The sequence below is a fragment of the Avibacterium sp. 20-129 genome, from assembly GCF_026226845.1.
In the GTDB taxonomy this organism is placed as follows: Bacteria; Pseudomonadota; Gammaproteobacteria; order Enterobacterales; family Pasteurellaceae; genus Avibacterium.
The window spans coordinates 1-461,373 of the sequence record NZ_JAKKOE010000001.1; the positions used below are offsets into that span (position 1 = coordinate 1).

A 461,373-nucleotide genomic window follows, 5' to 3' on the forward strand; every position below is an offset into this window, starting at 1 on the left:
TTGTGAATGGTGTAGAGGTGACCTTTAAGCCACAACCAAGTGTAGAGAATGTAGTGAAAGCACAGGTGACAGATGCGGCGGGTAATAAGTCAGCAGAAGGTTCAGACAGCACGTTAGGTAACTTTAGTGATAGCCCAACCTTTACGATTACGGACAGCATTACGAAGACCCCAGATGTGGCGAACATTGAAGATGGTAACATCACTTTCACGGTGAAGGCGAGTGAAGCAGTTGAGGGCTTAGAAGAGAGTGACTTTGCGGTTGAAAACGGCACTATCGTAAGCTTTAGCGGCAGTGGCACGGATTACACCTTAGTAGTGAAACCGAATGAAGGGTTGAACTCTAGAGATGTGAAAGTGTCCTTACCGGCGGGTGCGGCACAAAGTGTAGCAACACACGCAGACAGTGCATCGGCTGAGCGTACACAAGAAGTGGATAACGTGAAACCAGTAGCACCGACAGCAACTTTAGATGACACAGGCGCAGATGCGACAGATGGCATTACGAGCGACAACACCGTTGCGGTGAGTGGCATTGAGCCAGATGCGAGCTGGGAATACAGTGTTGACGGCGGTCAAAACTGGACACAAGGCACAGGCACAGAATTCTCGTTAGAAAACAACCGCACTTATCCAAAAGGGGATATTCAAGTCCGTCAAACAGATAAAGCAGGTAACGTATCGGATGTTACAACGGTAAATCCAGATAAAGCGATCACGATAGATGATGTGAAGCCACAGGCACCAAGCATTGCGATTCCAGAGAATGCAGATGGCGGTGTAAATGCAAAAGAAGCGGCAGATGGTGTACAGGTTGAAGTGACTTTACCAGATGGCGCGAAAGCAGGTGATGTGATTACCTTAACGGTGAAAGATGCCGAGAATAATCCGCAGACGGTTACTTATACGTTACCGAATGATGTGAATGCCAAGGATAAAGTAACGGTAACGATTGAGAAAGATGATCTACCGAAAGATGGCACTTACACCGTTGATGCGAAAGTGACAGATAAAGCGGGTAACGAAGGACCAGCGAGTGCGCCAGCATCCTTTGACTTAGATACAACAGCACCAAATGATACTACAACTCAAATTACGAATATTACTGTAGCAGGTGATAATGAAGTTGATGGTACAGAAGCACATCAAGCGACGGTGACAGTATCAGGTCAAGTAACCGGCGAGTTTAAAGTTGGTGACAAAGTGGTTATTACTGTTGATGGAAAAACGCACGAAGGAAAAATTAGCGATGCTGACGGTCACTTTAGTGTTAAAGTGCCATCATCAGAAATTAAAGCGGATGCGGACAAACAAGTTGATGTAACAGTAACAGCAACAGATGCAGCGGATAATCAAGGTGAAGTAAGTGCTTCACAATCTTACAGCGTGTTAGCTGTATCGAACCCAACGATTGCGATTACCGATGATAAAGCGGCAGAAGTCATTAATGGTCAAGAGGGCAATATCACCTTTACCTTAACACCAAGTGAAGCGGTAACAGGCTTGGCTAATGATGACCTAAGTGTGACGAATGGTGAGATTGTAGGGTCATTAAAAGATAACCAAGATGGCACTTACAGTGTTGTGGTGAAACCATCGGCAGGCTTGAATCCAGGTGATGTCACCTTAACGGTTAAAGCGGGCGCTGCGACCAGTGTAGCGACAGGTGCGGAAACCTTGGTTGCGAGTGGTTCACAAAAAGTGGATAACCAAGCACCAAATGCACCAACTGTTGCGCTTGAGAATGACACAGGAACGAACGCTACAGATAACATCACCAGCGATGGAACGGTTGTAGTAAGTGGTATTGAGGCTGGTGCGACGGTGAAATACAGCACCGATGGTGGTAAGACTTGGAAAGATGTAACAAATGGTCAGTTTGACTTACCAGAAGGTGTTTATACTGAAGATCAAGTTCAAGTGAAACAAGTGGATGGAGCAGGTAATGAATCAGCGGTTGCGAAATTGCCAGCGACGACGGTAGATACAACTGTACCTAAAGCACCAACGCTAGCGTTAGCGAATGATACAGGTAGTGATACGGCAGACAACATCACAAAAGATGGAACCGTGATCGTTTCAGGTGTTGAATCAGATACGAAAGTAGAATACAGCACAGATGGTGGTAAGACTTGGAATGATGTAACAGAGGGTAAATTTGTTTTACCGGAAGGCTCGTATGAGGCTGGAAAAGTGCAAGTACGCCAAACTGATGCAGCGGGTAATGTTTCTGAGGTAGGAAAATTATCGGCAACGACGGTGGATAGTACAGCACCAGCAACTCCGAAATTAACCCTTGAACAAGATACAGGATCATCTTCTAGTGATTACATTACTAGTGATGGCGTTGTAAATATTGGAGAGGTTGAGCCAGGTGCTAAGTTAGAGTACAGCTCGGATAATGGTCAGTCTTGGACGACAATTACAGATCCGCATTTCACACTTCCGGCGGGAACTTATGAAGCGGGAGCTGTTCAAGTGCGTCAAACCGATGCTGCAGGTAATGTCTCTGATAAAGGTTCTTTACCTAAGACTATTGTTGATAACAATATTAATGCTTCCATTACGAATATTAATGTTGCGGAAGATAATAATGTGTCATTAACTGAGGCAGCTACTAGCGTTACGGTAACAGGTAAAGTAACTGGAGAATTTTCAGTAGATGATGTTGTTACGGTATCTTTTGGTGGTTCAAGCTATACAGGAAAAATTATCAATGCGGATGGCGATTTCAGTGTAACCGTACCGGGAGATGGATTGGCTGCGAATAATACTAAGTCGCTCACTGTTTCTGTTCACGCAACAGATAAAGCGGGCAATTCTGGTGATTTCAGTGCAACACAATCTTATACTGTTGAAGATGCATCAGTGGTTATTGAACCAGGTCAATCGGCAACCAACGATAATGAGGTGACAGAAGCAAGTGGCGTGAATAACAATATCCCAGGCGATCCAAATGCAGGTGGCAAATTAATTGCAACTCAAGGTTCTGAGAGTGTGAATTTTGTTCCACAATCTTCTGTAACTGGTACTTACGGTACGTTCACATTAAATGCGGATGGTACTTGGAGTTATACCTTAGATAATAATCGTCCAGCAACACAGGCGCTGAATACGAATGATACTGTTCAAGATAAACTCACTGTAACAACAGTAAAAGGTGGCTCTTATGACATTGTTGTGAATGTTCAAGGTGCAGATGATAAAGCGGTTATCAGTGGTGATACGACAGGCGTCGCTAAAGATGGCTCAGGGGCGAGCAATACCATTGAAGCAACACCAGCAACAGGTAAACTTACTGTTACTGATGTGGATAATGCGGATACGTGGAATGCAGAAAATGGTAATGGTGCTAATGGTTATGGTTCATTTACGATTGATGCACAAGGCAACTGGTCATATACCGCAGATCAAAGCAATGCAAAAGTAAATCAATTAAAACAAGGTGAAACCTTGACAGATACTTTCACTGTCACAACTGCAGGTGGCGATCAACAAGTTGTAACGGTTACGATCCAAGGACAAAGTGCAACAGCTGTGCAACAAATTGGATTAGTAGATGACTTTACTGATGACTTCGGTAATGAAACAAATCCACATAATCCTCAACAAGAGGCAAGTAATGTTGCGGATCTTTATCCAAATAGAGATGCAACGCCATATGAGGGTACGGTATCTTCTGGCTTGGGCGATACAGCGTTAAGCAAAGAAACGGGTTTAACCAATGATGCAACACCAACATTGACCTTTACGTTAGATCATCCGTTAGATAGCAATCAAACTATCGTGGTGAAACGCTATAAAGTAGGTAGTGAATTATCAGGTGGACAAGAATACGATGAAACAGAGATCCCATTCTCTGAATTACAAACCACTGATGGTCAAACTTACACCTTCACCGATAATTTAGCGGAAACTTATGGTCAGGATTACCGTTATAAAGTTGAAGTGCTTGAAACAATTGATGGTGTACAAACTGAAGCTGCGAAGCAAGAATTTAATTTCCGCTTGGATACGCTTGTGGAGTCTATGGTTGTAGAACGTTTTAATACGGATACAACTCAAATGGTGTTAAAAGCCACAGGTAACTCTGAAAAAGCAGCAACAATTACATTTGAATATGTAACAGGTACGGGAGCGAAAGCAACGGGAACTGCGGTTTATAACGAACAAGATGGTACTTATACCTTCAATATGCCAAACTGGAATCGTTACACCAACGATGGTATTACATTAACAGTAGTTGATGCTGCGGGTAACGTAAATACTCAGAAAGTGATGGCAATTCGTAACTTGTTTACGGAGTTTTCAACGGAAGCAGGACCGAATACTAATCATCATGGTTCATTTGATGATGGCATTATTACAAATAGTTTTGGTGATGAACAATCTACACATGTTGTTAGTCATGCAGAAGGAGGGCTAACAGCAAGTGAAGGTAATGATGCTCTTGTGATTGGTTTAGAGCAATTCGGTGGATTTGGTCTTTATAATGGTTCGATTGGTAATACTCCGATGCTTTTAAAACACACTGATTTTAAAGTGGATACTGGAACAGGTGATGACCATATCCAAGTTCGTGGTGATACGCAAAGTTTTTATAACAAGCAGTTCACTATGGGTGAAGGCAATGACAAATTCTCAGTAGATAAAAATATCCTAGCTGGAGATTACACCATTGATATGGGTAATGGGCATAATATTGTTGCTATTGCTGGAGCGCAAGTTAAAGCCTCAACATTATCAGTAGAATTTGGTGATGGTAATGACTTAATGAGCATCGGTACAGAATTAGATGGAAATACAACTATCAATTTTGGTGATGGCGATAATAGCCTTTCAGTTGGAAACTATTTTGCTAAAAATACAACGATTACCGCAGGTAGTGGTAATGACCGTATTGAAGTAGGCACTAATATTGATACCTATGATCTCGGTGGGCTTGGTAGAGTTGCAAATATTAATCTGGGTGATGGTAACAACTCCATTTATACAGGTGGATATATACAAGGTAATACAACAATTGTGACTGGACAAGGTGAAGATATGGTTTTCACTAATAACTATATTGGTGGTAAAACATCAATCAATCTTGGAGCTGGTGATGATATTGTGTATGCGAATACCTATATTGATACAAGTGGAGAAATTAACCTTGGTGAGGGTAATGATGGTTTAGTTGCCAACAAAGACATCAATGGTACTCATATTATAATGGGGGCAGGTGATGACACTCTCCGCGTTGGTGAGGTTAAAGGAAGCACAGTTCTTGATATGGGGGACGGCAATGACACCGTTGATGTTGAAAAAGCCTTTGGTTCTGGATTAAATTCCCCAACTCTAAATCTAGGGTCTGGTGATGATATTGCAACCATCGGTGGAGATATTGCTAGTAACGCCAAGATCGATGGTGGTGAAGGCAATGATATTGTGAAAATTAACAGCTCAAATCAAACAGATGATATGTCTGCATTTGCGAATGTAGAAATATTAGATTTTAGTGGCGCAACAAATCATAAGCTAACATTATCACTATCTGATCTGACTTCAGATAACATTACCAAAGTCTATATTAAAGGTGGTAATGAGAATGTTACTATTGACTTTGGCGATAATAATGATACGAAGTATGATGCTGGTAACAATAATGTTCGCTATAAAGACAGTGGTGGGTTAATCCAGCAGAACTGGAACTTCTGGGAAAGAACCGGTGCAGAAAATGTCGATGGGCATCAATATGATGTTTATACCTATCGTTCTTCTACTGGCGAAACTAGCCCTGAACAAGTGTTGATTGAATCAGGAATTAATATTATTTAATTCTGGTTTCAATAAAATAATATAAAATTAAACCGCACTTTATGAAGTGCGGTTTTTTTTATATGTATATATTTAAATGAGATCTTTTATAAAGATAGCGAAAAAATCATTCAAATTTGATACATTCTTCTTCATCGGGATAGAAGTTATATTCAGTAACGTTCTCAAGTGTCCACTCTTCCTTGTTTATATCCTTATCCCACATTCTCTCAACATAAATTACTTTATTATGAGAAATAAACTTAAACCGATATTGATTTGTTTGACTTAGCTCAATTAATTTGGGGTTGTTACATTTTTCACCGAGTGAATAGTATTCATATTTAACAATTAAATAGCTAATATTTTGGTTTGTTAATACTTTTTTCAGTGTATGTATTAAATAAGGAATATGTGTTGCAGAAAAAAAGAAGATGATGAGTAGGCTGAAAAGTGGGAAGTGAAAGGTTTTTTTTGTATTATTTTCTTTATTATAGGGTATAGATGAGATCAGAAAAGTAGTAATTTCAAAGGCAACAGTTATGGCACTGACGAAATAGACTGTCTCTATCGTTATTGAGAGAAATAATTCACGAAATATTGGGTATTGCTGTGTTGAATTAAGTGTTAATTCTGATGTTGCTTGTTCTATCGCAGAATAATACGTGGACATTAATGTTGGCTTTATTATATAGAATAGCGTAGTAAATAGTGCAGTGATCGCAGAAACGATAAGCTTATTCTTACGAATAAATAGAGTAATACTTTTATTTTCTCGTATAATCCAAAGTGCCACTAGTACATTAATGATGCTTAACGACAGTATTCCAGTTATTGGATTTAAAAAACGGGTGAGTTGTTCTATGTTAAAGTAGAATGCGAAATATCGCATTACCACAATATTAAGAATTATTGTAAAAATTATAATCCAATAGTTTATTGAACAGACAATAGATTCTTTATTATCATCTTTATCATTGCTGTAAATGTATAATGTGAATAATAAGAGTAGTGATATACTAGAAGTGGCGATCCAATCAGATAATATTTCCATAATAATTTCCTTTTTTATTGATGAGGGAGTAAATTATGAATAACGCGGTAAAAATAATCAATATATAAAAATTTGAATGATATTTATTAGATAAAATTTAAGATTTATATAAAGTGATATTGAATAGATAGAAATATGAGAGAAGATATTAGTTTATTAAGTGCGGTACAAAATTTTAAAATTTTCCGAAAATTTATACCGCACTTTTTATTTTACTCAAACACTGCCCAAATCGGTGCGTGATCAGACGGTTTTTCCATTGCACGAATATCTAAAGCGATGCCTGTATCGGTACAGCGGTCGATCAAATTATTACTTGCTAAAATGTGATCGATACGTAAGCCACGGTTATCATCAAAGCCTTTGGAACGATAATCAAACCACGAGAATTTATCATTTGTCGTTGGGTTTAGGTGGCGGAAAGTGTCTGTTAAGCCATAGGCGTATAAGCGGTTATACCATTCTCTTTCTTCTGGTAAGAATGAACATTTTCCTGTGCGTAACCAGCGTTTACGGTTTTCTTCACCAATACCAATATCTAAATCACTTGGGCTGATATTCATATCTCCCATAATAATAATTGGATTTTCTTTATTATGATCTTGTTCTAAATAACGTTGTAAATCCGCATAGAATTTTTCTTTCGCGGGGAATTTTGTTTCGTGATTACGGCTTTCCCCTTGTGGAAAATAGCCATTGATCACGGTGAGCAAGCCAAATTTTGTTTCCATTTCCGCCATAATAATACGTTTTTGGGCATCTGCTTCATCGGTAGGGAAGCCTTTGTGAATGGCTTTCGGTGCTTGTTTTAATAAAAAAGCCACACCATAATGTCCTTTTTGTCCGTGATGGTAAACGTGATAACCAAGGTGTTCGACTAAGGCATAAGGGAAATCTTCATCCGCCACTTTAATTTCCTGCAGGCCTAAAATATCAGGTTGATACTGTGCTATGATGGCTTCTAATTGATGTGGTCTTGCTCGTAGCCCATTGATATTAAAAGACATTACTTTCATTTCATTTATTCCTAGTTGTACATTTAAAAAATTAAGCTGGCATTATACTAAGGTTTAGCTCATTTAAAAAATGATAATATTTTTTACCGCACTTTACTTTGTTCAGCAATCTGTTGATTTATATCATTAAATATGGCGCGAAATTTCTTTATGATAGACACGTTTATTCGTCAATAACAGGGAAGCAAATGACAGTAGTATGGTCTTGTTTAGTCAATGAGCAGAAAGAATTAATTGAATGGGAAAATCATCAAGGAAAGGCATATCTTGAAAATTACCCCCAACTTATTGATTATGCACAGGCGTTGCTGGCTTCCAAACGCGATAACGTGCATTTCTATTATCAAGCCGATCAGCAATGGTTTAATGTCAGTTTACAACGTTATAAGCAAAAGTTTACCTTACTTACTGCGCAACAAATGCCGTTGCCTTTTGAGCTGAGTAAACGAGAACTTGAAATTTTAACCTTGCTCAGTAGTGGGCTAAGCAATGCGGAAATTTCTCAACAGCTTTTTATTAGTGAGCGTACTGTTGCCAAACACGTTGAACATCTTTTTCAAAAAACGCAGATTGACAATCGGACGAGTTTAGCGGTGTTTGCTATCACAGAAAATCTGTGCTGTTTGCCAACCCCGGGGGATTTGCCCCAATCTCTTTTAGCAACCTATGAAATTGAAGAACTCGCTAAGGGTAAAAAACTGTCGAAAAAAACACCACACTTTATTCATTCCGCCATTTCTCGTCCTATCACCATTGGCGTGCCTTATGTGGAGCAAGGTATTGGGCAATGGGATACGCAGGAATTATGCAACGGTTCACAGTTAGCGGTCGAAATGATCAACCAACAAGGGGGAATTCATGGGCGACAAGTGCGGTTAGAAACTGTCGGATTTCGTGTTGATGATCCCAAAAGTATCCAACAAGCTTACCAAACATTGTTTGATAAAGAAGTGGATGCGATTTCGGCAAGCTATGCTTGCTATTCCCCTGATTTACACGAATGGATTGCAAGCAAGGGAATTCCGTATATTCATCTTGCTACCCATAGTGATTTAGGAAAGTCGCAACATAGGCAAATTAAAAATATTTTTCAAGCCTGTGCAAGTGATATTAATTATGGCGCAGGTGTCGCGCGTTTTATTCAGGCTTATCAATATCATTATCCGCAAGTTGTGAAAAATAAAAGGATTTTAGTGGTTACAGTAACGTGGCAAAAAATTGATATTGGTATTGAAAATCTGATTATTCAACTGCGTAACGCACATTGGTATGTGGAAGTGCTAGCATTAGAAAAATCATCTGATGTTTTCAATGTGTTAATGAAACAGGTTCATCATATTGATCCCACTTTAATTGTGTTCGCCTCTTATTTTGCTGAAGATATTCTCGCTTTTTATCAATGTTTTATACAGAATCCAATTAATGCGATTATTTATAGTATTTATGCCCCCTCTGTATTTTTACCACAAGAAAAGCAATGTGAAGATGTGTTATGGGCAAGTACAACGGGATTAAGTATGAATTATGCGGGACAAAAATTCCGCCAACACTATCAGCAATTATTTCACCACCAACCGAGTTATTCACAAGCCAGCGTGGCTTATGATCAAATTCAAATTCTCGCGAATGTTTGGCGACATAGCACCTCGCCAAGAGCCTTTAGAGAAGTTATTAATGGCATTCGCTCCTTAGCTTATACTGGGGTAAACGGTACTTATTATTTTGGTGGTGAAGTTCAAGCTGGGCTTACCTATCCTGATAATACAAAAGATCTTTCAATTAGCCAGCCTCATTTATTATTCCAAATTCAGCAAGGAAAAAGTACCGTAATTGCGCCCGATGTTTTTGCTGAATCGGTATTTAGATTGCCTCATTGGTTCCGTATTTAACGGTTCTTTTTTGCGTTATATCAAATTTTACTAATCCTTAAGAGGTAAATACGTAACTTTACGTATTGAGTACTTTGATGCCCACCTTATAATTTCTTTTATTATTCTACCTATTTTGATGTATCAATTTTATGTGGGGATGCTATGGCAAAATTAAATAAAAAATTTGTATTAGGCGGTTTATTTGGCATATTGCTTGGTATTGGCGTGTTTGCTGGATCGCAATATGCAATGAAAGCAACCAGTAGCACAGAATTTTGTGTGAGTTGCCATTCAATGGAAATTCCCAAACAAGAATGGGAAGGAAGTGTGCATTTTTCAAACCGCAAAGGCGTGAGAGCGGAATGTGCCAATTGTCATATTCCACAGGATTCCGCATTCCATTATGTAAAAACGAAAGTGATGGCATTAAAAGATGTGTGGAATACCTTTGTGGTGGATAAATTACCTGATCAAGACGCTTATGAAACCCATCGTTTAGCGATGGCAAAAGCGGTTTGGGCAGAGATGAAAGCAAGCGATTCAGTTACGTGCAAAAGCTGCCATAATCAAGAGGCGATGGTGTTATCCGAACAATCTGAGGCAGCTCAGAAAATGCATAAAATTGCACAGGAAACCAATCAAACCTGTATTGATTGCCATAAAGGAATCGTCCATTTTATGCCTGAAATGGAAGTGGATAACAATGAAGCAAACAGTGAATTGGCAAAACACAATGGGCAATTTTCGACAGAAGATAAAACCCTATATAGCTTAGCGATGGCAAATGCAACATTGCAAGAAGGGGGAACGATTCGTTTAATGCCTTATGCTGAATTAACTGATTGGAATACGGCTGATGAACAAGTTAAAGCCACATTAAGCGGTTGGCAACAAGAAGGGGCTGAAAGTGTCGTATATATGGATTTGGGCAAACGTATTATGGTGGCATTATTAGAAAATGTTGCTCAAGAAAAGGTTCAAGTGATTCGTTCTGTTTATGATGAAGTAACAGCCGCTAATTGGAAAGAAATTCGTTTACCTATTGTTGTACCAAAATCAAATTTAACCGCAGATTTAACCGCACTGAATCAGTTTGGTAAGAACTTAAATGAAACCTATTGTAGTGGTTGTCATGCGCCTATTTCTGCCGATCATTACACAGCAAATCAATGGATTGGGGTGGTCAATTCAATGAAAGATCGCACCTCGTTATCTGATGACGATGTACGCACATTAACAATTTATTTGCAGCGTAATGGTAAAGATATGGCTAACTTATCTCATTAGTATCGTAATAGTGGATTAAAATCAGGCAAGCGAATACCCATTATTGTCATTTTAATCCACCATAAATAGTTTCCTAATAGGAATAAATACTAACCACTTTCGTTAGTATTAGGCTGACTCCGAGCTTGTGAACCTAAGTCGAAAGATATGGAAGCAATGCCTGCAACCTGTTTGCACAATGGTATAGTTAGAAATGATTATGCCACTCGTTTTAGAAAGGTGTCGTAATTTTAATACCCACTATCTAATTACAAGTGCGGTAGAAATTGAAGTAATTTTTCTGAGTAAATAGATTTGTGGATCGTCATTACTAGGGTTAAAAAATGAAAAAACAATACAATATTAATGCAAGTCGTCGCGATTTCATTAAACATTCTTCGCTTGGCCTTGCGGGAACATCTTTAACGGGCGGTGTCGTTGGCTCTTTAGTTACCTCTCAGCCAGCCCTTGCAGCCGAACAAACAACGGTTGTTACAGCCGCTCACTGGGGGCCATTAGGCGTTGTGTTAGAAGACGGTAAAGTGGTTAAATCTGGGCCAGCCATTCCTTCTCCACTTGTTAATGAATTACAAACTGTTGTTGCGGATCAACTGTATAGTGAAACACGCGTAAAATATCCTATGGTGCGCAAAGGATACCTAGAAGGAAATAAAGATACGACATTACGTGGTAGAGATGAATGGGTACGAATTTCTTGGGATAAGGCATTTGAACTTGTCGCAAATGAAATGAAACGCGTGCGAGATAGTTATGGCCCAACTGGCATTTATGCGGGGTCTTATGGGTGGTATAGCTCTGGTGCGTTGCATGCGGCAAGAACATTATTACACCGTTATTTAAATGTAACGGGTGGCTTTGTTGGTTCAAAAGGGGATTATTCTACTGGTGCAGCACAAGTGATTATGCCACACGTTTTAGGCACGATAGAAGTTTATGAACAGCAAACAAGTTGGGATGTCATTTTAGAAAGTTCTGAAATTGTCGTATTATGGTCGGCAAACCCACTCACCACATTGCGTATTGCTTGGACCTCCACCGATCAGCAAGGTATTGAATACTTTAAGAAATTAAAAGAAAGCGGGAAACGTATTATTTGTATTGATCCTGTAAGAAGTGAAAGTTGTGAATTCTTAGGTGCGGAATGGATCCCAATTAATACCGCAACAGATGTGCCATTAATGTTAGGTATCGCCCATACATTGGTTAGCGAAAATAAACACGATAAAGCCTTTTTACAAAAATATACGGCAGGCTATGATAAATTTGAGGAATATTTGTTAGGCAAAGCCGATGGACAGCCAAAAGATGCCGCTTGGGCAAGCAAATTAACGGGTGTTCCTGTTGAAGTCATTAAGCAATTAGCCACTGATTTCTCCACTAAGAGAACAATGCTTATGGGCGGATGGGGAATGCAACGCCAACGTCATGGTGAACAGAGCCATTGGATGATGGTTACCCTTGCGTCTATGCTCGGACAAATTGGCTTACCGGGTGGTGGCTTTGGTTTCAGTTACCATTATGCAAATGGCGGCGCGCCAACGGCAACAGGCGGTATTATTGGTTCGATTACCGCAAATCCATCTGCACAAGCTGGAGAAAAAACGTGGTTAGATGAAACATCAAAAATGTCTTTCCCAGTAGCGCGTGTCGCTGATGCCTTATTAAATCCCGGAAAAACAATCCAATATAATGGTACAGAAATTACCTATCCTGATATTAAATTGGTTTATTGGGCGGGCGGAAACCCATTCGTACACCACCAAGATACCAATACATTGGTTAAGGCGTTTTATGAACCGGAAACCTTCATTGTTAATGAAGTCAATTGGACACCAACAGCACGTATGGCGGATATTGTATTGCCTGTTACCACAAGCTATGAGCGTAACGACTTAACAATGTCAGGCGACTATTCAATGATGAATATTTATCCAATGAAACAAGTTGTCTCTCCGCAATTTGAAGCGAAAAATGATTATGATATTTTTACGGAATTAGCGAAACGTGCAGGAGTAGAAGCACAATTTACCGAAAATAAATCGGAAATGGATTGGTTAAAAGGCTTCTACCAAACCGCATTTGATGCGGCACGAAAAAATCGTGTATTAATGCCTAAATTTGAAAAATTCTGGGAAGAAAATAAACCGATTACCTTTAAAGCAAGTGAAAAAGCGAAAAAATGGGTTCGTTATGAAAATTTCCGCAATGATCCCTTACTTAATCCACTTGGCACACCATCAGGTAAAATTGAAATTTATTCTGATGTGATCGCCAAAATGAATTATGATGATTGTAAAGGCTACCCAAGTTGGATGGAGCCAGCCGAATTTGCGGGCAACACAACACCAGAAGCGCCCCTTGCTTTGGTTACACCACATCCATACTACCGTTTGCATAGCCAGCTTGCTCACACATCATTACGCCAAAAATATGCGGTAAATGATCGCGAACCCGTGCTAATTCATAAAGATGATGCGGCAGTGCGCGGTATTGTTGATGGCGATATCGTTCGTATTTATAATCAACGCGGACAAGTGCTTGCTGGTGCTGTTGTTACTGATGGTATCATCAAAGGAACAGTCGCCTTACACGAAGGGGCTTGGTACGATCCAGCGGATCTTGGACAATCGGATAAACCATTATGTAAAAATGGTTGTCCAAATGTACTGACCCGAGATGAAGGCACATCAAAACTGGCACAGGGTAATTCACCAAATACCTGTATTGTACAAGTGGAAAAATTCACTGGTGAAGCCCCTGCGGTTACAGTCTTTAAACAACCAAAACAATCAGCTTAATCACTGAGTAAAAATGAAAATCAGCCTCTAGGGGCTGATTTTTTTCGTCATAATTAATTGCTGTTTAGCGTTGAAATAAGCCCACATTGGTTTGGCTTACTGTATTCTCTGTGTCAAGCCAGCCTATATTATTGGAAGTAAGTAGCTATCAAGTGCGGTTGTTTTTTTGCGAGTTTTACATAAATAGGTTTTAAGTTATGGGAGAAAATTTCTCGTGGTTATAAGCTAAAAGCGTATTATTGCTTTTTCTACCCCAAAGTTTCGCAAAACAAAACCCAGCGATAGGCTGAGTTTTATGGTGATTAATGAAGTGCGGTACTTTTTTTATGAATTTCCAACAAATTTTCTTCTTGCTTAGGCATTTGTAGATAAAAGCCTTGTTGTTGGATTTTTTCGAGAACTTCTTGATTATCTGCGTTGATTAAAGACTTGTCTCCTTTAAGATTAAATAACATCACAAAAATAGGTGTGCCGAAATTATTGCGTAGCGTTTCGGGAATGGCGGAAAACTCATCGCGTTTCGCGATGTATAAATACATTCCTGCTTTTTTCTTACTTTTGTAAATCGCACAAATCATAAGCGTTTCCTAGTCTTCGGCTTGTTGTTTGTTTTGGCGGGATTGTTTCCATTTCCAAAAGACAATCAGCGCAACGACGGCAATAATCACATAAATAACAAATTGTCCTTTCTTGATTTGCTCATTGAGCCAATCTAAATTACTTGCCCCAAAATGACCTAAATAGACCCAAATTGGCACAGAAATAATCGCAGCAAAAAAATCAATCAGGACAAAGCGGATAAAACTAACGCGGCGGGTAATACCTGAAACCATATAAATTGGCGCTCTTAATCCGGGCAGAAAACGGGCGGTAAAGAGAACACGGTTGCCGTATTTATCAAATTGGGCGCGCACCATTTGTAAGCGTTTTAAGGTGAGTATTTTGCGAATTGGGCGGAAACGTAGGATTTTTACGCCATAAAGGCGTCCTAGCCAATACATTGTGCTGTCGCCAAGTAGCACACCCAATATACTGACTACCAGCATAATATGTGGATTGGTATAGCCTAAGCCAGAAATCACCCCGCCTGAAACAAGGGTGATGTCTTCAGGAATTGGCACACCAAAACCACAGATAATTAAAACAAACAGCACCGCGAAATAGCCATAGTCAGTAAAGAAGTTGATTAAAAATTCCATATCAAACCCGCATTTAATTTGCCACAATGGTGAAATTCAAGATGCTGATTATTGTAACTTTTTTTGTGAAAATAGCCATTAAAAATGTGGAAATAAGTGGATTTCTATTTGCCTTAAGGGCGGGCATTGATTATAATTTGCGACCTCAAAGATTCCTTTGAGCTTGATTTTATGAAATCGCTGGGTCGCCTGCGATTTTTTCGATTAACTTTTTATTAAAGAGAATACAATTATGTCATTCAAATTTAACGCTGAAGTGCGTACAGCGCAAGGTAAGGGTGCGAGCCGCCGCCTGCGTCATAATGGTCAAATTCCTGCAATCGTTTATGGTGGGAATGCAGAACCTGTTTCAATCATTTTAAGCCACGATGAATTAAACAATGCTCAAGTACACGATACTTTCTATTCAGACGTGATCACCTTAGTGATTGATGGTAAAGAAGTGGCAGTAAAAGTGCAAGCAATGCAACGCCACCCATTCAAACCGAAATTAGTTCATATCGACTTTAAACGCGTTTAATTCCGTATTGAATGAAAAAGCACCTTTTTTAAGGTGCTTTTTTGTTATCCCCGTTTTAGAATGTATATTCAATTTTTGCCCAATAAGTACGAGGCATTCCAAGCACGGCAAAACTGCGGTCATATTTTCCGCGCTGTACTTGCCAATAATGCTTATTGAACAGATTTTCTACTCCAGCTCGAAGGATAACCTCTTGGTTTTGGGACATTTTGAAACGATATTTTGCCCCAAGATCTATGGTGGCATAAGACGGAAATTTATAGGTTTTTGCGTAATCTTGGTAAGATTTTCCATAATATTGCACTGCACTACTTAATAACAGATTTGGTGCGAAACTTGGTTCCCATTCTATGGCTGATTTGGCAATAATGCGTGGGCTTGCCACTTGAACGCCGCTGATGATTTCCCCCGCATAGCTTGAGAAGTCAATGAGATCGCCTTTGTTGTAAGTGATGCCGAAACTTGGTCGTAAGCGACCTTTAAGTAAATTTGCGTAAAGGTTAAATTCAATTCCACGATTACGTTCTTTGCCCTGCTCCTCTCCGGAAGTGCGGTGATATTTTGTGGCAGATTTTGCACTGATGATACCAGGGCGTGTGATTTGGTAAAGGCTAAGGGTGGTGGTGAAGGTGTCCCCCCAGTTTTTTCTTGCTCCCAGCTCAATTTGACGGCTTACGCGTGGATTAGTCATTGTGCCATCTTCATCTACATAACCAGGTTCAAGATCTTCTAAATAATTTCCATAAAGGACAAAATTGGAATTAGGCACCCAAGCAAGGGTAAGCATTGGGCTAAAGCGGTGCGATTTGCCGTCTGTTTTTATGGATTTTTCTCCTGTTATTGTGTTGGTTTGATAGTTGGTTTGTTTAATCCATTGTAAGCGACCGCCTAAGGTTAAACGAATTTGATCGTCAAATAGCCCGAGCGTATCCGCTAAAGCAAGACTGTAAGATTTTAATTTTTGATCCGTATTGCCTTGGGCTAGAGGTTTGAAGTTATCCACTTGAGCAAAGTGAGGGGCGTAGAGATTGCCACCAGAAAATGCTTTAAGCACAGGGCTTTGATCAAAATCTCGTTCGCGTAGTACCGCATCAAAAGCTACATTCCAATTATGGCTTAATGTGCCAGTAAAATGATTCCCTTGTAATTTTAAATTTCCGCTGGTAGTGCGAGTGATAAAATCCATCGCACGCATTTGGCTGATTTTATAATCACCGTTAGGTTGAATATGGGTGGCAAGAATTTGTCCAAAATTGCCGTAATAATTTGATGTCATATGTCCAATGCCGCCAGATAAAGTCATCTCATAAGGTAAGTCATAAGAAGCAGTAAGCATAATGGTTTGATCCCGCGTGGTTTGTCCTGACCAAGTAGGGATTAAATTGATCTGACCATTTGGTGCGGTTGGTAAGGCATAAGTGAGATTTTGAATATCTTGCACCCTTGCGCGCCCACCCTGTGTGGCACGTTTGGCATAGAGATAATCCAAATCAACGCGTAATTTTTCACCACGATAATCGGCGGAAATGGCGAATTCTTTATTGCGTTCATAATAATGATCGCGCGCTGTATCGCCATCACGATAGAGTCCATTAATGCGAATGCCCCATTCTTTATTTGCCCCAAAACGGCGACCAAAATCAAAAGATTCTTGTAAACGGGAATTGCTAAACCAAGTAAAGCCAAGACGATTGATGTTTTTATCAGTAGCGTGTTTGGTTTCAATATTAATTGACGCGCCTGATGAACCTTCAGGATCCATTCCCACAGTGGCAGTAGAGGCACCTTTAATTAGCTGGGCTGAGCTGACAGCAGCGGTTGGGGAATTGTAAGTGGAATATAATCCTGCTAAGCCGTTTAAACTAAATTGACGGGCATCTAATTGTAAACCACGCACATAAACGCCTTGCAAGGTGTTAGTTTCACCACCAAAATTCATTACAGAAGCATCGGTTTTTGCGATTGCATCAACAATATTGCGAGGCTGGCTATCAGCTAGTGCCTGTTCATCATAATTTGCTACGGTGATAGGCGAGGTAAAGGCAAGTTGTTCGCCTAAAAGGCTTAAATTGACTTCTGATTTGAGCTTATTGGTGGCTTTGAATTTTTCTAATTCAGTAACCACATTGATTTCATCTAACGATTGGCTCGTTTCAGCTGAAGCGGAAAAAGAAACCCCAAAGAAAAGTGCGGTGTAAATTGTGCTTAATTTTACAGGAATGGAATATTGCATAAATTTCTCATTGATAATATGTTGGACTTGTAAATGAAAGAAAAAAGTTATTTCTTTGCATTTGCCTATAAAAACAGGGGGGATTATAGAGTAACTATATTGCTCTTATCAATGAGAATTATTCTTGTTTATAGGTGGATAGCCATTCGCATTCCTTTATCCGCACTTTCATAGACCAATGCAATCAATTTCAGTACGTCAATGGCTTGTTGCGCCGTAACCTGCAATGGGGCTTGTTCGGTGAGAACGGCGTAAATGTTGTCGTAATAGGCTTGGTAGTTGCCACGTTCGCTCTCTATTGGGCTACGAATAACAATGCCGTTGATTTCGGTATGGAGTAATCCCCAGTTTGTTTCTGGTTCAGCATTCCAATCGCCTTGCGGTTTTATGCCTTTGAGTAATAGGGCTTCTTGGTTATCCATTGTGGCTTTGATGTAACTGCCTTTGGTGCCTTGCAACATAATATAAGGTGCGGGTTCGCGTGCGCACTTGGTGGAAGAAAGCACCACTTTTTTATCAGCATAGTAGAAAATAATTTCAAAATTATCTTCAGATTTTGCTCCTGCGCGTTGTGCTTTCATATCCGCATAAAGTGCGGTGGGAATTCCGAATAAATCCACACAATGATCGATTAAATGAACGCCTAAATCATAAACTAATCCAGCGCCAAATTCGCCCGTTTCTTTCCACGCTTTACTATTTGGTTTTTGGCTAAAACGTTCGTAACGCATTTCATAATGCACAATGTCACCCAATATTTTCCGGTCGAGTAGTTTTTTCACCGTTAAAGCACCGTTATCCCAACGGCGATTTTGGTAAACGGAAAGCATTACATTATGCTGTTTGGCAAGTTTATCTAGTTCTTCTGCTTGCACAGGGTAAACCGCAAGGGGCTTTTCTACGATGACATTTTTTCCCGCTAAAATAGCTTGTTTAGCCATTTCATAATGCGTGAGATTAGGCGTGGTGATAATCACCAAGTCAATTTCAGGGCTGAGTAATTGTTCAAATTGATGTACCACTTGAATATAAGGATACGCGTGTTTTGCATTTTCACTGTTACGCTCAAACACTTTACGCACTTGAAAACGTGGATCGAGATCTAAAAAAGGCAGATGAAAGGTTTTGGCAGACATTCCAAAGCCTGCAATGGCTACATTAATGATTTTTTCCATTTGATTTTCCTATTGAATTGCTTTTAATTTTTGCAAAATTGCCTGTTCGGGTAAGGCTTGAATTTTACGAATACGTTGAATAAGTAAGAATGCTGCCACGGTTAGGCTTACCACAAAACCTACCCAAAATCCTGCAGCACCGATGCTTGGCATTAGCCAATCGGTTCGCGATAACAGATAGCCCAGCGGCATTCCGATGCCCCAATAACAAAACATTGTGATGTATAAAATAGATTTGGTGTCTTTGTAGCCACGCAATGCCCCTGCGGTGATTACCTGAATGCTGTCGGAAAACTGGTATAACGCAGAAATCAACAATAAATGGCTAGCGATTAAAATCACGTCTTGATCTGAAACGTAAATTTTAGGAATTTGTTGATTAAATAAAACCATAATGAGTGCAGTAAAACAGGCGAGGCTCAGCCCCACAGCAAGCGCTGAATAGAATACTGCTTTTGCTTGTTGCAATAATCCTTCGCCCAAACGTTGCCCCACTAAAATGGTGGTTGCCATACCTAAGGACATTGGCAACATAAAAATAAAGGAACTGGTTGTCAGGGCAATTTGATGGCTAGCCACCACATCTGTTCCAAGGGGGGAGAGCAAAAGGGAAGAAAGGGCAAATAATGCCACTTCACAGAATAACGCAATACCAATAGGGAAGCCTAAGCCTAGCACTTTTTTTAATGTCGTCAGATTGGGTTTTTCGATCAATCCGTTAAACACGTTCAAATCACGCTGGCTTCTTGCGTGGCGAGAATAAGCAATCATCATTATACACATTGCCCAATTGACTATTGTCGTCGCGATCCCACAGCCTACCGCACCGAAAGCAGGCACGCCAAATTTACCATAAATAAATAGGTAATTGAGCGGAATATTGAGCAACAAACCGGCAAAAGTAATCACCATTGCTGGTTTTGTTTTTGCAATGCCATCATTCAGGCAGCGGAAATTTATCATCAGTAAATAGCCGGGTAAGCCCCATAGCATAATATGCAAGTAATCAATCGTGATATGGGCAAGTTTAGGATCCATTCCCATATGGCTGACAACATAATCGCTAAAATAAATGATAAGACCAATAGGAATGCAACTTAATGCCACCACCCATAAGCCTTGATGCACATAATGCGCAATACGATGACGTTGCCCAGAACCATTAAGATAAGAAATAATTGGCGGTAAAGCGAGCAGTAAACCGTGTCCGAGCAAGACAGGTGGAAACCAAATTGAACCGGCGACAGAAATTGCTGCCATATCTGTGGCACTTACTCGCCCAGCCATAATGGTATCGACAATGCCCATTGAGTTTTGGGCAAATTGCGCCAGTAAAATAGGAAAAGCGATGGCAATTAACTTTTCCATTTCTTGGCGATGACGTTGAATGAACTTAAATAACATAAAAATACCCGAATTTGTTATATACTATTGCAAGTTTTACCGAATTAGCGGTGATGATTATTAAGATAAGAGAGTTAATTATGTTTACAGGAATCGTGCAGGGTGTTGCCCAAATTCATTCTATTGATGAAAAACCACATTTTAGAACACAGGTGGTGAAAATGCCACAGGAATTAACGGAAAATCTGGAAATTGGTGCATCTGTGGCAAATAATGGCGTATGCTTAACGGTCACCAAAATCGAAGGCGATTTAGTCAGCTTTGATTTGATGACTGAAACCCTACGCATTACCAATTTAGGCGAATTGCAACAAGGCGATTGGGTGAATATTGAGCGTGCGATGAAAATGGGGGACGAAATTGGCGGTCATATTTTATCTGGCCACGTTTACACCACAGCAAAGGTATCGCAACGCATTGTGTCAGAAAATAATTTACAAATTTGGTTTGCGTTGCCTGATCCTAGCTTGATGAAATATATTCTCACCAAAGGATTTATCGCCATAGACGGGATAAGCCTGACGATTGGTGAAGTAAAAGGTGATGAATTTTGTGTGAATCTTATCCCTGAAACGCTTCATCGCACCTTGATTGGCAAACGTGAAGTGGGGGATTTCGTGAATATTGAAATTGATCCGCAAACCCAAGCCATTGTAGATACCGTGGAACGCTATTTAGCCAGCCGAGGTGAATAAAACATAACAAACCTAAAGTGCGGTGGAAAATCGTGAAATTTTTCACCGCACTTTGATCGGCGGCATTATATGCTAGGATATGAGCGGTTTGCAGCGGCAATAGAGGGGGGCAATATGCAAAACGATTTTTGGCATTCCGCGCTTTTTTCCATAAGCGTGACTTTACCGACGTTATTATTGTTAATACTTGGTATCGGATTACGAAAACGCAAAGTCATTGACGATAAATTTAGCCAGCAAGCCACTAGCGTGGTATTCAAAATCACCTTGCCCGCCTTACTTTTTCTTAATGTATTTAAAAATCCCATTGCGCAGTTGAATGAACAACTCGTTATGATTTTGGCGTGTGTGTTCGGAACCTTATTGCTATTCCTTTGTGCGGAAATTTTTGCTGCCAAATATGTGCCAGAAAAACGCGAACGTGGCACTTTCGTGCAAGGGGTCTATCGTGGAAATTGTAGCATTTTAGGGCTGGCGTTTTGCCTAAATGCTTATGGTGATGCAGCATTAGTGCCTGCCACCATTTATGCAGCGACTACCGCGATTATTTACAATGTGTTAGGTGTGATTACTTTAAGCCGCTCCCTTTCAGATGGGAAAGTGCATATTCCACGAATGATCTTAAACGTGGTAAAAAATCCCTTAATTATTAGCATATTATTAGGCTTTTTAGCCAGTTATTTAAAATTGACTATTCCTAAATTTATGCTCACCACAATTCAATACCTCGCCACGATGACGTTACCGCTCGCGTTAATTTGTGCGGGGGGCAATATTGAATTAAAGGCCTTGTATAAAATTTCTGGGATTTCTTTATGGGCAAGCGTTGGGCGTGTGATTATTGCACCGATCTTTATGGTGTTACTGGGCAAATTATTTGGTTTTAGCGGGGTAAATTTAGGGGTGATTTTTTTGATGAATGCGACACCAATGGCGGCTGCGGCTTATGCAATGGTGCGTGGAATGGGCGGCAATGCTAACACGGCAGCCAATATTATTGGCATTACAACCTTTGCATCAATGTTTATTTCCGCCTTGGGCTTAACCATTCTGCACCAAATGGGCTGGGTGTAAGAATAAAGCGAGATAAAAAGCAAAATGAAAGCAAAAAGGGCGAAAATCTTCGCCCTAAAATTTATTAAAAAATCACCGCACTTTATGGATTAAGCGAAATCTTCACCGAACAACATTCCCCTTGTTGGAGCGGTTGGGCAATTCTTGCGGTTTCCAAGCAAACCATTGTTTTATAACCTATTTCACTAATGCCACTGGTGGATTTATGCCAAGGATTCCATAGCACGACATTACTTGCATTATGATGTGCAACATTAATGGTGCGTGCGTCCCCTTTATCTATAATTTGATGAGAAACAGGGGATTGCACTTTATAAATGCAATCAATGTGCTGATTAATTAAACGTGGAGAAGGCACGTTTTCTTGTTGTTGGGTTAAGGTATTGAAACATTCGGTAGGCAAGTTTTGCACTTCCACATTAGCTACATCGCTCAAATTAAAATAACTGTGTAAGGCTAATTGAGCAGGCTGTTGAGCATAATGTTGGAAAATAATTTCACAATCTTGGCTGAAGATCATTGTGGTTTTTGCTTCGATCAAATGATCAGATGAAAATAAGCAAAATTCCAACCGCACTTTATTTTCCTCAATTTTATAATCGCTGACTTGCCACAAACTGATACGGGCGTAACCGTGTGCAGGGGATTTTGCTCCGCCGAACCAAGGGTAGCAAATTGGCACGCCACCGCGAATCGCATTGCCTAAGGTAAAGGGTTCAATTTCACTGAGCCAAAGCACCTCTTTTGACGTTCCTTTCGGCTGCCAGCTAAATAAATGTGCGCCTTGCAAGGCAATTAACGCTTTTCCTACGCGGTGTTCTAAAGCGATCACAGGGATTTCATTATATTGCTGTAAACGTAATTCTGGGGTCAGTTGTTTAATAGTGGTTATTGTTGTCATTCAATGCTTCTCCTTTAATCAGTTTAATGGTTTACTTCTTCCCGCAAAAATTTTCCGTGTTGTAGGAAAAGGGTGCGGTGGGTGAGTTTACCCAGTTCAGGATTATGCGTAACCATAACGATAGTTCTACCTTGCTGATTGAGTTCTGTGAGCAAATTCAGCACCAGTTTTTCATTTTTCTCATCAAGGTTTCCTGTAGGTTCATCGGCAAAAATAACGGGGGGCTGATTCACCAATGCTCTAGCAATACACACCCGTTGTTGTTCACCGCCAGAAAGTTGGCTTGGGCGGTGATTTATACGGTGTGCTAAGCCCACTTGTGTTAAAACCGCTTTTGCTGCCTCTTCATCAATTACACTGTGATAATGTTGTGCGAGCATCACATTTTCTAAGGCGGTGAGATAGGGAATAAGGTGAAATTGTTGGAATACTAAACCTATCTTTTCCGCACGGAAGCGTTGACGCCCTATTTCGTCTAGTTCTGCGGCGTCTATACCATCAAGAATCACCTTGCCTTCTGTTGCTGTATCTAGCCCAGTGAGAATGTTCATTAACGTTGTTTTACCTGAGCCTGATGCGCCCATTATGGCGACAAATTCCCCTTGAGCAATATGAATATTAATGTCTTCAAGGGCAGTAACTTGTCCAAAGCGTTTATATAAATGTTGGGTTTCTATCACATATTTTTCCATTTTATTCGCCTTTTAAAACGTTGGCTGTTTGAATTTCTAAAGCTCGGCGTGTTGGCACAATCACGGCAATAAACGCCACCGTGAGCGAGAGCAAAATCGTGATCGGAATCACAGGCAAGCGTAAATCAATATAAGCTTTAAATACGGTGATACCAAGAATTTGGGCAAGCAAATAACCTAAGATTAGCCCTACCACGATGGCACAAAATGCAATGAGCAAAATTTCTGTGCCAATTTGTTTAATAATATCTTGCTGTCTTGCGCCTAAGGCTTTTTGTAGTGCAAATTCTTTTGCTCGTTCACCTACAATCGCGATTAAGGTAGTGTTCACGCAAAGGGTGGCGAGAATGAGAATGACCACAGAAATCAAGCCCATTAATCCTTTGATTTTATCTAAAATCTGTCCTTCTGAAGCGGATACTTTAAGAATAGGGCGAATGGCAAGATCGGGATAGCGTTGTTGTAATTGGTGAGCAAATTGACTGACTTGTCCTTGATCGTTTTTCACATTTAGCAAGGCATTGGTGATCAAGCCTGTTTTATCCAGCCATTGTTGTGCAAATTCCAAGTTTACAATCAACATATTATCTGTGGCATCACCAGTTTCTACAATGGCTTTAATGGTGAACTGATGCTTTTCCGCCCCTTTATTTAAGGTAATTTTATCGCCAAGATTAAGATTTAACCGTTGTGCAAGCGATTTACCGATCATCGCATTGCGATCATCAAAATTGACGCCAATGGCTGATCCTGTGATTTGCCAATAAGGCGAAAGCGTGTGCATTGCATCAAACCATACGCCCATTATTACCACTTTTTCTAAATCAGCCCGTGCCACGCCATAAAGATACGGGCTTGCAGCGGTAATTAATCCTTGTGGAGCTTGACGAAGAATTTGATCAAGGTCTTTTTCGTTCATTAAGCCACTGCTGTTTGAACCAATGTAAAAATTTGCACCAAAGGTGCGTAATTCTTGGCTCATTTTGGTGTTGATGTCAAAATACACCGCTGCCATTGCCGTAACAATACTTGCGCCTACGGTGAGTGCCGCAAAAATGATCATCACCCGTTGTAAACGTAACCGCAGTGCATTGATGATTAAACGCCAAAACATGGTACGTTTATGGATTAAATGGGCATTATTGGCGACCATATAGCACCTCCACTGGATAGAGTTGCGCAATACGATGTGCGGGGAACCACGTACCAATTAGGGCAATAATAACGGACAGGACTAACACGCAAGGCACCACAATCCAAGCAAAGTCTAATGGTGCGCCAAATAGGGTAATACCGATAAATTTGGCTAACCCCCAACCTGCCACGCAACCTAATGCACCACCAAGCAGGGCGCTGATAATGGCTTCACAGTAAAACAGTAAGACAATTTGCCACTGGTAAGCCCCGAGTGCTTTCATTAAACCAATTTCTTTGCTACGTTCGATAATGGTGGTGGTCATTAGTGAAGCTATCCCCATTGCAGCGGCAACGAGTGCGGCGACTGTAACCACTGCAAGTAAGAGCTGGATTTTTTCAATGACCACGCCTTCTGAGGCGGCAACTTGCCAGATTGGGCGAACTACTGCGCCAGAAATGGCTTCTTCTAATTGATGCGAAATAGAAGAAACATAAGCGGTACAATACCAACGATCATATTCTTCCGCCGCTAACGCATCAGGGTTATCGCGTGCTTTACGTGAAAGTTTATTTTCAGGTACGGTCAGGGCGGAAACCTTAATGCCTTGTACCTTGCCAGATAAATTTAATAAATTTTGCACCGCACTTAGGGGTAACACGATTTGTTGTTCTTCCGCGCCACCTGTGGTTAAAATGCCGATAATATGAATGCTAAGGGTACGTTGGGTTTCACCTTCGTGATAACTTAGCTGAATTTGATCACCGATTTTCCATTTTGTGCTGTGCGCTAATTGATTTCCCAAAAGTGCGGGAATATTTTCAGCAAAATTATTCTGACTATCGTCCACCCATTGTCCTTCAACTTTCCAATAAGGGCTAATAATGCGTTGTCCTGTGTGGTAATCTTCTTCATCAGGAATGGCGATTTGGTGGTCAAAAAAAGTGCCTAAAATGCCTATATTATGGGTATTGTTTTGCGTTAAATTGTTACCCTCAACTTCCGCACTGAGCAGAGGGGCAAAGCCCACAATATTATTACGCCAGAAAATATCTTTAACATTGGGCAATTCTTTCTCATCTAAAAAATCCTGTGTGGAAAGGCTATTGCCCCCATTAATTTCAGCCGAAAGCACCGCACTGCTGGCGGGTTCAATCAAAATATTTGCACCATAAGATTTTAGCTCACGCGCCATCTTATCGCCAATATCAATAGATACCGCAAGTAGTGCAGAAACAAGACCTGCGGCGAGAAAAATAGTCATAATAGCGAGCAGTTTACGTTTTAACCCGTGTCGCCAAGATTGTAATAACATTCGACTGAGCATTATGGATTTTCCTCTTTTGCCACATAATTTTCAGGGTGATCACGGAACGCATTGAGATTTTGCTCGTTAGCAAAGAAGTAAGTTTTGCCTGCGTAATTATACTTATGTTCCGCCGTGGTATTTTTCAATGTTGTGCCATCCACAGGATCTTTTACGTCTAATTCCACAATGGTAGAAAAATAGTTCAAGCCATCTTCAAGACTTTTTTTGCTGATGATGATGTCCGTATCCGTTTGTTGCCAATCTTCAATTGGCACAGGATTACACCCACCGGGCTTACCGATGGAAGGAATAAACATTCGTACGCCACAACCAACACAAACCACTTGATCGCCTTCCATTACATAGCCTTGATCGCCACACAAAATACAAGCATCAAACACTGCCGCCAAGCTGAGTGTTTTCGTTGAGCGATTGATAATGAAAAAACGTACCGCTTTACCATCGCTTGCAATCCACACGAAACGGTGCAGTTTTCCGTCTTTCACTTGTTCGATAGGAATGTGGATCCTGTTTTGTTTATCCAGTGTTACCACTTTAGCTTTAGAAAGTTGCGGTGGGCGAGAAGCAATTTGATCCCAATAAAGTTGCGCAGATAACATCGTACATAAGGCAATGCCTCCCCATAACAAAGTGCGTTGGCTCGTTTGCAATATCGCCAATTTTTTACGTTTTTCAATAGGCTGATGTGTCTGTTTTACCGCAGCTTTATTGGCAAAATGTATTTTAATGGTAAAGAAAATCAGGCTTAATGCGGTAAGTGCTGCGATAAAATAATTGGTATAGCTGATTAAATTGCTGGATTTTGCTACAAAACTTAACCGCGCTTTGGTCAGATCAATCACTTGCAATTTCATTAAGCCAAGTAACACTTCGCCTGTTAAAGGCAAGAGTAAAAATAGGGTAGTGAGAGAAATCAGCAAAAAGGGAAGTGCGGTACATTTTTTCGCTATTTTCGTTTGTTTTAATAAAAGGTAGAGCCAAAATGCAAATAAAAAGCAAAAAATAAGGGCAAAAATCACCGCACTTAGATGTAGGATAAAATCCGTATTAATCACGTCTGTATTGGTAATCGCAGAAATATTGGGATCTCTTGCCCACAGCATTCCAGCGGCAAGACAAAGCATAAATTGGCAAAAATAAGCGAATTTAATTGAATGGAAAAAATGGACAAGATAGAACAGTACAAAGAGGGCCATTAAGAAAAGGTTTAGTCCTAGCTTAATTTGTTGGTTAGTTGGTAATTGTAAATATCCCATTACACCACAAATTAATCCTAAAAGAGAAAGTCCTATGATGGATTTGAGTTTAATATTTTGATAGTTAAGCCAGTTTATCCCTAATAATAATGAAATTGGTAAAATGGCTTGTAGTAGAAAGACAATGTAATAGTTCATAGCTTTTTAGATTTATATTGTATTTTAGTTATTTTAGGTGAATACATAGGTTCACCTCTACTTTTTTTGGATGTTTATTTATATCGTTGCATTGTTTTTGGACGGACATACAAGTCCGCCCTTACGGTTATGGAACTCTATTAATATTATTCCGTTGTTTTGGGCGGACACATAGGTTCGCCACTACGATTATGGCTCTCTATTAATATTATTCCGTTGTTTTGGGGCGGACACATAGGTCCGCCACTACGGTTATGGCTCTCTATTAATATCATTCTGTTGTTTTTGGGCGGACACATTGGTTCGCCACTACGGTTATGGAACTCTATTAATATTATTCCGTTGTTTTGGGCGGACGCATAGGTCTGCCCCTACGGTTTTGGGAGCTTCGTTAGAAATATTGTGTGATATTTTGTATTTACTATATTATTTTGTAAATTATTGTAGGGGTGGACCTATGTGTCCACCCATTACCTTACCATCAATTCTGAAATAAGCTATCATTATTCCAATTATATGGATTACATTCTATATATTCAGCAATTTCGAGATAGGATTTTTCATTCCTTATAATATGCTCATAATAGCTTCTTTGCCAAAGTTTTCCCTCAAATGGTTTCCAATGATTGTTTTTGACATTTTTTATATAATTGTTTGTTGTCATTGTTTTAAACCATTGCACAATGGTTGGAATACTGTATTTTTGTTGTTCTTTAATGTATAAAATAAAGTGAATATGATTTGGCATCACGATATATTCTAAACATTCTACATTAGGAAATTTCTTTCCAAGTTCTAAGTACCAATATTGGATCATTTTTCCAACATCATTCATTAGCATTTTATGATTTTCGATATTACCAAATAGGCATTCTTTATTGTGAGTACAGACCGTAATAAAGTAGAGTCCTATTTGTGAATAGTCATAATGTTGTAGCCGAATTACTTTTCGTTTTGTTTTTTCCGTTACATTAGTCATTTTTATTTTGAGATATGGGCGGACACATCGGTCCGCCCCTACGGGTTATGTAACTCAATTTGTATCATTCTGTTTTCATTTGTATCATTCTGTTTTCCGGGAGGACATATAGGATCGCCCTTACGGTTATGGAACTCTATTAATATTGTTTTGTTGTTTTTGGGTGGACGTATAGGTCAGTCCCTACGGTTATGGAACTTTATTAATATTATTCCGTTGTTTTGGCGGACACATAGATCCGCCTCTACGCGTTATGTAATATTCAAATATTCTAGGGAATGTTAATAAGATATTTCTAGCATTGTAGGGGCGGACCGATGTGTCCGCCCAAAGACTAGATATATTATTTTCTAATTTATCCGAGTGCTATGATATAAACTACTTCAATCCAGTAAATTTAAACTCATAGCTTACATCAAAAGGTTTCCACCAGCGACCTACTCCTGTTTCGCTGTCAGTATGGCGGTGCATACCTGCTTTTGATGGCGGATCGATATGATAGGTTACTTTGTAGTTACCCACGCCCATCATTTTTACGTTTGCGCCATAATGCGGGCCATCGCCGGCTACCATTGGCATAAATGTACCTTCTTGTTTTTCACCCGTATCGGTGTTTACAAGGGTATATGCAATGGTTAAATATGGCATCCATTCACCTTCACCAAAGCCATTGTCGTTGCCTTTAGTGGCGTGAATATCCGCTTCAAGGTGAATATCTGAATCTTTAGCAGATAATCCCATTCCACGTGGTTCCATATCAATAGGTTGTAAATAAACGGCAACAATTTCCATACCGTTCATTGTTACCGCTTCACCAATTGGGTATTCTTTGAAGGCAAGGGCGGAAGGTGCGGTTAAAATTCCCGCTAATAAAGTGGCTGCAACAAATGTTTTTTTCATAGGGACTCCTATCTGTTAAGGGGTTAAAATCAACATTAAGCCTGTTTTTTGCTTTGATATTTCATATAGAATAAAGCAAAAACGGCGGCGATAAGTAAAATAGCCTGAGGCGTTAGGGTTTCAACATAAGGATAAATGCCGAGCCACGAAATTTCTGGCACATTGGCAACCAGCGTTGGCTCAAACAGTTTTCCTTCAATCAGTTCTAGTACCGATTTTCCTGCGAAAATAAATGCCATTAAATACATAAAAGATCCCGTAAACATAAAGAACGGTTTAAGCGGTAATTTAACGACAGAATAACGCATAATGACATAGCAAATAGCAAGCACCACAATGCCTGCGACAATGCCCGCAAATAAATAGACATAGCTCATTGCGTTAGTGGCATCTCCCGCCAACGCATAATAAAACAATACGGTCTCCGCACCTTCGCGATAAACCGCAAGAAAACTGGTGATCCATAAACCGATAAGTGATCCTGTGGTGAGAGCGGCGGAGAGTTTCCCTTCTAAATAGCGTTTCCAATTTTGCGCTTCAACTTTGGAAAGTAGCCAATAACTCATCATAAATAGCATTATTACTGCAATCATCATCGTAAAGCCTTCGAGTAATTCTCGACTTGCACCCGAATTAGAAAAGACCAATTGGAAAATCGCAGCGGTGATGACACTTGCAGTTAAGGCAACATAAACGGATTGTTTAATCACAGGCAATTTATCTTGATGATTATTTTTCACTAAATAAGCCACAATGGCCGCGACAATCAATAAGGCTTCTAAGCCCTCGCGCAGCATAATCAAGAAACTGTAAAGAAACATTGTCCAATCGCTTTGCTGATTACCTTGCAACATTTCCACAGCTTTAGTTAAGTTTTGCGCTAAACCTTCTGCTTGTTGATGAAGCTGTTGTGCAGGCTGGTTGGCTTTCATCAAGCTGACTAAACGGGTAAAATAGCCCTCAATTTCGGTTTTGAAATGGCTATCACGAGAGCCTATTTTATTTTCCATTCCACTGTTTTCAAAAATATCAAAATAAGTGTCTTGCACAGCAAGAATGGCTTTTTTACTTTCTCCCTTTTCAAATAAGGCAATGGCATTAGTAATACCTTGATTAACTTGGCTTGCCACGTCCGCCCAATTTTGATTATCAGAAAGAGCTTGCGAATTTTGCACCGCACTTTGATTTGTAGCTTGCGCTGTTTTCGTGGTTGGAAGTTGAGGAAGTTGTTCTTCGATATCTTGTAATAAGGCGGTGATTTGGTAACCCAAGGCATTAATTTGTTCAGGCTGTTCACTTAATTTGATGAGATCGTAAAATTGCTGATTAATACTCGCAGAAATAGCAGCAGAACGATTTTTACGAATGGACATTTCCATTTCGCTGTTTTTATAGCCATCGTATTGGGCTTGCTGAATAAGTTTTTTCGCTTGGGTAAGATCACCTTTTTGGTACGTGCTGATGGCTTGTGCGAGTAGATCATCAATGGTCCTAAAACTTTCCTGCCAATAAGGATCAATCTCATTATGCTGATAAACATCGTGCTGATTAGAGGCGTTGAGCTGATGACCTTGTTCTAAAACAGGCAAGACGAATTGCAGATCTTGTTTTAGTTGGCTGATTTTATTCTGCACTTCAGACAAGGGTTTACCTTCACCGATCATTTTACGGATTTCACCAAAAGTGGCTTCCATTTGGTAACTTTTTTGCGCAGAAAAGTTAATGCGAATTGGCCCTTCTAAATTTTCAAACACTTCAAAATAAGCCATTTGCACTTCACTACGTGCATCATCAATTTGCTTTTCTTGGTAAAGCTGAGCGGTTTTATCAAGACGATTTTCGATGTCTTGAATCCATTGTTGATAGTTTTCAGATGCCGAGGAGAAAGAAGTGAAAAAGATCAAAGCTAAACATAATAGATAACGATAGTAACGCAAAAGCCCCATTTTTATTCTCTAATCTAAATAAAAGTTATTCTTATTTCCATAATATTATGCCTCTATTGAAATATTTATCAAGTAGAAAAAAAGAGCATTTTGTCTTTCTTGATAAAGATCAAGTAATTCTTGCGGATTAATCCTTTGATTTTTAATTGAACTTCCGTTAGACTGTTTTCCATTAGTCGGGGTGCTTATTTAAGCTGAGATGATACCCGTGAACCTGATACAGCTAACACTGACGTAGGAAACTAATTATGAACGCTCTTCTTTTTTTATTAAATTCTTACCGCTCTTCTATTATTGCTTTTTTCAATCACGTTGATTTGTGAGTGAACGATGAAAGCGATCGACATTTCCGATCTTCAACTTAACTTTGCTGAGCAACCTTTATTTTCGCATTTTCATTTTACGGTATCGCAAGGGGAATGGGTGGCATTGCTTGGTGCATCAGGCGTGGGAAAATCCACTTTATTGCGTGCTATTGCAGGGTTAGAACATCAGGCGATTACACAGGGTAACATTAAATGTTCAGGGAAAATTGCTTGGCTTGCACAACAGGATAGTTTGTATCCTTGGCTTTCGATTTTAGATAATGTTCAGCTTTATCAACATCTTACTCATAGCAAAACGAAAAAAACGGAAGAAAAAGCGCGGGCATTATTAAGTGCGGTGAAAATGGAACAACATTTGCACAAACCTTGCTATCAACTTTCTGGTGGACAACGTCAGCGCGTTGCCCTGGCTCGCACATTAATGCAGGAGGCGGAGATTATTTTAATGGATGAGCCATTTTCTGCTTTAGATGCGGTAACCCGTTTGCAATTACAGCAACTTTCACATCGTTTATTAAAGGATAAAACCGTACTGCTAATCACCCACGATCCGCAAGAAGCCTTATTGTTAGCAGATAAAATTTATATTTTACGCCAGCAACCTGTTCAGCTTTCTGAACCTATTTGCCCACAAGGTAATGCACCACGAGATTTTTCACAAGAAAAATTATGGCAATTGCAGCAATATTTGTTTGCGCAATTAATGGAGGAACAATAATGTTGGCGTGGCAAAGTTTATTCCGAGCATTAATGATGACGTTATTTTTTGCCTTATGTTGGCAAGGGGCAATTTTCGTCTTTTCGATCCCTCACTATTTATTGCCTGAACCCGTTTCCGTACTTAATGAAATCTCTTCACAATGGGGATTATTGTTTATGCACGGCAAAATTACCTTATGGGAAATTTTGTTAGGATTGGTGCTAGGTTTTTTATTTGGTTTGCTTTCTGCCTTATTGCTTGCTTCTTCACAAACACTTTCTGCTTTTTTATTACCCATTTTAATTGCTTCGCAGGCGATTCCTGTTTTTGCGATTGCCCCTTTATTGGTTCTTTGGTTTGGTTACGGTATTGCATCAAAAATCGCAATGACGATTTTGATTATTTATTTTCCTGTTACTGCTGCCTGTTATGACGGCTTGCGTAACACCCCAAAGCAATGGTTGGAGCTGGCTCGAACAATGGGGATCTCATCGCAGCAATTATTATTTAAAGTCCGTTTGCCCGCTGCCTTACCCGCGTTAGCTTCAGGGTTACGAATTGCCGTATCGGTTGCCCCCATTGGTGCGATTGTGGGCGAATGGGTGGGTTCATCGCAAGGACTTGGTTATTTGATGTTGCAAGCCAATGCACGAATCCAAATTAGTTTAATGTTTGCGGCGTTGTTTATTTTGGTTGTTATCGCACTCTTGTTGTATTTTGTGATAGATAGATTGCTTCACCGCATTATTCCTTGGGTCTGTCATTTACGTTAGGAGAAAAAATGAAAAAACAATGGTATTTATGCAGTTTAATTTTAACTTTAGGGGTGAGCGTTAGCGTGCAAGCCAAAGAAAAATTAACCTTATTATTAGATTGGTTTGTGAACCCTGATCACGCCGCCATTATTGTGGCGCAACAAAAAGGCTTTTTTGCAGAAAATGGCTTGCAGGTTGAGATTGTGGAGCCAGCCGACCCTTCAATGCCCCCTAAATTAGTGGCAGCAGGGCAGGCGGATTTGGCCGTGGATTACCAACCTCAGTTGCAAATGCAAGTGGCGGAAGGCTTGCCACTGGTGCGTGTCGGCACATTAATTTCAACCCCCTTGAATAGCCTTGTAGTATTAAAAGACAGTGGTATTGAACAAATTGCCGATTTAAAAGGGAAAAAGATCGGCTATTCAGTCAGTGGTTTTGAAGATGCCTTGCTTGGTGAAATGCTGAAATCTGCAAGTCTTTCTTTAAATGATGTGGAATTGGTGAACGTGAACTGGTCGCTTTCCCCTGCGTTATTCAGTGGACAAGTGGATGCCGTTATTGGCGCATTTCGCAATTTTGAGCTAAATCAGATGGATATAGAAAAGAAACCCGGTAAGGCGTTTTATCCAGAAGAACAAGGCGTACCCATGTACGATGAATTGATTTTAGTCGCCAATAGAAATCAGCTTTCTAGGCAAAAAATCCGTGCATTTTTGACCGCACTTGAACAAGCAAGTGTTTATATCTTAAATCACCCACAACAAAGTTGGCAGTCATTTGTCAGTTATAAACCACAAGATTTAGACAATGAACTTAATCGTTTGGCTTGGCGTGATACTTTACCACGCTTGAGCTTACGCCCGAGCGCATTAGATAATGCACGTTACGAAAAAATGGCAAAATTTATGCAGCAACAAGGGTTGATTAAGCAGGTGCCTAAATTGTCTGATTATGCTATTCAAGTTGAATAACATCGAATAGAAAGGGCGGTAATTTTCCGCCCGTTTTTTATGCAAAAAGTTCAGGGATTTGGGTTAGTTGTTCGAGTTTATAATCGGCTAATGACCAACGAGGATCATTGCGTTCCATTCTGGCTGGGATAACGGCACAGTGCATTGAGGCAGCTTTCACCGCCGTCATTCCTAGCACGGAATCTTCAATGCCTAAACAGGCTTGAGGGTTGATCTCTAATTGATGTGCAGCGTGTAAATACACCTGTGGATGGGGTTTGTTATAATCCAATTCTGTGGCTGAGGAAAGATATTGGAAATAGCGCGCAATCCCACAGCGTTCAGTGATTTGTTCTAATAAATAACGGGGTGAAGCAGAGGCAACCGCCAGTTTACAACCAAGTGCGGTGAGTTTTTCAAGGGTTTCTGGCACATTTGGCATTAACGGTTTATTTTCCAAAATCATTGAAATGGCGCAGTCATTCATTCGCTTTACCATTTCTTCAACAGGAACAGGCATTTTTTGATAGCGTTGATAAACAGTTTTGATAATGCCCGCCGCAGGCATTCCTGTTAGCGCTTGCATTTCTTGTTGGCTGACAGCAATGCCAATTTGATCAAATACGTCTATGCCAGCTTGTTTCCAAAAGGGTTCTGAATCAATTAATACACCATCCATATCGAAGATAACTGCTTGAAATTTCATAGATTCTCCTTGAATAATTTGTCAATAACGGTATTCGTGAGTGCCACATAGTGGGCTGAAAAACGATGGCTAAAATTTAATAAATAATAAAGCTGATAAAGCGGTTTACGTTGTGCATAGCCCTCATCAATAGGTAAAGTGCGGTGATAATTTTGGTAGAATTTTTCTGGGAATGGTTGAAACAATTCGCTAAATGCGAGATCGCATTCGTGATCGCCCCAGTAGCAGGCTGGATCGTAAGTAAAAGGCTTGCCAGTTACTGTTGCACAATTTTCAATCCAAAGATTACCGTGTAATAGCGCAGGCTTTGGTTGATGTTTGGCTAAACGTTTGGCAACAAGGGCAACCAACTTATCAATATCCGCAAAGTCTAAACCTTTTTCTTTACAGATCTGTAATTGCCAGCCAATACGCTGTTCGCTAAAAAAGGTTGCCCAATTATCTGACCACCCATTTGGTTGATACACAGGTCCAAGCCAAGTATCGAAATCAAATCCGTAATGCTCAACGTTTCCCCATTGATGAAGTTGAGCTAATTGGGGCGCGAATTGCGCCATACTTTGTTCAGTAGGGGAGGTGAAAGGAAGGGCTTCTAACAGTAAAAAACTGTGGTTTGACGAACAGCCTACACCGTAAACTTGCGGTACTTGAATACAGCCCGTTTTGGCTAGCAACGCCAATTGATCCGCTTCGGCGCGAAACATAGAGCGGTAGGATTTTGTATTGATTTTGACAAAAACAGGCTGGATTCCATCATCAATAATCCAAGCTTCGTGCATTTCGCCCGTATGCACTTTACGTTTTTGCTTGATAAAATAATACGCACCAAGATGTTCGGCTAAAACTTGAGAAATTGATTTCCACATAAGTCCCCCTATATTCAACTTGTACCACTGCTTGATCGTAAAGAAAATTGGCAAAATAATCTGTGATGAACATCAAGTTTTTTATTTGCGGATCAAAAAATTTGCGGTAAGGTAGCCCAGATTTACATAAATAATTTATTAAGGAGCAAAAATGAAGTTATACGTTTATGATCATTGTCCATTCTGCGTGCGTGCCAGAATGATTTTTGGCTTAAAGAATTTGCCCGTGGTAGAGCTAATGCTATTAAGTGATGATGAAGCAACGCCAGTTTCCTTGATTGGAAAGAAAATGGCGCCAATCTTGATTAAAGAAGATGGCACAGCAATGCCAGAAAGTTTAGATATTGTGCATTATGTGGATCAAAACTATGGCAATCGCTTGTTACCAGATGATGAGGTGCGTAGCGATCTGCAAGCGTGGATGAAAGCAGTCGGTAGTTATTATAATCATCTGTTATTGCCACGTTTTGTGCAGTTAGGCTTGCCTGAATTTGCTACCCAAAGTGCGGTGGATTATTTCGTGAAAAAGAAAACAGAAAGTATTGGTGATTTTGCTGAAAATCTTGCGAATTCTGCGCAATATATTGAAAAACTGCAACAAGATTTTACCGCTCTTGAACCATTGATTTTGTCAGAAAATGGGGTAAATAATCAGCTTTCGATGGAAGATATTTTGCTTTTCCCAATGTTACGCAACCTCACTTGTGTGAAAGGGCTTGTTTTCCCGCAAAAAGTGAAAGCCTATGTGGAAACGATGGCGAGCTTATCGCAAGTTGAATTATATTTCGATAAAGCCGTTTAGCGTTGTAAAACGCCGAGGAAAATCGGCGAGAAAGTTGGTTTTCAATGCAAAATAGCGTATGATCACTCGCTTAAATCGAAAGCCCTACCAAAAGCGATTCGATAATAGAGAAAGCACAGTGCGGAAAATACATTGTAGGTATAACAAAGTGCGGTGCTTTTTTAGTTTATTTTTAATTTAATCAACAAGTTACCTCTCGTATGGGTAACCACTGTATAAGGATTTAATATGCCAATTATTACTTTACCCGATGGCTCACAACGCCAATTTGATAAACCCGTTACAGTGCTTGACGTTGCACAAGATATTGGTGCAGGTCTAGCCAAAGCGACTATCGCAGGGCGTGTGAACGGTGAACGCCGTGATGCGTGTGATCTGATTGATCAAGATGCCAAGCTAGAAATTATTACCGCCAAAGATGAAGACGGACTAGAAATTATTCGCCACTCTTGCGCGCATTTATTAGGACACGCGATTAAACAGCTTTTCCCTGATGTAAAAATGGCTATCGGGCCAACCATTGAAAACGGTTTTTATTATGATGTGGATTTAGACCGCTCTTTAACGCAAGAAGATCTTGACGCCATTGAAAAAAGAATGCTTGAACTAGCAAAAACCAATTATGATGTGGTGAAAAAACGCGTAACTTGGCAAGAAGCAAGAGATACTTTTGAACAACGTGGTGAGCCATATAAAATGGCGATTTTAGATGAAAATATCGAAAAAACAGCCACCCCAGCGCTGTATCACCACGAAGAATATATTGATATGTGTCGTGGCCCACACGTACCAAATATGCGTTTCTGTCATCATTTCAAATTACAAAAAGTGGCTGGTGCATATTGGCGTGGTGATAGCAAAAACAAGATGTTACAGCGTATTTACGGCACAGCGTGGGCGGATAAAAAACAACTTGCCGCCTATTTGCAACGTTTAGAAGAAGCAGCAAAACGCGATCATCGTAAAATTGGTAAAGCGCTTGATCTTTATCATATGCAAGAAGAAGCACCGGGTATGGTGTTCTGGCACAATGACGGTTGGACGATTTTCCGTGAGCTTGAAACTTTCGTGCGTACTAAATTAAAAGAGTACGATTATCAAGAAGTGAAAGGGCCATTTATGATGGATCGTGTTTTATGGGAAAAAACAGGGCATTGGCAAAACTATGGTGATTTAATGTTCACCACCTCATCAGAAAACCGTGAATATGCCATTAAACCAATGAACTGTCCCGGACACGTGCAAATCTTCAATCAAGGCTTAAAATCTTACCGTGATCTGCCAATTCGTATGGCAGAATTTGGTTCTTGTCATCGTAACGAACCGTCAGGTTCATTGCACGGATTAATGCGTGTGCGTGGTTTTACCCAAGATGATGCACATATTTTCTGTACGGAAGATCAAATTGAAAGCGAAGTAACCAGTTGTATCCGTATGGTTTATGATATTTACAGTACGTTTGGTTTCAATAATATTCAAGTGAAACTTTCTACGCGTCCAGAGAAACGCATTGGTTCTGATGAAATGTGGGATCAAGCAGAGCAAGGTCTAGCAAATGCCTTAAAACACAATGGCTTAGAATACGAAATTCAAGAAGGTGAGGGCGCATTTTACGGGCCTAAAATTGAATTTGCTCTGCGTGATAGCCTTGATCGTGAATGGCAATGTGGCACAATCCAGCTTGATTTTGCTTTACCGGGTCGTTTAAATGCGTCTTATGTTGCGGAAGACAATGATCGCCGAACTCCAGTAATGATTCACCGTGCGATTTTAGGTTCATTAGAGCGTTTTATCGGCATTATCACCGAAGATTACGCGGGTTTCTTCCCACCTTGGCTTGCTCCAACTCAGGCTGTGGTGATGAATATTACCGATAGCCAAGCGGATTATGTAAAAGAGGTGGTGAAAGCCCTTTCTGATGCAGGTTTGCGTGCTAAAGCAGATTTACGCAACGAGAAAATTGGCTTTAAAATCCGTGAACATACCTTAAAACGCGTACCTTATATGTTAGTTTGTGGCGATAAAGAAATTGCCGAAGGCAAAATCGCCGTGCGTACTCGTAAAGGGGCTGATTTAGGTACATTCACCATCGCAGAATTTACTGAAATGCTGAAACATCAAGTGAAAAACCGAGAATTGAAATTGCTTGGTGAGCAAGAGTAGAAAACCGCACTAAACATTACAGCAAAAATCACCGCACCTTTAAGCATTTTACTTAGTGCGGTGGTTTTTTTTTGAGATTTTATCTATTTTTATATTTTTGCCGATAACTCTCTCCCCACATAGCCATTGCATCAAGCACGCTTTTTAGGCTTATTCCGTCTTCTGTAAGAGTATATTCCACCCGTGGTGGCACTTCCGCATAGACTTTTCGCGTTAATAACCCTTGGCTTTCCATTGCCCTTAAATTAGCCGTTAGCACTTTTTGTGAGATGCCGTTTAAGGTTTTTTTCAATTCACCAAAACGCTTTGTGCCAGATAATAATTCGCGAATAATCAATACACGCCAACGTTCACTCATCATCATTAATGTGATTTCAACTTCACAATCGGGTAATTTTTTATCTGTTTCTTTCAACATTTTTCCTTATTTTTCAATATGAGTTTCCTTTAAGTAACTACCGCACTTTTGGGTGCTTACTTTCTTTTTATTTGCTAAAGAGATATTATCACGCTCAACAAAAACGTAACAGAACTATTTTTAGTTATCATTAAACAAGGAGAAAGAAAAATGAAACTAGCAGTAATTGGCGCAAATGGTAAAGCAGGGCGTTTGATTGTCGCAGAAGCGGTAGCACGCGGTTTTGATGTAACTGCGGTGGTTCGCAATGAAAATCACAGCAGCGCACAAAATATACTGAAAAAAGATTTGTTTGATTTAACCAACGCAGATCTTGCAGGATTTGATGTGGTTATTGATGCCTTTGCCGCGTGGACACCTGAAACATTGCCACAGCATAGCAGCTCTTTAGCCCATTTATGTGATATTTTGGCAGGAACAAATGTTCGCTTGCTCGTTGTGGGTGGCGCAGGTAGCCTTTATATTGATGATAGCTTAACGGTGCAACTTGTGGATACGCCAGATTTCCCCGTTGAATATAAATCGTTAGCCCAAGCAATGGCAAAAGCGTTAATGGAATTGCGTAAACGTGATGATGTGAAATGGACATACATTAGCCCAGCGGCGGTTTTCGATCCTGAAGGCAAGAAAACGGGTCATTATCGTTTAGCGGGTGAAATTTTTACGCTAAATGAACAAGGTGAAAGCTATGTGAGCTATGCTGATTATGCCATTGCGATGATTGATGAAGCAGTAAAAGGTGAGCATATCCGTCAGCGTATTTCTGTTTTTTCATAATTTATAAGTCAATCATCTTGTCATTTGAGTTTAGAATAAGATAACAGCGCCGTTATAAAAAGCAGTGCAGGAGATAGCCTTTTAGCATCAGACGATGGCATATAATGAAAGTGCGGTCAAAAAAATGAAAATTTTTGACCGCACTTGGTTTTTGATGAAGTCTCATCATTCCTCTTTATGAGCAGAGGAATTGCAAGAGGTTAGCGACTTATTTTTGTTTTGCAAACACCATTTTCACCATTTGCCAGAAGAAAGCTAATGCCCCTAAGCCGAAGATAACATCGCCTACCATACGTACCCAGCGTAAGGTAACAAAAAGTTCTTGTTGCATAAAGGCTTCGCCACGCGCATACCATAACCCGTGTACCATATTAGCGTGAGCTTGAATAACACCAATTGGTAGTAGGCTTGAGATAATCATTACAACTAAACCCAGATTTAAACTCCAGAAACCAAATTTCATCAATTTATCATCAAATTGGTGGGTTGGGCGTAAGTAACGTACGATTAAGAATACAAATCCTAAGGCAAGGAAACCATAAACGCCAAATAACGCGGCGTGTGCGTGTACTGCTGTGGTGTTTAACCCTTGAACATAGTAAAGCGAGATAGGTGGATTGATTAAGAAGCCAAACACACCCGCTCCTAACATATTCCAGAATGCAACAGCCACGAAGCAATAGATTGGCCATTTTAAACGTTCCATCCAAGGAGCTTTTTGTTGCATAGACCAATGTTCCCAAGCCTCATAACCGAGCAAAACTAAGGGAACAACTTCTAATGCAGAGAATGAAGCGCCTACCGCAATAATAGGGGTGGTTGCTCCAGCAAAGTAAAGATGATGGAAAGTGCCGGGGATACCACCAATAAGGAAAATCGAGGCAGAAGCAATTGTGGAAACGGTTGCTGTGCGGCGTGAAACAAGCCCTAAACTGACAAAAATAAAGGATAGTGCGGCAACTGAGAATACTTCAAAGAAGCCTTCCACCCAAAGATGCACAACCCACCAACGCCAATATTCCATTACAGATAAGTGAGTATGTTCTCCGTAAAAGAGGGCTGGCCCATAGAATAAACCGATTGCAATGACAGAAGCAAAGAACAACGCGAGTAAATTTTTATCTCCCGGCTGTTTAAACGCATTGATTGTGCCACGTAGCATTAGCACTAACCAGAACAAAATACCGGCATATTTTACCGCTTGCCAGAAACGTCCTAGGTCAATAAATTCATACCCTTGATGACCGAACATAAAGCTTAATTCTTTTGGAATTTGATGTGCAATGGCTAAATAACTTCCGGTAAAGGAGCCAACAACCAACACCACTAATGCCCAAAAGAGGATATCTACGCCTAATTTTTGATATTTTGGATCTTTACCGCCATTGATAATTGGGGCTAGGAATAATCCGCCCGCTAAAAATGCCATAGCAATCCAGAACAACGCACTTTGTACGTGCCAAGTACGAATGAGGGAATAAGGAAGGTAATCTGATAATGGAATACCATAAAAATCCTGACCTTCAACCGTATAGTGTGCGACGATAGTCCCAAACGTAACCTGTGCAATAAATAACGCCACAACCGTAAATAAATATTTACCAAGCGCTTTTTGTGAAGGGGTGAGTTGAATTTTAGTTAGCGGATCAACGGCATCAGGAATAGGATCTTTCTCATCTTCTTTTTTCTTAAATGCCCACACCCAAACCATCATACCAATGCCTAAAATTAGGAAGACAATACTGGCAATAGACCACATAATATTTTCTGCGGTTGGCACATTATTAATGAGTGGTTCGTGTGGCCAGTTATTGGTATAAGTTGCCTCTGTATTTGGACGATTCGCCGAGGCAGTCCAAGCTGTCCAGAAGAAAAATTTTGTTAAATCTTGACGATCTGCTAATGCGGGCAAGGTGTTATCTTTCATCGCAAAATGATCGCGAGTGAGTTTGAACTGCGGATCATCACCATATAGCGAAATATAATATTGTGCTGTTTTTTCAATGGCTTGCTGACGTGTATCAGATAATTGTACAACACCATTTTCGACTTTGCTGCCTCGATATTCACGAGTAAGACGCGCTTGTAAAATGGCTTTTTGATCGTCATTTAATTGATCAAAATTTTTACCAAATTCTTTTTGTGCTGTAATATCTAACCAGTTGGTCAATTCACGGTGTAACCAGTCAGCCGTCCAATCAGGCGCTTGATATGCACCGTGTCCCCAGATTGAGCCAAGTTGCATTCCCCCAGTCGTTTGCCAAGCGGTTTGACCTTGCAAAATATCATTTTTGGTAATCAGGGTCTCACCATTTTCATTGATGTATTTTTCAGGAATAGGCGGTGCTTCCCGATAAATATCTACCCCAAAATAACCCAGAATAGAAAATGCCCCGATAAGCACAACGATCAACGTGTACCAGAGCTTTTTATATTGCCCCATAATCAATTCTCCATACATAAAAATAGAATAAACCATAGCAATCGCATTGCTATTGTGTGCTAAGGATAAATGGTTATTTCTTTACAAAAAATAACACTCAACCTTAAATATCGTATTAATACCCGACTAATTTTATCAACTATTTTATGTGTGCGTGATCTAAATGCGATTTTCTTGTCTTAGATCAAAATTTATTAGCCACTTTTTGACAGCAGGCTTCCATTATGGCAAGTTTGACATTTATTGAGATAAGAAAGATTTTGCATCGCATTTTTTCAGAATAGTGCTAAAATTTTCTGCGTTACAGCAATCTTTAGGCTAGTACACCATTATTTTGATATTGATTTATAGAAGGAAAAGTTTATGAGTACATTAACGATTACATTTACAACAACCCGCATTTTCGCTCACGATTTAGTTTCTGAACTATTAAATATCGGTGCGGTATCGGCAGAAGAAACGAAACAAAAAGGCGAAGATGTAGCAGAAGTTGTTGCTGTTTTCGGTGAGAATGTTGAGGCACAAGATGTTATTGCGGCTTTAGCAGAATCAGGCATCACCAATATCCCTTATGTGGTGAGCTAAGAATAAAAAACCTGTTTATGCAAGTAAGCAGGTTTTTTTAGTTTTGTTATAGAATCTAATGAAGCGTGAATTTACTCTCCACTAATTTGGTTTATGGTGGAAGCCTCCTAGAAGATTGTCGGCTTGCGTTTCCTGTATTTATATAACGTTTAACCTCTTCGTTTTTACCCTTTAAAAAATATTATATGTCAATAAATTTTAATTTATTGTAAAGCCCTTTTTTACATAAGTTTACGCAACCTTTTATTTTTCTTTATGACTAATCCAATGTTAGGCGATATGCCTACTTATTTTATTATTTAATTTAACTTATAGGACTCAAAAAATGAAAAAACTGTTTGCTGAATTTTTCGGAACATTTTGGCTTGTGTTAGGAGGCTGTGGCTCAGCTGTGTTGGCGGCGGCATTTCCTGAACTTGGGATTGGTTTTGCAGGTGTTGCATTGGCATTTGGTCTCACCGTTTTAACAATGGCATTTGCGGTGGGGCATATTTCAGGTGGACATTTTAATCCAGCTGTTACATTAGGCTTAGTGGCGGGTGGACGTTTCCACGCTAAAGAGGCATTTGGCTATATTATTGCTCAAGTTATCGGCGGGCTTTGTGCTGGTGCGGTACTTTATGGGATAGCTTCAGGTAAAGCTGGGTTTGATGTCACAGCAAGTGGCTTTGCTTCAAATGGTTTTGGAGAACATTCACCCGGTGGTTATTCTTTAACGGCAGTTATTCTTGCGGAAATCGTTTTAACCGCATTTTTCTTAATTGTGATTCACGGCGCAACAGATAAACGTGCTTCAGCGGGGTTTGCACCTATTGCAATTGGCTTAACCCTCACAATTATCCACTTAGTTTGTATTCCTGTGTCCAATACATCGGTAAATCCTGCGCGTTCTACTGCAGTAGCGTTATTCCAAGGCACTTGGGCTATTGAGCAACTATGGGTATTCTGGCTTGCGCCTATCGTAGGTGGAATTATTGGTGGTGTAATTTATCGTACATTATTAGAACAAGAGTAACTCATAAACTTAGGCGGCTAGAATTAGCCGCCTTTTATTTTTACTCAAAAGTTGGAAAATTTTAACCGCACTTTATATTTTGTATTTTAGTCTAATCCAATAATTTTCCAACGATTGTGGCTTTTTCCTTCAATTTTTCCTTGTTTCACTTCGCGGATATAATTCATCATCATATTTTGAATTGTGCCATTTTCCTGTCCTAATGCCACTTTAGATTCCCATAATAATGGAATTTGTTGTCCTTCAAAAATTCCGCCTTTTTTGATTAATTGTCCAAAACGATAAGAATTCATTCCTACTTTAAGTTTCATTTCATCAGTTACTGGACGACCATCAGCCAAACGAAGGTTTACAATTTTATGACCTTGCTGGTTACGTAAATCAATTTGATAATTTACGCCACCAAATAAATCAAAAGTAACGTATTTAGATTTAGCTCGTTTGGTATTATAGCGATAGATTTTATCACCCGGTTCAAGGGTATCAAAATAATCCGCAGACCATTCCATATATTGTTTGAGTTGTTTTCCTGTCATCTCATAAACGCTAACATCACCACCAGCGTAGCGATAATTGTAAATAATGTCTTTTTTCTTAATATCTCCTTTTTCTAGGCGAACTTTCTGATGATCAAAAGCAAAGGAAACAACATCCGCTTGGCTATAATATTGTTCTACATCGTGGATAAAAGAAGATAACCCCGTATCTTGAGAAAAAGCAAAAGAGACGCCATAATTTTCACCTTGAGGTACCATGGTATTTTCTGTTTGACCAATAATCACATTATTTAAACGGCGTAATTCATCGTGGTAAGGTTGATAAATTTTAATAATATTTTCATCAGCTTGGAAATCTTTTACTGGCACTGTTTTTGCTGTTTTATTTATCAGTTTTACGTGAGCGTTCTTAATGTCAAAGGTAAGATCTACTTCTGAAACAACAGTGCCATAACGATGAGGTTCTGTAATCAATGTATCCTTAATAGTTACGCGAGGAATATTTTTATGCATATGTCCTGCAATAATCACATCAATGTCATCTACTGCATTGACAAGATCAGCAACCCCCGTATCTGGAATGTTATTTTCATTGTCAATGCCCATATGAGCTAAAACCACAATCGCATCAACCCCTTTCTGTTTTAATTGGGTAATTTGTTTTTTGGTTTCTTCAATTGGGGAAGTAAAAATCATTTGATCGAGATAGCCTGTGTCTAGCTCAAAAGTGGCAGACATTGGCGTAGTCAATCCAATTACACCTATTTTTACCCCATCTTTTTCAATTATCGTCGTTGGTGTAAGATAACGGCGACCATTTTTATAGTAAAAATTTGCCGTTAGCTTTTGCGCCCTTATATCTTTTAGGATTTCATCTAATGCGGTCATACCAAAATTGAATTCGTGATTGCCTAGAATGAAAATATCATATTTCATTTGATTAAGTATTTTAGGAATAGGATGATTTTTATAATATTCAGGTGTTTTTGCGAATACTTCTACTTGATTATCTTGAATCGCATCACCAATATCTACCAGAATAACATTAGGATTTTTTTTGCGGACTTCATTTACATAAGTGGAAATTTGAGCATAAGAACCTGAATAGTCGGCAATATCTGCGCCATAACTCCAAGGTACAACTCTACCATGTACGTCTGAAGTACCTAAAATTTTGATATTTACCTCTTTCGCAACAGCAATACTTATAGAAGAAAGAGTAAGAATAGTGGTGAGAAGTTTTTTCATCGTGTCTCCTAGTACTATGAATCAAAGCTGACTAAATTTTGGCAAAAACATAGAAGATTATCAATAGGTTAAATATTTTATTAGTTGGTAAGCGCAAAGTTTGGAAGGGATTGCTCGTGTGAAAGTCAGTCGCTACTTTTAAGGAAAAGCCGATCTTATGATCGGCTTAGATAAAATTTTCGGTTAAATTAACCAATCACTTTCGGTAAATAACCCGCTTGGATTAAGAATGGTACATTCATAATTAATAATCCTAATAACAAGGCAATAAATAAGCTTATATTTCCACCTAGTACACGGTATGGCATATCAGGATAGCGTTTCCGTGCTTGCCAAGCCATTCCAACGGGTAACACTAAACCATAGAAAGTAAACATTTGCCCTGCATAACCTAAGGCGGCAATAAAGCCATCTGGATAGAATAAAGCAAAAGCAAGTGGTGGAATAAAAGTCAGTAAACCGAGTTGGATGCGATTTGCTTTAATGCTTACACGTTTTAATAAATCGTCTAAGCAGTCAAACAGTGATAATGCCACGCCAAGGAAAGAGGTAACTAATGCAAGGGTTGAGAATGTTCTTACCGCACCGCTAATTAATGAACTCCCCGTCGCTTGGAAGGTGGCATTGATTAAACCATTTAGTGTGGGATCATTATTTACAATTTGCACAAATTCAGATTGAGGAAAAACGCCGTGCGTTGCCATTTGCCACAAAATATAAGCCACTAATGGGATTGCTGTCCCTCCAATAATGGCAATACGTAAACGGCGAATATCACCATCTAAGTATTTGTTTATGCTTGGAATAATCACGTGGAAACCAAATGAGGTGAAAAATACAGGGCTTGCAGAAATGATTAAGAAATCTTTTAATGGCATTGCAAGCAAGTTATCCGTTGTAACTAGCGGTAACATCATACCTAATACAAGTAAAAATGCCGCAAGTTTAATTAAGAAGAGTAAGCGTGTTAGCGCATCAACTGCGCCTGTACTAATCACGATAAAGACACCTAATACCAGCGTAAATAAAACGATGGATACAGAAGTGGCGTTATCCCCTAAAAATGGCATTAGCCCAGCAAGTAATGAACCACCGCCTGTAACATAAGCGGAAAGAATAGCATACATAAAAATAACAAGGGAAAGGGTAGCAAGTACACGCCCAGTGATACCGAAATATTGTTCAGCCAATGTGGCGATCCCTGCATCTTTGCGTTCCGCTTTTTGATACACTTCAACAAATAATAATGCGCTGTAAGAAAGTAAAATCCAAAGTGCGAATAATAATGCAAGGGTATAACTAAAGCCCATCTCCGCCGAGGTGAGAGGCATTGCTAGCATTCCTGCACCTATTGTCGTTCCTGCGACAAGTAAGGCACTGCCAAATGTCTTATTTTTCATAATATTTTCCTGATTAAGTTTAGTAAAAGTGCGGTAGATTTTATCGTATTTTTATTGAAATGTAATTATATTTTTACATAGTGTTTTTATTTCTTTACAATGTGGAGGATTGCTAATGTAATGTATTGAGAAGAAAGAAGAGGGAGAAAAATATCTTTCCGTGTCAAATTGTTTTTTCTTTGTATTTAACAATGGGGGCTTACTGAATGCGTTATTCTCTTTTGTTACATTATAAAATGTAGAAGATCACTTCCGATCTTCTACATTCAACCAAAACTAAGCAGCAAGTTTTACGGCTGTTTACCAATATATGCCAAGATACCTCCATCAACGTATAAAATATGACCATTGATGAAGTTTGAGGCATCAGAAGACAAGAATACTGCCGCACCTGCGAGATCTTCTGGCGTTCCCCAACGCGCAGCAGGTGTTTTAGCGATGATGAATTGATCGAATGGATGGCGAGAGCCGTCAGGTTGTCTTTCGCGTAATGGTGCTGTTTGTGGTGTGGCGATATAACCCGGGCCGATCCCGTTACATTGAATATTTGCTTCACCAAATTCTGAACAGATGTTTTTGGTGAGCATTTTTAATCCACCTTTAGCGGAGGCATAACCCACCACAGTTTCACGGCCTAATTCACTCATCATTGAGCAGATGTTGATGATTTTACCGTGTCCTTTTTTGATCATAGAAGGCAATACGGCTTTCGACATAATGAATGGGCCAGTCAAATCGATGTCGATAATTTTACGGTAGTCTGCTGCGGTGGTTTCTAGCATTGGGATACGTTGGATAATCCCCGCATTGTTTACTAAAATATCAATCACGCCCACTTCGTTTTCAATTTTAGCGACGTGTTCTTTTACCGCATTTTCGTCTGTTACATCAAATAAATAACCCTGTGCATCAATGCCTGCTTCTTTATAGGCAGCGAGACCTTTTTTGAGGTTTTCTTCATTTACATCATTGAATACAATTTTTGCGCCTGCCTGACTGAGTGCTGACGCGATAGCAAAGCCGATACCGTATGATGCCCCTGTAACTAAGGCGATTTTACCTTTTAATGAGAATTGCTCTAAAATATTTGACATAGTTGCTCCTTAAACTCCTTAAAATGAGGTTGTCATTGAAACTTAATTGTTGGGTTTTTGATTTTAAAATTATTAAACCATTATTTCAATTTTATTATAGCGAATTATGAGAAATAGAATGTGATGTAGTTCACATTTTTGTGAATTGTGCCGAATTTTTATGCCTTATGAGGTTTTTGATGAAAAAATTGAGTGAATAATCAGCGATTTTATTTTTGAACTCTGTTTTTTGTTTAATCTCTCCTCACTCTTTTTAGTCAGTGAATTAAATGTTGAATAATAAAGTGCGGTAATTTTTTTAAAAGTTTTTAAAAATAGAGGTTTTTTTAATTTTTTATTCTCTTTTTTATCCTAATTGTTCTCTCTTTATATAAAATCTATTAGAATGCAGTCTTTCATTATGAGGAGAAATTATGATTGAGCAAATTATCAGCAACGTGGAACACGCTTTAACGTGGTTTGTCGAAACATTTGATGGCCCTCTTTGGGATATTACCGTAATTACCCTTTTAGGTGTCGGCATTTTCTTTACCGTGACGACGGGGTTAGTGCAGTTACGTTTATTTCCACAAAGTTTACGTGAAATGTGGTTTGGGCGCGCTTCTACGGGGGATTCTTTAACCCCCTTTCAAGCCTTTGCAACAGGGCTAGCGAGCCGTGTGGGCGTAGGGAATATTGGCGGTGTTGCCACAGCAATTGCGATTGGTGGTGAAGGTGCGGTGTTCTGGATGTGGGTAACGGCGTTGATTGGTATGTCCAGTGCAGTGGCAGAGTCGTCTCTTGCTCAATTATATAAATTAAAAGATAAAGATGGGGTGAGCCGCGGTGGACCTGCTTATTATATTGTGCAAGGCTTAAAATCTCGCTGGCTGGCAGCGTGTTTTGCTATTGCGTTAATCTTTACCTTTGGTTTTGCCTTTAATGCGGTGCAATCTAATGCCATTGTTGAAGCAACAGGTAATGCGTGGAAATGGAATCCAAATTACGTAGGAATTGGCTTGGTGATTTTAACCGCCTTAATTATTTTTGGTGGGGTGAAACGTATTGGTAAAGTATCGGCTCGTATTGTACCGATAATGGCACTGTTCTATTTAATTATGGCGGTAATCATTATGGGAATGCATATTGAAATGATCCCAACTGTGATTGCTAACATTGTGCATAGTGCCTTCTCTTTTGATGCAATGGCTGGCGGTATGTTTGGGGCGATTTTCTCTAAAGCAATGCTAATGGGAATTAAACGTGGTTTATTTTCTAACGAAGCAGGTATGGGATCGGCGCCAAATGCGGCGGCCACTGCGGATGTTAAACACCCGGTAAGCCAAGGGTTAATCCAAATGCTTGGCGTGTTTGTTGATACCATTATTGTGTGTTCTTGTACGGCTATCATCATTTTGCTATCAGACAATTACGGTGGTGAAACGCTGAAAAGTATTTCCCTTACGCAAAATGCTTTACAATATCACGTGGGTGAATTTGGTTTGCATTTCCTTGCTTTTATCTTATTGCTATTTGCATTTTCTTCTATTATTGGTAACTATGCCTATGCAGAAAGTAATATCCGTTTCCTCAAAAATCGCCCTGTAGTGGTGTTTCTTTTCCGCTTAGTGGTGTTATTTTTCGTGTACTTTGGTGCAGTGAATTCAGGGAATGTGGTATGGAGCTTCGCCGATACGGTAATGGCCGTGATGGCATTAATTAACTTGGTGTCTATCGTGTTGCTTTCCCCGATTGTTTGGACATTATTAAAAGATTATCAACGCCAAATTAAAGCAGGCATTCGTGAGCCAGAATTTAAAATTGAAGAACATCCCGCGCTTCTTAAACGTGGCGTAAATCCGGATGTTTGGAAATAATTATTGATGTAAGTATGAGGTTGTTTGATGTCAGCACAACACATTGAATTTCAAGAAAAGGTGCAAGCCTTGCTAAAACAGCATAAAGGTGAGCGAATTATTAGCTTTGAATATGAAAATCAGCGCTATTGGCTCAAACAACCTGAACAACTTAAAGGTGTCTGGCGTTTACTTAAACCGCAACCAAAAAAAGCTTTTCAAAACGAATTGAACACCTTGCAGTTTTTAGCCGAAAAAAAAGCACCCGTGCCACAATTAATGGCATTTGGCGAAGATTTTTTAGTACTAAAAGATGCGGGTAAAACCATCAGTTATTGGGTGGATAAACCCGATCTCAGTTCAATGCAGAAGCTGGCTATTTTGGAAGATGGGGTAAAAGCCTTAACAGATTTGCATAAGAAAGGTTTGGTTCACGGTCGCCCAGCGCTACGTGATATGGCGTGGCACGAAGGCAAGGTACAGTTTATTGATTTTGAATCCCGTTCTAATCAGACGAATTTAAATTGGCAAAAAGTACGAGATAGCCTTATTTTTATTCACAGTCTTGGGCGTTCAGATAGCATTTCTGATGAGCAAATGCGTTTAGTCATCGAGAAATATCAACAATACTGTGAACCTGATAGTTGGCAACGAACGGTTTCTTTTTTGCGAAAAAACCGTTGGCTGTATTATTTATTGTTACCTTTTAAGCCTATTGCAAGAATGGATCTTATTGCGATTTATCGTTTATTTGAAAACACCTTAAACAACTAAGTGCGGTGCTTTTTTACAAGTTTTTTTGATAAAGCCTTGCTATTTGTTTTTCTATAGGTATAATACGCCACATATTTCGGACGCGGGGTGGAGCAGCTTGGTAGCTCGTCGGGCTCATAACCCGAAGGTCGTTGGTTCAAATCCAGCCCCCGCAACCAATTCATAGAAAGTTCAGTAAAAAGAACCCCAATTTTGGGGTTTTTTTGTACGAGCAATTTAGATGTAGAACTGGGCTGATAGCCCTTTTTTTACGTCCTAATTTTGTGTAGGAGGCGTTAATTGGCAACATTAGAAGAAAAATTATCTGATTTACTCAAGGATTCTGTACAGGATTTAGGCTGTGAACTTTGGGGAATTGAGTGCCAGCGTATGGGAAGATTTTTAACCGTGCGTTTATATATTGATAAAGAAGGTGGCGTAACCGTTGATGATTGTGCTGATGTGAGCCGTCAGGTCAGCGCGATTTTAGATGTGGAAGATCCGATTGCGGATAAATATAACCTTGAAGTCTCTTCACCGGGGCTTGATCGTCCATTATTTACCTTAGCGCAATATGCTCGCTTTATTGATCAAGAGATTATCGTGCATTTACGTATTCCTGTATTAGAACGCCGTAAGTGGCAAGGAAAATTAGCGCATATTGAAAATGATATGCTGACGTTAATGGTTGATGGACAGCCTCAAGTATTGGTATTTGGTAACATTCAAAAAGCCAATGTGGTACCTAAATTTTAAGTTTATATAGGAAGAAAAGAAAAAATGAGTAAAGAGATTTTATTAGCTGCGGAAGCAGTATCAAATGAAAAATTGTTACCTCGTGAGAAAATTTTTGAGGCTTTAGAAAGTGCGATTGCTCTCTCTACGAGAAAAAAATATGAACAAGAAATTGATGTGCGTGTAGTGATCGATCCAAAAACGGGTGAATTTGATACATTCCGCCGTTGGTTAGTGGTGGATGAAGTAACCAATCCAACAAAAGAAATCACCCTTGAAGCGGCACAATTTGATGATCCTAATGTACAGGTTGGGGATTATGTGGAAGATCAAATTGAATCTGTGGCGTTTGACCGTATTACAATGCAAACCGCACGCCAAGTGATTAGTAGCAAAATCCGTGAAGCGGAGCGTAACAAAATCGTTGAGCAATTCCGTTCTAATGAGGGCGAAATTGTGACGGGAACGGTGAAAAAAGTAAACCGTGAAAATATTATTTTAGATTTAGGTCAGCAAGCGGAAGCGGTGATTTTGCGTGAAGATATGTTACCGCGCGAGAATTTCCGCCCGGGTGATCGTGTGCGTGGTGTGTTATACCGTGTTAGCCCAGAAAGCAAAGGCGCACAGCTTTTTGTTACCCGTGCAAAACCTGAAATGATTATTGAATTATTCCGCATTGAAGTGCCTGAAATCGGTGAAGAGCTGATTGAAATCAAAGGTGCAGCACGTGATCCGGGTTCGCGCGCTAAAATTGCTGTAAAAAGCAATGATAAACGTATTGATCCTGTTGGGGCTTGTGTCGGAATGCGCGGTTCACGCGTGCAGGCAATTACCAATGAATTAGGCGGAGAGCGTGTTGATATTGTGTTATGGGATGACAATCCAGCTCAGTTTGTGATTAATGCAATGGCACCGGCGGATGTGACGTCTATTGTTGTTGATGAAGATAATCATTCTATGGATATTGCGGTTGAAGCGGAAAACTTGCCACAAGCCATCGGACGTAATGGACAAAATGTACGTCTAGCCAAACAACTGACAGGTTGGACATTAAATGTAATGACCACAGAAGAGCTTAATGAAAAACATCAAGCTGAAGATAATAAAGTGCTTAAACGCTTTATTGAGGCATTAGAAATTGATGAAGAATTTGCTCAAATCCTTGTAGAAGAAGGGTTCACTAGCTTAGAAGAACTTGCTTATGTTCCAGTTAATGAATTAACAGCAATTGATGGGTTAGAAGATGAAGATCTTGTTGAGGAATTACAAACTCGAGCTAAAAACGCCTTGACTGCTGCGGCATTAGCGGAAGAAGAAGCGTTAAAACAAGCGCATATTGAAGATAAATTATTAAATCTTGAAGGAATGAACCGCCATCTTGCGTTCAAATTAGCAGAAAAACAAATCACGACCTTAGAAGAATTAGCGGAACAAGGTGTGGATGATTTAGCCGATATTGAAGAATTAAGTGCCGAACAGGCCGCAGATTTAATTATGGCGGCACGTAATATTTGTTGGTTCAGTGAAGAATAAAGAAGGGTGTAAAAACTATGGTAGATGAAGTCAAAAAATCGGATGCACCGAAAAAATTAAGCATACAACGCCGTACTAAAACCACGGCAAATACCACCACAAGTACTGGTAAAAATAAAACAGTACAAGTAGAGGTACGCAAAAAACGCACTGTTCCAACAGAAGCTGCAATTCGTGCGGAAGAAGAGGCTCGCTTAAAAGCAAAACAAGAAGCTGAGAAGAAAGCGGCTGAAGAGAAAGCAGCCGCAGAAAAAGCACAGAAAGAAGCTGAAAAAGCGAAAAAAGAAGCGGAAAAAGCAGAGCAGGAAAAACGTCAGGCTGAACAAAAAGCAAAAGAAAATGCGGATAAAACCGCAAAAGACAGCGCGAATAAAGCAATTAATGAAGAAAAAGAACGTCTTAAAGCCGAAGAAGCAGAGCTTCGCCGTAAAGCGGATGAATTAGCACGTCAAAAAGCAGAAGAGCAAGCCCGTAAAGCGGCAGAAGAAGCGAAACGCTATGCGGATTTAGCAAGTGCGGATGAAAAAAATGAAATTTCTGAAGATTATTCAGATTATCATCTGACTTCAAGCTATGCGCGCGAAGCAGAAGACGAAGAAGAGCGCCGCAATGAAAATCGTGGTCGTGGTAAAAATAAAGTTGTCAAAGCGAAAAAAGGCGGACGTGAAGACGACAACAACAAAAATGAGCGTGAATCAAATCGTCGTAATCAAAAAGACATTAAAGGTGGCAAAGGCGCGAAAGGTAAGCAAGGCAAAAAAGGTAGTAGCTTACAACAAGGCTTCACCAAGCCCGCAGCACCAGTAAACCGTGATGTGGTGATTGGGGAAACCATTACCGTCGCGGAACTTGCGAACAAAATGGCAGTGAAAGCCACTGAAATCATCAAAACAATGATGAAAATGGGCGAAATGGTTACCATTAACCAAGTGATCGATCAAGAAACAGCACAGCTTGTAGCCGAAGAAATGGGACACAAAGTGATCCTACGCAAAGAAAATGAGCTAGAAGAATCTGTATTAGGCGATCGTGATGTGAATGCTGAAAAAGTAAATCGTGCGCCAGTGGTAACTATTATGGGACACGTTGATCACGGTAAAACTTCCTTACTTGACTACATTCGTAAAGCCAAAGTGGCAGCTGGCGAGGCGGGTGGGATTACCCAACACATTGGTGCTTACCACGTTGAAACAGATGATGGCAAAATGATCACTTTCCTTGATACCCCGGGACACGCCGCCTTTACCTCAATGCGTGCGCGTGGTGCAAAAGCAACGGATATCGTCGTGCTTGTAGTTGCCGCAGATGATGGCGTGATGCCACAAACCATTGAAGCAATCCAACATGCAAAAGCAGCCGGTGTGCCAATCGTTGTGGCGGTGAACAAAATTGATAAGCCTGAAGCAAACCCAGATCGCGTGGAACAAGAGTTATTGCAACACGAAGTAATTGCAGAAAAATTTGGTGGCGATACCCAGTTTGTTTATGTTTCTGCGAAAAAAGGAACAGGGGTGGATGAATTACTTGAAGCCATCTTATTACAATCTGAAGTGTTAGAACTCAGTGCCGTGAAAGATGGAATGGCAACTGGGGTGGTGATTGAATCATATCTTGATAAAGGTCGTGGTCCAGTCGCAACCATCTTAGTTCAATCAGGAACATTACGCCGTGGTGATATTGTGCTTTGTGGTTTTGAATATGGCCGTGTACGTGCAATGCGAGATGAAAATGGTAAAGACATTTCAGAAGCAGGCCCATCAATTCCAGTAGAAGTATTAGGCTTATCTGGTGTGCCATCTGCGGGTGATGAAGCCACTGTGGTACGTGATGAGAAAAAAGCCCGTGAGGTGGCATTATATCGTCAAGGTAAATTCCGCGAAGTGAAATTAGCCCGTCAGCAAAAAGCGAAGTTGGAAAATATGTTCAGCAATATGGCAGAAGGCGATGTGGCAGAATTGAACGTTATTGTCAAAGCAGACGTTCAAGGTTCGGTAGAAGCGATCGTTCAAGCCTTGCAAGAGCTTTCAACCGCAGAAGTGAAAGTGAATGTCGTTGGCTCTGGCGTGGGCGGAATTACCGAAACCGATGCAACTTTAGCTGCGGCATCTAATGCGATTATTGTTGGTTTTAACGTTCGTGCCGATGCGTCAGCACGCCGTATCATTGAAAATGAAAATATTGATTTGCGTTATTATTCAATCATTTATGAACTACTTAACGAAATCAAAGCAGCAATGAGCGGTATGTTACAGCCTGAATTTAAGCAAGAAATTATCGGTCTTGCAGAAGTGCGTGATGTATTCCGCCATCCGAAATTTGGTGCAATCGCAGGTTGTATGGTTACCGAAGGTGTGGTGAAACGTAATAATCCAATCCGTGTATTACGTGATAACGTGGTGATCTTTGAAGGGGAATTGGAATCTCTCCGCCGTTTCAAAGATGACGTCGCAGAAGTGCGTAATGGAATGGAATGTGGTATTGGCGTGAAAAACTACAACGATGTGAAAGTTGGCGACCAAATTGAAGTCTTTGAAGTGGTTGAAATTAAACGCTCAATTTAATGAATGAGAAAGTGCGGGTGTTTTTATCCGCACTTTTACTTAACACAATAAATGGGATAGGCTTTTCGTCATAGGTTACACCTTAAGCGAGGCAAGCATTATCCTCTTTTTATTTATAGGAAAAGGAAATGACAAGAGAATTTAAACGCTCAGATCGCGTAGCACAGGAATTACAAAAAGAAATTGCAGTCATTTTACAGCGTGAAGTCAAAGATCCTCGTATTGGAATGGTTACCGTTTCTGATGTAGAAGTATCGCGCGATTTGGCTTATGCAAAAGTTTTTGTAACCTTTTTATTTGATCAAGATGAAAGTATTATTGAAAGTGGAATGAAAGGGTTAGAAAAAGCTGCACCTTATATCCGTTCATTATTGGCGAAAGCGATGCGTTTACGGATCGTTCCTGAGTTACGTTTTATTTATGATCAATCTTTGGTCGAAGGAATGAGAATGTCTAACTTGGTGAGTGAAGTGATTCGTGATGATCAAAAACGCCACCAGCCAGAACCGCATAACCAAGAAGATGCCGACAAAAATAATGAGTAGAGCAAAAAATAAAGGTCGCCACATTCACGGAATTTTTTTGTTAGATAAGCCACAAGGGGCAAGTTCTAACCAAATTATGCAACAAGTGAAATGGCTTTTTCAGGCAAATAAGGCAGGGCATACAGGGGCGTTAGATCCCCTCGCTACGGGGATGTTGCCCATTTGTTTAGGTGAGGCGACCAAGTTTTCGCAATATTTGCTTGATTCTGATAAGCGTTATTTGGTCACGGCGAAATTGGGGGAACGTACAGATACCTCTGATGCAGATGGACAAGTGGTGCAACATCGAGAAGTGCGGGTGGAAATCTCAGAAATTTTGACCGCACTTGATCAATTTCGTGGCGAGATTATGCAAGTGCCGACAATGTTTTCAGCCTTGAAACATCAAGGGAAACCGCTATATGAATATGCGCGTGCAGGCATTACCGTGGAACGTGAACCACGTCTTATCACCATTTTTGAACTGAAATTTATTGATTACCAAGCTCCTTATTTAACGCTGGAAGTACATTGTTCTAAAGGCACTTATATTCGCACTTTAGTTGATGATTTAGGTGAAGTGTTAGGTTGTGGCGCACACGTAACGATGCTTCGCCGCCTTGCGGTGGCGGATTATCCTCAGCAAGCGATGATGCGCTTAGAAGATCTTAACGCCTTAAGCGAACAGCAGGATTTAAGTTTGCTAGATCAGCATTTATTACCTATCGACAGTGCGGTGAAATCCTTACCCGCTTTGCTTTTAACTGCTGAGCAAAGCCGAGCCGTAGGCTTTGGGCAACGTGTGAAGTTTGATAATCCACAACAGATTTACGGACAGGTGCGGTTATTTTCTGATAAACATCAGTTTTTAGGTGTGGCAGAAGTGGATAAAAATAACGTTATCCGACCAAGCCGAATGGTCGCATTAGATTTATTATAAAGATTAAAGGGGCAAACGCCCCTTTTTTATTCGTTTTGATTTTATTTGGAAAATTATTCCACTTTAACAATCCAACCTTCAGGCGCTTCAATATCACCAAATTGAATACCGGTCAGTTCGTTATAAAGACGTTGGGTGATTTCGCCAACTTCTGTTTCTGAATAGAAAACGTGGAAGTTATCGCCATATTGAATACCGCCAATTGGCGTAATCACTGCCGCAGTTCCGCAAGCCCCAGCTTCTTTGAATTGGTCTAATTCATTAATATAAATATCCCCTTCAAGGGTGTCTAAACCAAGACGTTCTTTTGCCAAATAGAGCAGAGAATATTTCGTGATACTTGGTAAAATTGATGGGGAAAGCGGGGTAATAAACTTATTATCTTTCGTGATAGCAAAGAAATTTGCTGAACCCACTTCTTCAATTTTAGTGTGAGTGGCAGGATCAAGATAAATACAGTCGCTAAAATTGCGTTGTTTCGCTAATTTACTTGGATAAAGACTGGCCGCATAGTTTCCGCCCACTTTAGCCGCGCCAGTACCTTGTGGGGCTGCACGATCGTAGTCAGAAACGATAAAATTAGTTGGTTTCATCCCCCCTTTAAAGTATGCCCCTACTGGGCTACAGAAAATAGAAAAGATGTATTCTTTTGCAGGGGTTACGCCTACATTATCTCCCACGCCAATCACAAATGGACGTAAGTAAAGTGTTGCTCCTGTGCCGTAAGGGGCAATCCAAGATTGATTCGCTTTGACAACTTGTTTACAAGCATCAATAAACATTTCAACAGGGACTTCAGGCATTAATAAACGCTGACAGCTTTTTTGTAAACGCTCAGCATTTTGATCTGGACGGAATAGATTTATTGAGCCATCTTTACAGCGATATGCTTTTAACCCCTCAAAGCATTGTTGTCCATAATGTAATGCGGTTGATCCCTCGCTAATATGAAGCACATTATCTTGGGTGAGTTCCCCTTTAGACCATTCTCCGTCTTTCCAGTGAGCAATATAACGATAATCCGTTTTGATATAGCCAAAACCAAGATTTTGCCAGTCAATGTTTTTTAGTGTCATTTTATTTCCTTATTAATGATGTTGTTACAACAGAATGGTTTTAATCTACACCATTATTTAAAACTTGCAACAATAAAAGTGCGGTTATTTTTGAATTTATTTTTTCTTAGAAAAAATACGATGTCTTCTTTATGGCTAACAAGGAAATCTATTTCGAGGAAAAGTGAAACTGTGGTAGGATCTCGCACATAAAAAAACACCGCTCAATCGAGCGGTGTCTAACCTAATTAGGTCAAAAAATATACAGGAAGTGAAATGAGTAACTAATCAGTTACTCTGTTCGGTTTCCCGAACTATGCAAACACAACATCATACTTAAGTCGAAACTCTTAACCAATAAGGAATTACCAATCATTAAGTATGTGCGTATTGTAGTGAGATGTACGGACGAGAACAAAGGATATTTTTTTATCCCTTGCATTAAAAAAACTAATAGATAAATCAGTCAGTTAGTATAACTGATTATTTTTCATTTGAGAAGAATTTATGTATAAACGTTTGCCTCCCTTGAATTCACTGAAAGCTTTTGAATGTGCGGCTCGCCATTTGAGTTTCACAAAAGCAGCGGATGAACTCTTTGTGACCCAAGCAGCAGTGAGTCATCAAATTAAATTATTAGAAGATTTTTTAGGCATTGAATTATTTAAACGTCAGCACCGAGCGTTAGTGCTAACTGAGTTAGGACAGATTTATTTCAAAGAAGTGACAGAGATTTTACGCCGTTTGTCTGAGGTTACGCAAAAACTAATGACGCAGAAAAATGAAAAACATATTGCGATTAGTGTACCCCAAACCTTTGGCATTCAGTGGCTTGTGCCTCGTTTAAGTGGGTTTAATGCCCTTTATCCAGATATTGAAGTTCGCTTGACAGGCGTGGATCAAGATGAAGGATTGCTGAACCGCGAAATTGATATTGCGATTTATTATGGACGTGGCGCGTGGGAAAATCTGCAAGTGGAAAAATTAGCAGAGGAAAATTTGCTCTTGCTTGCCTCACCAAAATTATTGGCTAAACAGCCGGTATATTCAGCAGATGATCTTAAAAAACATACGCTGATTCATATTCATACCCGTGATAACTGGCAAAATATGGCGAATCATTTACAATTAAAAGCGTTGGACATTCAGCACGGCCCTATTTTCAGCCATACTTTTATGGCCTTGCAAGCTGCCGTACACGGACAAGGCATTGTACTCGCTAACCGTGTGCTAGCTCAGCAAGAAATTGATCGTGGTACACTGCAAGTGGTGTTACCAATCCAACTCAAAGATCCAAAATCTTTTTATGTAGTTAATCAATTAGATAAAGCGAATGATGAGCAAATTCTCGCATTTCGCCAATGGATAATTAAAGAAATAAGAAACAATAATGAATAAACTTGCCTTATATTGCCGTATTGGCTTTGAAAAAGAACTTGCCGCCGAAATTACTGATAAAGCAGCCGAACGTGGTATTTTTGGCTTCGCCCGTGTTGAGCCAAATTCAGGTTATGTGATTTTTGAATGTTATCAGGCTGGTGAGGCGGATCGATTGGCACAAGAACTGCCTTTTGACCAACTGATTTTTGCTCGCCAAATGATTGTTGTATCAGATTTATTACAAGACCTCTCACCTGAAGATCGTATTAGCCCTATTTTATTGCAATATCAGCAAGATGAATTGGCGAAAAAACTCAAAAATAGCACCGAATTATTTGTTGAAACTGCCGACACCAATGAAGCAAAAGAATTGTCTGGATTTTGCCGTAAATTTACCGTACCTTTGCGTAATATTTTGAAAAAAGAAGGCTTTTTACAGGGCAAAGGCAATCATCAACATACCCTAACGTTGCACGTTTTTTTCTTGCAATCAACAGCGTGCTATGTAGGGTATTCTTACAACCATAATCATTCGCCATATTTTATGGGCATTCAACGGCTTAAATTCCCCGCAGAGGCACCAAGTCGCTCGACCTTAAAATTAGAAGAAGCCATTTTAACCTTTATTCCTAAACAAAAAGAAAGCCAATACTTAAATGAAAATCAGTATGCGGTTGATCTCGGTGCTTGCCCGGGAGGATGGACGTATCAATTGGTTAAACGTGGTTTATTTGTTTATGCGGTAGATCACGGCAAAATGGCAGCGAGCCTACACGAAACGGGTCGCATTGAACATTGTGCTGAAGACGGTTTTAAATTTCAACCACCGAAACGTCGCCGTATTGATTGGCTAGTATGTGATATGGTCGAACAGCCAAGTCGTATTGCGCAATTAATTACAAAATGGTTCATTAATGGGTGGTGCCAAGCCAGCATTTTTAATTTAAAATTGCCAATGAAAAAACGTTATGTAGAAGTGAAAGAATGCCTAGCAATGATTGAACAAGCCTTAGATCAACAAGGAATGAAATTCAAACTTAAAGCAAAGCATCTGTATCACGATAGGGAAGAGATCACCGTTTATCTCTATTTACTGCCTTAATTAAAGTGCGGTGGAAAATTTGCTAATTTTATCTTACTGAATAGCTTTAATGTTGTCTTAATTCAGTTTATAAACTCCCCCAAAGAAAATAAGCGTTTCTCTTAGTGGTAAAGAGGAACGCTTATTTGTTATTAATGGCTTTTTTAGTATTTAGAGCCTAAAGCCTTACCAACAGCTTCTGACGCTTTACTACTTGCTTCAATTTGCGCTCTTTGTACCGCACTATCTTTCGCTGAGTTTGCAATATTGCCTAATTCCTTTTGTAATTCTGCACAGCCTACAAGTGAGGTTGATACGATAGCCATTGCAGCAAAAAATAATTTGTTCAATTTCATATTAATATCCTTCTAAATAAAAAATAGTGATGAACGTTTAAGATAACACTTAAACCAATATAGTTTAATATTAAACTATATTGGTTTACAAGAGGTTTTTTCAATCGGTCATAATTCACCAAATGAAAATACCGAATGAAAAAGAAAAATTTAGTGAGAGATTGAAGCTAGCACTTGCAACAAAATATCCTAACACATTGAAAAATAGTGAAATTGCAACGAAATTTAATCTCCAGCACCCAAATGAGCCAGTGACACAGCAAGCGGTTTACAAGTGGTTAAACGGCTTAGCAATTCCTTCACTGGATAAAATTGATACCTTAGCAAATTGGTTAAAGGTAAAACCAATTTGGTTAAGGTATGGCGTGTCTGAACATACACAAATAGATACAATGAATGAAACTCTAGTTGAATTGATTTCTTCCTTATCTGAAAAGCAAAAACGAGCAATCTTACAGCTTATTTTGGCATTTCAAACGGGAGAGGAATAAGTAAACTTTTGCCCGTTTTTTGAACTAGAAATAACGTACGGTTTATTGTGTTCTTACACCAAAGTGCGGTGGAAAATTCATAAAAATTTCACCGCACTTCTTGCCTTTTAGCAAAATCCCCCTATAATTTAAAACTGTATAAAAAAACAGTGGTGATGTGATGGATATTTCAGAATTACTTGATGGATTAAATGATAAACAACGTGAGGCAGTCGCCGCCCCCTTGGGCAACTACTTAGTGTTAGCTGGCGCGGGTAGTGGTAAAACGCGAGTGCTAACTTATCGTATTGCTTGGTTGATTGCGGTAGAGCAAATTTCTGAAGGCAGTATAATGGCAGTCACCTTTACCAATAAAGCCGCTGCAGAAATGCGTCATCGAATTGAGCAAACATTGGCGAAATATTCATCACAACGCATAATGGGAATGTGGACTGGCACATTTCATAGTATTGCACACCGTCTATTACGCGCCCATTATGCGGATGCTGGGCTACCACAGGATTTTCAAATTTTAGATAGTGATGATCAGCAACGTTTGATTAAACGCTTGATTAAACTACATAATATTGACGAAAAAGCGTATCCGCCGAAACAGGCTTGCTGGTATATTAATAACAAAAAAGAAGAAGGTTTGCGTCCGCATCAACTTGATGATGAGGGTGATATTCAAGAACGCACTTGGATTAAAATTTATCAAATTTATCAAGATGCTTGTGATAGAGCGGGCTTGTTAGATTTTTCTGAATTATTGTTGCGAGCGTATGAATTGTGGCTGAAAAAACCATTAATTTTGCAACGTTATCAGCAGCGTTTTTCGCATATTTTGGTGGACGAGTTCCAAGATACCAACAAAATCCAATATGCGTGGATCAAATTATTGGTGGGAGAAACGGGTAAAATAATGATCGTAGGCGATGACGATCAGTCTATTTATGGCTGGCGTGGCGCACAAGTTGAAAATATTCACCGTTTCTTAGAAGATTTTCATAATGCACAAACCATTCGCCTTGAGCAAAATTATCGTTCTACGGGCAATATTCTCAACAGTGCCAACCATTTAATTGCGAATAATAGTAACCGTCTTGGTAAGGATTTATGGACGGAGGGGGAGCAAGGCGATCCTGTTGGGATTTATGCCGCCTTTAATGAAATTGACGAAGCTCAGTTTGTGGCAAGCCAAATCAAAATCTGGCTCGATGATGGTGGAAAATTAGATGATTGTGCGATTTTATATCGTAGTAATAGCCAATCTCGTGTTATTGAAGAAGCCTTAATTCGCGCCCAAATTCCTTATCGAATTTATGGTGGATTGCGTTTCTTTGAACGGCAAGAAATTAAAGATGCCTTAGCGTATTTACGTTTGATCTCCAATCGCTTTGATGATGCCGCCTTTGAGCGAGTGATCAACACACCAGCTCGAGGGATTGGCGATCGAACCTTAGATGTGTTACGTCAATTAACCCGTGAGCGACAAATTACCCTATGGCAAGCCATTCAAGTTGCCATTCAGGAAAATATGTTAGCAGGACGGGCAGCAACCGCTTTATTGCGTTTTACGGAATTAATTAATTCCTTACAACAAGATAGTGCAGAAATGCCACTATTTGCACAAACTGATTTTGTCATTAAACACTCAGGCTTGTATGAAATGTATAAGCAGGAGAAAGGTGAAAAAGGTGAAGTGCGGATCGAAAATTTGGAAGAACTGGTGAGTGCAACTCGAGAATTTATTAAACCAGATGAAGCGGAAGAAATGACAGATTTAATGGCATTTCTCACCCACGCCTCTTTAGAGGCTGGGGAAGAACAGGCCTCAGCCCATGAATCAAGTGTACAAATGATGACATTACATTCCGCCAAAGGGTTAGAATTTTCACGCGTCTTTATGGTTGGGGTGGAAGAAGGTTTATTTCCAAGCTTCCGTTCTTTTGAAGAACCAGGGCGTTTAGAAGAGGAACGCCGTCTGGCTTATGTTGGCATCACCCGAGCCAAGCAAAAACTCACCATTAGTTATGCGGAAAGCCGCCGATTATATGGCAAAGAAGAACGCCATATTCCCTCTCGTTTTATTGAAGAATTACCAAAGGATTGTATTCAAGAAGTGCGTTTACGAGGCACGGTGACGCGTGCGTATAACCGTGCTGCCGTCGGTTCGTTAAATAGCCATAAAGCCAAAAATGATAGCGAATGGCGAATGGGACAAAAAGTTAGACACGCTAAATTTGGTAATGGCACAATTATTAATGTGGAAGGTGAAGACAATAACACCCGACTACAAATCGCTTTTCAAGGAGAGGGGATTAAATGGCTGATTGCGGCATTGGCGAAGCTAGAGAAGTTATCCTAAACACAAATTAAAAATTCACTAAAAAGACACCGCACTTTGTTTTTTATGAGTTTATATCATTCTCTAACATCAAAGTGCGGTATTTTTTATGCAATTTTGAGCTGGAATATAATCAGTAAAGGATTGATGAATTGTTACCTTTTTGTTAAAAATAGATGGGTTCAAGAAGCGTAGGTAAATTTTTCTATATGATAAAAATTTATCTGTTTTTTGGATTTGGGATTATGAACAGAGAATAGTTCATTAATCAAATATTGCTATAAATTAGAACTATTAGGAAGGTAACAACATTATGCATTTTCGTAAATCTCTTATCGCTGCATTGTTAGCGGTACCTTTTTCTTTATCTGTGGTTTCTTTGCCAGCTTATTCTACAGAGACAACACAACAATCGATTTTAGCCGCACAGCGCTATGATCAGAGTAAGGATATTTTCCACCCTGTATATGCCAAAAATGGAATGGTGGTCACAGAGCAACATTTAGCAACCCAAGTTGGTTTGGATATTTTACGTCAAGGAGGTAACGCTATTGATGCGGCAGTTGCCGTAGGATTTGCATTAGCCGTCGTATTACCTAATGCTGGTAATATTGGTGGCGGTGGTTTTATGGTGCTACACGATGCAAAAAGTGGTGAAAATATTACCATTGATTTTAGAGAAATAGCTCCACAAAAAGCATATCGGGATATGTATTTAGATGAAAAAGGGGAATTAGTGGATGGTAAATCTTTATTTACTCATTCCGCTGTAGGTGTTCCAGGAACGGTTGCGGGATTATTGTTAGCATTAGAAAAATGGGGAACGTTATCCCGTGAGCAAGTTATCGCTCCAGCAATTAAATTGGCTGAACAAGGCTTTGTTATTAGTCCAACGTTAGCGGCAACATTAGAAATTGAGAAAGAGAACCTAGGAAAGTGGCAAAGTACAAAAGCAATCTTTTTTAATCAGGAGCAGCCACTTACCTTTGGTGATAATTTAGTTCAACAAGATTTAGCAAATTCTTTACGCCTTATTGCTAAAGAAGGAAAATCTGCTTTTTATGAGGGAGAAATTGCTCAAAAAATTGTACAAGAAATGGAAAAACACGGAGGCTTAATTAGCCTTGATGATCTGAAAAATTACAAAGCAGTAATTCGTAAGCCAATTGAGGGTGAGTATCGGGGGTATAAAGTTGTAACGATGCCACCGCCAAGTTCGGGAGGTGTGCATTTAGTTCAGTTGCTGAATATTTTATCCCATTATCCAATGAAAGAATTTGGTTTTAATAGTGCTAAATCTATTCATCATTACGCTGAGGCTATGAAATTAGCTTATGCAGATCGTGCAACTTATCTAGGTGATCCTGATTTTGTTAAGGTGCCTATAACAGGAATTACCTCAAAAGCTTATGCAAATGAGTTGGTGAAGAAGATTAATCCAGAAAAATCAACACCAGCTACTCAGATTAAAGAAGGAAACCCAATCCCTTATGAAAGTGATCAAACAACCCATTATTCAATTATGGATAAGCAGGGAAATGCAGTAGCTGTAACTTATACACTTAATCTTAATTTTGGGTCAGGTATTGTGGCAGAAGGAACAGGGATTTTATTAAATAATGAAATGGATGATTTTTCGGCGAAACCCGGTGTTCCTAATGCTTTTGGTTTGATTGGTGGTGATGCAAATGCTATTCAGGCGGGAAAACGTCCATTGTCTTCAATGACGCCAACAATCCTATTAAAAGAAGGTAAACCTTGGTTGGTTACAGGAACGCCCGGTGGAGCGAGAATCATTACAACGGTATTACAAAGTATTACTAACGTGATTGATTATGGAATGAATCCTGCCGAGGCGATTACTGTTCCTCGTGTTCACCACCAATGGCAACCAGATCAACTGCGTATTGAAGAAGGCATTAGCCCTGATACTATTAAGCTGCTTAAACAAAAAGGTTACGATGTGGTCACAAAAGCGACAATGGGGCGTGAGCAAGTTGTTCAAGTAACTGAAGGGGGATTCTATGGTGCTTCGGATCCTCGTAATCCAGATGGCGCGGCAATGGGATATTAACGTTTTTATTGTGTAACTTGTGAAGCTGACCTCATTACGAAGTCAGCTTTTTTTATGCAATATGTAATTGCTTAGAGCGAATGTTTGTAAGGCAGTAGGAGCAATATTTCCCCTCAATTAAAAAAAAGTGAGGGGCTTTTTGATTTGTCTTAAAAGCTGGAGTAAGCCACTAACTCATCAAGGTGCAAATTTTTATGACTAAATATAATCAACAAGTTAAATAATAAATCGTTATCTTAAGCATAACTAACATTTATTGCCGACTTGTCAGTATTTAGCCAAAATAACCTATAGAGGAGCATTAATTTTGTTATCTAATTTAAAGTTTGATTGGCAAAATTTCTTTTGCATAACAATGAAAGTTATGCTTTAATTTTTGAATAAAATTTCACTATATGTGATTAAATATTTATTTAGTGGTAATTATGGAAGGTCAATATGCCAATGATGTTTAAAAAATCAGTACTTGCTGTAATGTTAGGGGCTTTAGCTGCTGGTCAGCTTTATGCTGCCGAAGTGCCAGAAGGAACGCTTTTAGCGGAAAAACAAGAATTAGTATGGAATGTGGGGGCTAATCCAGCAACTTTAGATCCACAAAAAATAGAGGGCGTTGTTGAAACAAATTATGCTCAGCAATTATTTGAAACTTTAGTTATTTCTGATGAAAAAGGAAGGATAAAACCCGGTGCGGCAATTTCTTGGGAACATAGCAATGATTTTAAAACGTGGACCTTTCATTTACGTCCAAATGCAAAATGGTCTAATGGTGATCCTGTTGTTGCAGGGGATTTTGTGTATGCTTGGCAACGTTTAGCTGATCCAAATACCGCTGCACCTTATGCAACCTTTTTAGAATTTGTGCAATTAAAAAATGCTGCTCAAGTTGTATCAGGTAAGCTACCTGTAAGTGAATTGGGCGTTGAAGCAAAAGATGAGCATACTTTAGTCCTTCATTTGATAGAACCTGTTCCCTATGTTGATAAATTAGTTGAGTATATCGTACTTGCACCAGTAAATAAAAAAGTGATAGAGCAGTTTGGCAGTGAATGGACTAAACCGGGTAATTTAGTTGGAAACGGAGCATTTATTTTAAAATCAGCTGTGGTGAATGAAAAAACGGAATTAGAACGTAATCCATATTATTGGGATAATAAACATACTCGATTAGACAGGGTAACTTTATTACCTATTGTGTCTTCTTCAACTGATGTGGCTCGTTATCGTGCTGGTGATGAAGATGTGACTCATGGTGAAATGCCAATTGAATCTTATATAAAAATTAAAAATGATTTGCCTGATGAACTTTATCATACACCATTACTTTGTACTTATATGTATGAAGTCAATATGCAAAAATCACCATTTAATGATGTTAAGGTACGTAAGGCATTATCTTTGGCGTTAGAACGTAGCCTCTTAACGGATAAAGTATTACAACAAGGGCAGAATGTTACTTATAGCTTTACTCCAACGTTTATTAATGGAGGGGAAAAGATTACAAAACCAGAATGGGCTAATTGGTCACAAACACAGCGTAATCAAGAGGCAATGAAATTATTAAAAGAAGCTGGATTTGATAGCAACCATCCTCTGAATTTTAAGTTGTTGTACAACACTTCAGATAACTACAAAAAATTAGCCAGTGCAACACAAGCCATTTGGAAGAAAAATTTACAAGGTGTCGTAAATGTTACCTTAGAGAATCAGGAGTGGAAAACTTATCTCGATTCTTTACATCAAGGTGATTTTGAGGTTGCGCGAGTTAGATGGTGTGCAGATTATAATGAAGCGACGACGTTTCTGAATTACTATCTATCCAATAGCACAAATAATATCTCTTCTTATAAAAGTGCAGAATATGATAGATTGGTTTCTTCATCATTTAATGAGCCTATGGAAGAAAAAAGAGCAGAAATTTATGCGCAGGCAGAAAAAGTGTTAGAAAAAGATACCGCACTTATTCCTGTATATAATTATGTGTCTCCTCGTCTGATCAAACCTTGGGTAAAAGGTTTTGCGGTACAACATCCGGGGCAAAATTATTATCTAAAAGATGTTTATATTATTAAACATTAAGCGGTAGCCCAGAACCTATTACAGCAGCATTTTAAACTAATACAGCGAGACATTGTCTCGTTGTATTGTTTACATTATTTTCAGCATACGTTTTTTTGAAGCATTAAACCTACATCACTTTAGATAATACACATTTTTTTCGTTATTTTCATAAATGAAATGTGTCAATGAATCTCAAATAAGACAATTCCCAATGATTTCGCAATTTCTTATTTACAAGTTTAAAAAATTCCTTTATTAATTAAGACCATTTTATAAAAAAATCAGGAGTAAATATGCACACTTTATTTAAAAAATCATTACTGTCGGCATTATTAGGATTGTCTTTATCAGTAGGGACTGTAATGGCGGCGAATGTGCCAGAAGGCACGCAATTAGCGGATAAGCAAGAATTAATCTGGAATGTGAGTTCAAACCCTGCCACCCTTGATCCTCAGAAAATGGAAGGCGATGTTGAGGGGAATTATGCACGTCAACTATATGAAACATTAGTGATTTCTGATGCGAAAGGGCATATTATACCCGGTGCTGCGAGTTCTTGGGAACACAGTGACGACTTTAAAACGTGGACATTCCATTTACGCCCTGAAGCGAAATGGTCTAATGGCGAGCCGGTGATGGCTGGTGATTTTGTTTATGCTTGGCAACGTTTAGCTGATCCTAAAACTGCCTCACCTTATTCAAGTTTCCTTGAGTTCGTCAAATTAAAAAATGCCGATCAAGTGATTGCTGGCAAACTTTCACCCGCTGAGTTAGGTGTGGAGGCGAAAGACGATCATACGTTAGTGTTGCATTTAACGGAATCCGTTCCTTATGTGGATAAATTGGTTGAACATTATGTATTAGCGCCAGTGAATAAACACGTCGTAGAACAGTTTGGTGATAATTGGACAAAACCCGGGAATTTAGTTGGTAATGGGGCGTTTGTATTAAAATCCGCGGTGGTTAATGAAAAAGCGGAATTAGAACGTAATCCATATTATTGGGATAATGCACATACTGTATTAGAAAAAATCGTATTATTGCCGATTGAATCCGCTTCAATAGATGTCTCTCGTTACCGTGCTGGTGATGAAGATATGACAGGAAAAGAAATTCCAATTGAGCTTTATGCCAAAGTCAAAAAAGAGTTGGGCGATCAATTAACACACGCCCCGCAACTTTGTACTTATCTTTATGAAATTAACACCGCCAAAGCGCCATTTGATAACCCTAAAGTGCGTAAAGCTTTGTCTTTAGCGTTAGAGCGTGAAATTTTAACGGATAAAATCTTACAACAAGGTCAAAAACCTGCTTATATTTTTACCCCACCATTTATCAATGGCGCGGAAAAAATGGCAAATCCTGAATGGGCGAATTGGACACAAGATCAGCGTAATCAAGCTGCGCTTAACCTATTGAAAGAAGCGGGATTTGATAAATCACACCCATTAAATTTTAACTTATTGTATAACACCTCAGACAACCATAAGAAATTGGCGAGTGCAGCACAATCTATTTGGAAGAAAAATTTACAAGGGGTTGTGAATGTAACCCTAGAAAATCAGGAATGGAAAACCTATCTAGATACGCGTCATCAAGGCAATTTTGATGTAGCGCGTGCGGGTTGGTGTGCCGATTATAATGAAGCGAGTACGTTCTTAAATTATTATTTATCCAACAGTGCAAATAATACAGCATTCTATAAAAACGCTGCTTATGATGCCTTGATTGCTTCTGCATTTAACGCACAAAATGATGAACAACGTGCTGAAATTTATGCACAAGCAGAACAAACATTAGACAATGATACTGCACTGATCCCCGTTTATCATTATGTGCAGCCTCGCCTGATTAAGCCTTGGGTAAAAGGTTTTGCTTATGCACATCCTGCACAAAACTATTATTTAAAAGACGTTTATATTATTAAACATTAATCTTTTTACACCCGCACATTGTTTACATTATTAAGTGCGGGTGTTTTTTTCGTTATTTTTATCTTTGTGGGATAACATTATGCTTAAATTAATTTTTCGCCGTATCTTAGAGGCGATCCCAACCCTATTTATTTTAATCACGGTTTCTTTTTTTATGATGCGACTTGCCCCCGGTAGTCCATTTTCCAGTGAAAAAAATTACCCCCCAGAAGTGATCGCAAATATTGAAGCAAAATATCACTTAAATGAGCCACTTATGGTGCAATATGGGATTTATTTGAAAGATTTAGCACACGGTGATTTTGGCCCTTCCTTTAAATATAAGGATTACACGGTTAATCAGCTTGTTGCACAATCTTTCCCTGTTTCCTTAAAGTTAGGTTTTTCTGCCTTTTTAATCGCACTGATATGCGGCATTTCTGCTGGCGTGATTGCGGCATTAAAGCAAAACAAGTGGCTAGATTATTTAATAATGACCTTTGCAATGACGGGCGTTGTTGTACCGAGTTTTGTCGTTGCGCCGTTGTTAATATTAATTTTTTCGATTACGCTGAAATGGCTTCCCTCTGGCGGCTGGGAAGGGGGACAGCTAAGTAATATTATCTTACCAATGATCGCGCTTTCTTTATCCTATATTGCCAGCATTGCTCGAATTATGCGTAGTTCAATGATTGAAGTATTGCATTCAAATTTTATCCGTACGGCAAAAGCGAAAGGATTACCGATGTCGCGTATTATCTTAAAACACGCGTTACGTCCCGCGTTATTACCTGTGATCTCTTATATGGGGCCGGCATTCGTTGGGATTATTACTGGATCAATGGTGATTGAAAGCATTTTTGTTTTGCCCGGAATTGGTCAGCTTTTTGTTAATGGCGCGTTAAACCGAGATTATTCTTTAGTACTCAGTTTAACCATTTTAGTGGGAACATTAACCATTGTTTTTAATGCCATCGTCGATATTTTATATGCGGTGATTGATCCGAAAATTCGTTATTAATGGAGTGCCAAAAAAATGATAAAAACAAAAGAAAATCAAGCACTGATGGAAAAATTGGGCGAGCAATTAGAACAGGTTGAAGGACGCAGTTTATGGCAAGATGCAAGACGTCGTTTTTTCCGTAATAAAGCGGCGGTGATGAGCTTGTTTGTGCTGTTTTTAATTTTACTTTTTGTCACCTTTGCGCCAATGTTAATGCCTTTTAGCTATGATGACACGGATTGGGCAATGATGGCTTCACCGCCAGATGTTGAATCAATGCATTATTTAGGCACAGACGGATTAGGGCGAGATCTTCTGGTTCGCCTTGCCATTGGTGGACGAATTTCCTTATTAGTAGGGATTGCCGGCGCATTTATCGCCGTTTTAGTTGGTACGCTTTATGGGGCAACAGCGGGTTATGTGGGCGGCAAAACCGATGCCATTTTAATGCGTATTTTAGAGATTTTATATTCTTTCCCTTTTATGTTCTTTGTGATCCTATTGGTGACCTTCTTTGGGCAAAATATTTTGCTTATTTTCGTGGCAATAGGAATGGTCTCTTGGTTGGATATGGCGCGTATCGTGCGTGGACAAACGCTCAGCCTCAAACGTAAAGAATTTATCGAAGCGGCGATTGTATGTGGCGTTTCGCCTCGGCAAATTGTATGGAGACACATCGTTCCAAATGTGTTAGGTGTTGTCGTGGTTTATGCCTCTTTACTCGTGCCGGGAATGATCTTATTTGAATCCTTTTTAAGCTTCTTAGGGCTAGGTACGCAAGAACCACTTAGTAGCTGGGGCGCATTATTAAATGATGGCGCAAAATCAATGGAAGCCACCCCTTGGCTATTGATTTTTCCAGCGGTTTTTTTAGTAATTACATTATTTTGTTTTAATTTTATTGGTGATGGCTTGCGTGATGCGCTTGATCCAAAAGATCGATAAGGTGAGAAAATGAAAAACGAAAAACACCCTCTCCTTGATGTACAAGATTTAAGAGTCACCTTCAAAACACCAGATGGTGAGGTTACCGCCGTGAATAATTTAACCTTTACCCTCAACGCTGGGGAAACTCTCGGTATTGTCGGGGAGTCAGGCTCGGGCAAATCACAAACTGCCTTTGCGTTAATGGGATTATTGGCGGATAACGGTAAAACCTCTGGTTCTGCTCGTTTTAATGGAGAAGAAATTTTAGGTTTATCCTCATCACAATTAAATCGCTTAAGAGCGGAGCAAATTGCGATGATTTTCCAAGATCCAATGACCTCGTTAAATCCTTATATGAAAATTGGCGAGCAGCTAACAGAAGTGCTGGTTTTACATAAAGGGTACAGCTATAAGCAAGCCTTTGAAGAATCCGTAAAAATGTTAGATGCGGTGAAAATGCCAGAAGCACGTAAACGAATGGCAATGTATCCGCACGAATTTTCTGGTGGTATGCGTCAGCGTGTTATGATCGCAATGGCATTATTATGCCGTCCAAAATTATTGATTGCCGATGAACCAACCACCGCCTTAGATGTAACAGTACAAGCACAGATTATGACCTTATTAAATGAGTTAAAACACGAGTTTAATACAGCAATTATTATGATTACTCACGATCTTGGTGTGGTGGCAGGGAGCTGTGATCAAGTGCTGGTGATGTATGCGGGAAGAACAATGGAATATGGCTCAGCGAAAGAAATTTTCTATCAGCCAACGCATCCTTACTCCATTGGTTTAATCAATGCAGTGCCACGCTTAGATTCTGAAGAAGATAAACTCTTAACGATTCCGGGCAATCCGCCGAATTTATTACATTTGCCAACGGGCTGCCCGTTTAGCCCACGTTGCCAATTTGCCACGGAACAATGTAAAGATAGCCCATTATTAGAGGAATTTGCACCAAATCGTTTACGCGCGTGTTTTATTGCCCCTACTCAGCTGCTAAGAGGAAATTAAGATGAAAAAATTATTACTTGAAGTCGAAGATCTTAGCGTACATTTCAACGTGCAAAGCAACGAAGGCTTTTTATTTAAGAAAAAGCAAACCTTGCACGCGGTAAACCACGTCTCGTTTAAATTATATGAAGGAGAAACCTTAGGCGTGGTAGGTGAGTCTGGTTGTGGAAAATCCACCCTTGCTCGTTCGATTATTGGTTTGGTGAAATCCGCAGGTGGCAATATTTTGTGGCTAGGTAACGATCTCAGCCAACAAAGCGAAAAACAGTGGCACAGCACGCGTAAAGATATTCAAATGATTTTCCAAGATCCCTTGGCATCACTCAATCCAAGAATGACGATTGGAAATATTATTGCTGAGCCACTGAAGATTTACTTCCCGCATTTATCTGCACAAGAAGTCAAAGAGCGTGTGCAAGCAATGATGTTAAAAGTAGGCTTATTGCCAAATTTAATTAACCGCTATCCACACGAATTTTCGGGCGGTCAGTGTCAGCGTATTGGCATTGCTCGTGCATTGATTATTGAGCCTAAACTGATTATCTGTGATGAACCTGTTTCTGCTCTTGATGTTTCCATTCAAGCACAGGTGGTCAATTTACTTAAATCGTTGCAAAAAGAAATGGGGTTATCACTGATTTTTATTGCACACGATTTAGCGGTGGTAAAACATATTTCTGATCGCGTTCTGGTGATGTATTTAGGTAATGCAGTGGAGTTGGGGACTTATGACAAGGTCTATCACGAAACCAAGCATCCTTACACCAAAGCGTTGATGTCTGCTGTGCCAATCCCAGATCCAGATTTGGAACGAGGTAAAAAAATTCAGCTACTCGAAGGTGATCTCCCTTCCCCGATCAATCCCCCTTCTGGTTGCGTGTTTCGTACTCGTTGCCCATTAGCGGATACAGAATGTACATTAAGCAAACCGCGTTTAACGGGGAATAATCAGCATTTGGTTGCTTGCTTTAAAGTATAACTGTAGCAGTTGAAATTAAAGTGCGGTATTTTTTTAATAGATTTTTTATTGTAAAAATCAAAGAAAAAGCACCGCACTTAATGATCGGATTAGTTTAAATATTTAAATACCTTGATAACCTTTACAACTCCAGCCACATTGCGAGCAATCTCTGTTGCGGCATCGGCTTGTTGTTGAGTGAGGTTTCCCATTAAGAACACTTCACCGTTTTCAGTGATGACTTTGACATCGGTGGCTTTTACCCCTGAATTGACAAAGAGTTTGGATTTAATTTGGGTGGTGATCCAGCTATCTTGACTGATTTGTCCAAGAGAGATAGGGGAACCTACTCGCAGTTCATTATAAACTTCAGAAACATTATCAACACCTTTGGCAAGCCCTGTGGCAATTTCTTTTAGATTTTCATTTGGCACTTGCCCGATAAGTAGAATCCTTCCGCCATATGAAACCACATTGATTCGAGCTTCGCTATCAAGTTGTTGATCTTTATTAATGGCGTGTAGAACTTTTTCTTCAAGGGTTTCATCATCAACCTGTGTTCCCACTGTTCTTGGATCGGTGGCGACTTTTGTTGCTACGGCTGTTGCTCCAACAATACCGGCAACTGTGGCGCTAACGCAGCCTTGTAGTAAGAATGCACTGCCGAGAATTAGGGCTAGTTTTTTTAAATTCCTTGTTTTCATTGTTGTACTCCTTTTGGGTTGTAAGCGGTTGAGTGCTAGGAATGAGAAAAAAGCGTGTGGTCAATTAACTCACAAATCGTATTAATAATAAAGAGATGATGCTCCAAAATACGGCTTTCTTTTACTGTTGGTGCGGTGATTTCCAAATCCTGTTCTGTCAGAAAGCCTTGAATATGATCGTTATTCGCGCCCGTTAATGCGATGACACTGATTTCTTTGTTTAGTGCGGAATTAATGGTATCTAGCACCATTTCTTCATTACCAAAAGGGGAAAATACCACCAACAGATCCCCTTGTTGTGCGACGGCATTAAATTGGCGTTGATAAAATTGCTGTTTAGGGCGATCGGCGATAATGGCGGAGCCAATCGCATTATCTAAACTCAATAGTACAGAGGGAAAGCTCGGGCGTTCTAATTCATAGCGATTGAGTAAATTCGCCACCAGAAATTGTGCATTGGCGTAAGATCGCCCTTGCCCGCAGACAATAATTTTATTGCCACGCAATAAGCAGGCGACGATGTTTTGCACGGCTTGAAAAATTGCATTGGGCAATAAGCTTGAGGCTGAAATCTGGGTTTGTATGCTTTCGCTATAAAGATCTTTTATTTTATCTAACATTGTGATTTATCAGGCTTATTCATCAAGAAAATTGGGAATCCATTGTAGGTCTTGTATTGTATTACCAAATGCCACTAAATCAAAACGACAATCGGTATCTTCGAGGCTACAATCTTGTTTAGCCAGCCACATATTGGCGGCATCTAACCATTTTTGCTGTTTTTGCCAATCTACGCTTTCCACCGCAGAGCCAAAAAAATCATTTTTTCTTTGCCGCACTTCGACAAACACAATGGTATCGCCATCTTGCATAATCAAATCAAGTTCACCACATTTAAAGTGTTGGTTGGCGGCAATAAATTTTAGCCCTTTGGATTGTAAAAAAAGGCGAGCTTGTTGCTCAAAGCTCGCCCCTTGATGACGTTTAGATTTAAACATAATTAATTGCTTAATACCACCACGGAGGCATTTTGGTATTGATACCACGTCATTTCTCGTTCGATATTACAGTTCGGACCCGCACTTAATTTACCGGTTAAACCGTTGATATTGAATCCCGGAACTTGACGTAATTCATTAAATTGATTGATTAACAACCACGCATCAGCACCCATAGCATATAAACGCATTAAGGAGTAATCACCATTGGTAACGCTTGCTACTTTTTTATATTGTGCAGAATCCACATCTTTAAAGAAAGGAATATCACTAAATTCTAACCCATCCATTAATAAGCGATATTCAGGCGTATTGTTTGAGGAATTACTGCGTGAACTTGCGAATAACTTCAGGTTAATATTGCTGTTATCAATTGCCAGTTTAATATCACTAAGCTGATTGTTCGTTGCCACAATATATAACGCTTGAATAGGTTGGCTTAAGCCTGATTGGAGCGTATAAGTGATGTCATCGGCATTATTATAAAATTTGATATTGGCATCTGTACCTGAAAGTTGTTGCCAGCGGGTGTTAAAGGCAGAGGCCGTACGGCGACCAAGATCGCTTTGTGGCACAATGATAAATGGGTTTTGAATACCTTGATCCCAAATGCGATTTGCGGCAGATTCAGCTTCGTCTTCAGGCGCTAAGCCATAATAGCAGAGCTGACCAATTGCTCGAGAATTTTCAGTAGAATTTAAGGTAAGCACATTTAGCCCTTGCAATAAGTCAGGGCGGTTGGTTAATTTATCTACATTTTGTTTTAACAACGGACCGACAATGGTATTAATTCCCTCTAGTTTGGCTTGTTCAATGATATTTTCCACTGGTGTAGCAAGGGTATCAAAAACTTTAACCTGAATATCCGAATTCCCTCTTGCATCATCAAATCCGCGTTTAATGGTGCTGCCAATGATCTGTGCATCGCCACTTAATGGAAGCAGTAGGGCAACTTGGTTTAATTGTGTTTGTTGGAAATTAAATAACCCTTGCAGTTCTGTTGGGAAGAGATAACTTGCGCTATGTCTTGGATAAGCCGCTTTCCAGCTTTGTAAGGCTTGGCTTAATTGTGCTGGGTGATTTAAGTTATCATTATATGCCTTAGCTAATGCTAACCAGCCACCTAATGCGGCACTGCCTTCTGCCGATGTGTTGTTAATTAAGCCACGGTTTGCATTGCGTAATAATGCCCAAGTGCGGTCATTATTTTCTTGTTTTCTTTGGCTGTCCGTTAATAGGGAATCAATTTGAATACGCGCTTTCACGGCATTCATAATTTGATTACGATTTTTTGCCACGCGTGCAACCACTTCATAGTAACGTGCTTTTTGCGAAGGGCTTAATAAAGCAAGATCAATCGCCTTTAAACGGGTATCCGCCGCTTTATTATTTCCTTTCACCGCCGCAATATGTGCTTCAATGATCGCTTTATCAAGTAGCTGTTCTTCATTGAGATCGTTTAATTCTGCTAACATCGCTTGAGCTTGAGGAATTTTATTCTCACGCACTAAAACACGCGCGGCAAGTAATTTATAGGTTTGTTGATCTTCAAGATTTTGCGTGCGTTGAATTTGATTGATGTAATATTCAGAACTGGCATTTGCATCGTTTTTCAGCATATTTGTGAAACTGTTTCCGAATAAATTGGTACAGCCTGCTAAGAGCAATGCAAATAAAAAAGGCATTAATTGATTTTTTAAATTAATGCGTTGTAATAGAATAGTCATAATTACTCCGTTGTTGAAAACAATCTCGGGGATCTTACTTATCTCAATAATTAAAATCAAATAAAAGAAGTAAAAATGGACAATTTAACTGGAATTTTATATATCGTGGCAACACCCATTGGCAATTTGCAGGATATTACGCAACGTGCCTTACAAGTGTTGGAACAAGTGGATTTAGTTGCCGCTGAAGACACCCGCCATAGTGGTTTATTGCTTAGCCATTACGGCATTAAAAAGCCTTTTTTTGCACTGCACGATCATAATGAACAACAAAAAGCCGATATTTTATGCGAAAAACTGTTGCAAGGGACAAGCATTGCATTAATTTCTGATGCAGGTACGCCACTGATTAGCGATCCGGGCTTTCATTTAGTGAGAAAGTGTCGCCAAGCGGGGATTAAAATCGTCCCAATTCCGGGTGCGTGTGCGGCGATTGCAGGGCTTTGTGCCTCAGGCATTGCGTCAGATCGTTTTTGCTTTGAAGGCTTTCTGCCTGCCAAATCCAAAGCGCGTTGCGATAAATTAGAAAATCTTGCAAAAGAAGACCGCACTTTGATTTTCTATGAATCCACTCACCGTATTTTAGATTGTCTTGCGGATATAGAAAAGGTGTTCGGTGCAGAACGTTATGTAGTGCTAGCACGAGAGCTGACTAAAACGTGGGAAACGATTTATGGTGATGAGATAGGGGCATTACGTCAATGGGTCAGTGACGATCCAAATCGCAGCAAAGGCGAAATGGTGCTGATTGTAGAAGGCAATGTGAAGTGCGAGGAGGAAAGTTTTTCACCACAAGCCATCAAAGCCTTAGCACTTATCGCAAAAGAACTTCCACTCAAAAAAGCCGCGGCTATTGTCGCCGAGCTTTATGGTTATAAGAAAAATGCGTTGTATCAGTTTGGGTTGGAGAATTTGTAACGTGATTTTCGTACAAATTTATTTTCCCTCAACCCTATAATCAACGGGGAATTTCGGTATAATGCCCAAGTTTATTATTACAGGATAAAGGTTATGAGCCAGTTTTTTTATATACACCCAGAAAATCCGCAGCCGCGTTTAATTAATCAAGCGGTGGATATGTTGAAACAAGGCGGGGTGATTGTTTACCCGACGGATTCAGGCTATGCCTTAGGTTGTATGCTCGGTGATAAGCACGCAATGGATCGCATTGTGCAAATTCGCCAGCTGCCAGAAAATCATAATTTCACTTTGGTGTGTAGCGATTTATCAGAGCTTTCAACTTATGCCACGGTGAACAATGTGGCGTATCGGCTGATTAAAAATAACACACCGGGGCGTTATACCTTTATTCTCACCGCCACGAAAGAAGTGCCACGCCGCTTAATGACATCAAAACGCAAAACCATTGGCTTACGCGTGCCAGATAATCAAATCGCGTTAGCCTTATTGAATGCCTTGGGCGAGCCGATTTTATCTTGTTCTTTAATGTTGCCCGGGGAAGAAGGTATTACCCAATCTGATCCTGAAGAAATTCGCGATCGTTTAGAACATCAAGTGGATTTAATTATTAACGGTGGCTATTTAGGACAAGCGCCGACAACCGTGGTGGATTTAACTGACAACACGCCAGTAATCTTGCGTGAAGGTAGTGGTTCAATTACGCCATTTATTTAATCTTTTCAAATTGTTAGACGCTTGGGAAAGCGACAAGAGGAAATATGAAATCAACATCTTATTCGCAACGCAATGCCACCAAAGGAATGCGTTTTGCTGAAAAAAATAACACTGAAAGAAAACGTACAGCCAAGCCTTTCGTATCAAACGTAGAAAGCAAAGAAAAAAGTGCGGTAAAAAAGACCGCACTTTCTGCGGCGCATAAAGTCGAAGGGGAAAAATTACAAAAAGTATTGGCACGTGCAGGACAAGGTTCTCGCCGTGAAATTGAAGCGATGATCGCCGCCAATCGGGTCAGCGTAAACGGCAAAATGGCAACACTCGGTGATCGCGTTGTGGTAAATGCGAATTTAAAAATTCGTATTGATGGATATCTGGTGAATTTACAACAAGCACAAAAAGAAGTGTGTCGTGTGTTGATGTATTACAAACCCGAAGGCGAACTCTGCACACGCCACGATCCTGAAGGCCGTGCCACCGTGTTTGATCGCTTACCACGTTTGACAGGTTCGCGTTGGATTGCTGTTGGGCGTTTAGATATTAATACCTCAGGTTTATTATTATTTACTACGGATGGCGAATTGGCGAATCGCTTAATGCACCCAAGTCGAGAAGTGGAACGTGAATATTCCGTGCGCGTATTTGGGCAGGTCGATGAAGCAATGATCGCCCGTTTACGCAAAGGGGTTCAGTTAGAAGATGGGCCAGCCAATTTCAAAGCCATTAAGCCAATGGGCGGGCAGGGGATGAATCAATGGTTTGATGTTACCCTAATGGAAGGGCGTAATCGTGAGGTTCGCCGTTTATGGGAATCGCAAGGCATTCAAGTGAGCCGTTTGATCCGTATTCGTTACGGCAATATTAAATTAATGAAAACCTTACCGCGTGGCGGGTGGGAAGAAATGGATCTCACCAATGTCAATTATTTGCGTGAATTAGTTGGGCTTGAACCAGAGACGCAAAGCAAATTAGATGTGACTAAACAACGCAGACGTGCCAAAACGGGGCAAATCCGCCGTGCTGTGAAACGTTATGCAGACATCAATAAACGTTATAAAAAAGCCTAAAAATGTAACAAAAAAGCACCGCACTTTAATCAAGGAGTGATGATGAAAATTCAGCAATTACGCTATATCGTTGAAATCGTAAATCAAAATTTGAATGTAACGGAAGCAGCAAATACCTTGTTTACCTCGCAACCGGGGATTAGCAAACAAGTGCGGTTGTTGGAAGATGAATTAGGCTTAGAGATTTTTGAGCGTAACGGCAAACATATCAAAGCACTTACCCCAGCGGGCAAAAAAATTGTCGCGATTGCGCGAGAATTATTGGTGAAAACCCAAAGCATTAAAGCCGTCGCAGATGAATATACGCAGCCTAATCACGGCGTGTTACGCATCGCCACCACCAACACGCAAGCGCGTTATATGTTGCCTTCTGTGGTAGAGCGGTTTTCCAAGAAATATCCTGATGTGAGCCTGCATATTCATCAAGGTTCACCCACGCAAATTTACGATGCCTTGCTTTCGGGAGAAGTGGATTTAGCGATCACCACGGAAGCGCAATATTTATTTGATGATTTGGTTCTATTGCCGTGTTATTTATGGAATCGTTCGGTGGTTGTAAAACCGGATCACCCTTTGGCAAAATGTAAACATCTCACTATTGAAGAATTAGGCAACTATCCACTGGTAACCTATACCTTTGGTTTTACGGGCGTTTCTGATTTAGATTATGCTTTTAACAGCGCAGGATTGTTGCCGAATATTGTGTTTACCGCGACCGATGCAGATGTGATTAAAACTTATGTCCGATTAGGCTTAGGGGTTGGCATTATGGCTTCAATGGCACACACGCCAGAAGATAACGATCTGGTTGCCATTGATGCCAGCCATATTTTCCGTTCGAGTATGACGCAGATTGCGTTCAAACATAGCATTTTCTTACGTAATTATATGTACGATTTTATCAATATGTTTTCACCGCACTTAACCCGCCCAATGGTGGAGCAAGCGGAGCGTTTACACGATAACAATGCGGTAAAAAAATTATTTGATGACGTGATGCTAGAAGTTCGCTAGTTTGTTACCGCCACTATTTAGCAATACGATGCAGGTGAATTTTGAAGGTAAAGGATATCCCTAAATAGAGATAAGGAGCATTTTATGAAAATTGTTTTTCTTGATAGCACAGCCATTCCAAAACACATTCCCATTCCACGCCCAAATTTTGAACATCAATGGGTGGAATATGCGCATACTTCACCAGAGCAAACCATTGAACGGGCGAAAGAGGCTGATATTGTCATTACTAGTAAGGTCGTGTTTGATCGCGAAACAATGAAACAGCTCCCTAAATTGAAATTAATTGCGATCACAGCTACGGGTACAAATAATGTGGACTTAGAGGCAGCCAAAGCACTTGGGATTGTCGTGAAAAATGTTACAGGTTATTCTTCTGTTACCGTGCCTGAACACGTTTTGGGTTTAATTTTTGCCTTAAAACACAGTTTAATGAATTGGTATAAGGATCAACTCAGTGCAAAATGGGCAAATAGCAAACAGTTTTGTTATTTTGATTACCCCATCACCGATGTAAAAGGCTCTACCTTAGGCGTTGTAGGCAAAGGCAATCTGGGGAAAGAAATCGGCCGTTTAGCTGAAGCCTTAGGAATGAAAGTGATTTATGCGGAACGCAAAGGGGCTACAACAGTGCGTGAGGGATATTTACCTTTTGAGCAAGTGTTACAAGAGGCGGATATTGTTACCTTACATTGCCCTTTAACGCCAGACACCACAAATTTGATCAATGCGGAAACCTTAAAATTAATGAAGCCGACGGCGTATTTAATCAATACAGGGCGTGGGCCTTTAGTGGATGAAAAAGCCTTAGTGGAAGCATTGGAAAATGGCACAATTGCCGCCGCAGCGTTAGATGTATTAGTGAAAGAGCCACCTGAGAAAGATAACCCACTTATTCAAGCGGCAACGCGTTTACCAAATTTAATTATTACCCCGCACATTGCTTGGGCATCGGATGGTGCGGTGGAAATTTTGGTGAAAAAAGTGACACAAAATATGGAAGAATTTGTCGCAACAGGCAAATAATTTTATTGCAGGACGACATTTCCCCTGTTCAGCAGGGGAAATTTTGATAAATATTTATGATGAATTTACCGATTTCTTTATTTATTGCCCTACGCTATTGGCGTGCGAAAAGTGCAGATCGCTTTGGGCGATTAGTCACCAATCTTGCGATGATGGGCATTGTGCTAGGCATTATGGCATTAATCATCGTGCTTTCGGTAATGAATGGCTTGGAAAATCAGCAAAAAAAACAAGTGCTTTCCACGATTCCCCACGCCATAATGACGCCAAAATCGGGGAATTTATCCCTTGCTGCGCCCATTCCCACAATGCCAGCTTTCGTACAGCGAGCGATTCCTATTAATACCACGAATGTCATTTTGCAAGCGCCACAGGGCGTGAGTGCAGGACAAGTGATCGGTATTCAACACTTTTCTGATGATCCCTTATTAGCACATTTTCAGGCGCAGACTTTTGAACAATTATTGCCAGCAGGTGAATTTAAATTGCTGATTGGTGCGCAATTAGCACAAAAATTGCATTTACAGATTGGTGATAAAGTGCGTTTAATGATCACCGAAAATAGCCAATACACGCCCTTTGGGCGCGTGCCAGTACAGCGTTTATTTACCATTAGCGATATTTATTTTGCTTCAGGGCAAAATGACACAAACGCCGTGTTTGCCAATCTTTCAGATATTGGTCGATTGATGCGTATTCCGCCACAGCAAATGCAAGGTTATCGCTTATTTTTGGCTGATCCTTTTGATATTACCAAACTTTCTCAATATTTCAGCCCAGAGAAATGGCAGATAGTCGATTGGCGTAGCCAGAAAGGGGAATTTTTCCAAGCAGTCAAAATGGAAAAAAATATGATGGGCTTGCTGATTAGCCTGATTATTGTGGTTGCCATCTCAAATATTGTTACTTCGCTTAGCTTAATGGTAGTGGATAAACAAGGGGAAATCGCGATTTTGCAAACGCAAGGGTTAAATAAATCTCAAGTACGCAGTCTGTTTATTTGGCAAGGGTTATTGGTTGGGATTACTGGAACGCTGATTGGAACGCTGCTTGGTGTGCTAACCACGTTAAATTTAGATTTCCTTATGGCGTGGTTTAATCCAGAAAATATTCGTTTGCCAACAGAACTCAATTATTCACAGATTGTGATTATTGTTGCGCTATCCTTATTATTTTCTTTATGTTCAACCATTTATCCAGCTTACCGCGCAGCACGAATTGAGCCAGCAGAAGCATTGCGCTATGAATAATGTGATCCTATAGTGCGGTGCTTTTTTACGCGATTTTAATGATAAAACAGAAAAAACGAGAAAAGAATGACAGAGAAGCAAATTTTACTCAGCTGCCAACAGTTAAGCAAGGTTTACCAAGAAGGGGAAAACCGAACGTCAGTGCTAAAAGAGGTTACTTTTTCAATGGAAGAAGGCGAGTTAGTGGCGATTGTGGGCAGTTCAGGTTCAGGCAAAAGTACGTTATTACATACGCTAGGTGGCTTAGATCAGCCAACCAGTGGGGAAGTGTTCATTAAAGGGCAATCTTTGCAGCAAACCAGCGCCGACGAATTAGCAAAATTACGCAATCACTATATGGGCTTTGTTTATCAATTTCATCATTTAATGGCGGATTTTAGTGCGTTAGAAAACGTGATGATGCCAATGCTAATTGGTAAACAATCGCGTAGTGAGGCACAAGATCGTGCAGAACAAATGCTACAAGCGGTTGGCTTATCTCATCGCATTAAACATCGTCCTTCTGCCTTATCTGGTGGTGAGCGTCAGCGGGTTGCCATTGCCCGTGCTTTAGTGAATCAGCCCGCTTTAGTGTTAGCCGATGAACCCACAGGGAATTTGGATCGTAAAACCACGGAAAGCATTTTTGAACTTATTTTGAAATTAAACCAAGAGCAAAAAATTGCCTTTTTATTGGTGACTCACGATTTGCAGTTGGCGGCGAAATTGTCTCGCCGAATGGTGATGCAAGACGGCGTATTGCGTGGAGAAAGCTAGATGAACGCACCTTTTTTTATTAGCTGGCGTTATCAGCGAGGGAAGCAAAAAAACCGTTTGGTTTCGCTGATTTCAATGTTTTCTACCCTTGGTATTGCACTGGGCGTAATGGTATTGATTGTGGGGTTAAGTGCAATGAACGGCTTTGAACGTGAGCTGAATAAGCGAATTTTAGCTGTTGTGCCACATGTTGAGATTTCAGCCTATTCTGAACAGGGCGATAGCACAGCAATAAAAAATTGGCAAAATTTAACCGCACTTTTAAAACAGGATCCTAACGTGGTGGCAAGTTCCCCTTTTGTGAGCTTTACCGCATTAGTAGAAAATGGCACCAAGCTAAAAGTGGTGCAAGTCAAAGGGGTTGAAGCCGAAAAGCAAGATCAGGTGAGCGCCTTAGGGCAATTTGTATTAGGCGATGGCTGGCAGCGTTTTTCCCGTGAAGGGGGATTGGTATTAGGATCTGGCATTGCGCGTGAATTAGCGGTGAAAGAAGGGGATTGGGTAACGTTGTTAATTTCCCAATCAGACGGCACCAATAATTTTACCCAGCCAATGCGTGAGCGTATTCAGATTACAGGAATTTTACGCCTTGATGGACAGCTCGATCACCGCTATGCGTTAATTCCCCTTGCCACCGCACAGCAATTTTTGGATTATTCGGCGGATGAAGTCAGCGGGATAGAACTTAAGGTGCAACACCCTTTTGCCGTGCAACAGTTGAATTATCCTACCTTGCAACAGTATCCACAGTTTTTATCCGCGCAAAATTGGATTAGCCAATTTGGCTATATGTATCGCGACATTCAGCTTATTCGCACCGTAATGTATTTAGCGATGGTGCTAGTGATTGGCGTGGCTTGTTTTAATATTATCTCAACCTTGATTATGGCGGTGAAAGATAAGCAGGGCGATATTGCGATTATGCGCACGCTCGGCGCAAATGATCGCTTTATTAAACGAATTTTTATCTGGTATGGCTTACTGGCTGGAATGAAAGGCTGTGTAATTGGGTTAGTGCTAGGTTGCATAACGGCATTAAATCTCACGCAATTAATTAAAGGCATTGAATTTTTAATTGGCAGAAAGCTACTTTCTGATGGTGTGTATTTCGTGGATTTTTTACCGAGCGAACTACATTGGCAAGATATTGCCGTGGTTTTTTTGGTGGCATTAGTGTTAAGTTTAATCGCCAGTTTGTATCCAGCAAGTCGGGCAGCGAAATTACAACCTGCACAAGTTTTAAGCAGTCATTAAAAATTTATTAATAATATCTTTAAACTAGTTTACTAGTACAAAAATGCGTGTTACATTGACACGCAATTCAGTATTCGCAATACGAATAAGCAAGTGATGATCAAAGACAAATCAAGATGTAAGAGAGTGATGTATGACAAAAAGCAAAAATGATATTTATATTGCTAACGACGATACCCGAATTGGCAACGTAGAGCAGGTGTTACCACCTATTGCGTTAATTGAAAAATATCCAGCAAGCGACGTGGCAATTAACACCGTAAAAAAAGCTCGCCAACAAGCACACAATATTATTCATCGCAAAGATGATCGTTTGCTTGTGGTTATTGGGCCTTGTTCTATTCACGATCCGAAATCTGCATTGGAATATGCACAACGAATCAAAGCAATGCGTGAGAAATATCAAGATAGTTTAGAAATTATTATGCGTGTCTATTTTGAAAAACCGCGTACAACCGTAGGTTGGAAAGGATTGATTAACGATCCTTATCTCAACAACAGTTATGCGTTAAATGATGGTTTACGTATTGCGCGCAAATTATTGTTGGATATTAATAATTTAGAAGTGCCAGCAGCAGGCGAATTTTTGGATATGATCACACCGCAATATGTTGCTGATTTTATGAGCTGGGGGGCAATCGGGGCAAGAACGACGGAATCGCAAGTTCATCGTGAATTAGCTTCGGGCTTATCTTGTGCAGTGGGTTTTAAAAATGCAACCAATGGTGGTGTACGCATTGCCCTTGATGCAATTGGTGCAGCAGAAGCCCCGCATTATTTCCTTTCGGTAACAAAATTTGGTCATTCTGCCATTGTTTCCACTAAAGGAAATGCAGATTGCCATATTATTTTACGTGGTGGCGATAAAGGGCCAAATTACAGTGCAAAAGATGTCAATGAGGTCTGTGAAAGTATTGAGAAGAGCGGTCGTATTCCACACGTTATGGTGGATTTCAGTCACGCAAACAGCAGTAAGCAATTTAAAAAACAATTAGAGGTTTGCGCTGATGTGTGTCAGCAAATTGCACTGGGTTCAAATCAAATTTTTGGTGTGATGATTGAAAGCAATTTGGTAGAAGGCAGACAAGATCTTGTGGATGGTAAAGAATTGGTTTACGGACAAAGTATCACCGATGCTTGCATTGGCTGGGAAGATTCAGAATTGGTATTGGAGCAACTTTCAAACGCTGTAATCGCTCGTCGTCGTGTAAATCGCTAATTGGATTTTTGTAGAGAGAAAGGCTGAATTGAGAAAATTCAGTCTTTTTTATATTTTTCAAGTAAGGTTATTTTTTGCGAGGCAGATCAAATTTCGAGAATTTTCGCATAAAAATGACTAAAAATTTGGTGCTATAATTCACCGCACTTTGAAATTGAAAGGACATATTAAAAGGAGTTAATGTGAAATTAGATGAGTTAGCTAAACTTGCTGGGGTTTCCAGAACAACGGTAAGTTATGTTGTCAATGGTAAAGCAAAGCAATATAGAGTGAGTGATAAAACCATTGAAAAAGTGCAATCCTTAATCAAGGAATATGATTTTAAACCTAATGCAATGGCAGCAGGGTTGCGAGCAGGGAAAACCAATACCATAGGCTTGATTATTCCTGATTTTGAAAATATGAGCTATGCCAGAATTGCTCATCAGCTTGAGCAAAAATTTCGTGAAAAAGGTTATCAACTCTTGATCGCTTGTTCTAATGATAATCCAAATAATGAAATGGCTTGTGCCAAACACCTTTTTCAGCGCAAAATTGATGCGTTAATTGTTTCAACCTCATTACCTACAGAGAATGGGTTTTATCAGCAAAGTAAGGTGCCTGTATTTGGTTTTGACCGAAAAATCAGCGCGGATAATGTGGTTAATGTGCTATCTGATGATAGGAATGATGCTTATCGTCTAGCGCAAGATTTATTTAAACAGCAGTCTTTTAAAAATATTCTCTTTTTTGGGGCGTTGCCTGAACTTCCAACCAGCAAGGAACGTGAAGTGGGATTTTGTCAGGCATTAAAAGAGCGGTCGGAAAATTCAGCAGAATTTCTTTATAGCGAGCAATTCCACCGAGATTCTGCGGCACAAACCTTTGAGCAATGGCTTGTCACAAATCCCTTGCCAGATGCCTTATTTGTTACCTCTTTAACCTTGTTACAGGGGATATTCCAAGTGCTATTAAGGCAGAATAAAGGCATTCCACAACAATTAGCCATTGCTACTTTTGGCGATCACGAAATGTTAGAACTATTAGCCAATAAAACCCTCTGTGCAGTGCAGGATCATAAGAAAATTGCGGATAAATTGTTAGATTTAGTGTTAGAACGCCTTAAGCATAAATCAGCCCAAGAAAGCTTACCTGCACCGAGTAAGATCTTGCGAGATTTAGTTTATCATTGCTAATCAGAGAAAGGCGGTGGAGGGAGCGGTTCTGGCTTGCCTAAAAAGTGCGGTTCTTTTTCAACAAGAAGATCTAATACGGCTTGCAAACGAGCAAAAAACTCACGGAAGCGGACAAACATATAGCCGCTCGGATAGTCTGCCGCAAAACAGATCGCATCAATATTATGGTATTTGGCAATAAACAAAGCCCGCTCACAATGAAAGCGCTGTGTAATGATGGTGATCGAATGGGCTTTAAAAACCTGATCAGCACGGATTACGGAATCTAAGGTACGAAATCCCGCATAATCTAAATACATAAATTCCTCTGGTATCCCCATTTTTATGAGGTCTTTAAACATTGTTCGTGGCTCATTATATTCCATTGTGCGGTTATCCCCACTTAGTAGCAAATAATCTACTTTCCGTTCTTTAAACAGGTTATTCGCCGCTAATAACCGATAGGAATAGAATAAATTTGGCGTATTTTTACTGAAATATTTTGATGTACCTAACACCAATCCATAAGGGCGATAGGGCAGTTTTGCTATATCGGTATAAATACCTTGACGAACATAAAAGCCAATGGCTTGATCGACAAGCACAAGCAATAAGCCGCAGAGAAAAATGAGGAACAGGCTATACCGTAGAACTTTTCTAGGCAGGTAGCTAACCCATCGAAAAGAAAAAAGGTAACGGAAAAAGGATTTCAGCATAAAATTCGTATTTTTTTATCTTTTGCGTATCAAAATAATAAAAAAGACTAGTAAATTCAAGCAAATTTATTCTAAAATACGTCTAGAGGTTTAGACGTCTAAAAATCTTGGCGAGGTATAAGGCTAACGGTAGTCTATGTTGCCTAACCTTTGCAAGATGGCATCAATGGAATAATGGACTAGGTAATGGCAGTACAAACAGCAACACTTTTTACTCAAACACCACTCAAACTCACTTTAGCTGGACAGCTTGAGCATATTGATGTTGCTTACCAAACCTATGGCAAGTTAAATGAGGATAAAAGTAATGCCGTGTTGATTTGCCACGCATTAACCGGAGATGCAGAACCCTATCACCCTGATCCCAACCAAACAGGTTGGTGGCAGAATTTTATGGGCGAAGGTTTGGCACTAGATACATCAAAATATTTTTTCATTTGTTCTAACGTGCTAGGTGGTTGCAAAGGGACAACAGGGCCTTCTTCGGTAAATCCAAAAACACAAAAGCCTTATGGCAGCCAGTTTCCGCATATTCTTGTGCAAGATATTGTAAAAGTACAAAGGGCGCTGCTTGATTATCTTCAAATCCCACACTTAAAAGGCATTGTTGGGGGGTCTTTTGGTGGAATGCAAGCCACTCAGTGGGCAATAGATTATCCGGATTTTATGGATAACATCGTAAATCTTTGCTCTTCCCTGTATTTTAGTGCAGAAGCTATCGGCTTTAATCACGTTATGCGTCAAGCCATTATAACTGATCCTAATTTTAATAATGGCGATTATTATGAAGGTGAGCCACCTATGCAAGGGTTATCTATTGCGCGAATGTTAGGAATGCTTACCTATCGTACTGATATTCAGCTTGCCAAAGCCTTTGGGCGTGCGACGAAAGTAGAAGGGCAGTACTGGGGAGACTATTTCCAAGTAGAATCTTATCTCAGTTATCAAGGGCAGAAATTTCTCGATCGTTTTGATGCGAATAGCTATTTGCATTTGTTGCGTGCCTTGGATTTATATGATCCCGCCTTAGGTTATGAAAACACATATCAAGCGTTATCACGCATTACCGCACGTTATAGCCTAATTGCGGTGAGCAATGATCAGCTTTTTAAAGCGGTGGACGTGAGAAAAAGTAGAGCAATGCTTGAAGACGCAGGGGTAAATTTAACTTATCACGAGTTTCCTTCTGATTATGGACACGATGCGTTTTTAGTGGCTTACGATGCTTTTGAAGGACTTATTCGTCAGGGATTAGAAAGCGAGTAATGCTTAAAATCGCGAAAAAATTAAGGGCTGAGAAATATCAGCCCTGATTTTTATCTGAACAGAGATTAAATTAAATTACTCACAAAAATAACTAAAATAATCAATGGAACGACATATTTTACATAGTTGAACCAAATGTTGGTGAAAGTAGAATTTGGTTTATCAGAAAGCTCTTTTTTTGCTTCCTCTTTCAACACAAAGCCGACGAAAATCGCACAGCCAAGTGCGGTGAGTAAAAAGAGAATATTTCCACTCACATAATCAAAAGCATCAAAAATACTTTTTCCAAAGAAGGTGACGTCTTTCAGTAAGTTATCGCTCAAAATAGATGGAATATTACCAAGTAAGAAAATTCCTCCAAGGGTGAGCATAATTGCTTTGCCTCGGCGCATTCTGAGTTTTTCTTGTAGTGCGGTGATAATCACTTCATAAATCGTGATAGAAGTGGTTAGTGCCGCAATGAGCAATAAACTAAAGAAGATAATGGCAAAAATGCGTCCAGCCCACATATGTGAGAACACAATAGGTAAACTTTGGAAGACAAGCGTTGGACCAGCATTGGGTTCAATACCAAAGCTGAATAACGATGGAAAAATCATAAATCCTGCTAAGACCGCAATAATGGTATTGGTAAAGCCAGTGATCACGGCAGTTTGTACTAAATTTTCTTCTTTACTGAGATAGCTTGAAAGGGTAATCAGCACGCCAAAACCTAAGCTAAGTGCAAAGAAAACTTGACCTAACACCATAATAAATAACTGCGGTGTAATTTTAGAAAAATCAGGTTTGAGATAATAAATAATGCCTTCTGCTGCGCCGGGTAAGGTGATGTTGCGGATAACCATTCCAATAAGGAAGATAAACAATAATGGCATTAAATATTTTACCGAACGTTCAATCCCACCGATAATCCCTTTCGCTAAAATAACATAGTTAATGGCGACAAAAATAAAGGTATAAAGGGCAATTTGTAGCGGGCTATTGCTAATGCTCTGTTCATAGAAGGTTTTGGCATACTCTTTGCTAATGGTGCTAGAAATATCAAGGCTACCAGAAATCAAGCTAATGATATAATTCATCACCCAACCGCCGAGTACCATATAATAAGCCATAATGCCGAATGCTCCGAGCAAGCCCATATAGCCAATAATTTTCCAATATTTTGAATGGGGTTTTGCGGTCAGTTTATCTTCAAAGGCATCAATGGAATTGACACGCAAACGGCGACCAATGACGTTTTCCACTAAGATCATCGGGATACCAATCACGATCATTGCTACGCAGAATAATAAAACGTATGCACCGCCGCCGTTTTCACCAACTAAATAAGGGAAACGCCAAGTCGCGCCAAATCCTACGGTTGCACCAGCCACAGTCATAATATAGGTTAAGCGGCTTGACCAAGTTTGTCGTTCAGATTTTTTTGTTGTCATAAATTACCTTAATTTTCAGTTTTGTCTTTGTATTCACAAAGATCTTCAATAATACAAGAACCGCAGCGAGGCTTGCGTGCAATGCAGGTATAACGCCCGTGCAAAATAAGCCAATGATGCACATCAACTTTAAATTCAGCTGGAACAACCTTGAGTAATTTTTCTTCTACCTGTAATACGGTTTTGCCGGGGGCAAAGTTTGTCCGATTACAGACACGGAAAATATGGGTATCTACCGCAATGGTAGGCTGACCAAATGCCGTATTTAACACCACATTCGCGGTTTTTCGCCCAACACCTGCTAAGGCTTCAAGTTCCTCACGCGTTTGCGGAATTTCACCATTGTGTTTTTCGATCAGATCACGACAGGTTTTAATAATATTCTCAGCTTTACTATTAAATAGACCAATGGTTTTAATATAGCTTTTTAAGCCATCTAATCCAAGATCTAAAATCGCTTGTGGTGTATTTGCCACAGGGAAGAGTTTTGCGGTGGCTTTATTCACCCCTTTATCTGTTGCCTGTGCAGACAAAATTACCGCGATCAATAACTCAAAAGGTGAATGATAATTCAATTCCGTCGTTGGATGAGGATTTTGATCCCGCAATCGCGTTAAAATTTCAATACGTTTTTGTTTATTCATTGTATTTATTGTTTTTTATCATCAATCAAGTTTTTCATCGCCAAAATTAACCCCAAACCAAGGAATGCCCCGGGAGGTAAAATAGCGAGTAAAAAGCTACTGTTTAGCTCAAAAAGATTTAAATGTAATGTGGTAGCCCAGTTGCCAAGCAGATTTTCCATTCCCATAAACAGTTTGCCTGTGCCTAACACTTCACGAATTGCCCCCAGTATTAACAAGCTAAACGCCATTCCTACGCCCATTGCAAAGCCATCAAAAAGTGAAAGCCATACACCATTTTTTGACGCAAAGGCTTCTGCACGACCAATGACAATACAGTTGGTGACAATTAAAGGAATAAAAATCCCTAAAGATTGATAAAGCGTGTACGTGTAAGCATTCATCATTAACTGCACAATGGTTACCGTAGTAGCAATAATCATCACATAAATAGGAATACGAATGGCGTGTGGAATATGCTTGCGGAATAGCGAAACCACTACATTGGTACACATTAGCACTACAATGGTCGCAATGCCTAAACCAAGGGCATTTGTCGCCGAGCTAGATACCGCAAGCAATGGGCAAAGCCCTAAAAGTTGCACAAGTGCGGGGTTATTATGCCAAAAGCCTTGCTTAAATAATTCACCCCATTGGCTTTTTACTTCGCTTATTGGCAGTTGAGATGGTGGTGTTTCCGCAGTGAAATCCATCTCATTTCCTAAAGTGCGGTGGGTTTTTTCACGATTTTCATTCATCAGTTTTGCTCCTCTTTCACCGCATTCACCTTCATTTGTTGTAACAAAGGTAAGGCAGAACGCTTGATTTGATTGACAATCGCGCGTGGCGTAATGGTTGCCCCAGTAAATTGATCAAATTGCCCACCGTCTTTTTTTACCGCCCAATCATTGAGATTATCGGTGCTAATTTTTTTGTGATTAAAGCTCAGCACCCAATCAGAAATACGTAATTCAATTTTATCGCCTAAGCCCGGTGTTTCTTTATGTTCAAGTACACGCAAGCCTAATACTTCACCTTGTGGCGTAATGCCAACAAGAAAACGAATATTGCCTGAATAGCCGTCTGGCGCAATGGTTTCATAGGCATAAGCCACTGGCTGATGATTTTTCTCCACGACACAGATTTTCTCAATACGCAAGGTTTTTGCTTGAGCAAAATGAGGCTCATCGCAACTGGTGAGTAAATCGTTATCATAGCTTTGCGGAGGAATAATTTGTGCGAGCAATTCTGCTTGTTGGTTGGCGATTGCTTGCGTAATAGGGGCTTTTGTTAAGAAATACACCGCAGCAGAAAGTGCGGTACAAATTAACGCAATAACACCTAAGATCACGCCATAGCGGAGGCTAATTTTTACCGTTTGCATTGCTTATTTCCTTCTATGTCCAGCCACGCGCGGGCGCGTGTAGTGATCAATGAGTGGCACACAAATATTTGCCAATAACACCGCAAATGCCACACCATCAGGGTAGTTACCATTGAAGCGGATCAGGCACACCAGTAAGCCAATAATCGTACCAAAAACCAGTTTACCTTTTGGGGTAATGGAAGAGGTAACAGGATCGGTTGCAATGAAAAATGCCCCGAACATCGTTGCACCACTAAACCACTGCCATAAAGGGCTTGGCCCATAAGAAGAAAGCAGCCAATGTAGTCCACTTACTAGTAACATTGTGGATAAAAAAGCCGTTGGAATTTGCCAATGAATAATTTTTTTCCAAATTAAAAAGAGCCCACCGAGTAAGAAGAAAAAATTCACTTGCGCCCAACCTAAACCAAGGTTGAGTTCCCCTTTTAATGGCAATACTTGTGCAAAAATCGGTGATTGATTGACTTCACTTATCGCCATATTGATTTTGCTTGCCGTTTTGACGGAATCTAACGGCGTGGCTTGAGTAATACCATCAATGGAATTGGTTAATTGATGTAGGTTGAAACCATCTGTGGTGATGCCGTGGAAAATCAACTGATAAGCATCTTGCAGGCTAGGCGGTTCATTTAATAGGGTTACAGGGGGAAGCCAAGCAGTCATTTGCACAGGAAAGGAAATGAGCAATACCACATAACCGACCATTGCAGGGTTAAACAAATTTTGCCCCAAGCCGCCATAAACGTGTTTGCCGAGTATTACGGCGCAGAATGTGCCAATTAAAATCACCCAATAAGGCGCATAAGGTGGAATTGCCATCGCGAGCATTAATGCCGTTAGCACGACGCTGAAATCACTAATATAAAACAGGGTTGGTTTTTTGCGTAAGCGAGTAACGATAAATTCCAACACTAACGCAAAGGAAATAGCGAGTAGGCTTTGAATCAACACACCAAAACCAAAATAATAAACTTGTGCCGCGAAAGCAGGCAACATAGCCAGTGCAACCCACAGCATAATGCGAGCAGTTAATTTGCCCGAGTGGGTATGTGGCGAACTCATCATTTTAAACATTGATAAACCTTATTCTTTTTCCTTGGATTGATTTTCTTTTGCTTGTTTCTTCGATTTTACCCGTGCAATAGCCGCCGCAATAGCGGCTTTTTTCGGATCAAGTGCGGTGGGATTTTCTTGCGTTTTTTCAACCGCACTTTGTATTACTGTTGAGCTTTCGCGGTTTTCAACCGCATTCTGTGTTGCCGTTGAACTTTCGTGGTTTTCTAACGCACTTTCGCGGTGTTCGCTTTCCATAGTCCCTTGTTTTTCAACAAGTGGCTGCGTCGCGTGGGAAGATTGTGCCGTGCCATTCTGTGCTTGTTTCTTCGCTTTTGCCCGTGCAATTGCCGCCGCAATAGCGGCTTTTTTCGGATCAAGTGCGGTGGGATTTTCTTGCGTTTTTTCAACCGCACTTTGTGTTGCCGTTGCGTTTTCGCGGTTTTCTATCGCACTTTCGCGGTGTTCACTTTTCACAGCCTCTTGTTCTTCAATAAGTGGCTGCGTCGCGTGGGCAGATTGTGCCGTGCCATTCTGTGCCTGTTTCTTCGCTTTTGCCCGCGCAATAGCGGCTTTTTTCGGAGCAAGTGCGGTGGGATTTTCTTGCGTTTTTTCAACTACACTTTGTGTTGTCGTTGCGTTTTCGCGATTTTCAATCACACCTTGTGCTGCCGTTGCACTTTCGCAGTTTTCTATCGCACTTTCGCGGTGTTCGCTTTTCACAGCCTCTTGTTCTTCAACAAGTTGCGACGTTGTGTGGGCAGATTGTGGCGTGCCATTCTGTGCCTGTTTCTTCGCTTTTGCCCGCGCAATAGCTGCCGCAATAGCGGCTTTTTTCGGATCAAGTGCGGTAGGATTTTCTTGCGTTTTTTCAACCGCACTTTGTGTTGCCGTTGCGTTTTCGCGATTTTCAATCGCATTCTGTGTTGCTGTTGAGCTTTCGCGGTGTTCGCTTTTCACAGCCTCTTGTTCTTCAACAAGTTGCGACGTTGTGTGGGCAGATTGTGGCGTGCCATTCTGTGCCTGTTTCTTCGCTTTTGCTCGTGCAATTGCCGCCGCAATAGCGGCTTTTTTCGGATCAAGTGCGGTGGGATTTTCTTGCGTTTTTTCAACCGCACTTTGTATTACTGTTGAGCTTTCGCGGTTTTCAACCGCATTCTGTGTTGCCGTTGAGCTTTCGTGGTTTTCTAACACACTTTCGCGGTGTTCGCTTTCCACAGTCCCTTGTTCTTCAACAAGTGGTTGTGTTGAGTGGGAAGATTGTGGCGTGCCATTCTGTGCCTGTTTCTTCGCTTTTGCTCGTGCAATAGCCGCCGCAATAGCCGCTTTTTTCGGATCAAGTGCGGTGGGATTTTCTTGCGTTTTTTCAACCGCACTTTGTATTGTCGTTGAATTTTCGCGGTTTTCTATCGCACTTTCACTATTTGTTTGAGTTGAATTTTCTGTGGTGTTGGCTTTTGCGTTTTCAGGTTGTGCATTATGGCTTGAGGCTTGTTTTCTTGCTTTGGCTCGCGCGAGTGCGGCAGCAATAGCGGCTTTTTTTGGATCAACTGTGAGATTTTCCGCAGAATTTGTGTTATGTGGATTTTCTTGCATTTGATTTTCTGATGCAGCACGTTCTTGTTCTGCTTGTTGGCGAGCTAAGCGACGAGCTTTGCGTTGCGCCATAATATCGGAATTATCTGGTTGAAGCTGACCTTTTTCATCTACAAAGGTTTTTACATTTGGAGTTTCGTTGTCCGTTTGTTTTTTGGCTTTTAGGCGCGCTAATGCCGCTTGAACAGGATCTATGCCGTTTTGTTTTGCGATTTCTTCACGACGTGCTTCGGCAGCACGTTGGGTACGCGCTTTGCGGGCTTGTTCTTCTTTCTCTAAACGTGCTTGGCGTGCTTCAAAGCGTAGTTTGGCTTCGTGGGATTTTTGTGCTTGTTCTTTGATTTCCCAAATTTTTGCTTTTTCTTGACGGAAATATTGGATAAGCGGAATGTGGCTTGGGCAAACATAGGCACACAAGCCACATTCGATACAATCTTGCAGGGCATATTGTTCTGATTTTTGATGATCTTCACTGCGTGCAAACCAATAGAGTTGCTGTGGCATTAAATGCACAGGACAAGCATCAGAGCAGGCAGAACAGCGAATACAAGCTTGTTCAGGTTCGGGTTCGGCATACTCAAAATGATCAGGCGCAAGCAAGCAGTTGGTGATTTTTGTAACTGGCGCGCTGAGATTTGGCAAAATAAAGCCCATCATAGGTCCGCCCATAAACACGGGAAAACGCCCATCATATTGGTAGCCGACTTGTTGCAATAGTGCAGAAATAGGTGTTCCCAAGCGTACCCATAAATTACCTTTGTGGGGGATTTTATCACCTGTCAGCGTTACCACTCGTTCAATTAAAGGTTCGTCATTTATCACCGCTCTTTTGATCGCAAAAGCGGTACCAACATTGTGCATTAGTACGCCAATGCTGGAAGAACGCTGTCCGCTTGGTACTTCAATGCCGGTTAGCACTTGAATAAGCTGTTTTGCTGCACCAGAAGGATATTTTGTGGGAATAACACGAATTTCAATATCATTTGCCCCTTTTAAGGCGTGTTTAAGGGCTTTAACGGCGTTGGGTTTATTGTCCTCAATGGCGATGACCACTTTTTCGGGGCTTAAAATATAGCGTAAGATCCGTATTCCTTCGATGATCTCGTTAGGATAATCTTGCATTAGCCGATCATCACAGGTGATATAAGGTTCACATTCTGCACCATTGATAATCAGCAGTTTTACTTTATTTTCTGCCGATTGAATTTTAGCCGCAGTAGGGAACACGGCACCGCCTAACCCCGCAATGCCGGCGTGATAAATTTTTTCGATAAGCTGTTCTGGCGTTTGGGTGAGAAAATCCTCAATCGGGTGTTGTGTACGCCATTGGTCTTTACCGTCTGCCTGAATTTGAATGGTTAGCTCAGGTAAGCCAGAAGGGTGGGCGGCAATATAAGGGGTAATGGCCGTAACAATGCCTGAAGTTGGGGCGTGTACGGGCAGATTACGCAAGCCTTCACCTAAGGTTAATGGCTGGCCTTTTAGCACCTTATCCCCTTCTTTTACCAACAGATTTCCCGCATTGCCTGCGTGCTGTTTAACTGGTACATAGTAGGTTTCTACCAACGCCGCTGGGCGAATTGGGACGTGATTAGATTGTGATTTCATTTCAGGCGGATGAATTCCTCCTGCGAAATCCCATAATCTTCCAGAATTAAAATGGGTTAATACATCAGCCATTATTTTTCCGCTCCCTGATTCTTTGAGTTGCGGTTTGCGGTAATATCTAGCACCGGAATGGTTAAGCTGGGATCGAATTTCCAATCCCAATGATCAATGTCTTGTTCTATTTTTATCATTGAAATGCAATCTGTCGGGCAAGGCGCAACACAGAGTTCACAACCTGTACAAAGATCTGGAATGACGGTGTGCATCGCTTTATTGGTGCCAATAATGGCATCAACGGGGCAGGCCTGAATACATTTGGTACAGCCAATACACATCGCTTCGTGAATCAGTGCGACTTTTGCGGCGTTATCTTCTTCATCAAATTCTGTTGCTGGTACGTCCACGCCTAATAAATCGGCAATTTTAACCACTAATGGCTGCCCACCCGGAATACATTTGGTAATCACATCACCTTGTGCAATTGCTTCAGCATAAGGTTTACAGCCGGGATAGCCACATTGCCCGCATTGGCTTTGTGGGAGCAGTGCATCAATTTTTTCTACGATAGGATCTGCTTGCACTTTTAGTTTGATTGAGGCTAAACCTAAAATAGCACCAAAAATTAAAGCAAGCACGCTGATAGCGAGAAGGACATAATATAAGGTTGTCATTTTACATTCTCACTATGCCAGCAAAGCCCATAAAGGCAAGGGACATTAGCCCTGCTGTAATCAAGGCGATAGATGCACCGCGAAATGGCATTGGCACATCTGCAGCGGCAAGGCGTTCACGCAAGGCGGCAAATAGCACCAGCACAAGAGAAAAACCAAGTGAAGCGCCAAAACCATAAACCACGGATTGGGTTAAATTATGGGCTAAATTGACATTGAGTAATGCCACGCCTAACACCGCACAGTTAGTGGTGATAAGGGGCAAAAATACACCGAGTAGGCGATAAAGGGTTGGGCTTGTTTTGTGAATGACCATTTCAGTAAATTGCACCACCACAGCAATCACTAAAATAAACACTAAGGTGCGTAAAAAATTGCCATTAAATGGCGTCAGTAAGTAGCGATCAATTAAATAGGAGCAAAGGGAGGCAACGGTGAGTACAAACATTGTAGCAAGCCCCATTCCAATGGCGGTTTCGATTTTTTTCGATACCCCCATAAAAGGACAAAGCCCTAGGAATTTCACTAGGACAAAGTTATTAATAAGTGCGGTGCTAATAATTAATAAAATATAGTCAGTCATCGGTTCATTATCCTTGCTTTCATTGCATTGTTATGATTTTTATATAGTTGAAAGCCAAGTTGTCAGAAAAAATCTCGCTCGCTATTATCCTAGTTTCTTGCTGGGATAACAATAGAAAATTTTAGGTAGTTTTGTTTCATCAGATCTGGATAATGTATAGGTGGAGACATAGATCTTCCAATAAAGTTAGAAAAATAATGTAAATTTAGACCGCACTTTAGTTTTTGCTAGGAAAAACCTTGTGAAAAGATGAAACGATGTGGTGGGACTAAGTGAGCTGTTTCTTTCTAAATTATTATGATAAATAATCCAAAAACGCCGCAAAATTCTCCACTTTAAATTCAAAACCCGCATCAATCAGGCGAGTGGGGCGAATGCGTTGGCTGTCTAATAATAATTGTGAGCGATCACCTAAAAGCCAACGTAATACAAATGCTGGCACGTTAGCGCAATGAGGGCGGTTAAGGAAATTTCCGAGCTGTTGGTTGAAATCCTGATTGGTGATCGGTTGTGGGGAAGCGAAGTTGAAGACGCCTTCATATTGTCTATTTTCTAATAAAAATAAAATTCCCGCGATCATATCTTGTAAGCTAATCCAAGCCCAATATTGTTTGCCACTACCGAGTTTTCCGCCTAAACCTAGGCGATATAACGGTAATATTTTGCTTAATGCACCGCCGTTTGGACTTAATACCATTGCCGTGCGTAATAAACAAACGCGAGTGTTGGCTTGCCTTGCCGCGGCTTCCCATTGTTGGCATAGCTGGGCGGGAAATTGTGTGCCAGCAGACGTTTTTTCATCAATCCAATGATCTTGGTGATCACCATAGAACCCCGTCGCTGATCCTGAAATCAAGGTGTGAGGCGGACAATCGCTTTGATTGATAAGTGCGGTTAAATTTTGTGTTAAATTTACTCGGCTTGCAAAAAGTTTGGCTTTTTGTTTGGTTGTCCAGCGGTGATTGAAAATAGGTTCACCGGCTAAATTAATGACGGCATCAAATTCATTGAGATTTTTTAATAACGCAAGACGATCAATTTGTTGTACTTCATTTGGAAACCGTTCTGGCTGAATGTTGCGTGTTAAAAGGCAAATTTTATGTCGTTTGGCGAGAAGTTGCGGGATCAAGGCTGAACCAATCAGCCCTGTGCCGCCTGTGAGTAAAATCTTCATTTATAGGCTCGTTTCAAATAATTCTTGCACTCGTTGCATTAACGCTAAAATCGCCGTGCCTGAGGTCGGTGTGATAAAAATAGTATCGTCTCCAGCAATCGTGCCAAGAATGCCATCGGCTTTGCCCACTGAATCTAATAAGCGAGCGATAAGCTGTGCTGCGCCGGGGCTGGTTTTCACCACGATCAAAAAATCGTTATGATCGATGTCTAACACCAAGTTTTTTAATGGGCTACTTGACGTTGGCACGCTTAATTCAGCGGGTAAACAGTACACCATTTCCATTCGGCTGTTGCGTGTGCGAACCGCCCCAAATTTGGTGAGCATTCGAGAAACTTTAGATTGATTAATATTATTAAAACCGAGCTGTTGTAGGGCGTTTACAATTTCCCCTTGTGAACCGAAACGTTCTTGTTCGAGCAAGGTTTTAAATGTAGCAATTAAATTATCATTTTTGTCTGTTGTCATCGTTTTAGGCTTCATAATAAGGTTGTATTGCAAATATGGGCAGGAATTTTGCATAAAAATTCAATTTTTAGCAAGTTGAAAACACCATAATAGAAAGGAAATTCAACAAGGTTAAAATAAATTTTTTAAAACTTTGAATTAGATCTCACTATTGAATTTCTCTGTTTGAATTTGCTAGGGGATAAGTCTAAAATTCAACTAATTTGATTTATAACCAAAAAGAGGAGTATTAGATGAAAGTTGCAGTTTTAGGTGCCGCAGGCGGAATTGGTCAAGCCTTAGCATTATTGTTAAAGTTACAGCTACCAGCTGGTTCAGAATTATCGCTTTATGATATTGCCCCTGTTACGCCCGGTGTTGCCGTGGACGTTAGCCATATTCCAACCGCGGTAACAGTGCAGGGGTTCTCAGGGGAAGATCCTACACCTGCGTTACAAGGCGCAGATGTGGTGTTAATTTCTGCGGGGGTTGCGCGCAAGCCGGGTATGGATCGTTCAGATTTATTTAATATTAATGCGGGAATTGTGCGTAATCTGGTTGAAAAAGTTGCGCAAGCTTGCCCGAAAGCCTGCATTGGGATCATTACAAATCCAGTCAATACAACAGTAGCTATTGCGGCAGAAGTGTTGAAAAAAGCAGGTGTTTATGACAAACGTAAATTATTTGGTGTTACGACACTTGATGTTCTTCGTTCTGAAACTTTTGTGGCAGCGTTAAAAGAACTTGATGTTTCTCGCGCAGCTGTACCAGTGATTGGTGGACATTCAGGGGTGACCATTTTACCGTTATTATCTCAAGTGCCGTATGCACAATGGAAAGAGGAAGAAATTGCGCCACTGACAAAACGTATTCAAAATGCTGGAACAGAAGTGGTGGAAGCAAAAGCGGGCGGCGGTTCTGCAACCCTTTCTATGGCACAAGCCGCTGCACGTTTTGCCCGTTCTTTAGTAAAAGGTCTGAGCGGTCAAACTGTGGTGGAATGTAGTTATGTCGAGGGCGATGGTCAATACGCACGTTTCTTTGCACAGCCAGTTCGTTTAGGTAAAGAAGGGGTAGAAGAAATTCTGCCAATTGGTGAATTAAGTGCTTTTGAGCAAAAAGCATTAGAAGATATGCTACCAACATTACGTGCTGATATTGAATTAGGCGAGAAATTTGTTAATGGCTAATTTTTTGCTAGAAAGTAAAAAAGGGCATTTTTTGTGATGCCCTTTTTTAATGGCGGTGATGGGCATTATTTCACACTTTGCCCCAAATGAATTTCATAACCCAAATTAATAATATGGCTTTGCACAGGGAGGCCTTTTAAGCGGTTTAGTAATTCTTGTGCGGCGATCTTGCCAATTTCTAACCTTGGCGTAATCACGGTTGCGAGCTGGGGTGTCATTGATTGTCCGACATCGTGGCCGTGAAAGCCAGCAATTGCCATTTCTTGTGGGATTTTAATCCCTAATCGTTGGCATTCAAAGATAGCCCCTATGGCTAAATCATCATTGGTACAAAAAATCCCGTTAGTGTCAGGATATTCACTCAAGGCTTGGCGAAGTAAATGTGCGCCTAAGGTGAAAGAAGAGGGTTCAGAGGTAATTAAACTATGTGGCGTGAGACCGTGCTTTTTCATTGCATTTTCATAGCCTTGCATTTTTAATTGGGTGCGTTTATCCATTCGAGCGGTAAAATATACGATCTTGTTATGACCATAATGGATCATCGTTTCTACCATAGATTGCGCTGCCGCCACATTATCAAAGCCTACCACTTGTTGAATACCCATTTCGCTACTATCCATAATTTCAATCACAGGAATATTGGCGACTTCCAACATTTTTAGGGTTCGTGGACTATGATGATTTTCCGATAAAATCAAGCCATCCACATTATAAGAAAGTAGGCTTTCAATACGTTGTTCTTCTTTTTTTTCGCTATATCCGTAGTGTGCGACCATTGTTTGATAGCCCGCTTTGTCTGTAATTAGCTCAATGCCTTTTAGCACTTCAGCAAATACTTGGTTTGTGAGCGAGGGGAGTAATACACCAATGGCAAGGCTTTTCGCATTAGATAAAATATCTGGTGCACGATTAGGGATATAGCCAAATTGCTCAATCGCCGTGGCAATTTTTTGCTGGGTTTCTGGTGCAACAGAATCGGGCTGACGTAAATAACGGCTAATCGTCATTTTCGTTAAACCAAGATGATCGGCAATCATTTGTAATGTAGGGCGTTTTCGTCTATTCATTAGTGATATTTATCAGCAAAATAATAAGGCACATTTTAACTGATTTAAGACAAAAATTTCACAAAAAATCACCGCACTTGATAAATCAGCGTATAATAACCTCATTCACTCATCAGTTGATGGTAACGCGAGGATGCTATGCAAAAAGAAACTAAGCAAAAAGAAACAGATCTTACCGATGTACAAAATGCGCTAGATCAAACGGTGGCAGAAACCATTCGTTTAACACAATACAGTCACGGTGCAGGGTGCGGTTGTAAAATTTCACCAAAAGTCTTAGAAACCATTTTACATTCGGAAATGGAAAAGTTTGTTGATCCAAATTTATTGGTTGGCAATGAAACCAAAGATGATGCTGCTGTTTATGACATTGGTAATGGATTAGGCATTATTAGTACAACGGATTTTTTTATGCCGATAGTCGATGATCCTTTTGATTTTGGGCGTATTGCGGCGACTAATGCCATTAGTGATATTTATGCGATGGGAGGCAAACCGATAATGGCAATTGCTATTTTAGGTTTCCCAATTAAATTGTTACCACCGAGTGTGGCAAAACGGATTGTTGAAGGTGGACGCTTTGCTTGCCAACAAGCTGGTATCGCGCTGGCTGGTGGGCATTCTATTGATTCACCAGAACCCATTTTCGGCTTAGCCGTAACGGGAGTGATTTCTACAGACAAAGTGAAAAAGAATGCTTCCGCACAAGCAGGATGTAAACTTTATTTGACTAAACCATTAGGCATTGGGGTTTTAACCACAGCAGAGAAAAAAGGTAAGCTCAAGCCAGAACATAAAGGGCTTGCCAGTGCAACAATGTGCCAAATGAATAAAATCGGTAGTCAATTTGCTGAATTGGAGGCAATTACCGCGATGACGGATGTAACCGGTTTTGGTTTGCTTGGCCATTTAAGTGAGATTTGTGAAGGTTCACAGCTTAAGGCTAAAGTGTATTTTGATAAAATTCATACCTTAGATGGCGTGATTCATTATATTGAAAAAGGTTGTGTGCCGGGTGGAACAGGGCGAAATTTTGAGAGTTACGGACATAAAATTTCACCTATGAATGAGCGACAAAAAGCGGTATTGTGTGATCCGCAAACTTCAGGTGGGTTGTTGATTGCAGTGAAGCCTGATGCAGTGGCGCAAGTAATGGCATTGGCACAGAAAGAGGGAGTTGAATTGTTTGAAGTGGGAGAGCTCACTGATCAAGAACAGCAGTTTTTGATTGAAGTTGTGTAGTGCCTAAAAGAAAAATCCCTCAAATAATTGAGGGATTTTTTTATGTTTATTTTACTTGATCCAGTAAAAATTGGGTCAGCAAGTTTACAGGACGACCTGTCGCCCCTTTGTTTGCGCCTTGTAGCCACGCTGTGCCAGCAATATCTAAGTGCGCCCACGTATATTTTTTTGTGAAATTAGATAAAAATTCACCTGCGGTAATCGCACCGCCCCAACGTCCACCAATGTTGGCAAGATCAGCAAATGGAGATTTAAGTTGTTCTTGATATTCTTCGCTTAAGGGTAAACGCCAAGCTTTATCGGCACTTTGTTGTGCGGCATTTAATAGCTGTTCTGCGAGATGATCATTTGGCGACATTAAACCGCTGTTGTGCTGACCAAGTGCCACCACACAAGCCCCTGTGAGTGTGGCGACATCAATCACTAACTCAGGCTCAAAACGTTCTACATAAGTGAGCGTGTCGCACAGCACTAAACGTCCTTCTGCATCGGTATTCAGCACTTCAACGGTTAAACCACTCATTGTGGTTAAAATATCGCCGGGGCGATAAGCATTGCCGTCCGGCAAATTTTCACAGCCAGCTAAGACACCAATCACATTTAATGGCAATGCTAATTCTGCTAATGCGTTCATCACGCCATAAACAGAGGCAGCGCCTCCCATATCGTATTTCATTTCGTCCATACTGTCGGCAGGTTTTAAGGAAATACCACCTGCATCAAAGGTTAAACCTTTACCCACTAAAACAATTGGTTTGGCTTGTGGATTAGGGTGATTGCGGTATTCAATAATGGAAAGTTGAGCTTCATTCTTACTGCCTTGAGATACCGCAAGATAGGCATTCATTCCAAGCTCTGCCATTTCTTTTTCACCTAGTACGGTGGTGCGAATGTGCGGTGATTTTTCGCTGAGTTTTTTGGCTTGCTCGGCTAAATAGGCTGGATTACACACATTAGGTGGGCAATTTGCCACATCTTTTGCTAAGGCAACACCTAATGCAATGGCTTGGCCTTGCTGAATCGCTTTTTCAGCCTCTGTAAGCTGTACGGATTCAACCGCAAACACCACTTCCTGTAAGACGGAATGTTTATCAGATTTTTGGCTTTTAAATTGATCAAATTGATAAAAACTTTCAGCAATGCCTTCCACTGCAAATCTCACATTCCAATAAAGATCACGTTCGTTGATTTGCACTTCCGTTAAAAAGTTATGCACTTGTTCCGCATTGGTGGCGTTTACCGCTTGAATAGCACTTTTGATGACTTGTTTATATTGACGAACGCTAAGTTCTTCTTGTTTGCCACAACCCACTATAAAAATGCGTTCGAGATTTGCATTAGATAAACGCAAGGTAACCACTTCACCGAGTTTGCCTTTCATATCACCTACACGAATAAGTTGGCTAATAGCGCCTTGGCTTAATTGATCAAGTGTTTGTGCTGCGGGAGAAAGTTTTCCTTCTTCAAACACAGCAACGATAACATTACCTGTTACCGCAGAAAGTGCGGTGTTTTTTACAGTATATTTCATTTGTTCCTCACTAATTTACTGCCTTCTGTTGAAAAATACGTTATTATACGCCATTCAATTTGAAACGACTTCTATAAAAATTGCAAGCAAAATAACATAGGCAATACGGTGATTTTAACAAGATATTTAACGAAAGAAGTATTAAAAAGCCAAATGGCGATCCTGTTCATTTTACTTCTCATTTTTTTCTGCCAACAACTTGTGCGTGTACTTGGTTCGGCTGCAAACGGAAAAGTGCCGGCAGATTTGGTATTTTCCTTATTAGGATTGGGGATGCCGACAATGGCACAATTAATGTTGCCTTTGTGTTTATTCATTGCTTTATTACTTACCTTTGGTCGCCTTTATGCAGAAAGTGAAATTACGGTAATGCGTGCTTGCGGCGTAGGGCAACGTTTATTGGTAAAAGTCGCATTAATTTTATCTTTAGCCACTGCGGGATTAGCAGCTTACAATGCGTTGGTTCTTTCGCCTTGGGCATTACAAAAGCAAAGCCAAATCGTCAAAGATGCAAAAGCAAACCCAACAATGGGGGCGTTAGCAGCAGGGCAGTTTATTTCAGCGAATAGTAGTGATTTGGTTTTATTTATTGATAAAGTTCAAAATAATACCATTGAAGGGGTTTATGTTTTTCAAATGCAAAATAAAAAAAATGAAAAACCCTCTGTCATTATGGCTGATCGTGGTGAACTCACCGCGTTACCAAATGGTGATCAGGTGTTAAACCTCACCCATAGCCAACGCATTGAAGGGAGTGCCGTGTTACCTGATTTCCGTATTACCGATTTTGAGCAGTATCAAGCCTACTTAGGTTATAAAGCCACAGAAAATGAGACTGATGATGCCGAAACTTTGCCCTTAAGCCAACTATTAAATAGCACGACGCCAGCGGGTAAAACAGAGCTTCATTGGCGCATTACACTTATTTTAGCAGTTCCTATTATGGCATTAATCGCGGTACCACTGAGTCGTGTTAATCCTCGCCAAGGACGATTTGCCAAAATTTTACCCGCACTTTTACTTTATCTCATTTATTTTTTATTGCAGAGTTCTTTTAAATCAGCGGGGGCAGCTGGGAAAGTCGATGCAAGTGTACTTATGCCAGTGGTAAATTTTAGCTTTTTGGCGTTAGGTATATTATTGAATGGCTGGAACAGTGCCTTTATGTACAAAATTCGCTATCAATTATTCAAAAAACGTGCCTAAGGAATAAAAATAATGATGAATACATTAGACCGTTATATTGGAAAATCCATTTTAGGGGCGATTTTTGCCACCTTGCTTACCTTAGTTGGACTCTCAGCAATTATCAAATTTGTCGAGCAATTTCGTAGCGTAGGGCGAGGAACTTACGATGTATTACACGCGGGACTTTTCACGGTATTAACAATTCCAAAAGATATTGAAACCTTCTTTCCAATGGCAGCACTACTTGGTGCATTAATTGCCTTGGGAAATCTAGCTAGTCGTAGTGAATTAGTGGTCATGCAAGCGTCAGGATTTTCACGCTTAAAAATTGGTTTTGCCGTAATGAAAACCGCCATTCCCTTGGTGATCATTACAATGATCATTGGTGAATGGGGGATTCCTCAAACGGAACAATTTGCACGAGATATGCGTGCTAAAGCGATTTCTGGCGGAGAAATGCTTTCCGTTAAAAATGGTGTATGGGCAAAAGATGGCAATGATTTTATCTATGTGAGACGAATTACCGACAACGTAAAACTCAATGATATTTATATTTATCATTTCAATGATAAACGCCAGTTAGAACAAGTCAGCCACGCGAATCAAGCAGAATTTAAAGAGGGCAACTGGCAATTAATGCAAGTGAATAAATCACAAATTGCTACAGACAAAATTACAACAACAAATTATCTTAACGAAGCGTGGCAAACCACCTTAACGCCTGATAAATTGGGCATTGTCTCCTTACGTCCAACCTCACTTTCTATTTCAGGGCTGGCAGATTATATTGCATTTATGAAAGAAACTGGGCAAGACGCAAAACGTTTTGAACTCACTTATTGGCGTAAACTCTTCCAACCGATTTCCGTTGGGGTAATGATGTTACTTGCGCTTTCTTTCATTTTTGGTCCATTGCGTAGTGTTACAATGGGCGCAAGAATGATTACCGGAATTTGCTTTGGCTTTTTATTTTATGTCGTTAATGAGATTTTCGGCCCACTCAGTTTAGTTTATAATGTGCCGCCAATTGCAGGGGCATTAATGCCTAGCGGGCTATTTATTCTTATTACTTGGTGGTTATTAGCACATAAACGTTAATACTAAAGTGCGGTATAAGAAAGAGCCATTTTTATAATCGCTTTTTGATTATTTATAACAGGAAATTTTATGACAGAAAACAATTCACTCACCTTGGTAACACATACGCTTTCTCAATGGAAAGATTGGCTGATTGGTTTTATTCCTAATATTGTTTCAGCCATTATTTTACTTACACTTTTCTATTTTCTAGCCAACATTCTGAGCAAAGTCGCATTGCGCATCTATAGCCGTTTATTTGCCAAAAACTTGCGTGCGGCGAAAGGCATTGCCATTGGTGTGAAAATACTGATTTGGTTTTTAGGCATTATTCTGGCGTTAGAAGTATTACATCTTGCCTCATTTCTAACTCACTTACTGGCTGGTGCAGGAATTGTGGGCATTATCGCCGGATTTGCCTTTAAAGATATTGCATCTAATGCGTTTTCAGGCTTATTAATTAAATCAGAACAACCTTTTGATATTGGAGATTGGGTAAATATCAACAATTCAATTGGTAAAGTGATGAACATTGGTTTAGTTACCGTAGAATTAATGACCATTGAAGGGGAAACCGCCTTAATTCCAAATCAGATGATTTATAGTGGCGAATTTTTTAATTATTCTAAATTGAAAAAACGCCGCGTGATTTTATCTACGGGCGTGTCTTATGGTGATGATCTGGATAAAGTTCGCCAAGTTACCTTAGCATTAATACAAGAGTGGGATTTTGTAATCGATAAAAATGACATCAATTTCTACTTTACTGATATTGGTAGTTCAACCTTTGATTTCGTTATTCGTTTCTGGGTAAACTTTGTAACCTATGAAGATTATTTAGAATCCAAAAGCCAAGCGATTATGGCGTTGAAAAAACGCTTTGAGCAAGAAAATATCAGCATTGCCTACAACGTAACTACGCTTGATTTTGGCGTAAAAGGCGGTGTGAACTTGTTCGATAAAACTCTTCAACTCAATGACAATCGCGCAACCGCAAAAGTACAATAACGAAAAAACAAATGTGAGCCTATCTTTCAACGATAGGCTTTTTTATCCTGAGTAAAAAATTTACTTTATTTCTTTCTACAAAGTGCGGTGAAAATACGTGAAATTTACACCGCTCTTTAAAATTGACTAAAATTACTTCACTCATCATTAAATTGACAAATTTTACTTGCAAGCAAAAATCAACCCCGTATAATTCATCACATCTAAAGCATAACAAATGCTTTTACCTAAATATCTCTTTAGCCAGTGTGACGAAATTGGTAGACGTAGCGGATTCAAAATCCGCCGCCCTTAAAAGCGTGTCGGTTCGAGTCCGACCACTGGCACCATTAAGAATTTCGTACTAAGCTATGAGTTAAGCCTTTCAAATCAATAACTTACGGCTTTTTTCTTTTCTGATGAATTATCCAAAATATCATTTTTAGCATCAAATTTTGTCGTGTTTAAAAGGCGGTATCGTAGACAAAAAATGATCTGCCCCTCAAGAGTTGGACTAAACAACCAACTGATCAAGGTGCAGATTTTTTATGACGAAATATACTCAAGGTTTCAAACAACAAGTACTCGACTTTTATCTTCAAAATGGAAAAAATCGTTCGCTTACTCGCCGCTATTTTCAGCTTACCAAAAGCACATTAGCATGCTGGATTGCAACATTTAATCATAATGGAATCAATGGATTAGCTGCGTTAGGTAAAAACGCTGTTATTCTGTTGAATTTAAATTAAAGGTCATTCAAGCGATCAAAAAAGGACAATGTTGCGCTGAAGCCGCGTGCTTTCACTTTGATATCCCCAATTCCGGGATAATTAGCCAATGGCTGCAAACCTTCAAAAAATAAGGTATAGAGGGAGTATTTCCCAAACCTAAAGGTTGTTCAAGTATGAAACTAACATCGACTAAAATGCCACCGAAGCCCAAAATAGAAGAGGAGAGCTTGCGTTACCCAATTTTGGAATGAGAAGCGGAGAATGCAATACTAAAAAAGTGGCAGGAATTCAACCAACAAAAATGCAGAAAAAGCTGTCATTGTAAATACCTTGCGCTCGCGTTTTGCGTTAGTGCCTTCTTTTATTATCTCAAGTCAAAGGTTGATAAAAATGTAGTGATTTCACAGCAAATAGAGGTTATTTATCGCAAAAATGACGAAAATTATGGGGAGCGTCGAATTACCTTAGAATTAAGAATATTTATGGCTGTCCTAGATAACTAGGCTAAACTCCCTTTAACTAATTGTTTTAAAATAGAAATTTGAGATTTTAAGTTACTGTTATTAAAACGCCATTCGCATTCCTTCAAATAAAGCTCAAAATGCGCTTTAGGAATACCGTTAAACTTGCGTAAATGGCGTTTCGCCTGATTCCAAAAGTTCTCAATTCCGCTAATGTGATTTTGTTTTTCTGCAAAGTGTGTACTGTGATTGATGCGAAAATGGTTAAATTCACTCACGTCAAGTACATCATAACTTCGGTAGAAATCAGTGTAAACAAGGCTATCAGGCTTTACTTGCTCGCGAATGATTGGCAACAATGTCGCAGATTGGGTATTTGGCACCGCGACGGTGTAAACCTTACCATTGCGCTTTAAAAGCCCAAATATATTCGGACGTAAAGATGTCGGTGATCATCAATTATTCGGTATATTAGGATGTGGCAAATCACAAATTGCTTATGCCAAAGTGGCGTTAAATATTGTTGATGTGAATACTTCCGAAATTGTTTATTCGACACAAGGTGCGGGAGAATATAGCTTATCTAACAGAGAAATCATTGGTTTTGGTGGTACTTAGGGCTATGATTCAACACTTAATGGTAAAGTACTCGATCTTGCTATTCGTGAAGCAGTAAATAATTTAGCCGAATCTATCGACAATGGTGCTTGGAAACCCAATCCATAAAGAGGTAGCAAATGGTGCGTAAATTGTCTAAATCATCTTTACTATTTAGTATGGCTATGCTCTTAGTCACTTGTGGAATACATCAAAAGTCGATGTATTACTGGAAAGATTATAATAATGCTGTATATAACTATCTTAAAAATAATAATACTTCTCTCTAACGCCACTTGGGGAATGTTAACAGCAACAACCTATCCATTATCAGAGGCTGGTTATTATGTTTTTCCTGTTGCCGTCGTTAATGAAACATTTAAGCAAAATGGGCTAACCAATGCAGCAGATATCCATAATATTAAGTTAGATAAGCTACATTCTATTTTTAATAATGATGCAGTACTATACATAACAGTAAAAGACTATGGAACACGTTATCAATTAATTCAGAGTGTAACAACCGTTGAAGCAACTGCGAAGTTAGTTGATGCTAAAAATGGTAAAGAATTATGGTATGGAACAGCTATCGCATCTGATGCGGGTCAGAAAAATAATAACGGTGGATTAATCGGCGCGCTTGTTGGGGCTATTGTTGATCAAGTTGCTGGGACATTACTAGATAAAGGCTATGATATCGCTCAGTTAGCAGGGGCTCAGTTATTATCGCCAACAAAACCAAATGGGATTTTATATGGCCCTCGCTCCCCCAAATATAAAACAGAAATCAATAAATAGCTTATGATATTAAAGGGCAGAATTATTATTCTGCTCTTTATTTTAAACCTGCCATACCAACATCACAAAAAACAATAATGATACGCCCATTTCAACCATTCCCACTTGCTTTACTGAAAGTTTATATTTAGGAAGAATTAAGGCGCGGAGAAATGGTGGAAAAAAGGCGAGTGCTAACCCATATTGCTGGCATAAGGCAAAACCTAATATACAAAGCAAATGAAAAAGAATGGAAATTTGTAAATATCGAGGATTTTTGCGTTCACGCATTACAGATTTAACATAAAGGGTTACACCTACAAAAAATAGGCTTGGATATAGCGCCACCCAGTAGATTTTATGATCGAATTGCGAGTTAGCGAAATAATACGCGGCCATTCCAGCGATCGCAAAAATAATAATCCCTGCAAAATCATTAAGTAATGCTCGCTCATTTTTTTGTTTTACATAATAAATATTCACTGCCACAAAAGGTAACATTGCGAGTAAAAAATAGAATATATGCCAGTTATGCAACAAGGCAGGTAAGGCAAAAAGTAAGCTAGCTGTCGCGTAAATTAGCGTCCATTTACGATAAAATTCAAGATTTCTGCCTTTAAATAAATTTAAAAAAGGATAGGTCATCAAATAAAGAGAGAACCACGCTAGCAAAAGAAATAAATGGCGTGTCATCGGCGTGGAGAGCAACATTCCGTATAAAAACGGCATTAATGCCATCACGATAGCACCGTGTTGATTGGAAATAAGCAATTTCATAATAAATTTTCTAAGTGCGGTGAAAAATTACCAAGAATTTTAGCTATTTTTACGTACAATCGCTATAATCTTTGCGAATTATTTTTATTTCATAGAAAGGAAAAAACGATGACAACTATCCAACGTTTTCACACCAATGAACGCCTTGCTGAAATGTGCATTTACAATGGCGTAGCTTATTTGGCGGGGCAAGTGCCAGAAAATACTCAAGGCAATGCCTATGAGCAAACCAAAGAAGTGCTAGGTTTGATTGATAAATTGCTGGCGGAAGCGGGTTCAAATAAAAGTAACATCTTAAATGCACAGATTTTCTTGGCTGATATGCAAGATTATACGGAAATGAACCGAGCTTGGGATGAGTGGGTGGATCGTCATAATCCACCAAGCCGTGCAACCGTAGAAGCAAAACTCGCACTGCCTGAGTGGAAAGTGGAAATCGTCATTACGGCTGCGGTTTAAGCAAGGTTAATTCCACCAGTAACGGATTATGATCGGAGCTGGTGGTTTGCATCGTGCGTGCAGACTTCACATTAAAACCGCGTACAAATACCCAATCTAGCGGATTCGCTAAAAAACGTAGCCTGTCATCTGGCTGAAATGAGACAGGAACTAAACCATAAAGTGCGGTGAGTTTTTTAATTAAATTTATCCGCCCACTATTCCACGCATTGAAATCCCCTGCCAGAATAATTGGCCCTTGATGCGATTTAATCAGTTTAAACATTGCTTCTAACTGCTGTTGATAGCGAACTGGGTTAAGCTCAAAATTGACCAAATGTAAATTAATCGTTAATAAAGATTGCCCATTCGCCAACGGAAACCTCATCGCATTCCCCACTTTAGGAATACGAATCCAAGGCTCGACAGAGGAACCCGCACAGAAAGATTGTGGCTGAAAATGGCTCATCAGCATTACCCCAGATTGCTTCCCCAAATAAGCAAAGCTACTGGCATAAAGTGCGGTAGGAAATTGCTGAGAAAATTGCTGTGCTAAATGTTGCTCGCTAGATACCTCTTGCAAAAAAAGAAAATCGGATGCTTTCGCAAAGCGCGAAAGTGCGTTTTGCCAACCTTTATCTTGCCCTTTGTGCATATTCCACACTAACAGACGAAAATTCTGCTGCTCAATAGGTTTAACAGATTGCTCGGTATAAAAACAGGTCACTGCGCTATCCAGTGCTTTACGCTGATAAGCCAATGGGCTTTTTGTATGAAATTGAATTTGCGGAACAGGATAAATTTCTAGGCTATGCCACAAATAGCCCAAACCAAGCAAAATCATCCCTAATAGGGCAATAAAAAAGGATTTTAGTTTACTCATTTTGATGTATTTTGAAAATTTGTGCTTTCTAAATAATAGCAGTTTACTTATACTACGCCAATTAATTTGGCTTATTCTCCATCCCTTTCCTTTATCAAGTGGAGCAAAATGAGCCACTTTTCTTAGCAAAATTCTTTATTATTTTGATTAAGGCTCTTCAATGAACGTTTATACCTACATTTGCTTTCTCTCTGCCATTTCTATTTTGATTGGTTTTATTACGCAGAAAATTAATGACAAAATTCAATATACCATTGCCATCACCGCCACCTCAATGGTTGCTTCTCTGATTTTGTTAATAATGGGGCATTTCAATTTATTGCACATTGATTCACTTGCCAAGGGCGTGATGGAACAAATTGATTTTAAAAGCTTTCTGCTCAACGGGATTTTAGGTTTTCTTCTCTTTGCCGGGGCGCTAGGCATAAAACTCCCCGTAATGAAAAGCCAAAAATGTGAAATCACCATTCTCGCCTTATTTTCTACTTTCGCCTCCACATTCCTTATCGGTTCAAGTTTTTATCTTTTAACTTACATCCTTGGCTGGGAAGTGGATTTTATCTATTGTATGTTGTTTGGCGCATTAATTTCGCCTACTGACCCTATTGCCGTATTGGCGATTATCAAAAATCTCAAAGCACCAAAAAAACTTTCGATGAAAGTAGAGGGAGAATCCTTATTTAATGACGGTGTGGGTTTGGTGATTTTTACCACTATTTTTGCCGTCGCATTTGGGGGCAAACAGCCAACAATCGCCGATGTCAGCGAACTCTTTTTTATGGAAGCAGGCGGCGGATTATTATTTGGCTTAGTTCTTGGATTAATCGCACACTTTCTTATTTCTGCTACTGATGATGGTAGTTTAGAAATTCTCCTTACGCTCACCATTCCTACGGCGGGCTTTATGATTGCCGATTTACTTGAAGTTTCCGGCGCATTAGCAATGGTGGTGTCGGGCATCATTATCGGTAACTGGACAAGACACACAGGATTTTCCAAACAAAGTCAGCACTATTTAGATCATTTTTGGGAAATGATCGATCATTTCCTCAACTCCCTTTTATTCCTGTTAATTGGTGCGGCAATGTTATTAGTAAATTTCACCTATCAAGGCATTATCCTTAGCTTGATTGCTATTCCATTGTGTTTACTGTGTCGTTATATCAGTGTATGGACGCCCTTTAAATTTCTCAGTATGAAAACCACATACAATCCATATACCTTACGCATTCTCACTTGGGGCGGTTTACGCGGTGGGCTTTCACTGGCAATGGCACTTTCTCTTCCCGTGGGTAGCCTATATATCCCTAAAATTGGTATGAACGTGCGCGATTTGCTCTTAGTGATGACCTATGCCGTGGTAATGTTCTCCATTCTCGTCCAAGGCACAACCATTGAAACAATGGTTCGTAAATCTAAAGAAGCCACCTTACAAGCCAGAGGCTATGTAGGGTTAAAGCCTGAGCATAAAGAAGAAAAAGAGGCATAAAAAAGATAAAAAAGAAAGGCTAACTCAAGTGATCTGCCCCCAAAAAGTTAGACTCTATTTTAATTCAAGGGCTGAGTTCTGTATTTCACGGGGCTTAGTCCTTTTAGCTTCACTTGAATACGCTCATTCTTGTAGTAATGAATGTACTCGTAAATCACTTTTTCAAGCTGTTCAAAGGTCTCAAACCGTTTGCCAAAGTAACATTCCGTCTTCAATCGCCCGAAAAAGCTTTCCATCGCGCCATTATCAAGACAATTGCCTTTTCTCGACATACTTTGCTTAATCCCGTGTTTTTTCAATATTCCACACCAAAGTCATAGTGTTTTTAGCTGTTTTTTTGGTGTCCCAAAGTTAAACCGAAATTCACATTCTTTCAAGAATAACGGAAAAGATTTCTTGTCAATTTTGTTATATTTTCTTAGTACTCGTTTAGCCTGATTCCAGAAATTTTCAATCCCATTAATGTGATTTTTTGCTTCTGCGAAATGCGTTGAATGATTAATTCTGACGTGCTTAAATTCGCTTATATCTAGCACATCGTAGCTGTGATAGTAATCGGTATAAACAACGCTATCAGGCATAATTTTCCTTTTAATTACAGGGAGTAAGGTGTTAGCCTTAGTGTTTTCAACAATAACCGTATAGACTTTTCCTTCTCGCTTCAGCATTCCAAAAACAGCTGTTTTATCCTTAGCACCTCGCCCCTTTTTTCTTTTTTTCCCGATAAAATCGCTTTCATCAAGCTCGATTTCACCAGCAAAAATTTCATTGGCATCTTGGGCTAAATGGTTGCTAATCACCTCCCTGATTTTGCGATAAAAGAGGGCGGCTGAATTAGGGTTAATTTCCAGTAAATTTGCTGCTGAACGAGCCGTCACTTCAAGCACAAAAAATTCTAGCTGTTTTTTCTATATAGATTTCTTGAGTTTACAATGAGTTATCTTCATTTTTATAGACTAACATATGCTAATCTAATACAGCCTCTTAAATTATTAGTTAATGTACCAACGTTATCCCAACACCGCACCACTTAAATCAATAAATATTCCTGCAATTGTTGCGCTCATTAAATTGGCTAGTGTGCCTGCAATTACTGCTTTTAAGCCGAGGCGTGCAATATCTGAGCGGCGGGTTGGTGCCATACTGCCAATGCCACCAATTAGCACGGCAATTGCGCTGAAGTTAGCAAAACCACATAAGGCAAAGGTGATAATGGCTTTGGTTTTATCACTAAGCTGAACGACAGCATCAGGTTGTAGATATTGGGCAAATTCTAGATAACCAACAAATTCATTGACAGCTAATTTCATTCCGATCATTTGCCCTGCGATTTCAGCATCTTGCCAAGGTACGCCAATAATAAAAGCAATAGGTTGGAATAAATAACCGAGTAGGCTTTGTAAGGTCAGATCGCCATAGCCAAACCAGCCACCGATACCGCCGATTAAGCCATTTAATAATGCAATGGAGGCAATAAAAGCAATCAACATTCCCCCTACATTAATAGCGAGCGTTACCCCTGATGCAGCACCATTTGCAAGGGCTTCCACAATATTATTGGGTTTGTCTGTTTTGACGTTTTCTTCTAATCTATCGCTGAATTTTTCTGTTTGTGGATACATCAATTTAGCAAACAATAATCCAGCAGGGGCTGCCATAAATGAGGCGGCGATTAAGTAGGTAAGTGGTACGCCCATTCCTGCATAGCCGGCTAATACCGATCCAGCGATGGAAGCCGTTCCGCCTACCATCACAGTAAAGAGTTCGGATTCAGTCATTCGACTAATAAATGGTTTCACAACCAGTGGGGCTTCCGTTTGTCCAACAAAAATATTGGCTGCCGCAGACATTGATTCTGCTTTGGAGGTGCCGAGTGCTTTTTGCAAGCCGCCGCCAATAATTTTGATCACCCATTGCATCACACCGATGTAGTACAATACAGAAATTAATGCAGAGAAGAAAACAATAATCGGTAGCACTTTGAAGGCAAAAATAAAGCCGATATTGCTTGGATCAGCAAGGTTACCAAAAAGGAATGCAATCCCTTCATTACCGTAATTAATGACTTTGCTCACGCCTTCAGCGGTGCTAAGTAGAGCATTTCTTCCAGCGGGAACATATAAAATGAGTGCAGCAAAGCCGATTTGTATGGCTAATGCACCGAAAATAGTGCGAAAATTAATGGCTTTGCGATTGTTGGAAAACAGCAATCCAATGCCAAGCAGGACGAAAATCCCGACAATACTGATAATGAGATCCATAGTTACGCTCCTTGATGAATGAATTTAGATAATCGTAGTCATTTTTTGTATGCCGCATTGTTTGGCAAATTCTGCCAGTGCCTCGGTTTCTTCTATCGTAGGAATAAAAGGGGTTAAACCAGCCTCGTCTCTTGCGCCTTTGCTATGCACGCGAATGATTTTGAATAATACATCGGGATAATCTCGCAATAGCTGTGCTGCTTTTTCCACTAAGCGATAGGCATCAAAAAAATCTTTGATAAAAACCAACCGCACTTCTTCAATTTTTGAGTGCGGTAATAATTTGGCAAGATTTTGCCAATTTCGGGTGAGATTTTCTGTTTTGATATGTTGCGTTGTGGGGATAATTTGATTTGGCACCTTGCCTTGCTGATTTCGCCGTTCAAAGCAGAGTGTTTGCAATCCTAAGCCATCACCTTTTAGGTCAAAGAGAAATTTATCCGTTACGGCAATTAAGGCTTGGGTGCTGTCATAATCAAAGAAGCCACTACTATCAAGATAACAGGTTAGACCTTGTTGGCGTAAAGCCTGAAATAAGGGAATCAATTTTTTATGATGAATGGTGGGTTCCCCGCCAGAAACGGTAACCCCACGAATAAAAGGCACTGCATCCATTACTTGATCATACAAATATTGCAAGCTAACTAATTTCACTTCAGTGTTCTTTCTTGGAATTGTTTCAGGGTTGTGGCAATAAAGGCAATTTAATTTACACCCTTGTAAAAAAATACTGGTGCGATTACCTTGCCCCTCTACATTGGAAAAGGGAATGATCCGATGTAGAGGCACATAGATAGTTGATAGGGTAGCATGTGTAACCATTATGAATTCGATGTTACGTTTTCTTCATCACGTAATTGGCGATCAAAGACATTCGCACAATCGTCTGTTCCTGCACCATACCAAGTGGTGTCGCGTAATACTGCTTCGCCTTTGCGATAGCGTTCAACCTCACTTTTCTTCACTAAGTAGCCCGTTACGCGAATGAGATCGGTATTTTTCAGATAAGTTGTAATATAACGATAGCCTAGTGCAAATGCTCCTTCGATGATATCGACAACCGCATCTAAATGATCGGTATAGGTTTGATCGAATGCAAAAAGATCACCTGTTCCCGATGGGAAATATTTATGGAATGGGGCAGATTGTTTTAAATGCGCAAGCAAAGTAGGCTCTTCACCCACGCGAATACGGTGTGCTGGGGTATTCATTTTGTCTTCTTCGTGATTGCTTGCCCCGACTTGTGCGTGTAGTAAATAATGCTGATGAGTACGTTCCACATAAAGCCCTTTATGAGCATTATTCACTGCTTGTAATTTATCCATAATTAATGTGGCAATTTCATCACCACGTTGGCTTTGCCCAAAGGTTTCATTGATACCTTCTTGTTGTAAAAGATGGTTCACTGCATCGGCTAGTCCAACAATCGCAATCATACTCGTGAAGTTTTCACGTTTGATAAATTCTTCTTGTGCCAAGAAGCTACTTTCAAAGAAATTGCTTTCTTCGATCAAGAATTTATGCCGTTTATCCATTGTGGAAAGGGCGAGTTTTGCTACTTTAGGTAACAATTCGTTCACCATTTCATCTACACTTGAACAAGCACGCCCAATCGTGCCTAATCTCAAGCGAGTGAGTGTATAAGCACCACCACATTCAGGCAGTGCATTATAACAACTTGCGATACCATATTGTTCACCTAGATCTTCAATGTAGTAAGCGTCATTGGCAAAAGACGGTTTTGAGACTAATAAACAGGCTTTCGCTGCAAGTTCTGCAAATTCACGAGAGGTTTTTTGTTTGTCATAGCGAATCGTCATATTCGGCGTGGTGTTTTCTAACTCAATGACAGCCTGTAAAATTAAACGCCCCGCTTTAGTATCATAAGGACCAATATTGGCGTGGCAGAATGAATCCGCAATAGTTTTATCAATATGGTTTAAGAAACGTTTAATTTTAATATAATCTTGTTTTTCATCAGTAATGAATGGCTCGAGCAACGTATCTAAACGGCCAATATAAACAGGGTAAGTGGTAATAGAAGGAACGTGGGAATAGAGAATAAGCAATCCATCTAGCACTTCATCAAGATCTTTGGGTGGAGGTAAGTCAAGGAATTTACAGCCTTTTTGAATATACACATTATAATCAGGCAAAATATAACGCGGACGATAAATAGCATAACCCTCACATAAATCACAAATCATATGATTTTGAATGTATTCCCATTCTTCTTCGGTGTAACCTAATAAATCAATGGGGTTAAATAATCGCTCAGCAATATTGCCTAAGCTCATTAATTTTTGATGATAAGTGAGGTTTTTCGCTTTAACCACATCGAGAATATCTTGTAGTGAGGCTTGCATGGGTTGCTCCTTGTATAAAATTTATGCTCAGTTGGCAATCATTCTACCTAAGGAAAGGACGCATTACCGTGATTTAGATCACAGACTTGAGGAATAATGTAGATAGTTAAAAATAGCGTTATTTCAAATAAAAATAAGGCGGTGTGGACAGCCCCTTATGTACCATTTGTACAGCGTGGTCGCTGTTGCCTTGTCTTATTTTCATTTTAAACGACTAGAAAAGAGCTGAACAAAAAATAGGTTCAGCTCTGAATAGCGGATCGCGTGATGTTGAAATAACATTGCATTGGCTTGATTTGCCGTAGGCTGTGCGTTAGTTACTCAAATATAAATAATGATAGCTTATTGATTTGGCTCAAGCACTTCAATTTCTGCATTGCTGTGCAATCCTCTTGGAAGTTGGCTTCCTTTGCGTCCACGTTCAGCACGGAAACGTTGTAAATCTTCCGCTTTAAGGGTGATTTTACGTTTGCCTGAGTGGAAGACCAAGTTAGCTTGCTCAGAAATGAGTAATAATCGCACCAATAATTCAGAACGATCTTTCGCATTTGTCGCAGGAATAGAAATAATTTTGTTGCCTTTTCCTTTGGATAATTCAGGTAAATCTTGCACAGGGAAAATCAACATTCGTCCTGCTGAAGTTAATGCAACGAGTAGTTGTTGATGTGCCTGTAAGGTTAAAGGTGGTAGTACTTGCGCGTTTTCAGGAAGTGAAATTAATGCCTTCCCTGCTTTATTTCGAGCCACTAAATCACTAAATTGACAAATAAATCCATAACCCGCATCAGAAGCCATTAAGAGTTTTTGATCCTCATTTTCCATTAATACTTGGCAAACGCTTGCACCTGCGGGTAAGGTCAGTTTACCTGTTAGCGGTTCGCCTTGTGAGCGTGCAGAAGGTAAAGACAGCGGATCAAGCGCATAGCTACGTCCTGTGCTATCAAGAAATACAACAGGCTGATTACTTTTCCCATAAGCGTGAGCAAGGTAGCTATCACCTGCTTTATAGCTGAGGTTCTGGGCGTCAATATCGTGTCCTTTTGCACAACGCACCCAACCCATTTGCGATAAAATTACCGTAACAGGTTCGGCTGGGATCATTTCATTTTCTGCAATGGCTTTGGCTTCAGCACGCTCTATAATGGGTGAAAGGCGAGGGCTGGCAAAGGTTTTGGCATCTTGTTGAATTTCTTTTTTAATTAATGTATTTAAGCGACGTTCTGAAGCTAAAATCTGTTCTAAATTCAACCGCTCTTGCGCTAATTTATCCTGTTCAGCTTGTAGTTCGTGTTCTTCCAATTTGGCTAATTGGCGTAAGCGTAAATTTAAAATGGCTTCGGCTTGTTCATCGGTTAAATCAAAACGAGCCATCAGTTCTTGTTTCGGCTTATCTTCATTACGGATAATGGCAATCACCTCATCAATATTTAAAAAGGCAATCATCAAACCTTGTAAAATATGTAAGCGATTTAGCACCTTATCTAAACGATGTTGTAAGCGTTTTGTGACGGTGCTACGACGGAAACTAAGCCATTCAGTAAGAATTTGTAACAGATTTTTGACAGCAGGTTTGTTGTCCAAGCCAATCATATTCATATTAACACGATAGCTTTTTTCTAAATCGGTTGTGGCAAAAAGGTGATCCATTAAGACATCACAATCTACTCGATTAGAACGCGGAACAAGCACGATTCGAATTGGGTTATTATGATCGGCTTCATCACGAATATCTTCAACCATAGGCAATTTTTTAGCGGTCATTTGCTCGGCAATTTGGCTAATGATTTTCGATGGAGAGGCTTGATGTGGTAACGCTGTGATGACAATCTCACCGTCTTCTTTTTTCCACACGGCACGCATTTTAATTGAGCCACGCCCTTGCTCATAAATTTTTCGGATATCTGCTTTGCTGGAAATAATTTCCGCTTCCGTTGGATAATCAGGACCTTGTAATACGGTCATTATTTCATCTAAATCCGCGTTGGGATTATCAAGTAGCATTATTGCGGCTTCGGCAACTTCATTCAGATTATGTGGTGGAATATCGGTTGCCATTCCCACCGCAATGCCTGTTGTGCCATTGAGCAAAATATGCGGTAAACGTGCGGGTAAATACTGTGGTTCTTCTAATGTTCCATCAAAATTGGGTTGAAATTCCACTGTCCCTTGTCCAAGTTCACCTAACAGGATTTCAGAAATTTTAGACAGACGTGATTCGGTATAACGCATCGCTGCGAACGATTTCGGATCATCGGGCGCGCCCCAGTTTCCTTGCCCATCGACGAGCGGGTAACGATAAGAAAAAGGTTGTGCCATCAGCACCATTGCTTCATAACAAGCGGTATCGCCGTGCGGATGGAATTTACCTAATACGTCCCCGACAGTACGTGCAGATTTTTTATATTTCGCGCTGGCATTGAGTCCCAATTCCGACATCGCATACACAATACGGCGTTGCACAGGTTTTAATCCATCACCAATAAAGGGCAATGCACGATCCATAATCACATACATTGAATAATTTAAATAGGCACTTTCGGTGAAGTTTTGCAGTGGCATTTGCTCAATGCCTTCGTAATTAATTTCTGCCATAACGTTGTTTTTCTCTTATATTCGTTAAAATTAAAGTGCGGTGTAATTTTGGGTTATTTTTTAATGTTTAAATCCAGTGGAAACATCCGCATCGGGGTTACGCTCGTGATAAGGTTCGTCTTTTAATTTTCCACTGAAAATTTGTGGATTTTCCTCTCCACTGACTATTAATACCCCTTTTGCCCCTTTTTCTGTACGGAAAATGGAATGATCCACGAAAGGATAGAGGCCGGGTACGGGAATCGTCGTTTCCGCCATCATTGCGCCACCAGCAGGAATCAAGGTGGTTTGCACATTGTGATTTTGTAATGAACCGCCTTCCACATACACGGTATCAAAAGGTTTACCAATCAAATGAAAGGAAGAAACCTTATTAGGGCCGGCGTTACCTACATAAAAACGTAGTTTTTCGCCCACTTTTGCTTTTAAGGCGTTATCCCCAAGCATCGAACCGTAATGTCCGTTAAAGACCACATAATCAGGGAGTTCATAGCTTGCTTTTTGCATACTAAAAACCTGTAAGCCCGCTTCGCCAAATTCCCCTTGCGTATAAAATTCGTTTTGGACAATATAAAATTCTTTATCGACAGGGGGTAAACCAGCTTTAGGCTCAACGAGCATTAAACCAAACATTCCTTTACCAATGTGTGTTGGCGCGCCCGGCATTGCTGCGCAGTGATAAAGATAAAGCCCGGGCGATAGCACTTTGAACTGATAAATGCTGGTATGTCCCGGTGCCGTGTTGCTTGCTAATGCGGTGCCTTCAGGAGCAGCCGAAGAATGAAAATCAATGCTATGTGGTAGTTTGGCATTGATTGGGTTGGATAAATGAACTTCCACCGTATCGCCCTCACGCACACGGATAAAAGGGGCGGGGGTTGAGCCATTATAGGTCCAATATTTGAATTGAACCTTAGGCATAATTTCCATAATTTTTTCTAACGCTTCTAGTTTTACCACCACCCGTGCTGGGTAATCGCGTGTAATTGGGGCGGGGACATTCGGTGCGGTAGTGAGTTCTGCTTCAATTACAGGTAATGAGGTGGAATTTTGCTTTTGCTCTGCGGATAAAGGGGCATTTTGCTTAATACTGTTCTTTAAAGTTTGAGTAAAATCAAGCAAAGATTCTTGTACCACATTTTGTACTGTGGTGGTTAAATTTTCAGCTGAATTTTCTACCGCACTTTGCATATTTTTTGCCACTTCTTGCATTGCCTGTTGCAACTGCGTAAGGGAATGCTGTAATTGTGCGTTTTGTGCTGTGCTTGTGGCATCATCTGCATTTTTTTCTGCCTGTTGTGCTTGCTTGATTGATGAAGATGTGCTTGCCGTATTGATTTCATTGGCGGCAAATGCAAACGAAATATTGGTAAAAAGTGCGGTGCATAATAATGCGAAAATGGTTTTTTTCATCGCGATTCCTTATACGCTAAGATCAACTTGATCACCTTTGGATTGTAGCCAGCTTTTGCGATCTTCTGCGCGTTTTTTAGCTAACAACATATCCATTAATTCAAAGGTTTCTGTTTGGTTTTGCTCATTCTCTTGATCAAAGGTGAGCTGTACTAAGCGACGTGTATTGGGATCCATTGTGGTTTCCCGCAACTGGCTTGGGTTCATTTCCCCTAACCCTTTAAAACGCTGTACATTGATTTTCCCTTTCTTATTTTTGAGGCGATCTAAAATCCCTTCTTTTTCCCCTTCATCAAGGGCGTAATAAACTTCATTACCGATGTCAATGCGATAAAGTGGTGGCATTGCCACATAAACGTGGCCTTCTGCCACCAGTTTCGGGAAATGGCGTAAGAACAGGGCGCAGAGTAGGGTAGCAATATGCAAGCCGTCAGAATCCGCATCGGCTAGAATACAAACCTTGCCATAACGTAACTGAGAAAGATCGCTATTGTCTGGATCAATTCCCAATGCCACAGCAATATCGTGGACTTCTTGCGAACCAAGAACTTGATCGGCGGAGACTTCCCAAGTATTTAGAATTTTCCCCCTAAGCGGTAGAATGGCTTGATATTCACGATCTCGCGCTTGTTTTGCTGAGCCGCCAGCAGAGTCTCCTTCAACTAAGAATAATTCAGTTAAGGCTAAATCTTGTGAGCTACAATCTGCTAATTTCCCCGGAAGGGCTGGACCGCTCACTTGTTTTTTGCGCACCACTTTTTTCGCTGCTCGTAACCGCCGTTCAGCAGAGCTAATCGCCATTTTGGCCAGTTCTTCCGCTTCTTGTACATTTTGGTTGAGCCATAAACTAAACGCATCTTTTACCACACCGCTGACGAAAACGGCACTTTGACGGGAAGATAGACGTTCTTTCGTTTGTCCTGCAAATTGCGGATCTTGCATTTTGATAGAAAGCACATAAGCACAGCGATCCCAAATATCATCGGCGGTAAGTTTAAGCCCTCTTGGTAATAAATTGCGAAATTCGCAAAATTCACGCATTGCATCGAGCAACCCTTGGCGTAAGCCATTAACGTGCGTTCCGCCTTGAATGGTGGGAATTAAGTTTACATAACTTTCACCTAATAAATCACCGCCTTCAGGTAACCAGATTAATGCCCAACTTGCGGTTTCTTTTTCTGTTTCAAAATTTCCAACAAAAGGCGAGGCGGGGAGTGTGGTATAGCCTTCTACGTTTTCTGTTAAGTAATCGGATAAACCGTCTTGATACAGCCAAACATCTTCTGTGCCGTTTATTTTATCAATAAAGCGAATTTCTAATCCCGAACAGAGAACCGCTTTGGCACGTAATAAATGGCGTAAACGGCTAACAGAGAAGTTACTGCTATCAAAATATTTTGGGTTAGGCTTGAAATGCACAGTCGTGCCAGTTGTACGGCGTCCACAAGTGCCAATTACCTCTAATTCTTGGACTTTTACACCATTTTCAAAGGCGATTTTATAGACCTGTCCGTTACGTTTAATTTGAATATCCACACGGTCAGAAAGTGCATTCACCACAGAAATTCCCACGCCGTGCAAACCGCCAGAGAAGGTATAGTTTTTATTAGAGAACTTTCCTCCCGCGTGCAATTTAGTAAGGATTACTTCAACACCAGAAACCCCTTCGCTAGGGTGAATATCCACCGGCATTCCACGTCCATTATCAATCACTTCAAGGGATTGGTCTTTATGTAAAATCACTTCGATTTTTGTGGCATAGCCAGCAAGTGCTTCATCAACACTATTATCAATGACTTCTTGCCCTAAGTGGTTTGGGCGAGTGGTATCCGTGTACATTCCGGGACGCAGTTGAACGGGCTCGAGATCTTTTAAAACGGTAATTTCATTGGCGGAATAATTCGTTGTCATTGGGTTTTCCGTAATTTAATAATAAAAATTGCTAAAAGTTTAGCAAAAAAACCAACTGATACAAAAGTGCGGTTGGTTTTTTTGCTTTTTTTATTCGTTACCTAAAACGCCTAAATTCCAGTTTATTGCCTCTTTAGGGCGTTTTTCTTGTAATAAGAAATGTTGGTTAGCTTTTGCTTGGGGTTGCACCACCGTGCCTGATGGGGTAGAGAATGCAATGCCACCTTTTAACAATTGTTGCATTGATCCTGTATTAATAGATAGCCCAGTGAAACCTAATTCCATACCATAGCCTGAGGCGATCCAAAACTCAGAATTTTGACGCACGAGAGATTTATGCTTATTGGCAATGACAATATGCACTAATACTCGATCACCAATGGAATTCAATTCCAAATTGCGAATTGTACCCACTTCAACCCCTCGATACATAACAGGTGAACCCACGGTGATATTCATTGCATCTTTGGTTTCTAAAATTAATGGGAAACCATCACCATATTTATTGGTTGTTGGCACGGATTGTGTTAAACGAAATTGATTGCGTATTTTTCCGCTACCCGCTTCGACATCAATATAAGGTTGTAATAAACTGTCTAAATTTTCAATGCCACCGGCGGAAATTTGTGGTGAAATGAGACGGAATTTACTGTTTTCTTTCGCAATCATTGCCATATATTGGGGATTAATCAATGCGGTGGCAATGATTTTGCGATCTGCGGAAAGCTCGATGTGATCCACTTCACCAATGGTTAAGCCCATATAACGTAATGGCATTCCTTTGCTTAGATTTGTGGCATCACTTGCAGTGAGCTTAATGATTTGTCCAGCGGATTTGGCACGCATTTCATTTGGATAAAGAATTTTATTCCCTGAACCGCTGTTATCAAAGCTAATTGCCCCTTTTAGAGTGCGTGCAATAGGCGTTGCTTGGATACTGATTCCTTTTGGCGTAATATCCACCTGCGCAGCACTTTCCACCCAGAATAGGCTTTTATTGGTCAGTAGATCACGATTTTTAGGATAAATGAAGACATCGACATCAAAATGATCTTTTTTCGGATGAATGGCCAGAATTTTACCCACTTCATATTGGCGATAAAGCACAAGAGAGCCTTTATCAATACTCGGTAGTTGTGAGGTAGTTAAGGTAATCGTTGGGGTGAGATCATTGCTCACAATCCCCGCTTCTGCATTGCTGAGATCACGGTATAAAGGAAAACTTTCAGGCAATTTTCCAGATTGATGACCCGCAACAATACGAATACCACCTTGAAGCCATTTTTCTGGCGTAGCTGCTTGCATTTTTATCCCATCAGCGCCAAGGCTCACTTCAAAATTCGAGGCAGCAATAAACAGCGTATCTGGATGGATTAAATGGCGGTATTTACTTGCAATAGCAATGTTAAAATGCACATTATCTTGTTCGATAGATTGGCTCACAATTTCACCAATGGCAAAATTATTATAATAAATTTGTTGCCCTTCACTAATATTATAGGTTTCTGGTGCAGTTAAGGTTAGCACCAGCGTATCAGGTTGTTTAAGTAAAAGCTCATTCTCTTTGATGACATTAAATTGCGTCTGTTTTTCACCGCTACCACTGACGACATCAAAATATTCGCCCCGTAATAATTTTTGCGGATCTGAGAGTTCATTTAAACTAAATTTTGTGTTGCGTAATACTATTTCGGTGTTAGTTTTGAATAAATTTTCAGCACTAGGATCAATAAGTAATTTGCCCTGTAAAATTTTCTCATTATTTTCCACCGTACTTAACTCAGAAAGTAAACCGATTTGTGCATCTTGTGAATATACAGCGGTTTTACCTGCTTTTAATCCCGCTATATTTGGCATAGTGATATTAATTTCAATGCCACGTTTGGCTGCTTGTAAGTTGGCATATAATCGGTAACTGGTATTATTTTCCGCTTGAGGGCTATTTTGTGGGGAATCAAATGCCACCGCACCTTGAACAACCGCGTTCAAACTATCTACCTTGACATTAATGCCAGACATACCAATATTGGCGTTAATCCCACTGATGTTCCAGAAATGGCTGTCTTTTTTTACAAATTGCGTATAAGGCTTATCGATCACAACATCAATTTCAATTTTCTTTTGATCTTTTGTGAAACGGTAATCATAAATTTTCCCTACGGGCATTTTTTTGAAATAGACAGAGGCGCCAATAGAGATCGAGCCTAAGTCATCAGCAAGTAAATGAATAAGCAAATCGCCTTCAGTAACTTGAGCTATCGGCCCTTCATCTTCTGCCACAAATTCATCTTCTGATTCACCATCACCGGGTTGTAGAGTTATGTAGTTGCCAGAAACCAGCGCATCAATACCTGAAATACCGGCTAAAGAAGCACTTGGGCGAACTAACCAAAATTTGGTGTTTTGGCGTAAGACCGTTTTAGCTTCGGGGTAGATACTTGCAGCGACTTCGACTTTTTTCAGATCATCTGTGAAATTCACCTTTTTTACCACACCGATCTGCAAACCTTGATAGCGAATTTGCGTTTTCCCTGCGACTAAACCATCGCCATTATCAAAGGTAATTTTGATACTAATCCCTTGTTCTTGTATTATTTGAAAGAACAGAATCGCCCCAATACATAAGGCAATAAACGGCAACAACCAAAAAGGTGAAATCCGTTTATTTTTATGAATAGTGGCTTGTACCTGTTGATAATTTTCTTCAATACTATTTTTGTTTTTTTCTGTCATAAATTTTCCAAAGTAAACGACTGTCAAACTGTGAAGCTGAAATCATTGTTAAAAATACGGCTGCACCAAAATAGAACGCAGCAGGACCAACGGAAAAATTAATAATCTGTCCACGAGCAACAAGGGACATCATCAAGGCGAGTACGAATAAATCTAACATCGACCAACGTCCAACAAAATGCACGAGATGAAACAGACGCATTTGCCATTTTATAGATTGGTGAATATTGAAATGTACACAAATTAAGAGATAAAGCAAAATAAAAACTTTACTGATTGGGATAAAAATACTGGCTGAAAAGACAACGAACGCCACAAAGTAACTGCCCATTTCAATAAACGTTATTACCCCAGACATCAAGGTATCCGCACTTGGTGCGCCATTGACATAAACCACCGACATAGGCAATAAATTAGCAGGGAAAAGCATAATAATCCCCGCAATTAAGGTTGCCCAAGTGCGTTGCAACCTAATATTTGCAGAAACTTCCGTGATGGTGAGGCAACGCGGGCAACGCTTACGATGTTTGCTATCTTGATAAGGTTCGGTAAAAGTATAATGACATTCCAAACACACGCAAGGTGGTTTCTTGGGCATTGCAGTTAAAAATCTGTCTTGTGGATAAAAATCATTCCATAATGCATTAAGATTGAGCTTAATAAAGAGCAGAGTAGTTAAAAGTGCGGTGAAAATAAAGGCAATTAAATAAATATCAAGGCTAAGCGTGGCGTATTCTCGTACTTTAAACATTGTTACCCCTAAGGCAACCAAATACACATCAAACATCACCCAAGGTTTAATGTATCCCAACGCGAGTAAAATATTACGCGGCTTAATGCCGAATATTTGTGAAAGACGAAGTAAAATAACCAAAATCGCAAAAGAAATGGGCATAAATACGGCACAAAGAAAAATTAAAAATGCCGTATATGGATAGCCTTCCGTTGCCATTTTCCATACCCCTTGCCATATTGATGCCTCTACCCGTGTACCCAGTAAATCAATACTCAATAAAGGATAGTTCAAGGCAAAAGGCATTAAAATCAACATAGATAGCGCAATCATTGAGCAACGATGTAAACTCCAACGGCTGCCCGAATATAGTACTTCATCACAGCGAGGACATTCTGCATATTCGCTCGCTTTCAATGTTGGCACAGACACCGTTGCATCGCAATGAGAACAACGTGCAATATGCTGTTTGGCGTAATCTGTGCTGTTTAACGGTTTAGTCATTAAATACGATAAGTGAAAATAAAATCGCTATTTTATATGGATTTAAATAGTTTTCAAAGTGCGGTGATTTTTTACGGAAAATTTAGGCAAAAAGTACCGCACTTTGTTTTTTATTGAAGTATCAGGTAAAACTCGATCAAAAAATTGCCATTTTCTTCTAATTTAAGCTAGAATAGCGCAGATTTTTTTATTCAAAATTAGTGGTATGTGAGATTACACAATGACAGAAGTGCAGAAATTAACAAATAACAAAGAAATTATTGCTTACCTTGCGGAAAAGTTTCCGCGCTGTTTTTTCCTTGAAGGTGAGGCAAGACCGTTAAAAATCGGGATTTTCCAAGATTTAGCCGAAGCCCTTGCTGATGATGAAAAAGTGAGCAAAACCCAATTGCGTCAAGCATTGCGTTTATATACAGCAGGTTGGCGTTATTTATATGCTTGTAAAGAGGGGGCTGAACGCGTTGATTTGCAAGGTAATCCTGCAGGCGTATTAGAAAAAGAACACGCAGAACACGCCGCACAAAAATTGGCGGAAAGCAAAGCAAAAGTAGCGGAAAAACGTGCTGCGGAACGTGCGGCAAACCCAAAAACCAATAAAAAGCCAGCTCGTTCAAATATTAGCAAAGCGAATGGCAAAAAAACGAATAGACCTAATTTAGTTGCAGTAGATCTTGCTACTTTAACGCAAGGGGCGACAGTAAAAGTCAAAGCAGGAAATAGCACAAAGCGTGCCGTGGTTTTAGAAGTGGTGAAAGACAATGTACGTGTTGAACTTGAAAATGGTTTAACAATCTCTGTCACCGCAGAGCGCTTATTTGCATAATTCTCGTTATTTATCGAGTTAAGTAAAGAAGTCATCATTGTGATATTTACTTTGATTAGGACATTTGAATGAAATTTAATAAAAGAAAAGGCTACTTAGCCGGTTTGCTGCTAAGTGCCTTATTTGTTAATGCGGATCTTGCCGTTGCTGTTGCCCCTAAATTGAAGGCGGCAGATATTGTCATTCCAGAACCAACTGAAACGAACCAGTTGGTAACAAAGCGCGTTGCAACGCGTTTAACCCAATCTCATTATCGTAAGTTTCAGTTAGATGATGACTTTTCGCAAAAGATTTTTGATCGCTATTTAAAAAATTTAGATTTTAACCGTAATACGTTCTTGGCTTCAGATGTAGCAGAAATGCGCGCTAACTATGGCGATAAGCTAGACGATCAGCTTAACCAAGGTAAGCTAGATATGGCGTTTGCGATGTACGATCGAATGATGAAACGCCGTTATGAACGTTATAAATATGCCTTATCTCTTTTAGATAAAGAGCCAAATCTCAGCACAGATGATCAAATTGAGATTGAACGCAAGGATGCAGCTTGGCCAAAAACGGAAGAAGAGGCCAATGCACTTTGGGCGCAACGCGTTAAAAATGACATTATTAACTTGAAGCTCAAAGGCAAGAATTGGCGTGAAATCAAGAAAACCTTAACCAAACGCTATGATTTAGCGATTCGCCGTTTAACACAAACGAAAGCTGATGATATTCTTCAAGTGTATTTGAATGCCTTTGCGCGTGAAATTGATCCACATACCAGTTATCTTGCACCAAGAACGGCAAAAAGTTTTAATGAAAGTATGAATCTTTCTTTAGAAGGGATTGGGGCAACATTACAGTCGGAAGATGGCGACACGATTATAAAATCCTTGGTCGCTGGTGCGCCAGCAGATCGCAGTAAAAAAATTAAGCCGGGAGATAAAATCGTAGGCGTTGGGCAGGCGAAAGGGGAAATTGAAGATGTTGTCGGTTGGCGTTTAGATGACGTGATTGATAAGATCAAAGGGAAAAAAGGCAGCAAAGTTCGTTTAGAAATTGAACCAGAAAAAGGTGGCAAATCCCGTATTGTTACCCTTATTCGAGATAAAATCCGTTTAGAAGACCAAGCTGCCAAATTAACCGTTGAAAAGGTGGAAGGTAAGCAAATTGCCGTTATTAAAATTCCAAGTTTTTATCTGGGCTTAGCGGAAGATGTGAAAAAACTGCTTGTGGAAATGAAACAGAAAAATGCACAAGCATTGATCATTGATTTGCGTGAAAACGGTGGCGGTTCATTAAAAGAAGTGGTTGAATTGACCGGCTTATTTATTACCGATGGGCCAGTGGTTCAGGTGAGAGATGCTTATCAACGTATTCGTATTCACGAAGATCCAGATAATACGCAAGCGTATTCAGGGCCATTATTGGTGATGATTAATCGTTTTAGTGCTTCGGCGTCAGAAATTTTTGCCGCGGCAATGCAAGATTATAACCGAGCTATCATTATTGGGCAGAATACCTTTGGTAAAGGCACGGTTCAACAAAGCCGTCCATTGAATTTTGTGTTTGATTCAGAAGAAACGCCAATGGGGCTTATTCAGTACACCATTCAAAAATTCTACCGTATCAATGGTGGAAGTACTCAGTTGAAAGGGGTTGCGCCAGATATTACTTTCCCTTCAGTCATTGATTTGAAGGAATATGGTGAAGAAAAAGAGGACAATGCATTACCTTGGGATAAATTACCACCCGCCCCTTATTTAGAGGCAGGAAATGCAAGAGAAGCCGTTAATGCGTTAGAAGCCCCGCATATTGCTCGAATGGCAAAAGATCCTGAATTTATAGCCCTTAATGAAGATCTTAAAGTATTGGATGCACGCCGTGAGCGTAAATATTTATCATTGAATTTTGCAAAACGTAAAGCAGAAAATGATAAAGATGATGCAAAACGCTTGAAAGACCTCAATGCACGCTTTAAACGTGAAGGCAAAAAGCCATTGAAGAAACTGGATGATTTGCCGAAAGATTATGAAGCACCTGATTTCTACTTAAAAGAAGCAGAAAAAATGGCGGTGGATCTCATTAATTTTGATGAAAAACATCCTCTTTCGGAAAAAGAGGTTACGCCGAAAAATAACTAAATTTCTCACCGCACTTTTATAAGTGCGGTACTTTTTATTGTGATTTTTATATTTAAGGACTCTAGAATGTTAAAAACGACTTCATTTAAGTTAGCTACATGCGCGGCTTTATGGACGTCTTGTACTTATGTGGGAACAGCTATTGCGACAAACCCGGTTCCTGTTGTGAATGCTGGGCAATCTTCAATGCCTGTAACGGTAAAACTCACCAATGAACAGCTTTTACTTGAACGAAAAGCAATTGCTGAGAAAATTTCAGCAGAACGTAAAGCAGAAGAAGATCGTCTAAATGCAGAACAGCAACAGCGTTCAGAACAGCGTTTAACGGATATTATTGGCACACAACCGTTAATGTTTAAATCTGCCGTTGCCAAAATTTATACACAAAATGATTATATTTTGCTATGGGAAGATAAAAAAGCGGAGAAACAGTTTTTACGCGAGTATGCAGCATTAGTTGCGAGTGGCATTTCTCGTCAATCTGCACAGAATTTAGATCGTATTTACAATGCTGAAGGCAAAGATCGTTTGATCTATGATATTTTGCTGACTGACGCTTTCCTTGATTATCTTTATTATTCACAAAATGTCTTAAAATCTGCACAGAAATGGTTGTATTCTCCAACAGCGTATAAAAGTGCCGAACCGACTGATCAGGACATTTACCGTTGGTTAAGTGCGGTGAAAAATAATCAACATTTTGAATTTGTTGCGCAGCTTGCGGGGAAAAATAGCTTATATCGTCAAACTTTATACCAGCTAGAAGCGTTAATTTCTTCAGGAAAAATAGATCCTAATCAACGCTATAAATTGGCGATCAACACGCAGCGTTTAAGAATTTTGCCTGAGTTTAATAATGGACTTTTTGTAAATATTCCAAGTTATCAGCTTAATTATTATCGTAATGGTAAACTGGTGATGAATTCACGCGTTATCGTAGGTAAACAAGCACGTAAAACCCCTGTGATGTACAGCAAGTTAAGCAATGTTGTGGTCAATCCACCTTGGACACCCACAACGCGTTTAATTAATGAAGATCTTGTACCAAAAATCAAACGCGATCCGGGCTATGTGGCTCGTAATGGTTATACGATTACAGACGGTTCTGGGCGTATCATTGATCCGCATTCCATTAACTGGGAAGCAATGGGCAACAAATTCCCTTATCGTATTCGCCAAGCACCGGGGGATAGTGCATTAGGCAATTATAAATTTAATATGCCAAGTGCTGATGCGATTTATTTGCACGATACACCAAACCATAATTTATTTAACAAAAAAGATCGTGCCTTAAGTTCAGGCTGTATTCGCGTTGAACAATCTGATCAGTTAGCCAGTATTTTATTGAAAGAAGTCGGTTGGTCTGATGAGCGTAAGCGTAACGTGCTGGGTAGTAAGAAAACCACTTCTGCCAATGTCGGGTCAGACAATCCTGTTTATCTTTATTATGTAACGGCTTGGATGAATGGTGGGAAATTACATACCTTGCCAGATATTTATGGTTATGATGTTGTACCAAATCTAAACTATGTAAACTGGAATGCGGTAAAAAAATATTTGATGTAATTCCTGGCACATTGAAAAATGATTTTTATTAAATTTTTTTACTTTTTTATGAACTAATTAGAAAGTGCATAGTCAAAAAGTAAAGAATTGTAAATTTAGCGTAAAGAATTATTAATATGAGTGACATTAATCAGCAACGCCGTAAATGGCTTTCCCTTGGGGGGATTACTTTAGGTATCTCGTTATTACCAAACTCTGTATTAGCAATGGTATCAACAGCGAAACCACGCATTCTTAACTTTAGAAATATTAATACGGGTGATCGTTTCACAGGGGAATTTAGTCCGACAAAAGGGTTCTCTACGGCAAGTCTGAAAAAGTTGGATTACTTATTACGCGATAAACGTAATAATCAGATCCGTCGAATGGATCCTAAATTATTTAATAAGTTTTACCAAATTCAAAGTCATTTAGGTTTGCGCAATACAGAAATTCAGATCATTTGTGGCTATCGTTCGCCTGCGAGTAATGCTGCAATGCACCGAAGAAGTCGTGGTGTTGCAAGTAATAGCTACCATATTCGTGGACAAGCAATTGATTTTCGTATTGATGGTGTGCCATTAGCGCAGGTTAGAAAAGCCGCAGAAAGCCTTAATAATGGTGGTGTAGGGTATTATCCTAGAAGTAATTTCGTGCATATTGATACAGGGCCTGTTCGCACTTGGCGTGGAAGCTGATTTACACTATTTTTTATAGAAAACCGCAAGTAAGTTTGCGGTTTTCTTATTTCAATTTAAACAGTTTTAGTAAAGGAAATAAAATGAATATTGAAATTATCCCAGTTACCGCATTTCAACAAAATTGTTCAATTATTTGGGACGATGAAAAAAATGCCGCAATTATTGATCCCGGTGGCGAAGCCGAAAAGCTCATTAAACGGATTGAAGAACTAGGATTAAATCTAAAATTGATTTTGCTTACTCATGGTCATTTAGATCATATCAGTGCAGCAGAAAAACTGAAAAATCATTTTAATGTGGAAATTTGGGGTTCGCACGATGCCGATCGCTATTGGTTTGAAGGCTTACCACAACAAGCAGAACGCTTTGGAATGTTATTTGAAACAAACGCTTTTTTGCCTGATCGCTGGTTAAATGAAGAAGGGGAAATCATTAAAGTGGGGGACTTCAATTTTGAAGTGTTGCATTTACCGGGGCATACACCGGGGCATATTGGTTTTATTGAGCATAGCAAAAATATTGCATTTACTGGTGATGTATTATTCCAAAATAGCATTGGGCGTACAGATTTCCCCGGTGGCGATCACCAAACTTTGCTGAACTCAATTAAAGAAAAACTCTATCCATTACCCGATGAAATGATTATCATCGCAGGCCACGGAAATTACACGACTATTGGCAAGGAAAAGAAAAGCAATCCGTTTTTGCAGGGAATGTAGCTTTATCAAAGTAAAAAATTTAGGCATTAAAGAATGCCTAAATTTTTGTATCAATATCAGAAACTCTTATCGAACAACAAATTAATATTTTTACTTTGGTAGGAATACATAGAAGGAATATTACTTACTTGTTTCTTCCAACTTAATTGTAATTTAGGGGTAATTCCCCATAAATGCCAATCTCGCTTCCATAGCATTAATTGGGCTTGGTAAATTTTGTCAGAGCGTATTTTCCCTAAGGGCAATATGCCACCTAATTTGGCTTCCGCTTTGTATTGGCGTTTCGCAAAAGAAAAAGATAAGCGCGAAGAGATACCTTTTCTCCATTCTTGCCCCCAGCCTAAACGCAGCGTTTTTATATCTGAACTATATTGACGAACCCGCGTCTTTTCACGATTAAAATCAATACCCGTATAAAAATATTGGCGAGCATTGCGCAGCCATAATGCCGTAATAGAAGCAAGCTGATTAAAACCATTTGAGCCGAGTTGTGAAAAATAACGTTGCTTACTATATTCAAGTGCCGTAGAAATCTGCCAATTTGGAGAAAGCCAACGAGAAAGTTCACCGCGTAATCCCTGTTCCCATTGATAGCGGTGTTTTCCTACCCAGCGGCGACCATAAAAAGGCAAAATTTTCCAATTTTGCACCGCACTTTTATTTATATAGCCTAAATAAGTGCGGTTTAAAATATCGTTATAATCTTTATTATCCCAATAATATTTTCCCCATAATGTATTTTCAAAATAAATATAATGATTAGAAAATAAATTATATTCTTTAGAAAGATTAAAGTGATAAGCGATACCGTGCGCAGATTGTGGTAACATTTCTTTTGATTTTATAAAACCTGTATTTTCTATTTCTTGAGTGTGAGATGTATTATTAACATTAGGATCACGCAAATAATTGAAGCTCAAGTTATTTTGCCAGTCAGAATGTTGTTCAATTGCATTCAAATACTGCTCAAGTAAATACGCAATATTAGCTGGTAAATTTGGTTCAGCTTTGGCTTTCTCAAATTGTTCTTTGGCAGCAGTTAATTGCTGATCGGCAAATAGGGTTGTCGCAAGTTCAATTCTTACAGGGTTTAAATTAGGATTTATGGCAAGAATTTGACGAAAATAAGAAATCGCCACGTCATAATGTTGCTGTAATTTGGCAGAAACGCCTTGAGTGAATAAAACTAAAATAGTCTTCTTTTGCGGGAATTTATTATATATTAGTAAAATATCTTCGATGAGTTCTTTATGTTTTTGTGATATAGCTAATTTTAGAATATATTCAGTTAATTCATAATTATTTATTAGATCTTTTTCTGAAATTATCTCTGTCTTATTAGTATAGCTATTATTTTCCTGTTTAGGATAAGATTGAACATTTTGACTGTAACGATTTTGGATAATTTCTTGAGAGGTTAATAATTCACCATAAATAGAGGTAGATAAACTTATTAAGAAAGAAAATTGGAAAATTTTTTTCATAGATTTCTCAGTATTAAAAAGGCTAAATAGAAATAAATTATTCTATTTAGCCATAATTAGTTAATTAGCTTCTTTTTCAGCTACGAAAACAAATTTTGAATTAGCAACATTCCCTTCACCTGCTAATTGGTGTGCATTTTGTCCCATAAACACACCTTTATATTCTCCAGCCTCATCACCAAAATTACCTTTAGTTTTTCCGCTAAAAGTAATTTTATTATTTTCTGTTTGAATTGTTCCTTTTTCTAATTTTATAGTTCGAGCAAATGATGAATAATGATCATAACCAATTTCCCCCTCAATGGTTTTATCATCAAAGTTCACGTTGAGAACAACATCTTGCCCTCTGCCTAAAGCTCTACCTGTATATTCAGCTTGTCCAGAGATTGTTTCGAGAGTCTTATCTAAGGTTGGTACGCCACCATAACTTAATATATATTCGTCATCTGATTTTCTATAACCAATATAAGCCCAATGCCTCATTGCTATTCCTGCATCTTCTAAATTATAAGATTTTTGAGAAATGCGGATTTGTAATGGTTTACCTCTATCATCTACCGTATCTTTCACTTTTTCAATTAATTTAACTTTTTGGAGCTGATATTGTCCATCATCTTTATAGACTTTGTCTGTACGATAACCATTTGCAGAAATATCTAAAGGTAAGAATAGGGCATTTTCATTAGTGATTTTGGTATTATCCGCATCTTTTAAGATCATCTCGCCAACAAACTGAGCTCTATTTTGGATATATGTTTGATTATTTACTTTGTGAAGTTCGTTTATATCAGGTTTAGCAATAGAAAAATCCTCAAAATCTTTAAATTCATCAGGAAGAGTATCTTTCTTATAAGTTTCTTTCGCTAAATAATCCTCTTCAGCTTTACTAGCTTCTTCGGCTTTACGGGTTTCTTCAGCTTTACTAGCTTCTTCGGCTTTACGGGTTTCTTCAGTTTTACGAGCCTCTTCGGCTTTACGAACCTCTTCAGTATTTTTTGAGATTGTGGAATTTGTCGTATTGCCTGTATTTGAACTTCCACTTCCTGATGAGCCGCAAGCCACGGCACTAAGAGAAATTAATAAGGCTAATGCTGTTGTTTTGAGATTAGGTTGCATAAGAACTCTCCTATGTTTGCGTGAAAAAATAAAAGTTTGGTGTTTATTTTTAGGAAAAAACTGAACTGATTTTCTAAAAAACTGCAAAACTTTCTTAGTTTAAAAAAAAAAAAAAAAAACAAGGGCTTAGCTCAAATTTTTAGAAAATTTGTGATCTTTGAGGGGGGGGGAGGTAGAGTTTGTGGATCTTTGTGAAAAATGCGATAAAAACCACCGCACTTTAGAATAATTGAGCGGAAAGGGTGGCGTGCCACCCTTATTTTTAGCGGTTATTTCAAAATTAAAATCGGTTTTTTGCCGTAACGCGCTACTTTTACCGTGTTGCTGCTTAAGCCTTTGGCGTTTGGTTTGCTGCTGGCGAGCATAATGATGAGATCCACTTCTTTTTCATCGGCAATGCGGTTGATTTCTTCATAAATTGTGCCGTGGGCGACAATATGTTGTACTTTTGAGCCTTCAGGAAAGTGGGCTTTGGTGAAATCGTGTAGGGTTTTGTTGGCTTCTTCGATGACGGATTTGTCAAAGTTTTTCGGTAAAAATGCGGAGATAAAGCTGTCATCAATAGGTTCAATAATCGTCACAACACGGTAAATTGCATCGGGGTTATGGTTAGTAAGCTGTAATGCGGTATCTACGACATACTTCGCACTTTTTAGATTGCTGAGATCAATGGCGATAAGCAGTTTGTTGTACATAATAAGATCCTTTTATTCGGTTGGGGTTTTTACATTGGGTAAATTTATAAAATTTTGACCGCACTTTAATTGCAAAGTGCGGTCAATTTTTTATTGTTTTTTCGCTCTACGGCGTTGATTAAATCCAACGAGGAGAATAATTAACAAGCCGGGGATGAACATCCATTCTTTGGCGATAGCCACTTTCGGTAAGGAAATATCTAATAAGGTTTGATCCCAATTTAATCCCGCTTTGGCAGCAGGGGAATCAATTTCAACCATATCAATAATCACTTTTGGCGTGGTTTTACCCTCAATTTCAATGGTTTCATCGGTATTGAGTAAGGTTAAACCAAGTTTGTTAAGGCGTTCCTCACCTGTTTTTCCGTCTGGCACACTGAGTTCAGAGTAAAACTCAATTTGTTTTCCATAAGGATTGGTACCCGCGACTTTCACCGTAATTTTTTCATTCACTGGCACGTTTTCCAATGCTTGTGCCAAGCGAACAGGTTCAATATGGTAAGATGTTGGGGAAATATATTCCATAAAGAAACCCGGGCGGAAAATGATAAATGCCGCAAAAATTAAGGCAAAGGTTTCCCACAGCTTATTCTTCGTGATGAAATAATTCATTGTCGCAGAGGTAAAGGCGAGTATGGCAATGGTAGAGACCACGGCAACCAATATGCCTTTTGCCCAGCCCACATCAATTAATAGCAGGTCTGTATTAAAGATAAACAAGAATGGCAAGATTGCGGTTCTTAAGCTATAAAAGAATGCCACTAACCCTGTTTTTATTGGATTGCCTCCCGATACCGCAGCGGCTGCAAAAGAAGCAAGGCCTACAGGCGGGGTTACGTCTGCCATAATGCCGAAGTAAAAAACGAATAAATGTACGGCAATCAGTGGGACGATTAAGCCATTTTGTTTTCCGACTTCGACTATAACCAGCGCCATTAATGATGACACGACGATATAGTTGGCAGTGGTTGGCAAGCCCATTCCAAGAATTAAGCTGAAGATTGCCACAAGGATAAGCATAAGCAAGATGTTACCCATTGAGAGCATTTCGATAATGCCTGAAAGTTGCACGCCAAAGCCAGTCAGAGAAACCACCCCAACGATAATTCCTGCCGTTGCGGTAGCGATTCCAATCCCGATCATATTTCGCGCACCGGTTTCTAATCCATCAACAAGCGAATGAAAACCTTGTTTAAACTGATCTTTGCTAATCGGTTTATTGCGGAAGAAGTTAAGCAACGGATGTTGAGTAACGAGAATAACCATTAAGGTAACAGTTCCCCAGAAAGCAGAAAGACCCGGTGAGAGCATTTCAACCATTAAGCACCAAATGAGGACGACCACTGGAATCAAATAATGTAACCCAGCATTTACTGTTGGTTTTGCTGAAGGCAGTTTTACCACGGGTGAGTTAGGATCATCTATTTCTAAATCAGGAAATTGTGCAACACGGCGAATTAATGCTAAGTACACTAAAGCTAATGCGATAGCAACAATCAAAAAGCTATGTTCAGGTGCGATAGTTTTGATCCAACCTAAGGCAAATTTGACACCAATAACTAAAACAATGACGGCTAGAATTGTGCTCACTAATTTTAGTAAGGTAATTAGGAATGGATTTGGTGGATTTGTTCTTGGTAAACCGTGCAAGTTCATTTTTAATGCTTCTAAATGCACAATATAAACCAAGGCAATATAAGAAATTAATGCTGGTAGTGCCGCATAGGTGATAAGTTGGCTATAAGGCATATTGACATATTCAATCATCAAGAAAGCAGCTGCACCCATTACTGGTGGCATAATTTGCCCATTCACGGAAGAGGCAACTTCTACTGCGCCTGCTTTTTCTGCGGAAAAGCCAACACGTTTCATCATTGGAATAGTGAACGTTCCTGTGGTTACGACGTTAGCAATTGATGAACCTGAAATAAGTCCAGTTAAGCCTGATGACACCACGGCGGCTTTAGCCGGCCCGCCACGCAAATGACCTAAGTAAGCAAAAGCGGTTTTAATAAAATAGTTACCTGCTCCTGCTTTATCTAATAATGCCCCAAATAAAACAAAGAGGAAGACATATTTAGTAGAAACCCCCAATGCAACACCAAACACCCCTTCAGTGGTTACCCATTGCTGGTTCACCATTTGCGAAAGTGAGCCTGAACGGTGGCTAATGATCCAATCCGTTGGCAAAAACTGACCAAAATAGTTATAAGCTAAAAAGACGCTAGCAATAATCACTAAAGGTAAACCAAGGCTACGACGACAAGCCTCTAACAGTAATAATACACCGAGGCAGCCTGCGATAATATCTTGCGTATTAGGCGCACCAAAACGTGTTACTAAGCCTTCATAAAAGAAAATGTAATATGCCCCTAAAAATGCGCCAAGCGTAGCAAAAAACCAGTCTAACAACGGAATGCGGTGTTTTGGCGAAGTCGCAAACGCAGGGAAAGATAAATAGGCTAAGAACAATGCAAAGGCAAGGTGGATCGAACGTGCTTTAGTATCATCGATCACCACATTAACATCTACCCCCAAATTTCGTATGACTTCTTGTAGCCAAAATGGAAATGGAGAAGTGTAATATAATTGAAATAATGACCATAAAATTGCGGTAATAACAATCAGTTTCCTGCTTGCACCAGTAGGATTTCGTCCGCCTGAATCATTGGAGGCGACCATATCTTGCAGATCATCATAATCCATTTTTTTTGTGGATTCGGACATAAAATCTCCCGAAAAATTTTAAAATAATGAAAACAGAAAAAGGCAGGGCTAAGCCTGCCTAAATAATAAAGATGAAATTATTGTAACCAACCGCGTTCTTTATAGTAACGTACTGCACCATCGTGTAATGGCGCAGAAAGGGCGTTTTTAATCATCTCTTCTTCTTTTAGGTTAGCAAAGGCTGGATGTAAGCGTTTGAAACGATCAAAGTTATCAAAGACGGCTTTTACCGCTGCGTAAACCTTGTCATCAGGTACATCTGAAGAGGTCACTAAAGTGGCATATACCCCGAATGTATCTACTGGATTATCTGTCCCACGGTATAATCCACCCGGAATCGTTGCTTTGGCATAATAAGGATTTGCTGCTACTAAGCGATCAATGGCTTCACCTGTAACAGGCACAAGATGGGCATTACAAGAAGCCGCTGCTTCTTTTAGAGCGCCATTTGGGTGGCCTACGTTATAGGTAATCGCATCTAAGTTGTTATCACACATCACTGATGCCATTTCTGCAGGTTTTAACTCAGAAGCGACTTTAAATTCTTTATCCGTCCAACCTTTAGCTGCTAAAATAACATTCATTGTTGCACGAGTACCTGAACCGGGATCGCCCACATTCACACGTTTCCCTTTCAAATCATCAAAAGAGTTAATATTAGCATCATCACGCGCCATTAACGTGAATGGTTCAGGGTGAATGGAGAACACCGCACGCAATTTATCATTTTTCTTACCAGCAAAGGAGCTTGTACCGTGGTAGGCGTGATATTGCCAGTCTGATTGAGCAATTCCCATCTCTATTTGATTTGCCGCAATGGCATTTAAATTTGCCACAGAACCACCTGTTGAAGGGGCATTACATTTGATATGGGTTTTTGCGGTATCACGATTTACTAATTGGCAAATGGATTGCCCCACCACATAGTAAACCCCTGTTTGACCACCTGTACCAATGGTAACAAACTGATCTTCCGCTTGCACAGAAAAAGACGTGGCTGCGACACCAGCGATAAGCGAGAGTTTTAATAATTTTTTCATTTTTACTCCTTTACTGTTTAATTTATAGACGGCTTAATCACTTTAGAACAAAAGCTTATGCCTAAGAGATGTTGTATTGCCCTAAAACTTTTACAAAAAATTTACAGACGAACAAGATATACCCTAGATTGCTTCTTGTTGCAATCATTTTTTACACAAGTGCGGTAGGGTTTTGACGAATTTTTATCCATAAAAATGAAATGTGAGGAACTTTTTTATAAAAAAGGAAACTAATAGGAGAATTCACGGGAAAGCATTCCCATCTTACCCCCGCAAGGGAATCTTCATTAACCTAAGGAGTTAAAATGAAAACATTAAAATCGGTATTAGCATTAAGTTTAGCAATGGCAGTATCATCAACCGCCTTTTCTACAGAAAAAGTAGGCGCAACTGACGCGGTAAAAAATACCGTTCAAACAATGAAACAAGATGCAATAAAACAAGGTAAAACGTTTGCCACAGAAAAAGCCAGTAAAGTAAAAGACAATGTTCTTGATGCGAAAAGTGTGGTAGAAAATAAAGCAAAATCCGCTAAAAAACTAGGCGAAGATAAAGCGAATTTAGTGAAAGAAAATGCAACAAAAGCTAAAGATAAACTGGCAGAAAGTAAAAAAAACGTTGAAAGCAACGCTAAATCAGCGAAAAAATCGCTAGAAGAGAAAGCGGGGGAAATAAAAGCGAAGGATAAAATGACTGATAGCAAAAACTCAGCTGAAACTAAAGCCAAAGAAAGTGCTAAATCCGCCGCTGAAAAAGTGAAAACAAAAGCATCAGATAAAGCTAAATCCCTGACAGAAAAAGCGAAAACTTATGCAGGTGAAAAAATCAACATCAACAAAGCAGATGCTAAAACATTGCAAAACCTTTCAGGTATCGGTGAAGCAAAAGCGAATGCCATTGTTGAATACCGCAATAAAGTAGGAAAAATTAAATCTGTGGAAGAATTATCTAATATTTCGGGGATTGGCGAAGCAACGATCGAAAAAATCGCGCCTTATTTAAGTTTCTAAAAATTTGTTAAAAAACCACCGCACTTTAAAAGTGCGGTGGTTTTTTTGTCCTTTTTTGTTATTCTTTTCCTTCCAACGGAGTAAACGGACGTTCTGTGTGTCCTGTATAAAGCTGGCGAGGACGTACAATTTTCATATTGCCCGGTTTAAACATTTCTTTCCAGTGTGCGATCCAACCGACTGTTCTTGCAAGCGCGAAGATAACCGTAAACATTGAGGTTGGAATGCCTATGGCTTTTAAGATAATACCTGAATAGAAATCTACATTTGGATAGAGTTTGTGGTCGATAAAATAGGGATCGCTTAATGCAATACGCTCTAGTTCCATTGCTACATCGAATAATGGGTTATTAATATTCAATTCTTTAAGCACTTCGTGGCAGGTTTGACGCATCACTTTCGCACGAGGATCATAGTTTTTATAAACACGGTGTCCAAAACCCATTAAACGAAATGGATCGTTTTTGTCTTTGGCGCGCGCGATATATTCTGGAATGCGTTCAATACGACCAATTTCCTCTAACATATTGATACAGGCTTCGTTTGCACCACCGTGTGCAGGCCCCCAAAGGGAGGCAATACCCGCAGCAATACAAGCAAATGGATTTGCCCCTGAGGAAGCGGCAGTTCGCACCGTAGAGGTCGAGGCGTTTTGTTCGTGATCGGCGTGTAGGATAAAAATGCGATCCATTGCACGTTCAAGTACGGGATTGACTTCATAAGGCTCACAAGGCGTTGCGAACATCATATGTAAGAAATTACCTGAATAAGAGAGTTTATTCAGCGGAAACATAAAAGGCTGCCCGATAGAATATTTGTAACACATCGCAGCAAGTGTTGGCATTTTTGCCAGTAGGCGAATCGCGGTAAGTTCACGGTGTTCAATGTCATTAATATCTAAGGAATCGTGATAGAACGCAGCTAATGCACCACTTACCCCACACATAATTGCCATCGGATGAGAATCTCGGCGGAACCCGTGGAAGAAACGGGAAATTTGTTCGTGGACAAGGGTATGTTTGCGCACCAATTGGCGGAACGCTTTGTATTCTTCTGCATTTGGGCGTTCGCCAAATAATAATAAGTGTGCGACTTCTAAATAATCCGCATTTTGTGCTAAATCAGCAATCGGATAACCACGGTGGAGGAGAATGCCGTTATCGCCGTCGATATAGGTAATTTCAGACACACAAGAGGCGGTAGACATAAAACCGGGGTCAAAGGTAAAAAGTTTATTTTTTACTAGAGATTGAACGTCAATGACATCATAGCCGAGTGAACCTTTACGCATTGGGAGTTCAAGTTCACGTCCATCATTTAAGGTGAGTTTTGCATTTAATTCTGTCATAGATCTTCCTCTTTTGTTGGCGTTGATAATGTTGTATTTGTTGAATTATTATACTTTCTAATGAATTTTCACTATAACCTGTTATGGCGTAGCTGTCTTTAATATTTACAAAAAAATTTTGTTAAGGAAATGTTATTTTCTCAAAAATGAGAGACAGATCAAAAAATCAAGAAAATGTTAATGTTTTGTTAATTGAATTGGTTGCGAATTAGGGGAATTTGATTTTAAATTATTCGACTAGCACTGAAAGAAAAATCAATGCGTGTTTCTGATTGAATCCTATGTATAATAAACCTAATGAATTTTAGGTTGCAAATTCTACCCAACCAAGCTAGGTGGTATTAATGAAACAAACAAGCCCAATTAGTGAATGGTTAGCTTCAAGTGCGTTAAATGGAGCAAACCAGTCTTATATTGAAGAACTGTATGAAAGCTATCTTCAAGATCCTCATTCTGTTGATGAAAGCTGGCAGCAAATTTTTGATCAATTACCCAAACACACCGTCGTAGAGCAAGCCCATTCGCCTGTTCGTCAATATTTTAAACGTTTGGCAAGAGATGCTCAGGTGGAGGGCGTGACTGTCATTGATCCAAAAGTTAGCGGACGACTGGTAAAAGTGTTGCAATGGGTGAATGCGCACCGTAATCGAGGGCATTTACACGCGGATCTTGATCCATTAAAACTTTGGCAACGTATGGATTCGCCAACCTTAGACTATAAGTTCTATGGTTTTACCGATGATGATCTTGATGAAGAATTTGACATCAGTGGTTATGTGTATGACAAAGAAAGGATTAGCCTGCGTGAGCTTTCTTCATCATTGAAAGGCACTTACTGTGGCACGATTGGGCTTGAGTTTATGCACGTTAATGACCTTGCGGCACGAACTTGGTTACAGAAAAAGTTAGAAAATTGGTTAAATCAACCATTATTTAGCAAACAAGAACAGCTTAAATTCCTTGAAGAATTAACGGCCGCAGATGGTTTGGAGCGTTACCTTGGTGCGAAATTTCCCGGTGCAAAACGTTTTTCTCTTGAAGGCAGTGATGCGTTTATTTTGCTGATGAAAGAAATGATTCGTCAAGGGGCGAAACAAGGCATTAAAGAAATCGTAATGGGAATGGCACACCGTGGGCGATTAAACCTATTAGTGAATGTGCTGGGCAAAAAGCCGGCAGAATTATTTGATGAATTTGCTGGAAAGCACTACGGTAACGGAACGGGCGATGTGAAATATCACCAAGGTTTTTCTTCAGATTTTATGACCGATGATGGGGTGGTGCATTTAGCACTGGCATTTAATCCTTCTCACTTGGAAATTGTCAATCCTGTGGTGCTTGGTTCAGTACGAGCGAGACAAACCCGACTTAACGATGCAGAACGCTCACAAGTGTTGCCTATTACGGTACACGGCGATTCTGCGGTAGCTGGACAGGGCGTGGTGCAAGAAACCCTAAATATGTCTGCTACGCGTGGTTATTCCGTGGGTGGAACGATCCGAGTTGTCATCAATAACCAAATTGGCTTTACCACCTCTAATCCGCACGATACGCGTTCAACGGAATACAGCACCGATATTGGTAAAATGATCGAAGCGCCTGTTATTCACGTAAATGGTGATGATCCAGAAGCTGTCGCTTATGCGGCAAGAATGGCGGTGGAGTTTAGAAATAAATTTAAACGAGATATTTTTATTGATTTAGTTTCTTACCGCCGTCATGGGCATAATGAAGCCGATGAACCTGCAGTCACGCAACCGTTAATGTATGAGCGTATTAAACGTCATCCTACTCCACGCAAAGTGTATGCCGATCGCTTAATTGCAGAAAATGTGATTGATGAAGCTTACAGTTTAGAATTAATGAATAAGTATCGTGATGCGTTAGATAATGGTGATTGTGTTGTTCCAGAATGGCGTGAACGTGATGTTGAAGCCTCTGATTGGATGAAATTCCTTAGCCAAGAATGGTCAGATTATGAAGGCAGTTTTGATGAGCAACGCTTTACTGCGCTTGCCTTAAAAGTGTGTGAATACCCAGAAAATCACCCAATTCATTCCAGAGTGAAAAAAATTTATGATGATCGTAACTTAATGGCAAAAGGCGAAAAACCATTTGATTGGGGAATGGCGGAAACAATGGCGTATGCCACGTTACTTGATGAAGGTTATAATGTTCGCCTATCAGGAGAAGATGCCGGACGTGGCACATTTTTCCATCGTCACTCCGTATTACATAGCCAAAAAGATGGTACTGTCTATACGCCATTAGCGCATCTACATAACCAACAAGGGCATTTTGAAGTTTGGGATTCTGTGCTTTCAGAAGAAGCCGTGCTAGCTTATGAATATGGTTATGCCACCACAATGCCAAGAACGCTTACATTGTGGGAAGCGCAATTTGGTGATTTTGCTAACGTGGCGCAAGTGGTAATTGACCAATTTATTAGCTCAGGTGAACAAAAATGGGGCAGAATGTGTGGCTTGGTGATGTTATTACCACACGGTTATGAAGGACAAGGGCCAGAACATTCATCGGCACGTTTAGAACGTTATTTACAACTTTGTGCGCAACAAAATATGCAAGTGTGTGTACCTTCAACGCCTGCACAGATTTATCATTTATTACGCCGTCAAATGATCCGCAAAGTGCGTCGTCCACTTATTGTGATTACGCCAAAATCCTTACTTCGCCACCCACTTGCTGTATCCAGTAAAGAAGAATTAGTGAATGGCATTTATCAGAATGTGATTGGCGAAATTGATCATCTCGATCCAAAGCAAGTGAAACGTGTGGTAATGTGTTCGGGTAAAGTGTATTACGATTTATTAGAACAACGTCGCAAGAATAATCAAACGGATGTGGCGATTATTCGTATTGAACAGCTTTATCCTTATCCGCACGAAGAAATGAAAGCGATACTTGCGCCTTATCGCCACGTAACGGATTATGTATGGTGTCAAGAAGAACCACAAAACCAAGGCGCGTGGTATTGTAGCCAGCATAATTTTGTGAGTTCATTGCCAGAACAGGGTAAATTACGCTATGTGGGCAGACCGGCTTCGGCATCGCCAGCAGTGGGATATCTAGCTTTACATAATGAACAGCAACGTGATTTAGTGAATGAAGCATTAGCCTAATCTTAAAAGTGCGGTCAAAAAATACCGCACTTTTATGCAAACAAACATAAATAAGACACTCTAAGAAGGAATAAAAAAATGAGCGATTTTGAGATTTTAACTCCCGTGCTACCTGAATCCGTGGCAGATGCAACGGTTGCCACTTGGCATAAAAAAGTGGGTGATCAAGTAAAACGTGATGACGTCCTTGTAGAAATTGAAACGGATAAAGTGGTGTTAGAAGTGCCTGCTCAAGGTGATGGTGTGCTTGAAAGTATTTTACAAGCAGAAGGGGCAACGGTAATCAGCAACCAAGTACTAGGCAAAGTAGCAGCTCAAGCGATAGTTGGAAATGATACAAAAGAAAGTGTGCAAAAAGTCGAGCAAACCCCAGCCGATCGCCATTTAGCAAATTTAACGTCAGAACCGACAAATAGCGATGCGTTAAGCCCGGCAGCACGTCGGTTATTAGCAGAAAATGATTTAACTGCTGATCAAGTACAGGGAACGGGCGTAGGGGGACGTATTACTCGTGAAGATATTGAACGCACGGTTGCCCAGCGAGCAAGCCAAGCTCAGCCACAGCAAGAAGCAACGCCAACCACATTAAATGTGGCAGGGCGTGATGAAAAACGTGTGCCGATGACACGCTTACGCAAGCGGGTGGCAGAGCGTTTATTAGAAGCGAAAAATAGCACCGCAATGCTGACAACGTTTAACGAAGTCGATATGCAACCGATTATGCAGCTACGTAAAAAATACGCAGAAAAATTTGAAAAATTACACGATACTCGCTTAGGGTTTATGTCTTTCTACGTTAAAGCCGTGGTAGAAGCACTAAAACGCTATCCAGAAGTGAATGCCTCTATTGACGGTGATGATATTGTGTATCACAACTATTTTGATATTAGTATTGCCGTTTCCACCCCGCGTGGCTTAGTGACCCCTGTATTACGCAATTGTGATAAGCTGAGTATGGCGGAAATTGAAAAGCAAATCAAAACCTTAGCTGAGAAAGGACGTGATGGTAAATTAACGGTGGAAGATCTCACGGGCGGAAACTTCACCATTACTAATGGCGGTGTGTTTGGCTCATTAATGTCCACACCGATCATCAACCCACCGCAAAGTGCCATTTTAGGTATGCACGCCATTAAAGATCGTCCAGTGGCAGTGAACGGCGAAGTCGTGATTCGCCCAATGATGTATTTAGCGCTTTCTTACGATCATCGTTTAATTGATGGACGTGAAAGTGTCGGCTTCTTAGTGACTATTAAAGAAATGCTGGAAGATCCAACACGTTTATTATTAGAAGTGTAGTCTTAACTTAAGGCGATAAGGAGACTTATCGCCTTATTTTTATCAGTTTACCAGCGGATTTATTGTGAAGCACAGCACAACAAAGGGAGAAATACAACGCGATGAATTTACACGAATATCAAGCAAAACAACTTTTTGCGCAATACGGATTACCCGTAGGTGAAGGTTATGCGTGCGAAACGTTAGAGCAAGGCTTGGAGGCCATTCAAAAATTAGGTGGCTCAAAATGGGTGTTAAAATGCCAAGTTCACGCAGGCGGACGTGGCAAGGCTGGCGGAGTGCAAGTGGTCAGCAGCGAACAACAAGTGCGGGCATTTTTTGACAAATTTTTAGGCAAGCGTCTTGTTACTTTTCAAACAGATAGCAAAGGACAGCCTATTAATCATATTTATGTGACGAACTGCGTGGCAGTGAAAAAAGAATTGTATCTGAGTGCGATTGTAGATCGTCGTTCGCAACAAATTGTCTTTATGGTTTCCACAGCGGGGGGCGTGAATATTGAAGAAGTGGCGGAAAAAACACCGCACTTATTACATCGTATCGCGATTGATTTATCCGTGGGCGGAATGCCATATCAAGGGAGAGAATTGGCGTTCAAACTTGGCTTAACGGGCAAACAAATCAAGCAATTTACCGACATATTTTGTCAGCTAAGTCGCTTATTTATCGAAAAAGATCTCGCCTTATTAGAAGTGAATCCATTGGCCATTTTGGATAATGATGATCTCACTTGTCTTGATGCCAAAATCGTGGTGGACAGTAATGCGTTATATCGTCATCCAGATTTACTTGCGATGCGTGATCTCAGTCAAGAAGATCCCCGTGAAGCCGAAGCAGAAAAATGGAATCTTAATTATGTAGCATTAGATGGCAACATTGGCTGTATGGTTAATGGGGCTGGATTAGCAATGGGAACAATGGATATTGTTAAATTATACGGCGGACAGCCAGCTAATTTCCTCGATGTAGGGGGAGGGGCAACCAAAGAACGTGTGGCTGAGGCGTTTAAAATCATCTTAACCGATCCGGCGGTAAAAGCGATTTTAGTCAATATTTTTGGTGGCATTGTACGTTGTGATTTGATTGCCGAAGGCATTATTGCTGCAAGCAAAGATGTGGGCGTGAATGTCCCCGTGGTGGTACGTTTAGAAGGGACAAATGCGGAATTGGGCAGAGCAATGCTCGCAGAAAGTGAGACCAACATTATTTCAGCACAAAGTTTACAACAAGCGGCAAGCGAAGTCGTGAAAGCGGCAAGAGGAGAATAAAATGTCAATTTTAGTGAATAAAGACACCAAAGTGATTTGCCAAGGTTTCACCGGTGGACAAGGCACATTTCATTCAGAACAGGCGCTTGCTTATGGCACAAAATTAGTGGGAGGCGTTTCTCCCGGTAAAGGAGGCACAACTCATTTAGGCTTGCCGGTTTTTAACACTGTGCGTGAAGCGGTAAACCAAACTGGCGCAACGGCAACAGTAATTTATGTTCCTGCCCCTTTTTGTAAAGATGCCATTTTTGAAGCCATTGATGCAGGAATATCACTGATTGTTTGTATTACGGAAGGCATTCCAACCTTAGATATGCTCCAAGTAAAACAAAAACTCAATGAAACAGGCGTAGTGATGATAGGACCAAACTGCCCGGGAATTATCACCCCTGATGAATGCAAAATTGGCATTATGCCGGGGAATATCCACCAAAAAGGGCGCGTTGGTATTGTCTCTCGTTCAGGCACATTAACTTATGAAGCGGTAAAACAAACAACGGATCAAGGTTTTGGGCAATCCACTTGCGTTGGGATTGGGGGCGATCCTATTCCCGGCTCAAGTTTTATTGATATTCTGCAACGTTTTCAACAAGATCCCGAAACTGAAGCCATCGTGATGATTGGTGAAATAGGGGGAAGTGCGGAAGAAGACGCCGCAGAATTTATTCGCCATAACATCACTAAACCCGTAGTGGCATATATTGCTGGCATCACTGCGCCAAAAGGGAAACGAATGGGACACGCTGGTGCGATTATTAGTGGTGGGAAAGGTACTGCCGATGAAAAAATCCACGCTCTACAACAAGCCGGCGTAACCACCGTGAAAAGCCTTGCGGAGATTGGAATAGCGTTAAGGAAAATCTTAATGCAATAAGTCATTTCTAAAGTGCGGTCAGTTTTTGCTGATTTTTTATAACGGCAAAGATAGAAAAATGAATAACATTCATTGTAATAATGAATAATTCGGATTTGCGAAGCAAGTGGGGCTGTGTCAAAATAGCGCCATTTTTTATGTAGAAAGGAAAGACAATGCAAAAAAATATGATTACCACAGCAATGTTGTTTGCGTTTTCTAGCGCACTTTATGCCACAGAAAACGTAACACAAAGCGAAGCTCTTGCACCTATTTATGTGTATTCTGCTTATGCCACTCCCGTGAATGAAGATCAAACTGCCTCATCAGTGACGGTTTTAACTGAAAAAGATTTTGCTGAACGCGATGCCACTTATGTTTCTGATGTATTAAAAACCGTGCCAAGTGTGGCAATCGGTGCTTCAGGGGGACGCGGTACATTGACCAATCTTTATTTGCGTGGCGCAGATTCAAATCACACAGCAGTAATTATTGACGGTGTGAAAGTCAATCCTGTTTCAGGCTATGGCTATGATTTCGGCGGCTTAAGCCTAAGCAACATTGAGCGTATTGAAGTATTGCGTGGTGAGCAATCTGCATTATGGGGCAGTGATGCAATGGGTGGTGTGGTTTATATCACCACGAAAAGCGGGCTTTATAAGGACAAACCCTTTAACGTGGATTTTGATTTAGGCACAGGCTCAAAAGGCACTTATGATGGTTCGCTCACCCTTTCAGGTCAGCAAAATGGATTTTATTATAGCGTACACGGTGATAGTCATCGCACTAAAGGTATTTCTGCGTATAGTTCAAATCGTTTTCGTTATACCACGGAAGATGGCAACAGTGTTAGTACAGGTGGAGCAAAAGAGCAAGATAAATTCCACCGTGATGCATTGTCATTGCGTGTGGGCTATGATGACGGCGAAAAAGGTATTGATTTGTTAGCCAGTCATTTTAGCCAAACGGCTCGTTTTGATAATAGCTATGCGGCAGAAACGACCTTTGATGATTATACTCGAACCCGTGAAACAACCTTCAAGTTAGGTGGCTACGTAGGATCGGATAAAGACTTGTTTAAACATAAAGCAAACATTAGCCACCAAAAAACTGACAGTGATACGCTAGGTTCGTGGGCAAGCGGTTATGATGCGAAAAAACTCAATGCAAATTACCAGTTAGATATTCATTTTGATCGCGAAGGTGAGGTGCAACAAGCCTTGAGTTTACTTACAGAGTATCAACGTTCTACCTATGATTTCGGTTCTTCTGCTAACAGTAAAAAGCATTTAACAGAAAAAAGCGTGGCAGCGGAATACCGTTTATTTAGTGAAAATGATCATAGTTTAAGTTTGAGTGGGCGTTACACAGACAGCAATCATTATGATAACAGCTTTACTGGACGTATTTCGGGGGCTTATCGCCTATTACAAAATCTGAAAGTACACGCAAGTTTTGGTACAGCGATCCAAAATCCGACCATTACAGAGTTTTATGGTTACAATGGCACATTTTTACCTAATCCAAATCTTAAACCAGAAAAAAGTAAAGGTGGGGATATTGGCTTGTTGCTTGACACCACAGATAAACGTCATCGCTTAGATATCACTTATTTTGCTCGCAATGTGAAAAATTTTATTAGTACAGCTTATTTGCCTAATAACGTTTCACAAGCGGTAAATATGAGTGGTTCAACTCAAATCAGAGGTATTGAAGTGGCTTATAACGGAAAAATCACCGATGATTTAACCGCTTACGCAAACTATACTTATACCCAAACGAAAGACAGCCGTGGTAAAGCATTAGTTCGTCGTCCAAAACATATGGCAAACCTTGGCGTCGCTTATCAAATCACAGAAAACGTTGGCGCGAATGTGAATGTAAACTATGTAGGTAAACGTCTTGTTAATTATCCTGCAAGAATTAAAATGCCTTCTTACACCTTAGTTAGCCTTGGAACGACTTATCAAATTACGTCAAACTTAAATGTGTATGCGAATTTGAATAACCTGTTTAATAAAAAATATGAAAATATCGTTGGTTACGGTCAATATGGTCGCACTTTATATGTGGGCTTAAAAGGCAACTTCTAACGGATAAGCAGATAGGCTTTTGTAAAAGTGCGGTGTAAAATTAGCAAGATTTTCACCGCACTTTGTTTTGGACATCATTTTCTAATGCAAAAAATTCGCTTATTTTTTACCGCACTTTTCTTTTCAGTCCCACTCTTGGCACAAGAGCAATTTGTCTCACTGACATTGTGTAGTGATAGGCTTTTGGCTGAATTAGCACGCCCGGAACAAATTGCCGCACAATCTATTTATTCAACCAATCCCTTAATGATGCTGGATAAAGTTAATCAACATAAACCCGCACTTGAGGCGCGATTAACAGATTTGTTGCCTTATTTAGATAAAACCATTTTGCTCAATGAGCAGTTTTATCCCCAACTGGTCGCCGATCTCAAAAAACTTGGCGTAAAGATTTTCCCTATTAATGATAGCCCACAAACGGCAGAGCAGCTTTTTGCATTAATCCTACAATTAGGCAAACGCTTTGATAATGAAAAATACGCACAGCAACTGGTGGCAAAGCTAAAAAACAGCGATTTTCAGCTTAATCAAGCTCACACCCACACCTTAATTCTTTCTGATACTGGGGTGGTAGAACCCATTTTTCCGCAATATCAAGTGTTGCTAAAATTGCTTGGCTTAACCCCCCTCGAAAATGCAGTAACCGCACAAAATTTTTCCCTTGAGAAACTGTTGCGTGCGCAACCGAATTGGCTGATTTCTATCCGTGATAAACAAGGTTATAACGAACAGGCTGAAGTGCTTAATCACCCTTTGTTAGCCAATATGTTTCCCGCACAACGAATGGCAACAATGCCATTAAAATATGGCTATTGCTTTGATCACGGTGTTTGGCAGGGGGCGGAAATGATTTATCGCCAACTCAATAAGGAAGAATAACCAGAATGAAACGATTAAACCTTTCCCTTTTTGTCTTATTACTTTTGTTAATTGCCTTTGCCATTTTTCATCAGCTTGGTGATTTTGCGCATTTACGCAATGCACAAGGGATTGCTACGGATATGCGATCTTTGGTGTTATGGGACATTCGTTTGCCACGTCTAGGTTTGGCTATTTTAACTGGAGCAAGCCTTGCTGTGGCGGGCAATGCAATGCAAGGATTATTTCAAAATCCCTTGGCTAGCCCCGGCTTACTTGGCGCAGCAAATGGGGCAACCACCGCAAGCGTGTTTTTACTGTATTATTTTTCTTTACCTTTATCTTTTTTACTGTTTGGTGGCATTTTAGGAGCGTTAGGCAGTTTTTTATTGGTTTATTTCATCGCTAAAAATAAAGGCACAACAATGATGATTTTAGCAGGGGTTGCAGTGAATATGTTACTCGGTTCAGCCATTGCATTATTACTTTCTAATGCGCAAAGTCCTTGGGCATTAGCGGAATTATACCGCTGGTTACAGGGTTCATTAATCTGGGCGAAAATAACACCGCTCTTGCTTTCATTGCCTATTGTGGTGGGCGGTGCAATTTGTTTATATTGCCAACGCCGTTACCTCGATTTACTCACTTTCGGGGAAGAAACCGCTAGCACGATGGGCATTGACCCAAAACGTAGCTTTTTTATCACCACTCTTGGCGTGGCGTTGATGGTGGGGGCAACCATTCCGCAAACTGGCACAATCGGATTTATCGGCTTAATTGCGCCGCACTTTGCCCGCATTTGGATCAAAAAACAACCATCACAACTTTATTTGACAAGTGGCTTAATGGGTGCATTATTGTTGTTAGTTGCTGATCTTGCTATTCAATATATTCCGTTTTTCTCGCATATTTATATTGGCACACTCACCGCCATTATTGGCGCACCTTGCTTAATTTGGATCTTGCTCACCCAACAACGGAGATTAGCCCGTGATTAAATTGCATAATGTTAGCCTTTCCTACGGCATTCAGAATATCACTTGTCACATTCCGCAAGGTAAATTGGTGGGCATAATGGGTGGTAATGGTGCAGGGAAATCTACCTTGTTGAAAGCCATTGCTGGCATTTTACCCCTTGAAACAGGCACGATTTTATTTAATGAACAACCGCTCAATAAAATGAGCTTAATTCAAAAAAGCCAAATATTGGCGTATTTCGCTCAAAACACAGAGATTTATTGGGATTTATCTGTCTATGATGTCATCGCACTTGGTTTACCTGAAACGATGGATAATCTTAGTGAAAAAGTGCGGTCAAAAAAAAGCAAATTTTTTTCTCATTGGTTGCATTCATCGCATCAACAATGGCAGCAGCAAAAGATCCAGCAAATCGCTTGCCAATTTTCGGTTCAACATCTGTTAGAACAACCTTTCCAACAGCTTTCAGGTGGCGAAAAAGCCCGTGTTCAGCTTGCCCGTTGTTGCATAAAAAACGCACCAATCTTATTGGCAGACGAACCCATTGCCCCCCTTGATCCTTATTATCAAATTGATATTTTAGAACAATTGAAATCACTCACCCCAAGCACTACCTGCGTTGTCGCCATTCACCACCTTGATCTGGCTTACCGTTTCTGCGATGAGATTATCTTGCTACACCAAGGCAACTTACTCGCCCACGGCAATACGCAAGATGCCCTAACCGCAGAAAATTTAGCCATTGCGTTTGGCGTTAAGGCGGAGATTGATGTGGAAAAAAGAATGTTTGGAACTATTCAGAAATTATGATTAGCTATTTATATTTAATCAAAAATGAGAAAAGAAAATGACAAGTGAACCACTTAAATCCTTAGATGAAATTTATGAAACACTCGCTTTTTTTCAGCGTGAAAATGCTAAAACAGAGTTATATGATGCGAGCCGTTTTAGCCCTTTTCAATTTATAAGAACTAATGAAAATGGTTTATCTGAAATCATTGCGTTCTTACTTGATCCTAGCCAAAATCACGGACAACAAGACTTATTTTTAAATAGTTTATTAAAATATTTAAACCTGCCAGAATATTTGTCTTATAACAACGTATCGGTAACTTGTGAAAAAGTAACTTCAGAACGAGGACGACATGATATTTTTATTAAAGGTTTTTTACATAATAAATGCCAATGGATTATTTCTATTGAAAATAAGTTAAGATATGCAGTCGATCAAAATAACCAATTAGAAGATTATTGGGAAAATATTACTAGTTATAACCCTAATTTTTGTTGTTTGATCTATTTATCCCCTTTTAAGAAACCGCCTAGTGAACAATCTATTGATACAGATAGATGGAATAAATTAATTCAAGATAATCAAGCAAAAGTTATTGGTGCAGAAGATCTGATTAAGTGGCTAGAGCAAACGCCAATAGTCGCTCCAAATATCTGGGCTTTTTGTCAGAGTTTTATACAATTTTTAAAAGAAGATATTATGAATGAAAAGAAAGAAAATAAAGAAAATGATCAATTATTAGATGAGTTAGTTAAAAAAGCTAATTGGATTGAAGCAGCAACAACGTTATTGGATTTATCAGATAATATTTATAAAAAATTAGAAGATAGCTTGGTTCAGCAACTTCAGAATAAGCTTAAAGAAGAATATCCGAGAATGATTAAATATAACTGGCATTTTTATAATATACATAAAGAAGGTATTTTCCTTGATAAAGAAGATAAAAAGTATTCTTGGAGTATAGGTATCGCAAATGATAATAAAAAATACCATAATGTATATTATGGATTTTGGGCTAATAAAGATAATATCTCACAGGAAAATTACCAAAGACTAGAAGAAATGTTTAAATTAGAAGGATTTGAACAAGCTAAATGGTGGATACAATGGCAATATTGCAATGGAAACTTAAGAAATTGGGACGGAAAAATTTGGAAGAAAGTTATCACTGGTCGATTAGCAGAAGAGATTTTTGAGTTATTAAAACCCTTTATCAAGATAGCTAATAAGCATTTAGAAGAATTAGAAACGTTTGTTAATAAATAGAAAAAGTGCGGTGATTTTTCACCGCATTTTTGTTATAAAAAATTAAATTTTAAAAATCCGAGTTTCTCCCATAGGCATATCAATAGCAAGGCTGAGTTTTCCGCCCATTGTCTCTACATAGCGTTTAAGCGTAGAAAGGCGTAATTCATTGCCTCGCTGTTCGATTTGTGCAACAGCAGGTTGTGAAATACCAAGGGCATCGGCCAGCTGTTTTTGAGAGATTTCCATTTCTTGACGAATGCTAGATAATCCTGATTCAAGCATTAATTCTTCTGCTTTTTGCTCAATTCTTTGGCGAGCTTCAGGAGAAAACTCATCTAAAAGTTGTTCTAAAGTTTTCATTTCACTTCTCCAGTGTTCTTAAATAAGCGCTAAATTCAGCGTCAGCTTGTTTGATCATTCTCTTATAGAACTGTTTATCGTTGCTTTTATCACCTGCACATAAAATAATAGCTTGACGCAAGGGATCAAAAGCAAAAAGTGCTCTTAAGGGCTTGCCTTGATGTTGAATGCGTAGCTCTTTCATATTTGGGTATTGCGAACCTTTCAGTGTATCGGCATAAGGACGAGAAAGTTCGGGGCCAACCGTTTTTAAAAGTAAAAGTGCAGCGGTAACATCTTCTTGAATAGCATTGTTTTGCTGTTTCAACCAAGCAACAAAATTATCCGTTAATATAACGTTCCAGTGCTGTGGTTTAGTCATTTACCTACCTTTTATAAGCTATAAGTTATAATATAAATTATAGCTTATTATTCTATGCTGTCAAAGGCTATGTGAAAAATAAAACCTTTATTACTTCATCGAAACCCCAAGCCATTTGTGCATTTCTTTTTCGTTCCAGCCTTTGCGTTTGGCGTAGTCTAGCGCTTGATCTTCATCAATGCGACCTAGGGTGAAATAGTTGCTGGCTGGGTGAGTGAAGTACCAACCACAAACACTGGCAGCAGGCCACATTGCGTAGCTTTCAGTGAGCTTCATTCCAATGCGTTGTTCCACTTCAAGGAGATCCCAAATCAATTGTTTTTCTGTATGTTCTGGGCAACTTGGATAACCCGGGGCGGGGCGAATGCCGATATAATTTTCTGCAATGAGATTTTCATTATTGAAGGTTTCATTGGAATAGCCCCATACCTTAGTGCGAAGCTCAAAGTGTAAGTATTCTGCCATTGCTTCAGCTAAACGATCACCTATTGCTTGTAGTAAAATCGCATTGTAATCATCACCTGCGGCTTTGAAGCTATCCACTAAGTCGTGTTCTTCAATACCAGCACAGACGGCGAACATTCCGAGCCAATCTTGCTGTCCACTTTCGCGATCGGCGATAAAATCACTTAAAGCAAAATTATAGGGGCTTTTGCTATTTTTTCCGCGTTCACTTTGTTGTCGTAAATGGTGTGCAATACCTGCAACAGAAGTGCGGTCAGAATGTTGATAAATTTCAATATCATCGCCTTTACGATAAGCAGGGAAAATCCCCATAATACCACTTGGCTTGAGCTTGCCATTTTGTTCAAATTCATCGAGCATTTGTTGGGCATCATTATAGACTTTGCGTGCTTCCTCGCCGCCTTCAGGATAATCAAAGGCATCAGGATAGCCACCCATTAATCCCCATAAACGGAAAAATGGCGACCAGTCAATAAATTGACGTAAGGTTGAAATTGGCACATTTTTGTATTCGATAATGCCAGTTTGTTTTGGTTGTGGTATTTGATAATCCGCCCATTCGCCAGAAAACGCAGGGAACGCGTTAGCGCGTGCCTGTTCAATTGGGAGCTGTTGGCGTAATGGTTTACGGTTGGCAAAACTGTGCTGAATTTTTCCGTATTCTTGTTTGGTACGTTGCCAAAGTTCCGCTTTGCTTTCTGGGTTCATCAAGGCAGCACAAACCGTTACTGCGCGGGACGCGTTGGTGGTGTAGATCACTTCGTGCTTGTATTTTGGATAGAGTTTGATTGCAGTATGTTCTTTGGAGGTGGTTGCACCACCGATAATCACCGGTAAGCTCAAGCCTAGGCGGTTCATTTCGCCTAAGAAGTATTCCATTTCATCTAAAGACGGTGTGATTAACCCACTCAATCCAATAATATCGGCGTTTTCGTTGATTGCTGTTTCAATGATTTTATCCGCCGGCACCATTACGCCGAGATCGATCACTTCAAAATTATTACATTGCAATACGACACTCACAATGTTTTTGCCGATGTCGTGAACGTCCCCTTTTACCGTAGCGATGACGACTTTTCCGCTTGAGACACCTTGCTGTTTGGTCGCGTTAATAAAAGGTTCTAAATAAGCGACGGATTGTTTCATCACGCGTGCGGATTTTACCACTTGTGGTAGGAACATTTTGCCGTCTCCGAATAGATCCCCCACCACGTCCATTCCTGCCATTAATGGGCCTTCGATCACTTCCAATGGGGAGCTAAATTGCAAACGCGCTTCTTCCGTGTCTTCAATAATATGGCTGGTGATCCCTTTTACTAACGCGTGTTTTAGGCGTTCTTCCACAGACCAAGTACGCCATTCAGCCACACCATTATCGTTATTTTCACTGGCTACTCCTTTGTATTTGTCGGCAATATCTAGTAGGCGATCGGTGGCATCAGCTCGGCGATTGAGTACGGCATCTTCCACAATTTCACGCAATTCGGGATCAAGATCATCATAAATTGCTAATTGACCCGCATTGACGATCCCCATATCCATACCTTGTTTGATCGCGTGGTAAAGGAAAACCGCGTGAATAGCTTCACGCATTGGATTGTTACCACGGAACGAGAAGGAAACATTGGATACGCCCCCAGAAATTTTTGCGTGGGGGAGTGCGCGTTTAATTCGCCCTGTGGCGTTAATAAAATCGACGCCATAGTTATTGTGTTCTTCAATCCCTGTGCCGATTGCAAAGATATTTGGGTCAAAAATAATATCTTCAGGAGGAAAGCCCACTTCATCAACCAAAATATGGTAAGCACGGGTACAGATTTCCACTTTACGTTCTTCTGTGTCTGCTTGTCCGACTTCATCAAACGCCATCACCACCGCAGCAGCGCCATAACGACGAATCAGTTTGGCTTGTGCGACAAATTTCTCTTTACCTTCTTTAAGGGAAATGGAATTGACAATCCCCTTGCCTTGAATAGATTGCAAACCGGCTTCAATGACTTCCCATTTGGACGAATCGATCATCACTGGCACTTTGGCTGCATCGGGTTCAGTCGCCATAATATTAAGGAATTGAACCATACATTTTTCACTGTCGAGTAATGCTTCATCCATATTGACATCGATCACTTGAGCGCCATTTTCCACTTGGTCAATGGCAATCTCAATGGCTTCAGCATAGCGTTCTTCTTTAATTAATTTTTTAAATTTTGCAGAACCCGTCACATTATTGCGTTCGCCTACGTTTACAAAGAGGCTGTTTTCATCAATGTTTAGCGGCTCTAAGCCAGATAAACGCATTGCCACCGGTAAATCAGGCAAGGCTCTTGGTGGCACATTTTTGACGACATTGGCAATGGCGAGGATATGTTCTGGCGTTGTTCCACAACAGCCTCCGACAATATTAAGCCAACCATTTTCTGCCCATTCTTGAATGTAGCTAGCCATTTCCTCTGCACCTAAGTCGTAACCCCCAAAGGCATTTGGCAACCCTGCATTAGGGTGAACAGACACATAGGTTTCACTGATTTTAGACATCACTTCCACATATTGACGCAATTCTTTTGGGCCTAATGCACAGTTTAAGCCGAAAGAAAGCGGTTTTACGTGGCGAAGCGAGTTATAAAATGCTTCGGTGGTTTGCCCTGAGAGCGTACGTCCTGAGGCATCGGTAATCGTGCCAGAAATCATAATAGGTAATTTGATCTCAAGTTCTTCAAACACTTGATCAATCGCAAAGGCGGCGGCTTTGGCATTGAGGGTGTCGAAAATCGTTTCGATCATAATCAAATCCGCGCCCCCTTCAATTAAGCCTTTGGTTGCTTCTGCATAGGCATCCACTAATTGCATAAAGGTGATATTGCGGTAAGCCGGATCATTGACATTCGGTGAAATAGACGCCGTGCGGTTAGTTGGCCCAAGCACGCCAGCCACAAAACGGGGCTTTTCTGGCGTGCTATATTTATCCGCCGCTAAACGAGCCAATTTCGCGCCAGCAAAATTTAGCTCATAAGCGATACTTTCAAGGGCATAATCCGCTTGTGCAATGGTAGTGGCGGAAAAGGTGTTGGTTTCAATAATATCTGCGCCAGCGGCAAGATATTTTTCGTGAATAGCTTGAATCACCAAAGGTTGGGTAAGGGTAAGTAAATCATTATTTCCGCGTAAATCGATCCGGCTATCTTTAAAACGTTCACCACGAAAATCTGCTTCGGTGAGTTTATATTGTTGAATCATTGTTCCCATCGCACCATCTAAAATAAGAATGCGATCTTTAAGGGCTTGTGAAATAAGAGAAAAAGAAGGATGTTGTTTCATTTTGTTACAGCTTAGCGTTTAATAAATATAACAGGCATAATAGAAATAAGGTGGGGTTGTGTCAAACCTTATCTTTATGCGGGAAAATGTGTCGGGTAAACTTGTACAAGTTTTATGTGCTTGCAGGCACAAAATTTTGAAAAAATCCTACCGCACTTTGAAAATTTTCCCCATAGAAAATGAGTGGGGTACGTTGGCGTTGCCAAACAGGTACATTATGCGCTTGCCACAATTTTTTAATGTCCTGATGAATGCCTTGTGCATTGCGAACTTTGCCCGAATAAGCAAAACGAATGGAGATCGGTAAATTTGTCAGTGGGAGGAAATAAATTTGATTTTGCCACTGAACTTGAATGGCTGATTCTGTTTGGCTAAAACAAATTGTTCCCAATTGATCGGGCAGTGCAAGGGGCTGGTTTAAGATCACAGGAATGTGAATTTGGCGCAGATCGGCAAAGATTTCCGTTAAATACAGACGCTGTTGATAGCGGCGGAGCATTTTATCTCCCAGTTGAAATTGTGGATTACGATCCGATTGAGCCAGAATCACATCTTGAATCAGTTGTTCTAACTGCTTGGTAGAAGGCATAGGCTGTTGTAAGGTTTCCAACCATAAGCGGAGCAGGGCGTTTTGTTTCAATACAGACCATTGGGAGAAATCCGTCAAATCAAAAGTGCGGTGCGTTTTATTGGCATATTTTTCTAGTTCAGGCTGTAATAATTCTGTTAAAAGTTGTTGCTGCTGCGCACAATGAGTGGCACTGCGTTGTACCGCTTGATCGAAATTTGCCCAGCGTTCACGCAATTTCGGTAAGATTTCATTACGTAAGAAATTGCGTTCGTACTGGTTATCTTGATTGCTTTCATCTTCAATCCAAGATAACTGATTTTCTATGGCATATTGCCAAAGTTGTTGGCGTGAAAAGTCGAGTAGAGGGCGAAAAATACGCAGATTAAATACCGCACTTTGTGCTTTCATTGCAGATAAACCACTTACGCCACTGCCACGTTTTAAGGCAAGAAAAAAGGTTTCCGTTTGATCTTGTTGATGATGTGCGGTGAGTAACATTTCTTGTGTTTTAATATGACGCGCAATGGCTTGATAGCGTGCTTGGCGGGCGGCTGCTTCAATGCCCATTCCTTGAACAAGTTGCACTTTTTCGATGATCAGTGGAATGGAAAATTGTTGGCAAAGCTGCTGGCAGTGGCGAACCCAATCATCGGCATTAGGGCTTAATCGGTGATGAATATGGATGGCGCGCAACGCTAAGTGCGGTTGGTTTTCGCGTAATTTTGCTAACAGAGCAAGTAATACGGTGGAATCCAGCCCACCGCTTAATGCAATAAGAAAATGCGTGTTAGGCTGGCGTTGTAATTGCTGTTGAACTTGCTCAATTAGCGTCATAGCAGGGAGGGGTATTACGCGATTTTAATGGCTTTAAATTGGCTTACTGGGCGAACAATTTGTTCACGTGCTGCCACAATTTGCAGCTCATAATTATCCTGCTGTTGTGTAACGGTCATTACATCATTGACGGCATTCGCCGTATGCTCAAAGGCTTCCACATCGCTTTTGCCGTTGAGTAAATTCGCCATAAATAGCCCTGCAGTTAAATCACCAACACCAACAGGCTCTTTTTTGAATTGGTGAAGTGGGCGACTAATATGCCAAATGCCTTGTTCATTCGCGAATAACATTTCAAATTGGCTTGGATCTTGTCCCACCTTACTTAAATGTTTTACCAAGACTTTTTTCGGCCCTTTCGTTAAAATCAGGTTTACTGCTTCAATGGCTTGGGTAAAATTTTCTACAGGCAAACCACTCAACTCACGCAATTCAACCAAATTCGGGGTGATAATATCCGCTTGTGCCATAGCCAGATTGATAAGATTTTCTTTCACCCCATCTGCCACGATACAGCCTTTGTCAGGATGTCCCATCACGGGATCGCATAAATAAATCGCATTTGGATTGCGTGCTTTGACTTTTTGTACGGCATTAATGATTTCTTCCACTTGCTCAGCCGCACCGATATAACCTGAAATCACCGCATCGCATTTGTTTAATTCACCAATATTATCAATGCCTTGCACAATTTCACCAATTTGTTCTTGTGGCATTACCATTCCAGTCCATTGACCATATTGTGTATGATTAGAAAATTGAACGGTGTTTAACGCCCACACATCAATACCGAGTAACTGCATCGGGAAGGTGGCAGATTTATTACCAGCATAGCCATAAACAACGTGAGATTGAATAGAAAGAAGGTGTTTCATTTTGCTATCCTTATTGTGCTTTTTAAATTCTAAAAATGCGAGAAAGTAAAAGTGCGGTTAAAAAACCGCACATTTTTTATTTTAGCAATAACCGTAACTCATTAAGCGTTGGTAACGACGCTCTAGCAAGGTGTCGGAATCAAGAATTTCTAAGTCGGCTAAATCATCAAGTAAACGTTGTTTCAGATTTTGTGCCATTTGCTCATAATTGCGATGCGCACCGCCCAATGGTTCAGGGATAATATTATCAATCAGTGATAATTTTTGCAGACGATCCGCGGTTAAGCCCATTACTTCTGCGGCAGTAGAGGCTTTTTCGGCACTTTTCCATAGGATAGAAGCACAGCCTTCAGGGGAGATCACGGAATAAGTACTGTATTGCAACATATTTACTTTATCCCCCACACCAATGGCTAACGCACCGCCTGAACCGCCTTCACCAATGACAGTACAAATAATCGGCACTTTTAGCATAGACATTTCACGCAAGTTGCGAGCAATCGCTTCCGATTGCCCACGTTCTTCTGCCCCTACGCCGGGGTATGCACCGGGTGTATCAATAAACGTGATAATAGGGAGTTTAAAACGCTCTGCCATTTCCATTAAACGTAAGGCTTTGCGATAACCTTCAGGGGCAGGCATACCAAAATTACGTTTTACTTTATCTTTTACGCTACGACCTTTCTGATGACCTATCACCATAACCGGTTTGCCGTCTAGACGAGCTAAACCACCTACAATCGCTTTATCATCAGCAAAGGCGCGATCGCCTGCTAATTCTTCAAATTCAGTGAAAATATGTTCAATATAGTCTAATGTATAAGGGCGATTCGGGTGGCGAGCCATACGGGAAACTTGCCACGCATCTAAATTCGCAAATGTTTTTTTGGTTAATTCTTCGCTTTTTTTCTGTAAGCGAGCAATTTCATCATCAAGATTGATTTCACTGTCTTGTCCCGCGACTGCGCGTAACGATTCAATTTTCGCTTCAAGTTCAGCAATCGGGAGTTCAAAATCTAAGTATTCTTGGCTCATTTGTTATTCCTAGTTTTTCGGCAAAATTAGTAAGCACTTTAGCAATATTTTACTTAGCGTGCAAATATACCCAATATTTTATGCGTTTTTTGCAAAAAAAGTAGTGTTTTTTGCAGTTAGCTGGTTAGACGACTTGTTAAAATCTTTTTTATTATTTGGGAATGGGGGTTAATCCCTGCTTAATAATTTTTTCTAAAGCACTGTAATCGCATTTATGCGATAAAATAGACGCTTGAATCATTTCATCTTCACTTACTTGTTCAAAATTTAAGTAAAAGCCTAGGGTTTTAGCTAATTGATGAATGAATAATCGTTGTGTTTGACCATTTCCCTCACGGAAAGGGTGTATCGCATTTATTTCCCCTAAATAATAAGCCAATCTTGCTGGGATTTTTTCAGAAGCTGTACTTTTTAAAAATTGTTCGTTTTTTAGCTGATCAAACAATTTTTCTAACTCTGGAACAATTCTTGAACTTGTTGCAAACATTGTATCACCTTTGCAAATATTAATATTTCTAATTTCACCTGCCCAAGAATAGATTTCATTAAACAAATGTTTATGAATGGCTTTTAGGTGAGTAATATCAAATTGCCCTTGCATAGGTGTAATCAATAATATCGCAGTTTGAATCGCTGTAATTTGAGCTTCTTTTTTATCTAGTTCCTCTTGCGTTTCGATTTTTAGCTTATTAATGAGTACGCCATTTTTATTTAGCATAGGATCAGTGCTACGATACTTCATTCGTTTTCACTTTTAATTCTGCAATAGTGATTTCACCAATTACCCATTTTTGAAAATAATGGAGTATTTCTGGGGGAAGGTATAGCCCTTCAAGCCGATTATTATCAATCGCAAATTGTAAGGCTTGCTGTCTAATCTGTTGTTCTTGTAGATGATGCATTATTTTATTCCTTACGTGGTACTTCTTCCTGACAATGTGGGCAGGTCATTAAGTGCTTTTCGTGGTTGTGAATAATAAAATGCCCCATTTTTTTGGCTTTAGTGTCAAGATATTCTGTATTGTAACGATTTTCCCCCACATTAAGCGGTACGCGTTCTACCACGTTGATTCCCGCTTTTTTCATCGTATCAATTTTATTTGGATTATTGGTGAGTAGGCGGACTTGTTTTACGCCAAGCAGATCAAAAATATCCGCACAAACTTCAAAGTTACGCTCGTCTGCGGCAAATCCTAAGGCAAGATTCGCTTCAATGGTATCCATTCCTTGATCTTGTAAAGAATAAGCACGAATCTTATTAATTAAGCCAATGCCTCGCCCTTCTTCACGGTGATAAATAAGCACACCACGCCCTGCTTCACTAATTTGACGCAATGCAGTGGCAAGCTGAAAGCCACAATCACATTTCAGGCTGTGTAGGGCATCGCCCGTTAAACATTCTGAGTGAATACGAGCCAAAACAGGCTCATCTTGATTGCTAATATCGCCCATCACTAAGGCAACGTGTTCTTTTTTTGTATCAGGAAACTCAAAGCCCACAATGCGGAATAAACCAAACTCGGTGGGTAAATTCGCTTCAGTAACCCGTTGAATTTTTGTCATAGCAAAATCCTTCATTCTTTTTTTATTGAATAATGTTAAAATGACGTTTTTATTATTATGAGTCATTAAAATGTTAAAACGTCTTTCATTATATACCTTATTGCTTTGCCTTGTGCCTTTTTTTGCGTGGCTAACAAACTGGCACTGGCAAGGGGATGAACATAACACCGCTTTTGATACGTTTCTCTATTTTTTAACCGAAACAGGTAGCATACCTTACGCAATCATTACCTGTGCTTTGTTTGCGTTGGCATATTTTTTCTGTATCAAAGACAAAAAGCAAGCCCTTGCGGTAATTAGCGTAATGGCACTTTCTGTTGCAGTTACGCAAGGGGTGAAATCTGCGTTAAAAACGGTTTTTGCTGAGCCTCGTCCTTTTATTGTGCAATTAGCCGAAAAATCAAGCGTCAGCCCAGAATATTTTTATGATCAGCCACGTAATGTACGAGCGCAAATCGTATTGGATTATTACGCAGATAAACCTCAAATTAATCCTCATCTTGTTCATCATCGCAGTAAAGAAACGGGGTACTCCTTCCCATCAGGGCATAGCATTTTTGCTGCCACTTGGCTAATGCTTGCTGTTGGCTTCGGGCAGTTGCTAGGGCGGAATAATAAAGGAATGAAATGGCTCACTACTGGCATTACCATTTGGGCAGTATTAATGCTGATAAGCCGTTTGCGTTTAGGAATGCATTATCCCATTGATTTATTGGCTTCTGTGTTGCTCGCGTGGGTATTTCATTGCGGATTATTTGATTGGATCAAAAATAAACCGATTTTCAACCGCACTTTACAATAATAAAGTGCGGTCAGATTTTTAATTGTTTTATTGAGGTAAAAAATGTTATACGGATTTGATATTGGTGGCACAAAAATTGAACTTGCCGTATTCGATGAAAAATTGCAAAAACACTACTCCGAACGGGTAGATACGCCAAAAGAAAGCTATGAGCAATGGCTTGATACCCTTGTTAATTTAGTGAAAAAAGCCGATGAAAAATTTGGTGAAAAAGGCACGGTTGGGCTAGGCTTACCGGGTTTTGTAAATCACGAAACAGGTTTAGCGGAAATCACCAACATTCGCGTGGCAGATAATAAGCCCATTTTACGTGATTTGAGCCAGCGTTTAGAGCGTGAAATACGGGCAGAAAATGATGCCAATTGTTTTGCCTTGTCAGAAGCGTGGGCGGAAGAAAATCAGCATTACCCAAGTGTGTTAGGGTTAATCTTAGGCACGGGCTTTGGCGGTGGATTAGTCGTTGACGGCAAAATTTACTCAGGGCAAATTGGTATGGCGGGTGAACTCGGTCATATGCAACTCAATTATCACGCCTTAAAATTGCTTGGCTGGGATAACGCCCCGATTTATGAGTGTGGTTGTGGCAACCGCGCTTGCTTAGATACCTATCTTTCAGGGCGAGGCTTTGAGATGCTCTACCGTGATCTAAAAGGAGAAAGCCTATCCGCCAAAGAAATTATCCAACGTTTTTACGCGAAGGATCAACGAGCGGTAGCATTTGTAGAAATGTTCGTGGAACTTGCTGCCATTTCTATCGGCAATATCATCACTGCTCTTGACCCGCATTTAATCGTACTCGGCGGTGGTTTATCCAATTTTGACTATCTCTACGAAGCGCTACCTAAAGCCCTACCTAAACACCTACTGCGTAGTGCAAAAGTTCCTACTATTAAAAAAGCCAAATACGGCGATTCAGGTGGCGTACGGGGGGCGGCAGCGTTGTTTCTTTCGCATTGATATTTCGGGTCTGTATTAGATTAATCATTGTGTTAGGCTATAAAAATGAAGATAACTTAGTGATTAATGTAAGGCATTTATACAAGTAGCTATGTGGGTATTTGAGGGGAATGAAGCTATACTAGATTACTAAATAGAGCGCTTTAGAATTAATTGTTTTCCTTATTTTTTAATGAATTAAGAGACAATTAGTGGGGGAGAACTTGTGCAAAGTAATCATATAACGGAATTGATAAGAAATCTTTTTAGTTATGTGTAAAAGAATATAAATTTGGGTATAAAGTTTGTGTACTTAAAGAAGTTAAAAACTGAAAATATCGCATAACAAAACCCCCGCATCCCATTTTTTATGATAAAATTCGCGCCTATTTCCCATAACATTAAACAATAGGATAGATTATGAAAGTATTAGAAGGCACGATTGCCGCACCAAATGCGAAAGTTGCGGTGGTAATTGCACGTTTTAACAGTTTTATCAACGAAAGTTTATTAGAAGGTGCATTAGATGCGTTAAAACGTATTGGGCAAGTTAAAGATGATAATATCACTTTAGTGCGCGCTCCCGGTGCTTATGAATTACCTTTAGTTGCTCGTCGCTTAGCAGAAAGCAAAAAATATGATGCGATTGTTGCATTAGGTACTGTGATTCGTGGTGGTACAGCGCATTTTGAATATGTTGCAGGTGAAGCGAGCAGTGGGCTAGGACAAGTGGCTATGCAGGCAGAGATCCCTGTGGCGTTTGGTGTTTTAACAACGGAAAATATTGAACAAGCCATTGAACGTGCAGGCACTAAAGCGGGTAATAAAGGTGCAGAAGCGGCTTTAGTTGCTTTAGAGATGGTGAATCTATTGGCTCAAATTGATAACGCATAATGGCTGAATTTGTGATGAATGATAAAGTAAAGAAACCAAGCCAACGTCGTCGCGCAAGAGAATGTGCTGTGCAAGCATTATATTCTTGGGATATTTCACAAAATCCTATTGATGAAGTGGAATTAGCTTTTGTTACCGAACAGGATATGCAAGGCGTGGATATGCCTTATTTCCGCAAATTATTACGTCAAACAGCCGAAAATATTGATACGGTGGAAGCCGCAATGACGGCTTATTTGGATCGTAGCCTTGAGGAATTAGATCCCATTGAGCGTGCTATTTTGCGTTTAGCCGTGTATGAGCTGAAATTTGAACGAGATGTGCCTTATAAAGTGGTGATTAATGAGGCGATTGAAGTAGCAAAAGTTTTTGGTGCGGATGACAGCCACCGCTATGTGAATGGGGTATTGGATAAAGTCGCCCCAGCGTTATCACGTAAATAATTATTTCATGGAAGGGTTGTAATGAGTGAAGGTGAATTTGACTTAATTAAGCGTTATTTTACAGCCTCTAAGCGCCCTTCTCGTAAAGATGTCATTCTGGCTATTGGCGATGATTGTGCCATTACTGAACATCGGCAAAATCAACGTATTGCCATTACAACGGATACGATGGTAGAAAATACCCATTTTCTGCCCTCTATCTCTCCCGCTGATCTTGCCTATAAAGCTGTCGCAACAAATTTGAGTGATTTGGCGGCAATGGGCGCTGAACCAGCTTGGTTTTCTCTTGCATTAACACTCCCTCATATTAATCATTCGTGGTTACAGGCATTTAGCCAAAGTTTCTTTGAAATCCTTGATCATTATAATGTTGATCTGATCGGTGGTGATACCACCAAAGGGGCTTTACACGTGATTAGCATTACCGCACAAGGGATTATTCCCAAAGGGAAAGCATTATGTCGCCATAGTGCCAATGTGGGTGATTGGATTTATGTATCAGGTACACTTGGTGATAGTGCTGGTGGGTTATCATTATTACTCAATTCGCCTAATGCGGTGAGAAATCAAAGTGCGGTGCAAAATTTGTCTAATTCTGAACAGGATTATTTAATTAAGCGTCATCTTCGTCCCACACCAAGAGTGTTACTTGGGTTAGAATTGGCGGTATCATCGCTTGCGAGTTCAGCCATTGATATTTCTGATGGTTTGATCGCTGATCTTGGGCATATTTTAGCGCGTAGTCAATGTAGTGCGGTGATCAATGTAGATAAACTTCCTTTGTCCAAAGCATTAATTAATACGTTTGGTTTAACTAAAGCGGAGCGATTTGCCTTAACTGGGGGGGAAGATTATGAACTCTGTTTTACTGTGCCAGATGATTTGCGTGCAAAATTAGATCAACACTTAAGTCATATTGGCGTGAATTACACTTGCATTGGACAATTACGCGCTTTGCGTCCGGCTAACAAAAAATCCATTCAACTTCTACGCCATGGCGTAGAAGTGGCAATCCCACAGAGCTTAGGTTTCGATCATTTTAAATAAAAGATTATGCAAAAAATTCAACAAGATCCACGTCATTCTCTGCGATTAACGAACCCAATTCACTTGCTTGCCGTTGGGTTTGGTTCAGGTTTGCTTCGTCCCGCCCCCGGAACTTGGGGAAGTTTAGCCGCCACATTAATCGGTGCGGCACTTTTGCAGGTAATGCCGTTAAAAATCTTTCTTTTTTTCACCGCACTCTGTTTTATTGCAGGTTGCGTTATTTGCCAGAAAACTGCTGATGATATGGGCGTACACGATCACGGTGCGATAGTATGGGACGAATTTGTTGGTATTTTTATGGTGCTTGCTGTGTTACCAGAAATCAATGTGCTATGGTGTACAATAGGTTTTGCCGTATTTCGTGTTTTCGATATTTTAAAACCTTATCCGATCCGCTATTTTGATCGTAAGTTGCAAAGCGGCTTTGGCATTATGATTGATGATGTACTGGCAGCAAGTTATAGCATTATCGCAATACATCTTTGTTTATCTGTTGTTATGGGGAGCCTTATTTAATGTGGACCGTATTATTCGTTAATCTTGTTGGTTTACTTAGCCCGGGGCCAGATTTCTTTTATGTAAGTCGCAAAGCGGCCAGTGAAAGTCAGCGTAATGCGATTGCAGGCGCAATAGGTATTGGATTCGGTATTTTATTTTGGGCGACTTTAGTTATTTTTGGGCTAGCTATAATTAATCGAACCAATTACCTCGTACAGTATATTATTATGTGTTTAGGGGGAGGTTATTTAGCTTATTGTGGTATCAAGATGTTGCAAGTAACGAAAAATGCACAGCTAGCCACGCTAAAACCACATCAAGAAATACATCACCCTATTTCACGTGAAATTATGAAAGGATTATTGATCAATCTGAGCAATGCTAAAGTGATCGTTTTTTTTAGTAGTGTGATGTCAGGCTTTATGGCAAGCATATCAAATAATACAGAAATTATGTTGATTATTCTCCTATTAGCCTTGGAAAGTGTGCTTTATTTTATCTTAATTGCATTTTTCTTTTCGCGTAAAATCGTTCGTGATTTTTATAATCGCTACAATCGCTATATTGACAATTTTGCGGGAATTGTTTTCCTCTTTTTCGGTGGTGAACTGATTTATTCGGGCTTAACCACCATTATTGAAATCACCTCGTAACAGGAGTAGAAAATGACATTAAAAATTGCCGTGGTAGGGGCTGGTGGCCGTATGGGACGCCAATTAATTCAGGCCGTACATAACGCAGAAGGCGTAGAATTAGGTGCAGCGTTTGAACGCAAAGGTTCATCATTAGTCGGAACTGATGCGGGTGAATTGGCGGGAATTGGACAACTTGGCGTGAAAGTATCTGATGATTTAAATGCAGAAAAAGATCATTTTGATGTGATGATTGACTTTACACGCCCAGAAGGAACCTTAGAGCATCTTGCGTTTTGCCTTGCTCATCAGAAAAAAATGGTGATTGGAACGACAGGATTTGACGATGCAGGGAAACAGGCTATTAACAAAGCCGCGGAGCAAATTGCGATTGTCTTTGCCTCTAATTATAGTGTCGGGGTTAATTTAGTGTTTAAATTACTTGAAAAAGCCGCCAAAGTGATGGGCGATTATTGTGATATTGAAATTATTGAAGCCCACCACCGCCACAAAGTGGACGCACCATCAGGCACAGCGTTATCAATGGGGGAACATATTGCGAAAACCTTGGGGCGTGATCTCAAAACTCACGGGGTATTTTGCCGTGAAGGGATTACGGGTGAGCGTAAACGTGATGAAATCGGCTTTTCTACAATTCGTGCCAGTGATGTTGTCGGTGAACATAGTGTGTGGTTTGCAGATATTGGTGAACGTGTAGAAATTTCTCACAAAGCCTCAAGCCGAATGACTTTTGCTAATGGGGCAGTGCGCGCCGCAAAATGGCTTGCAGGTAAAGAACAGGGCTTGTTTGATATGACAGATGTGCTGAGTCTGAATGAACTTTGATCCTCGTTGATTTAAAAGTGCGGTGAGAATTTTCTAAATTTTTGAAAAAGATGCCGCACTTTATTTTATCCTAATGTCATTATCTAAATGGCGATAAAAATGGTTAAAAATACCATCCAGTAAAGCCCACGCTGATTTTGAAATATGATTCTAATATTCTTCTTTGATAAGAAATGAAAATTACCCTATTAAAACAAAAAATCATTCTTGAACATCATAATGAAATACCACTCTTACAAAAGCTAGAAATTAATGGTATTTATCCTGAATATCAATGCCGTTCTGGTTATTGCGGGGCTTGTCGTACAAAAATAAAAAAGGGTAACGTCCATTATAATGAACCGCCACTTGCTTTTGTGAATGAAGATGAAGTATTACTTTGCTGCTGCCAAGTAGAAAGTGATTTAGAGCTAGAGTTATAAAGAGCGGTGTTTTTTTGCTGATTTATTTGCCAAAAGACTTAATGTTAAAAATGAAATTATCAAGGTATTGTTATTAGGTAAAATGACACAAGGGCAAGCGTTGCGTAAATTACGCATAGAAATGCTCGGGGTGAATCAACAACAATATATGAAGATGGTGAAGGTTTCACGACAAACCCTTTCTAATATAGAAAATGATAAAGGAAATTACAGCGTTGAAACCATTAATCAAGTATTCAAACCTTTTGGATTTGAATTGGGATTAGTGCCGATTTCTAAAGATTTACTCACTAAAATGAGATCATAAGAAAAGGCTATATTAGGGTGTGTTGCCAACGGTTTAATAGGCCAAAATCCCCAAATCTTACAAAACTTCTTTAAATTGGTTTGAGAATATTCTAGCTATTCTCTGTACAGTTTGTCTTGTTTTGTGGGGATTTTGTCTATGTTTAGCCAGATTATGCAAATAGCAACATACCCTAGATTAGCTCTAGATTTTTGCAAAATCCTTATAAATCAAAATCACCAAAATCGCTGGTATCAACCTTAGCATCAATTTGACCCACGAGATAAGAGCTTACTTCTACTTCTTGTGGGGCAACTTGTACATTGTCAGACACCAACCACGCATTGATCCAAGGGATTGGATTGGAGCGCGCCTCAAAAGGTAAGGGTAAGCCAACGGCTTGCATACGAATATTGGTAATATATTCCACATATTGTACTAGAATATCTTTATTTAAGCCGATCATTGAGCCGTCTTTAAATAAATAATCAGCCCATTCTTTTTCTTGTTCGGCGGCAGCGAGGAATAATTCATAAGCCTCTTGTTTACATTCCTCAGCGATTTCAGCCATTTCGGGATCATCTTGTCCTGCTGCCATAATATTTAGAATGTGCTGTGTGCCTGTTAAATGTAAGGCCTCATCACGTGCGATAAATTTAATGATTTTGGCATTTCCTTCCATCAGTTTGCGTTCCGCAAAGGCGAAAGAACAGGCGAAAGAGACATAGAAACGAATCGCTTCTAAGGCATTTACGCTCATTAGGCAAAGGTAAAGTTGTTTTTTCAAATTACGCAAGCTAACCACGCATTCTTTGCCATCTACGGTGTAAGTGCCTTCACCATAAAGGCCGTAAAGCTGGCTATCGCGGATTAAATCATCGTAATAGGCAGAAATATCTTTTGCGCGTTTGATGATTTCTTCATTGGTAACAATATCATCAAAAACAATAGACGGATCATTAACGATATTACGAATAATATGGGTATATGAACGGCTATGAATGGTTTCAGAGAATGTCCAGGTTTCAATCCAAGTTTCTAGTTCAGGAATGGAAACCAGCGGTAACAACGCCACATTTGGGCTACGTCCTTGAATGGAATCCAACAGAGTTTGATATTTTAAGTTACTGATAAAAATATGTTTTTCGTGTTCAGGTAATGCGGCATAGTCAATGCGATCTTGCGACACATCAACCTCTTCTGGACGCCAGAAGAATGAAAGTTGTTTTTCAATTAGTTTTTCAAAGGTTTCATATTTTTGTTGGTCGTAACGGGCAACATTGACGTTTTGCCCGAAGAACATCGGCTCTTTGAGCTGATCATTTTTAGTTTGTGAGAAAGTGGTGTATGCCATAGAAATATCCTTACATCTTTTTAATTGAGAATAACTCGTATTTTACATCAAAAACTTGATTCGTTTAATGGGTTTTATATGAACGCACAATAAAAACGGTGAATTATTTTAAAACTCACCGTTTTTCAAAGGGTTAGAAAATCTTAAAGGCTATTTTTCTGCTTTTAAGATGCCAGAAGACCCTTCAGAATAATCTCTTGGGGCATTTTCTTCTGTACGATTTTCTGATTCTCCTTTCGTTGCAGTTTCTTCTATTTTTTTCTGTTCAAGCTGGTTTTTAAAGAGTGGTTTGCCTTCTAATTGAGGCAAGAGTTGTACGGAAGAGGTGGCTAAATGTTGATACAGTTTTTGATAATCCTGCGCAAGGGTTTTCAATAAATCTGCACTTTCAGAAAAATGTTTTTCTAAATGCTGTTTTTGTTGATCTAATTCTGATTTTACTTTTTGTAATTCAGTTTCCGTTTTCACTTGTTTCTTCACGGAATCCTTAGTGAAACGTAATAATAGATAAGCGAGGACAAAACCTACAACTAAACCAATTAGGGCAGGTTGCCACATTTCAGGTGTCCAATTTTGCATAAAAAACTCCTTATGGTAAGAAAAGAACCTTTTGTATCATAACCTTAATTTCAATTTATTTCTTTGGCGCAGATCACAAAAAAATACATTGGCGAAATAAGGCGGCAATCGCACGCCTTATGTTGCTATGTTATCTTAAACCGCATTTTGCCAATAGGCTGTTTTGGCTTTTTGCAATTTATGATAGGCATTAAGTAATTTTTGGTGGGCGTCGAATTGTTGTAAATGTTCATCATCTGCTAAGAGATCATAGAATGGATTACCACCTTGAATCGCATTCCAAGCAAATTCTACCGCACTTTTACCATACATTTTCTCAAATACAGTACGATACTGAGCAGGATCGCGCTGTTCATCAAGGAATAATTCAAGACTGTTTATTAAACAGCGGTAATAATTTGCTCGCTCAGGGGTAAATACGGATTGGTTCATATTTAGTGTCCAGCTTGCCCAATCTAAGGCATTTTCTCGATCTTGAGTGGCAAGATAGAGCATTGCTTTGAGTTCACCAATACGCAAGGTTGCCCAGCCAGATTTTGGCGGTGGCACAATACCGATAAATTCACGTACACGGGTAGCATCATCAATGCCTTGTTCATCTAATTCATCAAGTAATTCTTGATAAGTATCTTGATCGTGGTGGAAATGAGGGAGATCAAGCAAGATCTCACGCCAATCCATTCCCATATTGTTATTGGCGTAAATTAAATCGTCTGCTGGATAAATATCCGACATTCCCGGTACGATAATCCGACAAGCGTACACACCTAAATGATGATAATCCATAATATAGACTTCTTGTTTGCGCGCTTGGAAAATTGTCATCAGATTTTGATATTCTTGTTCTGTTGTGCCAGAAAAATCCCAGTCCACAAAAGGATAATCACTTTCTTGTTTGAATAAATCCCAAGAAATTAAACCACTTGAATCAATAAAATGGGTTTCCAAATTGGCGTGTTCTGCAACATCATCATTATTGAAAGAAGGGGGCGTGAATACATCAAGATCTTTCAAACTACGCCCCTGTAATAATTCGGTCACTGTGCGTTCTAATGCCACGCCAAAATTAGGGTGTGCGCCAAAAGAGGCAAAGCAAGTTCCATTTTGGGGATTGAGCAGTACCACACAAATTACAGGGAACGCTCCGCCTAAGGAGGCATCATAAGCAAGAATTGGAAATCCTTCTTGCTCAAGTGTCGTAATGGCTTCTTGCACCGCAGGGTAGCGATTCATTACCGCTTGCGGAATGCGGGGTAAGCTAATGGCCTCTGCAATAATTTTGTTTTTTACATAGCGCTCAAACACTTCTGATAGTCCTTGTACACGAGCTTCAAACAAACTGTTTCCTGCGGACATTCCATTGGAAACATAAAGATTTGCGATGATGCTTTGTGGAATATACACCGTTTGGTTATCTGATTGACGCACATAAGGCATTGCCACAATACCGCGTTCCCCATTGCCAGATTGCAGATCGATCAATAAATCGGGCGTCAGTTCGCCATTCGGATCATAATAAGCTAATAAATTGTCATCAAGAATGCCTTCAGGAAGGCGATCTTCATCTTCAATGTTGAACCATTTTTCATTGGGATAATGTACAAAAGGGGCATTGGCAAGATCTTTCCCAAGGTAATAATCGGCAAAGAAATAATTGGTGGAAAGACGCTCAAAATATTCACCTAAGGCAGAGGCAAGCGCCGCTTTTTTACTTGCGCCTTTACCGTTAGTAAAGCATTGTGGGCAATCTTTATCACGAATATGTACAGACCAAACATTCGGCACCGGATTGAGCCACGAGGCTTCTTCAATATGAAAACCAAGTGCGGTCAATTTTTGTTGAAATTTTGCAATGCTATCTTCAAGAGCGGCATCTTTACCGGGAATAAAAGTTTGTTCGGTCATTTCGTATTCTCCAATTAGAGCAAGTAAGATTGAACCGTGCATAATAGGCAAGTTTTCCTTATTCAGCAAGGAAAAATCTTGCCATCAATCAAGAACTGCTCATTATTTCAATGAGTTGGTCTTAATGATCGTTTCTGTTTTCGTTGCTTGTTGAAAGGCGTTGGTAGGGGTTAATGTTGGGGAAAAGGGGGATCTTTGCGCATTCAAGGTCATTGGCAAAGTCCGTTTCTGTGCCACGATCATCATAATATCACCAAAATAACGGGATTGACCTTGTAAGGACAAACATTGCTGATCGAGTAACTCAAAATTAAGTAGGCTCAGCCAATCCACAATTCGAGTAACGAAATAAGGTTTAAAAAATACGGTATTTTTCCTAAAAGGAAAAAATTGCTTAAGCGAAAAGACACTGAATGGATTAAATAATGAAAGGAATAAGATCCCTTCTTGATTTAGTGTGCGAGTAATTTCGCGTAATACTTGGTGCGGATTGGCAGTAAAATGCAAACCGTGCGCGAACAAACAGGCAGAAAAATACCCTTCAACAAAAGGCAAGGCGGTGGGGCGAGCTTGGACTAACTCAATATGCGGGCATTGCGAAAGTGCGGTCAAATTTTGCGGAATTTTTTCGCCCACGATAATGTGTTGATCACAAGGATAATAAGCCACTTCCGCACTTAACGCCCCTAATTTCAGGCAATAATCCCCCGTAATTTGTGCAAAGTGCTTTGTTAAATATTGCTGAATTAGGCTACAATAACGCGCACCTTGTGGCACTTGTTGCCAGCTCAGTGGTATTTGGCACGGATGTGTTGTGTTACAAGGGATATTCCAGTTCATTTTTAATAAGGATCAATATGTTAGTTCCCATTCCTGCACTTAATGATAACTATATTTGGCTGTATGCACGAGAGAATTTGCCTGTAATTGTGATCGACATCGCAGAAAGTGCGCCTTTGCTTGCTTATTTACGGCAACATCAGCTTGAGGTAGAAGCGGTGTTACTTACCCATAAACATAGTGATCACGTGGGTGGTTTAGCCGAGTTTAAACAGCATTATCCGAATGTGCCTGTGTTTGGCCCAACAGAAACCGCACAGTTAGGAGCTACACAAATTATTAATGAAGGAGAAATTCACACCGCGCATTATCAAATCCAAGTTTTGCCTTCTGCGGGACATACGGAAAATCACGTGAGTTTTTTGCTGGACGGGCATTTATTCTGTGGCGATACGTTATTTTCTGGTGGCTGCGGACGGGTATTTACTGGCGATTATGCGCAAATGTTTGATTCTCTCCAACGCCTCAAAGCACTTCCTGATAGCACCATAGTTTGCCCAGCGCACGAATATACGTTGAGCAATTTACATTTTGCCCAGAAAGTGTTGCCAAAATCGGTATTTTTGACGGATTATGCGCTGAAAATGTCTGCCTTGCGTGAACAGCATCAGCCAACCTTACCAACCACATTAGCACGAGAAAAACAGATTAATCCTTTCTTGCAAGCGGAAAATTTGACTCAATTTACCCAATGGCGAAAATTAAAAGATCAGGATTAAATTAAACAAAGGTTTTCCTTTTTGCTATGAAAGCGTGATCCTATTTGCTCAACGGCAAATAATTGCTTAGAATGGGCAAGTTTTTATTTTTCTTTTTTATTTTGTGGGGGCTTGACCGCAAGTGCGGTCAAATTTCAATTAATTTATGACAATTCTTGTTTTAGGCATAAACCATAAAACCGCTTCTATCGCATTGCGTGAGAAAGTCGCCTTTTCTGATGAAAAACGTCAGCAGGCATTGCAACAAATTGAGCAATCGGCCTTAGCAGACAGTGCGGTGATTTTATCCACCTGTAACCGCACAGAAGTGTATTTTCATAACAAAGCCATTTCCCCACAAAATGATGCACAGTGGCAACGCCAATGTATTGATTGGCTTAGCGAAATTCATCAGATCGATAAAGAAGAACTTAGCCATTGCCTTTATGTCAAACAAAACCAATTTGCTACACAACATTTAATGCGTGTGGCGTGCGGGTTAGACTCCCTTGTGTTGGGTGAACCACAAATTTTAGGTCAAGTGAAACAAGCTTATCAGCTGAGTGAAGACTACTATCAACAACATCAGGGGGCGATTTCTGGCCAGTTTTCGCGTTTATTCCAGAAGACCTTTTCAACGGCAAAGCGTGTACGTACGGAAACGCGTATCGGTGAAAATGCCGTGTCTGTGGCATACACCGCTTGCACGTTAGCCCGTCAAATTTTTGATAGCCTACGTCAGCTTAACATTTTGCTTGTGGGGGCAGGGGAAACCATTGAATTGGTCGCCCGTCATCTATTACGTCACGGTGTGAAAAGCCTAACCATTGCCAACCGTACCCTTGCTCGTGCCGAAAAACTGGTGGAAAAACTTGAGTCCACGCAGAAAATCCGTGTGTTAGCGTTAGATGAACTTCAAGTAGGATTAGATCAAGCCGATATTGTGATTAGCTCAACGGGTAGCCCAACGATCTTAATCAGCCAAGCAATGGTACAACAAGCGCAGAAAAAGCGTTGTTATAATCCAATGTTGATTGTGGATATTGCCGTGCCACGTGATGTAGAGGAAAGCGCAGCGGAAGTGGAAAGCGTTTATCATTATACTGTGGATGACCTGCAAAATATCATTCAGCGCAATCTCAGCCAGCGTGAACAAGCTTCTGCCGAGGCTGAGCAAATTATTGATGAAGAAAACCACGCTTTTTTTGAATGGCTCAAGGTGCATCAATTTTCGAATTTAATCCGTCGCTACCGTGAAGAAGCGGAGCAAACTCGCCAAGAAATGTTAGAAAAAGCGTTGAGTGCGTTACAGCAAGGAGAAAGTGCGGAGCAAATTTTGCAAGAATTAAGCTATAAACTCACAAATAAACTCATTCACACACCAACCCAAGCAATGCAAGCAATGGTGAAATCAGGCAACGCCCAAGGCTTACAAGCATTTTCTCAAGAAATCCAAGCAAAACAAAAATAAGGCGAAGCATTGCCTTATTTTGCACCGTACGTTGTTTTCCTGCTTTTTTAATCAGTCAAAATCACAACCAGTGCCATTATTGCCCCGCTCAGAATAAACCATAAGCTACGTTTTAGCATTTTCCTTGAACCCGGAATAAGCCACAGAGAACTCACACAGAAAAAAAGTAGGGAAATGCCAAAGAGGGTAGTGAGCCAAGAATAGGGATATTGTGAATTGCTTAAGTGTAGACGGTTAAGCTCAGCAAGCCAGCTTGGATATTCCATTGAGTGATATTTTACCTCACCCGTTTCGAGGTGATATTCCCCTTGCTGAAAATAGAACACATCACCTTTTTTTTCAGTTATTGATAAATTTTTTATGCGTAATTTCTGCCCAAGCTGTTGCGCATTGAGTTGAGGGGAAATGGTTTTTTCTATATAGACTGAACGTTTGAAAATGTTGGTATCTCGATAGATTAAAACGATACCAGTAAACGCATAAATCGACATTATCACTAATAATAAAAATCCAAAATAGCGGTGCAAAATCCGCATCCATTTTGCTGTTGTTTTGCTCATTTGTATGTTAGCTGGAAGTTAAAGATGCGGTGATTATATAGAAATTTTCTTCACTATGTAAATGAAAATAATTATTATTTATTGAATTAATAATTATTATCAATAAAATAGGTGGCTGTTGTTCAATAGATAAGGAGTTCTAATTTATGAAATCAGCTTGCCCTCTAAGTTTTCCTTTAAAAACCACCGCACTTTTATTTATAAGTGTTTGTTCTAGCAAGGTGTTATATGCGGAGCAAATCTTTTCATCGACAGAGTATATGGCCGTGTTACCAACGATTGATGTTGTTACCACACAGGAAACTGCCAACACAAAGGGATATGTGGGGTATGAAGAAGCACAGGCAACACGCAATCTTCTTACGATCAAAGAAATGCCACAGACCGTTGATGTGATTAACATTCAGAAAAACAAAAATTATGGAACTAATGATTTGAGTTCTATTTTGGAGGGAAATGCAGGGATTGATGCCACCTATGATATGCGTGGTGAAAATATTTACTTGCGTGGTTTTCAGGCTGATGCGAGTGATATTTATCGTGACGGGATTCGTGAGAGCGGGCAAGTTCGCCGTAGTACTGCTAATATTGAACGGGTTGAGATTTTAAAAGGCCCATCGTCAATTTTATATGGACGTAGTAATGGTGGTGGCGTGATCAATATGGTCAGTAAATTTGCTAATTTTACAACCCGCAGAAATATTGGTGTAACCTATGGTTCTTGGAATAGTCGTAGTTTAAATTTAGATGTGAACCAAAAAATTAATGAAAATGTTGCAGTGCGTTTAACTAGTGAGCTGTCTGCCGCAGAGGCTTATCGCTATGAGGTAAGAAATAAAGGGAGAATGTTTTCCCCAAGCATTAGCCTACAAAGTGATGATGGGCGTCTGCAATGGGTTGGGCAATATACCTACGATTATCAATGGCGTATTCCAGATCGCAATCCGGCTAAATCTGTTTATGATGAAATGGGAATAGGCTATCGAAATAGCTTTTTCCGTGATGGGGATTATGTCGATGATAAATTGCAAGTTTGGCGTTCGGATCTCAAATATTTTATTAATGATCAGTGGCTAGTAAATTGGCAGCTTGCTTATCGTCAAGCAGATCAGGATTTTGATCATTATTTTGCAGGAACTTATTCGGCAACAGATAAAAAATTAAAGCAAAGCTATGCATGGCAAAAAACACGTAATAAAACATTCACCAATAATGTTACCTTTAATGGTGAATTTGATATGGCTAGTCTTAAACATAAACTAACAATTGGGCTAGATTATAGTCAGGAAGAACGCCACCCTATTTTGGCTGTTTTGCGCAATCAAGAAATTGATCCTTTTCTCAGCCGACATCAATGGCCGGCTCGTCAGCACCCAAACGCTACGGTAGATAATCGCCATAAAGCGTATAGTACAGGTATTTTTGTACAGGATTTAATTTTATTAACCGATAACTTAAAAGTGCTACTAGGCGGGCGTTACGATTTTTATCGTTTTAACTCTATAAATATTAAGCAAGAACGCCGTGATACAAAAGGGCATTCTTTCAGCCCGAATGTAGGCGTTGTATGGGAGGTTACACCAGAACATACGCTTTACGCATCGTTTAATCGCAGTTTCTCACCTTATGGAGGGCGTGGTTATTTAGGGATTAGCACGGATCAAAAAGACGTATTTAATGCCTCACCAGAATATAATCAACAATATGAGGTGGGCATTAAGAGCGATTGGTTTGATAAAACCTTAAGTACAACCTTATCTGCTTATCAATTAGAACGCCGTAATATTCGTTATCGTCCTAATAAAGATGTTCTTGATGTTTGGGCTGTGCGTGGAAAAGATCAATCTAAAGGTGTGGAATTAAGCCTATTAGGGCAGCTTGCACCGAAATGGTATATCCGTTCTTCAGTAGGCTGGATGGTAGCAAAAATTAAGGAAGATAAACAATATCCGCAAAATAACAACCGCACTTTGAATAATACCGGCAATTTCACAAGTAACCTATTTGTGCGTTATGTGCCAACAGAAAAATTCTATTTAGAAACAGGGATAACGCACTTAGGAAAACGCTATTATTTCAATAACAATAAACAAACTATTCTACCAAGTTTTACTCGTGTTGATGCGATGGTGGGGTATAATTTGAATCCTGTCAATATTACCTTGGCTGTGTCGAACTTATTTAATAAAGCTTATTGGCGTTCCGATGCAATGCCCGGTAATCCGCGTTCCTTTAATTTACGTTTGACTTATACCTTTTAATTAATCAAATCAATGCGGTGCTGATGGCTCACCGCATTATGTTTAGAGAATAATTGTTTTATTTTTATAAACAAAAATCCGATCTTGTAAGGCAAGCTCTAAGGCTTTGGTGAGGACGGTTTTTTCTACATCACGTCCTGCGTGCATCATTGCTTCGGCGCTGTATGTATGATCCACGTTAATGACATTTTGCATAATAATTGGACCTTCATCTAATTCATTATTGATGAAATGCGCGGTTGCACCAATGATTTTTACGCCACGTGCATAAGCTTGATGATAAGGTCTTGCGCCAATAAATGCTGGCAAGAAAGAGTGGTGGATATTAATTACTCGGTTTGGATAACGGGCGACAAATTCAGGGTTTAATACCCGCATATATTTCGCTAACACAATATAATCTGGCGAATATTGATCGATTTTTTCCGCTAATAATTTATCGTGTTCAACGCGTGTTAATCCTTCGTGGCTAATACAATGGAAAGGAATATCAAAACGTTCTACTAAACATTTTAAGTTATCGTGATTGCCAATTACAGCGGCAATTTCAACATCTAAACCACCGTAGTAATTTTTCATTAAAAGATCACCAAGACAATGGGCTTCTTTGGTCACTAAAATAACAATACGTTTTCTTTTTTTACTTATTAATTGACAATTTGTTCCCGCTGGCAGATTAAAGGTTAAATCGGCAAGCAAGGTTTCATCATTGAAAATACCTTCCAATTCGGTACGCATAAAGAAATGTTTTGTTTCAAAATCCACAAACTCATTGTTATGAATAATGTTGAGTTGATGTTTATAACAAATATTGGTTATTTTTGAAATAAGTCCTTTATCATCAGGGCAATCAGTTAGCAGAATTTTATTTTCTCGCATAATCATAATATTGTATGGGATCAGGTTTTTGAGATGAAAAAAAAGTAAAGCCAATAAGCTTTACTTTTTTATAAATTAAAGTTCAAAATCAGATAATGATTTTCCAGCATCTAAGGCACGTTGAATAACAGAAGGTGTTCTGCCTTGACCCGTCCAAGTTTTTATATTGCCATTCTCGTCAGTATATTGATATTTAGCTGGACGAGTAGGACGTTTTTGACGTACGGCTTTCGGGGTAGCAGTTTGCTCTGTAATTAAATCTTCAGGCGCAATCCCTTTTTCTTTTAAAAATTGATGTACTTCTGCAAGTGCTTTTAGTCTTTCTGCTTCTTGCTGTGCAGCTTGTGCGACTTCTTGACGTTTTTCTTCAAGAACTGTTTTTACTTTTTCTAAGACTTCTTCTAAATGTTCTACATTTAGATTTTTTGCAACAGCGCGTAAACTACGAATATTTCTTAATGATTTTAATAAATCACTCATTTTACTTCTCCTAAATCATAATATTAAATTAATAAGAACGCCGATATAATAACGAAAATATTATTCTAGGTAAATAGAGAATGTTATTTAATATTGAATGTGCTTTATTTCCTTTATAAAAGTGCGGTATTATTTTCCAAATTTTTTGTCTCAATTTCATTTTTTTATAACGCAATCCTTTGCGTCGTATTAAGTGGGAGTTAATGAAAAAGTGATCGCTTTTTTATGGATAATGCTTGCATTTTTTGTTGCTTATTGTAATCTTTGCGAGATCCTACTTATGTAGAGGAGCAACTATTATAAGTATTTTTTCTGAGTGGATAACGATGAGGAAAAAGGAAAGGAATAGTTGCCGAAATCAATTAAAAGTCGTTTTAATTGGTTGGGAACGTTTTCGAAAGAAACGTTACTGTCATAGTCTTTTTTATCACTATGGAGCGCTACTGGTTAGGTTGGGCAATTGTGCCTGCCTTTTTATTTTAAATTTTTACCTTTCTTTAAAATAGTAAACTTCAGTGGTTCTCCCTTATTCTTAGGTAGAACAATAATGGAACTGTTAGATTATTCCACATCAATTTGGTCGGTTGTCCCGCCCCTGTTAGCCTTATTATTGGCGATTTTTACGCGTAAAGTCATTTTATCTTTAAGCATTGGTATCTTAATTGGCTCGTTAATGTTGGCAGATTTCAACATTACAAACGCAGCCATTTATTTAAAGAATACGGTGCAATCTTTAGTGTATGGTGATGATGGGTGGAATTTTGATACCATCAACATCATTTTATTCTTATTACTATTAGGCATTTTAACCGCACTCTTAACGGTGTCAGGCAGTAACCGTGCTTTTGCTGAATGGGCGCAAAAGCGGATTAAAAATCGTCGAGGTGCAAAATTAATGGCCGCCTCCTTGGTGTTTGTTACCTTTATTGACGATTATTTCCATAGCCTGGCGGTGGGCGCGATTGCTCGTCCTGTTACGGATAAATTTAATGTTTCTCGTGCGAAATTGGCGTATATCTTGGATTCCACGGCTGCGCCAATGTGTGTGATTATGCCTGTTTCAAGTTGGGGGGCTTATATCATTACCTTAATTTCTGGCTTGTTGGCGACCTATGCGATTACCGATTACACACCAATTGGGGCATTTATGGCAATGAGCGCGATGAATTTCTATGCGATTTTCTCCATTTTAATGGTGTTCTTTGTCGCGTATTTTTCCTTTGATATTGGCTCAATGGCAAGGCACGAAAAGCTCGCTCTTGAGAGAGTAGAAGAAGAGCAAGATGAGCAAGTGGGGGTAAAAGGCCACGTTCGTAACTTGATCTTACCAATTATTACGTTAATTGGTGCGACAGTATTTATGATGTTGCACACAGGAAATGAAGCTCTTGCCGCAGAAGGAAAACCGTTTTCCTTGTTAGGAGCGTTTGAAAATACCACCGTAGGGATTTCTCTTGTGGTTGGCGGCTGTGCTTCGGTCATTGTTGCGACGCTTTGCATTTTGATTGATCGCCAAGTGAGTGTTGCGGAATACGCAAAATCTTGGGTCGTTGGGGTGAAATCAATGCTTGGTGCGATTTTAATTTTATTCTTCGCTTGGACAATCAACAATGTTGTTGGCGATATGAAAACGGGGACCTATTTATCTAGCCTTGTTTCGGGTAACTTACCTGTGGCAGTGTTGCCCGCATTATTATTCATATTAGGTTCTGTAATGGCATTTTCAACGGGAACAAGTTGGGGAACATTCGGAATTATGTTGCCAATTGCTGCCGCGATTGCTGCAAATGCAGCGCCAGAATTAATGTTGCCTTGCCTTTCAGCCGTAATGGCTGGTGCAGTCTGCGGTGATCACTGTTCGCCTGTTTCGGATACCACAATTTTGTCTTCCACTGGGGCAAAATGTAACCATATGGATCACGTTACGACGCAGTTACCTTATGCTTTAACCTTAGCCGCTGCAACCATTGTGGGCTATCTTGTGGTGGGTTATACCGCATCAGGGATCTTTGGTTTTATTGCGACAGCAATCACCTTGGTGGCATTAATCTTCTTATTTAAAAGACGTTAAAATGTGATCTCGATCACAAAATAAGAAATAAAATTTTATTTCGTCTATTTTATAAAATGCGGCATATTGTCGCATTTTTTTATTTTTTGTTGAGTTTTATTTTATAAAATATTGTAATTTTGAAATTTTTGGCGTTTTATTCTTTTCTATTTCTGATTACCCACTAAAATCTTGCTAGACAAGCCATTCTCAATCCGTTACAAATAATCATCGTTAATGAAAAACAGAAGTGCGGTGGAAATTCCGTAAATTTTTGCGAGGTAACAATGAAGAAATTATCAGGTGCGGAAATGGTTGTGCAATCCTTGCGTGATCAGGGCGTAAAATTTGTGTTTGGCTACCCCGGTGGCTCGGTGTTAGATATTTATGATGCCATTCACACGCTAGGTGGCATTGAGCATATTTTGGTTCGTCACGAACAAGCCGCGGTGCATATGGCAGACGGCTATGCACGTTCCACAGGGGAAGTGGGGTGCGTGTTAGTAACATCAGGTCCGGGCGCAACCAATGCGATTACAGGCATTGCAACCGCGTATATGGATTCAGTGCCTTTGGTGGTGATCTCAGGACAAGTGATGTCAGGTTTGATCGGGAGTGATGCTTTCCAAGAATGCGATATGGTTGGGATCTCACGCCCTGTGGTGAAACATAGTTTTTTAGTTAAACGTGCAGAAGATTTGCCTGAAATTATTAAAAAAGCCTTTTATATTGCTTCCACAGGTCGCCCCGGTCCTGTGGTGATTGATTTACCGAAAGATGTGGTAAACCCTGCAAATAAATATACTTATACTTATCCGCAAGAAATTCACTTGCGTTCTTATAATCCTACGGTACAAGGGCATAAAGGGCAGATTAAAAAAGCCTTGAAAGCCTTACTTGTTGCAAAAAAACCAGTGCTTTTCCTTGGTGGCGGGGCGATCACCGCAAATTGCAGTGAACAAATTACTCAATTTGCTAAACAGTTGAATTTGCCGGTTACCTCTTCTTTAATGGGATTAGGCGCATTTCCAAGTACAGATAAACAATTCTTAGGTATGCTAGGAATGCACGGTACATACGAAGCGAATAATGCGATGCATCACAGTGATTTGATTTTTGCTATTGGCGTACGTTTTGATGACCGTACCACCAATAATCTGGCGAAATATTGCCCGAATGCAAAAGTTGTGCATATTGACATTGATCCAACGTCTATTTCTAAAAATGTTCCCGCCGCGATTCCCATTGTAGGCAGTGCAGAAAATGTATTACAAGAAATATTAGCCTTATTGGAAGAAGATAATTTAGCGAAATCTCAAGCCGATCTAACTGATTGGTGGAAACAAATTGATGAGTGGAAAGCGGTGAAGTGCTTAGATTTTGATCGTCATAGTGGCGTGATTAAACCACAGCAAGTGATTGAAACCGTCTATCGCTTAACTAAGGGGGAGGCTTATGTGGCGTCTGATGTGGGACAACACCAAATGTTTGCCGCCCTGCATTATCCTTTTGATGAACCTCGTCATTGGATCAACTCTGGTGGGCTTGGCACAATGGGCTTTGGCTTACCTGCGGCATTAGGCGTGAAATTGGCTCATCCAGAAGCAACGGTGGTTTGCGTAACCGGAGATGGCAGTATCCAAATGAATATTCAAGAGCTTTCCACCGCACAACAATATGGCATTCCGGTGGTAATTATTAGCCTAAACAATCGCTTTTTAGGTATGGTGAAACAATGGCAAGATTTAATTTATTCAGGTCGCCATTCACAATCTTATATGAACTCGTTGCCTGATTTCGTGAAGTTGGCAGAATCTTACGGACACGTCGGTATCCAAATTGATCAGCCAGAGGAATTGGAAGAGAAATTGACACAAGCCTTTGCCATTAAAGATAAATTAGTGTTTGTTGATATTAAAGTCGATGAAACCGAACACGTTTATCCAATGCAAGTGCGTGGTGGCGCAATGAACGAAATGATTTTAACCAAACCGGAGAAAGCCTAATGCGTAGAATTTTATCAGTATTATTAGAAAATGAATCGGGGGCGTTATCCCGCGTGGTTGGCTTGTTTTCTCAACGAGCCTTTAATATTGAAAGTTTGACGGTTGCACCTACTGATGATCCCACTCTTTCTCGTATGACCATTGAGGCTTACGGCGATGAGCAAGTGCTGGAGCAAATTGAAAAGCAACTGCATAAATTGGTGGACGTGTTTAAAGTGATAAGCCTAAGTGATTGCGAACACGTTGAGCGTGAAGTAATGTTGGTGAAAGTGCGTGCGCAAGGCAGTTCCCGCGATGAGTTAAAACGTTTAGCGGAAATCTTCCGTGGACAAATTGTGGACGTTACCACCAAATCTTACACCATTCAACTTGTGGGAACGAAAGATAAACTTGATGCTTTCGTGAAAGCATTAAAAGAAGAAAGTGCATTGATTGAAATTGTTCGCTCAGGGTTGATTAGCCTATCTCGCGGCGAGAAAAATTGCTTATAGGAAACCTAGTAAAAAGCAACAAAAAGAAAGTGCGGTGGTTTTTTCCGCACTTTTTTGATCAATCCTCTTGATCTATCATTAACAATTCAACCCTGTGCTTTCAGCCACTTTTTCGACCACTTGGCGTAAAGCGTTGGCACATTGGTGAAGTTGCTCAAGTTCATTGGCAGGAAGTTTGTATTTCAAAATGTGTTCTACACCGTTATTACTGATAACCATCGGCACATTGATCACCACATCCTGTAAACCGTATTCACCATTGAGCATCGTGCCAACGGGCAACACAGAATATTCATTAATACTAATCGCCCGAATAATACGGAACACGCTAGCAGCAATGGCGTGGTTGGTGTTGAGTTTTAAACTGAATACCTCCAAACCAATGGCTTTGGTTGCGTTAAGCAGTTCTTGAGGGTCGAGCATTGGCACATCATTTTGCTGACAAAAATCATCAATTTTTTGCCCAGCAATATTCACGATACTCCAAGGAATAAAACTATTTGCACCGTGTTCCCCCATTACATAACCGAACACGTTTTTCGGATCGATTTTGACTTTATCAGCAATAATTTTCATCATTCGCGCCGTATCCACTACACAACCAGCACTAATCACACGGTGTGCGGGGAAGTTGGTGTTACGAATAATAAAATGGGTCAGAATATCACAGGGATTGGTCACCACAATGAGAATCGCGTTTGGGGTATAGTGTTCTAATTGGCGGGCAATATCCACGGCGATTTTGGCATTAATATGACCGATTTCTAAGCGATCTTGTCCCACTTTAATTTGCGCGCCCGCCGTGATCACCACCACGTCGCTATCACGCGTGTCTTCATATTCTCCCGCAATAATTTTGGTATTTTTCGCGAAAGTTAACGCACTGGTATGGCTGAAATCCAATTGTTCGCCACGGGTACGTTCTTTATTCAGATCGACCAAGACCACTTCTTGGCATTCACCCATTGTAAGAAGATAATTACAAATGCCTACGCCCACTGCGCCTGCGCCAATAATTGAAACTTTCATTGTGTTTTCCTGTATTTATTATGTGTTAGGTTGTTTTCAAAAAGGCGTTAATCTTACTTTATCTCTTTCTCTTGCTCAATGGTTGAATAAAAAGTGCGGTATTATTTTTGCCAATTTTTTGCGATTTCGCTTAAAAAATTAACAAATGTTCGCACTGTTGGCGCAAGCCCGCGATTTTTGTAATAAATTGCATATAAAGGCGCTGATTCGAGTTGCCAATCAGGTAATAACTTTTGCCAATTGGGTTGAACTAAATCGGGCAATTCAGGCAACAGGGCAATACCGTAGTCATCTTCCACTAATTGGGCTAATACCGCCGCATCATTAGCTTGCAAAGCTTTTTTCACTTGTATCAATTCCCGTTGATTGCCTTGCTTGAACAGCCAATTTTTGCCATCACTTTTATGCAGCAGGCGGTGGCTTTTCAATTCTTGTGGTGTTTGTGGGACGCCATTTTTACTTAAATAATTTGGCGAGGCATAAATTCCAGAAGAAATATCAAAAAGATGCTTTGCTACCACGTCATCAAGGTCAAGATCCCCAATGCGTAAGGCAATATCCACCCCTTCTTGCAATAAATTAGCACGGCGATTTTCCATTGTAATGTTCAGCTCAACATCAGGGTGTTGCTGTAAATAGTGTGATAAATGTGGGGTGAGCCAATAACGTAAAATCTCACTGGAAACCGAAATACGTAGTAAACCACGAGGCGTGGCTAAACAATTTGCCACAGAATTTACCGCACTTTCGGCAGCTTCCACAGCGAGTAAGGCGTGTTGGTAAAAATGTTCACCAAGATCATTTAATCGTACCCCATTGCGATTGCGATCAAGCAGCTTGCTACCGAGCTGATTTTCTAACTCCGTCAAACGACGGCTTAAACGCGATTTTGGCACATTTAATTGTTCAGCAGCTTGGGTTAAGCTACCAGATTGGATCACGCTCACAAAAAAGCGCATATCATTGAGATCAATTTGTTGCATAAATAGAACCTTGGGTTTTATTTTTGATTATTGTTTGATGTATGGAACAAGTATAAACTACGCCACAAGAAATAAGCAAACATTTAGAGGCTATTGATAACTCACATATAAAATGAATTATTAACAGCTTCTAACAACAAGGAGAAAGAAAATGCGTATTTTAGAATTAGATAGAATTAACGAATTAGCCCGTAAAGCAAAAGTTACCGCACTTTCTGAAGCTGAATTAAATGAGCGTAGTGCGTTACGTCAGCGTTATTTAGCCGCAATCCGTGGACAATTGACCAATATTTTATCCACGGTCAGTGTGGTTGATCCAGAGGGCAATGATGTTACCCCAACTAAATTGCGTGAAGCGCAACGTAATGGAATGCAAGTAGCGACTTATTAATGAACTCACCGCCCTGAATATTCAGGGCATCACAAAAAACAGAATTTATCAAATTTAGGAGAAAAAATTATGCGTACAGTAAATCGAGTTTATACCGCACCACAAAAACACTGGGTTGGCGATGGTTTTTATGTGTCACCATTATTCTCACATAGCCAACAAGACAAAGTCACTAGCCCATTTTTGATGCTAGATTATGCAATGCCAATGGAATTTAAACCACATAACGGCGCGCCAAGAGGCGTAGGCGCACATCCACACGCAGGATTTGAAACCGTTACGATTGCGTTGCAAGGTGAAGTAGAACACCGCGATAGCGATGGCAACGGTGGCGTGATTGGAGCAGGTGATGTGCAATGGATGACCGCAGGAAATGGAATTGTTCACCAAGAGTTTCATAGCGAAAATTTCAGCCGAACAGGCGGAACTTTTGAAATGTTACAACTTTGGGTAAATTTGCCAGCGAAAGATAAAAATGCCCCAGCAGGCTATCAAAGCATTAAAGCGGCAGATATTCCAACTTATCACTTTGCTGATAATGCGGGTACAGCACGCATTATTGCAGGGGAGCTGGATGGTGTAAAAGGGCCTGCCCGTACCTTTACCGAGTTAAATATGTGGGAAATGGACATTAATGCGAACCACAGCGTAACCATTAACGTACCAGAAAGCCATCATTTAATGCTGGTAGCATTGCGTGGAACGGCGCTGATTAATGATAGCGATCGTGCTGCACCAACCGAATTGGTGATTTTCAATCAAGAAAGCGGTGAAGTCAAAATCACCGCAGGTGAGGAAAACGTCAAAATGGTTTTACTCAGTGGCGTACCAATTAATGAACCAATTGCCGCCTATGGCCCGTTTGTAATGAACACCCGCGAAGAATTAATCGAAAAATTCAACGCGTTTAACAAAGGCGAGTTTGGTAATATTCATTAATCCTCAATCACTGAATAAGTGCGGTGGTTTTAAGAGAAATTTCTCTAAAAACCACCGCACTTTTTATTTTGATTCAGAATGAATTTGATTGTGGAGTGAGTAAAATTTCTTTATGATGTGTTACAAAGTAACACGAACAAAGGAAAATATGATGCAAGGTAGATTAAGACAACAAGGTGGGGCGATTATTTTAACGGTACCCAATTCAATTGCTGTTCAAATGGGCTGGCAAGCGGGCAATGTGTTAAATATTGAAACAAAAAATGAAACCGTCGTGTTAAGTGCTGTTAAGCGTCAGCCTAAAGGGCGAAAAAATCTTGCTCAGTTATTAGAAGGCATTGATAGTCAAGAAATAACAGCGTTAAACAAGGATGTCGCAGAAATGATGGAAAGCTCAGCACAAGGTAAAGAAGTATGGTAATGCGCGTGCCAAAAAAGGGAGAAATTTGGTATGTTGATCCCGATCCTAGCTTAGGGCGAGAGCTACGCAAGCCTCATTATTTTATTGTAATTTCGGAGCAAGTATTAAATAAAGCGCTAGGTGTGGCAATTTGTTGCCCTATCTCTAGTGGTGGAAAGGCGGCTCGTTCGCAAAGTGTTACCGTAGTATTAGATGGTGCGAGTACTAAATCAGGAGCGGTAACTGGCGTTATTCTTTGTCACCAAATACGTTCTCTTGATTTGAACGCTCGTAATGCAAAATTTGCTACGGTGGCAGAACCTCATTTAATAGACGAAGTAGTAATGAAATTAGTTGATCTTATTGATCCTCAATAAAATGAGTTATGTATAAAAGTGCGGTGGTTTTAAGAGAAATTTCTCTAAAAACCACCGCACTTTTTTATTTCAATTTATTTCAATGCTAAAATGTTCACTTGATCATTCACGCGAATAACGCCGGTATTTAATGGAATTAAATTAATGCCGAAAAGTGGTGCGCCTTGTTCGTTGCGGTTAAGTTTTTTCAGTGTGCGGAAAGGTTCCATTTTAGGATCTGTTTGGTTAGTGATTGGGTTACGTGTGGTAAGCACACAGCGTTCGCAAGGTTTACTGTGTAAGAATTTGACTTCACCAATTTGAATTTCAGCCCATTGTTGTTCTTCAAAGGGGATGATGCCATCAATGATTACATTTGGGCGGAATTGAAGGGGGAAAATTGGGCTTGGGCAAGCTTGCTGTACGGCATTAAATGAGGCGGTAGTCGTGAGTAAAAGTGGGTAGCCGTCTGCAAAAGAGAGCGGGTGATCGGGATAGCGTTTGATTGTGCGTTGCGTGTGTTCGCCTGTCCAGCGCAGTTGCACAGCACGACCGATTTTTTCGCTAAACCATTGATTAATTTCTTGTGGTGCAAGCAACGAGTTAAATTCATTCCCCCACACTTCACAGGCTTGGCTTTGTTGAAAATCCGTATATTGAACTTGAATTGCTGAACCGTCTTTATGCTGAATATATAAGCCAAGCGGTGTCGGCAACGCGTGGAAATGATAAAGTTCCGCCTCTTTGCGTGCGGTGATAAAGGTGCCATCTAGTTCGGTAAGCATAAAGGTGCGGTCAAAATTAAGTCCTTGCGGTTGAACTACCGCTTGTGCCACTTCATAGCTTTGTGTTGATTTGATGGGGTATAGGTAAATATGCTGTAATTTCATTGTCTAATCCTCATAAAGTTGGCTGTATAGGGCATTTTCAAAACGCACTAAGGGTGCGCGTTTGGTTTTATTTTCCAGATCGCCCGTGGAATAGCCGTTGATAAATTGTACGAATGCAATGCGTTGTCCTTTGCTATTTTGCATAAAGCCAGCCAGATTATAAACCCCTTTTAATGCGCCTGTTTTAGCCGAAATATTTTGCGCAAGAGGTGGGGCAATCATTGAACCGCGTCCGCTTAGTGTGCCATCTACCCCGGCAATGGGAAAGCTGTCTAATAAATGCAATTGTGCTTCGTTATTTGCAATATATTCAAGGGTTTGCAGCATAATATTGGCAGAGATTAGGTTGTGACGAGAAAGCCCTGAGCCATCGGCGATAATGCTATTATCAAATTTTATGCCTGCGTTAGTTTGCAAAATTTGGCGCATTGCTTTGGCGGAAAGTTGAAATGAAGCAGGACGTTTGTAATATTGATAACCAATAGTGCGAAATAGAGCATCGGCAATTTGGTTGTCCGATTTTTTCATCATTTTTTTGATCAGTTCCGGCAATGGCTTAGAAAAATGTTGTGCTAAAATTTGTCCTTGCTGGGTTGTGTGAGGTTGTTGGATGTTGCCGTTAAACGAAATGCCAAGGCGGTTTAATTGGTGTTGAATAATTGCCGCGGCATAAGCATTAGGATCTTGCACGGCAAAACTGAGTGCAAAAGGTTTGGCTTGATGCGCTAAGCAGCCTTTAATTTGATAGCGATTATTATCGTGTAGTATCGCATCAAGCTGACAATAAGGGGCTTCTTCTTTGCTTGCGACACGAACTTGTCCAAATACTTGAACGGGATATTGTGCAGGCACGTTGAATTTCACCAATTCGCCCGTAGGTAGGTTAGCGTCAAGATCTACATAAAAACAGTTGTGATTGATGTTCACAGCGGCTGGTGGTGAATTAAAGCACATTGATAAGTCGTTCCAAATCCAACCTAAGCCACGGTCGTGTCCAGTAAATACCGCGGTATCTAAAATGAGATCCCCTTTGATGCGTTGAATACCTTGTTGCTTTAATTGGGCAAGCAGCTGATAGAGTTGATCGCTGGTTAAATCAGGGTCACCGGTGAATTTAATGATTAAGTTACCTTGTAACTCACCATTTTCAATATTGCCGTCTCGTAATAAACTCGTTTCAAAATGAAATTCATCGCCAAGGCTCAGTTTGGCAGCGAGTGCAGTAAACACTTTTTGTGTACTTGCAGGGAGCATAAAGGTTTGTGGATTCAGTGTGGTGAGAATTTCTTGCGTTTTTAAGTTTTTCGCCACGAACGAAAGGCTTGTTCCCGTAGGAAGTTGTGTACGAAGTTCTTCAACGTCCACTTTAGCAGTACTCTGTGAGGGGTGTAAAACAAAGGAAATCCCTAATACAAAAGTCCATAATTTTGATGATAATTTGTACATAAATAATCGCGATGGTTGCTATTTTTTTTCAGAAACACAATAATAGTGTTGGATCTCGTGAGAGTAAAATTATTTCTCGCATAAATGATGTAATAATGCGATTTGCATTAAAATTATTTTTTGAGCTACGGCAAAGTATTGCTTTGCCGTGGTTTTATTTTTGACTAAAAAAGGAATAAGGATTTAGCAATGCAACAAATTCCAATGACTGTACGCGGTGCAGCACAATTAAGAGAAGAATTGGACTTTTTAAAAAATACTCGCCGTCCCGAAATCATTAAAGCCATTGCAGAAGCGCGTGAACACGGTGATTTAAAAGAAAATGCGGAATATCACGCGGCACGCGAGCAACAAGGTTTTTGTGAAGGGCGTATTCAAGAAATTGAAGGAAAATTGGCGAATAGCCAAATCATTGATGTAACCAAAATGCCAAATAACGGCAAAGTTATCTTTGGTGCAACGGTCGTGTTAGTGAATGTGAATACCGAGGAAGAAGTAACCTATCAAATCGTGGGGGACGATGAAGCGGATATTAAACAAGGTTTGATTTCGGTAAATTCACCGATTGCTCGTGGCTTAATTGGCAAAGAAGTGGACGATAGCGTAACCATTACCACTCCTGGTGGAACGGTTGAATTTGATATTATTGAAGTGGAATATAAATAAAAAAGAGGGCGTTTTAATACGCCCCATTTTACTTATTTTTTAGGTAAGGAAATTTTATGTTCTTCGCTTGAGCGATAAAGCACAAGGATATGACCGATAGTTTGCACCGCAACAGCTTGCGTTTCTCTGACAATCGCATCGATAATAAGTTGTTTGGTTTCGCGATCAGCCCCTGCAATTTTCACTTTAATTAATTCGTGATGATTGAGGGCGTTGTCAATTTCAGCGATAACCCCTTCGGTTAAGCCATTTCCACCTAGCATAACGACAGGGCTTAAGTGGTGTGCAAGCCCTTTTAAAAATTGTTTTTGTTTTGTTGATAACTGCATTAATTTAATCCTATGTTTATAAAGTGCGGTGTTTTTTATGGAGAAATTCCTAATACCACCTTGAACTGGGAAATTTTAACCTTATATTGACGAAACTACCACAAAAATTAAGAAATTATGGGAAAGAAAAAACGTTCAGCAAGTTCAACGCGTTGGTTAAATGAGCATTTTAAAGATCCATTTGTCCAAAAGGCACATAAGCAGAAGTTGCGTTCGCGAGCTTATTTTAAGCTTGATGAAATTCAACAAACAGACCGTCTTTTTAAGCACGGAATGACCGTCGTGGATTTAGGTGCCGCTCCCGGAGGGTGGTCTCAGTATGTGGTGAGTCAAATTGGCGGTAAAGGTCGAGTCATTGCTTGTGATATTTTAGAGATGGATCCTATTGTCGGGGTTGATTTCTTGCAAGGGGATTTTCGTGAAGAGAATGTGCTTAATGCTCTGCTTGAACGAGTTGGCGAAGCAAAAGTAGATGTAGTGATGTCTGATATGGCACCTAATTTTAGCGGAATGCCATCAGTAGATATTCCGCGTGCAATGTATTTAGTCGAGCTGGCTTTAGATATGTGCAAACAAGTATTGGCAAATAAAGGCAGTTTCGTTGTAAAGGTTTTCCAAGGTGAGGGCTTTGATGAATACTTAAAAGAGATTCGTTCTCTTTTCAGTGTTGTTAAAGTACGTAAACCTGAAGCATCTCGTGGGCGTTCTCGCGAGGTGTATATTGTGGCAACGGGTTACAAATATTAACTATAAATTCAATAACTTCTCATTTTGGAATGAATGTAGTAATCTTGTAACAAATTATTAACTTAGAAAAACGAGGTCAAACCTTGAAAGATATGGTCAAAAACTTAGTCCTATGGATTGTTATTGCAGTCGTTATGATGTCTGCATATCAGGGCTTTAGCGGTGGTTCAAGCAGTAATATGACTGATTACACCACATTTATTACTGATGTAGGCAATGATCAAGTTCGTCAAGTGAGATTTGATGATAATGAATTGCAGGTTACCAAATCAGATGGTTCCAAATATTCAACAGTAATGCCAATTTATGATGATAAATTACTTAATGATTTATTAAATAAAAAGGTGAAAGTAGAAGGAACATTGCCAGAAAAACGTGGCTTTTTAGCACAAATTTTGATTTCTTGGTTCCCAATGCTACTGCTTGTTGGTGTGTGGTTCTTCTTTATGCGACAAATGCAGGGTGGTGGCGGTAAAGCAATGAGCTTTGGAAAAAGCCGTGCCAAAATGCTGACAAAAGAGCAAATTAAAACCACCTTTGCTGATGTTGCAGGTTGCGATGAAGCCAAAGAAGAAGTGGGCGAAATTGTGGATTTCTTGCGTGATCCAAGTAAATTCCAAAAGTTGGGCGGTAAAATTCCAAAAGGGATTTTAATGGTTGGCCCACCGGGAACAGGTAAAACTTTATTAGCTAAAGCCATTGCCGGTGAAGCGAAAGTGCCATTTTTTACTATTTCAGGTTCTGACTTCGTAGAAATGTTTGTTGGGGTAGGGGCTTCTCGTGTGCGTGATATGTTTGAACAAGCGAAGAAAAATGCACCTTGCCTGATCTTTATTGATGAAATTGATGCCGTAGGTCGCCAACGTGGGGCTGGTCTTGGTGGCGGACACGATGAGCGTGAGCAAACCCTGAACCAAATGTTAGTGGAAATGGATGGGTTTGAAGGCAATGAAGGGGTGATTGTAATCGCCGCAACCAACCGTCCTGATGTGCTTGATCCCGCTTTAACTCGCCCGGGGCGTTTTGACCGCCAAGTAGTGGTGGGCTTGCCAGATGTTTTAGGGCGTGAGCAAATCTTAAAAGTGCATATGCGTAAAGTACCCGTTGCCCCAGATGTGAATGCAATGACGCTCGCGCGCGGTACACCGGGTTATTCAGGTGCAGACTTGGCAAACCTTGTTAATGAAGCCGCATTATTTGCCGCACGAATGAACAAGCCATTGGTTTCAATGCTTGAGTTTGAAAAAGCAAAAGACAAAATCAATATGGGGCCAGAACGTCGCACAATGATTATGACCGATAAGCAGAAAGAATCGACTGCTTATCACGAAGCAGGACACGCCATTGTGGGCTATCTTGTACCAGAACACGATCCCGTGCATAAAGTGACCATTATTCCGCGTGGGCGCGCTTTAGGGGTAACCTTCTTTTTACCAGAAGGGGATCAAGTCAGCATTAGCCAGAAACAATTAGAAAGTAAACTTTCAACCCTTTATGCAGGACGTTTGGCGGAAGAGTTAATTTACGGCGAAGAAAATATTTCTACTGGGGCATCCAATGATATTAAAGTTGCCACGAATATTGCGCGTAATATGGTAACCCAATGGGGCTTTTCCGATAAATTAGGGCCAATTCTTTATTCTGAAGATGAAGGTGAAGTGTTCTTAGGGCGTTCAATGGCAAAAGCAAAACATATGTCAGATGAAACGGCACATGTTATTGATGAAGAGGTTCGAGCTATTGTTACGCGTAACTATGAGCGTGCAAGACAGTTATTAATTGACAATATGGATATTTTACACGCAATGAAAGATGCGTTAGTAAAATATGAGACCATTGAAGAAGAACAGATTAAACAGCTGATGAATCGTGAGCCAGTTACCCCACCTTCAGGTTGGAGTGACAGCGGTAAAGCTAGTTCAGAAAAAAATGCTGAACAAACTGCACCTACACAAAATCAAAGTGCGGTGGAAAATTCAGACAAATCTGAGCATAACTAACCACTTAATCCTATTAAAGGACTGATTTTTATAAGAAATCAGTCCTTTCTTTTTTCTTTTTTAAGCTTTAACATAAAGTAAATTCAAATAATAAATTCAATTTATTTTTTATTTTAATTTACTGTATCAATGAGATTGAGAATAACCGAATGAATTATGCAGATTGGCTCGTTTGGGCAGAAACGCAACTGATGGGGAATAAAAAGATAGATCCTTTTATCAACCCCAAGGTGGATGCTAACCTATTATTACAATTTGTCACAGGGCGTTCTCGTTCCTCTCTTTTAGCCTTTTCCGAAACCATACTTTCAGCACAAGAATTAGCGCAGCTTGAAAAACTATTGCAACGCCGTGTAAGTTGTGAGCCAATGGCTTATATTCTTGGTCAGCAGCCTTTTTGGACGCTTGATCTAAGGGTCTCTGAAGATACGCTTATTCCAAGAGCAGATACGGAAATTTTAGTAGAAAATGCCTTAATTTGTGCGGAAGAACGTATTTCATCAGCTCAGTTTGGAGAAGAACTGAAAATATTAGATTTAGGCACAGGTACAGGGGCAATTGCAATAGCGCTTGCACAAGAATTGCGATCTAGATCGAAAAAATCATTTAAAGTTTCGGTTGTGGGTGTTGATCTGATTGATAATGCGGTAAACTTAGCGCAAGACAATGCAAAACGTAATGATGTTGATAATATTCTTTTTTATCAAAGCAATTGGTTTGAAAATTTACAAGATCAGCGTTTTGACATCATTGTAAGTAATCCGCCTTATATTGATAAAGATGATCCGCATTTGCAGTTGGGCGATGTGCGATTCGAGCCATTAACTGCTTTAGTCGCTAAAGAACAGGGGTATGCAGATTTACGGCACATTATCATTAATGCACCAACGCATCTAAAACCACAAGGCTGGTTGTTATTGGAACACGGTTGGCAGCAAGGAGAAAAAGTGCGGTCTTTTTTTCAAAAGAATTTGTGGCATAACGTTATTTCTCGTAAGGATTATCACCAACACGAACGTATAACATTAGCTCAATTAAATACAAGAGGGAATGATTGATGAATACAAATCGCAATGCAATTTATAATGAAATGCTTAATTTTTATGTGCTTACAGGGAATGATGGGCAACGCGAGCTAGGAAATATTCATTCAATTATGAATGGTTTTTTAACTCAAGCAAGAGAAACCATTGAGCAGGAGAAAGACGATGAAGCAAAAATTAGAAAGTTGATCGATTTAATTTATGTTGATTGGGGCTTTTTGATTGATTCTAATAATTCTTTTGATCATTCTAATTATTATCTACCCGATGTTTTAACAAATCGCCGTGGGGTTGCTATCTCTGTCGGTGGTATTTTATTGTATCTTGCTGAAAAATTAGCCTTACCGATTTATGCAATGGAATTTCCTGTCAATATTATGCTTAAAGCGGATGTTAATGGAAAACATCTTTATTTTGATCCTTGGACAGGAAGAGAATCTTCAGAAAAATATATTGAATATATTTGTAAGCTTCATTATGGTGATGATGTGGAATTTTCTGTCCCCCTATTCGGTGAGCAAGATGAAGAAGAATTAGAATTTCGTTATGGGCAATTAGCGAAAAATTCCTTAATGCGAGAAAGTCGATACGAACCAGCATTGACTTACGTTGAGAACGTATTGGAACGTTATCCAGATACCTTAGATGAAATTCGGGATCGTGGTATTTTAAAAATGCAACTTGGGCGTCTTTCAGAGGCATTGAAAGATCTTAAAGAATTTGTTGAAAAAAGACCAGATGATTCTTTCTCAATAATGTTTAAAGAACAATTACCGCTAATTGAGAAAGATATTGAAGCGCAAGAAAAAGCAGCAAAAGAATTAATTCACTAAATTTATATATTAGAGAACATTATGCAAAATAAAGTCATTAAAATTGGAAATATTGAAGTTGCTAACAATAAACCATTTGTTTTATTTGGTGGAATGAATGTGTTAGAAAGCCGTGATATGGCGATGGCAGTGTGTGAAAAATATGTTGAGGTAACCCAAAAACTGAATGTACCTTATGTATTCAAAGCTTCTTTTGATAAGGCTAACCGCTCATCAATCCATTCTTACCGTGGACCGGGAATGGAAGAGGGGTTGAAAATTTTCCAAGAATTGAAAGACACATTTGGGGTTAAATTAATTACTGATGTTCACGAAATCTATCAATGTAAGCCTGTCGCTGAAGTGGTTGATGTGATTCAGTTGCCCGCATTTTTAGCGCGCCAAACGGATCTTGTTGAAGCAATGGCACGTACCGGTGCGGTAATTAATGTGAAAAAGCCCCAATTTTTAAGTCCCGGACAAATGGGAAATATCGTAGAGAAAATCGAAGAATGTGGTAACGATAAAGTGATTCTTTGCGATCGCGGGACAAACTTTGGTTATGATAATCTTATTGTAGATATGCTTGGCTTTAGCGTTATGAAGACCGTTTCCAAAGGTTGCCCAGTGATTTTTGACGTAACCCATTCTTTACAATGTCGCGATCCTTTTGGGGCTGCATCAAGCGGTCGCCGCGCACAGGTGACAGAATTAGCGCGCTCAGGGCTAGCAGTGGGGCTGGCAGGTCTATTCCTAGAAGCGCACCCTGATCCACAAAATGCCAAATGCGATGGGCCTTCTGCTTTACCATTAGCAAAATTAGAAGCCTTTGTAAGCCAAATGAAAGCAGTCGATGATTTAGTGAAGTCTTTTGAAGAGCTAGATACCTCAAATTAGTTGCTTAAAGATTAAGTATTAGAGAAAAACAAACAATAACAGGTGAGTTTTAGGCGGAAATATGATAAAAATACCGCCTTGTTTTAATTTTTACATTTGAATAGGAAACAAAATATGTCAAATTTGCAAAATATCATTGAAGCAGCGTTTGAACGCCGTGCTGAAATCACTCCTAAAACAGTAGATGCAGAAACGCGTGCTGCTATCGAAGAAGTCATTGAAGGTTTAGACAGCGGTAAATACCGTGTTGCAGAAAAAATTGATGGTGAATGGGTTACCCACCAATGGTTAAAAAAAGCGGTATTGCTTTCTTTCCGTATTAACGACAACCAAGTGATTGACGGTGCAGAAACCAAATATTACGACAAGGTCGCCCTTAAATTTGCAGACTATGATGAAGCACGTTTCCAACAAGAAGGCTTCCGTGTTGTACCTTCTGCTACTGTGCGTAAAGGTGCATATATCGCAAAAAATGCCGTATTAATGCCATCTTATGTAAACATTGGTGCTTACGTTGGCGAAGGTACAATGGTGGATACTTGGGCAACCGTAGGTTCTTGTGCGCAAATTGGTAAAAATGTTCACCTTTCAGGTGGTGTGGGTATCGGTGGTGTATTAGAGCCATTACAAGCTAACCCAACCATCATCGGTGACAACTGCTTTATAGGCGCACGCTCTGAAGTGGTTGAAGGCGTTATCGTAGAAGACGGCTGTGTAATCTCAATGGGCGTATTCATCGGTCAATCTACTAAAATCTATGATCGTGAAACAGGCGAAATCCATTACGGTCGCGTACCAGCAGGTTCTGTGGTCGTTTCAGGTAGCCTTCCTTCAAAATGCGGTAAATATAATCTCTATTGTGCAGTAATCGTGAAAAAAGTTGATGCGAAAACCTTAGGTAAAGTAGGGATCAACGAGTTATTACGTAGTATTGATGAGTAATATTTAATACTAATTGATCAAAAATAAAAATCTGCACGAGAGTTTCTTGTGCAGATTTTTTTATGAAAAATATTATAAACGCTTTGTGATTGCGTTTTTATAGAAAAAAGCTTAGATAAAAAGCCTTTTGAGATCATCAATGAATATCTATAAAGGAGAATGAATATTTGGGTTGATAATATGGTTTCTAGCAATAATGAAAAGAAAGAGGATTATCCCCTTAATTAAGCCACCTTACAAAGGTGGCTTATATTTTGTGTGGAAAAATAATTAAATTTATTACCGCTCTTGATAAATTAGATTTTACACGCCCCACCAGAACAGCCGTCATCAAGATCTTCTTGGCTGTCTTCTGCGCCATCACGGGTATTTTGGTAATAAAGAGTTTTTACGCCATATTTGTAAGCGGTTAATAAATCTTTTAACAACACTTTCATCGGTACTTTGCCTTCTTCAAAACGCTGTGGATCGTAGTTGGTGTTGGCTGAAATAGATTGATCTACAAATTTTTGCATAATACCTACGAGGTGTAAGTAGCCATCATTATTTGGAATATCCCATAATAACTCGTAGTTTTCACTTAAGTTTTCATAATCTGGTACAACTTGTTTGAGGATACCGTCTTTTGACGCTTTGATACTGACGTGTCCACGCGGTGGTTCAATGCCGTTGGTTGCATTGGAAATTTGCGATGACGTTTCTGATGGCATCAGTGCGGTTAGTGTTGAGTTGCGCAAACCAAAGGTTTTAATGTCTTGGCGTAGGCTTTCCCAATCGTAATGTAATGGCTCTTGAGTGAGTGTATCCACATCTTTTTTATAGGTATCAATCGGTAAAATACCTTGGGCGTAAGTGGTTTGATCGAAATACTCACAAGCCCCCATTTCTTTCGCAAGGTTCATTGAGGCTTTTAATAAATAGTATTGAATGGCTTCAAAAGTGCGGTGCGTGAGATCGTTAGCACTGCCGTCTGAATAACGCACGCCATTTTTAGCTAAATAATAAGCAAAGTTGATCACGCCAATTCCTAAAGATCGACGCGCAAGAGAGCTACGTTGTGCCGCGATCACAGGGTAATCTTGATAATCTAATAGGGCATCTAAGGCACGCACAGCAAGATCCGCAAGTTCATCTAATTCATCAAGGTTTGCAATCGCGCCTAAGTTGAAGGCTGAAAGGGTACAAAGGGCAATTTCACCTTCTTCATCGTGAATATGAGAAAGTGGCTTAGTTGGCAATGCGATTTCTAAACAAAGGTTAGATTGACGCACAGGCGCAACGCTAGGATCAAATGGCGAGTGCGTATTACAGTGATCCACATTCTGAATATAGATACGCCCAGTTGAAGCACGTTCTTGCATTAATAGGGAGAACAGTTCAACGGCTTTCACGCTGCGTTTACGAATGTCTGGATCTTGTTCGTATTGGGTGTAAAGGCGCTCAAACTCATCTTGATCGGCAAAGAATGCTTCGTATAACCCCGGCACATCAGAAGGGCTAAATAAGGTGATTTCGCCGCCTTTGATTAAGCGTTGATACATTAATTTGTTAAGCTGAACACCGTAATCCATATGACGAACACGGTTATCTTCCACCCCACGATTATTTTTTAAGACTAACAGGCTTTCCACTTCCAAGTGCCAAATTGGGTAGTAAACGGTGGCTGCTCCACCACGCACCCCACCTTGTGAACAGGATTTCACCGCAGTTTGGAAATATTTATAGAATGGGATACAGCCTGTATGGAATGCTTCCCCACCACGGATTTGACTACCCAAGGCACGAATCGCTCCGGCGTTTACGCCAATTCCAGCACGTTGAGAAACATATTTCACAATGGCAGAGGCAGTCGCATTAATAGAATCTAAACTATCACCACATTCAATTAACACACAAGAACTGAATTGGCGTGTTGGTGTACGCACCCCAGCCATAATTGGTGTAGGCAGAGAAATTTTAAATGTCGATGTCGCATCATAGAAACGGCGTACATAATCTAAGCGTGTTTCTTTTGGATAGGTTGAGAACAAGCTTGCTGCCACCAAAATATATAAGAACTGGGCAGATTCATAAATCTCACCAGTAACACGATTTTGTACTAAATATTTACCTTCAAGCTGTTTGACTGCCGCATAAGAGAATGTCATATCACGCCAGTGATCTAAAAAGCCGTCCATTTCGTCCCATTCTTCACGGCTATAATCGGTCAGTAAGGCTTGATCATACTTGCCTAAACGCACCAATTTTTTAACGTGATCATATAAACGCGGAGGATCAAAATGCCCATAGGCTTTTTTACGCAAATGGAAAACCGCAAGGCGCGCAGCTAAATATTGATAATCAGGCGTATCTTTGCTGATTAAATCTGCCGCAGCTTTAATAATGGTTTCGTGAATATCCGAAGTGCGAATCCCCTCATAAAATTGAATATGGGAACGCAATTCTACTTGAGAAACAGAAACGTTATCCAATCCCTCTGCTGCCCAAGTGATCACTCGGTGAATTTTATCTAAATCGATGGGTTCTTGTTTTCCGTCACGTTTGGTGACCATCATAGCTTTATTCATAGACATTCCGATTTGTTGGTGTTGCGTAAAAACACAAGATATAGTGGTTTATTGAAAACGCGGTACAAGATAATGTGTTCTTAACGAAACTGCAAGCACTAAATTTTACGTCCAATTCTTGACATAAACTAAGTTATTTATAAATAAGCAAAAATCATAGAAATGAATTTACCCCTTATTTTTATCAGGAATTAAAAAGCAAAGTGCGGTTAAAAAATGTGTGAAAAATCACAAATTTTTCAATAACTAAGAGAAATTTGCCGATTTTTATTGACCTATTTTTCCCTTATATGTTAGAAGAACTTACTGATGATATTGCTTTTTCTTATTACAAAGAAATGATCCATTTGGGTGTTTATTTTCAAGCCCGTTATTTTGACTAGGAGAGATTAATGGTTCGATACATTCGATACTTTATGAAATTAGAAGCAGCCAGCGGGATGTTATTGCTGTTTTTCGCTGCCTTTGCCATTTTATTGGCAAACACGCCCTTGAGCCGTTTTTATTTTAGCTTTCTTGATGCGCCAGTGGTGATCCAATTTGGTTCCATTGTACAAATCAACAAACCACTCTTGATGTGGGTGAATGATGGCTTTATGGCGGTATTTTTTGTCCTTGTGGGATTAGAAGTAAAACGGGAATTGCTCACAGGGGCAATTTCAAGCTATCAAAAAGCCATTTTCCCAGCCATTGCCGCTTTGGGAGGAATGATTGTGCCAGCGGCAATTTATTGGTTTGTCACCAAGGATACCCCACAATATCAAGATGGCTGGGCAATTCCAATGGCAACAGATATTGCCTTTGCACTAGGCGTATTAGGTTTACTTGGGAGCCGTGTGCCTTTCGCATTAAAAGTGTTTTTGCTTGCCTTGGCGATTATTGATGATTTAGGCGCGATTATTGTGATTGCGTTGTTCTTCTCACAGGATTTGAGTACGCGCGCGTTAATTTTAGCGAGTATTGCCATTGTGGGGTTGATTTTGCTTAATCGCTTTAAAGTATCCAATTTAGGGCCTTATGTGATTGTCGGCTTAGTGTTATGGGTATCTGTGCTAAAATCGGGCGTACACGCCACCTTAGCTGGCGTTATCATTGGGTTTAGTATTCCACTCAAAGGGAAAAATGGCAGAAAAGTGTTGCACGATATGGAACATATTTTAGCCCCTTGGTGTTCATTCTTTATTTTGCCCCTGTTTGCTTTTTCCAACGCGGGAGTATCCTTAGCAGGAATGGGGATAGAGACGTTAAGCTCACCGCTTACTTTAGGCGTGATCTTAGGATTATTACTTGGAAAACCGCTTGGTGTCTTTTTATTTAGTTATTTATCGGTGCTATTTCGTATTGCGAAATTGCCTGAAGGAATTAATTTTAAACAGATTTTTGCCATTGCCTTGCTCTGCGGTATTGGATTTACAATGTCAATGTTCTTGGCGGGACTCGCCTTTGGTGGTGATGGGGCAAGTGAAATGGCAAGTTTTGCCCGTGTAGGTATTTTGCTAGGCTCAGCAATTTCAGCGGTAGGAGGGTATTTCTTATTAAAGGTCTGTACGAAACCTAAGGAATAATATGAGGTAAAAAAATCGGGCTATTCTAAGTAGCCCGATTTTTTTAATACTATTTTTTCAATGTTGGAATATATTCCGCTAATCCTTTGATTTCTTCTTCACTTAAACGAGATTTTGCGGCATTGCCCGCACCAACAATTTCACCCGCTTTGCGTTTTTCAAGTGCGGTGAGAATTTCTTCAGTTTTTAAGTTATTGATCATTGCAGATTGATTTAATGCCGATTTTTCCCCTTGCTTACCGTGGCACATTGCACAAGTGCGGTTAAAAATCTTTTGTGTATGTTCTAGGCTTTCATCGGCTTGGCTATTGAATGCCAATAGCGTGCCTGCAATAAAAAGTAGAGTAGAAGCGTAACCTTTCATTATTTTTCCTCAAAGAATGTTCGTAATTCGTTTTCTGGGATTAAACCCTCAAATTTATAAAGGATTTTTCCCTTAGGATCAAGCAAGAATGAGGTTGGTGTGCCAACCAACTGATAACGTTCAGCGGTAATATTAAGCTGATCTTTGACAATTGGCAGAGTCAGTTGATTTTTTTCTACCACCGCTTGTGTGTTACCACGTTCCCCATCAATATTAATGGCTAAAAGTTGTAATGTATTGGGATAGTTTTGGGAAAATTGCTGTAATAATTTCATCTCAACAATACAGATGCCGCAGGTTTCCGACCAAAAATTGATCAGCAATTTTTTCCCTGCAAATTGGCTTAATTCCACCTTATTGCCCTGCAAATCAAAAGCCGCAATATCAGGTGCTTGACTGCCGATATTGGCGGTTTGATCTTTACAAGAAATAAGCAAAAAAAGCACCGCACTTAATAAACCGAGTTTGAGACTATGTCTTAATTGCATTCTATTATCCATTAAAAAAATTGATGCGCTATGTTACCACAAAATATCGCATTCAATATTTTTTGATTTGTAAATGAACAATAACGCTATCCAGTACAACACTGTATAGCATTTTTCTGTTAGAATAGCCGCCAATTTATTTACCCTTAACCCCGAATTGAATGAATGGATAGCCAAACTGTCATCAACGCCTTTGCTGAAAATGGAGTATTAAGTCAGCATATTAAAGGATTTCGCCCCCGAGCCGAGCAGCTAGAAATGGCGCAAGCCGTGGCGCAGGCGATTTCACATAAGCAAGCCCTTGTGGTGGAGGCTGGAACAGGCACGGGGAAGACCTTTGCGTATTTAGTGCCTGCGTTACTTGCTGGCAAGAAAACCATTATTTCCACAGGCTCAAAAAATTTACAAGATCAATTATTTAATCGAGATCTTCCGGCTATAAAAAAAGCGTTGCGCTACACAGGGAAAATCGCATTGTTAAAAGGGCGAGCCAATTATCTTTGCCTTGAGCGTTTAGAGCAGCTTATTGCACAAGGTGTGTTAAGGGATCGCACGGTATTAGCGGATCTTGCTAAAGTGCGAAAATGGAATAATGCCACCAAAACGGGGGATTTAAGCGAATGTGTGGAGATTGCGGAAGATAGCCCGATTTTGCCCCAGCTCACCAGTACTACCGAAAGTTGCCTAGGTTCAGATTGCCCTAATTATGCGGATTGCTATGTGGCAGCCGCTCGCAAAAAAGCGTTAAACGCAGATTTAGTGGTGGTGAACCATCATTTGTTTTTTGCGGATATGGCGGTAAAAGAAAGTGGCTTCGGTGAGCTTATTCCCAATGCGCAAGCCATTATTTTTGATGAAGCCCACCAAATAGCCGATGTGGCGAGCCAATATTTCGGTATATCCCTCACTTCACGTCAATTATTTGATTTATGCAAAGATGCCAATATTGTTTATCGTACAGAATTAAAAGATATGAAACAGCTTGGCGTGGCGTCTGATACTTTACTCAAAGTGGTGCAAGATTTTCGCTTATTATTGGGTGAAGGTAATCGGCGAGGAAATTGGCGAGAGTTATATACACAACATTCAATGCGTTCAGCAGATAAAAGTGCGGTGCAAAAATGCGTAGAATTATTGCAAGAGAAATTGGCCTTTTTATCCGACGTAGTGAAGCTTTCTCTCGGGCGTTCACAAACTCTAGATAGCATTTTTGAACGTATTGCCAGTATTCAGTTGGTGTTAAAACGCCTGCAAGAAACCCATTTAGTGGGCTATTGTTATTGGTATGAAACAATGGGACGCGGCTTTGGCTTGCATATCACACCGCTCACTGTGGCTGATAAATTTGGTGAACAGATCAGTAAAAAAGAGGCCGCTTGGGTTTTTACCTCTGCCACCCTTGAAGTCGGGGGCAATTTTCAGCATTTTTGTCAGCGCTTGGGGATTGAAAATGCGGTGCAGAAAATTTTGCCTAGCCCCTTTAATTATCCTGAACAAGCCCTATTATGCGTGCCACGGTTCCTGCCTGCATTGAACCAATCTCAGACACAAACGCAGTTAGGGCAAATGTTATTACCGATCATCGAAAAAAATCAGGGGCGCTGTTTTGTCCTTTGCACCTCTTATTCTATGATGCGTGGACTGGCAGATTTTTTTCGTGAGCACAGCGATTTAACCATTCTACTACAAGGGGAAACGGCAAAAAGTCAATTATTAGCACAGTTTACCACCCAATCTCACGCGGTGCTGGTGGCAACCTCAAGTTTTTGGGAAGGTGTAGATGTCCGTGGCGACGCCCTTTCTTTAGTGATTATTGATAAATTACCTTTTACCGCACCAGATGAGCCTTTACTTAAAGCACGAATGGAAGATTGTCGCTTACAGGGTAAAGATCCCTTTAATGAGATTCAAATTCCTGAGGCAGTCATCACCTTAAAACAAGGTGTTGGGCGGTTGATCCGTGATGTAACAGACCGAGGGGCGGTGATTATTTGTGATAGCCGTTTGGTGATGCGTACCTACGGCGAAACCTTTTTAAAAAGTTTACCAAACGCAACGCGAACCCGAGATTTAAACAACGTAATTCAATTTTTAACAGAGAAAAAATAATGACAACTTTACTCGCTTTAGATACCTCTACGGAGGCGTGTTCCGTCGCCTTATGGCACAAAGGGGAAATAACGCATTTAGATGAATTGGCACAACGCACCCATACAAAACGTATTTTGCCAATGATTGATGAAATTTTAAACCAGTCTGGTATTACGCTCAATCAAGTGGATGCGTTAGTTTTCGGGCGTGGGCCGGGCAGTTTTACCGGTGTGCGTGTCGGCGCAGGAATTGCACAAGGTTTAGCATTAGGGGCTGATTTGCCAGTGATTCCTATTTCTAATCTGACGACAATGGCTCAGCAAGCGTATGAACAATATGGCACGACTCAAGTCCTCTGTGCCATTGATGCAAGAATGAATGAGGTGTATTTCAGCCAACTTAATGCAGAACAAGTGCGGTTGGATTCTCATCAATTTTTACAATGGAATGAGGTGGTTACTGAACAGGTGTGTTCTGCACAACAGGTACTTGAACTTGCACAACAGGGACAAGGCGAGTGGCGTAAAGTTGGCACAGGCTGGACGGCTTATGAAGCACTTTCGCAGCTTGACTGGGCAACCTCGTCAGACATTCTTTTACCTTCCGCTAAAGCAATGCTACCGTTGGCATTGCCTTATTACTGGCAAAAACAATGGATAAGTGCGGTGGAAATTGAACCCGTTTATTTACGCAATGAAGTTACTTGGAAAAAGTTGCCGGGGCGTGAATAACGCATCAGGATTTGGCACATTCGCGAGCGAGTGATAAAATCCACAAGATTTAATAAAAATAATAAGGATAACAAATGGAAAAGCCTTGGTTTATCAATTATCCAGAGGGGGCAGAAAGGGAACTGGATACCTCCGCTTATGAAAACATCTTAGATATGTTTGATAAAGCCGTGAGAGAACATCCTGATCGTGCCGCTTATATTAATATGGGGCAAGTGCTGACCTTTCGTAAATTAGAAGAGCGTAGCCGTGCCTTTGCTGCTTATTTACAAAATGAATTGAAGTTACAACAAGGCGATCCTGTGGCGTTAATGATGCCTAATTTATTGCAGTATCCTATTGCCTTATTCGGCATACTACGCGCGGGAATGATTGTCGTCAATGTGAATCCGCTTTACACCCCAAGAGAACTCGAACATCAGCTGCAAGACAGCGGTGCCAAAGCCATTGTGGTGGTATCGAATTTTGCCTCAACCCTTGAAAAAGTGGTGTTCAATACCGCGGTTAAACACGTTATTTTAACCCGAATGGGCGATCAGCTTTCTTTTGGTAAACGAACATTGGTGAATTTTGTGGTGAAATACATTAAAAAGCTCGTGCCAAAATATAAACTCCCGCACGCCGTTACTTTCCGTGAAGTGCTTGCCGTTGGCAAATATCGCCAATATGTCCGCCCTAATTTAACACGCAATGATCTTGCCTTTTTACAATATACAGGGGGAACAACAGGCGTTGCGAAAGGGGCAATGCTTTCTCATCACAATATTATTACCAATGTATTTCAGGCAAAATGGATTGCTTATCCTTTTGTTGGCGATCATACGCGTGAACGAAAAGCGATCTTGGCGTTACCGTTGTATCACGTTTTTGCTCTGACGGTGAACTGTTTATTGTTTATTGAATTGGGTGTTACAGCAATTCTGATCACCAATCCACGTGATATTGACGGTTTTGTAAAAGAGCTGAAAAAACATCGCTTTGTGGCGATTACAGGGGTGAACACCTTATTTAATGCCTTATTAAATAATGAGAATTTCAAAGAAATTGATTTTTCACAACTTAAACTTTCTGTGGGTGGCGGAATGGCAATTCAGCAATCTGTCGCAACACGTTGGCACGAAACCACAGGTTGTAGCATTATTGAAGGTTATGGTATGACAGAATGTTCACCACTGATTGCAGCTTGCCCAATTAATGTGGTGAAACACAATGGCACTATTGGGGTTCCTGTTCCCAATACGGACATTAAAATTATCAAAGACAATGGCGAACAAGCGCAACTTGGCGAGCCGGGTGAGCTTTGGGTGAAAGGTGATCAAGTGATGCAAGGTTATTGGAAACGCCCAGAAGCAACTGCTGAAGTACTAAAAGATGGCTGGCTTGCAACGGGGGATATTGTGGTGATGGACGACTCTTACAGCTTGCGTATTGTCGATCGTAAAAAAGATATGATCATCGTTTCGGGATTTAATGTCTATCCAAACGAAATTGAAGATGTGATTATGCTCAATTATAAAGTCGCAGAAGTGGTTGCAATTGGCGTGCCACACGAAGTATCAGGCGAAACAATTAAGGTGTTTGTGGTGAAAAAAGATGAAAGCCTCACACGTGATGAGCTACGCCAACATTGCAGACAGCATCTTACAGGATATAAAATCCCGAAAGATATTGAGTTTAGAGATGAGTTACCGAAATCCAATGTCGGTAAAATTCTCCGCCGTGTGTTACGCGATGAAGAATTAGCGAAGCGTCCATCGCATTAATCGGTTTAAGCGATAAAAATAAATCAAGGGCGGACAAAAAAGTTCGCCTTCATTTTATCTTCATTTGAAATAAAGCAATGCATAATGCCATTGCAGTATTTTTTATGAGATGTGATTAAAAATGAATGAAATAAGGTTATGTCAGCAATAAAAAAAGAAATCAAAAATCCACCGCACTTTCAAATAATTACTTCAACATTGGCATTGGAGGAAGTTTGCCAACGCGCGAGAGAAAAATCTTACGTTGCATTGGACACCGAATTTATTCGTACCAGAACTTTTTATCCAAAGTTGGGGTTGATCCAACTTTATGATGGTGAGAAGGTAAGTCTGATCGATCCTTTAGTCATTGATGATTTTTCCGCTTTTATTGCGTTGCTTGCAGATATCAATGTCATTAAAATTCTACACGCGAGTAAAGAAGATCTTGAGATTTTTTACCACTATTTCAAACAGTTACCTACACCATTAATCGACACACAGGTTGTAAGTCAATTTTTAGGTTTTGGTCATTCTATGGGATTTGCCAGTTTAATCTATCATTATTTTCAGTTAGAGCTAGATAAAGGCGCTTCACGCACAGATTGGCTCGCGCGCCCATTATCCGATGTCCAATTACGCTATGCGGCAGCCGATGTTTGGTATCTCCTTCCCTTATATGAAAAAATGCAACAACATTTATTGCAAACACCGTGGCAAAGTGCGGTACAAAATGAATGTGAATTATTGTTAGAAAAAATTAGCAAACCAAGAGATCCTGAACGTGCTTATTTTGATATTCCCAATGCGTGGAAATTAAATGAACAAGCGTTAATGGCGTTAAAACTTCTTGCAAAATGGCGTTTAGAAGAAGCCATTAAACGTGATGTGGCGTTAAATTTTATTGTAAAAAGTGAACATTTGTGGCTTGTGGCGAAACATCTTCCTAAGCACACTTCGGCATTACTTGATTTAGGATTATTGCCGATGGAAGTGCGAGTGAATGGTAAAAAAATGTTACAGCTTGTTGAGAAAGCAAAACGCTCGCCTAAAGAAGCGTATCCCTCCCCGATTGTTCGTTTGGTTGATGAACCACGCTATCGCGCTGGATTAAAAATGTTGCAGCAAAAATTAAACGAAATCACGCCAGCGGAGTTACCGACAGAGACTATCTCAAGCAAACGAGGGTTAGAAAGTTTAATGAAATGGTGCTGGATAAAACACCAAGATCCGAATGATTTACCTGATTTATTAAAAGGATGGCGTAAAGAATTTGGTGAAACATTGCTCAAATCTTTACAAAGTTTTTAATTATATTGCTTGGCAATTTCTTAGCACAGAGATTAGAATAGCGTCCTCTCAATGAGAATAATCCTATAGTTAAACTTTTTTGGCTATATTAGTTATCTATTATTTAAAGGAAAATGTAATGAATAAAATTATTAAATTAACCACGGCGATTATTTTTGCTCTTTTTGTTGCGGCTTGTAATAAAGCTGATCCCGCAGCAGATTATCAAAAATTAGTGGAATGGAGTTTAGCGAATCAGCAAAGTCAAGTCGCTTTTCAGCAAGAATATATGGAAAAATTATCTTCTGGTGATGAAAAACAAATCGTAGAGGCAATGAATGCGTTAAGCGCAAGAAATGCAGAAGTGCAGAAAAGCTTGAATGCCTTAGATATTAAAAGCCCTGAAATCAAACAGTTAAAAGATAAAATGCAATCTGTATTAACATTAACCTCAGAGCTTGCAAAAGATGGCTTAGCATTAATGAATAATGCGTCAGAAGAAGCGACAAAAGCGATTCAAGCAAAAACAGAAAAAACAACCGCGGCAACAGCAGAGTTACAAAAACTTCAAGCTGAATTAGCCGAAAAATATGGTAAAAAAGCACAATAAAATCTGCTTTATCCTTTTCTAAAAGCCGCCGTTAAGGCGGTTTTTTTCGTTTAAATTTATGGGCAGATCGGGAAGCTGGCAAAGGTGATTAAGAGAGTAATAAAAATGATAAAAGCAATGATAAAAGGGATTTTAGGTGTGCTAAGGGTAGGAAAGAACAATAAAAGAGCAAACGACTTAAACATATCAGAGCGGGAATATGAAAAAGCTGTTTATTTAGTCAGTTAAAGAAAAATGACAATGAAAAATTTGCAATTCTATAGGGCTTGGGGCATAATGCGAGCGTTCTGTTGCTGTTTAGTGGCAGATGTAATGGAAACCTTCTCGGTTCCTCGCAACGAGGTCTGGTTTACTCGGTCAGGTTCGGAAGAAAGCAGCCAAAGTCAGATTTTTCGTGTGCCGAGATCAAGCTGGGAAGGTTTCCGCCCAGCTTTTCTTTTTTCGAGATTTTCCAGTTTCTCAATCCCTATTTAACGCTTTCTACTTAGTTAAATTCTTTCCACTAATTGTTTGAAAAAGCCGTTTTCTTTTGCCATTAAGGTTTGATAATTGCCTCGTTCAATTAATTTTCCTTCATCTATAATGCAAAGATGATCAAACTGCTCAATAGCAGTAAGACGATGGGTTACCATAATCAAGGTTTTATTCTGGCAATGGGTGAGGATTAAGCGCAGAATTTGACGTTCTGTTTCACGATCTAACCCTTCTGTTGGCTCATCAAGTAATAGAATAGGGGCTTGATTGAGCAAAATACGCGCTAAGCCTAAGCGACGCTGTTCTCCGCCAGAAAGAGGACGCCCTCCATCACCCAGCCAGAGATCTAAACCTTGTTCTTGCTCGACTAATTTGCCTAAGCCTACTTGGTTCAGCACTTCAATCATTGTGGTATCTTGCAGGGGATGTTGATTCGCCAATTGAAGATTATTGCGTAAGGTATCACTAAAAACGTGTACACGTTGGGTGAGAAAGCACATTTGTTCACGTAAATGGCGCTCTGTGTAGTCTGTGATAGATTGCTTGGCGAGAAAAATATTCCCTTGATTCGGATCATAATTACGCACCAGAAGCTGTAATAGGGTAGATTTACCACTGCCTGTTTTACCCAGAATAGCCACTTTTTGCCCTTGTGGAATAGCTAGCGTGATGTTTTCTAGCGCAGGGTCTTGGCGTTCAGGATAGGTGAAATTCACTTGCTGAATAGACAGATCAAGTGCGGTGTGTTTTTCCACCGTTTTTTCTCCATTAAATTGCACCAGTGGCGTTTGTTCGGTGATCTCAGTAACGCGTTCAGCAGAAGCGATAACTTGCCCTATATGCAAAAATGCCGAACCCAAAGGCATTAAAATCTCAAAAGCTGCCAGTGCAGCAAGGGCAAATAAAGCAATAATTGCAAGACTATATCGGTCATTGCCCAAATCAGCATTAGCGGCAAACCATAAGGTAAGAGTAAGCAGAATTCCATTCGCCAAAAGCATAAGTGCGGTGGAAAATCCGCTTAAATTTGCCTCTTTCTGTTGAAAACCTTGCCACTGTTGTTCTGTTTCATCTAGCTTTTGCTTGAGCGGTTTTTCTGCATTAAACAGCAATAATTCCGCTTGAGATTGGATATATTCCACAAATCGCGTGCGGTAAGTCGCACGTGCGCGAGTGAGTTTATGCCCGAATGTTTTCCCTAAATAATAAAAAATGGTTGGCACAAGCAGAGCCAGTGTGCTGAGAACAGTGGCGAAAAATAGCGCAAGTGAGAGGTTAAAAAAGCTCAGTCCCACAGTGAGCAAGCCAATCACCACAAAAGCGGTGATAAAGGGGGCGAGTAGGCGAAGATAAAGGCTATCCAAGGTATCTACATCTGCCACTAAACGGTTTAATAAATCACTATTGCGATAGCGATTTAGTACAGCTGGGCTAAGAGGAATGATCTTTTGAAATACTTGCACACGTAATTTGGCAAGGATTCTAAATGTAGCGTCGTGGGTAACGATTTTTTCAAAATAACGGGCGACAGTGCGACCAATCGCTAAGCCTCGGACACTAGCGGACGGATAGAAAAAATTAAATAATGTACCAATGCCAGCCAATGCGGTGGCTGCCAAAAACCAGCCTGAAACCGTTAATAAGCCAATGCTGGCGGCAAGTCCTGTGATCATCAGGATTAAGCCTAAAAATAAGACAAATTTGGCGTGCTTAAATAAACGTAAAAATGGTAAAAGTGTACGCATTAATTAATATCCTCTTTACGCTGGGTAAGAAGCTCAGCAAAAAATCCTTCATTTTGTAATTGTTCAAAGCGACCTTGCTGAATGATTTGTCCTTTCTGCATAACCAAAATATGATCGCATTGTTTCAAATCTTCAATACGATGGGTGATCATCAAGGTTGTTTGTTCACGACTAATTTTTTGTAAAGCTGAAAGCACCAGATTTTCTGATTGTGCATCAAGGCTGGCTGTGGGTTCATCAAGTAGCAATAAACGTCGATGCCGTAATAAAGCACGGGCAATGGCTAAACGCTGTGCTTGCCCGACAGAAAGCCCAATACCGCCTTCTTTGATTACTGCATCTAGTCCTAATTTATCGGTAAATACGGAAGCTTGGGCTTGTGCTAAGGCGTGTTGAATTTCCTCATCACTGGCTTTAATGTCGCCTAACAGCAAGTTTTCACGAATCGTGCCTTGTAATAATAAAGGGTTTTGCCCTACCCAAGCGATCCTGTTCCGCCATTGGGTTTTATTGATTTGATTAAGCTCAATGCCATTAATTTTTAGACTACCTTGATAGTCTAAAAAACCGAGTAACGCATTGATTAATGAGGTTTTTCCTGCGCCACTTTGCCCTACCAGTGCTGTATGGCTTTGAGCAGGCAAATGAAAATTAAGGGCTTGGGTGAGTGGTTTGCCTTGTGGCGATAACACCACCAGATCTTGGGCGTGGATTGCGATGTTTTCATTTATCAAGGCTTCATTTAAAGAGCCATTTTGCTTTGTTTTTACCTCATTTAAAATCGGCTGTTCTAAAAATTCAACAATTGCATCAGCAGCGCCAATGGCAGCAGCACGGTCGTGGTAATAAGTGCCGAGATCACGCAAAGGTTGATAAAATTCCGGGGCAAGAATTAAACAGAAAAAGCCAATAAATAAGCTGATTGGTGTACCATAGGAACCGAAATCAAGCTCGCCTAAATAGCTAAAACCAAAATATACCGCCATCAGCGCAATGGAAATTGAGGTAAAAAATTCCAACACCGCAGAAGATAAAAATGCCATTTTCAACACGTCCATAGTGGTTTCGCGGAAATCTTCCGTCGCTTGCTCAATATGGGCGGTTTGTTCTTCCGTTTTATTAAATAGACGTAAGGTTTCAAGCCCACGCAGACGATCCAAAAATTGCCCACTTAATTTTGCTAAGGTTTGCATATTTTTTTGGCTGCTATCTGCAGCGGCGATCCCAACAAGGATCATAAAAATAGGCACAAGTGGGGCGGTAACAAGCAAAATCAGTCCAGCCGCCCAATTGAGTGGAAAAATAGCAATCAAAATAATCAATGGAACGATCACCGAAAGGGCTTGTTGTGGTAAATAGCGAGCATAGAAATTATGTAGGTTTTCTACCTGTTCTAACATAATAGTTGCCCAACTGCCTGCGGGTTTTTGGTTGATCATCGCAGGACCAACTTGATGTAATTTGGTGAAAATTTGTTGACGGATAAAATAACGTAATTTTTGACCGCACTTAAATCCCAAGCGTTCTCGCCAATATAAAATCATTGCGCGTAAGGCAAAGCCTATGACTAAAGCGATAAAATAACCGATCAGATTTTCTCTTGCGGTTTGCTCCATAATTAGCTGATGCAATAGGGTAGCAAGTAAATAGGTTTGAGCCACTAAAATCAGAGATGAAAGGCTAGCCAATAAAATATTTAGGCTAAGTAAGGTTTTTATTGGTTTTTGTTGGGCGTGTAGCCATTTTTGTAAGTATCGTTGGCGAGCTTTATCCATAATTTTGCGTAAAAGGTTTAATGAGTGATGTCATAATGAAAAAGAAAAGCGGTGCATTACGGCAATAACGCACCGCTGAGATTTATTCTTGGCTGTCCAAGAAACGTTCTGCATCTAAGGCAGCCATACAACCGGTACCCGCAGAAGTAATGGCTTGGCGGTAATTATGGTCCATCACATCACCTGCTGCAAATACACCTTCAACCGAAGTGGCTGTGGCATTGCCTTCCAAGCCAGATTTCACCACAATATAGCCATTATTTAATTCTATCTGACCGGCAAAAATCTCGGTATTTGGGGCGTGGCCAATCGCCACAAACATACCGTCTAATTTGAGTTCTTCGGTTTCGTCTGTTTGGGTATCTTTTAAACGAATGCCTGTTACCCCCATATTGTCGCCTAATACTTCATCTAATGTGCGGTGGGTATGCAGAATAATTTTTCCTTCTTCCACTTTTTTGTACAGACGATCAACTAAGATTTTTTCCGCTCGAAAGCTATCACGGCGATGTACTAAATGGACTTCAGAGGCAATATTAGCCAAGTAAAGAGCTTCTTCGACAGCAGTGTTGCCTCCACCAATAACCGCAACAGGCTTGTTACGATAGAAAAAACCATCACAAGTGGCGCAAGCGGAAACCCCACGGCCTTTAAATGCTTCTTCAGAGGGTAAACCGATATAACGCGCAGAAGCGCCTGTTGCGATGATTAACGCATCACAACTGAAACTTTGCACATCGCCATAAAGTTTAAATGGACGAGAAGAAAGATCAACACGATTAATGTGATCGAAAATAATCTCAGTATCGAATTTCTCCGCGTGTTGCAACATTCTTTGCATTAATTCTGGGCCGGTGGTATCGCCAAAATCACCCGGCCAATTTTCGATTTCTGTCGTGGTGGTAAGCTGTCCGCCTTGTTGTAAGCCGGTTACCAATACAGGGCTTAAGTTAGCGCGAGCCGCATAAATGGCGGCGGTATAGCCTGCAGGCCCTGAACCTAAAATTAACAGTTTGCAATGTTTCATTTCTGACATAAAAATTCCTATTTAATCCGTTGAGTAAGAGAATTTGCTATTATAAGGTAAACACATTAATAGAGTAACGAATAAAGTAATCGGCGATATTTATTGGTCATCGGATCATTGTTGCCCATCGCCGCTAAAATAGATAAAAATTCTTGTTTGATTTCCCCATTGAGTGCGCCTAAGTCTTGTTTTAATAAACTGAATAATAAGTCTAACGCTTCTTCATTACGATGGGCTTGGTGTAGCTGTAATGCCAGTTTTAAGGCAATCTCAGGGCTTTTATTGTTCGCATATTCTGCTTGTAATTGTTGAATTTCAGGGGTATCCGCCGCTTTAATTAATAATTCAATTTGTGCTTGTAATCCTTGCCAACGGCTATCGCGATCTTGCAACGGAATACGATTTAAAATTTCCTGCGCTGGCTCAAGTCGTTTCATTGCAATATAGGTTTCCGCATAAAGTAAGGCAATATCGCTATTTTTGTGATCGGAAAGCTCCCAAGCCTCTTTGAGTAGTGGAATCGCCTGTTCATAATCTTGATTGGCAAGTAAATCTAATGCTTGGTTAAATTTAATTTCTTCCTCTTTGGGTAAAATAAGATTTAAGTGCTGTTCTAATGTTTTTTCATCTAAGGCACCTTGAAAGGCATCAAGCGCTTGTCCATCTTTAAAGAGATAAGTGGTAGGAAGTGCTTGAATACCAAATTGTGCTGCCACCATTTGTTCGGCTTCGCAATCAATTTTGCCTAATAAAAATTGTCCTTGGTATTTTTCCGCATAACGTTCAAGCACACTGACAAAGGCAACCGAATCTGTATGGCTTGGGGCATAAAAAAGTAAGGCGAGTGGGGTTTGTTGTGTTTGCTGTAAGATCTCGGTGAGATTTTGCTGATTGACATCAATACTATAATTCGTCATTTTTACTCCAATTTGAGTTACAAAAATTACCACTGATTGTAACAAAAGTGCGGTGCTTTTTGGGAAAAAACTTCCGAAAAAAACACCGCACTTAAGATTGAGTAAAACTCTTTACTTAGAGCAAAATACTTCCCACTAAGGCGAAGGCAAATCCAGTAAAGCCGATGAGGGTTTCTAGCACTGTCCAGGTTTTTAATGTGGTTTTGGTATCCATTTCTAGAAAACGGCTGACTAACCAGAAACCACTGTCATTAACGTGAGAGAACACGGTTGCGCCAGAGGCAATTGCAATCACGATAAAGCAAAGATCGAATTGGCTTAATCCGACTGTTGCGGCAACCGTTGGGGCGATTAATGCCGATGTGGTTGTAAGGGCTACCGTCGCAGAACCTTGTGCAACACGCAATGCCATTGAAATAATAAAGGCGGCAACAATCACTGGCATTCCTGTATCTGCGAACATCGCAGAAAGCTCATTACCAATGCCACTTGCACGCAACACACCACCAAACATTCCCCCTGCACCTGTTACGAGTACAATAGAACAGATTGGTCCGAGGGCATTATCACAAATTTTTTCTATTTGCTCATTGCTACGCTGATCTTTGAGCAACAAAATGGTAACGATTAACGTAATCAATAATGCAACAGGAGTTTTACCGAGTAAACGTAAGCCTTGCACCCAAGCCTGCGAACCATCAACCACACCGGCGACAGAAAGGGTGTTTAAGCCTGTATCACATAAAATGAGAACTAATGGCAATAATAAAATGGTCAATACTTTGCCAAAACTTGGTGGATTTAACACCGCAGTTTCGTTGATTGCATTTGCATTTAAGAACGCTTTTGGCAAATCAACCATCACTTTTTTACCTAAATATTGGCTAAATAAGTAGCTTGCGATATACCACGTTGGGATACCGCATACTAAGCCAACGATCACTAATAAGCCGATATTAGCGCCTAATAAATCCCCCGATGCCACAGGACCTGGGTGAGGTGGGACAAAGGCGTGCATAACAGCAAATGCCCCTGCCGCAGGGAAGGCATAGCGTAATACAGACCCCCCAAAGCGTTTTGCTACGCTAAAGATAATTGGCAACATCACGACTAATCCAGCATCAAAGAAAATTGGAAAGCCGAAAAGTAAAGAAGCCACACCTAAGGCGAAAGGGGCATTTTTTTCACCAAATTTATTGATAAGCGTATCAGCAAGCACTTTTGCACCGCCAGTGATTTCGAGTAAGCGCCCGATCATCGCCCCCAAACCCACTAATAACGCCACAGAGGCTAATGTGCCACCAAAGCCTTTGGTTAAGGTGGGTAGAATTTCATTGAAAGGGACGCCAGTGGCGAGTGCAGTGAGTAAACTCACGATAATTAATGCAACAAAGGCGTGAACTCTGAATTTCATAATTAATAAAAGCAACAGCAGTACTGAAGCGATCAACGTGAAAATCAACATATAAAATCCTTACTATTTGATGATTGATTTTTTCGCCAAGGGCGAGGAACGAATTGCTAATTTACCCGTAACATTAAATTCTGCTAGTAAGGTAAAATAGATAGGCATATTATTAGGGAAATTCTAATCAAAGTTCAAATAATTAGGCAAAAAAGCGTTATTTTTGTTAAATATTTGTGAAATAGATCACAAAATAAGATGTTACCAGTAACTAAAACTTACCATTTTTTGCTATGGTTAGTACATCAGAAATAAAATTTAATAGTTAAGGAAAAGAAAATGGAAAAAGGAAAAGGTAAGAGTTTTATCTTAATGGGCGTGTCTAGCACGGGGAAAACATCCGTAGGAACGGAAGTTTGCCGGCGTTTAGGGTTAAAATTGATTGATGGTGATGATCTTCATCCAAGAGCTAACATCATTAAAATGGGGAGCGGGCAACCGCTTAATGATGAAGATCGCGCACCTTGGCTTGAGCGTATCCGCGATGCGGCATTCAGCCTAGAACAAAAAAGTGAACAGGGGATCATTGTTTGCTCGGCATTGAAGAAAAAATACCGTGATCAAATTCGCGATGGTAATGAAAGCGTGAAATTCCTTTTCTTAGAGGGAAGTTTTGAGCTAGTGCTAGAACGAATGAAAAATCGCAAAGGGCATTATATGAAAACCGAAATGCTTAAAAGCCAATTCGATACGCTGGAAACGCCACAAGCAGATGAGCCAGATGTGATTCATATTGATATTGATGGGACATTTGATGAAGTGGTAGAACGTTGTGTGGTCGCGTTAGAGCCGTTTTTGGAATAAATGTGGATATTTTAGGGAAACTTTACTTTCCGTACGCTTTTCGCGTATAATTTTCTGAGTTTTATTGGAGAAGCTATGAAAGCGGTTTTTATTGAATTGCCATTTTTTGAAAAATATAGAAAGGAATATCTCTCTGACGATGAGTATCTTATGCTACAAAATGAGTTACTTGTTGCACCAGAAAAAGGAGATTTAATACAAGGCACCGGTGGACTTAGGAAATTAAGAATTGCAAATTCTAAAAGAAATAGAGGTAAAAGGGGCGGAGCAAGAGTAATTTATTATTACTATGTGCGTAATGCCGCAATCTACTTTTTAACCGCCTATGGTAAAGAGATGAAAGAAGATCTCACTGCTGATGAAAAAAGTATCTTGGCTAAAATAGTAGAAAATATAAAGGGGAAATAAAGAATGGAAAGAAATTTATTTGAAGAATTGAAACAAGGATTGGAACAAATGCAGGTCCATTTGGAAGGTAAAACCACCCTCAAAACCATTGAGCGTGAGCTTCCAGCAGAAATGGGTGAAATAAGCGCGAATGAAGTGAAGTCTATCCGTGAAAAACTTAATCTATCGCAATCGGTTTTTGCTAAGAAATTGAGAATGAGCGTACGCACTTATCAAGGTTGGGAACAAGGCAAAACCACGCCAAATAAACAAGCCACATTACTGTTGAAGATGATTGAGCGCTCGCCGCAAACCTTTGAAGATATTGCATCTCTCTAATTTGATCCCCTAGTCAATAGGGGATTTCTCTTTTTTATTCCTCTATAAACCCTTTTATAAACCTGTTAAAATCCGCAATATATTTTTTGAGATAAGGACATAATGTGGCGTTAATTAGTCTAACCAACGGTTATCTTTCTTTTAGTGATCATCCCTTGCTAGATCACACGGATTTATACATTGAAGCGGGCGAGCGTGTTTGTTTAGTTGGGCGTAATGGGGTAGGCAAATCTACCCTAATGAAAATTTTGGCAGGCGAAATGGTGATGGACGACGGACGTCTGCAATTTGAGCGTGATTTAGTCATTTCTCGCCTTGAACAAGATCCCCCTCGCAATGCACAGGGTAACGTGTTTGATTACGTTGCAGAAGGTATTGCTCATTTAGCTGATTTATTGAAAGAATATCACCGCACTTCTGATTTACTTGAACAGCAATATAGCGAAAGCACGCTAAATCGTTTGGCAGAAATTCAAACTCAACTTGAACACGCAGATGGCTGGCGTTTTGAAAATAAAATTCGTGAAACCCTAATGAAATTAGGGCTTGAAGCAAATATGCGATTGGCTGAGTTATCTGGTGGCTGGTTACGTAAAGCGGCACTGGCGCGTGCATTGGTGTGTGATCCTGATGTATTACTGCTCGATGAACCCACTAACCATCTTGATGTCGGTGCCATTGAATGGCTAGAAAATTTCTTGCTGAGCTTTACTGGTTCGATTATTTTTATTTCTCACGATCGTGCTTTTATCAGCAAAATGGCGACACGCATTGTGGATCTTGATCGTGGACAATTAGTCTCTTACCCGGGCGATTACGCTAAATATCTTATTGAAAAAGAAGAAAATCTTCGTGTTGAAGCGTTACAAAATGAATTATTTGATAAAAAACTTGCTCAAGAAGAAGTTTGGATTCGGCAAGGGATTAAAGCACGCCGAACCCGTAATGAAGGTCGAGTAAGAGCGTTGAAAGCCTTGCGAGAAGAACGTCGTCAGCGTAGAGACGTGCAGGGCAGTGCCAAGTTACAAGTGGATAATTCTACCCGTTCAGGCAAAATCGTCTTTGAAGTTGAAGATGTGAGTTATGAAATTGCAGGGAAAACACTGGTTTCGCATTTTTCAACGACGATTTTGCGTGGTGATAAAATCGCTTTGGTAGGGGCAAATGGCATAGGCAAAACGACGTTAATTAAATTGCTCTTGGGCGAAATTCAGCCAACTTCAGGGCATATTAAATGTGGCACAAAATTAGAAATTGCTTATTTTGATCAGTATCGTGCTGATCTCGATCCTGAAAAAACGGTAATGGATAATGTTGCAGATGGCAAACAAGATATTGAAGTTAATGGCGTAAAACGCCACGTTTTAGGTTATTTGCAAGATTTCTTATTTCCACCAAAACGCGCAATGGTGCCAGTGAAAGCCCTTTCAGGGGGAGAACGTAACCGCTTATTATTAGCAAAATTATTGCTTAAACCAAATAATTTACTGATTTTGGACGAGCCAACCAATGATCTGGATGTGGAAACCTTAGAATTATTGGAAGAATTACTGGCTGATTATCAAGGCACGTTGCTGATTGTGAGCCACGATCGCCAATTTATTGATAACACAGCAACAGAATGCTACATTTTTGAAGGCAATGGGATTATTAACAAATATGTGGGCGGTTTCCACGATGCGAAACAGCAACAAGCGAATGTATTTGCCTTGAAAGAAGCGGAAAAAGCGAAAGAGAAAAAAGCAGAAAGTACACTGGAACTTAACAAGGTTTCACATAAGCCAGTAAAACATCGCCCCGTGAAACTTTCTTACAATGAGCAACGAGAGCTAGAACAACTGCCGCAAAAATTGGAAAATTTGGAAGAAAAAATCACCGCACTTCAAGCGGAAGTCTCTGATCCCAATTTTTTCCAGCAAGATCACCAATATACCACAGACAAACTCCAACAACTTGCTGAAGCAGAGCAGGCGTTAGAACAAGCATTTGCCCGTTGGGAAATGTTGGAAGAAAAGAAAAGTGGCGCGAGTTGATCATTGACTGTAAAAATAAGTGCGGTGGTTTTTTTACAAGTTTTGCATATAAAAAAACCGCCACACGAAAATCAGGTGGCGGAGAGGTCTTAAATAAGAAAATTAGTTTGAAAAAGACAACTGCAATTTGCAGTGCACTAGCATTTACTAAGACTCACTAGGCGCGGAATAGTTCACAACTATTTTAAATTTTTTTACGTTTTTGTAAAAATGTTGTGATTTGTGCTTCAATACCTTGTGCGTCCAGTTTCAAGTCTGCCAAAATTTCTTGCTGTGTACCTTGTGGAATGAAGAAATCGGGCAAGCCTAATTGTAATAGTGCGGTAGTTTTGTGCTGAGAATTTAGCACTTCAGCCACTGCACTCCCAGCTCCGCCTTGAATCGCGTTTTCTTCAAGTGTAATCAATAAAGCGTGAGTGTCAGCCAGTTGTTGAATTAAGGTTTCATCAATTGGTTTGACAAATCGCATATCTACAAGGGTTGCGTTTAATTTTTCAGCCACTGCATTGGCATTTGGCAATAACGTACCAAAATTTAAAATAGCGATCGTTTCCCCTTCACGCAGAATTTTACCTTTTCCGATAGGCAGCATTGCTAATGGCTCAAGTGAAACGCCGATAGCGTTGCCTCTAGGGTAGCGTACTGCAGCAGGTTTACCACATTGATAGCCCGTATAAAGCATTTGGCGACATTCATTTTCATCGCTAGGGGTCATAATCACTAAATTTGGAATACAGCGCATAAAGCTGATATCGAATGCCCCTTGATGAGTTTGCCCGTCTGCACCAACTACGCCTGCACGGTCAATGGCAAATAACACGGGAAGATTTTGAATAGCCACATCGTGAATGACCTGATCGTAGGCACGTTGTAAGAACGTCGAATAAATGGCGACGATAGGTTTAAAACCTGCAATCGCTAAGCCTGCGGCGAAGGTAACCGCGTGTTGTTCGGCAATGGCAACATCAAAATATTGCTGTGGAAAACGGTTGGAAAATTCCACCATTCCTGACCCTTCACGCATAGCTGGGGTGATGCCGATTAATTTTGGATCTTGTTCAGCGATTTCACATAGCCAGTTGCCAAAAATTTGTGAATAGGTTGGGGTGGTGGATTTAGGCAATTTTCCGCTCGAAGGATCGAATTTTGGCACACCGTGAAAACCAATAGGATCTTTTTCCGCGGGGGCATAGCCTTTGCCTTTTTTGGTTTTTATATGCAAGAATTGTGGTCCTTTTAGGCTGCTCATATTCTTTAATGTGCTAATTAATTCGTCCACATTATGTCCATCAATCGGACCAATATAGTTAAAGCCTAGCTCTTCAAACATTGTGCCGATAGGGGAAACAAAGCCTTTAACGTGTTCTTCCGTTTTTTTGACAAACTCTTTAATAGGCGGCACGCCAGAGAGAATTTTTTTACCGCCTTCACGCAAACTGGAATAAAAAGAGCCAGAAAATAGGCGAGCAAGATAATTATTCAATGCCCCCACGTTCTCGGAAATGGACATTTCATTGTCATTGAGAATCACCAACATATCGGTGTGCAATGCACCGGCGTGGTTGAGTGCTTCAAAGGCCATTCCAGCGGTAATTGCCCCATCACCAATCACACAAACGGTTTTACGTCCTGCATTTTCTTTTTCTGCCGCAACGGCAATACCAAGCCCAGCGCTGATTGAGGTAGAAGAATGCCCCACGCTTAGCACATCAAATTCGCTTTCATCACGCCAAGGAAAAGGATGAAGTCCATTTTTTTGACGAATGGTGGACATTTTATCGCGGCGTCCAGTGAGAATTTTATGCGGATAGGCCTGATGCCCTACATCCCAAATAAGCTGATCAAATGGGGTATTAAACACATAATGCAAGGCAACCGTGAGTTCTACCGTGCCTAAACCTGATGCCAAATGTCCGCTACTTTGACTAACACTTTCTAACAAATATCCGCGTAATTCATTACAAAGTTGGGGAAGTTGATCTTTATTTAAAAGACGCAAATCGTCCGGTGAATTAATCAGTGATAAAAGAGGATATTTTTCCATTGTTAATCAAATCCAAAAAGGGTTAAATTTCGACCGCACTTTAACTGAATAAGGCTTAGGCGGTGTCCAATATATTAATTTTTTCTTGTTACAATAAATTCGCTCAACGCCTTTAAGGGTGAGCTATCAAAAGATAATTCCGCTAAAGCATTAAGGGCTTGTTGATGCAGTTCTTGTGCTTTTTCTTTCGCCCCTTGTAAGCCTAGTAATTTCGGGTAAGTGCTTTTATCTGCGGCTAAATCAGCGCCTACGGTTTTGCCGATTACGTCGCTTTCCCCTTCAATATCTAAAATATCATCTTGTACTTGGAAGGCTAGCCCAATGGCATCGGCATAGCGTTCGAGCTGTTGGCAAAGTTGTTGATCGGCAAAATATGGGGAACAAAGAAAGCCCATTTTTAACGCACAGCGCAATAATGCACCTGTTTTATTGCGATGAATTCTTTCTAATTCAGCTAAGCTGACTTGCTGATGTTCTGCTTGTAAATCTAGGCTTTGCCCCAAACACATTCCTTGCACGCCTGAGGCTTTTGCTAATTCTGCGATTAAAGCAACACGTTGTTCGGCTGACAAATTAGGCGTTTGGCTGAGTAATTCAAAGGCAAAGGCTTGTAAAGCATCACCTGCAAGAACAGCGGTAGCTTCATCAAAGGCGATATGACAAGTTGGGTGACCGCGACGTAGCGTATCGTTATCCATTGCAGGCAAATCATCGTGGACTAAGGAATAAGCGTGAATTGCTTCAATGCTTGCTGCGGCATAATCTAAATACACGAGTTCTGCACCTAACATTTTACCTGTGGCATACACCAAGAATGGACGCACACGCTTTCCACCTAGCAAAAGGGCATATTTCATTGCGCGAGCAAGGGGGGAGGGATGCGTATCAATTTGCTCAAATTGTTGTTCGAGAAATTGATTGATCCGTTGTTGAACTTGTTGTAAATCCTGTGCAAATTGATCCATAGCAGTGGCTTATTTATTGGGTTGCTTATTCGTTATGTTGATAGTCGCTCAATTCTGCTTTATCGCTTTTTGAAAGCAAAATTTGAATGCGTTGTTCTGCCTGTTGTAAGCGCGCTTGACCTAATTGCGCCAGCTTAATGCCGTTTTCAAAATCCTGTAAAGCCTGTTCTAAGGGTAATTCACCACTTTCTAAACGCGCAACGATGCTCTCTAATTGAGTTAAGGTGGCTTCAAAATCTAAGCTATGTTCATCTTTTGTTGGTTTGCGTGCCATTTGTTTTTCCTAAATCCAACCTGAATAAATGCCACATTGTACTGTATTTTTATGGACTTGTTAAAGCATATAGCGAGATTGTTGCACAAAAAATCACAGAAAAAGCACCGCACTTTTGTTTATCTTGCATTGCCGAGAAAACAGCGAGAAAAATTGGGGATTTGCAAAAGATGTTGTACAATATCGCCCAATTTTTGCTTGAAATAGAAGTATTCTAATGAAATTTATTATTAAACTTTTCCCTGAAATTATGATTAAAAGTGAAAGTGTGCGTAAACGCTTTATTAAAATTCTTACAGGGAATATTCGCAATATTTTGAATAAATATGATGATACTGTCGCCGTGGTGAAACACTGGGATTATATCGAAGTGCGGTCAAAAAATGCAGAAAATCGCGCATTATTAATTGAATTATTAGGGCGAATTCCGGGCATTCACCATTTTCTTGAAGTGGAAGAAAAACCATTTAACAACGTGCAAGATATTTTCCAACAAACTTTGCAAGATGTTGCACATCTACTTGAAAATAAAACCTTTTGTGTACGTGTAAAACGTAAAGGAAAGCACGATTTTTCTTCCCTTGATGTGGAGCGTTATGTTGGTGGCGGATTAAATCAACACATTGCCAGTGCAAAGGTGAAACTCAGCAACCCTGATGTGACTGTTCGCATTGATATTGAAGACGACAAAATGATGTTGGTGAAAGCACGCCATACGGGGCTAGGTGGTTATCCTATTGGTACACAAGAAGATGTGCTTTCACTTATCTCTGGCGGTTTTGACTCAGGGGTATCGAGCTATATGCTGATTCGCCGCGGCTCACGCGTTCATTATTGCTTCTTTAATCTTGGCGGCGCGGCACACGAAATTGGTGTGAAACAAATGGCCTATCACATTTGGCATCGCTTTAGTGGCTCGCACAAAGTGCGTTTTGTTGCAATCAATTTTGAACCTGTGGTAGCAGAAATTTTAGAAAAGATTGATAACGGGCAAATGGGTGTGGTGTTAAAACGAATGATGGTACGTGCCGCAAGTAAAGTGGCAGAGCGTTTCGGGATTCAAGCCATTGTTACTGGGGAGGCGCTTGGCCAAGTTTCCAGCCAAACACTGACCAATTTACGCTTGATTGATGAAGCCGCAGAGGCTTTAGTATTACGTCCACTTATCACCCACGATAAAGAACAAATTATTGCAATGGCAAAAGAAATCGGCACAGAAGATATTGCTAAATCAATGCCTGAATTTTGTGGCGTAATTTCAAAAAATCCAACGGTTAAAGCGGTGCGTGAAAAAATTCTTAGCGAAGAAAATCATTTTGATTTCAGCGTGTTAGAAAGTGCGGTGCAAAATGCACAATATTTAGATATTCGTCAAATTGCAGAACAAACGGAAAAAGACGTGGTTGAAGTGGATACGATTTCTGTATTAGGCGAAAACGATATTGTCATTGATATCCGTAGCCCTGAAGAAACAGATGAAAACCCATTAGAACTCGAAGGGCAAGAAGTGCGTTTAATCCCATTCTATAAACTTTCTTCCCTATTTCCAGAACTGGATCAACATAAAAATTACGTCCTTTACTGCGAACGCGGCGTAATGAGCAAACTCCAAGCGCTTTATTTGAAAGAAAATGGGTTTGGGAATGTGAGAGTGTTTAGGAAATAAGTAATATCACCGCATTTTCTAAGTGCGGTGATTTTTTGTTACTTTTTCATATGCTATAAATAGCTGACGAATTGTTCCAAATTGATCTGTTTGGATTCTCGGTTGATTTTTTCTTCAGCAGTTCCAAGCATAATGAATGCAACAATTTTGTCTGAATTTTCACAATGAAAGGCTTGGCGCAAGTCTGAACCGTCAACCCAAGGGCCGGTTACCCAAACATTGTCAAAGCCTTGTGCATTAGCCGCTAGTTGCATTGCATAAGTTGCACAGCCAGCGGTCAGCATTTGTTCCCAAGCGGGTACTTTAGCAATATCTTTTTGAATTTTGGCGATCACTGCAATGATCATTGGCGCACGATTTGGTAAATTTTCTGCTTTTTTCAACCGCTCTTCACCTAAATTAAATTCTTGTACCGCATTTTTTAGTAAATCGCCTAATTGAGTTAATCCCTCTTTTTCGATCACCACGAAGCGATAAGGCTGTAACTTTCCGTGATCGGGGACGTGTAATGCCGCTTGGAAAATCTGTTCAAGTTGCGCTTTGCTTGGTGCCGGTGCAAAGAGCTTTTTATTAGAACGGCGTGAAGTGAGTAGGGTTAAAGCATCCATAATCAGTCCTTTTATGATTATTCTTGTTATGCAATATGCGATGGATTATCGCATAAATTTTTGTATTATATTTGTGTGGTAAAAAAGCCCCTTAGTATTAGGGGCTGATAGAATCAGTTTTTTTTATCTTCTTTTTCCGCTTGTTTTGCAGCGTGATTAATGCCGGCACCAAAAGCTAAAACTATGCCTAATAGAACAAGCAATCCAATCGTCAGTTCCATTTAATCCTCCTTTGATAGTTTAGGTTTAAGTTTGCGAAGCTGTTTTCCTACCGCAAGTGTAGCATAAGCAATAAATACTAATGTGAAACTACTTATAATCTTAAATAGCGTTCCATTTTGCCCGAATGTTATCATAGGTACGGCAAGTATCGCAACTTTGGCCATATCCTCTGACATTTTAGCCCAAGCTTCCAAGGTTTCTATTTCAATTGGGCGTTTAAATAAATTCAGCATTATCATCTCCTTGTATTGAAAACAACCATAGCAAAATTATGTTAAGTGCGGTGATTTTTTGGCAAGTTTTACGATCCTGATCGAGAAAATAAACTAGCGCTGATAAAAATAGCAGCGTGATAAAGAATTAGTCGCATTTGCTGGTTAATCTGTTTATGATACGCTTTCTTAAATAACGTTAAATAATAAGGAAATTTATGAAGTTGCTGATGAAATTAGGCTCAATGCTATGGCGAGGATTAAATTTTATTCGTAATGTTGTGATGAATTTAGTCTTCCTTGTTTTTGTACTCTTTGTTTTTGCAATGGTAGGTTTGCTGACAAATGTAAATAAAGAAACACAAGCCCCACTTGGTGCAGATGAAGGGGCATTATTACTTAATTTAGAGGGGTATTTAGCGGATAACCGAGAAGAAATTCACTCTTTGCAAGATTTGCTGAAAGAAATGGATTCCCAATATGTACCACGTCAAATTTCAACATTTGATTTGGTATATAGCATTCGATCTGCGATCAATGATCCACGCATTAAAGGTTTGGTGTTAGATCTAAACCGCTTTGAAGGAGCAGATTTACCCGCGATTAAATATGTGGGCAATGCGATTAATGAATTTAAACAAAGTGGCAAGCCTGTGATTGCTTATGCAGATAGTTATTCACAAAAACAATATGTGCTAGCAAGTTATGCGGATGAAATCTATCTCAACCCAATTGGTGCGGTGGAAATTCAAGGCTTGGCAGTGGACAATCTGTATTACAAAGATTTGCTTGATAAGTTAAAAATTACGCCACATATTTTTCGTGTTGGGACTTATAAATCTGCCGTTGAACCGTTTTTGCGTAATGATATGTCGCCAGAAGCAAAAGCCAATATGCAGCGTTGGTTAAGTGCGATGTGGACAGATTATAAAACACTGATTGCGGACAATCGTCAAATTCCTGTCGCTGACATATTACCTGAAGCAGAGCAATATTTTGCCCATTTGAAAGCGTTAAATGGTGATCTCACCGCGTATGCTCAACAGCAAAAATTCGTTACGCAACTCGCTGATCGTTTTACGTTAGCGAAAAAACTCACCGCACTTTTTGGTAAAAATGCAGAGGGGGAAGCAAAGCTATTGCCATTTGATCGCTATTTGGCTGCGTTACCTGATCGCATAGACGGTGAGGGGGAAAATCGTATTGCAGTAGTTAATGTTGAAGGGGCTATTATTGACGGTGAAACTGATGAAAATGGCGTTGGCGGTGATACTATCGCAACGTTGTTACGTCAGGCTTATGAAGATAAAAAAATTAAAGCGGTGATTTTGCGCATTAATAGCCCCGGTGGAAGCGCCTTTGCTTCGGAAATTATTCGTCAGGAAATTGTCCATTTACAACAAGCCGGGAAGCCAGTCGTGGTATCAATGGGAGCAATGGCAGCTTCAGGCGGTTATTGGATTGCGAGTACTGCTGATTATATTTTCGCTGATGCGGACACTATTACGGGATCAATCGGTATTTTTTCAATTGTTCCTACTTTCGAGAAAGCGGCAGCAGAAATTGGCGTGAATGCCGATGGCGTGGCAACCTCGCCTTTAAGCCAGCAGTCTTCTTTTCGTGGTATTTCAAAAGTAAAAGGTGATATTTATCAACTTGAAATTGAACACGGCTACGATAAATTCCTTTCTCTTGTGAGCCAAGGTCGCCAGTTGGCTAAACCTGAGGTGGATAAAATTGCACAAGGTCAAGTGTGGTTAGGATCGGAGGCATTGCAGAATAAATTGGTGGACGAACTGGGCGATTTTGATCGTGCAGTAGCGAAGGCAACAGAATTAGCTCAGGCAAAACAAGGCGAGCAACCTGCCAAAGAATTTAGTGTAGAATGGTTAATCGAACGTAATGATTCTCTATTCGATACATTGATGAAAGGCTTTGGCAAAGGCGTACAACAACAATTATTCAGTTCCCTTGGCTTAGCAAAACCATTTGGTGAAGTAAAACAACAACTTAACCAATTGAGTCAATTTAACGATCCAAAAGGGCAGTATTTATACTGTATTAATTGCGGAACGTTGCATTAAAAATGTGTTTCCCCTTTTTATATAAATAGAAGGGGAAAATTTTTAAAAATAATACCGCACTTTTTATTTCGTTATTGCCGAGAGATCGTTCTATTTTGCAATATCTTCTTGGCATAAACCAAGTTGGCTTAAAAAATCAATAAACGCTTTTACTTTAGCCGCAAGATGACGGCGATGAGGATAGACAATGTTTAAATCAATCTGATGCTGTGGGTAATCTGCAAGGACTTCGACTAATTCTCCCGAAGTTAATTCATTTTCAATTAGAAAACGCGGTAAATTCACAATGCCTAGTCCTGATTTCGCTAATTCAGCCAATGCCAAGCCACTGTTACACATTACATCAGACTGAATGCGTAAACGGTCAATTCTTGTTCCATTAATAAATTCCCAAAATATTTGATTATTGTTGGATTTATACAGCATTATTTTGTGCTGATATAATTCTTCCGGGGTCTGTGGCACGCCGTTTTTTGCGAAATAATCTGGCGAACCTACGATATGCATTGTTGAACGAGCAATTTTTTTTGCCACCAACGAACTGTCTTGCAAATTGCCAATGCGTAAGGCGAGATCAAATCCTTCGGTAATTAAATCCACTAAACGATCGTTAAATTCAATATCAACTTCAAGATTAGGGTGGGCGTGCAGAAATAACCCCAAATTGGGGGCAATAAAACGCAAGCCAAAATCACGTGGCACAGAAATATGCAACTTACCTTGCAACATAGTCGCGAGGTTACTGATACTTGCTTCCGCATCTTGTAAGTCTTCCAGAATCGGCAAACAACGTTGATAATAAAGTAGCCCAGCTTCAGTGGGAACGATCTTTCTTGTCGTACGTTGTAACAGGCGCGTTTTAAGCTGTTCTTCCAGTTGGGAAACCAGCTTACTTGCCATCGCAACAGAGATATTTTGTTGAATTGCTGTTTGGGTAAAACTTTGCGTTTCTACCACTTTACAAAAGACAGAAATTGCATTGAGTTTATCCATTTATGCTTCCTTTTTTAAAAAAATGATTGACCTTACATAAGATAGTCCGCAATATATCGGGCAATTTTACACAAGTTAGCAGAAATTAGGTAAAGAAAAAGATGAGTAAATCTTTAGTGATAGTGGAGTCGCCAGCCAAAGCGAAAACCATTAATAAGTATTTAGGAAAAGATTATATTGTAAAATCCAGTGTGGGACATATTCGTGATTTGCCAACCGCGGGAAGTACGGGAGAGAAAGCCAAACCAATTTCCACCAAAGGATTAAGCACGGAAGAAAAACAAGCCATTAAGCAAGAAAAAGAACGTAATGCCTTAGTCAAACGAATGGGGATTGATCCTTATCACGGCTGGAAAGCAAACTATCAGATTTTACCGGGCAAAGAAAAAGTGGTTGCAGAACTGAAATCTCTCGCTAAAAAAGCGGATCATATTTACCTTGCTACCGATTTGGATAGAGAGGGAGAAGCGATTGCGTGGCATTTGCGTGAAGTGATTGGTGGTGATGATAAGCGTTTTAGTCGAGTGGTATTTAATGAAATCACGAAAAATGCCATTAAGCAAGCCTTTGAGCATCCAGAACATTTAAATATTGATCGTGTTAATGCACAACAAACACGTCGTTTCCTTGACCGCGTGGTGGGCTTTATGGTATCGCCACTGTTATGGAAAAAAGTCGCCCGTGGCTTATCCGCTGGGCGAGTGCAGTCCGTGGCAGTAAAGCTGTTAGTTGAGCGTGAACGAGAAATCAAGGCATTTCAACCTGAAGAATATTGGGAAGTTGCGGTGCAAACGGAAACCGCACAGAAAATTGGCTTACGCCTTGATGTAACCAGTTTTAAAGGTAAAAAATTTGAGCCGAAGAATGTGCAACAAGCACAAAGTGCGGTGGATTTTTTACAAAAATCTGACTATATCGTTTCTGATTTAGAAACCAAACCAACCAGCTCCAAACCGAAAGCGCCATTTATCACTTCAACCTTGCAACAAACAGCAAGCACTCGCCTAAATTTTGGCGTGAAAAAAACGATGATGCTAGCGCAACGTTTATACGAGGCGGGTTATATCACTTATATGCGTACCGATAGTACAAATTTGAGTAAAGATGCGTTAAATATGGTGCGTGATTATATTGGCTCCCATTATGGTGAGACCTATTTACCGGCCAAGCCAAATTTTTATTCTAGCAAGGAAAATGCCCAAGAGGCACACGAAGCCATTCGTCCTTCTGATGTCCGTATATTAGCAGCAGATGTACAAGGAATGGAAAAAGATGCGGTGCGTTTATATGATCTTATTTGGCGCCAATTTGTTGCTTGTCAAATGCCAGCAGCGCAATATGATAGCTCAACGCTGACGGTAACCGCAGGGGATTATAGCTTGAAAGCAAAAGGGCGTATTTTGCGTTTTGATGGTTGGACAAAGGTGTTACCAGCAATGAGTAAAAGCGCCGAAGATCAAGTGTTACCCGATGTTGCGGTGAACGATCAGCTAAATTTAAAAGAGGTGATTCCACAGCGACATTTCACCAAGCCACCAGCACGTTTTAGCGAAGCAGCATTAGTCAAGGAGCTAGAGAAGCGTGGTATTGGTCGCCCTTCTACCTATGCAGCAATTATTTCAACCATTCAAGAACGTGGCTACGTACGTGTAGAAAACCGTCGTTTTTATGCAGAAAAAATGGGCGAAATTGTGACAGATCGGCTTAATCAATCTTTTGCTGATTTAATGAACTATGATTTTACCGCGAATATGGAAGATGTGCTGGATCAAATTGCTAGCGGAGAAAAAAATTGGAAAACAGAATTAAATCAATTCTTTAAAGATTTTTCCGCACAACTTAGTCAAGCCGAATTAGACGAACTAGAAGGCGGAATGAAGCCAAATAGCCTTGTGCTAACCGATATTAAATGTCCAACTTGTGGCCGCCCAATGGCAATTCGCACTGCCAGTACGGGGGTATTTTTAGGCTGTTCAGGCTATGCCTTACCAGTAAAAGAGCGGTGTAAAACCACGATAAATTTAATTCCTGAAGCCGAATTACTAAACGTTCTGGACGAAGCTTCCGAAACGAAAGCGCTGATGGAACGCAAACGTTGCCCGAAATGTGGCACGGCAATGGATAGCTATATTATTGATCCGCAACGTAAACTTTATGTCTGTGGGAATAATCCAAATTGTGATGGCTACGTCGTGGAGCAAGGTGAGTTTAAAATTAAAGGCTATGATGGTCCGATTGTTGAATGCGATAAGTGCGGTGCGGATATGCACTTAAAATTAGGACGCTTTGGTAAATATATGGCCTGTACCCAATGTGATAACACGCGTAAAATCTTAAAAAATGGTGAAGTTGCGCCACCTAAAGAAGAGCCTGTACATTTCCCAGAGTTAAAATGTGAAAATTCAGATGCTTATTTTGTTTTGCGTGATGGGGCAAGTGGCGTGTTTATGTCAGCGCATAATTTTCCAAAATCACGTGAAACTCGTGCAGCAAAAGTGGCGGAATTAGCACAATATCGCGATCGTTTACCTGAGAAGTTACAATATTTGGCCGATGCACCACAGAAAGATCCTGAAGGTAATGAAGCGATTGTACGTTTTAGCCGAAAAGAAAAACGTCAATATGTTACGTCAGAAAAAAATGGTAAAGCCACAAAATGGCGTGTTGATTATATTGAGGGAAAATGGGTTGAGAATGGGAAATAGCGTTTAATATAAAGGTTATTTTGATGTAAAAAGACGATAGTTCGATTTCGAGCTATCGTTTTTTGTTAGTTGAATTATTAGAGCAGATTAGAAAGGATAGAATAAAAAATACTACTGTTAATTTTGCTAAATTATAATAGGAAGAAAATTTGGAGCGGGAAACGAGGCTCGAACTCGCGACCCCAACCTTGGCAAGGTTGTGCTCTACCAACTGAGCTATTCCCGCAAGAGATAAGAAAATTGGAGCGGGAAACGAGGCTCGAACTCGCGACCCCGACCTTGGCAAGGTCGTGCTCTACCAACTGAGCTATTCCCGCATATTCCGTAAGGAACGGGGCGTATTATACGAAAAATTTTTACGCCCGCAAGTAAAATTATAAAAAAGTTGATTGCTTGTTTAGTTATTGATCAGAAAGCAAGGATCTCCTCTTCCTAAATAATAAATAGGCTAAGGCATTTTGATAAAATGCTCTCGATAATAAGCTAGCTCGGCAATAGATTCACGGATATCATCTAAAGCAAGATGCGTATTTTTCTTACTAAATCCTTTTAACATTTCTGGGTTCCAACGTGAGGCAAGCTCTTTGAGCGTGCTAACGTCAAGATGACGATAATGAAAATAGTTGGCCAGTTCGGGCATATATTTGAATAGAAAGCGTTTATCTTGTGCCACGCTATTGCCACAAATTGGGGAAGCCCCTTTGGGTACCCATTTTTTGAGAAAATCTAAAGTTTGTAATTCCGCGGCACGTTCGCTGAGTTTACTTTGTTTTACACGTTCAATTAAGCCGTTTTCACGATGAGTTTTTTGACACCAATCACTCATTTTGGCAAGTAGACTATCGGGCTGATGAATTGCAAGCACAGGCCCCTCAGCAAGAATATTAAGATTTTTATCTGTGACAATGGTGGCGATTTCAATAATGCGTTCTTTTTCTGGATCTAAGCCCGTCATTTCTAAGTCAATCCAAATAAGGTTTTGTTTATCTAATTGCATTAGGGTATCCTATATCAGTGTTATTTTGATGAGTTCGGAATAGTTTAACCGAAAATCAACCCCACTTTAAGGATTTATCTTTGAGCAAACAAAAATTAACTTACAATCAACAACGTAGAATTCGTTCTAACAACGCAAAAACATTACAACGTCACAAATTGAAGGGAAGTAAAGAAATTCAGTGGCAAGATGAAATGCTAGGTCCAACGCAAGAAGGTACAGTGGTAACGCGCTATTCTTTACACGCTGATGTAGAAAATGAGCAAGGGCAAATTTTTCGTTGTAATTTACGCCGCACTTTAGCTAATGTGGTTGTTGGGGATAATGTCGTATGGCGAGAGGGCAATGAGCAATTGCAAGGAGTAAGTGGCGTGATTGAAGCAATTCATCCACGTCGTAACGAGATTGCTCGCCCAGATTATTATGATGGATTAAAGGTTATTGCTGCCAATATTGATCGCATTATTATTGTGTCAGCCGTTGTGCCAGATTTGTCTTGGAATATTGTCGATCGCTATTTGGTGGTGTGTGAAAATGCGAGAATTCCTGCAGTGATCGTGATTAATAAAGCTGATTTATTCTCTCAAACTCAGCGAAGCGCAGTAGAAAATCAGCTTAAGGTTTATGAAAAAATTGGTTATCAAACGCTGATGATTTCCGCAAAAACTGGCGAAAATATGCAAAATCTTACCGCACTTTTGTCTAACGGATCATCTATTTTTGTCGGACAATCAGGCGTAGGGAAATCCAGTTTAATCAACAGTATTTTGCCTGATGTTAATGCTCAGGTTGGAACTGTGAGTGAAGGATCGGGATTAGGACGTCATACCACAACCTCTTCTCGCCTGTACCATTTACCACAAGGAGGAAATTTGATCGATTCACCGGGGATTCGAGAGTTTGGTTTATGGCATTTAGATGCCGATCAAATCACAAAAGGATACCGCGAATTCCAATACGTGTTAGGTACTTGCAAGTTTAGGGATTGTAAACATTTGAATGATCCGGGATGCTCCTTGCGTGAGGCTGTAGAGCAAGGAAAAATTGATCCAGTAAGATTTAAAAACTACCATAATTTAATTGAGAGTTTGTTAGAAACAAAAGATCATAGACACTTTTCAGTCAAGGCAATGGTTAAATAAAGGTTAATAACCGCATAAAAAACCGTCGCTTTAAGTGTTTTTTTGTGATTTAGTTCAAATTTTATGGTGATTGGGGTTGATTATTGTTGTGTTAAGTTGAATACTATTTCGAGATTTATTTTTAGAGATGAAATAAATACATAATTGAACAGCCGTTGTTGCTGTTTGATGTCAAAACAAAATTTATACTCAAACAATGATTAAGAGGATTTTACTATGTACTCAAAAGATGTTGAAATTATTGCTCCAAATGGTTTACATACTCGCCCAGCAGCGCAGTTCGTAAAAGAAGCAAAAGCCTTTGTTTCAGACATTACAGTAACTTCTGGGGGCAAAAGTGCAAGTGCAAAAAGCCTTTTCAAATTACAAACTTTAGGTTTGACTCAAGGTACGGTGATCACCATTTCTGCTGAAGGTGAAGATGAGCAAAAAGCAGTAGATCATTTAGTTGCATTAATTCCTACTTTAGAGTAATCACATCATTAGCCACAAATTTTACTTCCTAGAAAAAGTTCGTTTGTGGCTATTGTTCTATTTATAGCCAAATTTAATTATTAGTTCGGAAGGTCATTATGATTTCAGGTATTCCAGCATCACCCGGTATTGTTTTCGGTAAAGCGCTTGTTTTAAAAGAAGAAAAAATCGTACTTGATACGCAAAAAATTCAAGACGACCAAGTTGACGCTGAGGTTGCACGTTTTTATGAAGGACGCAATGCAGCCATTGAGCAATTAACCGCAATTAAAGATCGTGCTTATGCTTCACTAGGTGAAGAAAAAGCCGCGATCTTTGAAGGTCACTTAATGATTTTGGAAGATGAAGAATTAGAAGAAGAGATCATTGATTATTTACGTTCTAATAAAGTGAATGCGGGCGTTGCTGCAAGCACAATTATTGATCAGCAAGTGGCAATGTTATCAGAAATTGATGACGAGTATTTAAAAGAACGTGCAGGAGATATTCGTGATATTGGTAATCGTTTAATCAAGAATATTTTAGGTATGCATATTGTTGATCTGGGTGAGATTAACGAAGAAGCCATTCTTGTGGCTTATGATTTAACGCCATCGGAAACTGCACAGCTTAACCTTGACAAAGTGCTTGGTTTTATTACAGATATTGGCGGTAGAACGTCTCATACTTCTATTATGGCACGTTCGTTAGAATTGCCGGCCATTGTGGGAACAAATACGGTTACGCAGCAAGTAAATACGGGAGATTTCTTAATTCTTGATGCGGTGAATAATTGTGTTTATGTGAATCCAAGCCAAGATGAAATTGAACGCTTAAAAGCCTTAGAAGCCCAATTAGCGGAAGAGAAAGCAGAATTAGCTAAATTAAAAGATTTACCAGCACTTACTTTAGATGGACATCGTGTTGATGTGGTAGCAAATATCGGTACGATTCGTGATGTAGAAGGAGCTGATCGTAATGGTGCGGAAGGCGTAGGCTTATATCGCACAGAATTTTTGTTTATGGATCGCGATCAACTTCCAACAGAAGAAGAACAATTTATTGCTTATAAAGAAGTCGTTGAAGCAATGAATGGCCGTTTAGTTGTATTAAGAACGATGGATATTGGTGGGGATAAAGAATTACCTTATTTGAACCTACCAAAAGAAATGAACCCATTCTTAGGCTGGCGTGCGATTCGTATTGCGTTAGACCGTAAAGAAATTTTACACGCTCAATTAAGAGCGGTATTAAGAGCGTCTGCTTTCGGTAAATTAGCAGTAATGTTCCCAATGATTATTTCTGTGGAAGAAATTCGTACCTTAAAAGAAGAAATTACACGATTAAAAGAGCAGTTACGTAATGAAGGTAAGGCGTTTGATGAGAATATTCAAATTGGTGTAATGGTGGAAACCCCATCAGCCGCAGTAAATGCGAAATTCTTAGCGAAAGAAGTTGATTTCTTCAGTATCGGTACTAATGATTTAACACAATATACCCTTGCAGTAGATCGTGGTAACGAGTTAATTTCTCATTTATATAACCCAATGACACCATCTGTATTGAGCTTAATTAAGCAAGTGATTGATGCCTCTCACGCAGAAGGTAAATGGACGGGAATGTGTGGTGAGCTAGCAGGTGATGAGAGAGCCACTTTATTATTACTCGGTATGGGTTTAGACGAGTTTAGTATGAGTGCCATTTCTGTGCCAAGAATCAAAAAATTAATCCGTAATGTAAATTATCAAGATGCTAAAGTCTTGGCAGAGAAAGCCTTAGCGCAACCAACTGCAGCAGATATTGAAAAATTGGTGGCTGATTTTTTAGCAGAAAAAGCATTAAACTAGATACCAATTATTCAAGTTTTGGGCTAGAATAGCCCAAACATTCACTTAGTAGGAGACTAAAAATGGGTTTTTTTGATAAATTATTTGGTTCAAAAAGCAATAAAACCGTTGAAGTAGAGATTTATGCACCGCTTTCAGGTGATATTGTGAATATTGAAGATGTGCCTGATGTGGTTTTTTCAGAAAAAATTGTGGGTGACGGAATTGCAATTCGCCCAACCGGTAATAAACTTGTTGCCCCTGTTGATGGCGTTGTAGGCAAAATCTTTGAAACTAACCACGCTTTCTCAATGGAATCTACCGATGGTGTTGAATTATTCGTACACTTTGGTATTGATACCGTTGAATTAAAAGGGGAAGGGTTTAGACGTATTGCCGAAGAAGGTCAAACAGTAAAACGTGGTGATACCATTATTGAATTAGATTTAGAATTACTTGAAGCCAAAGCTAAATCTGTACTTACCCCAGTAGTCATTTCTAATATGGATGAAGTTAGCCATATTGAGAAAAAAACAGGTGAAGTTGTTGCGGGTGATTCTGTTGTTCTCGTTGTGAAAAAATAAAAGACCTCATATAATCAAGCCCATTCCATTAAGTGAATGGGCTTTTTATTATGCAGAAATGTGGTTAAACACCAGTCAAGTTTATCTGTAAAATAGTTAAGAAAAAGATGATTAGCCATTTACGCGCTTTGCCCATTATGTAAAGTGCGGTGGAATTTTTTCATAAATTTTTTGTCTTTCTATAGACTTAGCAATATTTTCTCATTTCAACAAATCTTATATTTTTTATAATCTTTGTTAAATATTTGTAAACGGGTTTTAATAGTTGTAAAATAGCCCAGATATAAGTATTAGTTATCTATTCGTTGTTCAGTTTCAGATAGAAATTGAACTTAACTTCAACTTAATAAATAAGGAAAAGACTATGTCAGAAATGTTAAGAAATGACGTAGATCCGATCGAAACCAATGATTGGTTATTGGCGATCGACTCAGTAATTCGTGAAGAAGGTGTTGAAAGAGCACAGTTTATTATTGAGCAATTAATGCAGCACGCTCGTGCAAATTCAGTCTCTTTACCAACGGGTGTTACCACTGATTATATTAATACTATTCCTGTTGAGGAAGAGCCAAACTACCCGGGTAATTTAGATCTTGAACGCCGTATCCGTAGTGCAATTCGTTGGAATGCAATTATGATGGTCTTAAGAGCCTCTAAAAAAGATCTAGAGCTTGGCGGTCATATGTCATCTTTCCAATCTTCTGCGACAATCTATGAAGTTTGTTTCAACCATTTCTTTAAAGCGCGTACCGAAAAAAATGGTGGCGACTTAGTTTTCTTCCAAGGTCATATTTCTCCGGGGATTTATGCGCGTGCTTTTGTTGAAGGACGTTTAACTGAAGAACAACTAGATAATTTCCGTCAAGAAGTGCACGGAAAAGGGCTTTCTTCTTACCCGCACCCTAAATTAATGCCTGAATTCTGGCAATTCCCAACGGTATCAATGGGGCTTGGTCCATTGAATGCCATTTATCAAGCACGTTTCTTAAAATATTTACATAATCGTGGCTTGAAAGATACCGCAGATCAAACCGTTTACGCATTCTTAGGTGATGGCGAAATGGACGAAGTAGAATCTCGTGGTGGGCTTGCTTTTGCCGCTCGTGAAAAATTAGATAACCTTGTTTTTGTTATCAACTGTAACTTACAACGCTTAGACGGCCCTGTAACAGGTAATGGCAAAATCATTCAAGAATTAGAAGCGCAATTTAACGGTTGTGGCTGGGAAGTAATTAAAGTTGTTTGGGGTCGCCGTTGGGATCGTTTATTACAACGTGATACTTCAGGTAAATTATTGCAATTAATGATGGAAGTGGTTGATGGCGATTATCAAACCTTCAAAGCAAAAGATGGTGCTTATGTTCGTAAACACTTCTTTGGACGTTACCCTGAAACTGAAGCATTAGTGGCTGAAATGACCGATGATGAAATCTGGGCATTGAACCGTGGTGGTCACGATCCATTAAAAGTCTTTGCCGCATTCAATAAAGCAAAACAAGTTAAAGATAAACCTGTTGTGTTATTAGTGAAAACCATTAAAGGTTATGGTATGGGTGATGCAGCGGAAGGTAAAAACATTGCTCACCAAGTTAAGAAAATGGATATGTCGGGCGTTAAACACGTTCGCGATCGTTTCAATATTGCGGTATCCGATGAAGAGATTGAAAAATTACCATATATCAAGTTTGAAGAAGGTTCAGAAGAATACAAATATCTTCACGAGCGCCGTCAAGCATTAAATGGTTATTTACCAACGCGTGCGCCACGCTTTACCTATGAGCTTGAAGTGCCAGCGTTAGAGGAGTTTGCACAATTATTTGAAGCCCAATCTCGTCCAATTTCAACCACAATGGCGTTTGTTCGTTCATTAAACGTATTGTTGAAAAATAAATCTGTGGGTAAACACATTGTGCCAATTATTGCAGACGAAGCGCGTACTTTTGGTATGGAAGGGTTATTCCGTCAAATTGGTATTTATAACCCACACGGACAAAACTATACGCCACAAGATCGCGAACAAGTTTCTTACTATCGTGAAGCCATTGATGGTCAAGTGTTACAAGAAGGGATTAATGAACAAGGTGCAACCGCATCTTGGATTGCGGCAGCAACTTCTTATAGCACAAACAACGTGCCAATGATTCCATTCTTTGTGTATTACTCAATGTTTGGTTTCCAACGTGTTGGTGATTTAATGTGGTTAGCTGGCGACCAACGTGCGCGTGGCTTTATGATCGGTGGTACCTCAGGTCGTACAACGCTAAATGGTGAAGGCTTACAGCACGAAGATGGTCATAGCCATATTCAATCTTCAGTTATTCCAAACTGTATTTCTTATGATCCTGCTTTTGCGTTTGAAGTACCTGTGATTATTCAAGACGGTGTTCGCCGTATGTATGGTCCAGAGCAAGAAGATGTGTACTACTACATCACAACCTTAAATGAAACCTATGAGCAACCTGCAATGCCAAAAGGTGCAGAAGAGGGTATTCGTAAAGGTATTTATAAATTTGAAACGGTAACAGGACAAGGTAAAGGCAAAGTTCAATTATTAGGTTCAGGTGCGATTTTACGCCACGTTCGTGAAGCAGCGAAATTGCTTGCAGATGACTTTGGTGTTACTTCTGATGTGTATAGCGTAACTTCATTTACCGAAGTTGCACGAGATGGCGCAAATGTAGAGCGTTGGAACTTATTACATCCTGAAGCAGAAGCCAAAACACCATACATTGCACAAGTAATGAATGATGCGCCGGCTGTAGCAGCGACAGATTACATCAAGCTTTATGCAGAACAAGTACGTGCTTATGTGCCAGCACAAAGTTATCGTGTATTAGGTACAGACGGTTTTGGTCGTTCAGACAGCCGTGAAAACTTACGTGAACATTTTGAAGTGAATGCACATTATGTTGTGATCGCCGCATTAACTGAGCTTGCAAAACAAGGTACAATTGATAAGAAAGTTGTGGCAGATGCTATTGCAAAATATGGCATTGATGCAGATAAAATTAATCCACTTTACGCATAATTAACATCGCTCCCCTTGCTTTGGTGAGGGGAGTTTTGAGGAAAAAAGAAAATGGCTAAAGAAATTCAAATTCCAGATATTGGTGGCGATGAAGTAACCGTTACCGAAGTAATGGTAAAAGCGGGTGATACGGTTGAAGTTGATCAATCAGTAATTAATGTTGAAGGTGATAAAGCCTCTATGGAAGTGCCTTCACCTGAAGCGGGTGTCATTAAAGAAGTATTAGTAAAAGTTGGTGATAAAGTTTCAACAGGTACACCGATGTTTATTTTAGAAGGTGCAGCTGCTGCACCAGCACCTGCCGTGGAAGAAAAAGCTGCGCCTGCTGCTCCACAAAGTGCGGGTGGTTCTGTGATTGAAATTCACGTTCCAGATATTGGTGGCGATGAAGTAAACGTGACTGAAATTTTAGTGAGCGTAGGCGATTCTGTTTCAGAAGAACAATCTATTTTAAACGTAGAAGGTGATAAAGCCTCTATGGAAGTGCCTGCGCCTGTAGCTGGTGTGGTAAAAGAGATTCTTATTAAAGTAGGCGATAAAGTTTCAACGGGTTCATTAGTGATGAAATTTGAAACTACTGCCGCAGCGCCAGCGACGCAACCAGCGGTTGAGGAGACAACTGCTCCTGCAGCAGTCTCTGGTGGCGTGCAAGACGTTCACGTTCCAGATATTGGTGGTGATGAAGTAAACGTGACTGAAATTATGGTTGCCGTGGGTGATAGTATTTCTGAAGAGCAATCATTAATCACGGTTGAAGGCGATAAAGCCTCAATGGAAGTGCCTGCCCCATTTGCTGGTGTAGTGAAAGAAATTTTAGTGAAATCAGGTGATAAAGTTTCAACGGGTTCATTGATTATGCGTTTTGAAGTTGCAGGTTCAGCACTAGCTGCTGCGCCAGTGACACAACCAGCTACACAAGCCCCCGTACAAACTCAAGCAGCTAGCCCAGCACCAGCAGCGCAATCTGCGCAACCGGCTAACCAAGCAGAAGTTACAGCGAGTGCAAGTTTTGCTCACGCAACACCAGTTGTTCGCCGTTTAGCGCGCGAATTTGGCGTAAACCTAGATAAAGTGAAAGGAACGGGCCGTAAAGGTCGTATCCTAAAAGAAGACGTTCAAGCTTATGTGAAAGCGGCAGTGAAAGCCGTAGAAAGCGGTTCTGTCTCTGCAACATCAACAGGTGCAGCAAATGGTGCGGGTTTAGGCTTACTCCCTTGGCCGAAAGTGGACTTCAGCAAATTTGGTGAAGTAGAACAAGTGGAATTAGGTCGTATCCAAAAAATCTCTGGGGCAAACTTACACCGTAACTGGGTAATGATTCCGCACGTTACACAATGGGATAAAGCGGATATCACGGATTTAGAGCAATTCCGTAAAGAGCAAAATGTGCTTGCGGAAAAACAAAAACTTGATGTAAAAATCACCCCACTTGTATTTATTATGAAAGCGGTAGCGAAAGCCTTAGAAGCTTATCCACGCTTCAATAGCTCGTTATCCGAAGATGCACAAAGCTTGATCTTGAAAAAATACGTTAATATTGGCGTCGCAGTCGATACACCAAATGGTTTGGTTGTACCAGTATTTAAAGATGTGAACAAAAAAGGCATTATCGAACTTTCACGTGAATTAGCGGAAATCTCGAAAAAAGCACGTGCAGGTAAATTGACGGCTTCGGATATGCAAGGTGGTTGTTTCACCATTTCAAGCTTAGGTGGTATTGGTGGTACACAATTTACGCCAATTGTAAATGCACCAGAAGTGGCGATTTTAGGTGTGTCTAAATCTGAAATGACACCGGTGTGGAACGGTAAAGAATTCACACCACGCTTAATGTTACCATTATCACTTTCTTACGATCACCGTGTGATTGATGGTGCAGATGGCGCAAGATTTATCACCTTCATTAATGGTGTATTAAGCGATCTTCGCCGTTTAGTAATGTAATTTCCTGAGCGTTTCTCATTAATGGGAAACGCTGTTTAGTTAAAGTGCGGTGTAAAAATCGCAAGAATTTAACGAGGTAAAAAATGAATAAAGAGATTAAAACACAAGTTGTTGTACTTGGTGCAGGCCCAGCTGGTTATTCAGCAGCATTCCGCTGTGCGGATTTAGGCTTAGATACCGTTATTGTTGAACGTTATTCAACCCTTGGTGGAGTGTGTTTAAACGTTGGTTGTATCCCATCTAAAGCCTTATTACACGTTGCAAAAGTGATTGAAGAAGCAAAATCTTTAGCTGAACACGGTATCGTATTTGGTGAACCACAAACTGATATTGACAAAATCCGTGGTTGGAAAGAAAAAGTCATCAATCAACTTACAGGCGGCTTAGCTGGAATGGCTAAAATGCGTAAAGTACAAGTCGTAAATGGTTATGGTAAATTCTCAGGCCCTAATACGATTATTGTTGCGGGTGAAGAAGGTGAAACAACCATTCATTTTGATAATGCGATTATCGCAGCGGGTTCACGCCCAATCCAATTACCATTTATCCCACACGAAGATCCACGTATTTGGGATTCAACAGATGCACTAAAATTAAAAGAAGTACCACAAAATCTATTGATTATGGGCGGTGGTATTATCGGTCTTGAAATGGGTACAGTATATCACGCACTTGGTTCTAATATTGACGTAGTAGAAATGTTTGATCAAGTGATCCCGGCTGCCGATAAAGATATTGTTCAAATCTACACAAAACGTATTGAGAAGAAATTCAACTTATTACTTGAAACCAAAGTGACTGCGGTTGAAGCAAAAGAAGATGGTATTTATGTTTCAATGGAAGGCAAAGCAGCGAATGAAACTCGCCGTTATGACGCCGTGTTAGTTGCAATCGGTCGTACACCAAATGGTAAGTTGATCGATGCCAATGTTGCTGGTGTAGAAGTGGATGATCGTGGCTTTATCCATACGGATAAGCAAATGCGTACCAATGTGCCACATATCTTTGCGATTGGCGATATCGTTGGGCAACCAATGCTTGCTCACAAAGGGGTACATGAAGGTCATGTCGCTGCAGAAGTGATTGCTGGACAAAAACACTATTTTGATCCGAAAGTCATTCCTTCTATTGCCTATACTGAGCCAGAAGTAGCTTGGGTAGGTAAAACAGAAAAAGAATGTAAAGCTGAAGGTATTAACTACGAAGTTGCAAAATTCCCTTGGGCAGCATCAGGTCGTGCAATCGCCTCTGATTGCGCAGATGGTTTAACTAAATTGATCTTTGATAAAGATACTCACCGTATTATCGGTGGCGCTATTGTCGGTACAAACGGTGGTGAGTTGCTAGGTGAAATTGGTTTAGCTATTGAAATGGGTTGTGATGCAGAAGATCTTGCATTAACTATCCACGCACACCCAACTTTACATGAATCTGTGGGCTTAGCCGCCGAAGTATTTGAAGGTTCAATTACAGATTTACCAAATCCAAAAGCGAAAAAGAAAAAATAAATTTCTTATCTCTTTAAAGCCTTTCATTAGAAAGGCTTTTTTATTATCAAACTATTTTGCCAAGTTGTGATCTTCATCACAGTGAAATTATGACTATCATCATAATTGACTTTCTTACCCACCAAGTAAACTAAATCTACGGTTAATTGACGGAGGAGAAGTTATTATGTGGCTGACGATTTTTAGTTTTCTATTTGTAACAGGGGCAGTTGCGTGGGTAGCTTGGCAAAAAACCAAAAATGATGATTTATCAACAGCGAAAGGATATTTCCTTGCTGGACGGGGATTAAATGGTTTAGTTATTGGTTGCTCTATGGTATTAACATCATTATCTACAGAGCAAATTATCGGTGTCAATGCGAATTCCTATAAAGGTAATTTTTCCATTATAGCTTGGACGGTTCAATCAGTTATTCCACTTTGTTTCTTAGCACTGTATTTATTACCAAAATATATTCGCAATGGCTATACCACCATTCCAGAGTTTTTTGAAAGTCGTTTTGATCGCCAAACTCGCTTGATTATGTCTGGATTATTTTTAATTTTTTATTTATTTATCGTAATTCCGACCGCACTTTATACTGGAGCAATTGCGTTTAATAAAATTTTTAACTTAGAAAGCGTATTTGGAATGAGTTACGCTGAATCTATTGTTTATACCGTGATGGCAATTGGTTTTATTGGCGCAATTTATGCCATTTTTGGTGGTTTAAAAGCGGTGGCTGTATCAGATACGGCGAATGCGATTATCTTAGTTATTGGTGCTATATTAGTCCCTATTTTTGCGCTAATTTATTTGGGAAATGGGAGTTTCATTGAAGGGCTACGCATTGTTGGGACAACCCATATTGAAAAATTTAATGCAATCGGTAGTGCAACGGATGCGGTACCTTGGCCAGCTATGTTTACAGGCATTTTAATTGTAAACTTTTTTTATTGGACGACGAACCAAGCGATTGTGCAACGTGCATTAGGGGCAAAAGATTTAAAATCAGGTCAGAAAGGGATTTTGATTGCAGCTCTCTTCTTGCTTTTACTCCCTACCATTTTAAATTTACCGGGTTTATTGAGTTTTCATATTTTGGGGGAAGGAATAAATCCAATCGATTTGTCCTATCCAGAATTAGTCAATCGAGTATTACCAACCGTATTACAAGGGTTCTTTATTGCGGCATTATTTGGTGCAATTTTAAGTACATTCAATTCCTTCTTAAATTCAGCAGCAACCATTTATTGTAAGGATTTATTACCTTCACTAACGCAAAGAACCTTCAGTGAAACCGAATTAATTGTTTATGCGAAAAAGGTTTCAGCAATAATGGCAATTATCACGATCATTATTGGTCCTTTATTAATGTTTGGTACAGAGGGGATTTTCTTGCTTACTAAACGTTTTGCCGGTTTTGTCAATATTCCTATTGTTGCTTTATTTGCTGTCGGGCTATTTAATAAAACCGTATCAGGATTAGCCGCACGTATTGCTTTATTGGTGCATATTATTTTGTATTTCCTCATTGTTTGGGTGTTTAATGTAAAAGTAAATTTTGTATATGTTATGGCAGCACTATTTGTTTTTGATGTCATATTAATGCTCGTCTTAGGGTTATTCTTACGCAGAAAAACGCCTTATGCTGATAATCTCTCTAACCAAAGCAATGTCGATTTAAGTAATTGGGAATATATTAATATTACAGTAGCCTCCCTTGCTTTAGGTTTGGTTTCACTTTATGCACTGCTTTCACCTATTGGGCTTGCTTCAGAAAATGGGAAACCACTTTGGGTACTTGCAGCTTACGTTATTCTTCAAGTGATTTTATTTGTGGTAATTGGTCGAAATAAGAAAAAGGTGTAATCAATGAAAAATGTAATTTATATTCTTTTAGATCAAGTTAGAAAAGATATGCTCGGTGCGTATGGGCATCAGATTGTCAAAACGCCGAATTTAGATCGTCTAGCGCGAGAAGGCGTGCGTTTTAACAACGCTTTCACGCCAGCTTCAGTATGTGGACCTGCACGTACGTCATTATTTACAGGGCAAATGCCGTCCACACACGGCATTATTCGTAATGGAGAAAAAGGCGGAATAGGGGAAGTGCCTCCTGAACAGCCTCATATCGGTAAATTGGCAGGATACAATTGCTATGTAGCTGGAAAATGGCACGTTGGCACGCGATCTGTGCCAAAAGATTACGATATTAAAGGGCATAATTTTGACGGGTATGGTTACCCAGGAAGTCGCGTTTATAAAAATTTAGTCTTCGATCAGGCACCAACTCAACCAAATCGTTATCCTGAATGGCTTGCAGAAAAAGGTTTCCCAACACCTGAAGTAAGTTTAGCTTATTTTGGTGACAATCCTCATCTACGCGTTCAAGAGCTGTGTGGTTTGCTTTCTGGCACAAAAGAACAGACATTACCTTATTTTATTATTGATGAAGCGAAAAGTTTTATCCAAGAATCGCTAATACAACACAAACCTTTTTTTACTTGGATTAATTTTTGGGGACCACATACTCCTTGCATTGTACCGGAGCCTTATTATTCAATGTATGATCCAAAAGACGTCGTGTTAGATCAGAGCTTCTTCAAGCCTTTAGAAGGAAAACCGGGACATTATCGTACGATTTCTAAAATGTGGGGAATGTGGGAAGCCAGTGAAGAACGCTGGAAAGAGGTAATAACCAAATTTTGGGGATATATCACATTAATTGATGATGCCATTGGTGACTTATTTGACTTCCTTGAAAAACACAATCTTTATCAGGATTGTTTTATTGTCGCCACCGCAGATCACGGCGATGCAATGGGCGCACATAGAATGATCGAAAAAGGGGAGTTTATGTTTGATACTACCTATAATATTCCTCTGATTATTAAAGATCCACAATCCCAACGTATCAACGAAGTAGATGATAATTTAGTTTATTTGCACGATTTGACTTCCACCGTTTTTGATATTGCAGGACAACCCATTCCAGAAACTTTTCAAGGAGAAAGCCTATTGCCCATTTTACGAAAAAGTAAATCCAATGATCGCAAAGGGCTACTCGCTCAACTAGCGGGGCATTTTGTTTATTTTGAACAAAGAATGTGGCGTAGGAAAGATTACAAACTGGTCTTTAATGCAAGTGATGTAGGAGAATTGTACGATGTTCGTAATGACCCTGAAGAGTTACATAATTTATTTTCTGATCCCAAATATCAGCAAGTGAAAAAGGAAATGTTAGAAGAAATGCGGGCAGAAATGCTGAAATATAAAGATCCACTAGAAAACTGGGTATATCGTATTATTAATGAACTCTAACTCTTCTAATAATTACGAAAAGAAAAAAGTGTAGTGAAAAATAATAAGCAGCTTAGAAGTTGAACTAATTTCGGTTGTTGATTTTATTAAAATTAGCACGGAGAACTTTCTTTTATTGAAATAATATAAAAACTCAATGATTAGAGAAGGTTTTTGAGATTTATTAAGAAAATTATGGTTATCGTTGTATTTTCCTTACACTCAAAATGGATAACAATATCTTTTAAGAAAGCACAGACAAATTAGTTTTGACCGCTCTTTTCCTTTTTGATTGTTTTACTGTGCCATATTTTCTACGGTTTTGAGAAAGCCTTGTGCGGTGGCAAAAGCATCACTTTTTCCTTGCGCACGCATAATCATATCTGACATTTCACGAAATGCGCCTTGACCACCGTGACGTTGTAGCACGTAATCGGCACAATCTTGTACATAATCCATCGCATCACCTACCGCAAAGGATAATCCACATACTGCAAAAGCAGGGAGATCTACGCTATCATCGCCAATAAATGCCGTTTCTTCTGGGGTTACGCCAGCTTGTTTGATTAATTCAAAACAGGCGCTTTCTTTTTCTAATTTGCCTAAAAAGAACAGGTTAATACCAAGATCAGCAATGCGTTTGCGTAAAATAGGGGAGTCTCGCCCAGAAAGTACGGCAACCTGTATGCCATTTTCCATTAACATACGAATGCCTAAACCATCACGAACGTGGAAACTTTTAAAGGCTTCACCGTTGGCATCATAGTGGAGTAAACCGTCTGTGAGTACGCCGTCCACATCGGTGATCACGAGTTTGATATTTTGTAATTGTTCGTTTGAAATCATAGTATTAGCTCGAAAATTCAATTAAACCTACCACGTTTTTAGCGTCATCTAACACAATTAATGAATGAATTTTGTGTTCTTTCATCACATTTTCTGCTTCCGCTAAATAGCAATTGGCATTGATGGTTTTAGGTTGTGAGGTCATCAGTTCTTGTGCGGTTTTACTTAAGGCTTCCGCACCATTGCGTGTGAGCGTTCGGCGAATATCACCATCGGTAATAATGCCTTTTAATTCATTGCCTTGCATTACAATTGCCACCCCCATACGTCCTTCATTCATAATGCTTAAACAATCGGTAAATGAGGTGGAAAGCTGTGCAATAGGTAATTTAGTTTGCATCTGATCTTTCACTCGGGATAACAAGCGTTTACCTAAACTTCCTCCCGGATGATATTTGGCAAAATCTTCAGGTTGGAAGTTTCTTGCGGTAATTAATGCAACGGCAAGGGCATCACTCAAGGCGAGTGTAACCAAGGCAGAAGTGGTCGGTGCAAGATTATTCGGGCAAACCTCACGCTCCACCGTAATATCTAGCACATAGTCTGCGTGTTTTGCCAAGGTGGATTGTTTATTGCTGGTTAATGCAATGATTTTATTACCAAAATTTTTTAAACTTGGAATAAGTTTATTTACATCATCGGTTTCACCGCTGTAGGAAATTAGCATTACAATATCAATGGGCTTGAGCATACCTAAATCGCCGTGAAAGGCTTCTGTGGGGTGAAGGAAAAAACTGGGCGTCCCTGTGGAAGCAAAGGTTGCTACCATTTTTTTGCCGATCAGCCCTGACTTACCAATTCCACCGACAACTAAGCGCCCTTCGCAATTTAGAATTAATTCTACCACTTGGTTGAATTGCTCATCTAAACGCTGGCTTAGCTGTAGTAAGGCCTTTTGTTCCACCGCGAGGGTGTCTTGTGCGATTTTAAGATAATCCATTGTTGCCTCTTTCATATTAAGCAAAAGTGCGGTTATTTTAGCGCAAGTTTTTTATGAACTCTAGCAAGATATTTTATTGTGCTTTTCTTGCATTTCCTTGATATTGCGCTATACTCTTGCTCCGAGTTAGCCAAACAATCGCTGGTTTATTGAAGCCCTAAACCGTTTATAACGACCTAGTGGGACAAATAGACGAGAGGAAAGTCCGGGCTACATAGGGCAGAGTGCCAGATAACGTCTGGGAGGCGAAAGCCTACGACAAGTGCAGCAGAGAGCAGACCGCCGATGGCTTTTTAGCACAGGTAAGGGTGAAAGGGTGCGGTAAGAGCGCACCGTGTGAGTGGTAACATTTCACAGCAGGGTAAACTCCACTCGTAGCAAGACCAAATAGGAACTCAATGGGTGGCCCGCTCAGAGTTCGGGTAGGTTGCTTGAGCGTTTGTGTGAATAAACGCCTAGATGAATGATTGTTCAACGACAGAACCCGGCTTATCGACTAACTCAAAGAATAAAATAGCCTCCATTTTTGGAGGCTTTATCTTATCTTAAAAGTGCGGTCTATTTTTTCAATAAATCTTTTAACCCTTCTTTCATTGCCGACATTTGGTGTTCATAAGCCGCTTTACTTTCCCGTTCATCAATCATATAAGTGATGGTTTCAGAAAGCGTCATTTTCATTTTCTTAGCATATCTTGATAGCCTTAACCATACAGAATATTCTAAATCAATTGATTTTTTCTTGGTGGTTTGCTTTTCCGCATTGAAAAAACGTTTACGCCGCGCGCGAATCGCTTGATCTAATTTCACGACTAAATTAGGTGAAAGATGCATTTTCACCCATTCTTCTATTTGTACAGCATTATTTTGCACAGCGATCAAACGGCGTACCATTTCTTGCTGTAAACTACGCTCTTCATAGCGTGTAATTTGCTCCCCTTCACGGGCTTTTTTGGTTAAATAGAGCCATTTCCAGTGCGCTTCTTGATTTTCTAGCTTTTGGTATTTCATCGTATTTCCTCAAGTCCGTTACGGGGTAACTCTATAAGTTTACGCTGTTCTGATTTTTTTCGCTAGTAAATTTTATTCATTTGCCTCTATTAATGGGATTTGTTTTGTTAAATAGGTCAGCTCATTATCCTTTACAATCTATGTTATTTATTGCAAAATGCGATGAATTATCAAGGAGAATCATATGTCTGATTACATTTCTAGAGCGGAGTTTGAGCGATTTACTCGTTATAATGAGGAAGCTATCTCTCTCTGTTTAACCGAGTGTTAGGGTTAGATCTCGTTTTACGAGGAATCGTTTTACCATTATCTACTACTGAACAAAATTCTACGCAAGTTATACAGGATATTGTTCAGTTATTAGAAAATGTAAAGAATCAAATGATTACTTCTGATAGCATTGCACCTGAACATCAAAAAGATATTTTTGCAAGCACGAATGAAATGATAAAGATGTTGCAGGATAGACTTCATAAAATGGAGGAATAAGGCAATGAAAAAGAATTATGAGTTATCATCAGTTATTGGTACTGTTGTTACTACTTATGCCTCAACTTATACTGAATTGAAAGGCAGACAGGAGGAGCTTGTCTCTATTGAGGGAAAAATAAGTGAAATAAAAGAAGATATTGGAGAACTCAAAGCAAACTTCAAAATAATGGAAAAAACATTAATTGAAATTAATAATAAACTTGATAAAGTTGTTGAATAGCGTAAGTGGTATAAGGCAGCTGCGGGTTTTGTCATTGCAGCATCAACAGCAATTATTGCATTTATTGTTTTTCTCATTTCATATTCAAGTGAGATAACTGCGATCAAAGAGCTTCTTACTCAAGTTATTCAAAAATCCGCCTAATAATTCTTATTGAGATTTTTCTCGTTTATTTAAATTTAGTCGCTACTTGTGGGATATTCAAGCTTAGCAGATTATGCGATAATCCACTTTTTCAACCATTACCTAAAGAGAGCCACATACTTTGCCTGCGTTATTTAATCAAGTTTTATCTTGGCAGAATTTGCGTCCTGAATTAGCCGGACGAGCAGATTTTTCACAATCTATTGATTTTTTTGATTTACAATCTCGCGCTCGTGCTAGCATTGCGCAATTCTTACAAAATTCTGACCGCACTTTGCTCGTGTTAAAAGCCGATCAGCAAGGGGAATATGCGGTATTACTGGAAAAATACATCAGTAAGTTCCAACCACAACATTTGCCGTTGCAAGGTGTGCGTTATCATATTGAACAAGGTTCTGAGCAACTATTGCCTACTATCACCTTACAAAATGCGACTAGCTTGGAAGATAATTTTGCAGCAAAAAAACAAGTGGCAAGTGCGATCTATTATGATCACCAGCGATTATTTGGTAATGTACGAGAAAACGCACAACAGATTGATTTACAAAGTGGCTTGGTCCATCAACTCAATGGTGGGGTACTGATTTTAAGCGTAGAGCCTTTATTAACACAAGTAGGCTTATGGGAACGATTAAAACAGCTTTTGAGCGAACAGCATTTTCATTGGCAGTCTTTACACCCTTATAAACCATTGCCTTGTGAGATTCCAAGTTACGATCTGGCATTAAAAGTGATTTTATTGGGCGATCGCACGCAACTCGCTTTATTAGAAGAATTAGACGAAAATCTTTACCAACTTGCCGATTATGGCGAAATTGAAAGCTATTTTTCTCTTGATGATGAGCAAACACAGCGGCAATGGCAAAATTATGTGCAGTCTTATGCCAAACAGCTTGGCATACAGCTTAGCATTGAGGGAATAAATAGGTTATATCAGCTTTTAGTGCGAGAAAGTGAAGATCGCCATTGTATTAATATTTCACCGTTAAAGCTAAAAGAAATGCTGAGCAACACCCGAACCTTAGCACAATCCGATGAATTAAGTGCGGTGCAATTTGAGCAATATTTTCAAGCAAAACAGCAGCAACAAGGCTTTTTACAACAGCAAACCTATGCCGATATTCTGCGCGAACAAATTTATGTTGCCACTCAAGGTGAGGCAGTCGGGCAAATTAATGGGCTTTCGGTGATTGAGTATCCCGGTAGCCCAATATCCTTTGGTGAACCTTCACGGATTAGCTGTATTGTTCAGCTTGGTGAGGGAGAAGTGATTGATGTTGAACGTAAAAATGAGCTGGCAGGCAATATTCATAGTAAAGGCACAATGATTGCTGAAGTCTGTTTAGCGAATATTTTGGATTTACCGACTCAACTGCCGTTTTCTGCCTCTATCGTTTTTGAGCAATCTTATAGTGAAATTGATGGCGACAGTGCATCGCTTGCCTGTTTCTGTGTGTTAGCCAGTGCCTTAGCATTGCAACCGTTACCTCAGTCCATCGCAATTACAGGGGCGATTGACCAGTTTGGACTTGTTCATTCTGTCGGTGGAGTAAATCAAAAAATTGAAGGCTTTTTTGCCATTTGTGAAAAACGAGGGCTAACGGGGAATCAAGGCGTGATTGTGCCTTCTGCAGTGTTAAATCAGCTGAGTTTATCGGAACAGGTAATCAATGCGGTGAAAAATCAGCAATTTTCAATTTGGGCGGTTGATGATGTTTTTCAAGCCTGTGAGATTTTGTTTAAACGCCATTTATTAGCCGAGGAAGATAGCACGTATAATGAACAAAATCAGCCACTCAGTGAGCTTATTAATCAACGTTTAAACGCCCATTCTGAGCAACAAAAAAGTGGTTTTTGGTATTGGTTATTGGGGAGAAAAAATTAACATTTTTTACACCGCACTTTTCTACCAAACCAGAGCAAAAAACTGAGGAAGAATTAAGTCTCGTTAAAAGAGCGGTGAGATTTTTCCAATTTTTTAGGCGAGCAGCAATGTTCGCCTTTTTCTTTATTAAAATTCACTTATTTACCCACTGATCGGACAAGTTTAGCGAACAAGTGTTAGCTGTATCTATTTCATCGAAAGCCTGATAGAATAGCTGCCGAATTGATACATTCAGTATCATCACATATTAGAGGACATAAAAATGACAAACACTTGTACACCAAATAAAAAAAGTAGCTACAACTATGAAGATTTATTGGCATCAGGGCGTGGTGAATTATTTGGCGAACAAGGCCCACAGCTCCCAGCCCCAACAATGTTAATGATGGATCGCATTGTAGAAATGAATGAAACAGGGGGAACCTTTGGTAAGGGATATATTGAAGCAGAACTAGATATTCACCCTGAGTTGCCTTTCTTTGCTTGCCATTTTATTGGTGATCCAGTAATGCCGGGCTGTTTAGGGTTAGATGCCATGTGGCAGCTTGTTGGTTTCTATCTTGGTTGGATTGGTGGCAAAGGTAAAGGCAGAGCCTTAGGTGTTGGTGAAGTGAAATTTACAGGACAAATTTTACCAACGGCGAAAAAAGTGATTTACCGCATTAATATGAAGCGTGTGGTAAACCGTAAGCTAGTGATGGGATTAGCTGATGGTGAAGTCGAAGTCGATGGCAGAGTGATTTATACAGCAACAGATCTAAAAGTAGGTTTATTCCAAGATACTTCCGCCTTCTAGATAAATGACTTAATTTTCCCTATTGGCTCAAATGTTACCCCTTTTCCCATTTGAGCCTTTTTTATTCTATGTCATCAACAATATCAGCAAAATTTGCTTGCAAAATCTCGGCTAAATGCTGAGGAGACAGTTCCACACTTAACCCTCGCTTTCCACCTGATACGTAGATATGCTCAAAATTTAGCGCAGATTGTGCAATCACTGTTTTCACTTTTCTTTTTTGCCCTAGCGGACTAATGCCTCCGACTAAATACCCCGAGCTTTTTTGGGCTGCCTCTTTATCTGCCATTTCCACTTTTTTCACGCCGATAGCTTTTGCTGCTTTCTTCAAATTCAGCTTATTTGCCGTAGGAAGCACAAAACAAGCGAGTTTTTTCTGATCGCCATTTTCAGCCACAAGTAAAGTTTTGAAAGATTGTTCGGGCGGAATGCCTAATTTTTCTGCAGCTTCATCACCAAAATGGAGGTTGTTTGGGTCGTGATCATAACTATGCAACACAAAAGGGATTTTATGCTTTTTTAATAAATCAATGGCTGGTGTCATTTTCTTTTCCTATCAGAATTCGGTAAAATGCAGGGCTTATTTTACGCCGATTATTAAAATTAAGGGAGAAAAAATGTTAAAGATCGCCATTGCCGCAGAATTTGAATTAGCCGAAAAACTGGCTGAATGTTTAGAACAAAGCCAGCTTGAAATTGACCACTTATCCGTCGTGGAAATTTTTCCATTTAATGAAGAACAGGGGATTCGTTTTAACAATAAAGCGGTGGTGCAAATAGTGCCAGATGAGGTGGATTGGACAACTTTCAATTATGTCTTGTTCGCAGGCGAAGTGTCAGCGGCAAGCCATTTAGCAAAAGCAGCAGATGCAGGCTGCGTGGTGATAGATTTGTTTGGGATTTGCGCCAGTTTACCTGATGTTCCGCTTGTTCTTCCTACCGTAAATGATCAGCAAGTTATGGAATTACGTCAGCGCAATATTGTTGCTTTACCTAATCCACAAGTAACCCAAAGCCTCTTGCCACTTGCTGATTTATTGCAACAATATCCACTAAAACAGGTACTTATTACATCATTATTACCTGCTTCCTATATGGGAGATGAAAAAGTGGCACAGCTTGCCGGACAAACCGCACAACTATTAAATGGTATCCCTTTAGATGAAAATGTTCAGCGCCTAGCCTTTGATGTTTTCCCTGTAAAAAGTGCGAATTTGAGCGCGCAAGTGCAGAAAATTTTCCCACAGCTTGATAATGTAGTGTTCCACCAAATTCAAGTTCCTGTGTTTTACGGTCTTGCCCAACAAGTCAGCGCCTTTTTTGATTATGATGTGGCAAGTGAAGCCGTAGCAGAAATGTGGCAACAAAATAGCTTGATTGAATATCACCCAGAAAGCCAAATTACCCCTGTAATTAATGGCGAAAATGAAAACGGTGAAAGCGAAGTCAAACTGCACATCAGCAACCTTAATCAGCGAGAAAGTGCGGTGGAAAATGGCATCGAATTTTGGTCAGTGGCAGACGAACAACGCTTTAACCTCGCCTTAATGGCAGTGAAATTAGCCGAATTGGTATACCAATCGGGTTATTGATTTGCTTTTAAAGAGTTCAAAAAGAAAGAGTTCAAAAAGAGAGTGCGGTGAAAAAATTTACGTTTTTTCTACCGCGCTTTCTTTTTTTGCTCCCTTCACTTGCACTTGATTTTACAATAATACGCTGCTAGCTCGTATTCACCCTTTCATAGGGAGTACTATCTTGCTTTAAAATTGAAGTGACTATATTTTTACAGAACCTCAATTACTTGATTAATATGAGATTTAAACTGTTGTAAATCCAAAGGTGAAAAATTATCAGCAGTATATTGAGGCAAGATTTCCATTGTTTCTTTTACTAATTTTTCAGTCTGATGGATATTTAATTCAGCCGAATTAGCAAATTTAATTTGCTCTATTTTGTGATCATTATGATTATACCAATCTTTAATTGTAATTTTATCTTTTTGTAGTAAAGATTGAATAATGAGATCATTATTATTTTTACTAAAATAAAGATCTGATATATCTTCAATATCTGTAAATATTAAGTTATCAATATCATAGTCTCGATTAGAATAATTACTATCTTCAAAAATTGTGTCTTGTCCATGACCTTTGCTGAGTAGATAAGTATCCGCACCAAAACCACCTTTTAGAATATCATTGCCTTGACCTCCAATTAAGGTGTCGTCCCCCTGAACAGCATTAATAATATCATCGCCATCACCACCAAAAATAGTTGTGCTACCTTGCCAGTCGTTAATAATATCGTTATTCTCTGTACCATATAGCTTCATAATACTATTATTTTTTAATTCATCTCTAGTCAATGCTTGATCTGCAAAAGTAAAGCGATCTATTTGATAATCCTCATGTGCATAAAATTTATTTATTCTTATGCTATCATTTTCAGAATAACCAAATAAAATTAAATCGTTACTTTCTCTGCTAAATTTTACTTCATCAAAATTAACGTCAATAAATTGAAGGGTGTCAATATCATGTTCTCGATTAGAATAATTACCATCTTCGAAAATGGTATCTTGTCCATGACCTTTACTAAATAGGTAAGTGTCTGCGCCAAAATTACCCCTTAAAATATCATTACCTTTTTCACCAATAAGAATAGAATTACCTTGCCAATCAATAATTTCATCATCTCCGTTAGTTCCATAAAGACGCATAACATTTCCATTCTTCAATTCATCTCTAGTTACTATTTTATCTGCAAAAATGAAACGATCTATTTGATAATCCTCATGTGCATAAAATTTGTTTATTCTAATGCTATCATTTTCAGAATAACCAAATAAAATCAAATCGTTACTTTCTCGGCTAAATTTTACGTCATCAAAATTAACATCAATAAACTGAAGAGTATCAATATCATGTTCTCGGTTAGAGTAATTACTATCTTCAAAAATAGTATCTTGCCCATGACCTTTACTAAATAGGTAAGTGTCTGCACCAAAACCACCTTTTAGAATATCATTGCCTTGACCTCCAATTAAGGTGTCGTCCCCCTGAACAGCATTAATAATATCATCGCCATCACCACCAAAAATAGTTGTGCTACCTTGCCAGTCGTTAATAATGTCGTTATTCTCTGTACCATATAGCTTCATAATACTATTATTTTTTAATTCATCTCTAGTCAATGCTTGATCTGCAAAAGTAAAGCGATCTATTTGATAATCCTCATGTGCATAAAATTTATTTATTCTTATGCTATCATTTTCAGAATAACCAAATAAAATTAAATCGTTACTTTCTCTGCTAAATTTTACTTCATCAAAATTAACGTCAATAAACTGAAGGGTGTCAATATCATGTTCTCGGTTAGAATAATTACCATCTTCGAAAATGGTATCTTGTCCATGACCTTTACTAAATAGGTAAGTGTCTGCGCCAAAATTACCCCTTAAAATATCATTACCTTTTTCACCAATAAGAATAGAATTACCTTGCCAATCAATAATTTCATCATCTCCGTTAGTTCCATAAAGACGCATAACATTTCCATTCTTCAATTCATCTCTGGTTACTATTTTATCTGCAAAAATAAAACGATCTATTTGATAATCCTCATGTACATAAAATTTGTTTATTCTAATGCTATCATTTTCAGAATAACCAAATAAAATCAAATCGTTACTTTCTCGGCTAAATTTTACTTCATCAAAATTAACATCAATAAACTGAAGGGTATCAATATCATGTTCTCGGTTAGAGTAATTACTATCTTCAAAAATAGTATCTTGCCCATGACCTTTACTAAATAGGTAAGTGTCCGCACCAAAACCACCTTTTAGAATATCATTGCCTTGACCTCCAATTAAGGTGTCGTCCCCCTGAACAGCATTAATAATATCATCGCCATCACCACCAAAAATAGTTGTGCTACCTTGCCAGTCGTTAATAATATCGTTATTCTCTGTACCATATAGCTTCATAATACTATTATTTTTTAATTCATCTCTAGTCAATGCTTGATCTGCAAAAGTAAAGCGATCTATTTGATAATCCTCATGTACATAAAATTTATTTATTCTTATGCTATCTTTCTCGGCTAAATTTTACTTCATCAAAATTAACATCAATAAACTGAAGGGTGTCAATATCATGTTCTCGGTTAGAGTAATTACTATCTTCAAAAATAGTATCTTGCCCATGACCTTTACTAAATAGGTAAGTGTCCGCACCAAAACCACCTTTTAGAATATCATTTCCTTGACCTCCAATTAAGGTATCATCACCTAGGTTAGCTCTAATTATATCATTGCCGTTTCCTGTATAAATTAATTCTTTTTCGTTTGTTGATTCAATTACATTATCGCTATCATCACCCTCTATAATATGATGATTTATCACAGATTTTAATATAGGGTTGTTTTCAGCCAACTGTGTTAAATTTGTTTTTATTAATGCTTCAAACTCTTGATTATAGATAGCTAAGTTTTGGTAGGTTTTTAATAAATGGATTAGCTTTTCCATATCATACTCTACAAAAGTTTTTTCTATTTTAGTGTTGATTTTACTCCAATCAAATTCTAATTCTCCTTTTTCATTAATATTAAAAGAAGTTATTGTAAAAATCTCCTTATAGATAGATTGTGAATCTATTTGTGCTGCAACATAATCAGCAAATTTATCAAACTCTTCCTCTAATAGCTTTGCAGCATCTCGTGTTGGATTACTATTGCGTCCTTGCTGTAAGAATGGTTGTCCTGTTAAATTTTCTAATGTGGCAACTTTTCTTGCATCAATATAGCTTCCTCTACTGTCTTTAGTAACACTTGTGGTTTCTGTCCATTCAAAAATTAGATTGTTAATCAACTGCTTTTTATCTGCTATTGATGAATTAATATATTCTTCAATAACATAAATTAAATGATGATTTTTTACCATTGCTTGATGCAAATTTAATACGTTTCCAAATGAAATTACATTGGGCATTGCTTTAATTTCATCACTTATTTCAATGTTTTCTTTAAAATAGCTTTTACTATTATCTGTATCAAACCAAATGTCAGCAACTTCGGTTATACGTCCATCTTGCCAAATAATTTGTGAACGTTGTTTATGATCATTATTATTTTCATCTTGATAATCACTGTTTTGGAAATGAAGTTCGATTTTTTTAATGCCTGTGTCGGCTAAATTTATTAACTCATCTTCTTCAGAGATTCCATTTTGATTCTTATCAATCCATATTTTTAATATGGTCCAGGTCTCATCATTTTCATCAAAAATCTGATCTTGATTACTATCTAATTCTGCTAGGGCTTCAAAGCCGTGTTTTGCCTTATTCCCATTTTGTAAGGTTGTGTGATTACCAAATAACTCTTCACCCGAATCAATAACATCATTATTATTACGATCCCATACTAATAATGCATCATTTTGATCAACCCATGCTGTATTTTCAGCAAAGCCATTATTATCTAAATCAAAAAAAATATTTTTATCTTTAGAAATTGTTTTAATACCATCACCATTCATATCAATAATTAATGGATCAATGTTTACACCCTCTGCTCCTCCCGTATTAGGTTTATCTGGTGGTGGAGCTAAAGGACCGAGTGGTATAGCTGGTGGGACTATACAACCATTTGCATCTCTATGATTTAAACTATCATGGATAGAAACTGCAATGCCACTTACAGTAAAAACAGCGGCGGCTACAGCCATTCCCGGAGAGGCAGCTAAAACTCCAACCGCCCCGGCTAAGCCAGCTAAAAGCGTAAATAAATCATTGGCTGTAATTTGTTTATTAACCCCTATATTGACGGCTGCACTGAATGCTGAAATTCCACCACCAGCAACTCCAAATTTATAAAATGGAAATCCGCTAAGAAAACTAGCAGTAGTTGTTGTTGCAGAAGATATTCCATTCCAAACAGTATTATTAGAGCTACAAGGTTTTGAGCTGCTAGATGTATCTAATATCCCATCAATTATTCCTGCTCCTGCAGTAAAATGTGTAATTAATAAATTTTTTCCATTCATAATTTAACCCTCATCTGAATCATAAATTGTTTTTTTGTGTTTTTTAGTTACTAAATATTCTAAACAAGCGGATTGTAAATAAACTACAATGACTAAAAGCGGTACAGCCCACATTGCAAGTGTTGCTTTATATTTTAATGCTTTCTTTTCTTCTTCAATTAGACTATCGCTTATGTTAGAAAAGCATTTTTCTTTTATGCAAAAAGAGAGTATTTCATTTCTCCCATGTATGTTGATAAACTTTATTTCTGAAAGTGTATATTCTCCATTTTCTAATAATCCACAATATTTATGATAGCATTTATTGTTTAGTTGTCTAATAGTCGTGTGGTTATTAAGTCTTCCATTCATTATATAATTCTGGATTTTAATGTTAATATTTTTATAAGTATGTATCTCAATATTGAATCGATCAAATAATATTGGCAAAGAGAAATAAGACATTCCTATTGAATAAAATAAAATTAGTACCCAATGTGCAGGGTGAATAGTTTTATAAACGTGTACTAAAATTTTTTTAAAAAACATAATAACCAGAGCAATAACTGTAAAAAAATCTTTTATTATCATAATTTAATCTCTTATAACTTATGTTATTATATCAATGTCGGGTACAAATTTTGCAATTAATAAGTCTTTACCATTCATAATTTATTCCTCTTTTGATTTCTTTTTTCTAGAGAAAATTTTTTCCATTTTAATTTGAAATAAGGCGCCTAAAATAACTGCTAATATTTCTAATATTCCCCATTTTGCTTATCTAGCTATTCTTAACTTTCTATTTTCAATAAATTCATTATTTATATTATAAAAGCATTCTCCATTTTTAGGCATGGGCTGTATATATTTTATCCTCTTGAGGATATGTCAATAAAAGTTATATTTGATAATTCATACCTTCCGATTTTATATATAAGCCATAGTATGTTTTGTAACAGTCATTATTTATCTGTCTAATTGTAGTGTGGTTATTTAATCTTCCATTTATCTTATAATTTTTTATAATTATATCTATGTTTTGGTAAGATTTATAGGTTATATTAAAATTATTAAATAATAAAATAGGTAGAGAGGAATAAAGCATTATCACAGAAACAATAATTATAAACACCTTGTGAATTAAGGTTAGCTCATTGCAAACATATACAAAAACCTTTTTGAAGAATAAGGCGATCTGATAGGGGATTATAAAAAATATTTTACCATATATAATATTATCCCTTTAAATTATTATTAATCGAAACCATAAATTGTTTCTTATGTTAGAAAGAACACTTTTTCTTTATAAAAAATAAAATATTTTATTCCTTTCATGTATGTTGACAGACTTATTTCTGAAAGTGTATATTCTCCATTCATTATATAATTATGAATGTTAACGTTAATATCTTTATAAGTGTATATTGCTAACAGATTTTTTACGTCTTTCATTACGTATCCCAACTAGACTTTCTATATAAGATATGATTATTAGACATAATGCTACCCAAGCAGCTAATTTGGCTTCATATCTTAAGTTTGCTTTTTTTCTCTCAATATCTATATTCAAGAAGCACTGTTGATTTGTGCAAAAAGAAAATATTTCTTCCTTTCCCTGTATGGTGATAAACTTTATCTCTGATAATTTATATTCTCCGTTTTTTAATAAACCACAATGTTTATAATAACATTTATTATTTATTTGCTGAATTGTTTTGTACTTGTTTAGTCTTCCATTCATTCTATAATCTTGAACGATAACATCAACGTTTTTATAGGTTTGATACTCTATTGTAAATTTATCAAATAACACAGGCCATGCTTGATAGAATAGTATAAAATATAACAATATCACCATTTTGTGACCAGGGCAAATAGTTGTATAAATATGTATCAAGGCTTTTTTTAAAAGCAAAATTATCTGATTGATAGCTGTAAAAAAACGTTTTATCATCAAAATTTAACCTCTCCAAAAAGCTATTAATATGCTGTCTTACAAGTAAAATATGTTCAATAAAAACCACGTTATCATCATAAGATAAATTAATGAAAAAACAACCTTAAAATAGTGATGGCGATCACAATTCTTAAAAGACAGCAACCTTTAAATTATCAAATATGGAGTATCTTATGAAAACTGGGTGATGTGCAAAATATAGAAATTCTGCGCTGTAAAGCTGAGAAGAGTAGAATAGAAAGGTGTGATAGGGAAAAAATAAACTTCCGAACTATTGTATTTTCATCAAAAAAATTTGCGAAAACCTATCGCGAAATCGTTTGCTTTCTGCTAGAATTGGCAGGAAAAACACCCTTCTTTAAGTTGCGTTTTTCATCTTTTTTATCAACTAAATCGGATTAAAAAATGGAAAATCAGTCTTTTCTACAAAAACTTTTTAAATTAAATCAAAAAAATACCACCGCAAGAACAGAGATCATCGCAGGGATCACCACCTTTTTCACGATGGTTTATATTGTTTTTGTTAATCCTTCTGTGCTTGGTGATGCGGGGATGGATAAGCAAGTGGTCTTCGTTACAACCTGTTTAATCGCCGCATTTGGTACGATTGCAATGGGATTATTTAGCAATCTGCCTATCGCACTTGCACCAGCAATGGGATTGAATGCCTTTTTTGCTTATGTCGTAGTAGGGAAATTAGGGTATTCTTGGGAAGTGGGAATGGGGGCGATCTTTTGGGGTTCCGTTGGGTTGTTTATCTTAACCTTATTCCAAATTCGCTATTGGTTAATGGCATCTATTCCTTTGAGTTTACGCGTTGGAATTGGTGCTGGGATTGGCTTTTTTATTTCGCTCATTGGCTTTAAAAATATGGGGTTAGTTGTCGCAAATCCAGCAACCTTAGTGGCATTGGGCGAGTTACATAATCCACAAGTATTAATGGGCATTTTAGGCTTCTTTATCATTGTGGTATTAGCCGCGCGTAATATTTATTCAGGTGTACTCATTTCAATTGCTGTGGTTACCACGTTAGCATTAATTTTCGATGAAAGTGTCGTCTTTCACGGGGTTATTTCAATGCCACCGAGTCTTGCACCAGTCGTAGGCAAAGTGGATATTATGGGCGCATTAGATACGGCTTTACTTGGCATCATTTTCTCTTTCTTATTGGTGAATTTATTCGATTCTTCAGGCACGTTACTCGGTGTAACGGACAAAGCGGGCATCAGCGATGAAAAAGGGCGCTTTCCAAAAATGAAACAAGCGCTTTATGTGGATAGCGTGAGTGCGGTTGCTGGCTCGTACATCGGTACGTCTGCCATTAGTACCTATATTGAAAGTGGTGCGGGCGTTTCCGTAGGGGGACGTACAGGAATGACAGCCGTTGTGGTTGGTGTGCTGTTCTTATTAACCATTTTCTTCTCACCATTAGCCAGTGTTGTGCCAGCTTATGCGACAGCAGGCGCGTTAGTCTATGTAGGAATTTTAATGGCTTCAAGCTTAATTCGTGTTCAATGGGAAGATTTAACAGAAGCCACACCAGCCTTTATCACCGCAGCAATGATGCCATTTACTTATTCCATTACAGAAGGCATTGCCTTTGGCTTTATTAGCTACTGTGTGATGAAAGTGTGTACTGGGCGTTGGAAAGAAGTGAATGCACCTGTATTCGTGGTGTCATTACTCTTTATTGCCAAATTTGTTTGGGTTGGCTAAATCTTTTTACTAGGGCGAGAAATTCGCCCTAATTTTTTACCGCACTTTTATTATTTTAGATTTGTCTTAAAAACAGGTAAAATATTGTCTATTTTCTGCCGCACTTTAATCCATTACTGTCATCCTGAAGTTTATCGCACTATGCCAAAAACAAGAAAAATCATTCATATAGATATGGATTGCTTTTATGCTTCCATTGAATTACGGGATAAACCGCATCTTAAAAACCTGCCTGTGGCGGTAGGCGGATCGGCAGAGCAACGTGGTGTACTTAGCACCTGTAATTATGAAGCAAGGAAATTTGGGTTACACAGTGCAATGCCAACGGCACAAGCCTTGAAGCGTTGCCCAAATTTAATTTTATTACCCGTAAATATGCCGTTATATAAACAGGTATCACAACAAATTCAGCAAATATTTCATCGTTATACGCATTTGGTTGAACCCTTATCTTTAGATGAAGCCTATTTAGATGTAACAGATTGTGAACAATGCTCTGGATCGGCAACGTGGATTGCGCAAGAAATTCGTCAAGCCATTTTTGCCGAAACAGGATTAACGGCTTCAGCAGGTATCGCCCCATTAAAATTTTTAGCCAAAATTGCATCTGATAAAAATAAACCGAATGGACAATTTGTCATCGAACCGAATGATGTAGAGGAATTTGTACGCAACCTTCCGCTCAGTGCCATTCCGGGAGTAGGAAAGGTAACCACACAACGCTTATTGGAAATGGGCTTAAAAACCTGTGCTGATGTACAGCAAGTTGAGCCGCATTTATTACTCAATCAATTAGGCAAGAGCGGACAGCGTATTTGGCATTTTAGCCACGCTATTGATGAAAGGGAAGTCCAGCCCGAGCGATTGCGGAAATCCGTCGGGGTAGAAACCACATTGTTGAAAAATATAACGGAACTAGAACAAGGGGAAGCCGTGCTAAGTCAATTGTATGAGCAATTAGTCAGCCGTGTACAACGTGCTTGTCCTCATTTACCTGTGCAAAAATTGCGTAAAATTGGTGTAAAGTTAAAATTTGATGATTTTCAAATCACTACCTTAGAGAAAAGTGCGGTGGATTTTAATCAAGAAAATTTCCGTAGATTATTGGCACAAATTTGGCAACGCCGTCAGGATAAATCCATTCGATTAATTGGTCTGCACGTTCATTTACCGGAACAACAAGAAGAAAAACAGATGAGTTTGTGGGAAAACTGAACCGTTAAATCTTGAAATTACAAAATTTATAATTATATTGGTTACTCCTTTAATCATTTATTGGATAATCAATCACATACTTACAATGAGGAACTTTCTATGATGCGAATTTTACTTTTTTTAGCCACCAATATGGCCGTGCTAATTGTCTTTAATATTATTTTGAGCCTAACGGGTATCCGTGCGCAAGATGCTAGCGGATTATTAATTATGGCAGCGCTATTCGGTTTCAGTGGCTCATTGATTTCCTTATTTTTATCTAAAACAATGGCATTAAGATCAGTGAATGGGCAGGTGATTGAACAGCCACGCACGGAGCAAGAACGCTGGTTATTGAATACCGTTTCTATTCAAGCACGTGATGTGAATATCCCGATGCCAACGGTAGCGATTTATCATTCTGCTGATGTCAATGCCTTTGCCACCGGTGCAAGCAAAAACAATTCGTTGGTTGCCGTAAGTACAGGATTGCTCAATGCAATGAGCAAAGATGAAGCAGAAGCAGTGCTAGCCCACGAAATCAGCCATATTCAAAATGGCGATATGGTCACAATGACCTTGTTGCAAGGAGTGTTAAATACGTTTGTGATTTTTATTTCTCGCCTTATTGCCAATGTGGTGGCGAGCAATCGTAACGACAACGGTGAAAGCAGCAGTGGTATTTATTTCTTAGTTTCAATGGTGCTAGAAGTGGTATTCGGCTTCTTGGCAAGTATGATCGCAATGTGGTTTTCTCGTTACCGTGAATATCGTGCAGATGCAGGTTCAGCTCATTTAGTCGGAAAACAAAAAATGATTGCTGCATTACGCCGCTTACAGCAACTTCACGAGCCACAACAAATGGAAGGGCAATTTGCTGCTTTTGCCATTAATGGTAAAAGAGGTGGATTAGCTTCATTATTTTTAAGCCATCCACCGTTGGAAAAGCGTATTGAGGCACTTCAAAAAAGTGATAGTTTAAAATAAACGCTTTTTTGGGCAGACACATAGCTCTGCCTATACAAAAATTCATTTAATTATAATCAGTTACCATTCATTTATACTGGTGTAGGGGGTCCGCCCTTTAAATTGTTACTATTAGCAAGACGTGTTGAAGCGTTGCAATAAAGAAGTGATGGCTTAAAATAAACGCTTTTTTGGGCAGACACATAGCTCTGCCCCTACGAAAATTCATTTAATTATAATCAGTTATCATTCATTGATACTGGTGTAGGGGCGAACCGATGTGTTCGCCCTTTAAATTGTTACCATTAGCAAGACGTGTTGAAGCGTTGCAATAAAGAAGTGATGGCTTAAAATAAACGCTTTTTTGGGCAGACACATAGCTCTGTCCCTACGAAAATTCATTTAATTATAATCAGTTACCATTCATTTATACTGGTGTAGGGGCGAACCGATGTGTTCGCCCTTTAAAATAATTAATGTAGCTTAGTGATCATCAATGCTAAAATAACGCGTTTTCAAATTTTCAGGCACAGACTTTGTGCCTTATTATTTTTTGGAGTTGTGATGGAGCATCGTTTAGAAGACATTATTGCCATTTTTAATCAATGCTTTGAGCAAGAATATAATACCAAATTGGTCAAAGGGGGCGATGAGCCACTTTATCTGCCCGCCAATGAATATTGTCCTTACAATGCGATTTATTTTGCTCGAGGCTTTTATAGTAGCGCTTTGCACGAAATTTCTCACTGGTTAATTGCTGGCAAAGCACGGCGTAAATTAGAAGATTTTGGTTATTGGTATGAACCCGATGGGCGTTCTGAACAACGTCAGCGTGAGTTCGAGCAAGTGGAGGTGAAACCACAAGCGTTAGAATGGATTTTAGCTACTGCCGCAGGTTTTCGTTATATTGCCAGCAGTGATAATTTAAGCGGTGATCCCGGCGATACACAACCATTTAAACAAGCAGTGTATGAACAAGTAAAAACCTACGCCCAAAAAGGCTTACCGAAACGCGCAGAAACCTTGCGTAAAGCACTTGCCAAATTTTATGGTACACCAGATAACATCAACCTTGATTTATTTGATGTCAGTAGAATTTAAAAATACGGATAGAAATCCGCGAAATTTATACCGCACTTTGTTTACCTTTTATTTCAAAAGTGCGGGGCAAAATTTCGATAAATTTTATACGGAACGTTGAATGTTAGCATTAGAAATCAAAGGATTAACGAAAGAATATAAAAACGGCGTGAAAGCCTTGTATGGCATTGATCTCAGTGTTGAAGCGGGAGATTTTTACGCCTTACTTGGTCATAATGGGGCGGGGAAATCCACCACCATAGGGATTATTTGTTCTTTGGTTAATAAAACCGCTGGCGAAGTGAAGGTGTTTGGTGCAGATTTAGATCATAATCCAAGTCAGCTAAAACAGAATATCGGTTTAGTCCCGCAAGAATTTAATTTTAACCAATTTGAACGGGTGATTGATATTTTAATTAATCAAGCAGGTTATTATGGTATTCCACGTAAAGACGCGTTGGCACGCGCGGAAGTATGGCTGAAAAAGTTAGATTTATGGGATAAACGCGAGCAGCAATCACGCCAACTTTCAGGAGGAATGAAACGCCGTTTAATGATTGCCCGTGCCTTAATGCATCACCCTAAATTACTTATTCTTGACGAACCTACCGCAGGGGTAGATATTGAGCTTCGCCGTACAATGTGGGCGTTCTTACGTGAGTTAAATCAGCAAGGCACAACAATCATCCTTACCACCCATTATTTAGAAGAAGCCGAAATGCTTTGTCGTCATATTGGCATTATTCAGCAAGGACGTTTGGTGGTGAATATGCCAATGAAAGCGTTATTAGCAAAACTAGAAACAGAAACCTTTGTGTTTGATTTAGCCACGCAAGTGGATAAACCAGAGATAATGGGTTACAACGTAACTTGGTTGGATAATAATACGCTTGAAGTCGAGGTGAAAAGAGAGCAGGGCTTAAATCAGTTGTTTTCACAGCTTGATAAGCAAGGCGTACAAGTATTGAGTATGCGTAATAAAGCTAACCGCTTGGAAGAGCTTTTTGTTTCAATGGCACTGAATAAAGGAGTGAAATAATGAGTTTAGCTTGGGTTGCCTTCCAAACCATTTTTATTAAAGAAGTTCGCCGTTTTACCCGAATTTGGGTGCAAACGCTTGTGCCACCGGTGATTACAATGACGTTATATTTTGTGATTTTCGGCCAGCTTATTGGCAATCGTATTGGTGAAATGCACGGTTTTAGCTATATGCAATTTATCGTACCGGGGCTTATTATGATGTCTGCCTTAACCCATTCTTTTGCCAATGTCGCCTCGTCTTTTTATAGCACAAAATTTGCTCGCAATGTGGAAGAGCTGCTGATTTCCCCCACTTCACCACATATTATTATTTTAGGCTATATGGCAGGAGGAATGGCACGTGGATTGAGTGTTGGTATTCTGGTTACCTTAGTTTCGCTATTTTTCGTCCCATTACAGATTTATTCTTGGACAATCATTCTTGCGACCTTATTGCTTACCACAGCAAGCTTTGCATTAGGAGGCTTGATTAATGCCGTTTTCGCTCGATCATTTGACGACATTAGCATTATTCCCACCTTTGTATTAACCCCTTTAACTTATTTAGGTGGTGTATTTTATTCTATCTCCTTACTTCCACCTTTCTGGCAAGTGGTGTCTAAATTTAATCCCATTGTCTATATGATAAGTGGTTTCCGCTACGGTTTTCTCGGCATTCAAGATGTCAGCCTTGTTTACACCTTCAGCGTTTTAGGCATTTTTATCACCGCACTTTACGGCATCGCCTATTCTCTGATCAGTCGCGGGGTAGGATTGCGGAGTTAAAGAGAAAAATGCGGTATTTTAATACCGCACTTCTAGTTATCGAATAATTTCATAACAAGGCTCATAAGCCTCGCCGTCTGGGAGTTTCATTCGATGCTGGGTAATGAAATCTTGCAGCACATTGTCCACTTTCTCCATTAAATCTTTATCGCCTTTGAGCTGAAATTTACCTAATTCCGCAATGCGATCTTGCGTATCAGGCTTAATGTTACCCGCTACAATTCCTGAGAATACACGGCGAAGATTAGCGGTAAGGCTAACTTTGCTTTGGTTCATATGCAAATCTAAATTTGCCATATTTTCGTGAGTGGGGATAAATGGTTGTTGAAATTCAGGATCAATTTTTAATGACCAATTGAACCCATAAGAATCGTTATTTTCATAGCGTAAATGACGAATATCTTCAACAGCTGATTTTATATGACGCGCTACAGCCACCGGATCATCAATGATTATTTTATACAAAGATTGTGTTTCTTTTCCTAAGGTTTCGCCAATAAAACGATCAATCGTAGCAAAATAATCTGCGCTTTCTTTTGGCCCCGTTAAGATTAATGGAATAGATTGCGCTTGATTTTCTGGATTGAGTTTGATGCCAAGAATGTAAAGTAATTCTTCAAATGTTCCCGGCCCACCGGGGAAAATAATAATACCGTGTCCCATACGCACAAAAGCTTCAAGGCGTTTTTCGATGTCCGGCATAATAATTAATTCATTAACGATAGGATTAGGTGGCTCAGACGCGATGATTGAAGGCTCTGTAATGCCGATAAAACGACTATGTTTATAGCGTTGATTTGCATGGCCAATCGCTGCCCCTTTCATTGGGGCTTCCATTACACCCGGTCCGCAGCCTGTGATGATATTTAATTCACGATGCCCCAATTCGAGCCCTACTGCACGGCAATATTGGTATTCAATTTGATTGATGGAATGACCGCCCCAGCACACGACCAAATTAGGTAATTCACCCACGATCAAGGCTTTGGCATTACGCAGAATAGAAAAGACTTGATTGGTGATGTGTACGCTATCTTGGATATCACAAGGATTAATCCGTTGGCTTAGCACATTTACGAAGACAATATCACGCAATACAGCAAAAAGATGATATTGAATATTGCGGATAATATGTTGATCTACAAAGGCACTTTCTGGCGGATTATGTAGCTTCAGGGTGATACCACGCTCTGTCGCCACCAATTCAATATCAAAATCAGGATATTGATTTAATAATTTACGGCTGTCATCGGTTACCGCACCAGAATTTAGCACGGCAAGAGAGCAGTTGCGATACAGTTGATACAGTTCGCTTTTCGCTTGCTTGGTGAGTAATTCCACTTCAAGGTGTGAGAGCTGTTCCATACTCCCTCGTGGATTAACATAATGAATATTTGCCACTGCAACCTCCTATTGTCTGGCTAAGCGTGTATTGTGCGGTACGGCTTCAAAATTCGAGCGGAAGGGATTAATATCCAGCCCACCACGGCGTGTATAACGAGCATAAACTGTGAGTTTTTCTGGCTGAGCAAAGCGCATTAAATCACAATAAATTCGTTCAACGCATTGCTCGTGAAATTCATTATGCTGACGGAATGAAATCAAATAACGTAACAATTTTTCCCGATCAATCTGCTTGCCTACATAATGAATTTGCAAGGATCCCCAGTCAGGTTGTTGGGTGATTAAACAATTTGATTTGAGCAAATGGCTCACTAACTGTTCTTCCACCTGTTTCGCCTCTTGTGTGCAATTTGCTAAATAATTGGGGTTGAATTGGTAATCACGAATTTCAATATCCTGATCATCAATACAGTCACCTTGTAATTCGTCAATAAAAGTGCGGTGGTAATTTTGCAAAGAATTTAACTGTACCTTGACTTGCCCATTCGCACAATTTGCTAGATCTTGCTGTAAGTGTTGTTGCACTTGCTCAGCCGTCTCGAAATGACTTTGATTAAAACTGTTGAGATAAAGTTTAAAACTTTTTGATTCGATTAAATTTTCACTGCGGAAATCAATTTCCACATCAGCAATGGCAACTTGTGGTACACCTTTGGCATTAAGCCAAGAGATTTCATAAGCCGTCCAAATATCAGCTCCAAAAGTAAAAGGTTGATTTTCCACAATCCCAAGCTGTTCACGGTTTAATTGGCGAGGTACTGCTTGTAGTAAAGTGCGGTCATAATTTTGTGCATATTTTGTTTCTTGCCCAAGTTTTAAGGCGTGTAAACTTTCGTGATTGTAATTCATTGTTTTTCCTTGTTTGATTATTTCATATCTTCTAAAGCAAAAACTTCTTTACTTAATATTTCTGTAATTTGCTTTTGCGTTAATCCAGCGTCAATGAGATTTTTTTCTAGCATTGCTAATCTTTGATTAAATCGTTGTTTTGCTTGATGAATTTGATAAGCAATGAAGTCAGCATTGAGATCACTTTCAATACGATAAAATTTAATATTTGAAATGCAAGGATAAAACCAATCAAATTTAGCGGTAAGTTCTTGAATTGCGATAGTTCCGTGAGCTTCACTAATTCCTTCTCTGCCTAAATATACGCTCCCTTGTAAATTATCAAAGCCGTGTTGGTCTAATACATTCCTAATATCATAATACGCATTATTATAGTTATTTCCGTGATAATTCTCTTTAAGGCAATTCGTGTCCATATCAAAAGTGATTAAATAACGGCTCATTGTACAATTCCTGTGGTTATATCATTTTATAAGTAATATATTCTTTTAGTGTGCTTATTGCCAGTGCCAAGAAAGGTTGGATACCAATCGGCACTGATCACATTTAAAATCAAACAAACCAAAGAGCGGTGTTTTTAATGCCCAATTTTGATTACAGCTTGGACAGCGGCGTTGTTGTTCGGCTTGTAAACTTTCGCCACCAATGCGGTATAAATAATAATAGGTTGGAATCCCCGTGTGTTGCTCTATTTCTTGGCATAAGGCATAGCCGTGTTTAGATAAATGACTATGTAGATCGGAAATTTCCGCAAGGGCGTGCTGTTCTAATGCTGTGCCGTTCATTTGTAATTGATCGCAAGCCTGCCAATTTTCTTGCCATTTAATGAGATCTAAACTCAAGTGCGGGGCATTTTTAAAATATTTATATAGTGGGATAGGCAAGTTATCCTCCCCACTGTGTAATGGCGAGCAAGATTGTAAATAAGTGGTATAAAGCACTTGCCAGCTAGGGCGTTTACCTTGATAGGTGAGATCTGAATTTAAATCATCAGCAATAACTTGAAAACTATCAAAATTTATTCCTGCGCGTTGTGCTTTATCTAACGCAGTTTGTACCGCCACATTATTAAATTCGGGTAACAAGCTTTGCTGTTCAGGACAAACGACACGCACTGCAATGCCTTGCTGGTTTTCTAGTTCAGCGTGGAAAAGGGGGATTTCTCGCCCAAGAATTTGCCCATTATAGCGCCATTGTTCAATCACTTGATTAATCAATGGGTAAGCCACATTGTTAGGTTGGGTAAGGGTAAAAAAAGCCTCAATTAAATACATTTTCTGCCTTAATTTATCAAGAAAGCGATTGCGTTTTTTCGCATTTGGCTTTGTGGTATCATAACGCCTTCAGTTTTGCACTAAGGCGAATGCCACATTTTAGGCAGAATGAGATGAGAAAGCAAATTAAGGAAACCACAATGCGTGAACAAACAAAATATCAGTTACAACAATTACAAAAAGCAATGGAAGAATTAGCGCTTTGGCAAGCCGTTCCTCCTGAAGCAGCTGCCTTTGACAGCGTTGAGCCATTTTGTATTGATACAATGAATGCACACGAATGGCTACAATGGGTGTTTATTCCAAGAATGTATGCCGTTATCGAAAGCAGTGAACCATTACCGCATAAAATGGCTATCGTACCTTACATTGAAGAAGCCTTGAAAGAGCAAGATATTATTGCCGTGCAACGCTTAATTGAGCCGTTGAAAGCCATCGAAGAAATTTGTAACGCAGAAAATGACCGCACTTGATATTCTTTACCAAGATGAGTATTTGATCGCGGTGAACAAGCCAGCTGGAATGTTGGTGCATCGTAGTTGGCTTGATCGTCACGAAACCCAATTTGTAATGCAAACCTTGCGCGATCAAATTGGGCAGCACGTTTTTCCTATTCATCGTTTAGATCGCCCAACCTCTGGGGTGTTGCTTTTTGCCTTAAATGCTGAAATAGCCAAATTATTGTGCGAACAATTTGAGCAGAAGCAGGTTGAAAAAAGCTATTTAGCGGTGGTACGCGGTTATCTCAAAGAGCCGGGAAGGATTGATTATCCGCTGAAAGTGCAATTGGATAAAATTGCCGATAAATTTGCTCAGCAAGATAAAGCACCACAAGAGGCTATCACCGATTATGAAGGATTGAAGGTAGTAGAGATGCCTTATGGGGTAGGGCGCTATCAAACGAGTCGTTATTCTTTAGTGAGGTTAATTCCACACACAGGAAGAAAACATCAGTTACGTCGTCACTTAAAGCATATTTTCCACCCCATTTTAGGGGATACTCAATATGGCGATTTACATCAAAATCGCGCTTTAACTGAACATACAGGCGTGCATCGGTTAATGCTACACGCAGAAACACTGGCCTTTATTCACCCCATAACAAAAAATTGGCTAAAAATCACCGCACCTTTAGATGAACAATGGCAACGCTTGTTTGATGCTTTTTCTTGGAATGGAGTAGGGTAATCCTTTAACTAGAACATTCTAAAACATTAAGTGAGCGAACTTGCTAAGAAAAAGGACTAAGAATTTCAAAGTGCGGTGCTTTTTTCATTTGTTTTTTCCTTAAAGCTCTTGTATAATCGCCCGACCCTGTGAATGTGTTGGCTTTCCCACCGCACATTATTTTATCGAGATCACACTCGAAGGGGTGCAGATTGAGATTAATGGTTGTGTTCAATGTTGAACACTGGGTATTAATATTATTTTATTGGTAATTAATTAATGAAAACTTTTGTAGCAAAACCAGAAACAGTTAAACGTGACTGGTATGTAGTAGATGCGACAGGTAAAACGTTAGGTCGTTTAGCGACTGAATTAGCACGTCGTCTTCGTGGTAAACATAAAGCTGAATATACTCCACACGTTGATACAGGTGACTATATCATCGTTATCAATGCGGACAAAGTTGCCGTAACCGGTAAAAAAGAAAGCGATAAAATTTACTACTGGCACACTGGCTATGTAGGTGGTATCAAACAAGCGACATTTAAAGAAATGATTGCTCGCCGTCCTGAAGCAGTGATTGAAATTGCGGTTAAAGGTATGTTGCCAAAAGGTCCATTAGGCCGTGCAATGTATCGTAAGTTAAAAGTGTACGCTGGTCCTAACCACGAACACGCAGCACAACAACCACAAGTTTTAGATATTTAATCACGAGGTGAGAAAAATGGCAGAGAATCAAAACTACGGCACAGGTCGCCGCAAAAGCTCTTCAGCTCGTGTATTTATCAAACCGGGCAGTGGTAAAATTACTATCAACCAACGTGAATTAGACGTATATTTTGGTCGCGAAACTTCTCGTATGATCGTACGTCAGCCATTAGAATTGGTTGAATTAACTGATAAATTAGACCTATACATCACAGTTAAAGGTGGTGGTATTTCAGGTCAAGCGGGTGCAATCCGTCACGGTATCACTCGTGCATTAATTGAATATGATGAAACATTACGTCCAGCATTACGCGCAGCAGGCTTTGTTACTCGTGATGCACGTCGCGTTGAACGTAAAAAAGTGGGTTTACACAAAGCACGTCGTCGCCCACAATACTCAAAACGTTAATCGTTTCTTATTCAAATATTGTTCAAATGGCAAGTTTTCACTTGCCATTTTTCTTTTCTAAATTTATTAAACCAATCATTACAAGAAAATTCAATTTATTATCAATAAGATAGAGTAGTATTGAATAAATTTACTTAGCTATTTCCCTATAATTTATGGTAAAATATTGCCCTTAATTTAAAATGACAGATAAGCAAAAGGTTAGCAGAGGAATAAAATGAGTAGTGCATCAAGTAAACGTTCAATAATGACCCTTTTTTCCAATCAAGAAGATATTTATTGCCATCAGGTTCGCATTGTATTAGCGGAAAAAGGCGTGCCTTATGAAATGGAAGAAATGGCTCTAGGTTCTGTATCTGAAGATTTAATGGAATTAAACCCTTATGGAACATTACCAACCTTGGTAGATCGTGACTTAGTGCTATTTAATTCTCGTATTATTATGGAATACCTTGATGAGCGTTTTCCACATCCGCCATTAATGCCAGTTTATCCTGTATCTCGTGGTAAAAGCCGTTTATTAATGTTAAGAATTGAGCAAGATTGGTATTCTTTACTAAACCAAATTGAGCAAGGCGATGAGTCTGAGAAAGAGCAGGCTACAAAGCAATTAAAAGAAGAATTATTAGCTATTGCACCAATTTTCAATCAAACACCTTATTTTATGAGTGAAGAATTTAGCTTGGTCGATTGCTATATTGCCCCTTTATTATGGCGTATGCAGAAGCTGGGTATTCAATTTACAGGAGCCGGAAGTAAAGCAATCAAAAATTATATGGAACGCGTGTATCAAAGAGATTCTTTCAAGCAATCCGTTGGTGAAGTTGCGCCTAAAAATCTAATGGATGATAAATAAAAGAGAGGAGTTATGGAGCGTAAATTCTCACCGAAACGTCCTTATATCTTAAGAGCTTATTATGATTGGCTTATAGATAATGATTGTACGCCTTATTTGGCGGTTGATGCAACGTATGCAGGGGTAAAAGTACCAGCTGAATACGTCAAAGATGGGCAAATCGTATTAAATATCTCAATGAATGCAACGGGAAACTTGCAATTAACCAATGATTTTGTGCAATTTAATGCGCGTTTTCAAGGCATACCGCAAGAAATTTTTATTCCTATGGGGGCGCTTATTGCTCTTTATGCAAGAGAAAGTGGTGATGGCATTATGTTTGAACCAGAGGAATTTGAAGGTGATCTTGCCCAACAAGATGAAATTCAAGATGAGCAACCGTTAAGTTTCGTTGAAGCTGTTGATAAACCTAAACCAATAGAAAAATCATCTAGCAATAAATCCTCTCCAAAATTACGTTTTATTGATTAATTATTATTGTCTCTAATGTCTTTTAAGTGCCTGTATTAAACAAATCGTCCAGGCACTTTTTTATATCCCTAATTTATAAAAACCTTATTTTTTTTCATTTCTATCGACCTTGTTTAATTATTTTGTAACCCTGTAACAAAAGCATCACTCGAATTTTTCTCTTTCTTTAATAAGTTTCACAATATTAGTTATTTTAAATCTTATTAGTATTTATTTTATCTATTGTAGAAATCAAGGGTAAATTACCACATCACCATAACAGCACAGCAATCTAAAAAATAAGATAATGCTGCAATAAATAAAGCGCAACATAAAATATTAGAGATGCCATAAGCTCAACAAAAGAGAGTAATAAAAAGTTACTTTTACACCTTCATTATTTAACATAATATACATTATGCGAAATCAGTTATCTGGTTAGCAAAAGCTACGGATAAATAAAATCACAGAGTTACACACAGATCACTTTTACTAGTTAAACAAGGTGAAAACAAGCATATTGGCAACGTTGTAACGCTAAAATTTTAGATGTTACGCACTGGAATGAATGCAATGTAAAGAAAAATTAAAGAAGAATTAAAGATGAAGGCTAGAAAAATCTTGCTTTACTTTTAATTTAAATAAAATTTGGAATTGATGTGAAACTATCCCATCTGTCTCTGTTATTTGTTCTTGTTGCTAATGAGCTTACTAAATTAGGTATTTTCGCGAGAACTGAACAGATATATCGATTAGTTAGATAAGAAATATAAGTATGTCCAATATTAGAGATGATTACTCTACGTGAAAAATAAAAAAATCGAGCAATTAGATTACTCGATTTTTTATTCTACATAATGTTAGAAAAATAATTACATTGTGACAGCATCACAAAGTTACCCTAGTAATTTTACGCCATATTCATAAACCCGTTGCAATAAAGCTAATTTTTCAGGGGTGTTTTGATGTTCTTCCGCTAAGGTTTGTAATTCTTGCTCAAATTGCACCGCACTTTGTTCCAGCTTTCTGCGGCGGTATTTATCCCAACGTAACTGCTCTACTCTGGTTAATGTTTTATAGAAATGTCGTGCGCGATAATGAAATAGCAAGCCATCAACACGTTTATCTTGGAATGTCAAATTATGCTCGGCCAATTTTTCAGGTGCTAAATCACGCAAAATAGCCATATTATTTTTATCATTTGGACTGAAAAATCCGCTATACAATTCAGTTTCCACATTATCGCTTGGCTCAAATGTCCGTTCATCGGTGAAAATTTGTAGCACTTTTTCACGGATATTGAGATCTGCACGCAATCTAGCAAGGTTTGCTAAGCAATCTTGACGATTAATGCCTAAACGTTGTGCATTTTCAGGTAATAGGGTTTTGGCTGGAGCTAAAATTGGGCATTTATTGATATGCACCAATTTTAATGGCACTGGCAAAATGCCTTGTTCTTCCAATTCTGCTTTTTTCGTGTATAAATTCTGGCGTAATTCATCTGCACTTTTATTGAGCAGATCATCAATATTACTATCTAAATCACATACAATGACCGCATTTTTATTGGTTGGATGCCACGCAAGAGGAGCAATCCAAGTGGTGTTGCCACGATAATTTCCTAACATTCCTGAAACGTGAACCAAGGGTGTCATTTCTGCAGTGTTAATCATTTTTTCAAGGGATTTTTTATCGCGATGTTCAAAGAAAAATTGGAATAATCTTGGCTGTTTTTGTTTGATCAGTTTTGCCATTTCGATAGTTGCATACACATCAGCCATTGCATCGTGGGCATTGCTATGCTCTATTCCATTCGCTTTGGTTAAATTTTCTAAGCGGAACGAGGGCATTCCCTCATCATCATAAACCCAGTTTATGCCTTCTGGTCGCAAGGCATAACAGGCACGCACTAAATCCAGTAAATCCCAGCGAGAATTACCATTTTTCCAACTATATTCGTAAGGATCGATAAAATTCCGATAAAAGGTATAACGGGTCATTTCATCGTCATAGCGGATATTATTAAACCCCATTACACAAGTATTTGGTTGTGAGAATTCTTGCAAAATTCGCTGGGCAAATTCTGGTTCAGATAAACCTTGTTCGTTGCATTGTTGTGGCGTAATACCCGTTACCATTACCGCAGTGGGTGAAGGTAAATAGTCATTAGTTTGCTTGCAATAGAACATCACAGGCTCACCAATAATATTAAACTCTTTATCTGTACGAATACCGGCAAATTGCGCAGGGCGATCCGTGGCGGGATTAACCCCAAAACTTTCGTAATCGTAAACAAAAAAACTAAAATTATCTTGCATTACTTTACCTTGTTAAAAAAGGTTCTAAATAAAATAGGCTGAGAATGGCAGAAATACCAAGTACTACGCCTACCCCATTAATTTTACTTATTTTTTCTTTGAATACTATTGCGCCTACAAGCGTGCCAAGACAAATCACGCCAATATTCATTCCTGCAAAAACCAGCGTTGGGTTTTGGCTGAAACTTTGATGGGCGCGAATATAAAATAGAATATTCATAAAATTTAGCCCGCCGAGTACAATTCCAGCTAATAAGCTTGCGCCATTCCATTGGGTTCGTTTAATCAATAAATACATAAACATCACGCACATTGCTAAGGCAAACGCAATAAACAAGGTGGTTGGAAAGGCATTCCCCATTTTGGCCATTTGTTTGAATAAAATGTCAATGACACCATAGCCTAACCAAACAGTAAGCAAACTCAATCCCGCTTTGACAGAAAGTTGCTGTTCGCACGGTCTATTGATTAAACAAAATAACGCAGAAAAAGCCAAAACTAAGCTGATAATACGTGATTGACTGAGCTGTTCGCCAAATAATATAAAGGCAGCTAAAATAGGCAGAAATAAGGATAAACGTTGCGCTGCATCAGAGCGCACAATGCCAGCAAATTCAACCGCTTTAGACATAATAATGAATACACTCGGTAGCAATAAACCTAGAGCTAAGAAAATGGCACTATTTTCATTTTGTACAATAAACTCGGTGAAGCCTTGTCCTTGAAAATTCGGCTGTAATAAAAAATAACTTAATAACAGGGCAATAAGATAATTGAATGCGATTGCCTGTTCAATGACGATATTAAACTTCCGTGCGACTTTTAATAATACGGAGACAGCCACACTACAAGCAATAGCAAGAAATAAATAAGCCATTCGCTATCCTTAGTAAAAAGAAAGAAATTTAAAGTGCGGTAGAAATTACCCTTATTTTTTACCGCACTTTAATATAACTTAGTGTGTTGCACCAAACCCACGTAATCCCACTACGTGAACTTGTTCTTGATTACCTGAGATTTTACGTACCAGTTTATAAGTGGTTCCTTTTTCTGGGCTAATGTTTTCAGGTGCTGCAATTAATAATTGCATATCTAAACGAGAACATAGTTCAAATAAGGTCGAAATCGATTTCGCATCTAAACGCGCCGCTTCATCAAGGAATAATAAACGGCAAGGAACAATATCCTTACCTCGAATACGACGGCTTTCTTCTTCCCAACTTTGTACTACCATTAGTAAGATTGACATCCCAGTACCAATAGCTTCACCCGTTGATAATGCACCACTTTCTGCACGTAACCAACCATCTGCGCCACGATACACTTCAACTTCTAAATCAAGGTAATTGCGGTAATCCAACAACTCTTCACCAATAGTTTGAGCGGTACGCTGCCCCATATCGATATGCGGATTTAAGCGTTGATACAATTTCGCAATGGCTTCGGAGAAAGTAATACGGTTATCTGAGAATAAATCTTGATAATCATTGTGGCGATCGGATAACGCATCTAACAACATTGCGTGAGTATCACGAATATTGACCACTAAACGCACCGATTTCACCTGACCAAAGGCAATATTTTGTAAGCCTTGATTGAGCATACGAATGCGATTTTGTTCGCGTTGAATGGTTTTACGCATAATATTCGCCACACTTTCGGAACTAATCGCGAGTTTTTTCTCACGATTTGTTAATTCTGCAGTTAGGCGAGATAACTCGATCTCCATTTGTTCAATCGCATCAATCGGATCATCTGTTTTAATGATGTCTTGACGAATACGCTCACGTAAATGTTGATACACCGCAATAAAGAACCGCACTTTATTTTCTGGTTTACGATTATCCTCAGATAAACGCAACGCATCACGCAGGTATTCATTATCAGCTACGGCAGTACGCAACGCACCAAGGGCTTTATCTGACATTGAACGTAATTCATCAGCAGAAAGATAAGCTAACTCGCGGCGGTTTAAACGTTTTTCCACATCACTATTGCGTGATAATCGTAGCACTACACACCAGCTTGCTTTCATCGCCACCACTAATTCACGTTGTGTTTTGTAATCACGTTCTGCTTTACGAATACGGCGGTTAAGATTTTCACTTTCGCTTTCAATTAAGGTTAATTGTTTTTCCAAATAGCGGCGACGATTACGTACCGTGGTAAGTTGTTGCGATAATTCATCACGGCGTGCTTGCGCCCGTTGCTCTGCCCCATCATCTGCGCGTACGCCAAGCTGACTGATTTCCTCAAGCAACTCATTCAGTACTTTATTTTTTTCTTCATAGGAACTACGCAGCTCAATATAAACTTGATTATATTGGGCAAAACGAATTTGTTTTTGACGAACGTGTTCGCGTTGTTGTTCACGTTGTTGCTGAATTTGCTCTAAACGATTGCGAAGCTGCTCATTTAATTCAGAGGTTTCAGATTGGACGCTTTCTTTGTAATCAAAATGGGCTTTACGTTGTACCACATCGGCTAAAGCAAAAACACGTAGTTGAATTTGTTTTTGTTGTTGTTTTGCTTGTTCATAGTCAGCTTTTAATCGCTCATAATTTTCTGGATCGCTTTGTAATGTATTGGCAATGGGTTCAAGCTGTGACAATGTCACACCATATTGACGAATAAAGCGTTCATCTTGTTCTGCTAAATCTAATTGCTCACGACATTCTTCGATACGATCTAATAAACTTTCATCACCAATGACGCCAAGTTGCGGAATCAGTCTATTTAATAACTGTAATTTTTCTTTTGCATTGTCTAATTTAAGGCGAATTTGTTGTTCAGTGGTAGTAAACTGCCCTAATTCACGCTCGATTTCCCCTTGTTCACGGCGAATTTGTGCCATTAATTCTTCAGGATTTGGCTGGAATGCGAGGGCTAAATGCAAGCCAACAAATTGACTGAAATGTTCGTGTAAGCGTTGGCATTTTTGCACATCAAAAGCACATTCGGCATAGTGTTCCGATACTTCATCACGTTCAATTTGTAAGGCTTCTAAATGTTTTTCTCGTGCAGCACGACCAAATAATGGAATTTCAGGGAATTTTGAATAACGTAATTCACGGTTAGACACCTGAACCACAACCCCTAGATCTAACTCTTGGGCGGACAATACGCTGTCATCAAAAGAACTTGGATCACCTTCGATAAGGTATAAATCATCTGGGCAATCTTCAAGTTGCGCTAATTGCGCTTTCACAGCGTCTAAATCGCGCACCACAATCGCGTGACGAGCAGGGCCATATAACGCGGAGAAATAAGGTGCGTCTTCAATTGGCACATCATCATAAAGCTCAGAAAGTAGCACACCGCCAAAGCGTTCTGCTAATACATTTAAACGCGGATCTTCAGAACCATCTGGCTGGCTTAAACGAGAAATTTGCTCATCAAGTTGCTGACGTTTTTGCTCTAACTGATCACGTTTGATGGTTAATTCTCGTTCTTTAACTAAGAGTGATTGCATAAAATTCATCACGTCTTGGCTGTCAGCAAACTGACTATGACTTTGTTCTTGTAAACGTTCTAGCGCTGATTGCGCGGTAAGCCACGCCGGGGCTTTATTAGCATTTTCATTGTAACGGACATTCAACTGCTCACGTTTTTGACGAAGGGTTGAGCGCTGTTCCACCTGTTCTGCCAATTCTTCATTTAGCTCATCAACAAGGCTTTCTTGCTCCGCATAATAGTCTTCAATTTCATCGGCGGTTTCAAGTTCTAATGTGGCTCGCTGATTAAATTCTTTCAATAAACGCACCGCACTTTGTTGTTGTTGATAACGCTGTTCTAACTCGTGTAATTTGGCACGAAGTTGCGGTGTTTGTTGCGCTTGCACTTTTTGGCTCGGATATTCACGTAATAATGCTTTTGCACTTTCCCACGCAGCAGAACGTGGCATTTCGCCTGCGATTTGGCAAACAAGTTGATAGGCTTTATCAAACTGCGATTTCGCCATTTCGGAAATCGACATTTTTTGCTCTAAATCTAGAACGTTATTCGTCAAATCTTCCGCTTGCGCGACAAATTCAGCGTGATAATCCTCCACATTTTTAGTAGAAAGATCTGCTAATCCACAAAGGGTTTTGGCTTTTTCAAGTGCTTGAATAGCCTGTTGATATTGCAACGCACGGGTTTGTTGGGCATCTAGTGCTTGTTGATAATCCGCTAATTGGCTACGCAGTTGATCCACTTCTTGTTCATATTGTTCTAACTGTGCTTGGCTTTCTTCGTGCTGTTCTGATGCTTCTTCTACCGCAAATTTTTGTTCTTCTAATTTTTCTCGTAAACTTTCTACATCATCTTGATAACGCGAGATTTTTTCTTGATGACGTAACGCATTTAGCACCAAATTAAGATGATCGAGTGCGCTTTGGTGATCAACCTCAAGGGTTTGCTCATTTTCGTTAAGTTCCGCCAATTCACGGCTAAAATCCACTAAGCGATGTTGTGATAAATCGCGTTCTGATTTTGCTAAATACCATTCCTTACGATGTGTTAAGGCACTTTCTACATTGCCTCGACGTTCATTGGCATTACGCATATAATCTGACGCCACATAATTAGTGGTTTCTGTAATTAAATGCTTGAATAAATCACGATCTGATTGCGTAACTTTAATTGCCTCAAGGGTCATACGGTTTTCACGCAATGCACTTTCCATATCTTGAAAGGCTTTACGGACGCCTAAGTTTTCGGGTAATAAATAATCACGCAAGGAGCGAGTAATCGCACTGGAAATTCCTCCGTAAAGCGAGGCTTCAATGAGTTTATAAAATTTGCTACGATCTGAAGAAGAACGCAGACGTTTAGGAATAATCCCTAAATCAAACATCATTCCGTGATAATCTGTAATGGAATGATATTGTTTAAATTGTGCACCAAGGTTTTCTATTTTTTCTTTTAATTCATTAAGTGTTAGTACCCTTGCTTGACGTTCATTGACCGTTTCAGTTAAAACACTTGTTGGTGTTTGTGCAAGACTTAGCCCTTGAATAGAAAAGGTTTTAATATCAACTTTTTTATCACGTCCAGCAACTTGTTGTAGACGCGCCCCGACTAAAACACGTTGATGACGAGAATTCACTGCATCTAATACTGCATAGCAGACACCCGGTTTGAGCTTACCGTGCAACCCTTTGTCGCGTGAACCCGTGGTTGCCCCAGCTTCTGTGGTATTACGGAAGTGTAATAAGGTTAAATCAGGAATTAACGCGGTAACAAAACCAGCCATTGTGGTCGATTTCCCCACGCCATTCCCCCCTGATAAGGTCGTGACTAACTCATCTAAATCAAATGTACGGGCAAAAAAACCGTTCCAGTTAATGAGGGTCAGTGAGCGGAATTTTCCACGCTCGACATTTTGAGCAATGGAGACAGGTGTATCTTGCTGTTCTGCTTGCACTGTTTCAATAATGTCTAATTCTTCAGGTTGATGATTTTCCATTTCTTCACTATCAAGGGTTAAATTATCATTTTCAAATTCAAATGCTTTGCTCATTATTCTTCCCCTTCCTCATCAATTTCTTCTATTTCATCTACATTTTCAGCGTCATTTTGTACCGCTCTTTTCTCATCTTGTAAGGATTGCGGTGTTGCCGCTTCTCCATCACGAATTAAGCGTAATTGTGCTTCCATTGGATCATCACCTGCACGCACTTCAGCACCAAAACGAAATACCGCTTCTGAAATCACAAATTTACCACTATGTTGATCCCCTACGGTAGCAATCATTCCTAGACGGCGTAAGCGGTTAAGTGCTGCTCGTACTTTTTCAGCTAATTTCTGTTTATCTAAATCAGATCCTGAAGAACGCTGATTGACGGTTTTTAACAGTTTGCTTTCATCAGCAAGATTTAATAATTCATCATAAACTTCTTGTGTGGTAAAAATACCTTGTTGAGCAAGACGCTCTGGACTTAAATACAAGTAACATAATACTTTTCCCACAAGCATTTCTAGCTCGGAAAGAACAGAACGCGCAATTAATGTTGTTGCTTTTGGACGTAAATAAAAGAAACCTTCTGGCGCACGAATTAATTCTACGTTATAACGGCGATAAAATTGATCCAACTCATATTGAAAATCCATTAAAAAAGCGTGATTATCAAGCTGTTCAATACTAATATGTCTTCCCGCTCGTAATTGGCTGTCCACAACAGGAAAAAGAGGATTTGCAATGGCTTGAGCTTGTTTTACTGAAATTATATCTTGTAACTGATCTGTCATCATTTTTTCTCTTAATTATATTCATCAATAATATGGGCTTGTACTTCAGCACCCGCCTGATTTATTTCTTCCCATTGTGGATATACGCCACTTAAATCACCACTCGCCATTCCTAGCCGTACAGCTTGATCGACAATAATTCTTGCTACATCAAAATGTCGTTCGACGGGATAATTATCCAATTGTTCTTTTAACACAAGGCTAAGATTAATAGGACGATGATTTTCGCGATAAGCGATTAATAGGGCTTGCATATATTCAACAATTTGTTCGTGCAAATCAGCCAAACTTTCGTATTGTAATGCTTCTGGCAACTCCCCTAGCGCATCTTCTTCACGTAATACAAGCTCTTCATCACGCAAATCTACTAAACGTTCTGCTTGTGCAGTCCATAAATACCAAGGATTTTCAAAATAATGTTGAATAGATTGGCGTAAACGTTGCGAAAACACACGATTTTTATCCATATCAATCGCTGTACGGATAAATTTATGTACGTGGCGGTCATAACCAATCCACAAATCAATAGATTGTTGCCCCCAGCTGATAATGCGGTCTAATTTTGCTTGTAAATCAATAATAAGTTGATCGATAAAATAGAGATTCTGCTGTCCGATCACACAATCTTGAATACGCAATAATTGTGCTTGCAGTTTATCTCCAGCGGAATTGAGAGTATCTTGCAATTCACGTAAATTGCTTGAGGTTTCATCTAATAAACGTTCACAGCTTGAAATCGCTGCTTGCCAATCTTTGGTTAATAGCTCTGCAATTTCATCTTTAATGCTTTGCTGACTTTCATCCATCACACGTTGTGAGAAATCAATGCTGTCAAAAATCTCTGCTACAGAATATTTTAATGGCGCAAACACATTGCGTCGCCAATGATGTTCATCTCCACCTTCTTCTGCTGCTTCAGAAGCACGTTGAATTTCATCTGCCACAATAGAAAGCTGGACGGAAAGGCGTAACGCAGAAAATTCACGTTGACGAATGTAATAGTCCGAAACCCCAACGCCCAATGGGGTTAAACGATAGATTGCCAAACCTTCGGTGAATTCGCTACTAAAGCGATTGAGAAAACGCTGTTTCACTAATTCATTAATCGCATTATTGGCTCGGGTAGCAATATTATCGGGGGATTGCTCAAAGGCTGATGCGGTATGACGGAAAATATCCACTAAATCCGTTTCTAACATCTCACCGTCTAAACGTTCATTGTTATAAATCGCAATAGCCAATAAAAACGCCAAACGATCAGTCGGCAAATTAAGCGAGAATTCTCGCTCTCTTGCCCAAGAGACCAATTCAGGGATTGTTTGTGATGTTTCAAGCATTGTGTATTCTCACAAGCAAATAAAAATTAGACAAAAATTGTAGTTGATTATACAGGATTTTTTAAGGATCTTGTAGATCGATTTATACCTTCATTTGAGTAAAGTTAAAGTGCGGTACTTTTTTATGTTTTTTTATTTAAGCTATTTAGCTAAAAAGAATTAATCTTGTATATTCCTATTGGAAAAAATTCCATTACCCCTTACTATACGCAAGTTTTTTAAATTGATATGACAGAATAATAAATCCAATGAGTGAAAATTTAACTTCTCAAAACGAAAAAACAAAGAAACAAATCTATAATTTCAATAAGTTACAAAAACGCCTACGTCGTAATGTAGGAGCTGCCATTGCTGATTTTAATATGATTGAAGAGGGCGATAAGGTAATGGTGTGCTTGTCTGGTGGAAAAGATAGCTACACTTTGCTTGATATTTTGCTCAATTTACGCCTTAACGCACCGATTCATTTTGACATTGTGGCGGTAAATTTAGATCAAAAGCAACCCGGCTTCCCTGAACACGTCTTACCTGAATATTTAGAACGCATCGGTGTGGATTACAAAATTGTAGAAGAAAATACCTACGGCATTGTGAAAGAAAAAATCCCAGAAGGCAAAACCACTTGCTCTCTTTGCTCACGCTTAAGACGTGGGATTTTATACCGCACTGCCACAGAGCTTGGTGCAACCAAAATTGCTCTTGGTCATCATCGTGATGATATGTTGGAAACCCTATTTTTAAATATGTTCTATGGTGGCAAACTGAAGTCAATGCCACCCAAATTAATTAGCGATGATGGCAAACAAATTGTGATTCGTCCACTGGCCTATTGTAAAGAAAAGGATATTGAAAAATATGCTATCGCCAAACAATTCCCCATTATTCCTTGTAATCTTTGCGGCTCACAGCCCAACTTGCAACGCCAAGTGGTAAAAGAAATGTTACAAACTTGGGATCGCCAATATCCGGGGCGTATCGAAACGATGTTTAGTGCAATGCAAAATATCGTACCTTCTCACTTATGCGATAAAAATTTATTTAATTTCAAAGATATTCAACGTGGACAACAGTTAGACGGTGTGGAAGGCGATATTGCTTTTGATAAACAAGATCTGCCAACTACCCCATTATACCAAGATGAAGAGGAACAAACCGATTTTAGCCAAAATGAAATGATCGCATTTAAGGAAGTGAATTAAACGTAAAGCGAATTAGAAAGTGGGCAAAAAATTAAGTGCGGTGAAAAAAATTAACATTTTCCACCGCACTTTTCTATGTCTCTATTTTTATAAATGCAATTTTACATTCTACGCGCTTGCCAATAAGTGCGCGTCCAGTAAGGGCTATTGAGGGAAGAATAAATCACTCCCCCTTTAGTTGATGCGTGTAGAAATTGACCATCTTTAACATAAATCCCAACGTGGTAGCCATTAGGCCCTCGCCCTGTTTTAAAGAAGACTAAATCTCCTGTTTGAATTTGCGATTTTGGCACTTTTGTACCATATTTCACTTGCTCTTTTGTCGTACGTGGAAGTTGAATATTAAAACGATCACGAAATGTTTTTTGCACAAATCCAGAGCAATCAATACCACGGCGACTTTGCCCGCCTAAACGATAAGGCGTGCCAGCCCATTCTCGTTGATGTTCACTTAATAAGGCGATTGTCATAATTGGATCATCAAGTCGTCCCTGATAAGAAATTTTTTCATCAGAATCTGAATGATTTGCTGAATGTGGAGACCCTGAACAAGCTGCTAAGACAGCAATACCAAGGGAAACTAAAATAAATTTAGCTAAACGCATTTTTTACCTACAAAATAAATAAAAGGAAAGCTATCCAAAAAAAGATAGCTTTCTTATCACATAAATAATTTAAGCCTTTGGCTTCGATTTTTCTACTCGAGAACGTAATTTTTGACCGGGTTTGAACACCACAACGCGACGTGCGGAAACAGGTACGCTTTCTCCTGTTTTAGGGTTGCGTCCCGGGCGTGAGGCTTTATCACGTAATTCAAAATTACCAAAACCCGATAATTTCACATCTTGTCCACTTTCCAACGCTACGCGAATTTCCTCAAAAAAACTTTCTACCAATAATTTGGCATCACGTTTATTTAGATTATGCTTTTCAATTAAGCTGTCAGCTAGTTCAACTTTGGTCAATGTCATAATATTAATCTCTCAAATAAGCATCAAATCGTTGTTTTAATGCGTCTAATACTGCTGAAATTACCGCATTAATTTCTTTCTCTTCAAGGGTTTTTTCCGTATCTTGAATTGTTAAGCTAATCGCTAAACTTTTCTTACCTTGTGGTAAATTTGCCCCTTGGTAAACATCAAATAAACTTAGGTTCACAAGCTGTTTTCCGCCCGCTTGACGACAGACTTCTAACACATCGCCAGCCGGTATTGCGCTATCCACGACAATGGCCAAATCACGTTTATTAGCTGGGAAGCGAGAAATTTCTTTGGCATTTGGCACAGATTTTTCTGCAATCGCCGCCCATTCAATTTCAAATACAATTGGTTTACCTGACAAACCAAGCTGTTGCACGACTTTTGGATGTACGGTACCAATATAACCGACTTCTTTATCGTCCAACATAATGGCAGCGGATTGTCCTGGGTGTAACGCTGGATATGATTTTGCAACAAAACGCAAACGATTTCCAGCCTTTGTTAGCGATAAAATACGTTCTAAATCCCCTTTTAGATCAAAGAAATCCACATTTTCGCCTTTATGTTCCCAATGCACTGGACGTTTATCCCCTACAATCGCTGCGCCAATGACATATTCTTGACGAACACCACTTTCTGCTTGGCTATCAGGAATAAAGCGTAATCCACCTTCAAAAATACGTACACGATTTTGCTGACGATTTTGGTTGTAAGCAATGGTTGTAAGTAAGCCCGGTAATAAAGAAACACGCATAGCAGACATTTCACGCGAAATTGGATTTGGTAAAATTAATGCCTCTTGTTGTGGGTATAATAATTGCTGAACTTCAGGATCAACAAAGCTATAAGACACAATTTCTTGATAATCACTATCTACAAATGCCGTGCGAACACGAACCAATTCTAATAAATGTTCAGGCATTGGTTTCATTTGTAAATGCGCTAATGGTGGATTATTCGGAATATTGTTATAACCGTAAATACGGGCGACTTCTTCGATCAAATCTTCTTCAATTTCAATATCAAAACGCCAGCTTGGTGAAATCGCTGTCCATAGACCGTCTTGATAACTCACTTGTAACCCTAAGCGTTGCAAAATATCAGTAACCGTTTCAGTTGGAATATAATGCCCTAGTAGATGATCTAATTTTTCACGGCGTAATTGAACCTGTTTCACTTTAGGTAAATGCACTTCACTGACCACCTCACAAATTTCGCCAGCTTCTCCACCACAGATTTCTAATAATAATGCGGTTGCTCGTTCCATCGCATCGCGTTGTAAATTAAAATCAACGCCGCGTTCAAAGCGGTGAGAAGCATCAGTATGCAAGCCATATTGTCTTGCACGCCCTGTAATAGCTAACGGAGCAAAGAATGCGGATTCAAGAATAACGTCTTTTGTTTCGCCATTTACTCCGCTTGCTTCACCACCAAAAATGCCAGCCATTGCTAATGGACCATTTTGATCGGCAATAAGAAGTGTATTGGGTTGAAGTTTGGCGGTTGTACCATCTAACAGGACTAATTCTTCCCCTTCTTTTGCCATACGTACTTGTACAGGCTGGCTCACTTTAGCCGCATCAAAGGCGTGCATTGGCTGTCCTAATTCAAGTAAAATGTAATTGGTAATATCTACTACCGGATCAATAGAACGGATACCGCAACGGCGTAATTTTTCTTGCATCCAAATAGGCGTTTGCGCCTTAACGTTCACATTTTTTACCACACGCAATAAATAGCGTGGGCAAGCCTCTGGCGCTAACAGATCAATTTGTGCTTTATCAGTAATGGTTGCTACAACGGGCTGGATCTCAGGCGTATTGACTGTTTGCTGATTTACCACGCCCACTTCACGGGCAATGCCCGCAATACTTAAACAGTCGGCACGGTTTGGCGTTAAGCTGATTTCTACACTGTTATCATTTAATTGTAAATATTCACGTAAATCCGTCCCAATCGGTGCATCGGCTGGCAATTCAATGATACCGTTATGATCGTCAGAAATGCCTAATTCACTAAATGAACATAACATTCCTTCAGAAGGTTGACCGCGCAATTTAGTTTTCTTAATTTTAAAATTACCCGGTAATACAGCACCATCTACAGCACAAGCTACTTTCAACCCTTGGCGGCAATTTAGTGCGCCACATACAATGTCTAATAGACGTTCACCACCAACATTCACTTTGGTTACACGCAATTTATCAGCATCAGGGTGTTGAGCGCATTCCACCACTTCCCCAACAACAACGCCATTAAATTCACCAGCAACCGCTTCAATGCCATCGACTTCGAGTCCAAGCATTGTAATTTGATCACATAATTGTTCCGTGCTAACTTCAGGATTAACCCATTCACGCACCCATAATTCACTAAATTTCATATTCTTTCTCTACATTAAATTCGGTTTTCAATTACTTAAATTGTTTTAAGAAACGGAGATCATTTTCAAAGAACGAACGTAAATCTGTTACATTGTAACGTAGCATCGTTAAACGTTCTACGCCCATTCCCACCGCAAAGCCAGAATATTCTTCTGGATCAATACCAACATTACGCAACACATTTGGGTGAACCATTCCACAACCTAGCACTTCCAACCATTTGCCGTTTTTACCCATCACATCGACTTCTGCAGAAGGTTCTGTAAAAGGGAAATAGGACGGGCGAAAACGCACTTGTAAGTCTTCTTCAAAAAAGGCGCGTAAGAAATCGTGTAATAAGCCTTTTAATTCACTGAAGTTAGCGTGTTTATCCACATAAAGTAATTCAATTTGGTGGAACATTGGGGTGTGGGTTTGGTCATAATCATTACGGTATACACGTCCCGGTGCCATAATACGAATTGGCGGACGCATTTTTTCCATTGTACGAATTTGTACGCCAGAGGTTTGGGTACGCAATAAACGCTCTGCATCAAACCAGAACGTATCGTGATCGGCACGGGCTGGGTGATGAGCCGGAATATTTAGTGCATCAAAGTTGTAATAATCAGTTTCAATTTCAGGCCCCACTTCTACACTAAAACCTAGGTTAGAGAAAAATTTTACAACACGCTCAATGGTAATTGAAACAGGGTGTAAGCCACCTAATTCTGTTTTACGCCCCGGCAAACTGACATCAATACTCTCTTTCGCTAACTGTGCATTAAGGGCTTCTTCTTCCCACTGTGCTTTTTTGGTGTTTAATAAATCTAACACTTTTTGTTTCGCTTCATTGATTTTTGCCCCCATTGCAGGACGCTCTTCCGCCGCCACATCACGCAATCCTTGCATTAATTGGGTAAAATGCCCTTTTTTCCCAAAATATTCCACACGAATGGCATCTAGCGTTTCAAGGCTTTTATCGTGCAATTTTTCAATCGCTTCTTTTGCCTGTTCGGTAATTTCTTTAAGGTGTTGCATACCTATCCTCTAATAACAATATAACATCTGAAAAATTTCTTAATGATAATACTAACGCCTTAAAAAATCACGTTTTTATTGTGGCTTTTCGCAATTATTCTGCCTTTCCCAGTGTTGAATTTTTTCTTGCACGGAAAGTGCGGTAAAAAACTCACCTGTTTTTGGTAAGGCTTTCACACAAATTTGCTGGTTTTCATAAGTAAATTCAAGCTGATAACAATGTAAATAAGTGCGGTCGGATTTTTGCTTATTTCCTCCATAGCGTTCATCACCTAAAATGGGACTTCCTAAACTTTTCATTGCCACTCGTAGCTGATGGGTTTTGCCTGTTTGCGGGAATAGCATAAACAGGCGTAAATTGGGTTCACAGCTTAGCGAAGAAAAACGGGTGATGGCAGGATTTTCCTTGCTTTGGCATAATTTCCACGTCCCATTACGCGATTTTTGCATATCCCCAATGATCCGTCCTTGTTTTTTCTTCGGCTTTTCAGTGGATAGCGCCAGATAGGTTTTCGCGATGCGATGACTAGCAAATAACCCAGACAACGTTGCCGCAGCTTGCTTATTCAATGCTAAAATCAACAATCCTGATGTTGCCCTATCTAAGCGATGTACCAACCAAACTTGGGGTAAATTCAATTGTTGAGCCATTAAGGTGGTTAGACCAACCTCTTGCTCATCTTTATGTACGGAAATGCCACAAGGCTTGTGAATAATGATAAAATCAGCGTGCTGAAAAACAATGTCAAACATTGGCGTTGTGATCTCTGGCATAATTAGACATTTATAAAAGTGCGGTTAAAAATAAATGAATTTTACTTTTCAACAGATTATAGCATATCTCATCCCTGTTCTGATTTGGATTTTAACGATCTCCATTACAATGCGATTGGTGATTAAAAAACAATCCGTTTCAGCTACCCTTTCTTGGTTGATGATAATTTATCTCGTCCCCGTGGTAGGCATTATCGCCTATTTAGTATTTGGCGAAGTGAAATTAGGTACAAAACGTGCAAAGGCATTTCGTTTACTTGCACCGAAATTTAATCAATGGTTTGGCGATTTTTCACAATGCCCGCAATTAATCAATCACCATAATACTCTGCTTTATCGCCCAATTTTTGACTTAGCCAAAAGTCGCTTAAACATTCCTTGTGTGCTAGGTAATGAACTGCATATTTTAGAGACGCCAGAAAGTATCATAAAAAGCATTATTGATGATATTCATCAAGCCAAACATAGCATCAATATGGTGTTTTATATTTGGTGGAATGGCGGCCTAGTGGAAGACGTGCAACACGCGCTAATTGCCGCACAAAAGCGCGGCGTAACAGTGCGAATATTGCTTGATAGTGTAGGCAGTCGTCAATTTTTGAAAAGTAAACATTGCCGTGAAATGAAAGAAAGTGGCATTGAAATCACCGAAGCACTACACGTTAATTTACTACGGATGTTTTTTAGTCGTATTGATTTACGCCAACACCGCAAAATTATAGTGATCGATAATCAGATTGCTTATACGGGCAGTATGAATATGGTCGATCCGAAATATTTCAAACAAGACAGCCACGTTGGGCAATGGGTGGATATTATGGTGCGTATTAACGGGGCGGTGTCAGCGGTGCTAAATGGGCTGTATGCGTGGGATTGGCAAATTGAAAGTGATAAAGAAATCCCATTGCAGTTGCCTAATTGCCCTTTATTGCCCATAGAGAAGAACAATTCTCACGCCGTACAGATTCTTGCGACAGGCCCGGGATTTCCAGATGATTTAATGGCGCAATCCCTTTCTATTGCGATTTTCTCCGCGCGTAAAAGCATCACGATTACCTCGCCTTATTTTGTGCCAAGCCATAGCATTGCCGAAGCATTACGCATTGCGGCGTTACGCGGTATTGATGTGACGCTAATTCTGCCAAAGAAAAATGATTCTTTAATGGTTAGCTGGGCGAGCCGTACTTTCTTTGAAGATCTTCTTGCCGCTGGGGTAAAAATTTATCAATTTGAACAAGGGCTATTACATACCAAAAGTGTGTTGATTGATAACCGCCTTGTCTTAGTCGGAACGGTAAATATGGATATGCGCAGTTTTATGTTAAATTTTGAAGTTACAATGGTGGTGGAAGATCAAACTTTTGCTAATGAAGTTACCCTCTTGCAAGAAAATTACCGCCAACGTTCTTCATTATTAACCTATAAAGATTGGGTAAAACGTCCTGTTTATCAACGCGTTATTGAACGTTTATTTTTCTTATTCAGCCCACTTTTATAAGTGCGGTATAAATTTTCAACGTTTTTAAGGATAGTAATGAAAAAACAGCTTACCTTTTATTTCGTCCGCCACGGACGTACCGTTTGGAACGAACAAGGTTTATTACAAGGACAAGGCGATTCACCACTGATCGCCGAAGGCATTGAAGGAGCAATGAAAACAGGTAAACACTTAGCCAATATTCCCTTTGTTGCAGCCTATTCAAGTGTGTTAAAACGCGCGATGGATACCGCAGAATACATTATTGGCGAACGAAATATTCCCTTTTTTCAACATAAAGGCTTAAATGAGCATAGCTTTGGCTCTTGGGAAGGGGCATTAGTGAGCCACCTTCGTCAAAACGAAGAATATCAACAAATGACCAAAGATCCCGCCAATTTTCAGGCTAAAAGCAATCGTGGCGAAACCTTTGGTGAATTAGCTAAACGGGCAATGAAAGCCATTGATGAAATTATTCAAATACACCATTCGGGCAATATTTTGGTGGTTTCTCACGGTCATACACTACATTTATTGCTCGCTTTATTTGACGGCTCAACTTGGCAAAACCATCGTGAAAATCCACGAGTAACACGCTTAGCAAATACCTCTATTAGCATTGTGCGTTATGAACAAGCTGAAAACGAAAGTGCGGGGCGTTTTGTATTAGAAACGGTGAATAGCACAGCGCATTTGTCGTGCTTTAGACAAAAGTAATATTCAATAATAGCGAAAAACAAAGTGCGGTGGAAAAATTCTGATTTTTTGTACCGCACTTTAATAATCATTCAACTAATGAATTTCGCTTACTTCATCTACTCTACCTCACCCATTCCGTTTGCAGATAAGTCAAACGCTCAAGATTAGTGATGTAATGCCCGAGTTCTTGTTCTTCAGGACGATGAACATAGGGAATTTGCCCAAGTAATGGAGCGTCAATTTTTTCGCTGAGCATTTCAATCATTTCTGCATAATGGGCTAAACCGGGATTAATGCGATTGGCTATCCAGCCTAATAAGGGTAAGCCTGATTGTTGAATGGATTGCGCCGTCAACAAGGCGTGATTAATGCAACCTTCTTTAATGCCAACCACAAGCACGACTGGCATTTTGTGCGAGATTGCCCAACTGGCAAAGCTATATTCTTTATTCATTGGAGTAAGCCAACCAAATGCCCCCTCCACTAGCACAGATTGATAACGCTGAGTAAGTGCGGTGAGATCGGCGTTAATTTTTTTTATATCAATGCGTTCTCCGTCTTCACTTAACATTGGCAAACTGTGGGAAAAGCTATAACTATTCACGTCTCGGTAGGTTACATTCTCTTTTGTGGCGTCAATTAAGGTTAGGACATCAGAATTATTTTCTTGTCCATAATCGCTTTCTATTGGGCTTTCACGATAAGCCCAATCCTCTTGGCAACACGCAATCGGTTTATAACCTACAATTTGAATACCTTGATTTTGCAAGGCTTGGATAATGGCACGACTGGATACCGTTTTTCCTACATTGGTATCCGTTCCTGTAACAAAAAAGCAGCTCATCATTTTTTCCTTATGATCCCATTTGTTTGGAATTCTAAAGGAATTTCATAATGAGAGTATTGAGCTAACACAATTTTTCTTTATTTTTCAGTAGATCACCGAGCAAACTGCCATCATAAATCCCTTGCTTAATTGCTGCAGTTAAGACTTCAGGGCTATTCCATTTATAGCGGCTCGTTACTACTTCCACATTGCAATGATAAAGGGATAAACGTTGATTTAAGCGCGCTAAGAAAATCTCTTTTGCACTCAATAAACAGGTGTTTAACATCACTTTTTTAGAGGAAAACATATTAACTAAACACATTAAATGATAAGCCGTTAAATCCGCGATATGGTGAATAATATCAATCGCTTTTGCCTCATTGCCTTGTGCTTTTTTACATAAAAAGTGAATTTTTTCAATATTATTCACTTGTTGATTGTCGGGATACGCCAAATCAATCAATTTATAAATAGCTTGATGTGTGAGCTGATTGATAATTTGATGACGTTCCGTTTCAGGTAAGTGAGGATTGAGTTGATGCTGAATTGGGTTGAACGTTGGCGTAATGAGCTTATCAATATTCATCTTTGGCTGTTTGTTACATCGTAACACATCACCTTGTGATAATACGCTTAAATTGACTCGTTCATCAAGTTGTAAAAATAAAACGTGATCACAACCAATCACACTGCCCACAGAGCTTTCGGCAAACAACCACGTTTGGAAATAATCCGTTACCATAACAGGCATTTTAAAATAAGGGTGAAATAAGGCTTTCAGATCAAGTGTTAGCTGGCGATTGCCAAGGTGATAAACATATCTCTCTTCATTATCTAACTCCCCAGTTACGGCAATGGAAAAGGTGATGACTTTATAAGGTTCGAGTTTGGTTTTTTCTAAAAACGCTTGCACGTACCCCACTAAAACGCGATCTAATTGTGCAAATTCTTCACTGCGTAGCGGGAAAGAATGTTCTGCCAACGGTGTGCCATCTAATTCACAAAGAAATATATCAAAACGATCTTCACTCAGCACCGCACATAACGACTGCCAGAAAAAAGGCGATACACATAAACCAATTGCTGGACGTCCACGGTTTTCTGTATTTCGCACGGCTTTTTCAATAATTAATCGTTCATTAATAAGCTGACGGGTTAAAGAGGTGATCGTCGCTGGTGCTAAATGCGAAAGCTTTGAAAGATCAATCCGCGAAATTTCTTCAAATTGTTCAATTAGCCGATACACTTTCCCTAATTGTTGTAATTTTAAGACATACTTATCTTGTTTTCTTTCCTTGATCATAACGCCCCACAACGGATTAAATTTTTGAAATGAAATTATTGCTTTTTTATATCAGGTTGCCACCTAAAAACAAGTTATTTACTTCAATTTTGTGGGCAAGTTCACAAAAACAATTGAATAATTCATTTTGGCAAATTTCCTGAGTTGCGGTAAACTAAGCGGGTTTTTACGCTAAATTTTTTGATTGAGGTTTATATGACACAAATTGCCCCTATTGCAGAGGTATTACAAGGCGAAATTCAAATCGGTGATCAGGTTACCGTGCGAGGTTGGGTGCGTACCCGTCGTGATTCTAAAGCAGGGCTTTCTTTCCTTGCGGTGTATGATGGTTCTTGTTTCGACCCTATCCAAGTGATCGTCAATAATGATATTACGAATTATCAAGAAGAAATTCTACGCTTAACCACTGGTTGCTCGGTGATTGTTACAGGTAAAGTGGTGGAATCCCCAGCAGAGGGACAAGCAGTAGAATTACAAGCGGAAAAGGTGGAAGTAACAGGTTGGGTGGAAGATCCTGATACCTATCCAATGGCGGCTAAACGCCACAGTATTGAATATTTGCGTGAAGTGGCGCACCTTCGCCCTCGCACTAATATCATCGGTGCAGTCGCACGTGTTCGTCATTGTTTGGCTCAAGCCATTCACCGCTTCTTTCACGAACAAGGTTTTTATTGGGTAGCAACGCCACTGATTACGGCATCTGACACTGAAGGTGCGGGGGAAATGTTCCGTGTTTCAACCCTAGATTTAGAAAATTTACCACGTACCGAACAAGGTGCGGTGGATTTTTCGCAAGATTTTTTCGGTAAAGAAGCCTTTTTAACCGTATCTGGTCAGCTAAATGGGGAAACTTATGCTTGTGCATTAAGTAAAATCTATACCTTTGGCCCAACATTCCGTGCGGAAAATTCTAATACTACTCGCCACTTGGCAGAATTCTGGATGGTTGAACCTGAAGTTGCTTTTGCAGATCTGAATGATAACGCAAAACTCGCCGAAGCGATGCTTAAATATGTGTTCCGTGCCGTATTAGATGAGCGTAAAGATGATCTTAAATTCTTTGAAAAACACGTTGATAGTTCTGTTATCAGCCGTTTAGAAAATTTTATTCATTCTGATTTTGCACAAATTGATTACACAGATGCCATTGACGTCTTATTAAAATCAGGCAAAAAATTTGAATTCCCTGTTTCTTGGGGGATTGATTTATCCTCTGAACACGAACGCTATTTAGCAGAAGAATATTTTAAATCCCCAGTAGTGGTGAAAAACTATCCAAAAGATATCAAAGCGTTTTATATGCGTTTAAATGATGACGGAAAAACCGTAGCGGCAATGGATGTATTAGCCCCGGGAATTGGTGAAATTATCGGTGGTTCACAACGTGAAGAACGCCTAGACGTGTTGGATAAACGTATGGTAGAAATGGGCTTAAATCCAGAAGATTACTGGTGGTATCGCGATCTCCGCCGTTATGGTACTGTACCACATTCAGGCTTTGGTCTTGGTTTTGAACGTTTAATCGTTTATGTAACTGGCGTGCAAAATATCCGCGATGTGATCCCATTCCCACGCGCACCGAGAAATGCGAATTTTTAAGGTTAAATGAAAAAACGCGGTGATGCAAAAAGTTCACCGCGTTTTTTTTATTCTTTCACCTAGTCTTCTATAAACTCAAGAATATCGATTGTTCTAACAATTTCTAGCATACGAGATACACCTTTTGCGATATCTGCTCTAGATAATCCGTCACTTAATGTAGGCAAACCTAGAGAAAATCTAAGTTGATTTTCTTCTACAATATGTAAACACCCTAATCTACGATTTGAATTCCAATTATTCACTTTTTCTAAAGATAGCATTGGTACTCCTGATATTCCATACATTAGTTGGATATCTCCATTTCCATATAACATAATAATATAATTACTTCCATCAATCTTTAATACTAAGATATCTTCTCCTAGTATATTGACTGAACGATATCCTTCGTCTAAAAGAATGTCTTTTATCTCATCTGCAGTATATTGATTACTCATAAATTCCTCCACCATTTGGATTGCGAGTTGGGATTACAGACATTTTGTCACGCATTTGGGCGGATAAATCAGTATCATAGCTTGATTTATCACCAAGCTTAGTCAGATCATATTGGTATTTATTACCAAAACTATCTTTATAAAGAGTAGTTCCATTCTCTAAAATTGGAATAAGCATTTTAGCTCCTATAAATTTAGTATTTAAATTATTTTAAACGCACAAATATTTTTATTTGCAGGAACATTTGTTATCTCTGTAAAGAGATAACAACAGGGAGTATACTCCCGCTAAAAACGTTCAAAAAACAAGCTAAAAATACTGGTAGTATCGTGAGCTATATTGATATGGGTATTATGCTATACTAAAGATGTGAATTTTTAGGTTGAAATAAAAATAAAGAGCGGTGAAAAAATAACAAATTTTCATCGCTCTTTTTATGTGTATTGTTTCCTAGTAAATAAAAAGCTACTGCTCATTACAGTAGCTTTATTTCTTAACCATTTTCTGGCTATTTTGTTAAGCTACGCCCAACTTCTTCGATTTCTTTTCCAGACATATTACTCGTGGCTGATTGTTCTTGCAAAGAGGTGAAATAATCTCTTATCTTTTGATCTTGCGATTGATCTACTGCCCCATTATCACTTATACCAATAAAGAACGCTTTATCTGCGCATTGTTCCCAATATTTATCGGTTTTAGAGCGATAGTTATTTCCAAACTGCGCGGAGCGGTATTGGATATAAACAATCTCCGGATCATACACCTCCCCTACTTGTGGATCTTGGAAAGGAGAACTCATAAATCTTGCTCTAATTGCATCACATATCGCTGGGCTTGGGTGCGAGCTATTTGCACTGGTATCATCTGAAGAACCTTTTTTTAAGAAAGCGGGCGTAATTAACGCATAAAGCTGATTCGCTTTGCGATATTCCAAATAAGGCTCTTCGTCAACTCTTTGATTGAATTTATTATAGTACCAAGTTGAGGTAACATAACGAGAATTATCTAAGGTCCATTTTTTATCTAATGTAATTGAATTTCCATTCTCCGTTCTGTATGGATTAACTGATGGATCGTATGTCCAACTCTTTTGATAAAGTTTAGTTAGCGAGTTGAAGGTTGACATATCATCTTCAAACCCTGTATCCACAAAAACAAGCACACGTTTTTTATTCTGGTTAGCTTTTTGTTGTGTGTCTGTGTTTGCCACCATATTATAAGCCCCCATCAATAACCCACTCACGCCAAGTTTTCCGCCTCCTAAATGGGTAGATGAGGAGTTATAATCTAATTTACTTGTAAAATCCGCCAAATTTGTAAACCACGCAGAATCAGCTTGAGGTGTTGTCGCCTTACTGTTCTTGCCTGAATAATCAAAACAAAGCCCTACTCGCGTGCCATTTTTCTTATTGAGGGTTAGCCAACTTTGGCGGGTACTTTCATCATCAACTCCATAGCCTCTCACATCTTTATCCTGTGCCAAGGATTTCAGTGCATCAGAGAGGGCTTTTTTCTCGCTAGCAGTCGGCGAATACCCTTTTCCTTTAGCATTAATTGACGCTTTAATAATTCGGTATGCGGTATATTTTTCCCTTGTTGTAGGATCAACGATTTGATCAATTGTGTCATACACCGCTTTATTCGGTGATCCCAAATTAAGGTCTAAATATTGTTTCTCTGGTCTAATGTCATACCAAGTACGCTTGCTGCCTTGCTTACCATTTTGAAAATCTTGTTCTAAATCTTCTGGCCAAATATCCAATGAAAGCGGAAGATATTTAGCTACTAAAACCCCTGGCTCCATTGAATCATAGGTATCTGCGCGAGTGACTAAATGCCTATTGATTGTTTGTAACATATCTTTTAAATTTGTCTTCACATCAGGCAAATTAACCGTTCTAACTCGATATTCCCAATTATCACTTATCTTTTCAGAAACAAAGGTTTGGCTTTCTACAAGTGGATCATTAAATCTTTTGTCTGAAGGAAATTTAAATGGCAATGCACAAACATTATTTCCTTCATTAATCGGTTGAGCGCCAAGTGCAAATGCGGTTAACCCAATACGGTTATTATTTGGTTGTCCATTATTAGTGGAAGCCTTAAAAATTTCTAGCATATTGACATATTTTTTGAGGCTTTCAAAAATAGAATTCGCCCAAGGCGTAATACCACATTTTGCTAATCGCGTAAGATGATTTTCAACAGTAATATTGTCTGCTTTGACTCTATATGGACCATTACACACACTGCCATTAGGATTATCTGCAATACCTGAATAAACTTCACTAGAAAAATTTACTGCAAACATAATATCTAATGGCGGAGCGCTTTTTTCTTCTTTAAATGCTCTTCCGTATTGATCAATGTCAATACGAGTTGGGATAAAAACATCTTTATTAAAGCTAATAGGTAATAAAGAACTTCGTTCCAATTCGCCTTGAACATAGCAAATAATACGGTTATTTTCTTTATCACAGTCATAATTTATATTTTTAACTTTACTATAAGCATTGGCGTAAAGAGCCATATAGGCTTTTATCATATTTTCATCACGCTGTTTAACGAGCTGATCATTTCTCACTTTTTTGCCATTTGCTGTTGTAGCACTACCCAAAATATATTCATCATTACGATATTTATTATTTTCTGAAGTCACCACTAAAGCAGCTTGTTCAAGGGAATCCGACAATCTCGCACGATCTAAAAGCACTCCGGAACCATCAATTGTAAAACCAATGATCACAAGAAGAAAAGCAGTAATTAACCCCATTATCATTCCATATACGCCAGTTTGTTGCTTAACAAATGAAGTAAATAGGGCTGTTACTTTGCAATAAATGCGTGAATTTAACATAGTAATGAGTTCTCTAATTATTGACTATTCACAAAAGACGATGCTCTAACAACGCCAACAGAAGAAGAGGTATAATACGCGCTTTTCTTTGGCTCTTTTCCGAAAAAAGACATTAGCGCTAAAAATAAACTTGGCGCTTCAGGAATACAAACCGTAACCCGAATAATCGGCACAAAACGCTGCTTATTTTCTATCTCTGAAAGAGGTACAATATTATTGAAGTTACGAATAGGTGGTTGCTGGCAACCTTTATGCCCATTTGCATTTGAAGAATGCAGATCAGGAGGCGTTGTAAATGGAGGCTTGCGTGCATTATCAACGGGTGGGCGGAAGTTTCCTTTTCCAAATTCAAATATATAAGGCTCAACAAAGACCACCGCGCGTCTCTCATTTTTATCATTAAACAATAATCGATTTGCTAATTCCATTAAATGCTCTACTTCATCCTGCGAAGGAGAATCGCCAATCTTTCCATCTTTATTCGGAATACCACTGTAAGCACGCTCTTTAATCACATTCAGTAGGGAATATGAAGTGCGGTCTAATTTTCCAATAGTTGAACGAGCAATAAATAAATCGGTCATAAATGCGATAAGCAAACATAGCAATATCAACATAAATGCAAATTCAATGATTACTGCCCCTTTCTGTTGGCGAAAAAACTTATTCATAGCATTATTTTTCATGTTCTTGTAGCACCAATATATTACGTTGCATCATCGTATTCACGATCTCTTTTGGAAACCAACTAAACATCGGTTTATACTCATAGTTTATAAAATATTCTGCCCAAATCGCATTTTTAGGGGTAGCAGCACCATTTCCATTGATCATATCTTGAATCACATCAATATTATTTGCCCCCGTGTGATTGGCGTTGCCATAATACTTTACATTGACCTGAAATTGACTATTATTCAGCCAACTCCAGTCTCGTTGTACTGTATTCAGTTTATCTTCTACTTGCGTTGCATAGTCAGAAATATTTTCAGTGTTTTTCACTTCTCTAATCGCTAACATTGCAGATGAATCAACATAGGCAGATAAAATAGCTAATCGAGCAAGCTCGAATAAGCTACCCAAAATAACTAAAAAAATAACAATAGTTAAAGAAAATTCAACGGTTCCTGCACCTTTTTTATTCGTTAGAAAAGGTTTTAGTAGTTTATTTAACGATGAAATCATTTTTATTTTCTCTAATTATTTTGAAATATGCTTTGCACTTTTTAACTCTTCAACAAGCGCCTCTGGCGCTTCGCTTAAATTTTCTTTTTCAATAATATCTAGAGCATATTTTTTATCACCTTTTTTAACTAAAGCAAAAACAAGATTATGCACTAAGCGATTATCTTTAACGCCATTTGTATATTGAGGTAATAGAATATCTACTGCACCAGCATAATTTTTTTGTAAAATATCTATCATAGCAAGATTATTAAGCACTTTAACATCATCAACAAAATATGAACGTGCTTTATTGAAATTATCTTTTGCTTGCTTATAGTCACCTAATTTAGCGTAAGCGATACCAAGTAAGTTATAAGCTTCACCATTATTTGGATAGGACAATAACATATTGTCCGCATTCTCTACTGCTTGACGATAATCACCACTATGTAAATTATTTTTTATTTGTAATAGCAAGGCATCTTGCACATTTGCTTTTTTATCTTTTGACGTCAATAATGGCTCTAAATAAAGCTGAGAGGAACGGCTATCACCGATAGAATAATAACTTTCAGCAAGTTTATAACGGATAGCTGGCTCTTCTTTCTGTTTTAACGATTCTCGATAAAGTGAAATTAATTCACGATAATTATTTGATGAAAGATAAAACTTTTCTTTTACTGAAATATCTTGTTGATTAAATTTAGTAAACACAGACTGAGAACAAGCAGATAATAATAGCGCTGCACTTAGTAATGTACATAATCTCATTGTTTTAGAAAACATTTGGAAAAACCCTCATTGCACCCGGTGCTAAAATCAAAATTACAATAGGAAACATAATAAACAGAATTAATGGAATACTCATTTTAGCTGCAAGCGTTCCTAACCGCTCTTCAATTTGAAGTAATTGAATTTCCCTAATGTCAGCCGAAAGTACAATTAACTGATCATAGATAGATGAACCAAAATTCAAACTTTGTTGCAACACGGTACAAAACATTTTGATCTCTGTGGTTGGTAATGCTACCGCTAAATCCTTAAGTGCCGAACTTAATCCTGACAATTCAGCCTTACGCATAATCCTAGTCATCACATAGGTTAGCGCTGGATTTAGCTTTTTAAAATCAGCTGTAACCTGTTTTAATCCACCTTCAATACTATTCCCCGTTTGAACACTTACTGCAACCAGATCGATAAAACTCGGAAGATCTGTCATTATAGATTTAATCTTCCTATTAAGAATCATTGATGTCAAAATGCCGGGTAATAAAATAACAAAAATACCAATCAGCAAATAATAAACAATAAGGTCTTTCTGTGGTGTTGATAAATTAAATAGATAAACAAATATTGATAAAAAAGCAATTAATAACAATTTTAGTCTAATATTTCTATCAATCATACCTAGCACCGATAACACAGGGCTACTATTAATTAGTACTAATTCTAATTCACGTTGTTTTTTATTCTTTTTAGGTTGAGCTTCTTGCTCTTCCTCATTATTATCTGAAACATCTTGAATTATCTTGGCTTGATAGTCATAGCGACGTTTCATTATCACAGCGACTACGAACAAGAATAAACTCAGAAAAATTAATAGAAGGAAAATAAGTAATAACTTCGTCGTCATGATACTCTCCTCATTAACCACCAAATAATTAAAAAGCCGAATAATTGGCTACCAAACACACCGTACAAGACGATTCTGCCACTTGGATTATTAATTAAAAAATCAAAGTTTTCTGGCTGAGCAAAACGCATAAAAATGAAAAATCCTACGGGGAAGCAGCCTACAATCATTGCGGACATTCTTGCTTCTGAAGTCATTGCTTTCTTCTTCTGCTCCATTTTTTTGCTTGCAGAAATCACACGACTCAGACGGTTAATGACTTCTCGAATTTGACCACCTTTACTTAAGTTCAATTTAATCGTCATAATAAAGAAATAATATTCTTTATAAGGATAACGAGTATAGCTATCATCAAAAACAGAAGAAGGATCTTCCCCTAGAACTAAGCGACGGTGAATATTTTTAAATTCTTCGCCAATTTGCCCACCAATATCTTGTCCGCAACGCTCAAACGCAGAAAGCAATCCACTTCCAGCTGAAGATGCCGAATTAAGAATTTGTAACACTTCAGGAAAAACTTGCTCAAACAATTTGCGGTTTTGTCGTTGCCCAAATTTCCATACCCCTAAAATCATAATAGTGATTACACTAAGAAGAAAAATGTGATTATCAATACGGAAATACGCAAAATTGACGAGATATAATGCAAAGATAATTGCTGCACTAATTAACAAATTTGGGATAAGTTTTCGTTTATTACCACGAGTAAAGTAGAATATCCATAAACGATAAAGATTTTTGATTTTCGTTAATAGCGTCGTAAGTTTGCTCTCACGTTGGGTTTGATTAATTGTTTTCTTAGTTGAAAACCAAGACAACCCTGTCGCTAACAGCAATAACACGCCAAATACAACAATAAAGTAATAAATAATTGTCATACTCATTCAGATCTTTCCTCAAAAATGCGTTGCAATTCATCACTTAGATTAAACATTTGTGCATTTTGGTAAACAACAGAGCTATGTAATAAACCGTGCGATTTAAACTCACCTTTAATTTTTCCATTTTCATCTCGTAATTTACTTGGCACATAGGAAAAAATATCTTGTAATACTATCTGCCCTGTTTCCATTCCAGCAACTTCTGTGATATTCATTATTTTACGCGTTCCATCATTTAAACGTGAAACTTGGATAATAATATTAACTGCCGAAGCAATATTCCGCCTGATAGCTTCTAAAGGTAATTTGGCACTTGCCATCATAACCATACTTTCCAAACGAGCTAAGGCATCACGAGGTGAATTTGCGTGCAATGTGGACATTGAACCATCGTGGCCAGTATTCATCGCCTGCAACATTTGGAAAGCTTCGGCACCACGACATTCCCCAACAATAATTCGTTCAGGACGCATACGCAATGCATTTATCACCAAATCCTGCATAGAAACTTCCCCAGTATGCTCAACCCCCGCTTGACGAGTTTCTAAACGCACAACGTGAGGCTGGTCTAAACGTAGCTCCGCCGTATCCTCAAGGGTTATCACACGCTCAGTAGAAGAAATATAGGCTGAAAGTGCGTTCAATAATGTTGTTTTCCCTGAACCTGTACCTCCAGATACAATAATATTCGCTCGACAACGCGCGGCAATGATCAAAAAGTTAGCCATTGCCACATTCATTGAACCAAACTCAACCAATTCACCTAATGATTTTTTTGATTTACTAAACTTACGAATAGAAATTGACGTACCATCTAATGCAATAGGCGGAATCACCACATTTAAACGGCTACCATCTGGTAATCGGCTATCCACTAGAGGAAAACTCTCATCAATACGACGTCCTACCTTTGCGACTAAACGCTTAGCAATATCAGTAAGCTGTTCATTATTGATAAAATGGCGGTCTTCTCTTTGCAATACACCGCCACGCTCGACCCAAATCTCGTCAGGACCATTCACCAAAATATCAGCAACCGTTTCATCATTCATTAGCTCACGGATTGCGCCATATCCACCAATTTCGTCAGCCATTACCTCTGCCATATAAAGAGTGTCTGATGCAACGATATGTATATCATTCCGTTGTGCGATACGGCTTACATTTTGGGCAAGCTCGGCAATTAATTTTTCCCGCTCATTTTCGATTTCGTCTAATTTATCAATATCCAAATTTCTTAAAATCTCATTGCGGAAAAATATTTGTTCTTCCCTAGTTAGCATAATTTACGCCTATTTCTATTTCCCTGTTAATAACTTCATTAACGCGCCTTTTAATCCCTCAGGCTTGCTAGAATGGTATTTTCTTGATAGCACCCCAATAACAGACTGTGTTAATTTTTTTAATTGTTGCTCACCTTTGCGACCAAATTTAATTGCTAATGAATTTTTTATATTAATTTTAGACAAATAAGGGATCACTGTATCAATTTGTGCATTTAATAAGGTTTCAATATCAGAAATAGACATTGATTTAGCCAGTTCAGGATGATTATCTGCCACACAAATGAAACAGCGTGCTAAACGCTTATCTGCATTTTGAACGCGCGCTAATTCAGATAAAAATGATTTTGCCACACGTAACGCACCAAGATTACGATTAGCAACCAGCACGAAATTATCACAAACATCATAGAATTGATTAAATTCATCTCTATCCACATTGAAAATTGGCTGGTCGTAAATGATATAGTTATAGCTACTCGCAACGTTCTCAGGAATGCTATTTAATTGACCACGATAAAGATGAAGATATTCGCTGTATTCAACAACCTCATCTTTCACAACTTTCTTATTGACTAAAATATCAAGGTCTTGTGAACCGCCTTTACCTTGAACAAGTAATACAGGCACTTTCGATTCAGTAACAATACGATTAGCCAAATGTAATGAAATAAGACTTGAGCCAATGCCACCTTTACATCCTAACACACACACTTTTACCGTATGGCGTTTAGTTGGCATATTAATGCCTAATAAAATTCTTTCCACCATTTGAGGAAGTTGTGAATCCGAATGGAAATACGGCAATCCTTCGCGTGCAAAGCGTTGTGAAAAACGAATTGAATCGTTATCCCCAACAACACAGCACCACACATTTTGTGGCACTGTACTGTGGATACGGGATAAAACATCTTCAGTACTCACGGCATCGTGAATATCGACAATAATGCCAAAATACATCTCCGCAGATAACTGAAGTTTTTTTTGCACATCTAAAAAATTATTAGGAATAATTTCAATCTGCTCTAATCCACGCGTTCTTAAAAGTTGTGCAATTGCAGTACTCACACTCTCACGGTCAGAAATAATACAAATTTTTCTTACTCTGGAGGAAACTGAATCATCAATTCCGAGTTTATTTTTATCTAATAAAAGCATTATAAAAAACCTATATTTTAATTACTGACTAAATCCAGCTTGTCTAAAGAAGTTGCGTGTATCATCAGGAATTGGAAGTTTTAACATATCTTCAAGCAAACCTGTTGGTTTATAGCTAGGATATACAATCGCATCACTTCTTGTTGGTTTAACAAGGTAAACGGTCGCTACCACAATTAGCTCACGTTTATCTCTGTTTTTATCCACACTGCGGAAAAATGCCCCTAAAACAGGAATGTCCGCTAAGAATGGTGTTTTCGCGATTACATCACGATCTGTTTCGTTATATAACCCGCCAAGAATAAAGCTACCACCATCTGGCACTTCAAAGGTTGAACGAGAACGGCGAGATTCAAACACAGGCACTAATAAGCCATCTTTTGTTTGACTTTGGTTTGAAATATTGCTTACTTCTTGAGATAACAATACGCGGATACGACGATCTTTTAATAACTTCGCCGCCACATTTAATTTAATCCCAAAATCTTTATATGTGACTTCGGAACGCCCATCTCTGTCATAGCGAACAATAGGTACTTCTCCCCCAATCAGAATGCCACCCACTTCACCAGATAAAAGTGAAATATTCGGTTCTGCTAATACTCTGCCTTTTGAGTCATTACGCAACGCACGAATAAAGGTTGCAAAATGTGTTGCCGCATAAGCTAAAGATCCAACCCCATTTGTCGCCCCAACTAACCACGCGTGAGATTCTGTTGAACTACTCGGTGAAAGCGCTCTTGCATAATCACTCCAGCTCCAATTAATGCCCATTTCATCGGTTAATTTTTTACTCACTTCTACAACAGAAAGTTGCACATTAATTTGTGCAGAATCATTTGTGGTAGAGGCGTCAATCACATTGTTATAGCGGTATTCATCAAGGAATGGAACGTGTTCTTTTTCGCCATTTCCGTTAATATCCACCTCTCGCTTAATGGTTTCTTTTGATGCGCCCAATGCTTCGCCAACAATCCGTGTGACTTCTTGCTGTTCAACGGCAGATTTCGCTTTGCCTTCAATCACATAGGCCTGCCCTACGCGTTTCACCGAAAGATTCGTATTTGGAAAGGCAAGTCTAATTTGTTGATTGGCTCGATCAAGCCCTTTCATCATCCCATTCACATTAATGGTATCATTGCGTAACTCATTACCTTCTTCATCTAATACGGTAATTTCGGATACCCCCTCACCTTTGGCATAAATGATAAAACTGTTATCGCCAATAATTTCATAATCAGCCACATCAGGTGAAGAAATAAAAATCGTATCAATTTTACTTTTAGTTTGAAGGGTACGGCTTTGCCCATCTTCCATATTGAACACTTGGGCAGAAACACTTAATGGAAATACCGCACCAACAACCAATGCGGCACGAGCTAATTTAAAAATAGAAAATTGCATTTTAGTTACCTCTTAAAGAACGAATTAATGTGCCATTTTGTTTGATTGGCTGTTTATCAGTATTTTCTGGGAGTATTAATAAACGATTTTCAGTTGCAGCAAGATAAAGTGTTTTAAGTTGCGCTGGTTCAAGTTTTAAACGAATTTTGAATGCACAGGTTTTGAGTTCATTCTTATTGCTTTCTTCCGTTACAGGTGTTTTCTTAATTTGCAGTAATTTTACCGATTTAAACACCGGAACAAATTTCACTTTGTTTGGGTTTGAATCTTTTCCGGCAAAAACAGAAACTGCCACATTATCGCCTGCTTGTAGGGTTTCTAAACTAGAACTATCTACATCATAAATACAAGCGGTGTGTGCCACTTCACGCGTAGGGTCGATGGTGTAGCTAATGAAACGCTCATCATCTGGAGAAATTAAAATTTTTGGAGAAAGGTAATCCCCTTGGGCAACATCTTGTGAAACGGTGAAACCGCGTAATCTTTTATCTTCAGTATTTTTATCTTCTGGATTTTCCTGTCCAGATAAAAATGAAGTTAAATCATATTGCATTAGCACACTATTTTCATCAATAGGTAGTTCACTAAACACAATATCTTGTTGTTTTAAAATATGCCCGCGAGGAATATTTTTATTTACTGTGGCAAATAATGCCTTTTTCTTTTCATTATTTTCACGATTTTCCACTGCAGGCTGTTCTGGCTCAGGCTGTGGAACTTCCACCGTTTGTTGCGGTTGAGAAGAGGAATTATCAGAGGAATAAAAGAATATTCCACTAATTCCAACGATTAAAATAAGAAATGCGGTAATAAATAATACCCGATAATTCATAGCTGCTCCTATGGCAATAGTTGAATGTTGATGAATAAAAACAGATAACTAAGAAAACCTAGGCTAATTGCAACCCCGTAAGGTAAGCCATTTTTCTTAATTGCACTTCTAAAGAAAAGTAAACCACCAATAATTAGCAATAAACCAAATAAGCTAATTAACAATAAAACAAAAAAGGCATTGTTTGGTGGCACTAATAGCATTAATACAGTTAATAATTTAATATCTCCTGCACCAATCACATTAAAGAGAAAAAGAAAAAATCCGATAACGAGCGTAATTAACGCGGGCTGCCAATATAAGGTATGGTTTAGCAACCAGCCTAAAGGAAGTGCGGTTAAAAAAACGGCAAAAATTAACTTATTACTTAATATTCTGTGGCGAATATCCTGCCAACTGAGAACACTAAGTAATACGCTAATTATTGTAATAAGCACCCAAACCATTATTTCCATTTTAGTTTATCTTATTATATGTTTTATTTTTTACCATTTTTACATCCTTTAAATGGCAAAATTTGCGTTATTCTAAACACATATAAACCACATAGAGAAACTCATTACATTTTCTTTTTTGTAATGCTGAATTATCTCCAAATGGTTTATTTCTCCAAATAGAGGGAAATAATTTCCCCTCTAATTTTCTGCTAAATAAATAATTATTATTAACTAGGGGTAACGCTAGAGTTACTAATAGAATCTTTCAATGAATTAAATTTCTCTAGAAGTTTTCCTCTGAAACTATCATCACCATAGAACACCGCAATAATTAATACAGCCATACCCACAGCGATTAAGCCATATTCAATCGCAGTAACCCCTTGTTGGTTTTCTTTAAAACGACGTAAACCTTCAGTTACAGCAATATAGGCTTTAGTAGTTAAATTAAACATTTTTTAAGATCTCCTAAATAAATTTTGAGTATATTGAATAAGTAAGCCCAAAACATTATTTCAATAATTTTGAGCATTTATTATTCTATACTGGGGGGGGGGGGGGTAGCAAGTCTTTTTGTAAAAAAATGTAAATTTTTTGAAGAATTTGTAAATCATTGACTGTTTATTAATCAGTTCATTTACTTGTTTTTTAATAAACTTTACTTAGTTTTTAATAAATAACGTGATTGCTTGGTCTTATCACTAAAAATCAAACGTTCCCTCTTTCAATGTGCTTGCTTACGATTCCAACTGTTCCTCCAATAACAACGCCAATCCACTTTGTCGTTTGGTGGGGTTTCTTACCGCGGTTTTCCAGCTTTGCTCCGTGCTAAATACGGTGGCTTGGTTCTTGGCACGGGTAATTCCCGTGTAAACCAATTCACGGGATAAAATCGGGCTAGGTTCAGTGGGCAGTACCATAAAGGCGTGGTCAAATTCAGAGCCTTGTGATTTATGCACTGTCATTGCAAAGGCGGTTTCGTGGCGTGGAATACGGCTGGCTAATTCCCGTTTGCCATTTTCAAAATAAAAATGTCCTTTTAGCTGCCCTTGTTCATTGGGGCTGACTAAATATAACCCAATATCCCCATTATATAAGCCTACATTACTGTCATTTTGCGTAATCATAATGGGTTTGCCGAGATAATGTTCACGCGCTTGATTAAATTGCACTAAGCCCTTTGCACGTAGCCCCTCTGCAATACGTTGGTTGAGCTGTTCACTGCCTAACTCCCCGACGCGTAATGCGGTGAGGTAACGGACTTTATTAAATGCGGTGAAAATTTGCTGAATTTTTTCTGAATCTAAAGGTTGATTTTGTGCCGTAACTTGCTGAATTAAGGTTAAAAAATCGGTGTAATTTTGCACCGCACTTTTCACCACCGCATTGGCACAATATTGCTGATATGCCAAGCTATTCGCCTCCCCTGTGTGTGTCAATTGCATAAAATCAACGAGGGTTAAAGGTAAAGTTGTTACAACATCACTTTTCTTCAAATCTCCCGCTTGTAGCAACTGCCAGCTTTCTTCTGCGTTGCCTTGATTAATCAATTTCGCTAACTGCCCAATGGCGGAATATTCATCAAAACGATGACTTTGGGTTAAATGACAAAGATGATCACGAATTGGATTGCCTTGTGTTATCGCAGACAAATGTTGCCCTGTGGTTTGTTGTAAATACGCCACAAAATCGGGGCTGTAGCCTTGCGTCAGAAATTTGCCTAATTCTGCTAAAATTGCCCCTGCCTCCACAGAGGCAAGCTGATCTTTATCTCCCAATAAAATTAATTTGGTTTGTAGTTTTAAGGCTTGCAACAATTTCGCCATTAGGGATAAATCGATCATTGAAGATTCATCTACCACAAGCACATCAAGCAATAATGGGTTCTGTTTATTATGCTTGGGCATATCTTCAAAGAAGCGTACGCCAAGTAGTCGATGTAAGGTTTCTGGCTGTGTCGGTATGGCAGCGATTAACGCCTCTGGCAACGCCAATTCTGCTTTTAAGCGAGCTAAGGAATTATCCATACTCTCTTTTAGCCGAGCGGTGGCTTTCCCTGTGGGGGCAACCAGTTTTATACGTAAACCTTGCTGATATAAATCCTGTAAGGCAAGTAATAATCGTGTTACGGTGGTGGTTTTGCCTGTACCGGGTCCACCACTGATTAGGGTAAAAGGCTGTTTGATTGCCATTGCAACGGCAATTTCTTGCCAATTAATTTGTTTTGGTTGTGCGGAATGAGGAAAATATTTTTGCAAAATTGTTGCGATGGCTTGTGGATCAAAAGTGCGGTCAAAAATGCCTGAATTTTGCCCCGCACTTTGCTCTACATTTTGTTCCGTGCGTTGAATGGAATGGGCAAAATATTCTGCAACGCGGTATTCATCTTGCCAGATACGATAAAAATACAGCGCATTAAACTGAAACACCAAAGGGGCGATTTTTTCTTGTGGCTGTGTGGTAAAAGCAATGTGTTGCTGTAAACTGTCTTGCCATTGGCTAGGGGGTAAATAATCAATTTTGGCATTGATTTTTTCTATATATTCCCATTCTTGCTGAGGTAATGGTAATAAACTGGCTAAATTAGCCTCAAGCACCAAGCAACTATGCCCCTGTAAATAAGAATAATTGCACAATGCCGCCAATAAAATCGCTAAATTTTGTTGGCATAAGGAATCCCCTTTGCCTTGCTGTTTTTCGGCAATCAAGCGTGCGAAATGGTAATCCCCTTGGCTAAATATGCCTTTTTCTTGAAGTGCTTTAATTAGGCTGAGCATTAGAATAATTCCTCCAAGGCTTGAATTAATCGCCAATCTGGTTTATCAAAATAAATACCTGTTTGATCTTTGCCATTCATTCCGCGTAAAAACGTATAAATCACGCCCCCAAAATCCCTTTCATATTGATAATGCGGATCGCGCAAGGTTAAATAGCGGTGTAACGCTAAGCTGTAAAGCAAATACTGCCAATCATAAAAGCCATTTTTCATCACTTCAGGCAACTGGGCTGGCTGATAATTTTCCATTTGATGACCAAGCAAGTTTGATTTGTAATCTAGCACATAATATTTCCCTTGATGACGAAACACGAGATCAATAAAACCACGCAACATTCCTTGCAAACGCTCAAAAATCAGCGATTGAGAGGGAAATGGGTGATAATCTTGCAAGGCTCGATTAAACGCGGTGGCATCAAAGGCTTTGTTTAATTTTAAATAAAATTGCATTTCTTTTATACAATCTTGCGGTTGAATTTGTGCAAGGGTTACGTTTTCACCAACCAATAATGGGCTATGATAAATGGCGTTAAACCATTGTTGTAATGGCACAATCCATTGTTCATCAAGCTGTAACCCTTGGCATAATTTGGCAAGATTTTGTTCATCAAGGGCAGATTGTGCGGTATTTTTTTCTAAATAACGGTGCAAAATCGTCCCCACACGCACGCCACTTGGCAAATCAAAAGGGGTATAACCTTGTGGATAGGTACGTTCTTGTGGCGTTATTTCTTCGTTTAACGGGAAGGCTTGTGGCAGGTTGAAATCGTAATCCTTACCTTGATCAAAAACTTGCGAAATTTGCACCGCACTTTCATTTTCAGCTTGTAATTGCAATGTATTGCGTTGATGCTTATGCACCATATCCGTGAAGCTGGTTACTCCCCAATGATATTCAATCTTGCCGTTAAATATAGCGGGGCTAAAGTGCTGCGTGTGATGAGGGGAAACCAACGGCGCGCTTGCAATAAGATCGTTGCTGTGGCTAATCGCCACATTCTGTTCACCAACGTTTTGCTGCAAGATTTGTAATAATGCTGTGCTGTCATAGGTTGCGGATAAGTTTAGGCTTTCTCCGCACTTTCCTTGCGTTAAGGCATAGAGCAACCCATTCCATTTTTTTTCAAAAGTCTTCGGTAAACACAATGCCACTTGGTATTTAGCACGGGTAAGCGCCACATAAAGCAAACGCATTTCTTCTGCTAGATCTTCTTTAAGCACGCGTGCTGATTGCTGATTTTCCATATCCCACAATATGTGGTCTTGTTCTGTGGCGTAATAGGTGGTGATTGTGTTTTTTTCCTCTTTCTTCGGCTTGGCGATAAAGGGTAACCACACCAGATCATAAGCTAAGCCTTTTGATTTATGAATAGTCACGATTTTAACTAGATCTCGTTCACTTTCTAAACGAATGCTTTCTTCTAGCCGATCTGTCCCTTGAATTTGCTTTTCAAACCAACGCAATAAGGCAGCTTCACTTTCGTTTAAACGGCTAGCTTGTTGTAAAAGTTCCGCTAAGTGCAAGAAATCTGTCAAAATTCGTTCACCTTGATTGTGTGCCAGCAAGCGTTGCGTAAGCGAGGTTTCTTCATTAAGCAATAATTGATGCAACATCACCAAAATGCCTTTTTGTTGCCACGTTTTTTGATAAGCGAAAAAGGCGTCCACCCAATGCTCCCACTGGGTTTCATCTTGCTTAATTTGATAAATTTCTGCACTGGTTAAGCCAAATAATTGGGTGGCAATGGCATTGAGAATATAGCGTTCATTCAGCGGGTTTAAACAGGCCTGCAAAACCAGAGCCAATTCCTGTGCGGTTTCACTGTCAAACACATTGCTTTTATCGGATAAATATACCGAGTCAATGCCCAAATTTTGCAAGGCGGTTTTAATGCTTTGAGCTTCTTTTCCTGTACGCACCAGTACCGCAATATTTTTCGCTTGCAAGGGTTCATCGGCAAATTTTGCTTGATTTTGCGCCGCACTTTTTAGCCATTGCTGAATGGAAATCGCACAATTTTTGGCAAACTGTTCTTGATCATAGCCCTCACCTAAATAGCAACGCAACGCAGGTTCATCTTGCCCATTGAGATTAAAGTGCGGGAGATTTTTTCCTGCTTTTACGGGATCAAACTGAATTTCGTCAAATAAAAAAGGCGGTGGCTGTTCAAAATCAAAAATCCCATTAACAGATTGAATTAATGCAGCGGTAGAACGCCAGTTTTCTTTCAGTGTAAAACGCTGGTTGGCTTGTTGCGAAGCCTTAAAATAAGTAAAAATATCTGCGCCACGAAATTTATAAATAGATTGTTTCGGATCGCCAATCATTATAAAGCCTGACGGTGCAGGCTGAGATTGTTCTGGTGGCTTTTCAATATAAATTTTAGAAAAAATTTGATACTGCTGTGCATCGGTATCTTGAAATTCGTCAATCATCGCAAAGGGATATTGATTGCGGATCAACGCAGCTAACTCCTGCCCATTTTCTCCATATAGCCCTTCTCGCACTAAACGTAACAGATCATCAAAGCCTTTTTGGACGTGATGATTTTTATAATCAAACCATTTTTTGCGAATGGCTTGAATGGCGTGATATAGCACAATCGGTAAGGCAAGTGCCATTTCTTCTGATTGCGTCCATAAATGTTCCGCTTGGCAAAAAAGAGGATGTTGTAACGGGGCAAATCCCGATTTTATTTTTGCGTTAATCTCTCTTTCGGTAAAATAAATAAAAATATCTGGCAAGCTATAATTGCTCGGATCTTCCGCCCACGCCCGCATTTTCTCAAGGCGTCCTGCATAATGATTCGCGTATTTAATTTTTTCTTTATTTTCCGTGAAGAATACGGCAAGTTCTTCGACGTTTGCCAACCATTCTTGCTTAAACGCATCAATTGCCTGATAGGTGGTTAATAAATATTGTTGGAAAAATTCATCAAGAGATAGCTCAAGTAGGTGCGGATGAGAAAGGGCAACCTCAACCCCCTCTTTGCCTAAATGTGGGCGAATTTTTTTCAATAATGCTTGCGGCGATTTTAGCGTTTGATTCACCCATTTTGCGACAAGCACAGGTTGATGATAAAAGGCTTCTCGCCAAAATTCGTTGGTTAAACGTGCGAGTAAATCACTTTCATCGGTTATCAACGCTAAATTAAAATGCACGCCCGAATTAAAGGCGTATTGCATTAACATACGACGACAAAAACTGTGGATCGTGTAAATCGCTGCCGTATCCATACTCTGCTCTGCCCAACTAAGGCGCTGAATGGCTAAGGGAATGTCATTTAAGCCTTGCACTAATTCACCCAGCAAGGGATCACCCCCTTGTGCAAAGACCGTTAGATCTTGCGTGGTTTGATATTGCAAAAGTAACTGCTTGCTGTGGTAAATTCTTGCACGAATACGTTCTCGTAATTCTTGCGTTGCCATTTCGGTAAAGGTTACCACTAAAATTTTATCGACAGAGAGCGGTTGGTTGAAACAGTTTTCCCCTGCTTGTAACAGCAAACGAATATACAGGGACGCCATTGTGTACGTTTTCCCTGTTCCCGCTGAGGCTTCGATCAGGCTCACACCTTGTAAAGGCATTGTGGCTGGATTGAGTGTTTGCGTTTTTGTCGTCATCATAAATTAAAAATTCAATACTTTATCTGCTTCCATTGTCCAATCGGCAAGTTCAATTAATGTTCCAATTTCTACCCCCTCTGCGAGCGGGGCATTGTGGATACCTCGTGCAGTCACACAGGTTTTACATAATTTTACTGTTGCCCCCTGTGCGGTGAGAATCTCGATCATTTGCTGTAAATGATAACCTTCAGCTGGCGATTGTTGAGCCAATCCTCCGACGACGGCATCAGACATAAAAAATAAGCGTAATTGTAGCGCACTTTTATGTTGCTCTTGTAACTGTAAAGCAAGGCGTAATGCACTGAAAAAATGTTCATCGCCATAAGGGGAAGAATGTACAATAAATAAGATGTTTTGCATAAGAATGTCCTTTTTAGATTGTGGAAATGCGGTGTCATTTTAAGCGGCATTAAGGGGTTGCCTATGCACTTGGTTTTGCTTATTTTACACGGATAACAGTAATAAAAAAGTGGGCATTTTTCATTTGCCCACTTTGTGAAAGCCTTTACTTAAACCGCCTAATTTAGCTTGAGCGGTTGGATTTTCCAGATTTTTTGCGCATATTCTTCAATGGTTCTGTCTGATGAGAAGAAACTCATATTGACAATATTTTGCAAGGCGCTGTTCGTCCACGCTTTTTGATCATGGTATTTTTCATCAACCCGTTTTTGAGCTTCCACATAGCTTTGGAAATCAGCAAAGGATTGATAATAATCGTGATAACACAAGCCGTTAAGCAAATCTTGATAACGACGCGGATCATTCGGCGAGAATAATCCTGATGTGATTTGGTCAATCACTCGGCGTAACTGCTCATTGCTTTGGTAAATATCGTATGGACGGTAGCCGTTACGACGTAACTCTTCCACCTGTTCCACGGTATGACCAAAGATGAAAATATTATCTTCGCCCACGTTTTCTAAGATCTCTACGTTTGCACCGTCTAAGGTTCCCAAGGTTAATGCACCGTTGAGGGCAAATTTCATATTACTTGTGCCTGAGGCTTCTGTTCCCGCAAGGGAAATTTGTTCAGAAATATCCGCCGCTGGAATGATCATTTGTGCAAGGCTTACACTATAATTTGGAATGAACACCACTTTTAAACGACCTTGCAAACGTTCATCGTTATTGATGATTTTTGCTACATCATTAATTAAGTTAATGGTTTGTTTCGCTGCGTAATAGGCTGAAGCCGCTTTACCCGCAAGGATAAACACGCGTGGTGTCCAGTCTTTTTCAGGGTGTTCTAGCATTTCGTTATAGCGGGCAATAATGTGTAACACATTGAGAATTTGGCGTTTGTATTCGTGGATACGTTTTACCTGTACGTCAAATAAGGCATCAGGATTGAGTTCAATGCCTAATTCTTTTTTCACATAATCAGCTAAGCGAACTTTGTTGGCACGTTTAATGGCTGGAATGGCGTTTTGCACATCAGGATCGTCAAGATGGGCTTTGAGCTCATTTAATAAACTCAGATCTCGACGCCATTGCGTGCCAATATAACGATCAAATAAGGCAGATAAATCCGGGTTTGCCACGGCAATCCAACGGCGTGGTGTAATGCCATTGGTGACGTTAGTAAAACGTTCAGGGTAAATATGCGCAAAATCGGCAAAGGTTGAGGTTACCATAAGATCTGAATGAATAGCAGCAACCCCATTGACTTTGTGCGATCCCACAACAGACAACCAGCCCATACGTACTTTACGCACATCACCCTCTTCAATTAAAGACACACGACGAATAAAATTGTCATCGGTGGTTACATAAGTGCGGACATATTCTAAGAAATAATCATTGATTTCAAAAATGATCTGTAAATGACGTGGTAAGATTTTTGCCATCATTTCCACAGGCCAAGTTTCTAATGCTTCAGACATCAACGTGTGGCAAGTGTAAGAGAAAATACGGCGACACATATCCCACGCGGTTTTCCAATCATAGCCTTCTTTATCCACTAAAATGTACATCAATTCAGGAATAGCTAAGGCTGGGTGGGTATCGTTTAAGTGAATTGCCACTTTATCTGCCAAATTTTTTACGCTACCGTGCGTGCGTTTGTGGCGTTTGATAATATCTTGTAGTGAGGCGGAAACTAAGAAATACTCTTGGCGTAGACGTAATTCACGTCCTGCCCAAGTGGAATCATCAGGATATAACACGCGCGAGACATTTTCACTGGAAGCACGCTGTTCTACGGCACGAAAATAGTCACCACGGTTAAATTCGGCAAGATTGAAAGAATCCCCTGCGTGGGCGCTCCACAAGCGTAAAGTTGCCGCGCTGTCGTTGGCATACCCGGGGATCATTTGATCATAAGCTAAGGCAACAATTTCCTCTTTACTCTCCCAAACACATTTTTTTCCTTCAAAATAAATATGCCCGCCAAATTGGATATTGAAACGTTTAGAAGGACGAATAAATTCCCAAGGTGCGCCTTTTTCTAACCACGCATCGGGTTTTTCTACCTGTTTACCCTCTTCGATCGTTTGTCGAAACATACCGTATTCATAACGGATACCATATCCCATTGCGGGAATAGCTAAGGTGGCAATGGAATCCATAAAGCACGCAGCCAAACGCCCTAAACCGCCATTACCTAAACCGGGATCCACTTCTTTCTCAATGATTTCTTCTAAATCCACATCAAGCTCATTTAAGGCTTCTTTAGCAAGGGTATAAACGCCCTCTGCAATCAACGCATTAGAAAGCGTCCGCCCCATTAAATATTCCATTGATAAATAATAGACGCGACGTGTTTTTTCATCACGGGATTGACGGGCGGTCGAAATCCAGCCTTCTGTCACAAGATCACGCACCGCATAAAGGGTGGCATTGAGCCAATCACGTTGGCTTGCTTCTTGTGGTGAACGCCCAATTAAGAAAATCAATTTATACACGATCGCTTTTTTCAGCGATTCTGTGGTTTGTTCAGGTTGGTTATAAGAGAAGGGAAAATCAATGTTATCCGTTGTCATAAGTGGCTCTCCTAATTTATTGCAATTTAAAATCGGCGTATTTTTATCCTTTTTGTATAAAAACACAACAAAAACCAGCCTAAAATCGGCGTTTTTTTCACCGCACTTTGATTTTAGGCAAATCGAATGAAGCTATAAAATGCGTTGATATAATGCTTGGTAATGTCTTGCCGCAATTTGCCAGCTAAAATCTTGCTCCATTGCAACCACGCGTACACTTTGCCATAGGCGCTGTTTTTGCCATAATGCAAAGGCGTTATTAATCGCCCAGCCTAACCCTTCCGCATTGGCATCATTAAACACAAACCCTGTGGCTTTACGAGCTTTGATGTTTTCAGAATGGCTATCTACCACCGTGTCAGCCAAGCCACCTGTGGCTCTTACTAATGGTAAAGTGCCGTATTTCAATCCATAAAGCTGGGTTAAGCCACAAGGCTCAAAACGACTTGGCACTAAAATCACATCACCACCCGCAATAATTAAGTGTGATAAGGCTTCATCATAGCCAATTTTTACTGCGATATGTTCAGGATAACGTTCGGCAAGGTGGCGTAATCCTTCTTCTAAATGCGGTGCGCCTGACCCCAGTAAAGCAAGCTGACCGCCTTGTTGTACGATGGTTTCTGCGTTTTGAATCAGTAAATCCACGCCTTTTTGTTCGGTTAAACGTGTCACCATTACAAATAATAAGGCGTCAGGCTGTTGTGGCAAATTAAAATAGGCTTGTAATTTTTCTTTATTTTTACGTTTGCCCGCCATTGCTTTTAATTTGTAATGATCTTCAAGGTAATGATCACTATTCGGGTTCCAAATTTGTTCATCAACACCATTGAGAATGCCGACTAATCGCCCTTCTTGACGCAATGCCTCAAGTAAACCTTGTAAACCGTAGCCAAATTCTGGCGTCGTGATTTCTTGAGCATAGGTTGGGCTAACGGCAGTCACCACATCAGAATAATAAAGCCCTGATTTTAAATAAGAAATTTGTCCGTGTAACTCTAAGCCGTTGATATGGAACATTTCCAACGGTAAACCAAGTTCAAACAAATGGTGATAAGAAAACATTCCCTGATAAGCGAGATTATGAATGGTAAATACGGATTTGGCAGGTCGCCCTTTAAATGCTAAATAAGCACTCGTTAAACCTGCGTGCCAATCGTGGGCGTGAACCACTTCCGCTTGCCACCAAGCATCTAATCCAACAGCAAGTTCTGCCCCAACCCAGCCAAGTAAGGCAAAACGTTTATAGTTATCGGCATAATCGTTATACCATTCATCGTGGTACGGATTGCCTTCTCTGGCATACAAATGCGGTGCATCAATCAGATAGATGCCTAGCCCGTTATATTCACCATAACGTAGCACGATATGCCCTGCAAAATGATTAAATTCCGCCACCACAACAGTATTAGGAATGCCAGCAGCAATGGCGGGGTAAGCCGGCAGTAAAATTCGGCTATCCATACCAATTTGCTGTTGCGCAAAAGGTAATGCACCCATTACATCCGCTAAACCGCCCGTTTTGAGTAACGGGTAAAGTTCTGAACAAACGTGTAAAACTCTCATTCTTTTTCTTCCTTAAAACAGAGAAATACGGTGAAAATTCCGCAAAATTCCACCGCACTTCTCTTTACCTTGTATTAATCTAAATGCGCTTCAAACGCAACTGTTTCACCATTTAACTTCTTTAACATTGATGCAGTAACCAACACCACACCGCCACTACTAACTCTAAAGCGTTTGCTATCCAGTGCTAAATCCACACCAATTTCCATTCCGTCTGGAATGACACAATGGCGATCAACAATACAACGTTTGAGCGTACAATTTTTACCAATGGTCACTTGCGGTAACACGACGCTATGATCAACCAATGAGCCTTCTTGCACGATAACGCGATCGAAAAGGACAGAATAACTAATCGACGCATCGGTGATCACACAACCACCCGAAATCAAACAGTTATCCACGGGTTTAATGTCTGATTTGCTATAAAAGAATTTTGATGGATAGGTTTGCGTCGGATTACCACGAATTGGCCAGCGTTGATCATAAATATCCAGTTGTGGATTTTCGGAAACCAAATCAATATTGGATTGCCAGAAACTATCTAGCGTTCCCACATCACGCCAGTAAATTTCGCCATCGGTATTACGTCCCATACAAGAACGGCTAAATGGATGGGCATAAAGCGTGCCTTCATCTAAACATTTCGGCAAAATATCTTTACCAAAATCGTGGGAGGTGTAAGGGGTGTTCACTTCTCGTTCTAAAATATCGTATAGGTAATCTGCATTGAACACATAAATGCCCATTGATGCTAAAGAAATATTGGGTTTGCCTGCCATCGCTGGCGGATCTTTGGGTTTTTCAACAAAGGCTTTCACTTTAAGATTTTCATCAACTGCCATTACCCCAAACTCACAAGCCTTTTCACGTTCCACTTCAATACAGCCTACGGTACATTGCGCATTACTGGAAACGTGATCTAACAACATTTGGCTATAATCTTGTTTATAAATGTGATCACCCGCCAAAATTAAGATGTATTTCGGGCAATAATGATCGCGAATAATCGCCATATTTTGATACACCGCGTCTGCCGTGCCACGATACCAAGTGGAATCATCAATTTGCTGACGGGCTGGCAACATATCAATAAACTCACCACGCTCTTGTGGCAAGAACGACCAGCCTTTTTGCAAATGGCGTAATAATGAATGCGCCGCATATTGGGTAACCACGCCAATATGGTTTAACCCTGAGTTAATACAGTTGGATAACGCAAAATCAATAATTCGTCTGTTGCCGCCAAAATACAGTGCTGGTTTCGCCCGTTTATCCGTTAGCTCATAAAGTCTTGAACCTCGTCCGCCCGCTAAAATTAGCACCAAGGTATCTTTCACAAGATCATTTTTATTTGGTGATTTTGATATACTGTTGCTCATTGCATTGTCCTCGCATTAATTTATTGATTGCTCAATAATCATTTCCTTTTTTCGTGCAACATACGAATGCGAGATCATTCACAGCCCATAGATTTCCTTGCATTTGTACGAACGCACCACTATATACAACTTCCCATTTCCCATCTGGCAACAAGAACGTTTGTAATTCTGCTTTTGCATTGATTAAAAGTAACCAATCTTCATCTAACTGAATTTGCATTGCTTTGCTATGGGGATTATGCCAATCCGCCACGCTCATTAATTGCCCTTGTGCGTTACGCCATTGCACATTTTCTTCCGTCCACCATTGATCCCGTTGTAAACTTGGGATTTGCTTTCTTAGGGCAATAAGCTGTTTAGTCATCTCAACGAAGTGCGGTTGAAATTTTTGCCAATTTAGCCACGTAATTTCATTATCTTGGCAATAGGCGTTATTGTTACCTTTTTGGCTATGTCCAAATTCATCGCCTGCCAGCAACATTGGTGTGCCATTTGCCAACAATAAACTCGCTAGCAAACCGCCACAGCTTAAAAAACGTTGGTATTTCACTTCCTCTGGAAGATTTTCTACGCCCTCTATCCCGTGGTTATAACTGTAATTTTCGTTACGTCCATCACGATTTTGCTCACCGTTGGCGAGATTATGTTTTTCGTTATAGCTGGTGAGATCGCACAGGGTAAAGCCATCGTGTGCAGTGATAAAATTCACAGAATGATGTGGCTTGCGATCTTCTTTTTGATAAATTTCACTCGATCCGGCAAAACGTTGTGCAAAACCGCCTAACTCACCGCTTTTCCGTAACCAAAAACGGCAAAGATCATCACGAAAACGATCGTTCCATTCAGCAAAATAGTGAGGGAAATTCCCCACTTGATAACCACCTTCGCCAATATCCCAAGGCTCAGCAATAAATTTGCATTGCTGTAAACGCGGTTCTTGCGCAATCTCAGCAAAAAGCCTTGCCTGTGGGTTAAACGCTGGGGTTTCTCTACCTAATACAGTAGCAAGATCAAAACGGAAACCGTCAATATGGCATTCTTCCACCCAATAAATTAAGCAATCCAACACCCAGCGGCGAGTGATGTCATTGGCTAAATTTAAGGTATTGCCGCAGCCTGTGGCATTCAGGTATTCCCCTTGTGCGTTTTGCCAATAGTAAGCCCGATCATCAATTCCACGCTGGCTAAAAGTGGGAAAGTGTTTTTCTGATTCCACACTGTGGTTGAACACCACATCTAAAATGACTTCAATACCCGCTTGATGAAGCGCTCTCACCATTGTTTTAAATTCACTCAATGGCGTTGTTCCCGTTTGCCCTGACCAATAAGCTGTTTCTACGGCAAACATCGCCAATGGGCTATATCCCCAATAATTGACCAATCCTTTTTCCTGTAAATGCGGTTCATCAAGATGATAATTTATCGGTAAAATTTCCACCGCACTTATCCCCAGTTCTTTTAAATAGGTAATCATTGTGGGGTGTGCTAAGCCTGCATAAGTACCGCGAATAGCCTCTGGTAAATCTTGTCGTAACTGGGTAAACCCTTTAACGTGCAATTCATAAATGATGGTGTCAGCCCAAGGCGTGGCTAAGGGTTTATCACCTTGCCAATCAAATTGGTTATCAACGAGGACACCTTTAGGCGCAAGGTGAGCGTTATCTCGAGGATCGCTGAGTAAAAACCATTGCTGCTTTTCAACGCGACTTAAATCCGGCTTACCTATCACCGCTTTCGCATAAGGATCGAGCATTAATTTTTTTGGGTTGCATAAGGTGTTATCTTGTCCTGTAATACGAAAGCCATATTGCGTGCCATAAGGCAATTCCCCCACCCATAAATGCCAAAACGCGCCACTTTGGTACATTTCTAGGGGTAATTCCTGTCCGTCAAAAAATAAACATAATTTGACGTTTTCTGCGCAAGAAGAAAATAGCGCAAAATTCCAGCCCACTTTTTTGTTGCCAGAATTATCTTGCAAAATTTCAATAGAACTCCCTAATGGGTAAGGCTTTCCTGCTGCCGTGCTGATCATTCTGTGTTATCCATTTATCACTTGATTTAAATGCCTCTTTAGGCGGATTTTTTCTTTTATCGCGGTGCTTTTTTTGTTTTACGCGTTGTCGTTTTCATTTTTTGCTCGTTTTCCACTTGGGTGCTTGGCGTTCTTTTCTCACTTTTAGCAGGTTTTCGCCATTTTAGGTAAATCGTTGCCAATGGCGGAATGGTTACGGAAATAGAATGTGCCTTATTGTGGCTTGGAATAGCTTCACTCTGTACTTCACCTTGATTACCAAGGTTAGCACCTTGATAGAAGTAAGAATCTGTATTGAGAATTTCTTCATATACCCCCGCTTCATTCACGCCAAAGCGATACGCATAACGCGGTACTGGCGTGAAGTTACTGACCACGATAATACGTTCCTCATCACGACTACAACGTTCAAACACGAAGACAGAATGTTGATAATCATCTACCACAAGCCAATTAAAGCCCTTTGGATCGTAATCTAATTGGTATAACGCTGGGTGAGTTTGATAAGTGCGGTTTAAATCTTTCACTAAATTCAATACGCCTTTATGCCAGCCCCCACCAACACTTTCATCAAGTAAGAACCAATCTAGGCTTTCTTGGTAATTCCACTCACGCCCTTGGGCAAATTCGTTGCCCATAAAGAGCAATTTTTTGCCGGGATACCCCCACATATAGCCATAATAAGCGCGCAAATTGGCAAATTTTTGCCACGCATCTCCCGGCATTTTGCCGATAAGTGAGCCTTTGCCGTGTACCACTTCATCGTGAGAAAGTGGGAGTACAAAGTTTTCACGATATTGATACATCATTCCAAAGGTCATCTGATCGTGATGATGTTGACGATATATCGGATCTTTTCGCATATAGGATAAGGTGTCGTTCATCCAGCCCATATTCCATTTAAAGTGGAAACCTAAGCCGCCATCTTGCGGTGGGTGGGTTACACCTGCAAAGGAGGTGGATTCTTCCGCAATAGTAATTGCGCCTGCATTTTCTGTGCCGATCACATAATTGGTGTGTTTTAAAAATTCAATGGCTTCTAAGTTTTCTCTGCCCCCGTATTGGTTTGGAATCCACTCACCGTCTGCGCGGCTGTAATCTCGGTAAATCATTGATGCCACGGCATCTACACGCAAACCATCTAAACCAAAGCGTTCAAGCCAATATAATGCATTCCCCGATAAGAAGTTTTTCACCTCATTACGACCATAGTTATAAATTAAGGTGTTCCAATCTTGATGATAGCCTTCTCTTGGATCAGCGTGTTCATACAACGCCGTGCCATCAAAGGCAGCCAAACCGTGAGTATCACTTGGGAAATGCCCCGGCACCCAATCTAAAATCACATTAATGTCTGCCTCGTGGGCTTTCTCGATCAAACGTTTAAACCCTTCAGGTGTGCCAAAACGGCTGGTTGGTGAATAAAGCCCAATGGGTTGATAGCCCCAAGAACCATCAAAAGGAAATTCCGACAAGGGCAAAAATTCAATATGCGTAAAGCCCATTTCTTTGACATAAGGAATGAGTTCCTCGGCAATTTGGTCATAATCCAACCAGAAATTATTCTCAAGATTACGCCGCCAAGAGCCTAAATGCACCTCATAAATGGAAATTGGCTGATCAAATTGGTTTGCTTTACGTCGTTTTTCGGTCATTTCTACCCCATTTGGTAATGCACTAATTTGTGAGGCAGTATCAGGGCGAAGCTGTGAGCTAAAGGCGTAAGGATCGGCTTTTAAACGTAACTGATCATTGCAATCGAGTACTTCAAATTTATAAAACTGTCCGAGTGTTGCCTTTGGTATAAACAATTCCCAAATGCCACTGGTGGCGTGAAAACGCATTGGGTGGCGACGACCGTCCCAATAGTTAAAATCGCCCACAATGGAAACGCGTTTTGCATTCGGCGCCCATAGGCGAAAATTCACGCCTGATACGCCTTCACATTGCATAAAATGAGCGCCTAAAATTTCATAAGGGCGTAAATGTGAGCCTTCCGCCAACAGCCAATTATCCAGCTCTTGAATAATTGGGTGGAAACGATAAGGATCTTCAATAAGCTGAGGTTCATTCCCCCAGTAAACTTCTAATTGATAAGCAAAAAAACTGCGTGTCTCTGGCATTACCGCGGCAAAAAAGCCACGATCATCAAGGCAAGTTAGTTCGCACACTTTTTCTTGATTTTCTTTATTAATAATCACGACCTTATCCGCATCAGGCAATAACACGCGGATTTCAATCCCTTTTTCTGTTTCGTGCATTCCTAATACAGAAAATGGATCAGAATGTGTCCCGTTAAAAAAGGCATTAATGGTTTCTTGTGGAAGGTATTTATTCATACAAACCTCTTATCGCAGACGCGCTTGATTAATTTCAGTTAAAAGTGCGGTGATTTTTTCGTCAGAAAAGATGTTTTCAATCGAACGAGATAATTTCATTCGCCAATTTGGGTATTCCAATGAGGTTCCGGGCAAATTAAAGGAAATCTCTTGTTCCAATAAATTTTCTAACTGTACGCCAATGAGTTTGGTTTGACTTTCTGCCAAATAAAGGTGGATCACTCGCATTAAGTTTTGGTGCATTGCCATACTGAGTGCATCGCCCCAATAATCAGCTGGCAAATACTGATCGCGGTGTAAACTATTGAGTAACGCTTGTTTGTCAATAACACGTTGATCATATTTCTGTTTTAGCATTTCCCCTTGCAGCACGCCAAGTTGAGCAAAAAGTTCGAGATCTCGACAATGCCAAAAGCTACTTAAAGACGGCACATCGTGCGTGCCAATGGTGGCAAAGGCATTCGTTGGAAACGCATTCTTATCGGGATATTGCAAATCCTGCTTCTCAAAATACAGTACAAAATAGGAAAAAATCTGAAATTCGTTTAATTTCCACCGCACTTCATCTGGCACGGTGCCTAAATCCTCCCCGACAACAAGGCATTGATTACGTTGGCTTTCAATCGCCAAAATCGCCATTAATTCGGCAAAAGGATAATGCACATAAAGCCCATCAGCGGCGGTTTTTTCTGGGGGAATGAGCCATAAGCGGAAAAGCCCCATAATATGATCGATCCGCAACACGCCAAAATGCTGCATATTGGCTCGTAATAAATCGATAAAAGGTTGAAAACCACGGGCTTTTAGTTCACTCGGATTATAAGGCGGAATATGCCAATTCTGTCCCACAGGACCTAAGGGATCGGGTGGTGCGCCCACAGACGCCGCTACGCAGTAAAGAGTGGGATCTGCCCACACCTCTGCACTGCCCCTTGAGCTACTTACGGCTAAATCACCATAAATGCCTAAAGACATTCCTTTCTCTTGGCATAAGGCTTGAAGACGATGAAGTTGCTCTTGCACAAGCCATTGTAACCAGCAATAAAACATCACTTCATCTTTATGCTGACGAATTAATTTATCCCGTTGTTTCGTATTAAGTTGTTGATATTGTTGCCAACCAAGCCAGCCAATTTGGCTTTCTTGCTCAATGGTTGAGTGCGAACTTTGACGATCTAATACGTCAAATAAGCCTTGATATAACAAATCATTCCCTTGCTGTTTAACAAAATCGGCAAACGCCTTTTGCCGAGGCTGGATTTTTGCCGCACGGCTACGTTGGAAATAAGCATATAATTTTTCAAGTGCGGTCAATTTTAGCTGCGTAATTTCCGTATAATTCACTTGCTCTGCATTGCGTAAAACAAAAAGTTGCTGTTGAATCTCTGCTTGATTAACCCAATTCTGCACGGATTGACACAATTTATATTCGGGCAATTGATCAACGGCGAGGTAAAGCCAATTCAAATAACGTCTTGAGGCTGAGCTATAAGGACTTGCCCATTCAGGCACGGCTGAATACATTGCGTGCAATGGGTTAATGCCGATAAATTCTGCACCATAGCAGCTTGCTTGTTCGACCAAATACGCTAAATCAGCAAAATCACCAATCCCCCAATTTCGTGCTGAACGTAAGCTATAAAGCTGAACATTTAAGCCCCACGCTTTTTTCTGCTGAAAAATCGTAGGTTGGTAAGTCGTTTTAGGGTGAACAAAGAGGCGAACGTGATAGGTTTTTTCACAAGTAGAAAGCTGTAAAAGATAATAACCAAAAGGTTGTGTAGGAAAAGAAAAGAGTGAATTCGTAAAGGAAAGTGGCGTTATGGGCTGATGTTGTTCGTTAAATAAGATCGCATTGCGTATCGGCGATATTGGTGCTAACCGTGCAGTATCATAAATAATCGGTTCCCCTTCTTTCACCACAAAAACATCATCAAATTGCACCGCACTTTTCTTATCTGGATTGTCTCGCCGCAAAGAAAGCAATTCAACAAAATACGCCAAACTCTCTGGATTAGCATAAATTAAATTGCCGTCGATATCATAATGAGAAATGGCAATGCCTAATTCCTCAGCTCTTGTATAACTTGGTGTTTTCATATCCATTTGCTCTTCCAACAACCATAAATACTGGAGAATTGACTTCATTCTACAAATCAATGAGTTAAAAGCAAACGGTTTCCTTTAAATTCGTGATCTCTATCAAATAAAGATTACAGGATACGAGAAGGAAAATAGCAAACACCTTTTAAGGCATAACACTTATTGTAGGCAAATTCTAATCTGATAACTATGGTTTACAAATACACATTTTAAGATATAATTTATCCATTCTCTAACCCGCTAGTTATTTCAATGATTTCTATAAAACGTACCGAAACCTTCGATAAATGGCTAAAAAATCTTAAAGATCAACGTGCGAAAATCAAAATTCTTGCACGACTAAAACGTTTATCATTTGGAAATTTCGGTGATGTCAAACCTATTGGTGAAGGATTATCTGAACTGAGAATTACTGAAGGGCAAGGTTACCGCATCTATCTGAAAAATCAATAATGGTGAATGGGTTATTTTATTATGTGGTGGTGATAAATCCACTCAATCTAAGGATATTTTAAAAGCGAAACAATTAGCTAAAACGCTGGGAGTTTAACCAATGGAAAAATTAACCAATTTTGATGTAGCTGAATACCTCAACAATGAAGAAGAAATGCAACTTTATCTTAATGAAGTTTTACAAGAAGATAATATGGAACTCATTCTTTCTGCACTTGGCGATATTGCCAAAGCAAGAAATATGAGCCAATTATCAAGAGAAACAGGAATTAGCCGAGAAGGGTTATATAAAGCCTTATCGGGTTCAGGCAACCCAACTTTTGCAACGATATTAAAAGTGATGAAAGCCTTAAATCTCACTTTTCAGGTAAAACCAAGTATCAGTCTTTAAAATATGTACCTTAAGGCTAAATATAAATTACGGCTCATCAATCACAAACTCAAACCAATCAATCACCTCTTTTTCGTGAATGCCATTGGCAATGGGAATATGGGCGAGTTTAACGGTGTTTGGATCGCCAGAAATTAATGGATGCCAATCAAAAAGCGGTTTATTTTCATACAACAAACGATACGCGCAGGTCGCGGGTAGCCAATGAAAGTCGGGTAAATTCTTTTTTGTCAGTTTAGTGCAATCTGGCTCAAGTTGAAAACGTTGCAAATAATTACCGCACTTTCCTGTTTCTAAATTTAATAAATTGCACGCAATGCGAGTAAAGTATAAGGTTTTTCGACGCCCTCGCCCTTCAATAAATTTACGATAACAGCATTTTCCACAACCATCGCACAAGGCTTCCCATTCTGCCTCATTCATTTCCAGTAGTGATTTATGTTGCCAAAAGTGTTTTTCTAATTGTGTTGTCATTCGTGTGATTGCTGATGTCTTCTTTAACATTATGTTTTGAATTATAACAATCTCCGTGTTTTTTGCCTATTCACGGCAATAGGAAAATAAATAAAAATCCATTGCTATTCATTGACTTTTCCCCCCTCTAGCCTATACTTTATCAGTCTAACTTTTATATTCATCACAGGAGCGTTTATGCAATCTCGTTTAATCGTTGAAGACAGCCGCCAAGAATCGGTATTAGCCACCAATAAAGTGTTACGCAATACCTATTTCTTGCTCGCTTTAACCTTAACTTTTTCTGCCATTGTTGCTTATGTGGCAATGACCTTAAATGTTGCCCCATTACATTTCGGTGTGTTATTAGTGGGATTTTATGGCTTATTATTTTTAAATAGTGCATTAGAAAATAGTGCGTGGGGAATTCTTTCAACCTTCGCCTTAACTGGTTTTATTGGCTATTCTTTAGGGCCGGTATTAAATATGTACATCGGTGCAGGATTGGGAGATTTAATCGCCCTTGCACTTGGCGGAACTGCAGCGGTGTTCTTCGCCTGTTCTTTCTATGTATTAAGCACGAAAAAAGATATGTCATTCCTTTCAGGTATGATGTTTACGCTATTTATTGTGCTTGTAGTGGGAATGATTGCCAGTTTCTTCTTTAAAATGCCTGCATTTTATGTTGCGTTAAGTGCATTATTTATCGTCTTCTCTAGTATGGGCATTTTATATCAAACCAGTAGCATCATTCACGGTGGTGAAACCAATTATATCCGTGCAACCGTGAGCCTTTATGTGTCTATTTATAATATCTTTGTGAGTTTATTAAACTTACTCGGTATTTTACGCAATGATTAATAATTGCTTTAATCGGTAAATTCAACGCCCCTTTCTAGGGGCGTTTTTGTATAATTAAAAAAACGATAAAGGAAAGAAAAATGTTGAATATTAACAATCAAATCATCGAAACAGATAATGAAGGCTATTTATTGGATTTAACCCAGTGGACGCCTGATGTCGCGCTAGCTATTGCACAGCAAGAAGCACTCACGCTAACCGAAGCACATTGGGAAGTCATTCATTTTGTACGCGATTTTTATCAGGAATACCACACTTCCCCAGCGATCAGAATGTTGGTGAAAGCAATGGCACAAAAATTAGGGGAAGATAAAGGCAACAGCCGTTACTTACAACGTTTATTCCCAGAAGGCCCTGCAAAGCAAGCAACGAAACTGGCTGGATTACCAAAACCAGCAAAATGCTTATAACTTGAGAACCATTCTCATTTACTTGCAATGATTTACCCTTTATAATCATTAAAAACCATTCACTTTAAGGGGATTTATGTTGAAATTATTCACTATGGCGAGCTTAATCGCGACAATCTTATTCAGTCATCTCAGCTATGCTAAATTTAAAGTCGTCACAACCTTTACCATCATTCAAGACATTGCACAAAATATTGCAGGTGATGCAGCAACCGTAGAATCTATTACCAAGCCCGGCGCGGAAATTCACGGCTATGAGCCAACGCCAAAAGATATTGTTAAAGCACAGTCTGCGGATTTGGTATTATGGAATGGGCTAAACTTAGAGCGTTGGTTCGTACGTTTTTTCCAGAATGTGCAAGATAAACCTGCCGTGGTGGTAACAGAAGGCATTCAGCCAATTTTTATTGCGGAAAGTGTCGAGAAAAAAATCCCAAATCCACACGCGTGGATGTCGCCAAGTAATGGGTTAGTTTATGTGGAAAATATCAAAAATGCGTTGATTAAATATGATCCACAAAATGCAGAAACCTACCGTCAAAATGCGGAAAATTATGCAAAAAAGATCCGCACTTTAGATAGCACACTTCGTCCTAAATTTGATAAAATTCCCCAAGCGCAGCGCTGGCTTGCCACTTCTGAAGGCGCCTTTAGCTATCTCGCTCAGGATTATGGCTTTAAAGAAGTTTATCTTTGGGCGATAAATGCAGAACAGCAAGGCACACCGCAACAAGTACGCCAGATGATCGATTTAATTCGCCAACATCATATTCCAGTGATTTTCAGCGAAAGTACCATCTCGCCAAAACCTGCTCAACAAGTGGCGAAAGAAAGCCACATTCATTATGGTGGTGTGCTATATGTGGATTCCCTTTCCAATGCCAAAGGGGCAGTTCCCACTTATTTAGATTTGCTTAACACCACGATAACAACCATTATTGAAGGATTTGAAAATGCCCAATAATCAGCCCACCATTAAGGTACAGGATGTCACCGTCCGTTATAACAACGGACATACCGCCATTCATAATGTGTCTTTTCAATTACAAGGCGGGACAACCTGTGCATTGGTGGGCGTGAATGGGAGTGGTAAATCCACCTTATTTAAAAGTTTAATGGGATTGGTCAAACCACAACAAGGGCAAGTTTTGCTTTGTGATCAGCCAATTAAAAACGCACTAAAACAAAATTTAATCGCCTATGTGCCACAAAGTGAGGAGGTGGATTGGCAATTTCCTGTTTCCGTTTATGATGTGGTGATGATGGGGCGTTATGGCTATATGAATTTACTAAGAATTCCCACCGCACTTGATAAACAAGAAGTTCAGCTTGCAATGACACGTTTAAATATTGCGCACCTTGCACAACGTCAAATTGGCGAGCTTTCTGGTGGACAGAAAAAACGCGTCTTTCTTGCGCGCGCACTTGCGCAAAAAAGCAAAATTATTCTGCTTGATGAACCTTTCACGGGCGTTGATGTACAAACGGAAGCAGCAATTATGGATCTCCTTGCCAATTTGCGTAAAGAAGGCTATTTAATTCTTGTCTCCACCCATAATTTAGGGGCTGTCCCTGATTATTGTGATCAAGTGATTATGATCAACCGCACAGTGCTTGCGCAAGGCAGTACTGCCAGCACCTTCACTCAACAAAATTTAGAACAGGTCTTTGGTGGTGTGTTGCGCAATGTCAAACTCAGCGCACGCGATCTACACGATGATGAAGATGAACGTACCGTTACCGTTCTCACCGACGATGAACTGCCTGCGGTGTTTTATGGACAAACTAAAAATGATCCACCTGCGCCGATTATTCGTGATTGTAATGTGGAAGATTGCCCGTGCCGTGCGACTCAAGAGAACACCCAATGATCGCCTTATTATTAGAACCTTTCCATTATGAGTATATGATCAACGCCCTTATATTAAGCGCAATGGTGGGAGGAATTTGTGCGTTTTTATCCGCCTATTTAATGTTGAAAGGTTGGTCATTAATTGGGGATGCCCTTTCGCATTCTGTTGTTCCCGGGGTTGCCATCGCCTATGCGTTCTCTTTCCCTTATGTAATCGGGGCATTTTTTTCAGGAATTTTAGCCGCACTTTCTATTTTATGGGTAAAATCCTTATCAAACTTACGTCAAGACGCAGTGATCGGGTTTATTTTTACCACCTTTTTTGCACTGGGATTATTTATTATTTCTCTCAATCCTACCGCCATTAACGTACAAGATATTGTATTAGGCAACCTTTTAGGTATTTCAGTAGAAGATATTTGGCAAGTGGCAATCATTATTAGCATTTGTTTTATCCTATTACTGATTTTTTGGAAAGATCTGTTACTGGTCTTTTTTGATGAAATGCAAGCCTCCACCGTAGGATTATCACCACGTTATTACAAAATACTCTTTTTTGCCCTGTTAAGTGCTTGTGTGGTGGCTGCCTTGCAAACCGTTGGCGCAATTTTGGTGATCGCAATGGTCATCACACCGGGGGCAACGGCCTATTTACTCACGGATCGCTTTAAAACCTTAGTGATCATTGCAGTAAGCTTTGGCATAGGGAGCAGTTTATTGGGGGTGTATATCAGCTATTATTTAGACGGTGCAACAGGCGGATTAATTGTGTGTTTTCAGACCGCACTTTTCTTAGCCGCGTTTTTCTTTTCCCCTAAATACGGCATTTTACGCCACACGCGTTCTGCTAATAAGGAGCAGGAATAATGAATTGGATTGACGTCGGACTGAACTGGTGGGTTGAACCGCTCAGTTATCCTTTTATGCAAAATGCGTTATTTATGGCATTAATCATTGCCGTGATTTGTGCTGTATTGTCTTGTTTTTTGATTTTGAAAGGCTGGTCGCTAATGGGCGATGCCATTTCTCATTCGATCTTACCGGGAATCGTGTTGGCTTATGTAGCAAGCATTCCCTTAGCCATAGGTGCATTAGTTTCTGGCTTATGCTGTGCTTTTGGCATTGGCTATTTAAAATCTCACAGCCGCATTAAGGAAGACACGGTGATGGGCATTATGTTTTCAGGAATGTTCGCAGTGGGGCTTGTGCTATTTAGTAAGGTCGAGACGGAACAACACCTTTCCCATATTCTATTCGGCAATTTATTAGGGATTACCCCACAGGAATTAGTTCAAACACTGGTTATCGCCACGCTAGTTTTGTTGATTATCTTACTGAAAAGAAAAGATTTTTTGCTTTTCTGTTTTGATCCAAACCACGCGCGTGTAATTGGGCTTACGGTAACAAAATTGCATTATGGTTTGCTGTTTTTGCTCGCCTTAACGATCATCAGCACAATGCAAGTGGTCGGGATTATTTTAGTCACCGCAATGCTGATTTCACCGGGGATCACCGCTTATGTGTTGAGTAAAAATTTCAACACAATGCTACTTATTGCCATTGCCACTGCTACAATAAGCAGTTTTCTTGGCGTAATTCTGAGCTATCATCTTGATGCGGCTACAGGCCCAACCATTATTTTGTTACAGGCATTAGGCTTTGTACTCGCGTTAGGCTATCGCAAACTTCGTCCAATTAACTAAGAAAACAGCGTTCTGTCCCAATACAACAAGGTACATTTTGCTTATGGCTTGGCTTCCCGTTCTTTAACCCGTTATAGGCTTGTATTTTGAGGCATTCAATAACGCGATATTCTGTTTATTTGATCTGCATTAAGTGCGACTTATTTGATCTGCATTAAGTACGACGTACAGAAAAATCGTGGAAAACTGCATCACCAAGATAATCTTCCATAATGACCTGTTTCACCACCGCACTGGGTGAGCCACGTTGTAACCATTGATAAAGTTGGGTTAATTGTTGTTCTGAACCTTTCGCAATAACCAATACACTTCCATCTGAGCGATTTTTTACCCAGCCCGTTAGCCCGATTTTTGTGGCTTCTTTCCAAGTGAAATAGCGAAACCCTACCCCTTGCACACACCCATAAACGGCAAATTTTTTTACGTTCATTTTCCTTCCTAATGATCCAAATCATTCCAATGTCATTTAACTGCGCAAATTTCAAGCAAAAATAAAATTTTTTATTTTCATTTTTGCCAAATTAGCATAGCATAGCCAAGTCCACTTTAAATGATTAAAGTGAATCAAAATAAAACATTATCCCTTATATGAAAGGAGCGAATATGAAATTTCGTTTTGCTGCATTAGCTACCGCAGCGTTATTCACTAGTACAGCAAGTTTTGCTGGTATGGTAACCAGTTCATCTAATGTTGATTTTTTAGCCATTGACGGACAAAAGGCGAGTAAATCTCTTTTAAAATCAACAAATTCTTTTAAAGCTAATGATACACAACCCCATCAAGTTGTGGTGCGTGTAAGTGAAGTGGTGAGATCGGGTGGTTCTGATCGGGCATTATTTGAATCCAATCCAATCATCGTCACTTTCCAAGGGACAGCAGAAGACGTTGTGATTTCTGCCCCACACCTTGAAGATGAGCGTGAAACTGAAGCTTATAATAAAAACCCTGTTGTTAGCGTAAAAACTGTTTCTGGAAAAAATGTGCCATTTAAACAGGATCTATTAAAACAGGAAGGTTTCTTACCCGGTTTAAATCTGATTGACAATCTTTCTGAGTACAACGCTTCAGGTGCGGTTGCTTCGGTATCTTCTTTTGCCACAACAGCAATGCCAGCAGCACTGCCTTCTGCAGCAAAAGCACAAAAAGGTAAAATTACCGTACAAGGTGAAAATGTGGTGGAACAGCAATTACAATATTGGTTCCAACAAGCAGATAAAGAAACGCAAACACGTTTCTTAAATTGGGCAAAAAAACAAAAATAATCGTAAATTATTATTGAGAAAAAGTGGGCTTTACGCTCACTTTTTGCTATCTGGAGGAAAAATGCAAAATACCACGCGCCAGCTTGCAGAAAATAAACATATTGCTTTGGTTGCCCACGATCACTGTAAACAAGATTTAATAAATTGGTGTAAAAAGCACCGCACTTTACTTTCTGCTCATATTCTTTATGGCACAGGGACAACGGGCAATTTAATCCAAGCAGAAACTGCTCTTCCCATCACACCATTGTTAAGCGGTCCTATGGGCGGGGATCAACAGCTTGGTGCATTAATTGCAGAACAGAAAATTGATGTGCTGATTTTCTTTTGGGATCCAATGAATGCCGTGCCGCACGATCCTGATGTCAAAGCCTTAATGCGTATTGCTACGGTGTGGAATATTCCTGTTGCAATGAATATCGCCAGTGCTGACTTTTTGGTGCAAAGTCAATTATTTAACCAAACTGTTGATATTCAAGTGCCAGATTATGCCAATTATCTCAAAGCGCGGTTAAAATAAATCTCGCGTTAATGCAATTTAGGGTATAAAAATGACAATCAATAACTGGCTAAATGCCAAAGTTATCGCAACCATTCCTGTTTTTATTGCAGTAAACATTGCTGCTTTTTCCGTTTGGTTATTTGATATTTCACAGCAAAGTATGCCTTTGGTGCTAGGCATTATTGCTGGCGGTTTAGCAGATTTAGACAATCGTTTAACTGGGCGGCTGAAAAATATTTTCTATACCCTACTTGCCTTTTCGGTATCCACATTGAGCGTTCAACTCACGTTGGGTAATGGGGTGGCATTTACTCTGTTGATGACAGTCATCACCTTTATTTTTACGATGATCGGTGCGGTGGGACAACGTTACAATACGATTTCTTTTGGTACGCTGGTGGTTGCCCTTTACACCACCCTCACCTATCAACCTGAAACCCTGTGGTATCTCAATTCCTTATTAATTTTATTAGGTACATTGCTATATAGCATTACCGCGATTATCGTTTATCTTTTTTTTCCTAACCGCCCAGTGCAAGATGCGGTGGCGAAATCTTTTTTAGCATTAGCTGAATATTTAGAAGCAAAATCCTTATTTTTTGATCCCGATGATATTGATCAACTCGAAAGCAAGCAAATTACCCTTGCGATGAAAAATAGCCAACTGATTAATGCCTTTAATGCTTGCCGTACTGCGCTGTTTTACCGTATTCGCGGGCAATATCGCCACACGCGTACGACACAGATGATCAATTATTATTTTGCAGCACAAGATATTCACGAACGCGCTAATTCTAGTTATTTTAATTATCAAGTCTTAGCGCAGCAGCTTAAAAATACGGATTTAATCTTTCGTATTCAACGCCTTTTAGAGTTGCAAGCTCAAGCGTGCCGTGATTTTGCACAAAGCCTGCAACAAAATAGCCATTATCGCTATAACCCTCGTTTAGAACGTGCAATAGCTGGCGTAAATCAATCTTTTGAGCATTATGCGCAGCAGCATCAAGATGATACGCAAAATACCGCGATCAAAACCCTAATTAATAATTTACAAGGGGTGGACTGGCAGCTACGCCATTTAGGGCAAGCCCCTGAATCTTCTGAAACACATCACCGCTGGGTGAAAATTCACGATGATAGCGATGTAACAGGGCTAAAAAATATTTGGCTCACCATTCGTAGCCATTTAAGTTTTGATTCACAGCTTTTCCGCCACGCAGTCAGATTGTCGATTGTGGTTTTTGTATGCTGTACCATCGTAGAATTTTTACAGCTTTCACGCGGTTACTGGATTTTGCTCACGGCTGTCTTTGTTTGCCAACCGAATTATGCCGCCACGAAATTACGCTTAAAACAACGCATTATTGGGACTATTCTCGGGGTAATTATTGGATCATTATTACCTTATGCCCACCCGACCTTAGCCTTACAGATGGGCTTGGTGGTAGCAACCAGTACGTTATTTTTCTTTTTCCGCAGTAATAATTACAGCTTTTCCACGTTTTTCATTACCTTACAGGTACTTATTAGCTTTAATATAATTGGCTTTGATATTCACTCTGCCCTTTATTCTCGCTTAATTGATACCTTAGCAGGCGCTTTTATTGCTTGGATTGCGGTTTCCTATTTATGGCCTGATTGGAAGTATCTACAACTTAGCCAAGTGATTCACAAAGCCATTCAAAGTGATGGCAAATATTTGTTGTATATCATCAGCCAACTTCAATTTGGTAAATGTGATAACTTGCAATATCGCATTGCACGCCGAAAAGCGCACGAATATGCCACCGCGCTTAGCGCGACGATGTCTAATATGAATAGTGATCCAGAAAAATACAAAGATCACTTACAAGAAGGCTTTGAAATGTTAAAACTCAATTATTCCTTATTAAGCTATATTTCTGCCCTTGGTGCTTACCGCAAACATATTAAGCAAATTCAGCAAAATATTGATTTTATGGCAGAATATTATCCTATTGCGAAAAAACTGATCTACGCATTAGAGCATATTGAATCCTTATCGCAGCCTGTGTTTGATAAGCTGCAAAAAAACATTCATCAATCCTTGCAACAACTAAATGAGCAACAAGGAGAAAAACTGAGCCAATCTGAAGTGGGCATTCCAATTCAACAACTCAATATGATAAGCCAAATCTTGCCGCATATTTATGTGATTTTTCATAATAGAAAATACGCACAAGCACATTAAAATAGAACAGAAAAAAGGCAAAGTGCTAAACTTTGCCTTTTTCTTAAAGGATATGAACTTACTTTATCTATTCTACAACTGGGACGATTTTGGTTGCGTGCGAGCCTTTATCACCGTGTACCGCTTCAAAATTGACTTTTTGCCCAGCTTTTAAAGAACGATAACCCTCCATTTCAATCACAGAATAATGCGCAAAAATATCTGCATCATTCCCTTCTGCTGAAATAAATCCAAACCCTTTTGCGTTATTGAACCATTTAACAACACCAACTTCCATAATAAACATTTCACCTCTAAATGGATTTTCTATCTCTGATAGAATTTTGAAAACCAATAAAGCACTCGCCTTATTCCCTAATTTTTCGAGTAAATATTCAAATAAATTTCTCTTTTTCGCAAGAACCAATCTTCTAAAATCAAACAGAGATCACAAAATTTCTTTATATATGTGTTGCTTACACAGTTCAGCAAATAAAAAATTACTCCAAAAATTTTTATTTAGGTATGAAATTATTCCTTAACAGGAATGGTTTTCTGCGTTTTGTTGGTGCTGTTCGCGTAGTGCTTTGGCGACAATCGTAATTGCCTCACCACTACTTATGCCTTGTTCCATTAATGCCTGAATTTTTTCCACCGCTTCTTGCTGTTGTTCGTGCGTTAAACTTAATAATGCGTGATCTAACATAATTTACCTTTATTCGCTTAAAAGAAATCAGTAATATACCAACAAAATTCGCAAACACAACATAAGAGGAAAAATTATGCCCTTTAACTTAAAAAACCGTCATTTACTGAGCCTTGTACACCACACCCCACAAGAAATTCAATTTTTACTGCAACTTGCCAAAGACTTAAAACACGCGAAATACGCAGGCACAGAGCAGCCTAAATTAAAAGGCAAAAACATTGCCTTAATTTTTGAAAAAACCTCTACCCGCACACGCTGTGCCTTTGAAGTGGCGGCTTATGATCAAGGTGCAAATGTAACCTATATTGATCCCAATTCTTCGCAAATTGGACATAAGGAAAGTATGAAAGACACCGCGCGTGTATTGGGGCGAATGTATGATGCCATTGAATACCGTGGTTTTAAACAAGCCGTTGTGAATGAACTGGCAGAATATGCTGGCGTGCCTGTGTTTAATGGGCTAACCGATGAATTTCACCCAACCCAAATGCTGGCGGACGTACTTACAATGATGGAACATTGTGATAAGCCATTGTCTGAAATTCGCTATGTGTATATTGGTGATGCACGCAACAATATGGGCAATTCCTTATTATTAATCGGGGCAAAATTAGGAATGGACGTGCGCATTTGCGCCCCAAAAGCCTTGCAGCCAGAAGCAGAATTCGTGGCAATGTGCCAAGAATTCGCACAGCAAACAGGGGCAAAAATCACCATTACAGAAGAGATTGATCTTGCCGTTAAAGGCGTTGATTTCGTTCATACTGATGTCTGGGTATCAATGGGTGAACCACTTGAAAGCTGGGGCGAACGCATTGAGTTACTCTTGCCTTATCAAGTTACCCCAACCCTAATGCAACGCAGTGGTAACCCTAAAGTGAAATTTATGCACTGCCTGCCAGCTTTTCATAATTGCGAAACCGAAGTAGGTAAAAAAATCGCCGAAAAATACCCGCACTTAGCAAACGGTATTGAAGTCACGGAAGAGGTGTTTGAATCACCAATGAACATCGCCTTTGATCAAGCAGAAAACCGTATGCACACCATTAAAGCGGTAATGGTCGCATCGTTAGCATAACAGCTTACCAACCTTTATCGCTTACCATAAAAAATGCCCTTCATTGGGCATTTTTTTATGCGAGTAATTCTAATAACTGCCCTACGGTATAAAATGAGCCAAACACGAGCAGCACATCATTTTCTTGCGAATTTTGTACCGCACTTTGTAATGCCTGTGTCATTGATATTTCTGCAGACGCATTGATTTTTTTTCCTTGCGATAAAGCAAGCTGGTTCAATTGTGCCAGTAACTCATCGCTGCGCTGTCCTCGTGCAACGGATAAACTCACGCAATACCATTCATCTATAATATCAAGCAAGGGAGAAAAGACACCTTGCGCATCTTTGTCTTTCAAAATACCACAAACGGCGAGAATACGTTGTGTCGGTTTTTTAAGTGCGGTGAGTTTTTCCGCTAAATATTTTGCTGCGTGCGGATTATGCCCGACATCAACGATCACCTGTGGCAATGTTTTTTCGTTACAATGTAACAGCTTAGCCAGGCCTTGCCGTTGTTTACTCTCTAAAGGCTGAAAACGTCCCGCAAGTTGCACATTTTGTAACGCTTCACGAATATGCTGTTCTGCAATGTGAAAAGGCAAATAAGGTAACACCGCTAAAGCCGTGGCGGCATTAGCAAGAGGAATATGCGGAAAAGGCAGATTTTCCAACCGCACTTTTTTGTTTTCACTTGCTTGATTATGACAGTGTTCACGTTGCCATTGCCAGCTTTGCGCGGTTTGGCTAAACGTCCAATCTACCCCACGACGGCTTAACTGGCAATGTTGCTTTTGTGCTTGTTCCAACATTGTGTTTGGCACATTAGGCTCACCAATAATGGCAGGTTTATTGGCACGAAAAATCCCTGCTTTTTCAAACGCAATTTGCTCACGGGTGTTGCCAAGAAAATCAGTGTGATCAATATCAATACTGGTAATCACCGCAATATCGCTATCTACAATATTGGTCGCATCTAATCGACCGCCTAGCCCAACCTCTAAAATAACGACATCTAGCTTAGCTTGTTTAAATAAATATAACGCCGATAAGGTGCTGTATTCAAAATAAGTTAAAGATTGCGTTTTATTCTGCTCAATAAAAGCAAAAGAGGCACTATGTTGCTCATCGGGTAATTCCTGACTTTGAATGCGAACACGCTCGTTGTAGCGAATTAAATGCGGTGAAGAATACACCCCGACGCGATAACCTGCATTCAGCAAAATCTGCTCTAACAGGCGACAAGTTGTGCCTTTGCCATTTGTCCCACCAACGGTGATCACAAAGGGGGCAGGATTAAGCAAATCAAGTTGTTGTGCAACGGATTTAATGCGCTCAAGACCTAAATCAATGGCTTTAAAATGGCTTTGTTCTAAATAAGAAAGCCACTGCGACAAAGGCGAAGTGGCTGTTAAAGATAACTTAAAATTATTCATTCTCAGGAAGGTTTTCTACTAATTCAGCTTGCACAAAAGGAGAAGGCTTATTAGAAAGTTTCCCCAACAAACTCGCAAGGGTTTCACGCATATCGCCGCGTTTTACGATCATATCAATCGCCCCTTTTTCTAATAAAAACTCACTGCGTTGAAAACCTTCTGGCAGTTTTTCACGCACAGTCTGCTCAATCACACGCGGGCCTGCAAAGCCAATTAAGGCTTTTGGTTCAGCAATATTAATATCGCCAAGCATTGCAAAACTTGCTGAAACACCGCCTAGCGTTGGATCTGTTAGTACAGAAATAAACGGCACGCCCTTTTCACGCATTCTTGCTAATACGGCACTGGTTTTGGCCATTTGCATAAGGGAAATCAAGGCTTCTTGCATACGCGCACCACCACTGGCAGAAAAACACACAAAAGGACAATTATCCTCAATGGCTTTTTCCGCTGCTTGTACAAATTTTGCTCCAACCACAGCCCCCATTGAGCCGCCCATAAAGCTAAAGTTAGACGCGGCAGCAACCACAGGCATCCCATATAATGTCCCAGCCATAGCAATGAGCGCATCTTTTTCACCTGTTTCTTTTTGTGCTGCGGTTAAGCGATCTTTATATTTTTTTAAGTCTTTGAATTTTAAAATGTCTTTTGGTTCAAGATCGGCTGCAATTTCCACCGCACTTTCTTTATCTAACAATGCCAATAAACGGGTACGCGCATCAATACGCATATGGTGTCCACATTTTGGACAAACTTCTAAATTACGCGTTAATTCATCGCGATATAATACTTGTTCGCAAGAAGTACATTTTGTCCAAACGCCTTCTGGCACATTCGCCTTACGCGTATTTGATGCCGTATTCTTACTAAAAATTCGATCAATCCAGCTCATTTTAACCCTTTCTATTAACAAAAAATTCCGCTTATTAGACCATAATTTATTATAATATTCTAGCTTTTAAACATTATAACTGATCCGACAAATAAAGTGGCCCAAGCGCATTTTGAGGAATGTCAAATGATTCGGGATAATGAACTTGCACTAAATAAAGCCCTTCAGGTTTTGCGGTGGGTGCTGCCAGTTTGCGATTTTTCTGCGCCAGCAACCAACCTATCCATTCCACAGGCTGACGCCCTGCCCCGACTTCCATTAGACTTCCCACGATATTTCGTACCATATGATGCACAAAGGCATTCGCCTGAATATCCACAATAATGTATTTTCCTTGTCTGACCACATTTAAATGATGCACATTTCGCCACGGCGTATGCGATTGACATTGTGCGGCACGGAAAGAAGAAAAATCATTTTCGCCTAATAATGCTTGCCCAGCTTGGTGCATTAATCGGTGCTCCAAAGGTTGATGATAATGCGTTACGCCCTCTGGTAAAATTGCGGAACGCAGTTTATTGTTATAAATCACATAGCGATAACGACGTGCAGTGGCACTAAAACGTGCGTGAAAATCATCATCGACCTGTTTTGCCCAAGAGACCGCAATATCATCAGGCAAATTGGCATTCACCCCAAAGCTCCACGCACTTTCTGCACGAATGGCATTGGTTTCAAAATGCACCACCTGCCCCGTTGCGTGAACACCTGAATCCGTCCTTCCCGCACAGAAAATTTGACATTCTTCATTCGCCACAAAAGAAATGGCTTTTTCTAAACAGGCTTGCACGCTTGTTACACGCTCTTGCCGTTGCCAGCCAAAATAATTCTTGCCGTTATATTCAATACCTAGGGCAATTTTCATTTTTATATCCTAATTTCATCGAATGGGCTGGCATTATAAAGTAAATTTATTGCTTGATGAACCCTCGCCAAGTGTTATCATCTTGCCGTTGTATTTTAAAAGGAAAAACGAATGAAAGTGGGATTAGTGTTAGAAGGCGGTGCAATGCGTGGAATGTTCACTGCTGGCGTGCTTGATGTGTTTCTTAACGAAAATGTACATATTGACGGCATAGTGAGCGTATCAGCAGGCGCATTATTTGGCGTGAACTATCCTTCTAAGCAAGCAGGGCGTGTCATTCGCTATAACCTAAAATATTTAAATGACAAACGCTATCTCGGCTTAACTAGCTTAGTGACCACAGGCAATATTGTGAACAAGGATTTTGCCTTTTATCAACTGCCGTTTACGCTTGATCCCTTTGATAATGATGCATTCAAGCAAGCGAATACTGATTTCTACGCCACGCTAACCAATATTGAAACAGGGCAAGCAGAATATGTAAAAATCACCGATCCTTTTGCTCAAATGGAAACCTTACGCGCCACTTCTGCAATGCCCTTTGTTTCACAATATGTTGAAATAAATGGCAAAAAATATTTAGATGGGGGCATTGCTGATAGCATTCCTTTAGATTTTTGCCAAACGTTGGGCTACGACAAAATCATCGTCATTTTGACCCGCACTTTAGATTATCGCAAAAAACCTTCGGCAAAATGGCTGATTAGTGGGTTCTACCGTCACTATCCCCGCTTGGCTGAAAAACTTATCCAACGCGCTGATGCGTATAATCAACAAATTGAGAATATTATTAAGTTAGAGAAGGCGGGAAAAATTTTCGTCATTCGCCCATCACAAGATCTGAAAATTAAGCGTATCGAAAAAGATCCACAAAAAATTCAAGCGATGTATGAATTAGGGCTGAATGAAGCTGAAAAACAAATGGATAATCTTAGAGGCTATCTTAACGCATAGCGTGCTTGCGAGGAGAACACTATACATCAAGCAAAATTAAAATTGCGGCTTCCCCACCCCATTCTTTCGGCGCTTGGTGTAACGCGCGAACTCGCGGGTGCTGCACAAGCCAACGAGGGATTTGGCGTTTCAACGTATAAGTGCCATAGCCTGTCATAATGCTTGCACAATAGATATGCTCTTTTTCACAGGCTTGAATTAGCGCCGCGAGTTCCAATTTTGCTTTTTCTCGCGTTAAACCGTGCAAATCTAAAAATAATTCAGGTGAAAAATCACCACGACGTAATTGTTTCAGCAGATAAGTGTCTTCCCCTTCTCGCAAATACTTCACTGCGCCCTCTTCATTTAATAAAGGCTCATAATCATCAGAGAAAAAGAATAATGTATCTTCTGTTTCGCGTTGTTCCCGTTGTGCCTGTTTTTGTTTCGTTTGTCTATACATTGGCACGATTTCATTTTGTGTTAATGGTTTGACCCCGCGTATTGCATCACGAAATAATGCTTTTTCTTCATCATTTATCATATTCATTGCTATAAACTTCTTAGTATTACCCTATGTTATCGGTAGCCGAGTTTCACATTTACAAAACCATATTTGCTATACGATATATGCAGCCCTGATATTGCATTAAAATATCACAAACGCTTTTATTGCCACATATTTAATTAAAACTTTGTTCTCAGTTTTTTTAACGCAAGCCTTTGCTTTAAGCAGCAATAACCATAGTAAAAAGCCCTATATTATTCAATAGGGCTAAAGGATTTTCAATGGGATGCTCAAGAGAGAAAATCGCCCTATTACGCTTATTCTCCCCAACGCTGAAATAAATCTTGCTCAAGCGTAATACCAAATTGATCGCAAAGACGATTGATACTCTGATTGATAATATCATCAATACTTTCAGGGCGATGATAAAAGGCTGGCATTAAAGGCATTATGGTTGCCCCAATTTCTGCTGCTTGGGTCATTAAGCGTAAATGGCCTAAATGTAACGGCGTTTCTCGCACGCAAAGAAACAACGGCTTACGTTCTTTTAAACAAACATCTGCCGCACGAGTGATGAGATCATCGGTGTAACTGTGTGCAATACCTGACAAGGTTTTAATTGAACAAGGCAGAATCACCATTCCCAATGTGCGGTAAGATCCCGAAGAAATGGCGGCGCCAATATCGCGAATATCATAAGTTTTATCGGCCAAAGCACGTACTTGTTGAATGCTATAATCGGTTTCGGCACTCAAAGTTTGCTTGGCGGCGTTGCTGATAATTAGATGGGTTTCAAGCTCAGGAACGTTTTGCAACACGCTCAATAGACGTATGGCATAAATCGCTCCTGAAGCACCCGTTATGGCAATAATTAAACGTTGTTTGGTCATTAGCTCTCGTTGTGCATTTCAAGATTAGTGGCGTCTTTCTCACGCTTTTTCTTGGCACTATCATTGCGTAAATCGGCAATATGATCAAGATATTCTGGTGTAATGTCGCCTGTTACATAATGCCCTGTGAACACAGAACAATCAAAATCTTTAATTGCTGGATTTTCTTGTTGGACAGATTGGGTTAGCGCATCAAGATCTTGGAAAATCAATTTATCCACGCCAATCAGTGCCGCAATTTCGTCCACTTCTCGTTGATAAGCAATGAGTTCGTGTTTTGTTGGCATATCAATGCCGTACACATTAGGATAACGAATTTCTGGTGCGGCTGAGGCGAAGTAGATTTTTTTCGCCCCTGCAGCACGCGCCATATCAACAATTTGCTCTGATGTTGTACCACGTACAATCGAATCATCTACTAATAGCACGTTCTTGCCTTTGAATTCAGAAGAAATGGTATTGAGTTTACGCCGCACTGCACTCACTCGCTGAGTTTGCCCGGGCATAATAAAAGTGCGTCCTACATAGCGATTTTTTACAAAGCCCTGACGATAAGGCTTATTCAAAATATGGGCAATTTGTAAGGCAATATCATTTGACGTTTCTGGTACGGGGATCACCACGTCAATGTCTAACGTTTTCCATTCACGCGCAATTTTTTCGCCCAGATATTTACCCATATGCACACGCGCAGCATAAACAGAAACCCCATCAATATTGGAATCTGGACGGGCAAAATAGACGTATTCAAAAATACACGGCGTCAATTTTGGATTATCCGCACATTGCTGTGCATAAAATTTGCCGTCAAAGGTGATATAAACCGCTTCTCCCGGCTGAATATCACGTACAAATTCAAAACCAACCACATCAAGTGCGGTACTTTCTGAGGCAAAAATGTATTCTGTTTTGCCATTTTCTTCACGTTTTCCTAGCACTAAAGGACGAATCCCATTCGGATCACGAAACGCAACCATTCCGTGTCCGATAATCATTGCCACACAAGCATAAGCACCACGAATATCATTATGTGTTGCTTTAATCGCGTGAAAAATATCTTCGGGCGAAAGGTGTTGGGTATAAATATGATCAAGATGATAGGCTAGGATATTAAGCAAAATTTCTGAATCTGAATTGGTATTCACGTGGCGGCGAGCGCGTTCGTATAAGGTCTTTTTCAGTTGTTCAGAGTTCGTTAAATTACCGTTATGAACAAGGCTTAAGCCATAAGGTGAGTTTACATAAAAAGGCTGCGCCTCAGAAACACTGGAACTGCCCGCAGTCGGATAACGAACGTGCCCAATGCCAGCATTGCCTTGCAAACGTAGCATATGTACTTGCTGGAAAACATCACTTACCAGCCCATTTGCCTTACGTAAACGGAAGCGATTTTCATCATCAATAGTGACAATTCCTGCTGCATCTTGCCCTCGGTGTTGAAGAACCGTTAAGGCATTATAAATTGCTTCATTGACAGGGCTTGTCCCCACTATACCGACAATACCACACATTCGTGTTATCCCCTATTGAGTTAATGTTGAGTTTAATAAACTGGAATTTTCCTGAATTTTTTGAAAGAACCATTCCACAATAAAGCCAAAGTGCGGGATTAATTTTGATTCTTTCCACACATCACTTTGACTAAAGTTAGTAAAGGTATCGACAAAGAATAAGAGTGCCGCAACAATCAATACCCCACGTAATAAGCCAAAACAGCCACCTAATACACGATCTGTGCCAGACAACCCGGTTTTATCTACCAGTTGGCTAATTAAATAATTCACAATTGCCCCAATGATTAAAGTGGCAATAAATAAGATGGCAATGGCTACGCCATTACGAATATAGCCTGATTCAATTTGAGTTAAAAAGTTGGCAACATAAGGATAAAAATGATTTGCGACCAAAAAAGCGACAACCCAGCTTGCAAGGGACATCACCTCACGCACGAAACCACGCAAAAGGCTGACAATAATAGAAAAAGCAATAATTCCGATAATAATAAAATCTAAATAATTGTTCACGAAAATAATCTCTACAATAGATAGGATATTTATGACCGCGCTATTCTAGCAAAAAACGAAAACGTTTGCGTAGCATTATTTGCAGTTTTTTATCCTAAAGGTTAAAAAGTGCCGTACTATATCACTCGCTTTTAGCGGGATCAACAAAGCACATATTAAGAGCATTATAAGGATTGCCAAACGTCTGCGGGCAATTTTTGTGCTGCCTTTTTTAGTACGAATGCGAGATCTTGATAAGTCGGTTTCTCTGGTATCTTGACACCACTTCCGACTTTTTCTAACTGCTGACAAATTTGCAAAAATTGCACCGCACTTTGTTGAGGCAATGGTGTTTTCGCACGCTTGCCGAGCCAATAAAGCCCTTGCAAAGGTAAACACAAAGAAAAAAGTGCTGTTAATATTGTTGCCGCCAGCGCCACCATATCCCCTTTGGCGTACATTTGTTGCCACACCAATGCAAACACTGCCAAAAATGGCATCAACTTTTGTGAAAACTGAGTGGCTTTAATTACGCGATTTTCGGGGAAAATCATTCCCAATTTAGGCATTAATGGCCAAGTGTCGAGATATTGTTGTCCTTGTTGAAGTGCGGTGAAAAATTTCATTGTTTTCCTTGTTATGCTGAACGGTAATCAATTTGGGCATTATAGCCCATTCTTTTCCTTTCTCTTGGGTTTATTTTTTATAAAAAAATTTTAATTTTTAATCATTTTTTTGATAAATATCGTATTTTTTCTGCCTTGAGAATTTATTTTATTGAGTGAACAGTGTATCCTATGCAAGATCTAACGACTTTTATATGTCGCTCCGTTTAGGCTATTTTAGACGGATTCCTTTTAACTTAATTAAAGATAGGTTACTTATGTCTCAAAAATTAGTTCTCGTACTTAACTGCGGTAGTTCATCACTTAAATTTTCAATTTTAGATCCGGTAACGGGTGAAGAAAAATTATCTGGTTTAGCAGAAGCATTCCATTTACCCGATGCACGTATTAAGTGGAAATTACACGGTGAAAAAGGCAATGCCGAATTAGGTGCTGGTGCGGCACACAGTGAAGCGCTTGCATTTATTGTGAACAATATTTTCCCACTCGATCCATCATTAAAAGATGAAATTGTAGCAATTGGTCATCGTATTGTTCACGGTGGTGAAAAATTCACTTCTTCTGTTGTCATCAATGATGAAGTGATTCAAGGTATTAAAGACGCGATCCAATTTGCACCATTACACAACCCAGCTCACTTAATTGGTATTGAAGAAGCGTTCAAAATGTTCCCGCACTTAAAAGATAAAAACGTGGCGGTTTTTGATACAGCATTCCATACAACAATGCCTGAAGAAGCTTATCTTTATGCAATTCCTTATTCTTTATATAAAGAGCACGGTGTTCGCCGCTATGGGGCGCACGGTACAAGCCATTACTATGTAAGCCAGCAAGCCGCTGAGCGTTTAAATGTGCCAGCGGATCAAGTTAATGTGATCACTTGTCACTTAGGTAACGGTGCCTCTGTAGCTGCCGTTCGTCACGGTAAATGTATTGATACGTCAATGGGCTTAACCCCATTAGAAGGCTTAGTGATGGGGACACGTTCTGGTGATTTAGATCCCGCAATCATTTTCTACCTACACGACAATCTAGGTATGAGCGTTGAGGAAATCAACACTCTATTAACCAAAAAATCAGGGTTATTAGGTTTAACAGAAGTCACCAGCGACTGTCGTTATGCCGAAGACAACTATGATGCAGAAGCCGCAGCAAAACGTGCATTAGATGTATTCTGTTACCGTTTAGCAAAATATATCGGTTCATATATGGCTGTGATTGGTGAGCGTTTAGATGCTATTGTGTTTACTGGCGGTATTGGTGAAAACTCAGGACTTGTTCGTGAAAAAACCTTAGCGCATTTAACACTCTTCGGTTATAAACTAGATAACGCTAAAAATCTTGCTGCTCGTTTTGGTAACGAAGGTGTGATCACCGCAGACAACACGCCTGTTGCAATGGTGATTCCAACAAACGAAGAACTTGTTATTGCACAAGATACTGCAAAACTTTGTATCTAACGTTATAAACAGACTGCCGAATCATTCGGCAGTTTCTTTTTCATTATTTAACCTAAAGGTTTATTATGTCTCGCACAATTATTCTTATTCCGGTGAGTGCTGGCGTTGGTTTAACCAGTGTTAGCCTTGGTTTAATTCGTTCACTTGAAGAAAAAGGCGCAAAAATTGGTTTTATGAAACCAATTTCACAACCAAATACTGGCGAAGATAAACTCGATCGCAGCACCTCTATCGTTCGTACTAGCACCTCTATTGAAACTGCTGAGCCGTTTATGCTGAGCGTAGCGGAAAGCTTGATTGGTCAAAATCAATCTGATGTTTTATTAGAAAAAATTGTTGAAAATCATCAACAATTAGCTAAAAACAATGAAATTATCATTGTTGAAGGATTAATTCCAACACGTAAACATAGCTATGCAAACAGCATTAACTATGAAATTGCCCAAGCCTTAGATGCAGAAATCATTCTTGTGGCTGCCCCTTCAACAGAAACGCCAGCTCAGCTTAAAGAGCGTGTAGAAGCCGCTGCTTCACAATTTGGGGGTAAAAATAACAAAAACTTATTGGGTGTCGTCATTAACAAATTTAATGCACCAATTGATGAATCTGGTCGTACTCGCCCTGATTTAAGTGAAATTTTTGACGCTTATCAACATAGTCATAACAACGTGGCTGAAGTATATAACTTATTTGAAAAAAGCCCAATCAAAATACTCGCTTGTATTCCTTGGAATGCAGAACTTATCGCCACCCGTGTCATTGATTTGGTAAAACATTTAGGCGCAGCCATTATCAATGAAGGGGAAATCCAGACTCGCCGTATTCGTAGCATTACTTTCTGCGCAAGAAGCTTACCTAATATGGTTGAACACTTCCGTAATGGTAGCTTGTTAGTCACTTCAGCTGATCGCCCTGATGTGCTAGTTGCCGCCGCCCTTGCAGCAAGCAGCGGTATTGAATTAGGTGGCTTGCTTTTAACTGGTGGATACAAACTAGATAGCCAAATTAAAAAACTTTGCCAACCTGTTTTTGAAAGTACAGGATTGCCAATTTTCCGTATTGAAGGGAATACTTGGCAAACCGCCCTTGCATTACAAAGTTTCAACCTTGAAGTACCTGTGGATGATAAAGAACGTATTGAAAGCATTAAACAATACACAAGCCAACAATTTGATACTGAATTTGTCAATTCAATTGTGGCCGAATCTTCTCGCCAACGTCGTTTATCGCCACCAGCTTTCCGTTTCCAATTAACCGAATTAGCACGTCAAGCGAAAAAACGTATTGTCTTGCCTGAAGGGGACGAGCCACGCACAATCAAAGCGGCTGCACTTTGTGCAGAACGTGGTATTGCAGAATGTGTACTTTTAGCTAACCCAGCTGACGTTCAGCGTGTTGCTGAAGCCCAAGGTGTACAACTAGGTAAAGGTATCACAATCATTGATCCTGCGAGCGTACGTGAAAACTATGTAGCACGTTTAGTCGAATTGCGTAAAAATAAAGGAATGACTGAAGCACTCGCACGTGAACAGCTAGAAGACACCGTAGTACTTGGTACCATGATGTTAGAAGCAAATGAAGTAGATGGTCTAGTTTCAGGTGCAGTACACACCACAGCAAATACCATTCGTCCACCAATGCAAATTATCAAAACCGCACCGGGTAATTCTATTGTTTCTTCCATCTTCTTTATGCTATTACCAGATCAAGTGCTTGTTTATGGTGACTGTGCAGTAAACCCAGATCCAACCGCAGAACAGCTTGCCGAAATTGCAATTCAGTCCGCCGATTCTGCGAAAGCCTTTGGTATAGATCCGAAAGTGGCAATGATCTCCTACTCTACAGGCACATCTGGTAGTGGTGCAGATGTAGAAAAAGTGAAAGAAGCAACACGTCTTGCTCAAGAAAAACGCCCTGATCTTATTATTGATGGTCCATTACAATATGATGCGGCAATTATGGAAGATGTAGCGCGTTCTAAAGCACCAAACTCACCAGTTGCAGGTAAAGCGACAGTATTCGTATTCCCTGATCTAAATACTGGTAACACCACCTATAAAGCGGTACAACGCTCTGCAGATCTCGTTTCTATTGGTCCGATGCTACAAGGTATGCGTAAACCAGTAAACGACCTTTCTCGCGGTGCATTAGTCGATGATATTGTGTACACTATCGCACTAACAGCAATTCAAGCTACGCAATAACAAAAACTAAGAAAAAATTGACCGCACTTTAAATCTGCACTTTAACCTTAAAATAAGCGTTAAGTGCAGATTTTTTTACATCAAAATTTTCTGTCTAAAACGCATAACGATGATAAAACAACCACATTAAGCTATAAAATTCATCATTCGTAAAAGTTCCATTCTTTACATAAAATAACAATCTATTATTTAAAAAATATCTTTTTATTTAATTTCAATAAGTTAAAAGCATCATCTTAAACATTGTTAAAATTAATACGTAAAAAAATGTAAATAGTAGTTTATTTTTCCACATTTTTGTTACAGACTATGCACCGCAAACGTGGGGTTTGTATCTCATTATTGAATTATTTATTTAGGAGTAAAAATGAAAAAATCATTATTAGCCGCATTAGTATTAGGTGCAACTTTAACTGTAACTGGCTGTTTCGATAAAGAAAGCAAAGTTTCAGCACAAGTTGAAAATGCAAAATCAAGCGTTTCTGAAGCAAAAGACGCTGTAGCTCAAGCAGCATCAGATGTTAAAGATGCAGCAGTTGAAGCTGCAAAAGATGTAAAAGACACTGCAGTATCAAAAATTACTGAAGCTAAAGATGTAATTACTGAAAAAGCAAGCTCAATGGCTGACGCAGCAACACAAAAAGTGACTGAAATGAAAGATACAGCGGCTGATAAAGTAACTTCTATGGCTGATGCGGCTACCCAAAAAGCAGCTGAAATGAAAGACGCAGCAGTAGAAAAAGTAACTGGTGCTAAAGATGCAGTAGCAGAAAAAGCGGCAGATGTAAAAGATGCTGCCGTAGAAGCAAAAGATGCCGCAGTAGAAAAAGCAAGTTCAGTAGTTGATTCAGCAGCACAAAAAGCAGCTGAAGTAAAAGATGCTGCAATGGACAAAGCCGCAGCGGTTAAAGATAGTGCGGTAGAAGCAAAAGATGCTGCAGTAGAAAAAGTAACTGAAGCGAAAGACGCCGCAGTTGAAAAAATTGAAAGTTTAACTAAATAATTTAGTAATATCAGTGATAACTAGAAAAGGCTAGTATATTTCTAGCCTTTTTATTTTATTTCTCTTTAAATTCAATCAATTCCTTGATAGAATTAACCAAATTTTGGGGCTGATTCTGGATTCGACGGGATTAGCGAAGCCCAAGGTGCACGTCGAGGTGCGGTTGGCCTCGTAAATAAACCGCAAAAAAATAGTCGCAAACGACGAACAATACGCTTTAGCAGCTTAATAACCTGCTCATAGCCTTCTCTCCCTAGCTTCCGCTCGTAAGACGGGGATCAAGAGGAGTCAAATCCAAACGAGATCGCGTGGACGCCTCCGCTTGAGGATCGAAGCGTTAAATTGAATCAAGCTAGCTTAGTTATCGCGTGTCTGTCCGCAGTGATTAAGTGAAATTAAAGACTAGACTAAGCGTGTAGTACTGAAGGTAGAGTAATTTCGGACGGGGGTTCAACTCCCCCCAGCTCCACCAATTCTTTGTTTTTTAGTGTTTTCTGTGTTTTTTCTGTTTTGACAATTCAATAAAATCAATTATTTAGCTGTTTTTATTGTTTTTGTTGTTCACCTTAGTTTTTAGCGATTGTTCCCTCATTGTTCCCTCGCCTGTTTTTGGGCGAAAACGAGGGAACAATTAGAGATAAATTTATTGTATTTCAAAGGCTTAAAAACTATGGCTAGCATTAAACTTACCGACAAAATTATCCGTTCTTTATCCCCTGAGCAATTGAAAGGGGATACTATTGAAAATCTCTATATTAAGGCTAATAAGGCAAGCGGATCTTATAGCTGGTTCTACATATTCACCAATCCAACCAATAAGCGGCAACGCCCTAAAATTTCTTTAGGTCGTTATCCTACTCTTTCTTTTGATGAAGCTCGTAAAATCGCGCTTGAATATAATTCACTCGTTAAACAAGGCATTGACCCACGAAATTACAAAGCGGAACAGGAAGCAAAAGCAGAAATAGAAGAAATGACCTTTCAGCAGGTAGCCGAACTTTTCCGCGAATATAGACGGGAAAGCGTGAAAGATGTTGATGATTGTATGCGGCGCGTTGAGCTGTATATTTACCCTAAATTTGGCGATATACCACTTAATAAAATCACGTTAGCAGAATGGCACGCCTACTTAAAGCCAATGGAAACAGCGAAGAATAACACCATTAAAAAAGTTGCAGGAACATCAAAACAGATTTTAGATTATGCGTTAGCGTGCGGATATATTAGCCACAATCCTTTAACAACATTGCGGCAATCATTCAAGACGGTAAAGGCAAAGTCACATCCGACTATTCCGCCTGAAAGATTACCGGAATTTTTGCGTGATTTATGGCTTTGTAATTCATTTGCATATACAAAAAATTTAGTTGAATGGCAGCTTTTAACTACAACAAGAGCCAATGAAGCTGTACGTGCAAAATGGACTGATATTGATTTTGAAAAGAAAATATGGACGATTCCCGCCGGTAAAATGAAAGCAGGCAAAGAGCATATCATTGCACTAAATGAACAAGCCATAAAGCTTTTAGATGAACAAAGAAAGTTTACGGGGAATCATAAATATATTTTTCATAGCTTTAGAAGTAAAACAAATCATCAAAGTAGTCAATCAGCGAATAATGCGATCAAGAATATGCACGAACAAAAATATAAAGGCGTGCTAACTTCTCACGGCTTGCGCTCGATTTTTAGCACCTATATGCACAGTTTACACGATCCTTTAATTCAGGGCGATTATATTGAAGCGTGCCTTGCTCACCTTGTTGGCAATGATGTTAGTCGAAGTTATAACCATTCAAATTATGCAACGCAAAAGCATTATCTAATGAAAGTATGGGGGGAATATATTGCGAAATGTAAGCACCCCTAAGCAAAATCTTATTTATATTTATGAGAATTATTCATAATCAAAAGTTTTGATTATTTATAACTGTATTTATATACAGCCATAAAAACGCTATGAAACGCCTATTTTACGGCGTTTCTCTTAGCTTAGTGTTATTACATATTTTTTATTTTCCCTTCTTAGCGCGCTTCTAGTTGCGCTAAATGCCGGGAAATGCACGGCTGAAAAATCGCTAGCATATCCTCGCCCCGCCCGCGCATTAAATGTAGTGTTTTCAACGCAAAATGCGTTGAATGTTCAAGATAAGCCCTATCTAGTATGAATTAAATTCATAAGCTAAATTTCTTCAACGCAAATCAACGCAAGAAAACGCATTTTTTCACCTTTCTTTTTTTTATTTTCAAAAAGTTTTTCTATTTTTATCACTTTTATCACTTTTATCACTTATTTTTTATCAATTTATTGATTTATAAAGAAAAAATAAGAAGTGAAGTTAAGTGAAGTTTTCCAAAATTCAGTGATAAAAGTGAACTATTGAAAATCTTAGCAAAAACCAATAGACAAAATTCCAATCGTTAAATGGCATATTTTGTGAAATAGCGACCCACAATCTGAATAAATAGCCTTTTTTGGTCTTACTTGTAACATACAGGGCATAGACAGAAACGCCCCGAAACATAGGGAAACAAGAAAATGAGTTAAAAATGGCAAGTGAACGATTTTTAAAATGCGAAGACGTGATAGCACTAACAGGATTGCCACGCAGTAGCATTTACAAGCGGATGAACGCAAATACATTTCCGCAAAAGATAAATTTAGGCGGTCGGCGCGTGGTATGGCTAGAAAGCGAAGTAAAAGAATGGATGAATCAGCAAATAGACAACAGCAGAAGCAAAGGGAATCAATAGCAATGCAAATCAAAATTGACGAATTTCAACAAGCAAATGCAGATTTTTCAGCGGGATTATACCAGCTTGAGAATTTAGAAAAAGAAATTGAACGACAAGAAAAAATTATTCAAGCCCTAGATGTTGAAATTGCCGAATTATCCAATGCAGAACAGCAGAGCGGCGAAAAGCCCAATTCTGAAGAATTTATCAAGGCTTATAAAAAAGCCCAAGAAGCGCAAAGTAAACGGGCTGGCATTGCTCAATTTATTCAGCAATTACAACACAATAAGCAAATGTTGCTTTTGGATCTAGCAGAGAAGAAACAACATCTAATTAATGCCTATTCTTCCTTATTAGAAGCCCGTGGCGAACAAATTTTTGATGAAATTATTGCGCAAATATGCCAGCCATTGGCTAATGCGTTGTTAGCGATTAGCCAATCAATCACATTTAAGAACGACTTGCGCCAACGTGAAAACATCTTGCGCAAAACGATTGACCCAATGGATTTTTTACTTTCGCAATTTATGCAAAAACTTGAAGAAAGCGGCGTTAAATATCTTAACCAGAAAGATCCAACGATTGCAGCATATCAGATAAATGCAGCGCAATTAGATCAGATTCCTGATATTTCACCAATTAAAGCTAAGCAAATGCGCGAAGCCTTAAAAAGTGGATATTAACCCCAAGAACGAATGTTCCGACATTCTTTTGATTAACTAAAATGAGATTTAAGCAAAATGGCTAAACAATCACAATTTTTCAGAGTTGCCAAAGCTGGCGCAACCACAGACGGGCGAAAAATCAGCCCTGAATGGATCGAACAGATGGCAAAAAATTATAACCCTAAAACCTATCAAGCACGCATTAGCATTGAACATATCAAAGGTTTACACCCGAATAGCGATTTTCGCAATATGGGCGACGTGTTAGCCCTGAAAACAGAGAAAAAAGGCAACGATTTATATTTGCTTGCGCAAATTGCCCCAACAGATGAATTAATCGCTTACACCAAAGCAAAACAAAAGAATTTTACTTCAATCGAAGTAAATCCAAGTTTTGCCGATACAGGCGAAGCCTATTTAGTTGGTTTAGCGGTAACCGATAATCCCGCAAGCCTAGGCACGGATTACTTAGAATTTGCTGCGAAACATCACAATGCGAATTTATACGCCGCACGCAAATCAGATCCGCAAAACCTTATCACAGAAGCGATCGAATTTTCCGCCCAATGGCAAGAAGTACCAGATCCGCAGCCTGAACTAGGTATTCAACACTTTAATAGCCTACTGGCTGAAATTCAGCAAATGCGCGCAGAAAATGCCGCAATGCGTGAAACCGTAGCTTATATAGAAGCCCAGTTTAAGCAGCTGGAAAATCAACCGGCACCCAATTATAAGCCTCGCCCACGCGTAGCAGGTGAAGGCATTCCGAATTCCGATAAATTCAGTTTTTAATACAAGGAAATTAACAATGAGAAACGAAACCCGCAACAAATTTAACGCATACCGCGAAGCGGTTGCAATGGCAAACGGCTTAACCGTATCCGATACTGATAAAAAGTTTTCCGTATCGCCAAGCCTACAACAAACCCTAGAAACCAAAGCGCAGGAATCTTCATCATTTTTGCAAATGATCAATATTGTTCCAGTTGCAGAACAGCAAGGCGAACGCCTAGGATTAGGCGCGGCAAGTACCTTAGCTAGCACCACAGACACCAGCACAACAAACCGCGAAACGCAAAGTATCGCTAACATTGATAACATTACTTATCATTGCCAACAAATTAACTATGATTCACACTTAACTTATGGGCAATTAGATCAATGGGCGAAATTCCCAGATTTTGCGGCACGCATTGCCGAAGTGAAGCAACACCGCATAGCGCTTGATCGTATTATGATTGGCTTTAATGGCACAAGCCGCGCATCAACATCAAACCGCGCAACTTATCCATTATTGCAAGATGTGGGCATTGGTTGGCTAGAAAAAATCCGCACCCAAGCCCCTAAACGCCATATGAAAGAAGTCGAAGAAGACAGCGGCAAGATTTATATTGGTAAAGGGCAACATTATCAAAATCTTGATGCGCTTGTTTTTTCAGCCGTAACGGATATTTTAGAACCTTGGTTTCACGAAGATCCGCAATTAGTGGCAATTATGGGGCGTGATTTATTAGCAGATAAATACTTCTCACTTATCAACAATAACAGCGACAAAGGCACAGAACAGCTAGCCAATGATTTAATTATCAGTCAAAAACGTGTAGGCGGCTTGCCAGCTATCCGCGTGCCATCAGTGCCAGCGGGAACAATCCTTATCACCCGCTTAGATAATCTTTCCATTTATTTCCAAGAAGGGGCAATGCGCCGCACCATTGTAGAAAATGCCCAACGTGATCGCGTTGAAGATTATCTTTCAAGCAATGATGCTTTTGTTGTGGAAAATTATGATTGTGTTGCCTTATTGGAAAATATCGAATTTAAGGATAAATAACCAATGCGCCCAACACAAGCCCACGTGTTAAAAATGACCGCACTTGAAGAAAGTGCGGTTCAAAACCCCGAAGAATCGAAGAAATTAAGCGGCTATGAAAAAATGCTGCGCATATTGGCACGCCACAAAAAAGACTTAAAATTAATTCAATCGAATGAACGCAAGGCAGTCTATAAAAAAGAGATTTTGCCGAACTATTTGCCGTGGATTGAAGGGGCATTATCCGCAGGCACAGGCAAGCAAGACAATGTATTAATGACTTGCCTTGTATGGGCGATTGATTGCGAAGAATACCAACTTGCGCTAAAAATTGCTGATTATGCGCTATTCCACGATTTACGCTTACCAGAAAATTTCAACCGCACTTTAAGCACATTACTAGCAGAAGAATTTGCTGATAAAGCCAAGATTGCTAAAAACGAACAACGCCCCTACTTATTGGCACATCTAAAGCGCATTGCACAAATGACCGATGAGCAGGATATGCCCGACCAAAGTCGCGCAAGGCTCTATAAAGAAATTGGCATATTAAGCCAAGATACTGATCCAGAAAACGCCCTTGCCGTCTTAACGCGTGCAAATGAATTAAACCCTAATTGCGGCGTGAAAACACTTGTAAAACGCTTGCAAAAACAACTTAACCTTTCTTAGAATAACGGCGGTATTTTGAGCAAAAATAGCGAAGTCTTTTTTGCTTAAAATAGCGTCTATTTTTTCCTTTGCCTCTTGTGGCGCTCTTTTAAGGCTTAATGATGAATGAATTCCCAATTTATACTAAACAATGGTTTAGTTTGAATGCGTTGCAGCGTTTTATAAAACAGCAGTTCAACGCCGAACTTAGCGCAAAAAATATTTTAGCAACACTTGCACAGCATAGCGAAATTGCAATCTTATTCAATGCTAATTATCAACGTGGCACACAGCCTTTACTTTTAGGCAGCAACACATACCCAACTGAACATTTTCAACTAAAAGCCCCGCCAATATGGGGATTTGAAGAAATTACCAAGCAAACCATTCTCACCACCTTAAAGCAAAAAGAAGCTATACAGCTAAAAGCAGAGCGAACAGAACTTAGCCTACAACAGATTGACGGCAAGCCACAAATTACCGCGTTGCACGGTTTGCTTTATGTTCCCCCTTTTTCGCTTACGGAAGAGGCTCTAGCTTTCAGTGATGAAAATACCTTGCTTTTGCCTGAATATAGCTTTTATGAGCTATTTGAGGGCGTGGAGTGGACCTATAATGATAACGTTATCACACATCACCCTGAATTTTTATACCTTGCCTTTTCAGATCCAACCGTAGAACATACCTTAGCAATGGCAGATCTGCGCTTTTATCTTGATGACCCCGCCCAATTAACGGGCATTTTTTCCGCAATAAATAGCGAGCTAGGGAAAAATCAGCCAGCTGCAGAATTTAATGCGGCTGAATTGATTAAAAATAAATCGAACGAAAACGCGAATAATGGAACAGAAGAGAAAATCAAAAACAAGAAAGATTTTTACAATAAAGCAATTTTTAACGCAATCAAGCGCACCGCAGAAGCAAACCCAGAATGCGGCGGTTATCAGATAATTAACGCCGTAATTGCTGAAATGAAAGCACGCTATAATTTAAAAGAGAATGCCGATTTTCATTCAATACGTTATTACCTAGATAAAGCTAAAAAAGAACTCAAGTTATCCTTTCCAAATAATCGCGGAAATCGAAAATCTGAAATCCACGTTATTTTAAACGCTAAATAGCTCAACTAATAATCGAACAAGGTTTATAAAATAATCGAAAAGTGTAATTTTTGCCGTTCGATTCTCTTTTTTTTGTTCGATTTTCCCCTTTCCTTTATCTCGCTAAGCTAACCCCGAAAACACAGGTGAACAGCCAAAACAGCAGAAAACACAAAAAACAACACCATTCACAATCAAAGGGGCAGTTATGCAAGGTAATCAAATCTATTTAAGCGCCCGTGAGGTTGCCGAAAAATTAGGCATCTCACGCAGTGGAATTTATTCCCTGATTCGCTCAAGTGATTTTCCAACACCAATCAAATTTGGACGTTTAAGCCGTTGGAAAATTGCCGATATTGAACATTGGCTAAACACACAAGAGCAAAAAACTTTCGCAAATTAAACCGCACTTTCAAAAAATAACCCCGTGCAGGTTATGCACGGGGAAAAGGCTTAATTCTGATGAATGTTGTTCACATCAATGCCTATGTTATGAAAGTTGCTAAAATGAACACCGAAGGACGCATCAATATGAACAGTTATAGTTTACTTCAATCACAAAACAACACAACCCAAAAACAGAAAAAAAAGCTTGCACCTTTATTTAGATTGCATTATATTGAAAACGCTTTCGAAAAATCGAAAGCCGAGCCTGGAAACTCGAACGATATATCAGTGGCGTATAGTAACACGCCTATTAATGCGTGTTTTTTTATGCGTAGCACAAACACACCCAAAGAAAGCGTTATGCAAATTTGCACAACGGCATTTCTCTCTATGGTGGCGTGTTATGGGAAAGGTTTCGCCCTTTGCTGTGTTCCACTGATCGCAGTTTTCCAGCCCGTAACACGTTACCGCCCAAGCCTGGAAACTTTAGCGGTAACTTCTAAACATTTATTCAGTGGAGTTACAGCAATGATCTATCTATTCAAAGCCGTAAGCCGTTCAGACTTACGCAATACCAAAAAACATCTTTCCTCTTTCCCACGCTATACCGTACGCATAAATGCCGACAGTATCGAGCAAGCCACCGCACAAGTTGCTCCATTTTTTGTGATTTTGGGGGTGAAAAATGCGTAATCTAACCTTGACAGCCTCAACCCAAACAGCTTACACTTTCCACGCTTTCGCAAAATCGAAAGCCAGCCGTGACAAGCTGAATATAGAAGAGGCGAACAGCACGCCAACCCGTGCTTTTTTTGTTCGTAGATTTCACACACCCAAAGAAAACCGCCCAGCGGTAATTCTCTCTATGATGGCGTGTAGTGGGCAGCCTTTAGGCTGGCTGGATTCCCTTTTCTATCCAGTTTGTCACCCTGCTACACGCTATCGCCAATCCGTGACAAGTTTAGCGATAGCCCTTGAACAATTTAGAAAAGGACTATCAGCAATGATCTATAAATTCCAATTGCTAGGCACACGCCTACACGTTTCAACCTATGCCCAAAGCGAGGCGCAAGCCCGCCAATTCTTAAACTTAAGCCCACAAGATGCGATTTGTTTTGCACGTATTAAGGGGGTGAAAAATGCGTAATCTAACCTTGACAGCCTCAACCCAAACAGCTTACACTTTCCACGCTTTCGCAAAATCGAAAGCCAGCCGTGGAAAGCTGAATATACATATGGCGAATAATAGCACGCCGTTACATCGTGCTTTTTTTATTCGTTGCTCAAGCATATCTAAAAAACGCCAGTTTAAGGCGTATTCATCTATGGTAGCTTGTAGCGGGCAACCCTTTGCGGTTGGCTGCGTTCCATATGTCGCAGTTTTCCACCCCGTTACAAGCTATCGCCAATCCGTGGAAAGTGAAGCGATAGCCCAAATCATTCAACATATGGAGCTATCAGCAATGATCTATAAATTCTTATTGCTAGGCACACGCCTACACGTTTCAACCTATGCCCAAAGCGAGGCACAAGCCCGCCAATTCTTAAACTTAAGCCCACAAGATGCGATTTGTTTTGCACGTATTAAGGGGGGGGCGCTATGCGTAATATCCTGAATTTACACGATGAACTAAGCCAGCATTTAATCCAGCTTGAAGGCGTTATTGCTTATTTAGAAATTGACTTAGCTGAAAACAGTCATTTCACCGTAAGCAATGAAATTGTGAGTGCGATGCTATGGAATGCCTCAACCCTAACCAACAACGCCCGTCAAACCTTAGAAGCCTTAGAAATGGCAGTAGCACAATTAAAAGGGGGGAAAGATGTCCAATAAGAATATTCAACGTATTAACAACCTAATGCGCCACTATCGCCCACGCCCAAGCGAAGAAACCACGCTAGAGCGAAAAATTGAAGCCTTATCAAATTTAATTAACTTAAACAATTCACTTTTTGAAGTGATGGATCGCAATTTTCAAGATTATTGTGCTTCAAAAGATGATGAAGTGGTTTACGCCAAACAAGGCATTCATTTTGATTTGATGATTATCGCCCAGTTACTGAATGACAATTTAGAACGGGAGTTCGACCAGTTCAGCACGTTCTTATTAGAGCAAGGGGGCAACGATGATCACTAAACGCATCACCTTACCAGATGGCACGCTTATTGAGTTTTTCGCCAATAATACGGAAGAAATGGCGCTAATGTTGCCAGAATATGCCGAAACACTAGCCCAAAAACAGGCGGCACGATTGCAACAATTAAAAGAAACCCAACGCAACCAGCAAAAAGCCCGCAGAAAGCGCCTACAACGCCAAAAGCTGGCAAGACGCAAGGCAAGGGGGAAATAATGACGTACACAAAATTGCCTTTATTGGTTGTTTATTTAGCCGCACATATTCCAACGGAAAAAGCCGCCAATCGCTTAACCCTTGGAAGGCAAGCAAATAAAACAATGCCAAAACGGAACAAAACGGCACAATTACCCGCTTAATTTATTCACACCGTCTTATTCATTTAAGGCGGTGATTAACGCAAAAAAGGTTATAAATTATGATGAACGTAAATGCAAATATTGCTCAATTAAATCAAACCGTTGAACAATTAAAACAACGAATCGAAATATTGGAAGCGGAAAAAACCAAAAAGCACGTAGGGCTTGATATGAATCCCAGTGCCTTATGGACGCCGAAACATATCGCTAGATATACTGGCTTTAGTTATGGCTATGTTACACAACACTTACTTAAAACCGAAGATTTTCCGCCGTCTATTAATCGAATAACGCATACAAAACGACAAAGAAAACTGTATAAAGCCGGTGAAATTATTGCTTATTTTAATAAGAAATAGTTTTTAAATAAGCCATTCTTAAATAAGGATAATAAAGATGAAAAGCAATAAAAATCACCAAGATGAACAAAAGTTATTTAAAGGGCTGAAAGATTATGACCGTTATTTAAAATTCTGTGAATGGAATAAAAAAATCATTATGCGTGATAAATTATACCAAACTAATTATTTTTATAATGGGCGTTACTGGGAAATTTTAAGTGAAGATGATTTAGATTTTATTGCAATGGAATTTTTTAAGTCTTTTCATTATTCCTTTAATATTTCTGAAGTTGAACGATTAAGAAAAACAATCGAAAAGCATTTAGAAAAAATAGGTAAACCTAACCTAGATTTTATTGCCTTTAATAATGGTATAATTAATCGAAAAACAGGGGATTTTTTACCGCATAATAAAGATTATTTTTTACGTGCGGCAATTGATTTAGATTATTCACTTGAAAAACACAGCACGCCAAATTTCAACAAATGGCTAGATTGGACAAGCCAAAACAACCCAGTTAGAAGAAAAACGCTTTTAGCCGCTCTTTATATGATCTTAAGCAACTGCTATCAATGGCAATTATTTCTAGAAGTAACCGGCGTTGGTGGCAGTGGTAAAAGTGTATTTAATAAAATTGCCCTTTTTCTAGTGGGTGAACATAATGCCGCAAGCGTTTATTTGAAAGATTTAGAAAAGCCTTCAGCCAGAACAAAGTTATTAGACAAAATATTTATCTACGCCCCAGATCAAGGAAAAATAGCCACAGATGGCGCTGTTATAAAAGGATTAACCGGCGAAGATAAATTAGGTTTTGAACCTAAATACAAGGAAGGATTTGATGATTATATTCGTGCTGTTTTTTTAATTACAGGCAATGAACCAATTATTTTTACCGAACATAACGGCGGAATATCACGCAGGCGCGTGCTTTTTCATTTTGCGGATAAAGTACCGGAAAATATGAAAGATGACAATTTAACAGATAAAATCAAGCAAGAAATTCCGAATATTATCACGCTATTAATTGATACATTTAAACACAATCCACAAGAAGCCAAAGAATTATTAATTGCTCAACGGGATAGCAAAGAAGCTTTGCAAATAAAAATGGAAAATGATCACCTTGTACACTTTGCATCATTTTTTGAAATGAGAAATAAAAAAGGGGGATTGCGCCCAGGGATTTCACTTTCAAATAAAAATCCTTTTCTTGCCCTTTATTCAACCTATCTTGAATATTGTCGAATGATGGGAATAGACCGACCAATTAAGCGACGTGGCTTTATGAATATTTTCCTTGAAGCCCTAAGAACCAATGGCAACAAAGAAACGTTTTTAGAAGGAATATTAGACGGCAACCAAACAACCAACATTTACTTAAAATTTCCAATTGATGAGCTAAAACGGCAATGGGAAAACTAACAAAAAACAGGATAAAAAAGGCGGTTAAAAAACCGCCTTTTTGTTTATATATTAAACAGTCTTCAGTGAAAATCAGTGATAAAAGTTCACTGTTATCACTGAAATATTCAAAACATCACTTAAACTTTTTCTTTAAATTCAATAAATTATGAAAAAAGTGAAAAAAGTGATACTTTTTTTCATAAAAAATTTTTTAAAAATTTTATTTTTTCTTTCTTGCTTATGTATATGCGTTTAAATTCGTTTAAATTGACTTTTATTTAATCACTATTTAGAATCCTCCGCAGCTAAGGCGAACCCGAAAGACTATTTTACAATCATAAAAAACACCTAAAATAGGTAAATAATGACGTTTTTATTGTTCCCTCATTGTTCCCTATTTTAAATTTTAAAAACAAACAAATTAAATAAAATCAATTAGTTAGAATTCAATTTGATTTCCCCCAGCTCCACCAAATTTGATTCCCTCAAAGATAATGATTTATTAAAATTAAGAGAGCTGTCATCAATGTTTATTTTGATGATCATCTAAAGCTACTAGCCTTATCTACTTGTTACTCCTTTTTACTTCCTATTCATTTTTATCTCGATAAGAATAATGTAAATTTTGTAAAAAACAGAATCCTCTTAAATTCCTTTATAAAGAGACTGCTAAGTTAGGCTCATCCCTTAATAAAAAAATCTACCATAAAAAAACGGTAGAAATTCTGCTCAAATTTCTACCGCACTTATTTTTTTCAAGGAAAAACTAGAACCCTTCTTTCAAACTTACGGTTAAGTTGAAAATCAGGTGTTCAGGGTGGCTATCTTTGCTATCAGCACAGAAATAGCCTTCACGCTCAAATTGATACGCTTTTTCTTCTTTTGCGTTAGCTAAACTTTTTTCCACAAAACCGTGTTTTACCACCAAAGAATTTGGATTTAGCACTTCATAAAGTTCTTCCGCTGCACTTGGGTTTGGCACGGTGAATAATTTGTCATATAAACGAAATTCAGCTGGTACATTGTCGGTGGCAGAAACCCAGTGAATTACGCCTTTTACTTTACGTCCATCGGCTGGATTTTTGCCTAAAGTTTCAGGATCATAAGTACAATACACGGTAGTGATATTACCTTCCGCATCTTTTTCTACACGCTCAGCCTTAATCACATAAGCATTACGCAAACGCACTTCTTTGCCTAATACTAAACGTTTATATTGTTTATTTGCTTCTTCACGGAAATCCGCTTGATCAATATAAATTTCTTTGGTAAATGGCAGGTGGCGATGGCCTAATTCTTCACGATTTGGGTGATTTGGCGCTGAAAGCATTTCTTGCCCGTCAAAGTTCTCAATGACAAGTTTTAATGGATTAATCACTGCCATTGCACGCGGCGCATTTTGGTTGAGATCATCACGAATACAAGATTCTAACGCACTAAATTCTACCACGTTATCTTGCTTAGTTACCCCAATACGACGGCAAAATTCACGGATTGAAGCAGGAGTGTAGCCACGGCGACGTAAACCTGAAATAGTTGGCATACGCGGATCGTTCCAACCATCAACCACTTCATCTTCTACTAATTTTAATAATTTACGTTTAGATGTCAGCGTGTATTCTAAATTTAAACGAGAAAATTCATATTGATGTGGCAATGGGCGTTTAATAGAAATATGCTCAAGCACCCAATCGTATAAACGGCGGTTATCTTGGAATTCCAATGTACATAATGAATGCGTAATGCCTTCAATCGCATCTGAAATACAATGAGTGAAGTCATACATTGGGTAAATGCACCATTTATTTCCAGTGTTGTGATGCTCAGCAAATTTAATGCGATATAACACGGGATCACGCATTACCATAAATGGCGATGCCATATCAATTTTAGCTCGCAAACTGGCTTTTCCTTCAGCAAATTCGCCATTTTTCATTTTCTCAAATAACGCTAAATTTTCTTCCACGCTACGATCACGATAAGGACTGTTCTTACCCGGTTCGGTCAGTGTGCCACGATATTCACGCATTTGCTCTGGTGAAAGTTCATCAACGTAAGCAAGCCCCTTTTCGATCAGTTCAATGGCATAACCATAAAGCGCATCAAAATAATCGGAGGCATAACGTGCTTTACCTTCCCAGTGAAAGCCAAGCCATTCTACATCCTGTTTAATCGAATCCACATATTCCACATCTTCTTTAACCGGGTTGGTATCGTCAAAACGCAGGTTACACAAACCTTTGTAATCTTCTGCAATACCAAAATTTAAACAGATAGATTTTGCGTGACCAATATGTAAATAGCCATTTGGTTCCGGTGGGAAACGGGTATAAACGTGGTTTACTTTTCCTGCTTCCAAATCTTCATCAATAATATGACGAATAAAATTGGTAGGTTGATGTTCGTTCTCTGTAATATGGCTCATTTTGACCTCAAAATATTCTCGATTTTTGTAAAAAAATTGCCGTCCATTCTACTATGTTTACAGGCAGAATTCAAAAGTGCGGTTGATTTTCCTTGCATAAATGATACAATTCACGCCCTAAAAATGAACGAACGTTCATTCAGTGTAAATTGATTGTTCTTAAGATCTTCTTAAGAAAGATTTTCTACTATAATCATCAAATAAAACCGTTGTTATTTTTCTCGGAGTTTTTATGCGTAAAAAAACGATTTTTTCCCTGCTTGCCATTGGGCTAATGGTATTTGGTGCTTATAGTTATTTCACTCATTCTAATCAACAAGAAACCACCTATTTAACCGAACAGGTTCATCGTGGTGAGATAAAAAAATCTGTCATTACTGCTGGCACGGTACGAGCCTATAATCGTGTAGAAGTCGGTGCGCAAGCCTCAGGTAAAATTGAAAAAATTCACGTTGTACTAGGACAGCACATCAAGCAAGGCGATTTAATCGCAGAAATTGACTCAAAAAATCAAGTGAATGCGTTAAATTCAGCACAAGCGGAATTAAAGGCTTATCAAGCTCAACTTAACGCCAAGCAAGTGGCTTACAATGTGGCCAAATCGGCCTATGATCGTCTTGCGAAATTATATGCAAGTAAATCAACCTCCTTAGATGAACTGAATGCGGCAAAGAATAATTTATCTGCCACTAAGGCGGCAATTTCTGAAGTGGAAGCCTCCATTCAACGTGCTGAAATTCAGGTGGATACGGCTAAAACAAACTTGGCATACACAAAAATTCTTTCACCTCTTGATGGCACAGTCATTTCCATTCCGGTCTCTGAAGGTCAAACAGTCAATGCGAATCAAACCACCCCAACTATTGTTCAAGTTGCTGATTTAACTAAAATTTTAATTAAACCCGAAATTTCTGAAGGGGATATTACAAAAGTAAAAGCTGGAATGAAAGTGGAGTTCACTACCCTTTCCGATCCAGATAAAGTGTATCAATCCACCATTCATTCTGTTGATCCTGCCATCACCACGCTCACGGATAATGAATATAAAGAAAGTGCGTCAGATACCAGCGCTGTTTATTACTACGCGAATGTATTGGTAGATAATCCTGATAACCAGCTACGCATTGGAATGACCACACAAAATACGATCATCATTGCCGATGAACAAAATACCTTGCTTATTCCGACAATTACGTTACACAAAGAAGGAAAAGAAACCTTTGTTAATCTATTAATAGATAATAATAAAGTAGAAAAACGCAAAGTTGTTACAGGGTTAAGTGATGATATGAATACGCAAATTCTAAGTGGCTTATCAGAAGGCGAAAAAGTGATTTCCTCACAAGTAACCCGCGATGAAAAAGTAGGTAATTCATTCCGTGGCCCTCGAATTTTATAAAGTGCGGTGGTTTTTTTATGAATATTATTGAATTAAGCCACATTAACAAATTTTTTGGTGAAGGTGAAAACCGCACGCAGGTGTTGAAAGATATTAATTTGGATATTAAAAAAGGGGATTTTATTGCCATTATTGGGCAATCAGGTTCTGGCAAATCCACCTTAATGAACATTATTGGCTGTCTGGATACCGCAACATCAGGTTCTTATAAAGTAGAGGGGTTAGAAGTAAGCCAGCTAAATCGTGATCAACTTTCTGATTTACGCCAGAAAAAATTCGGCTTTATTTTTCAGCGCTATAACCTACTTTCAACATTAAGTGCGGTGGAAAATGTGGCGCTTCCTGCGATTTATGCAGGTATTGATCAACCTACTCGCCTACAACGAGCCAAGCTCTTATTAGAAAAATTAGGATTGGGTGATCGCTTAGAAAACAAGCCAAATCAGCTTTCGGGTGGTCAACAACAACGTGTGAGTATTGCTCGTGCCTTGATGAACGGGGGAGAAATTATTCTGGCTGATGAACCCACTGGCGCATTAGACAGCAAAAGTGGCGAAACGGTGATGGATATTCTCACCCAACTACACAGCGAAGGTCACACCATTATTTTGGTAACACACGATAAAAACGTGGCAAATTTTGCAAATCGCATTATTGAGATCAAAGATGGCAAAATTATTGAAGATCGACGCAAATCGGAGCAAATTAGCCAAAAGCAAGACATCGCACCGCAAAGCAATAAAAGCCGATTACAATTTTATAAAGATCAGTTTATTGAATCTTTCAAAATGTCTATTAAAGCCATTGTAGCACATAAACTACGTTCCTTACTCACTATGTTAGGGATTATTATTGGCATTACTTCGGTGGTTTGTGTGGTCGCCTTAGGGAACGGTTCACAACAAAAAATCCTCAGTAATATCAATGCAATGGGGACAAATACTATGGATATTTATAACGGAACGGGCTTTGGCGATCGGCGCGCGACGAAAAATCAAAATCTCACTGTGGCTGATGCGAATATGCTAGCTAAACAAAGTTATATCGCCAGTGTAACACCAAACAGTTCCGTGAATGGCACCTTAACTTATGGTAATCAAAGTTTTACCGCCCAAATACGTGGTGTGGGAGAGCAATATTTTAATGTGCGAGGGTTAAGCAAAGCGGAAGGGACATTTTTTACGGCTGACGCAGTAAAACACAGCGAACAAGTGGCTGTCATTGATGAAAATACGTTACGCGAAGTATTCAATAATCAAGATCCACTGGGCAAAATTTTAATGATTAATAAAAAACCATTGCGCGTTATTGGTGTAGCAGTTAGCAATAATATGGGAATGAACAGCTCAAGCTTGAATATTTATATCCCTTACACCACAGCGATGAATAAAATTTCTGGTAATCCCAAAATTAGTTCAATTACGGTGAAAATTCGTGATGAAGTTAGCTCAAAAGTGGCGGAAAAAGATCTCACTCGCTTATTAACTGTGCGTCATGGTAAAAAAGATTTTTTTGTCTTCAATACCGATACGATTAAGCAAACCATTGAAAGTACCACGAATACAATGAAATTGCTGATTTCTTCCATTGCCATTATTTCCCTTATAGTGGGTGGCATTGGGGTGATGAATATTATGCTGGTTTCAGTTACCGAACGCACCAAAGAAATTGGTGTGCGAATGGCAATTGGCGCAAGACAATTTAACATCTTGCAACAATTTTTAATTGAAGCGGTATTAATTTGTTTAATTGGTGGCATTACGGGTGTCATACTATCAATGGTATTAGGTACCGTATTTAATTGGTTGGTGAAAGACTTTACGATGATTTTTTCCACCTTCTCAATTATTGCTGCCCTACTCTGTTCAAGCTTAATTGGTGTAATTTTTGGTTATATGCCGGCGAAAAATGCTTCGCAATTAAATCCAATTACCGCTTTAGCTCAGGAATAGTTTTTTGATAAAATTTCAACAATCAGGCAAATAAAAACTCGGTAAAATAACACCGCACTTTATTTGCTTAACATTTTATTACGAATTTATTTAATAAGGAAAAAATGATGTTAAAACAATCCAAACTCTCACTTGCTATTAGCTTGTCTGTGTTGTTAGCTGGCTGTGCGAATCTTGATGATTCTTACAACGCTTCACAACAAGATTTCCAACAATATGAAGAATTAACCAAACAATACCATATCCAAGAGAATTGGTGGACACTGTACAAAGATCCGCAACTCAATCAACTGGTTGAACAAGCACTGGTCAATAATAAAGATTTAGCCAAAGCAGCCATTGCGGTAAATACCGCACTTTATAATGCAAATTTAATTGGGGCGAATTTAGTCCCGAATTTCAGCGGTTCTGTTTCTTCTTCTGCAAGTAAAAATATTCATGATGGTGGCGCTTCTGTAATTAGTCATGGTGGGGCATTAAACGTCAGCTATACGCTAGATTTATGGCGTCGTTTAGCTGATTCGGCTTCTGCAGCAGAATGGCGACACGCTGCGACAGAGCAAGATCTTGAGGCGGCACGTATTTCATTAATCAATTCCGTCATCTTAACCTATTATCAGCTTGGTTACTTAAATGATGCCATCAGCACCGTGAATAAAACCATTAATTACTATTCTGAAATTAATCGTATTATGCAAAATAAATTCCGCCAAGGGGTTGCCGATCGTGCAAGTTCAGATCAAGCACAACAGGCGGTTTTAACAGCGCGTAATAGCTTAATCAATTATCAAACGCAAAAGAAAACAGCGGAAGCAACATTGCGTAACTTATTGAATTTAAAACCAAGCGATCCATTAAAAGTGAACTATCCACATATTCTTAACGTGAAGAATGTGGGCGTAAACCTGAATGTTCCCCTCTCAGCGATTGCAAATCGTCCAGACGTAAAAGGCTATCAATACCGCTTGAACAGTGCGTTCAAAGACGCTAAAGCAATGCAAAAAAGCTGGTTCCCAAGCATTACTTTAGGCGGTAGCTTAGGTTCTAGTGGCAACAAAATTGATAATGCATTCAATACACCAATTGCAGGTGGGACGGTCGGAATTAGCTTGCCATTCTTGAACTGGAATGTTGTGAAATGGAACGTAAAAATTTCAGAATCAGCCTATGATTTAGCATTAGTGAATTTTGAACAAAGTATTACAAAAGCATTAAACGATATTGATACTAATTATTTTGCTTACAGCCAAGCACGTCAAAACTTTGCGAACTTAAAACAAACTTATGATTACAATAAGCGCATCACGCAATATTATAAAAATCGCTATGATGCAGGCATTTCTGAATTAAGAGAATGGCTAAACGCCGCCAGCACCGAGCGTAATTCTGAGCTTTCTATTTTGAACGCTAAATATAATCTTATTCAAAGTGAAAATGCGGTTTATAGTGCAATGGGGGGATATTATTCTTCAGAAGAATTGTAATTGAGTACAAAAGTGCGGTAAAAACTTTTAAAGTTTGAGTGGCTATTAAAATGTTAACCGCACTTTTATCGTAAAATAAATATTCCTTTCTGGCTAAAACATAAACATAGCCTAGTAAAACTAAAATTACTATAAAACCACATACTCCAACGGCACATCAGCTAAATAAGCCAATAATTCTTCCGCCATTTTGCGATAAGAAAGATTGAGAGGTTGTTCCACCATCACAACCCGTTGGATCGTTTCTGTTTCTGCGCCACTTAATAACAAATAATTCAATGCCACTTGCGTTGCCGGTAATGCAGGGTTAAATGCGGCATTTTCAGCATAACTTCCACAGAAAATTTGATGATCTTGCAACTGAATCGCAATCCCCGAATAGCTTTGCGAATAAGGGGCGTGAGCTTGGTTAGCGGCATTTAAAGCGGCCAAAATAACAGGATCTTCTGTGCTATAACTTAAACCATTATGATGTTCATCAAACAATCGACAAGAAATAGCCAAATCTTTTGGACCAAAAGAATCAGGCAAATAGTGATGCAGCAAATTATTTTGGCTATGAGGCAAGTGAATATGCAACGTTTCAGCACTGTTTAATTCATTCATAAACTGGCGACAATGTCCGCACGGCGTATAGTTTACTGTTACATCCGTTAATTTTCGCTCTCCTCGCATCCAAGCGTGGGAAATGGCACTTTGCTCTGCGTGAATAGTTTGCTGAATATGCGTGGTGCAAAACTCTTGATTTGCACCGAAATAGAGATTGCCACTTTCCCCCATTACAACAGCCCCAACGCTAAAATGAGAAATCGTTGGATTTGCATAACACGCACTAATAGGCAGTAAGACTAATGTCAATTGTTTAGCGGTCAGGTGATATTTTTCACATAAATGATTAACCGTAAAATACGGGAGAAAGCCTTGAAAATGCTGTTCTGCAAGGATATTCCAAAGATCTAAAGCCAAAGATGGATGACTTAACTCAGGAAGTGATTGCCGAATTCTCTCTGAAATATGTTGTTGAAGATGATTATTCATTTCGCATTCTCCTTTACATCACGATAAAACATTGTGAATCATAAAGTAGAATGCGATAAAGATCTTGCGAAAGGCATCAATTTTGTGAGCTAGCTCAAAAATCCCATTTTTAATTGCATAAAATCTAGCTAACCTATTCATCTATCAGTAAAAAATAAACAAAATAATGACCGCACTTTACTAATTAAAAGATTGCTGAAAACGATCTTTACCTTTCAGGCTGCCTTTTATTAATACCTCATCTAAAATTCCAAAAACCAATCAGGCTCAAGCCTTCTAAAATCATCAAACCACGAGAGCATTTTTTGGCTCATTTGCTGACAAAAGGCAACTTCCTCCTCGCCCAAAGCCACTGCAACGGTAAAGGCATTAAGGCTTTCGGCTGCCAGATAAAAGGCATTTAACGCCCAAAAATCCTGCGGAATCTTCGCCCCAAAATAGCGATGCAGCTGCCCTGTGGCAAAAGCGGGACTGGTTTCGGCACTCACCATTGCCCCCGTGAGCGTGTAATACGAATCCACCAAACCGCTGCCCTGAAAGCCAAGAATGCTTAAGCGATTTTCAAAAATCACCATATTGTCGGTCTGATAATTGCCGTGCAAAAGGTGCATTGGGCGATTGTTAAGCAAAGTTTGATGGCGGTCTAAATAATCAAGCAGCAATGTTTCACCAAAAAGTTTTGCACCGAACTTGCGATAATTTGCCAAATAATGCTGCACTTTTTGCCCATAAATTTCTGCCCATTTATTTGAGAGTGCGTGGGCTTCAATACTGAGCATTTGCCGCAGGATTTCACCTGCTTTTTCGCCAAAGTGATATTGCTGGTCAATGGGCATTGATGGCAAGATTTCTTTGGCTTCTTCGCCTTGGCACCACTCAAAAGCTGATACACGTTTTCGCCGTCCGTGCATACACCAAAAGCTATCGGGCGTGCCATAGGAATATCGGCGGCATACATACGCTCGGCAAGGGCAAATTCCGCCGCTTTTTCTTTGTGGTATTGGCTACCTGAAAGCCGTAAGAGAAGATCGCTGCCGTCTTTCATTTTAATATGGTATTTTTTATCTTCCGACCAGCCTTTGTTAATAGGCGTGATGCCGGTAAACGATGAGTATAGGGGAATGCCTTGCATATTTACTGAAAGCCATTACGACACGGTTTCTATTCAGAATGCTTTGTATTTAATAGTTCAATCATCTTTTTTCCATGACGCTTGATTGCCGTCTCATTCCACGTTTCTTCGTCCCATGCTTTTTTATCCATCATCACAGATAATTTTAAACTCAGATTTTGATTTGTCCCAAAATTAGCAATCTTTGCTTCGGGCATATTGTTAGAAAATTTAGAATTCATACTTGATGAAATCAAACACAAATTTCCAAAAGAATGCAAGACCTCATCGCTTAAAGGTTCACCATTTTGTGGCGTTTGCGGATAAAAATGCTCCACTGAACTGCGGAAGGTAAAGGTGAAATTTTGGTATTGCCCCTTTTTGTTTTTCCACAATAAATAATCCAAGCGGTTAAAAATAAAATTCGGCACATTTGTCCCAGAATTTAATATTTCAGCATCTTCTGGAATGGCAACGGCACTGATAACATCATCATTTTTAGTAATTAAATCAAAAAAATCACTGCCTTTTCCATAATGACCAAAATAATATTTGTCGCTTAAATTTTCTAAAAATGAAATATATTGATTAGAAGTAATATTCTCCTGCTGATACAGCCAACGCAACACCGCATACAGCCAGTTTTTATAAATTCGTGATGGATACGAAATATGAAACATAGATAGCAGCATAACCGTCTTTCTTTGTTCTTCTGTATCGCCAAAACTGTTATTATATTGATAGCTACTTGTTTTATTGGTTTGCGGTTGGATTTTTAATAATGACCAATTCCCCTCTTCTTCTTTGGTGCTGTCCGATTTAATCACATAGCTATCAAATAGATAACGACATTTTAGCAAAAGATAGGCAAATTTTTTAATATCCTCAAGTTCAAAATCTTTCTTTTGAAAACTGTCTAACAATGTTTTGTCATCTAATGCAATTTTCTTCACTTGTCCTAAATTAATTTGATTATTTTCGTGATAAATACGCAAAACGTGCAGCAAAAAGTTAGGAAAATCAATCACGGAATTAAATCGTTCCGAGTTTTCATCTCCTCCTCCGTTTCCTTCTTCATTTTCTTCTGTGGCAATTTTTACTTCATCATCAATAATATTTCTCATAGTAAATTTTTCATTACTATCTTGGTTTTCAGAATTTTGAGAGGAAGTTTGTTTATCATCATTGTTTTTATTCTTCTCAAAATCTTTTGCAATCTCGTCAAAACGTTGAGAGGGAATTTGTTGCCAATTCTTACCAAAAATTTGTTTCCTAATTTCAGGTTTAAAGCCCATCACCACATAGCGGTTCATATCCGAACACGCGTCCCAAATTTTGGCAAAGGCTGCCTGAAAACCTACGGTATTGGCATCATCTTTAGATAACTCAGCTAAGCGGCTCATCAGCCGTGCTTTTAAAATTTCGTGTTTTTCAAGCTGTTCGCCTCGCGTATTCATTATTTCAAAATAATGATTTAAATCCGTTTTTGGCGGAACTTCCGTGCGGATAATTTTCACATTATTCAAAATAAAATTAATAAAATCTTGTAAATCAATATCTTTAACCAATGCATCCCAATGCCGTTGAATGGATTGCATCGCGTCTTTAAAATTCCAAGGCAGCTTTTCAGGCTGCTGTAAATTATCTAATGCATTATCGGATTCCTCACGATATTCAAATGAAAGATTGCGTCCAGCGGATAAAGTATCAGCTAGATTTTTTTGCAAGAAAAATGCTTTGATTAAGGTGAAAGTGGTCAAACGCTGCTGCCCATCAATCACTTCAAATTTGCCATCATCTCGGCGATAAACCACCAAACTGCCAATATAATAATTCTTCACATCTCGTTTATAGGCGTTAACCAAATCAGTCAATAATGCTTCTATTTCAGTATCGCCCCAAGCATAATTGCGTTGATAAATGGGGATAATATAATCATCTTCACGCAATAATTTTTCAACCGTAAGTGATTTAATTTGTGTGTTTTCTTGTCTCATTTTGCTTCTTCTTTATTTGGAATGTTAAAAATTTGTTGAATTTTTTTATCAACATTTTCAAATTTAATATTTTTAATAGCCAGATTGCTAAATTGCATAACATTTTCTGGTGTATGGCTATATTCTAAATGGGTAAAGAGGCTATTTCTCGCCGTTACTTCATTATCGATAGTGGCAAAAGTAACGCGTCCTGATTCAATGCGTATCCGATAGATCCAAATAAACGCTTTATTGACAAAAGCATTCAATTTCTCTTTGCCAAATTTATCAAAATAAGCCAATACCAAACACTCAAATAAACTGCGTAAATAACGGTCGCCCGTACGATAAGCACCGTGATGATTGTCTAAAAAATCAATTAAATTTTTATCTAAATCAACACCATTCACCTGCGTGATTTTGCATAATAAACCCGTTTCTTTATTAAATAATTGATTGTATATTTTGCGATAATGTTCTATATACTGAAAAAAACACTCGCCATCAATAATGGTTTGCTTGGCTTGAAAGCTGGGCTGAGTAAATTGTTCCCGAAACCAAAAAGGATTGGCAGAGGTAAATTTTGCTAATGCTTGAGAGGCCAATGCCGCCTGAATATAAGGATATGAAGCCGTTTCTGAAACCCCTTTGAAAACCGATAATTCATCGCTGGTAAAATGTTCACCGCTTTACCCCATTTGCCACACGCGCAGTCTGAAAAGCATTTGATTGATAATTTTGTGTAAATTAGGTGCGTCTTTATCTGCAAGTGCCGCCTCTTCCCACGCTGAAACGCATTGATGAATGCTGGAGGCTGGTTTCCCTTGCATTGCCCGCAGATGGTAGGCTTTGAGCAAATCGTAAGTTTCTAGGGCTTTTCCGCGTGCATTTTGCGAATCAAAAAATTGAAAAGCTTCGTCTAAATTATCCAATTCTACACAAACCATTTCGCAGGTGGATAAAATATATTTTTTAAACTTGTCTTGGTCTTGCTTAATATCCGTATTTTCTTTTAAGAAATCTTTAATAAATTGATAATTTTGCCTTAGATTTTTTTGGCTAATGGTATGTGGGTATTCCTGATTTAATAAGCATAATTTTTCTTTCCCTAATTCCAAATTATTCAATAATAGCGTCAGTGTGGTTAAGCGTTGTTGTCCGTCCACAATATTATTTTCTCCATCATTTTGTTGATGCAAAACCACCGTACCAATCCGATACCGCTGATTTTGTTTAAAATGATTCAATAAATCATTTAATAATTGCCGCACATGGCGAGTTTCCCATTTGTACGGGCGTTGATAATCAGGCAGATTTAGATTTTTACTCAGCAAGCCTTCTATTTTAGAAATAAAAACATTAGGTTTTTTAATATCTGTCATTACTTTTCCTTCAATTTTTTCTCATTTTAAAATTAGAAAATAAGTGCTTTAATGTGATAAGAAATATCTAGCTCATTTTATCTGTAAAATAATAACTGCTTATCAAAACCTCATTAAACCGCATTCCGCCGCCACAAGCATCTGCACCAGTGCATTAAAAACTGGGCTTTCTCTACGACTTGGGTAATATAGATGAAAGCCTTCATAGCACACCGCATAATCTTTGAGGACGGCGACCAGCTCACCTTGTGGACTTTCTTGTTTTAAGACAAATTCAGGCAGCCAAATCAGCCCTTCGCCTGCTTTAGCTGCGGCAAAAAGCAGGTCAAAATCATTGGTAATCAATGGGCTATGGCTTGGGGTGATGGAAAAAGTGCGGCCATTTTTATCGCAAAATTCCCAAGCCATCAGGTTATCAAGGCTTGGCAGGCGGTAAAGCAGGCAGCTGTGGCTGTGCAGTTCGTCTACAGTTTGGGGCGCGCCGTGGCGCTCAAGATAGCTTGGGCTTGCCGCCACCGTCATGGTTAAATCAGGACTGATTCGCCTTGCAATCATGTCTTTCGCCAAAAATCCCCCCAAGCGGATACCTGCATCAAAGCGTTCGTGAATGATGTCGGTAAAGCGTACATCGCTGTGCAGCTCAAGGCAGACGTTGGGATAGGCACGGCGAAACGCGGCAAGCGGTTTTTGCAAAAGATAACGAAAAACGAGTGGCGACCCCGTCAGCCGAATACGGCTTTGCGGTTCATGGGCAAATTCCTGCACCAGTTCGGTGCTGTTTTGTACGGCACGCAGCAGTGGTTTTAGCTCATCGTATAGCCGCTGCCCTGCTTCGGTGAGGGCTAGGCTTCTCGTGTTACGCTGCACAAGCCGCACGCCAAGCGAGGTTTCTAGCTGTTTTAGGCTGTAACTTAGGGTCGACTGGGCAATACCAAGCTGGGCAGCCGCTTTGGTGAAACTGCCCGCGTCAATAATGGCAGTGAACAAATGTAGGCGGTCAAGACTTTCCATTTTTTATCCGTGGATTATTTGAAAATTAAACGGCAATAAAATTAATTATGCGTATTTTTCGATAAAGTATATCGGAAATGATGGGCTAATCACAGCCTTTTGCAAGCGCTATAATGAACCCATTGATTATTGATATTAAACAAAAAAGGAAACCATGATGCACACTTTAACCTTAAAAAACGGCGTATCTATGCCCAAAATCGGCTTTGGTGTTTTCCAAATGAATGATGCCAAAGAATGCGAACAAGCGATACTCAGTGCCATTGAATCGGGCTACCGCCTGATAGACACCGCTGCCAGCTACCAAAACGAACGCGAAGTCGGCAACGCCATTAAACAAAGCGGTATCGCAAGAGATGAACTCTTCATCACCACCAAACTTTGGCTGCAAGATGCAAGCTATGAGGGTGCAAAAGCCCAATTTGAGCGTTCTTTAAACCGCTTGCAGCTTGACTATGTGGATTTGTATTTGATTCATCAGCCTTATGGCGATGTGTATGGGGCGTGGCGGGCGATGGAAGAGCTGTATGAAGCAGGCAAAATCAAAGCCATTGGCTTGAGCAACTTCCACCCCGACCGCGTGGCAGATTTGATGGCGTTTAACCGCATTGCCCCGATGGTTAATCAAATTGAGGTCAATCCGTTTCACCAGCGGCTGCATGATGTGCCTTGGCTGCAAACGAACGGCGTGATTTCCGAAGCGTGGGCACCTTTTGCAGAAGGCAAAAACGGCTTATTTACCTACCCTGTACTCACGCAAATCGGCGAAAAATACGGCAAAACGGTCGGACAAGTGGTGCTTCGCTGGCTGTATCAGCGTGAAATCGTCTCGCTTGCCAAAACCGTGCGTCAAGAACGTATGCAAGAAAACCGCAATATTTTTGACTTTGCCCTAAGCCAAGAAGATATGCTTGCCATCACCGCCATTGACACCCAAACCTCTGCCTTTTTCTCACACCGCGACCCTGCCATGGTGGCGTGGCTGACGGGCAGAAAGCTTGAGGTGTAAACGGCTATAAAGGGCTATGGATAAAGGCAAACAGGCTGCCTGAAAAACCTATTTTTTAAGTTTTCAGGCAGCCTGATTGAAAGAATAGCAATTTATCTGATACGTAAATTTCCACCCGTGTATAGAATCAATAAAACAAAGAAATAAAGAAATATAGGGAATTGGCGGGAAAAAACGGGAACAAGCGGGACGTGAATCATTGAAAACAGGGGCTTCGTGACGAATGCCCCTTTATTTTCCCCAAAGAAAAGAAGAAAAAATGAATTGCGAAAAATTTTGCTGAAATAGCAAAATAAATCATTAAAACAACGAAACAAGCCTTATAGATTTAAAAGGCTTTAAATAGCGTTTAAATTAAATCGTGTCCGATATAAACCACCTGCCCGATAACCTCGAAATCTAACGAATCATCAAAAATCACATCAACAGGGCTATAAATCGCTTTGTTATCACTAATCAGCCTAATACCGTTAATAATCCCCTGCACTCGCTTAACCCAAATTTGCTCGCCTGAACGTAATACATAGATCTTACCGTCTTTAGGCTGTTTTGATGCAAGATTGATTAAAAGCATATCCCCATCAGATATGGTCGGATACATTGAATCACCTGAAGCCGTAATAAAGGCTAATTTATTCAGATAAAACCCTCTCAAATTAAGCCAACGCTTGCTTAATCCAATATAGTCATCTGGCGCATAAGCCCCCTCACTAATCGCAGTAAAGCCCGCTGAGGCCTGTACGTCATAGAACGGTACAAGCTCAAGGCTGTCTGCACTTTGAGCCGCTGTAATAGCTGGCGTTGGTGGTGCAGTTTCAGAAAGATTTCTATTTAATTCAAAACCCAGTGCTAACTGAACGCTTTCAGGTAGTGATGAATAGTGATATTCAACCGCTCCTCCTTGTACGCCATCTTTATTCCTTTTTTTCCATTGCTGCGTTCTTGCTTTCTTATTAATCCCCTGAGGGCTGTTTGGAAGCCCTTCGAACTCGGTTAGTTCATTAGCTGAAAACCATTCTTTAAAGTTTCTCATAATTCAACCTTTCAGAAACTCAGTTTCTAAAAAAATAATTATTCTTTAACTATTTGATTTTTAAAGGTAATTTACTAATAGCAATAAAATCTCATAAAAATCTTTTAGAAACTATTGAGTTTCTGAAAAATTAAGAGTATAGTTTCCAAAGTTTCCAAAGAATAATTCTTAATCATAAGGATAACACATAATGACAACGAGCAACAAAGATCAAGATATGCACCGAGCCGATATTGTGGCTTCGGTAAGAAAAGCAGGAACCACGTTAGCAAAATTATCAGTCGAAGCTGGCTTACATCCGAGAACATTAAATAATGCATTGGAACGGAAATACCCCAAAGGCGAGCAAATCATTGCAAAAGCAATTGGTAAAACTCCGCAGGAGATCTGGCCATCTCGCTATGAATAGGAGAGCGTTATGAATGAATGGTTCTCAGCCACTGATTTAGCTGGTTTGCTAGGAATGCCAAGTACACCACAAGGTGTAAACAAAAAAGCTAGACAAGAAGAATGGCGAAAGAAACAACAGGATGGGAAGCAAGGAAAAGCATACGAATACCACCTCTCCAGCCTTCCCCCAGAAACCCAACAGGCTCTCAAAATTCAATATGCAAAGAGCCTAAAAACAGAAATCAGCGTGGCGGATAAGTCCGAAAAAGGCAAAGCTGAACGCTATGTAAAAGAAGCACTCTGGCAACCGTTTGATAAAGCAAACGCTAAACAGAAAAGCAAAGCAGAAACTAAATACCACGCTTGTGTAGCAGTGGAAAACTTAGTGAGAGAGAAAACGCCATTAATGGAAGCTCTCGAAATTGTGGCAACAGCCCAAACGGTTTCAATCGGTTCTTTAAAAAATTGGTATTACAAAGTACGCAACTTTGAACAATCAGACTGGCTGGCGGTTCTGCTAACTCGCAGTGGCAAAACAGCAAAAGATAACTTAAAAGCCGAGTTTGATTTAGAGGCTTGGGACGTGTTCTTGGCTGATTATCTCAGACCAGAAAAACCAACTCTTGCCGCTTGTTATGAACGTCTTAAACGTTCGGCGCAAGAAATGGGGTGGAAAATCCCGAGCAAGCAAACTGTACAACGCAAATTAGCGAGCGAGGTGCCGTATGAAGTGCAAGTGCTAAAACGAGATGGCGAATATGCACTTACTCAATTAGTGCCAAGTTTGAAACGAACTGTTGCAGATATTCAAGCAATGGAATGGATCAACGGAGACGGCTATCAGCATAACGTATTTGTGCGATGGAAAAACGGCGAAATTGTTCGACCGAAGACGTGGTTCTGGCAAGACATTCGCACTAGAAAAATATTGGGCTACCGCTGCGATATTAGCGAGAACACTGACAGCATACGCTATGCACTCATGGATGTTATCTACAAATACGGCATACCACGCCATATCACGATAGATAACACCCGAGCAGCAGCAAATAAATGGATGACAGGCGGTGTGCCGAACCGCTACCGCTTCAAAGTGAAGCCTGATGACCCAAAAGGAATTATCCCCTTACTCGGTATTCAGTTGCACTGGACGAGCGTAATCGCTGGTACAGGACACGGACAAGCAAAACCGATTGAACGTGCATTTAGCCATGGCGGTGTTGGCGAATTAGTGGATAAAGACCCCGCATTAGCAGGTTTTTATGCGGGTGCAAATGTTTACGACAAGCCCGACAACTATAACGGCGGTAAAGATGGAGTGGATTATGAAGTTTTTATGCAAGCGTTAGCCAGAGGCGTAGAAATCTTCAATACCCGAGAGGGAAGAAAAACCGAAATTTGCCAAGGTATTTTTAGTTTTGACCAAGTATTTGCAAGGGATTACGCCCAAGCAACCGTGCGAAAAGCAAGTCCTGAGCAGTTAAGAATGTTAATGCTAACAAGCGAAAAACAACGCTTAACGAAAAATGGTGAGTTTACGCTCAACGCTGGTGGCAAGTTGTACGGCAGAACCAACAACTATTTTGCAGAAAGTCTGCGAGGTACACACCACAAAGAAGTGGTTGTACGGTTTGACCCTGAGAAACTACACGAAACCGTGTATGTGTACAGCTTAGACGGCGTGTTCTTAGCTGAAGCGCAATGTAATGAAGCGAAAGGTTTCGGAGATACCTCTGCCGCACGCACACAAAAACGCTTACGTGATCGTATCGTTAAAGACACGAAACGTATTGCGAAAAATATGGAATTAATGGAAGCCAATGAGGTTGCTCAATTCCAGCCAGAAGTGAAGGAAGAACCAAAACTTCAGCCGAACATCATCGAAATGGCAATCAAGGACGGCAACGTTATGCGCAAAGTGCAAACGGTACAAGTGGTTGAAGAGGACGAAGAAGACATTAGCGAATTTGAGCAAGCGTTTATGAAAGCGGTTGCAATGAAAAGCAAATAATCACAAGGCTTTAAACGGTATTTAAACATTTAAAGCCACATTTAAACAGGGTTTAAACCCCTCTTAAGGAGTTCAAATGAATATTCAGGTAAATCATACATATGATGAATTTCTTCACCATCTTCATCAAGAAAAGGCGAAGGCAATGGCATTTTGTCACACCAAACTGGTGCATGATCGTAAATCCGAGATATGTCGCTTAAAAAATTCAGCGATATATCAACAACTTTTTGAGCAGATGCAGTCCGAACAGTTTCAAGCTCTAGTAGCCTATTTTGAACCACTAATGCCGCAGTTACCCAGCGCCAATAAGAATAAACTCTTACCAATCTCTGCGGATATTTTTGCGAACTATTTAGCTTTTTGCGTTCTTTTACTGGAAGGACGTAGAAAGATTGCCAGAAAGGGCGATAGATGTCTCTTTCCAGCTCAAGATATTTATCAATGCCTATCTTTGATTTTAACAGATCGTAAAGCTGCTCAAAATCGACAGCAGACCAATCTTTAAAACAAATATCAAAGGCATATTCAGCAGCTTCTTCCACTTCTCTTTTATCAAAGTCAGTGGGTAATTTAAATAAGTTAAGCATATATCCCCTAAAAAAAGAAAACAGGATCAACATTATGACACTAATCGACCAAATCAAACAACATATCGCCGAAAGTGGCATTTCACAAGCCAAAATTGCTAAAGAAAGCGGCGTAAATGCCGGTGCATTATCCGCCTATTTAAACGGTAACTATGGCGGAGATATTGCAAATTTAGAAGCAAAATTAACCGCTTACTTCAACAAAAAAGAAGTACAGGCACGGGAATTTGTAGAAGCCCCTGCATTTATCGAAACGGCAACGGCAAAGCAGATTTTTAAAACGTTGGAATTTGCCCAAATCGCTAACTGTATGGCAACCGTTTATGGAATGTCGGGCGTAGGCAAAACCAAAGCCATTCAGGAGTTTAAAAAAGGTCGGGCTAATGTTTGGCTAGTAACCGCAAGCCCAAGTCGCTCAAGCCTTAGCGAGATTTTATATGAAATTGCGTTAGAACTTGGCATTAGTGATGCCCCTCGTCGTAAAGGCACGCTTTCTCGCTTAATTGCTCGCAAGATTAATGGCACAGAAGGCTTACTGATTATTGATGAAGCTGATCACTTACCTTATGAAGCATTGGAAGAACTACGAATTATGCAAGAAGAAGCTAATATCGGCTTAGTGCTAGTCGGTAACGACAAGGTTTATACCCGAATGAAAGGTGGTATTAGCCCAAGCCATGAATACGCAAGACTTTGGAGCCGAGTGGCAAAAAATACCAGCATACAAAAAACGAAACAGGCAGACACTAAAGCGGTGGCAAGGGCGTGGGGATTAGACAATAACGAAGAGGCGTTAAAGGTTATGCAAAGCATTACAGAAACAGGTGGGGGCTTACGTATTTTAACCCAAACACTACGTCTTGCAGGCATGGTTGCGAAGGGGTTAGGTCAAGCAGTTACAGCAGATTTAATCATCCAAGCTCGCCAAGAGTTACTAGGGAAAGGAGATTAGCAATGAAAGCATTAAAACCAAACCACAATATTAACCGCACAAACCAAGTGGCGTGCAGATTTTTAAAACAGACTCAAAAAGCAATTATCCGCCTTAATAGCCTTGGTTTTACGGTGTTAAACATTGATTTTACTCGTATTAAACCACGCATTGAAGTGGAAGTTGGTAATAACAAACATATTGCCGAAATCCTTATATCAGAGAACAAAGCCTATCGCTATAGCTTCGGTAAAAGTGAGGATTTAGGCAGATGGGAAGGCTACTACACCATGCTTGAGGGCATTCGGGTGTGTTGGCGACAAGAAACAATCAATTAATAGGAGAACACTATGACAGAACAAGTCATTATAGGCAAATTTGCTGTTACACCACCGCTTTTATGGGATGACATTGAAGACGGTAATGAATATGCGGTAATCGATACCACTGACGCAGGTGATTGGTGCGTCAAAATGCAAAAAATAGACAAATCAAACCGTTATTTCTTTGTGTTAGCACAGTCCGCACGAGTGTTTGATAACACAGTAGAAGCTGGGGAATTTATTGAAGCATTAGAAAGTTTAGGAGGCAAAAATGGCAAAGCAACCCACTAAAACACGCGTAAAACAACCCGCAAAGTTGCGTTTTACTACTGAAGAACAAGTACAAAGTGCAATTAAGGAAATTGGCGATTTAAGCCGTGAGCATACTCGCCTCAGCACAGAAATGAATGACTTAATCGCCGAAACAAGCGAGCGTTACGCTCCAGAATTGAAGCGTTTACAAGCTGAAATTGAACCTTTGCAAAAGGCAGTGCAGGAATACTGTGAAGCAAACCGAGATGAATTGACTGAGAACGGCAAGAGTAAATCCGCTAATTTTGTGACAGGCGAAGTGCAATGGCGACAACGTCCACCGTCGGTGGCAATTCGTGGAGCGGATGCAGTGCTTGAGTTTATGCAACGTATGGGATTTGACCGCTTTATTCGTACCAAAAAAGAGATCAACAAAGAAGCCCTACTCCTTGAGCCTGAAGTGGCAAAAGGGATTGCTGGGGTTACGATTAAGCAAGGTGTAGAAGATTTTGTGATTAAACCGTTTGAGCAGGAGACGGCATAATGTGGAAACCGACAAAAGGCGAATATGACAGAGCCGAGAAGTTATTACAAGTGTGCTGCATATCAGATCAAGAGCGTGAAACATTACACGAAATCAAGTATGCATACGAAAATCCTGTGGAACTTGATTGGTTACAAAGAGCGGTACTTATGGCGTTAGAGCAAAAATATGACGGTCAATTAGTAAAGCTTTAGAACCCATTTAAAAGCCCTTTAAACCTCGTTTTGAGGGGCTTTAATAATGTGTTTTAACACTTAAGAGGAGAATAGCATGAGTACAAAAGCACAAAAATTTGACCGCTATAAGCACTATGCGGATAAAGCAGTAAAAGCAGAGCAAGAAGGCAATTATGCAGAAGCTAAAGACCATTGGGAGATTGCAAAATTATCAGCAACATCAGATAAAAATCAACACTGGGCAGAACAGCGGGCTGAATTTTGCAAACGTATGCACAACAAACCATTCTAGGAGAAATTATGATGACCGAAAAACAAAAAAGTGAATTAAGCAGCCAATTAAACCAAGCTGTAATACAACTGATACAGGCTCAAAAGTATTTAAACCAAAATGAGCATATTCGTAGCAGTATATATATCGACACCGTACAAAATTTACTGCCAAAAGTAAGACAGAAATTATCTATCCAACCTCAATAGGAGTTAAAAATGAAAAACAGTGATTTTATTCAAATGACACAATGCGCTATGTACAGCATTAAGTTTCCGCACGATAAGTTTGTGGAGACAATTGAAAATGCTCATTACCCAGACCATGGGGATATTTGTTCGGTGGAAGTGGTAACTAATCCACTAACAGGCAACAAAGTGCAACTACTGAGCGAGGGCTACTTCTTTACATTACGTGTTAGCTATAAAAAATTCTCGAAAGAAATGTTGTTAGCGAAAATATTTGAGCTAAAACAAAAGGCAAAAGGTAAAGAAGAACAATATTACTCAGAAAAAGAATGGTCGGAAATTGCAAGAGTTCATGTGTATAACATTGTGCCAGATTCAAGTGAAGTAATGAACGTGTTTTATAGCCCAGAAAAAGAGCTTCTTATTGTAAATAAAAATTCTAAAAATTGCCGAGCTGCCCTCAGTCTGTTAATCGAATCTTTCGGATTAGCTGGATTTAGAAGTGTTGTGGTATCTGATGAAAAATTAGGCTTAACTACCCGCTTACAAAAATACTTAACTGATTTTACCCCGATGTTTAAACACCTCCATTTTGAACACGAAGCAACGCTTAGCAAACGTAATGGCGATGATGAATCACATTTACTCTGTCGCCATTTAGATGATGAAGAAAAACGTAAAAAAGCGGTTGAAGCATTGGAAGATGAATATCGAGTGCAATCTACTGCAATGCGCTTTGATAATGGCTTATTCCGTGTTGATTTTAAATTAACAGGTAATTTAAAAATCCGCTCAATGAAATTCTTTGAATATAGTGATGTGGCTCGCCAGTTAAACAACCCGAAGACTGCTGCTAAATCAGTAGTAATGTTGGAATACTTAGGGCAACAATTCGAAGCCTTATTAAAAATTGCTGAAAGTACAGTGCTTGAATTTGTGGACGGCACGAAATTAGAAGGTTTCGTGTAATGGCTGAATATGATTATAAAGCCCGCTGTAAACAACTTGAAGGCTTCTTAAAAGCAATTCATACGCTATTTTATGAATCTGATTTAGAAAAAATTAATCAGCTTACACTTACTGAAGTACAACGTAGCGAGCTGAGAAACGAAATTCATCAAACTGTTAAAAAATGGACTTCCAAGGAGGAAATTATGTAACACCTTAGCATACAACACGCCACGGTTTTCAATCATTAGAATTGTTGCGTAAAACACCGTGGCGTTTGTTAAGTGAGTATTGATAAGAGAAATGCTTTTATCAATGTTTTCTTAATGAAAGGAGTAAATATGAAAAAGGATCTATATGAATATATAGCTGCTTTTGAGTTTGATGATGAACCGACAAAAGATGATGTACTGAAAATCATCTCAGAAGGAAGCTGGGACTTATTTAAATGTCAGAAAATGCTTTTAGGGTATGTCGCACAAGAAATACTTGAAGAAAAATATAGCGATTGGGAGATGTATGACGAAGACGAAAGCGTATATCTTATTGTAAGAAAATACGGCGATGAAGAATGGGAACTACATAAAGCAACAATTCAATATAGATTGTACGTAGATACTGAAGAAATCTATTTCGATGATGAGGAATAGTGAATGAAAACAGATAAGCCCAAACTCATTCAACTGATCCACATCGCTAAAAGTCAGTTGAATTTAGATGATTTTACTTACCGTGAAATATTGAAACGGCTAACAAATAAAGAAAGCTCAACAAAATGCACAGTAGTAGAACTACACAAAGTGCTACACGAACTGCAAAGCAAAGGCGCAAAAGTGAAATGGTTTGCAAAAAGTGCCAAAAAACCGACCGCTTACAGCCCTGTAACAGGCGAAACACCAGTGAAAAGTGAAATTACTCATAAAATCCGAGCCGTATGGATTACGATGGGTAAGCACGGTTTTTTAAGAGATTCAAGCGAACAAGCATTAAATGCGTATATGCGTAAAATCATCAATAAAAACCGCTCTGTATTAGTGTTAAATGTGGGGGCATTAGATGTAAATGACGCAAGCCAATTGCTTGAAATACTAAAAAAATGGCATAGACGGTTAATAATCGAACATTTGGAAAGCTTGAACGCAAAAGCGACTCTTCACAGAAACGGAGAACCTTGTGATTATCGTCAAGCAAGCTATGACAATTTAGTCGAAGCATACCAGAAAGTATGGGAGACATTATAATGAAGTTATGTAGATGTCCGATTTGCCATAGTGATATTCATTTAGAAGGCCTGATTGAAGATGACGCAGGGCGAGAATTACTCGGCAAAATTAGCCAGCTCACACACGGCACAGCTCAACCAATGGTGGCTTATTTAGGCTTGTTCAAGCCTGGCAAAAGCAACTTAAACAACGCTAGAGCTTTAAAAATTTTAAATGACGTGTTGGATTTATACCCTTGTTCATTGTTGTTGGCTCAAGCATTAAGTGAAACCGTGGCAAGTATCCGCAAAAAACGCCAACAGGCATTGCAAACAGGGCAAAAAATTGAACCGCTTACTAACCATAATTACCTCAAATCGGTGTATGAGACTCAAAGGCCAAATTTTGCAGTAGTACGAACCGGCAAAAATCAAAGCGAAGAAGTGAAAGCTCAGCAAGCGGAACAAGAACAAATTAGAAACGCCGTACTATATGTGCAAAGATATGTTGATTTAGGGCGAGAAGATATTGTAAAAAATAGTCCTGAATATCAGATTTGGCTCAAACATGGCAATAAATCAACTGCTCAAATAATAAGCAGTTAAATTTTACATAAAAAGGCTATTTTCCCTTTTTTATCAATGGGATATAAACTAGCGAATAGATAACACCTCAAAATTTTTCACTCTATTACACAACAAATCACTATAATTTGTTCCATGAGTTGATGAATTTTGAGGCGTTTTTTTATGCAAAAAGAACAAGCAGAACTTTTTGATGAAGAGCATGCTGAAATCGGGGCGTTATTTGATAATTTAGATAATATCCCCGAAAGTGAGGTACAGAATCGCTGGCCGCAGTTGTTAGTTGAAGTGATTGATGTGATGCAAGCAGAACTTATTCGCCAAAAATTTGCAGAAGATAATGCAAAATTGACAGCTTGCAAACTTGCCGGTGTAATAGCACATTACTTCGGCGGCAAGTCGTTTTATCTGCCGGCAGGTGATAAAATCAAAGAAGCATTACGAGACGCACAAGTTTATCAAGAGTTCGACGGTAAAAATATTCCGGAACTGATTAGAAAATACCGGTTGTCTCAAACAACAATTTATGCGATTTTACGCCAACAACGCGCGCTGCAACGGAAGCGACATCAAATGGATTTATTCTAACTTTAAACTGATGTGTCGCAAACCGACATAATCTTACAACCGATTAAACTCCAACTATCAACCAAAAATTGACAGTTGGAGTTTTTTTATGTCCCTACCAATCCTCAAAATCGTTATCCATTGCTCTGCAACTCGCAATGGCAAGTCTCTCAAAACAACAGATAAATCATCAGCTCAAGTCATCGATAAATGGCACAAAGAGCGTGGCTATAAACGTTCAGCTACTGCGGTAAAAAATTTTAATGCTCATCTCAAACACATTGGCTACCACTTCATTATTGATATTGATGGCACAGTAGAAACAGGTCGTCAAGTCGGCGAAATCGGCGCTCACGTAAAAGGTCATAACAGCAATTCTGTTGGTATCTGTTTAATCGGTGGCATTAGTGCAAGTGGTAAAAATCACGCTGAATACACTGAAGCACAGTGGCAATCATTACATAAGCTGTTACGTGAACTAGAAGCCAAGCATCCAAAAGCAAAAATCTATGGTCATCGTGACTTATCTCCAGACTTAAATAACGATGGCAAGATCACTAAAAGCGAATGGCTAAAAGACTGCCCGTGTTTTGACGTATGGTCTTGGCTTGATTCTGAGCAAGTCGTGAATTTAGAACACTTATATAAGGATTAAAACAGCATGAAAGATTTGATTTCAAACGGAGATGGTCGCTTATCAACGACTGCAACAATCCAATTTTTCGGCTTTTTAGCAAGCCTGATCATCATGATTTATTGCGTATATATGGATAAGCCTTATGTTCCCGAGCTGTTTAGCACGTTTTTATTTGCATGTGTTGGCACAGCCGCAACGAAAGGCGCAGTGAGCGCATTTAAACGCTCTCGCACGACGGAGGAAGAATAATGTTTACAACTCAACTTGCCGCTATTGTATCTGCAGTGGCGTTACTTGGAGGCTGGGGCGTATTTAAAAGCGTACAAGTCAGCAGAGAAAAAAAGAAAAATCAAGCGCTATTGCAGAAAAATGAACAGTTAAAAGCTGCTAAAGCGGTAGCTGAAACCAAAGTAAAGAATTTTGAAGTGAGAAAGCAAAATGAAGAAAACATTAGTAGCACTAGCCGTGATGGGGTTATTGACCGCTTGCACACCGACGGTGACTTACGTGACTAATACGTCTTGTGCAGGCTTTTCAATTATTAAAGCAAGCCGTAAAGATACCACCGAAACGTTAGCACAAATTTTAGTGCATAACACCACCTATCGCGAAATCTGTAAAGACGCAGAACAAAAGGATGAGTAATGCCAGATTTATTAGATCGCATTTCTGAACGTGAAGAACAGATTTTAGAAATGCAACTCGCACCGCATTTAGAGACAGAGTTATCAGATGACGAAATTGACGCTATCGCACAAGCCGGGCGTCAATGTAGCGAATGCGGTTTACCGATTCCCGAGGCTCGTTTACGAGCAGAACCTACCGCTCACCGTTGTATTAGTTGCCAAGAAGACTGGGAGGCAGGACGATGATGAATGATTTATTTGAATTTGTGCGTGCCAATTTTGGTGTGATTTCTGCTGGTGTAGCAATTATTGCGGGTGGTTTTTGGCTCAAACTTGACAGCAAATATGCGAAAAAGAATGACCTAAATCAACTTGCCGATATTGCTCGCAGCCACGATAGCCGTTTGGCAACGCTTGAAACAAAAGTTGAGAATCTGCCGACGGCGGTTGATGTTGAACGATTAAAAACATTGGTGACAGACGTTAAGGGCGACACAAAAGCAACAAGCCGTCAGATGGATGCCGTCAGTCATCAGCTTGGACTTTTACTAGAGGCTAAATTAAAGGAATAGTAAGAATGTTGAAAGATTTATTAACGCAAGACCAACGCTTAGTTATTTTGCACGCTCTTGCAGACGCAGGTTATGACGCAAACGAATCAATTATTAGCGATTGCTTAGACTTGTACGGTCATGACATTAGTCGTGATTTAGTTCGTACACATTTAACATGGTTGGAAGAACAAGGTTTGCTTACGCTTGAACGTTTAAAAGACGGTTATATGGTCGCAAGTATCACACAGCGTGGGTTAGATGTCGCTCAGGGTCGTGTCGAAGTTGCCGGTGTTAAACGCCCTAGACCAAAAATTTAAACGGTTTTTAAACAAAATTTAAGGAGCGTTTAAATGAGCGATAAAACAACACGTGGACGTGCCAGCAAAGTTGATTTGCTACCCCCAAACATTAAAACACAGTTAGCAGCAATGCTACGAGACAAACAATTCTCACAGGCTGAAATATTAGAAGAAATCAATAATCTGATTATTGATTGTGGTTTACCAGATGAAATGCAACTAAGTAAAACTGGGCTAAACCGCTATGCTTCCCGCATGGAAAAAATGGGGGCAAAAATTCGTCAAGCACGTGAAGTCGCTGAAGTATGGACAAAGCAACTCGGCGAAGCACCGCAGTCGGATATTGGTAAGCTACTAATGGAAGCTGTTAAAACCATGGCATTTGATTTAACCATTACTGCCGATGAAAAAGTAGCGAACGACCCTAAATTTTTGAATCAGCTTGCTTTGATTGCGAATCGTATTGAGCAAGCTCAAAGCATATCTGAAGAACGCGAACGCAAAGTCCGTAAAGAAGTTGCCCAGCAGGCGGCCGAAACAGCTGAGAAAGTTGTGGTACAAGCTGGGTTATCGGCAGAAACAGTCAAAACGATCAAGGAACAAATTTTAGGCATTGCATTATGACATTAATGAATGAACGCCCTTTAAATGAATTATCGAAAGAATGCCAAGATTTTTTAGATAATCTTCATTTATTTGATCCGAAAGAATTATTACTTTTTTATCAAAAAAAATGGATTGCGGATGATAGTCCGCTAAAAATAGCTGAGAAAACTCGGCGATGTGGATTAACGTGGGCTGAAGCCGCTGACAATGCTTTAGTCTCTAGTACAATGCGTAGAGATGGGGGCGATAATGTTTTTTATGTGGGCTCAAATAAAGAAATGGCGCGAGAATACATTGATGCGGCTGCAATGTGGTCAAAAGCATTTAATTATGCTGCAAGTGATACACAAGAAGAAGTTTTAACTGACGAGAAAGAAGGTAAAGATATTCTCACTTTTGTGATCCATTTTGCATCGGGTTTTAAAATTAAAGCATTATCTAGTCGCCCATCAAATTTACGTGGTATGCAGGGGGTTGTGGTAATTGATGAAGCAGCATTCCATGATGATTTAGCCGCTTTGATTAAAGCGGCTCTTGCTTTAACTATGTGGGGCTCAAAAGTCAGAATTATCTCAACACATAACGGGGTCTATAATTTATTTAATCAACTTATTCTTGATAGCCGAGCTGGTAGAAAAGACTATTCTGTCCATACGATTACGATTGATGATGCTTGTGCGGATGGTCTCTATAAACGAATTTGCCAAGTAACTAAACAAGAGTGGTCACAAGAAAAAGAAGATAAATGGAAAGCAGATTTGCTTAAAAATACCGCTTCGGAAGAAGACGCGCTGGAAGAATACTACTGCGTACCGAAAGCAAGCTCGGGTGCATATATTCCTCGTCCATTAATTGAGCGAGCGGCGGTTGAAGGCAAGGTGAAACTGCGGTTTGAGTGTGATGCAAAATTTATGGACTGGACGGAAGAAGAGCGTGAAGTCACCACGGCAGAATTTTGCTTAACGCAACTCTTACCGCACTTGCAAGCATTAAATACTGAACACCGTCATAGCTTCGGTGTGGACTTTGCCCGCTCGGCTGACTTGAGTGTGTATGCCGTTTGTGCGGTGCAACCTGATACGGCTCGGCATATCGACATCACGCTTGAAATTAAGAATTGCCCATACAATCAACAGAAGCAAATTATGCTGTTTATGTTGCAAAACACACCACGGCTAATTGGTGCTGCATTCGATGCCACCGGTAACGGTGGCTATCTCGCTGAAGCGGCATTGATTCGCTATGGGGCGATGATGATTGATTGCGTTAATCTCTCAGATAACTGGTATCGAGAATGGATGCCGAAATACAAAGCATTGTATGAATCGGGCTATATTGAGATTCCGAGAGATGAAGAGATTATTCTCGACCACGGGCATATTCAAGTCATCAACGGTGTGCCGAAAATTGATAAATCACGCTCAAAAGACAAATCGGGCAAACGACATGGCGACTCAGCCGTAGCATATTGTATGGCGGTACGTGCCAGTTATATGACAGGCGGTGAAATTGACTTTATTCCGTTACCTGCGAAACACACAGATTCAGATTCGGATAATGACAGCATTTTCCGCTCAGAATGGGATTATTAAACAATGAAAACCAGCACAATTTTAGATATTCACGGTAAACCATTTCGTTTTGAAGAAAGTTTGCAGACTGAAAATGAAAGCCGTGTAGCTTCTCTTCAATATCATTACAGCGATCACCCCGCAAGTGGGCTTACGCCATCAAAAGCGGCTCGTATTTTGCGTTCAGCAGAACAAGGCGATTTAGTGGCGCAAGCTGAACTCGCTGAGGATATGGAAGAGAAAGATGCACACTTGCAGTCAGAACTGGGTAAACGCCGTGGGGCGATCTTAAACGTAGATTGGCAAATTGTGCCACCTGCGAACGCTACCCCTGAAGAACAGCGTGATGCGGAACTGATTGAAGAAATCTTGCGTGATGCCGTGTGGTTTGACGATTGTATTTTCGATGCTACAGATGCCATTCTCAAAGGTTTCTCTTGTCAAGAAATCGAATGGGAAAACGTGGGTGGGTTGAAACTGATTAAAAATGTGCATTGGCGTGACCCAGCGTGGTTTATGACCCCACAATTTGAACGTAACACTCTCCGCTTGCGTGATGGTTCCGCTTACGGTGTCGAGTTGCAACAGTTTGGTTGGGTGAAGCATATCGCTAAAGCTAAAACAGGCTATTTAAGCCGTATCGGCTTAGTGCGTACGTTGGTATGGCCGTTCCTTTTCAAGAACTATTCATTACGTGATTTCGCTGAGTTTTTAGAAATCTATGGCTTGCCGTTGCGTTTGGGGAAATACCCCGAAGGGTCTGGCGAGAAAGAGAAACAAACGTTACTGCGTGCGGTGATGTCAATCGGACATAATGCTGGCGGTATTATTCCGCGTGGAATGGAAATTGAATTCGAAAAAGCGGCAGACGGCTCAGAAGCGACTTTTATGGCGATGATTGAGTGGGCTGAGAAGTCGATGAGCAAAACCATTTTAGGTGGTACGCTAACCAGCCAAGCTGACGGCGCAACTTCAACTAACGCTTTAGGCAATGTGCATAATGATGTGCGTTTAGAAGTGCGTAATGCAGACTTAAAACGCCTTGCTGCGACGCTGACACGTGATATTTTGTATCCGCTCTATGCGTTGAACTGTAAGTCCTTTAACGATGCGCGCCGTATTCCACGCTTAGAATTTGATATTGCCGAAAGCGAAGATTTAAACGCTTTCGCCGACGGGCTAAACAAGCTTGTTGATATTGGCTTTAAGATTCCGAAGCAATGGGCACACGATAAACTACAAGTGCCAATTGCTGCTGAGAACGAAGAAGTACTTGCAAAAAATCTGCCGAATTCGACCGCTTACTTAAACGCAAAGCCAGGGCGTAAAATGGCTGTATTATCTGTGCAACGTGATCCTGATGATTTACTTGAAGAACTTGAGCCGACGGCGGAAGCTTATCAAGCCATTATTGACCCAATGTTAAAACCAGTGGTGAATGCGTTAGCCGAAGGCGGTTATGAATTTGCCCAAGAAAAATTAGCCAGCCTTTATACCGATATGGACGATAGTGAGTTGGAGAAAATCCTTACTCGTGCCATTTTTGTGAGTGATTTGTTAGGACGAGCCAATGCCAAACGATAATAACGAACTTGATATGGGGTATGTATTACGCCTTGAGCCTGAATTAGCCGTGGACTATTTAAAGGCAAAGGGCGTGAATATTACTTGGGATTGGCACGAGCAATTAGCAGAAGCCCACGCACGTGCGTTTACAGTTGCAAAAGCTACACGTGCGGAAGTGTTGGACACGCTGCGCTGGGCAACGGAAAAAGCGATTGCAGACGGTGTGCCAGAACGTGATTATATTAAAAACCTTGAGCCTATGTTAAAAGAGTTAGGTTGGTGGGGAAAAACCGTGGACGAAAACGGCAACACAGTGCAGTTAGGTAGCCCACGCCGTTTAAAAACCATTTTACGCACGAATAAATCGACGGCTTACCACGCCGCTCGCTATGCCTCCCAAATGGCGAATGTTGATGAGCAACCTTACTGGCAGTATGTTGCCGTCAAAGATAGCCGTACTCGTGCCAGCCATTTGGCTTTGCATGGTAAAGTTTATCGTGCGGATGATCCGATTTGGCAGACGATGTATCCGCCGAATGATTGGGGATGTCGTTGTCGAGTGCGAGCCTTGAGTGAGTTTGCTCTTAAAAAGCAAGGATTAAGTGTGTCAGAAAGTGCTGGCAAAATTAGCTCAGAAACTGCTATTGCAGGCATAAATAAAGATACGGGAGAGGAAATCCGTACCACTGTGAGTAAAATTAAAACCGACCAAGGTGAAATGAAAGTCGGTGCAGGATGGAATTATAACGTGGGGTCTGCAGCATTTGGTACTGATGTGGCTGTGTTGCGTAAGTTGCAACAAGTGAAAAATCGGGAGTTACGGCAACAGACTATTCAGGCAATTAACAACAGCGAAGCACGGCATAAAGCCTTTGCAGAGTGGGTCTTTACCCATCTTGGTAAACGTGGGGCGAGTTGGAGATATATTTCAGCAGGATTTGTTTCAACAGAAATTTCGGAAAAAGTAGCTGAAATTACTCAAAACAAGCTGAAACCTGAATTGGTGTTAGTAATGGCAGAAAAACGATTAGAACACTCTAATAGTAATAAGCACCATCAAGGTGGAGTTGGTTTAAGTGTTGAAGAATACTCAGAGCTATCACGAATAGTTGCTAATCCTAGTTTAGTTCTTTGGGATACGTTAGAAGGGCATAATAATTTAATTTATATCAACCAAGAACGTACTATTCAAGTAATCGTTGATGTACCAAATAGCCACCCAATTAAGCCAAAAGAAAAGGTTGATGCGATAATCAATGCTTATAAAGTCAATATGGATAATGTAAAAAGACAAGTTTCAGGTGGGAATTACATTGTGATTAAAGGTAAACTTTAAGTGCTATGGTGGGGGTCGAACCCACGATATACATATGCCATTTTTAATGGGAATGCTGCGTTACCATTTCGCCACATAGCACTTACTGTTGTGATTAATTTACGCCTATATAATAACAAAGTCAAATTTTAAGCGGAAATAATTATGCATTTAGAATTTAAATTTGATACTCGTGCTATCCAAAACAAATTTAAAAAGCTCACTGAAACAGTAGAAGGACGTGATATTACTCGCAAGATTGCTGGTGTTTTAATGCAAGAAGCGGAAACAGCTTTTGACAAAGAGCAAACACCTGAGGGTGAAGCGTGGGCAAAATTGGATGAACGTTATAAAAAATATCGGCATAATAGAGGTTACACTGGCAATATTTTACAAATATCTGGTGATTTGGTAAAAAGCCTTAACATTGATTATGGCGATAGTTTTGCGGTGATCGGTGCTTCAGAACCTTATGGGCAATTTCACCAAATGGGTACAGAGAAAATGCCTGCTCGTCCGTTTCTTGGTTTGGGTAATGATGGTGTGGAAGAAATTACGGCTATTTTAAATCGTGAATTATCGAAAGTCGCTCAGGCTTGATGTAAAATAGCTAAAAACATCACAGAGGCACGCTAAGCGAATTTTATTGCTTGTGGTATTCTTTTTCGGTCAAAATAATTTAAACGCTTGTAGAGCGATTTAAACGGCATTTAAACGGTATTCCGTTATTACATTTCTATTCTTTTTATAGCCTTCGAGAAATCGGAGGCTTTTTTCATTTGAAACACCGCAAACTAACCTTTTCTTTTTTCCTGTCATTATAGGGCTATGAAAGTAAATAAATGCCCTTTAGCCGTATTAACGGCACAGCTTACAAGCCCTGATGGTTGGCAACAACTTTTGCCCAAAGGTGAATTTCGGGCAAGAGATGGTCGTCCGACCGATGTGCCGCATTGGTTTATTGATGAAACCATTGCTAACCGCTTAATTCAACAAGCTAAAACACTCAAGCAAGACATCTTAGTTGATTATGACCACGCTACTCTGCTTAAAGCCAAAAAAGGCCTTGATGAGGGAAATGTGGTTGCAGCTGGCTGGTTTAGCGATGAGGAAATGCAGTGGTTTGATGATGACGAACGTCAAGGTTTATACATTAAGCCACGTTGGACACCTAAGGCTTATCAGCAAATTAAAGAGAGTGAGTTTGCTTTCCTTTCTGCCGTTTTCCCTTACAACGAAAAAGGCGAACCATTAGAAATCCGAATGGCTGCTTTAACCAATGACCCTGGTATTACAGGTATTCAACGGTTAGCGGTGCTTTCGGCAATGACAGACCAGCAGGAGAAAAATCAAATGCCAGAACAGTTGCGTAAATTACTCGCAAAACTCGGTGTGGAAATCGCCGAAGGTGCAGAGCTTACCGAAGAACAAGCGAAAACCGCCCTAGATGCGTTGGAAGCCTTGCAAACAGATAAAGCCCACGCAGATAGTCAAGTTGCAGCACTGAGTGCGGCAGCAAAAGAGGTTGATTTAACCGCTTATGTGCCAAAAGCCACTTATGATGCAATGGTATTACAGGTTGCAGCACTTTCCGCTAAAACCGATGAAGTAGAAATTGATAATGCGATTGCGAAAGCCCGTCAAGAGGGGCGAGCGATTGAGTCCGAAGTGGATTACTTAAAAGATTTTGGCAAACAACAAGGTGCGGTAGCGTTATCCGCAATGCTAGAAAAACGCCCGCAAATTGCTGCCTTATCCGCAATGCAAACGCAAACCACGAAAGTGACGAAAGAAACCCAAGGCGAAGCCGTGTTAAGTGCAGCAGATAAAGAAGCTGCGAAATTGCTCGGTATTAGCGAAGCCGATTACGCAAAAGAACTGGAGGCTAAATAATGGCAAATGTAACCCCTGAACTCGTCAAAGCCCTGTTTGTTGGCTTTGGTAAAAACTTTAAAGAAGGTTTGGCAAAAGCACCTTCACAATATAGCAAGATTGCGACTTTAGTGAAATCTACCACCGCATCAAATACTTATGCGTGGTTAGGTCAAATGCCTGGTTTAACCGAATGGATTGGTGATCGTACTTTAACCGCTATTCAGTCTCACGGTTATTCGATTGTAAACAAAGATTGGGCAAGTGGTGTAGAGATTAAGAAAACTGACATTGAAGATGACAATGTTGGTGTTTATAGCCCATTGATTGAAGAACTTGGGCGTGCCGCAGCAGAAAAACCTGATGAATTAGTGTTTGGTGCATTAAAAGCAGGTTTTACCACGGTTTGTTATGACGGGCAGTATTTCTTTGACACCGATCACCCTGTCGGTGCAAATGTGGATGGAACAAGTCCTGTCTCCGTTAGCAACATTACTGATGATGGCACCAGTGTTACTGCAGATAAGGCTTGGTATTTGTTAGATTGCTCTCGCAGTCTAAAACCGATTATTTTCCAAGAGCGTAAAGCACCTACTCCAGCACAAATTACTGATTTAAACGATGAAAAAGTATTTATGAAAAATACGTTTACCTACGGTGTAGATAGTCGTTCAAATGTGGGATATGGCTTTTGGCAACAGGCTCATGCCGTGAAAGGTGCATTGACTGCGGAGAACCTTTGGAAAGCCATTTCGGCAATGCGTGCGGTGCGTGGTGATGGCGATAAGCGTTTAGGGATTAAACCAACGCATATTGTTGTGCCTCCATCTCTTGAAAAAGAAGCTACGCAATTACTTGAACGTGAATTCCGTGTTGAAAACGGGGCAACCGTAGACAACGAATTTAAAGGGCGTTTAGAGCTTATCGTTGCAGATTATCTCTAATTGCAAGCGGTCGGATTTGAGCTATTTTTTGCAAATTCGACCGCCGTTTAAATGGTGTTTAAAGAGGTTTTAATGGGGGAAAAATGAAATGGAAAAAGAGCAACGCTATCAAGTTGTGGTTCACAGCAAAGTGCAAGATGGTTATCGCCGTGCTGGTTTCGCTTTACAAAAAGGCACTAACTTGCTTATGGATGTCACGGCGGCACAAATTGAGCAATTCAAAGCCGACCCACGTTTGGTATTTGGCTCTCAAGACCCGATGCCGACGGAACCGGTTGATGACTTATCAAAAGGGTTATCTCAAGACGATTCGGATGACAAAACCCAACACTTTGTGGACGGTGGCTTGGTTCCAACCGATTTAACCGTTGAGCAATTAAAAACAAAGCTCAATGAGCTTAATATTGCCTTTACTAAAGACGCAAAAAAATCAGATTTAGTGGCATTACTTGAAACGGCTATGTCATCTACTACGTCAAAAGAAGGTGAATAATGTTATATGCCAGCCAAGCAAGTCTTATTAAACGCTATACCCTTGATGTGTTACTTAGCATTGCTCGAAATGCTGATCGCACCTTAGACGAAACCAAGGTGCAAGAAGCGTTAGAAGATGCGTCGCAAACCATTGATAGCTACTTGGCTGGTCGTTATCGCTTACCATTGCAAACAGTGCCAGCCGTGTTAGAACGCCATTGTTGCTACATTGCTCGTTATTTCTTGGAGAAAAACCGAGCCACAGACCAAGCCCGCTTGGACTACGAAGATAGCATCCGATTTTTGGAAAAAGTCGCTAGTGGCGCTATTTCACTCGGTTTGTCCGATATGGAGGAACCGGTGGAAACTGACAATGCGGCAATGATTGAAAGTGCCGGCTCTGTCTGGGATAGAAAACAGTCGTGGGGGTTCGTGTAATGAGTGTTATTGCTGCAACCAGCGATGCCTTGATTGGCAGAATCCAAACGCTCTGTGGTGATTATCTCAAAGAAGTCGATACTCACCCCGGTCAATGGGACGACAGCAGCGTGCGGCGTATTGTGCGTAACCCGCCTGCGGTGTATGTGGCGTGGTTGGGGCAAACGGCTAATGCTAATGCCCGAACGGTGACGGCTCGTTGGGGGCTGTTTGTAGTTGCTGAGGTGCTAAACGGGCAACGCCAAAACAGCGTGGGGATTTACCAAATTGTCGAAATGCTGACTGCCGGGCTACACAAGCAGCAAATTAGCCCTTCCGGTGTGTTTGAGCTTCAATCGGTACAAAACCTGTGGAGCGATACGCAAAGTGGTATGGGTGTCGCTGTTTATGCGATGTACTTTAATGCTGTACAACCTCTGGCAGATAGCATTGATGCAAGCTCATTTGCTGATTTTAAAGTGTACGACCATACGTTTAACCAAGATACAGACCCAAATACGATTGACGGTAAAACACGTTTGCATCTGATTTTACCGACTCAATCCGATAACCAAGAGGGATAGCAATGCCAACCTTTAAAATTAAACCGAAAGCCGGATTGATTATCCGTGATCCAAATACCTTTGAACCATTGAGTGAAAAAGGTGAAGAAAAGCCCAAAAGTGGCTATTGGTTGAAACACCTTAAAAATGGCGATGTGGAATTAGTTGAAGCTAAACCCACCGAACGAAAAACCAAACCGGAGAAAGCATAATGGCGATTTCTTTTAACAATATCCCATCAGCTATTCGTGTGCCATTGGCATACATTGAGTTTGACAATAGCAAAGCAGTAAGCGGCACACCGTCAGTCCTGCACAAAGTGCTGATGCTCGGCACAAAATTAGCCAGCGGTACAGCAGTAGCCGGTCAAGCAGTGCGTGTTACCGCTTACTCACAGGCTAAAACCTTATTCGGACGTGGCTCGCAATTAGCTGAAATGGTCAAGTCCTTTAAGGCGCATAACAATATGTTGGATTTGTGGTGCTTACCGCTAGACGAAGCGGGAAGTGGTGCAAAAGCGACAGGCACTCTGACTTTATCCGGTACAGCAACACAAGCCGGTACGTTAAGTGTAATGATTGCCGGCACAAACTACAAACAAGCGGTATCCAGTGGCGATACTGCGGCAACCCTTGCAACTAAACTGCAAAAATTGATTGCTGCAGACCAAGATGTTCCAGTGACGGCAACTGTCTCTGGTGAGTCAATTACACTCACTTGTCGCTTTAACGGCGAGACAGGTAATGAGATTGATGTACGTTGTAACTATTACAGCGGCGAAGTGTTGCCTGCTGGCATCTCGGTAAACATTACGCCGATGCAAAGCGGGTCAGTCAATCCAAATATGGCAGAGGCCATTACCGGCTTTGGCTCAGAATGGTGGAATTATCTGATCAACCCGTTTACAGATACCGAAAGCCTTAATCTATTACGCACGGAATTGGTGACTCGCTGGGGGCCGATGAAACAGATCGATGGTATCTGCTTTATGGCCAAACGTGGTACGCATGCCGAAGCGACTACTTTTGCCGAACAGCGCAACGATTATCTATTTAGTGTGTTAGCAACCAATAACGCACCACAGCCGGCCTATATTTGGGCATCTGCTTATGCGGCGGTGGTCGCTGGCTCGCTATCTATTGACCCTGCTCGCCCTGTGCAGACATTAACCATGGATTTATTGCCACCAGCAATGAGTGACCGTTGGGACTTACCGGAGCGCAACACCTTGCTGTATAGCGGCAACAGCACTTACATCGTCAATGCCAACAATCAGCCACAAGTTGAGGCGGCGATTACGATGTATCGTAAAAATGCGTTTGGTGATAACGATGAGAGTTATCTCTACGTAGAGACGATTGGCACACTCAGCTATATCCGCTACGCCATCCGTTCTCGCATTACGCAAAAATACCCGCGCCACAAGTTGGCAAATGACGGCACACGTATCGGACCTGGACAAGCGATTGTCACTCCGAAAATCATCCGCAACGAACTGTTGGCACTGTTCACTGAGCTTGAATCCGCAGGCTTGGTCGAAGATTTCGAGCAGTTTAAGCAAACATTGCTGGTTGAACGCGATGCAAACAATCCATGCCGTGTAAATGTGTTATCTAACGAGAACTTAGTCAATCAGTTCCGCATTTACGCCCATGCAATTCAATTTGTTTTATAGGAGCAAACAATGGCAACAAAATTCCAAGGAACGGCAACTATCCGTTTTAATGGCAAGGAGTACCCAACAGATAACGATGGTTCGCTGGATGTCGGTGGCAAAGAACGTGAAACTGTGAAAGGCTCTCAGGTGTATGGTTTCTCTGAGAAACCAAAGGAAGCCACTGTAGATGTGACGGTATTTAACTGTGAAGAGACCGATGTGATGGAGCTCAAAAATATGACGAATGCCACCGTTGAATTTGAGACAGATGTCGGCCAGACCTATCTTTTACCCAATGCGTGGGCGGTTGAGACCGGTACACTCAGTGCAGACGGTAAAATTAAAGTCAAAATGGCAGCAATTGAATGTAAGCGGGTGTAAAAATGGAACTGATGTTAAAAACAGGTTTACGCTTTGGTGATGAACCTCAAACCGTGGTGACTTTGCGTGAATTAACCACAGGTGATTTACTAGATGCAGAAGTGGCCGCAGAACGAATGGTAATGTCGCCGGACGGTGTGCCGGTATTGGTGAAATCACCGGCACTTTTTGGCTATGAGCTATTACGCCGTCAGATTGCCTCTATCGGTAAAATTCAAGGGCCGATTTCGATGAAAATGTTGCGGTCGATGACCTCGGAAGATTTACAGCTTATTTCAGTTTATGCTGAAACTTGGGAGGCTACCAAAGCCCAACAGGTGGTCGAGCGGGGGCGATTGGATGCAGCAGGTGGAGAAGCTGGAAAAGACCTGTCTGCTGTTAGCTAAACATTATCAGAGCAGCCCTGAGTGGCTGCTTTCCAGACCTATTTTAAACTTGCCACGCTACATCAAGTACATAAATTCAGGAGGGGAAGATGGCAAATAATTCAACTTCGTTTTATGTCAATTTAGCGGGTAATGTTTCCTCACAAGCATCCAAGTTTGGCAATTCGTTATCTACGATGGCAAATAAGGGCGTATCTAATATGGCTAAGCTCAGCAGTTCGATTACAAAAGTCGGCTCTGGTTTAGCTTCGCTCTCACAAAAAATCAATAATGTTGGCAATGTTGCACTGCCGGTCATCGGTGTTGGTGTCGGAGCCGGGGCTGCAATGGTGAGTAAGTCGATGATCCGTGTTGCCGCCGATTTTGAGATGGCCAATATCCGAATGAAGCAGACGTTTGGTAAGCGTGGCGATGAGGCAATGGCGTGGCTGAAAAAGTTTGCAACCGATACGCCAATGGCATTCGGTGATGTGCAAGATGCTGCAATGCAGATGATGACAGCCGGTATTGACCCAATGAACGGCTCTCTGCAAGCTCTTGTGGATTGGAACGCCAAAGTCGGTGGAAGCACGGAAAATCTGAACGCATATATCTCCTCGTTTGCCAAAATGAAAATCAAGGGCAAGATGTCGTGGGAAGACATCCAGCCACTTCTTGAACGTAATGTCCCCGTACTCAAAATGCTGGCTGAAGCGACAGGTGGCAAGTACACCGAAAAGCAGATTATGAAAATGATCCAAGAGGGGAAAATGCAAGGTGCAGCCCTAGATGCACTTTGGAAGCAGATGGGTAAAAACGCCAAAGGTGCAGCCAAAGAACAGATGAAAACTTGGGACGGCTTGGTCTCAAACCTTGAAGATACTTGGGTCTCGATGCAAGCTCAGTTTATGGAGCACGGTGCTTTTGATAGTCTAAAAGCTGAGCTAGGGAGTTTCTTGGAATGGCTAAACAGCAAGATTGATGACGGTACGCTGGATGAATTTGCGAAAACAGTCAGCGAAACTTTAACGGAAGCCCTGCAAGAGTTAAAAGAGACGGCAACTGCTGTACAGCCAACTTTGGAAAAGATTGGCTCAGTGATGGAATGGGTCTCCGAAAAAGCCGGTGGTTACGGCAATATCGCTAAGTTTGTTGGGGGCTTTTATGTAGCCAATAAAATTGCGAATTTAGACGTTACCAAAACGACAGCAAAATTAGGCTGGGGAGCGACTAAATGGGTCGGCAGTAAATTCCGCAGCAACCCTAAAGGTGGTGCTGGGGCTGCAATGGAGACCGTAGGCTTATTAGGTGGTGTTGCCGGTGTGACGCCTGTCTATGTCACCAATATGCCAATGGTGGCAAACGGCTTGGGTGGTGGGCACATCGGACAGGAGCCAAATAAAAAAGCGAATAAAAAACTACCTAAAACGCCGAAAGCATTGCCGGGTGTTGCGGTAGCAACGACTGTGGCTGCCAATGCGACTCAGGCAACGGTGAATAAAGGGATTACACAAGCGGTCTCAACATCTGTGAAATCTGCAAGTCAGGCAATCAGTACTACTGCACATACCGCAACAGCTGCGGTTAGCCGTACTGCTGCTCGTGCCGTGCCGTATCTCAATGTGGCAGCAACGGCTGTAGAAGGTGCGATGGTACTCATGGATAATCAGTCCAGTACACAAGACAAATCAGAAGCGATTGGCTCTATTGCCGGTGCAACGGCTGGGGCGATTGTCGGACAAGCACTTATCCCAATTCCGGTGGTAGGGGCTGCAGTTGGGTCTTATGTAGGAAGCTGGCTTGGTGAGTGGTTAGGCTCGGAAGTGGGCGAATATCTCTCTAATCCGGAGCCGATTAAAAATGAGCTTAACGGCACAATTCAAGTGGCAGTGAAAGCCTCGGAGCATTTAATTGCAACGGCCACGGCAAGCAAAGTGCAGACGAATCAGAAACAGGACAATATGAATATCGCCGTACAAATGGGCACTCTTGGCCCGGGCGTGGGGATGTGGTAGATGAGCAAGATAACCGGTAAAGGGAGCTTTCGAGGCGTCCCCTTTTTAATTGAGGATGAGCAAGGGCAGAATGGCGGACGACGCATAGTTACCCACGAATATCCGTTGCGAAATGACGGATTGACGGAAGATTTAGGCAAGCGTATGCGTAATTACTCTGTCAGTTGTTTAGTGATTGGTGATGACCATATTGCACAAGCCGAAGCATTAGTTGATGCACTTGAAGCCGATGGTTCTGGCACTCTTAAACATCCATATTTCGGCACGCTTGAAGTGCGGGTGGATGATTACCGAGCTCGTCATTCTACAGCACATCAGCGAGTAACTCGTTTTGATATTACTTTTTTACCCGCACAAGAGAATAACGCCCCCGAAATTGCGGAAGATACAGCCTATTCGGTGCTAACGGAATATAAAGAGACGTTGGACAGCCTAGCGGAAGAGTTTGCAGATATGGTGGAAGATGTTTCAGGCTTTATTGAGTCGATGGTGGATAACCCGATTTTCCGTTTGGCTGATACGACAATGGACTTTATCGAAAACGTCTTTGAAGGTGTGGCAAACACGGTGAGTGGGCTAACCGCAATGAAAGATAAGGCGTTATCCATTAAGAACCGTTTAAGCAGTTTACTGCTTACGCCAAAAGTATTAGCACAAGAATTGCAAGATTTAACCAAGCTAAATGTGCAAAGTGCGGTGGCTTCGCAACGTCAATTTGTGCAGCATATTGTGATTACTGATTCGATTTCCTCTGCATTGAGCGATCTGACATCAAGTAAGACAGAGATCGCTAAAGGTACGCTAGATGAAATGGTAACCGCAAAAACCAACAATATGAGTGAGTCAGATATTTTAAGTCGTCAGTTTAGCAACTTACACGAGCAAGAAATCTTTGATGCGTTGATGAATAAAACCACGTTCTTGCTGAAACGCTTGGTGCTTTCTACTCTTGCCGTGGAATATGGCAAGGCGATTTCGGATGCGGTAACAGAATCGGTCGCTCAGAAAACTGTAACGGAAAGCACTACCGCAGGCTTGATTGAATCAAAGGCTGATGTGCAACGTTATATCACAGAGGTAGATGAGCAGTTGGAAACCGTGATTTTAGATAATGCCGATGCGGAACAATGGGAAAGCTATACGGCGTTAGAAGATTTCCGCCTAACCTTGATGAAAGACTTACAAAACCGTGGCGAGCGCTTGGCAAATGCCCTTGAAATCACGCTCAACGATACATTCCCAGCCGTATTGCTGGAATATCAATACACAGGCGATGCAACCACGTGGAAGCGTTTGTCTTTACGAAATGGCATTTCACACCCGCTCTTTTGCTTGGGTGGTTCAACGATTGAGGTTTTACAATGACAGAGACGAAAATTGAGCTGTATTTAAACGGTAAAATCTTTTCAGGCTGGAAAAGTATTAATGTACAACGCTCGCTAGAATCAATGAGTGGGCGTTTTGATTTGGGTATTGCGCTACGCCCTGAAGATGATGTTAGCGTATTAGCAGCGGGGGCATCATTGGTGCTAAAACTCGGCGGGCAAACGGTGATTACAGGCTACTTGGATGAACTCAAACAGAGTATTTCTGGCAGCAGTAAGCAGATTATGATCAGTGGGCGAGATAAGACTTGTGATTTAGTGGACTGTTCGATTATCCACAATAGTTACCAATTTAAGAATCAAACAGCAAAACAGATTGCTGAAGCTATCTGTAAGCCCTTTGGTATTAACGTGGTATGGAATGTAACCACTGCTGAAGCGAATGAGCGTATCCCTGTGTGGCAAGTAGAACCAGGGGAGACAGCATTTGATAACCTTAGCAAAATTGCTCGTCATAAGGGCGTATTAGTGACAAGTGATGTGAATGGCAATCTGTTGTTTACCGAACCGAGTACTACCCACGTGGGTGAATTAACCTTAGGTGTGAATTTATTGGAACTGGAGCAAAATGATAGCTGGCACCAGCGCTTCTCGCTTTATCGTGTCATTGGTGATGCCGAGCAAGGCGGTGAAAAAGGCGATACTAAAACCAAAAACAAAGCAGCAAGCGGTAAGAAATCGGCAAAAAATAGCAAATCGGATAAAGACAATGTGAGTGAATTTAAGGGGTTTGTGAATTAAATGAGTGCAAGTGGTTTAAAAGTTGAAGTGGCTGATAGCACGGTAACACGTTATCGCCCGATGGTAATTATCGCTGATGATAATATGACAGGGACGAGCGGTTATCAGCGTGCAGATTGGGAACGTAAACGCCGTAATGCCGAAGGTTCAAAAGCAACGGCACAGGTGAGAGGTTGGTTTAAACCCGATGGCACGCTATGGCAGCCGAATGATTTAATTGTGCTAGATGCTCCGCTATTTGGCATTAACAAAGTGGAACGCTTAATTATTGATTGCACTTATACGCTAGATGACGGTGGTATGCTAACGGTGATGACCTTAATGCACCGTGATGCTTTTGATGAACCAGCAGATGAAACATTGGATGATGTGGATTCTACAAGCGGTAAGAAATCCCAAAAATCTAGTAAGAAAAAAGCTAAATCGAAAAAAGCGAAAAAATCCGATAAAGACAATGTCGCAGAGTTTACTGGCTTTGTTGATTAGGCTTTAAACGTTATTTAAAGGAAATTTATGCAGGCTTTAAATCGAATGATTGCCCCGCTTAAGCGGGGGTTGCAACTGTTAGTCAGCCGTGCGGTGGTCTCTGTAGTGAATGATGCTTACGCACGGCAAAATCTGCAACTGCGTTTGCAATCGGATGAAGTTGCGGATGATGTGGAGCGGTTTCAAAATTATGGGCATTACTCTGTGCCAAAGGCCGGTGAAGCCATTGTGGTGTCAGTAGGAGGCAAACGGTCTCACTTAGTTGCTGTGGTGGTTGATGATAAAAGTGTGCGGCCAGCAGGCTTGATTGCGGGCGATTCGGTGTTGTATCATTTAGACGGTCATCAACTCCGCTTAACCGAAAATGGTGAAACAATCCTCTCCTGCACTAAATTTACCATCGAAACAGAAACCCTCGACTGTACCGCTCAACAAATCACGTTTGATAGTCCGCAAACCACATTCAGCGGAGATGTTACTATTATGGGAACATCAACAGCAGAAGATCATAAGTCAGGCGGCGTTAGCGGTAAAAACCACGACCACGAAAAAGGGGTTGGCAAGCCTGTTGCGTAAGGAGTAGGTTATGTCAGATTTAGCCCTACAGTGGCGTGATGGTGAAGGCGACTTGGTATTCAATGCCGAGTCGTTTTTGTTAGATGATACCCTGACCAATGCCATTGTGATTAGCTTATTCACTGATTTACGAGTGGATGGCGTACGTGGCTGGTGGGGTGATTCATTTAATTCCGATGATTATCAAATGGGCTCGAAGTTGTGGACTTTGAGCCGTTCTAAACAACTCAGTGACATTCTGGAAGAAGCCCAGCTTTATGCCGAGCAATCACTCAAATGGTTGCTTGATGATGGCGTGGTGTTGGCTTATTCCGTCATTGCTTCCAACCCTAAGCCTTCAGTTCTGCTGTTAGAGATTCTTGTGACTATGCCAGATGGCAGCACAGAGCAACGAACCTTTAACGCAAGCTGGAGTGTGTAATGGCTTACTCTTCCCCAACCTTATCAACCTTAATTAAACAAGGCGAACAGCAATTTCAGTATCGCTTCCCAACGCTCAAGCGTAACAATGTGATTACGGTAATTAACCGTATTTGTGCAGCATTGAGTGCAGGCGAACATATGCACTTAGATTGGCTTGCTCGTCAGATTATTCCGACCACGGCTGAAGAAGATTATTTGATTGAGTACTGCTTGTATAAAGGCATTGTGCGTAAACAAGCGACAACAGCGTCTGGTTATATAACGGTAACAGCAAGCTTTGAAACAACCATCCCAGTCGGTACAGTGTTTGAAGATAGCGCAAGCGGTTTAACCTTTATCACCACCACTGACACGGTAGTTAGTGCAGGCACAACAGACATCGGTGTGCAATGTGAAACTGAGGGAGCAGACGGTAATTTAACCGTTGGCACATCTGTTTCGCTCACCTCGGCGATTTTAGGCGTGCAATCGACCGCTACCATTAAATCAATGACAGGCGGTGCAGATATTGAATCGCTTTCTCGCTTGTTGGCTCGCTTGATTTATCGTGTGCAAAATCCACCCGCTAATGGTGCTCCGCACGATTATGTGCGTTGGGCAACGGAAGTCTCTGGCGTAACCCGTGCGTGGTGCTTTGAACGTTACTTAGGTGGTGGCTCTGTTGGTGTCGCATTCGCCTGTGATGACCGAGACGATATTTTACCGACAGCGGAAGATATTGCCCGTGTGAAATCATACATCACAGGGCATAAAAACGAAGCCACGGGGCAATATGAGGGGATGCCAGCAAACGTGGAACTTTATGTATTCGCTCCACAGTTCCAAACGGTCAATTTCTCTATTCGCCTTTCGCCTGATACCGCAACACTTCGCCAAGCAGTGAAGAAAAGTTTGCAAGCTTATCTCTCAAATGCGGGAGTGGGTGCGTTGCTTTATCTCTCACAGATTCGTGCCACCGTTTCAAACACCGCAGGCGAGGTAGATAACAGCGTGGTTTTCCCGACTGCTGATGTGCAGTTACTCAGTGATAATATTCCAACACTGGGAGAAATTACATGGCTATGACGCACGAGCAGTATTTAGATGCTGCGGTGAAACTCTTGCCAATGGGTTTGGCGTGGAAGCGAGCGTTAGATAGCAATCTTGCCAAAGTGCTGGCAGTGCGTTGCGATCAGCTTGTCACCGTAAACACGCAAGCCCACGCCTTAATTAAAGAGCGTATGCCAGGGCAAGCTACGTTACTGCTTGAAGAATGGGAGAGTTTCTTTGGGATTCCCGAAGCAGGACGACAGATTACAGGTAAAAGTATTGTAGAACGCCAAGCACAGGTAAAAGAAAAAGAAGAAGAGCTCGGCTCAAGTAGCAAAATTTACTTAGAAGAAGCAGCTAAACGAGCAGGATATCAAATTGAGATTGTGAACTACTTCCCGCATCACTGTTTGCGTGATTGTATGTATCCACTTTATGAGTATGAAAATGCTTGGCGTATTTTCATTTATACCGAAAAACTACCTATTAACCCTGCTGATGAAGTTGATAAAAACGAAGAATTACAACAGATCTTAAAACGTTACTGTAACGCAGACGTGGAAATGGTTTTTATTTATAAGGACACCAAATAATGTACGCATTGGACAATAAATCTGGCATTGAAAAAATGCCTGAAATCCCTGAAGTGTTTAGTAAAACACCTCTTTGGTTTACCGAAGGACGAGATGGCAATGCACCTAGTTATCCTGGTGCTCATTGGTTCAATATCGTACAAGCCGAATTACTCAACGTATTGAAAGAAGCTGGTATTGAGCCAGAGAAAGCGGATACAACACAGTTGGCAAAAGCCCTTAAAGTATTATCAGGACAAGTTGAATCTATCGAAGCATTACGCCAATTTGAGCCAGTTCGAGATCGCCAAATTGCTTATGTAAAAGGATACTATGCTGGTAGTAATGTCGGTGGTGGGTATTTTATTGCGGATTTGAATAATAAAACTGCTAAAGATGATGGTAGCATTGTAATTATTACCGCAAATGGTGCTCGTTGGTCTCGTATTATGACAGATGAAGCAGTTTATTTTGAGTGGTTTGGCGTATTGGCAGATAACGCTAGTCCTGCAATCAATGCTGCGTTAGCTTATACAGCCCAACATAACAACGGTCATTTAAAAACTGTAAAAGCGCAATCGAATTACTATAACTTAAAAAATACTATTTACATTAATGGTAATACACATGTCGATTTCTGCGGTGCAACGTTAAATAAGGACTTCTACACCGATACAGCTTCTAACGCAGTTGGACTAATCCATGTTGTACATAACGATAGCGCTAAAAATATTATTATTGAAAATGCCAATGTGTTAATGAATGGACACACTTTAACAAGTGAGGAAATTCAATCAGGTAACGCATTTTCAATCGGGCCTATTAAAAAGCTGACTATGCGTAATATTAATGTGTATAACATTAAAAATGTACACGCCGTGGATCTTTCAAATTATGAAGATGTTCTAATTGAAAATTGCAAATTTTATGGTGCAATTATTGATAATAACACTTCGGTAGGTTCTCGACATTTCACGGAGGCTATCCAGTTACAAGGAACTGATGAGGGTAGCAATTATATCAATTCGAGAGCAGTGATAAAAAATTGTTACTTCGGCGCATCTGAACACTTGCCAGCTTGGGCTAGTGGTGTGGGAAACCACGGAGGGTACGATAAGATGCCGAGCACGATGACTACTATTGTAGATAGTTGCGTATTTGACGGGATGTCATACGCGGGTGTGCGTACATTTAGTGCATTTAAAGATGTGAAGGTCACAAATTGCACTTTCAAAGGGCTAACTGGTGCAGCGTTGGCTTGTACAAATAGAGATGCTTGGGCTGACTATCGTGGCGCAGCGGAACAATTAATTTTTAGTAACAATGTTGTATTAAACCACACAGGTTATGCGTGTGTAAGTTTTTTACGTAACTTAAAAAACACAGACCAAAGCAAAGATAATTTATTTGCACAAAATATTGTTATTAGTAATAACACCTTCGAAAGCGATAAAACAGCGATTAGAGCATTTGGCGTTAAGCATATCTCTATCTTTGGCAATACTTGTTTAGGAGCGGATTTTCTCAATGCAATCGAAGTTCAAAATGCAATTATCTCAAATAACATTATTGAGAGTCTAACTGCTGGCAAAACAGGTATTTGGATTCATGCAGAGGATAACAAAGATAGTGGTTATCAAGTGCGTAATGAGAATTTAAAAATCTCGAATAATATGCTTATTGGATTCCGCCGTGCAATACACGTTCAGGCTGTTGATGGAATTGTAATTGACAGTAATATTGCTAAACGTAGAGCTATTAACAGTACTGACAATAGTAAAAATACTCCAGTCATTGCTATTGATAGTGGCTCTACAAAAATAAATGTATTTGGCAATACATACGACGATAGTGCTGATGGCGGTATAACTTATGATAATTCGTATTTAGGATTGTCATTACACTACTCAGACCATCGCACAGTTGTTAAAGATAATTATCTGGCAGGGATGCGTTGCCACGTATCTGGCACGCTTAATACTGGTTTGGTGTCTATGGCAGGATTTGGTGCACCAAATGGCATCGTTACTGCCCCAGCAAATAGCCAGTATTTTGATACCTCAAGCAATCAAGTTTTTATTAGAAAAGCCAGTGCAAATGGTGCAAGTGGGTGGTTTGTTAGTCAGAATGCAGGTGCTCTATTTACAGCAACGCCAGATGGTAATGCAACGGGTGAAGAAGTGGTGAATGCAAAATGGGTAAATGCCCAAATTAAAAAAGAACGCCTGCTTTGGTCAGGTTCTAGCTCAGACCCAATTAGCGTTGATGTTGGCGGTATTACAGGTTCTTTGTATGTATTAGTAAACATTCGGGCAAAAGACATCTGGTTTTCAGCGCCAATAGGTGCAGGATATAACACATACATTGGACAGAGCGAATTTGGTGGCGAAAATGCCGATAAAGATTATTCTAGCTATGTACATATTGCTAGAGCCACCTCAAGTAGCATCATTACTCTCACGCCGGAGAAAAAGCGAGATGATATTCTTATTAAAAAAGTCGTTGTGTTAGGAGGCTAAATGCTAGTTTATTTTAAAAAAACTGATTTAAAACAATATGTCATTTTTCCTAAACCAACCAACGCTGACGATTATTATGCAGTCGAGATTGACTCTGAAGCAGAGTTAAACAACAAAATTGGTGTTGTGGTGAATGGAGAGTTTTCTCTTGTGGATACTCCACAGGCAGAATTAAAAGTGGCACTAATTGAAAAAATTAGCGAGCTCATTAATACAAAACGCAACGAGTGCGTAAATGGTGGCGTCTATGTCAAACAAATCAATAAGTGGGTAGATACTGACAAAGCAGGTCAAGATAACTTAGTGCAGATTAAAGCGGATTTTGACTTGAACGGCAAAGAACAACAATTTAGCTTAATTTGCGCGGATAATACGGTGTATCAGCTCAATTTTGATGACTTCCTCGCAGTTTGGAATGCCGTAAGAGAGTTAAAAACAAGTATGTATGAGAACGCTTATATGCATAAACTGCTATTAAAAAATAGCGAAAATCCAACCGATTATGACTGGTCTATTGGCTGGTCGAAAACATACAAAGAATACTTAGAGGACGGAAATTAGTATGAAGAATAAATATTTATATCACTTATTGATTGCATTAGATCAGCTTGCTAACGCAATCTTCGCAGGTGCTGCTGATGAAACAATTTCAAGTCGTTGCTATCGTGGTGCGATGAAAGGTAAGAAAAAGTGGGTTATTGCGGAAAAAATCGTAAATGCGCTGTTTTTTGATTCCCAACATTGCAAAACCGCATTTGAATCAGAAATCAAACGCCGTCAGTATCCTGCGGGATTTGGCAAAATCTAAAAAAATATAGCGAGGTAAGCTATGCTGCAACATAACTTACCTCGGCTCAAAGCAATCTGGACTTGCATTGAACGGCTGCTATACCCTTAGTTCGAGGGCTATTGCAGAATAACATAAATCAGTAAAACAACGAAAATATTTAAACTTGTTTGTTTCGCAGTTTTCTTGATTGTATTTCGCAGTTTTTTTGGCTCGCAACAACCCGAGTGGGTAGAAAAATGATTTAAAACTAAAAACAGACAAAATGGGGGTAAAGATTTTAAGATTTTTGACCGCACTTTTCATTCTCTTTTCCATAAAAAAGGCTGCCTGAAAACTTAAAACCAACATGTTCAGGCAGCCTTTCAACCGCTTAAATTTAAAAAAAAGTAACCGCAGCATCAAACCCGACTGCTTTTTAAACCTGCCTTGCCGTTTTGCCAAAGCGTCCGCCACAAAATCCGCCACGCCGATGTGTTTGGGTCTGGCTTTTTCCCAACGCCCATGCGTGCCATTTGATACATATACCAGCCCATTTCCAGCACCGACCCCATTTTTTCATCAATTTTGGCTGCCCCTGTGGCAACGGGCTTGAGGGCAATCGTTTGGTATGTTCCAGCTTGGATTTGATTGGGTAAATCAGGCACTAACGCAAACGGGCGTGCCACGCCGACAAAATCGAGCTCACCGCTTGTTAGTGCATCATTCATCGCACTTTGCGAACGAAATCCGCCCGTAACAATCAGCGGCACTTGGCTGACCGTGCGTGCTTTTTGGGCGTAATCCAAAAAATAGGCCTCACGTTTTTGCGAACTTGCCTTGCTTGACAGCATCACAGGGCTTTCATAATTACCGCCAGAGACTTCAATAAAATCAATCCCAAGCTCACTTAATTTGGCAATCACCTGCACCGATTCGCTCTCATCAAAGCCGCCTTTTTGAAAATCGGCGGAATTGAGTTTCACCCCCACCAAAAATTCAGGCTGCACCACTTCCCGAATCGCTTGATAAATTTCCACCAAAAACCGTATACGATTGTCCAAACTGCCGCCATATTCATCATCACGGCGGTTGTGGTGGGGCGATAAAAATTGGCTAATCAGATAGCCGTGTGCCGCATGAATCTGCACGCCTGAAAAGCCTGCTTGTTCGGCAAGCTGGGCGGTTTTGGCAAACTGCGCAATCAAGGTATGAATTTCGGGTATCGTCAAAGCTCTGGGCGGATGAAAAAAGCTTTCCATGCCGCTAAGTGGCACGGCACTTGGGGCGACAGGTTCGGCGTTTAGGGCTTTGGGCGATTGTTTGCCTGCGTGGTTGATTTGCATGATGAGCAGGGTGTTGTCTTGCGTGCCTGCTGTTGCCCATTTCTTGAGCATCGGCAAGTCGCGGTCATCAGATAGCACGACATCATCTGGCGAACCTTTGCCTTGCTGGCAAATCATCACATTGCCCGTAACCAGTATGCCCGCACCACCTTTTGCCCAAGTGTCGTAGAGTTTGACCAGTTTATCGCTGACATGGTTATGGACGGCAAGCTGCTCTTCCATTGCGGATTTAAAAAAGCGGTTTTTGGCGGTTTTGCCGTTTTTAAAAGTGAAAGATTCAAATAACATCACTTGGATTTCCTTGTAAGAGAGTTTATAGGTTTAAGAATATAAACCCATAAGGTTAAAAATAAAACAGCCTTAAGACTTCACGCCGTTTTAGGCTGCCTGAAAAGTGCTACACCACAATTTTGCTGATTTTCCACGCTTGTCCATTATGGATTAAGGATAGCGTTTGACCGATTTTCCACACTTTTCTTATGCCATAAATGCTGGCATCTGTTTCGCCACGCACATACATCTTGGCATGTTGTCCATCGACCGTAATTTCACTCAATTGCTTATGATAGGAGTAATAATGAAAAGTGCCTTCTTGAATGAATTGCACATAATCCGCCAATGATTGCACAGTGCCTGTAACGTGCGTCAGCGTAAAATCGCTTTCGGTTAATCGGTAAAGAGTGTCAATATCGGACTTAATAACCGCCTGCATATAGTCATCAAAAACTTGCTCAATCAGGCTTTGTTCTGTCATTGCCATATTATTCATTTGGGCTTTTTGAAGCTAATTTGCTTTGTGTTTCACTTATCATAAAATGAGCCACACGTTTTTGAATCAGCCACTTATCATCTTGTTTAATAAAGTCATCAAGATAACGCACCGAATGGGTTTGAATTTCAGTAGCATTTGCCAATTTCACCATGCAATACAAGACGGCACTTGCATGAGTTTTGCTATGAAAAGTTACCGTATGCTGACCGTTTGAGTGATACATGGTGTCAAACTGCTTGGTAAAATCGGTAAAAACCCGCTCAATCTCTTCGTGTCCCTGCATTTCATACACCAATTGACCATTGATGTGCGTATTGACCACCGCATCAGGGGTAAAGAGTTGCACAACCTGTTCGTGAATCCGCCATTCGTCCGCTAAATTAGAGAAGGTATCAACGACATCACGCAGTGCTTGGCGGTCTAATAATTGCTGTAATAAAGGGTTCATGATTTTTCCTTATAAAAAGTCTTTTGGGAAGTCTAAAAACTTTATCCTATCTGTAAGCTATCCGCTCCAGCCACAATGCGCTTGCAATGACTCAACCAGTGCTTTTAACAAAAGGGCAGAATCCTCCAAAGTCGCAAAATAATAACGCTCCTTGCCCACTTGCGTAACCTGCACCAGCCCCGCCTGAAGCATAAGCTTTAAATGGTGCGACACCGCAGGACGGGATAAATGGATTTTTTCGGTAAGCTCATTCACATTTAATTTGCCGTGAATAATCAATAAATCCAAAATCTCGTGGCGGTTTTCGTCCGCCAAAATGGAAAAAGTGGGGATACATTGTTTTAAGATGGCTTTGGTTTGGGCTGACATAGGGCAGATGGGCAACTTTTTCGTTTAAATTTAAGCGACTATAATATTCTGTTTATAGGTTTAAAAACTTAGACGCATTGTACCTTAATTCATCAGCACGGTCAAGCCTTTTTAGATAATCGGCACCATCATCACGATGAAAAACTTGGGTAAAATCAGCACGGCTGCTATTTTCTGCTGATTTTAAGACTTGCCAAAGCATCGAGCGGTTTAAAACGCTATTTTGACGTTTTCAGGCAGCCTGATTCTTTGACTTTTGCCATAAAAACAAATCCATTACCGCAAAATTTCGATAAACCCTATCCAAAATCAGGGCTAATCAGTAAAGCACTAGTATGCTAAAATCATCCATAAATTTATAAAAACACAAGGATAAAAAATGAACCCTTTAAACGAACAAAAAGCAGGGCTAATCTACGCCCTCATCACCATGCTGATTTGGGGCTTAACCCCGCTTGTCTTTAAACTGCTGCAAGGCGTTGGGGCGGCAGAAATCATCGTCTTTCGCATTCTCTTTTCTTTATTGCTGCTGCTTGTTTTTATCAGCCTAAACAGGCAGTGGCAGAGCGTCAAAACCGTTATCGGCAGCAAACGCAGCCTGCTACTGCTTTTGATGAGCGGCAGCACCATTGCCCTTGCTTGGGGCATTTATATTTATGCCATCATTACAGACAGAATGGCCGATGCCGCCCTTGGCAACTTCATCGCTCCCATTGTGCAGATGGTGCTGGGCTTTTGGCTGTTTGGCGAACGCTTAAGCCCTGTGGGCAAAACCGCCTTTGTGCTGGTTATTCTCGCCGTTGCCCTAGAAATCTTTTTGGCAGGCAACTTGCCGTGGATTGCCGTTTGTTTGGCGGTTTTTACCGCACTTTACGCCACTTTGCGTAAAAAAGCCGCTGTCGGGGCGATGGCAGGATTACTGGTGGAAACCACGCTGATGCTGCCCTTTGCCTTGGGCTATCTTGCCTATTATCCGACCCATTTTGCTTTTGATTTAACGGGCTTTTTGCTCTTTTTGTGCGGTGTACTGACCTTGGTGCCGCTCATCACCTTTAACCTTGCCGCCTTACGCCTGCCGCTCAACACCCTTGCCATGCTGCAATACCTCACACCCTCGCTTGTGCTGATGCTTGCCGTCTTTGTCTATCACGAACCTGTCGGCGGTGCCAAACTTGCCGCTTTTGCCCTAATATGGCTTGCGATTTTCTTGGTGAGTGTTGAGGGGGTGAGGAAGAATCGGAGAAAAATGGTTAAAAGATAAAACTTTTTGACCTGAGTGTTGGAGTTGGTTTTTTCTTAACCACTCAGGTTAAAAATAAAAAATGGCCTTATTTTACACCGCACTTATGATCTCACGTGTTCCGAAAATTCCACAATATTTGGCAAGATGATTAAATATGAGAATGAGCAGAGAACGTCTGCTCATTAGAAGTCAATGTTGAAAGCCGATAATGCGATGTAAATCTGTAATTTACTGATGTCGATAGTCATTCGCTTGTTGTAATAATTGACGACTTTCTTTAAGAAATTGTTCTGAATAATCGCCAAACCAATCACGCACTTTTTCAAATGCGTTGATAAAACCTTGTTTATCGCCGTTTTCAAAAAAAGTGAGGCTTTCTTCATAACTTTGTTTTAGGCTTTCGATCACTTCAAGGTTTTCGGGTTTATCCATAATAATATCGGCATATAATGCCCCATCTTGAGCGAATAGACGCCCAATCATGGCTAATTCTAAGCGGTAAATGGGGGAAGATAATGCTAATAATTTAGCTAATTCCACGGGTTGTTTGGATAAATGTAGCCCATTGGCGAAGGTAGCAAAATGGCGTAAAGCTTGAATATAAGTCATACTTTGATCGTGTTCTGCCGCATCCACTTGATAAATCTTCGCGCCCCAAATGCTGATTTGATCTAACAGCCATTGATAGCGCTCAGGATAACGCCCATCACAACGCACAACAACTTGTTTTGCCATACTTGCAATATCTGGCCCGAACATTGGGTGCAAGCCCACTACTGCCCCCTTATGCACTTCTAGCATTTTAGCTAGCGGGGCTTTTTTCACCGATGTGAGATCGGTGAGTAGCATATTTTCGGTTAAATAAGGGGCAAGGCGTTCGATGGTTTCTACTGTGTTTACGATGGGTACAGAGACAATGACTACATCTGCACCCGATAGAATCTCATCTGCTTGGCACCAATCATTTCGCCCTAAATTTTCAACTTGATAGCCAGAAAGCTGTAGATAACGCCCGAATAATCCGCCTAGCTTTCCGTTTCCGCCAACAATAACAATTTTTTTAATGTTTGGATTAACGGTTTTAAAACCAAATTGATTTTCTCTGGTGTAAGATTCTCGCATTAAACGACGTAGTACATCTTCGATTAAATCAGGCGGTACACCAAGTTTTTCTGCTTCTTGTCGTCTTGCTTGCAACATTTCTGCTTCACGATTTGGTACATAAATAGGTAAACCTTGTTGATGTTTTATTTCTCCCACTTTTTTTACCAATGCCAACCGTTTCGCGAATAATTGCAATAATTCTTGATCTAGTGTATCAATTTCTGTACGCAGTGCTTTTAGGGCGTCCACATTGTTGTCCTTATTTACAGTTTGGTTATTTCTCGCTCAAGTCTTGTGCCATTTGGCGTAATAATTTTTCACTCGTTTCCCAATCAATACAAGCATCGGTAATGGATACGCCGTATTGCATTTCACTTATCGGCTGTTCCGCACTTTGATTACCTGCATTGATATGGCTTTCTAGCATCACGCCTATAATTGATTGGTTGCCATTGACAATTTGCTGCGTAACGTCTTGCGCCACAATTGGCTGACGACGATAATCTTTATTGGAATTACCGTGACTACAATCCACCATAATTGCCGGTGCTAAGCCAGCTTTTTGCAATTCTTGTTCGGCTTGTTGAATAAATTCGGCTTGATAATTTGGCACTTTACCGCCACGCAGAATAATATGTCCGTTTGGATTGCCTGCCGTGTTGAGCAAATTTACCTGCCCTTGTTGGTTGATTCCAATAAAACTATGCCCCATTGCCGAAGCATTCATTGCATTAATAGCTGTTGCAATGCTACCATCTGTGCCATTTTTGAAACCTACCGCCATTGACAAGCCTGATGCCAATTCACGGTGTGTTTGTGATTCTGTGGTTCTTGCCCCAATAGCCGACCAGCTAAATAAATCCGCCATATATTGTGGTGTGATAGGATCAAGGGCTTCAGTAGCAAGCGGTAAGCCCATTTCTGCCAGCTCTAACAATAATTGGCGTGCAATATGCAATCCGTGTTCCACATCAAAACTACCGTCAATTTTCGGATCATTGATTAATCCTTTCCAGCCGACAGTCGTACGTGGTTTTTCAAAATACACACGCATCACAATGTAAAGCTGATTTTTTAATTCATCTGACAAGGCTTTCAATCGTTTTGCATAATCCAAGGCAGAAATGGGATCGTGAATGGAACAGGGTCCGATCACCACTAATAAACGATTATCTTTTTTATGAATAATATTCGCAATATCCGCCCGCGATTGCTCAATTTGATGAGATAAATGTTGTGGTAATGGCAATTTTTCTTTCAGTTCGTGTGGTGTAATTAGCACTTTTTCATTAACAATATTCACATTATGAATGCTATCTTTGTGATTTACGTGGTTCATTTTTCTTTCCTACTCACTCTCAGGGTGTAAATTTTTATATACAACATATGTAACGCATAAATTACACTTAAACTAAGAGAAATTCAACTTGTTTTACACGAAATTTACAAAATGGTGCGAAATTTTTGCCAAATAGGTGGCACGTTTTCCGGCAATTCAAGAGATCGTCCTAATTCAATCCAGCCACAAGGAAAATGGAAATCTGACCCAACAGAACCAAGTAAACCTTGTTCAAGCGCCCAACGCGCCAGCAATAATCGTTGATCTTTCGTTTGCCCACAACCCGAAACCTCAATTGCATCACCGCCGCTTTGGGCAAAATCTGTAATCAGTTTTTTGAGCCATTTGGTGGTTAAAGTATAACGCAGAGGATGCGCCAACACCGCCATTCCGCCCGCTTGGTGAATAATTTCAATCGCACTAGGAATATCCACCCATTCCGCTTTGACATAAGCAGATTTGCCTTGCCCAAGATAGCGTTTGAAAGCCTGATTAATATGAGAAACCTTACCAATTTCCACTAAATAGCGAGCATAATGCGCGCGGGTTACTTCGCCTTGAGTGAAGCGCTTTGCCCCTTCAAAAGCATTTTCTATTCCTAATTTTGCTAATTTCTCGCCAATTTCCATTGCTCTTGCTAAGCGTTTTTCTGCTTGCTGTTGCAAAAGTGCGGTCATTTTTTCGTGATTTTTATCAAAATCCAATCCCACAATATGAATAGCGCGATTTTCCCATTGCGTCGAAATTTCCACCCCATTAATCAGCGTAATACCTAATAAATCAGCCTGTTCTTGTGCCTCCGTTAAACCTGCAACGCTATCGTGATCAGTTAATGCCAATACGGAAACCTGATTGTCATAAGCACGTTGTACGACCTCTTTAGGGCTTAATACCCCATCGGATGCCGTGCTATGACAATGTAAATCGTAAATCTTTTGCATTGTTGTTCCTAAATAAAAAAGTGCGGTACTTTTTTTGTAATTTTTCCGCTTTAAGTTAAAAAGACGTAAATTGTCAAACTAACTGTAACACTTTATCAAAATAAACTTCATAAGGCGTTTTCCAGTTTAAACATTTGCGTGGTCGGTGATTTAATTTATCGACCACGGCTTGTATTTGTACTTCCGAAAAGGGTGTAATGTCTCGACCTTTCGGAAAATACTCCCTCAGTAAACCGTTCGTGTTTTCATTTGTTCCTCTTTGCCAAGGTTGGTGGGGTAATGGAAAGTAAAATTCAACCTGAAGTCGTTCCGTTACCTGCTGATGTTTTGCAAACTCCTTCCCTCTATCTGGGGTAATGCGCTCTAAAGGCTGATTGTGCAAGGCTTCACTCATTACCTTAGTAACGCTTTCTGCTCGCTTTGCGGGCAATTTTCTGACGAGGGAAAAACGGCTTTTTCTATCCGTCAAGGTCAATAAACAGGCTTTGCCTGCTGCGCCCAACACCGTATCAGCTTCCCAATCGCCTAAACGGCTTCGCTTGGTCGTTCGGTTAAATGATGACTAATAGGGATTTTTCCGCGTTTTTCTACATAGTCATTGGTATGCCGCCTTTTTCCACGATGACGGAATTTCCGAATAGCCCCTCTTGCCCCGTGCAATAACCCTTTCTCATCAAACCACCCTGCATAAATCCCTCGGTAAATACTGACAAAGCTAATAGAAGGCACGCTTTGTTCGTATTTCAAACGAGAGGCAATCTGCTCTGGCGACCAATTCTCTTGTAAGAACTTTCGCTTAACAAAATCAAACAATTTCGGGTCGGCTAACTTTCGCTTGGGTTTACATTCTACCCGTTGTTGTTGATAGTGTTCTTGAGCCGATAATGCCGCATATTCGCCCTGACAGCGCCTCAATTCTCGTGAAATGGTCGATTTATGTCGTTGTAATCGCTGAGCAATCTGGGTGATTGTTTTGCCTAATGCGTGAAAAACCATTATCTTTTCACGCTCATAAAGTGTAAGATGTTTGTAGGTGTTCATAAGTTCTCATCAGTGATTTTGTTGTGCTAAACAAATTATCGTCGATTTCCTTATGAACACTTTTTTATTTGCTGCAGTTCGATTTTAAATTCAGCCTTTAAGGATTTCTATTACTGGATCATAATTATCATTACTTATCGAAATAAAAGATGCTTCATTTAGGTAAAACTCCTCTTTTAGTTTTTCTAATTTATTTTTCAAAGAAGTATCATTAAAGGTTAAGAATAGCATGTTTTTATTCTGCTTTTGACATATAGATATCTCCTTTTTTACCCAGTCACTCTTTTCTAGAAAGTTTGAAGTTACTATAAAAATGCCAAACTTACACAGAGAGATGCCATTATAAATTTTTTCATATAATTGCTGATCATTATGCTTATCATCTAAGTTAATTTCATTGCGATCTAACCAGATAGGTATTTCTTTAGTACATAAATAATCACTTAAAGGCAAAGCAATTGAAGTTTTATCAAAAGATGAATGACTAATAAAAACAGCAGGAGTTTGATACTTAGTAGTTTTATATTGAGGATACTTTTTTTCAAAACAAGAACGCAAGTTAGATGATGACATTAAAAGATCGTTACATTCATAAAAAAAACTAGCGACTTTCTCGGGAAAAATAAAAAGATTATCAAAGAAGAATAAGGAAAACTCATCAACAAATGTCAATATATTTCCACTCATGGATATCTCACCTAAAAATATGTTATGGGTAACATCCCTCTCATCGTGATTATTTTTCAACCAATCATTAAACTCGTTCTTATTTAGATAAGCTGTATCTATTGTTACGAATATAAACACCTCTAATCCCCAAGGGTTATTATTTACTTTTACACCAATCCCTGTTACTTGGTTTTCATCAAATTCACCCACAATACTACAAATAAAATCCCTATCATTATTCCTATTAAAATAATTTCCTTTAAATATATATGTTAATTTATCCATTATACAATCTCCTCTAATTTAAGAATTACTCTTTCTCATAGGTCTGCTCATATCATACTTGCAATTTTCTCTATCATTAAATGTGAACTCTATCAATAATCTTAAGCTATCGACTGTAAGTTCACTCCATTTTACTACTGATATTTTAGATTCCATTTTAAGTAGGTTATCTATGATTCTATCAGGTAAATAAGGATATCGTTTTTCGAATTCCTCTCTAGAATCAATAGAAATCCAGTTTTGAATTGAGGGGTAAATATGTTTCTTTTCTTCTGCACCGTGAGCTGCTGTAATATATTTAGGATTAATTGAAGGTAATTGAATAATAAGAATACCAGATTTTTTATTTTTCTTGCCATCATACATGCTAGAATATAGCTCCCAATCAATATGCTTTCTATTTTTCGTTTCAACACCAACAAGTAATATTGTTACAGTAGTATCTTTTAAATATTCATCTCGGATTTTTTCACGAATTATTTTATCTGGTAGTGTTTCATCAATATCTCCTATATCAATGGAGCCATCAATAAAGATATTTTTTTCATTATTAAGCTTAAGTAAATATTCTTTAGCCCATTGATCTTTGTCATGATGATTAACTAATAAATACTCTATGTATAGCCATCATAATTCAGCCTCTTTTTGATAAATTTTTAATACCTTTAATAATTAAATGAACACACTCATCAATAAAGGGCGTTATCATTAACTTTTCATAATCTTCTCTTAATAATCCTACTCGTTGAGCAAGCACTTCAATCGATATATTTTCAATTGCAAATTTAATCTCTTCATAATTAGCACCATGATTATTTTGAACTGCTATATTTTGCAGCTCTATATAAGAAGTATTATGAGAAATTTGCCATTCTTCTGTAAACTCCTCTACAATACTCTTATTTTTAATTGAATTACATAATTTACTCGTAAGCCCTCCTAATCCTCCGATTAAAAAAATAGGTTTTTCTTTTCTTAAAGAAATCAAAAACTCTTCTAAAACCCCCGGCATTTTTCCTAAATAATTTTCAAACTTCCCTCCTGCGAAAATTCGTACATCGGAAGACAAAATTGACTCCTCTCTCATTGTAGTAAGGCATCTAGACCAAATATATTTATTTTCAGGACAATTTGGCTCAAGAAACAGGTTTGAATCATTAATTATCCCTGCAATATCATTAGGAATATTTACAGATATTGGATTTATAACCGTTTTATAACTAGCATACCATTTCATATTTTCCTTTTTTGTATATAATGGCCAAGATAAATAATTTTCTACAAATAACTTTTCTACTTGTAAACGATCTCTTAATACTGCAGCTTCATCAAGAATAAATTGAGTAAACCCATCATCTCGTAAATCACCACCATAAATAAGAGTATGTTTATTTGCTAATAAATGGCGCGCTAATGATTGAGAGAATCGTTTAAGTTCATCTAGATCTTGGTGCTGGCTCTCATAACCATCAGGAAGATAATCTGAAATAGATAGTCCGATGCGGAATTTTTTATCATCATCTCTTTCATATGCCGATGTCCATAAAGGGGTAGAAACAGTAATATTAAAATGATTTACCCATTCCATTTCTTCTTTATATAAAGGAGGTTCAGGATAACAAACCGCCAAACGTTCCTTTTTCTTTAAACTATCAATTAATTGCTGAATTTCCGGTGGCCTAGCAAAGATCTCTGCGGAGCTATCTATCCACCCCTGTTCTTGATAGTAACGTAATAATTTATGGGCATGTTCAAAACGTATAGTTTCCAATAAAGCTGCTATAAGTATTTTTAAAATATCTATTTCTCTTAAAGGCTCTACTGTCACATGCACACATGGAATATTTGAAGCTGCAGGAAAAACTCTATCCTCATATTCTTCTAAACTATTCACAAGAATGATAGGTCGTCTTTCCTTTTTTGCACTTAGAATTTCTCTCTGGCACCAGTACCTAGAAGAGTAATGATCACTTGCAATAGCAATAATTGTAGAATTTTTAATATGCCCTTCAATTTCTTGATCAAATTTAAACCCAGGAGATATTTGATTTGCATCAAAAAATCTTTGCATATTTGAATTATCTAAAAAATGTTTAATTGATTCCGCATGATTCAATCCTATATCACCTTTTTTGGCATGGCTTAAAAATAAACGAATAGAATGATAAATACCAAGACTGCCTGGTTGTGCATTTTTTAAGCCAAATCGATATATTTCATGTGAGAGAAATAAGATGGCATATTCTTTTTTAAATTCCTCAGGCCAATCAAATGCTCTAATACAATTGTAGTTTTTCAGACGGCCCGATGAAGTATGGTTTATTCCTGCTTGTTCAATTGCTATCGGTATGACATGATAGTCGTCGTCTTCTGGTAGTTCATTTATATAGGTCTCCCAATTAGAATCCATTAAAGTATTACAACTTATAAAAAGAAAAATCACATCTTTATTAGCAAGCTTTTCGGGCTTAGAAGGAAGGCATTTAAAGCTTTTTGAACTATATAAAAATGTTGGGATATTCAATTCTCTAGAAAAAGGACGTTCAATATCTCTTGTCAAATATCGGCGGAAATCCATTATTATGGAACGAATGTTATCGTTATCATCAGGATGCCAAACAAAATGAACTGCGAGAGGAGGAGTAATAGGAGTAACCATTTAAATCTATCCTTATATTGAGCACTAATTTCAATCAATGCTTATCAATGAGAGCTAGTGCAATTATTAATAAAATAATCACGATTATTATAAATATTCTTCGGAAACTTTTCTTTGAAAACTTCATGAACCTATTTTTTAATTCTGTAGTGATCCACTAATTTAACAGTCCCTGATAGGTTGTTTTGCTAAAGTGGGTGGTAATCCTTGATTGTAAGCATGAGGACGAACGGTATTATAATAAAATACATCATTCTTAATATCCTCCTTTGCAGCCGACAATGACGCATCCCCCCCTTTTTTTTAACATCCATTCGTATTTGAAACTTCTAAACCAACGCTCCATCGGTGCATTATCCCAACAATTGCCACGACTCATACTCTGGATTAATCCATGACGTTTCACACATTGCGTAAAGGGATAACTCCGATAAACACTTCCTTGGTCTGAATGAAATATCATCTCCTTTGTCCTTACTGTCGTCAGCATCGCATGATTTAATGCCTCAACGACTAACTCCGCATTATGCTTTCTTTGCAATCGCCAATCTACGACTTGACGTTGGGCTAAATTCAGCACAACTGTAAGATAATGCCATTCGCCATTAACCTTCAGATAAGTGGTATCACCACACAAGATGGAGGTCTGGGAATCTGGGCTAAATTTGCGGTTTAATAGGCTATTAAATGGCATCATTTGTTCCTCTGTGAGCGGATAAGTATAACGCTTCTTGTTTGCATAACCCCTTTGAACATGATCGTATAAATGGATGGAATGTTGCACGGAATATAGCAATGTCCATTTTTGCCCCGTTCATGCAGACAATTCAATAATGAATTTTGATAATGAACAGCATAGTTTAGCAATAAAATATCTAGGGGCTGTCCTAGATAACGACTAAAAACTCTATTTAGGTTAAAATGACTAAATGAGAAAAAGTCACTTAAGTCAGCATAAACAAAATAAACTCATTGAGCTGTTTGTCGCAGGTGTTACTGCAAGAACAGCTGCTGAGCGAGTAAATGTAAACAAAACGACGGTCGCGTATTACTTTTATCGCTTACGATTATTTATCTATCAAAACAGCTCCCATTTGGAAATGTTCGATGGCGAAATTGAAGCCGATGAAAGCTATTTCGGAGGCATTCGCAAAGGCAAACGAGGGCGAGGTGCAGCAGGTAAAACGGCTGTATTTGGGCTTTTAAAGCGCCATGGTAAGGTTTACACCATCGCGGTGCCAAATATACCCAATCTGCGACATTGTTGCCAATCATTCGCGAGCAAGTAAAGCCTGATAGTATTGTTTACACTGATTTCTACCGAAGTTATGATGTACTTGACGTGAGTGAATTTAACCATTTTCGCATCAATCACAGTACACACTTTGCAGAAAAACAAAATCACATTAACGGAATTGAGAACTTTTGGAATCAAGCGAAACGCCATTTACGCAAGTTTAACGGTATTCCTAAAGCGCATTTTGAGCTTTATTTGAAGGAATGCGAATGGCGTTTTAATAACAATAACTTAAAATCTCAAATTTCTATTTTAAAACAATTAGTTAAAGGGAATTTAACCTAGTCATCTAGGACAGCCCTATATCTATTGATCCTGAACATACATTCAGATTAGTCTAATTTAGACTGTACCCCATTTCCCAATCTACATGTTTACGCTACTATATATCTCCTACTTACTAATAAAATCCAGTGTGCTTTTAAATTAGCTATAAATACGATTGCTTACAACCAAGATCGCTATATATGACTCATACTTTTAGGCGGATCACATGCCTCATATAATGTTACTAATACAGTGATGATTTCTGTTTTTTCAAGGTTAGAGCACCTTAACCAATTCCTTAATTAACGTAGGGCCCTGATAAATCAAGCCTGAATACACCTGCAATAATTGTGCACCTGCCGCCATTTTTTCTTGTGCGCTAGCAATACTGTTTATGCCACCACTGCCGATAATCGGAATATCATCTTTTAATTCTTGATATAAACGAACGATGATTTGGGTACTTTTTTGCTGTAATGGCTTTCCACTTAACCCACCAATTTCATTGGCATTTTTTGAACCTTGCACGCTGTCGCGAGCAATGGTGGTGTTCGTTGCAATAACCCCATCAATCTTGTGACGTCGTAACGCGTCTGCAATTTGTACCAATTCAGATTCGGTTAAATCTGGTGCAATTTTTACCGCAATTGGTACATATTTATTATATTGGTTTGCCAAAATATGCTGACGGGCTTTAATGCTTTGCAATAAATCGTCTAACGCTTCACCATATTGTAACTGGCGTAAATCTGGCGTGTTGGGCGAGGAAATATTCACCGTAATATAGTCGGCATAATTATAGGCTTTATTCAAACAATAAAGATAATCTTCTTTACCGCGTTCAATGGGAGTGCGTTTATTTTTGCCAATATTAATCCCGATCACGCCATCAAAGCGTGCTTTCTTGACATTTTCAATCACCTCATCAATGCCCTGATTATTAAAGCCGTTACGATTAATAATGCCCTCTTCCTCAATTAAGCGAAATTGACGAGGTTTAGGATTGCCCTCTTGCCCTAAAGGGGTAACAGTGCCGACTTCAATAAAACCAAATCCCAATGCGCCAAAGCCATCAATGGCTTCAGCATTTTTATCTGCGCCAGCGGCTAGCCCAATAGGATTTTTAAATTTAATCCCCATAACCGTTTTTTCATTACCTTGTGGGCAAACGAACAACGCTTTAACCAGCGGATATAAGGCAGGTTTACCAGCAAGTTTTAATAGCTGGATCGTTAAATTGTGGGCATTTTCAGCATCAAGGCTGAAAAGTGCTTTTCGGATTAAAGGATACATATTCACTCGTTTATCTCACTGGATAGTTAAACTGCAAAAAAGTGCGGTCATTTTAACCGCACTTTGGTTGGATTATTGTAAGGCTTTTTCGATTTTTTCAAATAAATCCTTAGAGAGGTTTTCCACTTCGCTCAAGCGTTCTAAGGCGCGTTTCATCAAGGTTTGACGCTGTGCATCATAACGTTTAAAGCGAATCAATGGCTCAATTAATCTTGAGGCAACTTGTGGATTGGTGTCGTTTAAACGAATTAAAATATCCGTTAAGAAACGATAACCTGCCCCATCTGCAGCATGGAAAGCACGTGGATTTTGTCCTGCAAAACTGCCCACTAAAGCACGCACACGATTTGGATTATTAAAGTTAAAACTTGGATGATCCATTAGTTGCACCACAATTTGTAGCACATCAGTATCAGGTCGTGTTGCTTGCAAGGCAAACCATTTATCCATCACTAAGCCATCGTGCTGCCATTTTTGTTCAAAATCAGCCAATAACTCATCACGGCAAGGTAGCTGTGCTTTCGTTGCTACTGATAACGCCGCCAAACAATCTGTCATATTATTTGCATTCACATAGTGCTTATACACCAAATTATTGCCTAAATGGGTATATGCCAAATAATTTAGGCAGAGATTACGCAAAGCACGCAAGGCAATGTCTTGCTGAACCACACGATAATCTTCCAAATGAATATGCTGATAAATGCGGAATAACTCTGACTTCAAATATTCTGCTAAGGTACGTAGCATAAACTCACGCACTACGGCAATGCCTTCAGGATCAATGGTTTTAAACAGCTCGGCAAATTCGGTTTCTTTCGGTAAGGTAAGAATTAACGTGGTTAATTCTGGATCTTTCTGATGGTTTTCTAATACTTGACCTAGTGCGGTAAGAATTTCTTCTGAAAATTCAAGTGGTTGCCCTTGCTGATATTGTGATAAGTTACGACGTAACTCGTTACTAAACAACATTTGCGCTGCATCCCAACGGATAAAATCATTTTTCGCAAACTTCAATAAGGTAATCAACTGTTTGGTGCTGTAATCATAATCTAAACGCACTGGCGCAGAAAAATCACATAATAAGGCAGGCACAGGGCGTGAATAAATATTATGAAATTCAAAGGTTTGCGTCTGTTCTGTGACATCTAACACATCACTCACGACTTCACCATAATATTGCAAAGATTGGGCAATTCCTTGCTCATCATAAAGGGCGATTTTCAATGGAATATGTAAATTCACTTTATCCATTTGATCGGCGGTTGCTGGCGTATGTTGTGATACTTGCAAACGATAGGTATGCGAACGTTCATCATAGCTATCACTAATAGTGAGTTCTGGCGTGCCTGATTGACTATACCAACGGCGGAACTGACTGAGATCGATGCCATTCGCTTTTTCCATTGCCTGCACAAAATCTTCACAAGTCGCCGCTTTGCCATCATTTTGTGAAATATATTCTCGCATTCCTGCTTGGAAACCTTGTTCCCCTAGCAAAGTATGCAACATACGAATCACTTCTGCCCCTTTTTCATAGACGGTTACCGTATAGAAATTATTCATTTCAATCACTTTTTCTGGGCGAATTGGATGCGACATAGGGCTTGCATCTTCAGCAAATTGCACGGTACGCAAGAATTTCACATTATTAATCCGATTTACCGCCCGAGAGCCGGTATCAGAGGAAAATTCTTGATCACGAAATACCGTTAAACCTTCTTTTAAGCTAAGCTGAAACCAATCACGACAAGTAACACGGTTGCCCGTCCAGTTATGGAAATATTCGTGAGCAATCACGCTTTCAATGGCTAAATAATCTTCATCGGTCGCGGTTTGTGGATTGGCCAATACAAATTTATCATTGAAAATATTCAAGCCTTTGTTTTCCATTGCCCCCATATTGAAGAAATCTACCGCAACGATCATATAAATATCTAAATCGTACTCTAGCCCGAAACGCTCTTCATCCCATTTCATTGATTTTTTCAGGCTTTGCATTGCCCAATCGGCACGGTTTAAATTGCCCCGATCCACATAAAGCTCAAGTTTCACTTCGCGTCCGCTTTGTGTGGTAAAGGTATCTTGCAAAACATCAAAATCCCCTGCCACTAAGGCAAATAAATAGCTCGGTTTAGGGAAAGGATCTTGCCATTCCACCCAATGGAAACCATTATCTAGCTCACCGCTGGCAATACGATTACCATTAGATAATAAATAAGGGTATTTTGCTTTCTCGGCAGTGATTTTGGTAGTATAACGCGCTAGCACATCAGGACGATCGAGCATATAGGTAATTTGACGAAATCCTTCAGCCTCGCATTGCGTACAAAGGGCATTTCCTGACTGATATAAGCCCTGTAAAGAAGTGTTTTCCGCTGGATTAAGATAGGTAATAATTTCTAATTCAAATTGCTCAACGTTAAGATGCGTCAGATCTAAGCTTAACCCTTCACTATCTTGCTGATATTTCTTAAAATCTTCACCATTTAAACGAATTTCTGCAAATTGAAAACTATGCCCGTCTAAACGTAATTGTGTTGCCGCCGAATTTAGTCGCTGATATTGGCTTTTCGCTGTTACCACAGTTTTTTCTGGATCTAATTGAAAATCCAAGAAAATATCCGTTACGGTAAAATCTGGCGTGCGATAATCTTTTCTGTATTTAGCTTTTGTCTGCATATATGACACCTAGTATGCTTGTTTTTAAGAAGGTTATCCAATATGAAATCTTTATTAAGATTAGGGTAGAAAAATTGTTGCTAGGATAAGATTTTTAGCCCAAAGTTGCAAGGAAAACAAGCCACGCTATGTTCACTTAATCAGGTTATCTTGCTAATTTTTGGTCAATCAAGCAAACAAGGCAATCGTTTGCTTATAAAGCGTAAGCTATGCTATCCTAGTTCAGTTAATTTTTTATGAATAGGAAAAACTATGCCAAACCAAATCGCTGAAATTGCAATTGTAATGGGATCAAAAAGTGATTGGGCGACAATGCAAGAAGCCGCTCAAATTCTCACAGAGCTTAACGTGCCTCATCATATTGAAATTGTTTCAGCTCACCGTACCCCAGATAGATTATTTCAATTTGCTGAAAACGCCGAAAAGGATGGTTACAAAGTGATTATTGCGGGGGCTGGCGGTGCGGCTCATTTGCCGGGAATGATCGCCGCCAAAACCCTTGTTCCCGTGTTGGGCGTTCCAGTAAAAAGTGCAACCTTAAATGGCGTGGATAGTCTTTACTCTATCGTGCAAATGCCAAAAGGCATTCCTGTTGGGACATTAGCCATTGGTGCGGCGGGGGCAGCGAATGCTGGGTTATTAGCGGCACAAATCTTAGCCCGTTTTAACCCTGAACTTGCCACACGCTTACAGCAATTCCGTCAAAATCAAACACAAACCGTGTTGGATAACCCCGATCCGCGCGGTTAAGATGCAAAAAAAGTGCGGTCAAAATTTTGCGCGTTTTTAATCAAAAACAAACTGAAATCCCACCGCACTTTATTACTGTCACGCCGTCTATTTTCTTTGCTCTCTTCAGCTGACTTAGCTCATTGATTAATGTATCATTAACCACTTTAAATTTATTCTTTTTGAATTGGAAAACATTGATGACAGCCTTTAACCAAGAACTCATTCAACAAATTCTTGCAGATAACGTGACACATTCACTTCACACTCTAAAAGATTTCCTACGTTGGACATACAGTACCTTTAATCGCTCTGATTTATATTATGGACACGGTTATGACAACGCCTGGGACGAAGCACAGCAACTCGTATTAACCACATTACAGCTTCCGCCTGATTTACCTACGGAGCTTTATGACAGCCGTTTAACACAAAGCGAAAAAGCAAATTTGTTAGAACTGATTTTGGCACGCATTGAGCAACGTATTCCTGTTGCCTATTTAACCAACCGCGCGTGGTTTTGCGGATTAGAATTTTATGTGGATGAACGCGTGATCGTACCTCGCTCCCCTATTAGCGCTTTAATTGAAGAACGCTTTGCAGGGTTGCTTACCAAAGCCCCACAACGAATTTTGGATATGTGTACAGGCAGTGGTTGTATTGCAATTGCCTGCGCAAACCAATTCCCAGAGGCAGAAGTTGATGCGATTGATCTTTCCACTGATGCCTTAGATGTGGCAGAAATCAATATTATGCACCACAATCTCAGTGATCGCGTCTTCCCAATTCAATCCGATCTGTTTACTCATCTTCCTCAAGATAAATACGATCTTATCGTGACCAACCCACCTTATGTGGATAAAGAAGATCTTGATGAAATGCCTGAAGAATATCGTCACGAACCAGAAATGGCACTAGGCTCTGGCGTTGATGGATTAGAGATTACGAAACAAATTTTAAAATCTGCCGCTGATTATCTGGCAGATGACGGGGTATTAGTGTGTGAGGTGGGAAATAGTATGATCCATTTAATTGAGCAATTCCCTCACGCACCATTCCAGTGGTTAGCGCTAAAAAATGGCGGATTAGGCGTTTTTGCATTAACAAAAAAACAACTGGTTGAATTAAATCGCGCTTAATTATTTCCTAAAAAAATAAATGCGGTGGAAAAAATAGCCATTTCCCACCGCACTTGTATTTTCTTGCTTCGCTAGTTAGCCTTGATCTGACAATGCTGCAAGCTGATCGGCTTGATATTCGGTAATAATTGGTTGAATCAATTCATCAATTTTGCCATTCATCACTTCATCTAAACGATAAATCGTCAGGTTAATACGGTGATCCGTAACACGACCTTGCGGGTAGTTATAGGTACGGATTTTATCGGAACGATCTCCTGAACCTAATAAATTACGCCTTGTATCCGCTTGTTCTGCAGCTAATTTTTCTTGTTCCACTTGAACAATACGAGAAGCAAGCACCGACATTGCTTTGGCTTTGTTTTTATGCTGTGAACGCTCGTCTTGGCATTCCACCACGATACCTGTTGGAATATGGGTGATTCGTACTGCTGAATCAGTCGTATTGACGTGCTGTCCTCCAGCCCCTGATGAACGATAAGTATCAATACGTAAATCCGCTGGGTTAATTTCTGGCAATTCACTTTCTGGCAATTCTGGCATTACTGCCACTGTACAAGCAGAGGTATGAATTCGACCCTGTGATTCAGTTTTCGGTACACGTTGTACACGATGCCCACCAGATTCAAATTTAAGCTGACCATACACGTTTTCGCCACTGATTTTTACGATTACTTCTTTATAACCGCCCTGTTCGCTTTCATTTGCACTGAGCATTTCCACACGCCAACGTTTACTTTCTGCATAGCGGCTATACATACGGAATAAATCACCCGCAAAGATCCCAGCTTCATCGCCCCCTGTTCCTGCGCGAATTTCTAAATAGCAGTTGTATTCATCGTTCGGATCTTTTGGTAGTAATAAAATTTGCAATTGCGCTTCTACTTGCTCGATTTCAGCTTGGCATTCTTCAATTTCTTCTTGTGCCATTTCACGCATACTTGGATCATCAAGCAATAATTCTGCTTCTTCTATATTGCTGTTTAACTGTTTCCAACGTGCAAAGCATTTCACCACATCTTCGAGTTGTGCATATTCTTTAGAATAAGCACGAAATTTTTCTTGATCACTAATTACTGAGGCATCGCCAAGCAAGGCTTCTAACTCTTCGTGGCGTTCATTTAAACTATCTAATTTACTGATAATAGAGGGTTTCATTTGTTAACCTATAAAATCCACTGACAAAAAACGGCGACTATTCTAGCACGATTTCGGTTAAAATTTATAGCAATAAACAAAGATCGGCGTATTTATATCTAAAGAAAAATTTGCCCATTTTGCACCGCACTTAATAATTTGAGCATTTAAGTATTGGCTTTGTTTAAATATAAAAAATCTGTACCTCAAGTTCTTGAGCTTAACTCAGCGTTTGAGATACAGATTAGTAAAGTCGTCTTTTTAGGGTGAGATTATTTGCCAATCACATCCAATCCGCCCATATATGGACGTAACACCTCTGGCACAGTGATGCTGCCATCAGCATTTTGGTAGTTTTCTAGCACAGCAACAAGTGTACGACCAACAGCTAAGCCTGAACCATTTAGGGTGTGAACAAGACGTGGCTTTTTCTCCCCTTTCACACGATAACGTGCTTGCATACGGCGTGCTTGGAAATCCCACATATTTGAGCAAGAAGAAATTTCGCGGTAGGTATTTTGGGCTGGTACCCAAACTTCTAAATCATAGGTTTTTGCTGAGCCAAAGCCCATATCACCAGTACATAATAAGACTTTACGATAAGGTAAATTTAACAACTGCAACACTTTTTCAGCGTGGCTGGTGAGTTCTTCTAAGGCTTCCATTGATTTTTCAGGCTCAACAATTTGCACCATTTCTACTTTGTCGAATTGATGCATACGGATCAAACCGCGTGTATCACGCCCGTAAGATCCCGCTTCAGAACGGAAGCAAGGGGTATGAGCGGTCATTTTAATGGGTAATTGAGCTTGTTCTAAAATCTCATCACGCACTAGATTGGTTACTGGTACTTCGGCAGTTGGAATTAAGGCGTAAGGTTGCTCCCCTTCTAGTGGGTTGGTGTGGAATAAATCTTCACCAAATTTTGGTAACTGCCCGGTGCCATAGAGGGTGGCGTGATTCACTAAATAAGGCACATAGGTTTCGCTATAACCGTGTTGTTCCGTGTGTAAATCTAGCATAAATTGTGCTAACGCACGGTGCATTTTGGCGATCTGTCCTTTCATCACCACAAAGCGCGCCCCGCTTAATTTTACTCCCGCTGCAAAATCTAGCCCTTGTAAATGTTCACCTAAGGTAACGTGATCTTTCACTTCAAAATCAAAGGTTCTTGGCTCACCCCAGCGAGCAATTTCCACATTATCGTTTTCATCCTGCCCAAGTGGTACTTCATCAGCTGGAATATTAGGAATGCTGAGGGCAATTTCTTGTAGATCCGCTTGCACGTCATCAAGTTGGCTTTTTGCCATACTTAATTCAACGCCCATATTGTCCACTTCCGCCAACAATGGCTCGATATCTTCACCACGAGCTTTGGCTGCTCCAATGGCTTTTGAACGGGCATTACGCTCCGCTTGTAAGGTTTCGGTTTTAACCTGTAAGGCTTTGCGTTGTTCTTCTAATTCTGTAATACGTGCAACATCTAACTCAAAACCACGTCTTAGTTTTAATTTTTCAGCCACTTCGGCAAGATTATTGCGTAATAAATTTGCATCGATCATTTTGTTACCTTTAGAAAATAAATATGCTCAAAAAACGGTTCTATTTTAGATCGGATAAGAAAAATAAACTAGGCTACTTACTCGATTTATAACGGATATTTGTACTTTGTTGATCTAATTGACGTAATCGTGCCAATTTTTCTCCAATTTGGATTTCCATTCCTCTTGCCACTGGGAAATAATACTGAGTATCTTTTAACGGTTCAGGGAAATAGTTTTCACCTGCCGCATAAGCATTTTCTTCATTATGCGCATAGCGATATTCTGCTCCATAGCCTAGCGTTTTCATCAAATGGGTGGGCGCGTTGCGTAGATGTTCTGGCACATCATAATCAGGGCTTTCTAAGGCGTGCTTTTTGGCTGCCTTGAAAGCTTGATACACGGCATTACTTTTCGGCGCTACGGCTAAATAGACAATCGCTTGAGCAATGGCTCTTTCACCTTCCGCCGCGCCAACACGCGTGAAGCAATCCCACGCAGCAATTGCCACTTGCATTGCTCGAGGATCAGCATTGCCGATATCTTCAGAGGCAATGGCAAGTAAACGTCTTGCAACATATAGCGGATCGCCACCTGCGGTTAAAATCCGTGCGAACCAATACAACGCCGCATCAGGTGCCGAACCTCGCACAGATTTATGCAATGCCGAAATCAGATCATAGAAACGATCGCCTTGTTTATCAAACCGAGCTTGACGTTCGCCCAACACTTCCGTTAATAAAGTGCGGTGTAAAAATTTGCTATTTTTTTCTTCTTCCGCCATATCCACCATTAATTCAAGGCTATTGAGTGCAAGGCGAGCATCACCATTGACATAATCTGCCAACATTGACAACAAATTTTCTTCTAAGGTTAAATGCAGATTGCCCAGCCCTTTTTCTTTATCCTCAATGGCACGCTGTAAAACCGCTACAATTTCTTGTGAGGTTAATGATTTCAGTACATACACGCGCGCCCTTGAAAGCAAGGCATTATTGAGTTCAAAAGAGGGATTTTCTGTGGTTGCACCAATAAAAATTACCGTACCATCTTCAATGTAAGGCAGAAAAGCATCTTGCTGGCTTTTATTGAAACGATGTACTTCGTCCACAAATAAAATCGTGCGTTGCCCAGCGAGGCGATTTTGTTTCGCCCGTTCAATCGCTTCACGAATTTCCTTCACCCCACCCGTTACCGCAGAAATACGCTCCACTTCCGCATTAATTCGCTGTGCGATAATTTCTGCTAAGGTGGTTTTGCCTGTGCCGGGAGGCCCCCATAAAATCATTGAGTGAATATGCCCTGCTTCAATGGCTTTACGTAATGGCTTACCCGCACCAACTAAGTGGCTTTGTCCGTAATACTCGTCTAAGTGAGTGGGACGCATTCTCGCAGCAAGAGGACGGAAATCATTTTCAGCAAAATCAAAAGCAAGATTCGACATTGGTATATTCTCAGCTAAATAATATTGGGTTTTCAACGAGTTAAAAAAGAATAAGGCTAAATCGAAATTTAGCCTTGAATAAAGTGCGGTTATTTTTTCTTACGTTGATCGTCTAATTCTGCCCCTTTCGGCACAGTAAATTTAAATAAATTATCCGCTAACGGTTGATTGGTGATATTACGCAATAAGTATAAATTGGTTTGCCCATCACGCTCTGTCGTACTGAAATTTTTCAGCACGCCATCAGTATCAATGCGAATAGTGAATTGCTTAATATTGCTTTTCGCTGATTTCGGTTTAAGAGTAAAGGTATCCGCAGATTGCGCCACCGTATATTTTTTCCATTGCGCCTGATCATTGCTAGTAAGCAACACAAATGGCGTATTATTCACTGCGTCAGACACCCAATTTGCAGTAACCTGTTGCACAAAAGGATCGTAGAACCACAGGGTTTTGCCGTCTGATACAATCTGGCTTTCTTGCGGAGATTGATTATCCATTCTAAATAAATTTGGGCGTTTAATACGAAGTTTGCCTTGCCCTTGTTGAATTTCTTTGCCTTTCACATCACTCACTTTCTGTACATAATCGGCACTTAATACATCCACTTTGTTAAGACGCATTTGTAATTCACTCACCGCATCTGCCCAAGCCAATTGGCTTAATCCTAAACACATAAGTGCGGTCATTTTTGCTGCCATTTTTTTCATAAATGTTCCTTACATTCTAAAATAATGGGAAATCATTGTGTTAATCAGACAATCAAATATCCCATTTGTTGCATTTTTTACGTCATTTTCTGAAAGATTAAACTAATAATCTGAGCGACGAGCTAAAATTTCACGTTTTCCATTTTGCAATGGTGATACGATGCCCTGTTCTTCAAGCTGATCCATAATGCGTGCGGCACGGTTAAAGCCGACACGGAAACGACGTTGAATTGATGACGCAGAGGTTGTGCCTGTTTCGATCACAAAATTCATCACTTCATCAAAAAGATCATCAAGATCGCCCTCATCACCACTGCGAGCGACTTCCCCTTCTTCCTCATCAGCACTGTCTAAAATGCCATCAATATAATCAGGTTTGCCCCTTGCTCGCCAATCATCAGCCACTCGAGCCACTTCATCATCACTCATAAAGGCACCGTGTACACGAACTAAATCCGACGACCCTTGCCCTGAATAAAGCATATCTCCTCGACCTAACAGCGTTTCTGCTCCGCCTTGATCAAGAATGGTACGAGAATCAATTTTACTTGCCACGGTAAAGGCAATACGACTTGGAATATTGGCTTTAATTAAGCCCGTAATGACATCCACTGAAGGACGTTGCGTAGCCAAAATTAAATGAATTCCAATAGCACGGGCTTTTTGTGCAAGGCGAGCAATAAGCTCCTCAATTTGTTTTCCTGCTACCATCATAAGATCGGCAAACTCATCCACAATCACCACAATATAGCTGAGTTTTTCTAAGGCTGGCGGCATTGTATCCATCGTATCACCCGGACGCCAAATTGGATTTGGAATAGGCATTCCCATTGCGTTATATTCGTCAATTTTTTCATTATAGCCTTCAATATTACGCACTCGCAAAGCGGATAATAATTGATAGCGACGTTCCATTTCGTCCACGCACCAACGCAATGCATTCGCTGCTTTTTTCATATCGGTAACGACTTCGGTAAGCAAGTGAGGAATGTCATTATAAATAGAAAGCTCCACTACTTTGGGGTCAATCATAATAAATTTTACTTCTTCAGGTTTCACTCTAAAGAGTAAACTTAAAATCATCGTATTCACCCCAACGGATTTCCCTGACCCCGTTGAACCGGCAACCAATAAATGAGGCATTTTTGCTAAATCGACAATCACTGGATTGCCACTGATGTCTTTTCCTAATGCCATTGAAAGCAAGGATTTTGATTCGCGGAAAGCCGGGCTATCTAGCACATCACGCAGTGGCACCATTTGGCGGTGTAAATTCGGGGTTTCAATGCCAATATAAGGCTTACCCGGGATCACTTCAGCAACACGAATTGAGCGAAACATTAACGCACGAGCTAAATCCGTATCAATATTGGTCACTTTTGAGGCCTTTACTCCGGGCTGCAATTCCAATTCATAGCGCGTTACCACGGGGCCTACCAACACATCTTTTACGCTTGCTTTCACATTAAAATTGCGTAATTGTTGTTCAATTCGTTGTGAGGTATCCAAAATTTCCTCACGGGTGATATTTTGCTCTTCCACTTCACGCTTATCTAATAAATCTAAACTTGGCAGTGGTGTGGTCGGTTTTTCCGCTTTTTTCACTTGTTGTTGAAAGGCAGGGTGAATTAATGAATCCCCATAAGGTTTGTAAGCGGGCTGGCTGATCTCTGATTTACTCTCCGTCGGCTGAGTATGCGTTGTTGGTAATTTTTCGGTAAGAATATGCGTTAGGGCTTCCTCTGCATTGATTTCCTTTGCGCGCTGTTCCATCTCCGCTAAACGTTGTTGTTCTTGTTCTGCAAATTGACGTGCCAATTCATTCTCTTGCTCTGCCCAATTTTCTGTTTCTGAATGGTTTTCTGAGGAATAGTCAGGAATGGATACCTTTAATTCAGGTTCTTGCGTTATTGCAGAAAATTCAGTGGAAAAATCCACCGCACTTGGTAAATCAGCCACATTTGGTAAATCTGTCTGCACCGCTGAATTCTTCTGTGCTACAACAGGTTGAACAGGTTCACCCATTGTCTGTTCTGTGCTTACGCCAATTTGTGTAGCTGGGCTTGTTACTGTGCTTGCTTGAGGAAGACGCACATTCGGCAATGGCTCTTCTTGCCCTACATCATAATTGGAAAGGGATTCCATTTGGCGCGGATCAAAAAACTCTTGGTTATTGGAAACGGCTTGGCTTTGATTATGTGCAAGTGGCACTTCTGGCTGAACAAATTCTTGTAAGCCACTAATTTGAATAAAGGTTTGGTTATCTTTATTTTGCTCTTCGCTTGCTTCGCTTTGCTCTGCATTTTCATTTTGTAATGACGAAATTGGCACTGGCTTTTGGATAATAATTTCTTCTAAAGGCTCAGATTCGCTGTTTGCTTGCGGCTCAGTTGGCATTGCCATCGCAGGGGTTTTATCTTCATTCATTGTAAGCCAATAGTAAAATCTGATGAAAAGCTGTATCAGCGCCTTACCAGAACATAAAATAAACCCGGCGATTGCAGACAATAAGGCACATAAAATCACGCCCGCTTTACCCAAAAGAGGATAAAGCGCAACCACTAAGCTTCCACCCAACACCCCACCAGCCAGATAAGCGCTGGTATTAGAGAGCAATAACGTCGCTAATGCAGTTAAGCCACTAAAGAGTAAAACGCCCCCGAAAGTGCGAAGAATGGCTTTAATCCAAGTGATCTGAGTGAATTTTTTCGTTTTGAATAAATAAATAGGCACAAAGCATAAAATAAAAGGAATTAAATTGCCGATATGTCCAAACAAGGTGAAAAATAAGCCGATGAGCCAAGCACCCAACGCCCCTGCTTTATTGAGGGTTTCAGGCTGTGAGGAAGACACCGCCCACGTGTTATCAAAAGGGCTGTAACTTGACCAAGCAATAATCAAATACAAACCAAATAAAGAAATGACACCTAAACACAATTCTGCAATATATTGTTTTGGTGTGAGTTTTGCTGTAATTCGTTTAATCATCTTATTTTAATTGTAAAAAATTGGTCTGTTTCACTTCTTCCATTACCACATAGGTACGGGTATCATTCACGCCGGGCAAACGCAATAAGGTTGTGCCAAGCAATTTGCGGTATGCTGCCATATCCGCTACACGCGTTTTGAGTAAATAGTCAAAGTCCCCCGACACCAAATGGCATTCTTGAATTTCGTCAAGCTGTTGCACTGCTTCATTAAACTCTTCAAACACATCGGGTTTTCCGCGTACGAGGGTAATTTCTACAATCACCAACAAGGGCGAATCCAATAATTCAGGGTTAAGCAACGCACGATACCCCATAATCACGCCTTGTTTTTCTAAGCGTTTTACACGCTCTAAACAAGGGGTTGGCGATAATCCGACTTTCTTAGAAAGGTCAATATTAGAAATTTTGCCATTACGTTGTAATTCGTTAAGAATTTTTATATCAATCGCATCAAGGGCTTTAGGTAATTTTTTTTCCATAAAATTTTCCACCGTAAACGACGGTAAAATACCGCTTAAAATAGAAATAACGACTAATTTTACACTATTCTATAAAATTTTATAGGGAAACTTCAGGCTTTAAAAACGAAAAATCGTTCAAAATCACACCGCACTTTCACATAATGCCCTTATAAAAATAAGGTGAATTGGGTATTCGGCTTTGTTTTAATTGGATCAATAATTCAATCACTGATTGATAACAACTCATACTTACTATGGAAAATCCATTCATTGCGCGTTGGAGTACGCAAGGCAACACCCTTTGTTTAGGGCATTGGGAAATTTTTTATCAAGACAAGCCACTTGAAATCCCAGAACAAAAACGCGAACACGATATGGGAACAAGGGGAATTTATAATTTCATCGATCCCACAGATGAACTTTACTTAGAGGGGCTTGATGAAGATGATTGGATTCTTGCTAATATTGAATGGCTAAGTGATGTGTTTATTGCTGCGGATATTCCATTAGAAGAAAATTATATGCGCTGGTTTTATCAAGCGGTAAATAAAGACGATTGGCGTTGCGGAAGTTGTGGAGGCTGTATTTAGCCTCCCTTGTTGAATTAAAGTTGCTGATATACTTTGATAGCATAAGCATCTGACATTCCCGCGATATAATCACAAATAATCCGTTTTTTCTGATTCGGCGCTGCATTTTTCCAACGCGCTACCGTATTACGGGGTAACAGGCGTTCAGGATCGCTCTCAAAAATTTGAAACATTTCTGTTAGCATCCGCTGCCCTTTATATTCAATGCGTTGCGTATTAACATCACGAATCACATATCGCCACACAAAATCAGTAAACACTTTCAACACGCTAATTACATCTTCTGGCAATTCCGCATTATAACGTAATAATGGGTCATCAAACTCAGGATGAATTTTCCACCGCACATTGGTAATAAAATAATTTACCAATGCCCCAATGGCATTTTTACGTTCATAATGGTGGGCTGAAAACAGTTTTGCACTCAGGCTTTCAATATTCGCCTTAATCCATTGAGAAGGGCTATTTTTAAGCTGCAACAATGCATCTTGCCATTGATGTAAATGAATCACCCCAACCACAATGGCATCTTCCAAATCGTGGACGCCATAAGCAATATCATCCGCCAATTCCATAATGCTACAATCTAAAGATTTATAGCAGGTTTTTAGTGTTTGCTGCGGCATTGTTCTTGGTTTGCTAAATTGCTGAAAAAGCTGGCGATCTTTTTCACTTAATGGTGCTAATAGCCAGTGAAACATTTCAACATCATCGCGAAATATCCCTTTTCCCGGCTTCCAATCCGCAATTTTGGCATATAAGGGATTTTCACTCCCTTGCGGCAAAATTTCGCCATACTGTGGTGAAGAACAATCTAAAATGGCAGGATACTTCACCACACCAAGTAAGGTTCGGCGGGTTAAATTCATTCCTGCATTTGCAGTATAAGGCTCTAACTTGGTTAATAAGCGGAAAGTTTGTGCATTGCCTTCAAAACCACCGTGATCTCGCATCATATAATTTAATGCCACTTCACCACCGTGTCCAAAAGGTGGATGCCCTATATCGTGAGCAAAGCATAGGCTTTCAATCAGATCATTAGAAGGTAATAAAGGCTTTAACTGTTTTTGTAAAAGGCTTTTGTCTATCTTTAATTGCTCGGACAAATGAGCGAATGCTTCGGTAAATTTAAGCTGTGCGACCAAGCTGCTACCAATTTGCGCCACTTCCAAAGAATGGGTTAAACGTGTGCGGTAAAAATCATTTTCACCCACCGCGTGAATTTGCGTTTTGGCTTGTAAGCAGCGAAAGGCTGCACTGTGTAAAATACGTCCACGATCTCGACGAAATGGTGGACGATGATCTTTTTCTCGCGGGTTATCTGGGATATAACGTTCGTGCCAAAGGCTATTCACTACATTTTTCATTCTACACAACCCAAAAATAAATGAATTTGAATACAAAAGGGGCAAAAATGGAACTTAGAATACCACAAAGCACTAAGGCGATTGAGCTATAATTCCCCGCTTTAGGATCGACTTCCATACAGCTCACTGTACCTAAAACGTGCGAAACAGCACCAATGGAAAGCCCAATGGATTCCGCATATTTTATTTTCATTACTTTCAAAATTAAATAACCAAACATTGAGCCTTGTAGTCCTGCAATCAATACGGCTGCCGCGGCAACGGCAGGAATACCACCAATATTTTGTGCGATTTCCATTGCAATGGGCGTGGTAACTGATTTCGGTAAAATGGTCGCGACAATTTCCGGTTCTGCCCCTAATAACAAGGCGAGTAGCGCGCCCACTAGCATAGAGAATAGCGAAGAAAGTGCGGTGATAAATAAGATCGTTTTCCAATATTCTTTAATTTGGCGAAATTGTTCATATAAGGGCAAGGCTAAGGCAACCACACTCACGCCTAATAAATGATTTAGCGGCGCATTACCTGCCATATAATCGGTATAAGGTACATCAAACATAACTACAATACTGATCAACATTGCCACGGTAAGGATAAAACTATTAAAAATAATTGATTTCAAACGCTTACTAATTTGTAATGCAACACTAAACACCACAAGGGTGAGCAAAGTATAGGCGTAAATCATCTACTCTCCTTAGCCCGTTTTTTCAAGACTTTTTTGCGTAATCCAGCAAAAGACTGTTGGGAAAAAAGATAATCCGCCAAAATGCCACTTAGCACTAATGTCAAAATTGTCGCAACCACATTAGGAATTAATAGCACCTTGGCCTGACGGAGTAAAAGATCAGAATATTGAATAATCCCGACACTTACTGGTACAAACAGCACCGCCATATAACGCATTAATAGGCTTGCACCTGCAAAAATCCAATGCACTTTAATCACTTGTAACATTAAGCAGGTGAATAATAAAAGCAATCCCCAAATACTCCCCGGTATGCCAATAGGAATAAAACGAGCGATTTGCTCACCGAGAAAAAGCATTAAAAAAAGAATAGCAAAAGAACGTAATAACTGAAAAATCTTCTGGCTCATACCGCTACAAATTTGTTAATTGATTAAAATCACAATAATTCTACTCTTATTTTATTCGTTTTGTTATGGCTTTTCGTTACAATAAGGAAAATTTCAAAAGTTTTTAAAATCAATGTGATCAGAATGTTAAAAAAGCGTTTCTTGTTCTTTATTATGATACTATTTGGGCTTCCCCAAGCCAATGCGACACGCATCATCCCTTGCCGTGTGGTTGCGATTTCTGATGGCGATACTTTCCGTTGCTTGCTTGAAAATAACAAACAAATCAAAGTCCGTTTAGACAGCATTGATGCCCCAGAAAAGAAACAACCTTTTGGTAATAAATCGCGTCAAGCGTTAGCAAACCTAATTTATAAACAATTTGTTCAGCTTCAAATTACAGGCTATGACCGCTATCAACGTACACTCGCGACGGTGTTCAACCAACAAGGTCAAAATGTAAATCTTATGATGATAAAGCAAGGAATGGCGTGGGTGTATGCTCGTTATGCAAAAGATCAACACTATTTTACCGCCCAACAGCAGGCGCGCTCACAACGCATCGGCTTATGGCAAGATCCACAACCTATTCCACCTGAACAATGGCGAAAAATACAAAGTGAACAGCGTAAACAAAAACGCCAACAAAAAGAGAAAGGATTATTCTATGGCTTTTAATCCCGCAGAATTTAGGAAAAATTTCCCTTATTTTCAACAACCTAACGCAGCCGTTTATTTCGACAGCGCAGCCACTAGCTTAAAACCGCAAGCCTTGATTGATGCGACGGTTGCTTTCTATCAATCCGCCGGCTCGGTACATCGCAGCCAATATGATGAACAACAAACCGCGCGCTATGAACAGGCTCGTTCTAGAGTGAAAAAACTGCTCAATGCGGAAAGTGAACAAAGCATTATTTGGACATCAGGCACCACGCACGCCATTAATTTGGTGGCTAACGGCTTATTACCACAGCTTACGCCACAAAATGAAATTATCATCAGCGAAGCGGAACACCACGCCAATTTTGTTAGCTGGCAACAGTTAAGCCAAAAAACAGGCGCGAAACTAATCGTCCTCCCATTGCGGACTAACGGCGTTATTGATGATCGTGCATTAAAAAGTGCGGTGCAAAAAACCTGCAAAATTGTGGCATTAAATATGATGTCGAATGTAACAGGTGTGGTACAGCCTTTAGCCGATCTCATCCCTATTATTCGCCGCCAAAGTAACGCGTTAATCTTAGCTGATACAGCACAAGCCATTCATCATCTCCCGATTGATTTACAACAGCTTGATGTGGATTTTCTCACCTTCTCAGCACATAAAATCTATGGCCCCACAGGGCTTGGCGTTTTAGCCGGAAAATTGACCGCACTTAACCGACTTCAGCCTTTGCTATTCGGTGGAAAAATGGTTCAGAACGTCAGCCCACAGCATACCGAATTTGCTGAACTACCTTATAAACTAGAGGCTGGCACGCCCAATATTGCTGGGGTAATCGGCTTTAATGCGGTGCTAGAATGGCTAGAAAAATGGGATAAAAATGCCGCACATCAGTATGTGGCTCAATTAAGTAAAAAAATCATCGCTCGCTTGCAACAATATCCCACTTGTCAGCTTTTTGCTTATCACGATCACAGCCCAATTATTAGCTTTTTATTTAAGCATATTGATCTTTCTGATCTCGCTACCCTTTTAGCCGAACAAAATATTGCCTTACGCGCAGGCGAACACTGCGCACAACCTTATTTGGCAAGGCTTGGACAACGTGGTACATTACGCCTTTCTCTTGCCCCTTATAATAATGAGCAAGATATTGAACACTTTTTTAACGCCTTGAATAAGGCTTTAGCACTGTTAGATTAATGCAATGAGAACAAAAATAAAAAACGCCCAAAACTGGGAAGATCGCTATCGTTTCATCATTCAAAGCGGAAAAATGCTCTCTCGCCCAGATGAACAAACCCTTGCTCAAATGCAACCTATTTCTGGCTGTGAAGCCAAGGTTTGGTTCAAATTTGAAGAAAAAAACGACCGCACTTTTCTATTTAATGCCTTCAGCGAAGCACGCATTATTAACGGCTTGCTTTGGCTGATTTTGCAAGAAATTAACGGCAAAACAGCAGTACAATTACAATCTTTTGATTTAACCGCTTATTTTGATGAACTTGGGATCGCACAACGATTGAGCCACTCTCGCTTAAATGGTTTAAAACAAATTGAACAAATTGTGCGAAATTTAGCAACTTGTACAAATTAAATCTGTCGAAAATAAAAAACTTGCTATAATCGCCACAAGCAATTTATCAGGAAAAAGAATGAAAAAGAAACTTGTCGCATTTTTAATTTCTACCTTATTTTCCAGCGCCCTTTGGGCAGATTGGAAAATGGTGGGCAATGCTGATTATAACTGGGGGCCGTTTCAAATTTACACCTTAAGCCTCTATTCTGAAACAGGTCATTATCAAGAAAATCAACGCCCGTTAATGCTCTCGTTCAATTTTGATAAACCCGTGGAAGGCAAAAGTTTCGCCATTAGTTTAATCAAAGAAATCAATGCCCTCAAGATAGAAGGGGATACGGATAATTGGCTCGCGGAATTGCAAAAAATCTTTCCCGATTTCTCCCCTAATGATGTATTAAGCTACATTGCCTTGCCAAACAAGGGCTATTTTATTTTAAACGACACCGTGCTAGACAAAGAATTTGGTGATGCCTTTAACCGTGCTTTTATCACCAGCGCTTTATCACCAAAAGGCAGTTACAGCAAAATTTTACCACAGCTAATCGGCAAGGAAAAAAGTACTCACAGTAAAGAAGAACCTTTACTTAATACCCCAGATGTCGAAAAAATTGATGAAGATGAATTAAAACCCCAACTTCCTCCACAATTTGAATTTCAACAACAAACACAGGAAGACAGTTAGATAACAAATAAAATCGGGCGGATTCCAACCCGCCCGATTTTTTATCCTGCTTTAAAGGCTTTAATTTGTTGTAAATGTTGCGAAATTTTTTTGAATTTATGCCCTTCGTTTTTATCCCAAACTATTTCATAAAAAGGGGAAAGGGTTTCCGCGCTACGCTGCGCATCTAGCACATCATCTTTCGTAGCAAGAAATACTAAGCATTTTCCTTTATTTTTTAAACGGAAATTTTCAACGCATTTTGTTGCAATATCTTGATATTCTTCGGGGCGATCAATTCTGCCTTGCATATTTTCATAGGGAAACAAATTTGGATTAAAGATTGCCTGCTTAATACCACATAAAAAGCCTATACGTTCCGCCCAATAGCCACCAAGACCAACACCGCAAATGAGTGGGGTTTTATCATTGCTTTCTGACACGAATTTATGCACTTCATTGAGTAAAAATTGCATATCATAACGCGGGTGTAAGGTGCTGTAATTGATAAAGCGAACATCGTCATCAATAAATTTTAACTGCATTATTTTTTCGTGATTACCCGGGCTATTAGAGTCAAAACCGTGCAAATAAATAATCATAAAAACCTCACCTAGTTAAATTGGGCGGATGCCGTTAGAAACCGCAAGAATTGCGAGAAAACGGCTTTATTAAAACAAAAAATACGCGATTTTTCTACCGCACTTGCTATTTATTCATTATTTTTTGATCTGGCTTGGCTTTTTCGCTCCAAATGCAAAATCATTTGCAATGCAATATCCAAACCGCTGGTTTTTTCGATCATTTCTAAGCCCGGGCTAGCATTAACCTCTAACACTAACAAACCTTGCTGTGAGCGAATTAAATCCACTCCAGCCACATCTAAGCCTAAAGCTTGGGTAGCTGACAGGGCAATCTGTTTTTCTTGCTCACTTAGCCACACTTGTTCACCTGTTCCTCCACGGTGGATATTCGCGCGAAACTCGCCTGCTTGCCCTTTACGCTCCATTGTCGCAATCACCTTACCCCCAACCACAAAACAACGTACATCACCACCTTGTGCCTCGCGAATAAATTGCTGCATTAAGACGGGAACGCCAGAGTGATTAAGCGTTTCTACAATACTGCTGGCACTACTTTGGCTTTCCGCTAAAATCACACCAATGCCTTGTGATCCACTTAAGGTTTTCAAAATCGTTGGTGAGCCGATAAGTTCAAGGCTTTGTTTAGCCTGCGTTTCATTACCCGCCAGCAAAGAAGGCGGAACAGCAATACCTTGCTGGACTAAAATTTGCAAGCTCCGCCACTTTTCTCTCGCGTTTAAAAAAGGCTCAACATCATTTAAACAGGCGACACCTTTTGCCTGAAAATGTTGCAACACCGCACAGCCCATCTGCGTGCTAGTCGCCCCAAATCGCGGCAACACCCCATCATAATCGGGTAATAAATAAGGTTCTGTGTCGCGATTTGGCTGATAATACAATTCAAAGTGCGGTGTATTTTCGCTAAGTTTTAGCACAAAACGGTTTGGATCAAGAATATCTATTTGATGTCCACAACTTTCAGCCGCCTCTTTCAAACGCTGACAGCTATAAAGACGAGGCTCACGGCATAACATTAATAAGTTCATTTTTCCCTACTTTTACAAGATAGACGTTATCAGAGTGCAATGTTGATATATTACACCAATTACAACAATGCCAAAAAACTCCTTTATTCTTTTTGCCATAATCAGTACAATTTACACAATTTTTTATCTTGCTAAGCATTTTGTCTCTATTGAATTTTTATCTAGCCAATATGCTTAGCCTCAACAGAAGGAAATCATTATGTTCGTTGTTATTTTTGGTCGCCCCGGTTGCCCTTATTGCGTACGTGCAAAAGAGCTTGCTGACAAATTAAAAGAAACCTTAAGCGATTTTGACTATCGTTATGTGGATATTATCGCAGAAGGTATCAGCAAAGCTGATTTATCTGCTTCCGTAGGTAAACCGGTCGAAACCGTACCACAAATTTTCATTGATGAAAAACCAATAGGAGGTTACACCGATTTTGCGGCATTAATGAAAGAACAATTCAACGTAGTAAACTAATTGCTAAAAAACAAAGTGCGGTGAAATTTCACCGCATTTTTTATCTCAGCAAAATTTCCCTTGCATATTTTCAAAAATGAATATAAATTCAAGATAAATGAATAATTATAAAAGGAAGTTATGCGTAGCACCGAACTTGTACAGTGGTTTCGACAATCCACGCCCTATGTAAATATGCACAGAGGCAAAACCTTTGTGATTATGCTTGATGGCGACACCATTGCCAGCCCAAATTTCATCAATATTATCAATGACATTAGCCTACTCCACAGCCTTGGCATTAAATTAGCTATTGTGTTTGGCGCAAGGTTGCAAATTAATTATCTCCTTGAACAACAAGGCATTACACCAACGTACCATAAAAATATTCGCATTACCGATCCCCATAGTCTTGACGTAGTGAAACAGGCAGTAGGTAAATTAAATTATGATATTGCCGCCCGTCTTTCCTTACGCTTACCTCATTCAGCGGTGATCAATGTCGTGAGTAGCAATGTTATTTTGGCACAACCGATTGGCGTAGATGAGGGGGTTGATTATCAACTCAGTGGAAAAATTCGTCGTATTGATAGTGAAAAAATTCAGCAACAACTCGATCAGGGATCCATTGTGCTACTCGGTCCCATCGCCCCTTCTGTAACAGGGGAAACCTTTAATTTACCTTTTGAAGAAATCGCAACACAAGTGGCAATCAAACTTAAAGCAGAAAAACTGATCGCGTTTTCTAATACACAAGGTATTTTAAATGATCAGCAAGAAACCATTGCCGATTTGTTACCCCAAGAGGCAGAAAAATATTTAACTCAATTGATTTCCCAAAATCAATATCACAGCTCGCAAGCCCGCTTCTTGCAGGCGGCGATTGAGGTTTGTCGTGCGGGGGTAAAACGTTCTCATTTATTAAGTTATGAAGAAGATGGTTCATTGCTACAAGAACTGTTTACTCGAGATGGTGTGGGAACGCAGCTTTCAATGGAAAATTCAGAACATATTCGCCTTGCCAACGTGGCGGATATTCCCGCATTATTGGAGCTTATCCACCCATTGGAACAGCAAGGCATCTTGGTTAAACGTTCTCGTGAGCAACTTGAAATGGAGATTGCAAATTACACCATTATTGATCGTGATGGTGTAATCATTGCTTGTGCAGCACTTAATATTTATCCACAGGAAAAAATGGCAGAAATGGCGTGCGTTGCGGTTCACCCTGATTATCGTAATTCTTCTCGCGGCGATATTTTATTAGAAGCCATTCAAAAACGAGCAAAAGAACAGCAAATTGAGAAATTATTTGTCCTCACCACGCGTACAGTACATTGGTTTCAAGAACGAGGATTTTACTTAGCTCAGGTAGAAGATCTGCCCGTAGAAAAAAGAGAAAAATACAATTATCAGCGTCGTTCCAAGATTTTGATTCAACATTTAGAGGCATAACATCACAACAAAGGGGCAACATTTGCCCCTTATTTTTGCACTTTATTTTATGCCTAAACAAAGGTATTTTAGCTCTAAAAATTCATCTATACCATAACGAGAACCTTCTCGCCCAATACCTGATTCTTTCACTCCACCAAATGGGGCAAATTCATTCGTAACCAATCCTTCATTAATGCCCACGATACCATATTCTAAGGCTTCTGAGACTCGCCAAATACGATGAATATTTTGTGTGAAAAAGTAAGCTGCTAGCCCAAATTCGGTATCATTTGCCATTGCGATGCCCTCTTCTTCCGTGTCAAACTTAAAAATTGGTGCTAAAGGAGCAAAGGTTTCTTCTTTAGCAACTAACATTGTCTGGTCAACGTCTTTTAAAACAGTGGGTTGAAAAAATGTGCCACCAAGATTGGCAGGTTTACCGCCAAGTACAAGTTTCGCCCCTTTTTGTAACGCATCATCAATGTGACGCTGTACTTTATCCACAGCACTTTGGCGGATTAATGGCCCCATTGTTACATTAGGTTCATTGGCTTTACCCAAGGTAATTTGTTGTACTTTTTCGCTGAATTTTTGCAAAAATGCCGCATAAATTCCCGATTGTACATAAATGCGATTCGTACAAATACAAGTTTGCCCTGCATTACGGAATTTAGACGCAAACACACCTTCCACGGCAGTGTCTAAATCCGCATCATCAAATACCAAAGCTGGGGCATTGCCTCCCAGTTCTAAGGATAATTTTTTCACCGTACTCGCCGATTGTGCCATTAATAGTTTGCCCACCTTGGTTGAACCGGTGAACGTTAATTTGCGAATAATTGGGCTTGCTGTAAGCACTTTTCCAACTTCTACGGCTTGGGTGGTAGGAATGACATTCAACAAACCTTTTGGCAACCCCGCTTGGCTGGCTAATTCCGCGAGGGCTAAGGCAGATAATGGGGTTTCAGGTGCAGGTTTTAGCACCACGGCACAGCCAGCCGCCAAAGCAGGTGCAGCTTTTCTGGTAATCATAGCATTAGGAAAATTCCAAGGGGTAATGGCAGCCACCACACCAATAGGCTGTTTTATTGCCATTAAACGATGATGACCTTTATCTGACGGCAACATATCCCCTTGAATTCGCTTTGCTTCTTCGGCAAACCATTGGATAAAACTTGCCCCATAAAGCACTTCACCACGACTTTCAGCAATCGGTTTTCCTTGTTCTAAACTAATGAGTTGTGCAAGCGCTTCTTGATGTTGCAACACCAAATCATACCAATGGGTTAAAATCTTCGCTCGCTCTTTCGGCAATGTCTGTTTCCACTGTTTCTGTGCTTGTTCCGCGGCTAAAATGGCACGTTCTGTTTCTACTACACCTAAATCGGCCACTTGGCAAATTTCTTGTTGTGTTGCAGGGTTTAGCACCGCAAAAGTTTGCCCATTTGCACTTTCGACATATTCACCATTAATATAGCCTTTTGTTTTGATTAATGAAAATGTTTGCATTTTGTCTCTCTCTTTTTGAAAAACGATGCTTAAAAGATACTCGCGCAATTAAAAGCTTGTCTAGTCTTTTTTTATGTTTTCCTCGCAATTAGCCATTTTGAATGCTGGCATTTTGTTAGCTAGATCGCAAAATTGAGATTTATTTTGTAAAAATATTTTTTCTTATGTAAATTTATTTGCCAATTGCTCAAAGTTCTGATATTTATACCGCTCTTTAAAAAGAGCCTAATTTTGAGATGGAAATAGGCTCTCCTCAAAAAGTCTTAACTTAACGCGAAAGTGCGGTCAAAAATATAGCTGAATTTTGCTATTCCTATGGTGATAATGAGGTCAGTTATACTAAGTTAAAATGGATGAATTACTATTAGGAGATACCAATGACTCAATCCTCTTTAAGTTTATTAGCGTTAGCCGGAGTGGAGCCTTATCAACCAAAAGAAGGTGAAGAATATATGAATGATGATCAAATTCTTCACTTTAGAAAAATCCTTGAAGCGTGGCACGCACAAATTCAAGAAGAAACCTCACGCACTGTGGCTTATATGCAAGATGAAGCATCAAACTTCCCTGATCCCGCAGATCGCGCCACGCAGGAAGAGGAATTTAGCTTAGAATTACGCAATCGCGATCGTGAACGTAAATTAATGAAAAAAATTGAACATACACTGAAAAAAATCGACAGTGGCGATTTCGGCTATTGTGATTCCTGCGGTATTGAAATTGGTATTCGCCGCTTAGAAGCTCGCCCAACCGCCGATCTTTGCATTGATTGTAAAACCTTATCTGAAATTCGTGAGAAACAGATGATCGGCTAATGCGCCGACATAAAGAGGTTTATTAAGTTACAAAGTGCGGTAATTTTTCACCGCACTTTTGATTAATGTCATTTCGCTTTTTAAGCAAGGGGTTCGCTATTTTAACCTTAATTAAAAATCTGTTTAAAAAGAAAACAGATAACGCAACACAAGAAACGAGCTCGAAAAAAATTTCCCATAAACGAGCAAATAAAAAACAGATTAAAGCCAGCCCTAGCAAAGCTAGACCTGCTGTGGCTTTAGTAGAAAATGCCACGTCACGAGAAAAAAAACCACAAGGCAAAACAGCTCATCGCTCTCAGAAACATATTATTAATGCGTCACAATATGGTATTCAACCGAGAATGATCAGTAAAAATGCACTTACGGTGGTGCAAAAATTACAACGTCACGGTTATGAAGCCTATGTGGTAGGCGGCTGTTTGCGAGATTTGTTACTGGATAAAAAACCCAAAGATTTTGATGTGGCAACCAATGCCCGTCCAGAACAAATTCAAGCCATTTTTCAACGCCAATGCCGTTTGATCGGTCGCCGTTTTCGCTTGGCACACGTGATGTTTGGACGTGATATTATCGAAGTCGCCACTTTCCGTGCTAGCCATTCTGAACATAATAACGAACGCCAATCTAAGCAAAGCGATGAAGGAATGTTACTGCGTGATAATGTGTACGGCACGCTAGAACAAGATGCGGAACGCCGTGATTTCAGCGTAAATGCCCTTTATTATAATCCGCAAGATAACACGCTGCGTGATTTCTACAACGGCATTGAAGATATTAAAGCGGGCAAATTACGTTTAATTGGTGATCCCGTCATTCGCTATCAAGAAGATCCTGTGCGTATGTTGCGTGCCATTCGCTTTATAGCAAAATTGGATATGTTTTTAGAAAAGCCGACAGAAGCGCCAATCAAACAAATGGCACACCTATTACGCAATATTCCGCCAGCTCGCTTATACGATGAGGCACAAAAACTCTTACAAACAGGTAATGGCGTAAAAACCTATCATCTACTGCGCCAATACACCTTGTTTGATCAGCTTTTCCCAACGCTAATGCCTTATTTCACTGAAAAGCAAGATAGCTTTGCAGAGCGAATGATTTTGACTGCGCTCACCTCTACCGATGAACGCATTGCCGATAAATTACGCATTAACCCCGCCTTTTTATTTGCCTGCTTTTTCTGGTATCCATTAAGAGAAAAAGTGGAAATGCTGAAAAATGAAGGTGGCTTAAATAACCACGATGCCTACGCCTTAGCCAGCAACGACATTCTTGATCAGCTTTGCACAAGCCTTGCTGCACCGCGCCGCCATACTGGGGTGATTCGTGATATTTGGTTCTTACAATTACAATTGCTCAAACGTAATGGTAACGCCCCAATACGTGTAATGGCGCACCCTAAATTCCGCGCAGCCTTTGATTTGCTCGCAATGCGCGCACAAGTGGAAGGGGGGGAATCCATTGAATTGGCAACTTGGTGGCACGAATATCAATTTAGTAATGACGCACAACGTAACGAGTTGCTGAAAGCGCATCAAAAACGTCATCCAATCGCAAAGAAAAAACGTTATCGTCCAAGAAGACGTAAAACCCAGAAAGAGCAAGTTATATAATGAAACAGGTTTATATCGCTTTAGGCAGTAATTTAGCTACCCCAGTGCAACAATTAGAAAACGCACTGCACGCGTTAGGGCAACTGCCTCACTCACAATTAATGCGCGTCAGCCATTTTTATCAAAGCAAGCCTTTAGGGCCACAAGATCAACCTGATTATGTCAATGCGGTAGCCTGCCTAGCCACTGCATTATCCCCATTAGCATTACTTGATGAGCTGCAACGTATTGAGCAAGAACAAGGGCGTGTCCGTTTACGCCGTTGGGGTGAACGCACCTTAGATTTAGATATTCTGCTTTACGGAGACGACATCATTCAATCTGAACGCTTAACGATCCCACATTATGATATGCAGAATCGCGAATTTGTTATCGTGCCATTGTATGATATTGCCCCTAATTTAATCTTGCCTGATGGTAAAAAAATCGTAGATCTCGTACAAGGTTTCAGTAATCACGAAATGAAAATACGGCAAAAAAGCACCGCACTTTAAAAAGAGCGCCTTCTCTGCATAGGATTGAATAATGGCAAAAAAACTCACGATTAAAGATATTGCTGCCTTAGCTGGCGTAGGAAAATCAACAGTTTCTCGCGTATTAAACCAAGATAGCAACGTGAGTAAGGAAACACGCGAGAAAATTCAAGCGATTATTCAAGCACATAACTTTACCCCTTCGCAATCTGCACGGGCGATGCGTGGGCAAGGCAACCCAATGATCGGCATTATTGTCACGCGTTTAACGTCTAATGCGGAAAACCAAGCCCTTTCCGCAATGCTCCCTCTACTCTACGCGGCGAACTGTGAACCCATTATTGTAGAAAGCCAAATGGAAATGCACCGTTTGCAGGAACATCTCAACTTCTTTCAACAACGCCGTGTTGATGGTGTCATTTTGTTTGCGTTTTCAGGTTTAGAAGAACAAGATCTGCAAGGTTGGGAAAAAAAATTAGTGGTTATTGCACGCCATTATGTGCAATTTTCTTGTGTGTACTATGATGAACAACGTGCCGTAACCCTGTTACTTGAAACCTTGCATCAACAAGGTCATCAAAAAATCGCTTATCTTGGTGTACAAGAAAGCGATATGACGACAGGTTACTTGCGCCATCAAGCCTATCTTCGCTTTTGTCAAGCTCATCAGCTTTCACCTTATGCCGTGCTAGGTGAGTTAAGCTATGACAGTGCTTATCAATTAGCAAGTGCGGTGGATTTTTCGCAAATTTCTGCCATTGTCTGTGCCACCGACACCTTGGCAATCGGAGTAGTCAAATGGTTGCAAGAACACCAAATTACTCACATTCGCGTAGCTGGCATCGGTAACAATCCGCTATTACGATTTCTCTTCCCTCAAACTTTGAGTGTCGATCTCGGCTTTACTACTGCCGGTAAACAAGCAGTCAAACAACTCTTTCATTTACTGAAACACAAAGAAATTAAGGCGAATTGCATTGATTGTGGGTTGGTTTAGATCTTTTTACGCTATTTGCCATATCTCATTTTTCCGTAAAATAATGTCTTTTTATTACAATGAAATACAGACGATCAAGATGAACAATAGCCAAATTGATACGAAAGAAAAGGTTAAAACAGTGCATTTTCACGCTATTTGGCGTATTCAATCTCCGTTTCATTCATTAATTCCCCTTCGTTGCATCTAAATCTGTGATTTAGATCACAGATTGGGAACGTTCCCATTGAGAGAAAAATAAAAATGCGTAAGATACGCACGAACATTTTTTAGACGAAAGGAAAAATTATGGCAAAGAAAATTCATCCTCAATATATTACCCAATTAATCCAGTTAATTGGTGGGAAAGAGAATATTGCCACAGCGAGCCATTGCATCACGCGTTTACGTTTCGTGTTAAATCAACCTGAAATTGCTGATGTGAAAGGCATTGAAGCGTTGCCTATGGTGAAAGGCTGCTTTACCAATGCTGGGCAATTTCAAGTGGTGATTGGGCCTGAAGTGGATCTTTATTACCAAGAATTGCTCAAACAAACGC

Annotated in this window: 420 protein-coding genes, 5 tRNA genes, 3 other RNA genes, 8 pseudogenes and 3 riboswitches (1 of these 439 only partly in view); of the genes and pseudogenes, 243 read left to right on the plus strand and 193 right to left on the minus strand. The window is 39.8% G+C overall.

The window, feature by feature from the left end; translation table 11 throughout:
• Positions 1-17: 17 nt before the first annotated feature.
• A complete protein-coding gene (locus L5B90_RS00005; RefSeq protein WP_265761792.1) occupies positions 18-5,819 on the plus strand; it encodes a VCBS domain-containing protein in 5,802 nt (1,933 codons plus the stop codon).
• A 106-nt stretch (positions 5,820-5,925) separates the two neighbouring features.
• Here the strand turns inward: L5B90_RS00005 and L5B90_RS00010 are convergent, their stop codons facing one another.
• Together L5B90_RS00010 and xthA are read right to left on the minus strand one after the other, a co-directional pair.
• The gene (locus L5B90_RS00010) at positions 5,926-6,852 is read right to left on the minus strand and encodes a hypothetical protein (RefSeq protein ID WP_265761793.1); all 927 of its coding nucleotides are present in this window, start codon (positions 6,850-6,852) and stop codon (positions 5,926-5,928) included.
• A 212-nt stretch (positions 6,853-7,064) separates the two neighbouring features.
• Positions 7,065-7,868, minus strand: a complete 804-nt coding sequence (gene xthA / locus L5B90_RS00015; protein WP_265761794.1) for an exodeoxyribonuclease III — start codon at positions 7,866-7,868, stop codon at positions 7,065-7,067.
• A 188-nt stretch (positions 7,869-8,056) separates the two neighbouring features.
• Here xthA and L5B90_RS00020 point away from each other — a divergent pair, with 188 nt between their 5' ends.
• The 3 genes from L5B90_RS00020 (at position 8,057) to torA (ending at position 13,824) form a co-directional block, all read left to right on the plus strand.
• The gene (locus tag L5B90_RS00020; protein ID WP_265761795.1) at positions 8,057-9,757 is read left to right on the plus strand and encodes a LuxR C-terminal-related transcriptional regulator; all 1,701 of its coding nucleotides are present in this window, start codon (positions 8,057-8,059) and stop codon (positions 9,755-9,757) included.
• A gap of 144 nt (positions 9,758-9,901) precedes the next feature.
• Complete coding sequence (locus tag L5B90_RS00025; RefSeq protein ID WP_265761796.1) at positions 9,902-11,026, plus strand: NapC/NirT family cytochrome c; 1,125 nt, start codon at positions 9,902-9,904, stop codon at positions 11,024-11,026.
• 105 nt (positions 11,027-11,131) lie between these two features.
• Positions 11,132-11,264: riboswitch (molybdenum cofactor riboswitch) on the plus strand.
• An 85-nt stretch (positions 11,265-11,349) separates the two neighbouring features.
• Positions 11,350-13,824, plus strand: a complete 2,475-nt coding sequence (torA, locus tag L5B90_RS00030) for a trimethylamine-N-oxide reductase TorA (protein ID WP_265761797.1) — start codon at positions 11,350-11,352, stop codon at positions 13,822-13,824.
• A gap of 302 nt (positions 13,825-14,126) precedes the next feature.
• On the opposite strand, the gene L5B90_RS00035 is transcribed toward torA, so the two are convergent.
• Both L5B90_RS00035 and L5B90_RS00040 read right to left on the minus strand, forming a co-directional pair.
• Complete coding sequence (locus L5B90_RS00035) at positions 14,127-14,402, minus strand: YcgL domain-containing protein (RefSeq protein ID WP_250350510.1); 276 nt, start codon at positions 14,400-14,402, stop codon at positions 14,127-14,129.
• A 9-nt stretch (positions 14,403-14,411) separates the two neighbouring features.
• Positions 14,412-15,023 carry a DedA family protein gene (locus tag L5B90_RS00040; protein ID WP_250350509.1) on the minus strand — a complete coding sequence of 204 codons (612 nt, stop codon included), beginning with the start codon at positions 15,021-15,023 and terminating at the stop codon, positions 14,412-14,414.
• Between the two features lie 232 nt (positions 15,024-15,255).
• On the opposite strand from L5B90_RS00040, the gene rplY reads away from it, so the two are divergent.
• On the plus strand, positions 15,256-15,543 hold the full coding sequence (rplY, locus tag L5B90_RS00045; RefSeq protein WP_250363180.1) for a 50S ribosomal protein L25: 288 nt from the start codon (positions 15,256-15,258) through the stop codon (positions 15,541-15,543).
• A gap of 55 nt (positions 15,544-15,598) precedes the next feature.
• On the opposite strand, the gene L5B90_RS00050 is transcribed toward rplY, so the two are convergent.
• From L5B90_RS00050 to L5B90_RS00060, 3 genes are all read right to left on the minus strand, one after another.
• The gene (locus L5B90_RS00050; RefSeq protein WP_250350507.1) at positions 15,599-17,776 is read right to left on the minus strand and encodes a TonB-dependent receptor; all 2,178 of its coding nucleotides are present in this window, start codon (positions 17,774-17,776) and stop codon (positions 15,599-15,601) included.
• 128 nt (positions 17,777-17,904) lie between these two features.
• Positions 17,905-18,951: a Gfo/Idh/MocA family oxidoreductase gene (locus L5B90_RS00055; RefSeq protein WP_265761798.1), complete on the minus strand. Its 1,047-nt coding sequence runs from the start codon at positions 18,949-18,951 to the stop codon at positions 17,905-17,907.
• A gap of 9 nt (positions 18,952-18,960) precedes the next feature.
• Complete coding sequence (locus L5B90_RS00060) at positions 18,961-20,355, minus strand: MATE family efflux transporter (RefSeq protein ID WP_265761800.1); 1,395 nt, start codon at positions 20,353-20,355, stop codon at positions 18,961-18,963.
• 80 nt (positions 20,356-20,435) lie between these two features.
• Here L5B90_RS00060 and L5B90_RS00065 point away from each other — a divergent pair, with 80 nt between their 5' ends.
• Together L5B90_RS00065 and L5B90_RS00070 are read left to right on the plus strand one after the other, a co-directional pair.
• Complete coding sequence (locus L5B90_RS00065; protein WP_265761801.1) at positions 20,436-21,050, plus strand: riboflavin synthase subunit alpha; 615 nt, start codon at positions 20,436-20,438, stop codon at positions 21,048-21,050.
• Positions 21,051-21,164: 114 nt separating this feature from the next.
• Positions 21,165-22,124 (plus strand): AEC family transporter, encoded by a 960-nt coding sequence (locus L5B90_RS00070; protein WP_265761802.1) that lies wholly within the window; start codon positions 21,165-21,167, stop codon positions 22,122-22,124.
• 82 nt (positions 22,125-22,206) lie between these two features.
• Here L5B90_RS00070 and L5B90_RS00075 read toward each other — a convergent pair whose 3' ends face one another.
• From L5B90_RS00075 to L5B90_RS00110, 8 genes are all read right to left on the minus strand, one after another.
• On the minus strand, positions 22,207-23,025 hold the full coding sequence (locus L5B90_RS00075; protein ID WP_265761804.1) for a D-hexose-6-phosphate mutarotase: 819 nt from the start codon (positions 23,023-23,025) through the stop codon (positions 22,207-22,209).
• 23 nt (positions 23,026-23,048) lie between these two features.
• The gene (locus L5B90_RS00080) at positions 23,049-23,717 is read right to left on the minus strand and encodes an ABC transporter ATP-binding protein (protein ID WP_265761805.1); all 669 of its coding nucleotides are present in this window, start codon (positions 23,715-23,717) and stop codon (positions 23,049-23,051) included.
• A 1-nt stretch (position 23,718) separates the two neighbouring features.
• Positions 23,719-24,870, minus strand: a complete 1,152-nt coding sequence (locus tag L5B90_RS00085) for an ABC transporter permease (RefSeq protein ID WP_442778750.1) — start codon at positions 24,868-24,870, stop codon at positions 23,719-23,721.
• On the minus strand, positions 24,857-26,179 hold the full coding sequence (locus L5B90_RS00090; RefSeq protein WP_265761806.1) for an ABC transporter permease: 1,323 nt from the start codon (positions 26,177-26,179) through the stop codon (positions 24,857-24,859). Before L5B90_RS00090 ends, L5B90_RS00085 begins: the two co-directional genes overlap by 14 nt.
• Positions 26,179-27,576 carry a Fe-S-containing protein gene (locus L5B90_RS00095; RefSeq protein WP_265761807.1) on the minus strand — a complete coding sequence of 466 codons (1,398 nt, stop codon included), beginning with the start codon at positions 27,574-27,576 and terminating at the stop codon, positions 26,179-26,181. The genes L5B90_RS00090 and L5B90_RS00095 overlap by 1 nt, the downstream gene beginning before the upstream one ends.
• Positions 27,577-28,057: 481 nt before the next feature.
• A complete protein-coding gene (locus tag L5B90_RS00100; protein ID WP_250363172.1) occupies positions 28,058-28,555 on the minus strand; it encodes an REP-associated tyrosine transposase in 498 nt (165 codons plus the stop codon).
• 378 nt (positions 28,556-28,933) lie between these two features.
• Positions 28,934-29,455: an iron transporter gene (locus L5B90_RS00105; RefSeq protein ID WP_265761808.1), complete on the minus strand. Its 522-nt coding sequence runs from the start codon at positions 29,453-29,455 to the stop codon at positions 28,934-28,936.
• A 35-nt stretch (positions 29,456-29,490) separates the two neighbouring features.
• Positions 29,491-31,401 (minus strand): FTR1 family iron permease, encoded by a 1,911-nt coding sequence (locus tag L5B90_RS00110; protein ID WP_265761809.1) that lies wholly within the window; start codon positions 31,399-31,401, stop codon positions 29,491-29,493.
• Between the two features lie 167 nt (positions 31,402-31,568).
• A riboswitch (TPP riboswitch) is annotated at positions 31,569-31,659 on the plus strand.
• Between the two features lie 72 nt (positions 31,660-31,731).
• Here L5B90_RS00110 and L5B90_RS00115 point away from each other — a divergent pair.
• Genes L5B90_RS00115 through L5B90_RS00125 form a run of 3 tightly spaced genes read left to right on the plus strand, consistent with a single transcriptional unit; the run spans position 31,732 to position 34,153 of the window.
• Complete coding sequence (locus L5B90_RS00115; RefSeq protein WP_250363170.1) at positions 31,732-32,445, plus strand: ABC transporter ATP-binding protein; 714 nt, start codon at positions 31,732-31,734, stop codon at positions 32,443-32,445.
• A complete protein-coding gene (locus L5B90_RS00120; RefSeq protein WP_442778751.1) occupies positions 32,445-33,200 on the plus strand; it encodes an ABC transporter permease in 756 nt (251 codons plus the stop codon). Before L5B90_RS00115 ends, L5B90_RS00120 begins: the two co-directional genes overlap by 1 nt.
• An 8-nt stretch (positions 33,201-33,208) precedes the next feature.
• Complete coding sequence (locus L5B90_RS00125; RefSeq protein WP_250363169.1) at positions 33,209-34,153, plus strand: ABC transporter substrate-binding protein; 945 nt, start codon at positions 33,209-33,211, stop codon at positions 34,151-34,153.
• A 37-nt stretch (positions 34,154-34,190) separates the two neighbouring features.
• Here the strand turns inward: L5B90_RS00125 and hxpB are convergent, their stop codons facing one another.
• Together hxpB and L5B90_RS00135 are read right to left on the minus strand one after the other, a co-directional pair.
• On the minus strand, positions 34,191-34,838 hold the full coding sequence (gene hxpB / locus L5B90_RS00130; protein WP_265761810.1) for a hexitol phosphatase HxpB: 648 nt from the start codon (positions 34,836-34,838) through the stop codon (positions 34,191-34,193).
• Positions 34,835-35,704 (minus strand): fructosamine kinase family protein, encoded by an 870-nt coding sequence (locus L5B90_RS00135; protein ID WP_265761811.1) that lies wholly within the window; start codon positions 35,702-35,704, stop codon positions 34,835-34,837. The genes hxpB and L5B90_RS00135 overlap by 4 nt, the downstream gene beginning before the upstream one ends.
• A gap of 151 nt (positions 35,705-35,855) precedes the next feature.
• Here L5B90_RS00135 and grxB point away from each other — a divergent pair, with 151 nt between their 5' ends.
• Together grxB and thrS are read left to right on the plus strand one after the other, a co-directional pair.
• On the plus strand, positions 35,856-36,506 hold the full coding sequence (gene grxB, locus L5B90_RS00140) for a glutaredoxin 2 (RefSeq protein ID WP_265761812.1): 651 nt from the start codon (positions 35,856-35,858) through the stop codon (positions 36,504-36,506).
• 228 nt (positions 36,507-36,734) lie between these two features.
• Positions 36,735-38,669 (plus strand): threonine--tRNA ligase, encoded by a 1,935-nt coding sequence (thrS, locus tag L5B90_RS00145; RefSeq protein ID WP_250350491.1) that lies wholly within the window; start codon positions 36,735-36,737, stop codon positions 38,667-38,669.
• 79 nt (positions 38,670-38,748) lie between these two features.
• Here thrS and L5B90_RS00150 read toward each other — a convergent pair whose 3' ends face one another.
• A complete protein-coding gene (locus L5B90_RS00150; protein WP_265761813.1) occupies positions 38,749-39,087 on the minus strand; it encodes a winged helix-turn-helix transcriptional regulator in 339 nt (112 codons plus the stop codon).
• A gap of 150 nt (positions 39,088-39,237) precedes the next feature.
• Here L5B90_RS00150 and L5B90_RS00155 point away from each other — a divergent pair, with 150 nt between their 5' ends.
• On the plus strand, positions 39,238-39,864 hold the full coding sequence (locus L5B90_RS00155) for an NAD(P)-dependent oxidoreductase (protein WP_265761814.1): 627 nt from the start codon (positions 39,238-39,240) through the stop codon (positions 39,862-39,864).
• A 208-nt stretch (positions 39,865-40,072) separates the two neighbouring features.
• On the opposite strand, the gene L5B90_RS00160 is transcribed toward L5B90_RS00155, so the two are convergent.
• Positions 40,073-42,307: a nitric-oxide reductase large subunit gene (locus tag L5B90_RS00160; protein WP_265762525.1), complete on the minus strand. Its 2,235-nt coding sequence runs from the start codon at positions 42,305-42,307 to the stop codon at positions 40,073-40,075.
• Between the two features lie 363 nt (positions 42,308-42,670).
• On the opposite strand from L5B90_RS00160, the gene L5B90_RS00165 reads away from it, so the two are divergent.
• Both L5B90_RS00165 and aqpZ read left to right on the plus strand, forming a co-directional pair.
• A complete protein-coding gene (locus L5B90_RS00165) occupies positions 42,671-42,892 on the plus strand; it encodes a hypothetical protein (RefSeq protein WP_250350488.1) in 222 nt (73 codons plus the stop codon).
• A 325-nt stretch (positions 42,893-43,217) separates the two neighbouring features.
• Positions 43,218-43,907 (plus strand): aquaporin Z, encoded by a 690-nt coding sequence (gene aqpZ, locus L5B90_RS00170; protein WP_250350487.1) that lies wholly within the window; start codon positions 43,218-43,220, stop codon positions 43,905-43,907.
• An 86-nt stretch (positions 43,908-43,993) separates the two neighbouring features.
• On the opposite strand, the gene L5B90_RS00175 is transcribed toward aqpZ, so the two are convergent.
• The 3 genes from L5B90_RS00175 to L5B90_RS00185 all read right to left on the minus strand — a co-directional run bounded on the left by L5B90_RS00175 (position 43,994) and on the right by L5B90_RS00185 (position 48,146).
• The gene (locus L5B90_RS00175) at positions 43,994-45,652 is read right to left on the minus strand and encodes a bifunctional metallophosphatase/5'-nucleotidase (RefSeq protein WP_265761815.1); all 1,659 of its coding nucleotides are present in this window, start codon (positions 45,650-45,652) and stop codon (positions 43,994-43,996) included.
• Positions 45,653-45,840: 188 nt separating this feature from the next.
• Positions 45,841-47,052, minus strand: a complete 1,212-nt coding sequence (locus L5B90_RS00180) for an aromatic amino acid transport family protein (protein WP_265761816.1) — start codon at positions 47,050-47,052, stop codon at positions 45,841-45,843.
• A 290-nt stretch (positions 47,053-47,342) separates the two neighbouring features.
• Entirely contained in the window at positions 47,343-48,146 is an 804-nt protein-coding gene (locus tag L5B90_RS00185) for a gluconate 5-dehydrogenase (RefSeq protein WP_250350484.1), read from the minus strand.
• 413 nt (positions 48,147-48,559) lie between these two features.
• Between L5B90_RS00185 and L5B90_RS00190 the strand changes: the two genes are divergently transcribed.
• From L5B90_RS00190 to truB, 8 genes are all read left to right on the plus strand, one after another.
• Positions 48,560-50,002 carry an alanine/glycine:cation symporter family protein gene (locus L5B90_RS00190; RefSeq protein ID WP_265761817.1) on the plus strand — a complete coding sequence of 481 codons (1,443 nt, stop codon included), beginning with the start codon at positions 48,560-48,562 and terminating at the stop codon, positions 50,000-50,002.
• 24 nt (positions 50,003-50,026) lie between these two features.
• Positions 50,027-50,755, plus strand: a complete 729-nt coding sequence (locus L5B90_RS00195) for a protein kinase family protein (RefSeq protein ID WP_442778752.1) — start codon at positions 50,027-50,029, stop codon at positions 50,753-50,755.
• Positions 50,756-50,836: 81 nt separating this feature from the next.
• A tRNA-Met gene (locus L5B90_RS00200) sits at positions 50,837-50,913 on the plus strand.
• Positions 50,914-51,034: 121 nt separating this feature from the next.
• Positions 51,035-51,490 (plus strand): ribosome maturation factor RimP, encoded by a 456-nt coding sequence (gene rimP / locus L5B90_RS00205; RefSeq protein WP_250350481.1) that lies wholly within the window; start codon positions 51,035-51,037, stop codon positions 51,488-51,490.
• Positions 51,491-51,514: 24 nt separating this feature from the next.
• The gene (nusA, locus tag L5B90_RS00210) at positions 51,515-53,002 is read left to right on the plus strand and encodes a transcription termination factor NusA (RefSeq protein ID WP_250350480.1); all 1,488 of its coding nucleotides are present in this window, start codon (positions 51,515-51,517) and stop codon (positions 53,000-53,002) included.
• 17 nt (positions 53,003-53,019) lie between these two features.
• Positions 53,020-55,563, plus strand: coding sequence for a translation initiation factor IF-2 (gene infB, locus L5B90_RS00215; protein WP_250363157.1), 2,544 nt, complete (start codon positions 53,020-53,022; stop codon positions 55,561-55,563).
• Positions 55,564-55,691: 128 nt separating this feature from the next.
• The gene (rbfA, locus tag L5B90_RS00220) at positions 55,692-56,108 is read left to right on the plus strand and encodes a 30S ribosome-binding factor RbfA (protein ID WP_250363156.1); all 417 of its coding nucleotides are present in this window, start codon (positions 55,692-55,694) and stop codon (positions 56,106-56,108) included.
• Positions 56,101-57,027 (plus strand): tRNA pseudouridine(55) synthase TruB, encoded by a 927-nt coding sequence (truB, locus tag L5B90_RS00225; protein WP_265761819.1) that lies wholly within the window; start codon positions 56,101-56,103, stop codon positions 57,025-57,027. Before rbfA ends, truB begins: the two co-directional genes overlap by 8 nt.
• 53 nt (positions 57,028-57,080) lie before the next feature.
• Here the strand turns inward: truB and L5B90_RS00230 are convergent, their stop codons facing one another.
• A complete protein-coding gene (locus L5B90_RS00230) occupies positions 57,081-58,103 on the minus strand; it encodes a branched-chain amino acid aminotransferase (protein WP_265761820.1) in 1,023 nt (340 codons plus the stop codon).
• A 486-nt stretch (positions 58,104-58,589) separates the two neighbouring features.
• Here L5B90_RS00230 and L5B90_RS00235 point away from each other — a divergent pair, with 486 nt between their 5' ends.
• A complete protein-coding gene (locus L5B90_RS00235; protein ID WP_250350475.1) occupies positions 58,590-59,480 on the plus strand; it encodes a transcriptional regulator GcvA in 891 nt (296 codons plus the stop codon).
• Positions 59,473-60,564, plus strand: a complete 1,092-nt coding sequence (gene rlmM, locus L5B90_RS00240) for a 23S rRNA (cytidine(2498)-2'-O)-methyltransferase RlmM (protein WP_265761821.1) — start codon at positions 59,473-59,475, stop codon at positions 60,562-60,564. The genes L5B90_RS00235 and rlmM overlap by 8 nt, the downstream gene beginning before the upstream one ends.
• Positions 60,565-60,707: 143 nt before the next feature.
• Here rlmM and L5B90_RS00245 read toward each other — a convergent pair whose 3' ends face one another.
• On the minus strand, positions 60,708-60,899 hold the full coding sequence (locus tag L5B90_RS00245; RefSeq protein ID WP_265761822.1) for a hypothetical protein: 192 nt from the start codon (positions 60,897-60,899) through the stop codon (positions 60,708-60,710).
• A 122-nt stretch (positions 60,900-61,021) separates the two neighbouring features.
• On the opposite strand from L5B90_RS00245, the gene L5B90_RS00250 reads away from it, so the two are divergent.
• The 9 genes from L5B90_RS00250 (at position 61,022) to oppF (ending at position 73,687) form a co-directional block, all read left to right on the plus strand.
• Entirely contained in the window at positions 61,022-61,390 is a 369-nt protein-coding gene (locus L5B90_RS00250) for a transcriptional regulator (protein WP_265761823.1), read from the plus strand.
• A 160-nt stretch (positions 61,391-61,550) separates the two neighbouring features.
• Positions 61,551-63,737, plus strand: a complete 2,187-nt coding sequence (gene uvrD, locus L5B90_RS00255) for a DNA helicase II (RefSeq protein ID WP_265761824.1) — start codon at positions 61,551-61,553, stop codon at positions 63,735-63,737.
• Between the two features lie 289 nt (positions 63,738-64,026).
• Positions 64,027-65,790 carry a gamma-glutamyltransferase gene (ggt, locus tag L5B90_RS00260; protein WP_442778766.1) on the plus strand — a complete coding sequence of 588 codons (1,764 nt, stop codon included), beginning with the start codon at positions 64,027-64,029 and terminating at the stop codon, positions 65,788-65,790.
• Positions 65,791-66,228: 438 nt separating this feature from the next.
• On the plus strand, positions 66,229-67,866 hold the full coding sequence (locus L5B90_RS00265) for an ABC transporter substrate-binding protein (RefSeq protein WP_442778753.1): 1,638 nt from the start codon (positions 66,229-66,231) through the stop codon (positions 67,864-67,866).
• A gap of 275 nt (positions 67,867-68,141) precedes the next feature.
• A complete protein-coding gene (locus tag L5B90_RS00270) occupies positions 68,142-69,782 on the plus strand; it encodes an ABC transporter substrate-binding protein (protein WP_265761827.1) in 1,641 nt (546 codons plus the stop codon).
• A gap of 79 nt (positions 69,783-69,861) precedes the next feature.
• Complete coding sequence (oppB, locus tag L5B90_RS00275; protein ID WP_250350032.1) at positions 69,862-70,782, plus strand: oligopeptide ABC transporter permease OppB; 921 nt, start codon at positions 69,862-69,864, stop codon at positions 70,780-70,782.
• A gap of 15 nt (positions 70,783-70,797) precedes the next feature.
• Entirely contained in the window at positions 70,798-71,709 is a 912-nt protein-coding gene (gene oppC, locus L5B90_RS00280; protein ID WP_250363149.1) for an oligopeptide ABC transporter permease OppC, read from the plus strand.
• Positions 71,710-71,718: 9 nt separating this feature from the next.
• Positions 71,719-72,708, plus strand: coding sequence for an ABC transporter ATP-binding protein (locus L5B90_RS00285; protein ID WP_250350034.1), 990 nt, complete (start codon positions 71,719-71,721; stop codon positions 72,706-72,708).
• A 1-nt stretch (position 72,709) separates the two neighbouring features.
• Positions 72,710-73,687 (plus strand): murein tripeptide/oligopeptide ABC transporter ATP binding protein OppF, encoded by a 978-nt coding sequence (oppF, locus tag L5B90_RS00290; protein WP_265761828.1) that lies wholly within the window; start codon positions 72,710-72,712, stop codon positions 73,685-73,687.
• Between the two features lie 89 nt (positions 73,688-73,776).
• Here the strand turns inward: oppF and dolP are convergent, their stop codons facing one another.
• Genes dolP through L5B90_RS00310 form a run of 4 tightly spaced genes read right to left on the minus strand, consistent with a single transcriptional unit; the run spans position 73,777 to position 77,095 of the window.
• The gene (dolP, locus tag L5B90_RS00295) at positions 73,777-74,370 is read right to left on the minus strand and encodes a division/outer membrane stress-associated lipid-binding lipoprotein (protein WP_250350036.1); all 594 of its coding nucleotides are present in this window, start codon (positions 74,368-74,370) and stop codon (positions 73,777-73,779) included.
• Between the two features lie 35 nt (positions 74,371-74,405).
• On the minus strand, positions 74,406-74,990 hold the full coding sequence (locus L5B90_RS00300; RefSeq protein WP_250350037.1) for a D-sedoheptulose-7-phosphate isomerase: 585 nt from the start codon (positions 74,988-74,990) through the stop codon (positions 74,406-74,408).
• 15 nt (positions 74,991-75,005) lie between these two features.
• A complete protein-coding gene (locus tag L5B90_RS00305; protein WP_250350038.1) occupies positions 75,006-75,368 on the minus strand; it encodes a YraN family protein in 363 nt (120 codons plus the stop codon).
• Positions 75,369-75,370: 2 nt separating this feature from the next.
• A complete protein-coding gene (locus tag L5B90_RS00310; protein ID WP_265761829.1) occupies positions 75,371-77,095 on the minus strand; it encodes a penicillin-binding protein activator in 1,725 nt (574 codons plus the stop codon).
• 75 nt (positions 77,096-77,170) lie between these two features.
• On the opposite strand from L5B90_RS00310, the gene rsmI reads away from it, so the two are divergent.
• From rsmI to cra, 10 genes are all read left to right on the plus strand, one after another.
• Complete coding sequence (rsmI, locus tag L5B90_RS00315; protein ID WP_250350040.1) at positions 77,171-78,013, plus strand: 16S rRNA (cytidine(1402)-2'-O)-methyltransferase; 843 nt, start codon at positions 77,171-77,173, stop codon at positions 78,011-78,013.
• Between the two features lie 93 nt (positions 78,014-78,106).
• The gene (locus tag L5B90_RS00320; protein ID WP_250350041.1) at positions 78,107-78,730 is read left to right on the plus strand and encodes an L-threonylcarbamoyladenylate synthase; all 624 of its coding nucleotides are present in this window, start codon (positions 78,107-78,109) and stop codon (positions 78,728-78,730) included.
• A 44-nt stretch (positions 78,731-78,774) separates the two neighbouring features.
• On the plus strand, positions 78,775-79,797 hold the full coding sequence (gene rluB / locus L5B90_RS00325; RefSeq protein WP_265761830.1) for a 23S rRNA pseudouridine(2605) synthase RluB: 1,023 nt from the start codon (positions 78,775-78,777) through the stop codon (positions 79,795-79,797).
• 42 nt (positions 79,798-79,839) lie between these two features.
• On the plus strand, positions 79,840-80,811 hold the full coding sequence (cysB, locus tag L5B90_RS00330; protein ID WP_250351673.1) for an HTH-type transcriptional regulator CysB: 972 nt from the start codon (positions 79,840-79,842) through the stop codon (positions 80,809-80,811).
• A gap of 84 nt (positions 80,812-80,895) precedes the next feature.
• Positions 80,896-81,837: a 2-hydroxyacid dehydrogenase gene (locus L5B90_RS00335; protein ID WP_250363143.1), complete on the plus strand. Its 942-nt coding sequence runs from the start codon at positions 80,896-80,898 to the stop codon at positions 81,835-81,837.
• Between the two features lie 59 nt (positions 81,838-81,896).
• Entirely contained in the window at positions 81,897-83,087 is a 1,191-nt protein-coding gene (locus L5B90_RS00340; protein ID WP_250364572.1) for a lipoprotein-releasing ABC transporter permease subunit, read from the plus strand.
• A gap of 66 nt (positions 83,088-83,153) precedes the next feature.
• Positions 83,154-83,843, plus strand: a complete 690-nt coding sequence (gene lolD, locus L5B90_RS00345) for a lipoprotein-releasing ABC transporter ATP-binding protein LolD (protein WP_250363142.1) — start codon at positions 83,154-83,156, stop codon at positions 83,841-83,843.
• The gene (lolE, locus tag L5B90_RS00350) at positions 83,844-85,097 is read left to right on the plus strand and encodes a lipoprotein-releasing ABC transporter permease subunit LolE (RefSeq protein WP_265761831.1); all 1,254 of its coding nucleotides are present in this window, start codon (positions 83,844-83,846) and stop codon (positions 85,095-85,097) included.
• Positions 85,098-85,230: 133 nt separating this feature from the next.
• The gene (gene aroG / locus L5B90_RS00355) at positions 85,231-86,316 is read left to right on the plus strand and encodes a 3-deoxy-7-phosphoheptulonate synthase AroG (RefSeq protein ID WP_268738953.1); all 1,086 of its coding nucleotides are present in this window, start codon (positions 85,231-85,233) and stop codon (positions 86,314-86,316) included.
• 182 nt (positions 86,317-86,498) lie between these two features.
• Positions 86,499-87,491 (plus strand): catabolite repressor/activator, encoded by a 993-nt coding sequence (cra, locus tag L5B90_RS00360; protein WP_265761832.1) that lies wholly within the window; start codon positions 86,499-86,501, stop codon positions 87,489-87,491.
• Here cra and L5B90_RS00365 read toward each other — a convergent pair.
• Positions 87,488-88,186, minus strand: coding sequence for a SanA/YdcF family protein (locus tag L5B90_RS00365; protein WP_265761834.1), 699 nt, complete (start codon positions 88,184-88,186; stop codon positions 87,488-87,490). The two genes, cra and L5B90_RS00365, sit on opposite strands and share 4 nt — an antisense overlap.
• A 186-nt stretch (positions 88,187-88,372) precedes the next feature.
• Between L5B90_RS00365 and metX the strand changes: the two genes are divergently transcribed.
• Complete coding sequence (metX, locus tag L5B90_RS00370) at positions 88,373-89,452, plus strand: homoserine O-acetyltransferase MetX (protein ID WP_265761835.1); 1,080 nt, start codon at positions 88,373-88,375, stop codon at positions 89,450-89,452.
• Positions 89,453-89,517: 65 nt separating this feature from the next.
• Here metX and L5B90_RS00375 read toward each other — a convergent pair whose 3' ends face one another.
• The 10 genes from L5B90_RS00375 to argR form a co-directional block, all read right to left on the minus strand.
• Positions 89,518-90,885: a sodium-dependent transporter gene (locus L5B90_RS00375; RefSeq protein ID WP_250350048.1), complete on the minus strand. Its 1,368-nt coding sequence runs from the start codon at positions 90,883-90,885 to the stop codon at positions 89,518-89,520.
• Between the two features lie 8 nt (positions 90,886-90,893).
• Positions 90,894-91,529, minus strand: a complete 636-nt coding sequence (gene nth / locus L5B90_RS00380; RefSeq protein WP_250350049.1) for an endonuclease III — start codon at positions 91,527-91,529, stop codon at positions 90,894-90,896.
• 5 nt (positions 91,530-91,534) lie between these two features.
• Positions 91,535-92,221, minus strand: a complete 687-nt coding sequence (locus tag L5B90_RS00385) for an electron transport complex subunit E (protein ID WP_268738966.1) — start codon at positions 92,219-92,221, stop codon at positions 91,535-91,537.
• A gap of 44 nt (positions 92,222-92,265) precedes the next feature.
• Complete coding sequence (rsxG, locus tag L5B90_RS00390) at positions 92,266-92,892, minus strand: electron transport complex subunit RsxG (RefSeq protein WP_250363137.1); 627 nt, start codon at positions 92,890-92,892, stop codon at positions 92,266-92,268.
• Positions 92,893-92,895: 3 nt separating this feature from the next.
• The gene (gene rsxD, locus L5B90_RS00395) at positions 92,896-93,969 is read right to left on the minus strand and encodes an electron transport complex subunit RsxD (protein ID WP_265761836.1); all 1,074 of its coding nucleotides are present in this window, start codon (positions 93,967-93,969) and stop codon (positions 92,896-92,898) included.
• A gap of 9 nt (positions 93,970-93,978) precedes the next feature.
• On the minus strand, positions 93,979-97,224 hold the full coding sequence (gene rsxC / locus L5B90_RS00400) for an electron transport complex subunit RsxC (RefSeq protein WP_442778754.1): 3,246 nt from the start codon (positions 97,222-97,224) through the stop codon (positions 93,979-93,981).
• A complete protein-coding gene (gene rsxB, locus L5B90_RS00405) occupies positions 97,224-97,823 on the minus strand; it encodes an electron transport complex subunit RsxB (RefSeq protein ID WP_265761837.1) in 600 nt (199 codons plus the stop codon). The genes rsxC and rsxB overlap by 1 nt, the downstream gene beginning before the upstream one ends.
• A 1-nt stretch (position 97,824) precedes the next feature.
• Complete coding sequence (rsxA, locus tag L5B90_RS00410) at positions 97,825-98,406, minus strand: electron transport complex subunit RsxA (protein WP_250350054.1); 582 nt, start codon at positions 98,404-98,406, stop codon at positions 97,825-97,827.
• A 295-nt stretch (positions 98,407-98,701) separates the two neighbouring features.
• Entirely contained in the window at positions 98,702-99,580 is an 879-nt protein-coding gene (locus L5B90_RS00415) for a TIGR01777 family oxidoreductase (protein WP_265761838.1), read from the minus strand.
• Positions 99,581-100,048, minus strand: coding sequence for a transcriptional regulator ArgR (gene argR, locus L5B90_RS00420; protein WP_250351677.1), 468 nt, complete (start codon positions 100,046-100,048; stop codon positions 99,581-99,583). It abuts the gene before it with no gap.
• A gap of 233 nt (positions 100,049-100,281) precedes the next feature.
• On the opposite strand from argR, the gene mdh reads away from it, so the two are divergent.
• Positions 100,282-101,217 (plus strand): malate dehydrogenase, encoded by a 936-nt coding sequence (gene mdh, locus L5B90_RS00425; RefSeq protein WP_265761839.1) that lies wholly within the window; start codon positions 100,282-100,284, stop codon positions 101,215-101,217.
• Between the two features lie 65 nt (positions 101,218-101,282).
• Here mdh and gntR read toward each other — a convergent pair whose 3' ends face one another.
• The gene (gene gntR / locus L5B90_RS00430) at positions 101,283-102,284 is read right to left on the minus strand and encodes a gluconate operon transcriptional repressor GntR (RefSeq protein WP_265761840.1); all 1,002 of its coding nucleotides are present in this window, start codon (positions 102,282-102,284) and stop codon (positions 101,283-101,285) included.
• Between the two features lie 204 nt (positions 102,285-102,488).
• Between gntR and selD the strand changes: the two genes are divergently transcribed.
• Positions 102,489-103,526 (plus strand): selenide, water dikinase SelD, encoded by a 1,038-nt coding sequence (selD, locus tag L5B90_RS00435; protein ID WP_265762527.1) that lies wholly within the window; start codon positions 102,489-102,491, stop codon positions 103,524-103,526.
• A gap of 46 nt (positions 103,527-103,572) precedes the next feature.
• Here selD and L5B90_RS00440 read toward each other — a convergent pair whose 3' ends face one another.
• Positions 103,573-105,057 carry a leucyl aminopeptidase gene (locus L5B90_RS00440; protein ID WP_265761841.1) on the minus strand — a complete coding sequence of 495 codons (1,485 nt, stop codon included), beginning with the start codon at positions 105,055-105,057 and terminating at the stop codon, positions 103,573-103,575.
• Between the two features lie 108 nt (positions 105,058-105,165).
• On the opposite strand from L5B90_RS00440, the gene lptF reads away from it, so the two are divergent.
• From lptF to L5B90_RS00465, 5 genes and pseudogenes are all read left to right on the plus strand, one after another.
• Positions 105,166-106,263, plus strand: a complete 1,098-nt coding sequence (gene lptF / locus L5B90_RS00445; RefSeq protein ID WP_250350061.1) for an LPS export ABC transporter permease LptF — start codon at positions 105,166-105,168, stop codon at positions 106,261-106,263.
• 12 nt (positions 106,264-106,275) lie between these two features.
• Positions 106,276-107,343 (plus strand): LPS export ABC transporter permease LptG, encoded by a 1,068-nt coding sequence (gene lptG / locus L5B90_RS00450; RefSeq protein ID WP_250363126.1) that lies wholly within the window; start codon positions 106,276-106,278, stop codon positions 107,341-107,343.
• 69 nt (positions 107,344-107,412) lie between these two features.
• Entirely contained in the window at positions 107,413-108,330 is a 918-nt protein-coding gene (locus tag L5B90_RS00455) for a mechanosensitive ion channel family protein (protein ID WP_265761842.1), read from the plus strand.
• Positions 108,331-108,572: 242 nt separating this feature from the next.
• Positions 108,573-108,659, plus strand: a tRNA-Leu gene (locus tag L5B90_RS00460).
• A 198-nt stretch (positions 108,660-108,857) separates the two neighbouring features.
• Positions 108,858-109,537: pseudogene (locus L5B90_RS00465) on the plus strand (helix-turn-helix domain-containing protein); the annotation flags it as partial.
• Between the two features lie 2 nt (positions 109,538-109,539).
• Here the strand turns inward: L5B90_RS00465 and L5B90_RS00470 are convergent.
• Positions 109,540-109,929, minus strand: a pseudogene (locus tag L5B90_RS00470) (IS1595 family transposase); the annotation flags it as partial.
• Position 109,930: 1 nt separating this feature from the next.
• On the opposite strand from L5B90_RS00470, the pseudogene L5B90_RS00475 reads away from it, so the two are divergent.
• Both L5B90_RS00475 and L5B90_RS00480 read left to right on the plus strand, forming a co-directional pair.
• A pseudogene (locus L5B90_RS00475) lies at positions 109,931-110,227 on the plus strand (CsgG/HfaB family protein); the annotation flags it as partial.
• Between the two features lie 117 nt (positions 110,228-110,344).
• Positions 110,345-110,896, plus strand: coding sequence for a DUF799 domain-containing protein (locus L5B90_RS00480; RefSeq protein WP_250363124.1), 552 nt, complete (start codon positions 110,345-110,347; stop codon positions 110,894-110,896).
• 42 nt (positions 110,897-110,938) lie between these two features.
• Here the strand turns inward: L5B90_RS00480 and L5B90_RS00485 are convergent, their stop codons facing one another.
• Positions 110,939-111,652 (minus strand): YwiC-like family protein, encoded by a 714-nt coding sequence (locus L5B90_RS00485; RefSeq protein ID WP_250363123.1) that lies wholly within the window; start codon positions 111,650-111,652, stop codon positions 110,939-110,941.
• Positions 111,653-111,760: 108 nt separating this feature from the next.
• On the opposite strand from L5B90_RS00485, the gene L5B90_RS00490 reads away from it, so the two are divergent.
• Positions 111,761-112,111, plus strand: a complete 351-nt coding sequence (locus tag L5B90_RS00490) for a RidA family protein (RefSeq protein WP_250363122.1) — start codon at positions 111,761-111,763, stop codon at positions 112,109-112,111.
• Here L5B90_RS00490 and L5B90_RS00495 read toward each other — a convergent pair.
• Entirely contained in the window at positions 112,095-112,973 is an 879-nt protein-coding gene (locus tag L5B90_RS00495; RefSeq protein WP_250363121.1) for an endonuclease/exonuclease/phosphatase family protein, read from the minus strand. The two genes, L5B90_RS00490 and L5B90_RS00495, sit on opposite strands and share 17 nt — an antisense overlap.
• Positions 112,974-113,133: 160 nt before the next feature.
• Here L5B90_RS00495 and L5B90_RS00500 point away from each other — a divergent pair, with 160 nt between their 5' ends.
• Entirely contained in the window at positions 113,134-114,462 is a 1,329-nt protein-coding gene (locus L5B90_RS00500) for a cation:proton antiporter (RefSeq protein ID WP_250363120.1), read from the plus strand.
• 59 nt (positions 114,463-114,521) lie between these two features.
• Here the strand turns inward: L5B90_RS00500 and L5B90_RS00505 are convergent.
• The 10 genes and pseudogenes from L5B90_RS00505 to L5B90_RS00550 all read right to left on the minus strand — a co-directional run.
• Positions 114,522-114,764: pseudogene (locus L5B90_RS00505) on the minus strand (transposase); the annotation flags it as partial.
• Positions 114,765-114,776: 12 nt separating this feature from the next.
• On the minus strand, positions 114,777-115,349 hold the full coding sequence (locus L5B90_RS00510; protein WP_250363119.1) for an IS1595 family transposase: 573 nt from the start codon (positions 115,347-115,349) through the stop codon (positions 114,777-114,779).
• A gap of 123 nt (positions 115,350-115,472) precedes the next feature.
• On the minus strand, positions 115,473-116,723 hold the full coding sequence (locus L5B90_RS00515; protein WP_250363118.1) for a NupC/NupG family nucleoside CNT transporter: 1,251 nt from the start codon (positions 116,721-116,723) through the stop codon (positions 115,473-115,475).
• Between the two features lie 24 nt (positions 116,724-116,747).
• A complete protein-coding gene (locus L5B90_RS00520; protein WP_250363117.1) occupies positions 116,748-117,545 on the minus strand; it encodes a 4Fe-4S cluster-binding domain-containing protein in 798 nt (265 codons plus the stop codon).
• Positions 117,545-119,089 (minus strand): YjjI family glycine radical enzyme, encoded by a 1,545-nt coding sequence (locus L5B90_RS00525; protein ID WP_250363116.1) that lies wholly within the window; start codon positions 119,087-119,089, stop codon positions 117,545-117,547. Before L5B90_RS00525 ends, L5B90_RS00520 begins: the two co-directional genes overlap by 1 nt.
• Before the next feature lie 342 nt (positions 119,090-119,431).
• Positions 119,432-121,681, minus strand: a complete 2,250-nt coding sequence (parC, locus tag L5B90_RS00530; RefSeq protein WP_250363115.1) for a DNA topoisomerase IV subunit A — start codon at positions 121,679-121,681, stop codon at positions 119,432-119,434.
• A 60-nt stretch (positions 121,682-121,741) separates the two neighbouring features.
• Positions 121,742-122,770 carry a copper-containing nitrite reductase gene (gene nirK, locus L5B90_RS00535; RefSeq protein WP_250364568.1) on the minus strand — a complete coding sequence of 343 codons (1,029 nt, stop codon included), beginning with the start codon at positions 122,768-122,770 and terminating at the stop codon, positions 121,742-121,744.
• A gap of 333 nt (positions 122,771-123,103) precedes the next feature.
• Positions 123,104-125,005 (minus strand): DNA topoisomerase IV subunit B, encoded by a 1,902-nt coding sequence (gene parE, locus L5B90_RS00540; RefSeq protein WP_250363114.1) that lies wholly within the window; start codon positions 125,003-125,005, stop codon positions 123,104-123,106.
• Between the two features lie 90 nt (positions 125,006-125,095).
• Positions 125,096-127,738 carry a PqiB family protein gene (locus L5B90_RS00545; protein WP_265761843.1) on the minus strand — a complete coding sequence of 881 codons (2,643 nt, stop codon included), beginning with the start codon at positions 127,736-127,738 and terminating at the stop codon, positions 125,096-125,098.
• Positions 127,716-128,975 (minus strand): paraquat-inducible protein A, encoded by a 1,260-nt coding sequence (locus L5B90_RS00550; protein WP_265761844.1) that lies wholly within the window; start codon positions 128,973-128,975, stop codon positions 127,716-127,718. Before L5B90_RS00550 ends, L5B90_RS00545 begins: the two co-directional genes overlap by 23 nt.
• A gap of 220 nt (positions 128,976-129,195) precedes the next feature.
• Here L5B90_RS00550 and proQ point away from each other — a divergent pair, with 220 nt between their 5' ends.
• The 5 genes from proQ (at position 129,196) to L5B90_RS00575 (ending at position 134,889) form a co-directional block, all read left to right on the plus strand.
• On the plus strand, positions 129,196-129,798 hold the full coding sequence (proQ, locus tag L5B90_RS00555; RefSeq protein ID WP_265761845.1) for an RNA chaperone ProQ: 603 nt from the start codon (positions 129,196-129,198) through the stop codon (positions 129,796-129,798).
• A 68-nt stretch (positions 129,799-129,866) separates the two neighbouring features.
• The gene (prc, locus tag L5B90_RS00560) at positions 129,867-131,924 is read left to right on the plus strand and encodes a carboxy terminal-processing peptidase (protein WP_265761846.1); all 2,058 of its coding nucleotides are present in this window, start codon (positions 129,867-129,869) and stop codon (positions 131,922-131,924) included.
• Between the two features lie 66 nt (positions 131,925-131,990).
• Positions 131,991-133,490: a L,D-transpeptidase family protein gene (locus L5B90_RS00565; RefSeq protein WP_250363110.1), complete on the plus strand. Its 1,500-nt coding sequence runs from the start codon at positions 131,991-131,993 to the stop codon at positions 133,488-133,490.
• Positions 133,491-133,606: 116 nt separating this feature from the next.
• Positions 133,607-134,167 carry a YcbK family protein gene (locus L5B90_RS00570; protein ID WP_250350129.1) on the plus strand — a complete coding sequence of 187 codons (561 nt, stop codon included), beginning with the start codon at positions 133,607-133,609 and terminating at the stop codon, positions 134,165-134,167.
• An 83-nt stretch (positions 134,168-134,250) separates the two neighbouring features.
• The gene (locus L5B90_RS00575) at positions 134,251-134,889 is read left to right on the plus strand and encodes an MBL fold metallo-hydrolase (RefSeq protein ID WP_265761847.1); all 639 of its coding nucleotides are present in this window, start codon (positions 134,251-134,253) and stop codon (positions 134,887-134,889) included.
• A gap of 56 nt (positions 134,890-134,945) precedes the next feature.
• Here the strand turns inward: L5B90_RS00575 and L5B90_RS00580 are convergent, their stop codons facing one another.
• The 5 genes from L5B90_RS00580 to L5B90_RS00600 all read right to left on the minus strand — a co-directional run bounded on the left by L5B90_RS00580 (position 134,946) and on the right by L5B90_RS00600 (position 141,951).
• Positions 134,946-136,373, minus strand: a complete 1,428-nt coding sequence (locus tag L5B90_RS00580) for a porin family protein (RefSeq protein WP_265761848.1) — start codon at positions 136,371-136,373, stop codon at positions 134,946-134,948.
• Between the two features lie 60 nt (positions 136,374-136,433).
• The gene (locus L5B90_RS00585) at positions 136,434-137,489 is read right to left on the minus strand and encodes a factor H binding protein domain-containing protein (protein WP_265761849.1); all 1,056 of its coding nucleotides are present in this window, start codon (positions 137,487-137,489) and stop codon (positions 136,434-136,436) included.
• 269 nt (positions 137,490-137,758) lie between these two features.
• Positions 137,759-138,184: a universal stress protein gene (locus L5B90_RS00590; protein ID WP_265761850.1), complete on the minus strand. Its 426-nt coding sequence runs from the start codon at positions 138,182-138,184 to the stop codon at positions 137,759-137,761.
• Positions 138,185-138,274: 90 nt separating this feature from the next.
• On the minus strand, positions 138,275-140,911 hold the full coding sequence (locus tag L5B90_RS00595; RefSeq protein ID WP_265761851.1) for a TRAP transporter permease: 2,637 nt from the start codon (positions 140,909-140,911) through the stop codon (positions 138,275-138,277).
• A gap of 77 nt (positions 140,912-140,988) precedes the next feature.
• Entirely contained in the window at positions 140,989-141,951 is a 963-nt protein-coding gene (locus tag L5B90_RS00600) for a TAXI family TRAP transporter solute-binding subunit (protein WP_265761852.1), read from the minus strand.
• Positions 141,952-142,256: 305 nt separating this feature from the next.
• On the opposite strand from L5B90_RS00600, the gene L5B90_RS00605 reads away from it, so the two are divergent.
• Positions 142,257-142,961 (plus strand): ComEA family DNA-binding protein, encoded by a 705-nt coding sequence (locus tag L5B90_RS00605; protein ID WP_265761853.1) that lies wholly within the window; start codon positions 142,257-142,259, stop codon positions 142,959-142,961.
• Positions 142,962-143,019: 58 nt separating this feature from the next.
• On the opposite strand, the gene L5B90_RS00610 is transcribed toward L5B90_RS00605, so the two are convergent.
• Entirely contained in the window at positions 143,020-144,309 is a 1,290-nt protein-coding gene (locus L5B90_RS00610; protein WP_250363103.1) for a citrate synthase, read from the minus strand.
• Between the two features lie 344 nt (positions 144,310-144,653).
• Between L5B90_RS00610 and sucA the strand changes: the two genes are divergently transcribed.
• The 9 genes from sucA to L5B90_RS00655 all read left to right on the plus strand — a co-directional run bounded on the left by sucA (position 144,654) and on the right by L5B90_RS00655 (position 156,857).
• The gene (gene sucA / locus L5B90_RS00615; RefSeq protein WP_265761854.1) at positions 144,654-147,449 is read left to right on the plus strand and encodes a 2-oxoglutarate dehydrogenase E1 component; all 2,796 of its coding nucleotides are present in this window, start codon (positions 144,654-144,656) and stop codon (positions 147,447-147,449) included.
• Positions 147,450-147,527: 78 nt separating this feature from the next.
• Positions 147,528-148,748 (plus strand): 2-oxoglutarate dehydrogenase complex dihydrolipoyllysine-residue succinyltransferase, encoded by a 1,221-nt coding sequence (gene odhB, locus L5B90_RS00620; protein ID WP_265761855.1) that lies wholly within the window; start codon positions 147,528-147,530, stop codon positions 148,746-148,748.
• 101 nt (positions 148,749-148,849) lie between these two features.
• Positions 148,850-150,016 (plus strand): ADP-forming succinate--CoA ligase subunit beta, encoded by a 1,167-nt coding sequence (gene sucC, locus L5B90_RS00625; RefSeq protein WP_265761856.1) that lies wholly within the window; start codon positions 148,850-148,852, stop codon positions 150,014-150,016.
• Between the two features lies 1 nt (position 150,017).
• The gene (gene sucD, locus L5B90_RS00630; protein WP_265761857.1) at positions 150,018-150,890 is read left to right on the plus strand and encodes a succinate--CoA ligase subunit alpha; all 873 of its coding nucleotides are present in this window, start codon (positions 150,018-150,020) and stop codon (positions 150,888-150,890) included.
• Between the two features lie 155 nt (positions 150,891-151,045).
• Positions 151,046-152,962, plus strand: coding sequence for a TonB-dependent receptor plug domain-containing protein (locus L5B90_RS00635; RefSeq protein WP_265761858.1), 1,917 nt, complete (start codon positions 151,046-151,048; stop codon positions 152,960-152,962).
• A gap of 84 nt (positions 152,963-153,046) precedes the next feature.
• The gene (locus L5B90_RS00640) at positions 153,047-153,841 is read left to right on the plus strand and encodes a helical backbone metal receptor (RefSeq protein WP_250363097.1); all 795 of its coding nucleotides are present in this window, start codon (positions 153,047-153,049) and stop codon (positions 153,839-153,841) included.
• A 5-nt stretch (positions 153,842-153,846) separates the two neighbouring features.
• A complete protein-coding gene (locus tag L5B90_RS00645) occupies positions 153,847-154,818 on the plus strand; it encodes an iron ABC transporter permease (RefSeq protein WP_268738955.1) in 972 nt (323 codons plus the stop codon).
• A complete protein-coding gene (locus L5B90_RS00650; protein ID WP_250363096.1) occupies positions 154,811-155,608 on the plus strand; it encodes an ABC transporter ATP-binding protein in 798 nt (265 codons plus the stop codon). The genes L5B90_RS00645 and L5B90_RS00650 overlap by 8 nt, the downstream gene beginning before the upstream one ends.
• A 37-nt stretch (positions 155,609-155,645) precedes the next feature.
• On the plus strand, positions 155,646-156,857 hold the full coding sequence (locus L5B90_RS00655; RefSeq protein WP_250363095.1) for a PD-(D/E)XK nuclease family protein: 1,212 nt from the start codon (positions 155,646-155,648) through the stop codon (positions 156,855-156,857).
• Between the two features lie 42 nt (positions 156,858-156,899).
• On the opposite strand, the gene L5B90_RS00660 is transcribed toward L5B90_RS00655, so the two are convergent.
• The 9 genes from L5B90_RS00660 to ribA form a co-directional block, all read right to left on the minus strand.
• A complete protein-coding gene (locus tag L5B90_RS00660) occupies positions 156,900-157,199 on the minus strand; it encodes a helix-turn-helix domain-containing protein (RefSeq protein ID WP_250363094.1) in 300 nt (99 codons plus the stop codon).
• 1 nt (position 157,200) lies between these two features.
• A complete protein-coding gene (locus tag L5B90_RS00665; RefSeq protein ID WP_250350148.1) occupies positions 157,201-157,560 on the minus strand; it encodes a type II toxin-antitoxin system RelE/ParE family toxin in 360 nt (119 codons plus the stop codon).
• A gap of 90 nt (positions 157,561-157,650) precedes the next feature.
• Positions 157,651-161,340 carry a methionine synthase gene (metH, locus tag L5B90_RS00670; RefSeq protein WP_265761859.1) on the minus strand — a complete coding sequence of 1,230 codons (3,690 nt, stop codon included), beginning with the start codon at positions 161,338-161,340 and terminating at the stop codon, positions 157,651-157,653.
• A gap of 112 nt (positions 161,341-161,452) precedes the next feature.
• Complete coding sequence (gene tilS / locus L5B90_RS00675; protein ID WP_265761861.1) at positions 161,453-162,745, minus strand: tRNA lysidine(34) synthetase TilS; 1,293 nt, start codon at positions 162,743-162,745, stop codon at positions 161,453-161,455.
• A gap of 14 nt (positions 162,746-162,759) precedes the next feature.
• A complete protein-coding gene (pdxY, locus tag L5B90_RS00680; protein ID WP_265761862.1) occupies positions 162,760-163,620 on the minus strand; it encodes a pyridoxal kinase PdxY in 861 nt (286 codons plus the stop codon).
• 81 nt (positions 163,621-163,701) lie between these two features.
• Positions 163,702-164,655 (minus strand): acetyl-CoA carboxylase carboxyl transferase subunit alpha, encoded by a 954-nt coding sequence (gene accA / locus L5B90_RS00685; protein WP_250363090.1) that lies wholly within the window; start codon positions 164,653-164,655, stop codon positions 163,702-163,704.
• 151 nt (positions 164,656-164,806) lie between these two features.
• Complete coding sequence (locus L5B90_RS00690) at positions 164,807-165,373, minus strand: Fic/DOC family protein (protein WP_265761863.1); 567 nt, start codon at positions 165,371-165,373, stop codon at positions 164,807-164,809.
• Positions 165,374-165,383: 10 nt separating this feature from the next.
• On the minus strand, positions 165,384-165,557 hold the full coding sequence (locus tag L5B90_RS00695; protein ID WP_265761864.1) for an antitoxin VbhA family protein: 174 nt from the start codon (positions 165,555-165,557) through the stop codon (positions 165,384-165,386).
• A gap of 4 nt (positions 165,558-165,561) precedes the next feature.
• Positions 165,562-166,218 (minus strand): GTP cyclohydrolase II, encoded by a 657-nt coding sequence (ribA, locus tag L5B90_RS00700; protein WP_250350155.1) that lies wholly within the window; start codon positions 166,216-166,218, stop codon positions 165,562-165,564.
• Between the two features lie 70 nt (positions 166,219-166,288).
• Here ribA and L5B90_RS00705 point away from each other — a divergent pair, with 70 nt between their 5' ends.
• The 10 genes from L5B90_RS00705 (at position 166,289) to L5B90_RS00750 (ending at position 173,045) form a co-directional block, all read left to right on the plus strand.
• Entirely contained in the window at positions 166,289-167,020 is a 732-nt protein-coding gene (locus tag L5B90_RS00705; protein ID WP_250363088.1) for a phosphatase PAP2 family protein, read from the plus strand.
• 42 nt (positions 167,021-167,062) lie between these two features.
• Positions 167,063-167,977, plus strand: a complete 915-nt coding sequence (gene nagK / locus L5B90_RS00710; protein ID WP_265761865.1) for an N-acetylglucosamine kinase — start codon at positions 167,063-167,065, stop codon at positions 167,975-167,977.
• 399 nt (positions 167,978-168,376) lie between these two features.
• Positions 168,377-168,850, plus strand: a complete 474-nt coding sequence (gene ribH / locus L5B90_RS00715) for a 6,7-dimethyl-8-ribityllumazine synthase (protein WP_250350158.1) — start codon at positions 168,377-168,379, stop codon at positions 168,848-168,850.
• Between the two features lie 14 nt (positions 168,851-168,864).
• Positions 168,865-169,293: a transcription antitermination factor NusB gene (gene nusB / locus L5B90_RS00720; RefSeq protein ID WP_250351684.1), complete on the plus strand. Its 429-nt coding sequence runs from the start codon at positions 168,865-168,867 to the stop codon at positions 169,291-169,293.
• Positions 169,294-169,314: 21 nt separating this feature from the next.
• Positions 169,315-170,340 (plus strand): thiamine-phosphate kinase, encoded by a 1,026-nt coding sequence (gene thiL, locus L5B90_RS00725; protein WP_250363086.1) that lies wholly within the window; start codon positions 169,315-169,317, stop codon positions 170,338-170,340.
• Between the two features lie 6 nt (positions 170,341-170,346).
• Positions 170,347-170,856, plus strand: coding sequence for a phosphatidylglycerophosphatase A family protein (locus tag L5B90_RS00730; protein WP_250363085.1), 510 nt, complete (start codon positions 170,347-170,349; stop codon positions 170,854-170,856).
• Positions 170,856-171,491 (plus strand): LysE family transporter, encoded by a 636-nt coding sequence (locus L5B90_RS00735; protein WP_250363084.1) that lies wholly within the window; start codon positions 170,856-170,858, stop codon positions 171,489-171,491. The genes L5B90_RS00730 and L5B90_RS00735 overlap by 1 nt, the downstream gene beginning before the upstream one ends.
• Positions 171,492-171,503: 12 nt before the next feature.
• Complete coding sequence (gene dapB, locus L5B90_RS00740) at positions 171,504-172,316, plus strand: 4-hydroxy-tetrahydrodipicolinate reductase (protein ID WP_250363083.1); 813 nt, start codon at positions 171,504-171,506, stop codon at positions 172,314-172,316.
• Between the two features lie 173 nt (positions 172,317-172,489).
• On the plus strand, positions 172,490-172,738 hold the full coding sequence (yfaE, locus tag L5B90_RS00745; protein ID WP_250363082.1) for a class I ribonucleotide reductase maintenance protein YfaE: 249 nt from the start codon (positions 172,490-172,492) through the stop codon (positions 172,736-172,738).
• A gap of 82 nt (positions 172,739-172,820) precedes the next feature.
• Complete coding sequence (locus tag L5B90_RS00750) at positions 172,821-173,045, plus strand: helix-turn-helix transcriptional regulator (protein ID WP_265761866.1); 225 nt, start codon at positions 172,821-172,823, stop codon at positions 173,043-173,045.
• Between the two features lie 202 nt (positions 173,046-173,247).
• Here the strand turns inward: L5B90_RS00750 and nrdB are convergent, their stop codons facing one another.
• The 4 genes from nrdB to L5B90_RS00770 form a co-directional block, all read right to left on the minus strand.
• Positions 173,248-174,378, minus strand: a complete 1,131-nt coding sequence (gene nrdB / locus L5B90_RS00755) for a class Ia ribonucleoside-diphosphate reductase subunit beta (protein ID WP_250350165.1) — start codon at positions 174,376-174,378, stop codon at positions 173,248-173,250.
• Positions 174,379-174,528: 150 nt separating this feature from the next.
• Positions 174,529-174,957, minus strand: coding sequence for a YhcB family protein (locus L5B90_RS00760; protein WP_265761867.1), 429 nt, complete (start codon positions 174,955-174,957; stop codon positions 174,529-174,531).
• A 135-nt stretch (positions 174,958-175,092) separates the two neighbouring features.
• A complete protein-coding gene (ycaO, locus tag L5B90_RS00765; RefSeq protein WP_265761868.1) occupies positions 175,093-176,862 on the minus strand; it encodes a 30S ribosomal protein S12 methylthiotransferase accessory factor YcaO in 1,770 nt (589 codons plus the stop codon).
• A gap of 102 nt (positions 176,863-176,964) precedes the next feature.
• Positions 176,965-177,702, minus strand: coding sequence for a class I SAM-dependent methyltransferase (locus L5B90_RS00770; protein WP_250363077.1), 738 nt, complete (start codon positions 177,700-177,702; stop codon positions 176,965-176,967).
• 17 nt (positions 177,703-177,719) lie between these two features.
• On the opposite strand from L5B90_RS00770, the gene gloB reads away from it, so the two are divergent.
• Both gloB and hemA read left to right on the plus strand, forming a co-directional pair.
• Positions 177,720-178,421 (plus strand): hydroxyacylglutathione hydrolase, encoded by a 702-nt coding sequence (gloB, locus tag L5B90_RS00775; protein WP_250363076.1) that lies wholly within the window; start codon positions 177,720-177,722, stop codon positions 178,419-178,421.
• A 145-nt stretch (positions 178,422-178,566) separates the two neighbouring features.
• Positions 178,567-179,871: a glutamyl-tRNA reductase gene (gene hemA / locus L5B90_RS00780; RefSeq protein WP_250363075.1), complete on the plus strand. Its 1,305-nt coding sequence runs from the start codon at positions 178,567-178,569 to the stop codon at positions 179,869-179,871.
• A 47-nt stretch (positions 179,872-179,918) separates the two neighbouring features.
• Here hemA and L5B90_RS00785 read toward each other — a convergent pair whose 3' ends face one another.
• On the minus strand, positions 179,919-180,431 hold the full coding sequence (locus tag L5B90_RS00785) for a PepSY-associated TM helix domain-containing protein (RefSeq protein WP_250350171.1): 513 nt from the start codon (positions 180,429-180,431) through the stop codon (positions 179,919-179,921).
• Between the two features lie 146 nt (positions 180,432-180,577).
• On the opposite strand from L5B90_RS00785, the gene L5B90_RS00790 reads away from it, so the two are divergent.
• Positions 180,578-182,692 (plus strand): TonB-dependent receptor, encoded by a 2,115-nt coding sequence (locus L5B90_RS00790; RefSeq protein WP_265761869.1) that lies wholly within the window; start codon positions 180,578-180,580, stop codon positions 182,690-182,692.
• Between the two features lie 42 nt (positions 182,693-182,734).
• Here L5B90_RS00790 and purU read toward each other — a convergent pair whose 3' ends face one another.
• Entirely contained in the window at positions 182,735-183,571 is an 837-nt protein-coding gene (gene purU, locus L5B90_RS00795) for a formyltetrahydrofolate deformylase (protein ID WP_250350173.1), read from the minus strand.
• 75 nt (positions 183,572-183,646) lie between these two features.
• A complete protein-coding gene (locus L5B90_RS00800; protein WP_265761870.1) occupies positions 183,647-184,051 on the minus strand; it encodes an H-NS family histone-like protein in 405 nt (134 codons plus the stop codon).
• 275 nt (positions 184,052-184,326) lie between these two features.
• Positions 184,327-184,502, plus strand: a riboswitch (Lysine riboswitch).
• Between the two features lie 96 nt (positions 184,503-184,598).
• Between L5B90_RS00800 and L5B90_RS00805 the strand changes: the two genes are divergently transcribed.
• The 3 genes from L5B90_RS00805 (at position 184,599) to ilvN (ending at position 188,598) form a co-directional block, all read left to right on the plus strand.
• On the plus strand, positions 184,599-186,122 hold the full coding sequence (locus L5B90_RS00805; RefSeq protein WP_265761871.1) for a Na+/H+ antiporter NhaC family protein: 1,524 nt from the start codon (positions 184,599-184,601) through the stop codon (positions 186,120-186,122).
• 266 nt (positions 186,123-186,388) lie between these two features.
• Entirely contained in the window at positions 186,389-188,107 is a 1,719-nt protein-coding gene (locus tag L5B90_RS00810) for an acetolactate synthase 3 large subunit (RefSeq protein WP_265761872.1), read from the plus strand.
• Positions 188,107-188,598, plus strand: a complete 492-nt coding sequence (gene ilvN / locus L5B90_RS00815) for an acetolactate synthase small subunit (RefSeq protein ID WP_250350177.1) — start codon at positions 188,107-188,109, stop codon at positions 188,596-188,598. The genes L5B90_RS00810 and ilvN overlap by 1 nt, the downstream gene beginning before the upstream one ends.
• 78 nt (positions 188,599-188,676) lie before the next feature.
• Here ilvN and L5B90_RS00820 read toward each other — a convergent pair whose 3' ends face one another.
• Both L5B90_RS00820 and L5B90_RS00825 read right to left on the minus strand, forming a co-directional pair.
• Complete coding sequence (locus L5B90_RS00820; RefSeq protein WP_250350178.1) at positions 188,677-189,627, minus strand: lactate/malate family dehydrogenase; 951 nt, start codon at positions 189,625-189,627, stop codon at positions 188,677-188,679.
• Positions 189,628-189,728: 101 nt separating this feature from the next.
• On the minus strand, positions 189,729-190,610 hold the full coding sequence (locus L5B90_RS00825; RefSeq protein WP_265761873.1) for a LysR family transcriptional regulator: 882 nt from the start codon (positions 190,608-190,610) through the stop codon (positions 189,729-189,731).
• 151 nt (positions 190,611-190,761) lie between these two features.
• On the opposite strand from L5B90_RS00825, the gene L5B90_RS00830 reads away from it, so the two are divergent.
• From L5B90_RS00830 to L5B90_RS00845, 4 genes are all read left to right on the plus strand, one after another.
• Positions 190,762-191,001 carry a DUF896 domain-containing protein gene (locus tag L5B90_RS00830; RefSeq protein WP_250350180.1) on the plus strand — a complete coding sequence of 80 codons (240 nt, stop codon included), beginning with the start codon at positions 190,762-190,764 and terminating at the stop codon, positions 190,999-191,001.
• Positions 191,002-191,070: 69 nt separating this feature from the next.
• Positions 191,071-191,940, plus strand: a complete 870-nt coding sequence (locus L5B90_RS00835) for a pirin family protein (protein WP_265761874.1) — start codon at positions 191,071-191,073, stop codon at positions 191,938-191,940.
• 148 nt (positions 191,941-192,088) lie between these two features.
• Positions 192,089-192,361, plus strand: a complete 273-nt coding sequence (locus tag L5B90_RS00840) for an AbrB/MazE/SpoVT family DNA-binding domain-containing protein (protein ID WP_265761875.1) — start codon at positions 192,089-192,091, stop codon at positions 192,359-192,361.
• Complete coding sequence (locus L5B90_RS00845) at positions 192,361-192,717, plus strand: type II toxin-antitoxin system PemK/MazF family toxin (RefSeq protein ID WP_265761876.1); 357 nt, start codon at positions 192,361-192,363, stop codon at positions 192,715-192,717. The genes L5B90_RS00840 and L5B90_RS00845 overlap by 1 nt, the downstream gene beginning before the upstream one ends.
• Positions 192,718-192,791: 74 nt before the next feature.
• Here the strand turns inward: L5B90_RS00845 and L5B90_RS00850 are convergent, their stop codons facing one another.
• Together L5B90_RS00850 and dacB are read right to left on the minus strand one after the other, a co-directional pair.
• Positions 192,792-193,586 carry an MOSC domain-containing protein gene (locus L5B90_RS00850; protein ID WP_265761877.1) on the minus strand — a complete coding sequence of 265 codons (795 nt, stop codon included), beginning with the start codon at positions 193,584-193,586 and terminating at the stop codon, positions 192,792-192,794.
• A gap of 3 nt (positions 193,587-193,589) precedes the next feature.
• Positions 193,590-195,032 carry a serine-type D-Ala-D-Ala carboxypeptidase gene (dacB, locus tag L5B90_RS00855; protein WP_265761878.1) on the minus strand — a complete coding sequence of 481 codons (1,443 nt, stop codon included), beginning with the start codon at positions 195,030-195,032 and terminating at the stop codon, positions 193,590-193,592.
• A 189-nt stretch (positions 195,033-195,221) separates the two neighbouring features.
• Between dacB and greA the strand changes: the two genes are divergently transcribed.
• Positions 195,222-195,698, plus strand: coding sequence for a transcription elongation factor GreA (gene greA, locus L5B90_RS00860; protein ID WP_265761879.1), 477 nt, complete (start codon positions 195,222-195,224; stop codon positions 195,696-195,698).
• Positions 195,699-195,730: 32 nt separating this feature from the next.
• On the opposite strand, the gene yhbY is transcribed toward greA, so the two are convergent.
• A complete protein-coding gene (gene yhbY, locus L5B90_RS00865; protein WP_265761880.1) occupies positions 195,731-196,027 on the minus strand; it encodes a ribosome assembly RNA-binding protein YhbY in 297 nt (98 codons plus the stop codon).
• 117 nt (positions 196,028-196,144) lie between these two features.
• On the opposite strand from yhbY, the gene rlmE reads away from it, so the two are divergent.
• The 6 genes from rlmE to dapD all read left to right on the plus strand — a co-directional run bounded on the left by rlmE (position 196,145) and on the right by dapD (position 202,468).
• The gene (gene rlmE / locus L5B90_RS00870; protein WP_265761881.1) at positions 196,145-196,774 is read left to right on the plus strand and encodes a 23S rRNA (uridine(2552)-2'-O)-methyltransferase RlmE; all 630 of its coding nucleotides are present in this window, start codon (positions 196,145-196,147) and stop codon (positions 196,772-196,774) included.
• Between the two features lie 92 nt (positions 196,775-196,866).
• Positions 196,867-198,774 carry an ATP-dependent zinc metalloprotease FtsH gene (gene ftsH / locus L5B90_RS00875; RefSeq protein ID WP_250364566.1) on the plus strand — a complete coding sequence of 636 codons (1,908 nt, stop codon included), beginning with the start codon at positions 196,867-196,869 and terminating at the stop codon, positions 198,772-198,774.
• Positions 198,775-198,923: 149 nt separating this feature from the next.
• Positions 198,924-199,832, plus strand: a complete 909-nt coding sequence (gene prmC, locus L5B90_RS00880; RefSeq protein ID WP_265748336.1) for a peptide chain release factor N(5)-glutamine methyltransferase — start codon at positions 198,924-198,926, stop codon at positions 199,830-199,832.
• A complete protein-coding gene (locus tag L5B90_RS00885; RefSeq protein WP_250350190.1) occupies positions 199,832-200,650 on the plus strand; it encodes a SirB1 family protein in 819 nt (272 codons plus the stop codon). Before prmC ends, L5B90_RS00885 begins: the two co-directional genes overlap by 1 nt.
• Before the next feature lie 21 nt (positions 200,651-200,671).
• Positions 200,672-201,526, plus strand: a complete 855-nt coding sequence (gene kdsA / locus L5B90_RS00890; protein ID WP_250350191.1) for a 3-deoxy-8-phosphooctulonate synthase — start codon at positions 200,672-200,674, stop codon at positions 201,524-201,526.
• 114 nt (positions 201,527-201,640) lie between these two features.
• Positions 201,641-202,468 (plus strand): 2,3,4,5-tetrahydropyridine-2,6-dicarboxylate N-succinyltransferase, encoded by an 828-nt coding sequence (dapD, locus tag L5B90_RS00895; protein ID WP_265761882.1) that lies wholly within the window; start codon positions 201,641-201,643, stop codon positions 202,466-202,468.
• Between the two features lie 296 nt (positions 202,469-202,764).
• Here dapD and nrdA read toward each other — a convergent pair whose 3' ends face one another.
• On the minus strand, positions 202,765-205,035 hold the full coding sequence (gene nrdA / locus L5B90_RS00900) for a class 1a ribonucleoside-diphosphate reductase subunit alpha (protein ID WP_250350193.1): 2,271 nt from the start codon (positions 205,033-205,035) through the stop codon (positions 202,765-202,767).
• 392 nt (positions 205,036-205,427) lie between these two features.
• Here nrdA and nhaA point away from each other — a divergent pair, with 392 nt between their 5' ends.
• Positions 205,428-206,600: a Na+/H+ antiporter NhaA gene (nhaA, locus tag L5B90_RS00905; RefSeq protein ID WP_265761883.1), complete on the plus strand. Its 1,173-nt coding sequence runs from the start codon at positions 205,428-205,430 to the stop codon at positions 206,598-206,600.
• Between the two features lie 49 nt (positions 206,601-206,649).
• Here the strand turns inward: nhaA and L5B90_RS00910 are convergent, their stop codons facing one another.
• Together L5B90_RS00910 and L5B90_RS00915 are read right to left on the minus strand one after the other, a co-directional pair.
• Positions 206,650-206,964 (minus strand): c-type cytochrome, encoded by a 315-nt coding sequence (locus tag L5B90_RS00910; RefSeq protein WP_250363063.1) that lies wholly within the window; start codon positions 206,962-206,964, stop codon positions 206,650-206,652.
• Entirely contained in the window at positions 206,964-207,452 is a 489-nt protein-coding gene (locus L5B90_RS00915; RefSeq protein WP_265761884.1) for a TlpA family protein disulfide reductase, read from the minus strand. The genes L5B90_RS00910 and L5B90_RS00915 overlap by 1 nt, the downstream gene beginning before the upstream one ends.
• Before the next feature lie 165 nt (positions 207,453-207,617).
• Here L5B90_RS00915 and L5B90_RS00920 point away from each other — a divergent pair, with 165 nt between their 5' ends.
• The 6 genes from L5B90_RS00920 to ffs all read left to right on the plus strand — a co-directional run bounded on the left by L5B90_RS00920 (position 207,618) and on the right by ffs (position 214,336).
• The gene (locus L5B90_RS00920; RefSeq protein WP_265761885.1) at positions 207,618-209,561 is read left to right on the plus strand and encodes an ATP-dependent DNA helicase; all 1,944 of its coding nucleotides are present in this window, start codon (positions 207,618-207,620) and stop codon (positions 209,559-209,561) included.
• Positions 209,561-210,274 carry a tRNA (adenosine(37)-N6)-threonylcarbamoyltransferase complex dimerization subunit type 1 TsaB gene (tsaB, locus tag L5B90_RS00925; protein ID WP_265761886.1) on the plus strand — a complete coding sequence of 238 codons (714 nt, stop codon included), beginning with the start codon at positions 209,561-209,563 and terminating at the stop codon, positions 210,272-210,274. The genes L5B90_RS00920 and tsaB overlap by 1 nt, the downstream gene beginning before the upstream one ends.
• A gap of 74 nt (positions 210,275-210,348) precedes the next feature.
• Positions 210,349-212,037, plus strand: coding sequence for a long-chain-fatty-acid--CoA ligase FadD (fadD, locus tag L5B90_RS00930; protein WP_265761887.1), 1,689 nt, complete (start codon positions 210,349-210,351; stop codon positions 212,035-212,037).
• 138 nt (positions 212,038-212,175) lie between these two features.
• The gene (gene rnd, locus L5B90_RS00935; RefSeq protein WP_265761888.1) at positions 212,176-213,327 is read left to right on the plus strand and encodes a ribonuclease D; all 1,152 of its coding nucleotides are present in this window, start codon (positions 212,176-212,178) and stop codon (positions 213,325-213,327) included.
• A gap of 118 nt (positions 213,328-213,445) precedes the next feature.
• Complete coding sequence (locus tag L5B90_RS00940; RefSeq protein ID WP_265761889.1) at positions 213,446-213,916, plus strand: hypothetical protein; 471 nt, start codon at positions 213,446-213,448, stop codon at positions 213,914-213,916.
• Between the two features lie 321 nt (positions 213,917-214,237).
• An RNA gene (gene ffs, locus L5B90_RS00945) (signal recognition particle sRNA small type) lies at positions 214,238-214,336 on the plus strand.
• A gap of 68 nt (positions 214,337-214,404) precedes the next feature.
• Here ffs and cydC read toward each other — a convergent pair.
• The 5 genes from cydC to L5B90_RS00970 all read right to left on the minus strand — a co-directional run bounded on the left by cydC (position 214,405) and on the right by L5B90_RS00970 (position 221,319).
• On the minus strand, positions 214,405-216,135 hold the full coding sequence (gene cydC, locus L5B90_RS00950; RefSeq protein WP_265761890.1) for a heme ABC transporter ATP-binding protein/permease CydC: 1,731 nt from the start codon (positions 216,133-216,135) through the stop codon (positions 214,405-214,407).
• Positions 216,135-217,910, minus strand: a complete 1,776-nt coding sequence (gene cydD / locus L5B90_RS00955) for a heme ABC transporter permease/ATP-binding protein CydD (RefSeq protein ID WP_265761891.1) — start codon at positions 217,908-217,910, stop codon at positions 216,135-216,137. Before cydD ends, cydC begins: the two co-directional genes overlap by 1 nt.
• 82 nt (positions 217,911-217,992) lie before the next feature.
• The gene (gene trxB, locus L5B90_RS00960; protein ID WP_265761892.1) at positions 217,993-218,946 is read right to left on the minus strand and encodes a thioredoxin-disulfide reductase; all 954 of its coding nucleotides are present in this window, start codon (positions 218,944-218,946) and stop codon (positions 217,993-217,995) included.
• Positions 218,947-219,002: 56 nt separating this feature from the next.
• Positions 219,003-219,854 (minus strand): co-chaperone YbbN, encoded by an 852-nt coding sequence (locus L5B90_RS00965; RefSeq protein WP_265761893.1) that lies wholly within the window; start codon positions 219,852-219,854, stop codon positions 219,003-219,005.
• A 115-nt stretch (positions 219,855-219,969) separates the two neighbouring features.
• Positions 219,970-221,319, minus strand: a complete 1,350-nt coding sequence (locus L5B90_RS00970) for a GntP family permease (RefSeq protein WP_250363053.1) — start codon at positions 221,317-221,319, stop codon at positions 219,970-219,972.
• Between the two features lie 279 nt (positions 221,320-221,598).
• Here L5B90_RS00970 and L5B90_RS00975 point away from each other — a divergent pair, with 279 nt between their 5' ends.
• From L5B90_RS00975 to L5B90_RS00990, 4 genes are all read left to right on the plus strand, one after another.
• Entirely contained in the window at positions 221,599-222,123 is a 525-nt protein-coding gene (locus L5B90_RS00975) for a gluconokinase (protein ID WP_250363052.1), read from the plus strand.
• Between the two features lie 75 nt (positions 222,124-222,198).
• Complete coding sequence (locus tag L5B90_RS00980) at positions 222,199-222,531, plus strand: type II toxin-antitoxin system RelE/ParE family toxin (RefSeq protein WP_250350208.1); 333 nt, start codon at positions 222,199-222,201, stop codon at positions 222,529-222,531.
• A 3-nt stretch (positions 222,532-222,534) separates the two neighbouring features.
• Positions 222,535-222,849, plus strand: a complete 315-nt coding sequence (locus tag L5B90_RS00985; RefSeq protein ID WP_250350209.1) for a helix-turn-helix domain-containing protein — start codon at positions 222,535-222,537, stop codon at positions 222,847-222,849.
• 104 nt (positions 222,850-222,953) lie between these two features.
• Positions 222,954-224,882: an ABC transporter ATP-binding protein gene (locus tag L5B90_RS00990; RefSeq protein ID WP_250363051.1), complete on the plus strand. Its 1,929-nt coding sequence runs from the start codon at positions 222,954-222,956 to the stop codon at positions 224,880-224,882.
• Between the two features lie 184 nt (positions 224,883-225,066).
• Here L5B90_RS00990 and dxs read toward each other — a convergent pair whose 3' ends face one another.
• From dxs to xseB, 3 genes are all read right to left on the minus strand, one after another.
• Positions 225,067-226,926, minus strand: coding sequence for a 1-deoxy-D-xylulose-5-phosphate synthase (gene dxs / locus L5B90_RS00995; protein ID WP_250363050.1), 1,860 nt, complete (start codon positions 226,924-226,926; stop codon positions 225,067-225,069).
• A 74-nt stretch (positions 226,927-227,000) separates the two neighbouring features.
• Complete coding sequence (gene ispA / locus L5B90_RS01000) at positions 227,001-227,891, minus strand: (2E,6E)-farnesyl diphosphate synthase (RefSeq protein WP_250363049.1); 891 nt, start codon at positions 227,889-227,891, stop codon at positions 227,001-227,003.
• Positions 227,892-227,916: 25 nt separating this feature from the next.
• Positions 227,917-228,165 carry an exodeoxyribonuclease VII small subunit gene (xseB, locus tag L5B90_RS01005; RefSeq protein ID WP_250350213.1) on the minus strand — a complete coding sequence of 83 codons (249 nt, stop codon included), beginning with the start codon at positions 228,163-228,165 and terminating at the stop codon, positions 227,917-227,919.
• Positions 228,166-228,382: 217 nt separating this feature from the next.
• On the opposite strand from xseB, the gene thiI reads away from it, so the two are divergent.
• The gene (gene thiI / locus L5B90_RS01010; RefSeq protein ID WP_265761894.1) at positions 228,383-229,831 is read left to right on the plus strand and encodes a tRNA uracil 4-sulfurtransferase ThiI; all 1,449 of its coding nucleotides are present in this window, start codon (positions 228,383-228,385) and stop codon (positions 229,829-229,831) included.
• A 53-nt stretch (positions 229,832-229,884) separates the two neighbouring features.
• On the opposite strand, the gene L5B90_RS01015 is transcribed toward thiI, so the two are convergent.
• Together L5B90_RS01015 and L5B90_RS01020 are read right to left on the minus strand one after the other, a co-directional pair.
• Entirely contained in the window at positions 229,885-230,439 is a 555-nt protein-coding gene (locus tag L5B90_RS01015) for an NAD(P)H nitroreductase (protein WP_265761895.1), read from the minus strand.
• 221 nt (positions 230,440-230,660) lie between these two features.
• Positions 230,661-230,894, minus strand: a complete 234-nt coding sequence (locus L5B90_RS01020; RefSeq protein WP_265761896.1) for a hypothetical protein — start codon at positions 230,892-230,894, stop codon at positions 230,661-230,663.
• 197 nt (positions 230,895-231,091) lie between these two features.
• On the opposite strand from L5B90_RS01020, the gene sppA reads away from it, so the two are divergent.
• Entirely contained in the window at positions 231,092-232,957 is a 1,866-nt protein-coding gene (sppA, locus tag L5B90_RS01025) for a signal peptide peptidase SppA (protein WP_265761897.1), read from the plus strand.
• A 90-nt stretch (positions 232,958-233,047) separates the two neighbouring features.
• On the opposite strand, the gene L5B90_RS01030 is transcribed toward sppA, so the two are convergent.
• Entirely contained in the window at positions 233,048-233,950 is a 903-nt protein-coding gene (locus L5B90_RS01030; RefSeq protein WP_265761898.1) for a LysR family transcriptional regulator, read from the minus strand.
• Between the two features lie 101 nt (positions 233,951-234,051).
• Here L5B90_RS01030 and topA point away from each other — a divergent pair, with 101 nt between their 5' ends.
• Complete coding sequence (gene topA, locus L5B90_RS01035; RefSeq protein ID WP_265761899.1) at positions 234,052-236,655, plus strand: type I DNA topoisomerase; 2,604 nt, start codon at positions 234,052-234,054, stop codon at positions 236,653-236,655.
• 150 nt (positions 236,656-236,805) lie between these two features.
• On the opposite strand, the gene L5B90_RS01040 is transcribed toward topA, so the two are convergent.
• From L5B90_RS01040 to orn, 3 genes are all read right to left on the minus strand, one after another.
• Positions 236,806-236,881, minus strand: a tRNA-Gly gene (locus L5B90_RS01040).
• A gap of 15 nt (positions 236,882-236,896) precedes the next feature.
• Positions 236,897-236,972, minus strand: a tRNA-Gly gene (locus tag L5B90_RS01045).
• A 131-nt stretch (positions 236,973-237,103) separates the two neighbouring features.
• Positions 237,104-237,652 (minus strand): oligoribonuclease, encoded by a 549-nt coding sequence (gene orn, locus L5B90_RS01050; protein ID WP_250350220.1) that lies wholly within the window; start codon positions 237,650-237,652, stop codon positions 237,104-237,106.
• 80 nt (positions 237,653-237,732) lie between these two features.
• On the opposite strand from orn, the gene rsgA reads away from it, so the two are divergent.
• The 9 genes from rsgA (at position 237,733) to L5B90_RS01095 (ending at position 251,441) form a co-directional block, all read left to right on the plus strand.
• A complete protein-coding gene (rsgA, locus tag L5B90_RS01055; protein WP_265761900.1) occupies positions 237,733-238,794 on the plus strand; it encodes a small ribosomal subunit biogenesis GTPase RsgA in 1,062 nt (353 codons plus the stop codon).
• 216 nt (positions 238,795-239,010) lie between these two features.
• Positions 239,011-239,268: a phosphocarrier protein Hpr gene (ptsH, locus tag L5B90_RS01060; protein ID WP_265761901.1), complete on the plus strand. Its 258-nt coding sequence runs from the start codon at positions 239,011-239,013 to the stop codon at positions 239,266-239,268.
• Between the two features lie 98 nt (positions 239,269-239,366).
• Positions 239,367-241,094, plus strand: coding sequence for a phosphoenolpyruvate-protein phosphotransferase PtsI (ptsI, locus tag L5B90_RS01065; RefSeq protein WP_250350222.1), 1,728 nt, complete (start codon positions 239,367-239,369; stop codon positions 241,092-241,094).
• 62 nt (positions 241,095-241,156) lie between these two features.
• A complete protein-coding gene (crr, locus tag L5B90_RS01070; protein WP_250350223.1) occupies positions 241,157-241,657 on the plus strand; it encodes a PTS glucose transporter subunit IIA in 501 nt (166 codons plus the stop codon).
• A 364-nt stretch (positions 241,658-242,021) separates the two neighbouring features.
• A complete protein-coding gene (gene aceE / locus L5B90_RS01075; RefSeq protein WP_250363038.1) occupies positions 242,022-244,685 on the plus strand; it encodes a pyruvate dehydrogenase (acetyl-transferring), homodimeric type in 2,664 nt (887 codons plus the stop codon).
• A gap of 51 nt (positions 244,686-244,736) precedes the next feature.
• Complete coding sequence (gene aceF, locus L5B90_RS01080) at positions 244,737-246,629, plus strand: pyruvate dehydrogenase complex dihydrolipoyllysine-residue acetyltransferase (RefSeq protein ID WP_250363037.1); 1,893 nt, start codon at positions 244,737-244,739, stop codon at positions 246,627-246,629.
• An 83-nt stretch (positions 246,630-246,712) separates the two neighbouring features.
• On the plus strand, positions 246,713-248,137 hold the full coding sequence (gene lpdA, locus L5B90_RS01085; protein WP_250350226.1) for a dihydrolipoyl dehydrogenase: 1,425 nt from the start codon (positions 246,713-246,715) through the stop codon (positions 248,135-248,137).
• Positions 248,138-248,303: 166 nt separating this feature from the next.
• The gene (locus tag L5B90_RS01090) at positions 248,304-249,989 is read left to right on the plus strand and encodes a solute:sodium symporter family transporter (protein WP_250363036.1); all 1,686 of its coding nucleotides are present in this window, start codon (positions 248,304-248,306) and stop codon (positions 249,987-249,989) included.
• Between the two features lie 3 nt (positions 249,990-249,992).
• Positions 249,993-251,441, plus strand: a complete 1,449-nt coding sequence (locus L5B90_RS01095; RefSeq protein WP_250363035.1) for a sulfatase-like hydrolase/transferase — start codon at positions 249,993-249,995, stop codon at positions 251,439-251,441.
• A 276-nt stretch (positions 251,442-251,717) separates the two neighbouring features.
• On the opposite strand, the gene L5B90_RS01100 is transcribed toward L5B90_RS01095, so the two are convergent.
• Entirely contained in the window at positions 251,718-252,266 is a 549-nt protein-coding gene (locus L5B90_RS01100) for a KdsC family phosphatase (protein ID WP_250363034.1), read from the minus strand.
• Between the two features lie 4 nt (positions 252,267-252,270).
• Positions 252,271-253,206 carry a KpsF/GutQ family sugar isomerase gene (locus L5B90_RS01105; RefSeq protein WP_250363033.1) on the minus strand — a complete coding sequence of 312 codons (936 nt, stop codon included), beginning with the start codon at positions 253,204-253,206 and terminating at the stop codon, positions 252,271-252,273.
• A gap of 122 nt (positions 253,207-253,328) precedes the next feature.
• Between L5B90_RS01105 and rnpB the strand changes: the two genes are divergently transcribed.
• An RNA gene (gene rnpB, locus L5B90_RS01110) (RNase P RNA component class A) lies at positions 253,329-253,714 on the plus strand.
• A 50-nt stretch (positions 253,715-253,764) separates the two neighbouring features.
• Here rnpB and matP read toward each other — a convergent pair.
• The gene (gene matP / locus L5B90_RS01115) at positions 253,765-254,214 is read right to left on the minus strand and encodes a macrodomain Ter protein MatP (protein ID WP_250350231.1); all 450 of its coding nucleotides are present in this window, start codon (positions 254,212-254,214) and stop codon (positions 253,765-253,767) included.
• Between the two features lie 493 nt (positions 254,215-254,707).
• On the opposite strand from matP, the gene L5B90_RS01120 reads away from it, so the two are divergent.
• The 3 genes from L5B90_RS01120 to fabA all read left to right on the plus strand — a co-directional run bounded on the left by L5B90_RS01120 (position 254,708) and on the right by fabA (position 257,751).
• A complete protein-coding gene (locus tag L5B90_RS01120) occupies positions 254,708-254,926 on the plus strand; it encodes a hypothetical protein (RefSeq protein WP_265761902.1) in 219 nt (72 codons plus the stop codon).
• A gap of 265 nt (positions 254,927-255,191) precedes the next feature.
• Positions 255,192-256,955, plus strand: coding sequence for a Lon protease family protein (locus L5B90_RS01125; protein ID WP_265761903.1), 1,764 nt, complete (start codon positions 255,192-255,194; stop codon positions 256,953-256,955).
• Between the two features lie 262 nt (positions 256,956-257,217).
• Positions 257,218-257,751, plus strand: a complete 534-nt coding sequence (gene fabA, locus L5B90_RS01130; protein ID WP_250363030.1) for a bifunctional 3-hydroxydecanoyl-ACP dehydratase/trans-2-decenoyl-ACP isomerase — start codon at positions 257,218-257,220, stop codon at positions 257,749-257,751.
• A 61-nt stretch (positions 257,752-257,812) separates the two neighbouring features.
• Here fabA and ybaK read toward each other — a convergent pair whose 3' ends face one another.
• Positions 257,813-258,295, minus strand: a complete 483-nt coding sequence (ybaK, locus tag L5B90_RS01135; protein WP_250363029.1) for a Cys-tRNA(Pro) deacylase — start codon at positions 258,293-258,295, stop codon at positions 257,813-257,815.
• A 73-nt stretch (positions 258,296-258,368) separates the two neighbouring features.
• Between ybaK and L5B90_RS01140 the strand changes: the two genes are divergently transcribed.
• Entirely contained in the window at positions 258,369-259,343 is a 975-nt protein-coding gene (locus tag L5B90_RS01140; protein WP_265761904.1) for an oxidoreductase, read from the plus strand.
• Positions 259,344-259,534: 191 nt separating this feature from the next.
• On the opposite strand, the gene L5B90_RS01145 is transcribed toward L5B90_RS01140, so the two are convergent.
• The 4 genes from L5B90_RS01145 to L5B90_RS01160 form a co-directional block, all read right to left on the minus strand.
• Positions 259,535-261,772 carry a calcium-binding protein gene (locus L5B90_RS01145; RefSeq protein WP_265761905.1) on the minus strand — a complete coding sequence of 746 codons (2,238 nt, stop codon included), beginning with the start codon at positions 261,770-261,772 and terminating at the stop codon, positions 259,535-259,537.
• Positions 261,773-261,842: 70 nt separating this feature from the next.
• On the minus strand, positions 261,843-263,795 hold the full coding sequence (locus L5B90_RS01150) for a calcium-binding protein (protein WP_265761906.1): 1,953 nt from the start codon (positions 263,793-263,795) through the stop codon (positions 261,843-261,845).
• A 3-nt stretch (positions 263,796-263,798) separates the two neighbouring features.
• On the minus strand, positions 263,799-264,365 hold the full coding sequence (locus tag L5B90_RS01155) for a hypothetical protein (protein WP_265761907.1): 567 nt from the start codon (positions 264,363-264,365) through the stop codon (positions 263,799-263,801).
• An 820-nt stretch (positions 264,366-265,185) separates the two neighbouring features.
• On the minus strand, positions 265,186-265,731 hold the full coding sequence (locus L5B90_RS01160) for a hypothetical protein (RefSeq protein WP_265761908.1): 546 nt from the start codon (positions 265,729-265,731) through the stop codon (positions 265,186-265,188).
• 405 nt (positions 265,732-266,136) lie between these two features.
• Here L5B90_RS01160 and L5B90_RS01165 point away from each other — a divergent pair, with 405 nt between their 5' ends.
• The 6 genes from L5B90_RS01165 (at position 266,137) to L5B90_RS01190 (ending at position 272,493) form a co-directional block, all read left to right on the plus strand.
• Complete coding sequence (locus L5B90_RS01165) at positions 266,137-267,447, plus strand: NCS2 family permease (RefSeq protein ID WP_265761909.1); 1,311 nt, start codon at positions 266,137-266,139, stop codon at positions 267,445-267,447.
• A gap of 141 nt (positions 267,448-267,588) precedes the next feature.
• On the plus strand, positions 267,589-268,662 hold the full coding sequence (gene dinB, locus L5B90_RS01170; protein WP_265762528.1) for a DNA polymerase IV: 1,074 nt from the start codon (positions 267,589-267,591) through the stop codon (positions 268,660-268,662).
• Positions 268,663-268,761: 99 nt separating this feature from the next.
• On the plus strand, positions 268,762-269,628 hold the full coding sequence (gene htpX, locus L5B90_RS01175; protein WP_265761910.1) for a protease HtpX: 867 nt from the start codon (positions 268,762-268,764) through the stop codon (positions 269,626-269,628).
• Between the two features lie 543 nt (positions 269,629-270,171).
• Positions 270,172-270,708 (plus strand): elongation factor P hydroxylase, encoded by a 537-nt coding sequence (locus tag L5B90_RS01180; protein ID WP_265761911.1) that lies wholly within the window; start codon positions 270,172-270,174, stop codon positions 270,706-270,708.
• A gap of 100 nt (positions 270,709-270,808) precedes the next feature.
• Positions 270,809-271,726, plus strand: a complete 918-nt coding sequence (locus tag L5B90_RS01185) for an ABC transporter ATP-binding protein (RefSeq protein WP_265761912.1) — start codon at positions 270,809-270,811, stop codon at positions 271,724-271,726.
• Complete coding sequence (locus L5B90_RS01190; protein WP_265761913.1) at positions 271,726-272,493, plus strand: ABC transporter permease; 768 nt, start codon at positions 271,726-271,728, stop codon at positions 272,491-272,493. Before L5B90_RS01185 ends, L5B90_RS01190 begins: the two co-directional genes overlap by 1 nt.
• Positions 272,494-272,529: 36 nt before the next feature.
• Here L5B90_RS01190 and ppnN read toward each other — a convergent pair whose 3' ends face one another.
• Genes ppnN through L5B90_RS01210 form a run of 4 tightly spaced genes read right to left on the minus strand, consistent with a single transcriptional unit; the run spans position 272,530 to position 276,020 of the window.
• Positions 272,530-273,894, minus strand: coding sequence for a nucleotide 5'-monophosphate nucleosidase PpnN (ppnN, locus tag L5B90_RS01195; protein ID WP_265761914.1), 1,365 nt, complete (start codon positions 273,892-273,894; stop codon positions 272,530-272,532).
• Positions 273,895-273,903: 9 nt separating this feature from the next.
• Entirely contained in the window at positions 273,904-274,746 is an 843-nt protein-coding gene (gene queF, locus L5B90_RS01200; RefSeq protein WP_265761916.1) for an NADPH-dependent 7-cyano-7-deazaguanine reductase QueF, read from the minus strand.
• Between the two features lie 17 nt (positions 274,747-274,763).
• The gene (locus L5B90_RS01205) at positions 274,764-275,189 is read right to left on the minus strand and encodes a VapD (protein ID WP_250350243.1); all 426 of its coding nucleotides are present in this window, start codon (positions 275,187-275,189) and stop codon (positions 274,764-274,766) included.
• A 54-nt stretch (positions 275,190-275,243) separates the two neighbouring features.
• The gene (locus L5B90_RS01210) at positions 275,244-276,020 is read right to left on the minus strand and encodes a Zn-ribbon-containing protein (protein WP_265761917.1); all 777 of its coding nucleotides are present in this window, start codon (positions 276,018-276,020) and stop codon (positions 275,244-275,246) included.
• 140 nt (positions 276,021-276,160) lie between these two features.
• On the opposite strand from L5B90_RS01210, the gene L5B90_RS01215 reads away from it, so the two are divergent.
• The 6 genes from L5B90_RS01215 to L5B90_RS01240 all read left to right on the plus strand — a co-directional run bounded on the left by L5B90_RS01215 (position 276,161) and on the right by L5B90_RS01240 (position 279,631).
• Complete coding sequence (locus L5B90_RS01215; protein WP_265761918.1) at positions 276,161-276,493, plus strand: YqcC family protein; 333 nt, start codon at positions 276,161-276,163, stop codon at positions 276,491-276,493.
• Complete coding sequence (truC, locus tag L5B90_RS01220) at positions 276,480-277,208, plus strand: tRNA pseudouridine(65) synthase TruC (protein WP_265761919.1); 729 nt, start codon at positions 276,480-276,482, stop codon at positions 277,206-277,208. The genes L5B90_RS01215 and truC overlap by 14 nt, the downstream gene beginning before the upstream one ends.
• Before the next feature lie 258 nt (positions 277,209-277,466).
• Complete coding sequence (gene rplM, locus L5B90_RS01225; RefSeq protein ID WP_017806616.1) at positions 277,467-277,895, plus strand: 50S ribosomal protein L13; 429 nt, start codon at positions 277,467-277,469, stop codon at positions 277,893-277,895.
• 16 nt (positions 277,896-277,911) lie between these two features.
• Positions 277,912-278,304, plus strand: coding sequence for a 30S ribosomal protein S9 (gene rpsI / locus L5B90_RS01230; RefSeq protein WP_017806615.1), 393 nt, complete (start codon positions 277,912-277,914; stop codon positions 278,302-278,304).
• 217 nt (positions 278,305-278,521) lie between these two features.
• Entirely contained in the window at positions 278,522-279,160 is a 639-nt protein-coding gene (gene sspA / locus L5B90_RS01235; protein ID WP_250363012.1) for a stringent starvation protein SspA, read from the plus strand.
• A 12-nt stretch (positions 279,161-279,172) separates the two neighbouring features.
• A complete protein-coding gene (locus tag L5B90_RS01240) occupies positions 279,173-279,631 on the plus strand; it encodes a ClpXP protease specificity-enhancing factor (RefSeq protein WP_250350248.1) in 459 nt (152 codons plus the stop codon).
• Between the two features lie 875 nt (positions 279,632-280,506).
• Here L5B90_RS01240 and sbcB read toward each other — a convergent pair.
• The 5 genes from sbcB to mukF all read right to left on the minus strand — a co-directional run bounded on the left by sbcB (position 280,507) and on the right by mukF (position 289,496).
• On the minus strand, positions 280,507-281,928 hold the full coding sequence (sbcB, locus tag L5B90_RS01245; protein ID WP_265761920.1) for an exodeoxyribonuclease I: 1,422 nt from the start codon (positions 281,926-281,928) through the stop codon (positions 280,507-280,509).
• Positions 281,929-281,932: 4 nt separating this feature from the next.
• Entirely contained in the window at positions 281,933-282,805 is an 873-nt protein-coding gene (locus L5B90_RS01250; protein WP_265761921.1) for a DMT family transporter, read from the minus strand.
• A gap of 78 nt (positions 282,806-282,883) precedes the next feature.
• Positions 282,884-287,431, minus strand: coding sequence for a chromosome partition protein MukB (gene mukB, locus L5B90_RS01255; protein WP_265761922.1), 4,548 nt, complete (start codon positions 287,429-287,431; stop codon positions 282,884-282,886).
• On the minus strand, positions 287,431-288,159 hold the full coding sequence (gene mukE / locus L5B90_RS01260) for a chromosome partition protein MukE (RefSeq protein WP_265762529.1): 729 nt from the start codon (positions 288,157-288,159) through the stop codon (positions 287,431-287,433). The genes mukB and mukE overlap by 1 nt, the downstream gene beginning before the upstream one ends.
• 11 nt (positions 288,160-288,170) lie before the next feature.
• Complete coding sequence (mukF, locus tag L5B90_RS01265; RefSeq protein ID WP_265761923.1) at positions 288,171-289,496, minus strand: chromosome partition protein MukF; 1,326 nt, start codon at positions 289,494-289,496, stop codon at positions 288,171-288,173.
• A 248-nt stretch (positions 289,497-289,744) separates the two neighbouring features.
• On the opposite strand from mukF, the gene ttcA reads away from it, so the two are divergent.
• Positions 289,745-290,695, plus strand: a complete 951-nt coding sequence (gene ttcA, locus L5B90_RS01270; protein ID WP_250363006.1) for a tRNA 2-thiocytidine(32) synthetase TtcA — start codon at positions 289,745-289,747, stop codon at positions 290,693-290,695.
• A 101-nt stretch (positions 290,696-290,796) separates the two neighbouring features.
• On the opposite strand, the gene L5B90_RS01275 is transcribed toward ttcA, so the two are convergent.
• The 5 genes from L5B90_RS01275 to L5B90_RS01295 all read right to left on the minus strand — a co-directional run bounded on the left by L5B90_RS01275 (position 290,797) and on the right by L5B90_RS01295 (position 295,853).
• Entirely contained in the window at positions 290,797-291,300 is a 504-nt protein-coding gene (locus L5B90_RS01275; protein ID WP_250363005.1) for a C40 family peptidase, read from the minus strand.
• 69 nt (positions 291,301-291,369) lie between these two features.
• The gene (locus tag L5B90_RS01280; protein WP_103855875.1) at positions 291,370-291,666 is read right to left on the minus strand and encodes an integration host factor subunit alpha; all 297 of its coding nucleotides are present in this window, start codon (positions 291,664-291,666) and stop codon (positions 291,370-291,372) included.
• A gap of 4 nt (positions 291,667-291,670) precedes the next feature.
• Positions 291,671-294,058, minus strand: a complete 2,388-nt coding sequence (pheT, locus tag L5B90_RS01285) for a phenylalanine--tRNA ligase subunit beta (RefSeq protein WP_265761924.1) — start codon at positions 294,056-294,058, stop codon at positions 291,671-291,673.
• A 31-nt stretch (positions 294,059-294,089) separates the two neighbouring features.
• Complete coding sequence (gene pheS, locus L5B90_RS01290) at positions 294,090-295,079, minus strand: phenylalanine--tRNA ligase subunit alpha (RefSeq protein WP_250350258.1); 990 nt, start codon at positions 295,077-295,079, stop codon at positions 294,090-294,092.
• Positions 295,080-295,154: 75 nt separating this feature from the next.
• The gene (locus tag L5B90_RS01295; protein ID WP_265761925.1) at positions 295,155-295,853 is read right to left on the minus strand and encodes a TIGR01621 family pseudouridine synthase; all 699 of its coding nucleotides are present in this window, start codon (positions 295,851-295,853) and stop codon (positions 295,155-295,157) included.
• Between the two features lie 34 nt (positions 295,854-295,887).
• Between L5B90_RS01295 and cls the strand changes: the two genes are divergently transcribed.
• Complete coding sequence (gene cls / locus L5B90_RS01300) at positions 295,888-297,351, plus strand: cardiolipin synthase (protein WP_265761926.1); 1,464 nt, start codon at positions 295,888-295,890, stop codon at positions 297,349-297,351.
• A gap of 36 nt (positions 297,352-297,387) precedes the next feature.
• Positions 297,388-298,047 carry a histidine phosphatase family protein gene (locus L5B90_RS01305; protein WP_265761927.1) on the plus strand — a complete coding sequence of 220 codons (660 nt, stop codon included), beginning with the start codon at positions 297,388-297,390 and terminating at the stop codon, positions 298,045-298,047.
• 103 nt (positions 298,048-298,150) lie between these two features.
• Here L5B90_RS01305 and bioD read toward each other — a convergent pair whose 3' ends face one another.
• Both bioD and L5B90_RS01315 read right to left on the minus strand, forming a co-directional pair.
• On the minus strand, positions 298,151-298,873 hold the full coding sequence (gene bioD / locus L5B90_RS01310; protein ID WP_250351689.1) for a dethiobiotin synthase: 723 nt from the start codon (positions 298,871-298,873) through the stop codon (positions 298,151-298,153).
• Positions 298,874-298,937: 64 nt separating this feature from the next.
• Positions 298,938-300,161, minus strand: a complete 1,224-nt coding sequence (locus tag L5B90_RS01315; RefSeq protein ID WP_250363002.1) for an ROK family protein — start codon at positions 300,159-300,161, stop codon at positions 298,938-298,940.
• A 195-nt stretch (positions 300,162-300,356) separates the two neighbouring features.
• On the opposite strand from L5B90_RS01315, the gene asnS reads away from it, so the two are divergent.
• Positions 300,357-301,760, plus strand: a complete 1,404-nt coding sequence (asnS, locus tag L5B90_RS01320) for an asparagine--tRNA ligase (protein ID WP_265761928.1) — start codon at positions 300,357-300,359, stop codon at positions 301,758-301,760.
• A gap of 59 nt (positions 301,761-301,819) precedes the next feature.
• On the opposite strand, the gene L5B90_RS01325 is transcribed toward asnS, so the two are convergent.
• The 23 genes from L5B90_RS01325 to malQ form a co-directional block, all read right to left on the minus strand.
• Positions 301,820-302,200, minus strand: coding sequence for a hypothetical protein (locus L5B90_RS01325; RefSeq protein ID WP_265761929.1), 381 nt, complete (start codon positions 302,198-302,200; stop codon positions 301,820-301,822).
• Positions 302,193-302,378 (minus strand): hypothetical protein, encoded by a 186-nt coding sequence (locus L5B90_RS01330; protein ID WP_265761930.1) that lies wholly within the window; start codon positions 302,376-302,378, stop codon positions 302,193-302,195. Before L5B90_RS01330 ends, L5B90_RS01325 begins: the two co-directional genes overlap by 8 nt.
• Positions 302,379-302,709: 331 nt before the next feature.
• On the minus strand, positions 302,710-304,974 hold the full coding sequence (locus tag L5B90_RS01335) for a hypothetical protein (protein ID WP_265761931.1): 2,265 nt from the start codon (positions 304,972-304,974) through the stop codon (positions 302,710-302,712).
• 101 nt (positions 304,975-305,075) lie between these two features.
• Positions 305,076-305,729 (minus strand): tight adherence pilus pseudopilin TadF, encoded by a 654-nt coding sequence (gene tadF / locus L5B90_RS01340; protein ID WP_250362999.1) that lies wholly within the window; start codon positions 305,727-305,729, stop codon positions 305,076-305,078.
• A 4-nt stretch (positions 305,730-305,733) separates the two neighbouring features.
• On the minus strand, positions 305,734-306,243 hold the full coding sequence (locus L5B90_RS01345; protein WP_250362998.1) for a TadE/TadG family type IV pilus assembly protein: 510 nt from the start codon (positions 306,241-306,243) through the stop codon (positions 305,734-305,736).
• A gap of 15 nt (positions 306,244-306,258) precedes the next feature.
• Positions 306,259-307,011 (minus strand): tetratricopeptide repeat protein, encoded by a 753-nt coding sequence (locus L5B90_RS01350; protein WP_265761932.1) that lies wholly within the window; start codon positions 307,009-307,011, stop codon positions 306,259-306,261.
• Positions 307,001-307,858: a type II secretion system F family protein gene (locus tag L5B90_RS01355; RefSeq protein ID WP_250362996.1), complete on the minus strand. Its 858-nt coding sequence runs from the start codon at positions 307,856-307,858 to the stop codon at positions 307,001-307,003. Before L5B90_RS01355 ends, L5B90_RS01350 begins: the two co-directional genes overlap by 11 nt.
• A complete protein-coding gene (locus tag L5B90_RS01360) occupies positions 307,855-308,736 on the minus strand; it encodes a type II secretion system F family protein (protein ID WP_265762530.1) in 882 nt (293 codons plus the stop codon). The genes L5B90_RS01355 and L5B90_RS01360 overlap by 4 nt, the downstream gene beginning before the upstream one ends.
• Positions 308,737-308,738: 2 nt before the next feature.
• The gene (locus L5B90_RS01365; protein ID WP_265761933.1) at positions 308,739-310,022 is read right to left on the minus strand and encodes a CpaF family protein; all 1,284 of its coding nucleotides are present in this window, start codon (positions 310,020-310,022) and stop codon (positions 308,739-308,741) included.
• Positions 310,023-310,037: 15 nt separating this feature from the next.
• Positions 310,038-311,180 (minus strand): pilus assembly protein, encoded by a 1,143-nt coding sequence (locus L5B90_RS01370; protein ID WP_265761934.1) that lies wholly within the window; start codon positions 311,178-311,180, stop codon positions 310,038-310,040.
• Between the two features lie 21 nt (positions 311,181-311,201).
• Positions 311,202-312,584: a type II and III secretion system protein family protein gene (locus L5B90_RS01375; protein WP_265761935.1), complete on the minus strand. Its 1,383-nt coding sequence runs from the start codon at positions 312,582-312,584 to the stop codon at positions 311,202-311,204.
• A 1-nt stretch (position 312,585) separates the two neighbouring features.
• The gene (locus tag L5B90_RS01380; RefSeq protein WP_250362992.1) at positions 312,586-313,416 is read right to left on the minus strand and encodes a hypothetical protein; all 831 of its coding nucleotides are present in this window, start codon (positions 313,414-313,416) and stop codon (positions 312,586-312,588) included.
• 8 nt (positions 313,417-313,424) lie between these two features.
• Positions 313,425-313,871: an A24 family peptidase gene (locus tag L5B90_RS01385; RefSeq protein ID WP_250362991.1), complete on the minus strand. Its 447-nt coding sequence runs from the start codon at positions 313,869-313,871 to the stop codon at positions 313,425-313,427.
• 209 nt (positions 313,872-314,080) lie between these two features.
• Positions 314,081-314,308 carry a Flp family type IVb pilin gene (locus tag L5B90_RS01390; RefSeq protein ID WP_265761936.1) on the minus strand — a complete coding sequence of 76 codons (228 nt, stop codon included), beginning with the start codon at positions 314,306-314,308 and terminating at the stop codon, positions 314,081-314,083.
• Between the two features lie 282 nt (positions 314,309-314,590).
• A complete protein-coding gene (gene recD, locus L5B90_RS01395; RefSeq protein WP_265761937.1) occupies positions 314,591-316,630 on the minus strand; it encodes an exodeoxyribonuclease V subunit alpha in 2,040 nt (679 codons plus the stop codon).
• Positions 316,630-320,253 carry an exodeoxyribonuclease V subunit beta gene (gene recB, locus L5B90_RS01400; RefSeq protein WP_265762531.1) on the minus strand — a complete coding sequence of 1,208 codons (3,624 nt, stop codon included), beginning with the start codon at positions 320,251-320,253 and terminating at the stop codon, positions 316,630-316,632. The genes recD and recB overlap by 1 nt, the downstream gene beginning before the upstream one ends.
• A 6-nt stretch (positions 320,254-320,259) precedes the next feature.
• On the minus strand, positions 320,260-320,616 hold the full coding sequence (locus L5B90_RS01405) for a DsrE/DsrF/TusD sulfur relay family protein (RefSeq protein ID WP_265761938.1): 357 nt from the start codon (positions 320,614-320,616) through the stop codon (positions 320,260-320,262).
• Positions 320,617-320,774: 158 nt separating this feature from the next.
• The gene (locus L5B90_RS01410; RefSeq protein ID WP_265761939.1) at positions 320,775-323,237 is read right to left on the minus strand and encodes a glycogen/starch/alpha-glucan phosphorylase; all 2,463 of its coding nucleotides are present in this window, start codon (positions 323,235-323,237) and stop codon (positions 320,775-320,777) included.
• 132 nt (positions 323,238-323,369) lie between these two features.
• Positions 323,370-324,803 (minus strand): glycogen synthase GlgA, encoded by a 1,434-nt coding sequence (glgA, locus tag L5B90_RS01415; protein ID WP_265761940.1) that lies wholly within the window; start codon positions 324,801-324,803, stop codon positions 323,370-323,372.
• A gap of 74 nt (positions 324,804-324,877) precedes the next feature.
• Positions 324,878-326,185, minus strand: coding sequence for a glucose-1-phosphate adenylyltransferase (gene glgC, locus L5B90_RS01420; protein ID WP_250350271.1), 1,308 nt, complete (start codon positions 326,183-326,185; stop codon positions 324,878-324,880).
• Positions 326,186-326,216: 31 nt separating this feature from the next.
• The gene (gene glgX, locus L5B90_RS01425) at positions 326,217-328,220 is read right to left on the minus strand and encodes a glycogen debranching protein GlgX (RefSeq protein ID WP_265761941.1); all 2,004 of its coding nucleotides are present in this window, start codon (positions 328,218-328,220) and stop codon (positions 326,217-326,219) included.
• A 56-nt stretch (positions 328,221-328,276) separates the two neighbouring features.
• Complete coding sequence (gene glgB, locus L5B90_RS01430) at positions 328,277-330,559, minus strand: 1,4-alpha-glucan branching protein GlgB (RefSeq protein WP_250362984.1); 2,283 nt, start codon at positions 330,557-330,559, stop codon at positions 328,277-328,279.
• Positions 330,560-330,568: 9 nt separating this feature from the next.
• Positions 330,569-332,665 carry a 4-alpha-glucanotransferase gene (gene malQ / locus L5B90_RS01435; protein WP_250364560.1) on the minus strand — a complete coding sequence of 699 codons (2,097 nt, stop codon included), beginning with the start codon at positions 332,663-332,665 and terminating at the stop codon, positions 330,569-330,571.
• Between the two features lie 249 nt (positions 332,666-332,914).
• On the opposite strand from malQ, the pseudogene L5B90_RS01440 reads away from it, so the two are divergent.
• A pseudogene (locus tag L5B90_RS01440) lies at positions 332,915-333,212 on the plus strand (type II toxin-antitoxin system RelE/ParE family toxin).
• A gap of 3 nt (positions 333,213-333,215) precedes the next feature.
• Positions 333,216-333,506 carry an addiction module antidote protein gene (locus tag L5B90_RS01445; protein WP_250350275.1) on the plus strand — a complete coding sequence of 97 codons (291 nt, stop codon included), beginning with the start codon at positions 333,216-333,218 and terminating at the stop codon, positions 333,504-333,506.
• Between the two features lie 27 nt (positions 333,507-333,533).
• On the opposite strand, the gene L5B90_RS01450 is transcribed toward L5B90_RS01445, so the two are convergent.
• Positions 333,534-333,980 (minus strand): YcgN family cysteine cluster protein, encoded by a 447-nt coding sequence (locus L5B90_RS01450; protein WP_265761943.1) that lies wholly within the window; start codon positions 333,978-333,980, stop codon positions 333,534-333,536.
• Positions 333,981-334,157: 177 nt separating this feature from the next.
• Between L5B90_RS01450 and L5B90_RS01455 the strand changes: the two genes are divergently transcribed.
• The 6 genes from L5B90_RS01455 to L5B90_RS01480 all read left to right on the plus strand — a co-directional run bounded on the left by L5B90_RS01455 (position 334,158) and on the right by L5B90_RS01480 (position 338,785).
• Positions 334,158-334,820, plus strand: coding sequence for a Bax inhibitor-1 family protein (locus L5B90_RS01455; protein ID WP_250350277.1), 663 nt, complete (start codon positions 334,158-334,160; stop codon positions 334,818-334,820).
• A gap of 80 nt (positions 334,821-334,900) precedes the next feature.
• The gene (locus L5B90_RS01460; protein ID WP_250350278.1) at positions 334,901-335,230 is read left to right on the plus strand and encodes a TusE/DsrC/DsvC family sulfur relay protein; all 330 of its coding nucleotides are present in this window, start codon (positions 334,901-334,903) and stop codon (positions 335,228-335,230) included.
• A 76-nt stretch (positions 335,231-335,306) separates the two neighbouring features.
• Complete coding sequence (locus tag L5B90_RS01465; RefSeq protein ID WP_442778755.1) at positions 335,307-336,194, plus strand: metal ABC transporter substrate-binding protein; 888 nt, start codon at positions 335,307-335,309, stop codon at positions 336,192-336,194.
• A complete protein-coding gene (locus tag L5B90_RS01470; protein ID WP_250362981.1) occupies positions 336,184-337,101 on the plus strand; it encodes an ATP-binding cassette domain-containing protein in 918 nt (305 codons plus the stop codon). Before L5B90_RS01465 ends, L5B90_RS01470 begins: the two co-directional genes overlap by 11 nt.
• Complete coding sequence (locus L5B90_RS01475; protein ID WP_250362980.1) at positions 337,098-337,949, plus strand: metal ABC transporter permease; 852 nt, start codon at positions 337,098-337,100, stop codon at positions 337,947-337,949. Before L5B90_RS01470 ends, L5B90_RS01475 begins: the two co-directional genes overlap by 4 nt.
• Positions 337,949-338,785 carry a metal ABC transporter permease gene (locus tag L5B90_RS01480; protein ID WP_250362979.1) on the plus strand — a complete coding sequence of 279 codons (837 nt, stop codon included), beginning with the start codon at positions 337,949-337,951 and terminating at the stop codon, positions 338,783-338,785. Before L5B90_RS01475 ends, L5B90_RS01480 begins: the two co-directional genes overlap by 1 nt.
• 154 nt (positions 338,786-338,939) lie before the next feature.
• Here L5B90_RS01480 and L5B90_RS01485 read toward each other — a convergent pair whose 3' ends face one another.
• Complete coding sequence (locus L5B90_RS01485; RefSeq protein ID WP_250362978.1) at positions 338,940-339,215, minus strand: acylphosphatase; 276 nt, start codon at positions 339,213-339,215, stop codon at positions 338,940-338,942.
• 173 nt (positions 339,216-339,388) lie between these two features.
• Here L5B90_RS01485 and L5B90_RS01490 point away from each other — a divergent pair, with 173 nt between their 5' ends.
• The 3 genes from L5B90_RS01490 to yccS all read left to right on the plus strand — a co-directional run bounded on the left by L5B90_RS01490 (position 339,389) and on the right by yccS (position 342,759).
• On the plus strand, positions 339,389-340,048 hold the full coding sequence (locus L5B90_RS01490; RefSeq protein WP_250350283.1) for a curli polymerization inhibitor CsgI-related protein: 660 nt from the start codon (positions 339,389-339,391) through the stop codon (positions 340,046-340,048).
• A gap of 61 nt (positions 340,049-340,109) precedes the next feature.
• A complete protein-coding gene (gene mgsA / locus L5B90_RS01495) occupies positions 340,110-340,568 on the plus strand; it encodes a methylglyoxal synthase (protein ID WP_250362977.1) in 459 nt (152 codons plus the stop codon).
• 37 nt (positions 340,569-340,605) lie between these two features.
• Entirely contained in the window at positions 340,606-342,759 is a 2,154-nt protein-coding gene (gene yccS / locus L5B90_RS01500; protein ID WP_250351693.1) for a YccS family putative transporter, read from the plus strand.
• A gap of 67 nt (positions 342,760-342,826) precedes the next feature.
• Here the strand turns inward: yccS and cspD are convergent, their stop codons facing one another.
• Both cspD and L5B90_RS01510 read right to left on the minus strand, forming a co-directional pair.
• On the minus strand, positions 342,827-343,036 hold the full coding sequence (gene cspD, locus L5B90_RS01505) for a cold shock domain-containing protein CspD (protein ID WP_103852945.1): 210 nt from the start codon (positions 343,034-343,036) through the stop codon (positions 342,827-342,829).
• Positions 343,037-343,276: 240 nt separating this feature from the next.
• The gene (locus L5B90_RS01510; protein ID WP_250362976.1) at positions 343,277-343,444 is read right to left on the minus strand and encodes a YoaH family protein; all 168 of its coding nucleotides are present in this window, start codon (positions 343,442-343,444) and stop codon (positions 343,277-343,279) included.
• 76 nt (positions 343,445-343,520) lie between these two features.
• On the opposite strand from L5B90_RS01510, the gene L5B90_RS01515 reads away from it, so the two are divergent.
• A complete protein-coding gene (locus tag L5B90_RS01515) occupies positions 343,521-344,525 on the plus strand; it encodes an ornithine carbamoyltransferase (protein ID WP_265761944.1) in 1,005 nt (334 codons plus the stop codon).
• 55 nt (positions 344,526-344,580) lie between these two features.
• Here the strand turns inward: L5B90_RS01515 and folC are convergent, their stop codons facing one another.
• From folC to truA, 3 genes are all read right to left on the minus strand, one after another.
• On the minus strand, positions 344,581-345,939 hold the full coding sequence (gene folC, locus L5B90_RS01520) for a bifunctional tetrahydrofolate synthase/dihydrofolate synthase (protein WP_265761945.1): 1,359 nt from the start codon (positions 345,937-345,939) through the stop codon (positions 344,581-344,583).
• The gene (gene accD, locus L5B90_RS01525) at positions 345,932-346,831 is read right to left on the minus strand and encodes an acetyl-CoA carboxylase, carboxyltransferase subunit beta (protein WP_250350288.1); all 900 of its coding nucleotides are present in this window, start codon (positions 346,829-346,831) and stop codon (positions 345,932-345,934) included. Before accD ends, folC begins: the two co-directional genes overlap by 8 nt.
• Positions 346,832-346,904: 73 nt before the next feature.
• Complete coding sequence (gene truA / locus L5B90_RS01530) at positions 346,905-347,696, minus strand: tRNA pseudouridine(38-40) synthase TruA (RefSeq protein WP_265761946.1); 792 nt, start codon at positions 347,694-347,696, stop codon at positions 346,905-346,907.
• 111 nt (positions 347,697-347,807) lie between these two features.
• On the opposite strand from truA, the gene L5B90_RS01535 reads away from it, so the two are divergent.
• Positions 347,808-348,650, plus strand: a complete 843-nt coding sequence (locus L5B90_RS01535) for a patatin-like phospholipase family protein (protein WP_265761947.1) — start codon at positions 347,808-347,810, stop codon at positions 348,648-348,650.
• Between the two features lie 19 nt (positions 348,651-348,669).
• On the opposite strand, the gene smrB is transcribed toward L5B90_RS01535, so the two are convergent.
• The 5 genes from smrB to yfbV all read right to left on the minus strand — a co-directional run bounded on the left by smrB (position 348,670) and on the right by yfbV (position 352,656).
• Positions 348,670-349,173 (minus strand): endonuclease SmrB, encoded by a 504-nt coding sequence (smrB, locus tag L5B90_RS01540; protein WP_250351694.1) that lies wholly within the window; start codon positions 349,171-349,173, stop codon positions 348,670-348,672.
• A 281-nt stretch (positions 349,174-349,454) separates the two neighbouring features.
• On the minus strand, positions 349,455-350,027 hold the full coding sequence (locus L5B90_RS01545) for a UbiX family flavin prenyltransferase (protein ID WP_250364511.1): 573 nt from the start codon (positions 350,025-350,027) through the stop codon (positions 349,455-349,457).
• Complete coding sequence (gene purF, locus L5B90_RS01550) at positions 350,027-351,538, minus strand: amidophosphoribosyltransferase (RefSeq protein ID WP_250350293.1); 1,512 nt, start codon at positions 351,536-351,538, stop codon at positions 350,027-350,029. The genes L5B90_RS01545 and purF overlap by 1 nt, the downstream gene beginning before the upstream one ends.
• A 12-nt stretch (positions 351,539-351,550) precedes the next feature.
• On the minus strand, positions 351,551-352,051 hold the full coding sequence (locus tag L5B90_RS01555) for a CvpA family protein (RefSeq protein WP_250350294.1): 501 nt from the start codon (positions 352,049-352,051) through the stop codon (positions 351,551-351,553).
• Positions 352,052-352,215: 164 nt separating this feature from the next.
• Positions 352,216-352,656 (minus strand): terminus macrodomain insulation protein YfbV, encoded by a 441-nt coding sequence (yfbV, locus tag L5B90_RS01560; protein WP_250364510.1) that lies wholly within the window; start codon positions 352,654-352,656, stop codon positions 352,216-352,218.
• A 257-nt stretch (positions 352,657-352,913) separates the two neighbouring features.
• Here yfbV and L5B90_RS01565 point away from each other — a divergent pair, with 257 nt between their 5' ends.
• From L5B90_RS01565 to L5B90_RS01665, 21 genes are all read left to right on the plus strand, one after another.
• Complete coding sequence (locus tag L5B90_RS01565; RefSeq protein WP_250350296.1) at positions 352,914-354,116, plus strand: acetate kinase; 1,203 nt, start codon at positions 352,914-352,916, stop codon at positions 354,114-354,116.
• A gap of 65 nt (positions 354,117-354,181) precedes the next feature.
• On the plus strand, positions 354,182-356,320 hold the full coding sequence (pta, locus tag L5B90_RS01570) for a phosphate acetyltransferase (protein ID WP_250364509.1): 2,139 nt from the start codon (positions 354,182-354,184) through the stop codon (positions 356,318-356,320).
• 367 nt (positions 356,321-356,687) lie between these two features.
• Complete coding sequence (locus L5B90_RS01575) at positions 356,688-357,323, plus strand: hypothetical protein (RefSeq protein ID WP_250364508.1); 636 nt, start codon at positions 356,688-356,690, stop codon at positions 357,321-357,323.
• 105 nt (positions 357,324-357,428) lie between these two features.
• Positions 357,429-357,795, plus strand: a transfer-messenger RNA (tmRNA) gene (ssrA, locus tag L5B90_RS01580).
• A 198-nt stretch (positions 357,796-357,993) separates the two neighbouring features.
• Positions 357,994-359,193, plus strand: a complete 1,200-nt coding sequence (locus L5B90_RS01585) for a tyrosine-type recombinase/integrase (RefSeq protein WP_265761948.1) — start codon at positions 357,994-357,996, stop codon at positions 359,191-359,193.
• Positions 359,194-359,873: 680 nt separating this feature from the next.
• Positions 359,874-360,077: a helix-turn-helix transcriptional regulator gene (locus L5B90_RS01590; protein ID WP_265761949.1), complete on the plus strand. Its 204-nt coding sequence runs from the start codon at positions 359,874-359,876 to the stop codon at positions 360,075-360,077.
• Between the two features lie 2 nt (positions 360,078-360,079).
• Positions 360,080-360,742: a hypothetical protein gene (locus L5B90_RS01595; RefSeq protein WP_265761950.1), complete on the plus strand. Its 663-nt coding sequence runs from the start codon at positions 360,080-360,082 to the stop codon at positions 360,740-360,742.
• Positions 360,743-360,799: 57 nt separating this feature from the next.
• Positions 360,800-361,516: a GPO family capsid scaffolding protein gene (locus L5B90_RS01600; protein WP_265761951.1), complete on the plus strand. Its 717-nt coding sequence runs from the start codon at positions 360,800-360,802 to the stop codon at positions 361,514-361,516.
• Positions 361,517-361,532: 16 nt separating this feature from the next.
• The gene (locus tag L5B90_RS01605) at positions 361,533-362,555 is read left to right on the plus strand and encodes a phage major capsid protein, P2 family (RefSeq protein ID WP_265761952.1); all 1,023 of its coding nucleotides are present in this window, start codon (positions 361,533-361,535) and stop codon (positions 362,553-362,555) included.
• 3 nt (positions 362,556-362,558) lie between these two features.
• Positions 362,559-363,206, plus strand: coding sequence for a phage terminase small subunit (gene gpM, locus L5B90_RS01610; protein ID WP_265761953.1), 648 nt, complete (start codon positions 362,559-362,561; stop codon positions 363,204-363,206).
• Between the two features lie 98 nt (positions 363,207-363,304).
• Positions 363,305-364,306 (plus strand): hypothetical protein, encoded by a 1,002-nt coding sequence (locus L5B90_RS01615; protein WP_265761954.1) that lies wholly within the window; start codon positions 363,305-363,307, stop codon positions 364,304-364,306.
• Positions 364,307-364,493: 187 nt separating this feature from the next.
• The gene (locus L5B90_RS01620) at positions 364,494-364,688 is read left to right on the plus strand and encodes a helix-turn-helix transcriptional regulator (protein ID WP_265761955.1); all 195 of its coding nucleotides are present in this window, start codon (positions 364,494-364,496) and stop codon (positions 364,686-364,688) included.
• Between the two features lie 128 nt (positions 364,689-364,816).
• Complete coding sequence (locus L5B90_RS01625; protein WP_265762533.1) at positions 364,817-365,365, plus strand: ash family protein; 549 nt, start codon at positions 364,817-364,819, stop codon at positions 365,363-365,365.
• Positions 365,358-365,819, plus strand: a complete 462-nt coding sequence (locus L5B90_RS01630) for an ash family protein (protein WP_265761956.1) — start codon at positions 365,358-365,360, stop codon at positions 365,817-365,819. The genes L5B90_RS01625 and L5B90_RS01630 overlap by 8 nt, the downstream gene beginning before the upstream one ends.
• A complete protein-coding gene (locus tag L5B90_RS01635; protein WP_265761957.1) occupies positions 365,812-366,288 on the plus strand; it encodes an ash family protein in 477 nt (158 codons plus the stop codon). Before L5B90_RS01630 ends, L5B90_RS01635 begins: the two co-directional genes overlap by 8 nt.
• Positions 366,273-366,506, plus strand: coding sequence for a hypothetical protein (locus L5B90_RS01640; RefSeq protein ID WP_265761958.1), 234 nt, complete (start codon positions 366,273-366,275; stop codon positions 366,504-366,506). Before L5B90_RS01635 ends, L5B90_RS01640 begins: the two co-directional genes overlap by 16 nt.
• On the plus strand, positions 366,496-366,810 hold the full coding sequence (locus L5B90_RS01645) for a hypothetical protein (protein ID WP_265761959.1): 315 nt from the start codon (positions 366,496-366,498) through the stop codon (positions 366,808-366,810). The genes L5B90_RS01640 and L5B90_RS01645 overlap by 11 nt, the downstream gene beginning before the upstream one ends.
• Positions 366,800-367,024 carry a hypothetical protein gene (locus L5B90_RS01650; protein ID WP_265761960.1) on the plus strand — a complete coding sequence of 75 codons (225 nt, stop codon included), beginning with the start codon at positions 366,800-366,802 and terminating at the stop codon, positions 367,022-367,024. The genes L5B90_RS01645 and L5B90_RS01650 overlap by 11 nt, the downstream gene beginning before the upstream one ends.
• Positions 367,024-367,167, plus strand: coding sequence for a hypothetical protein (locus L5B90_RS01655; protein ID WP_265761961.1), 144 nt, complete (start codon positions 367,024-367,026; stop codon positions 367,165-367,167). Before L5B90_RS01650 ends, L5B90_RS01655 begins: the two co-directional genes overlap by 1 nt.
• Positions 367,168-367,226: 59 nt before the next feature.
• Positions 367,227-367,526, plus strand: a complete 300-nt coding sequence (locus L5B90_RS01660; RefSeq protein ID WP_265761963.1) for a hypothetical protein — start codon at positions 367,227-367,229, stop codon at positions 367,524-367,526.
• A 37-nt stretch (positions 367,527-367,563) separates the two neighbouring features.
• On the plus strand, positions 367,564-368,931 hold the full coding sequence (locus L5B90_RS01665; protein WP_265761964.1) for a DNA primase family protein: 1,368 nt from the start codon (positions 367,564-367,566) through the stop codon (positions 368,929-368,931).
• 748 nt (positions 368,932-369,679) lie between these two features.
• Here the strand turns inward: L5B90_RS01665 and glnS are convergent.
• Positions 369,680-371,338 carry a glutamine--tRNA ligase gene (glnS, locus tag L5B90_RS01670; RefSeq protein WP_250364507.1) on the minus strand — a complete coding sequence of 553 codons (1,659 nt, stop codon included), beginning with the start codon at positions 371,336-371,338 and terminating at the stop codon, positions 369,680-369,682.
• 232 nt (positions 371,339-371,570) lie between these two features.
• Here glnS and L5B90_RS01675 point away from each other — a divergent pair, with 232 nt between their 5' ends.
• The 3 genes from L5B90_RS01675 (at position 371,571) to tdeA (ending at position 376,173) form a co-directional block, all read left to right on the plus strand.
• On the plus strand, positions 371,571-372,737 hold the full coding sequence (locus tag L5B90_RS01675) for an efflux RND transporter periplasmic adaptor subunit (RefSeq protein WP_265761965.1): 1,167 nt from the start codon (positions 371,571-371,573) through the stop codon (positions 372,735-372,737).
• A gap of 17 nt (positions 372,738-372,754) precedes the next feature.
• Positions 372,755-374,689, plus strand: a complete 1,935-nt coding sequence (locus L5B90_RS01680) for a MacB family efflux pump subunit (protein WP_265761966.1) — start codon at positions 372,755-372,757, stop codon at positions 374,687-374,689.
• A 107-nt stretch (positions 374,690-374,796) separates the two neighbouring features.
• Positions 374,797-376,173, plus strand: coding sequence for a toxin/drug exporter TdeA (tdeA, locus tag L5B90_RS01685; protein WP_265762534.1), 1,377 nt, complete (start codon positions 374,797-374,799; stop codon positions 376,171-376,173).
• A gap of 129 nt (positions 376,174-376,302) precedes the next feature.
• On the opposite strand, the gene cdd is transcribed toward tdeA, so the two are convergent.
• From cdd to L5B90_RS01715, 6 genes and pseudogenes are all read right to left on the minus strand, one after another.
• On the minus strand, positions 376,303-377,211 hold the full coding sequence (gene cdd / locus L5B90_RS01690) for a cytidine deaminase (protein WP_265761967.1): 909 nt from the start codon (positions 377,209-377,211) through the stop codon (positions 376,303-376,305).
• A 242-nt stretch (positions 377,212-377,453) separates the two neighbouring features.
• Positions 377,454-378,212 (minus strand): phosphotransferase, encoded by a 759-nt coding sequence (locus tag L5B90_RS01695; protein ID WP_326938237.1) that lies wholly within the window; start codon positions 378,210-378,212, stop codon positions 377,454-377,456.
• A 160-nt stretch (positions 378,213-378,372) separates the two neighbouring features.
• Entirely contained in the window at positions 378,373-380,319 is a 1,947-nt protein-coding gene (locus tag L5B90_RS01700) for a DUF262 domain-containing protein (RefSeq protein ID WP_250364502.1), read from the minus strand.
• Positions 380,316-380,972, minus strand: a pseudogene (locus L5B90_RS01705) (DUF7834 domain-containing protein); the annotation flags it as partial. The pseudogene L5B90_RS01705 and the gene L5B90_RS01700, both read right to left, overlap by 4 nt.
• A 15-nt stretch (positions 380,973-380,987) precedes the next feature.
• Complete coding sequence (locus L5B90_RS01710) at positions 380,988-381,680, minus strand: DUF262 domain-containing protein (RefSeq protein WP_265761969.1); 693 nt, start codon at positions 381,678-381,680, stop codon at positions 380,988-380,990.
• 102 nt (positions 381,681-381,782) lie between these two features.
• Positions 381,783-382,691: a LysR family transcriptional regulator gene (locus L5B90_RS01715; RefSeq protein ID WP_265761970.1), complete on the minus strand. Its 909-nt coding sequence runs from the start codon at positions 382,689-382,691 to the stop codon at positions 381,783-381,785.
• Positions 382,692-382,845: 154 nt separating this feature from the next.
• On the opposite strand from L5B90_RS01715, the gene L5B90_RS01720 reads away from it, so the two are divergent.
• The gene (locus tag L5B90_RS01720; RefSeq protein WP_442778756.1) at positions 382,846-383,700 is read left to right on the plus strand and encodes an aldo/keto reductase; all 855 of its coding nucleotides are present in this window, start codon (positions 382,846-382,848) and stop codon (positions 383,698-383,700) included.
• A gap of 349 nt (positions 383,701-384,049) precedes the next feature.
• On the opposite strand, the gene L5B90_RS01725 is transcribed toward L5B90_RS01720, so the two are convergent.
• The gene (locus L5B90_RS01725) at positions 384,050-384,733 is read right to left on the minus strand and encodes a helix-turn-helix domain-containing protein (RefSeq protein ID WP_265761971.1); all 684 of its coding nucleotides are present in this window, start codon (positions 384,731-384,733) and stop codon (positions 384,050-384,052) included.
• 190 nt (positions 384,734-384,923) lie between these two features.
• On the opposite strand from L5B90_RS01725, the gene L5B90_RS01730 reads away from it, so the two are divergent.
• Both L5B90_RS01730 and L5B90_RS01735 read left to right on the plus strand, forming a co-directional pair.
• Positions 384,924-385,142, plus strand: a complete 219-nt coding sequence (locus tag L5B90_RS01730) for a helix-turn-helix domain-containing protein (protein ID WP_265761972.1) — start codon at positions 384,924-384,926, stop codon at positions 385,140-385,142.
• A 9-nt stretch (positions 385,143-385,151) separates the two neighbouring features.
• Positions 385,152-387,134, plus strand: a complete 1,983-nt coding sequence (locus tag L5B90_RS01735) for a transposase domain-containing protein (protein ID WP_265761974.1) — start codon at positions 385,152-385,154, stop codon at positions 387,132-387,134.
• Positions 387,135-387,175: 41 nt separating this feature from the next.
• Here L5B90_RS01735 and L5B90_RS01740 read toward each other — a convergent pair whose 3' ends face one another.
• Complete coding sequence (locus L5B90_RS01740) at positions 387,176-387,724, minus strand: hypothetical protein (RefSeq protein WP_265761975.1); 549 nt, start codon at positions 387,722-387,724, stop codon at positions 387,176-387,178.
• A gap of 34 nt (positions 387,725-387,758) precedes the next feature.
• Here L5B90_RS01740 and L5B90_RS01745 point away from each other — a divergent pair, with 34 nt between their 5' ends.
• The 24 genes from L5B90_RS01745 to L5B90_RS01860 all read left to right on the plus strand — a co-directional run bounded on the left by L5B90_RS01745 (position 387,759) and on the right by L5B90_RS01860 (position 400,905).
• Positions 387,759-388,676, plus strand: a complete 918-nt coding sequence (locus L5B90_RS01745) for an AAA family ATPase (protein WP_265761977.1) — start codon at positions 387,759-387,761, stop codon at positions 388,674-388,676.
• A gap of 2 nt (positions 388,677-388,678) precedes the next feature.
• The gene (locus L5B90_RS01750; protein WP_265761978.1) at positions 388,679-388,993 is read left to right on the plus strand and encodes a hypothetical protein; all 315 of its coding nucleotides are present in this window, start codon (positions 388,679-388,681) and stop codon (positions 388,991-388,993) included.
• A gap of 12 nt (positions 388,994-389,005) precedes the next feature.
• Positions 389,006-389,269, plus strand: a complete 264-nt coding sequence (locus L5B90_RS01755) for a hypothetical protein (protein WP_265761979.1) — start codon at positions 389,006-389,008, stop codon at positions 389,267-389,269.
• Positions 389,250-389,774, plus strand: a complete 525-nt coding sequence (locus L5B90_RS01760; RefSeq protein WP_265761980.1) for a host-nuclease inhibitor Gam family protein — start codon at positions 389,250-389,252, stop codon at positions 389,772-389,774. Before L5B90_RS01755 ends, L5B90_RS01760 begins: the two co-directional genes overlap by 20 nt.
• A complete protein-coding gene (locus tag L5B90_RS01765; RefSeq protein WP_265761981.1) occupies positions 389,774-389,968 on the plus strand; it encodes a hypothetical protein in 195 nt (64 codons plus the stop codon). The genes L5B90_RS01760 and L5B90_RS01765 overlap by 1 nt, the downstream gene beginning before the upstream one ends.
• 76 nt (positions 389,969-390,044) lie before the next feature.
• Positions 390,045-390,242, plus strand: coding sequence for an ANR family transcriptional regulator (locus L5B90_RS01770; RefSeq protein ID WP_265761982.1), 198 nt, complete (start codon positions 390,045-390,047; stop codon positions 390,240-390,242).
• Between the two features lie 8 nt (positions 390,243-390,250).
• A complete protein-coding gene (locus L5B90_RS01775; protein WP_265761983.1) occupies positions 390,251-390,430 on the plus strand; it encodes a hypothetical protein in 180 nt (59 codons plus the stop codon).
• A 9-nt stretch (positions 390,431-390,439) separates the two neighbouring features.
• Positions 390,440-391,378: a hypothetical protein gene (locus tag L5B90_RS01780; protein ID WP_265761984.1), complete on the plus strand. Its 939-nt coding sequence runs from the start codon at positions 390,440-390,442 to the stop codon at positions 391,376-391,378.
• Positions 391,378-391,569 (plus strand): hypothetical protein, encoded by a 192-nt coding sequence (locus tag L5B90_RS01785; RefSeq protein ID WP_265761985.1) that lies wholly within the window; start codon positions 391,378-391,380, stop codon positions 391,567-391,569. The genes L5B90_RS01780 and L5B90_RS01785 overlap by 1 nt, the downstream gene beginning before the upstream one ends.
• A 129-nt stretch (positions 391,570-391,698) precedes the next feature.
• Entirely contained in the window at positions 391,699-392,007 is a 309-nt protein-coding gene (locus L5B90_RS01790) for a hypothetical protein (RefSeq protein ID WP_150538961.1), read from the plus strand.
• A 3-nt stretch (positions 392,008-392,010) separates the two neighbouring features.
• Positions 392,011-392,598, plus strand: coding sequence for a gp16 family protein (locus tag L5B90_RS01795; protein ID WP_265761987.1), 588 nt, complete (start codon positions 392,011-392,013; stop codon positions 392,596-392,598).
• On the plus strand, positions 392,598-393,164 hold the full coding sequence (locus L5B90_RS01800) for a hypothetical protein (protein ID WP_265761988.1): 567 nt from the start codon (positions 392,598-392,600) through the stop codon (positions 393,162-393,164). Before L5B90_RS01795 ends, L5B90_RS01800 begins: the two co-directional genes overlap by 1 nt.
• 144 nt (positions 393,165-393,308) lie before the next feature.
• Positions 393,309-393,731 carry a Mor transcription activator family protein gene (locus tag L5B90_RS01805; RefSeq protein WP_117374144.1) on the plus strand — a complete coding sequence of 141 codons (423 nt, stop codon included), beginning with the start codon at positions 393,309-393,311 and terminating at the stop codon, positions 393,729-393,731.
• 88 nt (positions 393,732-393,819) lie between these two features.
• A complete protein-coding gene (locus tag L5B90_RS01810; RefSeq protein ID WP_265761989.1) occupies positions 393,820-394,365 on the plus strand; it encodes an N-acetylmuramoyl-L-alanine amidase in 546 nt (181 codons plus the stop codon).
• A 6-nt stretch (positions 394,366-394,371) separates the two neighbouring features.
• On the plus strand, positions 394,372-394,596 hold the full coding sequence (locus L5B90_RS01815) for a DUF2644 domain-containing protein (RefSeq protein WP_117374146.1): 225 nt from the start codon (positions 394,372-394,374) through the stop codon (positions 394,594-394,596).
• A complete protein-coding gene (locus L5B90_RS01820) occupies positions 394,596-394,862 on the plus strand; it encodes a DUF2681 domain-containing protein (RefSeq protein ID WP_018652007.1) in 267 nt (88 codons plus the stop codon). Before L5B90_RS01815 ends, L5B90_RS01820 begins: the two co-directional genes overlap by 1 nt.
• A complete protein-coding gene (locus tag L5B90_RS01825; RefSeq protein ID WP_205470244.1) occupies positions 394,855-394,992 on the plus strand; it encodes a hypothetical protein in 138 nt (45 codons plus the stop codon). The genes L5B90_RS01820 and L5B90_RS01825 overlap by 8 nt, the downstream gene beginning before the upstream one ends.
• Entirely contained in the window at positions 394,992-395,219 is a 228-nt protein-coding gene (locus L5B90_RS01830; RefSeq protein WP_117374148.1) for a TraR/DksA family transcriptional regulator, read from the plus strand. Before L5B90_RS01825 ends, L5B90_RS01830 begins: the two co-directional genes overlap by 1 nt.
• Positions 395,216-395,545, plus strand: a complete 330-nt coding sequence (locus L5B90_RS01835) for a DUF2730 domain-containing protein (RefSeq protein ID WP_233432353.1) — start codon at positions 395,216-395,218, stop codon at positions 395,543-395,545. Before L5B90_RS01830 ends, L5B90_RS01835 begins: the two co-directional genes overlap by 4 nt.
• 5 nt (positions 395,546-395,550) lie before the next feature.
• Positions 395,551-395,844 (plus strand): VpaChn25_0724 family phage protein, encoded by a 294-nt coding sequence (locus L5B90_RS01840; RefSeq protein WP_265761990.1) that lies wholly within the window; start codon positions 395,551-395,553, stop codon positions 395,842-395,844.
• Between the two features lie 33 nt (positions 395,845-395,877).
• Complete coding sequence (locus L5B90_RS01845) at positions 395,878-396,450, plus strand: DUF3486 family protein (protein ID WP_265761991.1); 573 nt, start codon at positions 395,878-395,880, stop codon at positions 396,448-396,450.
• Positions 396,447-398,024, plus strand: a complete 1,578-nt coding sequence (locus tag L5B90_RS01850) for a terminase large subunit domain-containing protein (RefSeq protein ID WP_150538963.1) — start codon at positions 396,447-396,449, stop codon at positions 398,022-398,024. Before L5B90_RS01845 ends, L5B90_RS01850 begins: the two co-directional genes overlap by 4 nt.
• Before the next feature lie 3 nt (positions 398,025-398,027).
• A complete protein-coding gene (locus L5B90_RS01855; protein ID WP_150538964.1) occupies positions 398,028-399,587 on the plus strand; it encodes a DUF935 domain-containing protein in 1,560 nt (519 codons plus the stop codon).
• Entirely contained in the window at positions 399,574-400,905 is a 1,332-nt protein-coding gene (locus tag L5B90_RS01860; protein ID WP_265761992.1) for a phage head morphogenesis protein, read from the plus strand. Before L5B90_RS01855 ends, L5B90_RS01860 begins: the two co-directional genes overlap by 14 nt.
• Here the strand turns inward: L5B90_RS01860 and L5B90_RS01865 are convergent.
• Positions 400,906-400,986, minus strand: a tRNA-OTHER gene (locus L5B90_RS01865). It lies immediately after the preceding gene.
• Between the two features lie 63 nt (positions 400,987-401,049).
• On the opposite strand from L5B90_RS01865, the gene L5B90_RS01870 reads away from it, so the two are divergent.
• From L5B90_RS01870 to L5B90_RS01970, 21 genes are all read left to right on the plus strand, one after another.
• Positions 401,050-401,484, plus strand: a complete 435-nt coding sequence (locus tag L5B90_RS01870; protein WP_005752491.1) for a phage virion morphogenesis protein — start codon at positions 401,050-401,052, stop codon at positions 401,482-401,484.
• A gap of 228 nt (positions 401,485-401,712) precedes the next feature.
• On the plus strand, positions 401,713-402,777 hold the full coding sequence (locus L5B90_RS01875) for a phage protease (RefSeq protein ID WP_265761993.1): 1,065 nt from the start codon (positions 401,713-401,715) through the stop codon (positions 402,775-402,777).
• Positions 402,777-403,700: a Mu-like prophage major head subunit gpT family protein gene (locus L5B90_RS01880; RefSeq protein WP_005825910.1), complete on the plus strand. Its 924-nt coding sequence runs from the start codon at positions 402,777-402,779 to the stop codon at positions 403,698-403,700. Before L5B90_RS01875 ends, L5B90_RS01880 begins: the two co-directional genes overlap by 1 nt.
• Positions 403,701-403,788: 88 nt before the next feature.
• On the plus strand, positions 403,789-404,193 hold the full coding sequence (locus L5B90_RS01885) for an HI1506-related protein (protein ID WP_265761995.1): 405 nt from the start codon (positions 403,789-403,791) through the stop codon (positions 404,191-404,193).
• A complete protein-coding gene (locus L5B90_RS01890; RefSeq protein ID WP_167509597.1) occupies positions 404,193-404,612 on the plus strand; it encodes a gp436 family protein in 420 nt (139 codons plus the stop codon). The genes L5B90_RS01885 and L5B90_RS01890 overlap by 1 nt, the downstream gene beginning before the upstream one ends.
• Positions 404,612-405,175, plus strand: coding sequence for a DUF1834 family protein (locus L5B90_RS01895; RefSeq protein ID WP_150538969.1), 564 nt, complete (start codon positions 404,612-404,614; stop codon positions 405,173-405,175). Before L5B90_RS01890 ends, L5B90_RS01895 begins: the two co-directional genes overlap by 1 nt.
• Before the next feature lie 2 nt (positions 405,176-405,177).
• A complete protein-coding gene (locus tag L5B90_RS01900; RefSeq protein WP_125134695.1) occupies positions 405,178-405,366 on the plus strand; it encodes a DUF2635 domain-containing protein in 189 nt (62 codons plus the stop codon).
• Positions 405,366-406,829, plus strand: a complete 1,464-nt coding sequence (locus L5B90_RS01905; protein WP_150538970.1) for a phage tail sheath subtilisin-like domain-containing protein — start codon at positions 405,366-405,368, stop codon at positions 406,827-406,829. Before L5B90_RS01900 ends, L5B90_RS01905 begins: the two co-directional genes overlap by 1 nt.
• A 9-nt stretch (positions 406,830-406,838) precedes the next feature.
• On the plus strand, positions 406,839-407,192 hold the full coding sequence (locus L5B90_RS01910) for a phage tail tube protein (protein ID WP_150538971.1): 354 nt from the start codon (positions 406,839-406,841) through the stop codon (positions 407,190-407,192).
• A gap of 2 nt (positions 407,193-407,194) precedes the next feature.
• Complete coding sequence (locus tag L5B90_RS01915; protein ID WP_150538972.1) at positions 407,195-407,578, plus strand: phage tail assembly protein; 384 nt, start codon at positions 407,195-407,197, stop codon at positions 407,576-407,578.
• A gap of 89 nt (positions 407,579-407,667) precedes the next feature.
• Positions 407,668-409,572, plus strand: coding sequence for a tape measure protein (locus L5B90_RS01920; protein ID WP_150538973.1), 1,905 nt, complete (start codon positions 407,668-407,670; stop codon positions 409,570-409,572).
• Positions 409,573-410,937: a DNA circularization protein gene (locus tag L5B90_RS01925; protein ID WP_150538974.1), complete on the plus strand. Its 1,365-nt coding sequence runs from the start codon at positions 409,573-409,575 to the stop codon at positions 410,935-410,937.
• Positions 410,934-411,698: a phage baseplate assembly protein gene (locus tag L5B90_RS01930; protein WP_265761997.1), complete on the plus strand. Its 765-nt coding sequence runs from the start codon at positions 410,934-410,936 to the stop codon at positions 411,696-411,698. Before L5B90_RS01925 ends, L5B90_RS01930 begins: the two co-directional genes overlap by 4 nt.
• Positions 411,699-412,184: a phage baseplate assembly protein gene (locus L5B90_RS01935; RefSeq protein ID WP_150538976.1), complete on the plus strand. Its 486-nt coding sequence runs from the start codon at positions 411,699-411,701 to the stop codon at positions 412,182-412,184.
• Positions 412,185-412,211: 27 nt separating this feature from the next.
• Positions 412,212-412,760 (plus strand): phage baseplate assembly protein V, encoded by a 549-nt coding sequence (locus L5B90_RS01940; protein ID WP_265761998.1) that lies wholly within the window; start codon positions 412,212-412,214, stop codon positions 412,758-412,760.
• Positions 412,761-412,770: 10 nt separating this feature from the next.
• Positions 412,771-413,181 carry a phage GP46 family protein gene (locus L5B90_RS01945; protein WP_150538978.1) on the plus strand — a complete coding sequence of 137 codons (411 nt, stop codon included), beginning with the start codon at positions 412,771-412,773 and terminating at the stop codon, positions 413,179-413,181.
• Positions 413,181-414,248 (plus strand): baseplate J/gp47 family protein, encoded by a 1,068-nt coding sequence (locus L5B90_RS01950; RefSeq protein WP_150538979.1) that lies wholly within the window; start codon positions 413,181-413,183, stop codon positions 414,246-414,248. The genes L5B90_RS01945 and L5B90_RS01950 overlap by 1 nt, the downstream gene beginning before the upstream one ends.
• Positions 414,239-414,805 (plus strand): putative phage tail protein, encoded by a 567-nt coding sequence (locus L5B90_RS01955; RefSeq protein WP_150538980.1) that lies wholly within the window; start codon positions 414,239-414,241, stop codon positions 414,803-414,805. The genes L5B90_RS01950 and L5B90_RS01955 overlap by 10 nt, the downstream gene beginning before the upstream one ends.
• A complete protein-coding gene (locus L5B90_RS01960; protein ID WP_265761999.1) occupies positions 414,805-417,303 on the plus strand; it encodes a hypothetical protein in 2,499 nt (832 codons plus the stop codon). Before L5B90_RS01955 ends, L5B90_RS01960 begins: the two co-directional genes overlap by 1 nt.
• Complete coding sequence (locus L5B90_RS01965) at positions 417,304-417,864, plus strand: DUF4376 domain-containing protein (protein ID WP_265762000.1); 561 nt, start codon at positions 417,304-417,306, stop codon at positions 417,862-417,864.
• Position 417,865: 1 nt separating this feature from the next.
• Positions 417,866-418,111, plus strand: a complete 246-nt coding sequence (locus L5B90_RS01970; RefSeq protein WP_150538983.1) for a DNA helicase UvrD — start codon at positions 417,866-417,868, stop codon at positions 418,109-418,111.
• A gap of 380 nt (positions 418,112-418,491) precedes the next feature.
• Here L5B90_RS01970 and L5B90_RS01975 read toward each other — a convergent pair whose 3' ends face one another.
• From L5B90_RS01975 to L5B90_RS01990, 4 genes are all read right to left on the minus strand, one after another.
• Positions 418,492-419,703 carry an NADH:flavin oxidoreductase/NADH oxidase family protein gene (locus L5B90_RS01975; RefSeq protein ID WP_265762536.1) on the minus strand — a complete coding sequence of 404 codons (1,212 nt, stop codon included), beginning with the start codon at positions 419,701-419,703 and terminating at the stop codon, positions 418,492-418,494.
• Between the two features lie 109 nt (positions 419,704-419,812).
• Positions 419,813-420,184 (minus strand): nuclear transport factor 2 family protein, encoded by a 372-nt coding sequence (locus L5B90_RS01980; RefSeq protein ID WP_265762001.1) that lies wholly within the window; start codon positions 420,182-420,184, stop codon positions 419,813-419,815.
• Positions 420,177-420,635, minus strand: a complete 459-nt coding sequence (locus L5B90_RS01985) for a nuclear transport factor 2 family protein (RefSeq protein WP_265762002.1) — start codon at positions 420,633-420,635, stop codon at positions 420,177-420,179. The genes L5B90_RS01980 and L5B90_RS01985 overlap by 8 nt, the downstream gene beginning before the upstream one ends.
• A 57-nt stretch (positions 420,636-420,692) precedes the next feature.
• Positions 420,693-421,004: an ArsR/SmtB family transcription factor gene (locus tag L5B90_RS01990; protein ID WP_265762003.1), complete on the minus strand. Its 312-nt coding sequence runs from the start codon at positions 421,002-421,004 to the stop codon at positions 420,693-420,695.
• A 379-nt stretch (positions 421,005-421,383) separates the two neighbouring features.
• Between L5B90_RS01990 and rarD the strand changes: the two genes are divergently transcribed.
• Entirely contained in the window at positions 421,384-422,265 is an 882-nt protein-coding gene (gene rarD, locus L5B90_RS01995) for an EamA family transporter RarD (protein ID WP_265762004.1), read from the plus strand.
• 210 nt (positions 422,266-422,475) lie between these two features.
• On the opposite strand, the gene tyrA is transcribed toward rarD, so the two are convergent.
• From tyrA to L5B90_RS02035, 8 genes and pseudogenes are all read right to left on the minus strand, one after another.
• Complete coding sequence (gene tyrA, locus L5B90_RS02000) at positions 422,476-423,600, minus strand: bifunctional chorismate mutase/prephenate dehydrogenase (RefSeq protein WP_250364495.1); 1,125 nt, start codon at positions 423,598-423,600, stop codon at positions 422,476-422,478.
• A gap of 25 nt (positions 423,601-423,625) precedes the next feature.
• Complete coding sequence (locus L5B90_RS02005; RefSeq protein WP_265762005.1) at positions 423,626-424,690, minus strand: 3-deoxy-7-phosphoheptulonate synthase; 1,065 nt, start codon at positions 424,688-424,690, stop codon at positions 423,626-423,628.
• Positions 424,691-424,794: 104 nt separating this feature from the next.
• Entirely contained in the window at positions 424,795-425,631 is an 837-nt protein-coding gene (gene rnm / locus L5B90_RS02010) for an RNase RNM (RefSeq protein ID WP_265762007.1), read from the minus strand.
• Between the two features lie 73 nt (positions 425,632-425,704).
• A pseudogene (locus L5B90_RS02015) lies at positions 425,705-426,672 on the minus strand (IS30 family transposase).
• Positions 426,673-426,762: 90 nt separating this feature from the next.
• On the minus strand, positions 426,763-427,626 hold the full coding sequence (locus L5B90_RS02020) for a toll/interleukin-1 receptor domain-containing protein (protein WP_265762008.1): 864 nt from the start codon (positions 427,624-427,626) through the stop codon (positions 426,763-426,765).
• An 18-nt stretch (positions 427,627-427,644) separates the two neighbouring features.
• On the minus strand, positions 427,645-428,244 hold the full coding sequence (locus L5B90_RS02025; RefSeq protein WP_326938238.1) for a TIR domain-containing protein: 600 nt from the start codon (positions 428,242-428,244) through the stop codon (positions 427,645-427,647).
• A 16-nt stretch (positions 428,245-428,260) separates the two neighbouring features.
• The gene (locus tag L5B90_RS02030; protein ID WP_265762009.1) at positions 428,261-430,285 is read right to left on the minus strand and encodes a TIR domain-containing protein; all 2,025 of its coding nucleotides are present in this window, start codon (positions 430,283-430,285) and stop codon (positions 428,261-428,263) included.
• Positions 430,286-430,541: 256 nt separating this feature from the next.
• On the minus strand, positions 430,542-430,982 hold the full coding sequence (locus L5B90_RS02035; RefSeq protein ID WP_265762010.1) for a DDE-type integrase/transposase/recombinase: 441 nt from the start codon (positions 430,980-430,982) through the stop codon (positions 430,542-430,544).
• Between the two features lie 232 nt (positions 430,983-431,214).
• Between L5B90_RS02035 and L5B90_RS02040 the strand changes: the two are divergent.
• A pseudogene (locus L5B90_RS02040) lies at positions 431,215-431,867 on the plus strand (IS1595 family transposase).
• Between the two features lie 258 nt (positions 431,868-432,125).
• Here L5B90_RS02040 and pyrD read toward each other — a convergent pair.
• Both pyrD and pepN read right to left on the minus strand, forming a co-directional pair.
• Entirely contained in the window at positions 432,126-433,142 is a 1,017-nt protein-coding gene (gene pyrD / locus L5B90_RS02045; protein ID WP_265762011.1) for a quinone-dependent dihydroorotate dehydrogenase, read from the minus strand.
• A gap of 72 nt (positions 433,143-433,214) precedes the next feature.
• On the minus strand, positions 433,215-435,824 hold the full coding sequence (gene pepN, locus L5B90_RS02050) for an aminopeptidase N (RefSeq protein ID WP_265762012.1): 2,610 nt from the start codon (positions 435,822-435,824) through the stop codon (positions 433,215-433,217).
• A gap of 252 nt (positions 435,825-436,076) precedes the next feature.
• On the opposite strand from pepN, the gene purE reads away from it, so the two are divergent.
• Both purE and prmB read left to right on the plus strand, forming a co-directional pair.
• On the plus strand, positions 436,077-436,574 hold the full coding sequence (gene purE, locus L5B90_RS02055) for a 5-(carboxyamino)imidazole ribonucleotide mutase (RefSeq protein ID WP_265762013.1): 498 nt from the start codon (positions 436,077-436,079) through the stop codon (positions 436,572-436,574).
• A gap of 179 nt (positions 436,575-436,753) precedes the next feature.
• Positions 436,754-437,692 carry a 50S ribosomal protein L3 N(5)-glutamine methyltransferase gene (prmB, locus tag L5B90_RS02060; protein WP_265762014.1) on the plus strand — a complete coding sequence of 313 codons (939 nt, stop codon included), beginning with the start codon at positions 436,754-436,756 and terminating at the stop codon, positions 437,690-437,692.
• A gap of 75 nt (positions 437,693-437,767) precedes the next feature.
• On the opposite strand, the gene prfA is transcribed toward prmB, so the two are convergent.
• From prfA to lrp, 6 genes are all read right to left on the minus strand, one after another.
• Positions 437,768-438,850 carry a peptide chain release factor 1 gene (prfA, locus tag L5B90_RS02065; protein ID WP_250350397.1) on the minus strand — a complete coding sequence of 361 codons (1,083 nt, stop codon included), beginning with the start codon at positions 438,848-438,850 and terminating at the stop codon, positions 437,768-437,770.
• 251 nt (positions 438,851-439,101) lie between these two features.
• The gene (serS, locus tag L5B90_RS02070) at positions 439,102-440,391 is read right to left on the minus strand and encodes a serine--tRNA ligase (protein WP_265762015.1); all 1,290 of its coding nucleotides are present in this window, start codon (positions 440,389-440,391) and stop codon (positions 439,102-439,104) included.
• Positions 440,392-440,464: 73 nt separating this feature from the next.
• The gene (locus tag L5B90_RS02075) at positions 440,465-441,814 is read right to left on the minus strand and encodes a replication-associated recombination protein A (RefSeq protein ID WP_265762017.1); all 1,350 of its coding nucleotides are present in this window, start codon (positions 441,812-441,814) and stop codon (positions 440,465-440,467) included.
• An 89-nt stretch (positions 441,815-441,903) separates the two neighbouring features.
• Positions 441,904-442,524, minus strand: coding sequence for an outer membrane lipoprotein chaperone LolA (gene lolA / locus L5B90_RS02080; protein WP_265762018.1), 621 nt, complete (start codon positions 442,522-442,524; stop codon positions 441,904-441,906).
• Positions 442,525-442,626: 102 nt separating this feature from the next.
• Complete coding sequence (locus tag L5B90_RS02085) at positions 442,627-445,512, minus strand: DNA translocase FtsK (protein WP_265762019.1); 2,886 nt, start codon at positions 445,510-445,512, stop codon at positions 442,627-442,629.
• 1 nt (position 445,513) lies between these two features.
• Complete coding sequence (gene lrp / locus L5B90_RS02090) at positions 445,514-445,993, minus strand: leucine-responsive transcriptional regulator Lrp (protein ID WP_103852795.1); 480 nt, start codon at positions 445,991-445,993, stop codon at positions 445,514-445,516.
• Between the two features lie 236 nt (positions 445,994-446,229).
• On the opposite strand from lrp, the gene L5B90_RS02095 reads away from it, so the two are divergent.
• Positions 446,230-446,565 carry a hypothetical protein gene (locus tag L5B90_RS02095; RefSeq protein WP_250350402.1) on the plus strand — a complete coding sequence of 112 codons (336 nt, stop codon included), beginning with the start codon at positions 446,230-446,232 and terminating at the stop codon, positions 446,563-446,565.
• Positions 446,566-446,579: 14 nt separating this feature from the next.
• On the opposite strand, the gene L5B90_RS02100 is transcribed toward L5B90_RS02095, so the two are convergent.
• The 3 genes from L5B90_RS02100 to L5B90_RS02110 are packed head-to-tail and all read right to left on the minus strand — an operon-like array spanning position 446,580 to position 449,030.
• The gene (locus L5B90_RS02100; protein ID WP_265762020.1) at positions 446,580-447,932 is read right to left on the minus strand and encodes an anti-phage deoxyguanosine triphosphatase; all 1,353 of its coding nucleotides are present in this window, start codon (positions 447,930-447,932) and stop codon (positions 446,580-446,582) included.
• 1 nt (position 447,933) lies between these two features.
• On the minus strand, positions 447,934-448,620 hold the full coding sequence (locus tag L5B90_RS02105) for a CidB/LrgB family autolysis modulator (protein ID WP_250350404.1): 687 nt from the start codon (positions 448,618-448,620) through the stop codon (positions 447,934-447,936).
• Entirely contained in the window at positions 448,617-449,030 is a 414-nt protein-coding gene (locus tag L5B90_RS02110; protein WP_265762021.1) for a CidA/LrgA family protein, read from the minus strand. Before L5B90_RS02110 ends, L5B90_RS02105 begins: the two co-directional genes overlap by 4 nt.
• A gap of 123 nt (positions 449,031-449,153) precedes the next feature.
• On the opposite strand from L5B90_RS02110, the gene L5B90_RS02115 reads away from it, so the two are divergent.
• Genes L5B90_RS02115 through L5B90_RS02130 form a run of 4 tightly spaced genes read left to right on the plus strand, consistent with a single transcriptional unit; the run spans position 449,154 to position 451,937 of the window.
• Complete coding sequence (locus L5B90_RS02115) at positions 449,154-449,687, plus strand: thermonuclease family protein (RefSeq protein WP_265762022.1); 534 nt, start codon at positions 449,154-449,156, stop codon at positions 449,685-449,687.
• Complete coding sequence (locus tag L5B90_RS02120; RefSeq protein ID WP_265762023.1) at positions 449,677-450,876, plus strand: aminotransferase class V-fold PLP-dependent enzyme; 1,200 nt, start codon at positions 449,677-449,679, stop codon at positions 450,874-450,876. The genes L5B90_RS02115 and L5B90_RS02120 overlap by 11 nt, the downstream gene beginning before the upstream one ends.
• A 4-nt stretch (positions 450,877-450,880) precedes the next feature.
• On the plus strand, positions 450,881-451,270 hold the full coding sequence (locus L5B90_RS02125; RefSeq protein WP_265762024.1) for a SufE family protein: 390 nt from the start codon (positions 450,881-450,883) through the stop codon (positions 451,268-451,270).
• A 58-nt stretch (positions 451,271-451,328) separates the two neighbouring features.
• Complete coding sequence (locus L5B90_RS02130) at positions 451,329-451,937, plus strand: hypothetical protein (protein ID WP_265762025.1); 609 nt, start codon at positions 451,329-451,331, stop codon at positions 451,935-451,937.
• Positions 451,938-451,978: 41 nt separating this feature from the next.
• On the opposite strand, the gene ycfP is transcribed toward L5B90_RS02130, so the two are convergent.
• A complete protein-coding gene (gene ycfP, locus L5B90_RS02135; RefSeq protein ID WP_265762026.1) occupies positions 451,979-452,518 on the minus strand; it encodes an alpha/beta hydrolase YcfP in 540 nt (179 codons plus the stop codon).
• 110 nt (positions 452,519-452,628) lie between these two features.
• The gene (locus L5B90_RS02140; protein ID WP_250364476.1) at positions 452,629-453,546 is read right to left on the minus strand and encodes an ATP-grasp domain-containing protein; all 918 of its coding nucleotides are present in this window, start codon (positions 453,544-453,546) and stop codon (positions 452,629-452,631) included.
• A gap of 199 nt (positions 453,547-453,745) precedes the next feature.
• On the opposite strand from L5B90_RS02140, the gene L5B90_RS02145 reads away from it, so the two are divergent.
• Positions 453,746-454,009: a GrxA family glutaredoxin gene (locus L5B90_RS02145; protein WP_250364475.1), complete on the plus strand. Its 264-nt coding sequence runs from the start codon at positions 453,746-453,748 to the stop codon at positions 454,007-454,009.
• 120 nt (positions 454,010-454,129) lie between these two features.
• The gene (argA, locus tag L5B90_RS02150; protein WP_250364474.1) at positions 454,130-455,443 is read left to right on the plus strand and encodes an amino-acid N-acetyltransferase; all 1,314 of its coding nucleotides are present in this window, start codon (positions 454,130-454,132) and stop codon (positions 455,441-455,443) included.
• Positions 455,444-455,485: 42 nt separating this feature from the next.
• On the opposite strand, the gene L5B90_RS02155 is transcribed toward argA, so the two are convergent.
• Positions 455,486-456,934: an NAD-dependent succinate-semialdehyde dehydrogenase gene (locus L5B90_RS02155; protein ID WP_250364473.1), complete on the minus strand. Its 1,449-nt coding sequence runs from the start codon at positions 456,932-456,934 to the stop codon at positions 455,486-455,488.
• 377 nt (positions 456,935-457,311) lie between these two features.
• On the opposite strand from L5B90_RS02155, the gene dksA reads away from it, so the two are divergent.
• From dksA to treB, 5 genes are all read left to right on the plus strand, one after another.
• Entirely contained in the window at positions 457,312-457,749 is a 438-nt protein-coding gene (gene dksA / locus L5B90_RS02160; RefSeq protein WP_250350415.1) for an RNA polymerase-binding protein DksA, read from the plus strand.
• A 119-nt stretch (positions 457,750-457,868) separates the two neighbouring features.
• Positions 457,869-459,365, plus strand: a complete 1,497-nt coding sequence (gene pcnB, locus L5B90_RS02165; RefSeq protein ID WP_442778767.1) for a polynucleotide adenylyltransferase PcnB — start codon at positions 457,869-457,871, stop codon at positions 459,363-459,365.
• Complete coding sequence (folK, locus tag L5B90_RS02170; protein WP_250364471.1) at positions 459,365-459,859, plus strand: 2-amino-4-hydroxy-6-hydroxymethyldihydropteridine diphosphokinase; 495 nt, start codon at positions 459,365-459,367, stop codon at positions 459,857-459,859. The genes pcnB and folK overlap by 1 nt, the downstream gene beginning before the upstream one ends.
• Before the next feature lie 31 nt (positions 459,860-459,890).
• Positions 459,891-460,835 (plus strand): trehalose operon repressor TreR, encoded by a 945-nt coding sequence (treR, locus tag L5B90_RS02175; RefSeq protein ID WP_250364470.1) that lies wholly within the window; start codon positions 459,891-459,893, stop codon positions 460,833-460,835.
• A gap of 288 nt (positions 460,836-461,123) precedes the next feature.
• On the plus strand, positions 461,124-461,373 hold the beginning of the coding sequence (gene treB, locus L5B90_RS02180; RefSeq protein ID WP_250364469.1) for a PTS trehalose transporter subunit IIBC. It continues 1,169 nt past the right edge of the window; only the first 250 of its 1,419 coding nucleotides appear in the window; the start codon lies at positions 461,124-461,126; its stop codon lies off the right edge, out of view.

What these genes read in the sequence shown, in the direction of transcription:
- L5B90_RS01655 (WP_265761961.1), top strand. Translation starts at nt 367,024, where the DNA reads ATGACGTACACAAAATTGCCTTTATTGGTTGTTTATTTAGCCGCACAT.
- L5B90_RS00790 (WP_265761869.1), top strand. Translation starts at nt 180,578, where the DNA reads ATGAAATCAGCTTGCCCTCTAAGTTTTCCTTTAAAAACCACCGCACTT.
- L5B90_RS00595 (WP_265761851.1), bottom strand. Translation starts at nt 140,911, where the DNA reads ATGTCCGAATCCACAAAAAAAATGGATTATGATGATCTGCAAGATATG.
- kdsA (WP_250350191.1), top strand. Translation starts at nt 200,672, where the DNA reads ATGCAAAATAAAGTCATTAAAATTGGAAATATTGAAGTTGCTAACAAT.
- L5B90_RS01870 (WP_005752491.1), top strand. Translation starts at nt 401,050, where the DNA reads ATGCATTTAGAATTTAAATTTGATACTCGTGCTATCCAAAACAAATTT.
- rplY (WP_250363180.1), top strand. Translation starts at nt 15,256, where the DNA reads ATGTCATTCAAATTTAACGCTGAAGTGCGTACAGCGCAAGGTAAGGGT.
- L5B90_RS00810 (WP_265761872.1), top strand. Translation starts at nt 186,389, where the DNA reads ATGAAGAAATTATCAGGTGCGGAAATGGTTGTGCAATCCTTGCGTGAT.
- L5B90_RS00080 (WP_265761805.1), bottom strand. Translation starts at nt 23,717, where the DNA reads ATGGAAAAATATGTGATAGAAACCCAACATTTATATAAACGCTTTGGA.
- L5B90_RS00105 (WP_265761808.1), bottom strand. Translation starts at nt 29,455, where the DNA reads ATGAAAAAAACATTTGTTGCAGCCACTTTATTAGCGGGAATTTTAACC.
- L5B90_RS00305 (WP_250350038.1), bottom strand. Translation starts at nt 75,368, where the DNA reads ATGTTTAAATCTAAACGTCATCAAGGGGCGAGCTTTGAGCAACAAGCT.
- L5B90_RS01590 (WP_265761949.1), top strand. Translation starts at nt 359,874, where the DNA reads ATGGCAAGTGAACGATTTTTAAAATGCGAAGACGTGATAGCACTAACA.
- tilS (WP_265761861.1), bottom strand. Translation starts at nt 162,745, where the DNA reads ATGACGCTAATTGAGCAAGTTCAACAGCAATTACAACGCCAGCCTAAC.
- L5B90_RS01975 (WP_265762536.1), bottom strand. Translation starts at nt 419,703, where the DNA reads ATGTTATTTGAATCTTTCACTTTTAAAAACGGCAAAACCGCCAAAAAC.
- L5B90_RS00915 (WP_265761884.1), bottom strand. Translation starts at nt 207,452, where the DNA reads ATGCAATTAAGACATAGTCTCAAACTCGGTTTATTAAGTGCGGTGCTT.
- L5B90_RS01750 (WP_265761978.1), top strand. Translation starts at nt 388,679, where the DNA reads ATGAAAGCATTAAAACCAAACCACAATATTAACCGCACAAACCAAGTG.
- tadF (WP_250362999.1), bottom strand. Translation starts at nt 305,729, where the DNA reads ATGAATAAGTTTTTTCGCCAACAGAAAGGGGCAGTAATCATTGAATTT.
- L5B90_RS01405 (WP_265761938.1), bottom strand. Translation starts at nt 320,616, where the DNA reads ATGCAAAACATCTTATTTATTGTACATTCTTCCCCTTATGGCGATGAA.
- L5B90_RS00735 (WP_250363084.1), top strand. Translation starts at nt 170,856, where the DNA reads ATGTGGACCGTATTATTCGTTAATCTTGTTGGTTTACTTAGCCCGGGG.
- L5B90_RS00010 (WP_265761793.1), bottom strand. Translation starts at nt 6,852, where the DNA reads ATGGAAATATTATCTGATTGGATCGCCACTTCTAGTATATCACTACTC.
- L5B90_RS01775 (WP_265761983.1), top strand. Translation starts at nt 390,251, where the DNA reads ATGATGACCGAAAAACAAAAAAGTGAATTAAGCAGCCAATTAAACCAA.
- L5B90_RS00515 (WP_250363118.1), bottom strand. Translation starts at nt 116,723, where the DNA reads ATGGATCTCATTATCAGTATTGTCGGGATTTTCGTCCTGCTTGGCATT.
- L5B90_RS01760 (WP_265761980.1), top strand. Translation starts at nt 389,250, where the DNA reads ATGGCAAAGCAACCCACTAAAACACGCGTAAAACAACCCGCAAAGTTG.
- pta (WP_250364509.1), top strand. Translation starts at nt 354,182, where the DNA reads ATGTCTCGCACAATTATTCTTATTCCGGTGAGTGCTGGCGTTGGTTTA.
- recB (WP_265762531.1), bottom strand. Translation starts at nt 320,253, where the DNA reads ATGACGACAAAAACGCAAACACTCAATCCAGCCACAATGCCTTTACAA.
- L5B90_RS00455 (WP_265761842.1), top strand. Translation starts at nt 107,413, where the DNA reads ATGACAGAAAACAATTCACTCACCTTGGTAACACATACGCTTTCTCAA.
- L5B90_RS01140 (WP_265761904.1), top strand. Translation starts at nt 258,369, where the DNA reads ATGTTAAAGATCGCCATTGCCGCAGAATTTGAATTAGCCGAAAAACTG.
- L5B90_RS00520 (WP_250363117.1), bottom strand. Translation starts at nt 117,545, where the DNA reads ATGGTTACACATGCTACCCTATCAACTATCTATGTGCCTCTACATCGG.
- L5B90_RS00235 (WP_250350475.1), top strand. Translation starts at nt 58,590, where the DNA reads ATGTATAAACGTTTGCCTCCCTTGAATTCACTGAAAGCTTTTGAATGT.
- L5B90_RS00760 (WP_265761867.1), bottom strand. Translation starts at nt 174,957, where the DNA reads ATGCAAAATTGGACACCTGAAATGTGGCAACCTGCCCTAATTGGTTTA.
- dapD (WP_265761882.1), top strand. Translation starts at nt 201,641, where the DNA reads ATGTCAAATTTGCAAAATATCATTGAAGCAGCGTTTGAACGCCGTGCT.
- L5B90_RS01345 (WP_250362998.1), bottom strand. Translation starts at nt 306,243, where the DNA reads ATGATTTCATCGTTAAATAAACTACTAAAACCTTTTCTAACGAATAAA.
- L5B90_RS00845 (WP_265761876.1), top strand. Translation starts at nt 192,361, where the DNA reads ATGCGCGTGCCAAAAAAGGGAGAAATTTGGTATGTTGATCCCGATCCT.
- L5B90_RS01460 (WP_250350278.1), top strand. Translation starts at nt 334,901, where the DNA reads ATGTTGAATATTAACAATCAAATCATCGAAACAGATAATGAAGGCTAT.
- L5B90_RS01720 (WP_442778756.1), top strand. Translation starts at nt 382,846, where the DNA reads ATGATGCACACTTTAACCTTAAAAAACGGCGTATCTATGCCCAAAATC.
- L5B90_RS00300 (WP_250350037.1), bottom strand. Translation starts at nt 74,990, where the DNA reads ATGTTAGATAAAATAAAAGATCTTTATAGCGAAAGCATACAAACCCAG.
- L5B90_RS00570 (WP_250350129.1), top strand. Translation starts at nt 133,607, where the DNA reads ATGAGTGACATTAATCAGCAACGCCGTAAATGGCTTTCCCTTGGGGGG.
- L5B90_RS00820 (WP_250350178.1), bottom strand. Translation starts at nt 189,627, where the DNA reads ATGAAAGTTTCAATTATTGGCGCAGGCGCAGTGGGCGTAGGCATTTGT.
- prc (WP_265761846.1), top strand. Translation starts at nt 129,867, where the DNA reads ATGAAATTTAATAAAAGAAAAGGCTACTTAGCCGGTTTGCTGCTAAGT.
- L5B90_RS02140 (WP_250364476.1), bottom strand. Translation starts at nt 453,546, where the DNA reads ATGAACTTATTAATGTTATGCCGTGAGCCTCGTCTTTATAGCTGTCAG.
- L5B90_RS00245 (WP_265761822.1), bottom strand. Translation starts at nt 60,899, where the DNA reads ATGAAATTGAACAAATTATTTTTTGCTGCAATGGCTATCGTATCAACC.
- L5B90_RS00885 (WP_250350190.1), top strand. Translation starts at nt 199,832, where the DNA reads ATGAATACAAATCGCAATGCAATTTATAATGAAATGCTTAATTTTTAT.
- L5B90_RS01700 (WP_250364502.1), bottom strand. Translation starts at nt 380,319, where the DNA reads ATGAGACAAGAAAACACACAAATTAAATCACTTACGGTTGAAAAATTA.
- asnS (WP_265761928.1), top strand. Translation starts at nt 300,357, where the DNA reads ATGACACAAATTGCCCCTATTGCAGAGGTATTACAAGGCGAAATTCAA.
- L5B90_RS01915 (WP_150538972.1), top strand. Translation starts at nt 407,195, where the DNA reads ATGGAACTGATGTTAAAAACAGGTTTACGCTTTGGTGATGAACCTCAA.
- L5B90_RS01205 (WP_250350243.1), bottom strand. Translation starts at nt 275,189, where the DNA reads ATGAGCCGTTATTTAATCACTTTTGATATGGACACGAATTGCCTTAAA.
- L5B90_RS02105 (WP_250350404.1), bottom strand. Translation starts at nt 448,620, where the DNA reads ATGATTTACGCCTATACTTTGCTCACCCTTGTGGTGTTTAGTGTTGCA.
- L5B90_RS01490 (WP_250350283.1), top strand. Translation starts at nt 339,389, where the DNA reads ATGAAATTTCGTTTTGCTGCATTAGCTACCGCAGCGTTATTCACTAGT.
- L5B90_RS01945 (WP_150538978.1), top strand. Translation starts at nt 412,771, where the DNA reads ATGTCAGATTTAGCCCTACAGTGGCGTGATGGTGAAGGCGACTTGGTA.
- L5B90_RS01305 (WP_265761927.1), top strand. Translation starts at nt 297,388, where the DNA reads ATGAAAAAACAGCTTACCTTTTATTTCGTCCGCCACGGACGTACCGTT.
- greA (WP_265761879.1), top strand. Translation starts at nt 195,222, where the DNA reads ATGCAACAAATTCCAATGACTGTACGCGGTGCAGCACAATTAAGAGAA.
- L5B90_RS00050 (WP_250350507.1), bottom strand. Translation starts at nt 17,776, where the DNA reads ATGCAATATTCCATTCCTGTAAAATTAAGCACAATTTACACCGCACTT.
- L5B90_RS01350 (WP_265761932.1), bottom strand. Translation starts at nt 307,011, where the DNA reads ATGTTTTCTAAAACAATGAGATTATGTACATTACTAAGTGCAGCGCTA.
- oppC (WP_250363149.1), top strand. Translation starts at nt 70,798, where the DNA reads ATGATAAAAACAAAAGAAAATCAAGCACTGATGGAAAAATTGGGCGAG.
- L5B90_RS01805 (WP_117374144.1), top strand. Translation starts at nt 393,309, where the DNA reads ATGCAAAAAGAACAAGCAGAACTTTTTGATGAAGAGCATGCTGAAATC.
- thiL (WP_250363086.1), top strand. Translation starts at nt 169,315, where the DNA reads ATGAGTGAAGGTGAATTTGACTTAATTAAGCGTTATTTTACAGCCTCT.
- L5B90_RS02115 (WP_265762022.1), top strand. Translation starts at nt 449,154, where the DNA reads ATGTTAAAAAAGCGTTTCTTGTTCTTTATTATGATACTATTTGGGCTT.
- L5B90_RS00150 (WP_265761813.1), bottom strand. Translation starts at nt 39,087, where the DNA reads ATGTTGAAAGAAACAGATAAAAAATTACCCGATTGTGAAGTTGAAATC.
- L5B90_RS01970 (WP_150538983.1), top strand. Translation starts at nt 417,866, where the DNA reads ATGAAGAATAAATATTTATATCACTTATTGATTGCATTAGATCAGCTT.
- L5B90_RS00160 (WP_265762525.1), bottom strand. Translation starts at nt 42,307, where the DNA reads ATGGGGCAATATAAAAAGCTCTGGTACACGTTGATCGTTGTGCTTATC.
- L5B90_RS01740 (WP_265761975.1), bottom strand. Translation starts at nt 387,724, where the DNA reads ATGCTTAACTTATTTAAATTACCCACTGACTTTGATAAAAGAGAAGTG.
- L5B90_RS00230 (WP_265761820.1), bottom strand. Translation starts at nt 58,103, where the DNA reads ATGACACTAAAAAACATTGACTGGCAAAATCTTGGTTTTGGCTATATC.
- L5B90_RS01810 (WP_265761989.1), top strand. Translation starts at nt 393,820, where the DNA reads ATGTCCCTACCAATCCTCAAAATCGTTATCCATTGCTCTGCAACTCGC.
- glgA (WP_265761940.1), bottom strand. Translation starts at nt 324,803, where the DNA reads ATGAGAGTTTTACACGTTTGTTCAGAACTTTACCCGTTACTCAAAACG.
- rlmE (WP_265761881.1), top strand. Translation starts at nt 196,145, where the DNA reads ATGGGAAAGAAAAAACGTTCAGCAAGTTCAACGCGTTGGTTAAATGAG.
- L5B90_RS01535 (WP_265761947.1), top strand. Translation starts at nt 347,808, where the DNA reads ATGAAAGTGGGATTAGTGTTAGAAGGCGGTGCAATGCGTGGAATGTTC.
- purF (WP_250350293.1), bottom strand. Translation starts at nt 351,538, where the DNA reads ATGTGTGGTATTGTCGGTATAGTGGGGACAAGCCCTGTCAATGAAGCA.
- dinB (WP_265762528.1), top strand. Translation starts at nt 267,589, where the DNA reads ATGCCAAAAACAAGAAAAATCATTCATATAGATATGGATTGCTTTTAT.
- L5B90_RS01605 (WP_265761952.1), top strand. Translation starts at nt 361,533, where the DNA reads ATGAGAAACGAAACCCGCAACAAATTTAACGCATACCGCGAAGCGGTT.
- L5B90_RS01900 (WP_125134695.1), top strand. Translation starts at nt 405,178, where the DNA reads ATGCCAACCTTTAAAATTAAACCGAAAGCCGGATTGATTATCCGTGAT.
- L5B90_RS00545 (WP_265761843.1), bottom strand. Translation starts at nt 127,738, where the DNA reads ATGACAGAAAAAAACAAAAATAGTATTGAAGAAAATTATCAACAGGTA.
- L5B90_RS01120 (WP_265761902.1), top strand. Translation starts at nt 254,708, where the DNA reads ATGAAAAAGAATTATGAGTTATCATCAGTTATTGGTACTGTTGTTACT.
- xseB (WP_250350213.1), bottom strand. Translation starts at nt 228,165, where the DNA reads ATGGCACGCAAACCAACAAAAGATGAACATAGCTTAGATTTTGAAGCC.
- tsaB (WP_265761886.1), top strand. Translation starts at nt 209,561, where the DNA reads ATGACAACTTTACTCGCTTTAGATACCTCTACGGAGGCGTGTTCCGTC.
- L5B90_RS00970 (WP_250363053.1), bottom strand. Translation starts at nt 221,319, where the DNA reads ATGTTGATTTTCACGTTGATCGCTTCAGTACTGCTGTTGCTTTTATTA.
- dapB (WP_250363083.1), top strand. Translation starts at nt 171,504, where the DNA reads ATGACATTAAAAATTGCCGTGGTAGGGGCTGGTGGCCGTATGGGACGC.
- mukB (WP_265761922.1), bottom strand. Translation starts at nt 287,431, where the DNA reads ATGAGCAAAGCATTTGAATTTGAAAATGATAATTTAACCCTTGATAGT.
- lolD (WP_250363142.1), top strand. Translation starts at nt 83,154, where the DNA reads ATGACAGAGAAGCAAATTTTACTCAGCTGCCAACAGTTAAGCAAGGTT.
- ybaK (WP_250363029.1), bottom strand. Translation starts at nt 258,295, where the DNA reads ATGACACCAGCCATTGATTTATTAAAAAAGCATAAAATCCCTTTTGTG.
- rsxG (WP_250363137.1), bottom strand. Translation starts at nt 92,892, where the DNA reads ATGCAAACGGTAAAAATTAGCCTCCGCTATGGCGTGATCTTAGGTGTT.
- L5B90_RS01450 (WP_265761943.1), bottom strand. Translation starts at nt 333,980, where the DNA reads ATGACAACACAATTAGAAAAACACTTTTGGCAACATAAATCACTACTG.
- L5B90_RS01105 (WP_250363033.1), bottom strand. Translation starts at nt 253,206, where the DNA reads ATGGATTATCTTAAAATCGCACAAGACACCCTCGCGGTGGAACAAAAG.
- L5B90_RS01940 (WP_265761998.1), top strand. Translation starts at nt 412,212, where the DNA reads ATGCAGGCTTTAAATCGAATGATTGCCCCGCTTAAGCGGGGGTTGCAA.
- L5B90_RS00035 (WP_250350510.1), bottom strand. Translation starts at nt 14,402, where the DNA reads ATGATTTGTGCGATTTACAAAAGTAAGAAAAAAGCAGGAATGTATTTA.
- gntR (WP_265761840.1), bottom strand. Translation starts at nt 102,284, where the DNA reads ATGAATAGACGAAAACGCCCTACATTACAAATGATTGCCGATCATCTT.
- L5B90_RS01375 (WP_265761935.1), bottom strand. Translation starts at nt 312,584, where the DNA reads ATGCAATTTTCTATTTTTAAATTAGCTCGTGCCGCATTGGTTGTTGGT.
- L5B90_RS00590 (WP_265761850.1), bottom strand. Translation starts at nt 138,184, where the DNA reads ATGTACAACAAACTGCTTATCGCCATTGATCTCAGCAATCTAAAAAGT.
- yfbV (WP_250364510.1), bottom strand. Translation starts at nt 352,656, where the DNA reads ATGAAATTTTTCACCGCACTTCAACAAGGACAACAATATCTCGACACT.
- L5B90_RS01935 (WP_150538976.1), top strand. Translation starts at nt 411,699, where the DNA reads ATGAGTGCAAGTGGTTTAAAAGTTGAAGTGGCTGATAGCACGGTAACA.
- rsxB (WP_265761837.1), bottom strand. Translation starts at nt 97,823, where the DNA reads ATGACAACCTTATATTATGTCCTTCTCGCTATCAGCGTGCTTGCTTTA.
- L5B90_RS01680 (WP_265761966.1), top strand. Translation starts at nt 372,755, where the DNA reads ATGAATATTATTGAATTAAGCCACATTAACAAATTTTTTGGTGAAGGT.
- L5B90_RS01845 (WP_265761991.1), top strand. Translation starts at nt 395,878, where the DNA reads ATGAGCGATAAAACAACACGTGGACGTGCCAGCAAAGTTGATTTGCTA.
- L5B90_RS01510 (WP_250362976.1), bottom strand. Translation starts at nt 343,444, where the DNA reads ATGTTAGATCACGCATTATTAAGTTTAACGCACGAACAACAGCAAGAA.
- L5B90_RS00985 (WP_250350209.1), top strand. Translation starts at nt 222,535, where the DNA reads ATGGAAAGAAATTTATTTGAAGAATTGAAACAAGGATTGGAACAAATG.
- L5B90_RS00495 (WP_250363121.1), bottom strand. Translation starts at nt 112,973, where the DNA reads ATGAGTAAACTAAAATCCTTTTTTATTGCCCTATTAGGGATGATTTTG.
- L5B90_RS01675 (WP_265761965.1), top strand. Translation starts at nt 371,571, where the DNA reads ATGCGTAAAAAAACGATTTTTTCCCTGCTTGCCATTGGGCTAATGGTA.
- mgsA (WP_250362977.1), top strand. Translation starts at nt 340,110, where the DNA reads ATGCAAAATACCACGCGCCAGCTTGCAGAAAATAAACATATTGCTTTG.
- aroG (WP_268738953.1), top strand. Translation starts at nt 85,231, where the DNA reads ATGACAAAAAGCAAAAATGATATTTATATTGCTAACGACGATACCCGA.
- L5B90_RS00690 (WP_265761863.1), bottom strand. Translation starts at nt 165,373, where the DNA reads ATGCTAAATAAAAATGGCGTACTCATTAATAAGCTAAAAATCGAAACG.
- ttcA (WP_250363006.1), top strand. Translation starts at nt 289,745, where the DNA reads ATGAGTGAAAATTTAACTTCTCAAAACGAAAAAACAAAGAAACAAATC.
- L5B90_RS01620 (WP_265761955.1), top strand. Translation starts at nt 364,494, where the DNA reads ATGCAAGGTAATCAAATCTATTTAAGCGCCCGTGAGGTTGCCGAAAAA.
- glnS (WP_250364507.1), bottom strand. Translation starts at nt 371,338, where the DNA reads ATGAGCCATATTACAGAGAACGAACATCAACCTACCAATTTTATTCGT.
- infB (WP_250363157.1), top strand. Translation starts at nt 53,020, where the DNA reads ATGGTAGATGAAGTCAAAAAATCGGATGCACCGAAAAAATTAAGCATA.
- L5B90_RS01980 (WP_265762001.1), bottom strand. Translation starts at nt 420,184, where the DNA reads ATGAATAATATGGCAATGACAGAACAAAGCCTGATTGAGCAAGTTTTT.
- mukF (WP_265761923.1), bottom strand. Translation starts at nt 289,496, where the DNA reads ATGCTTGAAACATCACAAACAATCCCTGAATTGGTCTCTTGGGCAAGA.
- hemA (WP_250363075.1), top strand. Translation starts at nt 178,567, where the DNA reads ATGACAATTCTTGTTTTAGGCATAAACCATAAAACCGCTTCTATCGCA.
- L5B90_RS01765 (WP_265761981.1), top strand. Translation starts at nt 389,774, where the DNA reads ATGTGGAAACCGACAAAAGGCGAATATGACAGAGCCGAGAAGTTATTA.
- L5B90_RS00910 (WP_250363063.1), bottom strand. Translation starts at nt 206,964, where the DNA reads ATGAAAGGTTACGCTTCTACTCTACTTTTTATTGCAGGCACGCTATTG.
- htpX (WP_265761910.1), top strand. Translation starts at nt 268,762, where the DNA reads ATGATGCGAATTTTACTTTTTTTAGCCACCAATATGGCCGTGCTAATT.
- L5B90_RS01855 (WP_150538964.1), top strand. Translation starts at nt 398,028, where the DNA reads ATGAAAACCAGCACAATTTTAGATATTCACGGTAAACCATTTCGTTTT.
- L5B90_RS00340 (WP_250364572.1), top strand. Translation starts at nt 81,897, where the DNA reads ATGAATTTACCGATTTCTTTATTTATTGCCCTACGCTATTGGCGTGCG.
- L5B90_RS00965 (WP_265761893.1), bottom strand. Translation starts at nt 219,854, where the DNA reads ATGACGAATTATAGTATTGATGTCAATCAGCAAAATCTCACCGAGATC.
- L5B90_RS01890 (WP_167509597.1), top strand. Translation starts at nt 404,193, where the DNA reads ATGTTATATGCCAGCCAAGCAAGTCTTATTAAACGCTATACCCTTGAT.
- trxB (WP_265761892.1), bottom strand. Translation starts at nt 218,946, where the DNA reads ATGTCAGAAATGAAACATTGCAAACTGTTAATTTTAGGTTCAGGGCCT.
- L5B90_RS01820 (WP_018652007.1), top strand. Translation starts at nt 394,596, where the DNA reads ATGTTTACAACTCAACTTGCCGCTATTGTATCTGCAGTGGCGTTACTT.
- L5B90_RS02130 (WP_265762025.1), top strand. Translation starts at nt 451,329, where the DNA reads ATGAAAAAGAAACTTGTCGCATTTTTAATTTCTACCTTATTTTCCAGC.
- L5B90_RS01730 (WP_265761972.1), top strand. Translation starts at nt 384,924, where the DNA reads ATGACAACGAGCAACAAAGATCAAGATATGCACCGAGCCGATATTGTG.
- L5B90_RS01275 (WP_250363005.1), bottom strand. Translation starts at nt 291,300, where the DNA reads ATGCGTTTAGCTAAATTTATTTTAGTTTCCCTTGGTATTGCTGTCTTA.
- folK (WP_250364471.1), top strand. Translation starts at nt 459,365, where the DNA reads ATGAAACAGGTTTATATCGCTTTAGGCAGTAATTTAGCTACCCCAGTG.
- L5B90_RS00040 (WP_250350509.1), bottom strand. Translation starts at nt 15,023, where the DNA reads ATGGAATTTTTAATCAACTTCTTTACTGACTATGGCTATTTCGCGGTG.
- L5B90_RS00655 (WP_250363095.1), top strand. Translation starts at nt 155,646, where the DNA reads ATGACAAGTGAACCACTTAAATCCTTAGATGAAATTTATGAAACACTC.
- pyrD (WP_265762011.1), bottom strand. Translation starts at nt 433,142, where the DNA reads ATGTATCCTTTAATCCGAAAAGCACTTTTCAGCCTTGATGCTGAAAAT.
- L5B90_RS00155 (WP_265761814.1), top strand. Translation starts at nt 39,238, where the DNA reads ATGAAACTAGCAGTAATTGGCGCAAATGGTAAAGCAGGGCGTTTGATT.
- L5B90_RS00850 (WP_265761877.1), bottom strand. Translation starts at nt 193,586, where the DNA reads ATGAAATTACAGCATATTTACCTATACCCCATCAAATCAACACAAAGC.
- L5B90_RS01955 (WP_150538980.1), top strand. Translation starts at nt 414,239, where the DNA reads ATGGCTATGACGCACGAGCAGTATTTAGATGCTGCGGTGAAACTCTTG.
- L5B90_RS00770 (WP_250363077.1), bottom strand. Translation starts at nt 177,702, where the DNA reads ATGAACTGGAATATCCCTTGTAACACAACACATCCGTGCCAAATACCA.
- L5B90_RS01485 (WP_250362978.1), bottom strand. Translation starts at nt 339,215, where the DNA reads ATGAACGTAAAAAAATTTGCCGTTTATGGGTGTGTGCAAGGGGTAGGG.
- L5B90_RS01515 (WP_265761944.1), top strand. Translation starts at nt 343,521, where the DNA reads ATGCCCTTTAACTTAAAAAACCGTCATTTACTGAGCCTTGTACACCAC.
- treR (WP_250364470.1), top strand. Translation starts at nt 459,891, where the DNA reads ATGGCAAAAAAACTCACGATTAAAGATATTGCTGCCTTAGCTGGCGTA.
- L5B90_RS00125 (WP_250363169.1), top strand. Translation starts at nt 33,209, where the DNA reads ATGAAAAAACAATGGTATTTATGCAGTTTAATTTTAACTTTAGGGGTG.
- L5B90_RS01930 (WP_265761997.1), top strand. Translation starts at nt 410,934, where the DNA reads ATGACAGAGACGAAAATTGAGCTGTATTTAAACGGTAAAATCTTTTCA.
- L5B90_RS01015 (WP_265761895.1), bottom strand. Translation starts at nt 230,439, where the DNA reads ATGGATGCTTTAACCCTACTCACTTCACGCCGTTCTAATAAAAAGCTC.
- L5B90_RS00665 (WP_250350148.1), bottom strand. Translation starts at nt 157,560, where the DNA reads ATGACTAAACCACAGCACTGGAACGTTATATTAACGGATAATTTTGTT.
- L5B90_RS00025 (WP_265761796.1), top strand. Translation starts at nt 9,902, where the DNA reads ATGGCAAAATTAAATAAAAAATTTGTATTAGGCGGTTTATTTGGCATA.
- L5B90_RS01185 (WP_265761912.1), top strand. Translation starts at nt 270,809, where the DNA reads ATGTTAGCATTAGAAATCAAAGGATTAACGAAAGAATATAAAAACGGC.
- argR (WP_250351677.1), bottom strand. Translation starts at nt 100,048, where the DNA reads ATGACAACAGACAAAAATGATAATTTAATTGCTACATTTAAAACCTTG.
- L5B90_RS01215 (WP_265761918.1), top strand. Translation starts at nt 276,161, where the DNA reads ATGCGTGAACAAACAAAATATCAGTTACAACAATTACAAAAAGCAATG.
- L5B90_RS02085 (WP_265762019.1), bottom strand. Translation starts at nt 445,512, where the DNA reads ATGATTAAACGAATTACAGCAAAACTCACACCAAAACAATATATTGCA.
- nrdA (WP_250350193.1), bottom strand. Translation starts at nt 205,035, where the DNA reads ATGAATAAAGCTATGATGGTCACCAAACGTGACGGAAAACAAGAACCC.
- orn (WP_250350220.1), bottom strand. Translation starts at nt 237,652, where the DNA reads ATGCAATTAGATAAACAAAACCTTATTTGGATTGACTTAGAAATGACG.
- sucC (WP_265761856.1), top strand. Translation starts at nt 148,850, where the DNA reads ATGAATTTACACGAATATCAAGCAAAACAACTTTTTGCGCAATACGGA.
- aceF (WP_250363037.1), top strand. Translation starts at nt 244,737, where the DNA reads ATGGCTAAAGAAATTCAAATTCCAGATATTGGTGGCGATGAAGTAACC.
- gloB (WP_250363076.1), top strand. Translation starts at nt 177,720, where the DNA reads ATGTTAGTTCCCATTCCTGCACTTAATGATAACTATATTTGGCTGTAT.
- L5B90_RS01800 (WP_265761988.1), top strand. Translation starts at nt 392,598, where the DNA reads ATGAAGTTATGTAGATGTCCGATTTGCCATAGTGATATTCATTTAGAA.
- L5B90_RS00135 (WP_265761811.1), bottom strand. Translation starts at nt 35,704, where the DNA reads ATGTGGAAATCAATTTCTCAAGTTTTAGCCGAACATCTTGGTGCGTAT.
- L5B90_RS00635 (WP_265761858.1), top strand. Translation starts at nt 151,046, where the DNA reads ATGCAAAAAAATATGATTACCACAGCAATGTTGTTTGCGTTTTCTAGC.
- L5B90_RS00805 (WP_265761871.1), top strand. Translation starts at nt 184,599, where the DNA reads ATGGAACTGTTAGATTATTCCACATCAATTTGGTCGGTTGTCCCGCCC.
- lolA (WP_265762018.1), bottom strand. Translation starts at nt 442,524, where the DNA reads ATGAAAAAAATGGCAGCAAAAATGACCGCACTTATGTGTTTAGGATTA.
- rnd (WP_265761888.1), top strand. Translation starts at nt 212,176, where the DNA reads ATGTCAGCAATAAAAAAAGAAATCAAAAATCCACCGCACTTTCAAATA.
- L5B90_RS02020 (WP_265762008.1), bottom strand. Translation starts at nt 427,626, where the DNA reads ATGGATAAATTAACATATATATTTAAAGGAAATTATTTTAATAGGAAT.
- rsxD (WP_265761836.1), bottom strand. Translation starts at nt 93,969, where the DNA reads ATGTTTAAAATGATGAGTTCGCCACATACCCACTCGGGCAAATTAACT.
- L5B90_RS00785 (WP_250350171.1), bottom strand. Translation starts at nt 180,431, where the DNA reads ATGAGCAAAACAACAGCAAAATGGATGCGGATTTTGCACCGCTATTTT.
- ispA (WP_250363049.1), bottom strand. Translation starts at nt 227,891, where the DNA reads ATGGATCAATTTGCACAGGATTTACAACAAGTTCAACAACGGATCAAT.
- lolE (WP_265761831.1), top strand. Translation starts at nt 83,844, where the DNA reads ATGAACGCACCTTTTTTTATTAGCTGGCGTTATCAGCGAGGGAAGCAA.
- grxB (WP_265761812.1), top strand. Translation starts at nt 35,856, where the DNA reads ATGAAGTTATACGTTTATGATCATTGTCCATTCTGCGTGCGTGCCAGA.
- L5B90_RS01250 (WP_265761921.1), bottom strand. Translation starts at nt 282,805, where the DNA reads ATGGCTTATTTATTTCTTGCTATTGCTTGTAGTGTGGCTGTCTCCGTA.
- L5B90_RS01840 (WP_265761990.1), top strand. Translation starts at nt 395,551, where the DNA reads ATGTTGAAAGATTTATTAACGCAAGACCAACGCTTAGTTATTTTGCAC.
- L5B90_RS00320 (WP_250350041.1), top strand. Translation starts at nt 78,107, where the DNA reads ATGAGCCAGTTTTTTTATATACACCCAGAAAATCCGCAGCCGCGTTTA.
- rlmM (WP_265761821.1), top strand. Translation starts at nt 59,473, where the DNA reads ATGAATAAACTTGCCTTATATTGCCGTATTGGCTTTGAAAAAGAACTT.
- crr (WP_250350223.1), top strand. Translation starts at nt 241,157, where the DNA reads ATGGGTTTTTTTGATAAATTATTTGGTTCAAAAAGCAATAAAACCGTT.
- L5B90_RS00525 (WP_250363116.1), bottom strand. Translation starts at nt 119,089, where the DNA reads ATGCAAGCCTCACTACAAGATATTCTCGATGTGGTTAAAGCGAAAAAC.
- ptsH (WP_265761901.1), top strand. Translation starts at nt 239,011, where the DNA reads ATGTACTCAAAAGATGTTGAAATTATTGCTCCAAATGGTTTACATACT.
- bioD (WP_250351689.1), bottom strand. Translation starts at nt 298,873, where the DNA reads ATGAGCTGCTTTTTTGTTACAGGAACGGATACCAATGTAGGAAAAACG.
- L5B90_RS01650 (WP_265761960.1), top strand. Translation starts at nt 366,800, where the DNA reads ATGATCACTAAACGCATCACCTTACCAGATGGCACGCTTATTGAGTTT.
- L5B90_RS00285 (WP_250350034.1), top strand. Translation starts at nt 71,719, where the DNA reads ATGAAAAACGAAAAACACCCTCTCCTTGATGTACAAGATTTAAGAGTC.
- dacB (WP_265761878.1), bottom strand. Translation starts at nt 195,032, where the DNA reads ATGTACAAATTATCATCAAAATTATGGACTTTTGTATTAGGGATTTCC.
- L5B90_RS00980 (WP_250350208.1), top strand. Translation starts at nt 222,199, where the DNA reads ATGAAAGCGGTTTTTATTGAATTGCCATTTTTTGAAAAATATAGAAAG.
- L5B90_RS00610 (WP_250363103.1), bottom strand. Translation starts at nt 144,309, where the DNA reads ATGACAGAATTAAATGCAAAACTCACCTTAAATGATGGACGTGAACTT.
- L5B90_RS00165 (WP_250350488.1), top strand. Translation starts at nt 42,671, where the DNA reads ATGAGTACATTAACGATTACATTTACAACAACCCGCATTTTCGCTCAC.
- L5B90_RS00840 (WP_265761875.1), top strand. Translation starts at nt 192,089, where the DNA reads ATGATGCAAGGTAGATTAAGACAACAAGGTGGGGCGATTATTTTAACG.
- L5B90_RS00730 (WP_250363085.1), top strand. Translation starts at nt 170,347, where the DNA reads ATGCAAAAAATTCAACAAGATCCACGTCATTCTCTGCGATTAACGAAC.
- L5B90_RS01330 (WP_265761930.1), bottom strand. Translation starts at nt 302,378, where the DNA reads ATGCTTATTCCAATTTTAGAGAATGGAACTACTCTTTATAAAGATAGT.
- L5B90_RS00075 (WP_265761804.1), bottom strand. Translation starts at nt 23,025, where the DNA reads ATGACAACAATAACCACTATTAAACAACTGACCCCAGAATTACGTTTA.
- L5B90_RS02095 (WP_250350402.1), top strand. Translation starts at nt 446,230, where the DNA reads ATGGAAAATCCATTCATTGCGCGTTGGAGTACGCAAGGCAACACCCTT.
- prmB (WP_265762014.1), top strand. Translation starts at nt 436,754, where the DNA reads ATGACAGCCTTTAACCAAGAACTCATTCAACAAATTCTTGCAGATAAC.
- recD (WP_265761937.1), bottom strand. Translation starts at nt 316,630, where the DNA reads ATGCTCAGCCTAATTAAAGCACTTCAAGAAAAAGGCATATTTAGCCAA.
- L5B90_RS01625 (WP_265762533.1), top strand. Translation starts at nt 364,817, where the DNA reads ATGAACAGTTATAGTTTACTTCAATCACAAAACAACACAACCCAAAAA.
- L5B90_RS00645 (WP_268738955.1), top strand. Translation starts at nt 153,847, where the DNA reads ATGAAACGATTAAACCTTTCCCTTTTTGTCTTATTACTTTTGTTAATT.
- lrp (WP_103852795.1), bottom strand. Translation starts at nt 445,993, where the DNA reads ATGGAAAAAAAATTACCTAAAGCCCTTGATGCGATTGATATAAAAATT.
- L5B90_RS01850 (WP_150538963.1), top strand. Translation starts at nt 396,447, where the DNA reads ATGACATTAATGAATGAACGCCCTTTAAATGAATTATCGAAAGAATGC.
- L5B90_RS01475 (WP_250362980.1), top strand. Translation starts at nt 337,098, where the DNA reads ATGATCGCCTTATTATTAGAACCTTTCCATTATGAGTATATGATCAAC.
- L5B90_RS01090 (WP_250363036.1), top strand. Translation starts at nt 248,304, where the DNA reads ATGTGGCTGACGATTTTTAGTTTTCTATTTGTAACAGGGGCAGTTGCG.
- L5B90_RS00565 (WP_250363110.1), top strand. Translation starts at nt 131,991, where the DNA reads ATGTTAAAAACGACTTCATTTAAGTTAGCTACATGCGCGGCTTTATGG.
- L5B90_RS00110 (WP_265761809.1), bottom strand. Translation starts at nt 31,401, where the DNA reads ATGGGGCTTTTGCGTTACTATCGTTATCTATTATGTTTAGCTTTGATC.
- rsmI (WP_250350040.1), top strand. Translation starts at nt 77,171, where the DNA reads ATGGACAATTTAACTGGAATTTTATATATCGTGGCAACACCCATTGGC.
- L5B90_RS00120 (WP_442778751.1), top strand. Translation starts at nt 32,445, where the DNA reads ATGTTGGCGTGGCAAAGTTTATTCCGAGCATTAATGATGACGTTATTT.
- yfaE (WP_250363082.1), top strand. Translation starts at nt 172,490, where the DNA reads ATGAAAATTACCCTATTAAAACAAAAAATCATTCTTGAACATCATAAT.
- L5B90_RS01165 (WP_265761909.1), top strand. Translation starts at nt 266,137, where the DNA reads ATGGAAAATCAGTCTTTTCTACAAAAACTTTTTAAATTAAATCAAAAA.
- L5B90_RS01640 (WP_265761958.1), top strand. Translation starts at nt 366,273, where the DNA reads ATGCGTAATATCCTGAATTTACACGATGAACTAAGCCAGCATTTAATC.
- L5B90_RS01335 (WP_265761931.1), bottom strand. Translation starts at nt 304,974, where the DNA reads ATGGGGTTAATTACTGCTTTTCTTCTTGTGATCATTGGTTTTACAATT.
- sbcB (WP_265761920.1), bottom strand. Translation starts at nt 281,928, where the DNA reads ATGCAAGATAATTTTAGTTTTTTTGTTTACGATTACGAAAGTTTTGGG.
- L5B90_RS01785 (WP_265761985.1), top strand. Translation starts at nt 391,378, where the DNA reads ATGGCTGAATATGATTATAAAGCCCGCTGTAAACAACTTGAAGGCTTC.
- L5B90_RS00490 (WP_250363122.1), top strand. Translation starts at nt 111,761, where the DNA reads ATGACAACTATCCAACGTTTTCACACCAATGAACGCCTTGCTGAAATG.
- rluB (WP_265761830.1), top strand. Translation starts at nt 78,775, where the DNA reads ATGAAATCAACATCTTATTCGCAACGCAATGCCACCAAAGGAATGCGT.
- ftsH (WP_250364566.1), top strand. Translation starts at nt 196,867, where the DNA reads ATGGTCAAAAACTTAGTCCTATGGATTGTTATTGCAGTCGTTATGATG.
- L5B90_RS00055 (WP_265761798.1), bottom strand. Translation starts at nt 18,951, where the DNA reads ATGGAAAAAATCATTAATGTAGCCATTGCAGGCTTTGGAATGTCTGCC.
- L5B90_RS01445 (WP_250350275.1), top strand. Translation starts at nt 333,216, where the DNA reads ATGGAAAAATTAACCAATTTTGATGTAGCTGAATACCTCAACAATGAA.
- yhbY (WP_265761880.1), bottom strand. Translation starts at nt 196,027, where the DNA reads ATGCAGTTATCAACAAAACAAAAACAATTTTTAAAAGGGCTTGCACAC.
- L5B90_RS00485 (WP_250363123.1), bottom strand. Translation starts at nt 111,652, where the DNA reads ATGAAATTGCTTATTTCCAATCAACACGGTGCTATCGTGATGGCATTA.
- L5B90_RS00605 (WP_265761853.1), top strand. Translation starts at nt 142,257, where the DNA reads ATGAAAACATTAAAATCGGTATTAGCATTAAGTTTAGCAATGGCAGTA.
- L5B90_RS00500 (WP_250363120.1), top strand. Translation starts at nt 113,134, where the DNA reads ATGAACGTTTATACCTACATTTGCTTTCTCTCTGCCATTTCTATTTTG.
- L5B90_RS00365 (WP_265761834.1), bottom strand. Translation starts at nt 88,186, where the DNA reads ATGCTGAAATCCTTTTTCCGTTACCTTTTTTCTTTTCGATGGGTTAGC.
- L5B90_RS01380 (WP_250362992.1), bottom strand. Translation starts at nt 313,416, where the DNA reads ATGAATTATCGGGTATTATTTATTACCGCATTTCTTATTTTAATCGTT.
- L5B90_RS01365 (WP_265761933.1), bottom strand. Translation starts at nt 310,022, where the DNA reads ATGCTAACTAGGGAAGAACAAATATTTTTCCGCAATGAGATTTTAAGA.
- ribA (WP_250350155.1), bottom strand. Translation starts at nt 166,218, where the DNA reads ATGACAAAAATTCAACGGGTTACTGAAGCGAATTTACCCACCGAGTTT.
- L5B90_RS01795 (WP_265761987.1), top strand. Translation starts at nt 392,011, where the DNA reads ATGAAAACAGATAAGCCCAAACTCATTCAACTGATCCACATCGCTAAA.
- L5B90_RS01860 (WP_265761992.1), top strand. Translation starts at nt 399,574, where the DNA reads ATGCCAAACGATAATAACGAACTTGATATGGGGTATGTATTACGCCTT.
- topA (WP_265761899.1), top strand. Translation starts at nt 234,052, where the DNA reads ATGAGTAAATCTTTAGTGATAGTGGAGTCGCCAGCCAAAGCGAAAACC.
- L5B90_RS00100 (WP_250363172.1), bottom strand. Translation starts at nt 28,555, where the DNA reads ATGACTAATGTAACGGAAAAAACAAAACGAAAAGTAATTCGGCTACAA.
- L5B90_RS01885 (WP_265761995.1), top strand. Translation starts at nt 403,789, where the DNA reads ATGGAAAAAGAGCAACGCTATCAAGTTGTGGTTCACAGCAAAGTGCAA.
- oppB (WP_250350032.1), top strand. Translation starts at nt 69,862, where the DNA reads ATGCTTAAATTAATTTTTCGCCGTATCTTAGAGGCGATCCCAACCCTA.
- sucD (WP_265761857.1), top strand. Translation starts at nt 150,018, where the DNA reads ATGTCAATTTTAGTGAATAAAGACACCAAAGTGATTTGCCAAGGTTTC.
- L5B90_RS00440 (WP_265761841.1), bottom strand. Translation starts at nt 105,057, where the DNA reads ATGAAATATACTGTAAAAAACACCGCACTTTCTGCGGTAACAGGTAAT.
- L5B90_RS00825 (WP_265761873.1), bottom strand. Translation starts at nt 190,610, where the DNA reads ATGCAACAAATTGATCTCAATGATATGCGCTTTTTTGTGAGCGTGATC.
- L5B90_RS02145 (WP_250364475.1), top strand. Translation starts at nt 453,746, where the DNA reads ATGTTCGTTGTTATTTTTGGTCGCCCCGGTTGCCCTTATTGCGTACGT.
- fabA (WP_250363030.1), top strand. Translation starts at nt 257,218, where the DNA reads ATGACAAACACTTGTACACCAAATAAAAAAAGTAGCTACAACTATGAA.
- glgB (WP_250362984.1), bottom strand. Translation starts at nt 330,559, where the DNA reads ATGAATAAATACCTTCCACAAGAAACCATTAATGCCTTTTTTAACGGG.
- torA (WP_265761797.1), top strand. Translation starts at nt 11,350, where the DNA reads ATGAAAAAACAATACAATATTAATGCAAGTCGTCGCGATTTCATTAAA.
- L5B90_RS00550 (WP_265761844.1), bottom strand. Translation starts at nt 128,975, where the DNA reads ATGACTAAACCGTTAAACAGCACAGATTACGCCAAACAGCATATTGCA.
- L5B90_RS01950 (WP_150538979.1), top strand. Translation starts at nt 413,181, where the DNA reads ATGGCTTACTCTTCCCCAACCTTATCAACCTTAATTAAACAAGGCGAA.
- L5B90_RS02030 (WP_265762009.1), bottom strand. Translation starts at nt 430,285, where the DNA reads ATGGTTACTCCTATTACTCCTCCTCTCGCAGTTCATTTTGTTTGGCAT.
- L5B90_RS00335 (WP_250363143.1), top strand. Translation starts at nt 80,896, where the DNA reads ATGAAAATTGTTTTTCTTGATAGCACAGCCATTCCAAAACACATTCCC.
- cydC (WP_265761890.1), bottom strand. Translation starts at nt 216,135, where the DNA reads ATGCGTACACTTTTACCATTTTTACGTTTATTTAAGCACGCCAAATTT.
- rpsI (WP_017806615.1), top strand. Translation starts at nt 277,912, where the DNA reads ATGGCAGAGAATCAAAACTACGGCACAGGTCGCCGCAAAAGCTCTTCA.
- lpdA (WP_250350226.1), top strand. Translation starts at nt 246,713, where the DNA reads ATGAATAAAGAGATTAAAACACAAGTTGTTGTACTTGGTGCAGGCCCA.
- odhB (WP_265761855.1), top strand. Translation starts at nt 147,528, where the DNA reads ATGAGCGATTTTGAGATTTTAACTCCCGTGCTACCTGAATCCGTGGCA.
- nth (WP_250350049.1), bottom strand. Translation starts at nt 91,529, where the DNA reads ATGAATAAACAAAAACGTATTGAAATTTTAACGCGATTGCGGGATCAA.
- dxs (WP_250363050.1), bottom strand. Translation starts at nt 226,926, where the DNA reads ATGGAAAAATATCCTCTTTTATCACTGATTAATTCACCGGACGATTTG.
- L5B90_RS01755 (WP_265761979.1), top strand. Translation starts at nt 389,006, where the DNA reads ATGACAGAACAAGTCATTATAGGCAAATTTGCTGTTACACCACCGCTT.
- L5B90_RS00750 (WP_265761866.1), top strand. Translation starts at nt 172,821, where the DNA reads ATGACACAAGGGCAAGCGTTGCGTAAATTACGCATAGAAATGCTCGGG.
- L5B90_RS00585 (WP_265761849.1), bottom strand. Translation starts at nt 137,489, where the DNA reads ATGCAACCTAATCTCAAAACAACAGCATTAGCCTTATTAATTTCTCTT.
- L5B90_RS01710 (WP_265761969.1), bottom strand. Translation starts at nt 381,680, where the DNA reads ATGACAGATATTAAAAAACCTAATGTTTTTATTTCTAAAATAGAAGGC.
- L5B90_RS01295 (WP_265761925.1), bottom strand. Translation starts at nt 295,853, where the DNA reads ATGCCAGAGATCACAACGCCAATGTTTGACATTGTTTTTCAGCACGCT.
- aceE (WP_250363038.1), top strand. Translation starts at nt 242,022, where the DNA reads ATGTCAGAAATGTTAAGAAATGACGTAGATCCGATCGAAACCAATGAT.
- L5B90_RS01905 (WP_150538970.1), top strand. Translation starts at nt 405,366, where the DNA reads ATGGCGATTTCTTTTAACAATATCCCATCAGCTATTCGTGTGCCATTG.
- L5B90_RS01360 (WP_265762530.1), bottom strand. Translation starts at nt 308,736, where the DNA reads ATGACAATTATTTATTACTTTATTGTTGTATTTGGCGTGTTATTGCTG.
- L5B90_RS00175 (WP_265761815.1), bottom strand. Translation starts at nt 45,652, where the DNA reads ATGAAAAAACTTCTCACCACTATTCTTACTCTTTCTTCTATAAGTATT.
- malQ (WP_250364560.1), bottom strand. Translation starts at nt 332,665, where the DNA reads ATGGATATGAAAACACCAAGTTATACAAGAGCTGAGGAATTAGGCATT.
- L5B90_RS01715 (WP_265761970.1), bottom strand. Translation starts at nt 382,691, where the DNA reads ATGGAAAGTCTTGACCGCCTACATTTGTTCACTGCCATTATTGACGCG.
- L5B90_RS00415 (WP_265761838.1), bottom strand. Translation starts at nt 99,580, where the DNA reads ATGAAGATTTTACTCACAGGCGGCACAGGGCTGATTGGTTCAGCCTTG.
- L5B90_RS02125 (WP_265762024.1), top strand. Translation starts at nt 450,881, where the DNA reads ATGAGAACAAAAATAAAAAACGCCCAAAACTGGGAAGATCGCTATCGT.
- L5B90_RS00920 (WP_265761885.1), top strand. Translation starts at nt 207,618, where the DNA reads ATGGATAGCCAAACTGTCATCAACGCCTTTGCTGAAAATGGAGTATTA.
- ycfP (WP_265762026.1), bottom strand. Translation starts at nt 452,518, where the DNA reads ATGATTATTTATTTGCACGGTTTTGACTCTAATAGCCCGGGTAATCAC.
- L5B90_RS01095 (WP_250363035.1), top strand. Translation starts at nt 249,993, where the DNA reads ATGAAAAATGTAATTTATATTCTTTTAGATCAAGTTAGAAAAGATATG.
- L5B90_RS00265 (WP_442778753.1), top strand. Translation starts at nt 66,229, where the DNA reads ATGCCAATGATGTTTAAAAAATCAGTACTTGCTGTAATGTTAGGGGCT.
- uvrD (WP_265761824.1), top strand. Translation starts at nt 61,551, where the DNA reads ATGGATATTTCAGAATTACTTGATGGATTAAATGATAAACAACGTGAG.
- folC (WP_265761945.1), bottom strand. Translation starts at nt 345,939, where the DNA reads ATGAATAATTTTAAGTTATCTTTAACAGCCACTTCGCCTTTGTCGCAG.
- L5B90_RS01770 (WP_265761982.1), top strand. Translation starts at nt 390,045, where the DNA reads ATGAGTACAAAAGCACAAAAATTTGACCGCTATAAGCACTATGCGGAT.
- L5B90_RS00375 (WP_250350048.1), bottom strand. Translation starts at nt 90,885, where the DNA reads ATGACAACAAAAAAATCTGAACGACAAACTTGGTCAAGCCGCTTAACC.
- L5B90_RS01390 (WP_265761936.1), bottom strand. Translation starts at nt 314,308, where the DNA reads ATGTTTAATTTAACTACTAAAGCCTATATTGCTGTAACTGAAGGTTTA.
- cdd (WP_265761967.1), bottom strand. Translation starts at nt 377,211, where the DNA reads ATGAATAATCATCTTCAACAACATATTTCAGAGAGAATTCGGCAATCA.
- L5B90_RS01020 (WP_265761896.1), bottom strand. Translation starts at nt 230,894, where the DNA reads ATGCTGAATTTATTTAAACGCCCAATTGAAATAGAAACCTTGGAAGCT.
- L5B90_RS01100 (WP_250363034.1), bottom strand. Translation starts at nt 252,266, where the DNA reads ATGATTTCAAACGAACAATTACAAAATATCAAACTCGTGATCACCGAT.
- L5B90_RS00070 (WP_265761802.1), top strand. Translation starts at nt 21,165, where the DNA reads ATGCAAAACGATTTTTGGCATTCCGCGCTTTTTTCCATAAGCGTGACT.
- glgC (WP_250350271.1), bottom strand. Translation starts at nt 326,185, where the DNA reads ATGAGCAACAGTATATCAAAATCACCAAATAAAAATGATCTTGTGAAA.
- serS (WP_265762015.1), bottom strand. Translation starts at nt 440,391, where the DNA reads ATGATCGATGCAAATTTATTACGCAATAATCTTGCCGAAGTGGCTGAA.
- queF (WP_265761916.1), bottom strand. Translation starts at nt 274,746, where the DNA reads ATGAATTACAATCACGAAAGTTTACACGCCTTAAAACTTGGGCAAGAA.
- L5B90_RS00660 (WP_250363094.1), bottom strand. Translation starts at nt 157,199, where the DNA reads ATGAAAACTTTAGAACAACTTTTAGATGAGTTTTCTCCTGAAGCTCGC.
- L5B90_RS00185 (WP_250350484.1), bottom strand. Translation starts at nt 48,146, where the DNA reads ATGTCAAATATTTTAGAGCAATTCTCATTAAAAGGTAAAATCGCCTTA.
- L5B90_RS01325 (WP_265761929.1), bottom strand. Translation starts at nt 302,200, where the DNA reads ATGAGTAATCAATATACTGCAGATGAGATAAAAGACATTCTTTTAGAC.
- fadD (WP_265761887.1), top strand. Translation starts at nt 210,349, where the DNA reads ATGGAAAAGCCTTGGTTTATCAATTATCCAGAGGGGGCAGAAAGGGAA.
- L5B90_RS01600 (WP_265761951.1), top strand. Translation starts at nt 360,800, where the DNA reads ATGGCTAAACAATCACAATTTTTCAGAGTTGCCAAAGCTGGCGCAACC.
- rnm (WP_265762007.1), bottom strand. Translation starts at nt 425,631, where the DNA reads ATGCAAAAGATTTACGATTTACATTGTCATAGCACGGCATCCGATGGG.
- L5B90_RS01665 (WP_265761964.1), top strand. Translation starts at nt 367,564, where the DNA reads ATGAAAAGCAATAAAAATCACCAAGATGAACAAAAGTTATTTAAAGGG.
- L5B90_RS00975 (WP_250363052.1), top strand. Translation starts at nt 221,599, where the DNA reads ATGGAAAAAGGAAAAGGTAAGAGTTTTATCTTAATGGGCGTGTCTAGC.
- L5B90_RS00385 (WP_268738966.1), bottom strand. Translation starts at nt 92,221, where the DNA reads ATGGATTTCACTGCGGAAACACCACCATCTCAACTGCCAATAAGCGAA.
- L5B90_RS00940 (WP_265761889.1), top strand. Translation starts at nt 213,446, where the DNA reads ATGAATAAAATTATTAAATTAACCACGGCGATTATTTTTGCTCTTTTT.
- smrB (WP_250351694.1), bottom strand. Translation starts at nt 349,173, where the DNA reads ATGATAAATGATGAAGAAAAAGCATTATTTCGTGATGCAATACGCGGG.
- oppF (WP_265761828.1), top strand. Translation starts at nt 72,710, where the DNA reads ATGAAAAAATTATTACTTGAAGTCGAAGATCTTAGCGTACATTTCAAC.
- L5B90_RS01155 (WP_265761907.1), bottom strand. Translation starts at nt 264,365, where the DNA reads ATGATAATAAAAGATTTTTTTACAGTTATTGCTCTGGTTATTATGTTT.
- truC (WP_265761919.1), top strand. Translation starts at nt 276,480, where the DNA reads ATGACCGCACTTGATATTCTTTACCAAGATGAGTATTTGATCGCGGTG.
- L5B90_RS01355 (WP_250362996.1), bottom strand. Translation starts at nt 307,858, where the DNA reads ATGACGACGAAGTTATTACTTATTTTCCTTCTATTAATTTTTCTGAGT.
- L5B90_RS01210 (WP_265761917.1), bottom strand. Translation starts at nt 276,020, where the DNA reads ATGTATTTAATTGAGGCTTTTTTTACCCTTACCCAACCTAACAATGTG.
- L5B90_RS01315 (WP_250363002.1), bottom strand. Translation starts at nt 300,161, where the DNA reads ATGATCAAGGAAAGAAAACAAGATAAGTATGTCTTAAAATTACAACAA.
- L5B90_RS02100 (WP_265762020.1), bottom strand. Translation starts at nt 447,932, where the DNA reads ATGAAAAATGTAGTGAATAGCCTTTGGCACGAACGTTATATCCCAGAT.
- pheT (WP_265761924.1), bottom strand. Translation starts at nt 294,058, where the DNA reads ATGAAATTTAGTGAATTATGGGTGCGTGAATGGGTTAATCCTGAAGTT.
- L5B90_RS02155 (WP_250364473.1), bottom strand. Translation starts at nt 456,934, where the DNA reads ATGCAAACATTTTCATTAATCAAAACAAAAGGCTATATTAATGGTGAA.
- L5B90_RS01960 (WP_265761999.1), top strand. Translation starts at nt 414,805, where the DNA reads ATGTACGCATTGGACAATAAATCTGGCATTGAAAAAATGCCTGAAATC.
- nusA (WP_250350480.1), top strand. Translation starts at nt 51,515, where the DNA reads ATGAGTAAAGAGATTTTATTAGCTGCGGAAGCAGTATCAAATGAAAAA.
- L5B90_RS01630 (WP_265761956.1), top strand. Translation starts at nt 365,358, where the DNA reads ATGCGTAATCTAACCTTGACAGCCTCAACCCAAACAGCTTACACTTTC.
- L5B90_RS00250 (WP_265761823.1), top strand. Translation starts at nt 61,022, where the DNA reads ATGAAAATACCGAATGAAAAAGAAAAATTTAGTGAGAGATTGAAGCTA.
- L5B90_RS00705 (WP_250363088.1), top strand. Translation starts at nt 166,289, where the DNA reads ATGTTAAAACGTCTTTCATTATATACCTTATTGCTTTGCCTTGTGCCT.
- metH (WP_265761859.1), bottom strand. Translation starts at nt 161,340, where the DNA reads ATGAAACAACATCCTTCTTTTTCTCTTATTTCACAAGCCCTTAAAGAT.
- accA (WP_250363090.1), bottom strand. Translation starts at nt 164,655, where the DNA reads ATGAGCCAAGAATACTTAGATTTTGAACTCCCGATTGCTGAACTTGAA.
- lptG (WP_250363126.1), top strand. Translation starts at nt 106,276, where the DNA reads ATGATGAATACATTAGACCGTTATATTGGAAAATCCATTTTAGGGGCG.
- L5B90_RS01180 (WP_265761911.1), top strand. Translation starts at nt 270,172, where the DNA reads ATGGAGCATCGTTTAGAAGACATTATTGCCATTTTTAATCAATGCTTT.
- L5B90_RS01385 (WP_250362991.1), bottom strand. Translation starts at nt 313,871, where the DNA reads ATGGAAATAATGGTTTGGGTGCTTATTACAATAATTAGCGTATTACTT.
- mukE (WP_265762529.1), bottom strand. Translation starts at nt 288,159, where the DNA reads ATGACAGATCAGTTACAAGATATAATTTCAGTAAAACAAGCTCAAGCC.
- thrS (WP_250350491.1), top strand. Translation starts at nt 36,735, where the DNA reads ATGCCAATTATTACTTTACCCGATGGCTCACAACGCCAATTTGATAAA.
- L5B90_RS01985 (WP_265762002.1), bottom strand. Translation starts at nt 420,635, where the DNA reads ATGAACCCTTTATTACAGCAATTATTAGACCGCCAAGCACTGCGTGAT.
- prmC (WP_265748336.1), top strand. Translation starts at nt 198,924, where the DNA reads ATGAATTATGCAGATTGGCTCGTTTGGGCAGAAACGCAACTGATGGGG.
- L5B90_RS02035 (WP_265762010.1), bottom strand. Translation starts at nt 430,982, where the DNA reads ATGATGCCATTTAATAGCCTATTAAACCGCAAATTTAGCCCAGATTCC.
- ycaO (WP_265761868.1), bottom strand. Translation starts at nt 176,862, where the DNA reads ATGACCGAACAAACTTTTATTCCCGGTAAAGATGCCGCTCTTGAAGAT.
- cydD (WP_265761891.1), bottom strand. Translation starts at nt 217,910, where the DNA reads ATGGATAAAGCTCGCCAACGATACTTACAAAAATGGCTACACGCCCAA.
- accD (WP_250350288.1), bottom strand. Translation starts at nt 346,831, where the DNA reads ATGAGCTGGATTGATCGAATTTTTAGTAAGAATACGGCATCAAATACG.
- cls (WP_265761926.1), top strand. Translation starts at nt 295,888, where the DNA reads ATGAATTTTACTTTTCAACAGATTATAGCATATCTCATCCCTGTTCTG.
- L5B90_RS01815 (WP_117374146.1), top strand. Translation starts at nt 394,372, where the DNA reads ATGAAAGATTTGATTTCAAACGGAGATGGTCGCTTATCAACGACTGCA.
- truB (WP_265761819.1), top strand. Translation starts at nt 56,101, where the DNA reads ATGAGTAGAGCAAAAAATAAAGGTCGCCACATTCACGGAATTTTTTTG.
- L5B90_RS00180 (WP_265761816.1), bottom strand. Translation starts at nt 47,052, where the DNA reads ATGAAAAATAAGACATTTGGCAGTGCCTTACTTGTCGCAGGAACGACA.
- cspD (WP_103852945.1), bottom strand. Translation starts at nt 343,036, where the DNA reads ATGGAAGTTGGTGTTGTTAAATGGTTCAATAACGCAAAAGGGTTTGGA.
- L5B90_RS00695 (WP_265761864.1), bottom strand. Translation starts at nt 165,557, where the DNA reads ATGCATCATCTACAAGAACAACAGATTAGACAGCAAGCCTTACAATTT.
- L5B90_RS00270 (WP_265761827.1), top strand. Translation starts at nt 68,142, where the DNA reads ATGCACACTTTATTTAAAAAATCATTACTGTCGGCATTATTAGGATTG.
- L5B90_RS01910 (WP_150538971.1), top strand. Translation starts at nt 406,839, where the DNA reads ATGGCAACAAAATTCCAAGGAACGGCAACTATCCGTTTTAATGGCAAG.
- L5B90_RS00115 (WP_250363170.1), top strand. Translation starts at nt 31,732, where the DNA reads ATGAAAGCGATCGACATTTCCGATCTTCAACTTAACTTTGCTGAGCAA.
- dksA (WP_250350415.1), top strand. Translation starts at nt 457,312, where the DNA reads ATGACTCAATCCTCTTTAAGTTTATTAGCGTTAGCCGGAGTGGAGCCT.
- nusB (WP_250351684.1), top strand. Translation starts at nt 168,865, where the DNA reads ATGAATGATAAAGTAAAGAAACCAAGCCAACGTCGTCGCGCAAGAGAA.
- nagK (WP_265761865.1), top strand. Translation starts at nt 167,063, where the DNA reads ATGTTATACGGATTTGATATTGGTGGCACAAAAATTGAACTTGCCGTA.
- L5B90_RS01190 (WP_265761913.1), top strand. Translation starts at nt 271,726, where the DNA reads ATGAGTTTAGCTTGGGTTGCCTTCCAAACCATTTTTATTAAAGAAGTT.
- dolP (WP_250350036.1), bottom strand. Translation starts at nt 74,370, where the DNA reads ATGAAAACAAGGAATTTAAAAAAACTAGCCCTAATTCTCGGCAGTGCA.
- L5B90_RS01575 (WP_250364508.1), top strand. Translation starts at nt 356,688, where the DNA reads ATGAAAAAATCATTATTAGCCGCATTAGTATTAGGTGCAACTTTAACT.
- cysB (WP_250351673.1), top strand. Translation starts at nt 79,840, where the DNA reads ATGAAAATTCAGCAATTACGCTATATCGTTGAAATCGTAAATCAAAAT.
- glgX (WP_265761941.1), bottom strand. Translation starts at nt 328,220, where the DNA reads ATGATCAGCACGGCAGCAGGAAAGCCTTACCCATTAGGGAGTTCTATT.
- L5B90_RS00020 (WP_265761795.1), top strand. Translation starts at nt 8,057, where the DNA reads ATGACAGTAGTATGGTCTTGTTTAGTCAATGAGCAGAAAGAATTAATT.
- L5B90_RS00095 (WP_265761807.1), bottom strand. Translation starts at nt 27,576, where the DNA reads ATGAACTATTACATTGTCTTTCTACTACAAGCCATTTTACCAATTTCA.
- L5B90_RS00640 (WP_250363097.1), top strand. Translation starts at nt 153,047, where the DNA reads ATGCAAAAAATTCGCTTATTTTTTACCGCACTTTTCTTTTCAGTCCCA.
- L5B90_RS01895 (WP_150538969.1), top strand. Translation starts at nt 404,612, where the DNA reads ATGAGTGTTATTGCTGCAACCAGCGATGCCTTGATTGGCAGAATCCAA.
- L5B90_RS00830 (WP_250350180.1), top strand. Translation starts at nt 190,762, where the DNA reads ATGCGTATTTTAGAATTAGATAGAATTAACGAATTAGCCCGTAAAGCA.
- L5B90_RS00835 (WP_265761874.1), top strand. Translation starts at nt 191,071, where the DNA reads ATGCGTACAGTAAATCGAGTTTATACCGCACCACAAAAACACTGGGTT.
- truA (WP_265761946.1), bottom strand. Translation starts at nt 347,696, where the DNA reads ATGAAAATTGCCCTAGGTATTGAATATAACGGCAAGAATTATTTTGGC.
- L5B90_RS00600 (WP_265761852.1), bottom strand. Translation starts at nt 141,951, where the DNA reads ATGAAAAAATTATTAAAACTCTCGCTTATCGCTGGTGTCGCAGCCACG.
- L5B90_RS01635 (WP_265761957.1), top strand. Translation starts at nt 365,812, where the DNA reads ATGCGTAATCTAACCTTGACAGCCTCAACCCAAACAGCTTACACTTTC.
- sucA (WP_265761854.1), top strand. Translation starts at nt 144,654, where the DNA reads ATGAAACAAACAAGCCCAATTAGTGAATGGTTAGCTTCAAGTGCGTTA.
- L5B90_RS01830 (WP_117374148.1), top strand. Translation starts at nt 394,992, where the DNA reads ATGCCAGATTTATTAGATCGCATTTCTGAACGTGAAGAACAGATTTTA.
- L5B90_RS00065 (WP_265761801.1), top strand. Translation starts at nt 20,436, where the DNA reads ATGTTTACAGGAATCGTGCAGGGTGTTGCCCAAATTCATTCTATTGAT.
- rbfA (WP_250363156.1), top strand. Translation starts at nt 55,692, where the DNA reads ATGACAAGAGAATTTAAACGCTCAGATCGCGTAGCACAGGAATTACAA.
- L5B90_RS00190 (WP_265761817.1), top strand. Translation starts at nt 48,560, where the DNA reads ATGATTGAGCAAATTATCAGCAACGTGGAACACGCTTTAACGTGGTTT.
- rsxA (WP_250350054.1), bottom strand. Translation starts at nt 98,406, where the DNA reads ATGACTGACTATATTTTATTAATTATTAGCACCGCACTTATTAATAAC.
- L5B90_RS00580 (WP_265761848.1), bottom strand. Translation starts at nt 136,373, where the DNA reads ATGAAAAAAATTTTCCAATTTTCTTTCTTAATAAGTTTATCTACCTCT.
- nrdB (WP_250350165.1), bottom strand. Translation starts at nt 174,378, where the DNA reads ATGGCATACACCACTTTCTCACAAACTAAAAATGATCAGCTCAAAGAG.
- pheS (WP_250350258.1), bottom strand. Translation starts at nt 295,079, where the DNA reads ATGCAACACCTTAAAGAAATTACCGAACAGGCAAAAGAAGCGATTGAA.
- parC (WP_250363115.1), bottom strand. Translation starts at nt 121,681, where the DNA reads ATGGCAGAAATTAATTACGAAGGCATTGAGCAAATGCCACTGCAAAAC.
- nhaA (WP_265761883.1), top strand. Translation starts at nt 205,428, where the DNA reads ATGGTTCGATACATTCGATACTTTATGAAATTAGAAGCAGCCAGCGGG.
- L5B90_RS01465 (WP_442778755.1), top strand. Translation starts at nt 335,307, where the DNA reads ATGTTGAAATTATTCACTATGGCGAGCTTAATCGCGACAATCTTATTC.
- prfA (WP_250350397.1), bottom strand. Translation starts at nt 438,850, where the DNA reads ATGAAACCCTCTATTATCAGTAAATTAGATAGTTTAAATGAACGCCAC.
- ptsI (WP_250350222.1), top strand. Translation starts at nt 239,367, where the DNA reads ATGATTTCAGGTATTCCAGCATCACCCGGTATTGTTTTCGGTAAAGCG.
- L5B90_RS00575 (WP_265761847.1), top strand. Translation starts at nt 134,251, where the DNA reads ATGAATATTGAAATTATCCCAGTTACCGCATTTCAACAAAATTGTTCA.
- L5B90_RS01480 (WP_250362979.1), top strand. Translation starts at nt 337,949, where the DNA reads ATGAATTGGATTGACGTCGGACTGAACTGGTGGGTTGAACCGCTCAGT.
- pdxY (WP_265761862.1), bottom strand. Translation starts at nt 163,620, where the DNA reads ATGAAACACCTTCTTTCTATTCAATCTCACGTTGTTTATGGCTATGCT.
- L5B90_RS02005 (WP_265762005.1), bottom strand. Translation starts at nt 424,690, where the DNA reads ATGAACCACGTAAATCACAAAGATAGCATTCATAATGTGAATATTGTT.
- parE (WP_250363114.1), bottom strand. Translation starts at nt 125,005, where the DNA reads ATGACAACGAATTATTCCGCCAATGAAATTACCGTTTTAAAAGATCTC.
- ribH (WP_250350158.1), top strand. Translation starts at nt 168,377, where the DNA reads ATGAAAGTATTAGAAGGCACGATTGCCGCACCAAATGCGAAAGTTGCG.
- L5B90_RS01880 (WP_005825910.1), top strand. Translation starts at nt 402,777, where the DNA reads ATGGCAAATGTAACCCCTGAACTCGTCAAAGCCCTGTTTGTTGGCTTT.
- rplM (WP_017806616.1), top strand. Translation starts at nt 277,467, where the DNA reads ATGAAAACTTTTGTAGCAAAACCAGAAACAGTTAAACGTGACTGGTAT.
- argA (WP_250364474.1), top strand. Translation starts at nt 454,130, where the DNA reads ATGCGTAGCACCGAACTTGTACAGTGGTTTCGACAATCCACGCCCTAT.
- L5B90_RS01725 (WP_265761971.1), bottom strand. Translation starts at nt 384,733, where the DNA reads ATGAGAAACTTTAAAGAATGGTTTTCAGCTAATGAACTAACCGAGTTC.
- L5B90_RS01735 (WP_265761974.1), top strand. Translation starts at nt 385,152, where the DNA reads ATGAATGAATGGTTCTCAGCCACTGATTTAGCTGGTTTGCTAGGAATG.
- L5B90_RS01470 (WP_250362981.1), top strand. Translation starts at nt 336,184, where the DNA reads ATGCCCAATAATCAGCCCACCATTAAGGTACAGGATGTCACCGTCCGT.
- mdh (WP_265761839.1), top strand. Translation starts at nt 100,282, where the DNA reads ATGAAAGTTGCAGTTTTAGGTGCCGCAGGCGGAATTGGTCAAGCCTTA.
- sppA (WP_265761897.1), top strand. Translation starts at nt 231,092, where the DNA reads ATGAAGTTGCTGATGAAATTAGGCTCAATGCTATGGCGAGGATTAAAT.
- L5B90_RS01585 (WP_265761948.1), top strand. Translation starts at nt 357,994, where the DNA reads ATGGCTAGCATTAAACTTACCGACAAAATTATCCGTTCTTTATCCCCT.
- L5B90_RS01660 (WP_265761963.1), top strand. Translation starts at nt 367,227, where the DNA reads ATGATGAACGTAAATGCAAATATTGCTCAATTAAATCAAACCGTTGAA.
- purU (WP_250350173.1), bottom strand. Translation starts at nt 183,571, where the DNA reads ATGCGAGAAAATAAAATTCTGCTAACTGATTGCCCTGATGATAAAGGA.
- ilvN (WP_250350177.1), top strand. Translation starts at nt 188,107, where the DNA reads ATGCGTAGAATTTTATCAGTATTATTAGAAAATGAATCGGGGGCGTTA.
- L5B90_RS01280 (WP_103855875.1), bottom strand. Translation starts at nt 291,666, where the DNA reads ATGACATTGACCAAAGTTGAACTAGCTGACAGCTTAATTGAAAAGCAT.
- L5B90_RS01565 (WP_250350296.1), top strand. Translation starts at nt 352,914, where the DNA reads ATGTCTCAAAAATTAGTTCTCGTACTTAACTGCGGTAGTTCATCACTT.
- rarD (WP_265762004.1), top strand. Translation starts at nt 421,384, where the DNA reads ATGAACCCTTTAAACGAACAAAAAGCAGGGCTAATCTACGCCCTCATC.
- L5B90_RS01595 (WP_265761950.1), top strand. Translation starts at nt 360,080, where the DNA reads ATGCAAATCAAAATTGACGAATTTCAACAAGCAAATGCAGATTTTTCA.
- L5B90_RS00060 (WP_265761800.1), bottom strand. Translation starts at nt 20,355, where the DNA reads ATGTTATTTAAGTTCATTCAACGTCATCGCCAAGAAATGGAAAAGTTA.
- purE (WP_265762013.1), top strand. Translation starts at nt 436,077, where the DNA reads ATGCCAAACCAAATCGCTGAAATTGCAATTGTAATGGGATCAAAAAGT.
- L5B90_RS01645 (WP_265761959.1), top strand. Translation starts at nt 366,496, where the DNA reads ATGTCCAATAAGAATATTCAACGTATTAACAACCTAATGCGCCACTAT.
- L5B90_RS01790 (WP_150538961.1), top strand. Translation starts at nt 391,699, where the DNA reads ATGAAAAAGGATCTATATGAATATATAGCTGCTTTTGAGTTTGATGAT.
- L5B90_RS01615 (WP_265761954.1), top strand. Translation starts at nt 363,305, where the DNA reads ATGATGAATGAATTCCCAATTTATACTAAACAATGGTTTAGTTTGAAT.
- L5B90_RS00090 (WP_265761806.1), bottom strand. Translation starts at nt 26,179, where the DNA reads ATGCTCAGTCGAATGTTATTACAATCTTGGCGACACGGGTTAAAACGT.
- L5B90_RS00085 (WP_442778750.1), bottom strand. Translation starts at nt 24,870, where the DNA reads ATGGTCGCCAATAATGCCCATTTAATCCATAAACGTACCATGTTTTGG.
- L5B90_RS00310 (WP_265761829.1), bottom strand. Translation starts at nt 77,095, where the DNA reads ATGACTATTCTATTACAACGCATTAATTTAAAAAATCAATTAATGCCT.
- proQ (WP_265761845.1), top strand. Translation starts at nt 129,196, where the DNA reads ATGACAGAAGTGCAGAAATTAACAAATAACAAAGAAATTATTGCTTAC.
- L5B90_RS01410 (WP_265761939.1), bottom strand. Translation starts at nt 323,237, where the DNA reads ATGACAACGGATAACATTGATTTTCCCTTCTCTTATAACCAACCTGAA.
- thiI (WP_265761894.1), top strand. Translation starts at nt 228,383, where the DNA reads ATGAAATTTATTATTAAACTTTTCCCTGAAATTATGATTAAAAGTGAA.
- sspA (WP_250363012.1), top strand. Translation starts at nt 278,522, where the DNA reads ATGAGTAGTGCATCAAGTAAACGTTCAATAATGACCCTTTTTTCCAAT.
- L5B90_RS01030 (WP_265761898.1), bottom strand. Translation starts at nt 233,950, where the DNA reads ATGGATAAACTCAATGCAATTTCTGTCTTTTGTAAAGTGGTAGAAACG.
- xthA (WP_265761794.1), bottom strand. Translation starts at nt 7,868, where the DNA reads ATGAAAGTAATGTCTTTTAATATCAATGGGCTACGAGCAAGACCACAT.
- L5B90_RS00800 (WP_265761870.1), bottom strand. Translation starts at nt 184,051, where the DNA reads ATGAGTGATTTATTAAAATCATTAAGAAATATTCGTAGTTTACGCGCT.
- L5B90_RS01965 (WP_265762000.1), top strand. Translation starts at nt 417,304, where the DNA reads ATGCTAGTTTATTTTAAAAAAACTGATTTAAAACAATATGTCATTTTT.
- L5B90_RS01875 (WP_265761993.1), top strand. Translation starts at nt 401,713, where the DNA reads ATGAAAGTAAATAAATGCCCTTTAGCCGTATTAACGGCACAGCTTACA.
- L5B90_RS01925 (WP_150538974.1), top strand. Translation starts at nt 409,573, where the DNA reads ATGAGCAAGATAACCGGTAAAGGGAGCTTTCGAGGCGTCCCCTTTTTA.
- L5B90_RS00480 (WP_250363124.1), top strand. Translation starts at nt 110,345, where the DNA reads ATGCTGTATATAACTATCTTAAAAATAATAATACTTCTCTCTAACGCC.
- gpM (WP_265761953.1), top strand. Translation starts at nt 362,559, where the DNA reads ATGCGCCCAACACAAGCCCACGTGTTAAAAATGACCGCACTTGAAGAA.
- metX (WP_265761835.1), top strand. Translation starts at nt 88,373, where the DNA reads ATGGCAGTACAAACAGCAACACTTTTTACTCAAACACCACTCAAACTC.
- L5B90_RS01780 (WP_265761984.1), top strand. Translation starts at nt 390,440, where the DNA reads ATGAAAAACAGTGATTTTATTCAAATGACACAATGCGCTATGTACAGC.
- L5B90_RS02110 (WP_265762021.1), bottom strand. Translation starts at nt 449,030, where the DNA reads ATGAGCCAGAAGATTTTTCAGTTATTACGTTCTTTTGCTATTCTTTTT.
- tdeA (WP_265762534.1), top strand. Translation starts at nt 374,797, where the DNA reads ATGTTAAAACAATCCAAACTCTCACTTGCTATTAGCTTGTCTGTGTTG.
- matP (WP_250350231.1), bottom strand. Translation starts at nt 254,214, where the DNA reads ATGAAATACCAAAAGCTAGAAAATCAAGAAGCGCACTGGAAATGGCTC.
- L5B90_RS01835 (WP_233432353.1), top strand. Translation starts at nt 395,216, where the DNA reads ATGATGAATGATTTATTTGAATTTGTGCGTGCCAATTTTGGTGTGATT.
- rsxC (WP_442778754.1), bottom strand. Translation starts at nt 97,224, where the DNA reads ATGGCTGATGTATTAACCCATTTTAATTCTGGAAGATTATGGGATTTC.
- L5B90_RS01545 (WP_250364511.1), bottom strand. Translation starts at nt 350,027, where the DNA reads ATGACCAAACAACGTTTAATTATTGCCATAACGGGTGCTTCAGGAGCG.
- L5B90_RS01920 (WP_150538973.1), top strand. Translation starts at nt 407,668, where the DNA reads ATGGCAAATAATTCAACTTCGTTTTATGTCAATTTAGCGGGTAATGTT.
- L5B90_RS01455 (WP_250350277.1), top strand. Translation starts at nt 334,158, where the DNA reads ATGCAATCTCGTTTAATCGTTGAAGACAGCCGCCAAGAATCGGTATTA.
- L5B90_RS01745 (WP_265761977.1), top strand. Translation starts at nt 387,759, where the DNA reads ATGACACTAATCGACCAAATCAAACAACATATCGCCGAAAGTGGCATT.
- L5B90_RS01990 (WP_265762003.1), bottom strand. Translation starts at nt 421,004, where the DNA reads ATGTCAGCCCAAACCAAAGCCATCTTAAAACAATGTATCCCCACTTTT.
- aqpZ (WP_250350487.1), top strand. Translation starts at nt 43,218, where the DNA reads ATGAAAAAACTGTTTGCTGAATTTTTCGGAACATTTTGGCTTGTGTTA.
- L5B90_RS01370 (WP_265761934.1), bottom strand. Translation starts at nt 311,180, where the DNA reads ATGCTTTTATTAGATAAAAATAAACTCGGAATTGATGATTCAGTTTCC.
- L5B90_RS02075 (WP_265762017.1), bottom strand. Translation starts at nt 441,814, where the DNA reads ATGTCGAATCTTGCTTTTGATTTTGCTGAAAATGATTTCCGTCCTCTT.
- L5B90_RS01240 (WP_250350248.1), top strand. Translation starts at nt 279,173, where the DNA reads ATGGAGCGTAAATTCTCACCGAAACGTCCTTATATCTTAAGAGCTTAT.
- L5B90_RS02120 (WP_265762023.1), top strand. Translation starts at nt 449,677, where the DNA reads ATGGCTTTTAATCCCGCAGAATTTAGGAAAAATTTCCCTTATTTTCAA.
- L5B90_RS01150 (WP_265761906.1), bottom strand. Translation starts at nt 263,795, where the DNA reads ATGAATGGAAAAAATTTATTAATTACACATTTTACTGCAGGAGCAGGA.
- hxpB (WP_265761810.1), bottom strand. Translation starts at nt 34,838, where the DNA reads ATGAAATTTCAAGCAGTTATCTTCGATATGGATGGTGTATTAATTGAT.
- pepN (WP_265762012.1), bottom strand. Translation starts at nt 435,824, where the DNA reads ATGCAGACAAAAGCTAAATACAGAAAAGATTATCGCACGCCAGATTTT.